Origin of the sequence: Paenibacillus riograndensis SBR5 (assembly GCF_000981585.1) — a bacterium.
GTDB classification, from domain to species: Bacteria; Bacillota; Bacilli; order Paenibacillales; family Paenibacillaceae; genus Paenibacillus_AQ; species Paenibacillus_AQ riograndensis.
In genome coordinates this window covers 649387-1110759 of record NZ_LN831776.1, presented here as the reverse complement: position 1 = coordinate 1110759, position 461373 = coordinate 649387, and the positions used below count along the sequence as shown (strand labels likewise).

The 461373-nt window shown below is 49.9% G+C and carries 379 protein-coding genes, 1 tRNA gene, 3 rRNA genes, 7 pseudogenes and 8 riboswitches (1 of these 398 only partly in view); of the genes and pseudogenes, 109 read left to right on the top strand and 281 right to left on the bottom strand.

Annotated features, from left to right (window positions below; all coding sequences use genetic code 11):
- Positions 1-138: 138 nt before the first annotated feature.
- A complete protein-coding gene (locus tag PRIO_RS04825; RefSeq protein ID WP_020426163.1) occupies positions 139-723 on the top strand; it encodes a GNAT family N-acetyltransferase in 585 nt (194 codons plus the stop codon).
- Here the strand turns inward: PRIO_RS04825 and PRIO_RS04820 are convergent.
- The 14 genes from PRIO_RS04820 to zwf all read right to left on the bottom strand — a co-directional run bounded on the left by PRIO_RS04820 (position 720) and on the right by zwf (position 17358).
- Positions 720-1373, bottom strand: coding sequence for a M48 family metallopeptidase (locus PRIO_RS04820; RefSeq protein ID WP_039785511.1), 654 nt, complete (start codon positions 1371-1373; stop codon positions 720-722). The two genes, PRIO_RS04825 and PRIO_RS04820, sit on opposite strands and share 4 nt — an antisense overlap.
- Positions 1374-1775: 402 nt before the next feature.
- Positions 1776-1991, bottom strand: coding sequence for a hypothetical protein (locus PRIO_RS36570; protein ID WP_052741404.1), 216 nt, complete (start codon positions 1989-1991; stop codon positions 1776-1778).
- Positions 1992-2053: 62 nt separating this feature from the next.
- Positions 2054-3001, bottom strand: coding sequence for an IS110 family RNA-guided transposase (locus tag PRIO_RS04810; protein ID WP_046501296.1), 948 nt, complete (start codon positions 2999-3001; stop codon positions 2054-2056).
- Positions 3002-3568: 567 nt separating this feature from the next.
- Positions 3569-4588 carry an ABC transporter ATP-binding protein gene (locus PRIO_RS04805; RefSeq protein WP_020428787.1) on the bottom strand — a complete coding sequence of 340 codons (1020 nt, stop codon included), beginning with the start codon at positions 4586-4588 and terminating at the stop codon, positions 3569-3571.
- Positions 4585-5601, bottom strand: a complete 1017-nt coding sequence (locus tag PRIO_RS04800) for an ABC transporter ATP-binding protein (RefSeq protein WP_020428789.1) — start codon at positions 5599-5601, stop codon at positions 4585-4587. Before PRIO_RS04800 ends, PRIO_RS04805 begins: the two co-directional genes overlap by 4 nt.
- Positions 5568-6503 (bottom strand): ABC transporter permease, encoded by a 936-nt coding sequence (locus tag PRIO_RS04795; RefSeq protein ID WP_046506439.1) that lies wholly within the window; start codon positions 6501-6503, stop codon positions 5568-5570. Before PRIO_RS04795 ends, PRIO_RS04800 begins: the two co-directional genes overlap by 34 nt.
- 41 nt (positions 6504-6544) lie before the next feature.
- Entirely contained in the window at positions 6545-7516 is a 972-nt protein-coding gene (locus PRIO_RS04790) for an ABC transporter permease (RefSeq protein ID WP_020428793.1), read from the bottom strand.
- Positions 7517-7633: 117 nt separating this feature from the next.
- Positions 7634-9373 (bottom strand): peptide-binding protein, encoded by a 1740-nt coding sequence (locus PRIO_RS04785; protein ID WP_046501293.1) that lies wholly within the window; start codon positions 9371-9373, stop codon positions 7634-7636.
- Between the two features lie 472 nt (positions 9374-9845).
- Positions 9846-11072, bottom strand: coding sequence for a GGDEF domain-containing protein (locus PRIO_RS04780; RefSeq protein ID WP_020428799.1), 1227 nt, complete (start codon positions 11070-11072; stop codon positions 9846-9848).
- A 143-nt stretch (positions 11073-11215) separates the two neighbouring features.
- Entirely contained in the window at positions 11216-12577 is a 1362-nt protein-coding gene (locus PRIO_RS04775; RefSeq protein WP_020428801.1) for an amino acid permease, read from the bottom strand.
- Between the two features lie 229 nt (positions 12578-12806).
- A complete protein-coding gene (locus PRIO_RS04770) occupies positions 12807-13289 on the bottom strand; it encodes a VOC family protein (RefSeq protein ID WP_020428803.1) in 483 nt (160 codons plus the stop codon).
- 403 nt (positions 13290-13692) lie between these two features.
- Positions 13693-15108, bottom strand: a complete 1416-nt coding sequence (gene gndA / locus PRIO_RS04765) for an NADP-dependent phosphogluconate dehydrogenase (protein WP_020428804.1) — start codon at positions 15106-15108, stop codon at positions 13693-13695.
- Between the two features lie 30 nt (positions 15109-15138).
- Positions 15139-15807, bottom strand: coding sequence for a fructose-6-phosphate aldolase (gene fsa / locus PRIO_RS04760; RefSeq protein WP_020428805.1), 669 nt, complete (start codon positions 15805-15807; stop codon positions 15139-15141).
- Positions 15808-15846: 39 nt separating this feature from the next.
- Positions 15847-17358: a glucose-6-phosphate dehydrogenase gene (gene zwf / locus PRIO_RS04755; protein WP_020428806.1), complete on the bottom strand. Its 1512-nt coding sequence runs from the start codon at positions 17356-17358 to the stop codon at positions 15847-15849.
- Positions 17359-17457: 99 nt separating this feature from the next.
- On the opposite strand from zwf, the gene PRIO_RS04750 reads away from it, so the two are divergent.
- The gene (locus tag PRIO_RS04750; RefSeq protein WP_020428808.1) at positions 17458-18339 is read left to right on the top strand and encodes a LysR family transcriptional regulator; all 882 of its coding nucleotides are present in this window, start codon (positions 17458-17460) and stop codon (positions 18337-18339) included.
- 219 nt (positions 18340-18558) lie between these two features.
- Here the strand turns inward: PRIO_RS04750 and PRIO_RS04745 are convergent, their stop codons facing one another.
- Positions 18559-18765, bottom strand: coding sequence for a hypothetical protein (locus PRIO_RS04745; RefSeq protein WP_046501286.1), 207 nt, complete (start codon positions 18763-18765; stop codon positions 18559-18561).
- A gap of 36 nt (positions 18766-18801) precedes the next feature.
- Complete coding sequence (locus tag PRIO_RS04740) at positions 18802-19356, bottom strand: GNAT family N-acetyltransferase (RefSeq protein ID WP_039788533.1); 555 nt, start codon at positions 19354-19356, stop codon at positions 18802-18804.
- A 178-nt stretch (positions 19357-19534) separates the two neighbouring features.
- Here PRIO_RS04740 and PRIO_RS04735 point away from each other — a divergent pair, with 178 nt between their 5' ends.
- Positions 19535-19894 (top strand): BlaI/MecI/CopY family transcriptional regulator, encoded by a 360-nt coding sequence (locus tag PRIO_RS04735; RefSeq protein WP_020428810.1) that lies wholly within the window; start codon positions 19535-19537, stop codon positions 19892-19894.
- Positions 19891-21204, top strand: a complete 1314-nt coding sequence (locus PRIO_RS04730) for a M56 family metallopeptidase (RefSeq protein WP_020428812.1) — start codon at positions 19891-19893, stop codon at positions 21202-21204. The genes PRIO_RS04735 and PRIO_RS04730 overlap by 4 nt, the downstream gene beginning before the upstream one ends.
- 35 nt (positions 21205-21239) lie before the next feature.
- Here the strand turns inward: PRIO_RS04730 and PRIO_RS04725 are convergent, their stop codons facing one another.
- The 8 genes from PRIO_RS04725 to PRIO_RS04690 all read right to left on the bottom strand — a co-directional run bounded on the left by PRIO_RS04725 (position 21240) and on the right by PRIO_RS04690 (position 31531).
- On the bottom strand, positions 21240-21764 hold the full coding sequence (locus PRIO_RS04725; RefSeq protein WP_167345582.1) for a MerR family transcriptional regulator: 525 nt from the start codon (positions 21762-21764) through the stop codon (positions 21240-21242).
- Positions 21765-21812: 48 nt separating this feature from the next.
- The gene (locus tag PRIO_RS04720; RefSeq protein ID WP_046501281.1) at positions 21813-23033 is read right to left on the bottom strand and encodes an MFS transporter; all 1221 of its coding nucleotides are present in this window, start codon (positions 23031-23033) and stop codon (positions 21813-21815) included.
- A gap of 231 nt (positions 23034-23264) precedes the next feature.
- The gene (locus PRIO_RS04715; RefSeq protein WP_020428818.1) at positions 23265-24011 is read right to left on the bottom strand and encodes a Fic family protein; all 747 of its coding nucleotides are present in this window, start codon (positions 24009-24011) and stop codon (positions 23265-23267) included.
- Positions 24012-24045: 34 nt separating this feature from the next.
- Positions 24046-27393: a DEAD/DEAH box helicase family protein gene (locus PRIO_RS04710; RefSeq protein WP_020428820.1), complete on the bottom strand. Its 3348-nt coding sequence runs from the start codon at positions 27391-27393 to the stop codon at positions 24046-24048.
- Between the two features lie 71 nt (positions 27394-27464).
- On the bottom strand, positions 27465-28598 hold the full coding sequence (locus tag PRIO_RS35915; RefSeq protein WP_046501276.1) for a restriction endonuclease subunit S: 1134 nt from the start codon (positions 28596-28598) through the stop codon (positions 27465-27467).
- Positions 28591-30060, bottom strand: a complete 1470-nt coding sequence (locus PRIO_RS04700) for a type I restriction-modification system subunit M (protein ID WP_020428824.1) — start codon at positions 30058-30060, stop codon at positions 28591-28593. Before PRIO_RS04700 ends, PRIO_RS35915 begins: the two co-directional genes overlap by 8 nt.
- A 71-nt stretch (positions 30061-30131) precedes the next feature.
- Entirely contained in the window at positions 30132-30746 is a 615-nt protein-coding gene (locus PRIO_RS04695; RefSeq protein ID WP_046501273.1) for a hypothetical protein, read from the bottom strand.
- Positions 30743-31531: a hypothetical protein gene (locus PRIO_RS04690; RefSeq protein WP_144412087.1), complete on the bottom strand. Its 789-nt coding sequence runs from the start codon at positions 31529-31531 to the stop codon at positions 30743-30745. The genes PRIO_RS04695 and PRIO_RS04690 overlap by 4 nt, the downstream gene beginning before the upstream one ends.
- Positions 31532-31865: 334 nt before the next feature.
- Between PRIO_RS04690 and PRIO_RS04685 the strand changes: the two genes are divergently transcribed.
- Complete coding sequence (locus PRIO_RS04685) at positions 31866-32399, top strand: ClbS/DfsB family four-helix bundle protein (RefSeq protein ID WP_046501270.1); 534 nt, start codon at positions 31866-31868, stop codon at positions 32397-32399.
- A gap of 195 nt (positions 32400-32594) precedes the next feature.
- On the opposite strand, the gene PRIO_RS04680 is transcribed toward PRIO_RS04685, so the two are convergent.
- Both PRIO_RS04680 and PRIO_RS04675 read right to left on the bottom strand, forming a co-directional pair.
- A complete protein-coding gene (locus PRIO_RS04680; RefSeq protein ID WP_046501268.1) occupies positions 32595-32915 on the bottom strand; it encodes a hypothetical protein in 321 nt (106 codons plus the stop codon).
- A 1-nt stretch (position 32916) separates the two neighbouring features.
- Entirely contained in the window at positions 32917-34470 is a 1554-nt protein-coding gene (locus PRIO_RS04675) for a glycosyltransferase family 39 protein (protein ID WP_020428834.1), read from the bottom strand.
- 183 nt (positions 34471-34653) lie between these two features.
- Between PRIO_RS04675 and PRIO_RS04670 the strand changes: the two genes are divergently transcribed.
- The 3 genes from PRIO_RS04670 (at position 34654) to PRIO_RS04660 (ending at position 39333) form a co-directional block, all read left to right on the top strand.
- Positions 34654-35643: a DUF4003 family protein gene (locus tag PRIO_RS04670; protein ID WP_046506436.1), complete on the top strand. Its 990-nt coding sequence runs from the start codon at positions 34654-34656 to the stop codon at positions 35641-35643.
- Positions 35644-35795: 152 nt separating this feature from the next.
- Positions 35796-37571 carry an ABC transporter ATP-binding protein gene (locus PRIO_RS04665; RefSeq protein WP_020428840.1) on the top strand — a complete coding sequence of 592 codons (1776 nt, stop codon included), beginning with the start codon at positions 35796-35798 and terminating at the stop codon, positions 37569-37571.
- The gene (locus PRIO_RS04660; protein ID WP_020428842.1) at positions 37558-39333 is read left to right on the top strand and encodes an ABC transporter ATP-binding protein; all 1776 of its coding nucleotides are present in this window, start codon (positions 37558-37560) and stop codon (positions 39331-39333) included. The genes PRIO_RS04665 and PRIO_RS04660 overlap by 14 nt, the downstream gene beginning before the upstream one ends.
- Positions 39334-39528: 195 nt before the next feature.
- Here the strand turns inward: PRIO_RS04660 and PRIO_RS04655 are convergent, their stop codons facing one another.
- On the bottom strand, positions 39529-40428 hold the full coding sequence (locus tag PRIO_RS04655) for an AraC family transcriptional regulator (protein ID WP_046501264.1): 900 nt from the start codon (positions 40426-40428) through the stop codon (positions 39529-39531).
- Positions 40429-40497: 69 nt separating this feature from the next.
- Positions 40498-42210: a glycoside hydrolase family protein gene (locus PRIO_RS04650; RefSeq protein WP_020428847.1), complete on the bottom strand. Its 1713-nt coding sequence runs from the start codon at positions 42208-42210 to the stop codon at positions 40498-40500.
- Between the two features lie 266 nt (positions 42211-42476).
- Here PRIO_RS04650 and PRIO_RS04645 point away from each other — a divergent pair, with 266 nt between their 5' ends.
- Genes PRIO_RS04645 through PRIO_RS04635 form a run of 3 tightly spaced genes read left to right on the top strand, consistent with a single transcriptional unit; the run spans position 42477 to position 44199 of the window.
- Positions 42477-43064 carry a TetR/AcrR family transcriptional regulator gene (locus PRIO_RS04645; RefSeq protein WP_020428849.1) on the top strand — a complete coding sequence of 196 codons (588 nt, stop codon included), beginning with the start codon at positions 42477-42479 and terminating at the stop codon, positions 43062-43064.
- A complete protein-coding gene (locus PRIO_RS04640) occupies positions 43061-43564 on the top strand; it encodes a hypothetical protein (protein ID WP_020428851.1) in 504 nt (167 codons plus the stop codon). The genes PRIO_RS04645 and PRIO_RS04640 overlap by 4 nt, the downstream gene beginning before the upstream one ends.
- A complete protein-coding gene (locus tag PRIO_RS04635; protein ID WP_046501260.1) occupies positions 43561-44199 on the top strand; it encodes an NADPH-dependent FMN reductase family protein in 639 nt (212 codons plus the stop codon). The genes PRIO_RS04640 and PRIO_RS04635 overlap by 4 nt, the downstream gene beginning before the upstream one ends.
- 64 nt (positions 44200-44263) lie before the next feature.
- Here the strand turns inward: PRIO_RS04635 and PRIO_RS04630 are convergent, their stop codons facing one another.
- The 5 genes from PRIO_RS04630 to PRIO_RS04610 form a co-directional block, all read right to left on the bottom strand.
- Positions 44264-44971, bottom strand: coding sequence for a DNA alkylation repair protein (locus PRIO_RS04630; RefSeq protein ID WP_020428854.1), 708 nt, complete (start codon positions 44969-44971; stop codon positions 44264-44266).
- A gap of 14 nt (positions 44972-44985) precedes the next feature.
- Complete coding sequence (locus PRIO_RS04625) at positions 44986-46641, bottom strand: S41 family peptidase (RefSeq protein WP_167345581.1); 1656 nt, start codon at positions 46639-46641, stop codon at positions 44986-44988.
- Between the two features lie 101 nt (positions 46642-46742).
- Entirely contained in the window at positions 46743-48128 is a 1386-nt protein-coding gene (locus PRIO_RS04620; RefSeq protein WP_020428856.1) for a sensor histidine kinase, read from the bottom strand.
- Complete coding sequence (locus PRIO_RS04615) at positions 48125-48805, bottom strand: response regulator transcription factor (protein WP_020428858.1); 681 nt, start codon at positions 48803-48805, stop codon at positions 48125-48127. Before PRIO_RS04615 ends, PRIO_RS04620 begins: the two co-directional genes overlap by 4 nt.
- A 53-nt stretch (positions 48806-48858) precedes the next feature.
- Positions 48859-49905, bottom strand: a complete 1047-nt coding sequence (locus PRIO_RS04610) for a LacI family DNA-binding transcriptional regulator (protein ID WP_020428859.1) — start codon at positions 49903-49905, stop codon at positions 48859-48861.
- A 316-nt stretch (positions 49906-50221) separates the two neighbouring features.
- Here PRIO_RS04610 and PRIO_RS04605 point away from each other — a divergent pair, with 316 nt between their 5' ends.
- The 6 genes from PRIO_RS04605 to PRIO_RS04580 all read left to right on the top strand — a co-directional run bounded on the left by PRIO_RS04605 (position 50222) and on the right by PRIO_RS04580 (position 55721).
- Positions 50222-51175: a methionine ABC transporter ATP-binding protein gene (locus tag PRIO_RS04605; RefSeq protein WP_020428861.1), complete on the top strand. Its 954-nt coding sequence runs from the start codon at positions 50222-50224 to the stop codon at positions 51173-51175.
- Entirely contained in the window at positions 51160-51837 is a 678-nt protein-coding gene (locus PRIO_RS04600) for a methionine ABC transporter permease (protein ID WP_020428863.1), read from the top strand. The genes PRIO_RS04605 and PRIO_RS04600 overlap by 16 nt, the downstream gene beginning before the upstream one ends.
- 42 nt (positions 51838-51879) lie before the next feature.
- Positions 51880-52713, top strand: a complete 834-nt coding sequence (locus tag PRIO_RS04595) for a MetQ/NlpA family ABC transporter substrate-binding protein (RefSeq protein ID WP_052741415.1) — start codon at positions 51880-51882, stop codon at positions 52711-52713.
- Positions 52714-52892: 179 nt separating this feature from the next.
- Positions 52893-53258 (top strand): tautomerase family protein, encoded by a 366-nt coding sequence (locus PRIO_RS04590; protein ID WP_020428868.1) that lies wholly within the window; start codon positions 52893-52895, stop codon positions 53256-53258.
- Positions 53259-53269: 11 nt separating this feature from the next.
- Positions 53270-54274, top strand: coding sequence for an aldo/keto reductase (locus tag PRIO_RS04585; protein ID WP_020428870.1), 1005 nt, complete (start codon positions 53270-53272; stop codon positions 54272-54274).
- A gap of 10 nt (positions 54275-54284) precedes the next feature.
- Positions 54285-55721, top strand: coding sequence for a Sapep family Mn(2+)-dependent dipeptidase (locus PRIO_RS04580; protein WP_141639112.1), 1437 nt, complete (start codon positions 54285-54287; stop codon positions 55719-55721).
- A gap of 41 nt (positions 55722-55762) precedes the next feature.
- On the opposite strand, the gene PRIO_RS04575 is transcribed toward PRIO_RS04580, so the two are convergent.
- The 8 genes from PRIO_RS04575 to PRIO_RS04540 all read right to left on the bottom strand — a co-directional run bounded on the left by PRIO_RS04575 (position 55763) and on the right by PRIO_RS04540 (position 64399).
- A complete protein-coding gene (locus PRIO_RS04575; protein WP_063822386.1) occupies positions 55763-57196 on the bottom strand; it encodes a flotillin family protein in 1434 nt (477 codons plus the stop codon).
- A gap of 10 nt (positions 57197-57206) precedes the next feature.
- Complete coding sequence (locus PRIO_RS04570; RefSeq protein WP_167345580.1) at positions 57207-57713, bottom strand: NfeD family membrane protein; 507 nt, start codon at positions 57711-57713, stop codon at positions 57207-57209.
- A 192-nt stretch (positions 57714-57905) separates the two neighbouring features.
- A riboswitch (cyclic di-AMP (ydaO/yuaA leader) is annotated at positions 57906-58093 on the bottom strand.
- Positions 58094-58291: 198 nt separating this feature from the next.
- Positions 58292-59032, bottom strand: coding sequence for an ABC transporter permease (locus PRIO_RS04565; protein WP_020428878.1), 741 nt, complete (start codon positions 59030-59032; stop codon positions 58292-58294).
- Positions 59033-59049: 17 nt separating this feature from the next.
- Positions 59050-59757, bottom strand: coding sequence for an ABC transporter permease (locus tag PRIO_RS04560; protein ID WP_039788582.1), 708 nt, complete (start codon positions 59755-59757; stop codon positions 59050-59052).
- Positions 59754-60665, bottom strand: coding sequence for an ABC transporter ATP-binding protein (locus tag PRIO_RS04555; protein ID WP_020428880.1), 912 nt, complete (start codon positions 60663-60665; stop codon positions 59754-59756). Before PRIO_RS04555 ends, PRIO_RS04560 begins: the two co-directional genes overlap by 4 nt.
- Positions 60666-61201: 536 nt before the next feature.
- The gene (locus PRIO_RS04550) at positions 61202-62485 is read right to left on the bottom strand and encodes an IS91 family transposase (RefSeq protein WP_331709845.1); all 1284 of its coding nucleotides are present in this window, start codon (positions 62483-62485) and stop codon (positions 61202-61204) included.
- A 106-nt stretch (positions 62486-62591) separates the two neighbouring features.
- Positions 62592-63689 (bottom strand): sensor histidine kinase, encoded by a 1098-nt coding sequence (locus tag PRIO_RS04545; RefSeq protein ID WP_020430441.1) that lies wholly within the window; start codon positions 63687-63689, stop codon positions 62592-62594.
- Entirely contained in the window at positions 63686-64399 is a 714-nt protein-coding gene (locus PRIO_RS04540; RefSeq protein ID WP_020430442.1) for a response regulator transcription factor, read from the bottom strand. Before PRIO_RS04540 ends, PRIO_RS04545 begins: the two co-directional genes overlap by 4 nt.
- Before the next feature lie 83 nt (positions 64400-64482).
- On the opposite strand from PRIO_RS04540, the gene PRIO_RS04535 reads away from it, so the two are divergent.
- The 3 genes from PRIO_RS04535 (at position 64483) to PRIO_RS04525 (ending at position 67187) form a co-directional block, all read left to right on the top strand.
- Complete coding sequence (locus tag PRIO_RS04535; protein WP_197545387.1) at positions 64483-65082, top strand: CDP-alcohol phosphatidyltransferase family protein; 600 nt, start codon at positions 64483-64485, stop codon at positions 65080-65082.
- Positions 65083-65215: 133 nt separating this feature from the next.
- Positions 65216-66523, top strand: coding sequence for an AAA family ATPase (locus tag PRIO_RS04530; protein ID WP_046501250.1), 1308 nt, complete (start codon positions 65216-65218; stop codon positions 66521-66523).
- Between the two features lie 4 nt (positions 66524-66527).
- Positions 66528-67187 carry an RloB family protein gene (locus PRIO_RS04525; protein WP_046501247.1) on the top strand — a complete coding sequence of 220 codons (660 nt, stop codon included), beginning with the start codon at positions 66528-66530 and terminating at the stop codon, positions 67185-67187.
- A gap of 191 nt (positions 67188-67378) precedes the next feature.
- Here PRIO_RS04525 and PRIO_RS04520 read toward each other — a convergent pair whose 3' ends face one another.
- From PRIO_RS04520 to PRIO_RS04510, 3 genes are all read right to left on the bottom strand, one after another.
- On the bottom strand, positions 67379-68017 hold the full coding sequence (locus PRIO_RS04520; RefSeq protein WP_020430448.1) for a glycoside hydrolase family 11 protein: 639 nt from the start codon (positions 68015-68017) through the stop codon (positions 67379-67381).
- 583 nt (positions 68018-68600) lie between these two features.
- Entirely contained in the window at positions 68601-69641 is a 1041-nt protein-coding gene (locus PRIO_RS04515) for an NAD(P)-dependent alcohol dehydrogenase (protein WP_020430451.1), read from the bottom strand.
- Positions 69642-69862: 221 nt separating this feature from the next.
- Positions 69863-70990, bottom strand: a complete 1128-nt coding sequence (locus PRIO_RS04510; protein WP_020430453.1) for an ROK family transcriptional regulator — start codon at positions 70988-70990, stop codon at positions 69863-69865.
- A gap of 73 nt (positions 70991-71063) precedes the next feature.
- On the opposite strand from PRIO_RS04510, the gene PRIO_RS04505 reads away from it, so the two are divergent.
- On the top strand, positions 71064-71507 hold the full coding sequence (locus tag PRIO_RS04505; RefSeq protein WP_020430454.1) for an acetyltransferase: 444 nt from the start codon (positions 71064-71066) through the stop codon (positions 71505-71507).
- On the opposite strand, the gene PRIO_RS04500 is transcribed toward PRIO_RS04505, so the two are convergent.
- The 5 genes from PRIO_RS04500 to PRIO_RS04480 form a co-directional block, all read right to left on the bottom strand.
- Positions 71502-74867 (bottom strand): HEAT repeat domain-containing protein, encoded by a 3366-nt coding sequence (locus PRIO_RS04500; RefSeq protein ID WP_020430456.1) that lies wholly within the window; start codon positions 74865-74867, stop codon positions 71502-71504. The two genes, PRIO_RS04505 and PRIO_RS04500, sit on opposite strands and share 6 nt — an antisense overlap.
- A gap of 44 nt (positions 74868-74911) precedes the next feature.
- Complete coding sequence (locus PRIO_RS04495) at positions 74912-76144, bottom strand: hypothetical protein (protein ID WP_046501242.1); 1233 nt, start codon at positions 76142-76144, stop codon at positions 74912-74914.
- 24 nt (positions 76145-76168) lie between these two features.
- The gene (locus PRIO_RS04490) at positions 76169-77728 is read right to left on the bottom strand and encodes an AAA family ATPase (protein WP_020430459.1); all 1560 of its coding nucleotides are present in this window, start codon (positions 77726-77728) and stop codon (positions 76169-76171) included.
- Positions 77704-79539, bottom strand: coding sequence for a DNA methyltransferase family protein (locus PRIO_RS04485; protein ID WP_020430461.1), 1836 nt, complete (start codon positions 79537-79539; stop codon positions 77704-77706). The genes PRIO_RS04490 and PRIO_RS04485 overlap by 25 nt, the downstream gene beginning before the upstream one ends.
- 183 nt (positions 79540-79722) lie before the next feature.
- Positions 79723-80754: a glycoside hydrolase family 88/105 protein gene (locus tag PRIO_RS04480; RefSeq protein WP_020430463.1), complete on the bottom strand. Its 1032-nt coding sequence runs from the start codon at positions 80752-80754 to the stop codon at positions 79723-79725.
- A 195-nt stretch (positions 80755-80949) separates the two neighbouring features.
- Between PRIO_RS04480 and PRIO_RS04475 the strand changes: the two genes are divergently transcribed.
- On the top strand, positions 80950-81891 hold the full coding sequence (locus tag PRIO_RS04475; protein WP_020430464.1) for an AraC family transcriptional regulator: 942 nt from the start codon (positions 80950-80952) through the stop codon (positions 81889-81891).
- Between the two features lie 527 nt (positions 81892-82418).
- Here the strand turns inward: PRIO_RS04475 and PRIO_RS04470 are convergent.
- The 7 genes from PRIO_RS04470 to PRIO_RS04440 form a co-directional block, all read right to left on the bottom strand.
- Positions 82419-83327, bottom strand: a complete 909-nt coding sequence (locus PRIO_RS04470; protein WP_020430467.1) for a glycoside hydrolase family 43 protein — start codon at positions 83325-83327, stop codon at positions 82419-82421.
- A 13-nt stretch (positions 83328-83340) separates the two neighbouring features.
- Positions 83341-84111, bottom strand: a complete 771-nt coding sequence (locus tag PRIO_RS04465) for a carbohydrate ABC transporter permease (RefSeq protein ID WP_081487245.1) — start codon at positions 84109-84111, stop codon at positions 83341-83343.
- Between the two features lie 56 nt (positions 84112-84167).
- A complete protein-coding gene (locus PRIO_RS04460; RefSeq protein ID WP_020430472.1) occupies positions 84168-85055 on the bottom strand; it encodes a carbohydrate ABC transporter permease in 888 nt (295 codons plus the stop codon).
- Between the two features lie 13 nt (positions 85056-85068).
- Positions 85069-86481: an ABC transporter substrate-binding protein gene (locus tag PRIO_RS04455; RefSeq protein WP_020430481.1), complete on the bottom strand. Its 1413-nt coding sequence runs from the start codon at positions 86479-86481 to the stop codon at positions 85069-85071.
- Between the two features lie 126 nt (positions 86482-86607).
- Positions 86608-88368 (bottom strand): cache domain-containing sensor histidine kinase, encoded by a 1761-nt coding sequence (locus PRIO_RS04450; RefSeq protein WP_020430483.1) that lies wholly within the window; start codon positions 88366-88368, stop codon positions 86608-86610.
- Between the two features lie 2 nt (positions 88369-88370).
- Entirely contained in the window at positions 88371-89966 is a 1596-nt protein-coding gene (locus PRIO_RS04445) for a response regulator (RefSeq protein WP_020430485.1), read from the bottom strand.
- A 183-nt stretch (positions 89967-90149) separates the two neighbouring features.
- Positions 90150-90518, bottom strand: coding sequence for a winged helix-turn-helix transcriptional regulator (locus tag PRIO_RS04440; protein WP_020430487.1), 369 nt, complete (start codon positions 90516-90518; stop codon positions 90150-90152).
- A gap of 191 nt (positions 90519-90709) precedes the next feature.
- Here PRIO_RS04440 and PRIO_RS04435 point away from each other — a divergent pair, with 191 nt between their 5' ends.
- Entirely contained in the window at positions 90710-91243 is a 534-nt protein-coding gene (locus tag PRIO_RS04435) for an NAD(P)H-dependent oxidoreductase (protein WP_020430488.1), read from the top strand.
- A gap of 100 nt (positions 91244-91343) precedes the next feature.
- On the opposite strand, the gene PRIO_RS04430 is transcribed toward PRIO_RS04435, so the two are convergent.
- The 8 genes from PRIO_RS04430 to PRIO_RS04400 form a co-directional block, all read right to left on the bottom strand.
- Complete coding sequence (locus PRIO_RS04430; RefSeq protein ID WP_020430491.1) at positions 91344-92510, bottom strand: DUF4317 domain-containing protein; 1167 nt, start codon at positions 92508-92510, stop codon at positions 91344-91346.
- Positions 92511-92904: 394 nt separating this feature from the next.
- The gene (locus PRIO_RS04425) at positions 92905-93639 is read right to left on the bottom strand and encodes a hypothetical protein (RefSeq protein ID WP_020430492.1); all 735 of its coding nucleotides are present in this window, start codon (positions 93637-93639) and stop codon (positions 92905-92907) included.
- 248 nt (positions 93640-93887) lie between these two features.
- Positions 93888-95210 carry a metal-dependent hydrolase family protein gene (locus tag PRIO_RS04420; protein WP_020430497.1) on the bottom strand — a complete coding sequence of 441 codons (1323 nt, stop codon included), beginning with the start codon at positions 95208-95210 and terminating at the stop codon, positions 93888-93890.
- 89 nt (positions 95211-95299) lie between these two features.
- Complete coding sequence (locus PRIO_RS04415) at positions 95300-95908, bottom strand: TetR/AcrR family transcriptional regulator (protein ID WP_020430499.1); 609 nt, start codon at positions 95906-95908, stop codon at positions 95300-95302.
- Positions 95909-95973: 65 nt separating this feature from the next.
- A complete protein-coding gene (locus PRIO_RS35910) occupies positions 95974-96135 on the bottom strand; it encodes a hypothetical protein (RefSeq protein ID WP_020430500.1) in 162 nt (53 codons plus the stop codon).
- Positions 96136-96297: 162 nt separating this feature from the next.
- Positions 96298-98307 carry a serine hydrolase domain-containing protein gene (locus tag PRIO_RS04410; protein WP_020430501.1) on the bottom strand — a complete coding sequence of 670 codons (2010 nt, stop codon included), beginning with the start codon at positions 98305-98307 and terminating at the stop codon, positions 96298-96300.
- 217 nt (positions 98308-98524) lie between these two features.
- On the bottom strand, positions 98525-99685 hold the full coding sequence (locus PRIO_RS04405) for a cobalamin-independent methionine synthase II family protein (RefSeq protein WP_020430503.1): 1161 nt from the start codon (positions 99683-99685) through the stop codon (positions 98525-98527).
- A gap of 318 nt (positions 99686-100003) precedes the next feature.
- The gene (locus PRIO_RS04400) at positions 100004-100798 is read right to left on the bottom strand and encodes a hypothetical protein (RefSeq protein ID WP_020430504.1); all 795 of its coding nucleotides are present in this window, start codon (positions 100796-100798) and stop codon (positions 100004-100006) included.
- A gap of 292 nt (positions 100799-101090) precedes the next feature.
- On the opposite strand from PRIO_RS04400, the gene PRIO_RS37420 reads away from it, so the two are divergent.
- From PRIO_RS37420 to PRIO_RS04385, 3 genes are all read left to right on the top strand, one after another.
- Entirely contained in the window at positions 101091-101180 is a 90-nt protein-coding gene (locus tag PRIO_RS37420; RefSeq protein ID WP_407944481.1) for a putative holin-like toxin, read from the top strand.
- Between the two features lie 358 nt (positions 101181-101538).
- On the top strand, positions 101539-101937 hold the full coding sequence (locus PRIO_RS04390) for a (deoxy)nucleoside triphosphate pyrophosphohydrolase (protein ID WP_046501231.1): 399 nt from the start codon (positions 101539-101541) through the stop codon (positions 101935-101937).
- 1 nt (position 101938) lies between these two features.
- Positions 101939-104830, top strand: a complete 2892-nt coding sequence (locus PRIO_RS04385; RefSeq protein ID WP_046501229.1) for a DEAD/DEAH box helicase — start codon at positions 101939-101941, stop codon at positions 104828-104830.
- Between the two features lie 64 nt (positions 104831-104894).
- On the opposite strand, the gene PRIO_RS04380 is transcribed toward PRIO_RS04385, so the two are convergent.
- From PRIO_RS04380 to PRIO_RS04370, 3 genes are all read right to left on the bottom strand, one after another.
- On the bottom strand, positions 104895-105917 hold the full coding sequence (locus PRIO_RS04380; protein WP_052741414.1) for a restriction endonuclease: 1023 nt from the start codon (positions 105915-105917) through the stop codon (positions 104895-104897).
- Positions 105914-106603: a nuclease-related domain-containing protein gene (locus PRIO_RS04375; protein ID WP_020434425.1), complete on the bottom strand. Its 690-nt coding sequence runs from the start codon at positions 106601-106603 to the stop codon at positions 105914-105916. Before PRIO_RS04375 ends, PRIO_RS04380 begins: the two co-directional genes overlap by 4 nt.
- Before the next feature lie 214 nt (positions 106604-106817).
- On the bottom strand, positions 106818-107351 hold the full coding sequence (locus PRIO_RS04370) for a hypothetical protein (protein WP_020434424.1): 534 nt from the start codon (positions 107349-107351) through the stop codon (positions 106818-106820).
- A gap of 150 nt (positions 107352-107501) precedes the next feature.
- On the opposite strand from PRIO_RS04370, the gene PRIO_RS04365 reads away from it, so the two are divergent.
- Positions 107502-107750, top strand: coding sequence for a helix-turn-helix domain-containing protein (locus PRIO_RS04365; protein ID WP_020428189.1), 249 nt, complete (start codon positions 107502-107504; stop codon positions 107748-107750).
- A 1512-nt stretch (positions 107751-109262) separates the two neighbouring features.
- Entirely contained in the window at positions 109263-109466 is a 204-nt protein-coding gene (locus PRIO_RS35370; protein ID WP_144412086.1) for a hypothetical protein, read from the top strand.
- 328 nt (positions 109467-109794) lie between these two features.
- Here PRIO_RS35370 and PRIO_RS33700 read toward each other — a convergent pair whose 3' ends face one another.
- From PRIO_RS33700 to PRIO_RS04325, 7 genes and pseudogenes are all read right to left on the bottom strand, one after another.
- A complete protein-coding gene (locus PRIO_RS33700) occupies positions 109795-110451 on the bottom strand; it encodes an HNH endonuclease (protein ID WP_052741413.1) in 657 nt (218 codons plus the stop codon).
- Complete coding sequence (locus tag PRIO_RS04350; protein WP_046501225.1) at positions 110444-111043, bottom strand: hypothetical protein; 600 nt, start codon at positions 111041-111043, stop codon at positions 110444-110446. The genes PRIO_RS33700 and PRIO_RS04350 overlap by 8 nt, the downstream gene beginning before the upstream one ends.
- Positions 111036-113201: a sensor histidine kinase gene (locus PRIO_RS04345; RefSeq protein WP_046501222.1), complete on the bottom strand. Its 2166-nt coding sequence runs from the start codon at positions 113199-113201 to the stop codon at positions 111036-111038. The genes PRIO_RS04350 and PRIO_RS04345 overlap by 8 nt, the downstream gene beginning before the upstream one ends.
- An 83-nt stretch (positions 113202-113284) precedes the next feature.
- On the bottom strand, positions 113285-114691 hold the full coding sequence (locus PRIO_RS04340) for an Eco57I restriction-modification methylase domain-containing protein (RefSeq protein WP_046501220.1): 1407 nt from the start codon (positions 114689-114691) through the stop codon (positions 113285-113287).
- Positions 114692-115175: 484 nt separating this feature from the next.
- Positions 115176-115430: a VOC family protein gene (locus tag PRIO_RS04335; RefSeq protein ID WP_197545385.1), complete on the bottom strand. Its 255-nt coding sequence runs from the start codon at positions 115428-115430 to the stop codon at positions 115176-115178.
- Positions 115431-115553: 123 nt separating this feature from the next.
- A pseudogene (locus tag PRIO_RS04330) lies at positions 115554-115940 on the bottom strand (SRPBCC domain-containing protein); the annotation flags it as partial.
- A 54-nt stretch (positions 115941-115994) separates the two neighbouring features.
- Entirely contained in the window at positions 115995-116582 is a 588-nt protein-coding gene (locus tag PRIO_RS04325; RefSeq protein WP_020429240.1) for a TetR/AcrR family transcriptional regulator, read from the bottom strand.
- Between the two features lie 885 nt (positions 116583-117467).
- On the opposite strand from PRIO_RS04325, the gene PRIO_RS04315 reads away from it, so the two are divergent.
- Positions 117468-117716, top strand: coding sequence for a helix-turn-helix domain-containing protein (locus tag PRIO_RS04315; protein WP_020434423.1), 249 nt, complete (start codon positions 117468-117470; stop codon positions 117714-117716).
- 206 nt (positions 117717-117922) lie between these two features.
- Here PRIO_RS04315 and PRIO_RS04310 read toward each other — a convergent pair whose 3' ends face one another.
- The 24 genes and pseudogenes from PRIO_RS04310 to PRIO_RS33695 all read right to left on the bottom strand — a co-directional run bounded on the left by PRIO_RS04310 (position 117923) and on the right by PRIO_RS33695 (position 145596).
- Positions 117923-119740, bottom strand: coding sequence for a hypothetical protein (locus tag PRIO_RS04310; RefSeq protein ID WP_020434422.1), 1818 nt, complete (start codon positions 119738-119740; stop codon positions 117923-117925).
- On the bottom strand, positions 119730-121691 hold the full coding sequence (locus PRIO_RS04305) for an McrB family protein (protein ID WP_046501212.1): 1962 nt from the start codon (positions 121689-121691) through the stop codon (positions 119730-119732). The genes PRIO_RS04310 and PRIO_RS04305 overlap by 11 nt, the downstream gene beginning before the upstream one ends.
- A 2-nt stretch (positions 121692-121693) precedes the next feature.
- Positions 121694-123007, bottom strand: a complete 1314-nt coding sequence (locus PRIO_RS04300) for a hypothetical protein (protein ID WP_046501210.1) — start codon at positions 123005-123007, stop codon at positions 121694-121696.
- Positions 123008-123711: 704 nt separating this feature from the next.
- Positions 123712-123798: pseudogene (locus PRIO_RS37590) on the bottom strand (hypothetical protein); the annotation flags it as partial.
- Positions 123799-123987: 189 nt separating this feature from the next.
- A complete protein-coding gene (locus tag PRIO_RS37585; protein ID WP_428829590.1) occupies positions 123988-124278 on the bottom strand; it encodes an SF0329 family protein in 291 nt (96 codons plus the stop codon).
- Between the two features lie 127 nt (positions 124279-124405).
- A pseudogene (locus tag PRIO_RS04290) lies at positions 124406-125326 on the bottom strand (tRNA dihydrouridine synthase).
- A 45-nt stretch (positions 125327-125371) separates the two neighbouring features.
- Positions 125372-126010, bottom strand: a complete 639-nt coding sequence (locus tag PRIO_RS04285) for a hypothetical protein (RefSeq protein ID WP_052741411.1) — start codon at positions 126008-126010, stop codon at positions 125372-125374.
- Positions 126011-126055: 45 nt separating this feature from the next.
- Complete coding sequence (locus PRIO_RS37580; RefSeq protein ID WP_456238467.1) at positions 126056-126277, bottom strand: hypothetical protein; 222 nt, start codon at positions 126275-126277, stop codon at positions 126056-126058.
- Between the two features lie 371 nt (positions 126278-126648).
- Positions 126649-127167 (bottom strand): HNH endonuclease, encoded by a 519-nt coding sequence (locus PRIO_RS04275; RefSeq protein ID WP_046501206.1) that lies wholly within the window; start codon positions 127165-127167, stop codon positions 126649-126651.
- Positions 127168-127396: 229 nt separating this feature from the next.
- A complete protein-coding gene (locus tag PRIO_RS04270) occupies positions 127397-128458 on the bottom strand; it encodes a hypothetical protein (protein ID WP_046501203.1) in 1062 nt (353 codons plus the stop codon).
- 77 nt (positions 128459-128535) lie between these two features.
- On the bottom strand, positions 128536-128844 hold the full coding sequence (locus PRIO_RS04265) for a hypothetical protein (RefSeq protein WP_020426992.1): 309 nt from the start codon (positions 128842-128844) through the stop codon (positions 128536-128538).
- Positions 128845-129027: 183 nt separating this feature from the next.
- Positions 129028-129645 carry a type 1 glutamine amidotransferase family protein gene (locus PRIO_RS04260; RefSeq protein ID WP_020426991.1) on the bottom strand — a complete coding sequence of 206 codons (618 nt, stop codon included), beginning with the start codon at positions 129643-129645 and terminating at the stop codon, positions 129028-129030.
- A gap of 144 nt (positions 129646-129789) precedes the next feature.
- Positions 129790-131406 (bottom strand): bifunctional metallophosphatase/5'-nucleotidase, encoded by a 1617-nt coding sequence (locus PRIO_RS04255; protein WP_082118070.1) that lies wholly within the window; start codon positions 131404-131406, stop codon positions 129790-129792.
- A 38-nt stretch (positions 131407-131444) separates the two neighbouring features.
- Positions 131445-132272, bottom strand: coding sequence for a carbohydrate ABC transporter permease (locus PRIO_RS04250; protein WP_020426989.1), 828 nt, complete (start codon positions 132270-132272; stop codon positions 131445-131447).
- A gap of 12 nt (positions 132273-132284) precedes the next feature.
- Positions 132285-133169, bottom strand: a complete 885-nt coding sequence (locus PRIO_RS04245) for a carbohydrate ABC transporter permease (protein ID WP_020426988.1) — start codon at positions 133167-133169, stop codon at positions 132285-132287.
- Positions 133170-133286: 117 nt separating this feature from the next.
- Complete coding sequence (locus PRIO_RS04240) at positions 133287-134582, bottom strand: ABC transporter substrate-binding protein (protein ID WP_020426987.1); 1296 nt, start codon at positions 134580-134582, stop codon at positions 133287-133289.
- Between the two features lie 236 nt (positions 134583-134818).
- Entirely contained in the window at positions 134819-135673 is an 855-nt protein-coding gene (locus PRIO_RS04235) for a response regulator transcription factor (RefSeq protein ID WP_020426986.1), read from the bottom strand.
- Positions 135670-137517, bottom strand: coding sequence for a cache domain-containing sensor histidine kinase (locus PRIO_RS04230; RefSeq protein WP_020426985.1), 1848 nt, complete (start codon positions 137515-137517; stop codon positions 135670-135672). The genes PRIO_RS04235 and PRIO_RS04230 overlap by 4 nt, the downstream gene beginning before the upstream one ends.
- 206 nt (positions 137518-137723) lie before the next feature.
- Positions 137724-138734, bottom strand: coding sequence for a carbohydrate-binding protein (locus tag PRIO_RS37415; protein WP_020426984.1), 1011 nt, complete (start codon positions 138732-138734; stop codon positions 137724-137726).
- A 137-nt stretch (positions 138735-138871) separates the two neighbouring features.
- Complete coding sequence (locus PRIO_RS04220; RefSeq protein WP_020426983.1) at positions 138872-139438, bottom strand: SF0329 family protein; 567 nt, start codon at positions 139436-139438, stop codon at positions 138872-138874.
- Positions 139439-139766: 328 nt separating this feature from the next.
- Positions 139767-140108, bottom strand: a complete 342-nt coding sequence (gene mazF, locus PRIO_RS04215) for an endoribonuclease MazF (RefSeq protein WP_020426982.1) — start codon at positions 140106-140108, stop codon at positions 139767-139769.
- The gene (locus PRIO_RS04210) at positions 140102-140332 is read right to left on the bottom strand and encodes an AbrB/MazE/SpoVT family DNA-binding domain-containing protein (RefSeq protein ID WP_020426981.1); all 231 of its coding nucleotides are present in this window, start codon (positions 140330-140332) and stop codon (positions 140102-140104) included. Before PRIO_RS04210 ends, mazF begins: the two co-directional genes overlap by 7 nt.
- A gap of 196 nt (positions 140333-140528) precedes the next feature.
- Positions 140529-141518, bottom strand: coding sequence for a tRNA dihydrouridine synthase (locus PRIO_RS04205; protein ID WP_046501200.1), 990 nt, complete (start codon positions 141516-141518; stop codon positions 140529-140531).
- Positions 141519-141729: 211 nt separating this feature from the next.
- Positions 141730-145596 carry an S-layer homology domain-containing protein gene (locus PRIO_RS33695; RefSeq protein WP_020426979.1) on the bottom strand — a complete coding sequence of 1289 codons (3867 nt, stop codon included), beginning with the start codon at positions 145594-145596 and terminating at the stop codon, positions 141730-141732.
- Between the two features lie 441 nt (positions 145597-146037).
- On the opposite strand from PRIO_RS33695, the gene PRIO_RS04195 reads away from it, so the two are divergent.
- Genes PRIO_RS04195 through PRIO_RS04175 form a run of 5 tightly spaced genes read left to right on the top strand, consistent with a single transcriptional unit; the run spans position 146038 to position 150242 of the window.
- Entirely contained in the window at positions 146038-146739 is a 702-nt protein-coding gene (locus PRIO_RS04195) for a lantibiotic protection ABC transporter ATP-binding protein (protein WP_046501197.1), read from the top strand.
- Positions 146739-147500, top strand: coding sequence for a lantibiotic immunity ABC transporter MutE/EpiE family permease subunit (locus tag PRIO_RS04190; RefSeq protein WP_046501195.1), 762 nt, complete (start codon positions 146739-146741; stop codon positions 147498-147500). Before PRIO_RS04195 ends, PRIO_RS04190 begins: the two co-directional genes overlap by 1 nt.
- Positions 147497-148228 (top strand): lantibiotic immunity ABC transporter MutG family permease subunit, encoded by a 732-nt coding sequence (locus tag PRIO_RS04185; RefSeq protein WP_046501192.1) that lies wholly within the window; start codon positions 147497-147499, stop codon positions 148226-148228. Before PRIO_RS04190 ends, PRIO_RS04185 begins: the two co-directional genes overlap by 4 nt.
- A 17-nt stretch (positions 148229-148245) precedes the next feature.
- Positions 148246-148917 (top strand): response regulator transcription factor, encoded by a 672-nt coding sequence (locus tag PRIO_RS04180; protein ID WP_020430078.1) that lies wholly within the window; start codon positions 148246-148248, stop codon positions 148915-148917.
- Complete coding sequence (locus tag PRIO_RS04175) at positions 148893-150242, top strand: HAMP domain-containing sensor histidine kinase (RefSeq protein WP_020430080.1); 1350 nt, start codon at positions 148893-148895, stop codon at positions 150240-150242. The genes PRIO_RS04180 and PRIO_RS04175 overlap by 25 nt, the downstream gene beginning before the upstream one ends.
- Positions 150243-150299: 57 nt before the next feature.
- Here PRIO_RS04175 and PRIO_RS35365 read toward each other — a convergent pair.
- From PRIO_RS35365 to PRIO_RS04155, 5 genes and pseudogenes are all read right to left on the bottom strand, one after another.
- Positions 150300-150410 (bottom strand): annotated as a pseudogene (locus PRIO_RS35365) (tRNA-dihydrouridine synthase); the annotation flags it as partial.
- Between the two features lie 79 nt (positions 150411-150489).
- A complete protein-coding gene (locus PRIO_RS04170; protein WP_020430086.1) occupies positions 150490-150882 on the bottom strand; it encodes a hypothetical protein in 393 nt (130 codons plus the stop codon).
- Positions 150883-150999: 117 nt separating this feature from the next.
- Positions 151000-152301 (bottom strand): ATP-binding protein, encoded by a 1302-nt coding sequence (locus tag PRIO_RS04165; protein WP_020430088.1) that lies wholly within the window; start codon positions 152299-152301, stop codon positions 151000-151002.
- Between the two features lie 201 nt (positions 152302-152502).
- Positions 152503-153033 carry a DUF3841 domain-containing protein gene (locus PRIO_RS04160; RefSeq protein WP_020430090.1) on the bottom strand — a complete coding sequence of 177 codons (531 nt, stop codon included), beginning with the start codon at positions 153031-153033 and terminating at the stop codon, positions 152503-152505.
- A gap of 142 nt (positions 153034-153175) precedes the next feature.
- On the bottom strand, positions 153176-153892 hold the full coding sequence (locus tag PRIO_RS04155) for a hypothetical protein (RefSeq protein WP_052741410.1): 717 nt from the start codon (positions 153890-153892) through the stop codon (positions 153176-153178).
- Between the two features lie 100 nt (positions 153893-153992).
- Between PRIO_RS04155 and PRIO_RS35905 the strand changes: the two genes are divergently transcribed.
- The 5 genes from PRIO_RS35905 to PRIO_RS04135 all read left to right on the top strand — a co-directional run bounded on the left by PRIO_RS35905 (position 153993) and on the right by PRIO_RS04135 (position 159152).
- Complete coding sequence (locus tag PRIO_RS35905) at positions 153993-154145, top strand: hypothetical protein (RefSeq protein WP_020432589.1); 153 nt, start codon at positions 153993-153995, stop codon at positions 154143-154145.
- Entirely contained in the window at positions 154142-154828 is a 687-nt protein-coding gene (locus tag PRIO_RS04150; protein WP_020432583.1) for a response regulator transcription factor, read from the top strand. The genes PRIO_RS35905 and PRIO_RS04150 overlap by 4 nt, the downstream gene beginning before the upstream one ends.
- Positions 154829-154862: 34 nt before the next feature.
- The gene (locus tag PRIO_RS04145) at positions 154863-155804 is read left to right on the top strand and encodes a sensor histidine kinase (RefSeq protein WP_231869817.1); all 942 of its coding nucleotides are present in this window, start codon (positions 154863-154865) and stop codon (positions 155802-155804) included.
- 82 nt (positions 155805-155886) lie between these two features.
- Complete coding sequence (locus PRIO_RS04140; protein WP_020432581.1) at positions 155887-156570, top strand: ABC transporter ATP-binding protein; 684 nt, start codon at positions 155887-155889, stop codon at positions 156568-156570.
- Positions 156567-159152, top strand: a complete 2586-nt coding sequence (locus PRIO_RS04135) for an ABC transporter permease (protein ID WP_020432580.1) — start codon at positions 156567-156569, stop codon at positions 159150-159152. The genes PRIO_RS04140 and PRIO_RS04135 overlap by 4 nt, the downstream gene beginning before the upstream one ends.
- 6 nt (positions 159153-159158) lie before the next feature.
- Here the strand turns inward: PRIO_RS04135 and PRIO_RS04130 are convergent, their stop codons facing one another.
- Positions 159159-160040 (bottom strand): LysR family transcriptional regulator, encoded by an 882-nt coding sequence (locus PRIO_RS04130; RefSeq protein WP_020432579.1) that lies wholly within the window; start codon positions 160038-160040, stop codon positions 159159-159161.
- Between the two features lie 123 nt (positions 160041-160163).
- On the opposite strand from PRIO_RS04130, the gene PRIO_RS04125 reads away from it, so the two are divergent.
- The 5 genes from PRIO_RS04125 to PRIO_RS04105 all read left to right on the top strand — a co-directional run bounded on the left by PRIO_RS04125 (position 160164) and on the right by PRIO_RS04105 (position 164376).
- Entirely contained in the window at positions 160164-161123 is a 960-nt protein-coding gene (locus PRIO_RS04125; protein ID WP_020432578.1) for an NmrA family NAD(P)-binding protein, read from the top strand.
- Positions 161124-161165: 42 nt separating this feature from the next.
- Positions 161166-161672, top strand: a complete 507-nt coding sequence (locus tag PRIO_RS04120; RefSeq protein ID WP_046501189.1) for a phenolic acid decarboxylase — start codon at positions 161166-161168, stop codon at positions 161670-161672.
- Positions 161673-161980: 308 nt separating this feature from the next.
- Positions 161981-162442, top strand: a complete 462-nt coding sequence (locus PRIO_RS37290) for a LytTR family DNA-binding domain-containing protein (RefSeq protein WP_331709843.1) — start codon at positions 161981-161983, stop codon at positions 162440-162442.
- Positions 162443-162455: 13 nt separating this feature from the next.
- Positions 162456-162884: a DUF3021 family protein gene (locus tag PRIO_RS04110; RefSeq protein WP_046501185.1), complete on the top strand. Its 429-nt coding sequence runs from the start codon at positions 162456-162458 to the stop codon at positions 162882-162884.
- Between the two features lie 178 nt (positions 162885-163062).
- Positions 163063-164376 carry an alpha/beta hydrolase family protein gene (locus tag PRIO_RS04105; protein ID WP_020432569.1) on the top strand — a complete coding sequence of 438 codons (1314 nt, stop codon included), beginning with the start codon at positions 163063-163065 and terminating at the stop codon, positions 164374-164376.
- A gap of 45 nt (positions 164377-164421) precedes the next feature.
- Here the strand turns inward: PRIO_RS04105 and PRIO_RS04100 are convergent, their stop codons facing one another.
- Complete coding sequence (locus PRIO_RS04100; RefSeq protein WP_046501184.1) at positions 164422-166662, bottom strand: right-handed parallel beta-helix repeat-containing protein; 2241 nt, start codon at positions 166660-166662, stop codon at positions 164422-164424.
- 365 nt (positions 166663-167027) lie between these two features.
- Here PRIO_RS04100 and PRIO_RS04095 point away from each other — a divergent pair, with 365 nt between their 5' ends.
- The 3 genes from PRIO_RS04095 (at position 167028) to PRIO_RS04085 (ending at position 171583) form a co-directional block, all read left to right on the top strand.
- Positions 167028-168530: a serine hydrolase domain-containing protein gene (locus tag PRIO_RS04095; protein ID WP_141639207.1), complete on the top strand. Its 1503-nt coding sequence runs from the start codon at positions 167028-167030 to the stop codon at positions 168528-168530.
- Positions 168531-168685: 155 nt separating this feature from the next.
- Positions 168686-170524, top strand: a complete 1839-nt coding sequence (locus PRIO_RS04090) for an HSP90 family protein (protein WP_020432562.1) — start codon at positions 168686-168688, stop codon at positions 170522-170524.
- Entirely contained in the window at positions 170525-171583 is a 1059-nt protein-coding gene (locus PRIO_RS04085) for a hypothetical protein (protein ID WP_020432560.1), read from the top strand. It abuts the gene before it with no gap.
- Positions 171584-171709: 126 nt separating this feature from the next.
- On the opposite strand, the gene PRIO_RS37410 is transcribed toward PRIO_RS04085, so the two are convergent.
- Both PRIO_RS37410 and PRIO_RS04075 read right to left on the bottom strand, forming a co-directional pair.
- A complete protein-coding gene (locus PRIO_RS37410) occupies positions 171710-171922 on the bottom strand; it encodes a hypothetical protein (RefSeq protein WP_141639206.1) in 213 nt (70 codons plus the stop codon).
- A gap of 179 nt (positions 171923-172101) precedes the next feature.
- On the bottom strand, positions 172102-173001 hold the full coding sequence (locus tag PRIO_RS04075; protein ID WP_020432552.1) for an AraC family transcriptional regulator: 900 nt from the start codon (positions 172999-173001) through the stop codon (positions 172102-172104).
- A gap of 217 nt (positions 173002-173218) precedes the next feature.
- Here PRIO_RS04075 and PRIO_RS04070 point away from each other — a divergent pair, with 217 nt between their 5' ends.
- Entirely contained in the window at positions 173219-173974 is a 756-nt protein-coding gene (locus PRIO_RS04070) for an SDR family NAD(P)-dependent oxidoreductase (protein WP_020432550.1), read from the top strand.
- Between the two features lie 259 nt (positions 173975-174233).
- Here the strand turns inward: PRIO_RS04070 and PRIO_RS33690 are convergent, their stop codons facing one another.
- Positions 174234-175097, bottom strand: coding sequence for a recombinase family protein (locus PRIO_RS33690; protein ID WP_020432549.1), 864 nt, complete (start codon positions 175095-175097; stop codon positions 174234-174236).
- Positions 175098-175418: 321 nt separating this feature from the next.
- Here PRIO_RS33690 and PRIO_RS04060 point away from each other — a divergent pair, with 321 nt between their 5' ends.
- Both PRIO_RS04060 and PRIO_RS04055 read left to right on the top strand, forming a co-directional pair.
- The gene (locus PRIO_RS04060) at positions 175419-179105 is read left to right on the top strand and encodes a hypothetical protein (RefSeq protein ID WP_046501180.1); all 3687 of its coding nucleotides are present in this window, start codon (positions 175419-175421) and stop codon (positions 179103-179105) included.
- A gap of 31 nt (positions 179106-179136) precedes the next feature.
- A complete protein-coding gene (locus PRIO_RS04055; protein ID WP_046501178.1) occupies positions 179137-179973 on the top strand; it encodes a toll/interleukin-1 receptor domain-containing protein in 837 nt (278 codons plus the stop codon).
- A gap of 111 nt (positions 179974-180084) precedes the next feature.
- Here the strand turns inward: PRIO_RS04055 and PRIO_RS04050 are convergent, their stop codons facing one another.
- The 10 genes from PRIO_RS04050 to PRIO_RS04010 all read right to left on the bottom strand — a co-directional run bounded on the left by PRIO_RS04050 (position 180085) and on the right by PRIO_RS04010 (position 190909).
- Positions 180085-180633, bottom strand: coding sequence for a hypothetical protein (locus PRIO_RS04050; RefSeq protein ID WP_020433820.1), 549 nt, complete (start codon positions 180631-180633; stop codon positions 180085-180087).
- Positions 180634-181123: 490 nt separating this feature from the next.
- Positions 181124-181687 (bottom strand): hypothetical protein, encoded by a 564-nt coding sequence (locus PRIO_RS36545; protein WP_231869814.1) that lies wholly within the window; start codon positions 181685-181687, stop codon positions 181124-181126.
- A gap of 14 nt (positions 181688-181701) precedes the next feature.
- Positions 181702-182595, bottom strand: a complete 894-nt coding sequence (locus PRIO_RS04045) for a restriction endonuclease (protein WP_197545382.1) — start codon at positions 182593-182595, stop codon at positions 181702-181704.
- A 386-nt stretch (positions 182596-182981) separates the two neighbouring features.
- Positions 182982-183866 (bottom strand): RES family NAD+ phosphorylase, encoded by an 885-nt coding sequence (locus tag PRIO_RS04040; RefSeq protein WP_046501175.1) that lies wholly within the window; start codon positions 183864-183866, stop codon positions 182982-182984.
- A gap of 234 nt (positions 183867-184100) precedes the next feature.
- The gene (locus PRIO_RS04035) at positions 184101-185210 is read right to left on the bottom strand and encodes a hypothetical protein (RefSeq protein WP_046501174.1); all 1110 of its coding nucleotides are present in this window, start codon (positions 185208-185210) and stop codon (positions 184101-184103) included.
- A complete protein-coding gene (locus PRIO_RS04030; RefSeq protein ID WP_046501170.1) occupies positions 185203-186669 on the bottom strand; it encodes a DUF5677 domain-containing protein in 1467 nt (488 codons plus the stop codon). The genes PRIO_RS04035 and PRIO_RS04030 overlap by 8 nt, the downstream gene beginning before the upstream one ends.
- A 240-nt stretch (positions 186670-186909) precedes the next feature.
- Positions 186910-188487 carry a 23S rRNA (uracil(1939)-C(5))-methyltransferase RlmD gene (gene rlmD / locus PRIO_RS04025; RefSeq protein ID WP_020428421.1) on the bottom strand — a complete coding sequence of 526 codons (1578 nt, stop codon included), beginning with the start codon at positions 188485-188487 and terminating at the stop codon, positions 186910-186912.
- A gap of 88 nt (positions 188488-188575) precedes the next feature.
- Entirely contained in the window at positions 188576-189469 is an 894-nt protein-coding gene (locus tag PRIO_RS04020) for a diacylglycerol kinase (protein WP_039788196.1), read from the bottom strand.
- A 375-nt stretch (positions 189470-189844) separates the two neighbouring features.
- Positions 189845-190615: a sirohydrochlorin chelatase gene (locus PRIO_RS04015; protein ID WP_020428423.1), complete on the bottom strand. Its 771-nt coding sequence runs from the start codon at positions 190613-190615 to the stop codon at positions 189845-189847.
- 3 nt (positions 190616-190618) lie between these two features.
- Positions 190619-190909: a YerC/YecD family TrpR-related protein gene (locus tag PRIO_RS04010; protein ID WP_020428424.1), complete on the bottom strand. Its 291-nt coding sequence runs from the start codon at positions 190907-190909 to the stop codon at positions 190619-190621.
- Between the two features lie 429 nt (positions 190910-191338).
- Between PRIO_RS04010 and PRIO_RS04005 the strand changes: the two genes are divergently transcribed.
- Positions 191339-191893, top strand: a complete 555-nt coding sequence (locus PRIO_RS04005; RefSeq protein WP_020428425.1) for a hypothetical protein — start codon at positions 191339-191341, stop codon at positions 191891-191893.
- 45 nt (positions 191894-191938) lie between these two features.
- On the opposite strand, the gene corA is transcribed toward PRIO_RS04005, so the two are convergent.
- From corA to PRIO_RS03940, 13 genes are all read right to left on the bottom strand, one after another.
- The gene (gene corA, locus PRIO_RS04000; protein ID WP_039836645.1) at positions 191939-192898 is read right to left on the bottom strand and encodes a magnesium/cobalt transporter CorA; all 960 of its coding nucleotides are present in this window, start codon (positions 192896-192898) and stop codon (positions 191939-191941) included.
- Positions 192899-193095: 197 nt separating this feature from the next.
- Complete coding sequence (locus tag PRIO_RS03995; RefSeq protein ID WP_020428427.1) at positions 193096-193998, bottom strand: response regulator; 903 nt, start codon at positions 193996-193998, stop codon at positions 193096-193098.
- A 3-nt stretch (positions 193999-194001) separates the two neighbouring features.
- Positions 194002-195291 carry an ATP-binding protein gene (locus PRIO_RS03990; RefSeq protein ID WP_020428428.1) on the bottom strand — a complete coding sequence of 430 codons (1290 nt, stop codon included), beginning with the start codon at positions 195289-195291 and terminating at the stop codon, positions 194002-194004.
- 89 nt (positions 195292-195380) lie between these two features.
- Complete coding sequence (locus tag PRIO_RS03985) at positions 195381-196031, bottom strand: amino acid ABC transporter permease (protein ID WP_020428429.1); 651 nt, start codon at positions 196029-196031, stop codon at positions 195381-195383.
- Positions 196032-196689: 658 nt separating this feature from the next.
- The gene (locus PRIO_RS03980; protein WP_020426203.1) at positions 196690-197340 is read right to left on the bottom strand and encodes an amino acid ABC transporter permease; all 651 of its coding nucleotides are present in this window, start codon (positions 197338-197340) and stop codon (positions 196690-196692) included.
- Positions 197341-197676: 336 nt separating this feature from the next.
- Positions 197677-198525: a glutamate ABC transporter substrate-binding protein gene (locus tag PRIO_RS03975; RefSeq protein ID WP_081487085.1), complete on the bottom strand. Its 849-nt coding sequence runs from the start codon at positions 198523-198525 to the stop codon at positions 197677-197679.
- A gap of 253 nt (positions 198526-198778) precedes the next feature.
- Positions 198779-199507, bottom strand: coding sequence for an amino acid ABC transporter ATP-binding protein (locus tag PRIO_RS03970; protein WP_020428575.1), 729 nt, complete (start codon positions 199505-199507; stop codon positions 198779-198781).
- 345 nt (positions 199508-199852) lie between these two features.
- Positions 199853-200842 (bottom strand): inorganic phosphate transporter, encoded by a 990-nt coding sequence (locus PRIO_RS03965; protein ID WP_020428576.1) that lies wholly within the window; start codon positions 200840-200842, stop codon positions 199853-199855.
- A 12-nt stretch (positions 200843-200854) separates the two neighbouring features.
- Positions 200855-201472 (bottom strand): DUF47 domain-containing protein, encoded by a 618-nt coding sequence (locus PRIO_RS03960; RefSeq protein WP_020428577.1) that lies wholly within the window; start codon positions 201470-201472, stop codon positions 200855-200857.
- 204 nt (positions 201473-201676) lie between these two features.
- A complete protein-coding gene (locus PRIO_RS03955; protein WP_020428578.1) occupies positions 201677-202786 on the bottom strand; it encodes a DUF3048 domain-containing protein in 1110 nt (369 codons plus the stop codon).
- A gap of 1104 nt (positions 202787-203890) precedes the next feature.
- A complete protein-coding gene (locus PRIO_RS03950) occupies positions 203891-204667 on the bottom strand; it encodes a DODA-type extradiol aromatic ring-opening family dioxygenase (protein WP_020430609.1) in 777 nt (258 codons plus the stop codon).
- Positions 204668-204777: 110 nt separating this feature from the next.
- Complete coding sequence (locus PRIO_RS03945) at positions 204778-205608, bottom strand: alpha/beta hydrolase (RefSeq protein ID WP_020430608.1); 831 nt, start codon at positions 205606-205608, stop codon at positions 204778-204780.
- A gap of 199 nt (positions 205609-205807) precedes the next feature.
- The gene (locus tag PRIO_RS03940; RefSeq protein WP_020430607.1) at positions 205808-206008 is read right to left on the bottom strand and encodes a hypothetical protein; all 201 of its coding nucleotides are present in this window, start codon (positions 206006-206008) and stop codon (positions 205808-205810) included.
- Positions 206009-206191: 183 nt separating this feature from the next.
- On the opposite strand from PRIO_RS03940, the gene PRIO_RS03935 reads away from it, so the two are divergent.
- Together PRIO_RS03935 and PRIO_RS34645 are read left to right on the top strand one after the other, a co-directional pair.
- Entirely contained in the window at positions 206192-206854 is a 663-nt protein-coding gene (locus PRIO_RS03935; RefSeq protein WP_046501163.1) for a DUF1129 family protein, read from the top strand.
- Between the two features lie 43 nt (positions 206855-206897).
- Entirely contained in the window at positions 206898-207842 is a 945-nt protein-coding gene (locus PRIO_RS34645; RefSeq protein WP_020430605.1) for a hypothetical protein, read from the top strand.
- A 74-nt stretch (positions 207843-207916) separates the two neighbouring features.
- Here PRIO_RS34645 and ilvA read toward each other — a convergent pair whose 3' ends face one another.
- From ilvA to PRIO_RS03910, 4 genes are all read right to left on the bottom strand, one after another.
- Complete coding sequence (ilvA, locus tag PRIO_RS03925) at positions 207917-209179, bottom strand: threonine ammonia-lyase IlvA (RefSeq protein WP_020430604.1); 1263 nt, start codon at positions 209177-209179, stop codon at positions 207917-207919.
- Between the two features lie 110 nt (positions 209180-209289).
- Positions 209290-211473 carry a methyl-accepting chemotaxis protein gene (locus tag PRIO_RS33685; protein ID WP_052741409.1) on the bottom strand — a complete coding sequence of 728 codons (2184 nt, stop codon included), beginning with the start codon at positions 211471-211473 and terminating at the stop codon, positions 209290-209292.
- A gap of 480 nt (positions 211474-211953) precedes the next feature.
- On the bottom strand, positions 211954-212211 hold the full coding sequence (locus PRIO_RS03915) for an aspartyl-phosphate phosphatase Spo0E family protein (protein WP_020430599.1): 258 nt from the start codon (positions 212209-212211) through the stop codon (positions 211954-211956).
- Positions 212212-212443: 232 nt separating this feature from the next.
- Entirely contained in the window at positions 212444-213853 is a 1410-nt protein-coding gene (locus PRIO_RS03910; RefSeq protein ID WP_020430597.1) for a hypothetical protein, read from the bottom strand.
- 289 nt (positions 213854-214142) lie between these two features.
- Here PRIO_RS03910 and PRIO_RS03905 point away from each other — a divergent pair, with 289 nt between their 5' ends.
- Positions 214143-215420, top strand: coding sequence for an acyl-CoA thioesterase/bile acid-CoA:amino acid N-acyltransferase family protein (locus PRIO_RS03905; protein WP_046501160.1), 1278 nt, complete (start codon positions 214143-214145; stop codon positions 215418-215420).
- Positions 215421-215557: 137 nt separating this feature from the next.
- Positions 215558-216115 carry a MarR family winged helix-turn-helix transcriptional regulator gene (locus PRIO_RS03900; protein WP_046501159.1) on the top strand — a complete coding sequence of 186 codons (558 nt, stop codon included), beginning with the start codon at positions 215558-215560 and terminating at the stop codon, positions 216113-216115.
- A 117-nt stretch (positions 216116-216232) separates the two neighbouring features.
- On the opposite strand, the gene PRIO_RS03895 is transcribed toward PRIO_RS03900, so the two are convergent.
- The 30 genes from PRIO_RS03895 to PRIO_RS03745 form a co-directional block, all read right to left on the bottom strand.
- On the bottom strand, positions 216233-217549 hold the full coding sequence (locus PRIO_RS03895) for an SEC-C metal-binding domain-containing protein (RefSeq protein ID WP_020430585.1): 1317 nt from the start codon (positions 217547-217549) through the stop codon (positions 216233-216235).
- Between the two features lie 275 nt (positions 217550-217824).
- Positions 217825-219090, bottom strand: coding sequence for a phosphoribosylamine--glycine ligase (gene purD, locus PRIO_RS03890; RefSeq protein WP_020430583.1), 1266 nt, complete (start codon positions 219088-219090; stop codon positions 217825-217827).
- A gap of 22 nt (positions 219091-219112) precedes the next feature.
- Entirely contained in the window at positions 219113-220660 is a 1548-nt protein-coding gene (gene purH, locus PRIO_RS03885) for a bifunctional phosphoribosylaminoimidazolecarboxamide formyltransferase/IMP cyclohydrolase (protein WP_020430581.1), read from the bottom strand.
- A gap of 280 nt (positions 220661-220940) precedes the next feature.
- Complete coding sequence (purN, locus tag PRIO_RS03880) at positions 220941-221555, bottom strand: phosphoribosylglycinamide formyltransferase (RefSeq protein WP_020430579.1); 615 nt, start codon at positions 221553-221555, stop codon at positions 220941-220943.
- Positions 221555-222595: a phosphoribosylformylglycinamidine cyclo-ligase gene (purM, locus tag PRIO_RS03875; protein ID WP_020430577.1), complete on the bottom strand. Its 1041-nt coding sequence runs from the start codon at positions 222593-222595 to the stop codon at positions 221555-221557. Before purM ends, purN begins: the two co-directional genes overlap by 1 nt.
- 669 nt (positions 222596-223264) lie before the next feature.
- Positions 223265-224761, bottom strand: a complete 1497-nt coding sequence (gene purF, locus PRIO_RS03865; RefSeq protein WP_046501155.1) for an amidophosphoribosyltransferase — start codon at positions 224759-224761, stop codon at positions 223265-223267.
- The gene (gene purL / locus PRIO_RS03860; protein ID WP_020430571.1) at positions 224746-226992 is read right to left on the bottom strand and encodes a phosphoribosylformylglycinamidine synthase subunit PurL; all 2247 of its coding nucleotides are present in this window, start codon (positions 226990-226992) and stop codon (positions 224746-224748) included. Before purL ends, purF begins: the two co-directional genes overlap by 16 nt.
- On the bottom strand, positions 226970-227659 hold the full coding sequence (purQ, locus tag PRIO_RS03855) for a phosphoribosylformylglycinamidine synthase subunit PurQ (protein ID WP_020430568.1): 690 nt from the start codon (positions 227657-227659) through the stop codon (positions 226970-226972). The genes purL and purQ overlap by 23 nt, the downstream gene beginning before the upstream one ends.
- 5 nt (positions 227660-227664) lie before the next feature.
- Complete coding sequence (gene purS / locus PRIO_RS03850) at positions 227665-227910, bottom strand: phosphoribosylformylglycinamidine synthase subunit PurS (RefSeq protein WP_019913657.1); 246 nt, start codon at positions 227908-227910, stop codon at positions 227665-227667.
- Positions 227911-228220: 310 nt separating this feature from the next.
- Positions 228221-229111 (bottom strand): phosphoribosylaminoimidazolesuccinocarboxamide synthase, encoded by an 891-nt coding sequence (locus PRIO_RS03845; protein WP_020430566.1) that lies wholly within the window; start codon positions 229109-229111, stop codon positions 228221-228223.
- A gap of 367 nt (positions 229112-229478) precedes the next feature.
- Positions 229479-230774: an adenylosuccinate lyase gene (gene purB / locus PRIO_RS03840; protein ID WP_020430564.1), complete on the bottom strand. Its 1296-nt coding sequence runs from the start codon at positions 230772-230774 to the stop codon at positions 229479-229481.
- 6 nt (positions 230775-230780) lie between these two features.
- Positions 230781-232004, bottom strand: coding sequence for a 5-(carboxyamino)imidazole ribonucleotide synthase (purK, locus tag PRIO_RS03835; RefSeq protein WP_046506402.1), 1224 nt, complete (start codon positions 232002-232004; stop codon positions 230781-230783).
- Positions 232005-232141: 137 nt separating this feature from the next.
- Positions 232142-232627, bottom strand: a complete 486-nt coding sequence (gene purE / locus PRIO_RS03830; protein WP_020427262.1) for a 5-(carboxyamino)imidazole ribonucleotide mutase — start codon at positions 232625-232627, stop codon at positions 232142-232144.
- 241 nt (positions 232628-232868) lie between these two features.
- A riboswitch (purine riboswitch) is annotated at positions 232869-232970 on the bottom strand.
- A gap of 160 nt (positions 232971-233130) precedes the next feature.
- The gene (locus tag PRIO_RS03825) at positions 233131-233565 is read right to left on the bottom strand and encodes a universal stress protein (RefSeq protein WP_020427263.1); all 435 of its coding nucleotides are present in this window, start codon (positions 233563-233565) and stop codon (positions 233131-233133) included.
- 26 nt (positions 233566-233591) lie between these two features.
- The gene (locus tag PRIO_RS03820) at positions 233592-233855 is read right to left on the bottom strand and encodes a DUF1294 domain-containing protein (RefSeq protein ID WP_020427264.1); all 264 of its coding nucleotides are present in this window, start codon (positions 233853-233855) and stop codon (positions 233592-233594) included.
- A gap of 763 nt (positions 233856-234618) precedes the next feature.
- Positions 234619-235782, bottom strand: a complete 1164-nt coding sequence (locus tag PRIO_RS03815; RefSeq protein WP_231869813.1) for an MFS transporter — start codon at positions 235780-235782, stop codon at positions 234619-234621.
- Between the two features lie 580 nt (positions 235783-236362).
- Positions 236363-238501, bottom strand: coding sequence for a DNA topoisomerase III (locus PRIO_RS03810; protein WP_020425541.1), 2139 nt, complete (start codon positions 238499-238501; stop codon positions 236363-236365).
- Between the two features lie 109 nt (positions 238502-238610).
- Complete coding sequence (locus PRIO_RS03805) at positions 238611-239801, bottom strand: DUF4179 domain-containing protein (RefSeq protein WP_046501150.1); 1191 nt, start codon at positions 239799-239801, stop codon at positions 238611-238613.
- Positions 239776-240360, bottom strand: a complete 585-nt coding sequence (locus tag PRIO_RS03800) for an RNA polymerase sigma factor (RefSeq protein WP_020425543.1) — start codon at positions 240358-240360, stop codon at positions 239776-239778. Before PRIO_RS03800 ends, PRIO_RS03805 begins: the two co-directional genes overlap by 26 nt.
- Positions 240361-240508: 148 nt before the next feature.
- A complete protein-coding gene (locus tag PRIO_RS03795; protein WP_231869812.1) occupies positions 240509-241276 on the bottom strand; it encodes an acyl-[acyl-carrier-protein] thioesterase in 768 nt (255 codons plus the stop codon).
- A 534-nt stretch (positions 241277-241810) separates the two neighbouring features.
- Positions 241811-241927: ribosomal RNA gene (gene rrf, locus PRIO_RS03790) — 5S ribosomal RNA — on the bottom strand.
- A 79-nt stretch (positions 241928-242006) separates the two neighbouring features.
- Positions 242007-244934, bottom strand: a 23S ribosomal RNA gene (locus PRIO_RS03785).
- Positions 244935-245261: 327 nt separating this feature from the next.
- Positions 245262-246812: ribosomal RNA gene (locus PRIO_RS03780) — 16S ribosomal RNA — on the bottom strand.
- Together the 16S, 23S and 5S rRNA genes form the textbook arrangement of a ribosomal RNA operon.
- A 367-nt stretch (positions 246813-247179) precedes the next feature.
- Positions 247180-247989 (bottom strand): transglutaminase-like domain-containing protein, encoded by an 810-nt coding sequence (locus tag PRIO_RS03775; protein WP_020431873.1) that lies wholly within the window; start codon positions 247987-247989, stop codon positions 247180-247182.
- Between the two features lie 13 nt (positions 247990-248002).
- Positions 248003-248084: riboswitch (cyclic di-GMP riboswitch) on the bottom strand.
- Positions 248085-248158: 74 nt separating this feature from the next.
- Positions 248159-248240: riboswitch (cyclic di-GMP riboswitch) on the bottom strand.
- A 122-nt stretch (positions 248241-248362) separates the two neighbouring features.
- Entirely contained in the window at positions 248363-249019 is a 657-nt protein-coding gene (locus PRIO_RS03770) for a class D sortase (protein WP_020431872.1), read from the bottom strand.
- 57 nt (positions 249020-249076) lie between these two features.
- A complete protein-coding gene (locus tag PRIO_RS03765) occupies positions 249077-249481 on the bottom strand; it encodes a GtrA family protein (RefSeq protein WP_020431871.1) in 405 nt (134 codons plus the stop codon).
- Positions 249471-250460 carry a glycosyltransferase family 2 protein gene (locus tag PRIO_RS03760; protein WP_020431869.1) on the bottom strand — a complete coding sequence of 330 codons (990 nt, stop codon included), beginning with the start codon at positions 250458-250460 and terminating at the stop codon, positions 249471-249473. Before PRIO_RS03760 ends, PRIO_RS03765 begins: the two co-directional genes overlap by 11 nt.
- A gap of 51 nt (positions 250461-250511) precedes the next feature.
- Positions 250512-254339 carry a glycosyltransferase family 39 protein gene (locus PRIO_RS03755; protein ID WP_020431867.1) on the bottom strand — a complete coding sequence of 1276 codons (3828 nt, stop codon included), beginning with the start codon at positions 254337-254339 and terminating at the stop codon, positions 250512-250514.
- Positions 254336-256306 (bottom strand): glycosyltransferase family 39 protein, encoded by a 1971-nt coding sequence (locus tag PRIO_RS03750; protein ID WP_144412085.1) that lies wholly within the window; start codon positions 256304-256306, stop codon positions 254336-254338. The genes PRIO_RS03755 and PRIO_RS03750 overlap by 4 nt, the downstream gene beginning before the upstream one ends.
- A gap of 155 nt (positions 256307-256461) precedes the next feature.
- Positions 256462-257862, bottom strand: coding sequence for an NCS2 family permease (locus tag PRIO_RS03745; RefSeq protein WP_020431864.1), 1401 nt, complete (start codon positions 257860-257862; stop codon positions 256462-256464).
- 123 nt (positions 257863-257985) lie between these two features.
- Positions 257986-258085: riboswitch (purine riboswitch) on the bottom strand.
- A 259-nt stretch (positions 258086-258344) separates the two neighbouring features.
- Here PRIO_RS03745 and PRIO_RS03740 point away from each other — a divergent pair.
- Positions 258345-259190 (top strand): NmrA family NAD(P)-binding protein, encoded by an 846-nt coding sequence (locus tag PRIO_RS03740; protein WP_046501145.1) that lies wholly within the window; start codon positions 258345-258347, stop codon positions 259188-259190.
- Entirely contained in the window at positions 259174-259725 is a 552-nt protein-coding gene (locus PRIO_RS03735) for a PadR family transcriptional regulator (RefSeq protein ID WP_062522510.1), read from the top strand. Before PRIO_RS03740 ends, PRIO_RS03735 begins: the two co-directional genes overlap by 17 nt.
- A gap of 407 nt (positions 259726-260132) precedes the next feature.
- Here PRIO_RS03735 and guaA read toward each other — a convergent pair whose 3' ends face one another.
- From guaA to PRIO_RS03715, 4 genes are all read right to left on the bottom strand, one after another.
- Positions 260133-261671, bottom strand: coding sequence for a glutamine-hydrolyzing GMP synthase (gene guaA / locus PRIO_RS03730; protein WP_020431849.1), 1539 nt, complete (start codon positions 261669-261671; stop codon positions 260133-260135).
- Positions 261672-262187: 516 nt separating this feature from the next.
- Positions 262188-264728 (bottom strand): DUF4129 domain-containing transglutaminase family protein, encoded by a 2541-nt coding sequence (locus PRIO_RS03725; protein ID WP_046501142.1) that lies wholly within the window; start codon positions 264726-264728, stop codon positions 262188-262190.
- Positions 264697-266097 (bottom strand): DUF58 domain-containing protein, encoded by a 1401-nt coding sequence (locus PRIO_RS33680; RefSeq protein WP_020430668.1) that lies wholly within the window; start codon positions 266095-266097, stop codon positions 264697-264699. Before PRIO_RS33680 ends, PRIO_RS03725 begins: the two co-directional genes overlap by 32 nt.
- Before the next feature lie 103 nt (positions 266098-266200).
- A complete protein-coding gene (locus PRIO_RS03715; protein WP_020430666.1) occupies positions 266201-267598 on the bottom strand; it encodes a polysaccharide deacetylase family protein in 1398 nt (465 codons plus the stop codon).
- A gap of 107 nt (positions 267599-267705) precedes the next feature.
- On the opposite strand from PRIO_RS03715, the gene PRIO_RS03710 reads away from it, so the two are divergent.
- Complete coding sequence (locus PRIO_RS03710) at positions 267706-268377, top strand: DedA family protein (protein ID WP_020430664.1); 672 nt, start codon at positions 267706-267708, stop codon at positions 268375-268377.
- Between the two features lie 22 nt (positions 268378-268399).
- Here the strand turns inward: PRIO_RS03710 and PRIO_RS03705 are convergent, their stop codons facing one another.
- On the bottom strand, positions 268400-269683 hold the full coding sequence (locus PRIO_RS03705; RefSeq protein WP_039790075.1) for an MFS transporter: 1284 nt from the start codon (positions 269681-269683) through the stop codon (positions 268400-268402).
- Between the two features lie 152 nt (positions 269684-269835).
- On the opposite strand from PRIO_RS03705, the gene PRIO_RS03700 reads away from it, so the two are divergent.
- Positions 269836-270774: a helix-turn-helix transcriptional regulator gene (locus tag PRIO_RS03700; protein ID WP_020430661.1), complete on the top strand. Its 939-nt coding sequence runs from the start codon at positions 269836-269838 to the stop codon at positions 270772-270774.
- A gap of 213 nt (positions 270775-270987) precedes the next feature.
- On the opposite strand, the gene PRIO_RS03695 is transcribed toward PRIO_RS03700, so the two are convergent.
- Together PRIO_RS03695 and PRIO_RS03690 are read right to left on the bottom strand one after the other, a co-directional pair.
- Positions 270988-272517, bottom strand: coding sequence for a DHA2 family efflux MFS transporter permease subunit (locus PRIO_RS03695; protein ID WP_046501140.1), 1530 nt, complete (start codon positions 272515-272517; stop codon positions 270988-270990).
- Complete coding sequence (locus PRIO_RS03690) at positions 272514-272969, bottom strand: MarR family winged helix-turn-helix transcriptional regulator (protein WP_020430658.1); 456 nt, start codon at positions 272967-272969, stop codon at positions 272514-272516. The genes PRIO_RS03695 and PRIO_RS03690 overlap by 4 nt, the downstream gene beginning before the upstream one ends.
- Before the next feature lie 241 nt (positions 272970-273210).
- Between PRIO_RS03690 and PRIO_RS03685 the strand changes: the two genes are divergently transcribed.
- A complete protein-coding gene (locus tag PRIO_RS03685) occupies positions 273211-273897 on the top strand; it encodes a hypothetical protein (RefSeq protein WP_020430657.1) in 687 nt (228 codons plus the stop codon).
- Positions 273898-274012: 115 nt separating this feature from the next.
- Here PRIO_RS03685 and PRIO_RS03680 read toward each other — a convergent pair whose 3' ends face one another.
- Both PRIO_RS03680 and bcp read right to left on the bottom strand, forming a co-directional pair.
- Complete coding sequence (locus tag PRIO_RS03680; protein WP_046506387.1) at positions 274013-278302, bottom strand: 2-hydroxyacyl-CoA dehydratase; 4290 nt, start codon at positions 278300-278302, stop codon at positions 274013-274015.
- A 125-nt stretch (positions 278303-278427) separates the two neighbouring features.
- Positions 278428-278895, bottom strand: coding sequence for a thioredoxin-dependent thiol peroxidase (gene bcp / locus PRIO_RS03675; protein WP_020430653.1), 468 nt, complete (start codon positions 278893-278895; stop codon positions 278428-278430).
- Between the two features lie 102 nt (positions 278896-278997).
- On the opposite strand from bcp, the gene PRIO_RS03670 reads away from it, so the two are divergent.
- Both PRIO_RS03670 and PRIO_RS03665 read left to right on the top strand, forming a co-directional pair.
- Positions 278998-280050 (top strand): LCP family protein, encoded by a 1053-nt coding sequence (locus PRIO_RS03670; RefSeq protein WP_020430651.1) that lies wholly within the window; start codon positions 278998-279000, stop codon positions 280048-280050.
- A 164-nt stretch (positions 280051-280214) separates the two neighbouring features.
- The gene (locus tag PRIO_RS03665) at positions 280215-281531 is read left to right on the top strand and encodes a glutamate-1-semialdehyde 2,1-aminomutase (protein ID WP_020430650.1); all 1317 of its coding nucleotides are present in this window, start codon (positions 280215-280217) and stop codon (positions 281529-281531) included.
- Positions 281532-281646: 115 nt separating this feature from the next.
- Here PRIO_RS03665 and PRIO_RS03660 read toward each other — a convergent pair whose 3' ends face one another.
- From PRIO_RS03660 to PRIO_RS03620, 9 genes are all read right to left on the bottom strand, one after another.
- Entirely contained in the window at positions 281647-282267 is a 621-nt protein-coding gene (locus PRIO_RS03660) for a hypothetical protein (RefSeq protein ID WP_020430648.1), read from the bottom strand.
- Positions 282268-283214: 947 nt separating this feature from the next.
- Positions 283215-283778, bottom strand: a complete 564-nt coding sequence (gene def, locus PRIO_RS03655) for a peptide deformylase (RefSeq protein WP_231869926.1) — start codon at positions 283776-283778, stop codon at positions 283215-283217.
- A 103-nt stretch (positions 283779-283881) separates the two neighbouring features.
- Positions 283882-285177 (bottom strand): stalk domain-containing protein, encoded by a 1296-nt coding sequence (locus tag PRIO_RS03650; protein ID WP_046501137.1) that lies wholly within the window; start codon positions 285175-285177, stop codon positions 283882-283884.
- Positions 285178-285274: 97 nt separating this feature from the next.
- Positions 285275-285544 carry a hypothetical protein gene (locus tag PRIO_RS03645; protein ID WP_020430639.1) on the bottom strand — a complete coding sequence of 90 codons (270 nt, stop codon included), beginning with the start codon at positions 285542-285544 and terminating at the stop codon, positions 285275-285277.
- A 17-nt stretch (positions 285545-285561) separates the two neighbouring features.
- Positions 285562-286446 carry an inositol monophosphatase family protein gene (locus PRIO_RS03640; RefSeq protein ID WP_020430638.1) on the bottom strand — a complete coding sequence of 295 codons (885 nt, stop codon included), beginning with the start codon at positions 286444-286446 and terminating at the stop codon, positions 285562-285564.
- A 214-nt stretch (positions 286447-286660) separates the two neighbouring features.
- Positions 286661-287668, bottom strand: a complete 1008-nt coding sequence (gene uvsE / locus PRIO_RS03635; protein WP_020430637.1) for a UV DNA damage repair endonuclease UvsE — start codon at positions 287666-287668, stop codon at positions 286661-286663.
- Positions 287665-287982 carry a hypothetical protein gene (locus PRIO_RS03630; RefSeq protein ID WP_020430636.1) on the bottom strand — a complete coding sequence of 106 codons (318 nt, stop codon included), beginning with the start codon at positions 287980-287982 and terminating at the stop codon, positions 287665-287667. Before PRIO_RS03630 ends, uvsE begins: the two co-directional genes overlap by 4 nt.
- A 48-nt stretch (positions 287983-288030) precedes the next feature.
- A complete protein-coding gene (locus PRIO_RS03625) occupies positions 288031-289122 on the bottom strand; it encodes a D-alanine--D-alanine ligase (protein ID WP_020430635.1) in 1092 nt (363 codons plus the stop codon).
- Positions 289123-289141: 19 nt separating this feature from the next.
- Complete coding sequence (locus PRIO_RS03620) at positions 289142-290191, bottom strand: amidase domain-containing protein (RefSeq protein WP_020430634.1); 1050 nt, start codon at positions 290189-290191, stop codon at positions 289142-289144.
- Positions 290192-291243: 1052 nt separating this feature from the next.
- Here PRIO_RS03620 and acnA point away from each other — a divergent pair.
- Positions 291244-293988: an aconitate hydratase AcnA gene (gene acnA, locus PRIO_RS03615; RefSeq protein WP_020430633.1), complete on the top strand. Its 2745-nt coding sequence runs from the start codon at positions 291244-291246 to the stop codon at positions 293986-293988.
- A gap of 166 nt (positions 293989-294154) precedes the next feature.
- On the opposite strand, the pseudogene PRIO_RS37175 reads toward acnA, so the two are convergent.
- Positions 294155-294355 (bottom strand): annotated as a pseudogene (locus PRIO_RS37175) (response regulator transcription factor); the annotation flags it as partial.
- A 2132-nt stretch (positions 294356-296487) separates the two neighbouring features.
- Positions 296488-297231: an IclR family transcriptional regulator gene (locus PRIO_RS03605; RefSeq protein ID WP_046501134.1), complete on the bottom strand. Its 744-nt coding sequence runs from the start codon at positions 297229-297231 to the stop codon at positions 296488-296490.
- Positions 297232-297507: 276 nt separating this feature from the next.
- Between PRIO_RS03605 and PRIO_RS03600 the strand changes: the two genes are divergently transcribed.
- The gene (locus tag PRIO_RS03600) at positions 297508-298476 is read left to right on the top strand and encodes an alpha/beta hydrolase (RefSeq protein WP_039790056.1); all 969 of its coding nucleotides are present in this window, start codon (positions 297508-297510) and stop codon (positions 298474-298476) included.
- Positions 298477-298516: 40 nt separating this feature from the next.
- Here PRIO_RS03600 and PRIO_RS03595 read toward each other — a convergent pair whose 3' ends face one another.
- Entirely contained in the window at positions 298517-300226 is a 1710-nt protein-coding gene (locus PRIO_RS03595) for a sensor histidine kinase (RefSeq protein WP_020430625.1), read from the bottom strand.
- Positions 300227-300247: 21 nt separating this feature from the next.
- Positions 300248-301768, bottom strand: a complete 1521-nt coding sequence (locus tag PRIO_RS03590) for a response regulator transcription factor (RefSeq protein ID WP_046501132.1) — start codon at positions 301766-301768, stop codon at positions 300248-300250.
- A gap of 268 nt (positions 301769-302036) precedes the next feature.
- Between PRIO_RS03590 and PRIO_RS03585 the strand changes: the two genes are divergently transcribed.
- From PRIO_RS03585 to PRIO_RS03565, 5 genes are all read left to right on the top strand, one after another.
- Positions 302037-303755, top strand: coding sequence for an extracellular solute-binding protein (locus PRIO_RS03585; RefSeq protein WP_020430621.1), 1719 nt, complete (start codon positions 302037-302039; stop codon positions 303753-303755).
- A 19-nt stretch (positions 303756-303774) separates the two neighbouring features.
- Positions 303775-304665, top strand: coding sequence for an ABC transporter permease (locus tag PRIO_RS03580; protein WP_020430620.1), 891 nt, complete (start codon positions 303775-303777; stop codon positions 304663-304665).
- A 158-nt stretch (positions 304666-304823) separates the two neighbouring features.
- Positions 304824-305561 carry a carbohydrate ABC transporter permease gene (locus tag PRIO_RS03575; protein WP_020430618.1) on the top strand — a complete coding sequence of 246 codons (738 nt, stop codon included), beginning with the start codon at positions 304824-304826 and terminating at the stop codon, positions 305559-305561.
- A 33-nt stretch (positions 305562-305594) separates the two neighbouring features.
- Entirely contained in the window at positions 305595-307841 is a 2247-nt protein-coding gene (locus PRIO_RS03570) for an amylo-alpha-1,6-glucosidase (protein WP_020430617.1), read from the top strand.
- Positions 307842-307922: 81 nt separating this feature from the next.
- Complete coding sequence (locus PRIO_RS03565) at positions 307923-309101, top strand: Fe-Mn family superoxide dismutase (RefSeq protein ID WP_020430616.1); 1179 nt, start codon at positions 307923-307925, stop codon at positions 309099-309101.
- 109 nt (positions 309102-309210) lie between these two features.
- On the opposite strand, the gene folE is transcribed toward PRIO_RS03565, so the two are convergent.
- The 5 genes and pseudogenes from folE to PRIO_RS03540 form a co-directional block, all read right to left on the bottom strand.
- On the bottom strand, positions 309211-309804 hold the full coding sequence (folE, locus tag PRIO_RS03560; protein ID WP_020430615.1) for a GTP cyclohydrolase I FolE: 594 nt from the start codon (positions 309802-309804) through the stop codon (positions 309211-309213).
- A gap of 50 nt (positions 309805-309854) precedes the next feature.
- On the bottom strand, positions 309855-310106 hold the full coding sequence (locus PRIO_RS03555) for a YneF family protein (protein ID WP_020430614.1): 252 nt from the start codon (positions 310104-310106) through the stop codon (positions 309855-309857).
- A 118-nt stretch (positions 310107-310224) separates the two neighbouring features.
- A pseudogene (queG, locus tag PRIO_RS03550) lies at positions 310225-311427 on the bottom strand (tRNA epoxyqueuosine(34) reductase QueG); the annotation flags it as partial.
- Between the two features lie 18 nt (positions 311428-311445).
- On the bottom strand, positions 311446-312063 hold the full coding sequence (gene lepB / locus PRIO_RS03545; RefSeq protein ID WP_020430612.1) for a signal peptidase I: 618 nt from the start codon (positions 312061-312063) through the stop codon (positions 311446-311448).
- Between the two features lie 241 nt (positions 312064-312304).
- The gene (locus tag PRIO_RS03540; RefSeq protein WP_020430611.1) at positions 312305-312724 is read right to left on the bottom strand and encodes a GNAT family N-acetyltransferase; all 420 of its coding nucleotides are present in this window, start codon (positions 312722-312724) and stop codon (positions 312305-312307) included.
- Positions 312725-313312: 588 nt separating this feature from the next.
- On the opposite strand from PRIO_RS03540, the gene PRIO_RS03535 reads away from it, so the two are divergent.
- Entirely contained in the window at positions 313313-313921 is a 609-nt protein-coding gene (locus tag PRIO_RS03535) for a superoxide dismutase (RefSeq protein ID WP_020430610.1), read from the top strand.
- Positions 313922-314897: 976 nt separating this feature from the next.
- Here the strand turns inward: PRIO_RS03535 and mutY are convergent.
- Positions 314898-315989 (bottom strand): annotated as a pseudogene (gene mutY / locus PRIO_RS03530) (A/G-specific adenine glycosylase); the annotation flags it as partial.
- An 85-nt stretch (positions 315990-316074) separates the two neighbouring features.
- On the bottom strand, positions 316075-316473 hold the full coding sequence (gene acpS, locus PRIO_RS03525; protein WP_020428231.1) for a holo-ACP synthase: 399 nt from the start codon (positions 316471-316473) through the stop codon (positions 316075-316077).
- Between the two features lie 524 nt (positions 316474-316997).
- On the opposite strand from acpS, the gene PRIO_RS03520 reads away from it, so the two are divergent.
- On the top strand, positions 316998-317816 hold the full coding sequence (locus tag PRIO_RS03520) for an alpha/beta hydrolase family protein (RefSeq protein ID WP_020428232.1): 819 nt from the start codon (positions 316998-317000) through the stop codon (positions 317814-317816).
- 71 nt (positions 317817-317887) lie between these two features.
- Here PRIO_RS03520 and nadE read toward each other — a convergent pair whose 3' ends face one another.
- The 3 genes from nadE to PRIO_RS03505 form a co-directional block, all read right to left on the bottom strand.
- Positions 317888-318697 carry an ammonia-dependent NAD(+) synthetase gene (nadE, locus tag PRIO_RS03515; protein WP_020428233.1) on the bottom strand — a complete coding sequence of 270 codons (810 nt, stop codon included), beginning with the start codon at positions 318695-318697 and terminating at the stop codon, positions 317888-317890.
- Between the two features lie 121 nt (positions 318698-318818).
- Positions 318819-319253: a BrxA/BrxB family bacilliredoxin gene (locus tag PRIO_RS03510; protein ID WP_020428234.1), complete on the bottom strand. Its 435-nt coding sequence runs from the start codon at positions 319251-319253 to the stop codon at positions 318819-318821.
- Positions 319254-319381: 128 nt separating this feature from the next.
- Positions 319382-321061, bottom strand: coding sequence for a two-component system sensor histidine kinase NtrB (locus PRIO_RS03505; protein WP_167345578.1), 1680 nt, complete (start codon positions 321059-321061; stop codon positions 319382-319384).
- A 246-nt stretch (positions 321062-321307) separates the two neighbouring features.
- Between PRIO_RS03505 and PRIO_RS03500 the strand changes: the two genes are divergently transcribed.
- A complete protein-coding gene (locus PRIO_RS03500; protein WP_020428236.1) occupies positions 321308-322579 on the top strand; it encodes a BaiN/RdsA family NAD(P)/FAD-dependent oxidoreductase in 1272 nt (423 codons plus the stop codon).
- Between the two features lie 235 nt (positions 322580-322814).
- Here PRIO_RS03500 and PRIO_RS03495 read toward each other — a convergent pair whose 3' ends face one another.
- The 3 genes from PRIO_RS03495 to PRIO_RS03485 form a co-directional block, all read right to left on the bottom strand.
- Positions 322815-324065, bottom strand: coding sequence for an ABC transporter permease (locus PRIO_RS03495; protein ID WP_020428237.1), 1251 nt, complete (start codon positions 324063-324065; stop codon positions 322815-322817).
- A complete protein-coding gene (locus PRIO_RS03490) occupies positions 324062-324835 on the bottom strand; it encodes an ABC transporter ATP-binding protein (RefSeq protein ID WP_020428238.1) in 774 nt (257 codons plus the stop codon). The genes PRIO_RS03495 and PRIO_RS03490 overlap by 4 nt, the downstream gene beginning before the upstream one ends.
- A 118-nt stretch (positions 324836-324953) precedes the next feature.
- On the bottom strand, positions 324954-326252 hold the full coding sequence (locus tag PRIO_RS03485) for an MFS transporter (protein WP_020428239.1): 1299 nt from the start codon (positions 326250-326252) through the stop codon (positions 324954-324956).
- Positions 326253-326584: 332 nt separating this feature from the next.
- Here PRIO_RS03485 and PRIO_RS03480 point away from each other — a divergent pair, with 332 nt between their 5' ends.
- Entirely contained in the window at positions 326585-327052 is a 468-nt protein-coding gene (locus PRIO_RS03480) for a MarR family winged helix-turn-helix transcriptional regulator (protein ID WP_020428240.1), read from the top strand.
- Positions 327053-327193: 141 nt separating this feature from the next.
- Here PRIO_RS03480 and PRIO_RS03475 read toward each other — a convergent pair whose 3' ends face one another.
- From PRIO_RS03475 to PRIO_RS03465, 3 genes are all read right to left on the bottom strand, one after another.
- Positions 327194-328702, bottom strand: coding sequence for an MDR family MFS transporter (locus PRIO_RS03475; protein WP_046501124.1), 1509 nt, complete (start codon positions 328700-328702; stop codon positions 327194-327196).
- Between the two features lie 44 nt (positions 328703-328746).
- On the bottom strand, positions 328747-329298 hold the full coding sequence (locus PRIO_RS03470; protein WP_020428243.1) for a GNAT family N-acetyltransferase: 552 nt from the start codon (positions 329296-329298) through the stop codon (positions 328747-328749).
- A gap of 158 nt (positions 329299-329456) precedes the next feature.
- Positions 329457-329756 (bottom strand): hypothetical protein, encoded by a 300-nt coding sequence (locus PRIO_RS03465; RefSeq protein ID WP_020428244.1) that lies wholly within the window; start codon positions 329754-329756, stop codon positions 329457-329459.
- Positions 329757-329996: 240 nt separating this feature from the next.
- On the opposite strand from PRIO_RS03465, the gene PRIO_RS03460 reads away from it, so the two are divergent.
- Positions 329997-330479: a GAF domain-containing protein gene (locus PRIO_RS03460; protein ID WP_020428245.1), complete on the top strand. Its 483-nt coding sequence runs from the start codon at positions 329997-329999 to the stop codon at positions 330477-330479.
- Between the two features lie 121 nt (positions 330480-330600).
- On the opposite strand, the gene PRIO_RS03455 is transcribed toward PRIO_RS03460, so the two are convergent.
- Genes PRIO_RS03455 through PRIO_RS03445 form a run of 3 tightly spaced genes read right to left on the bottom strand, consistent with a single transcriptional unit; the run spans position 330601 to position 335372 of the window.
- Positions 330601-333033 carry a glycogen/starch/alpha-glucan phosphorylase gene (locus tag PRIO_RS03455; RefSeq protein WP_020428246.1) on the bottom strand — a complete coding sequence of 811 codons (2433 nt, stop codon included), beginning with the start codon at positions 333031-333033 and terminating at the stop codon, positions 330601-330603.
- A 47-nt stretch (positions 333034-333080) separates the two neighbouring features.
- Complete coding sequence (gene glgD, locus PRIO_RS03450; RefSeq protein ID WP_020428247.1) at positions 333081-334184, bottom strand: glucose-1-phosphate adenylyltransferase subunit GlgD; 1104 nt, start codon at positions 334182-334184, stop codon at positions 333081-333083.
- Between the two features lie 24 nt (positions 334185-334208).
- Positions 334209-335372, bottom strand: coding sequence for a glucose-1-phosphate adenylyltransferase (locus tag PRIO_RS03445; protein WP_020428248.1), 1164 nt, complete (start codon positions 335370-335372; stop codon positions 334209-334211).
- A 469-nt stretch (positions 335373-335841) separates the two neighbouring features.
- On the opposite strand from PRIO_RS03445, the gene PRIO_RS03440 reads away from it, so the two are divergent.
- The 3 genes from PRIO_RS03440 (at position 335842) to PRIO_RS03430 (ending at position 338850) form a co-directional block, all read left to right on the top strand.
- Positions 335842-336528 (top strand): response regulator transcription factor, encoded by a 687-nt coding sequence (locus tag PRIO_RS03440; RefSeq protein WP_020428249.1) that lies wholly within the window; start codon positions 335842-335844, stop codon positions 336526-336528.
- Positions 336525-338084, top strand: a complete 1560-nt coding sequence (locus PRIO_RS03435; RefSeq protein ID WP_020428250.1) for a sensor histidine kinase — start codon at positions 336525-336527, stop codon at positions 338082-338084. The genes PRIO_RS03440 and PRIO_RS03435 overlap by 4 nt, the downstream gene beginning before the upstream one ends.
- A gap of 199 nt (positions 338085-338283) precedes the next feature.
- A complete protein-coding gene (locus PRIO_RS03430; RefSeq protein ID WP_020428251.1) occupies positions 338284-338850 on the top strand; it encodes an FAD-dependent oxidoreductase in 567 nt (188 codons plus the stop codon).
- 474 nt (positions 338851-339324) lie between these two features.
- Here PRIO_RS03430 and PRIO_RS03425 read toward each other — a convergent pair whose 3' ends face one another.
- The 12 genes from PRIO_RS03425 to PRIO_RS03370 form a co-directional block, all read right to left on the bottom strand.
- Positions 339325-340779 (bottom strand): transposase, encoded by a 1455-nt coding sequence (locus tag PRIO_RS03425; RefSeq protein ID WP_046501121.1) that lies wholly within the window; start codon positions 340777-340779, stop codon positions 339325-339327.
- Positions 340780-341100: 321 nt separating this feature from the next.
- Positions 341101-342033: a UTP--glucose-1-phosphate uridylyltransferase GalU gene (gene galU, locus PRIO_RS03420; RefSeq protein ID WP_046501117.1), complete on the bottom strand. Its 933-nt coding sequence runs from the start codon at positions 342031-342033 to the stop codon at positions 341101-341103.
- 20 nt (positions 342034-342053) lie between these two features.
- Positions 342054-343040 (bottom strand): glycosyltransferase family 2 protein, encoded by a 987-nt coding sequence (locus tag PRIO_RS03415; RefSeq protein ID WP_020427463.1) that lies wholly within the window; start codon positions 343038-343040, stop codon positions 342054-342056.
- 90 nt (positions 343041-343130) lie between these two features.
- Complete coding sequence (locus PRIO_RS03410) at positions 343131-345311, bottom strand: glycosyltransferase family 39 protein (RefSeq protein WP_046501115.1); 2181 nt, start codon at positions 345309-345311, stop codon at positions 343131-343133.
- A gap of 950 nt (positions 345312-346261) precedes the next feature.
- Positions 346262-346807, bottom strand: a complete 546-nt coding sequence (locus tag PRIO_RS03405; RefSeq protein ID WP_020427461.1) for a DUF1697 domain-containing protein — start codon at positions 346805-346807, stop codon at positions 346262-346264.
- A 56-nt stretch (positions 346808-346863) separates the two neighbouring features.
- Positions 346864-347667 carry an aminoglycoside phosphotransferase family protein gene (locus PRIO_RS03400; protein WP_020427460.1) on the bottom strand — a complete coding sequence of 268 codons (804 nt, stop codon included), beginning with the start codon at positions 347665-347667 and terminating at the stop codon, positions 346864-346866.
- A gap of 14 nt (positions 347668-347681) precedes the next feature.
- A complete protein-coding gene (locus tag PRIO_RS03395) occupies positions 347682-347978 on the bottom strand; it encodes an antibiotic biosynthesis monooxygenase family protein (protein ID WP_020427459.1) in 297 nt (98 codons plus the stop codon).
- A 39-nt stretch (positions 347979-348017) separates the two neighbouring features.
- Entirely contained in the window at positions 348018-348644 is a 627-nt protein-coding gene (locus tag PRIO_RS03390) for an alpha/beta hydrolase (RefSeq protein ID WP_020427458.1), read from the bottom strand.
- 131 nt (positions 348645-348775) lie between these two features.
- Positions 348776-349882: a GerAB/ArcD/ProY family transporter gene (locus PRIO_RS03385; RefSeq protein ID WP_020427457.1), complete on the bottom strand. Its 1107-nt coding sequence runs from the start codon at positions 349880-349882 to the stop codon at positions 348776-348778.
- A gap of 27 nt (positions 349883-349909) precedes the next feature.
- Complete coding sequence (locus PRIO_RS03380) at positions 349910-350113, bottom strand: hypothetical protein (protein ID WP_020427456.1); 204 nt, start codon at positions 350111-350113, stop codon at positions 349910-349912.
- Between the two features lie 6 nt (positions 350114-350119).
- Positions 350120-351274 carry a Ger(x)C family spore germination protein gene (locus tag PRIO_RS03375; RefSeq protein WP_020427455.1) on the bottom strand — a complete coding sequence of 385 codons (1155 nt, stop codon included), beginning with the start codon at positions 351272-351274 and terminating at the stop codon, positions 350120-350122.
- Positions 351271-352821 carry a spore germination protein gene (locus PRIO_RS03370; RefSeq protein ID WP_020427454.1) on the bottom strand — a complete coding sequence of 517 codons (1551 nt, stop codon included), beginning with the start codon at positions 352819-352821 and terminating at the stop codon, positions 351271-351273. Before PRIO_RS03370 ends, PRIO_RS03375 begins: the two co-directional genes overlap by 4 nt.
- Positions 352822-353075: 254 nt before the next feature.
- Here PRIO_RS03370 and PRIO_RS03365 point away from each other — a divergent pair, with 254 nt between their 5' ends.
- Positions 353076-353417: an MGMT family protein gene (locus PRIO_RS03365; protein ID WP_020427453.1), complete on the top strand. Its 342-nt coding sequence runs from the start codon at positions 353076-353078 to the stop codon at positions 353415-353417.
- Here PRIO_RS03365 and PRIO_RS03360 read toward each other — a convergent pair.
- The 9 genes from PRIO_RS03360 to PRIO_RS03320 form a co-directional block, all read right to left on the bottom strand.
- A complete protein-coding gene (locus PRIO_RS03360; RefSeq protein WP_020427452.1) occupies positions 353393-354091 on the bottom strand; it encodes a DUF1361 domain-containing protein in 699 nt (232 codons plus the stop codon). The genes PRIO_RS03365 and PRIO_RS03360 overlap by 25 nt on opposite strands.
- 249 nt (positions 354092-354340) lie before the next feature.
- Positions 354341-356116, bottom strand: a complete 1776-nt coding sequence (locus tag PRIO_RS03355; protein ID WP_099091676.1) for a SulP family inorganic anion transporter — start codon at positions 356114-356116, stop codon at positions 354341-354343.
- Positions 356117-356225: 109 nt separating this feature from the next.
- The gene (locus PRIO_RS03350; RefSeq protein ID WP_020427449.1) at positions 356226-356552 is read right to left on the bottom strand and encodes an ArsR/SmtB family transcription factor; all 327 of its coding nucleotides are present in this window, start codon (positions 356550-356552) and stop codon (positions 356226-356228) included.
- Between the two features lie 103 nt (positions 356553-356655).
- A complete protein-coding gene (locus PRIO_RS03345; protein WP_020427448.1) occupies positions 356656-357033 on the bottom strand; it encodes a hypothetical protein in 378 nt (125 codons plus the stop codon).
- 62 nt (positions 357034-357095) lie between these two features.
- Positions 357096-358712, bottom strand: coding sequence for a phospholipase D-like domain-containing protein (locus PRIO_RS03340; protein ID WP_231869811.1), 1617 nt, complete (start codon positions 358710-358712; stop codon positions 357096-357098).
- Positions 358713-358953: 241 nt separating this feature from the next.
- Complete coding sequence (locus PRIO_RS03335) at positions 358954-360138, bottom strand: pyridoxal phosphate-dependent aminotransferase (protein WP_046501112.1); 1185 nt, start codon at positions 360136-360138, stop codon at positions 358954-358956.
- Positions 360139-360166: 28 nt separating this feature from the next.
- The gene (locus tag PRIO_RS03330; RefSeq protein WP_020427445.1) at positions 360167-360463 is read right to left on the bottom strand and encodes a putative quinol monooxygenase; all 297 of its coding nucleotides are present in this window, start codon (positions 360461-360463) and stop codon (positions 360167-360169) included.
- A 47-nt stretch (positions 360464-360510) separates the two neighbouring features.
- Positions 360511-361146, bottom strand: coding sequence for a nitroreductase family protein (locus PRIO_RS03325; protein WP_020427444.1), 636 nt, complete (start codon positions 361144-361146; stop codon positions 360511-360513).
- 249 nt (positions 361147-361395) lie between these two features.
- The gene (locus tag PRIO_RS03320; protein ID WP_020427442.1) at positions 361396-361830 is read right to left on the bottom strand and encodes a MarR family winged helix-turn-helix transcriptional regulator; all 435 of its coding nucleotides are present in this window, start codon (positions 361828-361830) and stop codon (positions 361396-361398) included.
- A 164-nt stretch (positions 361831-361994) separates the two neighbouring features.
- Between PRIO_RS03320 and PRIO_RS03315 the strand changes: the two genes are divergently transcribed.
- Complete coding sequence (locus tag PRIO_RS03315) at positions 361995-362780, top strand: carbon-nitrogen family hydrolase (RefSeq protein ID WP_039787037.1); 786 nt, start codon at positions 361995-361997, stop codon at positions 362778-362780.
- Positions 362781-363220: 440 nt separating this feature from the next.
- On the opposite strand, the gene PRIO_RS03310 is transcribed toward PRIO_RS03315, so the two are convergent.
- A complete protein-coding gene (locus PRIO_RS03310; RefSeq protein ID WP_020427440.1) occupies positions 363221-364258 on the bottom strand; it encodes a lipoate--protein ligase family protein in 1038 nt (345 codons plus the stop codon).
- Positions 364259-364537: 279 nt separating this feature from the next.
- Here PRIO_RS03310 and PRIO_RS03300 point away from each other — a divergent pair, with 279 nt between their 5' ends.
- Entirely contained in the window at positions 364538-365425 is an 888-nt protein-coding gene (locus PRIO_RS03300; protein ID WP_020427439.1) for a CHAD domain-containing protein, read from the top strand.
- Positions 365426-366016: 591 nt separating this feature from the next.
- Here PRIO_RS03300 and PRIO_RS03290 read toward each other — a convergent pair.
- The 4 genes from PRIO_RS03290 to PRIO_RS03275 all read right to left on the bottom strand — a co-directional run bounded on the left by PRIO_RS03290 (position 366017) and on the right by PRIO_RS03275 (position 368378).
- On the bottom strand, positions 366017-366355 hold the full coding sequence (locus tag PRIO_RS03290) for a thioredoxin family protein (protein ID WP_231869810.1): 339 nt from the start codon (positions 366353-366355) through the stop codon (positions 366017-366019).
- A 33-nt stretch (positions 366356-366388) separates the two neighbouring features.
- Positions 366389-366751, bottom strand: a complete 363-nt coding sequence (locus PRIO_RS03285; protein ID WP_020431246.1) for a MerR family transcriptional regulator — start codon at positions 366749-366751, stop codon at positions 366389-366391.
- A gap of 235 nt (positions 366752-366986) precedes the next feature.
- A complete protein-coding gene (locus tag PRIO_RS03280; RefSeq protein ID WP_020431247.1) occupies positions 366987-367622 on the bottom strand; it encodes a ThuA domain-containing protein in 636 nt (211 codons plus the stop codon).
- 33 nt (positions 367623-367655) lie between these two features.
- Positions 367656-368378: an SDR family NAD(P)-dependent oxidoreductase gene (locus tag PRIO_RS03275; protein ID WP_020431248.1), complete on the bottom strand. Its 723-nt coding sequence runs from the start codon at positions 368376-368378 to the stop codon at positions 367656-367658.
- A 225-nt stretch (positions 368379-368603) separates the two neighbouring features.
- Here PRIO_RS03275 and ytxJ point away from each other — a divergent pair, with 225 nt between their 5' ends.
- The 4 genes from ytxJ to PRIO_RS03255 all read left to right on the top strand — a co-directional run bounded on the left by ytxJ (position 368604) and on the right by PRIO_RS03255 (position 370727).
- Positions 368604-368930 (top strand): bacillithiol system redox-active protein YtxJ, encoded by a 327-nt coding sequence (gene ytxJ, locus PRIO_RS03270; protein WP_020431249.1) that lies wholly within the window; start codon positions 368604-368606, stop codon positions 368928-368930.
- The gene (locus PRIO_RS03265; RefSeq protein WP_020431250.1) at positions 368927-369166 is read left to right on the top strand and encodes a glutaredoxin family protein; all 240 of its coding nucleotides are present in this window, start codon (positions 368927-368929) and stop codon (positions 369164-369166) included. Before ytxJ ends, PRIO_RS03265 begins: the two co-directional genes overlap by 4 nt.
- Before the next feature lie 286 nt (positions 369167-369452).
- Positions 369453-369622, top strand: a riboswitch (cyclic di-AMP (ydaO/yuaA leader).
- Between the two features lie 114 nt (positions 369623-369736).
- Positions 369737-370246 carry a hypothetical protein gene (locus tag PRIO_RS03260; protein WP_020431251.1) on the top strand — a complete coding sequence of 170 codons (510 nt, stop codon included), beginning with the start codon at positions 369737-369739 and terminating at the stop codon, positions 370244-370246.
- Between the two features lie 28 nt (positions 370247-370274).
- Entirely contained in the window at positions 370275-370727 is a 453-nt protein-coding gene (locus PRIO_RS03255) for a hypothetical protein (protein ID WP_020431252.1), read from the top strand.
- Positions 370728-370754: 27 nt separating this feature from the next.
- On the opposite strand, the gene PRIO_RS03250 is transcribed toward PRIO_RS03255, so the two are convergent.
- Positions 370755-373562 (bottom strand): O-antigen ligase family protein, encoded by a 2808-nt coding sequence (locus tag PRIO_RS03250; protein ID WP_020431253.1) that lies wholly within the window; start codon positions 373560-373562, stop codon positions 370755-370757.
- A 202-nt stretch (positions 373563-373764) separates the two neighbouring features.
- Positions 373765-373953: a hypothetical protein gene (locus PRIO_RS03245; RefSeq protein ID WP_020431254.1), complete on the bottom strand. Its 189-nt coding sequence runs from the start codon at positions 373951-373953 to the stop codon at positions 373765-373767.
- 255 nt (positions 373954-374208) lie between these two features.
- Between PRIO_RS03245 and PRIO_RS03240 the strand changes: the two genes are divergently transcribed.
- Both PRIO_RS03240 and PRIO_RS34635 read left to right on the top strand, forming a co-directional pair.
- Positions 374209-374535 carry a sigma factor-like helix-turn-helix DNA-binding protein gene (locus tag PRIO_RS03240; RefSeq protein ID WP_020431255.1) on the top strand — a complete coding sequence of 109 codons (327 nt, stop codon included), beginning with the start codon at positions 374209-374211 and terminating at the stop codon, positions 374533-374535.
- Positions 374487-374723 carry a hypothetical protein gene (locus PRIO_RS34635; RefSeq protein ID WP_081487276.1) on the top strand — a complete coding sequence of 79 codons (237 nt, stop codon included), beginning with the start codon at positions 374487-374489 and terminating at the stop codon, positions 374721-374723. Before PRIO_RS03240 ends, PRIO_RS34635 begins: the two co-directional genes overlap by 49 nt.
- A gap of 89 nt (positions 374724-374812) precedes the next feature.
- Here PRIO_RS34635 and PRIO_RS03235 read toward each other — a convergent pair whose 3' ends face one another.
- The 6 genes from PRIO_RS03235 to PRIO_RS03210 form a co-directional block, all read right to left on the bottom strand.
- Complete coding sequence (locus tag PRIO_RS03235) at positions 374813-375571, bottom strand: carbohydrate-binding protein (protein ID WP_231869925.1); 759 nt, start codon at positions 375569-375571, stop codon at positions 374813-374815.
- 865 nt (positions 375572-376436) lie between these two features.
- Positions 376437-377735 carry an ABC transporter permease gene (locus tag PRIO_RS03230; RefSeq protein WP_020426612.1) on the bottom strand — a complete coding sequence of 433 codons (1299 nt, stop codon included), beginning with the start codon at positions 377733-377735 and terminating at the stop codon, positions 376437-376439.
- Positions 377728-378630, bottom strand: a complete 903-nt coding sequence (locus PRIO_RS03225) for an ABC transporter ATP-binding protein (protein WP_039833127.1) — start codon at positions 378628-378630, stop codon at positions 377728-377730. The genes PRIO_RS03230 and PRIO_RS03225 overlap by 8 nt, the downstream gene beginning before the upstream one ends.
- A gap of 4 nt (positions 378631-378634) precedes the next feature.
- Positions 378635-379567, bottom strand: a complete 933-nt coding sequence (locus PRIO_RS03220; RefSeq protein ID WP_020427307.1) for an ABC transporter ATP-binding protein — start codon at positions 379565-379567, stop codon at positions 378635-378637.
- A 16-nt stretch (positions 379568-379583) separates the two neighbouring features.
- Positions 379584-379979 carry a GntR family transcriptional regulator gene (locus tag PRIO_RS03215; protein ID WP_020427306.1) on the bottom strand — a complete coding sequence of 132 codons (396 nt, stop codon included), beginning with the start codon at positions 379977-379979 and terminating at the stop codon, positions 379584-379586.
- A 60-nt stretch (positions 379980-380039) separates the two neighbouring features.
- The gene (locus tag PRIO_RS03210) at positions 380040-380768 is read right to left on the bottom strand and encodes a hypothetical protein (protein WP_020427305.1); all 729 of its coding nucleotides are present in this window, start codon (positions 380766-380768) and stop codon (positions 380040-380042) included.
- A 231-nt stretch (positions 380769-380999) separates the two neighbouring features.
- Here PRIO_RS03210 and PRIO_RS03205 point away from each other — a divergent pair, with 231 nt between their 5' ends.
- Positions 381000-381782 carry an MBL fold metallo-hydrolase gene (locus PRIO_RS03205; protein WP_020427304.1) on the top strand — a complete coding sequence of 261 codons (783 nt, stop codon included), beginning with the start codon at positions 381000-381002 and terminating at the stop codon, positions 381780-381782.
- A 107-nt stretch (positions 381783-381889) separates the two neighbouring features.
- On the opposite strand, the gene PRIO_RS03200 is transcribed toward PRIO_RS03205, so the two are convergent.
- The 7 genes from PRIO_RS03200 to PRIO_RS03165 all read right to left on the bottom strand — a co-directional run bounded on the left by PRIO_RS03200 (position 381890) and on the right by PRIO_RS03165 (position 388484).
- On the bottom strand, positions 381890-382354 hold the full coding sequence (locus PRIO_RS03200; protein ID WP_020427303.1) for a DUF420 domain-containing protein: 465 nt from the start codon (positions 382352-382354) through the stop codon (positions 381890-381892).
- 26 nt (positions 382355-382380) lie between these two features.
- A complete protein-coding gene (ctaG, locus tag PRIO_RS03195) occupies positions 382381-383307 on the bottom strand; it encodes a cytochrome c oxidase assembly factor CtaG (RefSeq protein ID WP_046501106.1) in 927 nt (308 codons plus the stop codon).
- A 606-nt stretch (positions 383308-383913) separates the two neighbouring features.
- Positions 383914-384240: a cytochrome C oxidase subunit IV family protein gene (locus PRIO_RS03185; protein WP_020427301.1), complete on the bottom strand. Its 327-nt coding sequence runs from the start codon at positions 384238-384240 to the stop codon at positions 383914-383916.
- A 2-nt stretch (positions 384241-384242) separates the two neighbouring features.
- Positions 384243-384869 (bottom strand): cytochrome (ubi)quinol oxidase subunit III, encoded by a 627-nt coding sequence (locus PRIO_RS03180; protein WP_020427300.1) that lies wholly within the window; start codon positions 384867-384869, stop codon positions 384243-384245.
- Positions 384870-384875: 6 nt separating this feature from the next.
- Entirely contained in the window at positions 384876-386714 is a 1839-nt protein-coding gene (ctaD, locus tag PRIO_RS03175; RefSeq protein ID WP_046506362.1) for a cytochrome c oxidase subunit I, read from the bottom strand.
- Positions 386715-386843: 129 nt separating this feature from the next.
- Entirely contained in the window at positions 386844-387893 is a 1050-nt protein-coding gene (gene coxB, locus PRIO_RS03170; protein WP_020427298.1) for a cytochrome c oxidase subunit II, read from the bottom strand.
- Positions 387894-388295: 402 nt separating this feature from the next.
- Positions 388296-388484 (bottom strand): hypothetical protein, encoded by a 189-nt coding sequence (locus tag PRIO_RS03165; RefSeq protein ID WP_019913840.1) that lies wholly within the window; start codon positions 388482-388484, stop codon positions 388296-388298.
- A gap of 665 nt (positions 388485-389149) precedes the next feature.
- On the opposite strand from PRIO_RS03165, the gene PRIO_RS03160 reads away from it, so the two are divergent.
- Complete coding sequence (locus PRIO_RS03160; protein ID WP_020427297.1) at positions 389150-389488, top strand: DUF4870 domain-containing protein; 339 nt, start codon at positions 389150-389152, stop codon at positions 389486-389488.
- A gap of 202 nt (positions 389489-389690) precedes the next feature.
- A complete protein-coding gene (locus PRIO_RS03155) occupies positions 389691-390632 on the top strand; it encodes a diacylglycerol/lipid kinase family protein (protein ID WP_046501104.1) in 942 nt (313 codons plus the stop codon).
- A gap of 351 nt (positions 390633-390983) precedes the next feature.
- Here the strand turns inward: PRIO_RS03155 and PRIO_RS03150 are convergent, their stop codons facing one another.
- The 4 genes from PRIO_RS03150 to PRIO_RS03135 are packed head-to-tail and all read right to left on the bottom strand — an operon-like array spanning position 390984 to position 393643.
- The gene (locus PRIO_RS03150) at positions 390984-391577 is read right to left on the bottom strand and encodes a xanthine phosphoribosyltransferase (protein WP_039835617.1); all 594 of its coding nucleotides are present in this window, start codon (positions 391575-391577) and stop codon (positions 390984-390986) included.
- 44 nt (positions 391578-391621) lie between these two features.
- On the bottom strand, positions 391622-391927 hold the full coding sequence (locus PRIO_RS03145) for a hypothetical protein (protein WP_020427146.1): 306 nt from the start codon (positions 391925-391927) through the stop codon (positions 391622-391624).
- Positions 391928-391970: 43 nt separating this feature from the next.
- On the bottom strand, positions 391971-392831 hold the full coding sequence (locus PRIO_RS03140; RefSeq protein WP_020427145.1) for a TrmB family transcriptional regulator: 861 nt from the start codon (positions 392829-392831) through the stop codon (positions 391971-391973).
- Between the two features lie 35 nt (positions 392832-392866).
- On the bottom strand, positions 392867-393643 hold the full coding sequence (locus tag PRIO_RS03135) for a zinc ribbon domain-containing protein (RefSeq protein WP_020427144.1): 777 nt from the start codon (positions 393641-393643) through the stop codon (positions 392867-392869).
- A gap of 299 nt (positions 393644-393942) precedes the next feature.
- Here PRIO_RS03135 and PRIO_RS03130 point away from each other — a divergent pair, with 299 nt between their 5' ends.
- Positions 393943-394317 (top strand): hypothetical protein, encoded by a 375-nt coding sequence (locus tag PRIO_RS03130; protein ID WP_020427143.1) that lies wholly within the window; start codon positions 393943-393945, stop codon positions 394315-394317.
- Positions 394318-394535: 218 nt separating this feature from the next.
- Positions 394536-395252 (top strand): GTP pyrophosphokinase, encoded by a 717-nt coding sequence (locus PRIO_RS03125; RefSeq protein WP_046501099.1) that lies wholly within the window; start codon positions 394536-394538, stop codon positions 395250-395252.
- A 152-nt stretch (positions 395253-395404) separates the two neighbouring features.
- Here the strand turns inward: PRIO_RS03125 and PRIO_RS37170 are convergent, their stop codons facing one another.
- From PRIO_RS37170 to PRIO_RS03080, 11 genes are all read right to left on the bottom strand, one after another.
- Entirely contained in the window at positions 395405-395536 is a 132-nt protein-coding gene (locus tag PRIO_RS37170) for a hypothetical protein (RefSeq protein ID WP_020425793.1), read from the bottom strand.
- 1 nt (position 395537) lies between these two features.
- Complete coding sequence (locus tag PRIO_RS33670) at positions 395538-396320, bottom strand: hypothetical protein (protein WP_020425794.1); 783 nt, start codon at positions 396318-396320, stop codon at positions 395538-395540.
- A 32-nt stretch (positions 396321-396352) separates the two neighbouring features.
- Positions 396353-399442 (bottom strand): DEAD/DEAH box helicase, encoded by a 3090-nt coding sequence (locus PRIO_RS03115; protein WP_046501097.1) that lies wholly within the window; start codon positions 399440-399442, stop codon positions 396353-396355.
- Positions 399435-399590, bottom strand: coding sequence for a hypothetical protein (locus PRIO_RS35900; RefSeq protein ID WP_020425796.1), 156 nt, complete (start codon positions 399588-399590; stop codon positions 399435-399437). Before PRIO_RS35900 ends, PRIO_RS03115 begins: the two co-directional genes overlap by 8 nt.
- A gap of 157 nt (positions 399591-399747) precedes the next feature.
- A complete protein-coding gene (locus PRIO_RS03110) occupies positions 399748-402225 on the bottom strand; it encodes a glycoside hydrolase family 31 protein (protein WP_020425797.1) in 2478 nt (825 codons plus the stop codon).
- Between the two features lie 314 nt (positions 402226-402539).
- A complete protein-coding gene (locus PRIO_RS03105) occupies positions 402540-402920 on the bottom strand; it encodes a RidA family protein (RefSeq protein ID WP_020425798.1) in 381 nt (126 codons plus the stop codon).
- Positions 402921-403021: 101 nt separating this feature from the next.
- On the bottom strand, positions 403022-403684 hold the full coding sequence (locus tag PRIO_RS03100) for an oxidoreductase (protein ID WP_020425799.1): 663 nt from the start codon (positions 403682-403684) through the stop codon (positions 403022-403024).
- 50 nt (positions 403685-403734) lie between these two features.
- The gene (locus PRIO_RS03095; protein ID WP_020425800.1) at positions 403735-405006 is read right to left on the bottom strand and encodes an MFS transporter; all 1272 of its coding nucleotides are present in this window, start codon (positions 405004-405006) and stop codon (positions 403735-403737) included.
- A 120-nt stretch (positions 405007-405126) separates the two neighbouring features.
- Positions 405127-406524 (bottom strand): sensor histidine kinase, encoded by a 1398-nt coding sequence (locus tag PRIO_RS03090; RefSeq protein WP_020425801.1) that lies wholly within the window; start codon positions 406522-406524, stop codon positions 405127-405129.
- 394 nt (positions 406525-406918) lie between these two features.
- On the bottom strand, positions 406919-407185 hold the full coding sequence (locus PRIO_RS03085) for a hypothetical protein (RefSeq protein WP_046501094.1): 267 nt from the start codon (positions 407183-407185) through the stop codon (positions 406919-406921).
- Between the two features lie 57 nt (positions 407186-407242).
- Positions 407243-407446 (bottom strand): CsbD family protein, encoded by a 204-nt coding sequence (locus tag PRIO_RS03080; protein ID WP_020425803.1) that lies wholly within the window; start codon positions 407444-407446, stop codon positions 407243-407245.
- Between the two features lie 463 nt (positions 407447-407909).
- Between PRIO_RS03080 and PRIO_RS03075 the strand changes: the two genes are divergently transcribed.
- The 4 genes from PRIO_RS03075 to PRIO_RS03060 all read left to right on the top strand — a co-directional run bounded on the left by PRIO_RS03075 (position 407910) and on the right by PRIO_RS03060 (position 412475).
- Complete coding sequence (locus PRIO_RS03075; protein ID WP_020425804.1) at positions 407910-408824, top strand: hypothetical protein; 915 nt, start codon at positions 407910-407912, stop codon at positions 408822-408824.
- Between the two features lie 48 nt (positions 408825-408872).
- On the top strand, positions 408873-410753 hold the full coding sequence (locus PRIO_RS03070; RefSeq protein ID WP_020425805.1) for an FAD-dependent oxidoreductase: 1881 nt from the start codon (positions 408873-408875) through the stop codon (positions 410751-410753).
- Between the two features lie 273 nt (positions 410754-411026).
- Entirely contained in the window at positions 411027-411476 is a 450-nt protein-coding gene (locus PRIO_RS03065) for a hypothetical protein (protein ID WP_020425806.1), read from the top strand.
- 18 nt (positions 411477-411494) lie between these two features.
- Positions 411495-412475, top strand: a complete 981-nt coding sequence (locus PRIO_RS03060) for a polyprenyl synthetase family protein (RefSeq protein WP_020425807.1) — start codon at positions 411495-411497, stop codon at positions 412473-412475.
- A 667-nt stretch (positions 412476-413142) separates the two neighbouring features.
- Here the strand turns inward: PRIO_RS03060 and PRIO_RS03055 are convergent.
- The 13 genes from PRIO_RS03055 to PRIO_RS02985 form a co-directional block, all read right to left on the bottom strand.
- On the bottom strand, positions 413143-414024 hold the full coding sequence (locus PRIO_RS03055; RefSeq protein ID WP_020425808.1) for a UbiA-like polyprenyltransferase: 882 nt from the start codon (positions 414022-414024) through the stop codon (positions 413143-413145).
- Position 414025: 1 nt separating this feature from the next.
- Positions 414026-415327 (bottom strand): aspartate aminotransferase family protein, encoded by a 1302-nt coding sequence (locus PRIO_RS03050; RefSeq protein WP_020425809.1) that lies wholly within the window; start codon positions 415325-415327, stop codon positions 414026-414028.
- Between the two features lie 106 nt (positions 415328-415433).
- Positions 415434-417359 (bottom strand): peptidase U32 family protein, encoded by a 1926-nt coding sequence (locus PRIO_RS03045; RefSeq protein WP_020425810.1) that lies wholly within the window; start codon positions 417357-417359, stop codon positions 415434-415436.
- 20 nt (positions 417360-417379) lie between these two features.
- Complete coding sequence (locus PRIO_RS03040; protein WP_020425811.1) at positions 417380-418171, bottom strand: energy-coupling factor transporter transmembrane component T family protein; 792 nt, start codon at positions 418169-418171, stop codon at positions 417380-417382.
- On the bottom strand, positions 418164-419063 hold the full coding sequence (locus PRIO_RS03035; RefSeq protein WP_020425812.1) for an energy-coupling factor transporter ATPase: 900 nt from the start codon (positions 419061-419063) through the stop codon (positions 418164-418166). Before PRIO_RS03035 ends, PRIO_RS03040 begins: the two co-directional genes overlap by 8 nt.
- Positions 419039-419908: an ATP-binding cassette domain-containing protein gene (locus tag PRIO_RS03030; RefSeq protein ID WP_020425813.1), complete on the bottom strand. Its 870-nt coding sequence runs from the start codon at positions 419906-419908 to the stop codon at positions 419039-419041. Before PRIO_RS03030 ends, PRIO_RS03035 begins: the two co-directional genes overlap by 25 nt.
- Positions 419909-419937: 29 nt before the next feature.
- Positions 419938-420489 carry a Gx transporter family protein gene (locus PRIO_RS03025; RefSeq protein WP_020425814.1) on the bottom strand — a complete coding sequence of 184 codons (552 nt, stop codon included), beginning with the start codon at positions 420487-420489 and terminating at the stop codon, positions 419938-419940.
- Positions 420473-420865 carry a NusG domain II-containing protein gene (locus PRIO_RS03020; RefSeq protein WP_020425815.1) on the bottom strand — a complete coding sequence of 131 codons (393 nt, stop codon included), beginning with the start codon at positions 420863-420865 and terminating at the stop codon, positions 420473-420475. Before PRIO_RS03020 ends, PRIO_RS03025 begins: the two co-directional genes overlap by 17 nt.
- Positions 420866-421085: 220 nt before the next feature.
- On the bottom strand, positions 421086-422618 hold the full coding sequence (locus tag PRIO_RS03015; protein ID WP_039785189.1) for an HD-GYP domain-containing protein: 1533 nt from the start codon (positions 422616-422618) through the stop codon (positions 421086-421088).
- Positions 422619-423145: 527 nt separating this feature from the next.
- The gene (locus PRIO_RS03010; RefSeq protein WP_020425818.1) at positions 423146-424090 is read right to left on the bottom strand and encodes an alpha/beta hydrolase; all 945 of its coding nucleotides are present in this window, start codon (positions 424088-424090) and stop codon (positions 423146-423148) included.
- Between the two features lie 478 nt (positions 424091-424568).
- Positions 424569-426728, bottom strand: a complete 2160-nt coding sequence (locus PRIO_RS35340; protein ID WP_144412084.1) for a choice-of-anchor A family protein — start codon at positions 426726-426728, stop codon at positions 424569-424571.
- An 83-nt stretch (positions 426729-426811) separates the two neighbouring features.
- Positions 426812-426899: riboswitch (cyclic di-GMP riboswitch) on the bottom strand.
- A gap of 1180 nt (positions 426900-428079) precedes the next feature.
- On the bottom strand, positions 428080-428502 hold the full coding sequence (locus tag PRIO_RS02990) for an ASCH domain-containing protein (RefSeq protein ID WP_020431559.1): 423 nt from the start codon (positions 428500-428502) through the stop codon (positions 428080-428082).
- Between the two features lie 169 nt (positions 428503-428671).
- Positions 428672-428980, bottom strand: coding sequence for a hypothetical protein (locus tag PRIO_RS02985; RefSeq protein WP_020431561.1), 309 nt, complete (start codon positions 428978-428980; stop codon positions 428672-428674).
- Between the two features lie 200 nt (positions 428981-429180).
- Here PRIO_RS02985 and PRIO_RS02980 point away from each other — a divergent pair, with 200 nt between their 5' ends.
- The 6 genes from PRIO_RS02980 (at position 429181) to PRIO_RS02950 (ending at position 438555) form a co-directional block, all read left to right on the top strand.
- Positions 429181-431481 carry an FAD-dependent oxidoreductase gene (locus PRIO_RS02980; protein ID WP_020431562.1) on the top strand — a complete coding sequence of 767 codons (2301 nt, stop codon included), beginning with the start codon at positions 429181-429183 and terminating at the stop codon, positions 431479-431481.
- A 139-nt stretch (positions 431482-431620) separates the two neighbouring features.
- Positions 431621-433420, top strand: coding sequence for a sensor histidine kinase (locus PRIO_RS02975; protein ID WP_020431563.1), 1800 nt, complete (start codon positions 431621-431623; stop codon positions 433418-433420).
- A complete protein-coding gene (locus tag PRIO_RS33660) occupies positions 433392-434906 on the top strand; it encodes a helix-turn-helix domain-containing protein (RefSeq protein WP_020431572.1) in 1515 nt (504 codons plus the stop codon). Before PRIO_RS02975 ends, PRIO_RS33660 begins: the two co-directional genes overlap by 29 nt.
- Positions 434907-435152: 246 nt before the next feature.
- The gene (locus PRIO_RS02960; RefSeq protein ID WP_046506352.1) at positions 435153-436091 is read left to right on the top strand and encodes an ABC transporter permease; all 939 of its coding nucleotides are present in this window, start codon (positions 435153-435155) and stop codon (positions 436089-436091) included.
- Positions 436085-436945 (top strand): carbohydrate ABC transporter permease, encoded by an 861-nt coding sequence (locus PRIO_RS02955; protein ID WP_020431575.1) that lies wholly within the window; start codon positions 436085-436087, stop codon positions 436943-436945. Before PRIO_RS02960 ends, PRIO_RS02955 begins: the two co-directional genes overlap by 7 nt.
- A 77-nt stretch (positions 436946-437022) precedes the next feature.
- Positions 437023-438555 (top strand): extracellular solute-binding protein, encoded by a 1533-nt coding sequence (locus PRIO_RS02950; RefSeq protein WP_063850472.1) that lies wholly within the window; start codon positions 437023-437025, stop codon positions 438553-438555.
- A gap of 353 nt (positions 438556-438908) precedes the next feature.
- Here PRIO_RS02950 and PRIO_RS02945 read toward each other — a convergent pair whose 3' ends face one another.
- The 4 genes from PRIO_RS02945 to PRIO_RS02930 all read right to left on the bottom strand — a co-directional run bounded on the left by PRIO_RS02945 (position 438909) and on the right by PRIO_RS02930 (position 442002).
- A complete protein-coding gene (locus tag PRIO_RS02945) occupies positions 438909-439361 on the bottom strand; it encodes a hypothetical protein (RefSeq protein ID WP_046501083.1) in 453 nt (150 codons plus the stop codon).
- Positions 439362-440723: 1362 nt separating this feature from the next.
- Positions 440724-440795, bottom strand: a tRNA-Thr gene (locus PRIO_RS02940).
- Positions 440796-440883: 88 nt separating this feature from the next.
- Positions 440884-441657: a sugar phosphate isomerase/epimerase family protein gene (locus tag PRIO_RS02935; protein WP_020425677.1), complete on the bottom strand. Its 774-nt coding sequence runs from the start codon at positions 441655-441657 to the stop codon at positions 440884-440886.
- 36 nt (positions 441658-441693) lie between these two features.
- The gene (locus PRIO_RS02930) at positions 441694-442002 is read right to left on the bottom strand and encodes an MTH1187 family thiamine-binding protein (protein WP_020425678.1); all 309 of its coding nucleotides are present in this window, start codon (positions 442000-442002) and stop codon (positions 441694-441696) included.
- 349 nt (positions 442003-442351) lie between these two features.
- A riboswitch (cobalamin riboswitch) is annotated at positions 442352-442580 on the top strand.
- A gap of 286 nt (positions 442581-442866) precedes the next feature.
- Between PRIO_RS02930 and PRIO_RS02920 the strand changes: the two genes are divergently transcribed.
- From PRIO_RS02920 to PRIO_RS02905, 4 genes are all read left to right on the top strand, one after another.
- Positions 442867-444852 carry an anaerobic ribonucleoside triphosphate reductase gene (locus PRIO_RS02920; protein WP_020425680.1) on the top strand — a complete coding sequence of 662 codons (1986 nt, stop codon included), beginning with the start codon at positions 442867-442869 and terminating at the stop codon, positions 444850-444852.
- Positions 444849-445364 (top strand): anaerobic ribonucleoside-triphosphate reductase activating protein, encoded by a 516-nt coding sequence (gene nrdG, locus PRIO_RS02915; protein WP_020425681.1) that lies wholly within the window; start codon positions 444849-444851, stop codon positions 445362-445364. The genes PRIO_RS02920 and nrdG overlap by 4 nt, the downstream gene beginning before the upstream one ends.
- Positions 445365-445479: 115 nt before the next feature.
- Positions 445480-447813: a ribonucleoside-diphosphate reductase subunit alpha gene (locus tag PRIO_RS02910; protein WP_020425682.1), complete on the top strand. Its 2334-nt coding sequence runs from the start codon at positions 445480-445482 to the stop codon at positions 447811-447813.
- Positions 447814-448320: 507 nt separating this feature from the next.
- Positions 448321-449352, top strand: a complete 1032-nt coding sequence (locus PRIO_RS02905; RefSeq protein ID WP_020425684.1) for a ribonucleotide-diphosphate reductase subunit beta — start codon at positions 448321-448323, stop codon at positions 449350-449352.
- A 126-nt stretch (positions 449353-449478) separates the two neighbouring features.
- Here the strand turns inward: PRIO_RS02905 and PRIO_RS02900 are convergent, their stop codons facing one another.
- Together PRIO_RS02900 and ssuE are read right to left on the bottom strand one after the other, a co-directional pair.
- On the bottom strand, positions 449479-449736 hold the full coding sequence (locus tag PRIO_RS02900) for a hypothetical protein (protein ID WP_020425685.1): 258 nt from the start codon (positions 449734-449736) through the stop codon (positions 449479-449481).
- Positions 449737-450629: 893 nt separating this feature from the next.
- Positions 450630-451184 carry an NADPH-dependent FMN reductase gene (gene ssuE, locus PRIO_RS02895; RefSeq protein WP_020426417.1) on the bottom strand — a complete coding sequence of 185 codons (555 nt, stop codon included), beginning with the start codon at positions 451182-451184 and terminating at the stop codon, positions 450630-450632.
- Positions 451185-451583: 399 nt separating this feature from the next.
- Between ssuE and serS the strand changes: the two genes are divergently transcribed.
- The 4 genes from serS to PRIO_RS02875 form a co-directional block, all read left to right on the top strand.
- Complete coding sequence (gene serS / locus PRIO_RS02890) at positions 451584-452879, top strand: serine--tRNA ligase (protein WP_020426418.1); 1296 nt, start codon at positions 451584-451586, stop codon at positions 452877-452879.
- 281 nt (positions 452880-453160) lie between these two features.
- Positions 453161-458758, top strand: a complete 5598-nt coding sequence (locus PRIO_RS33655) for an S-layer homology domain-containing protein (RefSeq protein WP_020426419.1) — start codon at positions 453161-453163, stop codon at positions 458756-458758.
- Between the two features lie 798 nt (positions 458759-459556).
- The gene (locus PRIO_RS02880; protein WP_020426420.1) at positions 459557-460462 is read left to right on the top strand and encodes an ArsR/SmtB family transcription factor; all 906 of its coding nucleotides are present in this window, start codon (positions 459557-459559) and stop codon (positions 460460-460462) included.
- A 146-nt stretch (positions 460463-460608) separates the two neighbouring features.
- On the top strand, positions 460609-461373 hold the 5' portion of the coding sequence (locus tag PRIO_RS02875) for an MFS transporter (RefSeq protein WP_046501075.1). The gene runs 513 nt beyond the window's last position; only the first 765 of its 1278 coding nucleotides appear in the window; its start codon is at positions 460609-460611; the stop codon falls past the right edge of the window.

Below are 461373 nucleotides of genomic sequence, written 5' to 3'. Positions count from 1 at the left end.
CCCTAAAATTGTGAATAACACCACCGACTACTTTTTGGTATCCTTTAGCGTATTGACAATATATTTTATATTTGTTATGAACATAGGCAGAAAGACTATAATCTATTGAATTGAAAACCCTTTCCAGGAGTTGAGACCATGGAACCAGATCAGATAGAGCCGATTTTATTGAATATTCCCGGGAGCTTCACAAGCAGCCGTTTGCTGATCCGTGCAGCACAATGGGGAGACGGGGATGCTGTTAACGAGGCCGTACACGAAAGTCTTGCAGAATTGCGTCCATGGATGCCCTGGGCACAAATAGCTCCCACTGCTGAAGAATCTGAAGCCAGCATCCGGCGGTCACATTTGCAGTTCCTGGAGCGTAAAGATCTTAGACTGCTTTTATTTAATAAGGAAACAGGACAGCTTGTGGGCAGCAGCGGCTTGCACCGGATAGACTGGCAGACGCGCAAGTTCGAAATCGGGTATTGGGTACGGACATCGTGCAGCAGACAAGGGTATATTAGCGAGGCGGTAACTGCGATTGCAGATTACGCAATTAGGGAGCTAGGGGCGAACCGGATCGAAATCCGGTGTGACTCACGCAATACACAGAGTGCACGCGTAGCTGAGCGTCTGGGCTTCACCCTGGAAGGCATTATACGTAATGACAAGCGGGATGTGGCGGGAACACTGAGAGATACCCTGCTTTTTTCCAAGGTCCGGGGAGTGGAGTACTAAAGCGTCATAAACTGCCCCTGCCGCGCGAGAAAAGCCCCCTTCTCCCTGTAATCCGGCATCACGCTGCCGAGACGGCGCCAAAAGGACCGGTCATGATTCATATGCAGCAGATGGCACAATTCATGAATGATTACATAGTCAATGACTTCCATCGGCGCCATGGCGAGCCGGTAGTTGAAGGTCAGCTTTTTATCCGCGCTGCAGCTCCCCCATTTGGTCCGGGATTCAACGATTTCAATGGATTTGGGTTTCACCTTCAGCACCGCTTGATAACGGGGGATCCGCCCGGCGACAATCTTTTTCAGGCTGGCAAAATAGAACTTTTTCAGCTCAAGCTTCAGCTTCTCTACGTCCTGCTCACTCGTGTTAATCAATTCATGCAGCAGATACTCCTTCCCCAGGTACAGGAATTTATCTTCCCCCTGGTATTCCTTCGGAGCCGGGAGCCGGCGGGCCGCCGCATTTCTGCGCAGACTCTCCAGAATCCATTCACCATGCCGCTCTACTGCGCTGCGGATCATTTCTTCACTTGCGCCTGTAGGCGCCTTAACTATAATAAGCCCCACCATATCAATCTGCAGGGAGATTTTTTTCTGTTTGCCATATTGAACATGAAGCTGCAGGGTCTGATCCCCGAGTTGAATCTGCATAGTCACCATCGTTTCTGTAAGGTTGATTTCTTTAAGCTTAGCATGAGTCCTATGTATATATGAAGTCCAGCCTTGAGCTGCCTCATGTTCAACGACAAGAAAAACGGCTGTGCCGTCTACCCTTGGACAGTGCAGCCGTCTTGGTTCTAGCGTTACCTGGAGAACGACTCCCCATGAATCCTACAGCAACTCTTTAAGTGGAAAAAGGTTAACTAATTTACCGGAGTACCTATCCGCGACAGTTCTAAGTGGAAAAAGGGACACTAATTCAGCTCATTTCGCCATTGGACAAGAAATGTGGCCCTATTTATACGAAAATAACTTTGTCGCTTCACAGCTCGAAAGTAAATTTTGCTTTAAAGATCCCCTATATCGGAACTTCATTTTTTTAAAAAGTGGGTATCATGTAATAGGTGTCAGTTCCACTTGGTAGCCTAGCTTTTGAAGTTTTTTAATCAGGTAATTTGCGGTCTGCTCTGGGGTGTTCAGATATTCCGTCCCCAGCTCGGTATAGGGGACTTTATCCCGAAGCATCACATACATGATTCGGATCATCGCATGGGCTAAAGCGACGATGGCTTTCTGTTTTCCTGCCCGTTTCACGATCCGACTGTACATAGCGGAAAGCCGATTATTCTTGGACTTGCTCGCTGCCCAAGCGCACTGGACGAGTACGGCTTTCAGACCTCGGTTCCCGCGTTGGTTCTTTTTACTTTTTTTTTACCGGCGCTCTCATGGTTGGCTGGACACACCCCGACCCAAGAGGCCAGATGAGCTTCACTTGGAAAAGGAGACACGTCGGTACCCAGTTCCGCCACGATGCTCGCCGCGGCATCCGTGCTCACGCCTGGAATGGTATCCAGCAGTTCAATTTCCTTCCTGTATGGTTGCACCAGTTCCTCAATTTCAGCTTCCAACGTCTGCATTTCACTCTCCAGATACTGCAAATGATCCCAATGACGCCGGATCATCTTCCGGTGATGCAGACGTAGTCGGCCGTTCATCGCTTCGACCAGTGAAGGCACCTTCATCTTCAGCCGGGTATGCACCAGCTTGCGGACCTCATGCACCTCCAGCACTTCGCCATTCACAATCGAGTCCAGTAGCGCACGACCGGAAACGCCAAAAAGATCGGAGACATACGTGGTCAGTTTAATGTTGGCATCTTGTAGAATTTTGTGAATCCGGTTCTTTTCTTGCGTCGCGTTTTGCTTAAGCTTGCGCAGATACCGGGTAAGGTCACGCAAATCGCGGATGGGCTCGTCCGGGACAAAGCTTCCCTCAATCAAGCCGCAGCGGTGGAGCTTGGCGATCCACTCGGCATCCTTGACGTCGGTCTTCTTCCCGGGCATATTGCGGATGCGTTGCGGGTTGGCCAGCGTGATCGTACAGGTGCTTTCTAGAATGTTCCACACGGGTTTCCAAAAGACCCCTGTACTTTCCATGGCAATCTCGGTACATCCCTGCTGCTCCAGCCACTCCTGTAATCTCAAAAGCTCGCGGGTCGTGGTTCCAAACGTCTCGATCACGGACTTGGGTTTCTTCTCCAGGGGGCCACTCAGTAGACAAACCACCACCGTCTCCTGATGAATATCCAACCCGGCACAGCGTTCACGAATGGCATCCATATTCCCTACCTCCAAGCTAAAAGTATGCGTGGATCATGCAACCTAAAGAGGTGAAATTTTATACACGTGCTCGTGGCAACACTCGGCGATCCTCGTCGTTGCAGTTGGTCAGATTAGGTTACGGGATGTTTCACCAATATTGAATCGACCTCTGATCCACAGCACGATTTTACCAAATATATACTCTGACTTCACCTGATTTTCATGACCGACGGTGGCCGCCAGGCCATGGGTGATTAGGTTTACTTTTTCCACTTCAATCTCAGGATTTCTTAATTTTCGGAAAAATAAGTTCCCTTTTTCCAACTAGCACCTGGGAAGAAGCCGGTAAGCAAGTGTTAGTTGGAATTAGGATGCCTAGAACGACGAATCCCTCAGAACTCGGCCTTCGGCGCAAGTGGAAAAAATCATAGTTTCCTCTACAATTAAATTAAGGGGTAAGCTTCGCTTCCCCCTAAACATATAAATCCTTACATTTCCAAAAAGGGATGTTCCCGCAGCCGGACAACGGCTTCAGGAGCATCCCCTTTTGGCATTATTTATGCTTTCAGCTAGATTAAACCGGCACTACGAAGATGCCAGCGGAAAATGGCAGGCTACCCTTCGTCCGGGTTGCAGTTCTTCAAGAAGCGGCTCCTGCTGGCGGCATTTCTCCTGGGCCAGCGGACAACGGGTATGGAACCGGCAGCCGGACGGCGGGTTCGCCGGTGAAGGAACATCTCCCTGCAGCACAATCCGGTCATGCTTCCTTCTTGGTGTCGGCTTAGGAATCGCCGAGAGCAGCGCTGCCGTATACGGATGCAGCGGGGCGGCAAACAACGCCTCCGTCTCTGCGACCTCAACCAGCTTGCCCAGGTACATGACGCCTACGCGGTCCGAGATATGGCGGACAACATTCAGCCCATGCGCAATGAACAGAAAGGTCAGCCCAAGCTCCTTCTGCAGCTTCATCAGCAGATTGATGACCTGGGACTGCACAGATACGTCCAGCGCGGATACCGCTTCGTCGGCAACAATGAACTGCGGATTCAGCGCAATCGCACGCGCGATCCCTATGCGCTGGCGTTGTCCGCCTGAGAATTCATGCGGGTAGCGGTTTCTCCGCGTAGCATCCAGACCGACCAGCTCCATCAGTTCTACGACTCTGGCATCAATTTCCTTGGCCGACATGCTCCGGTGAATCTTCAGCGGCTCGCCAATAATATCCTTGACCAGAAACCGCGGATTCAAGGAACCGAACGGGTCCTGAAAAATAATCTGCATTTCCTCACGCAGCTTCCTGAGCTCCTGATGGCGCAGCGAATGGATATCCCGGCCACAAAACAGCACCTCTCCCCCCGTGGCGCTTTGCAGCCGGAGCAGCACCCGTCCAAAGGTGGACTTGCCGCAGCCGGATTCGCCAACCAGGCCAAACGTTTCCCCTCTGCGGATAGATAGAGAAACACCATCAACGGCCTTCACCTGGCCAACCGTCCGGTTAAGCAGGCCTTTGGTAATCGGGAAATATTTTCGGATGTCCTTCACTTCCACCAGAACTTCGGCGGCGGCAGCATTATTCAACGGTTTAACTGCTGTCTCATTGGTCATGCCTGTCTCACCCCATCTTTGTTGTCAGCTTGGACCGGCTTCCCCTGAAACAGCCAGCAGGCGGTACGGTGATCCTCCGTAATCATGAAATCCGGCGGCTCCTTCATGCTGCAGACCTCCATTGCATGCGGACAGCGCGGATGGAAGCGGCAGCCCGGCGGAAGCTGGCCGATCGGCGGAATCGTTCCTTTAATCGTATACAACTCTCCGCCGCGCCCTCCCTCGAAGCCGGGAATGGATTGCAGCAGACCAATCGTATACGGATGGCTGGGATGATCAAAAATCTCTTCCACTGTACCTTCTTCTACAATAGCTCCCGCATACATAACAGCGATGCGGTCCGCAATCTCGGCAGCCACCCCCATATCATGGGTGATCAGCAGAACGGACATGCCAAGCTCTGCCTGGAGCTTGCGCAGCAAATCCAGAATCTGCGCCTGAACCGTAACATCAAGGGCCGTTGTCGGCTCATCGGCGATCAGCAGCTCCGGATTGCAGGCCAGAGCAATAGCGATAACAATCCGTTGACACATCCCGCCGGACAGCTCATGCGGATACTGTCTCGCCCGGATCTCCGGCGCCGGAATCCCGACCAGCTTCAGCAGATCAATGGCCATTTGCATAGCCTCTTTGGGGCTTTTCTGCTGATGCAGCTGCAGACTCTCGGCGATCTGTTCGCCAACCGTAAATACCGGATTCAGCGAGGACATCGGGTCCTGAAAAATCATCGCAATCCGGTTGCCGCGGATATCACGCATCTCTTCCTGCTTTTTCACAGCCAGATCTTGTCCATGAAAGTTAATATTGCCTTCAAGAATCATTCCGCCGGCGTAATCAATAAGCCGCATAATGGCAAGTGAGGTCACGCTTTTACCGCTGCCGGACTCTCCGACAAGACACACCGTCTGTCCTTTATCCACATTGATGGAGATTTGGTCGGTCGCCTTCACGAGCCCCTTTTCCGTTACAAAGCCGGTGGTCAGTTTCCGGATTTCGAGTAATTTTTCCGCCATTTGTCCAGCCTCCTCCGGGATTTGGTCAATTGCTGTCTGGGATCCAGTCCATCCCGGATGCCATCGCCGATAAAGTTAACCGCCAGCACCACGAGCAGGATGCACAGACCCGGATATACGGCCTGCAGCGGATCTATCAGCATGAATTCCTGTGCGTTGCTGAGCATCAGTCCCCAGCTTGTAGCCGGAGCCTGGATACCAAGACCCAGATAGGACAATGCCGATTCACTCAGAATCGCACCGCCAACCATCAGGGTCGCATTCACAATAATCGGGAAGCTTGCATTTCGGAGCAGATGGCGGAAAATAATCCCCCAGCTTGATACCCCGATCGCTTTGGCCGCCTCGACATACTGCATTTCCCTAAGCTGCAGGAAGTTCCCCCGCACCAGCCGGGCGATGCTCATCCAACTGGTCAAGGCCAAAATCATGATCATATACTCCATCCGGGAGCCGAAGATCGCCAGCACGAGTATATTCAGGAACAGCGTAGGAACGGAGTTCATCACGTCCACAATACGCATGAAGACGGTATCTACCCAGCCGCCAAAATAACCTGAAATCGCACCGATAATCGAACCGATGGCTACTGAAGCAAAGGCTACTGAAAACCCGATCATCAGGGAGATTCTCGCACTGTACAGCAGTCTGGTGAGTATATCTCGTCCCAGCTCGTCTGTTCCCAGCAGATGCCCGTCCACTCCGGGCTTCAGGTTGGCGAACATCAAATCAATGGCTTCCGGCTTATATTTAGTGAGAAAAGGAGCGAGTGCAGCAATCACTATGAAAAAAAGCAGCACGACAAGTCCGCTCATAGCGTATGGGTTGTGCGAGAACTTTTTCCACAAGATGGCCCAGGGACCCGGAGGTTTTTTCAAGTCAGCTGCTTTTTTCGTTTCCATTGAAGATAAGGCATCAGCGGGCAATTGTGAAGGATTAGTACTCATGCTGCTTTCCCTCCTTGCTTGCCGAGCTTGACGCGGGGATCTACTATCGCATACAAAATATCTGCGAGCAAATTGCCCAGCACAACCATAACCGCCGTTACGATAGTTATAGCCATGAGCACTGAATATTCGCGCTCACTTGCCATTTGCACGAACCAGCGTCCCATGCCCGGCCAGTTGAACACACTCTCCGTCAAGGCGGCCCCTGCCACCAATATAGGAAGATCCAGGCCCAGAATGGTGATGATTGGAATAAGCGCATTGCGCAGCGCATGATGGAAGACGACTTTCCGTTCTTTGACACCCTTGGCGCGTGCAGTACGGATATAATCCTGGTCCAGCACTTCAAGCATGCTTGCCCGCGCATACTTCATATAGGAAGCAAGAAATCCTAGTGACAGCACCGTTACCGGCAGCACAAGGTGCATGAGCAAGTCCCCGATATCCCCTTCTTTTCCTCTTGTATGCATATCGGATAGAGGAAACCAGTTCAGCTTCAGGGAAAACCACTGCTGCAGCAGTATCCCGAACCAGAACGTTGGCATCGCAAAGCCGAGATAAGAGATGAAGGAGGCCGACTGGTCGGACAACCCATATACTTTGGTGCTGTTATAGATCCCCCAGGGAATCGCAATGATTAGGGATAACAGCCAGGCTGCCCCCATGAGAATGAAGGTATTGCCGATACGGGGCCATAGCAGATCTGCAACCGGCAGGTGATTTTTAAAAGTATAACCCAGGTCTCCCTGCAGCAAGCCGCTAATCCAGCGCACATACTGCACAGGAACAGGCTGGTCCAGGCCGAGATTATGCGCTTGCTGCTTGAAGACTTCCGGTGAAAGTCCCGGAGACAGCATCATCTGGGTCGGCCCTCCGGGAGCCGCATGAATTAGAAGAAAGGTAAGTATCGTAATCAAAAAGATCACCAGCACCGATTGCAGTACGCGACGAATCAGATATTCTGTCATCAAATGTCCTCCTAGAGATGGTAAGGCATAGGATCACGGACCTCTTCAAGACAAAAGGAGAAGAGGAAAGAGAATTCTCTTTCCTCCCCCGCGATGCTATTTCCTGTATCTGTTCATTTAGTCGGTTACCCACCATTTGATCGCATGGAAGTACTGTCCATAACCCAGTGAAGGTTCAGGAGCGTCTTCCTCTGCCCAGTGGACTCTAGGCCCCGTACCAATGGCTTGCCCATATTGATACAGGAACACGTAAGGCAGGTCGGTAGAGATTTCTTTACCTACTTCTTTATAAATTTCTTTGCGCTTGGCCTGGTCAACCGTAGAATATCCATCTACCCACAGCTGATCCAGCTTCTCATTCTTATACCAGCCGCTGTTCTGTCCGGCAGGCGGGAAATACTTGGAGGAGAAGACACTTTCTGAATCCGGGTCAGGAGTGTTCAGAGACCATGCTAACAGCAGGGCTTGGAATTTGCCCGGTGTTACGTTCTGGTCAATCCAGGCCGCAAAGTCAATGGCCTTCGGTGTAACTTCAATGCCGACTTCCTTCAGGTTCTGCTGAATGACTGCAGCAACCTGCTCACGGCGGCTGTTGCCCGCATTATATTGCAGTTCGAAGGAGAAACGGTGTCCATCTTTGGTCAGGATGCCATCCTTGCCGGCAACCCATCCGTCTTCCGCCAGCAGCTTCTTGGCCGTTTCTGCATTGTAATCATAGTTAACGGCTGCATCGCCCGGATCAGCCCAAGTGTCCGGCAGGAACGGTGCATTCATCAGCGCGCCGACACCCTTCAGAATGTTGTCGACCATCCCCTGACGGTTCAGTGCATGTGCAATGGCCTGTCTGGTCTTCTGTCCGGCGAATAATCCATATTTGTCCTTAAAGTTCTTGGAATCGAAGTTGAACATTACATATTCATACTGTGCGCCCGGCTTTTGGATGATATGAATGTCTTTGTTGGCGCTGACGGCTTCAACCTGCGTGACCGGAATGGCACTGATCTGGTCCGTGTCACCCTTTAGAAGGGCTTGAACCTCGGTATTCTGGTCAGCATAGATTTTATAAACCAGCTGTGCGATGTGAGGTTTAACTTCGCCCCAATAGTTGGGATCAGCATCAAGGGTGTGGCTGTCTCCCTGTTTCCATGAAGTCCATTTCCAGGGTCCGTTTGTAACGGTTTTAGCCGGGTCAGTACCATAGGGATTGGTTTGCATTTCTTTCGGCTTGACATCCTTCAGAACATGGGCTGGTACAATAGCCTGAACCAAGGAGTACAAGAATGGCGCATACACTTGCTTCATTGTGAACTTCACTGTCTTATCATCAACTTTCTCAACGGTCTTTACCTTGTCGAATAGACTTGTAAGCGGCGATCCGGTTTCCGGATTCTTCGCCATATCAACCGTAAATACCACATCGTCTGCAGTGACCGGCTGGCCATCGCTCCATTTGATGCCGTCCTTCAACTTCACAGTATAAGTCAATCCATCCGCAGAGATTTCCGGCACATCCGCTGCCAGAGACCAAGGCTCTGCCTTTACATTTCCTTCGCGGTCCAAATTATAAAGTTTGGAAAATACGAATTCCGCTATATCACCGGAAGAAGTGTCGTTAATCATAAGAGGATTAATATTGACGATATCGGAAAATGAGCTCATAACCAGCGTGCCGCCATCCACCGGGGTGCCTGCAGCCGGTTCGGAAGCTGCGGGAGCTTCACTTGCGGCAGGGGCAGAACTCTCTGCCGTAGCATTAGGTGAATTAGTTGCGGTGTTATTTGTACTGCAACCTGTGAATAGAACCCCTACTAGAGATAAAACCAGTAATCCAGACCACCATTTTCTCTTTTTTGCCATTCGATGTACTCCTCCTTAGTTAGGTTCGTTCTCTCCATCGGCCTTCAAGGTATGTAACAATACCTCACAGGAAACTTCCTTACTATGAAGTCGTCAATCCTGAAATAGACCAGGGGTCAATTAGCAGCAGTGACCACTTCTGTCTGGGAAGCTAAGCTATCCCGTATAAATTATGGTTTATATTACATGTTAAATTTTCTTACGTCAATATCTTTTTTAACCGTTTTTTACCTTGTCTTATTTCTATTTAATGTAGTATAATTCCTTTTCATCCCAATGTATTTCCTGACTAAATCATTAATACCATTAAAAGTTAAAACAAAGAGAGTTTAGATAACAGCCGTTTGATTTAACTATGTTAATTACATGTGATATTTTTATGGATATATATTTATATATTCATATCACACACAAAAAAGAAGCGAACAGCCGCAAGGGTATCTCCCTTCTCCGCTGTTCGCTTTATCCCCTTTTATTTGCTCACACAATTCCTGCCCTTTTTCTTCGCGCGGTATAAAGCAGTGTCTGCCGATTTCATCACGGTTTCCGTGGTTTTGTATTTCTCATTCTTTTGAGAGACCCCGATGCTTACGGTTATGTATATTTGCTTGGAGGTCCTGGCACTGAAAGACCTTTTTGGAGACCTGGTTTTGGATCTGCCCTTGGCGCGTATGGTGAAGGCCTGTTTGGATATTCTCTCCCGCAGCTCTTCGAGATGGGGAAGCACATCACTTATGGTTTTACCCGGAAAAAGAATAGTAAATTCCTCCCCGCCATAGCGGAAGGCTCTCCCTCCGCCCGTAACCTCCTTTATGTTGGAAGCCACCAGTCTCAGTACTTCATCACCCGTGTCATGTCCATAGGTATCATTGAACTTTTTGAAAAAATCAATGTCCAGCATGGCGATTGCATAGTTAAAGCCCAGCTTCATCATGTCCTGCTTCAGCGCCCGCCGTGAAGGCAGACCCGTCAGCTCATCGGAAAAAGCCATCGAGTACGAATCCTGAATGATCGAAATAATGAAAACAATCCCTGAGGCAGCAAATATTATCGAATACAGCAGCGGGTTATTGTTCTGGTGCAGCACGAAAAATATGGCTAATAAGACACTTATGAATGAAACCTCCTGCGAAGAGGACCGGTATACGATTGCCCTGACTAGCAGGATGGCAAAGGCAATCACAAACGCAATCACAGACAGCTGCGCTATGGGAGTTACGGCGTGGAAATTTACAGGCACCACCTCTTTATTCAACAGATGCAGCCATTCTCTTTCTCCCGACTCCATCTGCCAGAACAGAAACAGGCATTGCCCCAGGATCAGAGCCATTCGCAGACTCCCCCATAAGCTGATGATGCCCCTCTCCTTAAAAAAGGAAAACAGTGCAATGTTCAGCGGAATCACCATACAAATAATGGAATAAATATCTCCGCTCCGCAGGGCTGTACCTGAAATCTCCGGCAAATAGGCCATGGACGCGATACAAAGCGCAAGAATCAGCAGAATGTAAAATTCCCGGCTCCGGTTAAATTTCCAGGATAATACGGCCCCGACAAAAAAAATCGCATACGGGGAAAAACCTATAGCCTCTACCTGCGGATTGGACATTTTATTAATTTTTGTGTACAAAAAGTAGGCTGCCGCCATCACTATAAATGGCAGAGTTCTGGATAAGGCTGCTTTGATCGTAGTCTTCAAGCTCAATAATTCCTTTCATGGAGTTTTCTCAAGGCTCCATATTAATATCGGTTATATTGAGCTGTTAAATAAAGTGAACCAGGCACTCAGGATTTATTAATAAATTACAGAGCATCGGCTTGACCAGCGCATGGCATACCCTGTTAACGCTGCTGGCCTTTGCCAATCCCGAACACATAATATCCGGCAATGACCACTAGAATAAAGACTGCGCCGACAATCAGGGAAGTGCGGGTATCCGGATTAAACCACATGCCGACCAGCACCAGCGACAGAAAGATTACCATGATATAGTTGCTGACCGGAAAGAACAGTGACTTGAACGGATGCGCGCCCATTTCGCTTCGCCATTTCGCCCGGAACCGGAACTGGCTGACCGCGAGTGCAAACCACGGCACCATTCCCGGAAGAATACTGGCACTGTATATGTACAGAAACAGCTTGGAGTCAGGCATCAGATAGTTGAACAGCACACCCAGCAGCAGCAGGGCGATTGTCGTGATAATACTGTTCCTCGGTACACCGGTCTTCGAGACCTTGCCAAAAAATTTCGGGGCCTGTCCGTTTTTCGCCAGCGTATACAGCATTCTTCCCGCACTGTAAATTCCGCTGTTGCAGCCGGACATGGCGGCCGTCAGCACCACAAAATTGATAATGCCCGCCGCAGCCACAATCCCCACCTTGGCAAAGGTCAAAACGAACGGACTGCCAATCTCCCCCACCTGATCCCAAGGATAGATCGTGACAATCACAAAAACCGCGCCCACGTAAAAAATCAGAATGCGCCAGATGATGTTTTTGATCGCTTTTTGCAGCGTATATTTCGGATTCTCGGCTTCTCCGGCCGTAATCCCCACCAGTTCAATCCCTTGATAGGCGGCCGTGACGATACAAAGCGCAAACAGAAAGCCCTTCAAGCCCCCGGCAAAAAAACCACCGTGGCTGTATAGGTTGGAAAGGCCTATGGGATGCCCTCCATTACCCAGACCAAAAAAGATCATCCCCGTGCCCAGCACGAGCATTACCGCAATGGCCACCACCTTGATCATGGCGAACCAGAATTCAAATTCTCCATAGAACTTCACCGCCGCCAGATTAGCCGCAGCGATAATCCCTACACCTGCCAATGCCGGCAGCCATTGCGGTATTCCCGGAAACCAGTAGCCCACATAGATCCCGATTGCCGTAACTTCCGCCATCCCTACCGTAACCCACAGGAACCAGTAGCTCCAGGCGGTCATAAAACCCGCAAGCGGATGAATATACTTGTGAGCAAACGTAGCGAAAGAGCCGGTCACCGGTTCCAGCACCAGCATCTCCCCCATAATGCGCATAACAAAAAACATGATGATTCCCGCCAGCAGATAAGCCAGCAGCACTGAAGGCCCTGCCCATTTGATCGTGCTGGCCGATCCCATAAAGAGGCCCACCCCAATGGTCCCCCCGAGTGCAATCAGTTCAATATGCCTTGTCTTAAGACCCCTGTTTAATTGCTTAGCTTCCAACAAGAACGCTCCCCTTCACATGTCTGGTTGATCTCGCATTAACTATCATACTGTGTAAGTAATTCCTCTGCTGTGATATTCATTAACGCGCTGAAGGATTACCCTGTAGAATTGTACGGGAATCCATGCGGAAAGACAATAGATCAGACATCAGAGCGGTCAGCCATTTAATAGCAAAAAAAAGAATGCGACAGCCGCATTCTTAGAACGATAGGATTGTTGACGGATTTCAAGACAAATCGCTGCCCTCATGCGCCCGCTTCAGAGCGGCAATGTCCAGCTTGCCCATCTGCAGCATCGCCTGCATGACTCTTTGTGCTTTGACGGGATCGGGATCGTTCAGCAGCTCTCCCAGTACAGTCGGGAAAATCTGCCACGATAAGCCGTATCTGTCTTTCAGCCATCCGCACGGACCTTCCGTGCCGCCTGCGGACAGCTTTTCCCACAGCTCGTCGACTTCCTCCTGCCCTTCGCAGTTCACCAACAGGGAAATCGCTTCCGTAAACTTGAATTCCGGGCCGCCGTTCAGCGCGGTGTATACTTGTCCGTCCAGTTCAAACGTCACTGTCAGCACCGTTCCGGCAGGACGCCTGCCGCCTTCACCATAATATGCGGTATTTGTGATCCGGGAATTTTTGAAAATCGAGGTGTAATATTTCGCTGCTTCTTCCGCTTCCGTATCGAACCATAGATTCGTAACAATTTTCGGCATAACAGATCCCTCCCGAATATTCTTTTGCAGCTGGAATGCTCCACTGCCAGACGTTCCTCTTCATTATAGACCAAATAGCTGGCTTAATTTCTTATGGATTGCTAAAAAAAGGGACCGGAAATATATAACTTTCTGATCTATATAAGTTGAACTTTAGTTTTACATTGTGGGGTATGGTCGTAACTACGGGGAATGTTTGGACTTCCAGCCGCTGTTGTCCCCAGATTTCTTGATTGAACCGCCTTTCGCGGTTGAAATCCGGTGACAAAGGCGGTCGCATTCGCTCTTCCAGTTCCAAACTTCCCCTCCGCACTTCTACCCTTTTTATGTATTTTTCAAGTTCAACTTATATAGCACAAAAGCCCGGGCGCAGGCCCGGGCTTTATGGTTTAATCTTATCTGATCAGTTCTGGTCCATCCATTGAAAATGGAAGCTCCCCGGCTGGTCCAGCCGCTCAAAGGTATGCGCTCCAAAATAATCTCTTTGCGCCTGCAGCAGGTTGGCGGGAAGGCGTTCGGAACGGTAGCTGTCATAATAGGCCAGGCCGGAGGCAAACGCCGGAACCGGGATTCCTCTTTTGACGGCAAGCGCCACCACATCCCGCCAGGCTTCCTGGTAGTTGTGCACCACGCTGCTGAAGTATTCGTCCAGGAACAGGTTCTTGAGTTCAGGGTCGCGGTCATAGGCGTCCTTGATGTTTTGCAGGAAGCCTGCGCGGATAATGCAGCCCCCGCGGAAAATCATCGCAATGCTGCCATAGTTGAGGTTCCAGTTATATTCGTCCGAAGCCACTCTCATTTGGGCAAAGCCCTGGGCGTAGGAGGCGATTTTGCTGGCATACAGCGCTTTGCGGACCGCTTCGATGAACTCCTTGGCATCGCCGTCATACCCCTTGACCGCAGGACCCTTCAGGCGTTTGCTTGCAGCCACACGTTCTTCCTTCATCGCTGAGATGAACCGGGCAAAGACGGATTCGGTAATGATGGACAGCGGAACACCCAGGTCGAGGGCATTTTGGCTCGTCCATTTGCCTGTTCCCTTTTGTCCGGCGGAATCCAGGATTACATCAACCATCGGTTTGCCGGTATCCGGGTCAGCCTTGGCGAAAATATCAGCCGTGATTTCAATCAGATAGCTGCTCAGCTCCCCGCGGTTCCATTCCGAGAAAATCTCATGCAATTCAGCGGTATCCAGGCCGAGTACATCCTTCAGCAGTTGATACGCTTCGCCGATGAGCTGCATGTCGCCGTATTCAATGCCGTTATGCACCATTTTGACATAGTGCCCGGCACCATCTTCGCCGATGTAGGTCGAACAAGGGTCCCCGTCCACTTTGGCCGAAATTGCCGTCAGGATCGGTTCTACCAGCTCGTAGGCATCCTTTTGCCCGCCCGGCATGATGGCTGGTCCTTTCAGCGCCCCTTCTTCACCGCCGGATACCCCGGCCCCGATGAAGCGGAAGCCTTGAGCCTGAAGCTCCTTATTCCGTCTTTGCGTATCCGGGAAAAAGGCGTTGCCGCCGTCAATCAGGATATCCCCTGGCGACAGATGCGGCACCAGTTGCTGAATCGTATCATCTGTCGGCTTGCCGGCCTTGACCATAATCATGATTTTGCGCGGCGTCTCCAGGGACTGGACAAACTCTTCGATGCTGTAGGCACCTGTGAAGTTTTTGCCTGCTGCTTCCGCAAGCAGTTCATCCGTCTTCTCCCGGGAACGGTTGTAGAGGGCCACCGAAAACCCTTTGCTCTCCATATTCAAGGCCAGATTCTTACCCATAACGGCTAAGCCGACCACACCAATCTGCTGTTTCCCCATCGTCCATGACCTCCTATGATATGTGCTGTATTAAACCTGCGGCGCTTTTTTCCAGTCGGCAGCGAATTTCTCCAGCCCCTGATCGGTCAGCGGATGCTTGGAGATTTGCTCGATCACGCTGAACGGAATGGTGGCAATATGCGCACCAGCCATGGCTACGCGGGTTACGTGGTCCGGATGGCGGACCGAAGCTGCGATAATCTGCGCGTCCAGGTTATGAATACGGAACAGCTCGGCAACTTTTACGATCAATTGGACTCCATCCTCGGAGATATCATCTAGACGGCCCAGGAACGGCGATACATAGGTAGCTCCTGCACGGGCAGCGAGCAGCGCCTGGTTCACAGTGAAGATCAGCGTCACGTTGGTTTTTACACCTTTTTGAGTGAGGTAACGGCAGGCTTCCAGACCTGCGAGCGTCATCGGGAGCTTGATCGTGATGTTTTTGTCATAGTTGTTGATCTTGATCAGTTCATTCGCCTGTGCGATCATCTCTTCAGCGGTAACCGCATCCGGCGTCACTTCGGCAGACACAGACTCCACCTCAGGCACGGTGCGCAGAATTTCTGCAATGCGGTCTTCGAATTTCACGCCTTCTTTGGCAACCAGTGATGGATTCGTTGTGACTCCGGACAAAACACCGATTTGGTATGCTTTTTTGATGTCTTCCACATTAGCGGTATCGATAAAAAATTTCATATTCTTAAACCTCCATTTTTAATTGAACTAATTGTAGTATTAAAAATTTGAAGCAACAGGCAGCGCAAGCTCGCCTTCTTCTTCCACAGCAGAATCAAGCCACCAGTGATGCCCGTTCTCTGCAAGCAGCTGGTCTGATTCGGCAGGTCCAAACGTCCCGGCTGCATAATGATAGAGAGGAACGCTATTCTTGGCAAAAGCATTCAGGATCGGCTGCACCCATTTCCAGGACAGCTCTACCTCATTCCAATGCGCAAAGAACGACGGATCTCCGTGCAGCGCATCATAAATCAGATTCTCATAAGCCTCCGGCACTTCAATAGAACTGGTGTGAAAGTCAATGTGCATCGCTTTGAACTTCCCTTTGTGCTGAGGATCTCTGGCCTTGAGCTGCAGGGTAATTCCCTCGTTCGGACTGATCTCGAACACCAGCAGATTAGGGATATCATCCTCGGCAGCTGACGAGTTCTGCTTCAGCGGCTCTTTGAACTCAATGACAATACGCGTCGATTTCTCTTTCATTCTCTTCCCGGTCCGGATATAGAAAGGCACACCCTTCCAGAAGGGATCGTCAATCTGCAATCTGGCGGCAATAAAGGTATCGTTCTGCGAATCGGCCGGAATTCCCGGTTCAGAGGTGTAGCCCAGGACTGGCTTACCTTGGATTGTGCCTGCGGTATACTGCCCGCGGATTACATTGAACTGGACATCGGCTTCTTCCAGCGGCTCCAGGGACTCCATCACTTCTTTCTTTTTGAAGCGCACTTCGTCTGCTGTGCTGTCTTTCGGCAGGCGGATCGCCAGCATCATCAGCAGCTGCAGCATATGATTCTGGAACATGTCTCTCAGCGCACCCACATGATCGTAATAGCCCGCTCTTTCTTCCACGCCCACCGTTTCGCCTGCGGTAATCTGCACATTGGCAATGTAGCGGTTGTTCCAGAGGGCATGAAGCACCGGATTCGTCTGCTGGAACACATCCAGCTCCTGCACCATCGGTTTGCCCAGGTAATGGTCGATCCGGAAAATTTCATCCTCGGTAAAAGCCTCGCTCAGCTTCAGATTCAGCTCCTGGGCCGATTGCAGATCATGGCCGAAGGGCTTTTCAATCACCAGGCGTTTCCATCCTTTGGCGGCACCCAGACCGCTCTCCTTGATATTCAAAGCAATCGGTTCAAAAAACTCAGGACCGACGGATAAATAGAACATCCGGTTCGGGGAACCGCCCATATCCGCTTCCAGCTGTTCAACCCGCTGCAGCAGCTTAAGATAATCTTCGGTGTGCCCCACATCCAGCACATTATATCGGAAGGCCTTCAGGAAGCCGCGCACGGACGCAGAATCATTCACTTCCCGCCGGGAAAAGTCCCGGATCGACCGCTCCACCATAGCCTGAAAGGCTTCATCAGCCACTTCTCTTCTGCCAAGACCAATCACAGAGAATGAATGGTGCAGCTTGTGGTCGAGATATAAATTATACAGCGCAGGATAGATCTTTCTTCGGGCCAAGTCTCCTGTCGCTCCAAACAAAACAAATGTAGTTGCCTCCATCTCCATTCTCCTTCTGCTCTGGTTTATCTTTCCTGAGTACACTATAATACAAATACGAACCATGCAAGTAATTAATATATTTCACAGGAGCTATAGACCATGTCTATGAACAACTTTGAGCTGTATAAGGTTTTTTACTGGGCAGCAAAGACCGGAAGCCTGACCCAGGCCGCCAAATCCCTCTACATTACCCAGCCCAGCGTCAGCCATGCGATCAAGCAACTGGAAGACAGCTTTGGCCTGACCCTGTTTACCCGGAATTCCAAAGGCGTGGTACTGACACCGGAGGGCGCCACCTTGTACTCCTATATTGAGCAATCGCACATTCTCATCACCCAGGCCGAGAAGAAGATGGCCGAGCTCAAAAACCTCGACAACGGCGAGCTGCGGATTGGCGGCAGTGATTCCCTGTTCAAGCATTATCTGCTGCCCTTCATCGAAGTCTTTCACCAGCGCTACCCCGGCATCCGGCTGCATCTGATCCACGGGACTACACCCGAAGTCATCTCTTATTTAAAAGAAGGCCTAGTTGACCTGGGCGTTGTACGCATGCCGATCACCGATCCCCAGCTTGAAGTGCGGCAGGGGCTTCAGCTCCAGGACTGCTTCATTGCGGGCAGCCACTATGCCGGGCTGAATCAGAAGGTGCTCTCTATTGAAGAGCTGCTTCAATATCCCATCATCCTCTTCTCCCGCAGCAGCCGTGCACGGATGGCCATTACAGACTTGTTCCGGGGTTACGGCTACGAGCTGAAGCCGGAATTTGAGGTAGGCAGCGTGGGCCTGCTGATCGAATTTGCCCGCAAAGGACTCGGCATCTCCTTCGTCACGCGGGAATTCGTGTCCAAGGAGCTGGAAGAGGGCTCCCTCTTCGAAATTCAGCTCGACGTACAGCTCCCCCCTGCCCAGGTGGGCATGATGACCATGCGCAACATGCCGCTGACGACTGCGGCCAGCAAGTTTATTGAGCTTACGAAGTAGAGTGGGCCGGGGGAGGCCGGGGAAAACAACGGTAAACTGCCAGGGGGCGGCCTAACAACGGCAGTTTTGCCGTTGTTTCTGGTCAAACTGCCTCGCAGTGCTCCAACAACGGCATTTTTACCGTTGTTTCCAGGCAATCTGCCCGGGCGCCGAAATCAGAGGTACTTTTTACCTATCATTCCGCCATATTGCCCGCGTACGCTGAAATCAGAGGTACTTTTACCTCTCATTCCGCCATGTAGCCCGCGTATACGCTGGCGGCTCAACAACGGCATTTCTGCCGTTGTTGAAGCAATCTACCCGGTCAAAGGTAGCTTCCCATTGCCGCAGGTAAGACTTTTTTAAGCCGCCGACCTCAAAGCGGCCATGCTCCGGGAGCCGTGTTGGCCGCACGGCTTCTTGGTATTTGTACTCTTTTCCACCCACACTGTCTGACTACCTGAATCTAGACGCTGCACCCCTCTATTCAAAATGCAGATACCAGTACACCGCAACCTCTCCGCTGACTGCCGGGATTCCTTTATACACATATTGATCAAACCCGCCAATTACAAACCCGCAGCTCTCATAGAACCTGCATGCCCGCACATTGATGCTCTGCGTTTCCAGCATAACTCCAGGCAATCCCCGCTCCAACGCCCAGCACTTGGCCTGTTCCATCAGTTGTCTGCCGATCCCATGCCTTCTGAATGGCTTGTCCACCTGGATCATGTCAATAAGGGCATAGCGGTTCCAATTCTTTTTCAATACTATTCGCCCCACCGCCTGTTGTTCCGCAAAAGCCAAATAAACCACTTGATCGGGGTTATTGATGTACTCAGAATCGTCTATTTCGTCTGCCTGCTCAGGGGTTTCTTCCAAGTATCTTTTCTCATAGATTGGAATGTCTTCCACGGTATATGTGAACTGACTCGCTATAAATGAAAGGACAAGAGCCGAATCTACGATAAAGGAATCGTCCATGTCCGTCCAGCAGCCCTGATCCTCAGCCGTCATTTCCCGGATGGAGATATCCAGAAACTCCGAGGAGTCTGCATCAAGTGGTCTTCGCGTTTCTTCCCGATCCATTTTTGAACCCTCCCTTAATTTTTTACAACCCTTTTTCTTGCTCCCCGTGCTTGACAAAGCAGGTCTACTCCAATAAGCTCCTAATCAAAGGTCTATTACAATAAACTTGGAACTTGAGGTGAAATGAATGGAGCCGTATAAACTGTTTGATGCGGAATATAAATTTGTATCGCTCATTTGGGAGAACGAACCGATTAATTCAACCGGGCTGGTGAAGCTGTGTCACAGCAAGTTGGGCTGGAAAAAATCCACGACCTACACCGTGCTCAGAAAGCTATGTGAACGGGGGATTCTGCAAAATGAAAATGCCGTGGTGTCTGCCCTGATTAAACGCGAGGAGGCTCAGAGGTATGAGAGTGAAGCCCTGCTCGACAAAGCCTTTGACGGTTCATTGCCGAAATTTCTAACTGCCTTTCTGGGTAACCGCCAGATCTCCCCCAAAGAAGCAGAACAGCTCAAACGCATTATTGAGGAGGCAACAAAATGACCGCGTGGTTCATCGCCATTCTGAATATGAGTATTACCGCAAGTTATGCCGCCATTGCCGTGATCATCGTCCGCCTGCTTTTCCGCAAAGCGCCCAAGGTCTTCGCTTATACATTATGGGTGGCAGTACTCGTCCGGCTGGTACTTCCTTTTAGTTTTAGTTCCGGCTTCAGCTTTCTGAGCTTTTTGGCACCTAGTGTTCCAGCGGGGAGCGGAGCAATGGAATATATCCCAACTCAAATCGGCTTAATGAATAACCCTGCGGTCAACATCGGGACGGACGTCATCAATCAAGCGGTCAAAGCTTCTCTGCCCTCTGCCACTCCTGCCGCAAGCGTGAATCCCATGCAATTCATTATGGAGCTTGCCGCCATGGTCTGGCTGGTTGGCATCGTTCTGCTGCTCAGCTACAGCGTGATCGCCTATCTCAAAATCATACATAAGCTGAGAACTGCAACGCTGGTGGAGGGAAATGTTTTTGAATCGGACCGAATCACTACACCTTTTGTATATGGCTTCATTCGGCCCAGAATCGTGATTCCTGTTGGCATCAAGGAGAACGGGCTCACTTATATCCTGGAGCATGAACGGACACATATCCGAAGACGGGACTATCTGATTAAGCCGTTGGCATTCCTGGTGCTTGTCATACACTGGTTCAATCCGCTGATGTGGATTTCTTTTACACTGATGAGCAAGGATATGGAGATGTCCTGCGACGAAAGCGTGCTCCGCAAACTGGGCAATGGCGCGAAGGCCGGTTATTCACACTCGCTGCTGGCTTTTTCCGTAAAAAGAGGCCCTATGCTGTCCGGCAGTCCGCTTGCCTTTGGCCAAAGCAGCATCCATGCCAGAATTAAACATGTGCTGAACTATAAACAGCCGAAGGTTGGAGCGGTCGCTGCAGCCAGCATCGTATCGCTAATCTTCATGGTGGGATTAATGGCTAATCCGGCCGGCAAAGCGGAGGGGTCAGCGGATCAGATCAACAAGCTTGCTACCGTCTGGGCGGATGCCCTTGTCTCCCGTGACGGTCACCCCCGCTATGCGATGATGTCGGCAGCTATGAAGGAACAATTCAAGCAGGAGCAAATCGCCAGAAGCGGTGAGAACTGGAACTACAACATCGGTGTATCCAGCCCCTGGGTGGCCGATTACGAAATCCGCATTGAGGGCAAAACGGCGCGCATCACTTACCTCACCCAAACCAGCGAACCGGCATTTTACCAATCAGAAGAGAGCCTTACTTTCGCGGTTGAAGACGGGGAACTCGTGGTTGCGGAGTATCATAGTGTTGTTCAATCTCTTTAATTAATCCAGTTCATTCATCTTCACTCATAACATCACTACCTTTTATCAAAAGCTCTATAGCGCTCCCTTTGATTAAGTATTTCCTCTTCATTAAATCCGAGCAGCTCCAGGAAAAGTTGATGCTGTAAGGGTGAATGCTTTTCAAATTCGGAATGCCATTCATCTGACGTTTTCCTGCTTATCCCTGCCGAATTCAATATTGCAAGCCATGTACACTCATCAAGGTTCTTTAAATTTTTATATAGCATACTATTTTCTAATAATTTGATAATCACAGCCTGTTGTTTTTTTACTGCTTCTATTTCTTTGTTCAGTTCTCCCATTCTCTTCAAAAGCAATGCGGTGACCTCCAAGTTTTCTGCATGTAATAGATTTGCAATCTCACCCAATGACACGCCCGCTTTTCTGAAAAGTAAGATTTTGCGTAATCGTTCCACATCTGCATCACTATACAGCCGATACCCCGCCTCATTCCTTGCCGATGGTTTAAGCAGGTTTATGGAGTCATAATATAACAAAGTACTCCTGGATACCCCAAATCTGGCAGCTATTTTACTCACAGATACTACCATACACACCTCATCATTTCTGGATTGAAGTCATTCCTCTTATGAAGAAGCTTCAATACTTTTTCTGTTAAGTTTGAACAAAGCTAGACCCAGAACTATAACTATCGATCCACAGAACATCAACAGCAGACCATATTTGAACCATTCCAACATTATTCCGAATAGGAGCATTGCAACCGGATAAGTAAAATTGCCTACAGCGCCTATTATGCCGAAGACCCTTCCTGACATTTCATTCTCAACCATTTGCTGTAGAATAGCGCGATAGCAAGTGCTAATCACAACAACCGCAGAGCTCATTGCAAAAAATATGAAAAAATACGGTAAAACCTCATCTACACCCGAGTTACTAAGAATGCCGAATACCATATAGACCAGACCGATAAAACCAATGCCTCCGTACATGTATTTTTTTTCCTGACCGTTTATACTCGTCAAGCTTAGAATAAAACCTGTTACTATAACTCCCGTCCCATAAAAGGATTCAATAATCCCAAGATTTTGCGCACCGTTTCCTTTTAAAGTCAGGGCAAATACGGGCATGATTACTTGAACAGAACCCACGAAAAAGTGCAAAATAGCAACGACTGTCACGATTAAGATTATACTCCTGTTTTTGAAAATATATTTATAACCCTCTTGAATATTTTCCCTGATTTTTTTCTTTGAAGGCTCCGTATATGTAACTGGTTTGATAACAAGTGAGGCTGCAAGGAAAGCTGCTACAAAAAAAGAGAATGCATTAAATGAAAAGATAAAACCATACCCCAACCATGCTGCACAAATACCGCCCAACAACGGCCCTACGACAAGCGAAACGCCACTAACAAACTGACTTCTCGCATTGGCACTGATCAGTTCGCCTTTCTCTACAATTTGCGGTATGACCGCTTGAACAGTAGGATCGAAGAATGCAGAACAGATCGATAGTATTACTTGTGCAGTAATGATTATCGGCATATTCAATGCACCTGCATAATATGAAATAGCCACTATGGAGACAACCAGCCCCCTGATAATATCAATGTTGACCATTAGCTTTTTTCTGTTAAAGAAGTCAATAATACCTCCGGAAAATAAACCTGTTATAATGGCCGGGGCCATGGAAAAAAATAATACAAGTCCTGTCAGCGATGGTGAGCCCGTAGTCTGGAGAACCCAGTAGGCAAGCGCAAGTGCATAGAATTTATCTCCAATCTGCGATATGAGCTGGCCGCTTAATAAAAGGGACAGATTTGGGTTGATTTTGATTTTCTTCATATTGGCCTCCTGATGATCTGGCTTTTCATCTGTAACGCTAAACTATAAAGCCATAGACAGGTCAATATTATATGGTTGCATCCTTTAAAAACAGCAAAGCAGCGCTTCTCCGGTTAATGGAAAAACGCTGCTTCGGGTGCCAAACCCTTTTCCCTTTTGTTACTTTTTCAAGTTCGCTTTATATAGCACTGTTCATTGTGTGCCAGCTATTGGTTACCATACTTGAGACTTCTACTGCCGCTCCCGCTGCCTCTCGATCATCCCCAAGTAACGATCCAACTGCTGCTCCTCCAAAGAAGCCATCATATCAGCAAAAGGCCTTAGGTCCCGATGTACAGCGTAGGCTTCCAGAGCATTAAAATAATCCAATCTGCTTTCTTTCGCAATAGAGATGGGTAAGAAGCCGTTCGCCAGCAGCTGGTAGTTCATAATCAGCCGTGATGTTCTCCCGTTCCCGTCCGCAAACGGATGGATGCGCACAAACTCCGCATGCGTCCACGCCGCGAGCTCAATGATGTTAACAGGCTTTTTATCAGCCAAATCAGCATAAAAGTTTTGCACCTGTCGGTACATCTCATTTGGTATTGGCGGTGTATGTGCAGCTCCTGAAATATATACCTCTACATTGCGGTAGACACCACCCACCATAATATTCTCCATCAGGATGGCATGAATGTCCTTGATGATGTTTTCGTCCAGCAGCAGCCCTTGCTCAATACAGGCTTTTACATGCTGGTAGGCTTTGTTATGGTTAATGACCTCGTAAATTTCCCGCAGCTTCTTCCCACCTACGGACAGCCCTTCCTCCAGTACCACCTTGGTTTCCAGAAGAGTAAGCGTGTTACCTTCAATTGCTGTGGAATTATGGGTATACTCCAGTTCAAACGCCTGTACATAACTTTTGACGGTTACTTCCGGGAGTGTATGTTTGGCCTGCTCGTATAAGGCTTTTTTACGCAGTAATTCGGGGTAGTCCACACTGCTCACTCCTTTGTGTTAGATTACCTTATTTTCACCCGATGATCTTAACCGCATTCTCTTTAATCTGCGCAACCGTCTCTACAAGTCTTCTCTGCTTCGTTCCATCGAAAAGCTTAACAAAGCTCTGAGGTTTGTCAAAAGGCGGCTTGGTCAGTTCGGTTACGTTGTCGATATAACCATTCTGCACAATGTAATCAATAACCTTTTTCACAAATACGATCTGCCCCTGACTCAGTGACTGGTCATTGATGAATTCCGAGAATGCAGCCGTTGCCGCCGCATACTCCAGCTTAGCAATTTTGCGGACCAGCAGCCCGAACGGAGTATCCTTGAATTCCCGCTCATAATCCTCTGCTGTGCCCAGCTCGCCAGTAAAAATCTTCTCCAAGGCTTCATAGTCCAGCGCCGTTAATGGAATATTATTGCGGAGCTTGTGGATTACCAGATTGTCCCGGTTTTTCTCGATATAGCGGTTGACCTTAAGCTTATAATCTTCGAAAGTATAGGCCTCATACATAGCTTTCCCTTCGTGAACTTCAAGAACCTCATCGGCAAGGTTGGTATAAATCGGATTCTTGCCTCCCTCATCCACAATGAATTTAATCAGACCACGCAACTCCTGACGTACCTTTTCAAAATCCAGCAGATTAGCGCTGTCCCAAAACTCTTCCGTCCCTATCGTCTGAATTAACGTCAGCTTGTCTCTCACCTGCGGTATAGTTGCACGCTGTAAAAGAGTTGTTGCCACATCGATCAGTTGTTTCTTCGATTTTTTGTATTGTGGCGCTTCCTCTGCCTGGGCAAGCATTAAGCCGTACAGCAAATTATCAAACCGTTTGGCATGCTCGTCTGCATCATCCATGTAAACAATGGGGGCAACATATTTAATTAGATTAGACTGGTCCTGCTCCAGCAGGCAGACAAATGCAGCTTGATGTTTATACTTCTCTATGTATTGCAGCTGCATTTTCACCGATACCAATTCCGTATTGAGTGCTTGAATTTGCCCGATTACGATCTCTATCAGGTCTGTACGAATGGATTGATAGGGTTCATCTATAAACACAGCCTGCTGCAAGTGCTGGATTAATCGTATACGCTTCGCAAAGATCACTTCGGACAAGCTGTAGGCTTCATTCCCCTGCAATCCCTCCTTGTGTTGACGGAAAAATTCGAAGTTGCCCAGATAATCAAAAATGACAAAATGAGTCTTGTCCTCTCCTTCTCCAAACAGGTCCTTACAAAGTCTTGTCCCGCGGCCAATCATCTGCCAGAACTTGGTTTTGGAACGAATCCGTTTGAAGAACACCAGATTGACGATTTCCGGCACATCTATCCCTGTATCCAGCATATCTACCGAGACGGCGATATAAGGGCTTTTGTTCGCAAGCTTGAAGTCATCAATCAGGCTTTGTGTGTAATCATCCTCGGATACAATTCGCTTGGCAAAATCCCCCTTATACTGCGGATACAGCTTGTTGAAGCGTTCCACGATATATTGAGCGTGATTTTTATTCTGAGCGAATATAATCGTTTTGCCCAGTCGGTCTCCGCCTGATACCTTGATGCCCTGGGTCATTAGATCCTCAAGCACCTGATCCACTGTGGCCTGATTAAAAATGAAATCATTAATGGCCGGAGAAGGGATGAATTCAGGCATTTCGCCATCTTCCTCTGTAAAATCCTCCTCATAGCGCGCCTTGTCATCTGCAGAGAGCGTATCATAGGTGATGCCTTGTTCCAGAACTTTCGTTGTCACTTCAATATTATGATAAGGCACCAGCACACGGTCCATCTCTACAGCCGTCTCATAGGGATAGGCATAGGTAGGCACGCCGCTCTCCATCTCGAAAAAGTCATACGTATTGCGGTCCACATCCGTCTTCGGGGTTGCGGTCAGCCCTACCACATAGCCGTCAAAATACTCAAATATGGCGCGGAATTTCTTAAAGATACTCCGGTGCGCTTCATCCACGATAATCAAGTCAAAGTGGGCGGGTGTGAAGAGCCGCTTACCGTCATCACTCTTGGCCCTGTCAATGGCATTCAGCATCGTAGGATAGGTGGAGAACACAATACGGGCCGTCTTGTCATCCTTATTGCTGAGCAGATTGCAGAGAGACATATCCGGCAGGTAGTTCTTGAAGTCGTCCTTTGCCTGTTTGACCAAAGCCTTTCGGTCAGCCAGAAAGAGGATGTTAGTCACATATCCCCCTCGGGATAACACATCGGTTAGACTGGAGGCGGTTCTGGTCTTCCCGGTACCCGTCGCCATAACCAGCAAGGAACGTCTATGACCCGTCATAATATTATCGCAAACTGCACGTATGGCTTCCTTCTGGTAGTAGCGGTCTGTGATGTTATCGTCAATGACGACCTCATCCAGAACTTTGCGTTCATTCCGCCGATTCATCAGCTTCTGCAGATCCGACTTGGAAAATACGCCGCTGACTTTGCGCTGCGGAGAGGTAACGTCATCCCAGAGATTGGTTTCGAAGCCGTTGGATGTAAACATCATAGGCCTTCTGCCGGTCATTCGCTCCAGGCAATCCGCATACAGCTTGGCCTGATGGGTGCCCGCCTTCGGGTCTTTGGAGGTGCGTTTGGCTTCAATGATCGCCAGAGGCAAGCCGTCCTTTCCGTACAGCACGTAGTCGGCATACCCTTTCCCCTCATCATTGGGCATCCCGTACAATTCGACTTCTTCTCTCGCATCATCCCCGAGTGTCCAGCCCAGCAGCTTCAAATCAACATCTATATATTTCTTGCGCGTGCGGAACTCCGAAATATCCTCCGGCGTAAAGTGGCGCTCTTCCTGGTGCTGTTCTTTGTCGGCAGTAAGCCGGTCACTCATTGCCGCGATCTGCGCGCGCAGCGCTTCGATTTCAGATTCCTTTTGCTCAATTAAGCTGTCTTTCTCCTTGATACGGGCTTCATCCAGAACCACCTTCTCTACAGGGATATTATCCTCAGCGAAATGGCGTTCTTCATAATTCACACCATAGCAATAGTCAAGCCACTGGATGAATTCAAATAATGCAGCAAGCGACAAAACGGCATCACTGGAGCTAATCGCTTTGTCTGTATGTACCGCAAGGTTCCCCAGCTTAATAATATAGGGCAGCTTCCCCCAAGTCTGGTTCTCCATTGCGAATTTGAAGGTAGGTTCATGAATAAGTGCCTGCAAATTGTCCTTGTAGGGCATAGTGATGGTGTTATCGGCAGCGTATACCCATTTCACTGCAAGCTCAAAAGCCTTACGGCTGCCCACCGCTGCCATGGCCGGAGAGGTGGCAAGCACTCTCTCCGCTTCGATGCAGGCGTTAGCAAACAACTTATATTCCGGTTGCCCTAGCAAGAACTCAAAATTTGCAGGCATTGGATTCACCTCACGGATAGAAGATGGTAAAGATATGTTGGAATACGAGCAACTGATTAGGACATGCTTCGTTATTCGAAGTACTCGCTCATTAGGCTGTCGAAGAGGTACTGCGTCTCGTCTATGGCTTTTTTGACGAGGGCTTTTTGTTCTTCGATTTTGGTTACGATGTTGGCAAATTGGGTTTGGAGTAACAAGGGGATCATTGGAACCACCAAATTCGAAATAGTACCTGCATTCAAGTTCTTCATTGTTACACCAACAGATTGATGTTCTAATATAGATCGCATCGGATCTGATGAAATAATGCGCTGTAGAACCATAGGTAAAAAATCATTTTCTATTCTGATAAACATACTTCCTGTCCCGCAAAGAAAACCTTCATTCTCCACAACCGCGCAACGCCCTATTTCCCCTCTACGTCCAACGACTATGTCCCCCTTTTCCATAACATAGCCTTTTAGTTCATTAAATTTCTCAGGACTTAAAGTCAAGTTCATATCCGGCACGATCTTGTTTCCAACTATGTGCGATGGATTGACAAGTGGAAATCCATCCTCTATATAATCCTCTACGTGAAGCAAACTACCAAATGGGCCTATCTTCACCATTGAAAAGTCACCAATATGTTTTAATTCCCATCCCTTTTCATTAGTGACAGGATTACCAAACATATCGTAAAAAGTTGATTTGATCAGATTGTCCAGCTCGGCAAGCTGCTGTTTACGCATGGCAAGCAGTTCTGCGGCGACTTCTAATGTATTGGCAATTTGTTTTTGTGTTTCGAGCGGTGGAAGTGGGATCAACATTTTTTCCATACCACCTTTTGTTGCATGAATCATTTCAATTCCCCGGCCCTGATTCATTATGGCTTTTGTACTTTGTTGAAGTAAGTAATACATATATCCTTTTTCAACATGCTCACTAAGTACGATTTTCCATATATGATAATGGTAGATAGCCCTTGGTCCATCCCATATCTTCGGTCCAAATGAAGCAGACCAAGCATATAGTAAATCTCCTTTATCACAATACTTATTTTCTTCTAGTTGTAAATCAGAGTAGTACCACCCTCTGTTAGAAAAGAAGTTACCCACTCTTAACACAGGAGTAGCCCCCTCATCCAACAATTCATCTTGCTTATATGCACGCCCATTTAGAAGCGTTACAACATCCCCCAACTTCACCTTCTCCCACTTACTCACCCAACAACCCCCTCAACTCCTCCATCTTAGAGGAAATATCAAGGCTCAACTCATCCAGACGAGTCATAATCACTTCTGGCTTGTCATACTCTACCTTTTCATACACAACCTCTTTATATCTATTTATCGACAGATCATAGTCATTCGCTTCAATCGCAGACTTGTCCACCAGGAAGCTAGGCTCTGTTGGTTGACGGTCGGCTTCACCTTCGAGGTTATGATAACGGGCGATGATATCCGGGATATCGTTAGCCGCAATAGGAGAACGTTTATCATCGAGAGAATAACCGTCCGCTTTCATATCGTAAAACCACACTTTATCCGTGCCGCCTGCATCTGTCTTGGTGAACAAGAGAATCGCCGTGCTGACCCCAGCATAAGGTTTGAACACGCCACTTGGCATGGAGATCACCGCCTGAAGCTGATGGTTCTCTACCAGTTCTTTGCGAAGAGACTTATGCGCCTTGGTCGAACCAAACAGCACGCCGTCAGGCACGATACATGCACAGCGTCCGCCTTTGCGCAGAATGCGCAGGAAGAGGGCCACGAACAAAAGCTCTGTCTTTTTGGTATCTGTGATCGTTCTTAAGTTTTCGTTGATGCTCTCCGCGTCTACTGTTCCGGTGAATGGTGGATTGGCGAGCACAATATCATAGGCGGATGCTGTATTATTTTGTCTGGACACACTGTCCACGTAATCTATATGGGGCTGGCTAATGGAATGGAGCATCAGATTCATGGCGGACAGACGCAGCATCGTTCTATCGGTATCATAACCGGAGAACATTTCACCCGAGAAATGCTCCCACTGCTCGCTGGTCATCTCAGCCTCATATTTTTCGCGGATATATTCGGCAGAAGAGACAAGGAAACCCGCTGTACCACAAGCCGGGTCAACGATCTTGTCATTTGGTGTAGGCGCAATCAGACGCACCATCAGATCGCGAATATGCTTGGGCGTTCTGAACTGGCCGTTTTGACCAGCCGAAGCCAGCTTTCCTAGCATGTACTCGTACAGGTCGCCCTGCATATCCAGGTTTTTGATATCATGTTCATACAGTTCATCAAGACCTGTGATCATCTTTTGCAATACTTGCGGGGTAGGAACCAGAAACATGGCATCCTGCATATAGCGCGAGAAGGCCGTCGTGTTCGCTCCATTCATGGCTTTGATAAACGGAAACACCTTCGTACTGACAATATCATAGATGATACGGGCATCTTTGGTTTTGAATTTACTCCAGCGCAGTTCTTGTCCCTCTTCGTTCTCAGGGAAAATCTTCGGCATCTTTTCACCGCTTAAAGCTTCAAAGCTCTCATTCTCCAGTTCCTTCTCATCCAGAGAGCGAATAAACATCAGATAGGTAAGTTGTTCAATAACGGTAAGGGGATTACTAATTCCGCCTGCCCATATATCCGACCATATTTTATCAACCTTGTTGCGAACTTCTCCTGTCAGCATGCATCTTACTCCATTCTATTTCATAATCATTCTTCATTCGATAATATCTCCTATATTATACACCTATCTCCTTAATCATTGGATATTCTATATACCTTAGAGGCTAGCTCAATGAACATCTTGCATGTTACGGAGTGATGTGACCAATCAAATTTGCTTAAATGCTTAGCATAGAACCTTCCTTCGGTTATTCCCGAGCTGGTAAATGTTATTGCGCCGAACTGCTCCAAATGATTTGGAAAGACAAGTTCGTAGACAACTCCGCTGTCACTTTCCTCACCCTTTTCCGCATGTATACTGTGTTGTGATTCACGATCAATAGCAGAGATTTCCTGGTGGTGTTCCTTGAATCGCCATAAGAATTCACTTGAAGTCACGATTCTTATGTCTGCTTCAAATTCATTTTTAATGACCAATAATGCTGAAAAGTTTGCATTACTATAGAAAATATTACTGGACTCAATATTCACATTATTGTACATACTGTCTAACTCTACTTGCATTTCCTTAATATTTAATTCATCATAAGTGTCTTTATACTGGTCAAAAATCTTCTGCAGGAACGGGTCCTTCATTTCAGCCAACAAAGCCTTAGCCTCTTTGAGCAATGGCTCCGTCTTTCTGATATCGTAGACCCATAGCAGCGAGTTTATCTTTTGGAATAAGTGAAGAATTCTCTCATTCATATAAAGTACCTGCCTAACCACCGGATAAATTTTTGCTTGTACTCCGTTCTATATTTCTTTTTAAAATCTGTACTCTTGATAATTTTAAATCCCCTCTCGAACCTCGCCAGGCTAAAACCCGTTCTGGGAACAAATAATATGTAGCGGATAAAGTGATGATTGGAACCTGAATTTTTGTTCACATCTAAATCTACCCGGGCTATAACACCAAAACCAACTGCACTCGCGTACCCGTTGCTGCTGCATTCATGCCAATACTTCAATAACTGCTCTAGAGCATCGAGAGGATATCCCTCGTCTCTCCCTAAATGCGTCTTCACTTCCAAAGGCATATCATTGGGCAAATTACTCATTGAGGAACAAGAAGTAATCCACAGTCTATCCAACTGTACCCAGTCACAATAAAACCTAAAATCCGGACATCTCAAATTGTGAGCTTTCATTCTTTGAAAAGGGATTCGAACAACCCCCATAGCAGCACCCAAAGCAGGCATAACTACGGCCTCGCCAATGTTTCCGGTTACCGCTTGAGATTTGTGTTTTTCAGAATGAATCTGTATTCTTCCAACCGAAGGTCCCGAGTACAAATTATGAATTCTCCAAATCGCTGCTCCGGTTGAATTCACATAGTCCCCATAATGAACCCCGAGGGACCTGATGAGATTGCCCGTATATACTTCTCCATAGATACCCAATTCTGATTTTGTAATACGATATGTATGTGCACGGCCAATACTGCGTGTAGGGGTAGAAGCAAGGTAGAAAGAACAATTAAACTCTATCATTTACCAACTTCCCTTCAGTATTTTATTCAGGCTGCTCTGCTACAAAAGTCCTGTTTTTGAATCTATTATAATATGCCGTTAGTCTACAATACCAATATTTTCATACTACATAAATTGAACCCGAAAGCTCGGGGAACGCGATTAGACTACTGGGCATTTAACAAGATTAAGACAAATATGACATACTGCTGTCACTGAGCTATGTTATAACACAAGTAGAAACGGCTTCGCCGTCCTTATTAGGACGGGGCCCGTTTCAGCGAGAAATAGAAGGATAATTTATAGCGTGAAGCATATAAATGCTTATATTTAAATAAAAACGAGGTGCACCGCTATGGCAAGCTATGAATATTCGTCCAAGAAGGATTTGTTGGAGGCCATCCACAGCAAATATGTGCTGCTGGATGCGGAATTTGAAGATGTCGATACGAGTCAAAAAGATGTGAGAATTCCCGGGGTGGATAAAACGCCCGCCGAGATTATCGCCTACCAGCTGGGCTGGCTTCAGCTTGTGATGGGTTGGGACAAGGATGAACGGGAGGGCAGAGCGGTTATTATGCCTTCTCCCGGCTATAAATGGAATCAGCTTGGAGGACTGTACCAGTCTTTTTACGAAGCATACGCCGAGTATTCCCTGCCCGAACTGCGGGACTTATTCCGGCAGATTGAGCAACAGTGGCTGGATTGGGTGGGCACGCTGACGGAAGAAGAACTGTTCATCCAGGGAATCCGCCAATGGACAGGCAGCAAGGAGAACTGGCCGATGGCCCGGTGGATTCATATCAATTCGGTGGCCCCGTTCACAAGCTTCCGGGCAAAAATCAGAAAGTGGAAGAAACACCTTCATCTATATAAATTGAACTTGTGATTTTTCTATTTGGGATTGGTCGTGACTCCAGAGAATGTTTGGACTTCCGGCCGCTGTTGTCTGCAGATTTCTTGATTGATTGTATACCGTTATTAACGGTTGAAATCCGCAGACAAAGGCGGACGCTACCGCTCCTACAGTTCCAAACTTCTCCTCCGCCACTTTTCCCTTATTTGTAATATTTTCAAGTTCAATTTATCTAGTGCCGCTGGACCGGCCGTCAGCCCCTTGACCGCCGTCCATCCTTTGACCATCGTCCGTCCCTTGACCGCCGTCTCTCCCTTGACCGCCGTTCCTTTGCGTTCCACCGTTCATCCCCGGAAAGCCGCCGTTTCCGTTGCCTCTGCCCCCGCCGTTAAAGTCCGTGCCGCCATTTCTTCCCGGAAACCCGTTCATCCCGGAGCCGGGGTCCGTATCCGTGATTTTTTGGGAGGTGATGGCGTCACAGGAGGCCAGCAGCACGGAACAGCTGAGCACTGCGGTCAGCAATGAGATATAGCTTTTTTGAGTCCGCATCCTAAGCCCCCCTCTTTCCAAACGTATAATCATATACGTCCTTAAATCCCATATAAGAAAATACAATCAGCAGCGGATATACCGGGTAAATGTAACGGGACTTGATTTCCCATAACAGATAGAACCCGATGAACCCCAGAATGACCAGAATCAGCGGGGTTTCCGCATACCGCTTTGCTTTTATTCCACCGATTAACCGCACAAGAATACAAGCATACATCAGGATATTCAGGACATACAGCGTCCAGAGCAGCCCGCTTCTGGCATTCGAATCCCCCTTGAACCAGTCCGAAGCAAATGTAGTGTATACATAGCGGTCCATCACAAAGCCCATTCTGCCTCCGCTGCTGGACGAACCGTCATTTCCTATGCCGTATCTCTCTATCTGGTATGTGCCTTCGGTCCAGGTCCAAATGAGCTTTTTATAATACATATTCACTAATTCGCCTGCAGTGGCCTTCGAGAACTTATCGGCAATAGACGCCTTGAACAGCCTGGTGCTTTCCGCCTTGTTATAGCCCGCATCCTGCTGATAAATGCTGTAGCTCTCCCGGTTATCCCAGAACCCGAACGTCTCCAGGTTGACGCCCATATTCAGCCACATGTAGACAGGCGCTGAGTTTTGGTTGGGGGATTCCTCCACGGTATGCGTTCCCTGCAGCACAGCATTTTGCGTCCAGCCCGGAACATTGAACAGCAGAACCGTTAGGATTACTGGAGGGATGACCTTTTTCCATCCGAGGGTCCGCATATGAAATAGAAGGGTAAGCAGAACCGTTATCAGAAAAATAACGCCGATGCTGCGGAAATAATTCCCGGCCGCCAGCAGAATGGCTGTAAGCAGGATGTCTTTATATGAAGTGGTTCTGGTGAATCTTACAGCAAAATATAATGCACTGGTCAGAAAAGCGGTAGCAATCACGTCATTATAGATGAGATTACTCATGAACAGCGAAGGAAGGTAAGTGGCAGCAAAGACCAGGACTCCATAGTCCTGTCGCTTGGATGTAGGGTTGAGCTCTTTGTATAGCAGGTAGATCATTAAAGTAGTGACGAGCGAAAACAGGATATTGAAGCTTTTGATGACCAGATAATTATCCGGGAACAGGTACAGCAGTGTCTTTAAGTACAGGACAATTGAGAATTGGAACGGGAACATGTGAAGATAACCGCTGGTGTCAAAGGAGGAATAATCGTTCCGGTACAGCATATCCCTGGCCAGCGACAGCACTGTCTGTGAATCATCCGTCGGCAAGCGGGTAAATAGAAAAATGATTACGATTTGGATCGCACAGGAAAATAACAGCGTGGCCGGAATAACAATCCTAGGGCTGTACTTATCCAGCTTCAGGCACATTCTGTACAGAACGGCGCTTAAGGCGAGGACGGCTGCGATCAGCACCATAAAAAGAACCAGCTTTTGCTTTGCCAGAACCGGCGTGTCGCCGTAAGCGAAATAGTTATACTCCGCCCGGAGAAAAAAAGACGAAGCGATAAAAAGCCCGATGAAAAAAGCCAATATCACATACAGTGTTCGTTGAATTCTCTTTACCATGGACAAACCTCCATCTGGCAGTGCTTCGTTCGGATCATCACATGCCTGAATATTTAACAGCAGTATAAGGGTCTAATCTGAAAATTTGATGAAAATCACGCAGGAACGAACAGGAACGGCGAAGAAGGAACTTACGTAAGAGATGATACGATGTTCAATACAGACGATGAAGGAGTGTATCCTATGAAAGAGCCATCCTACACAGCCAGACTTGAATTGTTTGCGCAAAATGCACAGAAGGTCAAACAAGATTTTGCCTGGAAAAATGCGCAGGTCAACCGCCTGGCGGCACTGCTGTATACTGCCGAGAACAAGATAGCCGACAGTGAGGCGATCCGCGCCAGCTTTGAACTGATTAAGGAGCATACCGGAAGCTTTTCTTCCTTCCGGAGCACTTCCGCAATTGGCCTTGCTGCCCTGCTCTCCCTGTCTGCTAATCAAGAGAAGCAGCTTGTGGACACATTGGCTGTCTATGAGCTGCTTAAGGACGCCAAGTTCAGAGGATCAGATCATCTCGTGATTGCCGCCTATCAGATTGCTGTGAATACAGCACCGGATCAATACCTGCAGACGGTAGAACGGGCAAAAGCATTCTATGAGGGCATGAAAGCCAGACATCCTTTCCTTACGGGACGGGACGACTATATTTTTGCTGCCCTGCTCGGCCTTTCCGGTATTCCTGTTGAGAGCGGACTTCTGCGCATGGAGGAGCTCTATGCTGCGCTGAAACCTGAGTTTCTGTCCGGAAACAGTGTGCAGGCGCTGACGCAGGTGCTGGTGCTTAGGGATAATGCTTCCGAAACGGCGTCCCAGGTCCTTGCACTCCGGGATGCCTTCCGGGCAAGAGGGCTTCGGCTGGATAAAGAGTATACCTTATCCTCTCTGGGCGTATTATCGCTGCTGCCTTGCGTTCATGAGGACATTGTGAACGGTGTGTCGGAAACTTATGAATTTCTGCGCACTCAAAAAGGCTTCGGCAATTGGTCCATTACGAAGCAGGAGCTGCTGCTGCTGTCGGCTGCCCTGGTGGCCTTCAATTATGTAGATAAGGCAAAAAGCGGTGTAGTCACCACGATGCTCTCCACCAACATTACTAATATTGTAATCGCGCAGCAGGCCTCGATTGCCGCTGCCGCCGCCGCATCGGCTGCTGCGGCTTCTTCCTCCAGCTGACAACTTTGGTTACGCATTCAAAAGTTCAATCGATTGTAACAAAAAATATTGGAATTCCGGTTGCTGGCTGCCTGTTAGTGATATAATCACGTTGATTTGTTCACTCCTTCCTGTATGGCAGGGTGAAAGAACACGCAGAAACAGGTGATCAGATGTTTGAACTAAAATGGCTGTGGCAGAATCTGGAGGGTAACCGGGCCCGGTACATTATGGCGCTATGCCTATCGGTGATTGGCTCCTCTCTGACGATTGTGAATCCGTACCTCAGCCAGCGTATTGTGGATACGTTTATTGCCGGAGACAATGCCGTGCAGAATCTGACGGACCAACGGGGGCTGCTCATCGCGCTCTGTCTGGGAATGATCGGTTTTTCTCTGCTGCGCACAGGTCTGGCCTATTTTACGACCATGCAGTATGAGCGGTCTTCCCAGAACATGCTGTACCGCATTCGCATTTATCTGTACAACAAGATTCAAGGGCAGGACCGGGAATATTACGATCATAACCGGACCGGCGACCTCATGACGAAGATGACGGGGGATCTGGACATGGTCCGCCACTCGATGGCGTGGATTTTCAAAACGATCATTGAATCGTTGACGATTTTTGCAGCGGCCGTGATCTATTTCTTCAGCATCGATACCGGCCTGACGTTGTGGATGCTTACCCTGTCCCCGCTTATTTTTATCGTGGCCTACATATTTGCCAAGCATGTCCGCCCCATGTATGTGGATCTCCGCGAGCGGCTGTCCCAGCTGAATACAACCACACAGGAGAATATTTCCGGCAACCGGGTGGTCAAGGCTTTTGCCCGCGAGGCGTACGAGATCGAGAAATTTACGGAAAAGAACGTCAACTACTCGACAGCAAATAAAAAAGCTGCACTTGTGTGGCTTGATTACTTTCCTTATCTCGAAACCTTTGCTCAGGCCTTCAACGTCATTCTGATGCTGGCGGGCGGGCTGTACCTGATGGACGGCCGGATCACCTTTGGTGAATTCGCAGCTTTTTCTTCCCTGGTCTGGGCTGTATCGAACCCGATGCGCAACATCGGGATCATTATCAACGACATTCAGCGCTTTTTTGCCAGCTTGACCAAAATCGTCGAAATCTATTACGCCCGGCCCGCTATAGTCAACGAGCATCAGGCCACGACCAAGCGGCGTTACGAGGGCCGGATCACGTTCGAGCATGTCACCTTCAAATATGACAGCGCTACAGTACTGGACGATGTCAGCTTTACGGTGGAACCCGGTGAAACGATTGCCATTATGGGCTCAACAGGAGCAGGCAAAACCACACTGATTAATCTGATTCCGCGTTTCTATGATGTATCCGGCGGACGTGTGCTGGTAGACGGCATTGATGTCCGTGAGCTAGAGCTTGACGAGCTGCGCGGCAACATCGGCATGGCCACCCAGGACGTTCTCCTCTTCTCCGACACTATCGACGGAAACATCGCCTATGGCGACCCTGAGCTTCCTGAAGAAGAGGTCGTGGCCTATGCCGGGCTTGCAGCCGCCCACGATTTCATAGTCAAAATGCCTGAAGGCTATGACACGGTGGTCGGGGAACGCGGGGTCGGCTTGTCAGGCGGCCAGAAGCAGCGGATTGCGCTCGCACGCGCCCTGGCGGTCCACCGGTCCATCCTGATCCTGGATGATACCACCTCTGCCGTCGATCTGGAGACCGAGGAGCACATTCAGCAAAGTCTGCGCGGGCTGGATTACCCCTGCACGAAGCTGATTATTGCGCAGCGGGTATCCACTACGGCAGAGGCTGACCGCATCCTGATTCTGGATAACGGAAGGCTGATCGAAGAAGGGACCCATGCCGAGCTGCTGGCTAAGCGGGGTTATTATTATGATGTGTTTATGCTGCAGAACGAGGGTATTGGAAGGCAGGTGATGGCTCATGGCCAGGAATAAATTCGACGTCGACGAGAATCTGGAATCGCCTTTTGACATCAGGCATTTCCGCCGGGCAATGATCTATATCAAGCGGAAAAAGAAACCGATGATTATCGCGTTTATCCTGAGCGCGCTCTCGGCAGCCATCGCCTTGTCGGCACCGCTGATCATGCAGCATGTCGTTGACGTAACCATTCCCTCCAAGGAGAAGCTGGCCCTGCTTGGCTGGTCGCTGCTGATGCTGCTAACCATTGTGGTCAGCGTTATTCTCGCTACCATCCGCTCGCGTATCATGACCCGCGTCGGACAGGATATTATTTTTGACATCCGTACGGATTTGTTTGCGCATTTGCAGCAGCTTCCATTTAAATATTACGATGACCGTCCGCAGGGCAAAATTCTGATCCGGGTCGTAAACTATGTCAACTCCGTTTCGGATGTGTTATCGAACGGTATCATCAACTTTATTCTGGAAATTGTCAATTTAATCTTTATCGCCGCCTTTATGTTCGCTGTGGATGTAAGGCTGTCCTTCGTCATTCTTGCCGGACTGCCTGTTTTCCTCGGCATCATGCTGCTGATCAAAACCCGGCAGCGCCGCGCATGGCAGGCCGTGTCCAACAAAAGCTCCAATCTGAACGCCTACATGCAGGAGAGCATCACCGGTATTGGCGTGACCCAAATTTTCTCCCGCGAGCAGCAGAATGCAGGGATTTTCACACGGCTGGCCGGCAACTTCCGCAAGGAATGGATGCGGGCGGTGTCTTATAATATGCTGATTCCTTTTTCGGTAGACAACCTGTCCACCATCGTTACGGCTCTGATTTTCCTCGTGGGTCTGCTGACTCTGGACCCCGTGGATGCAACCCTTGGCGTCATTCTGGCCATGAGCAGCTACGCCGCCCGCTTCTGGCAGCCGATTCTGAATCTGTCGAACCTGTACAACAGCTTCATCAATGCGGTAGCCTACCTGGAGCGCATCTTTGAAACGCTGGATGAACCGGTGACCGTCAGCGATATTCCGGATGCGCGGGAGCTTCCGTCCGTTCAGGGCCGGGTTACTTTTGACCATGTAACCTTCGCCTATGACCCGGGGCTCAACATCCTGGAGAATATCTCCTTCGATGTCCAGCCAGGGGAGAGCATTGCCCTGGTAGGACCGACAGGAGCAGGCAAAACCACTGTCGTCAATCTGATCTCGCGCTTTTATGACCTGACCGGGGGCAGAATTCTAATTGACGGACAGGATATCTCACAGATTACGCTGAAGTCCCTGCGCAGCCAGATGGGGATTATGCTCCAGGACAGCTTCATTTTCTCCGGCACCATTCTGGACAATATCCGTTACGGGAAGCTCGATGCCACCGAGGAGGAAGTGATTGCCGCCGCCAAGGCGGTGTGTGCCGATGATTTCATCCGTGAATTTGACCAGGGCTACCTGACCGAGGTCAATGAGCGCGGCTCTAAGCTGTCGCAGGGACAGCGGCAGCTCATCTCTTTTGCCAGAACGCTTCTGGCCGACCCGCGGATTCTCATCCTGGACGAAGCCACTTCTTCCATTGATGCGAAGACAGAACGTCTGCTGCAGAAAGGCTTGAACGAGCTGCTTAAAGGACGCACATCATTCATTATCGCGCACCGGCTCTCCACCGTTAAAAACTGCGACCGCATCATGTATGTCTCGAACAAAGGGATTGCCGAAAGCGGCTCGCATGATGAGCTGATCGCACGCCGTGGCCTCTACCACAAGCTCTATACGGCGCAGAAGATGGAAGCTTAAAACACATATTTGGATAAGGCAAACAAGCACAGGCCGTGATACAAGGCCTGTGCTTGTTTGCGCTGAAAGCTTGCTTTTCATTGCCTCATTACTTAAATAAAGGGAATCTTAACGGTCACCGTAGTGCCTTCACCGAAATTTTTTCCGTCAAAGCTGTTCTTCACTCGCTCCGAATAGTCCAATTGAACACGGAGTCTATCTTCTGGCGCGTTTGTTCAATGATTTTGTTCCCGTAATACCATGTAATTTCCTTCTGAATTCCTTCGGAGAGCATTGGTTATACTTGTAGAAAATTTTATAAAAGTTCGCCATATTCGGCATGCCCACCAAAGATGCCGTTTCCAGCACTGAAATATCCCTCGTTAATAATATAAGCTCTGCATTTACTATTTTTTTGTGATTTACATATTCTATAAAGGTCCTTCCCATAATCTTCTTAAAATACTTGCCAAAATAAAAGTAATCCAGATTCATTAACTTGGCCGCTTCCTTCATATCTACCCTGCCGTTGATGTTTTTTTCAATGTAGTCCAGCACCGGCAGCAGCTTTATAAGCTCAGAATCATTCTTTAATTCCATGAACGAACTTGTATCATTGCGGAAAAGCGCGAGTATAATCCTGTAAATAAGGCTGTGTATCGCAATTTCATAGCCTTTTTGTCTTTGGGCATATTCCTTTGAGATTTCCCGGATATGGTTGAATATCTGCTGCTTAACCTTTGGGTTCTCCGTGAATATATAATTGAGTTTGCTGTACAAACGTCCGGCTTCAGTAAAATATTTCATGTAAGAGAGGAGGTCCTGTCCAAGATACTTGAAAATGTCGAACTGCAGCACAATATACTCCATTACCCCCTCATCCTTGAATGAATGATGGGGTTCAAAGGAACCAATAATGGCGACATCTCCGGCGGACATTCTAAATACCCTGTCTTTGGTGTGAATGCTGAACTCCCCTCTGACGACTGCTATAAGCTCCAATTCATTATGGTAATGCCATTTGCCTCTGACTTCTTCATTCCGGAATTCATGCAGGACCCTGACAGGCTGCAAAGGATTATCATATGAAATTTGTTCACTAATATGACCCGCCATAGCATTCTCCTGTCATTTCGGATAGATGGATAAGCTATATTTCGTATTATAGCAAAGAGAATGGAATCCTCACTTTTTATTTTGCGATTGCTGGGTCGGACCGTAATTGGCGGCGCCGGAATATTGCACATCCTCCACAGACGGATAATATTTTGGCAGACTCAAATCTCTCTGGTACAGCCGCAAATGCTCTCCCCGCGGGAAAATATCTATTACATCGCAGCCTCTCCATGAAACTGAATATTCCTCATCACGTGCAGTCTCTTTTATGACTACGGTCTCTATAGGATGCTGCAGTTCCACGGTTGTGCCTGCCTGTACATTCCGGAATACTGCAAGGCTGCCTTCTATGGAAGGATCATATGCCAGCCCGTTCATTGTTCCTCTGATATCCCCGCCCATCCAAGGGTAGACCCTTATGGCCACATCACAATTCTGCTTGGGAGTGACGGAAATATAGCCCCGGTCCGGGTAATCCATGGTTACTGAGGCTTGTTCGGTCTCCTTATCGATGGGCATATTTACAATGACCTTTCCATTCTTGTACTCGACTGATCTGTCCCATACAATTTCCAGTGCCACAGGAGCCATTCCGACACAGCAGCCTGCAATGGAGCGAAACTTGGACAATGATATGGAATTGACCAGGGAGCCTCCGGTAAACCCGCCAATCATTCGCTTGTCCAGCTCTCTGTAGGTTATCCCATTATTGTCGGGCAGTGTATTGTCTGTAACCACATAGGATGAAACCTTCACCTGATTCTCGACCAGCTGGTTTCGTGCAAACAGGGTCATATCATTCCAGTATTCCTCATATCCCGCAAGGATCAACTCATTTGCACACTCTATCATATCTTTTATACAACAGGTTTCACAGTGTTCTTCATGCATCGGATGCCACTGCGCATATTCGGGAACCCAGCCAAAAGAGGACGACAGGGAACGGATATAGTCATATATGCCTTTGCCGGCATGGATATAGCGTTCACTGCCTGTGGCGCGGCCAAGCCTTACAAGCCCGGATGCGGCCCAGCCCGCTGAATGGACATGGCCAAAAAATTCCATTTTATAATTGAAATAACGGGAAGCACCCAGAAGATGGTTGGCAATGCCCATGGCCAAATCAAGGGCCACCTCATCACCAGCGATTTCATATCTCCGTACCAGCGCGTGAAGGATGATTGCATTCCGAATGGCCTGTTCGCCGCGTCCGGTGTGTCTGGTCAGATCAAAACCTCCGTCTTCGAGATATACATCATTGGGAAATTCGTATATAGGCTCCTGTTCTTGATAGTCCCCTGACCAGAAGGTCCGGACTTTTCTTTCGATCACAAGCGCCCGCATCCCTCTTATCAGTTCAGATGCCCTTTTGTCCGCTTCCTTATCCCCGGGATTGTTCTCTACCATCCGGTTCAGCGCCGGAAGGATATACCCCATTTCGTGGAAGGAGCTATGATTGGTGTGAGTCCATGGATAATGTTCATGAAAACGCAGCCCATGCTCTCCCCACGACTTCAATACATGCCTGTAAAATGACTGCTGGACCGCTGCTCCTTCTTCCGTTTTAAGCATTTTTCTGACCGCATCAATAGCTTCATACCAGGAACCCACCAGTTCCGCATCGTCCACCCGGCAGTGGGCGGCTTCAGCAGGCCTTTTGTGAGGCAGAACAAGCCAATAGGGCAGATTGTCATACTTCTCATCCACCATTGACGTAAGATACCCCAAAACAAGCTGCGCATTTTTCAATGGCTCAAATTTTTCATATTTCGGATTTGGCATCTGAATTCCTCCAACCGTATATTCTATTTAGTTATTGCATGGTTCAGCTAAATAGATCATACCTTTGAAGGTCATGGAATAAAATCAACCTTTTGGTCAGGTTTATATGCTTTTTTGTCCTGTCTCTTCAATGCACAAAAGGCAGCCGCACTTATAACATCCCCCTATGAACAAGCAATAACTGGCAGGAACTAATCTTTACACCGCTAAGATTCCATGATACAATCTTTACAGTGTTAAGATTGATGAAAGGAAACATTCACACGATGAAAGAAAAACCCTATCACCACGGCAATTTACGCAAGCAGCTCATCGAAACGGGTATTAGCCTTATTAACGAAGAAGGGGTAAAAAGCTTTTCCCTGCGCAGAGTCGCTGCACAGTGCAACGTCAGCCATACCGCCCCCTACAGCCATTTTAAAAATGTCGATGAACTGATTGCCGCCATGGGCGAGCATGTCACAGAGCAATTTATGGAGAGACTGCGCATATCCATTATGGGAGAGGAGGACAGCCGCGAGGCCATTTCTTTATTGGGGCAGGCATACGTAGACTTTTTCATAGAGAATCCGCAGTACTTTCAATTCCTCTACTATCATTCAGGCATAATCATTGATCTGGATAACTATAGTTCCGATAATTACCCGCCGTTCGCTCTGTTCCGGACAACGGCATTTCACATGTTCCGGAGCACCGGTCTGCCGGAAGCCTCTTATTCGCATCAACTGATTGTGCTGTGGTCCATGGTGCACGGCATCGCCTCGCTGCTCACGAATAACGGTGTCCGGTATTCCGGCAACTGGCGCGATTCTTTTTCGATCTTAACGGTACTCGATAAGGAGGATGACAAATGAAAATGATTATTCACGATCTGGATCAGCAGGAGTATGCAGCATGGGCGGAAGCTCCACAGGAGGACGTAACAGTCATATCCGATAATGGCACCATCCGCCATTGCACGGGCTGCTATGGATGCTGGGTCAGGACGCCCGGAGTCTGTGTTCTCAAGGATGGCTATCACAATATAGGCGAACTTTTTTCGAAATGCGACGAACTGATGATTATCAGCAAATGCGTGTATGGAAGCTACAGCCCCTTCATCCTCAATGTGTTAGACCGGAGCATCTCCTACGTTCTCCCTTATTTCTCCACTCAAAGCGGAGAAACCCATCACCGGAAACGTTATGATCATCAGTTCGCCCTGTCCGTACATTTTTACGGGGAAGGCCTTACGGAAGCGGAAATCGAAACGGCCAAAAAGCTGGTCGCGGCGAACAGTGCGAATTTGTATTCTACAGGAAATACGGTATATTTTCATAACAGCCTGCAAGCCGTCAAGGAGGTATTGGCATGAAAATCGCCCTGATCAACGGAAGCCCGAAGGTGAAAAAAAGCAACTCCGCCATAATGCTTGGCATACTTGAGCCGCTTATCCGCAGCGGGCATGAGATCACCACCTATCACCTGAACAAAAAACCGCTTACCCCGGAGCAATACCGCGAGCTGTGCCGCATGGATGTGCTGGTTATCGCCTTTCCGCTGTATGTAGACGGGATACCGTCACATTTGTTCAGGATGCTGGTTGCCCTTGAGGAATACATGAAAGCAGAGCGTGAGGGGGACATTTACGTATACGCCCTCATCAACAACGGTTTTTTCGAGGGGCAGCAAAATCACATTGCGCTTGAGATCATTCAGAACTGGTGCAGCCGCTGCGGCCTCCATTTCGGGCAGGGACTCGGCCAGGGCGCCGGTGAAATGATGGGCTTTCTGGAGAAGGTCCCCGTTGGCCGGGGACCGCTTAAGAATCTGGGCCATGCCATGCAGGGCCTCGCAGGCAATATCCATTCGCGCAGTGTGGATGAATCCATGCTGTTCAGCCCCAATTTCCCGCGCTTCGCCTGGAAATTCACAGCGACACATTCCTTCTGGAATGCCACCGCCAAGAAAAACGGCCTGAAGAAGAAGGATATATTGAGAAGGCTGTAGAGTGGCAGAGTTTCGCCATCATACGGACTATATAGGGGGGTTCATACGCACAGCTTCCGGACGCTTAACATCTTACATGTTTGCGTTTGAACCCTAGCTCCCCTTTACTTACCGCCTTTTGAATGCGTTCAGAAGCGAGCAGGAAGCTGCTTTTTTTCTTGTCTTTTTGCACTTCAACAGGACCTACTGTCTTTGCGGTTTCGACCGCTGCCTCATGGAGCGGCACATACGATACCCCAACGGTGTAGATAAAATTATTCATAGCGTACTTCGTCCGCTCGGGAGAGTCATGGATCGTATGTTTCACAATCTCAAGCATATGGGCAAGCTTAGTTTCGGAAAATTCATCGTCCGGGCGGTTTCCCAAAAGCCAGCAGTAACAGCTCCAGCCCGCAGACATTCTCAGCTCTTCGCCGCTTGCGATCCATTTATCCGCTACTTCTTGCGCAATATCCGCTTCTGCCAGGGTTACCGCAACCACATAATCGGACAGCATATAAAAATACGCCCCATCTATCCAACGCTCAAAATCGGCTTCAGTCATCGCTTGCGGATCAGCAATAATTCCGGCAAAATACATGGCATCGTAGTTTCCTGTAGCGTAGAGCTGCTCAGCCAAAGGCTGATTTATTTTTATTTTTTTGGCAATCGGCTTCATTTGACCTGTAGCTACGCCAAAAAGCGGTTCATGTGCGCCATTGGATTGATAGATTTTTTTGGTCCGTTCCTTGCCGAGCGCTTCAAGCTCCTGCATAACCATTTCTAAATTCATTGTTGACACTCCTTTTAGCTATTGAAGGAAGCTAACGCATAATCCAATTCCACGTCCTGCCCTTCAATAAACTTCATTTTAAATGTTTGCCCGTTCATGGGAACCGTAATGTCAGGCGTTACGCCTCCTTGTCCGCGTTCATCGCTGTCGCCTTGAATCTTGTAGTCTAGATTAAGGGATCTTCCGTCGGGGAACTGCACGACGTATCCTTCCGGCATTTTCACTTCTATAGGAGCGGAGACTATGCCGAACGAACCATTCGTAGACGTAAAGCCGATTATCTTAACATTGGGCATTCCTTTTAGGATCAAAGGTAAGCCTTCCCCCGAGCTCGCGGTGTTATGATTAATGAGGACGGCTATTTTCCCTGGAAAGTAAATCCGCGAAGGCTGAACGGTCCTCGTTTCGGCACGGTTGATTTCAAAACGTCCTGTATTCCGGTTGTAGTAACTGACGTATTCAAAAATCCTTTTCCTGTTCACAAAATGTCCCGCCATTTGGGCAACAAGGTCATCATCGCCGCCCGGATTATCCCGCAGATCAATGATTATTCCCTTTACTTGTTTTTCCTGAAACTCTTTTATTGTGTCTTCCAGTGCTTTCGCGGGATCGGATTGCGTTGCACCAGGAAGGAAATATCTGATTTTTACGTAGCCATAGTTCTCCTTAAGGATCTGGCCTTCAACGGGCGGATCTTCTTTCTTCAGCTTCACCTTTGTTTTCTTCAAGGTTTCGTACTGATCGTCATAGGCTGTAAGCGCCGCAGTTATGATCGCCGGATCGTCCTGATTCCGGAATTTGACCTGGATGTTTTGGCCGATCGGGGCTCTAGCTAAGAAACGTCCTTGATTTAATATCCGGTGCCCTTCCGTTGCCGGAGGGTTCTCACTCCAAGACGTCTCATCTAATGCCTTCTTAACGTCTTTCCCATCCCATGAAATGATTTCGGCTCCAAGCTTGATGCCGTATTGATCAGCCGGGCTGCCCGGTATCAGCAAGCTAACCAACACTTTGCCATCATCCAATTGAACCGTACTGATTCCGACGCCGCCGCCAACTTCATTCTTAAATACGCTATTACCGTCATACAGATGTTCGTTCACGATTTGGATATGACCGTCACGGAAAGAAAAGAGGTAATCCCTTAAAGTTTTATAGTAGAGGTTCGGATCTTGGCTGATTTCCGCTTGGCGGAATAAAGGCCCGTATTTATTCTTCTTTGCTGCCCAATCGACTTTTTTCCAGTCTCCAAAAGGATATTCGGTCGACAATCGTTCGTTCATCGCGATAAAAGCTTGGGTATAGCTCTTATGGCTTAAATCGCTCACCGGATTGTAGCGGACTTCACCCGCAATGCTTAAGGCAAGCAGCGTAGGCAGGAAACCGAGGACACAGACGATCACCATAACGGACCGGAATTTGGTAGACAGCGGCTTAACGGCTGGTTTAAAGATTCTCCTAATGGTGCATAAGAAAAGTATGGCCGTTGAGGCATAAATCAACAGCGCCAGTATTGAGGCATCGCCAAGGATAAGACTTATAATTGCAAGCATTACGCCCACGCCGGGAATAAAATAAAACCACCGGTTATTTTTGAATAAAGCATACCCCAGCAAGACAAACAAGTACAGCGCGCACAAAATCATTTCCCAGCCAGTCAGCCATTTCAATGAATCGAATAGATTTAGCAGAAAGCTCATCGTTCCTATTCCTCCAATCGTTCAATGTGTTCCGCAATGAGCTTATGGGAGAAATATGAACGGAGCGTGAACTAAAAGACAGAATCAGAAGGAGCACCCACGGGGAGCGTCACGGTGAACGTTGTGCCCAGTCCGGCCGTACTCTTCACCGCTATGCTTCCATGATGAAGTGCTACGATCTTCTGGGAGATGGCTAGACCAAGACCATTGCCGCTGCGGTCTTCTGCCCGCGACTTGTCCGCTTTGTAGAAGCGCTCAAAAATAAAGCCTGTATCCTCCGGCGCAATGCCGATCCCCGAATCGCTTACCGCCACGGCAACCTCACCCGGCTGGGGCTGGCTGATTGCGATCAAGACCTGCCTGGCGCAGGGCGTGAACTTGACGGCATTTCCGAGCAAATTCATCCACACCTGATTGAGTTGATCCTTGTCGGCCGTTATTCGGACAGCAGCACCGGAAGGGGATTCCATATCGACACGGATGTCTTTTGCCGACCACAGGGGCTCGCACGCGACAATCACCCGCCGAAGCTGCTCATCCAGATTATAGGTTTCCGTCTGGAAGGGATGATGCTCCGATTCGAGGGAAGCGAGCTTCAGCAGATTATCACTGAGTCTGGACAACCTGTCGCTCTCAGTAACGATAATATCCAAGTATTGAACGCGTTCATCCTCCCCAATAACAAGATCGCCGTCCTTCAATGCCTTCGCAAAACCGGAGATGGACGTCAACGGCGATTGGATTTCATGAGACACGTTCGATACAAAATCCTGCCGCATCCGCTCCATTTGTCTGATTTCCCGGGCCATATCGTTAATGCTCCGCGAGAGTGTTCCCAGTTCGTCTCCACGGTTTATTTTCAGTTCAACCTCGAAGTCGCCTTTGGCCAGCCGCTTAGTCGCATCCGTCATTGCCTGGAGAGGCTTCACCACGTACCTGCCGGCAACGAGAATGCCCAAGCTTCCGAGCGCGAGCATGAGAAGCAGGATGGTAAAGAACAAACGGATGAGCGCGGCTTCGTTTTTGGAAGAGCTCTGCACAAATAAGGCATAACGTTTCCCTTCAGATACAAACGGAAGGCCGATGAACGTTCCGTTATCTTGTCCTTGCGAACGGTACACCTCTCCCTGCAGCACTATGCGGACAGATTCAGGGCTAATCTTCCCGGCCTGCCTGCCTTTGGCTGGTACATAGGAGTCCACCCCGCCATTGCCTTCGTAGAGCTGCAGGGTATAAGAAACCAATTCGGCCATATTGTCCATAAAAGTATCCAAATCCGGAGGATTCGTTTGTTCATACACACGGATGATGCGGTTGCCGGCCGCGATCATATCGTTTTTACCCGTAGCGTTAAGCCCCTTCTGAAATAGAGCAAGGGAGATTAGCAGAGATGCGACCAGGCTGACGACGATAACGGCCAGAAAAGTCAGCACGACGCGGACATATAACGTTTTCATCCCGGATTCACCGCCAGACGGTAGCCTACACTTCGTGCCGTCTCAATGCGAAAATGGCGGACGTCCCCGGCAAAACGTTCCCGCAGCCGCTTGATATGAACATCGACGGTCCGGTCGTCTCCTTCGTAATCCATGCCCCAGATCTGGGTAATCAGCTGTTCCCGCGTGAAAATCTGCCCCGGATGGCCGGCAAGCACAAATAACAGCTCGAATTCTTTCAGAGGCAAAGTCAGTTCCTCGTCTCCCCGCATGACCTTGTACGTTTTCCGGTTCAGTACGATTTCCCCCAGCGCAATGACCTGGGAAGAGGCAATCCGGGAGCGCCGCAGTAATGCTTTTACCCTCATCACCAGCTCCACCGGATCGAACGGCTTCGTCATATAATCGTCGGTCCCGAGCTGGAAGCCTTTGATCTTTTGAGCCGATTCGCCCTTGGCCGTTACCATCAGGAGCGGAATGTCGGGATCGCTTATCCGAATCGCTTGGCACAGCTCCCACCCGTCCATATGCGGCATCATAATATCGAGGATAACCAGATCGATTCCTGAACCTTTGACGATGGCATGCGCATCGATGCCATTGTCCGCCTCGGCCAGATCGAACCCTTCATTCTTCAAGTACAGGCGCATCAGGGCGCGAATGTGCGGATCGTCGTCCACGATAAGAATTTTGACCATCCAAACCGCCCTCCAATGGGAATGTATTCCGTTACGCCCGCCTGGGATTAGGCTCAAGCCTTCAAGTTCGGCAGTCCCTGGAAGCAAACGGAGGATTTCCGGACAATCAGCTTGGGCGGGATAATGATCTTCACCGGATCGCTCTGCAAACCACCGATCCTGTCCAGAATCTGCCGGGCTGCCTCAACGCCCCACTGGTCATGAAAGACCGATACTGTGGTAAGCTTAGGCTCCACCGTTTCCGTCTCAAGAATATTGTCAAAGCCCACAATAGCCATATGCTCGCCCGGGATCAAACCCTGGAGACGCAAGCCGATGGTGACGCCAAGGGCAATAATGTCATTGTGGCAGAAACAGGCGGTCGGCGGATTTTCCAGCTTCAGCACCTCCTGAATGGCGCGGATTCCTCCCTCACGGTTCAACGGAGTAGGCATAATGAGCTTGGGGTCCACTTCCAGGCCGTATTCCTGCAGGGCGCTGCAGTAGCCGTCTATCCGTTCCTGGTAGGCTGTATTGCCGGGAAGCATACCACCGATATAGGCGATCCGCCGGTGCCCCTGCTCTACCAGATGCCGGACGGCCAATTGGGAGCCCAGTCTGTAATCCGTCCCCACATAATCTGCGCCGGAGCCCGCTACCTCCCGCCCCATGAGAAGCGCCGGTATCTGCAGCGCGCGCAGCTTGTTGAACAGGGTCGGCTGGGTATCGACGACCGGAGTCAGGATAATGCCGCATACCCGGTGCTCCAGCATCGTTTCCAGCACCCGCTCCTGCTTCTCCCTAGATTCGGAGGACATGCCCAGCAGGAAAGTAAACTGCTGTTCATAGAGCATGTCCTCGACCTTGGTCAGCATCTGGTGATAGAAGGGGTTTTCAAAATCGGTGATTACAATCCCCACCGTGGACGAGCTTTGGGAGCGGAAGCTGGCCGCTACCCTGTCATACACATAGCCGAGCTTTTCGATGGAATCCATTACTTTCTTATGAGTGCTGGGCTTGATAGACTTGCTGCCTCTGACGACCAGCGATGCTGTCGCCCGGGAAACCCCGGCATCATCGGCCACATCCTGAAGGGTTACCCTTTTGTCCCGCGAAGCCAAACTGCATTCCTCCTTTGTCCGTACGGCTAATTTCCTTAATCCGGATAAATTTACAATAGTATATCATACATTTCAGACAGAAAATATTTAGTATTGACAGGGCCACAGGCACCTGCTACCATTATCCCCAGTAAACTTATGTGCATTTAAGACTATTAATTCCGGACGGAACAAAATTTTTTTCTCACAAAATTAGATCGATATAATTTTACGGAAAAAGGACTGTTTCGGCAAGATTTATTATCCGGAAAGCTGCGGAGGGTCAGTTGTTTGTGTTGTCTGGTTATCCGGTTGTTATGGTGAAGGGGGTTGTGCCATGATCGAAATCAAAGAGTTGTACAAATCCTTCGGGGACAAGCCTGTACTTTCAGGCATTAATGTCACCATCGGGGACGGGGATATTTATGGTCTTGTAGGCATAAGCGGCGCCGGGAAGTCCACGCTGCTGCGCTGCATCAACGGGCTGGAAACCTTCGAACGGGGGACCCTGCGGGTGAACGGTACGGACATCAGCAGTCTGCATGGCGCCGAACTCCGCAAATTCCGCAGTGGCATTGGGATGATCTTTCAGCAGTTTTCCCTGTTGGAGCGGAAGACCGTATATGAAAATATCATGTTCCCGATGAAGTGTTACAACTACAAGAAAGCGGAAGCTGATGCGCGTATTCACGAGCTGCTGCGGCTGGTGGAGCTGACGGACAAAATCCGCTCCCGCCCCAGCCAGCTTTCGGGGGGCCAGAAACAACGGGTGGCCATTGCCAGAGCCCTGGCCATGAATCCGAAGATTCTGCTGTGTGACGAAGCCACCAGCGCCCTGGACCCCAATATTACAAAGTCCATCCTGGCGCTTTTGAAGAAAATCAACCGGGAGCTGGGCATTACCATCGTGATTGTGACCCACCAGATGGAGGTAGTGAAAGAGGTCTGCACCGATATGGCTCTCTTAAGCAAGGGGGAGCTGCAGATATCGGGTTCCGTGCAGGATATTTTCCTGGGCCGCTCTGAGACGCTGGCCGAGCTGCTCGGGTCGGCCGGTATGGGGCAGCAGGGAGACAAGGTGGTGTTTGAGATGGTACAAAGGCCAGGTCAGAATGACCTGCTGTCGCGGTTCGCCACAGCCACGGGAATCCGTTTCGAGGTTGTATGGGGCGGGCTTGACCGGTATGCGGACAGCATCGCGGGAGCTTTTACCCTTGCAGTGGACAAGGATGACTTCCCCAAGGCACAGGCTTTTCTTGAGGATACGGATACAGAATGGAGGAGAGTGTAATTTACCAGTACGATTTCCAGACCATTCTGGACCGCATCATTGTGCCCGGCTTGCGCGACACGCTCATCATGCTGGGCGGCACAGTCGTCACCTGTACCTTCTTCGGCTTTGTGCTGGCGCTTATTCTTATTACCACCGATGTGAACGGGCTCAGGCCCAACCGGTTAGTGTACGAAACCATAAGCGCTGTGATCAATGTGCTTCGCTCTGTGCCCTTTATCATTCTTATCATTACCATCATTCCGCTGACACGGCTAGTGGTGGGCACGACCATCGGAACCACGGCGGCAATTTTCTCCATAACCATTGTGGGTTCTCCGCTTATCGCCAGACTTCTGGAGGGCTGCTTCAAGGAAGTTAATCCCAGCCTTATCGAGGCTGCCAAATCCTTTGGCGCCTCTGATTGGCAGATTACATTCCATGTCATTGTGAGTGAATCCATTCCGTCCATTGTATCCCATCTGACCTTAGGGTATGTTTCGCTGCTGGGCTTTACCGCCATGGCCGGCACAGTGGGCGCTGGAGGCCTGGGAGCGGTGGCGCTGACCTACGGCTACCAGAACTTCAACGATACCATTATGTACAGCACGGTGGTCATTCTCATTATTATCGTGCAATTCATCCAGTTCGGCGGCAATTTTCTCTATCGCAAGCTAAAATAAGCTTTTATTCCAAACCCATCTTAAGAAAAGAGGTATGCTTTTATGAAAAAAACGTCCTTCACCGCCCTGTCGCTGGTCCTCGTCCTTGCCCTGTCGGTGCTGGCGGGCTGCAGCAAAAGCGCCTCCGGTGGCCAGTCCAAACATATCGTCATCGGGGTTATCGCCCGTGAGCAGCCGGATATCGATTACGTCGCCGAGAAGCTGAAGACCGAAGGCTATGACATTGAGGTGAAGGTATTTAACGACAACATTGCGCTGAACAACGCCACATCGGAAGGGGAAATTGACGCCAACTACTTTCAGAATGAGAAGTACCTGAACAGCTTCAACCAAAGCAACGGGACGGACCTGATCACCTATGGTCCCAATATCTATACGACTCCTGTGGTTTTTGTATCTAAAAAGCACAAAAGTGTAGACAGCCTGCCGGAAGGCGCCAAAATCGGCATCGCCAACGATTCCGCCAACCGGGCAAGGGAGCTGCAGCTGCTCGCCGCCAACGGCTTGATCAAGCTCCGCGAGGGTGTGGAGCTGCCAACACTGCTGGATATTACGGAAAACAAGAAGAAACTCAATTTCGTAGAGATTGACCCCCGCAGCCGGGTAGGCGCATTTGCCGATCTGGATGCCATGACCGCTCCCTCCATTACCGTGTATCAAATGAAAGATCCCGAGGTCACCATCGATACGGCGCTGTTTCAGGAAACCCCAGAGGTCTACAAGCAGTACGGGGGCATCGTTCTGGCAATCAATAAAGACACAGAGGATCAAAACAAGGAATGGCTGGATAAGGTTGTGAACATCCTGTCCTCCAAGGAGTATGCGGATTGGCTGCTAAAAACCTATAGCGGTGTGAAAAAGCCTTACAACTCATAACCCGGCACTTCTAAAATCTCATACAAGTAGAAACGGCTATGCCGTCCTTAAAAAAGCTTATGCTTCCGAAGCAGCGATACTTCGTATCGCTTTCAGGTACCCGTTTCAGCGAGAAATAGAAGGATAATTTATAGCGTGAAGCATAAAAATTATATTTTAAAAAAGGAGAACTGATCCAAATGGCAACTGTAATCATTGTGGCAAATACCTCCCTGAATGACGCGGACAAAAAACGCTTTGTAGAGGAAATCGGCACTGCCGTAACGGAATCTCTGCGGCTTCCGCCTCACCTGAAATCCATCACCCTGCAGGAGTTTCCGCGCAGCAACAGCACACCGAAGGATTACGAGGAAATTACCTTCTTCGTGTACACCGCCCCGGGCAAACCTGTGGAAGCCAAGCGGGACCTTGTCCGCAACATCCAGCTTACAGCGGAGCGTGTACTGGCCGGGGTGAATGTGAAGACCATTGTCATTATTAAGGAACACGGAGATGAAAATGTGGGTGTAGGCGGCCAGCTGCGGCTCGACCAGGTCCAGGCTTAAGGAGCGGCGCTATGAAAACAATGCAAATCGGCAGCAGCGGAATCGAGGCTTCAGTCCTGACGTTAGGTGCTTTCGGCATGGGAGGGGGCTTCCAGTTCCCGGACACGGACGATGGCGAATCCATCCGGGCCATCCATGCGGCACTGGATGCGGGCATCAACTGCATCGATACCGCACCCGTGTACGGCTTCGGCCACAGTGAGGAAATCGTGGGACAAGCGATCAAGGGCAGACGGGACAAGGTAATCCTGTCTACCAAATGCGGTCTGTGGTGGGGCGATGAGGAAGGCAGCTACCGCTTCACCTGGGAGGGGCGCCGGGTCAAGCGCAACCTTAGCCCCAGGGTCATCCGCATTGAAGTAGAGGAAAGCCTGCGGCGGCTGGGAACAGATTACATCGATATTTACTATACCCATAACCCGGCCATGGAGCCGTTCCTGACACCTATTGAGGAAACTATCGGTACTTTGATGGAGCTGAAGAAGGAAGGGAAAATACGGGCCATCGGTGCCTCCAACTGCGAGCCCCATCATATCCAAAGCTATATCAGGCACGGAGAGATTTCCATTGTGCAGAAGAAATACAATATGTTGTCCAGAGAGGCAGAAGCGGATGTGCTTCCTCTCTGCAAGGACAACGGCATCAGCTTCCATGCCTATTCCCCGTTGGCCCAGGGCCTTCTGAGCGGGCACATCGGCAAGGATTATCAACTGCCCCAAGACGACCCCCGCCGGGGCGACCGCTGGTGGCAGGGGGAGGCTTTCCTGCTGGCCGTTGACTTCGCCCGGGAGCTTGAGGCATTGGCGCGGGAATTCGGCATCTCCACCAGCTCTCTGGCAGTCGCTTATTTGCAGGCCAGGCATGAGCATGTGAATGTAATTCTGGGCATCCGCAAGGAACGCCACCTGCACGAAAACCTGGCCGGAGCGGACTTCCGCTTCCCGGACGGCGCTGTAGAGGAAATCGACCGCCTGCTTAACCGGCTGCATCTTGCGGCTGCCGGGCAAGGCCAGTGAGGCAAGCGCTATGGAGATGATTAGCAGCCAGGAACTGGACAGGTGCATTTCCGAATTTCTTGAGGCGAACCAGGAGAATATGATCGAGGATGCCAAAGGGCTTATCCGCATCCGCAGCGTAGGCCTGGATTACCAGCCCGGAAGCACTCAGCCCTTCGGCGAAGGCTGCAGAACCGTCCTGGATGAAGCTATCCGGCTCATGCAGCGGGAGAAGCTGGAGGTGACGGACTTTGACGGCTACGGTGTCAAAGGGGCATTAGCAGCTTCGGAGCGGGGAAGCATCGGATTTTTCGCCCATCTGGACGTAGTGCCGGAGGGCGAAGGCTGGAGTTTCCCGCCTTACGACCCCTTTGTATGGGATGGCTTCCTATGGGGACGCGGGGCCATGGATAATAAAGCGGCGGCTGTTGCCGCGCTGTATGTGCTGAAGTTTTTTGCAGAAAGCAGGCTGCCCCTCCGGCATGGGCTGTATCTGTTCCTCGGCTGCAATGAGGAAAACGGCATGCGCGATATCCGCCACTTTTTGTCCCGGCATGAACCTCCACTGTTCGGAATTGTGCCTGACGCCTATTTCCCCCTGTGCTTTGCCGAGAAGGGAATGCTGCGTGCGGATTTCGAAGGTGAAGCGGCAGACGGCAACCTGCTGGCCTTCAACGGCGGGACCGAATATAACGTGGTTCCCGCTGCCGCCTCGGCAATCTTGCGGGACGTGGACCCGGACCATGCAAGACAGGTGCTGCCCGGTTCCTTCACGGTTGAGGTTCTGCCGGAGGGTGTCCGCATTACGGCCTCGGGCAAAGCGGGACATGCCGCCTTTCCCGAAGGCACGGACAACGCCGCCGTGAAGCTGGCTGCCGCGCTTGCCGCCCATGGGCTGGTCCGGGGCAGCCGGACGCTGCGGGCGCTGGCATTCGTGCAGGAATGCTTCGCCAACCCTTACGGGCATGGCCTCGGCATCGCCTTCCGTGACGTGTCGGGAGAAACCACAGTCAATGCAGCCGTCCAGATGGAAAACGGCAGGCTTCGGCTGTTATGCGACATCCGCTACGGGGTTACACAGGAGATCGGCGGGATACAGCAGCTGCTGGAAGAGGCAGCCAACCGTTACGGCATGCAGCTGACCCGCACGGAGGATAGCCCGCCGCATTATATCGCCCCGGACGATCCCATTGCGGCGGCTTTATGCGATCTGGCCAACCGGGAGCTTGGCACCAGCCAGCCCCCTTATGCCATGGGCGGCATTACCCACGCCAGATGGCTGCCGCGGGCAGCAGCCTTCGGCCCTCTGCGCCGGGATAAGCCTTCCCCCTTTCCTGCCGGAAGAGGAAGCGGCCACCAGCCGGACGAGGCCATGAATTTGGAGGCCGTATGGGATGCCTTCCTGATTTATGTTAAGGCGGTGCTTGTGATAGACGGGCTGTTAAGCGAAGAGAACGCACAACATTAACAGTGTGAACCACCGGCCTTTCCGGCCGGTGGTTCTCTTTTTTACTGCTCCTTATCCCGCCCGAGCAGCCCGCTGAGCGCCTCTGTCACGTTCATGCCGGTAAGCGTCTGCGTCAATTCAGGAACCTGGGTCATGATTTTGGCGATATCGCTGGTAATTTTGTTCACGCCGGATGAAGCTCCATCCTGGGAAATCACTGTAATCTTATCGACCTTGGCCAGCGGAGAGGCGATTTTCTCGGCCAATTCCGGCAGGACCTTCAGAAATTCCACTGTAAGTGCGGCTTGCGTGAACTGTTTGTACGCCTCGGCTTTCTTTTCCAGCGCTCCCGCTTCCGCCGCTCCAGCCAATTGTACAATTTCCGCGTTGGCTCTCCCTTTCGCCAGCTCGGCTTCCGCTGTGGCCAGCCCCCGCTTGGTCGTCGTGGCCGCCTCTGCCTCCGCTTCAAGAATCTGCCGCTGCTTGGCCGCTTCCGCTCTCATAATTGTAGCCTGATTCTCTGCCTGGGCCGGCTTGATTACCGTTGCCTCCAGCTCCTTCTGTCTCAGCTCCACTTCGATTTCCCGGACAGTCCGGTTAGCCTCCGCTTCCATCTGCGTGATCTTGACCTGCTCGGTAACCAGCGACTGCTTGATTTTGTTCTGCTGCAATTCGTACGCAAGATCCGCCTGTGCTTTCTTCACTTCTGTCTCCAGCTTAAAGTCCGCCTGCTTAATGTTCAATTCCTTCTCGAACTGAGATTCCTTGGCGCGGGCGGCGGTTCCCGCTTCAATGGTGGCCTGATGCGCGTTGGCTTTGGCAATCGAGGATTCTTTCTCCGCCTCAGCTTGCTTGATCTGGATATCGCGTTCCGCTTCTGCCTTGGCGATGCTGGCATCGCGGCGGATGCGCTCAATTTCCGGAACCCCCATGTTGTCGATATACCCTTTGTCATCCGTAATTTTCTTAATGGTGAAGCTGACTACCTCAAGCCCCATCTTGTCGAGGTCTTCCGAGCAGGTCTCCCGCATCTTGCTGTTGATTTCGTCGGGAGTTTTTAGAATGGACTCCACCGTCAATTGTCCGATCAAGCCGCGCAAATGGCCTTCCACCGAATGCAGGATAATCGTCTCGCGGTCCTCTTCCGGCCGGTCGATGAACTGCTCACTGGCTGTCAGAATAGCGGTAGGATCGCTTTTTATCTTAATCTGGGCCACCGCCTCCAGGTTGAGCTTGATACCCTGCTGGGAGAACATCGCCTGCGCCGGGATGACATCGAAGCTCATCAGCATCATGGAGATGGTCTTATTGTTCTGGAAGCCGGGGATGACGAACGTCCCGCCGCCCTGAACCACTCTTTTTCCGCCGAGGCCGTAGACAATCATTGCCTGATTGGGCGGAACCTTTTTATAAGCATTCACGATACTGAACAAAGCCAGCAGGATAACAACAACAATTCCCGAGATTAAATAGAGCATAACCATCCGGTTCGACACTCCCCGTTATTTATAATTGTCCGCTTTCCCTCTCGAAGAGGGTCACAGACGCCATTCCTTTTTCCACCTTTAAAATAATCACCCTGTCGCCCTTGGCGAGCTGCTGCCCGGGTTCTGCCCGCACACCAATGGAGCGCATCGTTCCATGCAGCACATATTTCATTTCTCCAACTGCTCCATCCGCTGCAGAAATGCTGATATACCCGAGCTGCCCCGCCTGCTCATAATCCAATTCATTCATGCTGTTGTCGTACCGGGTCATCACCCGGGCCAGCACCGCATACATCAGACAGCCGACCAGCAAGGCAACCACGGTGCCGATCAGCAATACGGCAAGCATATTTATTCCGCTGAACCGGGTAAGCACATAACCAGTGCCGCCCCAGACCGTGACAAACACCATCAGAGGGAGGATAGGCACAAAGCCCGGACCACCAGCATCGCCGCCTCCCGCATGCAGATGGCCCGCCAGGCCATGCCCATGAAATCCGCCGCTGAGGAGGAGCAATAGTCCCACCCAGAAGCACACGATAAATACAGTAACGATAACTATCCCTCCTTTTAAGCAGTTTAGATAGTATCCAAATACTCTAAATCTCGTTGTTATACGATTTTCAGTTTCTCATGCAGATCGCCTTCCCGCCTGCACAGCAAAAAGACCACAGAAGCGGCAGGGCTCTCCGTGGTCGGTTAATCGATCATGGCGCTCATCCTCTCTCTTCGAGGCTTACGGGGTTAGCTGACGGATTCGGGCAGCGAGATTGCCCTACCCTGCAAGAAGCGGCTTGTCAGCACGCTGCAAGGATTCACCCCGGATGAGCGGCAGCTATCCCAGCAAAAGCCGCATTCACCATTGGTTCCCCCGTTCCCAGTACCGGAATTCAGCCATTTGAGAACAGTTATATTTCATTCGGTTGCTGATTTGAATCTTACGCCTGTAGCCGTTTAATGTAAAACGTTGCTTGTGACAAAAGAAGCCAAAAATGCCACCACTTCACGAATGAAGGCGCATTCTTGGGTTTCGCTCTTAAGCGGCCGGTGATTTTCTCTCTTTTGCTCCAATTCTCGAAAGCAGTGAGGCACCGCTATACTTCTCTATAACCGAGCCCCACGCACAAGCGAACGGCGGCCCGCCCAGATGTACGCAGCAGAGGTGGCGGCTACAATGAGAATGAACGGGATCACATCCAGCCGGGGCGACAAAGCGGTTCCCCTTGGGTACATGGCGTAATAGGCCGTTGTGGAGGGGAACCAGGCACCGATCGAAGCATGAAGCCCGGTAAGCACAATATTGGCTATCACAATCGAAGCCGATAAAACCAGAGAGGACACAAACGACTTCAAGCGCATGGACACCCATAACTGCAGCGCCGCAAACGGCAGGATAGCCAGCCAGCCCCCAACCGTACCGGTGATCAATTCGGCAACATCCAAATCATTCCCCAAGTGAAGCAGTTCTCCCACGAGCAGATAGGAACCGGCAAAAAGCAGTTGAATTAAACCCAACAGCAGCATCAGCGTCCCCAATTTGGCATAATAGACACGGGAACGGGGAATGGGCAGACAAAACAGCTGTTTCCAGCCCCCGTTAATATGCTCATAACGGCAGATAAAAGAAGCCAGCACCCCGGCATAAAGCGGATATAAAAACAAGCCGTGAAAGCTGGCCATATGCAAATAGAAGGTTTTCCAGCCGCGCACATAGAAGCCGGCAAAATTTTCTGAATCTAAACTATTGATTCCGAGCATCACCGTTCCTAGCGCACCAATAAGGATCAGGATGAAGATGACGGGATACTGCAGCTTCATTCGTTCGGCTTTCATCAAATATTCCATAATCACACCTCTGTTAATCAGAATTGTTTGTTTTTGAAATGCAGGGTCCCGGCGGCCAGCAGCATGACTCCCAGGCCTGCGCTAATGCCAATCCACCTCCCGGGATGCGCCATGAATGGACTGGACAGGGTTGGATAGGCCCATGGCCACACCCAGGTCCACAATGCTGCGCTGCTGTCCCGCGCGATGAACAGGCCGGACACAGCGCCCAATAAGCCGATGGACATCGGAATGGCCTGGTTCGAGAATTGGATCGACAGCCACATCTGCAGCCCCAGCACCGCAGCTGAGGCGAGAAAGCTGTACACGATCTGCCTGATCAGGAACTGGAACGGCAGCGGTTCGGAGGTGTAGCAGATCCAGAGCAGAAGCAGTCCGGCAATAATCAGCAAGGCAGTACAGAGCAGCAGGACAAGAACCCACAACGCCTTGGCCCAATAAAAAACAGCGCGGGATACAGGCAGGGTCAACAGCTGCTTCCAGCTGTTGGATTCGTGTTCCACACCGGCAATCATGCCAGCGAGCAATGCGGTGTTTAGCAGCATCACGAAACCCAGAAACATATACATCACATTAAACACGCCGTATACCCCTGCCGGGCCTTTGAAATAGAGGTACCATTCCAGCGCCATAAATGCGATGAACAGCCCGGAGCTGATAACCGGCAGCCAGCAGGCTGCCGGTTTGAGCCGCATGCCTTCGGCCCGCAGGGCCCGCCACATCATAAGCTTACTCCCTTTCCGGTCAGCTCCATGAACAGCTCTTCCAGCGATTTGCTGTGTTCCCGTGCATTCATAATCCCGTATGGGCCCAGCAGCTTGAACAATTCTGCCTGCGTCATACTGGCATTCTCTGCCGCAACCGACAGCGTATTGCCTTTCCGCTCCACGGTGAATCCTTGCAGCAATAGCGTGCGCAGTGCTTCCTCCGGGCGCTCCACGGCAAATTCCAGCACTTTGCCCCTCCGCCGCTCCAGCAATTCCAAAGCCCCCTGATAGACGAGCCGGCCGCTGCTGATAATCCCGATCTCATCTGCAATCGTATCCACCTCGCTCAGCAGATGGCTGGACAGCAGGATCGTCATCCCCTGATCATGGGCCAGCGACAGCATCAGATGCCGTATTTCCTGGATGCCCGCGGGGTCCAGGCCGTTGGTCGGCTCATCCAGGATCAGCAGCTGCGGCCCCCGCAGCAGGGCTGCTGCGATGCCGAGCCGCTGCTTCATGCCAAGGGAATATCCGCTCACTTTGCGGTCCGCGCTTGACGTCAGCCGCACAATTTCCAATACCTCACCGATGCGCCGGTCAGGCAGCTTCAGCAATGTGCTCAATATTTTCAAATTTTTGTACCCGGTCAGATGGCCGTAATAGGACGGGTTCTCTACCAGGGAGCCTACCTTGCGCAAAATGTCCAGACTGTTCTCCGGCATCTCTTGGCTAAACATGCGGATCGTCCCGGCATCTGCGCGGAGCAATCCCAGCAGCATTTTGATCGTTGTAGTTTTTCCCGCACCGTTCGGCCCCAGAAAACCGTAGATCTTTCCCTCGGGAACCTCCAGGTTCACTTCATTAACCGACACCTGTTCGCCGAAGCGGCGGGTCAGCCCTTTGGTCTCCACTATAAGTTGCGGCATCTCCTGTCACCTCATATCTTTAATATGGAGACTATAATAGCCGCTGGAAGTAGCAGCGGGGTAAAGAAAAGTAAAAATCAAGTAAAAATTCCCCCTCAAAGCGAGACTTTTGCATGGAGCAGCCTTCGACGCTTCAACAACGGTATTTCTGCCGTTGTTTCCGGGCAAACCGGCCTTTGACGTATTCTGCCACCGTTCGTTATAAATTCGTCCAAAGTTGTTTATCCCCAACTTTATACACAACTTATCCACAAGAAAAGGAAATCATAATTTCCTAAATAAGAACAAAATCACCCTGGCGGGTGAATAACCTTCTAGCCAACGGTCATTTGTCCGCTGGCTCTTCTTTTCTCACCAAGGTTCCATTACAAACCGGACAGAAGAACTCCGGGGATGCTCCAGCTTCAAGTTCATACGAACACTCTGCCACTATAAATTCAGGGACAGGATCTACCATCCCACATTCTACGCAGACATAATCAATCCATACCTCAGGTTCTTCCTCCCATGGCTCCCACAAATCCCATTCGCTCGGGTTATCCTGTTCGTTCTTTTGTCCTCGTACTTTTCCCACCTTTTCTCATCCCCCATTTCTTTTGGTTTGCGTATTCTCGCTCCTCGTCATAATAATAAATTCGCCCATATTCTGCATGCCAAATCACCACAAGCAACATCCGGTGCTTGCAGCATGGACAGCGCATCGGGTCTCGCCCGTAGCTTTCCAACATCCGCTGGCGGTAACTTTTTTTCTTTCGTTCTTCCGCAGGAAACGTCATTTCGATTTGTTTATGTACCATGAACCGCCACAGATTAATCACCTTCTGCGACTCTTTGTTTTTTCCTCTGCTATATAGACCATAGCGGCCCACCATCCGGAAATGCTTCGGGGGGATGTGCTGGACCAAATCATAGATAAATTTCATTACTGGCGACACGACGTCCACCCGTTTCCCTGTTCGGTGATCCTTGTACCAGTAGTGTACCTTGTGGTAGTCATAGCTGACTACACGGTACTCTGCAATCGCCGGGCGCGCTAAGTAACGCCCTATATATTTCGCGGCTCCCCGGGCATCTTTCATCCGCTGCTCCGCATTTACGTAGAACCCCTGCGGATAACGCTGGTATAGCTCATTCACCAGTCCCTTTATCCATTCTTCCTTCGGATACCATTTCATCATTAAATCCAGAAGTAGCTTCTGCCACGCTTTCCGCAAGTACTCATAGGAGATATACTCTACCTTTTTCCACTCCTTGTTCTGCTCTAGCGCACCTTCTGTGATTAATGTATGGATATGTGGGTTGAATTTTAAATCTCTTCCAAACGTATGAATCACTGTAATGACACCGACTTCATATTTCTTGCTCTTGTTTTTCCGCCGGTAATAATATTGAATGACCTTGGCCACTTGCTTACTCAGTTCATTTAACTTGTGTCGGTCTTGAAAAAATACCTTGCGCAATTCTTGCGGCACCGTAAATACCATGTGACGATGAGGTACATTTAGGATTCGCTCTTGCTGCTTTTCCGCCCATTCATCCGTATATTTCTTCCCACATCCATGACAAAAGCGGCTTTTACAGGTAAAGCAAATAAACACGGGCTCCGGTGCTCCCTTCGTGCATCCCTTGCACTCATATCTGGCATAGCCCATATCCCGTGTGCCACAGCGTATCGCTTTATTCACGGTTTCCGTGATGCTGCTATGAAGTCCTTTGGGCAAGTGATGTCCGTGCATTTCCATGAATCCATGAAAGTGATCTTTTAGAATCTGCCGGATGATTCCTCGTTTCTTCCACGTCTCCTGGTTCTTCACGTTCATCCCTCCTACCTTTTTCATCGGAGTTATCCACATTTTTTTGCATTGCATAATTTCCTAAACAATAAAAAAACAGGCCAACACCCCAAAAGTGGGGTCCGGCCTGCTTTCAAAACAGAAAAAAAAGAGTGATGCGAGTTCCTTGCTGCGGTTTGCTATGTACCGTCATTGTGCCGTCATGCCGTGTTACAAAACCTTTTGCCAGCGCCATGCCCAGGCCGGAGCCCGCCAATCTCGCCCGCGCCGACAACACATTGTCTTCAGCAGTATTCAGCCGCTCCAGCGTCTCCGCATCGATCCCCGTCCCATTGTCGCGGATCTCAACCGTCAGTCCATGCTGATCCCAGTATACTTCAGCTTCAATATGGCATCCCGCGGGATTGTGAACCACCGCATTCCACAGCAAGTTGTGCAGCGCCCGCCGAATCATACGTTGGTCGATATCCAGGCATTTCTCCCCGGCCGTATTGAAGGCAAAGGTATGCTGTGCAGCCAGCGGATGATCGGCGACATCGGTAACAATCTGCCGGATAAATCCTGCCATCTCCGTAGACTCCCGTGAGAGCGGGCCCTCGCTGCCGTCCAGCTGGTAGGAAGCATTCATATCTTCAATCAGCTGCTCAACCTGGATCGTCTTTTGTTCCATTAGAGAGCCGAACTGGATGATTTCCGCAGTGGACCACTGATATTGGTCGGCAGCCGCAATCATGGAGCTGTAACCGCGAATATAGGCCAGCGGGGTTTTCAGATCATGCCGCACGCCCGCAATCCAGCTTTTGCGCTTCTCATCCAATTCGCGTCTTTCTTTCTCTGCACGCTGCAGCGCAAGGGTCAACATAGACATCTGGCCGATGATTTCCCTAAAAAGAGTATAAGGCAGCTTGAGCTGATTTCCGGAAAGGGGGCGGCCGCGCCAATTGCTCCGCGAAGGTTCATCATAGTGACCTTGTGCCAGCCGCTTCAGCCAGGTCAGCATATAAAAAACCGGCTTCATCAGGCTCCACAGATAGAAGGCAAGCGCAGCCAAGCACACAGCCAGGAAGCTCCAGATTTGAAACTGCATGTACCGAAATCCCTTCAGCCATGGAACCAGATCACGCATAAAAAGAAAAAGAATAAACAGGACGAGCCAGACGGCAACAGCACCTACGAACAGCGCCAGCAGAAAAAGCAGCAGCCGCAGACCAACACGAAGAACCCCTTTCATACTTGTCCACCCGGCACGGGGTCGGGAATAAATTTGTAGCCTAACCCGCGGAAATTAACAATGTAACGGGGCTGCTTCGGGTCCCGCTCTATTTTGTTTCTGACTTTGGAGATATAAATCACAACCGTTTTTTCATCGCCCAGCTGCATTTGGCCCCAGACCTGTTCATAGAGCTGAGCCGTTGTAAACAGCCGGCCCGGATGCTCGGCAAAAAACAGCAGCAGCGCGAACTCCTTAGCCGTACAGTGAACCTGCTGGCCGCGCACCGTCAGCCCGCCGGTATCCTTGCTGATCTCAAAATCAGCAAAAGCGTAACAGGCGGCCGGAGCCTCCTGCTGATACAGCCTTTTCCTGGCAAGCTGGGCTTTGATCCGCGCCACCACCTCCAGGGAGTTGAACGGCTTCGTGATATAATCGTCCCCGCCCATCGCAAATCCGGTCAGCTTGTCATAATCGGCAGCCCTCGAAGTCAGGAATAAGACCGGGGCGTTTGTTTTTTTGCGCAGCTCCAGACACAACTCGAAGCCGTTGCAGTCCGGGAGCATCACATCCAGCAAAATAATATCCGGCTCCCGGCTGTCCAGCAGGCTCATCGCCTCCGCCCCGGTAGATGCAGTAAGGACGGAAGAATATCCTTCCCTCGACAGCAGCAGCTCCAGCATGCAGGCAATTCCTGCTTCATCTTCTATGATCAATATCGTGTCGTTCATTGTCTTTTCCCCTCCATTACCTTTCCGATTATACTGCAAAATGGGGATTTCTTCCTCATGAACGATAACGCCTATGATATAATATGAACGCCAATGCTGTAATAATTGCCGGCCGATACATAGAATCCACGTGTGATGAGGTGGGACGAATAAAGCATATACCCAATATACTCTCTGCCCTGAGGATACTGTGCTCTCTGCTGCTGCTCGCTCTGCAACCGTTATCCGCCATGTTTTTGGGCCTGTATCTTATATGCGGGGCAAGTGATGTGCTCGATGGATATGTCGCAAGAAAGACCAACAGCACCAGTTCTTTAGGGGCCAGTTTAGACAGTGTCGCAGATGTTGTTTTTATAACCGTTCTGCTGGTTGTCTTCCTTCCGATCCTTCAGCTCTCCCTGTGGGTCATCTGCTGGATAGCTGCGATTGCTCTGATTCGCCTGGGCTCACTGCTGGTCGGATATGTAAAATACCACGCATTATCTTTTCTGCACACCTACGCCAACAAGGCAACAGGACTGGCGCTATTCAGTTTCCCGTTTCTGTACAGTATATCCGGACTCACCACGACCTCCATTATAATTTGCGGATTAGCCAGCTGCTCGGCCATAGAAGAACTGCTGATCAATATAAAATCCAAAGAGCTGTTAAGGGATGACGCGGGGTGGATGTTTAGAAAGTGAGAGTCGTCGTCGACTGATATCATTGATTTTGAGTTTTTTTAACAAAACCGTATATAAAAATTGACTTCACTCCATAATAAAGCATATATTGTAATTGTAATTTGCATAAAAACTGCAAAATGGAGGTGATTTCATGCTGCTTGAGTTCAGAACCAAAAACTTTAAATCCTTTCAAGATGAGCTTATCTTCTCCCTGACCCCTGCCCCTAAGCAAAAAGGCTTAGACTATAGCTTATTAAAAGAGAAAATTGGATCAAAAGAATACAAAGGATTAAGCTCAGCAGTCATTTATGGGCCCAATGCATCAGGCAAAACAAATATCATCGGCGCAATGGATGTCCTGAAAAGCATTATTCTAAGAGGACACATCCGAAATGAGGACAAAAAATCAAAATCAAATGCAGCAGCAAGCACTCTAGAGCTGATCCCCAACAGTGCGGACAAGAGTAAGACTCCAGTCGACTTTAGCATTAGGTTTACCGACAGCGGGCTTATGTTTGAGTACAAATTATCCCTCGATCTAGGGAGTTTCTTAGAGGAAGGCTATAATCGCAAAGTGCTGAGCGAAGTATTACGTGTAAACGAAAAGCTGATTTTTTCCAGAAATCCCTCATTGGATTTAGGCGATACAAACCTTATCAGAAAGTATGCGATCAACGGATTTGAGGAAAATGAAAATAGTGTGAGAAATTTAGCTAAAAAGAACTTAATCGATGATGAGTTGTTTTTAATGAACGGGTTTAAGGCCATGTTCAGTTTAAAGCTGGTCAATATCATTACAAATTGGCTTGAGGATAAATTCATGGTTTTCTGCCGGGCAGACGCTCTCCAAGCCAGACCATCAACTTCTAAGAAAGACACCATTTACATCAATACAACCATCAACGATGCAGCCCGCATTTTCGGAATCAATTCTAACGCTCTTGGTTATCATTCCTCGGATGAAGATTCTGAGCCGAAGCTATATTCGATTTTGGATAACAAAGGGATTGTTCAAGCTGACTCCTTCGAGTCATTCGGGACCATTCGTTTTGTAAATATGTTCCCTATTGTTATAGATGCTCTGCTCAGCGGAGGCACATTGGTTATTGATGAATTCGACGCTTCCCTGCACCCCATGGCATTAATGAGTATTGTGAACATCTTCCACAATGATGATCTGAACACACAAAATGCACAGCTTATCTTCAACACGCATAATCCTATATTTCTTAACTCGAACCTGTTTCGGCGGGATGAGATCAAGTTTGTGGAGCGCGATGAAGAAACGTTCAGCAGCATCCATTACTCTTTATCCGATTTTGGAACTTCTGGTGAAAAGGCCGTCCGTCAGGGTGGAGATTATATGAAAAATTATTTCATCAGCCAGTATGGCGCTATTAAAGATGTAGACTTTACCTCTGTATTTGAAAAATTACTGGAGACCAGAAGGGAGCTGTAATCGGATGGTTGCCAGGAAGTTAAATAAAAAATACTATTTCTCCGTAGAAGGGGAGACTGAAAAATGGTATTTGGATTGGATAAAGCATTTAATTAATAGCGATCCTGCAGCAATATATACAGTGTCCATTGACAGCAAAAAAGAAAAAGATCCTGTTAAGCGTGCAAAATCTCTAACCGTTCTCAGCGAAACAGTCATTACGCATTGGTTTGATTATGAGAGTAGTGAAGCGGTTCATACGAAACAATTTAAAGAAACGTTAGATGCACTTAAAAAGACCTCAACCTTCAAAAAGCAAATAAAATACAAATTGGGATACAGTAATTTTACTTTCGAGCTTTGGATGATTTTGCATAAAAGAAATTGCAATACAGCGCTTACCCATAGGCGACAATACCTGCAATGGATAAACGGCGCTTATGAAGAAGACTTTGCGGAACTCTCTGACTATAAAGAAGAAGGGAATTTCAAAAGAGTCCTCAGAAAAATATCTTTAGAGGATGTAAAAGTGGCAATAACCCGGGCGAAAAATATCATGCGGAAAAATGAAGAAGCCGGATTAACCTTGCATGAGTACAAAGGATATAGATACTACAAGGAGAATCCCTCGCTTCTTGTTCATGAATCCATTGAAAAAATGCTGAAGGACTGTGGACTACTCTGACAATTCACTTGAGGCGCTCCCATTCCGCTTCTGTCGGTAAACGGTAACCATTAGCCCCCGTAATGAGGGTTTCTGTGAAAAAAGGCCGCCGGCTATGAAGCCGGACAGCCTTAGAAACACTAATGATTAAAAACCTGCTCAACCTTCCGGATACGGCCAGGTGCGCGTCAGCCTTGCTTGCAGATGAACTGTTACCACACTGTTACATTAGAGCTCCCGCTGCTCTGATATCCCTCTGTAGCCAGCACCTGGTAAGACCAGCTGCTTCCCAGATTCATTCCTTTACTCGCCCATGCTTTAACATGGTTGGCAAAAGTGATAGTGGCATTGCTGCCGGTCGGTCTCTTTGTCTGTCTCACACTCCAGAACTGCTGGAATGTTTGTATGCCGTCAATGGAAGGTGCGTTGTAGCGCATTGTTGTATAGATGTCATAGGTGCCGCCATCACTCGTCACTGTGCCTTTGTACGTTCCGGTAGGTCTATAAGTGCCCCAGCTATCAACAACGTAATATTCGATGAGTGAGTTTCTCGTCCATCCATAGAGTGTTAAATATCCATTGCCGGACGGTGCCCAGACACCCGCGTTGTAATTGATAGTTCTGTCGGGCGACCCGACGGTCCAGCCTTTGCCCACAACAAAATTCCCCGTATTAGACCAGTTGACACTGTAATTTCCGCCACTGCCATTAACAGCATTAACTGTCCCGCCGCCATCAGTCCAATTTTGCCAATAATCCGTTGCTGCGCTGGCGGTTGCTGCGAACAAAGCGGTACAGCTCATGGAAACTGCCATCACTAACGTCATGATTTTCTTATTGAACTTAAACATCGTTTACCTCCCCGAATTTTTAATTTGTAATTATTCACCTGTATACGATTTGAATAATATCCTTTTTTAGATCACCCCTTTTCTTTTTGAGTCAGTTGATTCTCTTGGCAGTCATATTCTAACCTCTGTCCTGAATCCGTAAGCCCATGACTGCAGCCTCTATCCTGAGAAGAAATTTCTCTTTCTATATAAATTGAACTTGTGACTTTTCTATTTGGGATTGGTCGTGACTCCAGAGAATGTTTGGACTTCCGGCCGCTGTTGTCTGCAGATTTCTTGATTTATACCGCTGTCGCGGTGGAAATCCGCAGACAAAGGCGGACGCTACCGCTCCTCCAGTTCCAAACTTCTCCTCCGCCACTTTTCCCTTATTTGTAATATTTTCAAGTTCAATTTATATAGTACAATGCAAGACAAACTGCGTCTTACATATAGAAAATTATAATAAGTAAGCGCATTCATTTACATTACCAAATTAAAGAATTATCCCATATTTTTTCAGTTATTTGACTTCGCACAGCAAAAAACCGCCCGGTTAGGACGGCTAAACATTATGGAATCCTGAAAATGTAACTCGGGTGCATCATCCCATCCGAATCACAGCCTTCACCACTTCTTGCTTATTATCGATCACATAATCGAAGGCTTTCTGGGTATCCTCAAAGCTGAATTCATGCGTCACGATGCCCTTGACGTCAATTTTACCATCTGCGATCGCTCCAATGGCGGCAGGATACAGATTGCGGTAGCGGAACACCGATTTGATGTCAGCCTCCTTGAACATAATCTGCATAAAATCAAAATCGATGATATCCTTGGCCGCCAGGCCCACAAGGACAATCGTTCCGCCTCTTTTGACCAGATAGGGCGTCTGCTTAACGGTATGCTCGCTCCCTGCGGTTTCAATCACCTTGTCCATGCCCTGGCCGTCCGTTAGCAGGGATATTACATCCCGGACATTCTCCTGCTTAGCGTTGATTACCCGGGTTGCTCCCAGCCTCTTCGCTGCTTCCAGCCGCTTTTCAATGATATCCACCACCACAATGTCTGTTGCCCCGTAAGCTTTGCAGGCCAGGAGCGTTACGAGCCCGATGCAGCCGGCCCCCAGAATAACGACACGGTCACCCAGCTTGATTCCGCCTTGGGCCGCAGCATGCAGTCCCACTGCCAGCGGCTCCACCAGCGCTCCCTCTTCTGAAGACACGTTGTCCGGCAGCTTGAAGGCCATGTTCTCCGGAAAGGCGATATAGTCCATCAGGCAGCCGTGGTAGGGCGGAGTAGCCAGAAACTTCACATCCGGGCAGAGATTGTACTTTCCGCTCTTGCAGAATTCACACTGGCCGCAGGTGACTCCAGGCTCCAGCGCGACCCTGTCTCCCACCTTCAGATTCTTCACCCCGGGGCCCAGTTCAACCACTGCTCCGGCACATTCATGCCCCAGAATAAAATCGCCTTCGACAACGAAGTCACCGATCCGGCCATGCTCCAGATAGTGGACATCAGAACCGCAAATGCCGACATACTCCAGTTTGACAATAACCTCGCCCTCTTTGGCCTTGGGCATGCCGATTTCATTCATTTCCAATTTCTTCAGATCCGTCATATAAAAAGCTCTGTTCTTCATAAGATATTCCTCCTCAGGGACAATAGCATCTAATCATTAATAATATACTTTTATAAAACCATCTAAATAAGATTATAGTCCGATTTGATTTGAAGTCAACACAAACACTAAAAACTCCCCCGGCTGAGGGTGGAGCCGCAAACGCGGCGCCACTCTCTTCCGGAGGAGCGGTAGAACAAGAGTATACTGTTTCTGTTAGATTCACGCTATTCGGCAACAATCTAGATGCTGTCAATAAATTCTGTTACCAGCTCCAGGGCGGCTCCCACGGCAGTAGCCTCCAGCTTGTATTTGCAGACCCGGAGATATGTGCCGTCCCGCTCGAAGGTGTTCTTCTGGGCCGCCAGCCCTTGAAGGGTATCTATATACTCCTCCATATAAGCACCGGCATAGCCGCCCAGAATCACATCGCAATCGTACAGCATCCGCAGGTTGTTAACCGTGATCACCAGATAGCCGATGTACTCCTGCCAGATTGCCTTTTGCGGCTCATGCCCCTCCCGCAGCCGCCGGAAAAATTCGGAAATGCTTCCCTGCGTGCTGTCCGAGAGAATTCTCGCTGAGCAATAGGCATCCACGCAGCCCTTCTGCCCGCAGTAGCAGGTACGGCCTTCAGGCATGATCGTCATATGACCAAATTCCCCGCCTCTGTGGTTCTGCCCGGTATAGATCTGATTATTGACGATAATTGAACCGCCGACACTGTTATTAAGGGAGAGATAGACTACATTATGGATGTCTTTTTCTCCCCACAATTCGGTGAAGCCGGCTGCGTTCGCATCATTGCTGAGAATACAGGGATAGCGGATAAATTCGGCGAAACGCCGGATGCTCCCCCCCTTGAAGTCAATGACGGTGGCATAGTTCACCGTTTGGCGGTCATCAGAGAGGATGGCGGGCAGCGCAATCCCGACTCCCAGAATTTTGCTGCTGTCAATCCGGCTTTCTTCCACACAATCATCCACCAGCTTGCCCACGCTTTTAAAGTAGACTTCAGTGTTAGCAAAGGGAAAATGGTTCCTGACATGCTTGATGATTGTACCCCTCAGGTCAATGATGACAATGCCGACATGATTCCGGGTCACATCCAGCCCGATTGCGTATCCCGCCACACTGTTGCAAGCCATCGATTTCGCCTTCCTGCCTCCGGTGGACTGAAACAACCCGGTCTCCACGATCAGCTCCCTTTCCTGCAGCTCCTTAATGTTCTGGGTAACTGTAGGAAGACTCAGATTGAGCGCCTGCGCAATCTCCTGGATGGAAGTAGCTTCACGGTGATATAAATATCGATAAATGGCGTTACGGTTCATCTTTTTTACTTCCATGCTGTTCAAGCGGTGTGTCGCCATTACAAACCCTCCGGCTTTTGCAAATGTACTTTAATAATACTATACTCAAAAGAAAACGGTTAAGGTGGAACATATGAACCCGATACATAGGATCACAGACAGAAATGAGGAAGTATCGCATCAACTGTTGTATATTTGGGAAACAGCTGTGCGGGCTACGCATCTATTCCTTACCGAACAGAATATTGCAGCATTAAGCCCATTGGTCATTCAAGGTATCCGGCAAATTCCCCACTTGCTGGCTTATACAGATTCGGATCATTATCTCGGCTTTATAGGCGTTCAGGATACTAAGATTGAAATGCTGTTTGTAAACCCCGCCGTCAGGGGAAGAGGCATAGGAAAACAGCTCGTGACTTATGCCATCCAGACACTAAACGTGCTTTACGTTGATGTGAATGAACAAAATCCCCAGGCAATCGGATTCTACGAGCATTTGGGATTCCGGGTATTTGACCGGTCTGAACGGGATGAGCAAGGCCAGCCTTTTCCTATTTTGCATATGAAGTTATCATAGCTTGTGGGTCCAAATGTTAAGCGCAAGTGAGCGGACGGCAATGTTAGTGTGATTCCTATACAGCCTCAAACGGCCGGCACACTCCGGACTCCACAATAAAGCACTTCCGGCAGCTTCAAGTACAGAAAGTCCAATATATTGATGTTCATAACCTCTTTCAGCGCCCAGGAGATCTACAATTTCCAGCAGGGTTTCCGGATTCCAATAGCCTGTGCTGTCTTGTAAGTTATGCGTGATCTGCTTATAGGCATCGCTTAACAGTTGTGGCTGATTTGTAATACAATCGACCATCCGATGGAGATAAGCGACGGATCCCTCCACATTATTCCAATCTATTGCTGCTATATACAATCTCATCACCACTTGATGTAAAGTCTCATCATATGCCAGACAGTCAATCAGGCCCATATACAAAGGTACAAGGTGTATACGTGTATTTTTGGGCAAAGCGATCAGCTCGTTGATCAGTTGCATGAGACGCTGCCGGTGAGGCAAATCTCTTGTGGCCGTTGCATTCCATTCATCGCTTATGACCGTATTGGCCAATTTCTGACAAACGCCGATTACAGCTTCATTGACCTTCCCGTCACGGCATGTTTCGATCAGCGTGTTCATGGCAAACTTCCACCTGTTGCTGTCTTCCAAGTCCGTAATCGCCTGAGCAGTGGCAGCTGCAATGACTTCTTCATTTCCATTGGTCCACTGCATCATACTGCTGAATGCAAAGCTGCCAACAAACGTATCCGGATGACCTGCAATTTCAATGATTAATGCTAAATAACGCGGTCTATAGTCTAACGGAAGATCATTAGGCCGCTGAGATAATAAACTGACCGCGATGTCCCTCTCTAGTGAAGCAGCCATTGCACTTAAAATAGTCCAGCTGCGTTCATCGTCCAAAAGCTGTCTCGCTGCATGCCCTATGGCAATAATTACATCCTTATGGGCATTTGGTTTTTCGAACTCCTCCAACAATAGCGGAATGCTGTCACTGCTTCTATAAGCCCCCAGCAGCCGGATGGCCTCTTTTCGGACCGTAACTTTCAGCTTGTCCCGGTGTAACAGCTCCTTAAGCATTGAAGCCAGCAACACCGGATTCACTCTGCGGATGCATCTCGGTATCGAGTACATAGCTACACGGGCCCGGTCCCCATCCAGATTCTCCAGCAGAACGGGCAGCGCCTTCTCCGGTTCTTCCTTAAGTGAAAGGGCATGAAGCGCAGCTTCTGCTACAGGCACTTCCTTATCGTGAATCAGCTCCAGTAACTGATCCGGACCAAGGTCAGGCATACTTCCCATGATCCTAATCACTCTGGAACGCTCTGAAAGGCTGCGTTTGGCATCGAATGCAATTTTGCCCAATAATGAGCTTAAAGATTGCTGCTGGCGCGGCAGCCACCTGTTGAATCCGTCCGCAGCAGGCACTGGATAAATGGTTTTGCCCGATAAAAACCTGCCCTTAATCACAGCACCCGAAATATACGGGTCCAGCCATTCTTGACGTTTCCGGTGCAGATGTTGGAACACTTCATATATGGTAATGAACGATTTATCCAGAGCCAGTAATTCCCCAACTCTTTCATCCCGTGTGTCATGCGGGGCAAGCCAATGTCTGGCCGCTTGTATGGCTGTCGAATCTGTTTTGGCCCGCGTTGCTTCCTTTAACAATTGTTGAAGTTTGATGATGCCATAACCTCTTTTGCCGAATGAGTTAGCCAGGCTGAGCACCAGATTGTAGTCTTCCCGCCGGTTGGCCTGTGCAGCTAATGTATAGATTGCGTCGAAAAGAATTCCTTCTATCCCCCGGGGTACATTCTTCTCCAAGGATGGAAGGGCAAGCTGTCCGCTCTGCTTAGCCAGTTTCTGGATCGTATTCAACGAAAACTTGAACAGCTCACCGTGAGGATGCGATGCGTTATGGCGCAGAATGGCAAATGCCAATTGTTGAACGGAGAATCGGGTACCATATGAAGTATCCCTGGCATCCATAACACTATCTACAAGCAAAGTCAGATCCTGCACATGGGCATCCGTGAACGCAGACGCAGGACTATCCGAAAGCTCTTTAAAAACTGCGCCCCGGACAGGGTCCTGGTCATTTTTGATCCGGTCCAAATACACCAAGGTTTCATGCATCCCCTGTCTCGACAGAACCGTACTCCGGATCAGCTGCATAAGCGCCGTTGCGCGTTCGTCTGCGTTGGATACCTGTGCCGCTTGCTCAAGCTTCTCTCTTGAATGATGTATTGAACGGCAAGCCGTAATTCTAAGCATCCGGTCCCGGTCATCAGAGACTTCACGAAGGCCAAGCATCCGGGCGGCTTCCTTGTCGCGTAAGGCATGCGGCAGCACATACAGCAATTTTTCCGGAAAAATGCGTTCCTGGCGTTTACCTTCTTCATACACCGCATCAAAAACTGCTTTACGGCTGGAAGGCGCAAGATGCTGAAGTATTTTCGCTATATGCACAGGCCGGTCTGCGAGTAATTTGGCTAATTCCATCCATTGATCTAAGGATAAATAGCTTCTTCTTTTTAGAACCCCGTCAGGGATACCCTGCGAAATCAGGTCGCTTCGCGACTCCTTCCGTGTCAGCAGCCTGTACACCGCATCAGGGTTGGTGCGGGTTAAAGTACTAAGCTGTTTCTTCAGCGCAGGATGCAGGATACCCATGGGTCCATGATTCGCTGCACATTCCAGCACTACCTCTGCCTTTGTCCGGCATAAAATTTCAAAAGCTGAGGAGAACCTCCACCAGACATAACCTTGTTCCCTAAACGGTGTGTTTGCTAAAGTCGTCTTGAAATACTCAGCAACCGCGTCAGGGTGCCGGCCGGCTAATTTGTTCCAGTCTTTTAGGGCATAACCGATCTCTGTAAGCCATTGACTGACCGTATCCTTCCTGCATGCCGGTAGTACAATGACTGCCTCCTCCGCTCCCCACCGGGCGTACACCACAGGCAGCAGCCGCTCCGCCAGTTCTTGACGGTTCATAAAAGAAACACTGCGCAGCAGCTTTCGGCGGCAATCCTGTGATAAATGGGGAAGCTCGCGCTCTATATCCGTATCTGAAGCCACTTTGGCCAAAAGCCCCGCTGCCGTATTTCTGACACTTGCCATAGGATGCCGCAAGGCTGACAAAACAACATTAGCATCCTTTGTGACTTCAGCCCCGGCTAATGCAAGACGTCCTTCATAGGCACCATCCTCCAGTAAGGAAGACAGCAGCCCGGAATACTCGGTTGAGCCTCTATGGTCACGGCCTAGAACCGCTATCTTTTTAATCCTGTCTGAATATCCCAGTGAGTCTAATTCTTTGAGCAAGCTCTTTTTATCCAGTGGATCTTTTCTGAAAATCATAAGTTCCCTCCTCCACCTGTTCTGATCTCAACAAACCATCCCCTTTAGCATGTTGTTGAAAAGCTATCATAAATATGTGGCACAGTAGGCATGGCTTTTCGAGTTCTGATTTCCATTCGTTTCAGCAGCTCCTTATAGAAGGGATGAAAGCACTCCGGAGTCGTAGCCATTGAAATTACATAACTAACAAATTCAAATTGATATCCTACCTCGTAAAGTGTATCTTCAGTGTTCAGAACCAGCTTGTTCCATAGAAAATCGCCTACCTCCTCTTTAGTTACTGTTCCTCCAATTGCGACACGATCCGTATAAACTCTGGCGAACTCCGAAAGCGTGCGTTGCATTAACACATTGAAATGAAACGGTATGCGATTCGTCCAAGCCTTTTCCAAATTAAAGGTGTCCACATGCCGTCGAATTCGCTCAGCCTCATCCGAAGCTGCCGTTGACAGCGGCTCTACCTTTATGACTCGATTGCCTGGGGTGCCGTCGATACGAGACTTGAATTTCTGTTGGCCGGAACGTATATAAGGGAGGAAGACGCCATTCAGACAACCGGGTTCATTTATAGCTTCTCCATCCTCAGGCCAAGCTGGTACTCGGTTTCCTTTTCCTCTATCTTGTTTTTTCCCTACCGAGGAATTACATTCCATACAAATTGGAACGATATTAAAGGGATGAATCACAAGAGCGGGAAAAAGACTTTTAGGAAAGTAGTGGTCTAATTGGGCCTTACCCATATGCATCTGTCCAAGACAAGCTGGACAAATATTTTCCTTACTACTGTTTAATCTTATGTACTCATCTTTAAAACGGTCTCTGTTAGTTTTCAGGGTATGACTCTCCTTGTGATCGAAGAAATCACTATAAAATTTTTCGAATATTTTGGGTAATTGGTCAATAGCTTTTTTGGTCTCATCCACGGTCAATATACCCTGAAACACAGTGTTTAAAAAGCCTGGGAAATGATAAGTTTCTTGATGATGATTGAGATTGAAACGAAGATCTTCCTCTAAACAACTAATAAAAAAAGGAATAGCAGTGACTGGAAGTGTACTGAACAGTTCCTTCATTCGATGGCGCATTGCTCCGGGATGCTTCATCAGACAGCAATGTTTATACATTTTATGAGACCTTAATTTTAGAAAGGATTTCTCATCAAACTGACCATCCGTGATGCCATATGTATTGCAATACTTTATCAAAGCAACCATACATTCTCCGGCAAGCTTCATTTCACTATGAATGATATATGGTTTCTCTAGGTCAAAAAGCATCCGCTTATTCTTCCCTTCAAAATATTAATCACTGCGTAATTGTTTTCGTGCATGTAAATATTCCTCCAACCGAAAGCGTTCGTAGCCCGGCCCCACTTTGTCCAACATCTTTTGAATCCTGCCATTGGAGTAGGGCTTTTGCTCATCTAACGCTTTATCAATTACTTGTTTAGCAAAATCTCCGATCCGCTCATGATCCATAAATAGCAGTGCACTAATCTCTCCTCTATCCGCACCGAAGGTAGGGATGTCCAGCGAAATCGCCTGGAACTCCCCTGGGACCCCGCTATGTGATTCTATCTTAAAAGTCTGATCAGGAAATGCGTCTGTTAATATCAAGGTCGAGTGTGTAGCAATCCAATATTCTTGCCGGTTATATCGCGGCTCACTTGATTCGCCCCCAGGTAGATCCATCTTGGCAAAATCATGAAGCATGCTTATAAACTGCATTGTCCAGTTTTCATTTAAGAAAACATCAGGCTCATCGAACAAAAATAAGGTATTCTCGTCGTACTCCTGCTGGGATAAGATAATAAGCGCCATTCGTGACAACCAGAAGAACTCGCCGTCGCTCAGACTATTATGATCCAGCAGATGTTCCGAATCCTCATTTTTATAGAATAGGTTTACGTTTAGCAAGTATCCAAATCTTTGGGCTGTCACCAGCATAGTAAGAAACTCCATCGGGTTAGAAGACAGAATATCCCCTGCGGGTATTGTGAGAATCCGAATGGCTTTGGGCATAGTACCATCCAGTGAATGAACGACTTTTATCCGGCGTGCGCCTCGCTGAAGGAAGTTTACTAACAGACTTTCGTACCTCATTTTATTAAGCGGAGAAGCCTCAAGTTGTCGGCACTTCACTTCATCGAGTTCAAACGAGATCAACTCAGCTCGAATGTTTCTCACCATTTGAAATAGCCTGTTTTTTTTTGTGCGATAGCCTTCCATTTCAACGCCAACAGGTTCTGCCAATACTATAGCTGCCAGAATGAAAGCCGCATTTTCCCCGTTGAGGTTAATACAATTTGGTTCATATAATAACCTCCGCTGCAGTTGTTGGAGATATTCCAGCTTACCCGAATTACGCCCCTCCCGCTTTAGTTCATCATATATATCACTGTTTATTGCACCCAGCGGCGAATTTACCAACACATCTTCAAATGAATTATTGGGTCCGGAAGCAAAGCTAATAATTCTGCGGGGATGCAGGTTCACTTGTTCGCTGTACCGTTCCCGAACTACAGGGCCATTTTTAATTCCCTCCAAACTTTCAGCCATCTGAATATACAGACGCTCGGTTAATGGATACCTCTGGGAATTATTCGAGAGCAATACATAGACACGTTTATGACCGGATATGATACTGTACACAAGCTCATACACAAATCCGGGAGATTCATCATTCATTGCTCTGGTGAAAATCAAACCAATGGCCTGCAGAACGGAGGTTTTGCCCGAGCCGTTATTGCCGACCAGAAACTTGATCGACAACTTACTCAGTTCTTCGTCGTTTTGACCAAATGCTCCATTGAATGTCTGGAAATGTTTATAGTTTTCTAACGAGAGGCTGTGAATTTCCATTGTCGTCCTCCTTCTGGCACTCTCATCCAGAGATCAATCCATTCATTGTCGGCAGGGGATGCAGCACCCCTATTGACTGATTCGTATATGCACTCAACCATTCCCATCCGGGCAAGCATTTGAACTGTCTCAACGGCTTGCTGGATGGTAAAAACACTCCGATCCTCCATAGAAAGTCTTTGCCTTGCTTTATGAATAGCAATGGGAGATTCTGAAAGGCTAATAGCAATATATAACTGCCATTGCTGTGGAGATAAAATCCCGCTCAATTCAATTGAAACATATCCATCCCTCTTTTCACCAGCTTGGTTTAACTCATAGACTACCTCCCCCTCTTTAGAGAGTACCGTGTTAATTCTGTTATCATGAATGAGATGCTGCCACGCGAGGGCGATTCCCTGTTTGCTTCCGAGGTCATAGAGATCGGTCTGCCAGCTAAATAGCTTTTGTTCAATTGATAATGGATCTTTTAGATTTGACAATTGGCCTTCAAACTTACTGATTCTCTCCAATAATTTTTCTTCAAGCTCTGCCTTAACCTGTTTCGGCTTTCTAACCTCGATAAAACCAGTAAGATTGGACCCGCTAGTCTGACCCGCCTTCTGCTCATATTCCGTAAAAAAAAGCTTGATGTCATCTTTCCTATATCCACTCAGTTCGTAACGCCTAATGTCATCTAACTGCTGCCGGATACCCAAAGGCTCCTTCAAGATAACTACCAAAGATGAGTTTTTTCCAATGTTCATTCTGCTAGACTCCTTCGGCAGGCGGACAATGGAATGGATCTGGGCTATCGTTTCTATCTTTTCTAGAATTGAAACCCCTTCGGTCTTCAGCAATTCATCCGGGAGCACAGCAAAAGCCCACCCCCCGGGTGCACAGCTATTCAAACCATAGAGCAAATAGGATAACTCTACTCCTGCGTGATCTGATTGTTCAATAAGTCCGGGATCAGAGAGCTCTCTGGAATCAAATGTTATTGAGCGCGGGGGAAGAATGTAGACGATCTCATTCACATCCATTCGATCTGCTATATTCTTTCGTGCAGCTTTACTGAATGAACGGGAGGGGTAGACTAGCGGGTCCCTGTTCAACACACTAAATCGATGAATACCCGACAAAAGGAAGCGAAAAGTGGATATACGGGTCATAATTGGAGATAAAGAACGTCCGGAGATAAGCGATTTCCGTGGATCAATAAATGGAAGTTCTCTATAACTGGCTGTAAGCAATTGTCCTGATCGGCAGTGGGCGTCATGAATGTGGATCGAATCTCCCCTCCCTTCTACTCGAAGATGTGAATCAACAAGCGATACAATAAAATCAACCGATTCTCCGCTCATCCATTCGTCTTCCCCTTCGATTGATCCTTTAAATAGAATATCCAGCATATAATCGTATAGTGCCAGTAGACTTATTCGAAATGCAGGCACTCCGTCCAATTTTTTATATATTGAATCTATAATCGTTATAAGTGAATAACATTGTGTTTCTGTGACAGTCAACTTAAGCCCTCCACTCGCCATTCTCTTCGGCAAATAGCCCGGGTGGCCCTTCAACAGCTCTGGCAACACTTTAATCTGAATAACTTCATAAGCGTCATCTTCGGCATCAACCAATTCCCCCCAAGTGTAGGAGGTCCGCATTTTATAGGGGTACTTCAACGATATTGGACCATCGGCCGCGAGTAAAAAGACACTCCAAAAAAATGTTAATTGATCGGCAACAGCCAAAGCATTATTTGTACCTGAATAAACAATATCGATCATATTCCTAATTTCTTTGCTTAACCTTGTGGTTTCTTCCGTCATCCATCAGACCTCCGCCAAACAAAATTATACTTCCTATATTATACATCTATCTTTGAACTACTAATAACACCTTTATGGGAGCTTTTCAGTATCCCGGGAGATATTTGAGCAAAAAAAACAAGAGTAACCGTGAAGCCGTTTGTTCAACCGCCTTCAAAGTTACCCTGTAGCGTATTACTTACTCTATTCATTCCGCTGCTTAAGCATATCGGACAGAAAAGCCAGTGCCAGGCCTTGGCCCCAGCCCTGAATCCAGTCTTTGGGGATGTTGCGGTACCCTTCCCGGTCCTTCATCACCGCTGTGCCGCCGGACACACCAAGTACCCGCCCGTCTTCGCTGATATTTTGCAGGATGCCTTGCAGGGCCTTTTGCACATATTTGGTATGCAGCGGATTGCCGTTGTTGATCATAGCCGCCGCAATCCCGCAGGATGCAGATACTTCCTCATAGGATTCTTCATCATCCAGCACCGTCCGCCACAAGCCGTTCTCCGTCTGAACAAGCTTCAGCGCCGCCAGCTGATCCCGGAGCGAACACTCCACATCCATACACTGCGGGTACAAATACCAGTCCTTCAAAAGCGGTTTGACCTGCGACATGGTATAGGCGCCCCAGGCATTCGCCCTCCCCCAGAATAAACCGGACATATGATCCTGCTGCACATGATTGTAACCATGGAACCAGAATCCGCTGCCGGGGTCTTGCAGATATTTGATATGCCAGTAATACTGATTGAGGGCATCTTGGATCAAGTCCTGGTCGTTGATTTTGCTTCCTGCGCGGAGCAGAAAAAATGCCGCCATAAACAACGTATCCGCCCAGGCCTGCTCCGGAAAATCATTGGACACGGATACGGTATGCTGCAGCACCTTGTCCCCGAACCTGAGCGCATCGTTCCGGATATAATCCACCTTGCTCATCACAATATCCCAATATTTCTGGTTCCCTGTCTCTTCATACAAGGTAATCAGCATGTGGCCCATGGCACAGGTGTTCACTGTCCAGTCCGGCAGGCCCAGCCCGATATATTCATCCGTCCACTGGACAAGCCTATCCAAATACTCTTTATTCCCCGTGGTCTGGTAAGCTCTGGACACCCCATAATAAGCCACCCCGCAGGGCCATTCCCAGGTTAAATCCATCGCCAGTGTTTTTCTGGTGACCCTGTCGATAATACTTAGGATTTCTTCCCTGTCAACCTTCAGTTGAAGCATTTAAATTCCCCTCTCTGATACACACGCCCCCCAAAGGCGCTTGAGAGCCGTCCGCAAGCTTGTAAACGCTTTATGTCTTCTATTGTAAGCAGTATAATGGTCTACATCTAAGCACATTCGCAGCAAAACTGCGCAATTCCAATCATTTATTCATAATTCCAAAATTAACGTCAATGAGAGCAGGAGTACTTCAATATGCCCAGAAAAAAGAAGCCCGTTATTGAATACCGCCACTATAGTCTGCCCATCGATTTTCCGGTCTTGCTGTTAAGCGGGGAACGCTGGAAGATTTCCGATATCCGAAGCGAGCACCTCCATTTCCATAACCATTTGGAGATTGGCATCTGCTATTCCGACAGCGGCATCATGGAGATCAAAGGGGAAGCGGTACCTTTTACAGCCGGTGACGTAACCTTCATCCCGAGGTATCTCCCCCATACGACATACAGTTCGCCGGATACCGCCAGCCTGTGGTCCTATCTCTTCTTTTCGCCGGAGGACCTCTTTCAGCATTCCTTCAAAAGCGCATACAGCAGCTTCGAGCCGAATTTATGGGCGGTGACAGGAAAGAACTGTATATTGAACAAGGAGCAATATCCCAAGGTGTATACCCTTGCCACGTCGGTTGTAGAGGAACTGAAGCAGCAGAAGCCCTACTACCAGGAAAACGCCTACGGCTTATTGCTATCCCTTTATATAGAGCTCCTTAGAATTCATTCCACGAATGAAATGCTGGCAGAACAAGAAGCAGAGCATAGCCTGAAAGGCGATTTTGTCATTTCCCCGGCGCTGGAGCATATCACGAAAAACTACATGACCCCCATCACCATCGATTCCATAGCCGGGCTATGCCACTTAAGCACAACCCATTTCCGCCGAAAATTCCATGAAATCATGGGAGTTGCCCCCCTCGATTTCCTGAGCAGGACCCGAATCGAAGAAGCCTGCAAGCAGTTAAAAAGCACTGATCACTCCATTCTTTCGATCTCCGGGCAAGTCGGCTTTCACTCCATCTCCAGCTTCAACCGCTGCTTCTCCAGGCTTATGGGAGAGTCCCCCAAGCAATGGCGGAAAGGCGCACAAGCCGAAGCGCAATCGGCAAAGGCGTCGATATTGGAGTTTACGGGGTGGGTGTGATGGGGGGGTGTGATGAGGGGCGGCCTTGTCGGCTAACCTGCGGAGATAAGTTCAACCAGGGTAAATTCGAGCGGATCAGATCCCTGAAGAACCCTTTATGAACCCTTCGGCCAATCCAAGTGGAAAAAGGTTAACTAATTTGCTCAAACACCATGCTCTCCGCAGATTAAGTGGAAAAAGGTACATTAATTCAGCCCATTTCGCCGCTGACGAGGTAATATGGTCCAATTAAGTTCCCTTTTTCCACTTAACTCTCACAATTATTGATTTTGGGGAGAAATAAGCTCCCTTTTTCCAACTAGCGCTGACGAAGAGGCCGGTGAGATAGCGCTAGTTGGAATTAGGATAGCTAGACCGGCGGATTCCCCAACTTTATAGGTCCCAAGATAAGGGGAAACCGCCGGCCTCACTTCAACAACGGCATTTCTACCGTTGTTTCCGGGCGAACCGGCCTTCAGCGCTCCAACAACGGCATTTCTACCGTTGTTTTCAGGCGAACCGGCCTTCGGCGTATTCGCAAAGAGCGCTTACCAGCGATCGGTCATGATTACCGGCTTAATCCTTCCGGCCTCAAATTCCATCCGGTCGATGCATAACACGCGGTTGCCAGGCTCCTTGTCCCCGATGATTCGCCGGTGATAGACAATCAGCCATTCATCCTCATCGGGTAGATGCAAATATCCGTGATGGCCGGGGCCCTCCGCCACAGGCTCCTGCCTTTCCAGAATGGTTCCCTCGTTGGCGAATGGCCCGAGCGGACTGGCGCTGACGCCGTAGGCCACACGATAGGTGCCGTTGGTCCATCCGCCCATGGACCACATCAGATAATAGAGGCCGTCCTTCCTGATCATGCATGGCCCCTCCACATAACCCGGAGGCGTAATGGAACGGACCGTCTGCCCATCGGAAAAAGCAACAAATCCGGTCATATCCTCATTCATCCGGGCCACGTTGCAGTGTCCCCAGCCTCCGTAAAAGAGATAGACCGCGCCGTCATCATCCTTGAACAAATGGGCGTCGATCGGCTGGGCGCCGTGAATGAAACGGTCAATCAGCGGCTTGCCGAGATAGCCCCTGTAAGGGCCTTCCGGGGAATCCGCAACGGCAATCTCCAGTCCTCCGGCTTCCCCGTCCTTCTGGATATCGTTGGAGGCGAATACAAGGTAATGCCTGCCCTGATGCTCAATCTGGGTAGGTGCCCACACCGCTCTCCAGATCCAGGGGAAATCCTTCATCTCAATAATGCTGTCGTGTTTGTTCCAATGGATCAGATCCACAGAACTGAAAGCATCCAGATTCATCTGCTGCGTATATTCCGTAAAAGACCTGGTGGCATAAATCCAATGCCTGCCTTGATAGGTTCTTGCCTCCGGGTCCGCATACCAGCCGGGTATGACAGGGTTCGTTATCCCTTTCAGCAGATGCTCTTCTTTCAACGGACATCCTCCTTTATCCTTTTAATCCCGTTAAGGTTATGCCCTCCAGAAAGTAGCGCTGGCCGGCCAGAAACACAATGACACAAGGCAGTACAACCGTGGCTGAAGCTGCCATCAGCAGATCCCACTGTGCGGTGTAGGAGCCCTGGAACATTTGCAGGCCCAGAGCAAGGGTGAAAAGGCTGTCGCTCTTCAAATAAATCAGCGGTCCCATGAAGTCGTTCCAGGAGGCCAGGAAGCTGAATAAAGCGACCACGATCACGGCGGAACGGCTCAAAGGGAAAATGATGCGGGTATAGATTTGCCAATAACTGGCCCCGTCCACAAAGGCCGCCTCATCAAAATCACGCGGAATCGTTAAATAGAACTGCCGCAGCAGGAAAATATTGAAGATTCCGCCGCCGAAGTAAGCGGGGATAATGAGCGGATATAATGTATCATAGAAGCCCAGCGCCTGCCAGCCCAGAAAGCTCGGTATCATCGTTACCGCCGCCGGCAGCATCATGCTGGTCATCAGAATGGCGAATACGGTATCCCTGCCCTTCCACTGAATCCGTGAAAATCCAAAGGCTCCGATCGTGCTCGTAATGACAGTCCCCACAAGCACCGAGACCACAATAATAAGCGTATTCTTGAAAAAGGTGTCAAACGGCAGCGCCGTGAGCGCCCTCTGAAAATTGCTCCATTGAAACGGGGCCGGAATCCATTCCGGAGGCATGGTGAAAATCTGCGATAAATTCATCAATGAGCTGCGGACCAGCCATACAAACGGAATGATGAACATTCCCGAGATGAGTACAAGCGCTCCATAACCTGCGGCAAGTGTCAGCTTCGATTGCCTCAAGAACGTTCCCCTCCTTCGTAATATACCCAGGACTTCGAGGTTCTGAAGACGATAACGGTAAAGAACAGAATAATCACAAACAAAATCCAGGCCAGCGCAGACGCATAACCCATATCGGCATCCCGGAAGCCCGTTCTCCACAGATAAAATACGTAGAAGAGACTTTTGTTGTTCGGTCCGCCTTGCGTCAAAATATAGGCTTCGTTGAAGACCTGGAAGGAGCCGATAATGGTCATGATCGTATTGAAGAAAATCGTGGGGGTCACCATCGGAATCGTCACGTGGCGCAGCCTGTGGAACCAGCCGCCTCCATCGACCTCAATCGCTTCATAATATTGCCGGGGGATGCCGGAAAGGCCCGCGAGGAAAATAATCACCGTGCTTCCGATGCCCCACAATGTGGTGAGAACGACCGACGGAATGACGCTTTCCTCCGAATACAGCCAGCCGCTGGTCGGCAGATGCAGCCGGCTTAACAGCGAGTTGATCAGACCGAGATCGGGATTAAGCAGCCACATCCAGATCATGGCCGACGCCACCGCCGGTACGATGCTCGGGAGATAGATAATCGTGCGGAATATCGCCCGGCCCTTCACATTGAGATTCAGCAGCAGCGCGACGGCGAAGGACAGGATAATCACGGCAGGCACACGCAGCACGACGAAATAGAAGGTTGCGCCCAGCGATTGATAGAACAGTTCATCCTCGCCGGAGAACAGCCGTATATAATGATCCAGGCCGGTAAAAGAGGTCTGCTCTTTGAAGACATTGTAGTCGGTCAGGCTGAGCACCAGGCTTGCAATCATGGGACCCAGTGTAAAGACGGCAAATCCGAGTATGGCGGGGGCGGTGAACAACAGCCCGTAGAACATTCCCTTTCGCATACCTGCCTCCAGTCTATTCCTTGATATCGCGGCGTCCCTTGATTTGTGCCTGCACTTTTGCCGCAATGGAATCCATCGCTTCCTGGGCCGATTGCTGGCCGAGCCACACCTTATCCAAGGCAGGATTGACGATATCCATAATATTATTGAAATTCTTCACATAGCCTGTCGGCGTCTGATGCCCTTTCGTCAGAATCACATCAACAATCGCCTCTTTATAGCCGGAGGGTCTTGCCTCCAGATTTTCTGTCCATTTTGCCAGCAGCGCGGGGTCCGTGTACCAATCCTTGAGGGAAGGCATCCAGGTGCCGGCTGTAATCATATCTATTGAAGCCTCCGGGTCAACAAGCGCTTTCATGAGTTCCCATGCTTCCTGGGGATGCTCAGTAGACTTGAAGATAGAAAACATCGCGCAGACCACGGTAGTCACCGGCTCTTTCAGAACAGGCATAACTCCGACATTGAAATTGAACTTGGATTGCGCCAGCCCTGCGCTCGCCCATTGCCCGTCGATGGTCATCGCTACCTTTTTGGTCTGGAGAGCTACATTCGTAGCCGGGATATTCTTCGACTGCACGGGGGAAGGCGATACATGATATACGTTCATCAGATCTGATATTTTCTGAATGGCTTCTACAGCCTCCGGCTGGTTGAGTCCGAACGACTTTCCATCCGCCGAGATAAAGTCTCCGCCGTTGGAGTAGATAAAGTTGCTGTACACTCCCCACCAGGTAGAGGCATTCACTCCGTATTGTTTGATTTTGCGGGGATCGAAATCCGGATCAGCCGCTGTTTTGCCGTTCGTGTCCACGGTCAGCTTCTTGGCGGTCTCCACGAATTCATCCCAGGTCCAGGCATCGGCTACATTCGACGGAGGTGGTGCAATTCCGGCTTCCTTAAAGATATCCTCATTGTAGAACAGGCCGAAAGACTCGGGTCCCGGACCGATGCCGATTACATTTCCCGGCTCCAGTGAATAGATAATATTGGGAACCAGCGTATCGGGGCTGATATCAGCATCATGATCGAGAAATTCCTGGAGATTATAGAACTTCCCCTGCTCGGCCAGAGGGAAAGCGATGGTGCCGGATTCCATCATGGCGACATCCGGAACATCGTTTCCGGCCACCATAGTTGTAAGCTTGGTATCATAATCAGCAGCAATATGCTGAAGCTCTACCTTGATATTAGGGAATTTGTCCTCAAACCTCTGGATGGCTTTTTTGTATGGAGCCACTTCTTCGGGCGAACCCCAGACCGTCATCCGCAAGGTAATCTTCTCCTTGGATCCGGAATTCCCGGAACTCCCGGAAGACGCGGAGGTATTAGAGCTTTCTGAACCGGATTTCGAGCATGCAGACAGTACAGCGGCAAGCATCAGGACCAGTGCCATTACAGTGAAGAGCGATTTTCTTTGTCGCAACATCTTCCGAGCCCCTCTCGATTTCAAAATTCAACGGTTCATAGCTGCAGTCTATGATGGCTTTATTATAAAATAATGGATAGCGCTTACATAACCCTAATCTCTTTGGAATGGTGGATTAAGATTAGCTTATACCGGCAGTGTAATCACAACCCTTGTCCCTTCTCCCGGAGCGGAAACAATGGAAACGCCGTATAGCGTGCCATAAGCGATCTGAATGCGGTCAATGGTATTCTTAATGCCCACGGATGAAGATTTCTGGTACAAAATCGCCTGAACCGTCTCCTGGCTCATGCCCCGTCCGTTATCGGCCACCTCATAAAACCGGGTTCCCTCTGCAATCCAGCCGCGGATGCGGATCATGCCGCCCGATTCCGTCTGGTTGAAGCCGTGCAGAATCGCATTCTCTACAAATGGCTGGAACAAAAGCCTGGGCACATCGTATTCATAAAGCTGCGGATCGATAGCATACTCTACAGTGAACTTGTCCTCGAAACGGATCGACATGATATAGAAATAGTTATCCATCCAGTTCATTTCTTCGGACAGATGGACAGCATCCCAGGTCTTTCTGGAGGTGTAGTGCAGCATGTTGGATAAACAGACCAGCATTCTGCTCAGCTCCTGCTGACCGTTCTCAATCGCCGTCCAGTTCATCACATTCAGAGTATTGTATAGAAAATGCGGATGCATCTGCATCGTAAGCGCCTGAATTTCGGCTTCCTTTTCCTTCAGCTTGATCTCGTAATTTTCCGTGACCAGCAAATGAATGCGGTCATTCATCCGGTTGAAGCGCTTGGTCAGCATGCCGAACTCATCGTTGGTCACAACCTCCACCCGGGTCTGAAAATCCCCCTCGCCCACCGACCTCATCGCGCTTAACAGCCTTTTGATCGGCTTGGTGATTTTGCCGGCGATAAAAAAAGCGAGAATAAAGGCCGCAATGCCGAGCACAACCGCCAGTACGGTAATGGAAGTCCGGATTACGGGTACAAAGCTGCTCAGCAGCCCCGCTTCGGGAATCCAGACCACGGACATCCATCCGGTAACCTCCGAACGGTCAAAACAGACAATGACCGCCTCCCCGTCCAGGGTCATCCTCCGGGCCCCGCTTCTCTCCTGCTTCAGCTCATCCAGCCACGCCTCCTTAGAAGTGCGTGCTACAGCGCCCGGCTCACTGCTGGCCACCACCTTATCGTGCGGATCAAGCACCATATAGCGCGCGCTTCCCGAAATGCTGTCCGCGTACAAGGATTTCAGCACCTCGGATTTGAAGCTGATGGCAAGGACAGGCCGCTCCGCCCGGGCATTCATTTTTTCCAGCTTCGTATTGCCCAGATACGTGAAATCCAGCACGCGTGTAGCGGAGAACAAATAACGGAACTCCAGATTTCCGCTCTGGAGATAGGGCTGGTGGAACATGGATACGAAATCGTAGGTCGGAACCCAGACCAGCTTCCCTCCCGCCTGCAGCGCCATTTCATAGATATCCGATTGCGTAGGATCGCCTTGAGGCAGCGTTTGTCCAAAGGTAAAGTAAGAGGTCCATAACTGGTAGGCATAAATATCCTGATTCTGTGAAAAGTATTTGCCGAGTATAGCTGTTACCTGCCGGTCCGCTTCAAAAAGCCCCGCTTCGTTTGCGGGGTCCAGCTGGTTGAAAATGCGGAATAAATCCTTATCCAGGAATAAGGACATGCTGTTCTGGTCCACGATCCGCAGCTTCGTATCCATGACCTCATTGTTCTTTTTGACAAGCTCATACACATTTTTCTGCGCCTGCTCCGTGATAATCTGCAGGCTGGTCCGATAGAATAAGGTCCCCAGTACGAGGAGGGGGATGGTGATCAGAAAAATATAACTGGCCAGCAGCCGGTATCGGAAGGTCATCTTCATGCCTCCCGTTTCCTTTGTGAAAGTACGTGCTTATAGGTTTTTGGCGACATACTGTGATATTTTTTGAATACGCGGCAAAAATATTTGGGGTCCTGAAACCCGCACTCTACGGAGATCTCGTATATTCTGAGCTTATCCTCCGCAAGCAGCTCCTTGGCCCGCTTCATCCGGACTGCCGTTACATGCTCGGAGAAGGTCCGTCCCGTCCTGCTCTTGAATAACGTGCTGAAGTAGGAAGGGTTGAAATGGAAGTAATCTGCCGCCCGTTCCAGCGTCACCTCTTCCTTCGTATGCTCCCGTATCCAGCTTAGACACTCGGTGATGACAACCTCCCCTTGATCCTGTCTGGACAGGCTCAGCGCAAGCTGCACCTCCTGGAGAGCCTTTGCCAGCCGGGCCATCAATTCCTTATACGAGCTGCACGAACGGATAAGCCTTGTGGCGGTATCCGCGAGCATCTGCCCGGCCTTTCTGTCCAGAATATCCTGGTTGTCACTCCTGATCTGGAGCAGCATAAGCGACGCCTTCTCCTTCAGCAGCATCGGAACGGCATGCCCGCCGCCGGCAAGCTGTGTGAATATTTCGCCGCATACGTGCAGAACAAGCGCAGCATCGTCCCCTTTCAGAGCTTCGTACAGCCTGCCCCAATCCGGACTTGCCGCCAGGGGCGAAGAAGAGATTTCATCTAAAAAAACCAGCCCTTTCCAGCCTTCATAAAAATTATAGCTGTAAGCCATTCTGGCCGAGAGATAAGCCTGCGGCGCGCCGGCAAGCAGGGAAGGGGATGCCGGCCCGATACCATGGGCAAGGCGTCCCGTATGCGCCCAATCAGACGCCAGGGCGGCGGCGAGGGCCCGCCCCTTCTCCCGCTGCTCTCCGTCAAGCCGCCGCAGGCTAACCAGGGTAACGGCCGCCTGTCGTCCATCCTCCAGCGTTCCGCTTAACGGAACCGTGAGCGCCTCCCCCCATTGGGACCAGACCTGCTCAAGCCTGCTTACGAGCTGGTCACTGTCCTGCGGTTGGGCGCCTTCCCGGAAGCTTTCCAGCTCCGAATACACCACAACCCCGCTCTCCCGCAGCCACTCATAACGGTTCAGCTCCTCCAGCTCCGGCACTGTCGCACTTCCGTTCAGCCAGGCCAGAATCAGGCGGTTGCGGTAGGCACAGGAGGACAGCTGAAGGCGGCGCTCCAGTGCCTCCGCTTCGCGGCGCTGCTTCCGTTCCGCATTCAGCTGGACGTCAATGCGGCTCAATACCTCCTCTATTTTCTGGACGTCCACCGGCTTCAGCAGGTAATCATAAGCGCCGTGACGGACCGCCGTCTGCGCATATTCGAACAGATTGTAAGCGGATACCATTACAACTTTGGCTTTAATGCCCTCCAGTTTAAGCCACTCCAGAAACTCCAGTCCATCCATGCCAGGCATACGGATATCCGTCAATATCGCCTCCGGGCGATGCGATTTCGCCAGTTCCATGGCCGCTAATCCATCTTTTGCCACGGCTACCTGGTCTTCCGGCCGAAGGCGGTGAATCAGATTAACCATTCCCCGCAGATGCCTGGGCTCATCATCCACGATCAATATTCTCACTATGCTCAGCCCCCCGACTCTTATTGCAGTTCATAACAGCCGTCCCGCAAGAGCTTTTCATCAGGAAATAAGCCGCCCTGCGGTATGAATCAGCCGGTTGTTTGCTCTAATTATAAAAGTCCTTCCTGCCTCTTCATAGTGCATTCATATTGGATAGGTGGACTGTGATTGGGAGAGGGATAATTACTCAAAGTCCTCCGGTGACTCATCCTCCAGCAAGACGATATCTTCTCCTTGGGATTGTCTCATTTTGATATTCTCTTTCCCCCAAGTACACATAATGTCAACGATCTTATTGGCGGTAACTCCATATTCCGTGAGGCTGTATTCAACTTTCGGCGGCATCTGCTGGTATACATGTCTTCTGACGAGTCCATCCTCCTCAAGTTCCCGAAGCTGCTGGATCAGAACCTTTTGTGAAATGCCGTGGATATTGCGCTGTAATTCGCTTGTTCTTTTTGCACCGGACATCAATAAGCAGATGATCAGCGCTTTCCACTTTCCGCCGATGATTTCAAGTGTGGCCTCTATCCCCAGATGATATTGTTTCATAGACTAACACCCCGTTCCTTCCGATCTTATACAGCCGGGCCAAAAGCTCATTGTTGCACATATTTTTTCCCGGGTCCAGTACACACCTTGAAGTAACCATCTTACTTTATTGTGTGTATTTTCTTTTTTGGGAGCCTGCAAGATAATAATGATACACTCTTAATTATGGGCCTGAGAAGGGAGATTGTATAATGAAAACACTGATCATTCTGGCACATCCGAACCTTGAGGCTTCAAGAGTCAACCAGCGCTGGAAAGAAGAACTGCGGCAATATCCAAACGATATTACAGTTCATGAGCTTTACAAAGAGTATCCTGACGGGAACATTGATGTTCCCAGAGAGCAAAATCTATTAGAAGGCTATCACCATATCATCCTGCAATTCCCGTTGTATTGGTACAGTTATCCGCCACTCCTGAAAAAGTGGTTTGACGAGGTGTGGACTTACGGATGGGCTTATGGTTCAAAAGGTGACAAGCTGAAAGGAAAGCGGTTAGGCCTTGCTATATCCATCGGGGATAAACAAGAAAATTATCAGCCGGAGGGTTCGGTTTCTTTTACCGTGGATGAAGTGATTGCGCCTTTCAAAGCCAGTGCAGGACATGTGGGCGCCGTGGCACTCCCCTACTTTGCTGTCTTCGGGGCCTCATTCCAAGCCAGTGATGAAGACATTAACCATAGCGCAAAAGAATATATCAACTATATTTTGAAGCACCAGCAGTAACGATACTACTCTATCCGCAGCTCTTTTTCTCCTAAATACAAGCATGGGCTACCCCCCAGTCTTTATCCAAGACTTCAAGGATAGCCCTTCCTCCAGAAAATTATAATGTCTCCGTATTAAGCGTAAACCCTTCGATCACGACTTCCTCGTCCACCTCGATCATGATGCAGCGTTTCCCCTGATAATTCACCTGCTTCACATATCTGAGATCCTGCGGGCTGACCGAAATCGTGGCAACCTTCGTCTCGATCTTAATCGATTTGGTCGTATATTTCGGGATAACGCTGCTTGCCTTCATTTCGTAGTACTTATCGTCGATGACCGTTTCGAACGCCCGCTCCACCTTTTCCGCCGTCACGTTCTCAACGCCGCTTGATGCCAGGACGCGTTCTACATCTTTGTAATCCAGCTTAGGAGGTTCTTCCTCCCCTTCGCCGCTTTCGATGACCTGTTGGATTTCCTCATACACCTGGGCGAGGGTGGTTGTATCGAGCTGTTCGCCCGCCAATTCCTTCACGATATCCTCGAAAAAGCTTCTCTCTTCCAAGGCGGTCACCGATCGCTCAGCATTCAGGACCTGCTCGATGAACTGCGGGTCCGGATAATTCGATTTTCCCGTACAATACAGAACGCGGTTCACATCCGAATAGTTGTCCGTCACACTCGGATAAAAGAAGCCCTGCTCCGGCGAGCTCAGCTTGATAATCGGATCGACAATGATATTGTACTTGAATTCCCGCTCCACATAGTCGAACATGAGGTTTTTGCGCTGCTGTTCCGTGGAATTTACGCTGCACAGAATGAACGGATGCGCGAACATCTCGTCCTTTCCGCTCTCTTCGGCTTCTTCATTTCTGGCCTTAGTCGGCCGGTAATACTGCCCGCGGACAAAAGTGACTACCATATCCTTTTCATACTTGGCATCTACCAGCATTTTGTCCACGAGCATCATCATCAGGTCCTGCCATTCTTCAGGATCACCTGTCACCAGGCCCTGGTGAAGCATAACCCGCGCCGGCTCCTCCGCTTCCTCCTGAAACTTCAGCTCGAACAGCTTATGGTCCAGCTCGCCGGTGAGCAGCTTTTTGAAATTGCCCATATACAGCTCCTGCTTCTCTCTGTCCACGAGGCCAAACGGCAGGCGCTCCCAATGATAGATCTCGCTAGTTTCCTTCATAATATACACGTTCAGAATGTCGTAGATGTTCATCAGATCATGATCCAGCTTAAATTGCTTGCGTATGTGCGCGACTTCTTTTTTATTCATAACAGGTTCGGCAGCTCCTTAGGTGTGTAATGGCTCTATTCATATAAGTTGAACTTTAGTTTTACATTCTTGGGTATAGTCGTAACTGCGGGGAATGTTTGGACTTCCAGCCGCTGTTGTCCCCGGATTTCCTGATTGGAACCGCCTTTAGCGGTTGAAATCCGGTGACTGATTATGCTTCCGAAGCGAGCTTTCCTACGGAAAGCTTTCAGGCGGACGCTACCGCTCTTCCAGTTCCAAACTTCCCCTCCGCACTTCTTCCCTTTTATGATTTTTTATAAGTTCATCTTATATAGTATAAATGATAAGGACGAAGTTTGTTAACAGTATTGCAGCAAGCAAAAATACCCGCAGGCGGATCGTTGCAGGTATTCAGCGGGAGGGTCAAGCTTCCCTATAGCTTCTCAACATACTGCTTCGCCTCGCCCAGAGACAGATCCGTATGCTGGCGGACGAGCTTAATGGCCGGAATGAGCTTACCGTCCTTCTTGAGCTGGCGGACCGATGCCTGAATGTCTTCAGGGGGAATTTGCCGCCCATTACCTGCTTCCCCTCTGCGCTTCATCTCAGCAGCTGCTTTCTGCTCTTGTTCTTCCGTCAGGAACTCTTCTGCAGTCTGGATTAACGGTAGACTGTGCTGCGGCAGCATGCCAATGACGGCTCCAAGAAGGGTTCCGGCAATGGAGTACAAGGCCAAATACTGTACAAAGCGGTATAAATACAGCCATGCCGTGCTAAGCTCCAGAACCTCCCCGCTCTGCTTCAGAATGGTGATATGATCCGTGATCGCATATTCACCGGGCGCATAATTATTTACATCCTGCATAACCTGCAATTCCCCGACCGGCGAAACGATCCATTCGAGCGGCTTATTAAAAATAGGGTTGCCTGCCGTATCGATCATCATGCTGAACAACGTGAATACGGCAATGACATAGACAATATTACGGTTCCACGTAAACCGTTTCGCAAGCACCACAATACTAAACACCACCAGCAGGGTAAGGCCCCTTATGTAATCGTTATGTAGATAAGCTTGTAAAACCGCCGGCAAAACCCACCCGAACAACAGCACCATAGTGGCTGCAAACAGAAAGACAAACAATAGGACCTTGGCATTCTTTTTCATATATCAGCATCCTCTCTTCCGCTCTAATACATTTTTACCCAAACCACCTGTACTTGTTGCGGTAAACTTGGGGCGGAGAGAAGAAACGTTGCATTATTTAGCGCAGCTGCAATTCAAATACGGAGCCGAAAAGCGATGGACGATATTTGAGAGGAAATATGGAGCTATTTTTGAGGAGTACGGGATTGGAGATATGCTGAAATTTGTGTAAACAAAAAAATAGGCCGCCCTGCGTAAAGGTAGCGGTCCTATTCCCACACCAAATCAAGCAGCTCGTCCACTGCCTGAATTCGATTCACCGCTGGTGTCTGTATAAGGTTTCCTCTGACCATAACCATAGCTATGTCCGCCAAAGCTTGTATATTGTCCAGCGGGTTCTGCTCCAGCACGATTAAATCCGCTTGCTTGCCGATATCAATGCTCCCCGTCAGGTGACCGATCCCCAGAATTTCCGCATTAGATTTCGTTACCTGCTCAATGATCCGGCGCGAGTTCAGCTTCGTTTGTCTCATGAAATGGTCCAGCTCCCGCCACAGATCATAATGGGTGACATAGGGCATAGCGGCATCCGTACCAACGCCAATTTTGATATTATGTTCTACGGCCTGCCGCACCCCTTTCAGCATGGAGTCATACACCCGCCGGGAATTTTCCTTAACCGTCTCGCTTACCTTCGTCAGGCTCAGGTCCAATTTGGCGCTGGGATATGCTGCCTGCAACGTTGGAATCAAAGCGGTGTAGCCTTTTAATGCCCTGGGATTATTCTGGTACAGGCGGATAATCTCCTCATCCATCTCCGCGCCGTGTTCAATGGTATCGACCCCGCCCTTTAGCGCAATTCTCACCCCTTCGGTGCTTTCCACATGGGCTGCCACACGCATGCCGATTTTATGGGCTTCCTCACAAATTGCGGCGACCTCTTCCTCCGTCATTTGCAGACGGCCTGCTTCCCCGGCCATTTTGGCATCAGTAACCCCGCCGGTCACACAAATTTTGATGAGATCTACTCCGTTTTTCACATTGATTCTCACGTTTCTCCTTGCTTCCCATGGTGAATCGCCAACCAAAGCCAAATAAGGTGCACCATGCCCGCCCGTTACGCTCAGAAAATAACCGGACACCAGCAGATTAGGCCCGACAAACTGATTCGCCTTAATTTCATCCCTCAACTGCACATCAGTATAAAAGAACTCCCCTACGCTGCGCATGGTAGTTACCCCGGAATGCAGGGCGGTCAGGGCATTTCGCTTCATCCGTTTCTTCAGCACGCTTCGGCCCAGCCTCGTATCCAACATATGATGAAACGCAAAATCCAGCAGCCCTTCGCTGGCTGACAGCGTAAACGGCTTCCCGTCGGCAAAAAGATGGACATGCGCATTGATCAGTCCGGGCATCACATATTTCCCTTCTACATCGATTGCTTGATAATGGCTTGGGATGGCCGTCTCGCTTGCTTTGCCGATCTCCTGAATCAGCCCGTCACGGATCAGAATCGTCATATGGGCAGCTACGTCTCTTCCCGCATCTCCATAAATCACATTGCAGTTCTTAAATGCATAACCTGTCTTCACCGTTTCTTCCTCCTTCGCAGAATCACACTATTTAATATTGAATCACAAATTCATTATTAGGTTAAAAAAATTGGACTCGCACATCGGCGTTATTCATTGATGCCCGTGAGTCCATGCAGCCAATATAAGCTCAGCGCCTCAAAAATCCGCCTCCGGCTATCAGCGCCCATCTCCCGCTTCAATAAATCCAGAATCATATTGATGACATTGTTCGCGATAATGTTCAGCAGAATCATATTTTCTTCAGTGCCGATTTCATATCTTTTATAATGATCCTTTAAAAAGGGCTTTTTGGTTTCGATCATCAGCTCGATCAGCTCGTTTTTGGCATTGCTGTAGACCGTCCCTTTATTTTTCTCAAAAATAATGACGATCTGCATGCTGTATTGCGTTAACAGATTCATTTGCTCCTGAACGATGGCCGATTGCTTGTCACTACCCGCTCTGTCAAAAAAAGTCTGGTTATCCAGACGAATGCTCTCCACCAGCACATTCTTCAAATAATCCACCAATGACGGCGGCACCACGGCATAGAATAATTCCTGTTTATTTTTAAAATAAGTATAAATATTCCCGACCGAAATCTGGATTTCATCAGCAATATCGTTCATTTTGGCATCCGCAAAGCCTTTGCGGAAAAAGACCTTCAAAGCAGCGGATTCGATATCCCTCTTAACTTCGTCTTTCTTCGCTTGCATGGCGGGCGCTCCTTAATAGTGAATGGGTTATTCGTTATTAGGGTAATGCAGAAATAGGGGATTTGTCAAACTTCCGCAAGAATTTCTTTCATTCCATTAGAATGTTCTTTCACTAATTTGCCCGCCTTGTCTTTGTAGACAACATAAGTTCCATTTGCCTTAGCTTCCAGCTTTGCACGCTCACCTGTTAGCTTAATCAGCTTCATTAAATCATTGTTAGCTTCCATACTTGATCACCCCATTTCTTTCAGAATACCATTAAAAAAGAATATATGCACTTCCACATATTTTCAACAACATGTATCCAAAAAAATCATTCACCACCAACTCCGCATGTATTGAATGGGCTATCCCAAGTCTTTATCAAAGACTTGGGATAGCCCTTAATCTCATTTAACAGACAACCGATTGCAAAACAGGCTCAGCAATGCGGCAGCCTCCTGCCGTAAAAGGGGCTCGGTGGACCGGTAATCCAAGGCTCCGGCGGAATTCGGTGCAAGTTCCGGCCCGTACATGCCGTTATTCACAATATACTGCACGGCATCCACGGCCCAAGGCGCCGTGTCCCCTGCGAGCTTGACCCCGGATGATTGGGCCATATTCACTCCGGCGATCATCGCTGCCCGCCACATCAAGACAGCAGCCTCCTGGCGCGTAATATCCGCAGTGACAGCAAAGCTCTGCTCCGGTCCGCGCCCTTGCACAAGCCCAAGCTCGATGGCTTTCTGCACATAGCCCAAATATTTTTTCTCTTCGGGTTCACCCGTTAACGTCGTGTTTTTGGATGGGGCTACCCCTGTCAAATGCATAAGCCCCGAAATAAACTCCGCCCGGGTGATTCCCTGCTCCGGATGAAAATCGCTCTCCCCATCAGAAGCCAATACACCGAGCTGACCGGCTTCATGAATCCATACCGCATAAGGATGCTCCTTCCCCACATCCGAATATACAGGGGATGCAGGTACTTTTTTCGCCCAGCTATCCATCTTATTGTAAAAGGCATATCGGGTACCGTTGGAATTGACCTTGAAGCCCGCCTTATTCCCTAGCTCATCCTCAAACAACAACGGAGCTATTTCCCGGAGGATATGCGCCCCATAAGGGTCCTTGATTTTCAACTTGCCATCATCCGTAGCGGAAACCTGGAGTATCCAGAAGGGAAGCCGCAAATCCTGATAAATCCCGGTCAGCTGGCCCAGCTCCGCCTGGGATGTGACTGGAGTGAAAGCCGTTGTTGGTTTCCCAGGGTAATAATGATCCATAAAGGCTTTGAAGAACTTCTCCCGCAAATCCGGGCCGTCACTGTTAAAAATAACAAAACCGCCTACCTTCTGTTCCGGCATAAGCCACATCCAGGAGTGATACCCCGGCAAATCCCCGCCCTTACCAATGACACGCTGGCCGTTGTAGCTATTTTGATAAAAGGATTCAAAACCATAGCCCGTACCAGGAACCTGCGGATGAATCTGATGGTGGATCTGCTGCATATCCTTAACCGAATCCCCGCTCAGAATCCGGGCCCCTGCGAGCTGTCCGCCATTCAACTGCGCGATCATAAACTGGGCCATGTCCCTTCCGGTAGAGAACATGCCGCCATCCGGTGACTCGGCGGGTCTGGACGGATATTCGGGGATCGGGTCTTTTTGGGCTGTATAGGGTACAGCCAGAGCCTTCCGCAGCCCGGGCGTCAGCTTAAAACTGCTGCTCCCCATGCCCAGCGGCTTGAAAATATGCTCCTGCACATATTGGGTAAACGGAACGCCGGTCATCCGCTCCACGATATATCCCTGCAAATTAAAAGCATAGTTATCGTACCGGTAAGCTTCACCGGGCTCCCGGACAATCGTAGGCACATTTTCCTTGATGAACTGCTTGTTGGAAATCTCTTGTGCTGAGCCGCCGGCGCTATCCGTATAATCAAATCCGGAGGTATGGGTCAACAGATGCTCCATGGTTAGGGTTTTATTGGTTTTGTTGACAATGTTCAAGTCTCCCAGATAAGTTTGGAGATCAGCATGCAAATCAATGGTCCCCTGTTCAGCCAGCTGCATGACCGCTGTTGCGGTGAACAACTTGGAAATAGAGGCTACACGAAAAACGGTCTTTTCCGGATCGATGGGCTTCTTGCTGCTGATATCGGCGTAGCCGTAGCCTTTTTCAAGCAAAACCTGATTATTCTTCACTAACACAACGGCTGCCCCGGCAAGCTGCTTCTTGATTTGCGGCTGATTGAAGAATTGGTCGGCAAAAGCCTCCGCTTCCTTCGCTTCCGTTACCCCTGTGGTTTGTTGTTTAAGGGCGGATGCAGATGCCATCGGTAGCGGGACAAACGAAGCTATGAGCAAACTGCTGAATACGGGTAGAAGAACCTTACGACATACGATTGTGCGAATATGCATTACACTGCCTCCTGTTTTGAATGCCTGGATAAATGTGCCGAACCGACAGCAAAATACCCGCTAATCTGGTTAATCCCACTCCTTTCATGTATTGCGGGCTGATCCGGGACCTCCCCAACCTAACAGAAGCCTTGTCATAAAGACGAGTGACAACCCGTCATAACTTCATACGACAACAAAAACGCCTCAGAGATAGTCTCTGAGGCTAAGTTAAATATTAATTACCCCAATATTGCTGCGCAATCTGTTGTCCTTGTCTAATCTTCGCCCACTGCTCATCTTCCGTTAATTCGTTGCCGCCGTCGCAGGACGCGAAGCCGCATTGGTGAGAAAGTAATAAGCGATCCTTGCTAATGATTTGCGAAGCTTCATCAAGCATTCTGACTACACGGGCCTCATCGTCAAGCGTACTTGTTTTGGAAGACAACAATCCAAGTACAATTTCCGTCTCCGGCTTATCTTTGAACACCGCAAGCGCTTCAAGTGAGCCTGCACGTTCATCATCCCATTCCAGGAAGAAGCGGTCGTATTTGAGCTGCTTCAGGAACAGATTCGCAATCTTCGCATAGGAGCCGCCGCCCATATTACGGGAATCATAGTTGCCACGGCAGTTATGCGTCCACATTTTGAGGCCCAAGCTATGACCGTAATCAATAATTGTGTTGTTGATGTCAATAAACTCTGCCGCCAGCTGCTGTACTTCCGCTTGATTGATATGCTCGCCGGTATATGGAGAGTTCGGGTTGTCGTCGGCGAACAGCTCCCATAGGCAATCGTCGAACTGCAGGATGGTTCCTCCGGCCGCAGCGAACTCCTGGACAAAATCCTTATAAGCGTTAACCAGACCGGCCTTCAGCTCAAGTCTGTCCTTATACACCGCTTCTGTTCCGCCAATGTTATCCGACCAGGACAGCTCACCAAAAATATGGGACGGAGAAGGCACGCACAGCTTGGTCTCACGGTCTCCAGCCAGAGCCTGAAGCTTGCGGTAGGCATGAAGGAAATGATGGTTCTTCGCACCGAGTTCACCGGTAATGCGCAGACCGATATCTTTTCGAGTCTCATATTTGGAAGCTCCGTCCGTATCTCTGAAGAAGTATCCATGATCCGCGATATAACGCTCAATTCCCTGGAAGCCCCAGACAAAGTCCAGATGCCACATCGATTTGGAATATTCCCCATCTGTCAGAATGGACAGCCCATTCTCGCTTTCTTGCTTGACTACAGCCTGAATCGCCTCAGCCTCACACTGCTCATACCCCTGAAAGTCCTGATAAAAGGGATACTGGATATCATCCCTGTGTTCAATTTGCTGTTTATATTCTAATAGCTCCGCCGGACGCAGCAGGCTGCCTACGATCTGAAATCTGTTGCACATGGTTAGCCCTCCTCTATTCTCACACATCTCTTTCTCTTGTGTTTAAATTCTAGCATGGAGGACTTAGAGGTACGTAACACTTAAAAATGATATCTGGTTATAGTGAAAGGTTATAGTCAGCAGCCCGGATATAAATTATCTGTTGGCTTCGTAAGACAATCGTAATACTTAGCTTAGAGAATCGTAAGTGCGGCCATAAAGTAAGAATATGTAATGGGGATTGATATTTCACAACAGGTTCCCGGAATTAATCCAACTTCATAGCCTCAGCCCACTCTTCCGGCGGAGTGAAAACCCTCATTCAAATTCGTAGAGAATCTACAAAAACGCTCCGAAATACAACTCTACCGCCTCCTGAGAATAGCCGTCATCCCCCTGCCACTCTGCCACAGAGTTAAAATCGTGACTCCCGCCTCTGCGTTTCCGTGGTGTGTCCCGCGGTACCGGCAATCCGGCATAGCCCCATATCTCCATGATCACATCCCGTTCATTCTTACTGGAGGGAATCACTTCCTTCCACCGCTTCTCCAGCATCCGTGCACTCTCATGGTCCGCACAATCCCGGATCGCTTCCAGCATCCCGGAGAGTATGGCAGCATCCTCGGTGGTAACCTCGAACCCTTCTTCTTTACTAAATAATTCAAGATCCATCCAGCAGTATAAAAGCCAGTTCAGACGAATTCCGCCCCATTTAACCCGTTCGAAATTCAGCACATTCAGATCCTGATTAATATATTCCCGGTCAGACATTAATCTGTGAAAGTTACAATCCCTGCAGCTGCTGTGATTGGGCCGGGCTGAGCTCCGCTCTCCATAGGTATGCACAGGTAGAGCGGAAGTCAGAGCCCAGCTGGAAAGGGCGCTCCGCAAATGAACCTTCTTCGTTGATAGACTGTGCAGGAACGCGGCAGCTACCCGCTCCTTGGTAATCGTCTGATGTAGCTCATGCAGCCGCAAGACAATCTCGTCATGGGTAATCGTCACAGGATCGAACATGAACCCTTTGCTTTTGGCATAGTCGAAATCCTCACCGGTGAAGGCAGCAGGACTGCTCTTCCAGCCAGATGAGGTCCAGAAGGTGTTCATAAGGATTTTCTTTGCTTTGTTGTCCATGGGATCACTTCCTTAGGGTTAGGCTTAATCATCTCAATAGCTTAGTTCTATAGCTCCTATCATTTCCCCCGGTAAAATTACATCCTTTACCCCCGCCCCGAGGAAACGTACCCCGAACTCTTCTTCCTTCTCCTGGATACGGGACAAAATGAATGTGGCAACATCCTCTTCCTGCCTCTGAACTTTTTTTGGAGGATTCGTTTTTATACTCAAATTTTTCCATTCGCGGTATAATCGCAGAAGCAATAAAAAGGCTTATATGGCGGCCGGCTAATCTCCCGGAAGGGAGGTGATGCCTGTGGAGATTTACCAAGCATTGACGCTAATGATTTCGTTCGCGACTCTGGTTGTGTTGATTCTATCTTTCCACAAAAAGAAATAGGCCGCCCCAGTCAAAGGATGCGGTCCTATTTCAATGGATAACCTATTTAAAGCCACCGCCCTTAAAAGCGGCTATTGCTCCGAGAGTCGTGTGTCCAGCACGGCTCTCTTTGTATTCTACATTTTTTCTGCCTTTACTATACCACAAATCATTTCACAAAGTAAGAAAATCTCAGTTGCATTAATCCAAAACGAAATGAGTACCCTCGTGCTGAACGGCTCAATTTCGGGATAGATTCTGCGGAGCCGGACCTCTTCCTTATATGCAGTATGTAAACATTACTGAAATTATACTAAAATAGTATTAGCAATGCAGAATCCATAACTTTCTCATTAAGCTGCATAACCGGAGGGAACTAATGAAAAAACATATTCATGTAGTTGGTGCTGTGATCATTGAAAATGAAAAGATACTTTGTGCGCAGCGGGGAGCTAGCAAAGCATTGGCTTACATGTGGGAATTTCCAGGCGGGAAAATTGAGGACGACGAAACACCACAGTCTGCATTAAAACGAGAGATCGATGAAGAAATGAACTGCACAATCGAAATTGGTGAAGCGATCGAGACTACTGTGCACGAGTATGACTTTGGTTTTGTTCATCTCACTACTTTTTATTGCAATCTATTAAAAGGTACACCAACCTTGACTGAACATGTTGCCATACAATGGTTACCTGCTAATGAATTGATGTCTTTAGAATGGGCACCTGCCGATATTCCTGCTGTTAAAAAAATTCAAGAAGCACTGGGGAAATGAAATGGACAATCCCCTTCTACATTTAAACAGTTCTTTAAACTGGGCATTTATTGACCATCAACAGGATTCACCGGATAAATATAAGCCAAAACTATTAGTCAATAATAAGGAAACCAATGATTACGTGCTTACACCTTTGCTAGAGGAGCTTGATCGCTGTTCCTCCTTCATATTTTCTGTTGCATTTATTACAGAGAGTGGCTTAGCCACCCTTAAGTCCCATTTAGCTGATCTGAAATTACGAGGGATTACTGGCAAAATCCTAACTTCCAATTATCTAAACTTTAACAAGCCCAAAATATATAGAGAGTTGTTAAAAATAACGAATGTAGAGGTTCGTTTGACGGATCTAAGTGGTTTTCATGCTAAAGGTTACGTTTTTCAACATGAAGATCATTCAACAATCATTATGGGAAGCTCTAATCTGACTGCTGCAGCATTAAAAGTCAACTACGAATGGAACGTGAAATTAACCTCATTTAAACATGGGGGCCTTCTTGGGCAGTTCCATAGTGAGTTCGAAAAAGTATGGCTTAATGCTGTTCCACTAACGAATAAATGGATCGAATTATATCAAATTCTATATGAAGAGGTTCAGAAGGTAACCCGTAATGATCGACTAGCAATGCCCTTTACTCCTGAAAAGTTTCCTCAAACCGTATCTGGTTTAGTCTCACCTAATAAAATGCAGGAGAGAGCACTACAAAATCTAAAAGAGTTGCGCACAACAGGGGCAGTTAAAGGACTTGTTATTTCAGCGACAGGGACAGGAAAAACCTATCTCTCTGCTTTTGACGTGAAAAGCTTTGCTCCAAGCAGAATGTTATTCGTAGTACACCGAGAACAAATTTTGCAAAAGGCTTTGGCTGATTATCAGCGAATTCTAGGCGGTGCGGACAGTGATTTTGGTATTTTATCTGGAAACAGTAAAGAAACCGATGCCAAGTACCTGTTTGCTACAATTCAAACCATCTCTCAGGACTCCTCATTAAGCAATTACAATCCTGAGGCGTTTGATTATATTCTGATTGACGAGGTTCACAAAGCCGGAGCACGTTCCTACCTTAAAGTTATAGAACATTTTAAGCCTAAGTTCCTACTGGGCATGACAGCAACTCCAGAACGAACTGATGATTTTAATATATACGAACTTTTTGACTACAACATTGCTTATGAAATTCGCCTTCAGGAAGCTTTGGAAGAAGATATGTTGTGTCCATTTCACTATTTTGGCGTTACTGACTTTGAATACAATGGCCAAATCATTGACGATACGACCTTACTCTCCCAGCTAGTCACTGATGAAAGAGTATCTTATTTAATTGAAAAGATTGAATATTACGGTTACTCAGGAGAAGCAATAAAGGGCTTAATCTTTTGTAGTCGTAGAGAAGAAGCTATCGAGCTATCTAACATTTTAAATATGAAAGGTTATCGTACAGTAGCTTTGACTGGAGGCGATAGTCAAGAAACACGGGAGCGCTGTGTAACTGATCTTGAATTAGGTGACCTAGACTATATTCTAACTGTAGATATTTTTAATGAAGGGATCGATATCCCTTGTATTAACCAAGTTGTGATGCTTCGTCAAACTCAGTCCAGTATAGTGTTTGTTCAGCAGCTAGGACGTGGCTTACGTAAGCATCCTAATAAAGAGTTCGTCACGATCATCGACTTTATTGGTAATTATAAAAATAATTATTTAATTCCTGTAGCCCTTTCTGGAGACAAGACTCAAAACAAGGATAATATCCGTCGTCATATGAAGGACACCAGTTATATTAAGGGCATCTCAACAATTAACTTCGAAGAAATTGCCCTTCAACAAATTTATCGCTCGATTAGTAGTAGCAATTTAACAGCACTCAGGATTCTTAAAGAAGCTTACTCTCAACTTAAAAATCGCCTTAATCGAATACCCAAACTAATGGATTTCATTGAAGCAAACTCAATTGATCCGCTCATTTTCACTGATGAGCATTCAAGCTATTATCACTTTCTACAAAAGATTAAAGAAAACATTCCTATCCTATCAGAGCACGAGAAAAATTACATAGCAATGTTATCAGCAGAGATTCTTAACGGAAAACGCAGGCATGAAATTGTTTTAATAAATTTACTACTCTCTAAAGATAACGTTACTTCGACCGAGTATATGAATGCCCTTATGGGGGATGGATGTGCAACAGACTCAGCAACTCTGGATTCTGTCTTACGTGTTCTAAACCTATCTTTTTTTACTGAACCAATGAGAAAAAAATATGGAGAAACAGCTGTAGTGCAATTCGATCCATCTCAACATTATGTTTTCCACCCAATGCTGGCTTATTCGCTAAAGAATAACATGTATTTTAGAGAAATGGTCATTGATATTATTCAGACTGCTTTTCATAAAACTGAACAGTACGATTGTGGCGAACCCTTAACTTTATACAAGAAGTATTCCAGAAAAGATTCTTGTAAACTTTTGAATTGGAATAATGATGAGGGCTCAACGATATATGGTTATAAAACAAAACATCAGACTTGCCCAATTTTTGTAACCTATCACAAACAGGAAGAAATAGAAGCAAGTACGAAATATCAAGAAAACTTCATCAACTCAGAGGTTCTAACGTGGTCAACAAGAAGTAGACGAACACTTGAATCTGAAGAGGTTAAAACGATTCTTGAGGCAGACCGCTTAAAGATCGACCTTCATGTTTTTGTAAAAAAGGATGATGCAGATGGAACGGAATTCTATTATCTAGGTAAAGCACATCCCGATCAAAAAAGCGCTGTACAGGCATCTATGCTGGATAAAAATAATGAGGAAATTTCGGTTGTGCATATGAATCTGCTATTAGAGAATTCTGTGGAGAGTAAGCTTTATGGGTATCTGACTAAAAATTAAAATTGAATAAGAGTATCTAAGGACGTGGATACACACGTCCTTAGTTATCCAAAAACATTCAAATTTATAACGGCCAATATATTTTTCGTAACGGTATTAATGTCCGTGTCTCTGAATCAAATTGATCATAATATTGCGTTACTAACTCCGCTAGTAGATCCAAGTCTATTAATGTTAAAGGGATATTCGATCTGTCCGCTTCATATTTCGCTTCTTTGGTGAATCCACCAGTAGACACATAAATCCCCCGATCTCCTACTCTTAATCCTCCAGTAAAACTACGTATTTGATTAGATCCCATACTGCCTGAACGGTGCTTTACTTCCACTATAATTCTGGGCTCTTCAAGCCCTAGACCATCTGGCGATGCAAAAATATCTCTTCCCCGGTCCGGCCCATCAGGTGATATTCTCGTCTTGTAACCCATTCCTCTTAGGATGCCCGCAACAAATTTCTGCATCTGCTTCCAGTCTAGCTTAGCAATCTTATCTTTGATAAATTCATTGGACTTCTCAATAACGTCTTCCTTGATAAGCTCTAACTCCTCAGCTTCTTCCTCCGTCTCAGCATGCACAGACTCAATGGGTTGGCTTGGTTGATTACCTGCTGTCTGTCCGGTAACCATCTGCTTGAGCAATTCCTTCTGAACATCATTCGGGATAGATATAATAGTCATTATGGAACCAAGCGTATTCCGGGCGCTTGCCGTCAAAACATCTCTGGATACAGTTCCCTCCCAATCTATTCTGCGAATATGGGGCTTATCCGTAATATAATTTGGCTTAAATTCATAATTAGATTTGATTCTTCCTATGTAATAGAGGCGTTCTTCGGGATTATAAGTGATTACCTGATCATCTATTTTAAATTCACTTACAAAACGAAAAATCTGTCCTGCAGTGATATTGATCTTACCTTCTTTATATCCAGGGTACGTTACCTTCAAAAGCCTCTTCATCTCTTGCAGTGTGTTCACCGCACCGATATCTCCCAATTGGGCCCAACCAATCGCCACCGCTTGCTTTTCTTTAAATTCGTCAATAAGATATGCTCTTTCTCCCGCTCGAACAAGCCACATACTTTTCATAGGAGCCCCCCCTTTATTCTCTGTACATGAAGCTTACGAATCTCGGAATCGGTGATATTAGCCTGTAGCAGATGTTCATATATGGCTTGCGTCTGTGCAGGAGAAATAGAAGGCTCGGGAGTCTCTGCCTTCAGGCGAAGCAGCTTTCTGGAGATAAACTCGCTTAATTCAACATCGTAGATCACCAATTCGTCCGACTGGATTTTCCGAAGCTCGGGGTCAATGCTGAAACGGCATCTCATCGTGAACGACACCATAGAAATAAACTTCACTGCAGCTATGTCCTGTAACAGACTCTCAACCGCTTTAATATGGCCGTAGTTCTGCTTGAGCGGATTGTACATCTTGTAACGATTGCTTACTGTCCATTGCTGATCCTGGCGCCCGCCTTTAATCTCACCCTGATAATTCTTCGTCTCAATCATGAATAGGCCGTACGGAGAAATAACGAGATGATCCACCTGAGAATAGCCCGTGCGCGACTTAGGATTTGGAATCAATAAATCGCTCAACGCTTTGCATTCTTTAGGAAGCTGATCCAACTGAAGATTGATTTTGTGCTCGCCCAGCTCACCGATTCGGGTTGGCGCTACCTTTGGTTTCGGCTTGGGAGTTTGTACCTTACGCACCGCCTGTGGCGGCTTAGTGTCGGATTTTTTGAAGAGAGACAATAGCGTTTTAAACATAGCAAAACCTCGTCTGATCCAGATTTACAATATGTATGGTAATTCGACATATGGCAAGATATCCCTTTATTTAGATCATGAATAGAAGCCTGCTCAATTTTGAATGATCAGCATTGAAGGAGGTACATGTATACTGAACATGCAGCAAAGAAAAAGGACCGCCGCATGGACGGTCAAAAAATAAAATATGCGTTTATCCCTTTCGGTTCCATGCCTATGTACTTTTGCGGCAGACTTCACAGGGCATGTCTTTGTCCGAGAGAACTGAAGGTGCAGAAAAGGCATTTGCAAGCTGCACGCCATCCTTAAGCCCTTGTAGATATAGGCGTTCATAAAGAACGGCTTGCTTCAATTGAAGCTTATCCTCCCAATTCTCAAACTCTGGCTTACGTGCAATGTCCATGGAGGCAAACAACGCCTGAAAAGCCTTGCTCTCTTCTTCAAAAGCACTCTCAAGCTCAGATTGATGCTCAATATGTGCGGATACCTCATCCAACCGATTCTGCATCGCCTGCAAAGACCACACCGGAAAGCTCACCCCATCCCCTCCTAGACAATATTCGGAACGAAATGTTCCTACATGTCCGCTTTTTTTCTGATACATCCGATTAATGATTTCGTCCACTTTACGACTCTGGGCCTGAACCGCTTCATTGCTGCTTAACGGAATTCCCTGCTCCAATGATTTCTGTCCGAGTTCATTCAACTTGCGCTTCTCCTCCTCATACTTGTGCATCAGATGCTGCATTGTACCCCCTCCTTTCTGGAAAAGCTATACCTGTAGACGATGTATAGAAATTTTAATGCGTTTATCGGTTTATTTTATTTTAATTCGATATCCGCATTAAAACAACACTTACCTCGCATACAATTTGGCTATATTGTGAGGTGATACCAAATGAAGCATCGCAAAGAGCCTCCGGGTGACAAAAATATCGTTGGAACCAGAGTTGTAGCCATTCGAAAAGCTAAGCGAATGAAACAAAAAGATTTCCTCGCCAAATTACAAACCTTTGGTTTAGATATCAGTCCAACCAGCTTGTCGCGTTTGGAAGGTCAACATAGACTTGTGCAGGATTATGAGGTGGTTGCCATTGCGAAAGCGCTGGATGTTTCCGTTGGGGAGTTGTTGGGGGAGGGGGAATGAAGGGACGGTAGGAGATAACTCTGCTGTTGAAAGAGTTCGTTATTTCCATTCAAAAAAGGTATTATCCAGTGCGGGTTCAATCCAATCTCGTAAAGGCTGCAGCGACAACAAAGTCCCCTCCCAAGGTATTTTTTTGATGTTACCTTAGAAGGAAGGATGGTTGGCAAGAGGTATTCTATATGCCACAATTAGGACGGCTTCTTTATCTCTACCCTGCTTATTTCAATGCTTCTATTATCAAAGTTGTATGTCTCTATAGGCTTTCTAAATTTCATGTTATTAATTTCTTGATGCTCTTTAATTTGATGTATTAGTTGAATTCCCCCGTTGCTATAATCTATTTTATCACAAAAATTATTATATGATAGTCGTAGTCCTCCGCTTCGAATGAATGATTTAGTATACAGAAAACAGAAAGCCCATGCGCTGTCTGTCTTGAGATCAGTGTAGTTATAACTTTAGGTGAAGGTTTGTCCGAAATGTTTCTCTTAGAAACAACACTTATACAAACAATTGTTCACATATCAGATTTGCATTCATTGTGCCGTAAATCATCGGAAGGGTCGGCACTACCCTGTGACCAACAAACGTTCTAATGGCTTATGAGCCAACTCCCGATAACTCATTTTCTAACGATCGGTACCACCCCTCCACATGTATTGAGGTAACAGGGAGTAGAACTTGAAATGGAACGAGCTTGGGTCAACTTAATCTTGGTAAGTAATGGACGCGAGTTCCAGAAAATATAAATACACTATGTTAATTTCCGATTTGGGGTATGTAGTCCAAAACAAATATTGTATCCCCTAAATTTGTAATTACCAACCATCTCAGGAGTTATTAAACTTTCCGTGGCGCAAATAATACCCGAAACATTCTAACTCTTCAGCATTGTCGGAGTCTATTAATGATCTCTATTATTTCAGCTTCAATATTATAATTCTCAGGTTCTAAAAACTTTTCAAACGACTTCTTTTTATCTTCCATGTGATTTTCCTGCTTTCGTAATGTTTCTCTGTTTTAATTGACAATATAAGTCTCTTAACATCCATCAAATCATATCGGATAATTTTTTGATAACTAACAGTTAAATCGCATATTAACGATATCCAAGAAAAGAATAAGTAATCTCAAACAAATATTAAAGGCTCAAGCATTTTACAGCTTGAGCCTTAATGATATCAGTTAATGTAGCTTTAACTGCTAATTCTACAACAAACAGCACTACATATGTCTCGTGCGTGTCATTCTACAATCTTTAAGCGAACCTGCCACATCTCATTTTCAAATCATCAATATGACCGACTCCGTATCCGCGTTCAAAATTGGCTCAGGCCTTTTTGCAAGAGCACCCGTGAATGGAGTTTGTTTTTTTGCCCAAGCACTCGCCTGAACTCAAGTTGAATTGGCTCAAAAACGGCGTGATCCACAATGTGTTTTGCAAGAGGTTTTACCATATTCGCAATGTCGCAGCGTTGATGAAACGTGTCAATTCCTAGCATATGAACGTTAATGATTGGCTTTGCATTCGTCTTAAAAAGTTCAAACTATATAGGTGAAAATAGCGGAATAGAAGTTGCTGTAGGAGAGGTGGCATCCGCTTTGTTTAGAAATTCCCACGGTGAGCAGCGGTTTAAATCAGAAAAATTTGCTAACAAACAGCCGGAAGTCCAAACATTCCATGTAGTCACGTCCAATCCAAAAATGGAAAAATAACAAGATCATTTTATACAATAAGTTAAACAGTCTGTTATGTATAAACCAAATACTTGATATTTATATTTAGCTTGAATCATACTTGGTTTGTACTAAGAACAGCCCGTTTAAGGGAAGATCTTTGCAATTATTATAATTTTAGCATTAATATTGAAGTCCTTCAGCGAGGATGCTATTTGATAAACACAGGTTACTTCAAGTATATAAACTCCAGTCTCGATGTTGTTTCCTTTTATAGGTGTTCAAGGAGTACTGGCTAATTTATCATTTATCAAATTGTATTGATCTTAAGGACGAAGAAGTAGATTTCATCTCAGAATTAAGTTATTTAAGCTAACACCGATTCTTCACTTAAACCTTTAGAAATTATTAGATTCCTTTTTTCTTTAAGTTTTCTTAAAATAACATTCAATCTCTCCGCTTGTGGTTTCCCATCAAGTTTTTGACATAAACCATTAAGATTCACAAGTAAAAAATCTAATCTTCTTGATTGATAGGATAACCTTAACTGGTTGTGAAATCCCTTTATAAATTCATCGGCTTCGTATTGTTCAGCAATCTTAATGTAATAATCATCATCTCTAGTAAAAACACTCTTAATATTATCCATATCTGGATCTAGAATTTCTTTATATTCTTCTTTAATTACAAATCCACTTTTAGAACGGTTGCAATCATAACAAGCTAGAACTAAGTTTCCAATTCGACCAGCTACTTCTTTTGAATCAAATGATGATTCACATATATAGTGATCAATTTCGAGAAGAGTTGCACCCAAGTTAACAATTGAATTTCCACAGTAACAACATTTATAATTATAGATTTCCATGAAGTTCTTTCTATATTCATATGCTGTGTCTTTTACTTTGTTATAAATTATCTTTTGTTTTGTATGATTTTTATAGATTGCATCTTCCAATGTACCTTTTTTATTTTTCACATTTTCCAATGAAGAACAATATCTTGTATTTCGGTAATCATTCACAATCTATTACCCCCTGCAATTCACGGAAAGCAATTATAATTTCGTTAATATCTTTTGTTGTTAATTCTTCATATTGGGCAGATCCATCTAATGAATTAACTATTTTCTCTAAAAGAACCTTGTCGATTCCTTCATTTTTTTTTAATTTATTAGTTATATTTCGATAAATCAAAATATTCCTAACAGAATCATCTAGTAGATCTTTTAATTTCATTTCATAATACTCTTGGGGATTCCCATGAAAATCCTTTCTATATTTTTGTATAGTTCCAAAATCATCTTCAAGATCATTTTGAGTCACTACCAAAACTTCGATGAATGGTAGCATTTTCTTTAGTATTACTTTAAATTCTTCACCAGTAAATTTTCCAGCCACAACATTATCATTTTTAAATAGTTTAGAGTCAATTAATACTATGTTTGCTTCTTTAATTAACGGATTATTAATCAAGTTATCATACCCATCCTCACTTGAGAAAGGAATTTCTTCATATTCCTTCAAAAAATCTTCATGTTCATAATTTTTTTTTAAATATTTTGAAATTTCTTCATCAGGATTATCATCAACATAAACTATCTTTATTCTATCCATTCATACTTCCTCCAAATGTAAAAAAAATAACGAACCCGTTATGTCCATCAATATTTAGTATTTCTCCCCCAGACATTGTTATAGTGTTATTGACTATCCACATTCCCAAACCATGTCCTTGTTTTCTTGAAGTTTCATGTACCTCAAGAATTTTCATAGGATCCTCTAAATACTTTTCAGCCAGTCCTCTACCATCATCCATGTAAAAAATCTCCAACATTCCATTAGCAAAAGATATCTTAATATCAATTTTTAAATGATTCTTGTCTTCATTATGTTGTATACTGTTTAGTATTAGGTTATCAAATATAACCTTTAAGCTATCTTCTGGAAACACAAAACTAATAGAAGACAAGACATTCTCCAGGTTTATTTGGACCCATGCGTAGTCTCTTTCCCAAACGTTTTTTATATTTTCTAATACTTCATATATATTATGTTTTTCTGCAACAAAATTACTTTTCTCCACTTCCTCAAGCATAGTGTCCATGAAAGAAACAAGTTTTACATTAATTCTCTTGTTCTTATTAAGTAATTCCGGAATATTGGAGAAAGCATATTTAGTTTTTTCTTTTTCATTAACATACTCCCATATATCATAATCTTTCATAGCTTCAACAATGTTTTCATAGTTTTGAGCAATACTATTTCTGTCGTTGTGCATCTCATGAGCAATTGCTGTAGCTTTAAGTCCCGATGTTGCCAAGACATTTAGTATTCTTACGTCATACTTATATCTTTCTTCAGTGTTATGAATTTCTTTTTTAATATTTAAATTTTCATCTTTATAATCCTTTATTTCCGAAACAAATAAGGAAAGCTGATCATTAGTCATTTGCCTTACTATAGTTGGTTTCTGAATAACTTTTTCTACTATCTTTTTTTCCTCAGTTTCTACAAATTTATTTTTTTTGTTTATTCCACGGATAATTTTTTGACGATATCTTTCATATTCAGCAAGTCCCTTATCTATAATTTCCAAAAAAGTTTTAAAGTAAATATTTTCATCCAAACCCTGCCTATTAGATAGATCTTTCAGCATTTGATTAGTTAATTTATCAATCTCAACCTTCCCTGCCAATTGATTCTCACGAATACGCCATGAACCTGTTGGATGAGTTGCAGCAGCAGGTGACAATCTTGTTCTTTTCCCAAGACCCAACCAATCTTTTGTTCCATCATATGAAGAAATGCTAAATGAATTTCTATATAGAATTACACCACTTTCGTATCTTCCTGTTAGGAAACTGTGCTTATACAAAAATTTTTCTACATCTTTTAGATTTGGTTCTTTAAGACTAAAATAAAATTCCGCTGAAAAGTTTCCTAAAGTTTTTAAAGCTTCTACTAGTTCATCCTTTGATAAGGATAGTTTTTTGTTATCTTTTAATTCCTTTATACAATCTAGATTTTTTGTAAAATCAAATAAATTAATATCGCTTATATATTTATTCGCTTCATTTTTAAATTCATCCGATTTGAAAATACATTCCAAACTAGAACTTTCTGAATTATAATTAAACTCTAGTATACTTGTACAATTGTAACCTAGCTGAGGCTTATCAAAATACCGCAATACTAATTGAGGTTTCTCATTATACTGGGAAGTTATAAGAATCTTCATTAAATTATCATTATATGTACGGCATAAATATTTTCTTAACTGTTCAATACTAGCTTTATTCCATTTATCTCTTAATCCTTTAATAGAAATTTTCGTCCCACTTTTGTTCAATGTTTTACCTTCATATAAATTACTGTGATTCCAATTAGTAGTCCATAAAACTGACTTATCACTTGATTTATCTTTCTGTGAGGAGAGCTCAATGTTAGTACCTAGTCGTGACAATGCAAATCTACCTACACCCTTAGAACCCGCCAGAATTCTTTTTTTATTTTCCCTATCTAATACCTCATAAAATTTATTACTCTTACCTATATGCATCCAATGTTTTTTTATATCATCATAATTCATGCCTATCCCATCATCTTTAACTATTATTTCATTTTCTTTAAAGATAATGTCTAACTTTCTAGCCTGTGCGTCAAAAGCATTCTTAACTAATTCCAAAATAGCTGCTTCAGGGTTAGTAAAATTTTGCACGCCTAAAACTTCAGCAATTGTACTATCTTCAATAATATACTGTAGCTCTTCCACTTTTCCCCATCCTCCAGCTTGAAAATTTTAACATGATAAAACTTAATTGAGCTACTTAATTACATTTATACTATAATAAATACTCAAAATTCATAATTATTAATATCTGATGCAGTAATACGAAGTGAATTTCCATTAGCACTAATACCAATACCTTTTACATAATTATAAAAAGACTCACTCTCTAAGATTTCTTTAGCCTTTAAAAGAGGTATTCTTTTTTTAGAAACAATATATATCCCTGAATATGGAATAAAATCCTTTGGTAAATCATATACCTTTATTTCATTTGTAACAATTGTTGAAAGAAGAAGCTTATGTTGATTCAAATGAGCTAAAGCTTGAGAACGTCCGTACTCAAACCATTCATTCTTGTCGTCGGAATTCCGATTTGCCAATTCTTTAAGGTAAGACTTTAAATATTTGGAGGTTTCAGGAAACTTCAATTCAAATTCTTCTGTTTTATATCTAATTAAAGTATCATTATTATAATAATATGGGAATATAATAAGCTCTCTTTTTTTATAATTTAAGGATTTAGGACTCACTGCTACTCTTGTTGCACTTCGTTCAATTTTATATCCTCCAATATTAATGTATTCTTCTTCCTCTATATAATTTTTCAAAAGATACGCTTTATTAAACAGAGTCGCAATACTTATAGCTGCTGTGAAATATTCTCCAAATCTTCTTTTTGAAGCACTATTTTGAGAATAACCCCCAAATATCCATTTGCCCATTAAGCTTTTTTTAGGTATCGAATGAGTAATATTGTTTACAACATCTAGATATTCTATATCATCATTTACTTTACCTTTATCGCATAACAAAATAGCTGACGATGTAAGAGCTTGCTCGAATAGTTTTCTAGTGGTGTAATCGATTATTTTCACAGTATTAAAAACTATCATATTTCTCAATTCTTGGCCGAATACATTTTTAAAAATACTACTAGGAATTAGATATGCTAATTTCCCAGTTGAATTCAAACAGGTAAGGCTTGCTTCAATAAATGCATAGCAATAATCAAATTTTCCATATCTACATGATCTAAAATGTTCTTTTAGAAAAGTTCGTGTTTCCTCATCTAAATCTCTATAAGTTATATATGGAGGGTTACCAATGACAAAATCAAATGTATCTCTTAAATTCATCTTTAAGAAATCTTGATTGAATATGTTCCATTTTACATCATATATTCCATAAAACTCAGCTATTCCATCTAAATTTTCCAAACACTTCGCAAAATGAACCTTATCGATCTCTGTACCATAGATATCATGTTCCAATCCCTTTTTTATTTCAATAATATTGATCATATTTTTCAGACAATCTTTTATATAACGTTTAACAATTTCTTTTAAAATATTTCCATCACCACATGCATTCTCTATAACTTTTTTCCCATACAAATTATTCGTATAATTTGCAGCGTCTAATAGTTCCTTTACATTTATTTCTGGAGTAAATATTTGGCACTTTTCTATCATTTATATTCCCTATCCTTTTATAATTTCAGATTATCGGCAGTAAATTCATCATTAAGTATACTTCTTATAGTTTAATAGATAATTTAATAAGTGAAAAGTATGCTTACTGGTAATTATTTAATCTTTACGCGGTGATTTTCTACATATAAAGCGCAATAACCAAAATGAGGATGTTAACTTTTTTTCAAAATACTAGAGATAGTTTATCTGAGGAATTGCCCTTAAACGAAACTTTCTACTTGAATACATCAATAATCTTTTGGCCCCTTTTGAAAAACACAGTCGGAATAAATGTAAAGTAAAATTATGAGCCATAAATTCCCTTAATCTTCCCTACTGCCTCATTTGAATCAACAGTGCAACACTCTCCACATGACTTGAGTGCTTAATAATGTGAAATTACTAAATTCTAATCCAACCGATGTACCAATTCATATTTATTTCCGCAAGGATCTTCAAAATAGACTGCGTAAAATAAGTTGGGCTAATCGAGAACAACCGGGGACCGTCGTTTAGGACCGCCATTTTCCTTAACCAGTTTGGCAATATGATCAACCTCAGCCCGGTCATTCGCCCAGAATCCAATGATATTGTGATTTGGCTTATGTTCCCGGTCTTCTGTGATAGCAAAATAAGCTGCACTAGGCAATTCTCCTTCGGCAGCAAATACCTTCCAATTCAAGCTGTGCAAGGTCCGCGTAAACCTTAATTCAGGAAGAAGTGCTTCATAAAAAGGCATGGTCTTTCTAAATGGTTCACTCTAAGATCGATATGACTGAACTTATTAATAATTATTCATCTCCTCTTCATCGTTTACAATGCTTATTTTCTGCCTGATGGCATTCAGAACGTTATCCCATTACAACTTCATTTGTTCCCGCGTATTCGGATGATCCAAATTCTCTTGATGAAAGCTAATCGTTGTTCGATCATGATGATTAGACAAGAGCCGGATTTGCAGCGTAGACGGCTTCTCCCACTCCTTTTTGCCCCACTTTAAGCGAAGCTGGCTGAAAGGTTTTACTATTCTGAGCTGACCCGAAATCCCCTCATCGGATGTAAAAACCTCTCCCTCGTTAAATGCAAGAGGTGATACGTTTCCAAGCCACAATTTCACCCCTTCGGGAGAGGTTAGAAACGACCACGCCTGCTCTGGCGAGATTGGAAACGTCCTCCTGACACCGACTTGGAAACCTGCAGATACCGTTTGACCAACAAGCTTGCGCGATTCAATATTCTGATGTTTAATAGTGGCACCTCCCTTAAAATGTTTGTTAGCACTAACTCTCTTTTATTCAAAAAATTAAGGGTTTAACGCCCTGACGAACAAATCGACACTTGATCTCATAAAATCTTCCTTCGGTTTTGTGGTAATCTCAGATTTGACAAATAACTGCGAAATGAATGCCCCGTAATTCATCCACATGAAAGTAATCGCTTGCATCTCCGCATCGCTTGAAACCAGTTTGCTCTTTTTCTGCATATCTATGAAGTAATTCGTCAATAACTCCAATAGTTTCCGGGGATGCTTCTGTGCCCTTTCGCGGATTTCAGTCAATTCATTATCGCTCAATACAATGAGGTATAATTTTCGGTTACGCTCCATCAATTCATGATACATTTGGCTAATCATGAATAAGTCTGATCTCAAGTCCCATGTCACTTTCTCGCTAAAAATTCGGGTCATTTCTATCGAGTAATGATAATGGTCAACTGCTTTGTCCAGCAGGTTTTTCTTGCTGCCGAAATTACGGAACAATGTCATCTCACTGACACCTGCTGTTGCTGCAATCTCCTTTGTAGATACGCCTTTATAGCCCTTTTCAGCCATTAGGTCTATTGCCGCGTGCATTAATTTGGCTTTAGTGTCCAATATCATCTTATTCTCCATAATTACCTTCCCAGCCTGATTCAACAAATTATAGTTAGTGCTAACTAACATATTTTCTTCATGTTAAGGTCAAACGGCTGCAATGTCAATATCTCCAAAGTACTTTTTATGAAGTAAATCCAATATCCATTTGTACGCATCGACGAACCCTTTGGGTCGCGGAGACAACTGGGGTTCATCCCGTCTTCTTCCTTGCTTATCATATCGCAGCAGTATACTTGATCAATTTTAAATAATATAGCTTCATAGTTCTAATCTTCATAGATGAGCTTAACCTTTATTCCTTCACCTAAATTATGCTATTAACCTTGATTAGCTTCCAAAAAATCCGTATGAAACTCAACTGGAATATGAGTGCTGTCACGAGAACATTGAAGGAATACATGTTTATAGCAAACGTGAATTAAAAAAGACCGCCGCATAGACAGTCCAACAACAAAGTCTGAATATATCCCTCTCAGCTCCGATATCTACGTGCTTTTGCGGCAGACTTCACTGGGCATATCTTTGTCCAAGAGAACTGAAGGAGCAGAAAAGGTACTTGCAAGCTACATACCATCCTTAAGTCCTTGTAGATATAGGTGTTCATAAAGAATGGCTTGCTTCAATTGAAGCTTATCCTCCCAATCCTCAGACTCTGGCTTACGTGTAATGTCCATGGAGGCAAATAACGCTTGAAAAGCCTTACTCTCTTCTTCAAACGCACTCTCAAGCTCGGAGTGATACCAACAGAATGTGCATTGCACCCCCTCCTTTTTGGCAAAGCTATGCCTGTAGACGATGTAGAAATTTTAATGCGTTTATTGGTTTATTTTAATTCGATATCCGCATTAAAACAACACTTACCTCGTATACAATTTGCTTAAATTGTGAGGTGACACCCAAATGAGGCACCGCAAAGAGCTCCCCGGTGACAAAAATATCATTGGAACCCAAGTTGTAGCCATTCGAAAAGCTAAGCGAATGAAGCAAAAAGACTTCCTCGCCAAGTTGCAAACCTTCGGGTTAGACATCAGCCCAACCAGTTTGTCTCGATTGGAAGGTCAATATAGACTTGTGCAGGATTATGAGGTGGTTGCTATTGTGAAAGCGCTGGATGTTTCTGTTGGGGAGTTGCTGGGGGAAAACAGGTGAGATAGTGGATGATTCTTACTAGCAGGATTCTTTTTATAGGAATATTATTATTCCCCCTAAATTGTTTTATAACGACAGCATCAAAAAGACCGAGGAGCGACTAACTCGGCTCACTCGGCTTCCAATGGTTAAGTTCAGATAGATCTATTGTAATTCACATTGATATAGGCCTTAAATTTAATACAAAAGTTAGTAAAAATATTGACTTACTCACCCACTGTCTCTTCAAACCATGCGCTTAATTCTCGATATAACTCTTCCAAACCAATTATATTGCCGTCCTCAATATTGGGAAACAATTGAATATATATGAGCGGTTGCTCATCTTGAAATACATCTGCGTTATCATCCTTACTATATAAACAGATAACTCGATGAACTACGGTACTACGTTTGTTTCTAGGAGTCGTGTTTTGACCGGCGTAAAAGATATTTAAATATTTTGAAAGCTGTGTGAAAACCTCGTTGGTGTATGCTTCGTTATAAAGTGATCTATACTTGCGGTGCTTGGCGTCCATAGCTACGCAAGACAATAGCATAGGCACATCGCCTTTTTTATAAAGATCGAGACGGATGTCCGGCTGAATTATTTGACGAGAGAAAAATTGATCCCTTGTGCGAAAGGCATCCTCTCTAAGGTCTACAGTTCTGTCATACCAAGCATGGATGATATATTTATCATTCTCCAATGTCAAACAGGTACCAGAACGAAGATCCCGTAATTGATCCCACGAAGCATGTGACGATACCTGAAACCCCATCCTTTTTACAAGTTCCACAACTTGAAAGTATACAAACTGCTCATACACTTTCCATGTAGGTTTAAGCACGCGGACAATATGTTTAGCAGACTCTCGCCCAAGTAACACTCTACGGCCCTCTTCCACCCACTGGCTTATATCGCGATAATGTTTCTCCTTTAACTGAGGCCTTTGTTGCCCATGTGGTATGTTTTTCAAATCCGTGGACACTAAAATATAAATTATTCGACCAATCATATGTTGGACAGCATCATGCCACCTAGACAGCACACCTACCTCTCGCTGTATCCTGACAATTTCATCAGCCAACCGGTATATTCGTCTGCTCATTGCACTACGGGCTTCATAGGAAATATCGCGGGCATTAAAATAACGCTGTTTGTGCTTTTCGTTGGCACGTTTATCATCTTCTTTTTTAGCCATCCTAGTTAAGGCATGTGTCAAGTCCACTTCTATGGCGCTACTAACAGTCAGTAGCTCGTTTTTCCAACTCAGCAACACATGCTTAATCCAACGGTTGGCAGGCAGATCCAAGATCAAACGTTTACGCTTGTTGAAATCTACTGCATTACCTTTTACCTGCTTCATCCGTAGGCTTTTTTGATCTTGTTTACACGGAAATGTCCCAACGTCGTAGAACGTTTCAATGGTTGAAAGCGGATTTCTCTCTATCTGCATCAAATTGGCAGACAAGAACTCCTTATCGTTAATCAGCCGCAGTATATAATCATAATAGGACTTTGTTCTTAAGATTTCGTGTTCTTGACTAGTGGAGGTTTGTGTAAATATAAGGTCGTAAATCATGCCTTCAATTTCTTGCTCCAGTAAGTGATGCATATGTTGCACCTGTTCTTGTGACAAGTGAATCGGAGAAACCATAAGACCTGATCCGTACACATCTTGACCAATGTGGACCTCTAAAAAGTATACTCCAAGCCGCCAAGGAAATTCATCTCCAGTGTGGGGCATAAATAAATATTCATGATGATCTCTAGTTGTTTCCATGATAGTTAATCTTTTTTGTTTGCCAAACTCATCATATGTGCTCGATTCTATTATTACCTTGGAATCTTTTGGTAGTTTTTCGTCTTTGGCATATAGTCGAATGCCCAGCGGGATGTTTTCTTTTATAGATATAAAATAAGTTAACGAAGCAGGCGTCTGTAGAGGACTCCAAAAATACTGGGCTTGCTGAGTATTTCTTGGAGAATGATTTGTAAAAAACTCCAAAACAAAAGGTACGTCAGTGGCATTATATTGCATAGCCGTTCCTTGTCAGCTCCTTAGCTTTCTGCTTTAAAAGGGCAAGGGAGAATTTAAACCTATCTTCTCCTTCCCCCTCTTCCGTTAAAAGACGACCAATATAGCCCATGTGATACCGATTTTCCGCATCGCAATACCCGATTAAATCCTGTATTTGTTCTCGATGACCCCGGATTTTGGTCAGAATTCGCTGTTTTACTTGATAGTCAAGCGCAGTGTGTCGTGTAATCAAAGCATTACCGTCTGCATCAGTGGGAATATTGGCTAGATATTTCTCAATACCTTTATAAATTCGAAAGCTTACTCCTATCTGTGCATCGTATTCCCTCATAAGATCATGTAATCGATCCAATAATAAAATTTCGTGCTCCTCCATAGCAACATTTATTTTGATCCATTCCTGATTGTAAATTCTACGATTAACCACCGCAGTCATGTTCGTGGCTTCATTATTTTCTTCCTTGGGCACCGATGCTTCACCAAAAGTCAGCTTTTCCAATAAGATCACATTCGTACGATCTAGCATTCGGTTAGAAAAGTCCTTGGTAGTTTCATCAAAATTGGCGGTTCCCACAAACAGAACATTATCACGGACAGGGATACACCCTTTAGCAAACGATTTATTATGACAAATAGACCCTTGACTGTAGATACGTAGTTCGCGCTGATCCTTTGGTAACTCTAATAACGAAATAAATGGTGCAAAATAATGCTCAACTTGTCCCAAATTCATTTCATCAAATAAAACCATGAAGAGCTCGTCTGGATACTGGCTAGCTCGTTCCAAAAAAGACGTCAGTCCAGTTTCACTTTCCATAAATAATCCTAGTTGAGGATTTAAATAACCCAAGATATCTGCCGGTTCAGTATATGATGGAGAGATTGGAACATAAAGAAGATTTTCATCTTTTTTCAGCTTCAATGCATCAGCATACAATAGTGCAAGTCGAGTCTTCCCAGTCCCACTCATGCCACCAATTACAGCAATACCACCCGTTTTTAACGAGGTATGGAAATTAATAAGATCCTCTTCGGGATACACTAACTCAGCTTCTTGCGCTAATTGTTTTAATCGTGTGATAAATTCCATTTCAGTTAAGCTGATAGGCGTTTCTAATTGAAGTTTTTGCTTGTTATCTTCTTTTTTTTGCTGTTCCTGCTGGAACAACGATACACCTCGTTTTTCAAATAAGTCTCTCAATTCGATAGAGTAATTATCAGTTATAAAGCCAAGTTCCCGATATGCGCATCTCAATCTACCCCAAAAATCATCCAAATCAGTCAAGGCAAGTTTTTTGATACCTTTTGGCTGGAGGGCATAATAAGTTGTTACATTCACCTCACTGCCTTTTAAACTGTCAGGATCCGTTATATGATACAAGTATCCATCGCATAAGATAAACTCTGGTGTCTCTAAAAGACTGGGATAGTCTGGGAGCGTGATAGGCGCACCTTCTAATAAAGCTTTCTCAAAGCGAGCCGCAGGTACTCCTTTTTTCACTTGGGGGATCGGGAGATAATAATTTGATTCCTGCTTATCTTCAGAAACCATAACAATATCAAAATTATAGTGGAACGGGTGGTTAGGATTATCATGGCGATGGTTAAGTTTTGGCTTTATGAGAATAAGTTTTCCTTCCAGATGTTCTCTCAAAAAGGAAATTTTATCCTTTTGTTCATAATACTTAATTGTTTGTAAGTAACGTCCATTTCTATCATCAAAAGAGACATAACACTCTTTTGGGTTTTTACCAATTATGTCTTTAATAGGCTTTGGTTCCTCATTCAATGTTTGTAGGTAAAACACTATATCATTGTCATTGCGTTGGCTGCGTGTTACACTCTTTCGCTCAATGCCTAGACCAGGTATATATTGAGGTTCACTGTCATCTGCTAATCTTGCGAGAATGTAACAACTACTTAATTCTCGCATTACCTTCGGATTAATCATCCTTACTCCTCCGTCTCACTGTCTTTGTACAATGTTGCGTATCCTAGAATGAGTCCAATATCATCGGTGAATTCTTCGTAAGCAATCTCATTAATAGTCAAAAGTTGCCGTAGCTCCATCCATTCTTTTGTGTTTGTAAAATGATTACGATCCACAAACCAAACCTTATTCTTCATTTCATCTGGTTGTTTTATTTGTTGCAGCAAGTAGGACTTCGAGAAAATCATACCTTTAAATAATCGTTGCAATCTTAAATCTGGATGTTCCGTAATTATTCTCGCTTGACTAGTTCGTGGTAAAAAGGTTTCCCAAAATTCTTGATACTCCGCTAATTCGAAGACCTGATGGGTAAGTTGGGTTACCCTATAACTTAAACTTTGTATTGTTGTAAGATTTCCTTCAGTTTCCTCTTCTGCCTTCTTTAAAAGCCTTTTCAAATTTTCAATAGTTGCATGCGCATCCGCCTTATACTGTTCAGCTTCACGTACTATCTGCTGAATAGAACTAACCGTTTTCTGAGTAGTTGCGTTCTTTTTCTCCTCTTCACAAAGTAGCATCTTAAGTTCTTGATCCTTTTCTGTCGTCGCCACCGTTTCTTGTTGAACAACGAGATAGACCTGCATATAATAGGCGTAGACACTATGGGCCAGATCTGGATATGCCGGAAGCAAAGCCAACTGGCCTAAAAACTTCTCTTCATCTTTTAGTGCATTTACAAACAGGATTTTTAAAGTCGCATCTTTTTTTTCCTTTAAAGCTTGTTTAATTGAATCGTATTTGTTCTTAAGTCCAACTTGTGACACGTAAGCCTCATATTGCTCAAATGTAGGTAAGGGGGCCTGGTTATTTAATAGACTGAGCAGTTTATTCTCATCAGCTGTATAGACGCCTATTAAGAGGTCCGTTTTGCTTCGAGCATTCTCTACTAGTACATTATAATAAGTTATATATGTTTCATGAAACTGGTCATATAATAATGACAACTTTTGATATGGTCGCAGCTTCTCATCGGACAAGAGAGCTATCATAAACATATCAAAGTCATCTGTTGCTAACTCATTGCGTTCCTTCCTAGCATCAGCAGACAGCTCTTCATAAAAGATATCAATAGGGATTAGATTTGGATCTTTTTTCATCCGCCTTTTTTTCCCAATGCCACTTCGAAGTGCGGATCTTACAAGACTACGAAGTTGTTCAACCGGGCGACTAGCAAGGCTACTTATTCGAAATCCATCTATTGACAGATTTAAAACCTTACAAATATGTACTAAATCATTCTTTACCAGGATATCTGGAAGCCACTCGCTTTCATGCATGTCCTTACCTCCTTACTACAAGTTTACCAACATAGATTGAACTAGACAATAAAATAAAATCCTGCCACTATAATATTTCCCAGTCCTATTGTCCTATCTTTCTATTCAAAACAGGTGATTCGGCCATCACTATAAATATTTATCACCTAGGCCACACGGCTCATTTAATCAAAGCAATTATACTAATCAATTTTCAGAGCGGCTTGGACATGGTAGAATCATCAACATTAGGAACATATATGGCCATACTATCTATTCTGCTGATCAAGTAGTTTCCAATAAGTTCGAAATCAATTCGCAATTGTTTCAAAGCAAACAAATAAAAAGACATTGAAGAAAAGTTTCACCTGAGTCTTTTTCTTTTCTCTTATGTTCATTAAATTTAAGCTAGTAGGTTTACAACAAATCGTCGAAAATGCCTATGTTATTGATTTAAAAATAACTGTATCAGTATATTATTTACCCTTATGTATCAACGTATTATTTTAGTCATCTTCATCTATATTACTTCTTACAATTATCGCAATGGATTCTATATGTGTCGACTGTTCAGTGCGAACAACCCCGACGACCTAAATTAAATAGGGGTTCCGATTAATAATTACAACTATTCACTACTTTAGAGTGAGTTCTTAATTATCACTACTCTGTCCATTAGCCTGGCACCCCTTGCCCACCTATGATCATTCACAGGTTAAATTTAGTCACTTCACAACGTCCCACAGCTCATATAAATACTGCACAACCGGATGCTTTAACTGCATCATCTCGGACATGCTTAAAATCCGCTTTTTCCCAACTCTTCAATCCACCACAGCCAGAATATTCAATACAATATCATTACTCTCTAAGCTTTCCTCTATAAGAGTAGCTAGAAACTTATTAGCCTGCCACGATAAAATTCAATTTACTTAATGCAGCCTGTGCTGACATTAGCTCTTTGGCATGTTCGGTATTTTTCTGGCTTCTGGTCATGACGATTAGGCGATCCTCCGGCACGTCCCCCTGGTAGCTTTTCTGACCGCTTCAATTTCGTCGCTGGTAATAGGAATTTGGATATCGGGATCATTCTTAATTTCCAGCTCTGTTTGATACCATTTCATAGTATTCGTTCTATCACTCATATTGAGTACGTTCTTTTTATCTACCGAGACAACAAATCCCTGATTTATCAGGCAGATAACGGTAACCCGGTGCGCGTATTCTACCCTTCCATTTAACGCAGGACTTAGAAAGCCCTCCAGTTGTTGCTTCAATTTGCTCCAGAACATGTAATCCCCCTCCATATACAAAAAGAGGAGCGGCTTTCTGGCTCAGGGCTTGCCCCCTCTCCATTCATCCGATCCTCATTCTCTTGACGTCTTTTTCTATTTTCCACAAGGATTTGTTAGGAATTACTTAATCCCCACGTTCCTCCGCTCCATCCTGCTCCTTGCCTCCAAGTTCACCCAGCAGCGTACGCACTTTACTTGTTGACTTTGTGTTCATTAAGGCACTTACCTCACGAAATCCGCGGACATATTTTTAAAAAATCGTTGAAGAGGTCGGAACGAACGTGGTTCCAATGCTGAATATTGATCATGGAGATCCAGATGCAGCCGCAGCAAATCAAGCAATCCCTCCCTGCTGTGATCCTTCGGCTCCTTCTCAAAAGCAAACGGATTCTGAAAAATACTGCGCCCGATCATAATCTCATCCACACCGTATTGCTCCGCGAGCTTGAGGCCAGTCTGACGGTCAGGGATATCCCTGTTAATGGTCAGCAGTGTATCGGGTGCCACCTCATCACGAAGCTTCTTAACCTCCGGGATCAGTTCCCAGGGGGCATCTACTTTGCTCATTTCTTCTCTTGTGTGCAGATGAATGGACAAATTAACAATGTCTTGTTGCAAAATATGGGTTAACCAGCCACGCCATTCGTCTAAGCTACTAAAATCGAGCCTTGTTTTTACGCTGACGGGCAGTCCCCCAACTTTGGCGACCTGGGGATATCCGCTGCGGTTTCCGGACGGCAGATCAGGCCGCTTCCTTTCCCATTCTCGCTACATTCGCTACAGGACAACCCATATTAATATCGATGCCTTTAAAACCTTCTTTCGCCATACCAATGCTCATTTGACGGAAGAATTCCGGCTTACCTCCCCAGATATGAGCTACAATGGGCTGTTCATCCTCTGTAAAAGTTAAACGCCCGCGCACCGCATGGTTCCCCTCCGGGTGACAATAACTCTCTGTATTCGCAAACTCCGTAAAAAACACATCCGGTCTGGTTGCTTCACTTACAACATGGCGAAAAACAACATCCGTCACATCCTCCATGAGCGCCCTTATATAAAAAGAAATAATCAATCGTAGATTTCCACTTCAGATTTCATTAATTTCAATAGTCATCTCCGAATATTCACTTACAATTTCATAATCTCTTTGTCTAAGGTAATTCTCCACTTTATGTGTCTCTTCTTCAAGATATAAATTCGTTCTTTCTAAAGCAATTTTACATAATGATTGCAGTATTATTAGAGTCTCATCATAATCAAATTTAGCTTGCATTTCAGGGTATGCAATTCCCATTATGCATTTCTCATTTTCATTTAAAACCATTCCTAGTTTTGCATTAAGAAAGTCAATTTCATCATGAGCTATATATTTATCCCGTATTCTCTTTAATTTCTTATGACATTCTATGGGTTCTCCTTGTGTATCTTTATATACTTTATTAACTGACAGCTGAGATCTGCCCACACCAGAATTATTAAAACATTTTATATATAAAATCAAAGCAATTCTAAACATTCCCTCTTTTATAGTCATATCAGTTGTCTGAAGTGATATATCTAAGTAACTTATTGCACTTAGCAAATCTATTTTTATCAAATTATACGAATAAAGACGTTCAAACCTTTTTTCTCTAGGAACTTCAACATATTTTGTTTCAAAAGGAAGCCCAGTAATATACATTTTCCTCGTTTCTTCATTTAAATCATATTGGTAACGAAATAACAACCAAATAACCCCCAATCTTTTTTAACCTGATAAGAAATTTCATATTTAAGATATTTTTTGTCCTAGGATAACGTCACAATGGTCCCGCCGCAACTCATAAAAATACTGCACCACCGGATGCTTTAGCTTCATCTTCGCGGACATGCTTAAAATCCGCTTTTTCCCGACTCTTTTGTCCACCAAAGCTAGAATATTCAATACAATATCATTGCTCTTACGTTTTTTATCTACCGAAATATAACAAATGCCCCTTGTTTCCAAATTCATTGAGCAATACGCGCAGAAAAACTAGCGGACAATCAGGAAATCTCTTCTTCATTGTGCTCTTCTCCACTCTTCCTATAGGAGGCGCGAAATGAATGTTTGAAGAGTTAAATGCGTCATTCCTGATCTTTTCAAAGAGATCATTCATAAGTTCTCTCCTCATATATTCGTAACTGTGTCGCCGGCTAATTTTCGCAACAAGTTTATCTGAGATTTCTGCTGTACCGGAAAGGGAACACCCTTCTCATATAAAAATCCAACCCTTGGTGAGTAATGACTGAATAGTTCTCTCACCTTCTAGTTGCTATCCCCTTGGCTAAACACCTGTATCACTCCCATGGTTCCATAGCAATGAGTATAACTCTCCATCGTCCTTAATTGACCTTATCCCACATTTTCAATGAGACTCTAAATACACCCGCCATTGTTGCGGAATTTAAATAAGGATGTCCAAAATGAAATATTGTTTTTCTCATCTGTTCTTTGACAATTTTATCAAAATGATTAACATCAGTTATGCTTCTTTCCGCAAATTCCTCTTCCACAGATTTACCATATATAAACTCGTATTCTTTCATCCCTTGTTTCACCCAAAATATATCATATAGTGATGTTCCATATGCACGAAGCCAGTCCCACATAACATCCTTATCTGCGATATTGGGATTCTCCAAATGACATCTTTTACATAGAAGTACAAGATTAGATGCTTTATCTTCACCACCTAAAGAATCAGGAATAATATGACATCGCTCTAATGACATCTCACACCCACATCTCCAACATCTTTCATGTGCCTCAGATGCATCTACACTCAATCCACATTCATCTACTATTGAGAACCAGTAATCTACAATTTCTTTTTTTGAAGTTTTAATATTTTTATTTCCCATGCTTTCCTACTCTCCTTCTAAATAACTCGCTAAATAAATTGGCTCGGCTCATTATACAAATTAAGTGTTATTGCTTTTGCATCCAGCTTGGTCCGATCTCCTGTGACTCTTTTTCGACTTTTGTTATCTTCTTCTGGGGTTTATAAATTCTGTGATGGGGACGAATGGTGGAGATGAATTTTCCATGTTGATGTGGGTCATTAATGTATCAATTAAACATTCCTATTCCCTATGAAATCGAGGCGGATTTACGTTTTCTAAAATCTAATATGGATATATTTATGTATAGTTGTATTGTATCAGTATAAACATGTTCTCTAATAAATTTCATGCTTTTATCATATTCATCATCCGTAAAACAAGCAATTAAATAAAACGCATTCTTGTATTTGGTGGATAGCATATAATCTGTTAATTGCTTTTCATATCCTTTTTTCACATAATTCTTTGCTTTCTTTATTTCTATTAGAACCTTCTCATCTTCGTTAGTGTTCTTGTATAATTTAAAATCAACTTTTCCATTTCCCAGCATTGCCTCTCTAGTGATTTCTACCGCTTGATTATAAAAGTAAGCGTCCATTATATTTTCTAGTATTAGCTGTATACGTTCTTCTCTTACTGGATCTTCATTCTCCCAAAATAATTTATATAAATTCCCGTATTTTAATCTTTCAGTGATATATTTTAACATTGAAGAAACTTCACCGGTAAGTGTAATATGCTTCGTTTTGTATTGCTCTTGAATATCGATAGGGAGTAATTCAAAATAGTAGTCTATGTTAATTCCTAAACTATTCTCTATATTTATATTTCCAAGCTTACGTTGATTATATAAAGTGTCAATCATTAAAAAGTCTGTATCTGTAAACAATACATCCGGATAATAAAAGACATCGTAAAAGGATTCTTCATGTTCTTCTAGACTAAATTCAGAATCCTCTTCAAAATCTTTTTGACTAGCCTCCTTAATTAGGATACGGCATCTTTCATTAAAATAAAGTCGATTGAAATCAGGCAACTCCTTTTGCAAATCTCCCATGTAATCAATAAATTTATACAGAATAAATTCATGAAAAGCATTCATTTCATGATAAAATTTGTCTCCTGTCCAGTAGTACAGCTCCTCAATTGTTTTCACACATTTATGATATTGTTCTCTGTATAGATACTTAGGGAGAATTTCTTCAATGATATCTCCAACATCTGTTTGTCCATTAAATATTTCTAACTTTAAAAAATGGTGAAATATACAATTATATGCTTCTTGATGGTAGGTCGCAAAAAGAATCAAATTAATACCTCCTCTTTATATAATAGTACTTTTCGTTGGATACAGAATGTAAATCCTCTATCGTTCACCTATCTTTTTTATAAAACCCCATCCTCAGGCTCCCCCACCTCAAACCCCAATACTCTCGTCGTTTCCGATTTAAACCTATCCATCCAAGAATCCCACTCGCTCTGATTCATTTGCGCATGAAATGATAATCCGCTCGGCTCAACCGATGCCTGCATATAAACATCATCTTCTTCCTGCCCAAACCAGTGTGGAATCCCATCTGTGTACCCTTTCCAACCCGGCATAAGCTCATATATATTAGCAACCTTATCCCATACTTCATCAGGTAGATGAACCCATATGTTCAAATTACAATGATGAGCGTTTATTTCATTCACTTGCCTTCCCCCCTTAGCCTTCACCCTCAATTAGGCTTCAATTACATCCTACCATATGTTGGAATCCTCTTCCTATCTTAGAACATCCACTTATAGGCGCCCAAAAAATGTATCCTGCCATACCTGACCAGACCAACAGAAATACCCTCTCCGTAAAGAGAGGGCCGCCTTCAATATCTTCCTTTATCCCATCAACTCATAGAAATACTTAGCCTCCTGGGTCTTGTAGAGACTATACCAGGCCTTCAATTTTTCTGGAGTCATTACATCCAGAGCTTTCAAGACATGTACCGCGAATTCCAACGGGGCTATCCCAGAGGCAGTAATCAGTGTTCCATCCGTTACAACAGACTGCATTTGGTAAAAGTCCCCGCCGGTGTACGCAGGACAGACCATGCGGAGGTACTCCAGGTCATTGCTTGTATGCGGACGTGAATTCAGCAGTCCGGCCTGGGCCAGTCCCATGGTAGCCCCGCAGATGGCTGCCACTAATATCTCTTTCTGTATATATCGCTCAGCGAGTTGAAGGATGGGATTGTGGATGGCTTCGGTCCATGTATTTCCGCCGGGTAGAATCAACGCAGCTGCGCTTGCCATGCTGCACTCATCCACCGTGATGTCCGGCATTATTGTCAGTCCGCCCATTGTAGTTACAAGCGTCTTCTCATTGGCTACAGTAACTATTGTAGACGGGGCCAGCCCCTTCTTATAGTACCTTCCCGAATTCAGTTCGGCCGTTAAGTACCCTATTTCCCAGTCGGCCATGGTGTCGAACACATATAGATATACCGTATGTTTCATGTGTAACTCCCCTCTCTATGATTATCTCCATAATAAATAGCTTCAATGACATCTGCTGTCAGTGAAGCTATTAAAGCTGAACATATTCCATTAAATCCGATGCAACAACAGCAAACTTATCCTTCAAGCTCTGTGGTTCTATGATCACAGCTGCCCGATCCCCACAATCGACCAATTATTATCGACTTCCGGCGATAACGTCCCCTGTTCCTTGATGTAGCTGACAAGCATATCCCGGACGCTGCAGGATGACTCCCAATGTTTGGCCCTACTGACCAGTTTGGACGCCTTCAATAAGCTGCTGTAGCGGTAGTTGTTGACGGCAAGCTGCAGCTGCTGCGTATCGGCAAGCGGTTGGCCTTGGTACAGCACATTGATGATGCGGTGACCGGCTGGCTGCGACAGATCGATCTGATAATCGATCCCAGCGAACATATCATAGAGGTAACTGGGCACCTCAGGATTGGCAGTGATCTCACGGTCACCCGGCTGCCACTGGTTGAAATGCGTTGCCGAGACTTCCATATAGGCTCTAAGCTCTTGGCCGGTTACAGTCACAACGTACAGCACATTGTCGAATGGATAGATGCGGTACACATCAGCGTAAGTTAACGGCCCCTGCTTCAAATCCGCCGTATCTGCGAACAGGCTTGTGGCGGCAACATCCGCCCCGCTGGCCTGCAGCATCGCCCTCTGAATCAGCGTAATGACCGCTGTATCCCGCAATCTTCCCGCCGGTACTCCGCCCGTCTCCGCCTGCGGCTGGAAGTCGGCGGCCGCATACCCCAAGATGCTGCCGGCTGCTTCTGAAGATGAGTCTCCGCCTCCCTGGCCGCTGAAGGTCATCGTCTCTTCATGCGCTTCCGCAACCAGCCTCCGGAATTCCGGGTCAGGCTCCCAGTCAGCCATATCCACAATCGAGACTTCCTTGTTCACCACCCGGGGCCTTGCCCCATCCAGCTGAACGGTCAGATCGAAGCGGACCACCTCCCGTCCCCGGTCGCGCGGCCCTCCAATCACGGTATCCCCGATCCGTTCCTTAACGGTAATATGCATATGCCCGACGAGCAGCACATCTGCCTCAGGAACCAGCTTCGTAATGCGCTCAGCAGAATCCGAGCCGCCTTCTTCATCGAACTCGGCCACCATTCCCGCGTGAGCGCTGATGACAATAATGTCGGCCTTGCCTTCTGCCCTCAGAGAGGCAGTAATCTGCTGCGCCGTTTCAGCCATGGGGCCAAAGTGCAGCGCATCCACTTTCCCGGCGTCCCAGCGCGGAATATTAGGATTAGTCAGTCCGATCACTGCGATCCTGACGCCTTGGATCTCCATTAGCGTATATGGCTCTGCGAACCGTTCTCCGCTGTGATACGCGGCATTCGCAGCGAGCACAGGGAACTCCAGCTCCTGCCTGAACTTCTCAATCAGGCCAAGCCCGAAATTAAATTCATGGTTGCCGAGGGTCATGGCCGCATAACCCATTGCATTCAGCGCCGCCGAGACCGGATGTATGCTATCCGGCCGCTTATTGTAGATATCATCCGTCAGCATATTCCCCTGGAATACGTCCCCGTTATCTATGAGGATGACTTCTGCTCCACTGTCCCTGACTTCCCTGACATAGGCGGCGACTCTGGCCATCCCGTCATTCGTTGTCTCGTGGCCGTCTTCATACCGGTAGCCCCACAGATTTCCGTGAAGATCCGAGGTGGCGATCATTACGATATTCAATAGTTTGCTGGTACCAGCCTGTATAGTCATCCCTTCATCCTTCTTCCCTCTTCCGTCTTCCGCCCTAATTACTTCAGAATCGCCCCTGCGGTAAAACTCTTCTCCATCTGGTCACTGAACAGCACATAAGCCAGCAAAATGGGCAATGTCGAGATGACCATAGCTGCTGCGAGCGGCCCCCAGCTGATGCTGTATTGACCGCTGAAATTCATCAGGCCCAGCGGCAGCGTCCTCAGCTCTTGCTTTTGAATAAAGGTGGCCGCCATCAGGAGCTCATTCCACACCGCCAGGAACACGAAGATCGCTACCGAAGCAAGCGGCGGCTTGAGCAGCGGCAGCACTACCTTGAAGAAGGACTTCACCACCCCGCAGCCGTCCATACATGCGGCTTCTTCCAGCTCCTTCGGCATGGTCCGCAGAAAAGCCGACAGCATGTATACGCCAATAGGCAAATTCACCGCGATGTACGGCAGAATAATGGACAATCTTGAGCTAAGAATCCCCAGATTCTTGAGTATCATGAAGAGCGGAATTAGCGTAGCATGAATCGGAACCATCACGCCCATCAAAAGAATGAACAAAATGAGACTGTTATATTTGAATTTCATCCGTGTTAACGCATACGCCATCATCGAAGCAAACAGCAGCACAAACAAGAGTGTAACCAGCGTGACAATCACACTGTTGCCAAAGTATTGATTCACTTTGGCACTGACCCACGCCTCTGTAAAATTGCTTAATTGCCACTCAGTAGGAAGCGCCCAGACTGTCCCGCCAATAATCTCCGAATTATCCTTAAATGCACTGATCACCAGCCAGTAGAGCGGAAACAGCTGGAGGACGGCGATAATGATCATCAGGATATAGATGCTTGAATTCTTCGTTTTTCTGAGCATGACCGGTCCTCCTTAATATTCAATTTTCTCTTGGGTCAATATTTTATTAAGCACCCAGGAAATAACGAGGCATTCCAGCACCATAAATACCGCAAGCGCACTGCCATAACCGAAATTCTGCTTCAGGAAGGCTTCCTGGAACATTTTCAGCGCAATCACTGTTGTTGAATTCAGGGGTCCCCCGTTAGTCATGACGTACACACTTTCGAACGTCTTCAGGGCATAGATCACATTCAGGACGATACAGATCCGCAGCACATCGGACAATAGCGGAAAGGTAATATGACGCACAGCTTTCCAGCCCGTCGCTCCGTCCAGCTTCGCCGCTTCATAATACTGCTCCGGTATCCCTTGCATCCCGGCGAACAGGATCAGCATATTGTAACCGACGTAATGCCAGGTAGTCACGATCAGGACGGACAACAGTGCCGTCTTCGTATCTCCAAGCCAGGCCCCAGTCCAGGCACCCAGTCCAAGGGTATCCATCAATGTGTTCAGCATGCCGATGTTCGGATCATAGATTTTGACCCACAGCAGGCTGACCATGGTCGTTGACATCACTACCGGAAAAAAATAAATATTGCGGAACCATTTACGTCCCTTCATCTTCCGGGAGACCAGCAGCGCCAATGCAAACGAGACCGGCAGCTGGATAAACACGCCTACCAGCAGGAAAGCAAGGCTATTCCATACCGCCTGCCAGAAGCTTTTATCCACCGTAAACATCTTGGTGTAGTTGTCCAGTCCAATGAAGGTCATCGGGTTAATGCCATCCCAATCCTGGAGACTGTAGTAGGCGGTCATCACAATGGGCACAAAATAAAAAATCAGAAAAACAGTTAATCCGGGCAATAAAAACAAAGCGATTATTTTTTTATTAGAGAGCGCTTTTTCCATCACTTACCCACCTGTCAAATTACAGAAAGCCGATGCGGTCCCAGTGACTGCATCGACTTTCCTGGAATATTGTATTACACGCTGCCGCCTTGAGCGGAACTGTGTAAGGAATCCTTCTTACTCGGCTGTACGCAGCAACGTCTCCAGCTGAGCGGTGAACTCATCGGCTGTGAGCTGCCCGCCATATAACGCTTGTGTCAGATCACGGTATTCCTGGCCTACATCTGCTGACAACAGACCGAACCACATCGCCTGCGTTTTGCTGGTCTTATTAATATCCGCAGCATACGCTGAGAGCTCCTTATTCTGTGATTCGGACTTCACCTCGCTCTTGGCGTACCCGGGAAGACCTTTTCTGACAAATTCATCATTAAGCTTCAAAGATAAACGGATGGCAAATTCCTTTGCTTTATCCAGATTTGCGGAGCTGTTGTTCACGAACAAGGAGTATGGCGCCTGGGCGTTCTGGAAGCCGATGGTTGCACTGAGGACATCCTCTGCCCCCGTTTTAGGAAACGCAATATAGCCCAGATTGTCACCCATTGCCGTAGACAGGGAGGAGAAGTTAAAGCTTCCGTCGATCCACATCACAGCCTTATCATTCTTGAACAGCTCTTGTGCATCCAGGTAAGCGGAGCCGAGGAAGCCTTTCTGGAAGGCATTCGAATTCACCAGGGTGACCACCTTATTTGCCGCCTCAACGAATGGTGTATCTGTGAACTTCGCCTGTCCGTTAATCGCCTTATCGAAGGCGTCCACATCCTCACGGGCTACGAGCATATCGTAGAGCAGATCTCCTTGCCATCTTTCTTTTCCGCCCAGTGCAATGGGAATCATGCCTTTATCGTTCGCCGTTTTGATCAGCGCTTGAAGATCATCCCATGTTGCTGGAGCAGCAGCGCCAAGTTCGCTTATCAGCTTTTTATTATAGTAAAGAACAAGGGTTGTACTGATGTTAGAAGGAACCGAATAGATATTGCCATCCTCTTCAGTCACCAGCTGGTTGTCCAGGAATTGTGCGCCCAGACCCGTGGATTCCAGGGTATCGTTAAGCGGAGCCACTGTCTTCGACTGCAGAACAGGGGTACGGTAGGACTTGCCGGCATGCTGCTGGAATACATCCGGAAGCTCATTGGCGGCAAGCGCAACACTCAGTTTGGTTTTGTAGGTCTCATCTTGAATGTATTCATACTTCAGTTCAACGCCTACTTCCGCTGCGGTAGCCTCAGCTGCTGACTGGTACATCGGATCTGCATCGAAAATCCACAGCGTGACAGATTTCTTACTATCCGCTGCCGCCGCTTCCTGACCCTGGGTTCCCCCATTGTTTGCTTCCGCACCTCCGCACGAAGTAAGCACTACACTGACGAGCGCGGCGGATGCTGCAACAACCCCAAACTTTTTACCAAACATCTGATTTGGACCACCTTTCACAATTTACGGATACGAACCACAGGTACAATCTTAACAAGTACGAAGCCAGGTTCGAATGGAGATATATTGGCTCTGGCAGTAAAATTTTTAGGTATGTCACGTTACTTTACATCCACTTTACATTTCTCCTTATGTATAACATCAGGTTTACACAACAACAGTTATGCATCAACAAAAAAGCCCGGCTGAATAACCGGACTCCTGCTGGCAACGGCTCAATATTTCCCGGAATAGGTTCCTCCGTATACTTTATTCGGGGTAATTCCGTACTTCTTCTTAAAGCATTTGCTGAAGTAGAACGGATCTCTGTAGCCGACCTGATGGGCGATCGTTGCTACCTTGGGAACCGAAGCATCCTCGGTGGCCGCCCCCTGGCGCAACAGCTCCATGGCTTTGCCCAGGCGGATATTCGTCACATACTCCACGAAAGACTCGTTGGTCTCCTTCTTGAAGACATGACTTAGGTAGCTCGGATTCACGAAGAGGGCACTCGCTGTGCTCTGAAGCGACAAGGTATCCTCGGCATAATGTGCAGTCACATACGCAGCCGCTTTGTGGATCAGCCGTTTCCCGCTGCCCGGGCGTCCTCCATCCTCAGAAGTCTGGTCCGAGGCCGGCTGCCCCCCGTAACCCGCCTCTATCCGCAACCGGTTAATGTAACGTTCCTCTTCCCATTTCTCTTGCAACTGCGCACGGATGGTATTCAGCGCCTGTTCAACCGCCTCCTCATCAACGGGCTTCAGCAAATAATGATCTGCTCCGAGCGAGATCGCCTGCTGGGCATACGTGAAGTTATCATAGCTTGTGATGAAGATCAGCTTAGCCGCTGAGTCTAGAGCGCGGACGGCCTTCACGAAATCCAGCCCGTTCATATTCGGCATTTCAATATCTGTAATAATCAGATCAATCCGCTGTTCCTCCATGATTCTCAAGGCTTCCGAACCGTCTTCCGCCTCTGCAACCACTTCGAAACCGGCAGAAGTCCAGTCGATCAGATGGATCAGCAGCTGCCTGAAGTAATATTCGTCATCTACGATCAGGACGCGTGCTGCCGGCGCTGTAGTTCTCATTCAGCGATCCCCTCCCCCTGCTCGTCCGCTTGCATAATCAGCGGCAACCGTACCTTCACTTCTACTCCATGTCCCGGTTCAGATGACAGGACGATACCATAAGCTTCGCCGAATCTCAGCTGAATCCGGTCCTGGATATTCTTAAGTCCGAAGCTGTACTCCCCTTCTTCACTCGAACTTAACCAGATCTGCCGCTGTTCCTCTTCACTCATGCCTTTGCCGTTGTCACGGACGATGAAGCACAGAATACGCTCCTCTCCCGACCTTTCCATAGAGCCGGTAATCTCACATAAACCTCCGTCCGGCATCCCTCTGATTCCATGGTGAATCGCATTCTCGACCAGAGGCTGGAGCAGCATCGTGGGTACCTGGCAGGACTCGATTCCCGGTTCAAACGAAATCCGGTAATTCAGCTTTTTGAAGCGGATCTGCTGAATGTACAGATAGCTCTCCAGATGCCTCTTCTCCTGTGCAGCCGCAATCAATTCCTGTCCGTTGCTAAGTGAAATCCGGTAGAACTCCCCAAGCGCCTTCAAGATACTGCTAATCTCCTTAGCATTCGTCATCACAGCCATCGCACGAATCGTGTCCAGCGTATTGTATAGAAAATGCGGTTTGATCTGCGAATACAGCAGCCTCAGCTCCAACAGCCGCTTGGTCTTCTCTTCCGTTTCAATGGTTAGCATCAAGTCCTGAATATGCTCGACCATTTCATTAAATGTCGCACCCAGCCTGCCTACTTCATCCTGGCTGCCGGCAGATGCGCGTCTCTCGAAATTCCCGGCTCCCACCTCAACAATAACCTCACTGAGCTCGCTGAGGGGCCGGGTCAGCCGGCGCGCGAATACAAACGACAGGACCATTGCGGACAGCATGCTGATCAGCCCGAACACGGCTATGGATAAGGCGATCTTCCAATATCCGTTGGTCAATTCCGAAGTGGGAACAAGGTGGATTACCTTCCAGCCATAGGGATCAAGCCTTTGTAAGGATACCAGATAGGGCTTGTCTCCCACCCGCTCGGTCCGGCTTCCTCCAGATGCCGACTTCACCCACCGGGCAAGCGAGTGATCCTCAACGGTGCGGCTGACGAGTGCAGCTTCATACGCGGAGATCACCACTCCCTCCTGGTTGACGACCAGGGTAGGATTCTGATTATCCTGTTCATTATGGTACAGCCGGGCGAGCGTCCGTTCGTCAATATTGACATAAATATAACCGATCGGCGTCCCCTTCTCCATGCTCATAATGACTCTGCACACACTAATCATATTCTTGGCAGTCATCCCCGACAGAAATGAAGGCTTCAGCGTATCTACCCAGACCGCACCGCCTTTTGCCGCATCAATCTTATCTTTGGGATAGATGGCGAGACTCTGCGGAGTCACACCAGTCAGGTTGGAGGTATAATAGAGATCGCCCCCGATCGATTCGATAATGACCGAGTCGATATTAGGCTCTGTCTCCAGCATTGCAGCCAGCGTGTTATGTATGGACTTCAGCGGGGAGACATCCCCGTCTGCTCCGGTATCCCGGCTAAGCACATTCTGTGTATCCTGGTTAATCAGAGCAAATTTCGAAAAGTTCTGAACCGATTGGAACACGGTCTTCATAGACTGGCTTACCAGCTTCACTTCCTGCTGCGAGCTGGCTGAAGTTCTGCCCAGCGTCTGATTAAAGACAATTCTATGAATACTAAGAACGAATATCATCAGAGCCAGTAGAACAATAAGGATGTTACTGATTAGAATCTTCCTCCGAAGCGGCATATTCTGTCTGTACGCCATTGATTGAACCGCCCGGAATTTCTCCAAGAGGGATTGGTGAGACAGTAGCTTCTTCATATTCCCCTCCGATGTATGTTGAATCGTTCAGTATCATCTGCCGCTTGTTATCCCCCACTATTATACACAACCATTCAACTCTATCGGAAGACTGCGAGTTTATATTTTACAATAGCTTCACTCACAGTTCCTGTCAGCGAAGCTATGACAGCTGAACATATAATAAAGACGCTGCGGGGAAATCCCGAGCGTCTTTTTGCCTTCTTTTAATTCTTACCGCCATACCCCTTATATGTAGCATAAACGGCATTGGCGTATTGATCTGCCAGAATAGGGCGGCCATAGGAATCGGTAGCGCCTGGATACCAGTTGTCCCCTCCGTTATAGTGCAACAGTCCGTTGTATATATTTCCGAACCTGACAATCTTCTCATCCAGAATCAGTGCGCCCAGACATACCTGATCCTGTTCACTGCTATGATTATACGAGCGGCCAAATTTGGCACTGAACTGGGATAGATAAGCATTGCGAGTGTTAGGTTCTACCTGCATCAATCCATCACCGGCTGATGGACTGCCCGGCAGACCTGCTCCAAAGCTGCTTTCCTTTTTGATCACTGCACTCAGCAATAAGGCAAAATCTCCGCCTTTACCGAATTTATTGTCTACATTCATTACATAGGTCCAGATTTGACTTGGAACTTCGGAAGGCCTAGTTACAGACGCAGGCGGTGAACCCGTATAAATCTTAACCGAAGTCATCTTGTCATTGACACTATCGCCGACCCAGGATGAGCTTGCAGTAAAGGTCCATTTGGTTCCTCCAAAATTTTCATCCTCATATACTTCAACTGTCCAGCCGCTGGGCACCTTAAGCGAGGACATCCAGTCATTCGGAATGCCTGCAGCATTCAACTGAGAGAGTACATAATTGCCTACTCCAAGGGTTACTGCCTTTCCGCCATAGTTGATATCTGCATAGAATGTGACTCCGTTGGTTGCCGGAGGTGGTGTTGGTGTCGGTGTTGTGGTGCCTCCACTCTGCCATAGTGCAGGAACATTCGGCGGCTCCCAGCCTGTGAGGGAAGTATGCGCCTGAAGACAGGTATACGTACTTCCGCTATAGGTTACTGTATCATTGACTGCATATGCAGTATTTGGAGCCCATGCTCCCCTGGCGGCCGCGTTTGCAGGCGGTAATGCGGTGAAGAATACGGAGAGGAATACTGCTAAAACTATCAATACGGATAACGCTCTGGCAGGAACTTTTTTATTCAATAGTCAAGCCTCCTTATAATATATTGACCTGTATCCTGCCCACGGGAGGATAAGCATCCGCTTGGAGGATCCACAGGGTACTATATTTTATTACCGTTTTTATAATTAATTCCATGATTAATGTACCTTTAGCATTTTTATTTCCCCCGCCGCAATTCATAAAAAAACTGCACTATCGGATGCTTTAACTTCATCATCTCGGACATGCTTAAAATCCGCTTTTTCCCAACTCGTCTGTCTACCAAAGCCAGAATATTCAATACCATATCCTTGCTCTCTAAGCTTTCCTCTATCGGAGTAGTTAGGAACTTATTTGCCACCACGATAAAATTCGATTTAGTTAATGCAGCCTGTGCTGACATTAGCTCTTTGGCGTGTTCTGTACTTTTCCTGCTTCTGGCCATTACGATTAGACGATCCTCCGGCACGGGTCCCTTGGTTGCTTGTCTGACTGCTTCAATGTCGTCACTGGTGATAGGAATTTGGATATCCGGGTCATTCTTAATTTCCAGCTCGGTTTGATACCATATGATCGCGTTCGTTTTATCACTCATGTTGAGTACGTTCTTTTTATCTACCGAAATATAACAAATGCCTGATTTATCAGGCAGGTAACGGTAACCTGGGGCGCGGTATTCTACCCTTCCGTTTAACGCAGGACTTAGAAAGCCCTCCAGTTGTTGCTTTAATTTGCTCCAGGACATGTAATCCCCTCCATATAAAAAAAGAGGAAAGGCTTATTGGCTCCGGGTTGGTCCCCCTCTCCATTCATCCAATCCTCATTCATTTCACTTCTTTTTCTATTTTCCACACGGATTTCTACTGATTAGTTCACTTGCCCCGCTGAATCCGCGTACGTAAACGGACTCTCAGGCAACCCAAGCGCTATACGTAAAAGGTTCAAATCCGAGATTCTTATCTGTTATGATATTGTATTTTTGGGAACCTGGGTCACTTCTCTTTGTTCATTAACCCGTTTAGATACGGTCCAGGGAGGAAGCTTAATCTCTTATCGCTCCTTACAATTGTAGGTCAGCGAATCAGTAAGTCGAGTTTGGCAACGACATCTGACAGTATTATCTGTGGTACTTTACAGATGAACGCTGCCTGTCGGGATTGCCAATCCAGACTTTTTACTTGATCGGCAAGGATAACCCCTTCGATGGGCAGATCCTGCGGAATGACTACTTCAAACGGGTAGTCCTTTTGCTTAGACGTTACCGGACAGAGCAAGGAAAGTCCGACCTTACGATTATAAGAAGCAGGAGACACGACCAACGCCGGACGTTTGCCTGCCTGTTCATGCCCCGCTTGCGGGTTGAACTGCAACCATATCAAGTCGCCTCGATCCGGCACATACCCGCCCGTTACCATACTTCCCGCCCTTGTTGTTCGCCTGTAGAGACCTCATGATGGAGATTGTCCGGGGTGACCTGGGACAGGATTTCGTCCAGTGTAGCCGACTTCGGCTTGATGATAAGATGTCCATCTTCCACGTCAAGATCGACCTCAGAGCCTTCCTCAATACCGACCTTCAGGGCAAGGGATTTCGGAATGCGAATGCCCAAGCTGTTACCCCATTTTTGAACCTGAAACATAGAACCGCCTCCTAGAATGTATAAACAAAGTGTAAACAATGTGTTTTTAGAAGTCAAATCATTGTGGGATATATATATATATATATAAGAGGAAAGGCTTATTGGCTCCGGGTTGGTCCCCCTCTCCATTCATCCAATCCTCATTTTCTTGACGTCTTTTTCTATTTTCCACACGGATTTCTACAATCTTGGCAGCTTAATCCCCATGTTCCTCCGCCCCATCCTGCTCCTTGCCTCCAAATTCACCCAGCAGCGCACGCACTTCATTTGTGGACCTGGTGTTCATTAAGCTATTTCTTAATTCACTTGCCCCGCGGAATCCGCGGACATATATTTTGAAGAATCGTTGAAGGGGGCTGAACGAACGTGGTGCCTGTACTGAATATTGATCATAGAGATCCAAATGCAGCCGCAGCAGATCAAGCAATTCCGTACTACTGTGCTCCTTCGGCTCCTTCTCAAAAGCAAATGGATTATGAAAAATACCGCGCCCGATCATGATCCCATCCACACCGTACTCTTCAGCGAGCTTGAGGCCGGTCTGACGGTCAGGGATATCCCCGTTAATGGTCAGCAGGGTATCGGGTGCCACCTCATCACGAAGCTTCTTAATCTCCGGAATCAGTTCCCAGTGGGCATCTGCTTTGCTCATTTCCTCTCTTGTGCGCAGATGAATGGACAGATTCACAATGTCTTGCTGCAAAATATGGGTTAACCAGCCGCGCCATTCGTCTAAGCTGCTGAAACCGAGCCTTGTTTTTACGCTGACGGGCAATCCCCCGGCTTTGGCGGCCTGGATGATCTCCGCTGCGAGTTCGGGACGGCAGATCAGGCCGCTTCCCTTCCCGTTCTCTGCTACATTCGCTACAGGACAACCCATATTAATATCGATGCCTTTGAAGCCTTCTTGCGCTATCCCGATGCTCATCTGACGGAAGAATTCCGGCTTATCTCCCCAGATATGAGCTACAATGGGCTGTTCATCCTCTGTAAACGTCAAACGCCCGCGCACCGCATGGTTCCCCTCCGGGTGACAATAACTCTCCGTATTCGCAAACTCCGTAAAAAACACATCCGGTCTGGCCGCTTCACTTACCACATGGCGAAAAACAACATCCGTCACGTCTTCCATGGGTGCCAGTATAAAAAAAGGCCGTGGTAAATCACGCCAAAAATTCTCTGTCATATCCAAAACCTCTCTATGAATACAGGACAAATCTTTATCCCGAAGTAGTAAAACTAAGTTGTTTATGCCCTTGCTTCTTTAATGAGTATATCATACCCCCGGGAGATCCGTTAAATTAACGGGGATGCCTAAACCTATTTTCGCCGTACAACATAGAAGAAACCGCGCCAGCAATAGCTGTCACGGCTTCCATCATCCTTATGCGAATTTCTTACTTATTATACAGTCTGTAGAGGAACACCGCAGCTTCTGCTTTGGTTGTGTTTCCGGCCGGATTGACTTTGTTCCCGCTGCCTTCGATCAACCCTTCCTTAACCATCGCAGCTACGCTGTTCACCGCATAGGAAGCAACTTCGGACTTGTCGGTGAATCTCTCCAGATCTGCAGCCTCAGCCTGGTTACTCAACTTCTTCTCAAGTTTCAAGGCTCTTTCGGTCAACACCATCATGTCCTGTCTTGTGATCTTATAGGCGCTGCCGAATCTGTCGTTGTCTATGCCATTCGTAATACCAAGTGCTTTAGCAATTGCAATTTCATTATAGTAATAAGCACTCTTCTGTACATCGCTGAAATTTCCATTTACTCTTGCATTCAAGCCAAGTGCCCTGACAAGGGAGTACAGGAAATCTGCCCTTGTGATACCTGTTGACGGATTGAATACATGACCTTCTGTCTTGAGAATATCCTTTGATGCAAGTACTTCGACCGCGTTCTTGGCCCATACAGCCGTTCCGAGATCTGTAAATGTCCTGGATACGTAAGCTACTGCGTAGCTGCTGAAATGAGTTGTTGTGAATGTTACCATACCGGTCTTGGGAGCATAGCGTCCGCTCGGTACTGTTAGAACATCCCCGCTTCCGTCAATGTACCAGACAACAATCATTTCGGGATTCTTCAATTCATCCGCAGACGGCTTGTAGGGCACGGATACCGTTACAGGTGCAAAGGGATTGCTCCAGGCCGTTTCTTTGCCGTCCACCTTAAGGCTAAGCTGAATGACCGGCCTATCGCCGAGAGCCGCCTTCACTTCCGCCGGAAGCTTGGCCTTGTCGCCTTTTCCAATCTCCATTGTTACTTCCTTGCCGCTGCTTTCAGTTGTGCCTGTCAACATGTTACCGGATATTACTACCTGACCGAATTCTGTGGAAATGGTGAGTTTGTCATCCTTTGTTCCGCTTGTCAGCGCTGCAGCAGGCAAGCCTACCGAGTATGAATTCACTCCTTGTGCCGCTGGTATGTCCAGGGTAACATTTTTCTCCATGAATTCCTTTGCTTTTGCCAGATCCAGTACCTTAACAAATGCAGTTCCATTATTCACAGTCGCCTGCATGGTTACTTTCTGGCCCTGTACAACTGGTGCTGCAGGTGCAGGTGTTGCAGATGCCGCAGGTGCAGACGTTGAATACGTTCCAGGTGCAGGCGTTGAAGATGTCCCAGGATCAGGCGTTGCAGATGGTGTTCCAGGTTCCGGAGTGGACGGAGTCTCCGTCTTGCTATTGGTTACTTTTAGGGTATACGTCTTGACCCTGCCGTCTGCACCTGTGACCTCAACCTTTATATCCGTTTTTGTACCAGGTGTCAGCGCTATAGCTTCAGAAGCGGTACCGCTGGCAACCACCGTATCGTTCACTTTAATGGTTGACCTGCTGTCTGCCGCTGCCGCTGTCACGGTAATGCTGTCAGCATCCTTCAGGGACACATCATACTCTGTGGTGGCTGCGTTGAACGCCGGCTGGAGTGTTCCCGCACTCAGTGTCAGGCTGCTGAGGTCGGCATTCACACTATTTGGTGTATAGACTCCAAGATCGCCAAGGTCGATGGCATTATTCCCGATGGTCTGATATTCGCCTGCAAAGTAATCATCCAGATACGAATGTCCAAGAATAAATCTGTCCGGCTTCATGGCGCCATAGTAGCCGGCATTTGCATTGCTCTGCCCGTCAAACAGGACATAGCTCCCCTGCCATCCGGAACCGGATACACCCCAGCTAATGATGTGATCGATATACGGGGCGAACTTGTTGAACATTTTGTAGAGCAGCGCGTACTGATAACCAAGGGCGTCCGACTGTCTGACATTGAGTACTGCGGGAGCAGTCGCACCGCCTCCAGGAGCATCGGTCGGCACCTTAAGGTCAAGCTCTGAATAGGTAATACCAGATAGCAGGCCCCGGTCAACGAGAGAGGCATAGAGGGCCATCGCATATTGGTTATCGCTTGCAAGGGTCTTACCCACCGCGTCGTGTCCCTGGATACCGATGTCCTCGATAAGAGGTCTTCCGTCATACAGCGGATCGTAGCGCCATGCAGTATTTAATTCGAGAACCATGTTGTATACAGTCCTCGCTTTGCTGCGGGTCGCAAGTCCGTAATCGTTATAGGTCAGCTTCGGAGGATTATCAACGATGTAAGCGTCAATGCTGCCTTCATTGTCGTGTCCATCAAGCTTCATGTACTCTGGAAGGTTAGCGTAATTGGCTTTGTAAGCTTCCGCCATCTTGGCGTTGGGGGCCGCGATGTGCGCGTTTTTGAACAGCAAGTAAACGTAATGATCTGTGATGTCGCCGCCAATCTGATCATCTGACATTGCAGCAAGCCAGTTGGTGTGTTTCAGGCTCGTTCTCCAGCTGTTCGCATCCCCCGGGATGAGTTCGCTGTGGCGGCTTTCGTGTACCTCTTCGTTGAGCACATCCCAGGAATTGAAAGGAATGACGCCACGGGATTCGCTTGAGCCGTACTTCGTATCTGTGGTCAGGAAGTGCCGCATCACATACATGGTGTGGTTAAACTGCACTCTTCTTGCCATCTCTTTGTCTACCTTAACCGTAGTGGTAACGCCGTTGCCAAGTCCGTAGAAATCGGCCCCGCCATTATACCCGGAGGCAAGGTTCGCAGGAATAATCTGAGTCATCCAGCCAGGCGCCTGGTTGTACCATGCCAGAACATGGCCGTGAGACTTGTACTGTCCGGGAGTTCCTGAATCCCTGATCGCCTGATAAGCGTTGGTCGGGAAACTGTATTCCGCTAAGCCAGGGGCAGTGGTTGCGCCGTTCAGGGCCTCGCCGGTAACGCTTTTCAGCCATTTCGGGCCACGGGGATGCGTTCCATCGGCCTTCAGATTGTTGCCGTCGACGAAGATTTCATAGTGATTGGCTCTGGTTCCGGTTACGGGTCCGGTGCCGATCGCACCAACCATAAACAGGCCATTTTCCTTATTGTAAACACTCTTTAGAGGCGCTACGGCACTCTGGTGTTCCTTGTTGACTACGTTCGGAAGTGCAACACCATTAGGATCAGGTGCGGTAATCTGGATGTTGGCGACAAGCAGCATACCAGTTTCTTCAGGACGGGCATTCTCGCCATGAAGCTCAAGAATAAAGCTCGAGGAAACGCCTGTTGAGGCGGTAATACTGTGATGCGCCTTCAACCAGGATTCACCGTTGTAACTGCCAACCCAGTCGGGATTTAGGTTGTTGTACTGGTAATCCCTGAGGTAGCTATCGAGGTTGGTGTTGGTATTTCTGACTCTCCACCTCATGTATTTGCCCTGCGCGCTCTTAGGATAGTAGACATCGAATTCAATCGTTGAACCATCAGTGACATTTACGGCCGGGGACAACGGGGATTCGAGACTTATGCCGCCGAACGTGCTTTTTCCGTTATGGGCGTAATTAATCTGAAGCACTTCCGCTTTACCTTGGGCATCTGCAAAAGGATACGGGATCGTCTTGAATGTGCCACCGGCAAAGTCGGCGGGGACACGGTTGTCCAGCGGAGTTCTTGCCGTCCAGGTATTAGTGGGTGCGGTAACTTTTACAGGAACCTTACCCGGACCCGGATCAAGACGGAAATAGGGATCGGAATCATAGACAGCTCCATACACAGACTGACTGACTTGGAGCGGGAATTCCGGATTGCCGGTTTTTAAAGCTTCAGCTTGAGCAATGAGGTCGTTCAGTTCAATTGACGGTTCCTCTCCAGCCGCAGCAGCCGGGACGGGAGTATACGTGAAGATGGAGAACAACATGATGAAGACGAGGAGACGGGAGATGTTGATTACACATTTTCTACTGTTCATCTTAGTTTGACTCCTTTTCTTAAAGAAATCTCTAAAGTCTTTTTTTAGATTTTTTAATATTTACTCCTGGGTTTATGTCATGTCTGGATTGACGATCAATACAACACCTCCCTCTGAACTTAAATAGCAGACAATAGATTGAAAACGCATTCACAAAAGCGGACGGATAGAAGGCCTGAACGGCGTTTAAACGCCAATTACTTGCTGTAACAGCTTTCATAATAACAACAGGAAGGGAAAGTCTAAATATGGGTAATGCACGAATGATTTTAATATATTACGAAAATACATCTTCTCATCTGATCCTGCATCAGCATAAAAGGGGCGGAGTGAATTTTTGAGTAAGCACCCGCTTCCTTATAAAATCCTTAAAAATGGCTATTACAATAGCAGTAACCAATCAAAAGTATACAAACTGGATGGAAAATGGAGGAATTTAGGATGGATGAGTACATAATAAAAACCAATAATGTCTCTAAAAAATTCAAAAAGACCTATGCAATAAAAGATTTATCTATGTCTGTAAGAAAAAATTCTGTCTACGGTTTATTAGGACCTAATGGTGCTGGCAAATCAACCTTATTGAAGATGATTACAGGAATTATCAGACCGACTTCAGGTGAAATATTATTCAACAATCACTCTTGGACCCGAAAAGATTTATTGAATATTGGTTCATTAATCGAATCCCCTCCACTGTATGAGAATTTAACGGCATTTGAAAATTTAAAAGTGCGGGCAACTCTTATGGGGATTTCAACAAATAGATGCCATGAAGTTTTACAAAAAATGGACTTAATGGATACTAAAAATAAAAAGACATCTGATTTTTCGTTGGGAATGAAACAGAGATTGGGTATAGCCTTAGCGCTGCTAAATAATCCCCAATTATTAGTCTTAGATGAACCTACAAACGGGTTAGACCCTTTTGGTATTGAAGAATTAAGGAAAATGATTCGAACCTTTGCGGAGTCTGGGATTTCTGTAATTATATCCAGTCATATTTTAAGCGAGGTACAACAAGTTGCCGATGACATAGGGATCATATACAATGGTTCGCTCCTGTATCAAGATACAATTGCTGCCAATGAAAATCTGGAACAACTGTTTATGGACATCGTTAGAAAGGAGCGTGAATCCTGATGTTACAAACGTATTTAAAAGCAGAAAACTTGAAATTTAAACGCTCCCTATTTAGAAAACTCCTTATATTTATTCCAGTAGCTTTAATTTTAATATCGATGATATTTATATTGATTGGTATTGGTTTAGGCGGTTTTTCAAGCTCTATAGTTGGCAATTGGTGTATGCCTATTGCGTCTTTGTCCATTATGTTTTTATGTCACCTAGTGAATAATAAGGATCAAAAACACAAATACCGGACTCTTTATAGTTTGCCCATCGACTTGAGGAAAACATTTATTTCCAAAACAATATTGATCGCACTTAATCTTTTGATAATATCATTATTGCTATCGTTCATCACTGTTATCTCTGAGTGCATATTGTCAGGTGTTTCAGCTGCAATGGGTCATAGCGGATATTATCTTGTAGGATACTGCTTATTGTGGCTCTCTTTATTATGGCAGATCCCTTTCTGTTTATTTTTGGATCAAAAAGCCGGATTTGTTGGTTCTGTGATCATAAATTTGTTTGCCAGTGCATCAGGCGGTTTATTTTTTTCCTTGACGCCTTTGTTTTGGTTCTTCCCATATAGCTGGCCTGCGAGGTTTATGGTTACAATATTTGGAGTTTTGCCAAACGGATTATTAGTCGAAGCAGATTCAAGATACATTTTAAATGTAGGAGAAAGTTCATTGCTGGTATTGATATCCTTGCTTGCTATGCTGGTTCTTTCCGCATTGTTTTCGCGCTGGTACGGAAAGCAGGTGTATCGCAAATGACGATTATAAGAGAATTCTTGTCCAATTTTACCAAAATCAAACGAACTCCAATCATTTTATTGCATTTGTTACTGCCTATCGTGATTACAACCTTATTTTTAGTTTATTACGCTTATGCCGGATACCATATTATTCCTGATGTGAGGTTGTTTTTCATTATATTACAAATAGGTTATCCGATTTTTGTCAGTATCGTTGTGCCGATTTTAATTCATTTAGATAGGAATATAAACAATATTCAAAATGCTCTAGGTTTAGTGGAGTCTCGAAGAAGCGTATACCTGGGGAAATTGTTCTTTCTACTGTTTCTTTCAGCCATAAGTATGATAATCTATGGACTTTGTTTCTATATTGGAGTCCATTTTTTTCTGGATATCCGCATAACACCCGTTGGTTCATATCTTGTCATATTTTATATATTTTTGTTTAGCAACTTATTTTTATATTTAGTACACGTTCCGATTGCTTTTCGGTTTGGTTCAAGTATTTCTGTTTTGTTAGGGATATCTGGTACAATTTTGGCAGGTTACTTTGAAAATGCGATGGGTGATACAATCTGGCCGATAATCCCTTGGGAATGGGGTGTCCGGTTTTTGGATAATTATTTCGGCTTTTCAAGTACTCCTGTTTTCCCTGGAATTATTTCTCTGATCGTAATTACTTCGATTGTTCTGGTTTTATCCATCCTATGGTTTCGTAGATGGGAGGGTAAAGTCATCCAAGAATAAAACAAGGAGGATAGACTATGCCGAAACTGTTGGTGGTCGATGATGACCTTGATATGCTGGCCCTGGTGCGTGCTGCCCTGGAAAAGGACGGCCACCAAGTAGACACCGAAGCGGATGCCGCTGCCGTGCAGCCCGCCCGGTGCCAGCTGTACGATCTTCTGCTGCTCGATGTGATGATGCCCGGCGAGGATGGCTTTTCCCTTTGCAGCCGTATCCGTGCCGAGGTGGATTGCCCCATCCTGTTCTTAACCGCCAAGGCGGAAGATGCGGCCCTTGTACAGGGCTTTGGCCTGGGCGCCGATGATTACATTAAAAAGCCATTCAGTATTGCGGAGCTGCGCGCACGGGTAAACGCCCATCTGCGGCTCAGGGTGCGCCAGACCCGCACCCTGAGCCGAGGCGGTGTGCGCTTTGATATACAGGCAAAAATGGCCATCGCGGGCGAACACACACTGCCCTTTACCAAGGGCGAATACGCCATCTGTGAGCACCTGGCCCTGCACGCCGGACAGGTGTTTACCAAAGAACAATTATACGAAGCGGTTTTCGGCTTTGATGCCGAGGGCGATTCGTCGGCCATTGCGGAGCACATCAAAAATATCCGCGCCAAGCTGAAAGCAGACGGCCTCAGCCCCATAGAAACCGTTTGGGGGGTGGGCTACAAATGGCGAAAAGACATCGTTCTGTAAGCCTTTCCTTTGTGCTTTTTCGCTTTGCCATAGTTATGCTTGGCTGTATGCTGTTATGCTGCCTGGCATGGTATGTCGTCATGGTGCGGCTTCAAACCACCGGCATTATTTACCAGGGAGCCGTCTCCAACCAACAGGTGGAGCAAATGCTGGCCGGAGAGCCAAAAACTTTTGTTTCCCCTGGTGACGATTTCCTGGCCGAGTACGCTTTGTTTGGCCGGAACGGCGAAGTGTTGGACAGCAATGTAAAGAAAAAGAAGCTGGAAGTCCTGACCGGGTTTTTACAGGGGGATGCCTACAGCATAAATGTTTCGCGATACACCTACACGGATGGAAGCACCGTAATTTTTCGCTGGCATTACAGGGCAGAGTTTGTCAACCCTGTGCTGCGCGGCATGCTGCCCCCCGCTGAATACCTGGGGCTGGCCACCCTTGGTGTAGCGTTGGTGCTTTGTCTGCTGTTTAACACCCTGTGGCTCCGTCGGCGCCTCGCCGCCAAGCTGAAGCTGTTCAGCGAGGTGAGCGGGAAGGTAGGCGCGCAGGATCTGGATTTTGCCATTCCCCACGCAGGTATACGGGAGTATGACCAGGCGCTCGGTGCTATGGAACATATGCGGGAGGCATTGTACAGCTCCCTGTCCTCCCAATGGGCGGCACAGCAAGAACGCGAGGCGGAAATAGCCGCACTCGCGCATGATTTAAAAACCCCGCTCACCCTGGTGGGAGGCAATGCCGAACTTCTGCTGGATGAAGAACTGCCTGAGCGCAGCCGCAAAATGGTGGAAACAATTATGGCAAGCAACGACCGGGCCAAGCAGTATGTTGCCAGCCTGCTGGAAACCTCCGCCGGTGCAGATGAGGCATTTGAAAACACCAGCCTGCCCGCCATGTTTGACGAGCTTTGCCAGAGCACAATGGCCATTGCAGAAGCCAAGAGGGTTTGCCTGCAAACCCGAAACGGCCTGGAGGGTGCTGCGGGCATTCAGAAAGACCATTTACTCCGCGCTCTCGGTAATGTGGTGCAGAATGCCATCGAGCATACACCGGCGGGTGGAAATGTATATTTGGAAGGCAGCATGGCAGATGGCGGCTGGCAGGTCACCGTGTGTGATGAAGGCCCCGGCTTTAGCAAGGCGGCGTTACACCATGCAACAGAGCGCCTATGGCGTGGTGATGCAGCGCGTGGCGCCGATGGACACAGTGGCCTTGGCCTTTGGTTTGCAGCACAAGTAGCAAAAACGCACGCAGGACAACTAGAACTGCGCAACTGCGCTTCTGGTGGGGTGGTTACAATCCAGTTCCCAGGGACTATTCGGAATACTTGAAGCTTCCGGTAAACAAAAGGACTTTCGTCCGTGCCTGCACCGCGCAGTTTCTTTTCAGGCATATGGATTATGAAAAATACCGCGCCCGATCATAATCCCATCCACACCGTATCGCTCAGCGAGCTTGAGGCCGGTCTGACGGTCAGGGATATCCCCGTTAATGGTCATATCATACCCTCAAAACCATGATTTCCAAAGGCCAGATGGTTCCCTTCTCCACGGATATATTTTATATGAAAGCCAGCTCTTATAAAAACCATTGATTATCCTCTTCAATAAAACCCAGGCATTCAGTCACATTACCTTCATACAAACTGACCCATTGTCCGGTGTGTCGCTGAAAAGCCGCTTCGCATTTGTCACCATGCGTATCAAAAAGCGTAATGCGGGCCATAGGAAACTCCGCATATTTGCCCTCAATTAACGGCTTTATAAATTGCGCCTCCGGGTCATCCCAACCAAACTGTTCATGCAGGCAATACAAGTATATCCTTCCTGCCTTTACTTCAACACGATGAACTCTTTGGGTTAGCTCCGGGGAGGCCGTTACCGCTTGTTTGACTGCCGCTTCCAACCTTGATTTATCCGTCGCCCCCAGTTTAACCGGCTTGGGATTATACGACCAACGTTTATCTGCCATGACTTTTCGCCCCCATAAATCGTATATACACGAAAAAACGCCAACCGGACTTCAGCGCTGACGTATTTCTGAATCTTATATATCATCACTTTAGCTCTAGTCTTGAAATAACATTCTTTATATCCGCTTCAAACAAAACAACGCATAAAGAGGGATACTTCTCAGCCCATTTTCAAACCCGAAATTTTTAGCGGATACCCGAATCGCATAAGGCGGCTGATACAAGGAAATATAGTTTTTCAAGCTTTTCGCTCGGACGTTATCCGCCGATTTCCCCTCCAAGGGAATAATATTCCCCTGCCTATCTTGAAACACAAAATCCAATTCCGCTTTGCCTGGAGAACTCCAGTAGTACGGAGTGAAGCCGTTCGTGACAAGGGCCTGCATAATATAATTCTCGGCCAAGGCGCCTTTAAATCCATTAAAGTTTGCCGGGCCGTTCAGGATCACATTCGCTGCGATATCAAATTTGGAACACAACAATCCGGTATCCATCATATACACTTTGAAGGAATTATTATCAGCGTAAGCGCTAAGCGGCATTTTCCCTTCTGTAATTCGAATACATTTGTTGATCATTCCTGCTGTCCTCAACCAATCCAGCGGCGTTTCGTACTCATAAGCCCTTGCACCCGATTTAATCACTTTATACTGAAACTTGTGGTTCTCTTTGGCTAGCTGCGCGGGAACACTGGCCCATGCGGCCATGATTTTTGTCGTTTCCTGCGGTGAGGCATACTTGGCCATGTCAGCGATATATGCATCGTTCAGCATTTTCTGAGCGGCAACGACAAAATCAAAGTCCTGCGTATCTACATATTCAATAACGGCCCTTGGCATTCCTCCAACTACCAAATAAGTTTTATACAAGTCCATAGCCGTTTCATGCAAGGATAAGGGAGTAGAGTGCTCATACGATTCTTTAATCAACTCGCACATATCCTTATGCCCTGTCGCCCATAAGAACTCTTCAAAATCAAGAGGGTACAAATTCATCATATCCACTTTTCCAACGGGGAAGGAATACTTCTCACGATTCAGCGCCACACCTAATAAGCTGCCCGCAGCAATAATATGATAGTCCGGCTCGTTCTCACAGAAATACTTTAAAGAGGTTAACGCCCGCTCACAGGCCTGAATTTCATCAAAAATAATCAAGGTATCGTCTTTAAAAATGGTTTGTCCACTTTTTACAGACAATTCCTTGATAATACGTTCTGGATTTAAATCACGCTCAAAAATGGAGGCAATCTCACTTGAGCCCTCCATATTAAAATAAACGGTGTTTTTATAATGGTTTTTTCCAAAGGTAAGCGCCGTATAGGTTTTTCCTACCTGCCTAGCCCCATAGATGACAAGAGGCATTCTTTGGGGCTTATTCTTCCAAGAAACTAATCTTTCTACAATTTTACGTTCCATAAAGTGTATTCACCTCACACTTAATATAACATCCCTGCAAATGTGAAGCAAGCGCACTTCCTGATTTTTTGATAAAGAAAAGGATGGCTTCCAGATATTACCGTCGGCCTTGTCCAAGCATTTTGATGTCCCCCTCCACCCAGAACATTTTGTCAGCACGTATGTATTTGAATGCAAAGATCGCCGCGTGGTGGCCTTAAACTAAATTTTCGTTCCTCTAGCAATAAACTCTCTGACATTACACACATGTGAAATTTTTATTTTTCCGCTAACTCCTTGGAGATGTGGCTCAGAATTCCACCAGGGCGATTCTCTTAGCAATCCGAGATTAAATATCCGCTCCCAGCTCTCCTCCTTCGACATCTTCAATTCGTTTCTATAAAAGGCTTCCCACTCCGCTTCATCTAGAGCCATGAAGCTGTCGTTTAGAACACAATGCCATGCATCAAAATCGGATAATAGCACTTGTTCGCTCGGAATCTCTACTTCGAGGCTTACAGCATGAGTACCACCGTTGAAATGGCCACTTCTTCGAAGATCAGGTTTCTCCGTCCATAGCCATATAGGGAATTCACCCAAATAATTAGGAATTCTCTTTTTCATCTGTCTCATCATCCAATGATAGTCCCCTAGCATCTCTCCCCATATGAAATCAGAGTTGCCGACCAAATAACCAATGTCTTGAGCTTTTTCCCATGCTTCAATTGTTTGATTTGTCCAATACCGGGTCATATTAATCCCCTTCTGTGAAGTGATTATTAACTTACACTATTAAATTCTTTATTTTCCATAAAAAAGCCTCCTGAAGGAGGCCTTGTAATTCAGCATGAACTTCTCTTCTCATTTTTTCATGGTTATATATCACGTAATATCACTATCTTGTTTTTGAAGTCACTGTTGATATATTCTCTTGAGAAAATTCATACCACGTTACATCCCTTTTAGCTTCTTCTTCTTTAACAAAAGCATTATATGAATCTATAGTAACTAGTTTATTATTGATGTAGTATGCTATGGCGAATGTGGTGGATGATTCATCAGTAGCACTTGATTCATGATAAGCTAAATCGTCAATTTCACAGAAATTGGTGTGGAATCTTAATTTTCCATATCCGTTGTAAGTTAACCCGCCGCTTAACCATCTAAATGTCCCGTCAGTTTTAAGAAAACGGATCTGATCGTTTCCAAAAAAATAGCCATAGACTTCACCGTTCATATAATGCAGGACTTCAACAAAATTTGGATTCTCATCTACTGTTAATCCAAGAACAACTTCAGGTATTCTGTCACCATCCATATCAAGCACGGCAAAGCGATTTATTTTAGATGTAGTTCCATAAATCCCGTTATTAGTTAAAAAATCATTCAAATATACCTTTTTCTTAGTTTCTGTGCTGTAAAATTCAATCTTATTTTGCAATACTCTCTTATATGCTTCCATTGCCAAACTCTTACTGTTCTCAAGTTTACTTTCAGAAGGAGTAATATGGGCAGAAGAAGTAATTGTTGGAACACTGGTGTCAGAAATTTTATTACTACTTGAAATACTTAACAAAAACATAAGAAGCACATACATAATTTGTGATTTCATTTAATCTCTCCTCAACTATCTTCCGAAAGGTTATTTCAGTATAGCGGGAAATGGGCAATATTGGAACCTGACATTTCGGAATACCAAGCAGATTGCTGGAATGCTGATCTTTAATTCCGCCCTGCTTGTATATTTCCGCCAAAAGAAATTTAATAAAGTAAGGGAGCTAAAATGGCTTGTTCCAGTTGAGGCCAAAAACCCGGCAGACGGACAGTATATGAGCAGTAAAGTAAAGGATGATGAACATAAATGAAACGGATATTTTTGGTTGAGGACGATAAGGCAATCGCTAAAAACCTTATCCTTTTGCTCCGCTCGGAAGGATTTACAGTCACCCACGCCCCTACGCGGAGTGAAGCCCTTGCCGCACTTGCCGGAAATACATTTGACTTGGCGTTGATTGATATTTCTTTGCCTGACGGAAATGGCTTCACGGTGTGCACGGAGATCAAAGAAATGCAAGATGTTCCGGTTATCTTTCTGACGGCTTCCGGCGATGAGGCGAGTGTTGTTACCGGGCTGAACATAGGCGCCGACGACTATATCACCAAGCCTTTTCGCCCGCGTGAATTGATTGCGCGAATTGGAACCGCCCTGCGAAAAAGCGGACGTTCCGGGTCGGCTTTTGAAATCTGCGGGCTTCAAGTCGATACGGCAAGCGGCGTTGTCAAAAAAAACGGCAACGAGGTTTTTCTTTCAGCATTAGAATACCGCTTGCTGCTGGTGTTTATTAGCAACCCAAAAAGTATTATCACGCGGGGCAGGCTGCTTGACGAATTGTGGGACGCGGCGGGCGAATTTGTCAATGACAATACACTGACCGTGTACATCAAACGTCTGCGGGAGAAGATCGAGAACGACCCGGGAAACCCGCAAATCATTCTGACCGTTCGCGGGACAGGGTATAGATTGGGGAGCGAGTATGCTTCGGAATAGAGAGTTTCGGCAGTTTGTCATTTTGTTCTCCTTAATGGCCGCCGCCGCTGTAATGGTGGGATTTGCAATCAATACGGCGGCGGGAATCCTTGCCATGGCTTCTGCCGCCGCCTTTGGCACAGCGTTTTTCGTGTTTACCAAAGCCCGGTACAAAAACATTGCGCGGATTTCCAATCAAATTGACCTTGTGCTTCATAATGCTGACCATCTGTTTATTGGGGAATCGGACGAGGGCGAACTTTCCATTCTGCACAGCGAGATCACAAAAATGACGCTGCGTATTCGGGACCAAAACAACGCGCTGAAAAAAGAAAAAGAACATCTTGCCGATTCGCTGGCCGACATCGCCCACCAACTCCGGACCCCGCTCACATCCGTGAACCTCATTCTGTCATTGTTAGCGAATAACCCTGATGAGAACGAGCGGAAAGCATTTGTGCGGGAAACAGAGGAATTGCTTGTGCGGATGGATTGGCTGATTACTTCCCTATTGAAATTATCCCGCTTGGACGCGGGCATTGTGGTGTTCCAAAGCGTGCAGATCGATGTGAACCACTTGATAAACGCCGCGCTTCGCCCGTTCCTGATCCCCATGGAGCTGCATGATATTGATCTGCAAATAGACGCACCGGAAGGGATGATTATTCAAGGCGATTCGGGTTGGCTTTCGGAAGCTATTCAAAATATCCTCAAAAATTGCATGGAAAGCACAGGCGAGAACGGGAAGATTGAGATTGTCTGCACAGACAACCCCTTATTTACTGAGATAACCATCCACGACAGCGGCGCAGGCTTTGAAAAAGAAGATTTGCCCTCCCTGTTTGACAGGTTTTACCGCGGGACAAACCCAAACGCTACAGGATACGGGATTGGACTTTCTCTCTGCAAGATGATCATAACACGGCAGGGAGGGACGATTACCGCAAAAAATCACCCGCAGGGCGGCGCGATATTTGCCATTCGTTTCCCCAAGTGACGGATCTCTCACCTGAAAGTCACAGAGATGTAAGTTGAAGGTTCTATTATATGGGTAAACCATGAGATAGGAGACTCACATAATGGAGTTTTTAAAAATTGAAAATCTATGCAAGCTCTATGGCAAGGCCGAAAATCAAGTTACCGCGCTTGACCATGTTTCGCTTACCCTCGAAAAGGGGGAGTTTACCGCAATCATCGGCTCCTCCGGCTCCGGCAAATCCACGTTGCTGCACATCATCGGCGGCGTGGACGTGCCGACAAGCGGAAAGGTGTACTTGGAGGGTCAGGATGTATATGCCCAAAGCAATGAAAAACTCGCCATTTTCCGCAGGCGGCAGGTTGGGCTGATCTACCAGTTTCACAACCTCATTCCCACTCTGAATGTGGTGGAAAACATCACCTTGCCTATCCTGATGGACAAGCGGAAGGTCAACGGGGAACGGCTGAATGACCTGCTCGAAATGCTTGGGCTGCAAGACCGCAAAACGCATTTACCCAACCAGCTTTCCGGCGGTCAGCAACAGCGCGTTTCCATAGGACGTGCCTTGATGAATGCCCCGGCGGTCATGCTTGCCGACGAACCCACGGGCAGTTTGGACAGCCGGAATGGACATGAAATCATCAAGCTGCTGAAAGAAAGCAATCAAAAATATGGGCAGACCCTGCTCCTCGTCACCCATGACGAAAATATCGCCCTGCAGGCAGACCGCATTATCGGCATATCCGACGGCAAAGTAGTGCGGGACGAGAGGGTGCGGCCATGAACATTTTTAACAAGGTCACCCTGCAAAGCATGAAAAAAAGCCGTACCCGAACGATTGTCACGATTATCGGAGTTGTTCTGTCCGCCGCCATGATCACAGGCGTAGCCACCTTTGGCGTTTCCCTGCTGAACTATATGGCAAACGGCGCGGCCCAGAAATACGGCGGTTGGCACGTCGAGTTTGTGAACGTTGATTCCTCTTTCACACAGGAACGAGCTCTCGACAAGGGAGTTGCAAACTCCGCAACAGTTGAAAATATCGGCTACGCAAAACTTGACGGCGGGAAAAACCCCAAAAAGCCGTACCTTTTTATGGCCGGATTTAGCAAGAAAGCCTTTGACACCTTGCCCATCAACCTGATGTCCGGCAGGCTGCCTGAAAACAGCGGGGAGATTCTTGTTCCGATGAGCGCCGAAGTAAACAGCGGCGTTAATTTCGCGGAGGGTGACACGCTTTCACTTGCTGTAGGAAACCGTATGAATGGCAACAAGAATCTCGGTCAACACGACCCTTACATTTCCGGGAAAGAAACTCTTGTGCCAAAAGCCAAGAGAACCTACAATGTTGTCGGTATCTACTATTTACCCGGTTTTGAGGAACCTTCCGCGCCGGGATATACCTTGATAACGAAAGCAGATGCCGGGGACACAGCGGACAGCTTAAACCTATTTGTCACGCTTAAAAACCCGCGTGGTGTTCACGCTTACGCAAGCAGCACAGCCGGAACCGGGGCTTACGTCTTTAACGATAATGTGCTGCGCTTCATGGGTCTTTCGGGCGATAATATATTCAACACGCTTCTGTACTCGGTTGGCGGCATTTTGGTTGCCTTGATCATGATCGGCTCGATTTTTCTGATTTATAATTCGTTCAACATATCGCTGAACGAGCGCACACACCAGTTCGGGATTCTCTCGTCGGTGGGAGCCACAGCGAGGCAGCTGCGAAATTCGGTGCTGTTTGAGGGACTTTGCATTGGTGCGGCCGGCATACCGATTGGCGTTATTGCCGGCATAGGCAGTATCAGGCTTGTGATTTCCGTTGTCGCCAGGAATTTTGAGAACATTCTCTACACCAACGTACCTTTAACATTGTCAGTGTCCATTCCCGTAATTGTTGCTGCGGCTGCGGTTAGCATCGTTACCATTCTGATTTCGGCCTATATTCCGGCCCGAAAGGCCGCAAGTACTCCCGTTATGGAGATTATTCGTCAGACGAACGAGGTCAAAGTTGAATCCAAAGCCGTGAAAACGTCAAAACTGGCGCAGCGTATTTACGGTTTAGAGGGAACCCTTGCGCTAAAGAATTTTAAAAGAAACAAGAAACGCTATCGCAGCATTGTGCTGTCCCTTGTTTTAAGCGTAGTACTGTTTATATCCACCAGTGCTTTTGTAACGGATTTGAAGCAATGGTCGGAGCGGGCAGTAGTGTATACTACATTTGACATCATTATGTCCACACAGGACATGAACGATAGCGAAATGCTGCCGCTTTATGACAAGCTAAAAACCGCCGATGGTGTTTACGAAAGCTCGTATCAAGCGCTTATGAAGTATTCATGCGTTGCCAAAGCAAGCGATCTTTCAGACGATTACTGGAAATACGCGGGTTCACATTCGCCGGATGAAACGGTTAATCTGCCAATGGAAATTCAGTTTCTTGATGACAGCGCCTATCTGAACATTATCAAAAGCTTGAACTTGCCGGAAGAGGAATATACCGGTCAAAATGCGAAAATGATCGCCGTTGCAAAAATGAAAAACCACATGAAAGATAATCGGGAGGAAGAGGTTGCGAATATTAGTGATCTGTTCAAGAGTTCTTCCATGAATTTTACCATCGCTCCCGAAACAAATGGCAAGCCGAAGATGGAACAGGAGCGAAACGTAAGTATTAAGTTTGTCAATACCGTGCCACCTGATGGACCTTCGATCCCAGAAGACTCCAAGGTGAAGAATCCGTTCATTTTTAAGGTGATGGTCCCTTATTCAATCAAAGAGAAGTTTGAAACCTCCGATACCCATGTGGCTATTAAGGCCTTGACCTTTCGGTCAAAGACTCCCATACAGTCGACGGCTAAAATGGAAGCGATGATTAAGGGTGCGGGAATTAAATCCAATTATACCCTGTACAATTTTTCTAAAGTGCTTGATGAGAACCGCAATATGATATTCATTGCCAACGTGTTCGCTTATACTTTTATCATTATGATTTCGCTGATTACGGTTGCCAATGTGTTCAACACCATTTCCACCAATATCAAGCTGCGCCGGCGGGAGCTTGCCATGCTCCGCTCTGTGGGGATGTCTGAACGCGATTTCCAAAAGATGATGAATTTCGAGTGTGCCTTTTATGGCATGAGGGCGCTAATCTTCGGGCTTCCCATAGCGGCAATCTCTGCTTGGCTGATTTACAAAGTGATGGGCGGCGGGGCGGACAATATCGCTTTTGTGTTCCCGTGGGGCAGCATCGGAATCAGCGTGTTCAGCGTGTTCTTTGTGGTGTTCATTACAATGCTGTATGCCATTAGCAAGATAAAAAGAGAAAATATTATTGACGCGCTTCGGGATGATATGACTTGATTTGGTTTAAGTGAGTAACTCTTTTATAGTTGAAATCCAGCGTTTTACTTCTAAGCGCACTTCGCTTCTAAGGCAAGCAAGACCGTAAACCACTTCTTCAGTATAGCTTAAAGGAACACTGGCGATCTCGCTATCCTCTCCAATCACAAAGTCCGGCAGAACCGAAACGCCAAGATCACTTTTTATCATGGTATGTACTGTATTAATGGTATCTCCATAGGTATAAATGGAATCGGGACAATTCTCAATAATTTTCCTGTTCATCTTTTTTAGGGTTGGGGGGGATTGGTGTTCGTCAAATAAAATGATCGATTGATGATTTAATTGTTCGATGTCCAGCTCACTTTCATTCGCGAAAGGATGATTTTTGGGCAGTACACAAACATAGGACCCTTGAAGTACCGGATAAAAACAAAAATCAATGTCCTTTCCCAAATTATCTTCCGAAGTAAATATGATATCAAACTTTTGGTTTAATAAATCTTCCTTCTCTCTAGTCAAATTAGACTTTTTCAACTGAATTTGAATCTGCGGGTATTTTTCCTTAAATCGCCTAATCATGTCCGGCAAAACTTTCTTCTCAAAAACAGTCTCTGTGTATCCGATAACCAAAGTGCTTTCATATTTTTCCGAGAGCCGTTTTGCTTTCTTAATGGATTGGTCTAATCTGAATAGAAGCCCTTCCATATCTTCGTAAAAGCTTTTGCCGGCTAAAGTCAAATTAACAGTCCTTTTGTTGCGGACAAATAAAAGGATTCCCAGCTCATTTTCTAAACTTTTTATGTTGTGGCTTACAGCAGGTTGTGTCAAATTTAATTTCTCAGCCGTTTTCGAAAAATTCAGTGTCTCAGCAAGAGAAACAAAGCACTTTAATTGCTGAATATTCATTTGAAACATCCTTTTTATTAATAAATCCTTTTTATAAATCATAACATAGGGTAATTTCACTCTAATGTCAACGTATGCTATTCTTTCCTTGTGAAAGTTATCACTAGAAAAGAGGGATTAAACATGCGTTATATTGTAACAGGCGTAGACGGTCAACTGGCAAGCCGTGTGGCGGAAACGGTTCTCGCAGAAGTAGATGGTCGCAATTTAACCTTCACATGCATGAAGAAAGACAGAATTCCCAAAGATACGGTTCAACGTTGGGAAAATGCGGGAGTCACAATCTTTGAAATCAATTATGATGACATTCCATCCATGGAACGGGCTTTCAAAGATGGTGATCGTATCTATATTGTCTCTGGCCTTGAAGTAGGCAGAAGAGTCCAGCAACACAAAAATGCAATTGATACGGCAATCAAAGCAGGAATCTCTCACATCACGTATAGTTCATTCATCGGTGCGACAGATCCTAATTACGCTCACGTTTTTGTAACTCCAGACCATACAGCAACTGAAAACTACTTAAAGTCAACAGGTGTTACCTACAATGCAATGAGAAATAACTTGTATTTAGAAAACTATCTGACCATGTATACGATGTTGGCACTAATGTCCAACAATAAATGGTTAACCACTGCCGGCGAAGGCCGGGCTACTTTAGTTCACAAAGATGATTGCGCAAGGGCCGCAGCCGCAGCCCTACTCGGAAAAGGCAAAGATAACGAGGCTTATAATATCGTAGGATCAGAGTCTGTTTCCGTAAGGGATCTGTGCAACCTCATTAAAGAAGTTTCCGGTAGAGACCTGGAGTATACTCCTGTGAATGCGGAGCAATATTACGAACACCTGGAAAAAATGCACATTCCCAGAGAAATTACCGGAGATTTCTCCTGCTCGCCTGTTCCATTCTGCGGCGATGATCTCGTTACCACCGATGCCAGCATTAAAGAAGGGCTTTTAAACGTTCAGTCCGATGCCATTGAAGCTTTGACTGGACAAAAGCCAAAAACAGCAAGAGATATTATCGGAAAATATAAATATATTTGGGAGAACAATATCCAAAACTGGCGGGATATGAAATAAAACCGTTCAAGCAGATAATTATTTAAATAAGGAGAAACCCATATGAAAACGAAAGAAGCTTTAAAAGACTTTGTAGGAAGCCATATGATTTATACTTATGAAATTGGTTGGGAATACGAAATCTACATCAAGAATGACCATACCATTGATTATCGTATCCATAGCGGCATGGTTGCGGGCCGCTGGGTGCGCGACCAGGAAGTTGATATTGTAAAACTAACAGAAGGCGTTTATAAAGTATCATGGACCGAGCCGACAGGAACGGACGTTGCCTTGAACTTTATGCCAAATGAAAAACGAATGCACGGTGTTATTTTTTTCCCAAAGTGGGTTCATGAACATCCGGAAATTACGGTTTGTTATCAAAATGATTATCTTGAATTAATGAAAGAATCGCGCGAAAAATATGAAACTTATCCAAAATATGTTGTCCCTGAATTTGCTGATATCACATTTTTGGAAAACGCCGGTATTGACAATCAAGAACTAATTTCCAAAGCGCCTTATAAAGGGATGACAGACGACATCCGTGCAGGAAAATTGAAATAAGTAAATCTATAAACGGATTACCGAAATGATTCGGTCAAACTGAAGAAGAACAAAAATCGGCCTCTTCGTATACAATGCGAACAAGGCCGATTTTTCATATGGTTACCCTACTCATCTCCAAGTAATGTAAACGACGACAGGATTACTACTCCCCCTTGTGCATGTTCGTTCACGTTATATACGGCTGTTCCAAAAGCTATAACTATGACTTGGGACAGTCCTTTTTTGTATGGAATTGAGTTGCTCAAAGTAGAAGCTTACGCCTTTTCATTGTATGATTTACGTATTATAAAAGTTAACAAGTTTTAATTCGAATTTCCGAGGGTGATTCTATCAAAATTTCCATCGAAGTAATAGACCATACAGAAGAAGAGGAGATCCGCATCAGGTGTCACCAAGTAGACGAAGAAATACATGAGCTCGTTAATAAAATAAAAACCGAAACGCTCATTATACTTGGTTATCATGAGGATAGGATCAGCCGCATCAAACTTAGTGATATTTATTATTTTGAAGCTGTTGACGGAAAAGTGTTTGCGTATGGTAAGAACAACGTTCATGAAGTCAAACAAAAGCTTTATGAACTGGAGGAACTTTGCAAAGAGAAGCATTGTTTTCGCGCCTCCAAATCGACCATTCTAAATATAGCTAAGATTGCCAGTATTCATCCGTCGATCAGCGGCCGTTTTCAAGCATTATTGGATAATGGGGAAAAGATAGTCATATCACGGCAGTATGTGCCGATGCTTAAACATATGCTTGGATTATAAAGGGGGGGCCTATATGAAGCATTCCGAACTCATAAAAGAAATAATTAGAGATTTCTTAATTATATTTGCCTCCATCATTATAATCATCACTGTTTTGCGGCAAATCTATGCTCCTGATGCGAGTTTCGAATTAAAGACGATTTTTACAATTATGGCTTTCTCTTTTTTGGGTGCTTTGACCGGAATCATTTTATATACGCCGCATGCGATTAGCGAGAATAAAATGCGCCTCCGGGTGATTCTACATTTCCTTTTTCTGGAAGTCCTATTAATTTCTCTGGCTGTCCTATTGAATCTCGTATACGGCACTTTCGGTATACTATTATTTGCTTTGCAAATTGCCACAGTATATGCTATCGTTCGCCTGCTGACGTATAAGAATGACAAAAAGGAAGCTCAAAAGATCAATGAAAGACTAAAAACATTTAAAAACGAGGTTTAGAAGATATACACAAACCGCTCCCCAATAAAGCCGTATTCGCAGCGTAAGTACACATCTTTCCGTTGTTTTTTACAACTTATTGGCTCTCAGCTACAGCTTATCGTTTATGCGTATACACCTGCTCTTCCATTTATTATGATGAATTCATAAAAAACTGGAGGAGGAGCAGAGAAGTCTTATGGAGATTTTAATCCTTGTTGTTACGTTAGTCTTCGAGCTGGCAATTGCCGTTTATTCCATTGTAACCAAGCAAAGCCGCAACAAGATAAAGAGTTGGGCGAGAATCACAATGTTTGTAGGATTTATGATGCTGATCTTGGGGAAAGTTGTCGTATGGGAGTACACTTGGGGGCTGTTTGCAGGCTTGCTCTTTATATTAGCGTTCAAGGAAATGATTGCACTCCTGCGCAAACAAACACACACTCCGCGTTACAAAGCTTTTTCTGCGGTATGGAAATCCCTTTTCTTATCATTGACCGTAGTCGTTACCCTTGTTCCTGTTTTACTTTTTCCACAGCATAGGCTGCCGCAAGTGACAGGTCCGTATCCAGTGGCCACCGCCACTTACACCTATACGGACAAAAATCGTATCGAAGAATTTACGGATCAGGATGACAAACGGTTTGTTAACGTGGAATTTTGGTATCCTGAACAGGCAGACGGAACCTATCCTTTGCTTGTGTTCTCCCATGGAGCATTTGGTATTAAAACCAGCAACACTTCTACCTTTACAGAACTTGCGAGCCACGGTTATGTCGTCGTTTCGATTGACCATCCCTATCATTCTTTTTATACCGTTTCCGAGGATGGAAAGGTCGTGACAGTTAATCCCGGGTACTTGCAAGATTTCAGCAATGCAAATATAAAAGGGGTTTATCCGCTTGGTAAGTTTTTCGAACTTAATCAAAAATGGATGAAATTGCGAACGGATGATATGGATTTTGTCATGGATACGATCCTGGAACAAGCCGAGCAAAAAAAAGATTCTGTATATGAACGCATCAATACACAGAAAATAGGCGTGTTCGGCCATTCTATGGGGGGTTCAGCAAGCGTAGCCCTGAGCAGAAAACGCGATGACATTGACGCCGTAGTAAATATAGATGCTCCATTCTATAGCGAGCTTGTGTATGATAAAGTTACGAACGAATTAACTGCAAAATCCGAAGCTTACACCATCCCGCTTCTTAATGTTTATTCGGATGATGTGTGGATACAGCTCGACAGCAATTCTTCGTATCTTCCGTATATCGCGAATAGAATTTCGAATATAAATTTTAAAGGTGCCTACAACGTTCATTTTAAAGGCGCAAAACATTTAAGTTTAACCGATCTACCTTTATTCTCGCCCATATTGGCAAACCTGTTGCAAGGCGGAAAAGCAGATATCGATACATATTACGCGATTGAAACTCAAAATGAACTTATCCTTCGTTTTTTTGACTATGCTCTAAAGAATAAAGGTCAGTTTGCTCCAAAAGCGACGTATTGAGTATCTGCTCCGCATGCAGGATGCACTTAAGTCAGGTATAGGAGTTTATTGCTCAACTACCCCAAAATCATCCACATAAACATATGCTGTACCGGGCTTCTTATAAGCATACACTGTTGCCCTGGTAGCGCCTGCTCCGGTTGTAAAAGGGATCTTTACCATTGTCCAGGATGTACTGTCAGATGTTGCAGATGCATCCTTTCCTTCAAAGCCTTTAACGCCGATCTGAATCTTCTCTCCTATGTCTGCTTTAACCCAGGCGGTATACATATAGCTGGTATTAGGGCTTAGCCCCGTAAGTACCTGCTCGATACCATCTTCTCCGGGTCCCAATCTGACACTCTTAGAGCCGCTTCTTGGTTCCGATACACTTGCAGCAGTATCTGAATATGTTCCTGCCCATGGTGAGATTATCCCTTTCTCGAAATCAGATTGCCTTACGTTATTAACATAAAGTAAGCTGACACTCTCAAAAACCGGGGCCGGAGGTGAAGAAAAATTATGCCCGGCAGTCCAGACCGTTCTACCAAACTCATATGCTCCAAGATCCGGTGCCGCACCCGCATAATCATTCGTGATTCCAGATATTACAACCCCTGCATTAATCGCTGGAGAAGTAGACTGCAACCTGAAATCATATGCTGCGGGATTTACAAATAACGGATTGGTTTCAGAGGTAATATTATTTCCTTCTATATGAGTACCAGGCAGTGTAAAGGCTGTAGTAAAGATATTGTTGAAAATTCTGTCACCGTACATATCTGACTGAAAATTACTTCCCCAATATCCTACATTCCCGTTACTGTAGGTGGTATTGTTATAAATCAGGTTAAAATTACTGGGTGTATTCAATCTAATCCCTGTATAGTTTCCCCATACAACATTATGATGCACAATATAGCCCTTGCTGCCGTTATCCAGATAGATCCCAGTGCCGGAATAATTTTTTGCCAGATTATCATGGATGTAATTATGATGAATTACCGTCCCTTGCCCATCCCACGCAAATTCATAGAGTATTCCGCAGTCTTTTGTCAGCTTTCCTGCATTGTACAGATTATTATATTGGATCCGGCTGTTTTGGGTAGGCATAAATATCAGATGACGCCCAGCGTTATATACCGTATTATGGCTGATTAGATGGTTTGCCCCCAATAGATAGATTGCCGGAATATCCGCTGCCGAATAATTTGCTTCATGAATAAGATTATTAATTACCTTATTTCCTGTTCCCTCTATACTCACCAGATTACCGGAACTGTAGGTCAAAGTACTGTCTCTAAGCTCATTATTGGTACCGGACATAAATATCCCTGTATTGTATTGTCTGGTAACATCCGAATCATGACTGACATATTCCGCAATCATATTAGAAACTTTACAGTAATTAGAATTAGACATTTTAATGCTGGAGGCGAAGATATTAATTCCGGTAATATTTATGTAAGAGCGGGAACTTAAATCAAAAGCATAAGTCCGCGTCTTTGCTTCTACTGTCAAAGTATTCGGATCAGCTCCACCAGGGGCCCATAAATAAAGTCTGCCAGTCATGCTGTCATAATACCATTCTCCCGCACTGTCAAGATCTTCAAGATTACCAGTAATATAATAGCTGTTACCTTCTGTCGCTGCAGCAGCCATTTGATCAAAGGTAATGGAGCCGCTACTCGAGCCGGTAATGGTACTTTTATAAGATTTGTAGCCTGTTCCCGGAACACTCCAAACCGTTTTGCCCACCCAGTATCCAGGTGCCTGAGTTAAGTCCCCATCCTTGATGGTTGTAGCGGAACCGGAATCAACTGTTGCATATGTTGAATTTAAGGGATCAAATGTTGGTGAATTGGGCCATCTGGCTTCAAATTGCATTTGCTTATTAACAAATATCTGATCTTTTGTTCCAAGGGAACCCGTCATTTTCGCGTAATAGATGGACCGGGAGTGATTTTTCCAGCCAGTAACCGGATCGGCACCGGATACCGTTACGTTCTCTCCTGTATAAGCCTTAAAGTTTATGGGATTTGCAGAAGTTCCAGAAGTATGAAGTGTTACTGTTTCCCGGTATGTACCGCCTCGTATGATGCAGGTATCTCCGGCTGTCATGGTATCTGCTGCCTTTTGTATGGTTTTCCATGGATTTGATTGTGTACCGGTTCCAGTGATGTCATTCCCCGTTGTAGAAACATAATATACGGAATTTGCCTTTACCGTTTCCACACCCAAATTAAGACTAAATACATAAATCATCATAATTACAACTAAAAACCTAATCCCTGTTCTCTTATTCATAGCTTACCTCCTGTAATGAATTCTATTTTTAGATACGACTTCTACGCCTGGGCTTAAGTTCATTGCTAGGTATGTTCTAATTAGGGAATTTATGTAATAAGCCCTAATTATTTAATCGACTTCTACCGGCTTAAAGTTTATGATTCTTTGGGTGAAGCTTCTCCGGTACTGAATCAATCCAGTTTGCACACAGGGCCTACATGGCAGGTGGACATTGGATACACGGCCAGAAATGACTCCCAGACCTCAGTCGAGGAAACCTTCGCCCCTCGTCCAGTCTTTAAACTATCTCTTAGACTGTTTTGTCTGGTCAAAAAGCCCTTTAAAATTGCTTATAGAACTTAAAGGGAAAGCGAGTGTTTTTTGTGAAAAAGAAGATTCAAATATGGATGGTTGTACTTATTTTGATAGCAAGTAGTGTAGTTATATCCGATTCATCAGTCTTAGCTAATAGCAGTTCTACTACAACTACAACTCCAGTGGATTCTGCAAAAATTGATGATCACGTCGAATCTATGATCGAACAGCTTCAAATTCCGGGTGTTGCCTTGGGTATTGTAAAAGGTGATCAGATTGTTTATTTAAAGGGTTATGGAACCTCTGGACCCGACGGGGATCCCATTACTCCTCAAACCCCATTTATACTTGGCTCCACCACTAAATCGTTCACCGCTCTGGCCATAATGCAATTGGTTGAACAAGGGAAAATCGATTTGAATGCACCTATGCAGCAATACTTGCCTAATTTTAAACTGGCAGATCCAAAAGCTGCAGAGGCTATTCTTGTAAAAGACCTGCTTCACCAGGTCAGTGGCTTCTCTACCTATGAGGGACGGCGTGTTTTTAACAACAAATTTGATTCTATTGATGAGCTTGCCACTCATCTTGGTGATGTATCTTTAAGCAATCCAGTAGGCAGTACATATCATTATTCAAATCTAAATTATGATCTCCTTGGCGCTATTATTCAGGCTGCCTCAGGTCAATCTTATGCTGAATATGTTCAAGAGCATATTTTTAACCCGCTGGATATGAAAAATAGCTTTACCTCCGTAGCAGAAGCGCAACAAAACGGGTTGGCCAAAGGGTATCAATCTATTTTTGGCTATATGCTTCCAAAGGACTTTCCCAACAATCCATCCATACTGGCTTCCGGGTACCTCATTTCCAGCGCGGAGGATATGGCTCACTACCTAACGGCCCAATTAAATAACGGAAGTTACCAGAACGTCTCCATCGTTTCTCCTGCCAGTGTCTCAACCATGCATCAGCCTTATGCCGAAGATCCCTCGACAGGACATTATTATGGCATGGGTTGGGAGATTAATGGCAATATCATTCAACACAATGGAGCTATAGAAAACTTCTATTCAGATATGATATTGGATGGGGATACCGCTATCGTAGTCCTGATTAATGCTCAGGACTTTCTCGTGCGAGGAATGAACTTCAGTAAGATCGCTTCAGGAGTTCAACAGATCATGAATGGACAAGAACCAACAGGCGTTGAAATTACCAATGTCACCAGAACTTATGCAATTATCGATTCTATATGTGTTATTATCGCCGCTCTAGTCGTATGGTCCATTTACAACCTTTTTGAATGGAAGAAAAAGTTCACTCCAACCCCACTACGAATAACTGTATCGTTGTTATCGCTGCTTATATTCAACCTGATCATTCCGGTTGGAGTATTAATATCAATGGGCAGCATGGCCCCTTGGTATGTTTTCTTCACATACCTGCCTGGAATCGGGCATTTTATTTTCATTATTTGTATCCTGCTGTTAGGCATTGGGGCGATCAAAACCTTTTTGCTTATCCAAAGTCTAGTCAAACATAAAATGAAGCAGAATAACCCAAGATAATTCACCCCTGAGCAATTCTGCCGGCTTACCCCGAAACAAACAAAGGAGACGGGATCACGAGCGGATTGGCAATATCTGTTTCTTATAATGCGGCTTCTGGGTAATACATAGAGTTGCGTCTACATATCAAATGATTACAGAACAGGAGAACAAGAATGGAGAACCAGAACCGGGATACTTACCGCTTTCAGGTCAACTTAAGCGGTATGATCAACATTTTGTCTAACCATTTGTATAGCAGCCCGAAGGTATTCTTAAGGGAGCTGCTGCAGAATGGCATAGACGCGATTACTGCACGGCAGGCTTATTCCCCCGACGGATACGAAGGCAAGATTCATGTCGAGGTAAGCGGGACCTCAACCGGGGCGACCTTATTGGTAGAAGATAACGGAATCGGGTTAAACGAAGCAGAGATTCATGAGTTCCTGGCGATGATCGGACAATCCTCCAAGCGGGGTGAAGACTTTCTCTCCACCAACACCTCTTTTATCGGGCGGTTTGGCATCGGGCTCTTGTCCTGCTTCATGGTGAGTGATGATATCGTCATGGTCACCCAATCCGCCAAGGGCGGACCTGCCCTGGAATGGCGCGGGAAGCCGGACGGCACCTATACGATCCGCAAGCTCGAAGGGCAACATGCTCCAGGCACCAAGGTTTTTTTGCGTTGCAAAGAAGGCTCCGAAGCTTACTTCGAGGAGAACAATCTGCAGGAAGGGCTGTTCCATTACGGCGCTCTGCTGCCTTATCCGATCCAACTGGTGTCAGACCGTAACACCCGCCTGATTAATCCGCTGACTCCGCCATGGGTCAAAGATCCGCAACTGGCCCGGAAGCACCGTGACGAGGTGCTGGCCTTCGGCAAGCAGGTGCTTGGGGAGACGTTCCGCGATTTCATTCCCCTGCACACCGCCTCGGGCCGGACGGGAGGCATCGCCTTCATTCTGCCGCAGGCGGTGAACCTCAACGCCAAACGCAATCACCGGGTGTACTTGAAGCACATGCTGGTCTCTGAAGCTGCCAGCAATATCCTGCCGGACTGGGCGTTTTTCGTGAAATGCCTGATCTGGACCGATGAGCTGCAGCCGACCGCTTCCCGGGAGCATTTCTATGAGAATGCCCAGCTGGAGCAGGTGCGGGAAGAACTGGGGAACTCCATCCGCCAGGAATTGATGCGGATGGCGGAGTACGACCCGGATCGCCTGCAATCTATCATTTCGCTGCACGCCTTATCCATGAAGGCCCTCGCGGTGGAAGATTTGTCATTCTATTCGATTATTCATGAGTGGCTGCCGTTTGAGAGCACATTTGGCAGGAAGCCGCTTGGCGAACTGAAGCAGCACCCTCCCCTTTACTTCACTGCGACGCTGGACGAATACCGCCAGATTACCCATGTGGCTTCGGCCCAATCCATGCTGGTGGTGAATGGCGGATTTATTTACGATGCCGAGCTGCTGTCCCGGCTGCCGCTCGTTGACCCGGACGTGGAGACTGAACGGCTGCTGCCGGAGGAGGTATCGTTATCCTTTACCGATATTACCCCTCAAGAGCGGTTGGACTACTATGAATCCGTAAGACTCGCAGACAGTGTCCTGCAGAAATTCCGCTGCCAGGTGCAGCTGCGCCGCTTCAAGCCGGAGGAGATTCCTGTACTCTACACGCTGTCCGAGGAGTCCGCCCAGTGGCGCGTACTTGAGGCAACGAAGGAAGTGAGCACTGACGCCCTGTCCTCCGTGCTGGGCAGCCTGGGCGCTACGCTCAAGGATGCGGCATACGCCACGCTCTACTTCAACCTGAACAACCCGGTCATCGAGCGGGCATTTCATCCGGCGCACCAGAAGATGCTGCCCTCCATTATCGAAATGCTGTACTGCAATGCGCTGATGATGGGACATTATCCGATGAACCGTCAGGAGATCGCGCTCCTGAACAAAGGCATAATTCAATTTATTGATTGGGGATTGACGGCCAGTCACGTCACAGGAGGAGACGAATAGATGAACTTTACCGAGATGAGTTTCGATGACTTGATGGAAGAAGCCTATGGCCTGCCGGGAGGCAAGGCTAAGCTGGAGCTGCTGGAGCAGGCGGTACGGGTGGCAGATGCCGCAGGAGATATCGATCAGGGCTATGAGGCCCGCAGCGAGATCGTAGAGCTGGGCAGCTTCCACGGCTATCCGATGAAGGCGCTGGTCGCCTTTTCCTGGCAGCTGGGACAATATGACAAGAACCCGGGCCGGTTCGATGATTACAGCCTGATGTGGTCGTACAAGTGGGTGCTGGACCGCATCTCCGCTTTTGCAGAAATTAGCCGTGTCCAGATTGAGAACCTGCTGGAGGATATGAAGACCCGCTTTGCGGCCGAAGGCTACAGCAGCCGTACCTATCACTATTACCGGGCGAAGCTTCTCGCCGATTTCGGAGAACTGGATGCTTCTGAAGCCGAGTGGGATATCGTACAGTCCATGGAACGGGATGAGATGAGCGATTGTGAGGCCTGTGAGCAGCACGGTCTGGTCGAATTTCTGGCGAAGCGGAACGAAGACGAGAAGACCGTGAAGGCAGCCGAGCCGATTCTCAAGGGTCGAATGACCTGCGGTGAGGTCCCTCATGTGACGATTACGAAAGTCCTGTTCCCTCTCCTGCGGCTGGGCCGCCAGAGCGAAGCGGATAAGCTGCAGAAGAAAGGCTACAAGCTGGTCAAAGGAAACCGCGACTTTCTGTATCACCAGGGAGAGCACATTGGTTACCTGACCTTGACCGATCCAATCAAGGCGCTGGAGGTCTTTGAAGAGTACATCGCCTCCTCGCTGGATCATGAGAACCCGGTCGATCAGATGATATTCAATGCCTATTCGGCTAAGATGTTCCGCCGGCTGGCAGAAGAATCCATCCGGTTCCAGGTCAAGCTTCCGGCAGGGCACCCGTATGAGCGCCAGTCCGGGGAGGTTGAGTCGCTCGCGAAGTATTTCCAGAAATTAGCTCTCTCTACAGCGGAAAAGCTGGATAAGCGAAACGGTAACGCCTACTATACCACACTCCTGCAACAGTTGTAGGCTGTGTTCCGGCAGCCGTCCTTGATTAAGGACAGGCGCGGCAAAAAGCAGCTCCCGTATTGGGGGCTGCTTTTTGTGTTGAGAAGCAGGCACTATGCGTTCCAATCTGCTGCAGACAAACTGCATTCACTGATTCGTTCCCAGCTTTTGCTTAATGGAGCTAAGCTTTTGATTATCGTGATAAGCACCCGCCCGTATCACAGCGTTAATTTTATGAAGATTTTGTACGCTTTCTATGGGGTTGGCATCCAGAAGGACCATACCGGCGTTTTTGCCAATATCCACGGTACCCATATCATTCATCCGATCCGGAAATTCAGCCCCATTCAGAGTTGTCATCTGAAGAACATGGAGCGGCGGTAATGTATTGGATGACAGGAGCTGGCAGCACTTTATACAAGTCCGCACGGCAATGCTTTTGTCCGTTCTGCGCGTTGCGATTACTCAGTTTAACGAAGACAATCCGCCGGATGTCCTGGAGACACGGAACAAGCTTTTCGGCAAACAGCCGGCGTTATTCAATTAAGCGGGGATATCCGCGTGCTTTCGATTCGTCTTAGGTTCTCAGTGTCCCGGGCTGGAGATGAACCGAAGAAGCGGGAGTACTCCCGATTGAACTGTGAGGGACTTTGATAGCCAACATGATATGCGGCACTTGCTACTGGATAGCCCTCAAATGCAATGAGGTTCCTAGCCTCCAGAAGCCTTAATTGCTTTTGAAATTGAATAGGACTTAAACCCGTTGCCCTTTTAAACTGACGGTGAAAGGTATTTATAGCCATACCAGATTTTGATGCCATCTCGCCAATGTCTATTGGCTTCATAAAATTGCTGCGAAACCATTTTACAATTTCGGAAATTTTAGATAAATTGCTTTCCCGCAGACCAAATTGCCTCAGATACCATCCTTGCGGTCCCATCAAAACGCGATAAAGGATTTCGCGTTCATAAGCTGGTGCAAGAGCTGGAATATCTCTTGATGTTTTCGACAATCGCAATAAGCGCAGCCATGCCTCCATAAATTCAATATCCATTTCACAGGCTGCGAAATGCCCGGAAGCAGTCGGTAATAGATTTTCAGGAAGGTCTCTAAGTAAACTCTGAAGAACGTTCTGATTCAACTTGAGACCAAGTGACATGTAAGGACGGCCATAACGGTCTGGATGTACACTCGCCGTTGCAGGAACATGCACCGGTAACACGTAATATGATGGCCCTTCCAGGTCAGTGCTACGCTCCCCGATTGAAAGAATCTTTGTTCCTTGAACTGTAAAACCAATCATCGGCTCGTAGAGCGCTGCGAGTTGATGAGCGGGGATATCTCCCTTAATCATACTTAGCCCCGGTACTCCGGTTTCAATCTGTCGAGTGCCTGCGCCTTTCATCAGATCAATTATTTCATCAAGGACGTTATTCATGCACTTAGTTTATCACACGACTTTCTTATCCCTCAACACAGCGTTATATACATAGGCATTTTTGGGCTACTAATGTGTCAGATATAAAGGGTAATTCGGGTAAATCGAAAAGTAACTTGGTGTTTTTAGGCAATCAAAAGGCATTTTCAGGTCTATTTTATTGCCACAGATGCGGCTAAAATTAAAGCCAGATCAAACACAAAACAAGGAGGATCTTATGAAGATTGCGATTGTAACAGGTGGAAGTAATGGCATTGGAAAAGCGACGGCGCTTGAGCTTGGCAAACGCGGAATTAGCGTTATTCTCACATACAATTCCTATAAGGACCGGGCAGAAGGTGTCGTAAAGGAAATTGAGAAGAATAAAGGCGTTCGGGCATTCGCACTGAAGCTGGATCTGACTCGAATATCAACATTCGAAGGCTTTATTCTAGAAGTGAAAAAGAGCCTCCAGGACATTTGGAACCGAACAACTTTTGATTACTTAGTTAATAATGGTGGTGTCGGCGGGCCCATGATGTTCACTGAGATGAGCGAAGAATACTTCGACAAGATTCTTAATACGAACTTCAAAGGACCGGCCTTTTTAACACAACAACTTGTCGGATTCATGGAGGATGCTGGAGCTATTGTAAATACCACGAGCTCATCTAAAAACCAGTCATTTCCGGGCTACTCCATCTACGGCTCGTTAAAAGCAGCATTCTCAACTTGGACTCGCTACATCGCCAAAGAACTTGCCCCCCGCCAAATTCGGGTCAACGCAGTTTCGCCCGGTCCTACGCACAGCAATTTTGGCGACGGAGTGTTTGATAAACATCCTGAATTCATTAAGCCGCTGGCTGAGCAATCTGCATTTGGCAGAATCGGCCAACCCGAAGATATGGCGAAGGTCATTGTGAGCTTATTGTCCGATGATTTCGGCTGGGTTACAGCCCAGGACATTGAAGTGTCTGGCGGACATTTGCTTTAAGATAGCTATGTTCCCCATGTAATGTACGATTCGGAAGAACAATTAATGTGTGGACTGCTGTTTAGCCCGGATAAAAAGGGGTGTCCCATCGTCATTATCATGACTTATGGGACACCCCTCATTTTGCGGCATTCGGGATCGCCTATCCGTTGCGAACCATCAAAATGACCGACTCCACATGTATGGACTGCCGAGCGTTGCATAAATACCCCAAAAATAAAACCGTCCAACAGTCGGCAGAACCTTACATGAATTACCATCAAGCAAGCAGTTCGAGAATTTTAGAAATACCCGCAAAACAATAATAAAGCTTAACCGTGCTGTCCCTCGCAACAACGATCTTCTCAATAAAACGATTGATGACTTCTTTGTTAACTTCCTCGAATGCCAAAGCACTTGTCACGACTGCCTTCACTTCATCCAACTTTCTGGAATCCAAGGCTGCTGACATTGACGCCTCGATCTGCCCCTTATCCTGAAGTAACTTCACTAACTCTGCATCCCGATTCACAACATAGTCGTCATAGTCGGACTTGGTAATGACATCTTCCAGATACCTGGATAGCGCCTTCTCTCGAACCCGATGCTTCTTACAAGCCTTATTACCGTGCTTGTGGCTTCGCCCGCAAATGTAGCCTTTGCAATTTCTCTGGTAGTGTAACCCTCTGCCGCAGTCTTCACAGAAGATGACCCCGGTGAACAGATTGACATTCTGATGCGGTCTGCTGCTTACATCGGGATTTTCAGGCGAACGTCTTCGGTTGGATTCAATCAGTTGCTGCACCGTATCGAATACGTCCCGCGAAATAATCGCTTCGTGTGTCTCTTTGACCACAATGAAGTCCGCCTCCGTCCTTTCCCTACGTGCCTTGTTCGTCACGCTGATGGTCGTTTCCCGACCCTTCACCATATCGCCCGAGTAATCCGGATTTTCGAGGATTTGCTGGACGGATGAGCCATTCCAATAAATCGACTGCTTTTTCTTCCCTGCCACCATAGAGGGCGTGGATCCCCCCCTCTTCAAACAACTCGCGGGCGATGGCATCAAACCCTTTACCTTCGATGTAACGCCGGAAGAAATTCGATCCATGTCCACCAAGACATGAGTGAGCAACAGCGTCATTTGAGAAACCTCCCAGGTAACAAGTTGTTTCTTGTTATAACTTGGCCGAAAGGATCTCTCAAGTATTTCTAAAACAAATCATAGCAAAAGCTACGAAACTTTCCTACTCGACGTTTGTTTTGTGCTGCCGAACGCCGTTACGTACTGCCGATGCGTGATCTATTTAAACCATCGACTTAAAGTTGCCCCTATACTTGACATGGTAGTATGGCATTGTGTCCGAAACCAGAGGCAATCGACATGTACTTCCAAAATTTGATAAGATAATATGTGTGCAAGATTTATTAGCAAAAACACTACGCTAAGGAGGGCTACATACCCTTGAACTTAAAAGAAGTCAGTGACTGGATGAAAAATTATAACTTTAAGGAACTACTATTATGGATTCAAGCAGCGGCAGTTCATCCAAATAATCAATTGTATCAATTAAGATTTGAATATTTAGTTGCATGCCTGTTGTCTGTAAGACAAACTGACTTCTTACAGAAGCCCCTTGAGTATAAGGATTTCAAGAAATTTCTTGACAACTTTTTCAGAAAAACAAACATTGAATATTCGAGTGCTGAAGATTTTACCCCCTTCTCTCAATTAGAATTAATACCCTATTTTTATAACGGAACAAAGTATTATTTTTTCTATGGATCACTAGAGAGGCCGAGAGAATTCATCGAAAAATTTGATTGGATGTATTTGAAAACAGACATAGACTCTACGTTACAAGATCATCTAGCTGAGGTATTCGAAGCATCTCTTGGTTTCCAAACCAATATTTTAAACCAAATTGTTTCTAATCCAGAATCATCTGTTATTACTAAATCATATTATATTCCGTCAGTCGAGTACTTAAATTATATCGGCCAATACTTCCAAACCAATGTTCATGATTTCAAATCTATGAGTATCGGTGAATTTGAAAGTAATATTACAATAATTGATAAAGCAAACGCAGCTACATTATTTAAAAAGATTCTCATTAAAACTGCTGACGACGAGGCTTTTTACGTTCTTCCTCAACTACACACTGAGGTTTTATTCACCATTGCAGATAACCTTCTTTATTCTGAATCAAACCAAAAAATAAACCTGATAGATGCAACTAATGCATTAGCTCTACAATTAAGATATGCATGCGAAGGTTTTTTTAACAGACATTATGTTCTAGATAATATCGTGGACATCAGTAATACTAATCTGCTTAAGCAAAACGAAGTTGTAGTAAGAGTTGCAGATAATCAACTTGTATATTTTCATCTATTGCGTGTTAGAAACAACTCAGTGTTTTCTATGGATACCGCCATTTCAATCGTAAATAATAGGATTCAACAAATTAACTTTAATGATCTGATGGGCTTAAAACATTATTTTTATGATGAGCCACAGCTAGTACCACCTGAGGCATTAGAAATTACCTCTGTAATAGTTTTTGAACATACTGGTATTAATTGTCCTCCCTTTGGAGTTCCACCAACTAATATAAGTTATTTTTCTTTCTTAGATTTGAAAAGACTATTTGAACAGCTGGATTCCGGCGAAGAATTTATAAGATATGTTAAGGAGAGTAAATTTATAGGTGCTGTTTCACGAGTAGTCACAATAGATGCACTTGATAAGTTTGCTTACTTTCTGGAAAACGGAAAGAAGTTTTTTGAAAGTGGTAAGATTGCAGGTGTAATTTCATTTCCCACTCACGGATGGCATGACTACTATATGAATTATCTCAGCAAAAAGTATAAAGATAATGTCTTTGAAATTACAGAACAACTTCATCCTTATTATTACGACATGGTATTAAAACAGGGAGAGTCCGTGTACGAAATATGTAACAAACGAACATTAAATGGTGGGATTCTACTAACCCCTTCTGACACAGTAATACTGCTTAAATACCCACTTCATTTATTTCAAATTTCAAATGCTGAGGCTGTTAAAATAGGTGAAAAACTACTAAAACCAATGTTGTCCGAATATTTTGTTAAACTTCATAGTTCTTACGTTTTATTATTTCAAGAATACGACTTGCAGCTACACGAGGTAATAAATGTACATTTATGTCCAGTTGAGGAAATACTCGAAGGAGGAAAACTTAGCTTCCTTTCAGAACATCTTGATGAGATTTATGACGAGCACCCGTTTGTTATTACAACAAGGTGGAATTCCAAGAAGCACGAAAAATTCGTATTTTTCATTTATGATACAAGTAAGTTGCATCATATTTTTACTTCTGAAGAAAACCATGCTGAGAGATTATTTATATTCGAACTAACTAGGAGTTTTCTGCATTTCTACTGTAATCATTTTTCGAAAGAGCAAATCAAGAAGATTGCCCAAAATTTCGTGGATGCTAATGTCCCTATTTCAAAAAGAAGATATGGTATGGGGACATCTCAACCTCGAAATCCACGACTGAGTGAATACCACGGTTTTGAAAAATACAATCAAACAGACATTTCCGTAGTTAATAGAAATGTTGCAACATATTTACTGAGTATAGGTATCGAGCAAGGCAGATACGAAGGTGACGAAGCAAGGAAATTAAACAGTGAAATATTCCGTTTTTTGCAGAATACGCTTGAACAAGAAATAGGTAAGTTTAATTTTGATTTATTGCAGTACGCGTATACACAACTGGAGTTTATTGAAGGACATCGTGAAACTATCAACCTGCAACGTGCGATTGATTCGCTTACTGACACTGATTTTGATGTTGTTGAAAAAAATGTTGTTGAAAAGAGAGACCTTTCAAGACATTCCGTGGCTGTTAAACATATTATTGCTTCGATCTTAAAGACCGGGCTTAAAAACGGTACTGGTAATGCGATTACAAAGTTTCAATGGAAACAACTTCTCGCTGTCGCCATTATTCTTAATGAAACAACTATGTTATATGAATTAGATGAACAGAATTTAATTCCTTATAGCATCACAGTTACTGATATGTTTGAAGTCACTGATAACGTTGGAAGCTATGTTTTTGATTCCGAAGGATTTCAGTATGAGGAAAGCCGAGTAGGTATAAAAGCTTCACGTAAGAGACTTCAAGAGAATAATAACAAAATTACAGATGTAGAGCTCAATAGCGGAAAATCAAGGATCCCCGCTGAGTTGGATAGTCTGTTCAAAAGTAATTACGGATTTACATTTTATGAGATGGTCAATATACTTGCATCACTCGGTATGATAGATCTGGACAGAAATATAAATTTCCCCATAAATACAGTCACAATTGAGAAATTAATTTCTGAAGTATCCTTGATACTACCTGAGTTCGACAGAGGCAGCATTGAAAAAGTCATTGATTTTTTAAGCTTGTCGTTTTCTTCATATTTGAAAAGTGAAGAATTAATAGCCTCTCAGTTAATGCGAAGAAAAGAACGGCTAAATCTCTGCCCCCTCATTCAAATAGGGGAGCAGACAGTATTGTATGGAAATCAGATGTGCTTAACAGCCTCCTCACTATGGGTTAATTCGGTTCTTGAAGGGGACTATCCTTACAGTACAGATTGTCCTGAGAACATAATAAACGAAGTAAAAAAAATTCATAAAAGACAAGACGATGAATTAGAAATTGAAATTGAAAATATTGCTATTGAAGTCGTTGGAGATAAATGCGTTATTGCCAGACTAGACAATTTCAAAAGAATCTCCAAAACACTTCCTAAAAACCCTCCGTGTGGAGAAGTAGACTTAATAGTCATTATAGAAAAAAACAAAAACATCTTAGTTGCTGATGCCAAAAATATTAACAAGAGAATTAGACCGTATGATGTTAGTTTGGAACTGAAAAGATTTTTTAATGGGGATAAAAGCTATGCGAACAAATTGCGAAAAAAGCAAGTGTTTGTTGAAAAACACATAGATTTGTTTCTTGAGTACTCTGGGATTTCAGACAGAAGTGGCTGGAGTACAACTGCCGCTTTTATAGTAAACCATGTGTATTCATCAGCATTTTTTGATCCGGAAATAACCTTTATATTAGTGGATGAGTTTGAAGAGTATTTACAACAATAAAACTAAATGTAGGAGAAGGAAGGAAATCCCAATGGCTAAACAGCTTGAAAGAAATTATGTGTGGGAATGTGATTATGGAGACAGGTCTCATCTTGTACCCGTTCTAGAAACTTTATTAGATGAACAAGATGCTTCATCATTACAGATGGTAAATGTAATGGTGAATCACAATATCTACAATCTTGAACTTTTTATTGTATTAAGTTACGACAATCCCATAGAAGATCATATCATTAATATGAAAGAACTATTCTTAGATACTGGAGTCAGATATCGACCAGATATTACATATGATGAACTGTTTAAAGAGATGGCTCATCGAAGATTTAATTGTATGACACTAATTGATTCAGAGCTTGTTGAGCTACGGTTTAATTCGTTTTTCGAGTACAAAGAAAAAAAGGAAGTAGCGAATATAATTTCAATGAGACCCTTGGGAAAGAAAATACCAGTATTTATAAGCCACACTTCCAGAAACAAACCAATTATTGAGGATTTAATACCTTTCTTAAACGCAGCTAACCTTCCAATTTGGTATGATGATATCAATATTGACTATGGGGAATCTATCGTTGGAAAGGTACAAGAAGGGATTAAGGATTCAGGATCTGTTATCTTTTGGATAACAAAAGAGTTTTTAAAATCTAACTGGTGTCAGATCGAAATGGAAAGTTTTTTAGTAAGATTAGCCGGAAAAAATGATATTTTGATTTTAGCTGTAGTACATGAAGATATTGAAATCGAAGATCTCCCTGTATTCATAGCAGGAAGGAAGTTTTTGAAAGTTTCTGAAACCGATACAGTGGAACATATAGCACGAAAACTAATTCCTCCACTCTATAGATACATGGAGTCAAGGAATAAGTAATCAAGAAAGTATCCTTTTCAGATGAGATAGTTTCTGACATTCTAGTAAATTTCCATTAATGAAGATCATGAAAATACATCAGGCTGCCATATAATATGCAGCCTGATGTGCTCATGCAGTTATTTCTTCGACTCCTACTATTCTGACACTTAAACCAGAGTTAGGACCTGCAGGCAATCCGAGCGCTGTATCGACTCCAATATTGGAGCGGAGATCGCGTAGGAGCGAACGCGCATCTACTATTGTTCCAATTTTCATTTCCGATTCAATTCTAGGACTACTTACAGCCTTTGCCCGATATACAACTAGCTGGCCCTGCTCTTCTTCAATTACCTCTCTGCAAAGAGCACGAATGTAGTATCTGTTAAATTCGCCTTCAGAAAGTGTATCAGCAGCTGTTACTGGTACACTTACTAATGTAACACCATTTTTTGTTCTACGGGACTCCTTTGCATTAAGATGGCCGTTTCTAATTACACTAGCCAAGGTAGTATCGTTACCCGATTCCATAGCGTCTCTTAAAAAATCAATGTAGCTCGCTTTACCGATAGAATTTAGCCTTTCACTGATATATACAGTAGCTGCTTCAATATCAATCTTTAATTCATCTAGCATATACGCCCGCACTTTTTGATCTAACTTTTGATAATTCAGTCCCATTAGTACACCCCGATTCGATAAGAGTTTACAATTCCAACCAAATGACACTATCAGTTTACAATAACTAACAACTCAAATCAAATATAAACGTGCAGAAATAAGAGAAAAATCATTGCTGTTAATAAAAGTCTAATTCATGATGGACAAAACTTCGGATCACCTAAAACAAGTAACAGTATCAGAACAATTACGATTGATGACGCAACGTTAGACGCTCTAAAAAAGCCATCAAGGACGTATTACAGCGGAGAAGTCCATTGACTCCCCCACTTTATCAACACAACGATCCATGCAAGCTTGGTGCGATAGCGAGGGGATTGCCAAGGATCGGATGAAGTTGTACAAGCACAACAGGAACAACTGCCAAGTGCCAATCCATACTCCATAACTGGATGCGATCTCCAAGTCTGCTGTTCTTAAATGCCTGGTTTTATGGGTTTTCATAATTTAGGTTTAAAGTTGGATTAATGGGTATTGAGAATAATATAAATCAATCAATCCTGACACAAATATGATACAAGCTAACCGTTCTACCCGAACGACTGTGATTGGTCTTCATTATTCTTAATTCAGAATACCCATATTCATCATCAATACTTGTGTCTGATGAAAGTAAAGGTGAAGGATAGCTGTACTTAGCCACATGCACAGAATATTTTTCCCAGAAAGAATTGAAATCCGCAATTTTGACGTAAGATAAGCATACATTGAATTTATTTCCTGAAGTATCGTATGAAAAAATCTTATCCAAATGCTCGTTAATGTAGTTTGTACTTAAAGAACTAAGATTCATTGCTTCAATAACAGTAAACGGTAATCTGTCTTTTGACACGAATATATCAAGTTCACCAGAACCTTTGCCTGACGAAGAACTTCCTCGTCTAGTTTGGTCTTTTATGTTATAACCGATGGCTGCAAGCATGTCACCAATATAATCATTACGCTCGTCTTCACTTGCATTAGAATAATACTTTCTTGCTTGTAAAGTTAAACAAGCTACAATTAAATTTTTGATAAAACCTTCTTGCGAATCGAGATCTCTTGTAAAATTCATAGAAGGATGCTGGCTCACTCATTCCTGTACTGTCTTCTTTTGTGGGAAATAATTTTAGGTAAATCCTTCACCCAATCACTGCCCAAATGAGCATTAAGAAGAAAGTTAATATCTTCATATGACCATATTTGTATTCTCTTATCTAAATTTTTAAGATTTTCATTTACATAACCAGTACAAAATACAACTCCTCGATTTACTTCTTGTTTCATCAAAACATAACCAAACGCTTTAACTTGCTCAGGTTCTAACTTGGTTGTTTTGTACAGCTTACACTCGACGTATACACACTCTTCACCATCTGGTCGCTTTCCTCGGGCAATAATATCTTTTCCACCATCACGTGTGGCTGGTGTCCATTCTGTTTCATAACCCATTCTTTCATAAAGATCTTCAATTAACCACTCAAACTCTACTGGCTTTAGTTGAATGATTTCATCTATTGGGTTCTCAAAATAAATAAATTTAGCCTCAATTATCTCACAACATTGTTCTATACCAGTAATTCTGTCATCTGGCAAATTGGGTTGTGCTAGCAAATAACTTTCAAGCGCACGAATTGCTCTATACGGTTTTGAAGGAAGGAGTTCTAATATCCAAGTAAGCCCTTCCCACGCTTCTTGCTCATTCTCAATTCTTCTATAAACTTCACTCTCCAAAACAGCACTAGCCCTCTCCACAAACTCATCAATACCAGATTCCCTCATTTTAACAAAGTTCGTATAATTCGAAATATCGAGAGGACGAGTAATGGGAACCAAAAGCGCCCTAATCAAATCTTTCACTTTACTCACAGGCTGAACTGCAATGTTTTCGATATAATCATTTAGCCAGTCATCATAGGGTATACGACAAAATGGATAAACAGACTCCTTCCCGCTGACAACAAGCTCTATCCATTCGTCCAATGAGTTAAAGTTATTTGAATAATATATACTGTTTTATAGCTCATTAAATCCCTCCTTAGAGACTATACATAAGCCAATACTTATTTATCCATTCATTCCGTGTTGCGCACACTCATTGATGAATTGGTTTACAAAGCCAGAAGTGTTCCTGTAGTTGTGCTGCTCACTGTAGCCCACATGATCTCCAAGAGAGACGCTATCAGAAGCCTGCGACCCCATCAGCATCCCCTCATTAGACTGAACAGAAGCTGTTACCAGACTAATAAATCTAATCAGCGATAGTCCTCCGACAAGTAACAAGGCTGTGGGATCTGAACACAACATACTGGGTTGTCTTGTAACAGAGCATCCTACCCTTTATAACTCTCCACAGCATATTCCCTAAATTAATTTTTGTTATTACGTTCTTTCTCTTTATCAATCCATTCAAGCAAATAATTAACGTGTTTTTCGTTTTCCTCAGTTTCATCAGTGTTCAAATCACTAATATTCAGATAGTGATCTTTTCTATCAACATATTCTCTAACCGTATCTTTTATCTGTTCAAAATCATACTTAATTTTATTCGCTTTATACAATTTTTCACTAAATTGAATTAACCTGAATTTCTCAGGATAATAACAAACAATGTTGTCACCAGTAGATTGCACGCTTTTAAAATATAATCCATTTTCATTAAACTTCATGAGTACATCTGACATAAACTGAGTAATCAAATACTTATACCTGATTTCATTATGAACAGGCTGAGTTAGTACTTCATACCAAATCTTTATTTCCAAATCATTACCATAGTCACTTAGATTAATTAGTTCCATGTCTTCGACACATTCAAATTCGCCAATACTACATGCCTGTCCAACTTGCAAATGAACTTCTGCCAAACAAGTCTCCAGATCAGTTGCTAGGTACAAGTAGGAAATCCCTGCTCTATTAAACCTTCCACCTGCTGTATAGATTGGAGGGGGAGTCTCGATCATATTACCGTAATATGGTAGTTCAAATTTAGTATTATAAGTTCCTTTTGATCCTGAAATCAAAAAACTACCTATTCTTCCACGAAAAAAACCCTCTCCTTCTTTTAAGATTTTTCTAGAGAAGTTTTTTCTTGAAAAAAAATCTAAGTATTTATCAATTATTTTTTCTGGATTGTATTCCTTTAAATCGCTTTCGAGCATTCGAGAAAACTCTTTTTTGTAAAATAAATATTCGAAAGAGTCCTCTCTTTTTCCGTAAAGTTCATCTCCCAATTTACGTAAAACATTCTCCATACAACAGTGTTCCTTTCTCAAACTACTCAGAATTAATAGGATTAACTAAAAAGTTACCTCTTGTTTACGAAGTAGCAAATAAGAAAAGTAGCTAACTTAGTACTTCTTTAGTAATATACCTGCAATAATGTTATCCTATCTTTCACTGCGCACTCCACAAATTATTGCCAACTTCTACCCCGATCGTACTAATGAACTGGCTAATCCGCAGATTGAAGTGTTCTTTTTGTTTTCTTAATTATGCATAGGTAAAAGTGATGAACATTCCTCTTGTATTAGTGAAGCAATTTCACTGACTTGCAAATCAAAAACGCTTTTCCCCTTACTCCGAGACTTTTCAATCACAGAATCGATAATACGATTCTCGGAAACATAGGAATGATAATCAGAAAATGTGATGGAGGAAAAATCATAATTCCCGTACATCTTTTGAAATATATAAGCTATGGTAGTCTGTTCTAAGAGGGTAACAGCTACTTTATCTTCCGATATCATAGGATACGTAAGTAATAAATAATTAAATACTACATCTGATCTAATAAATGGTATTAATTTGTATGAAATAGCTATTAGAATAATGTCCATGATTTGCATGAAAAACTGCCCTATTGCCATTAAAAAAATCTCTGCATCCCCCATCCTTTGTCTTAAAATATCAAGAGACAGAGTATCATTTAAATTCTTTTCAATTCGTTCTTGCAGAGAAATAGAGACATCACTCTTATCATTGAGGATTAATTTATCAAGTAAATCTGCTCTGATATCTTGTTCTATCACCTTAAGGGAATGATATTTATCTAAAAATTTTTCCTCTGTTGCACAGGGGTTAACAAAAAGGCTTGAGATAAACGAGTAAGAGCTTTTCTTTAAAAAGGCCATTCGATCTTCTTGATCATCCGAAAAGATATCATCCAAAGGTAGAACTATGAAATAGTTCGAGTACTCTAATAGGACATTTATGCAATCATTTACAACCTTGACTAAGTAATCCCTTACTCTCTTTTGTTTAATCGCACTGCTTTCGGTTACAAAGAAAGTTCTCATTTTCGAGACAGGATCTGTAAATATACGATATTGCCCACAAGGTGCGAATTCATAGTGCCCATCATTTTTCAGATCAATATACATTGCTCCTGCAAGAAAACTACATTTATCATCTGTACTTATCTTCTTTAGAAAAAAGTCAATTATCTCATGTTTTCTACGCCAAAAAAGTGATACTTCCTCAAAGAAATATGCCAGTTCATTGTTTGTGGTTTCTTCATCCGTTAAGCAATCGACATATTTGCTTATCAGGTCTAAATATTCCTTTTGAATCTTAACGATCGGCTTCAATTCAATCATCTAGACCACCATACTTATCTATAAAGAAGTCTGGAAATTCATAAAATGAAGATAACTGATTAAATAGTTTTTTCAGAACATACTCACAGTCATGTTCAACACTTCTAAGTTTCTGCTCAAAAGTAATGTCGGGGACAGTATGATATTTATGAGAAGGATTATCACAAAAAATCATTGCACTTTCTCTAATAGCCCCCCACAATCCATGAGTGAAGTTAGTATCATATTCATAATAAAGATCGTAAAGATCATTTTCACCAATGGCTTCAAATTTCTTTCTTACATTTTGATTATCAAATAGCCTTGTGTCCATATTGGTGAATTCTTCACCTTTATCTTCGTTAAGCAATGCTTCTAGTACAGGAAGTGCAAAGTGGTGTTTTTCGAGGTCTGGTTCAACTTCTCTAGCTTTGAGAATTACATATTTATACTTACCTATTCCGTATTCCTTAAAAGCTTTCCAAATGTCTGGTTGGTCTTGTTCTTTCAACGACATGTATTTTAAAGTCACATACACTTCTGTAATAGTCCTTAAGGCATTTCTACCTAAGATTCCATCTCCAATTTGACTTTCAATCACTTCTTTATAAATTTTCAATGCATAAGTTGCTATACCCAAGCAGACAGAAAATTTCTCGTCCGTAAGTAGCGATTCTTTATTATTAGCCATTAAGTAATCGATAGTATTAACGGCTTCCTCTAAAAAAGACATACTTCCACCTACCTGTTCACCATAATCAATAATAAAAGTTCTACACTTTGTTAATAACCCAAGACTATGCCAAAATCGTTTTGCAAAATCTCCGTTATCTTCTCTAAATCTTAAAGCCATTTCAGATGATCTGATTAGCGGGCGATACAATCTCATTTCTGGATGGTCATGAGATAGTTTAGGATACTCAACTAATGCCTTTGTTATTTCCATTCCTCTAGCAAAATGAATACGATCAGCGAAAACGTTAAACCATAAAATTAGAAACCTAATATCTGTAGCTTCATTTGTTTGATGGAATAGATTTTTTTTAATTACATTTTGTAGGGTAATAGTTTTTTCATCTATTGATGTTTCGCAGTCTGAAAAATACTCATAAAAGAGAGCATATTTATCTGTACGGTATATTATTGTTAGAGGGGATAATACTTCTCTAGTAGCCCATTTACATATTACTTCGTAGTAAGTCCTCTGCTTTTTAGGTTCTAGCTCAAAAATCTTCGATAGAACAGGAATGCTCAATTCCTTATCAATCTTCGATAATTCCCCTGCAATCCTGCCAACTAAATTTAGTCCATCTTCCCTGCCGTAATGATCTAGAATCAATGCCAACCATAAATATTCTGGTAACCACTCAATAGCCCATGGAGATAAAGAAAGTTGATCTCCTAAATTGCTATTAAATGGTGTATATAATACGCCTTTTTTGAATGAATGATCAGAGAGTTTGCTGAATTGCTTCCCCATACCTATCACATCACAATCGTATTAATTAAGTAACTTACAACTAAATCTCTTGAATGCCATTTCAACATTCCACGACATAATATTTCGTCAAATAACTCCAATATCCTCCACGATAATAGGAAATCTAAGCCAGCTCAGATTGAAATGTTATGTTTGCTAATACATCTTATTATAAAAACAAAAAGCCCTCTCACAAAGGATTGGGCTTTTGATATAGGTAAATGTGGCTCTAAATCTAAATCATTGTGTTCTTTCGAGCGACACACAGCACTCCACATGCACCGTATGCGGGAACATATCCACCGGAGTGACCTCCACGGTCTTGTACCCGCCATCCTCCAGCACCCTTAAATCCCGCGCCAGGGTGGACGGGTTGCACGACACATACACCACCCGCTCCGGCTTCATTGCCAGAATCGTATCCAGCAGGCGAGGATCACAGCCCTTGCGCGGCGGATCGACGACGATGACATCCGGCGTTACACCCTGCTCTCTCCAGGTAGGGATGACATCCTCGGAGGCGCCGACTGCGAACTCCACGTTGTTCATGCCGTTAAGCTTCGCATTCGCCCGCGCATCCTCGATCGCTTCAGGCACAATCTCTACACCATACACCTTAGCCGCGTGCTGGGCCAGGAACAGCGAAATGGTCCCGATGCCGCAGTAGGCGTCGATCACTGTCTCATTCCCGGTCAGGCCTGCGTACTCTACGGTTTTGCCGTACAGCACCTCGGTCTGGGCCGGGTTGATCTGGTAGAAAGAACGGGGCGAGATAGCGAATTGCACATCGCCGATGTAGTCATAAATGACGTCTCTACCCCACAGCACGCGGGTTTCGCTGCCGAAGATTACATTCGTTCGCTGTGTGTTGACGTTCTGGCAGATGCTCTCCACCTGCGGCAGCGCCTCGCGGATGCTGCCGATCCAGGCATCCAAATGCGGGATATCGCGGCCGTTTGTGATCAGCACCAGCATCATTTCGCCGGTGCGGAAGGCCTTCTTCACCACGACGTGGCGAAGAAGGCCGCGTCCGGTTTCTTCATCGTAAGCTGTGATCCCCAGGTCTCTGCCGATGCCTTTTACAGCAGCAACGACCGCATCGTTATCCTCATGCTGAATCAGACAAGTCTCCATGTCGACGATCCGGTGGCTGCCCCGGGCGTAGAAGCCGCCGACAAGGCCGCCTTCGGTTACGCCGATGGGCACCTGGGCCTTGTTGCGGTAGCGCCAAGGCTCGTCCATGCCCAAGGTAGGACGGACGATAATGCCGTCAGAGCTGCCGGCAGAATTTGCTGCTTTGCTGCCATTGCCCGCTGTCTCAGCCAGCTTAATCCCCGTATCCTCACGGGAATCTGAATCGCCAGCGGTGTCAGCCAACGCACCTTCCAGCTTGTCCGCGCCTCTCCCCGCTGCCCCCGCCACCTGCAGCTTCCCAATCCGCTGCAGGTTGTCCACCACCAGCTGGCGTTTCCACGCCAGCTGGGCGGTGTAGTCCATATGCTGCAGCTGGCAGCCGCCGCATTGGTCATAGATCGGGCAAGGCGGCGCGATCCGGTCGCCGCTGGCCTGGACAAGCTCAAGCAGCTTGGCGTAGCCATACTGCTTTTTGGTCTTAAGGACCTTGGCGCGGACCTTCTCACCGGGAAGCGCGCCCTGCACAAAAAGGGTAAAGCCCTCTACGCGGCCTACCCCTTCGCCTTCATGGGTCATGCCGATAATATCGAGCATGACCTCGTCGTTCTTGTACACTGGCAGTCCGGCGGCAGGTGCCGAGCTGTCCCGGCGGCTTGCGCTGCGTCCACTGCGTTGCTTACTCATCTATTGGGTTCACTTCTTTCATTATCTTCACTGTTAAGCATCTTAACTATCATCCCCGGAATCTGTATCATCATTTAGTTACTCCCGGTCAATTATTCTGTGCAAAAATCTGCAGATGCTGCGGCAAAATGCTGAATTGGCCTGGCAGTGTCCCGCCAAGCTCGCCGTCCAGATTCAGCTGGACATAACCGGGGGAGGTGACCTCCATCGCATCGGTGCGGAAGTATACGACTTTCTTATCTTGCAGGTGCTCGCCGCGGATCGCCAGGCTGACCAGCCGGATGAACTCGGCCAGGTTGCATTTTTTGACTCCGATCACGTCGAACAATCCATCGTCAATGCGGGCATCTGGAGCAAGCTTCTCGAAGCCGCCTACGGAATTGGTATTGGCAATGAGAAAAAGCATGAACTCGTCATGAATCAGCTCCTGCCCGTTCGCACGGATGTACAGCTCCTGCGGAGACAGGCTGGCCATTTTTTCAATACCCTTCAAATAGTAAGCAAGCTGGCCCATCATGGTCTTCAGCCTGCTGGGAACCTCGTATGTCAGCTCGGTCAGCCTTCCGCCGCCGGCAATATTAATGAAGTAACGGTCGTTGGCTTTGCCGAGGTCAATCAGGCGCGACTCCTGGCGGAGAATCAGATCACAGGAATCCTCCCAGTTCTTCGGAATGCCCATCGCCCGGGCAAAATCATTGGTAGTCCCCAGCGGCAGCACACCCAGCGGAGGAAGATTCGGCTTCTCAGCCATACCGTTGATGACCTCGTTCAGCGTACCGTCGCCGCCTGCCGCAATGATCAGATCATAACAACCGCGCTCCACAGCTTCCGCCGCCGCTGCCGTTGCATCGCCCTCTCCGGTTGTTGCATGGCATGTGGCTTCAATACCGCCAATATCCAGCCGGTCCAAAATATCGGCGAGCCGCTTCTTCATTTCCTCCCGACCAGAAGTGGGGTTATAAATCAATCTCGCAGTTTTCATTACCGGAACGCCACCTGTTTTTATAATAGATAACCTTACTGATTATACCCAATTCGGGGGCACACAAGCAATCTCGGCATGCAAAAACGGCTTCACTGTCCTTACAATCAGGCGCCAGTACCGTTTCAGCGGGTAACGGAGGAATATTTACAGCATGAAGTTATACATTCATATATTTACAGATGAGAGGAATATTTCTGCATTTCTGCAGGAGGGACAAGCTTGTTCCGCCGCCAGACATCCATGCCGCTCCTTCGCGGCACTTCCGGCGATGAAATTTCGGAAAGATCCCCAATCAATCGGCCTTGGATAAATATATGTATGCAGCAGCAGGGGAAATAAATACCGGATGCGTGTATACTTGTAAAATATCCTTTAGCAGTGTTCCCCAAGCTGCTCCAGCATAAGCTTCACCTGACGCTCTATCCAATGCGGCAGCAAGGGATGCGGCAGCAGCGTCTGGCCCGAATAGGCATATTCTAAGTCGCGGAGCCGTTCGGGAATCACAACTTTGGTGAAATAGCCTTCACTTAAAAAAAGCGGAGCCACCAATACCTCATGACCCTGCTCCCGCCAATACTCCACCTTGCCCCGTACACTGTCCGGGTTCAGCAGCCCGTAATCCGCCGCTGCCGCTCCGCTGATCCGGCGCACACGCTCCGCCAGTGAAGAGATGCCCTGCTGCCAGCGCTGGCGGAAGCCCTCATGCCTGCTGCCATGGCCCACGAGCAGAATCGTCTCCCGCTCCGGATGCTGCGACAAGCCGCGCAGCTTATCCCAGATCATAACGGCAATATCCGGGTCATCGTCGACCGGGTACCCGTAATGCACCTTGGCTTTGACGGCAAAGCGTTCAAGCTCGGTTTCCTTCTCAGGCGCAGCTTTGGCTCCCAGCGCATACTCTATTTCGTCGACATGCGTACTGCCGGAAGACACAAACAAGGGGATCACAATAATATCTGTGACCCCTGCATCTTCCAATCTGTCTATGCCATCCTGAATCAGCCGGCCTTCTACCAGCTCCAGAAAAGAAGCCTCAACATTCAGCTCTTCCCCAAGCGTTAAATGGCTTACAGCCTCATCGACCATGGACACCCAGGTCTTGTCGCGTGAGCCGTGACTGATAATCAGTATGCCCGGCTTCATGAATTAGCGTCCCAAACGTTCCAGCGTTAATTTGTAACCGTCATTGCCGTAATTCAGGCAGCGCTTCACACGCGAAATCGTCGCCGTGCTGGCTCCGGTCTCCGCTTCGATCTGATTGTATGTAGACCCTTTGCCCAGCATACGCGCTACTTCGAGACGCTGCGAGAGGGATTGAATCTCATTCACTGTGCAAAGATCATCAAAGAAAACATAGCATTCTTCCATATCCTTTAATGTCAAAATGGCTTCAAATAATTGGTCTATACTTTTATCGTTTAGCTTCTTAAGCTGCATCGATTATCATCCCCTAAAAGTTTGGTCAGTGCTGACATCACTGATAAGATATTCTTCAAAAAAAAGAGTTCAGAAACTTAAAATTAATGACCATCTTGCCTCTACTATATTGTACTGGAGCACATTTTTCAAGCATTAACGGTTTCACGCTGTAAAGAACGAAATCGACGGACAGCCGTCCACCCCACACGTACAAAATTCACCCGGCTAAATATCTTCTTTTTAAGAGTTCAGAGGATTTACCGCCTTAACTATAGTACTACATAAGCGCCGAAAATCAAGCATGGTCACGTTTTCTTCACTTCCGGCCCGGCCGGGTGGGCATCCGCCCTTTTCCGCTGCTGCCCCGGTAAACCGGGCGTTTGTCTATACCTTATGTTCGCCTATGACATACAGTATAGCAAACCACTAACGAAGGAATGTGATGTTATGCCTCATCATTACTATAATCATTCCCGCCGGGGTACGCGTTCGCTGGCTGAGCCGTATCCTTCATCGCCGTATCCCGGAATCAGTTCATATGCCCAGCCTCCCCTGTACGGGGAAGCCGCAATGCTGCCCGCCGCAGGAGCGGAAGCCGCTGCAGAAACGGCACTAGCCGTTCCCGTTGCAGAAGCCGCCCCCGCCAAGCCCGGCGGGTTACTCGGAAGCCTTGGCAATCTGGGCAACCTTGGCAATCTCGCAAATATGGAACAGATCAAGGGCATTGTTGACCGGCTGGGCGGTATAGACGGCATTGTCAGTTCTATGGGCAAGGTGCAGAAGGTTATGCAGGGATTTCAGCAGATGGCCCCGATGGTGAAGCTGGTCATGGGCAGCTTTGGCAAGAAAAAAGGCTCGGGCGGTGAGCTTGCCGCTGAAGAGGACGCCGCGCTCTACAGCCCCAAACGGCGCAAGAAGAGACGCCAGCAACCGCAGCCGCGCAAAAAGACGGCTCCAAAGAGCCGCCGCAAATCCTCCTCCGTTAAACGCCGCCGCAAGTAGGCGGCGTTTAACGCTTGTGGCCAACCGGAGCCCGTTGATCCACGCTCACTTGAACCAGCCGCTGCGCCGGAACCAGCGGACCATGCCCGCGCCGAGCACCAGCATCAGCAGTAGCACCCCAAAGTAGCCATATTTCCAATCCAGCTCCGGCATGACCCGGAAATTCATGCCATAGATCCCGGCAATCAGGGTCAGCGGCATAAAGATGGTCGTTATGACCGTAAGGGTCTTCATAATCGAGTTCATCCGGTTGGAGTTGAGCGAGATGTAGCTGTCGCGCAGATCGGCGGTCATTTCCCGGTCGACTTCGATCATATCGGTCAGCTTCAGCAGATGATCATAAATATCGCCGAAATAAATCCGTTCCTCCCCATTACTCTGCACATGCTGTGAGTTCAGAATCCGGTACATCAGATCCCGCATCGGCACAATCGTCCGGCGGAGCTTAAGCAGACGGCCGCGCACATTAAAAACCTGGCTCATCAGCTCTTCCACCGACTCGCTGCCCCCTTGGCTCTCCAGGTCGGCAAGCTCGTCCTCCAGACTGTACAAGCTTGGAAAATACCGGTCCACCAGCTTATCCATCACCGTGTAAGCAGCAGCCATAGGACCGCCTGACCAGCCTTTACGGCTGTGGATTTCCGCCTTCACCATCTGCCAGGCCTCTTCCATCTCCTGCTTCTCCTGATGATGATAGGATACGAGAAACCGTTTGCTGAGGAACAGGTCTATCTCCTCGGCTTCCAGTGTCCGCTCATTGAGCGCATGCAGCACAAAAAACTGCACGTCCTCATAATAATCCAGCTTCGGGCGCTGCAGAATATGCATGCAGTCTTCAATGGCCAAGGGATGAAAATGAAAATATGTATCCAGCAGCAAAGTCTCCTCCGCTGTAGGTGTGGAAAAATCCGCCCAAACCCAGGCATAGTCCGCAATAGTGATGTCCTGAAGCGGCAGATCCGTCAGCACCTCACCTGTATGGGTTACTGCAAGCGTTCGTATCATACGCGTCCTCCGTCTATTTCTTTCCGTCAGCTCTTTTCTTCTACTTAACCATTGTACCGCAAGAAGCCGCTTCTTCCCAAATCCCCGCTGCCCCACACACTTCCGCAAAAAAATAACCTTCGGAACGGAACCGCTGTATAGCAATAGCAGTCCCGTTCCAGAGGTTTATTACACTACATTCAGCGCCCTGCTTCATCTCAGCGGTTCATGCCTTCCATCAGCTCCAGGTGGAGCACCTGCAGGAACTTCTTGATGTTGACCTTGACCTTGCCGGATTCCCTGCCCTGTTCAATCTCCTTCATCTTCAGCCGCACCTCTTCAAAATCGAAATAAAGCGGCGCGTAATACTCGAATTTGGGATTGCCGTAATCGGTAATGCCGATAGAAGCCAGGTTCGTCAGGCCCGCCGCCAGCGCCCGGCGCAGCCGCTGCTCAATCGCTTTGACTTCCTTGGCCGCTTCGGCGGGAACGGTTTTGTAGGTGGCGGCCGCCATCTCATACAGTTCCTTGAGCGGAGGAAGACTGTCTGTGTTTTCTTTTGCCGCAGCGAGCTCCATGATTGTAATAATATCCCGGCTTCCGCTCTCCGAGATCATCCCCATATTCATCAGGATGGGCTGAATAATCTCCTTGACCGTACGTTTGCTGGCCTGAACCGGCGGCAATCCGAACTGCAGCCCTTCCAGCTTACCAAGGCTCAGCTTAATCTCGTCCAGATAGCGGCCCAGCGCGTAGCGCTCATTTATTTTGTGCAGCACCGACTCTACCTCAATTTTGTTGATCGGCTTGCGGATGAAGAACTCAATTCCGCTGCGGTACGCGCGGCTGACCATGTCCCCGTTCTCAATCTGCGAGATCATCACGAACTTGGAACGGCAGCCCTGGGACTGCAGTGAAATGATCGTTTCAATTCCATCCTGATCCGGCATCAGCAGGTCCATCAGCACAATATCGGGATTCTCGCTCAGAATCAGGCGTACTCCATCCTGCCCGCTTTCTGCCGTGCCGGCCACTTCGCCCAGCCCGCTGTCCTCTATAATATGCTGCAGCATTCTTCTGGCAGCCCCATCATCATCCACTATACAGAAAGAAAGCGGCATGCTCTATTCCTCCTTTCGCAGCTGTGCCGTCGGCACAATAATCTGAAACATGGCCCCTCCGCTATGGGAAGCCGGCTGGACGGTTATTTCTCCTGCAAATAAATGAACAATATCCCGTACATGTGACAGCCCGATCCCCGTCGCCGCTACGCCTTCTTCATTGAATTTGGTCGTGAAACCAGGCTCAAACACCAGTTCCAGGTCGCGTTCCGGAATCCCGCTGCCGCTGTCGGTGACGGTGAACAGGGTATTGTCTTCTTTTTCATACATGTCCAGAGAGATACTGCCCTTCCCTTGGATCACTTCAACGGCATTGGCGGTGAGATTGTTCAGCAGCGTCAAAAGGGGGATGTAGCTGTCCGTGGTGTAATCAGAGGTATGTTGGATGCTGAAGCTGATCTGTTTGCCGAGCATTTCTGCATAGTTGGCATTGCTCTTTACGGTGAAGCGCAGAATGTCGGATATCGGCATATCGCCGGTAACCTCACGTTCTGCCAATTTGACAAGACCCGCCAGAATCCGCTGGGAATCCTTCTTGACCTCATGAATCTGCTGGGTGATCTCTAGGACCTGCCTGCTGTATCGCGGCATCTCTTCCTCGGCCTTAAGATTCCGGTACAGCTCGTAGCTGCTGAGCGTTACATTTTCCAGCGTCCCGATCGATTTCTCCAGATAAAAAACTTCACCGTAGAGCCCCGAGCCGAATCCTAGCATCTGCTCAATCCGCCGGGTCTGCTCCCTTTGGGTGATCCTGAGCTGACTGACCGAAATGCTGCTGTACACCCCGGTGGTAAAATACGTGCGCAGCACGGCAATCGCCATCAAATAAGTCCATTCATTCAGCCGAAAGGTGGCCGAGTCCAGCACAATCAGCCGGGTCAGCAGCTCCATTTCATTGGACAGCAGATCAATCAGCGCAGCCACCCCGCCGAGCACCAGCGGATGGAAGGAATCGATCCGGCTTTTGATCAGATTCATCAGCAGCGCAAACACTATATAATAGACCATAGCTGAGAAATGGCTGGTCAGGCTCTGCAGGAGCGTCAGCCCGCTACCCCATACGGCATCCATCGCAGTACGGAACAGCAGAACAACAATCCCTGTAGCCACTCCGGTGATCACATAGGGCAGCCGCCTCATTAAAAGCAAAAACAGCAGAAAAGCGCTGCTGCCCATTGCAATCCGGAAGATATCGCCATCAAACGGATTTATTTTGAATTCTCCGGCTACTGCCGTACCGGCTGCGGCCATTGAGATTTGTACAAGTCTTGATTTCAGAAAAGATTGTCCCATCACTCACTGCTCCTGCCCGGGGATGTTGACAATTATAGTATCATAACCGCCTCTCATTTTATACGCATTCCTGCATGGATTCTCCTGGTTTAGGCGGTTTTATTCTCCAATTTCCGCGAAACGACCGACAGCATGTAATTGACGGCAAAATAAATTAGAGCCACCAGCATCAGTGTTGGTATCGCGTAGCTGTAGCTGTGCCCGATGACAATGTTGGCGTTATGCATCAGCTCCGGCAGTGAAATGACTACCGCCAGCGAGGTATCCTTCAGCAGGGATATGAACTGGCTGACCAGCGGCGGAACCATCCGCCGGAGTCCCTGCGGCAGCACGATATGCCACAAGGTCTGAAAGCTGCTGAGCCCGGAGGAGCGTGCGGCTTCAATCTGTCCCTTATCAATAGAAGTAAGTCCGCCGCGGACGATCTCGGCAATCATCGCAGCCTCGAATATGGTTAACGCGACAATAGCCGCTGTAATCAGGCTCATCTTGATACCCACCTCAGGCAGCGCGAAGCGGACGAAGAAAATAATCAGCAGCAGCGGCAGATTGCGGATCAGCTCCACCAGGTAGAACATCACCGGCGATAATACCGGAATCCCGGCGTAGCGGACCACACCAATTACGCAGCCGATTACAAAGCTCAGGATGATCGACACAAACGCCACGATCAGGGTAACGTACAGCCCGTCGAGCAGAAATTTCAAATTATCGGCAGAGAAGGCACCGGCAAAATCCAAAAGAATCCCTCCTTAATGCTTTGATTGTAAAGGTGTTGAAAAATGAGACGGGGGGGCTGCGTGAAGGCTGCGGGCTTCACGGGGCGTTAGCTTAGCATGGCTCTTAACAGCTTAGCTGAAGATTTGGGCGGAGCTTACCGGTGACGGGTAACTCCGGGGAATGTTTGGACTTCCGGCCGCTGTTGTCTGCAGATTTCTTGATTTAAACCGCTGTTCGCGGTGGAAATCCGCAGACAAAGGCGGACGCTTCCGCTCCTCCAGTTCCAAACTTCCCCTCCGTTACTTTCACCTTCAAGCTGCGCTTATCTTCATTTCGGGCAGAGCGTTCAAGCCGCAGGCGAACGCTGCGCTCCGCCCTCTTGCCCACTCCTTCACTCCGCTTTGTATCTCACGGGGGTTCAAAGCTTTGCCAAGCAAAGCTAAGATCAGAAGCAGTTGGATCGAAGGCCTCGGATGGCCTGGCCTTCTCTCTTAGGCAAGTCGTTCAGCAGCCGCTTCACGGACTGCAAACCCATAGAAGCAAAACCTGGCGCCGCTTCACGGACTGCAAACCCATAAAAGCAAAACCCGGCAGCCGCTTCACGGACTGCAAACCCATAAAAGCAAAACCCGGCAGCCGCTTCACGGACTGCATAAGAGCAAAGTGCAAAAAGATCAACTAATACTTGCGGTGCAATCTGCGCTCCCACACGCGCACGCCATAGCTGAGCGGGAGGGTAAGCACCAGGTAGAACAGAGCTACGAAAATGTAAGTATCAAATGTGCGGTAGGTTTCCGTTGAAATCCCGTCCGCGAAATACATTAAGTCCAGACCGGCAACAAGGGTCAGTACCGAAGAGTTTTTGATCAGGTTAATGAACTGGTTGCCGAGCGGAGGGATTACCAGCTTGATCGCCTGAGGCAGGATCACATGCGTCATCGTCTGCATATAGCTAAGGCCGGAGGAGCGTGCGGCCTCCATCTGTCCCTTGGGGACTGCTACAATCCCCGCGCGGATGGCTTCGGCGATGAAGGCCGAGGTATAGACGGTTAGTCCAATCGTACCTGCCTTGAATCCATCCAGCGTAAATCCCAGCGCAGAGGGGCCGTAAAAGAAAACATACACCACCAGCAGCAGCGGAATGTTGCGGATAAACTCCACGTAGCCCGTTCCAAACCACCGCAGCGGTTTAACCGGAGTAATGCGGAAGACCGCGATTACTGTCCCGATGATGAAGCTGCCGATTAGCGCGAGCACACTGGAGAGGACGGTTCCCCGAAAGCCCTCCAGATACTGGCCGAAATGATCGGTTAATATTGAGAATTCCATAGATGTCACCTGCCCTTGCCTAAAAATAATTACTATATGGATTGAACTTGAAAAATAATAATATAGGGGAAAGTGACGGAGGGGAAGTTTGGAACTGGAGGAGCGGTAGCGTCCGCCTTTGTCTACGGATTTCCACCGCGAACAGCGGTAAAAATCAAGAAATCTGCAGACAACAGTGGCCGGAAGTCCAAACATTCTCTGGAGTCACGTCCAATCCCGAAATAGAAAATCACAAGTTCAGTTTATCTAGCACAAACACGAAAGGATGGCCGGCTGGCTTTCCCGTTCCATCCTTTCGCTTTTGCCTATAAGCCCTGCTGCGTTACTCAGTAAACTTTATTTTGCCGGAGCTTTACCGATCCACTTGGTGTAAATGGCATCATATTCGCCGTTTGCTTTTAGTTCAGCCAGTGTATCATTCACGGCTTTAACTACATCGGTGTTGCCTTTTTGTACAGCAATCCCGTAAGGCTCGTCAGTGAACGGCTTGCCGACCACCTCATACCCCGGGTCCTGGGCAGCCATACCGTACAGAATCGCATCATCGGTTGTGAGCGCATCGCCTTGGCCGGCCTTCAGCGCGCTGAACGCATCCTGGTAGTTGTCGAATTCCAGCACGGTCACGCCCGGAACCTTCTCTTTAATATTTTTGATCGAAGTTGCACCCTTGGAGCCTAGGATCTTGGTATCCTTGGTCACGTCTTCAATACCTGTAATCGGGCTGCCTTTCTTCACCAGCAGCGATTGTCCAGCCTGGAAGTAGACATCGGAGAAATCCACTTCTTTTTTACGTTCCTCTGTAATAGTCATGGTAGCGACAACCATGTCAATTTCGCCGTTGTTCAGCATGGGGATGCGTGTTTTGGAGGTCACTTCTTTCAGCTCAATCGCGTTTTCATCACCGAGAATGTGCTTGGCGATGGCTTTGGAGATGTCAATGTCGAAACCTTCCACTTTGCCGGAAGCCGGATCTTTCAGCCCGAACAGCCGGGTATCATACTTCACGCCGACCAGCAGCTTGCCGCGGTCCTTAATCTTCGCGATGGCTTTGGAATCCGTACTGTTTCCCGAAGCTGCATTACCACTGCCTGCATTGTTACTCTTGGCATTGTTGTTGCCGCATCCGGCAATCACCAGCATAGCCGCAATCATCAGCACACTTAAGCATTTGAAGCTCTTGGACATTTTCATTTCTCTTCCTCCCCTTATTCCTGTCTATATAAGTTGAACTTTATTTTTACATTGTGGGGTACGATCGTAACTACGGGGAATGTTTGGACTTCCAGCCGCTGTTGTCCCCAGATTTCTTCAATGGAACCGCCTTTTGCGGTTGAAATCCGGTGACAAAGGCGGACGCTACCGCTCTTCCAGTTCCAAACTTCCCCTCCGCACTTCTACCCTTTTCATGAATTTTTCAAGTTCAACTTATATATTTTGTTTAATGGCTTAATACCCGGCTGAGAAAAGTGCGCGTCCGTTCTTCCTGCGGATTCGCGAAGAATTGCTCCGGTTCCGCCTCTTCCACGATTTGGCCTTGATCCATGAAGATGACGCGGTCCGCAACCTCACGGGCAAAGCCCATTTCATGAGTAACCACTACCATGGTCATGCCCTCTCGGGCCAGGTTGCGCATCACGTCAAGCACCTCGCCGACCATTTCCGGATCAAGCGCTGAGGTTGGTTCGTCGAACAGCATAATCTTGGGCTTCATGGCCAAGCCTCTGGCAATTGCTACGCGCTGCTGCTGGCCGCCGGACAATTGCGACGGATAGGACTGGGCTTTGTCGGCGATGCCGACCTTTTCCAGATAATACATAGCCGTTTTCTCGGCTTCTGCCTTGGTCAGGCCTAACACTTTAACCGGTGCCAATGTAATGTTGTCGATCACTTTTTTATGCGGATACAGATTGAAATGCTGGAACACCATCCCGATTTCCTTGCGCAGCTTGTTGATGTCCGTCTTGCGTTCATTTACTGTGATTCCATCAACGGTTAAGCCTCCGCTCGTGATCGTTTCCAGCCGGTTGATGCAGCGCAGCATAGTGCTTTTACCGGAGCCGGAAGGACCGACTACAACGACTACTTCCCCTTCCTGAACATGCAGATCAATATTCTTCAGCACATGGAATTGTCCGTAATGTTTCTCTACTTGATGAAAGTCAATCAACGACAGGCCTCCTTTGCCATACATTGTATACTTATAGAATCTTCGGGCTTCCTTCTGTCAGCTATGGTAACACTTAAAACACACCTTATCGCAGAGACTACTAAATCCTACATAATCCTACGCAAGCTGCAAAATATTCATGTCATTTTCTTTTCAAATTGTGATGTATTTCATTTATTTTTAGCCCTGATTAATGATTTTTATCATTTAACTGTAAGTTTTTATGACATTCCTCTCTTGAAAAAATAAGCATAAACGGTTATGCCATCCTAAAAAAGGCAACAAAAAAAGATGTCCGCAGCCAGCTCTGGCTTCCGTGACATCTTATGCATGCAGCAATGCAGTTTAGAATATGAGTTTGAACACAAGTCCTGCCAGCACTGCGCTGATCGGAATGGTAATAAACCAAGTGACCACAATCCGTCCGGCAACTCCCCATTTCACAGCAGAGAAACGCTTGGCCGAACCGACACCGAGAATAGAGGATGTAATCGCATGTGTCGTACTGACCGGCAGGTGCAGCAGCGTAGCCGAGAAAATAACCGAAGCGGCCGAAATATCAGCAGCGAAGCCGTTAATCGGCTCAATCTTAAAAATCTTGGTTCCCATGGTCTTGATAATTTTCCAGCCGCCGATCGACGTACCTAGCGCCATCGATGTAGCTGCGGCGATTTTAACCCATAAAGGGACCTCCATCGTATCCAGACGGCCCGAGGTAACAAGCGCAAAGGTGATAATCCCCATCGCTTTCTGGGCATCATTGGTACCGTGCGTAAAGGATTGAAGCGCCGCTGTAATCACCTGCATGGAGCGGAAGCCCTTGTTCACGGTATGCGGACTGCGATTGGCGAAGATCCATTTCAGGATCGTCATGACAATATAACCGACTACAAAGGCAATCAGCGGGGAGAATACGAGCCCCTCCACGATTTCGATAAAACCATGCCATTTAATATGCTCGGTGCCTGCACCTACATAAACTGCTCCAGCCAATGCCCCGATAAGCGCATGGGAGGAGGAGGACGGAATTCCCAGCCACCAGGTCACCAGATTCCAGATAATCGCGGCGATCAGCGTAGCTATGACGATGTCTACCCCGTTGTCCAGCAGGGACGGGTCCGTGATGCTGCCGCCGATTTTTTTGGCTACGCCTGTGAAAATCAGCGCCCCGATAAAGTTCATCGAAGCCGCCATAATAATGGCCGTCCGGGGCCGGAGCGCCCGCGTGGAGACCGAAGTGGCAATCGCATTAGCCGTATCGTGGAACCCGTTGATGAAATCGAATGCAAGCGCGAGAAAGATAACAAAACCCAGCACAAATAATGATGTTTCCATATTTCAGGCCCCTTATGAGTTGCGCATGATGATCGATTCCAGCATGTTGGCTACATCTTCGCATTTATCGGTTGTAGTTTCGAGCCGCTCGTACAGCTCTTTGCGCTTGATGAGCTCAATAGGGTCTTTTACCGATTCAAACAGGGCTTTGGTGCAGATGCGCAGCACTTCATCGCCCTGGTTCTCCAGGTCATTCAGACGGATGGTGTACTCGCGGATCGCCAGCAGCTTCTTCTGGGAGAGCAGATGAACCGCTTTTTGAATTTCATACGCCGACTGGCGGAGAATTTCTGCGAACTGCACGATATACTCGTCCGGTTCCAGCAGGTTGTACATATAAAAACGTGAGGCTGAAGCTTCCAGACCGTCAATGACATCATCCATGCTTGTGATCAGGTCCATAATATCGTCGCGTTCCAACGGTGTGATAAACGTTTTGTTCAGTTCCTTGATAACGGTGTGCGTGTACGTATCGCACTGGGATTCATATTTCTTCATTACCCCTGCGAAGTTCTCTACATTTTCCCGGAGAGTCGTAATATTCTGAGCGAAATAGTCTGCTGCCTGGACAATGGTATCGGCCATATTTTCAAGTGTTTCAAAAAATATGTCCTTTTTTCTCAACTTCATTAGTTTAAACCCCTTTACATAAAATTGCCGTGAAAACGTGAAGCCATTCATATGTAAACAGCATGAAAATGAATGACAACCCTTGTTATCTTATCATATCAATAGAAGGGATAGAAGTAAAAGAAACGAACTTTTTTACACTATATTAACAATTCCCTCTAATCGGGAAAATAATCATCCGGACAGCAGGCCTTCGCTCAGGAATCAGGTAGAAACTGGAACCCCGGATACTTTCATATGGCTGCTGAAGGTTGGACTATTGGGTACAATCAGAATATGGGTGACGCCTGGATACATCGCTGCCTCTTTGCCGTCACGCTTCACGAAGCGGATGACATCCTCCGGCTTGCGCGACCATCTGCCCTTCACTGCTTGTCCACGCTGGAACAGCACAGCTTCACCGCCAAGCTCAATGTCAATCTGCAGTCTTCCCACATCGTCGAGCACCTTATGGTCCGCCCCCATCACGATCACATTGGCTGCCTCCACCGGATTGCCGTTGTTCAGATCCAGATGCGGCTTGCCGTTCACCCCGCGCAGATAGGTCCCCCGCTCACTGCTGTACTTATAGCTTACGGTGTAGCTTTTCAGCAGGAAATTGATGTTAAACTCCGCCGCAGGCTCTCCTTCAGCTGGCACATCATCCTTATCTGTGAAAAGATACCCGGGAACCTCAGCGGTTCCGGCGTATCCGAGCTTGTCCGCCCCCTCGCGCAGCTTGGCGGCATTGCTGTAGAGATTATGCGGCGCTTTGCGTTCCTTGTCCCGCCAGAAATACGCCCCGGCCCGGCCAATCTCGTCCATATCCTCCTTCTTCTCCTTCTGGAGAATGGCATATGCCGCCGGGCTTCCTCCGGCATGTACCGTCACGCCTCCGTAGCTTTCGCCGATGTCGATCAGATAGGGCCGAATACTGCGGATCGGTCCGATTTTGACCACGCCGGTATGGCTCTGGAAAATTCCGATCAGGCGCGTAATTCCGCCTTCGGCCAGCACCTCATACAGGATATCCGCCTCACTGATCCCGGACTGCGGCCGGGCCGCCGGCGCGTTGTTGATCATCACTGCCAAAGGGCGGGGCAGGCTGCTGCCCTCCAGCGGAAGCCCGGTCAGCCCGGAGGTGATTAACCCTGCCGCAGGCTCGGCTGCCGGCGACGGCAAGGCAGAAGCGGCAGGCGATGGCAATGGCGCAGGAACAGGCGCTGCCGTAGGAGCAGGCACCGTTTCCGCTTCCTGTGCCCCGCAGGCGGTAAGGAGCAAGGCAGCAAGCACATACCCGGAAATTAGACGGGAAGAGTAACGGCTTAGAGTCATATGTATTTTTCCTCCTATATTTTCTTGCAATCAGGTGACTTCAGAAGCGTTGGCTGCGTTTTGTCAGCTTTCTTCCATTTAATCACAGCCGGGTGCGTTTGTCTTGGTTCCGGCGAAGAATAAAAGAGCTCATATTGTTAAACCACATGCACAACGCTCGCCCAAAAGTCAGTTAGGACATGCATTGGGGGCTGTATATTTATGGTGTGGGTCCTTCTGCAGACACGATGAGCTTCCTTCACACTCTATCCGCAGCCGTTGCGGACAGGAAAGCCGTTATTGAAGGGAGATTCGTCTATTCCGCAGGACTACGGACTGAGATGCCTTTATTTGTCCCTTTCCCCTTTATTCCAGGCTTAATCGGACGATATAACAGCTCCTGAGTCCGTAACTGCTGAAAAAACAAGATTTATGGCAAAATAAAGGCTCCTCTGTCCGCTAGAAATAAGGGGGTAAGCTTCGCTTCCCCCAAAACATATAAATTCTTTGAACAAAAACGGCTATGCCGTCCTCCACGGGACAGCGCAGCCGTCTTTGATCTAACGTTACCTGGAGAACGATTCACCTTGAATCCTACGGCAACTCTTTAAGTGGAAAAAGGGCAACTAATTTGCCGGAGTACCCTATCCTCGGGCTGATGAAGTGGAAAAAGGATCACTAATTCAGCCCATTTCGCCATTGGACCAGAAATGTGGCCCAATTAGGCTTACTTTTTCCACTTCACTCTCAGGATTTCTTAATTTTCGGAAAAATAAGTTCCCTTTTTCCAACTAGCATCTGCGAAGAAGCCGATAAGTAATGGCTAGTTGGAATTAGGATATCTAGACCGGCGAATCCCTCAGAACTCAGCCGCCGCCCCAACAACGGCACTTCTGTAGTTTCCGGGTAAACCCGCCGACATCTCTCGAACAACGGCATTTCTGCCGTTGCTCGTTACAAATTCGTCCAAAGTATTTATTCTACAACTTTAATCCTATTTTTATCCACATCTGGAAGTAATTAAATTAGGGGGGGAAGCTTCGCTCCCCGAAAACATATAAATTCTTTTAAAAAAAGATACAGCGCATCAGGCTGTATCCTTCATGTCCCGTATGTGTAAGTAATTTAGTCAACCATCCAGCAGTTCAAGCTGAGCGTACCGTACTGGTAGGCCTGGATCATCAGCTGCGCGCGCCTGCCCTCATCGGCTGTCCCCATCACATAGAAGAGCGGCACAAAATGCTCCCGTCCATAGGTGGGAACCGCATCGCGCACATGCGGCGCTTTTTTCTCGTAAGCGAACAGGGAAGGCAAATCCCATGCGGTCAGGCCATCGGCGATCCAGGCATCGAAGTCAAGCGCCCATTGCTCGGGCTGATCATCCTGCTTCAACAGCCGCAGATTATGAACAAGCCCGCCGCTCCCGATCATCAGAACCCCCTCATCCCGCAGCGGAGCCAGCATTTTGCCGATATTGTACTGCTCCTCCGGGGCACGCAGGGAATCAACAGATAACGCCACTACCGGAATATCGGCAGCCGGGAACATCTTCTTCAGAATCACCCAGATTCCATGATCCAGGCCCCTTCCCAGCACAGGCTGGTGAGGGAGGTTGTTTGCGGCAAAGAGTTCGGAGATTCGGCGGCTTAGTGCGGGATCACCCGGGGCCGGATAGGTCAGCGAGTACATCTCGTCCGGAAATCCATAGAAATCATGCAAGGTTTCGTGCTGTCCGTCCACTGTAATCAGCTGCTCAGGGCTGTCCCAATGCGCAGAGAAGACTACAATGCCGCGTGGGGTCCCCAGATCAGCCCCCAGACGTTCCAGAAAACGGGTATATTCGTTATCCTCAAGGGCAAGCAGCGGAGAACCATGTGCAATAAAAAATGCCGGTAATTTCATAGGGTGCCCACCTCCATAACCCAGTATATGGTCTGCCTATTTATTTTACCGCTAATTCTGAGTTAATGCGAGTGGAGGACAATCCCTGGTGCACCGGAAATCTTAATCTGCTATATCATCCAGTTCTGCCATTCTTCCTGAATATGCTCCTGCTGATTCATCCAATCCTTCGTCCGCTTCATGACCTGGGCTTGGGCGGGACCTGATGAGAAGGTATGATCGGCCTGAAAAATCACCTCTTTGTCGCAGCGCCCCTCCGGACGTGTCCAGAACAGCTTCTGGTAGAGGAAGGCATAATCCACGGGAATCACATCATCAGAGGTTCCGTGGATCACCAGCACATCGCCGCTGAACTTGCCCGCTTCCTGAAACGGCTGAAACGAAGCAAGCGAGTTGAAATACACCGGAGTGAACGTGTAGCCGGCAAAGTCCGCGGAACCGCTTTTCACCGCACGGTCGTAAGCTTCCCTCCCCACGATCTTTACGATATCATTGAACGGGTAGCCCACCGCTGCCCACAGCACGAGATTCTTGACCCGGCGGTCCCGCACTCCGGTAAGCAAGGCCACTGCACCGCCAAGACTGTGTCCGATCAGCGTGATGCGCTGCGGGTCTACATCGGCAGAGCTGATGCCATAATCCAGTACGGCCCGGGTCTGGGCAATCATCGATTCCATGTCTTCACTGCCGTAATTTCCGCTGCTTTCCCCGCAGCCGGCATAGTCAAAGCGGATAACCATATATCCGTCTGCAGCCAGCTCCCGGGCAGCCTTGACAAAAATCCGGTCAACCCCGATCCGGTTGCCAACGAACCCGTGGCAGATTACGGCAAGCGGCACGCGGTCCTTGCAGCGCCCTGAAGTCCCCTTCTCTCTGGCTGGATAGTGGATGCTTGCTGTTAATTCTTCCCCGTTATGCCGGATGATAATATTCCGTTCCATTGCCGGTCCCCTCCTCCAAAAAGTACACTATTTCAAATTATAATTATCCCGATTAAATTAGTCAGATTAATATCTTAATTATACGTTTTGTGCTATCGTTGTCAATAAGCTGCCGGGATAAGAGGCTCTGCGGGGAAGAAAAGGCCCCCTTCGCTTCCAAAAAGAAGCAAAAGGAGCCCGGCACAGGACAGGCTAAGCCTCATTCATAGCTCTGATGAAACATATCATGTGTTTCCTGTCTGCCTTCCCAGTCTTCCAGCCCATTCTCAGGCTCTCCCTGCACGGAATCCCATAGGCTGAAGCCGTCAGAATTGCCCCAATCTCCAACTTCACCCGCCAGCGGAGGGGCGAAGCCGTCACCTACAAACTTGCCAGGTTCCTGTCTTTTCTCAGTATCCATAATGCTCCCTGCCTTCCTTGAAGCTATAGTGGTGAAGCAGTACCATTATCAGTGTTCACTCATCCATACAGATTATTCATGCCCGGAGGCAGAACGGCTTGTCCTTGCGCTCAACCGCTGCCCAAACGTATACTCTAGGTTAAAGGCTACTCTGATCAACTATTGGAGGTTTATATTTCTGCTATGAAAGTCAAAGCTATGATTAAGCAAAATAACGTGCTCCGTGAGCAGATGACACCGTTTAACCGCTCTTATTATGAAGATATGCTGCTGGGGCTCCGGGCCAGCAAGGTGGACCCTGTCCGCACCGAGGAGCTGCTGCTTGAGGCTGCGGCGCTGCTGCTGGAGGGACAGGCCAAAGGTAAAAACGCCAAGCAGATTTTTGGCGAACATCCGGAGGATTACTTCAAGGAGATTGCGGGCAGTGCTCCCGCCCGCAAAGTGCGCAGCAAGCTGAACTACTACCTGATGATTCCCTGGGCTGCCCTGACCGGACTGTTCAGCGTGTATGCCGTCGCCGGACTGCTCCTGTTATGGAGCACAGGCGACACGGAGATGTTCGGACAGATCAGCATCTTTACAATACTTGTCGTAGGGGCAGGAGCTATTGTCCTGATCGAGATCATCATGAAGTGGCTGTCCTCCTTATCCGAAGATGATGCCCCGAAGCCCAAACCCTTCGATATTAAGGGTCTCGGAATTTATGTGGGCATAGCCATCATTGCAGTATTCCTGGGCATTTTTCTGGACAACCTGTTTCCGGTCATTTCTCTCTCCCCATGGGTGAGCCTTATTCTGGCGGTGGCTGGAGGGCTTGGATTGAAATTTATATTCTTCAAATCATAGATGCCACATTTCAATTCCAACTCAAAACAGGAGGAATATTTCCATGAAGATGAAAACAACGGTTCTAACCGCAGCGATAGCTGCAGCTCTGGGATTGCAGACAGGCCTTCCCGGTCATGTCCTTGCCGAAGGTTCGGGAAGCAGTACCGGCGGCGCTGCAGGAAGCAAGACGACCGCCTCGGCCAACAGTCATGCGGAGGCGGTATACAAGGCAGCCCTGCCGCTGCTGTCCTCTTCTGCCAGGCTGCCGGAGGCTATTAAATATCTGAACAGCAATATCTATGCGGTCACCCCCTATCAGGCAACCGTGTTGACCCTGAAGCTGGAGAATCTCCACAAGGCCGCACTAAAGGCGTGGGAGAGCAAATTCATGAACAGCATTGTCCAGAGAAAACTTACCTCTGTCTATAAGGCGGGGATCAGTATGGCCAAGCTGGCTGACAGCATAGACGACACTTCTTTGCGGAGCCTGCTGAAGAGTGCGGGAGAAAGCGGCTATAAGCTGGAGACGGCGGAAGGCTCATTTTTCCCGGTGATTGACTATGCGGCTTACCGCAAATATAGAGTGTACGTCACGGCTGATATCCGTAATTATTTTTCGATCATGGGCACGGAAACGGATCTTCCTTCCTCCAAGGATAACGGTCTGATCATTTCCTGGGGCGATGTTGCCGCACGCGCACTGGCCCAGGAGGAGTTCATCCAGAGCTACCCTAAGTCCAACCGCATTTCGGCGGTAAAGGCCTTGTATTCCACCTATGTGACTAATACCTTTTATGGACAGAACAATACTCCCCTTTTCCATTACGACAATCTGGAAATGGATCTGGAGGCGCAGAAGGCTTACAGCGGCCTGCTGGCCAAGAACAACGGCAGCAGCCCGTTTCTGCAGAAGCTGGACGGCTTCATGAAGCTGCTGAAGGACAATGGATACAAGCTGGATGATAGCGTAACCGAGTATCTGAAATCTGAAGTACCGCAGTCCTGATCATTTATTATGCAGAAGGCCCGCCCCATGACATCTGGGGCGGGCCTTTTATAGTGCTCGTTTCGGATCGGGAATCAGATCAGCATATTAAACAGGTTGGGATCCTTGTTAATTTCCAGATAATCTACGCCCTTCTGCTGCATGCGTTCGATAAGCGGGGTGTAATCCTCCTTATGCTGCAGCTCGATGCCGACCAGTGCCGGACCGTTTTCCTTGTCATTTTTCTTCGTGTATTCGAAGCGGGTAATATCATCCCCGGGTCCCAGCACATCCGCCAGGAACTCGCGCAGTGCCCCGGCACGCTGCGGAAAATTAACCATGAAGTAATGCTTAAGCCCCTCGTAAATCAGCGACCGTTCTTTGATCTCCTGCATCCGGTCAATGTCATTATTGCCGCCGCTGACGATGCAGACCACCGTCTTGCCGCGGATTTGGTCGCGGTACAGATCAAGCGCTGCGATGGGAAGTGAACCCGCAGGCTCCACAACAATCGCATTCTCATTGTACAGCTCCAGAATGGTTGTACAAGCTTTGCCCTCCGGTACTTTTACCACATCGTCCAGGCGGCGGGAGCAGATATCATAGGTCAAGCCGCCCACCCGTTTCACGGCAGCCCCATCGACAAATTTATTGATCTCTTCCAGCGTGACTACTTCCCCGCGCTGCAACGCTTCGCTCATGGATGCCGCCCCGGAAGGCTCGACGCCAATTACCTTGGTAGACGGGCTAACCGTCTTCACATAGGTAGCCACACCTGCCGCCAGTCCGCCGCCGCCAATGGTGACGAACATAAAATCTGCGGGCTTGTCCAGACTCTCCATGACCTCCATGGCAATCGTACCGTTGCCGGCGATAATGCGCGGCTCATCAAAAGGATGGATCAGTGTCATGCTATGATCAATGCACGCCTGCAGCGCCTCATCGTACGCATCATCGAAGGTATCCCCCTTCAGAATCACCTCTACGAATTCACCGCCGAACTTGCGGACCTGCTTAATCTTCTGATTAGGGGTCGTGCTTGGCATATAAATCTTGCCTTTGATGCCCAGCGCCTTGCAGGAATATGCTACCCCCTGCGCATGGTTTCCCGCGCTTGCACAGACAATGCCCTTGGCTCTGTCCTCTGCAGACAGGCTGCGGATCATATTGTAGGCACCCCGGATCTTGAAGGAGCGGACAATCTGCAAATCCTCACGTTTCAAATACACACTACAGCCGTATCTGGCCGACAGCACTGCATCCAGTTGCAGAGGGGTGCGTACAATAACTTCCCGCAGCACATGATGAGCACGCACGATATCTTCCATTCCGACGATCCGGTCTTCGCCTTCTCTCATTTTCTCTCGCCTCGCTGTCTCTATCTAATCAATTCGTCTTCTTGTAACATACTATCCCGAGGACATTTTATCAAGTATTGTCCGCTCCCGGCAATACAATTCCCCGGAACTCAAGCTTTGAATTTGGATACGGTATGAAGCAGCTGCTCCGAACTGTGCTTGATCTCTTCCATCTCGGCAACAATACCTCCGGATTTGCTGATGATCTGTTCAGCCTGGGAAGCGATGCTGCCTGCACCTTCCGCACCTTCATTAGCAGCACTGCTGGTTTCACTTATTGCAGAGTGCATACTCTGGATGGAGGCCAGAAGCTGCCCGGAGGTAGCACTGAAGTCCGTGACCAGTTCATGAATATAACCGGCATCCTCACTGTACTGCCGTCCTGTCTCCTGCATAGAATCATAATCCTTCAATACCTGCCGGTCTACAAAGCGGAGCATGTTCTCCGCGCCCTCTACCAGATTCTCAACGGCTGCCACCACGGCACCTGTAACCTCCTGAATTTCCGCGGCCGTCTCCCGGGAATTCTCAGCCAGCTTGCGGATCTCGCCGGCCACCACCGCGAACCCCCGGCCTGCCTCTCCTGCTCTCGCGGCTTCGATAGAAGCATTCAGCGACAACAGGCTGGTCTGGGCGGCAATGTCCAGAATGGCTCCGGTCAGGGCATGAATCTGTGCGGTGGACCTGGACTGCTCAATCGCCTTCCGCAGCTTCTCCTCGCTCTGTCCATACATTTCATCGGCCTGCCTCCTTGAGCGGCCCGCTCCTTCCTTCAGGCGCTCTGCCCGGTCGTTGATTTGTCTGGCCGCCTCGGCCCCCTCCCGGGCTTTGCGGGCGATGCCGCTGACCGCATGCTCAATTTCATTCGTGCCCGCATTCAGCTCTTCCATTGATGCCGCCGTCTGCTCCATGCCTGCTGACAGTTCTTCCGTAATCGCGGATATTTCGGAGATGCTTCCGTCAAGCGCAGAGACATTGGTCTCGGCATTGCCGACCGCATCCGAAATGCTCCGGGAGCTCCGGATAATATCCCGGATCATGTTTTGCTGCGAGGCGATCAGTTCGTTGAAACCGCCCGCCAGTACGCCGATCTCGCCTTTGGCGTTCACCTTGGCGCGTGCAGACAGATCACCGGTCATCGCTTGCCGGAAAGCCGCTGTAAGCTGCGGAATCGGCCGCAGAATACTGTTGGACACCAAATAGAGCAGCACCGACAACACGACAATAGATGCAATGATCGAGAGGACAAATATCTGCTGAAAGCCCTGAAGCCGCTGCTCCGCGCTTTTTTGGGGAACAATCAGGGCAACTGACCACTGATTCTCCACAACAGGCGCATAAGATACGTAGCTCGCCACACCGTCGATTTCCGTCCGGATCACGTTGGAGCCCCACTGCACCATTTGATCGCCAAGCATTTTCCAGTTTCCGCCCAGATCACTCATCTTCTTCAGCAGGATATTGTCACTGTCCGGGTGATGGATGAAGGTCCCGGTCTTATCAATCAGCACGGCATATCCGCTGCCATTGTAGTTAAAAGCGCTCAGCGCCTGCGTAATCTGCTCCGTAGAGATATCAGCACCTGCCACACCGATCAGCTTCCCGGATTCATCCAGGATGGGGGCGCTGACACTGACTACCATTTTGCCCGAACCGGCATCAATATAAGGATCTGTAACCGTAGTCCGTTTATTCTTGGCTGTCAGCGAGTACCAGCCCCTTTCCTTCAGGTTGTAATCGGCTGGAGGCTCGAACTCGTCCTGGGTGATCAGCTTATTCACTCCGTCCAGTCCTACATATACATTTAACAGATTCTTGTTATTTTCCTTAATCAGATTCAGTGTGGTAATCAGGTCACTATAGCCGCTTGTGGTTGTGACCGTATCCGCAGAAACCACCTTGCCGATAAAATCACGGACATAAGCATTAGCATTCAGCAGCTCTACACTATCGGATGCGGGCTGAAGCAGCTCGTCAACCTTAACGCCGATTTCTCCCTTCTCATAAGTCAATGAGCTCTTCAAGTCTTCCGCAATAATCTGCTTAGCCTGGCTATAGATCACTACCGATACAATAACGAATATAGCAACTACAGACACAATCACGGACAGAAACAGCTTGCCGCGAATCCCCATACTGCCAAGACGTGAAGCCAGCGGCGGCAATCCGGATAACAGCATACCTCCCTTCTTTGTCTTTCCGGTTGCTCTTAAGGGTGCTGTCTTATCCGCCGTTTTGAGCGCAGGCCGCAGCCCAGTCCCGACGTTTTCTTCCTTGCTTTTTCTCACTGCCATAGGGCTCCCCCCGCCTCAAAATAAAATCAACCCGCATCAACTGCTTCTCTCTATACATCCTCTTAGTTTCGACTTATTTCTTCAATAAAACTCTTTATCCCTTTAACGTTTCACCTCGAGCTGTGAATTAACTGTGTCCATGTCAGGTATTTTACGAAAAATAACATAGTTAAATAAGCGTTCACCTATGTAAACGCCTGTTTCAGAGTATTATTTCATAGTTTTCTAGAAAAACACGCACTTCCATGTCATGTTATGTATCAGAAGAGAGGATTGGCAGTGATTTGAGGGGAGTCAACAAGGCGGGCGAAAGATGAGGATTAGCAGGAGCATTATAGCCGCAGGCATTCTAATTGCAGTTACTCATGTGAAGCCCGCAGCGTAAGCACCCTGCTATTCCAATTACATTAAAGTATGCTGGCGCATCTTGAGAAAAATAATAGAAGGTTGTGTAGTGCGCAGATTGGGTTACCCTCCGTTTTATGACGCGGAGTTTGCGGTGCGGTACAGCTGTGAACGGGTTGGCCATAGCTCTTCGGATGCCAGCCGGTTGATTGCTGCGCCTGATCTTTTTTTCACTTGGGTGATGCTGCTCCGGGTGTATTGGTTAATCAGTTCGTCTAGTACCATCGATTGATGAAGCACGGCTGGATGATCCAGATCGTACTGGTATTGCAAATTATTCAAATCTTGCCTGGCTTGTTCCAATATTTGTTTCAAACATTCTTCTTCTCTCACTCTTATCCCTCCTCTTTTAGTATTTTAGAGGGCTATGTCTTTTTCGGGGTGAAAATTTTTTCAGATAATTTTAGAGAGAATTCAAAAAAAGACCAGCCGGGGACTGGTCTTTTTTCAACTATTTATTAACAACAGAATAATAACGATCGATTAACCCCCATGAACTTCAGAAAAAGTGACGAAGGAGTGACCCGCTGCTGCAGGAATTGAAATAACCAGCACCAGGGCAAAACTAACTACGACCAACAGAGATGCCAATTTTCTTTTCATATTCTTCTTCCTCCTCTTTTAATAGGTTCTGATATCTATTTTGCATTTCTGGGGATGCCAGCGCTCTATATTTCTCAAATAATCTCACACAGGCCAGAATCCGGGTTTCATTGCAGATCAACGATGACGTGGACAGACTATTCAATAAGTATTCAAAACCCATCAGATACAGGCCTTGCCGCAGATAGTATTGGGCAACTCCATACAGAAAACGGGCATGCTGCTCGGAGACCACTTGCTTCGTATATACACCCACAGCCTCTTGATGTTTGATCTGCATGTAGTCCTTGATTTCGGAATCAAAATAATGCAGGATGACATCCACATTGAGATCGAACAGGTTGGCAGCGGTTGTTATGTTAAGCAAGCCCACTAACAGCTCATCCTTGTTCTGTTCGATATAGGCCACATAATCGGCAAGCACGCTTTCGTCCCCGCGCATCAGCCTGGACACATACATGTTGGCCTCTGCCCATCCTTTATACAGCTTCAGCCAATGTAAGGTATCCTCATCGGTTTCCTTGACCCAGCTTAAATCTTGATAGGCGTATGTAAATTGCATCTCTTGCTCATAATCGCCTCGGGCATTGCAGACACTTCCGCGAAGCAGATATGAAGAGGCCAAGTATACAAACATCGGTTTCTGAGGTTTTCTATGCTGCTCCCGTTTTGCCCTCGCTGGCTGTGGTGTCATAAAAAGCTGAATTTTTGCCAGCCGCCCCATTTCCTCGGCTATCCGTTCCACTTTGTCCCAACGCCTCAGCGAACGGTAGGTATTCGCCAGGTCCCTAAGCGCATCAAGCTGGTCGATCTCATCAAGCCGGTCTACAAAAGGCTCAAACTGGAGCGCACACTGGAGGTTGTCCTCCTGATTATCGCTTAGCCGGAGCGTAAACAGGCGATACTGGCAAAAAGCCAGCCGTTCGGAATGCTGTCTCCTCTCACTGAGAGCGACGCTTTCATAGAGCAACGCTGCCGCGGCGCGTCTGCCTTCTGCAAAAAATTCTTCAGCTGTCTCAAACAGCAAAGGAGAATATGTCAGATTATCCAGGAGCAGCGGCAGGATTCGCCTGATGCAATCCAGCTTGTCCAGCTCCGCACAACGGTACAGAAAGGGTCTGACCCTGCGCCAGTTCGGTACGGCTTCAACCATACATTCCTGAATATACTGCTCGTAAAAATGCCCTTTGGGCATGCCCAGCACAGCAGTCATCCGGTCCAGCTGATCCACTCCCATAATCCGGTTACCCTTCAGAATAGAGCTCACCGTGCCTGCATTCAGCCCCGCCAGCCTTCCTAACTGGCTGAAACTCAAAGCTTCCCGTTCAATAAAACTCTCCAGCTCGGTGCGAATCGTGGTTGCATGGTTCAAAAAAAACCACCCCTTAGAAACGCTTCACAATGGCGAATTTCCCCGCTTCAGCTTCGCTAGCATTTGATAATATTTCCTAATATATTGCAAATATAACCATAACCTGCGGCCATGTCAATTCATTTTTTCGCATTCTCTCTTTTTCTGCATTATGTTATATGATACGCCATTTTTCGCGCGGAAATTAGAAAACATATTGACTATTTTACTTATAGATGTATAATCATTTTAGTCAATATATTGTCTAAATTAATAAAGCTCTTAACCACACATACAAGGAGAATAAGCCATGAAAATAAACATAGAACATCAAGAAACATTTGTAGATCAAAAAATTAATATTAGGGTTCTTGATTTAAATCCTAATAGTCGACTAAAAGTAAGTCTGAAAATGGAACTTCCCTGGTGCAGCGGTGATGAATTTTCTTCCTACGCAGTTTTTGTCGCAGATGAAACGGGAAAAGTGGATTTCGACCTAGCAAAGCCTGTGGAGGGAAGCTATGAAACGGCTAATAGTATGGGCCTGATCTATTCATTAAAACAGTCTACATCTACAGGGAAGAATATCGCTGAGAATATTTCTATTGAAAAGCCAATCATCATGCATCTATTATTTGAATCCTCTATAGAAAGAAAGGAAGTACAGTTAAAAAGGCTGTTTAAAGCAGAAGACATTCTTGTCAAACAGATCAATGAAAGTTTTACCGGGCAACTGTTTTATCAGAAAAACACCAATAACAAAACCGTCTTAATGGTGGGAGGATCGGATGGACAAATGCAATCTTTGGCTCTTATGGCCGGACCTCTTGCTTCCAGAGGATTTAATGTGCTGATTACATCCTACTTTGCTTCTAAGGGTTTGCCTGAAAAGCTAGAAGAAGTGCCTTTGGAGTATTTCGAAAAAATATTTAAGTGGGTGGAAGACAATGAAATTACAAGAACGAAAGATATTTATCTTCATGGAACGTCGAAAGGCGGTGAATTAGTTCTTTTACTGGCTTCCAGATATAAACAAATTAGAAAAGTAGTTGCCGTAGAACCTCACACCTATTGTTTTCAGGCCCTTGATGGGTTAATGAGTGGAAGGAATGTCTCTTCTTGGTCCTATCAGGGAAAATCGATTCCATTTATTGAAGTAGACAACAAAATTTTCTTTGAAGATCAGAAAAAGGACATTGAAAAAGGAATTCCATTCGGATTTGCCAGCACATACCGGAAAAGTATTGAAAACGCAACGAATCTAGAAGAATCGAGGATAAAAGTTGAAAATTCCCAGGCTGAGATTCTTTTAATTTGCGGGAAAAAGGACAATATATGGAACAGTTATGATGCATGCTTGGAAATATTGAAGAACTTAAAGAGCAACAATTATAAGCATCATGCGGAATTATTATCTTATGAGAATATGGGGCACCCCATGCCAATTCCCTATATCGTTCCAATTAGCTTAACCTTAGAAATGCCAATGAATGGCGGTGTGTTTTCTTCCGGTGGAACTATTGAGGGAAACGCGGAAGGACAATTTCAATCCTTTAAACGAACGATTGAATTTTTTAATGAGCCGTGATAGAATCATGGGCAATTGGCAAAACTTTAGATTAATTCAAACGGGTGGCTGCAAAACAATTTTGCAGTCACTCTATGTTTCATCCATAGTAATTAGGCCAAATATTACAGAATTCATCTGCGAGGTTGGTTATTGTCATGGATTACGATAAGGAACTCTATCTATTACATCTTATGAAACAGGTCTATTCCAGTCTGATCTCCGTTTCAAACAAGCTTCAAGCAACAGGTGACAAGTATAGTGCGCCCTTAACTTCCAGACAATATATGACTCTGCTTGCAATCCTTCATTTACCCGAAGATGAAACGACAATCATTAATATTGCCAACAAGCTGGGGGCAACCAAACAAAATATCGCCCAATTAATTAATAGCTTGGAAAAAAAGAATTTTATATCCGTTGTTTCCAGCAAAAAGGACAAACGCGCTGTCAATGTACATGTGACAACGTTAGGACTTGAAACTCTAGAAAGCTGCGGTATCAGTGTTACGATTGATTTTATGGCGGATATTTTTAAAGATTTCAAACTGGAAGAGCTGGAGACCTTGTCCAAATTTTTACTCAAATTATATCAATTTGACGGTTCGAAAATGGATGGGCTTGAGGTTGATGTACAAGTTCCAAATACTTTTAGTGAAGAAGAGATCAGAACTGCGATAGAAAGGTTTTCAATCAGAAGAAATGGTAAATTATAAGGAATATAGGAGGAAAAGCGCATAAAAAGCGGGTGTGTTTTCGTTACAGAAAATACACCCGCTTTCTATGTATCTGGTTTTGCTTACTTTATGCTCACATGCCGAAGCTGGCTATCCCTATTGTTTTAGCATCCACTTCAGCAGATCCGGCACGCTCGCCCATAGACGAGAGTGCATAATAACATATTCAATCGCTTCGTTGGAATCGCCCATTCCGACAAAATCAGGGAGGTTATGGGGCAGCCGCTTCACACCCAGCAGGTAATCGGGCACATGCTTGTTCACACCCCGGGCCACGCGGTACAGCATTTTGAGCTGGGAGGTAATTCCGTTCTTCTTATACTCCAGAATGATCCGGTCATAGGCAAAGGCTGCGGCGGCGTCATCCTTGCCATACTTCTCCAGCACCTGCTCTGCCTGCTTCAATTGGTTGCTGTACAGGTACACAGCAGCGAGCAGGTAGCGCGCTCCGGTATTATCTTCCGTATTCAGCTCCAGAATATGCTCCAGGATTTGTGCTGCTTCTTTGGCATTTCCGCCAAACCAGCAGGATTCGGCGTAGCTTTTACAAATCCGGATGTATGGCCGGGTCTCATGAAGCCCCCAGAAGTCCCCTTTGTTCTTCTCAAAAAACAGTTCGCCCAGCTCGCGTTCGCCTGCGGCGATTCCGGCCTTGAGATAAGCCCGTGCCTCTTGCTCATTGTCCGATTCCTCAGCCAATATGAGATACGCATCAGAGCTGTCAGGGTACATCTCCAGCGCCGTTTCCGCCAGCTGTATTCTCCGTTTGGAAGAACTGGCTTCCATCGCCATATACAGCAGAGCCTGCGCTTTGTCCTTCGGTGTGCCCGGGCCGTTCAGCATCGCCAGTTCGTCAGCTTCGCCGCCCATGCCGTAATCCTCGATGTAATTGAGTATCTCCTTAACCTTGCGGGAGATCGTCGCCGCCGTTACCTCATATTTGTCGGCCAGCTCAGCCTGCGAAACATTGAAGCCGTATTCCTCGGACAGCAGATACTCGATTGCGGCACAGAACGAGCCTGTCTTTTTCACGGCAGGTCTGGTCTGGCGTGAATAGCCGTTCCATAGCACCAGAGCTTCAAAAATCAGCTCCCGCTCGTATTGGTTCCTCATGCTCTCGATAAGCTGCAGGGCCAGCTGTTCGTGAGCCGGATGCTCCCATTTCATTTCACGTGCCACCATCTTTTTCAGCTTGGTCAGGGTCAGCTTGCCCTCAGGCTGAATCGAGGTTTCCTGGACCGCCTGTTCCATTTCCGGCCGGATAGCTGTCAGCTCTTGTGCAGCCGCCGCTTCCTCCGTTGTTACCAGCCGCAGTATGGATTCTACCGCAGAGGACTCCTTGTCCAGGCAGCATTTCTTATATTTTTTCCCGCTTCCGCATGGGCACAAGTCATTTCTTCCAACCTTACTCAAAACTAATTCCCCCTTAAATCTGTCACTAACCATTCGCATGAGCTCATTGCTGCTTAAGCACTACAGGCATCATTTTCCGGCACGAGGCATTCTATATCACTTACAACTTCCGATGATTTAAAAAAGGCCTTTCCTGAAAGGAAAGACCCTTTATCTGTATATATCCGCACATTTTTTCCCCCGTACGAGTTGTATTATAGCACTTCTTCTACCACTTGTCAGTCCTTTTTTGGGACTAATAGCGTAAAAACTTGCGCTAATACAGTTCTTTATCCTCAGATCAGCGCCTTCATGGCGATGTCGCTGCGGCTGTGCATTCCGGGAAATGAAATCTTCGCCACGCTGGCGTAGGCTGCTGAACGCGCTTCAGCAATGCTTGCTCCCATGCCAACGACTCCCAGCACGCGTCCGCCATTCGTTACCCATGTTCCCTCTTCCGTCCGTTCCGTTCCGGCATGAAAAACCAAATCATTCGGGCTGTTCTCAAGACCGGCAATCGGCACGCCCTTCGGATAAGGCCCGGGGTATCCCTCAGAAGCCAGGACCACGCATACCGCTGCTTCCTCGCTCCACTCAATCTCGGCCTCTGCCAGTCTTCCTTCCGTGACCGCAAGGAATATCTCCAGCAGATCACTCTTAAGTCTTGGAAGCACGACCTGTGTTTCGGGATCGCCGAAACGTGCGTTGAATTCAATGGTCTTCGGTTTGCCATCCGGTGAGATCATCAGGCCGGCGAACAGCACACCGCTGAATGGACGGCCTTCCGCTACCATTGCCCGGGCTGTCGGCTTGATAATCGTCTCCACCGCTTCCTGAATAATCGCTTCGTCAATATGCGGCAGCGGTGAGTAAGTGCCCATGCCGCCTGTATTCGGGCCTTTATCACCGTCAAATACAGGCTTGTGGTCCTGTGCGGCAGCCATCGGACGCACGGTCTCTCCATCCACAAAGGCAAGAATCGACATTTCCTGACCGGCCAGAAACTCCTCAATGACAACCTGTGCCCCGGCCTCCCCAAACACCTTGGTCACCATGATATCCCGCAGGGCGAGTTCCGCCTCTTCCCGGGAGTAAGCCACGGTCACACCTTTTCCCGCCGCCAGCCCGTCCGCTTTGATGACAACCGGCAGTCCCTGGCCTCGTAAATAGGACAGCGCCGCTTCGTAGTCACTAAACTTCTCATAGGCAGCGGTAGGGATGCTGTATTTATGCAGCAGATCCTTCATAAAGGTTTTACTGCCTTCAATTTCCGCTGCATTCTTGCGGGGGCCGAATACAGGAATATGATGTGCTTCGAATGCATCGACAATGCCAGCCGCCAGCGGATCATCCGGCCCGATGACGACGTAGTCAATGCTCTTCTCCTTGGCAAAAGCGGTCAGCTTATCGAACTCGAACACGCCGATCGGCACACATTCGGCCAGCTGCGCAATCCCGGCATTGCCGGGTGCGCAGTAGATTTTACCCGCTTTGGGACTGCGGGACAGGCTCCAGATGATGGCATGCTCGCGGCCGCCGCCGCCCACTACTAAGATATCCATTGAATTGAGTCCTCCCAGCGTTCTAGTGTTTGAAATGGCGAACGCCGGTGAAGACCATGGCAATACCATATTCATTAGCAACTTTGATGGACTCTTCGTCCTTGATGGAGCCGCCCGGCTGAATAACCGCCGTGATGCCGGCTTTTGCCGCCATTTCCAGCGTATCGCCCATTGGGAAAAACGCATCGGAGGCCAGCACAGAACCCTTGGCTTTCTCCCCGGCCTGCTCAATGGCGATCTTCGCCGCACCGACACGGTTCATCTGGCCTGCACCTACGCCGACTGTCATATCATCCGCCGCCAGCACGATAGCGTTAGACTTCACATGCTTAACTACCTTCCAGCCGAACAGCAGCTGCTTCAACTCTTCTTCAGTAGGCTTGCGGTTCGTCACCACCTGCAGCTCTTCCGGATTGACGGAGTGCACATCGCTCTCCTGAACGACCATGCCGCCTTCAATGGAAGTTACCACAAAGCTGGATTTCCGCGCCGCAGCCGTGCTGAGATTGCCCAGTTTGAGCAGGCGGATATTCTTTTTCTTCGTGAGAATGTCCAGCGCTTCCTCTGTGAAGCCCGGTGCCAGCACGATTTCCAGGAAGATGTCCTTCAGCATATTGGCCGTATCGGCATCAATAATCCGGTTGGCCGCTACGATTCCGCCAAAGATGGAGGTTGGATCGGCATTATAGGCTTTTTGATACGCTTCATATACACTTGCCCCTACGCCTACCCCGCAAGGATTCATGTGCTTAACGGCTACCACAGCCGGCTCTTCGAACTCCTTCACGATCTGCAGCGCCGCGTTGGCGTCATTGATGTTGTTGTAGGACAGTTCCTTGCCGTGCAGCTGCTCAGCAGATGTGAGGGTGTCCTGGGCAGCCAGAGGTTTGCGGTAGAACGCTGCTTTCTGGTGCGGATTCTCCCCATACCGCAGATCCTGAATTTTCTCGTAAGTTACCGTATAGCGCTCCGGCAGCGGTTCACCGGTCACATTCGCCAGATAATCGGAAATCAGGGCATCGTAAGCCGCCGTGTGGCGGAACACTTTTGCCGCAAGACGTTTGCGGGTTTCCAGAGTGGTATCTCCGCCTGCACGCACTTCCTCAAGCACCGTGGCATAGTCGGCTGCATCCACGACCACACTGACAAAAGCATGGTTCTTCGCCGCCGAACGCAGCATCGTCGGTCCGCCGATATCGATGTTCTCGATCGCTTCCTCATACGACACATCCGCTTTGGCAATCGTCTCCGCGAACGGATAGAGATTCACGACAACCAGATCGATGTAGTCCAGGCCCAGCTCCTGCATCTGCCGAGTGTGCTCCTCGTTGTCACGGACCGCCAGAAGGCCGCTGTGTACGGCCGGATGCAGCGTCTTCACGCGTCCGTCCATAATTTCCGGGAACCCTGTCACATCCGAAATACCGATGACCGGTACGCCTTCTTTTGCCAAAAGGGTGCTAGTGCCGCCTGTGGAGATGATTTCTACGCCCAATGCAGACAACCCGCGGCAAAAATCCACGATGCCCTGTTTGTCCGATACGCTGACCAGCGCTCTTTTGATACTCACTTTGATAGTCCTCCTCCGGATGGTGTTAAATTTAGTTGCAGGTGAAGCGTACTGAGAAAATCTGCTATATAGATTGAACCTGAAATCTGTAATCTTCGTTGTGCCGATACTAACCTAATTGAGTAAAATGGTTTACCAACCTCAATGCAGCTGCGAGGGACGGTGTACAATCTCCGTTTATTTCAACACCAACTGTGCAAAAAAAGAACAAAATCCGCCTTCTTCCGGGCTGCCTTCACTGCTTGTGCAATATTTCCCGAGAAATATCAGAACCGGGCGGCTATTCCCGAATAACCGTTTTTCTGCCATCCAGTTCTACCTTTCCTTCAGCCAAAGCACGCACAACCTCAGGATACAGCTCATATTCCACTTGATGAATGCGCTCTGCCAGCGATTCCACAGTGTCACCAGGCTCCACGGCCACGCTGCGCTGGGCAATAACCGGTCCGGTATCCATGCCGCCATCGACAAAATGCACCGTTACTCCCGTCAGCTTCACACCGTAATCCAGCGCTTGGTCAATGGCGTCCTTCCCGGCGAAGGCGGGTAAAAGCGAGGGGTGGATATTCACGGTCCGGCCTGCGTAAGGCGTCAGCAGCACTGGGGTAATCAGCCGCATATATCCGGCCAGAACGATCAGGCCGATATCCCGGCGCTGCAGCTCGGCTACGATCTCAGCCTCGTAGAGCTCGCGGCTTGCGAAGTCCTTCGGCCGCAGCATCAGAGCGGGGATGCCCGCCTCCTCCGCACGTTTCGCCACAGGCGCTTCCGGCCTGTCGGATACCAGCAGCTCTATACGCCCTCCGCCAAGCTGTCCTGCCCGCTCGGCTTCTGCCAGTGCGGCAAAATTGCTGCCCTGCCCGGAGGCAAAGACAGCGATCCGGCTCCACTGCATCACACTTCAGCTCCCGTAAAGGTAACGATGCGTTCCCCTTCCGTTACTCTGCCAATCAAATAGGCTTCTTCCCCGGCCGCTTTTAACAATTCCAGTGCGCGTTCTCCATCCGCCTCAGCCACAACCAGCACCAGACCTACGCCCATATTAAAGGTGGTGAACATATCACGGTTGCTGACTCCGCCTTTTTTCTGCAGCAAATCAAAGATCGGCAAAACCGGCCACGAGCCGTAGTTAATGTCCACGTTCACACCTTCCGGCAGCACGCGCGGAATGTTCTCAATGAACCCGCCTCCGGTAATATGGGCCATGCCCTTGACCGGCAGCTGCTCCAGCAGCCCCAGCAGCGGCTTCACATAAATCTTGGTAGGCGCCAGCAGCACATCTACCAGCGGAGCGCCCAGCTCCGGCACCACATCGTTCAGCCCATAGCCGTCTTCCTCCAGCAAAAGCTTGCGCACCAGCGAAAAGCCGTTGCTGTGCACACCGCTGGACGCCAGGCCAATGACCGTATCTCCAGGCGCGATATCCGCACCTGTCACCAGCTTGGCCTTGTCGGCTACACCCACCGTGAATCCGGCGATATCATATTCACCCGCCGAATACATGCCCGGCATCTCAGCCGTCTCGCCGCCGATCAGCGCGCAGCCTGCCTGATGACAGCCTTCGGCAATCCCGGCAACAATCGCTTCGATCTTTTCGGGCACAACCTTGTCGCAGGCCAGATAATCAAGGAAGAACAGAGGCTCTGCCCCCTGCACCACAATATCATTCACACACATGGCTACCGCATCGATGCCAATCGTGTCGTGGCGGTCGGCCGCGAAAGCGATTTTGAGCTTCGTGCCCACCCCGTCGGTTCCCGATACGAGCACCGGCTCTTCATACTTGTCTTTATTGAGTCCGAAGAGTGCACCGAACCCGCCGAGCTCTGTCATCACTTCCGGACGGAATGTGCGCTTCACATGCTTCTTCATGCGTTCTACCGCTTCATTGCCAGCTGCAATATCCACTCCGGCGTTTTTATAAGCTTCCGACACTATTGGACACCTCATTTGAATTAGTTTAGAGCGCGTGTGTTCGGGGCGGCAGGGATTTGAAGCGTGGTGGTTATAGTCGTCATTACGAGGAATGTTTGGACTTCCGGTCGCTGTTATGTTTGGATTTCCTTGATTTAAACCGCTGTCCGCGGTAGAAATCCAAACATAAAGGCGAACGCTATCGCTCCTCCAGTTCCAAACTTCCTCTCCATAACTCCAACCACCGGGTTCAACCCCCGCCGCAAGCCGCAGTTACGCGCCTTGCACAGGGCAGTCAGCCGGCGCTTTTGGCGAAGCCAAGCGCCTCCTTTAGCGAGAGCTCCCCCGCTTTTGCGCAGCAAACAGAACGGGGACTCAAGCTTTTGCCCTTGGCGCACGGGGCGAAGCCGTGCGCGCCTTAGGGCGAGAGAACCCCCGCTTTTGCGCAGCAAACAGGCTGGTTCTTGAGCATTCAGGCCCGGCGGGGCAGCATGCCGCCAGGGCGCGGTGCGCCGTAAAGCGTGTCCGCAGGACAAAGCGGGCCCCCGCACCCACGTCCTCTTAGCAAGTTTAGAGCAAACTCCTACCGCCGAGCTTTCGGGTGGCCGGAGGGCAGCGCCCTCTGGAATCCCCCTTTGCAAGGGGGACTTAGGGGGATGGACCCACGACTTAGGGAGATGATAGGCTGCCTCAGCAGCTGCACCCGTCCTTCTCCTCCCCGCCAAAATCCACCTGCGTCGGATAATCATTATCGAAGCAGGACAGACACAGGCCGCCCTTATAATCTCCGCTGTTGTAACCGCCGATGGCCTGGATCAGGCCTGCCGGCGTGAGGAATGCCAGCGAATCGGCATTGATCTCGTGGCAGATTTCTTCGACGGTCTTGTAAGAGGCGATCAGCTCGCGGCGGTCCGGAGTATCGATGCCGTAGAAGCAAGGATTCTTGAAAGGCGGCGAGGTAATCCGCACATGGACCTCAGTTGCTCCGGCTTCGCGCAGCAGATTGACGATCCGGCGCGAAGTGGTGCCGCGCACGATGGAGTCGTCGATCATAACCACGCGCTGGCCTTCTACGACGCGGCGCACCGCGCTCAGCTTCATCTTCACGCCTTGCTCGCGCAGTTCCTGGCTCGGCTGGATGAAGGTGCGGCCGGTGTATTTGTTCTTAATCAGGCCAAGCTCATAGGGAATGCCAGTCTGCTCGGCATAGCCGATAGCCGCAGAGATGCTGGAATCCGGCACGCCGGTTACGATGTCAGCGTCAACGAAGGCTTCCAGCGCCATCCGGCTGCCCATCCGTTTGCGGGCGGCATGAAGGTTGGAGCCGTTCAGATCGCTGTCCGGCCGGGCAAAATAAATGTATTCCATCGCACACAACGCCTTGCGCTGCGGCTCGGCAAAACGGTCTTCCCGGAAGCCGTTCTGGTCAAGCACCAGCAGCTCGCCGGGCTCAATGTCGCGGACGAACTGAGCGCCGATGACTTCCAGCGCGCAGGATTCCGAGGCAAAAACATAGGCTTCACCTACACGCCCCATCACCAGCGGACGGAGGCCATGCGTGTCGGAAGCTACGATCAGCTTGTCATTGGTCATCAGCAGGAAGGCGAAGCCGCCCACCAGCTGCTGGAGGGCATCTTTAGTCGCCTCAACAAACTCCTTCTGCGAGCGGGCAATCAGATGCGCCAGCACCTCGGTATCGCTTGTGGTCTGGAAGATGGAGCCGCTCTGCTCCAGCTGCTTGCGGATCAGCGGCTCATTCACAATATTCCCGTTGGTGGCAATCGCCAAATCCCCGTCACGGTATTTGAAAACCAGCGGCTGCGCATTGGTCAGACGGCTGTCACCGCTGGTGGAATAGCGCACATGGCCAATGGACATGTTGCCGACCAGCGAAGCGATTTTGTCCTTATCAAACACTTCCTTGACCAGCCCCATGCCGCGGTGATAGTGGAAATCCCGTCCATCTGCCACGCAGATGCCCGCACTCTCTTCCCCCCGGTGCTGCAGGGCATGCAGGCCGTAATATGACATGGAGGCAGCCTCCGGGTGTCCGAAGACCCCGAAGACGCCGCATTCTTCTTTTAGCGTATCAAAAATATCTCCCGAGCCCGTTCCTTCGTTGTAAAAGTCGCCGGTCCACAGGATGGGGTTCTCCTGCTTGTTCCCGGTCTTTATTTCATAAGACATGGAATAGCATCCTCCCAAGTGGTTTTTAATGCGGCTACAGCCTCGTCCAGCACGGCTTCGCCGTCCAAGGAGACGCGCAGTCTGTCGCCGCCGACCGTTCCGATAATTTCAGCCGGCACGCCATAGGCAGCTACTGCTGCCCTCAGCTCTTCCGCTCGGCCAGGTGCCGCTGTCAGCACAATGCGGGATTGGCTCTCGCTGAACAGCGCCACATCTCTGCGCAGTCCGCCAGCGGACCATTCCACATTAGCTCCGATAGAGCCGCTGATACAGCTCTCAGCCAGCGCTGCGGCCAAGCCCCCTTCGGAGAGGTCATGCGCCGAGCGGACCAGTCCGCTGCGGATCGCCGCAAGAACAGCATCCAGCAGCTTCTGCTCGGTTGCCAGATCCAGCTCAGGCGGACGGCCTTCCGTCAGGCCGTGTACGGCATATTGGAATTCGCTGCCGCCCAGCTCCGCCTTAGTCACGCCCAGCAGCAGAATAGCATCGCCTTCCTGCTTGAAGGCCTGAGTGGTAATATGATCGGTATCTTCGACTAGCCCGACCATACCGACAACCGGTGTCGGATAGATTGCTCCAGAAGCATTTTCGTTGTACAAGCTGACATTGCCGCCGATAACCGGCGTGTCCAGCACGCGGCAGGCTTCAGCCATGCCATCTACGGCACGTTCCATCTGCCAGAATATTTCCGGCTTCTCCGGACTGCCGAAATTCAGGTTATCCGTAATTGCCAGCGGCTTGGCCCCGGAACAGACGATGTTGCGCGCCGCTTCGCTGACTGCAATCCGCCCGCCAACTTCAGGGTCCAGATAGACATAACGGCCATTGCAGTCTGTAGTCATAGCCAAGCCCTTGCGTGTGCCATGAATCGTCACCACCGCCGCATCGGAGCCGGGACGGACCGCAGTGCTTGTCCGCACCATGTAATCGTACTGGTTGTAGACCCATGCTTTGCTCGCTACTGTCGGTGATGCCAATACGGTATGCAAGGCGCCGCCCAGATCCTTTACTTCTGCATAACGAAGCGTATCAACCGAAGCATTCTCTTCATAGTACGCCGGCACCGCAGATGGCTTTTTATAAATCGGGCACTCATCCACCAGAGCCTTTACCGGCATATCACCGACAACCTCGCCATGATGGAACAGCTTCAGGCGGCCGTCATCGGTTACCTTGCCCACTTTACGGCAGATAACCCCCCAGCGGTCAAAAATCTCCTGTGCCTGCGCTTCATCCTTGGGTTCAACCACAAACAGCATCCGCTCCTGCGACTCGGACAACATCATCTCGTAAGGCGTCATGCCGTCTTCACGCTGCGGCACCTGGTCCAGATACAGTTCCAGGCCGTTGCCCGCTTTGCTCGCCATTTCGGCACTGGAGCAGGTAAGCCCCGCTGCGCCCATATCCTGAATGCCCAGCACGATGCCGCTGTCGATCAGCTCCAAGCAGGATTCCATCACCAGCTTTTCCATAAACGGATCGCCGACCTGCACCGCTGTCTTCTTGGCTTCCGATTCCTCGCTCAGCTCGACGGAGGCAAAGGTTGCGCCATGAATCCCGTCGCGTCCGGTAGGAGGACCTACGTAGAACACCGGGTTGCCTACACCTTTGGCTACACCGCGCTGGATTTTGTCATGATCAATGAGTCCGACACACATGGCATTGACCAGCGGATTGCCGTCATAGCTGTTGTCGAACATAATTTCGCCGCCCACTGTCGGAATCCCGATACAGTTGCCATAGCCGGCGATACCGGATACGACATGCTCGAACAAATATTTGACCCGGTCGCTTTCGAGCTTTCCGAAACGCAGGGAGTTCATCAGCGCCACCGGTCTTGCACCCATGGAGAAAATATCGCGGATAATCCCGCCCACCCCGGTCGCCGCGCCCTGGTAAGGCTCAACTGCCGAAGGATGGTTATGGCTTTCGATTTTGAAAACAACGGCCTGGTTGTCTCCGATATCAACGATCCCGGCGCCTTCGCCCGGTCCCATCAGCACGCGCGGCCCGCTCGTAGGGAAACGGCCCAGCAGCGGCTTCGAGTTCTTATAGGCACAGTGCTCAGACCACATTACACTGAACACGCCGATCTCCGTATAGTTTGGCTTGCGGCCCATGAAAGAAGTGATGAGCTCATATTCGCTGTCCGACACACCGAATTGATTGTAGATTTTCTGCTCCGCGATTTGCTCGGCGGTCGGCTCCTTAGCGGATACTTGCTGTGTCATAACGATCCCTCCATGTCTTGAGAATGGATGTGAACATCCGTTTGCCGTCTTCCGAACCAAGCAGGCTGTTCGCTGCGCGTTCCGGGTGAGGCATCATGCCAACCACATTGCCCTGCACATTGCAAATCCCGGCAATATGCTCCACGGAGCCATTAGGATTATCACTATAGGTGAATACGATCTGATTATTGGCTTTTAGCCCGGCCAACGTCTCTTCATCACAGTAGTAGTTGCCTTCACCATGCGCGATTGGAATGACAATCTCCTCATCCTTCGCATAATCAACTGTAAACGGCGTAGTGTTATTAACCACCTTAAGCACCGTATCATGACAGCGGAACTTCATCGACATATTGCGGCGCAGTGCACCTGGCAGCAGGCCGGCTTCGGTCAGAATCTGGAATCCGTTACAGATGCCGAGCACAAATTTGCCCTGCTCTGCGGCCTTGGCCACTTCAGCCATCACCGGAGCAAACCGGGAAATCGCACCGCAGCGCAAATAATCACCATAAGAGAAGCCGCCCGGCACAAGAATACAGTCATAAGCCGACAGATCAGTCGCCGTATGCCACACATATTCTACTGGTTCGCCGAGGCTGTCTTCTACCGCCTTGTAGCAGTCAATATCGCAATTGGAACCCGGAAAGACAAGTACAGCAAATTTCATGACTTTTAGTCCTCCAATTCGTAGCGGTAATCCTCGATTACCGTGTTGGCCAACAGCTTTTCACACATTTCCTTCAGGCGTCCTTCCGCTTCAGCGCGGTTGTCGGTATCCAGGGTCAATTCCATATACTTGCCAATGCGCAAGCTCTCCACTTCCTGAAAACCAACGGAATGCAGCGCCCCTTGCACGGCTACACCCTGGGGATCGAGCACACTTTTTTTGATGGTGACATACACTGTCGCTTTTAACATACGCTTGTAGTTCCTCCTAAAATTTAATGAGCTTGGCTTGGCATGATTAATGGTCGGTACCTCAACGTTATAACTAACTCAACTGCTTGGCATACAGCTTTTACTGCATAACATACAGCTATAATCTCAATATCTCCGGCAAAATCATTTTTAGTTGTATTCCTTACAGTTATATTCCTGAATATCTGCTTTTTAAGGCCTTATCACCTGTTTCAGCTGTACCAAGTACATTTAAAATGCAAGTTGCATTTATTTTGTGCAAAATAACTGCATAGAGTGCAATTAATACTGGCCGGGATAATACAACAATCTATAAAGTCTTGCCGGTGAGGCGATGATAAATGTCCAGATAACGGCGGGTGGTTTCTTCCACGACTTCTGCCGGGAGCGGGTCCGGGGTGCTGTTCTTGTCCCAGGAGGATGCGGACAGATACGTCCGGACCGGCTCCTTATCCATGCTGTCGATCTCAATATCCAGCGCATATTTGTCCTTGGCCCAGAAGCGTGAAGCATCCGGGGTAAAAATTTCGTCGATCAGGATCACCTTGCCGTCCAGCAGTCCGAACTCGAATTTGCAATCCGCGAGGATAATGCCACGCTCTTCGCAGTACTCTCTGGCAAAAGCGAACAGCTTCAGGCTTTTCTCCTTAAGCTCCAGCGCAAGCTCCGCCCCAATTAGCTCCTGCATCTTCTCAAAAGGGATATCCTCGTCGTGGCCGACATCATTTTTGGCCGCAGGGGTAAAAATCGGCTGGGACAGCTGCGCGTTTTTGCGCAGGCCCGCAGGAAGCCCGATGCCGTTGACCTTGCCGGTCTCCTGATACTGCCGCCAGCCGCCGCCGGTAATGCAGCCGCGCACGACGCATTCGATGTCAATACGCTCCGCTTTGCGGACGACCATGATACGGTTTCTGAGCGCCTCCCGGTCCTTCACGATCCCCCCCAGCCGGTCCACATCAATATGCACGACGTGGTTCTCCATCAATTCACTGGTTTGGCCAAACCAGAACGCGCTTAGCCGGTTAAGCACATTGCCTTTCTCCGGCACCGCCGGATCAAGCACATAGTCGAATGCGGATATCCGGTCCGTGACCACGATCAGCACTTCTTCCCCCAGATCGTACAGCTCGCGAACCTTTCCTTTGTAGAGCAGCGGTGCATTTACGAGATCCACAGCCGTGGATACGGCAGGGTATGTCATGACCTTTCCTCCCTTGAACAAATGATCTTGCGTATACTCTGCGTAAAGAACAATATTAGGCGCGGATCTTCACCGCTCAATCAAAAGCTCCCACAACGGTCTGGTAAATAAGTTTCACTGCAAGAAATGTTTGGACTTCCGATCGCTGTTATGGTCATATTTCTCTGATTTAACCGCAAGCTGCGGTAGAAGCCCGACCATAAAGGCGAACGCTAACGCTTCTCCAGTTCCAAAATTTCTCTCCGCTCCTCTTTTACCGAACCAATATATTCAAGCTTCCAGTTGTGCTCGATTCAGAACCCCCGCTCTCCTGGTCCTTACGCCATCTATTGCTGCGTTCCTTAGTTCACCACTAACTTACCTTTTATTAAATTAGCTCCAGCTTGCGGAAGATGGTATCTACATGCTTAAGGTGCCACGAAGGATTAAAAGCATCCTCAATCTCTTCCGGGCTAAGCACAGCGGTGATCTCCGGGGTAGCCTCTACGATATCGCGGAACTGGGTTTGCTCCTCCCAGGCCTGCATCGCACGCGGCTGTACGGTATCGTAGGCCTGTTCACGGCTGAAGCCCTTGTCGATCAGCTTGGTCAGAATGCGGCCGGAGAACGGCACCCCGAAGGTGCGGTTCATGTTGCGTTTCATATTGTCCGGGAACACGGTCAGGTTCTTCACGATGTTGCCGAAGCGGTTCAGCATATAGTTCAGCAGCATGGTCGCATCCGGCAGGATAATCCGCTCCACGGAGGAATGCGAGATGTCGCGCTCATGCCACAGCGGCACGTTCTCGTAGGCCGTCATCATGTGGCCGCGAATCACGCGCGACAAGCCGGAGATATTCTCGCAGCCGATCGGATTGCGTTTGTGCGGCATCGCCGACGAGCCCTTCTGGCCTTTGGCAAAAGCCTCTTCCACCTCGCGGATTTCGCTCTTTTGCAGCGCGCGGATTTCGGTAGCGAACTTGTCCAGGGAAGTGGCGACAAGGGCCAGCGCAGCCATATATTCCGCGTGGCGGTCACGCTGCAGCGTCTGTGTGGAGATCGGCGCCGGGCTGGTGCCCAGCTTGCGGCAGACGAATTCTTCAACGAACGGGTCTATATTGGCGTAGGTGCCGACCGCCCCGGAGATTTTGCCGAACTGCACGCCGTTTGCAGCATGGCGGAAACGCTCCAGGTTGCGCTTCATTTCCTCGTACCAGAGCGCCATTTTGAGTCCAAATGTCGTTGGCTCGGCGTGCACGCCATGGGTGCGTCCCATCATTGGAGTATCTTTGTAGGCAAGCGCCTTGTCTTTGAGAATTTCGATGAAGTTGATAATATCCTTCTCCAGAATCTCGTTGGCCTGGCGCAGCAGATAGCCGAGCGCCGTATCCACAACGTCCGTCGAGGTTAATCCGTAATGCACCCATTTGCGCTCCGCGCCCAGGCTCTCGGATACCGCACGGGTAAACGCAATAACATCATGACGCGTTTCGAGCTCAATTTCATTAATGCGGCCGATGTCGAATTTGGCATTCTTCCGCAGCTTCGCAGCATCTTCATGCGGGATGACTCCCAGCTCGGCCCATGCCTCGCAGGCGCAAAGCTCCACTTCCAACCATGCGTTGAATTTATTCTCTTCGGTCCAAATGGCCCGCATCTCAGGTCTGCTGTAACGTTCGATCATATCTGGTCAGTTCCTCCAAAGGTTAGTTTGCTCCACCCAGGACAACCCGTCGCCGGTGTCCTTGCAGAGCAGGTTGATGTGGCCCATTTTGCGGCCGGTCTTGCTCTCAGCCTTGCCATATATATGAAGCTTGGGTGCTACACCAAGCCGGTTTCCTGCTTCATCCGGCGCACAGACCGCCTGAATGGCCCCATCCAGATGCTGGCCCAGCACATTCACCATGACCACAGGGGTCAGCAGCGAGGTATCGCCCAGCGGCAGATTGCAGATGGCACGCACATGCTGCTCAAACTGCGAGGTGACACAGGCATCCATCGTATAATGCCCGGAATTATGCGGACGCGGCGCCAGCTCATTTACGAACAGCTCGCCGCTCTCGGTCACGAACATTTCCACAGCCAGCAGTCCAACCGCATTCATCCCGGAGACAATCCGCTCGGCCAGCTCGCAGGCCCGCCGTTGAATCTCTTCCGGCACCCTGGCAGGCACGATCGACAGATGCAGGATGTTGTTCACGTGGATGTTCTCCGCGGCCGGGAAGCTCTTCACCTCGCCGGAGGCGCTGCGGGCGGCAACCACAGAAATTTCGCATTTGAAGGCGACAAATTTCTCCAGCACCAGCTCGGGCAGAGCGCCTCCGGCTGAAGCGCCCGGCGCCACCTGCCGGAAGGCGGCTTCCAGCTCTTCCGGCTGGCGGATGACGGCTTGTCCCTTGCCGTCATACCCCCCTGTGGCTGTCTTCAGCACACAGGGGAGGCCCAGCTCGGCTGCCGCAGCCGTAAGCTCGGCCAGGCTGCCGACCTTGCGGTATGGGGCAACGGGGACGCCCGCGGCCTCGACCGCCGCCTTCTCGCGCAGCCGGTGCTGCGTCGTATACAGCAGCGCACTGCCCTGCGGCACGTACGACTCTGCCGTCAGCAGCGCGGCCACGTCCGCGTCGACGTTCTCGAACTCGTACGTGATGACGTCCGCGCGCCGGGCCAGCTCACGCGCCGCGTCCCGGTCGTCGTACGCCGCTGTAATCTGCGGCGTCACCTGCCCGCAGGGCGCATCCGGCGCAGGGTCCAGCGCTACGAAGCGGTAGCCCATGGCGCTGCCGGCCAGCGCCATCATGCGCCCGAGCTGCCCGCCGCCGAGCACGCCGATGACCGCGCCGGGCAGCAGGGTCCGGGGCGCGCCTGCACCCGGCGCGGCGGTGTCCCCCGAAGCGGCAGCTGCCGGCTTCGCCATCCCCCTGCCCTCGGGGCTGCCTTGCCCCGCAGCCTCCAGGCTTTGTGCTGTCAGCTCCCCCGCTGGTGTCGCCAGCCCATCAGCCTTCAGCTCTCCCGCCGATGCCGCCAGCCCATCGGTCTTCAGCTCTTCCGGCCTCATAGGCTCTCGCTGCTTTCCAGCACTTCGCGTTGAATGGCGTCGCGCCGCTGCTGCGCCCGGCTCTGCACCTCAGGATCGAATGCGCCGATGATCTGTGCAGCGAGCAGCCCCGCATTGGTCGCTCCTGCACGGCCAATCGCTACAGTGGCTACCGGAATGCCACCCGGCATCTGCACAATGGAGAGCAGCGAATCCAGACCGTTCAGCGCCTTCGACTGTACCGGGACACCGATAACAGGCAGCATGGTCTTTGCTGCCACCATCCCCGGCAGATGCGCCGCTCCGCCTGCTCCGGCAATAATGACGCGCAGGCCGCGGCCTGCCGCTTCCTCCGCGTAGCGGAACATCAGATCCGGTGTGCGGTGTGCTGATATCACTTTTTTCTCATACGCTACCCCCAGCTCCTCAAGGACGATGCAAGCATGCTCCATTGTTTCCCAATCTGATTTGCTGCCCATGATGACACCAACCTGCACTGACATGATTCAACCTACCTTCCGCTTCCCGATTTAGAGACTCATGTGTAATAAGTTTGTCCTGTTTCATGCTAGTTTTCCATAAATCCGAAAAAAAAAGCCCGGATTCCAGACGCATTTTGCTGCGGATGGACCCAGACTACTTCAGGAATTAGGAGTGCAGCCCCTATTTACAGCTTCAGCGGCATGCAACAGGGATAAGCGCACAGCTCGCCGCCCCGTGTCCGGAGCGGCGCTGACGGCCGTTCTAGTCATCCTATTCCCTCGTAGTCCGGCAATTTACGGTTACCGGGTAGAAACTTCCGGGCCTTATCCCCGGCTTTATACGAGCTCTTCATAGGTTCATCTTAACAATGGCCTACACATCATGTCAACTTAAACACGAACATTGTCATATAAAGGAGTTAAAACGTTCGCTTTTGGGCACAATTGGATTCTTCATCACGCACGCTATTCCATTGCCTAAAAGAAAAAAGGGGAACGCACGGGCGCTCCTCCAGGATAATATATTATTTTACAACCAGGACCGGAATACGCGCGCTCTGAACCACATTATGGCTTACACTGCCCAGAACAAATTCACGAATTCCACCCAGTCCACGGCTGCCGATCACAATCACATCCGCACCCTGCTCCTTAGCATAGGTCAAAATCACTTCAGCAGGAGAGCCCTGCAGCAGTTCAACTGTCGCATTCAGTCCTTCAGCTTCCAGACGGCTTTTCACTTCATCGGTGGTTTGTACCGCCAAATCATAATAATCCTTATTCACTGAAGCCGGCAGAGGCGCGAGAGCTTCCCCGATAAAAAACCGCGGGAATTCAAAAGCGTGTACAACGTAAAGGGATGAGCCCGGAGTTACCTTGGCCAATTCGATCGCGCGCTCCAGCGCCTGATTGGAAGCCTTGGACCCGTCATAGGCCAGCAATATTTTCGAGAATAACATGTACGCCACCTCTTCTTCTGTTTTGTTTATCCCAAAAAATAACCATACAGCAAGATGTTCAGCAGCAGCAAGAGCGGAATTCCGATCACGAAGGAAGTATGCCTGGTCTTGTGGCGTTTGTGGTACATGGCAATCAGCACGCCCAGCGCGCCGCCCATAAATGCCAGCAGAAACAATGTTTTTTCGGGTACGCGGTCCCGTCTTTTCCGGGCCTTGTTCTTATCCTCAGACATGACCACATAACCAATAATATTAATCAGTGCGAACCACAGCAGTACAACCTGGACCATCCTTGCCGGCCCCTCCTCCCACTCAACCTATCTACTGTATATTATAGTCCCCTTTTTGACAAAAAACCAATAACTCTTACATCAGCTGCCAAGTAAAAACGGCTGTGCCGACCTCCACGGGACAGCGCAGCCGTCTTGGTTCTAGTGTTACCTGGAGAACGAATCCCCATGAATCCTACGGCAACTCTTTAAGTGGAAAAAGGTTAACTAATTTGCCGAAGTACCCTACCCTCGGGTAGATGAAGTGGAAAAAGGGACACTAATTCAGTCCATTTCGCCATTGGACCAGAAATGTGGCCCAATTAGATTTACTTTTTCCACTTCAATCTCAGAATTTCTTAATTTTCGGAAAAATAAGTTCCCTTTTTCCAACTAGCACCTGCGAAGAAGCCGGTAAAGACGGATCGCCCTATTCCTTCGCGATCGATCCGCAGCCGTTACGGACAGGAGAGCCGTTATGGATAGAAGATTCGGCTATTCCGCAGGACGACGGACTGAGATGCCTTTATTTCTCCCTTTCCCCTTTATTTCAGGCTCCATCGAACCTTATAACGTCTCCTGAGTCCGTAACTGTAGATAAAATTACAGTTAAAGGGGGAAGTCAGTTCCCCCAAAACATATAAATCTTTCAAGTAAAAACGGCTTCCCCGTCCTTAAAAAGCGTATCTTCCAAGGCATCTATACTCTTTACCGCTTCCAGATATCCGGTTCAGCGAGTAATAGAAGGATAGTTTATAGCATGAATCTTTCAACCTCTTATGTTTCAAGTCTCTGCCCCGATCTTTGGGGCCCGGCCGCCGGTTCTGCCCGCTTCCCTAATCCATACCCAGGAGAGCAATGCAGCCAGTGCAGCGGCGATTCCTCCCAGCCAAAACCCGCCTTTCAATCCATAGGCCGAGCTCATCCATCCCGCCACAAAAGGGCCGCCCGACATACCGATAGCATACACCGCCTGGTAGAACCCCATTGCCGTTGCCCGTTTGAACGGAGCCACACCAGAGACTGATTTGCCCAGCAGCAAAGGAAAAATCAACCCCTGCATAAAGCCATTCCCCACCTGGGTCGCGCACAGGGCTGCAAGAGTCGGCATCGAGGGGATCAGCAGTGTGAACAGTGCGCTTCCGGCAAACCCAAGCAGCAGTGTTCCCCGGTCGCCAAGCAGCTTTCCGAACCAGCGGGAACCATATAATGTCGCTGCCGCATGGGGCAGCATGAATGCCAAGGTGAGCCAGCCGAGGCTTTCCTTGCCCGCACCGATTGCAAGCGCCTGATTCGGGGTATACCCGAACATCGTAATAAACAGTACGCAATGCGCCAGCACCGATAAAAGCGACACTTTGACCAGCAGCGGCTCCTTGATCACTTCAGCCAGATCCTTGATCTGAATTGCATTTTCCCGCTTATCCTGCCGTTGTTCCGGCAAACGTAGTGCAAGCAGCAGCGCAGCCGCAGCCACCACTCCACCGATGACAAACGGGGCGTTCCAGCCCCAGTGCTCTGCTATATATCCGCTGATCATCATGCTCGCCAGCTGTGCAATCACCGTGGTGAACTGCAGCAGCCCCATCGCCTTTCCAGCTTCCTCTTTCGGAAAATATCCGGCAAACATCACTGAATAAACAACCCAAGCCGATGCGGCAATTCCGGATACCGCCCGTGCTGCGAGCGCCCAGCCCGGGTCCGCTCCCGCCAGGAACAGCAGACAGCTTGCGCCGCTGGCGATCAGTCCCAGGTAGATAAAAGGCCTGCGCCGGTTCAGAACATCCGAACCAATGCCGATCGGCAGCCGGAACAGAATCTGCATCAGCCCATACACTCCAAGCACTGCCCCAACCATTACATAAGAGGCTCCCAAATGCTCCACATAAGGCGAGAGCACCGGTACATAGATATAAGAAGAGAACCAGAACATAAAAACAATTATCAAAAAGAAAAACCGGCTTCCGCCCTGCCTTCCCTGGGCTCCCACCGTTTGTGCTTCAGCACTACGCCGCTGAACTGCCGCCACTACATCACCCGCTTATTTCTATTTTTCCGCAACCGCTATCTGTACCGCTTCACATCCTTAAGTAAAACATATCTGCGTTTCATTGGACAGTCCATATTGGCTCTCCGGCATACAAACAAATTCACAACCGATGTTAGAAAAACATTCTATTGCATTCTCTGCAGCAGAATAACCCATAAATTAGTCAAAAAGCTCCATCTATTGCACTTTGTACATTAGAATTCCTAGGAAAGGCTGTTTTGGAGCCATATCCGAAAATCTATTGCACGAAATACAGCAGAAGGCGATTTCAACGCAGAACCATGAGTATTCTATTGCACGAAGTGCAGTCATGCAAAGAATCAACTATACTTCAAACGGACACAGATTCCGTTGACCTATCTCCCCTCATTCTGGACTTATAATAAAGACTGCCGAACACGCCCGGCAGTCTTCAACAGTCTTTATTTCATTCCTAAACAGCCCATTCCCGGCTGCAGCAGGTTCGTTCCTAATCTCCTTATTTGCCCTTCTCCTTGGCTTCCATCGCTGCTTTGAGCAGCTCACCCAGGTTAGAGCCTACACTCTCCTGTTTGCTGTACTGCTGCACGAGCCTCTGCTGCTCACGTTTGTTGATATGCTTATGGTCTTTATCCATTGTCTCTGTAATTCCGCAGCCAAGGCACTGGACATAGAGCCCTGCCTTCCCCTCTTTTAGCTCCATCTTCTTGTGGCACTGCGGACAGCGGCGGTTAGACAGCTGCTTCTCTCCTGCACGGGTATAACCGCAGTCGTCTGCCGGGCAGACCAGCAGCTTGCCGCGCTTGGTTTTCTTCTCCAGCAATCTTGTTCCACAGTTAGGACAATGGCTATTCGAGACATTATGCGGCTTATATTCCGCCCCGCTGTTCTTCACGCCGGACACCAGCTCCTGTGCCATGCTCCGGATGCCCTGCAGAAAAGGCTCTGGCCGCCCTTGTCCGCGGGCGATCTTCTCCAGCTCCGCCTCCCAGCGCGCTGTCAGCTCAGGTGTGCGCAGCTGTCCTGCCACCAAGCCGATCAGCTGCTTGCCTTTTCCTGTCGGATGCAGCAGATTGCCCTGACGCTCAATCGTATCGGAGCTGACCAGTTTCTCGATAATGTCAGCACGTGTAGCCGGCGTTCCCAGCCCATGCTTCTCCATCTGGGTCAGCAGTGAAGCTTCATTGTAGCGCTTCGGAGGCTGTGTCCGGCCTGGCCGGATGATGCACCGCTGCACGGTAACGGCTTCCCCTTCACGCAGTTCGGGGAGCTTCACACTGCCTGCCGCCGGTTCATCTGCGGTGTTCTCGTCTTCGTCATCGCTGCTCATATCTCCGCCGTAGACCTCGCGCCAGCCCCCATCTTTTACCGTTGTGCCTTTGACATGAAAAACTTCTCCATCAACGTTTACCGTCACCGCCACCGCATCGTAACGCGCTGCAGGATAGAACAAGCTGATGAACCGGCGCACAATCAGATCGTAGAGCTTGCGTTCCTCAGCACTTAGCTGATTAAGAAGTACAGTCTGCTCCGTAGGAATAATCGCATGGTGATCGCTCACCTTGCTGTCATCCACAACCCGCTTGGTGATCGGCAGCGGCTTGCGCAGCAGCGGTCTTGCCAAGGCCGCATAAGGCCCGACAGCCACACTGTCCAGCCTTTCTTTGAGCGTGCCTGTCATATCCGACGTCAGATACCGGCTGTCTGTACGCGGATAGGTCACCAGCTTATGCTGCTCATACAGCCGCTGAAGCACACTTGAGGTTTGCTTAGCCGAGAAACCGAACTTGCGGTTCGCATCGCGCTGCAGCTCTGTGAGATCATAAGCCAGCGGATGGGGTTCGCTTTTCTCACTTTTTTGCACCTTGGCGATGCGTCCGCTTCGCCCCGTGAGCTTCTCCTTCAGCTTTGCCGTTGTATCCCGTTCAAAAATACGACCATCTCCGCCCTGGGCCCGCCAGCCCGCCTGGAAGCTGCCGAAATCAGCCGTCAACAAGTCATACTCCTGGGAACGGAAGCCGGTAATTTCATTTTCCCGGTCCATAATCATGCCCAGTGTCGGGGTCTGCACCCGTCCGGCAGACAGCGGCGCACCGAACTTGCAGGTCAATGCCCGCGTCACGTTCAGCCCGATCATCCAGTCTGCTTCAGCACGGCAGCGCGCCGATTCATACAGCCGGTCAAACTCCCGGCCCGGCCGGAGCGAAGCGAACCCTTCCCTGATCGCCTTGTCCGTCTGCGAAGAGATCCAGAGCCGCCGGAACGGCTTTTTCCAGCCAGCCATATTCATGATCCAGCGCGCCAGCAGCTCGCCTTCACGCGCAGCATCCGTAGCCACAATCAGTTCTTCTATGTCCTGCCGCTTCATCAGCTGCTGCACGGCCTTGTACTGCTGGCTCGTCTCCCGCAGCACCTTCAGCTTGGCCTTCTCCGGCAGAATCGGCAAATCCTCCAGCGCCCAGTTGGCAAATTTATTGTTATAGTCCTCCGGCTCCGCCAGGCCCACCAGATGCCCCAAAGCCCAGGTAACCACATATTTCGGTCCTTCAATATAACTCTTCTGTTTGTTTCCACAGCCCATCACCCGCGCAATCTCGCGCGCAACCGACGGCTTCTCGGCAAGTACTAATACCTTCATAGCTCTCTCCTTTCCATACTGCCTAATTATAGCACGCCTGAATCCCGCTTGAAAAAAAAGCCCGCATCTGCCATTAGGCAGACACGAGCTTCTTTTTGCAGAATTATTCTTAAGGGATTTGAATCGTTTGTTCAAGCTCTGGGTAATAATGCTTCACCGGTTTTCCGTTGGCATCCTTCAAAGGCTTGAGATCTTTGTCAACGGCATGCGTAAATGGCTTAACCGTAATCGTTTTCGGCGTTTTCGGGAACGGCTCGAAGTCAAGATCGGCGATTGGGTGAGTTGTGACTACCGGACTGTAATAATATCCTTGTTGGGAAAGCACATTATTGCTTTGATCGCCCACGATATCATAGAGCATTTCGGAGGCGTTATAGCCGGAAATCGGCTTCGGCAAGCTTGGAACTTTACCTGCTTCATTCACAACCATTCTGCTTGTGGCCGGAGTCAGCTCCAGTTTTTTAATGGTATAACTGAATTCCTGTGTCTTTTTCGTTTGGTTCAGATCAAGTTTGACAATGCCTTCCGTTACCTTTTTCACTGGCACCTTGAATTCAAAAGGCTCTGTGATTTGGGTTACCGGTATACTGACGCTTAATTCGAATTCATTACCATAGCCTTCAGTATTACTCAGCTTTCTGAAATCATACAAAAGGGTGTTCTTTTTTCCTTCAACATCGCCAGACATCGACATTCCATACGCTACTTCTTTTCCATCCGGCATTTTTAGGACAGCTGAACCCAGCAACCCCTTAACGGACTGGTCCAATGTTACTTTTGCCTTCTTTTCCTTTACAGCCGGATCAAACGCAATGGGTTCAATAATTTGCTTTGCCATCGTCTCGTCGTTATCAATACCTTCCCGTTCGATTGCCAACGCCAACCGCGTGCCGTCATAATAGATATCGGTAAGCTTCAACGTCACCCCATCATGGGTAACGCTTTGGTTAGGGGCTGTGGATAGACCTTTTTCACCTGCAGCTTGGAGACCTTTATCCTCTATATCTTTAAAAATATTTCCTACAATCGGAATCTGCTTCAACGTATCCGCCATAACCGGTGATACAAATCCGCTCCCGATAATCCCTGCGCCCAGCACTGCTGCTGTGGATGTAGCCACCAGCGTTTTTTTCAGGAATCTGCCGCCACGTTTGGCCGATGCTCTTTTTCCCATGCCCTCTTCTCCTATTCGCTTCATAATTAAATCGCTGAAACTGTCTACCGGCAGCTCATGATTTTGGACCATTTGACGAATGTCCTCCATCTTCCGGCTTTCAGTTCGACCTTGCCACTTCCCCATGAGAGCCTCCTCCTTCATTCATCTTTTGCCGGACCAGCTTTTTACGCAGACGTTCAAATTTCTTCCGCAGGGCAGCAGGATTACAATCCATAATTTGCCCAATCTCCTCGAAGCTGTACTGTTCAACAACCTTGAGGATCAGCAGATTACTTTCCTCGGCCGATAAACTGTCCATCAATAACTGTACCGGCCCTTCACCATTAGGTTCATAATAGGCCTTCGGGTGCTGCTCTTTATACAGGGATAACAGACGGCTGCGCCGCTTACGTTTACGAATCTGGTCCAGACAATGATGGTAGGCCACTTTATACAGCCAGGCGGAAAAAGATTCCACTTTCCTATAACGCTCAAGCTCCCGATACACTTTCACAAAAATATCTTGAACCGCATCCTCAGCTTCTTCACGGCTCTTCAAAATGTAATAACAATACGTATATATCTGCCTCTCAAAGGCCCGGATTATCGTTGCAAAAGCCTCTCGGTCTCCTGCACGGACCTGATTTATGGCTTCATCAACCAGCGTTGGACTCGCTTGGGCCCCGGGGTCTCGCCGTTCCAAAGAATCACCTCCTCGTTGACTGCCTACACCTATATAACGTTTTTCAGTTCCCGAATTGTGACAAGCGGTAAAAAAGGAAAAATACCCCCAAACAAAAAAAGACAGTCCCCGTTATCCTTTCAGAAGGCTGTCGCTCTTTTCATTTTCACTACAAAACAAACTTAAGGCAAGCTTCAAAAAACACGGTTTCCCCACTCTGCCCGCGTACGAACATTCCCTGATCTGTTATAGGTGTCCGCAAAATCACCATCTCATCCCCAAATATAGCCTCCTGCAAATAACTAATCCGGAAGCTGGCCAATTCCAACTGCTCCCACTCTTTCTGTGACAGCGTATCAGTGCATAGCTCGCCATAGCGTGCGTTATTCAAATGGCTATTACTATCCAGGCCGCTGTAACGCACCTGGTAGCGGTAGGCTTCCACCAATGAAAGGTCCGGGGGAATCGTGACCTTTTGCGGCATGCTGCCCACGGAATCGCCAGTATAGTGCTCCACCTTCACCGGGAGAGCTGAGGGACGAAGTATCTTTCGTTTGGCAATATCGACAAGCGCCCAGACCGAACGGGCCGTGACGATTTCTATTTGGCTGCTGTCGAAAATCCGGTAGTCGCGCTGCCAGAGCGCTCCTTTGGTTCCTTTACTCCACGTATGTATAGTCAAAAGATCATTTGGACGTGGCATACGCTTGAATTCAAGCTCCAAAGTAATCAGCATCCAGCCTATTCCAGCCTCCAGCATCTGCTCCAGGCTCACACCTGACCCGCCCACTGCTGAATCGGCCGCGCGCTGCATCATATCCAGCACAAAAGACAGCTTTCCCTGTGATCGGTAATCTGTATCGCTTGCGTGCACGGAGTACTGTTCGGTCCATATAAGATGAGTAAGGTTATCCATAGGTTTATCCCCTCTGTTCATTAAATAAGCTTGCATTTATCAAGGCATCCACGTTTAAGTCTACTCCATCCACATAAACCGGGGAATACTCGCCAAAGTTCCTTTGCAAAACTTTATCCACATTACGGGCCGTATGATTAAAGTGTGGGGCATTCTGCGGACATGCTGAGCTTCCTTCACGATCGATCCGCAAGAGAGCATGACTTAGCTTGGAGGCAAAAATCAGCCGTTGCGGACAGGAAAGCCGTTATTGAAGGGAAATTCGTCTACTCCGCAGGTTAACGGACTCAGTGTGCCTTTATTTGTCCCTTTCCCCTTTATTCCAGGCTCCATCGAACGATATAACGACTCCTGAGTCTGTAACTGCTGAAAAAACAGGTTTTTTTACAAAATAAGGTCCCCTCAGTCCGCTTCAGTCCGCGGATGAAGCCCAATTCTCCTGCATCGTTATATAACCTCTGAAGCTCCCAAGATATCCACAGTAAAGGGAAACCCTATTTTCTTATACAATACGCAAAAAAAGCCACTGTCGATTACTCAACAATGGCTTCATGTGCTTGGCGGCGTCCTACTCTCCCAGGACCCTTCGGTCCAAGTACCATCGGCGCTGGAGGGCTTAACGGTCGTGTTCGGGATGGGTACGCGTGGAACCCCTCCGCTATCGCCACCAAACGGGCACTTGCGGTGCAAATGCTTCAGGAATTTGATCGCCTGAAAACTGAATCCGAAACGAAAACTGCATTTTAGTTATTTGGATAAGCCCTCGACCGATTAGTATTGGTCAGCTCCACACGTTGCCGTGCTTCCACCTCCAACCTATCTACCTCGTCGTCTTCAAGGGGTCTTACATGCTGGGAAATCTCATCTTGAGGGGGGCTTCACGCTTAGATGCTTTCAGCGCTTATCCCGTCCGTACGTAGCTACCCAGCCATGCTCCTGGCGGAACAACTGGTGCACCAGCGGTACGTCCATCCCGGTCCTCTCGTACTAAGGACAGCTCCTCTCAAATTTCCTACGCCCACGACAGATAGGGACCGAACTGTCTCACGACGTTCTGAACCCAGCTCGCGTACCGCTTTAATGGGCGAACAGCCCAACCCTTGGGACCTACTTCAGCCCCAGGATGCGATGAGCCGACATCGAGGTGCCAAACCTCCCCGTCGATGTGGACTCTTGGGGGAGATAAGCCTGTTATCCCCAGGGTAGCTTTTATCCGTTGAGCGATGGCCCTTCCATGCGGTACCACCGGATCACTAAGTCCGACTTTCGTCCCTGCTCGACTTGTAGGTCTCGCAGTCAAGCTCCCTTCTGCCTTTGCACTCTTCGAATGATTTCCAACCATTCTGAGGGAACCTTTGAACGCCTCCGTTACTCTTTAGGAGGCGACCGCCCCAGTCAAACTGCCCGCCTGACACGGTCCCCGTACCCGTTTAGGGTACCAGGTTAGAACCTAGATACGATCAGGGTGGTATCCCAACGGCGCCTCCACCGAAGCTTGCGCTCCGGCTTCTACGGCTCCCACCTATCCTGTACAGATCGTACCCAAATTCAATATCAAGCTGCAGTAAAGCTCCATGGGGTCTTTCCGTCTTGTCGCGGGTAACCTGCATCTTCACAGGTATTAAAATTTCACCGGATCTCTCGTTGAGACAGCGCCCAAGTCGTTACGCCATTCGTGCGGGTCAGAATTTACCTGACAAGGAATTTCGCTACCTTAGGACCGTTATAGTTACGGCCGCCGTTTACTGGGGCTTCGGTTCACAGCTTCGGAGTTGCCTCCTAACCGCTCCCCTTAACCTTCCAGCACCGGGCAGGCGTCAGCCCGTATACTTCGCCTTGCGGCTTCGCACAGACCTGTGTTTTTGCTAAACAGTCGCTTGGGCCTTTTCACTGCGGCCCCCTCGGGCTATTCACCCTACCGAGGCACCCCTTCTCCCGAAGTTACGGGGTCATTTTGCCGAGTTCCTTAACGAGAGTTCTTCCGCGCGCCTTAGAATTCTCTTCTCGCCTACCTGTGTCGGTTTGCGGTACGGGCACCTTCTCCTGGCTAGAGGCTTTTCTTGGCAGTGTGAGATCATGACCTTCGCTACTGTAATTTTCGCTCCCCATCACAGCCCAGCCTTACGATGTGCGGATTTGCCTACACACCAGCCTCACTGCTTGGACGGACATCCATCGGTCCGCGTCACTACCCTCCTGCGTCACCCCATCGCTCATAGCGGATTACGGTGGTACAGTAATTTCAAACTGTTGTCCTTCGACTACGCCTGTCGGCCTCGCCTTAGGTCCCGACTTACCCTGAGCGGACGAGCCTTCCTCAGGAAACCTTGGGCTTTCGGCGGATCAGATTCTCACTGATCTTTTCGTTACTCATACCGGCATTCTCACTTGTGTAATGTCCAGCTGTCCTTCCGGTCAACCTTCAACCCTTACACAACGCTCCCCTACCCCTGATGCAAAGCATCAAGCCATAGCTTCGGTGGTGTGTTTAGCCCCGTTACATTTTCGGCGCAGAGTCACTCGACCAGTGAGCTATTACGCACTCTTTCAATGGTGGCTGCTTCTAAGCCAACATCCTGGTTGTCTGTGCAACTCCACATCCTTTCCCACTTAACACACACTTGGGGACCTTAGCTGATGGTCTGGGCTGTTTCCCTTTTGACAATGGATCTTAGCACTCACTGTCTGACTCCCGGCAAGAAGTCCATGGCATTCGGAGTTTGACTGAGCTTGGTAACCCTTGCGGGCCCCGCACCCAATCAGTGCTCTACCTCCACGACTCCATTCACCGAGGCTAGCCCTAAAGCTATTTCGGGGAGAACCAGCTATCTCCGAGTTCGATTGGAATTTCTCCGCTACCCCCACCTCATCCCCGCACTTTTCAACGTACGTGGGTTCGGGCCTCCAGTGCGTGTTACCGCACCTTCACCCTGGACAGGGGTAGATCACACGGTTTCGGGTCTACGTCCACATACTCAGTCGCCCTATTCAGACTCGCTTTCGCTGCGGCTCCGGCTTCTCACCTTAACCTTGCATGCTAAACGTAACTCGCCGGTTCATTCTACAAAAGGCACGCCATCACCCCTAAAATAGGCTCTGACTTTTTGTAAGCACACGGTTTCAGGTTCTCTTTCACTCCCCTTCCGGGGTGCTTTTCACCTTTCCCTCACGGTACTGTTTCACTATCGGTCGCCAGGTAGTATTTAGCCTTAGCAGATGGTCCTGCCGGATTCATACGGGGTTTCACGTGCCCCGCACTACTCGGGATCCGTCTCGGAGGGAACAGGGTTTAGGGTACAGGGCTTTTACCTCTATCGCGGGCCTTTCCAGACCTCTTCGCCTACCATATTCCTTTGTAACTCCATGTGAGACGTCCCACAACCCCAAGGAGCAAGCTCCTTGGTTTAGGCTGTTCCGCGTTCGCTCGCCGCTACTGACGGAATCACTATTGTTTTCTCTTCCTCAGGGTACTTAGATGTTTCAGTTCCCCTGGTCTGCCTCTTCACACCCTATGTATTCAGGTATGAGTGACTGCGAATTACCACAGCCGGGTTTCCCCATTCGGACACCCCCGGATCAAAGCTTGCTTACAGCTCCCCGAGGCAGTTTCGTTGTTCGCCACGTCCTTCGTCGGCTCCTGGCGCCTAGGCATCCTCCGTGTGCTCTTATTAGCTTAACCATTGCGTTTTCCCGTAGGGAAAATCGCTAGCATCACTAAAATATTGAAACTTGCTTACACAAGTTCAGCTTAAAGGAATGTTCTAAAACGCATTTTCGTTTCGGTATCCAGTTTTCAAGGATCAAGTGTTTCCGGATTTAACTCCGGAAGAAGATCATATCATGTTTCCGAGCTGCTTGGCTACAAGCAAGTTCTGGAAACCAATATGTCCTTTGAGAGTTTAAACTCTCAAAACTGAGCAACGAGTGAGTGTTCGAACCCAAGGGTTCTAATGGAAGCAAAGCTTCCGATTTGAATGTTCTCATTGCAGAGAACGATTCTCCATAGAAAGGAGGTGATCCAGCCGCACCTTCCGATACGGCTACCTTGTTACGACTTCACCCCAATCATCTACCCCACCTTCGGCGGCTGGCCCCCTTGCGGGTTACCCCACCGACTTCGGGTGTTGTAAACTCTCGTGGTGTGACGGGCGGTGTGTACAAGACCCGGGAACGTATTCACCGCGGCATGCTGATCCGCGATTACTAGCAATTCCGACTTCATGCAGGCGAGTTGCAGCCTGCAATCCGAACTGAGACCGGCTTTGCTGGGATTGGCTCCACCTCGCGGCTTCGCTTCCCGTTGTACCGGCCATTGTAGTACGTGTGTAGCCCAGGTCATAAGGGGCATGATGATTTGACGTCATCCCCACCTTCCTCCGGTTTGTCACCGGCAGTCACTCTAGAGTGCCCAGCCTTACCTGCTGGCAACTAAAGTCAAGGGTTGCGCTCGTTGCGGGACTTAACCCAACATCTCACGACACGAGCTGACGACAACCATGCACCACCTGTCTCAACTTTCCCCGAAGGGCACCTAATGCATCTCTGCTTCGTTAGTTGGATGTCAAGACCTGGTAAGGTTCTTCGCGTTGCTTCGAATTAAACCACATACTCCACTGCTTGTGCGGGTCCCCGTCAATTCCTTTGAGTTTCAGTCTTGCGACCGTACTCCCCAGGCGGAGTGCTTACTGTGTTAACTTCGGCACCAAGGGTATCGAAACCCCTAACACCTAGCACTCATCGTTTACGGCGTGGACTACCAGGGTATCTAATCCTGTTTGCTCCCCACGCTTTCGCGCCTCAGCGTCAGTTACAGCCCAGAAAGTCGCCTTCGCCACTGGTGTTCCTCCACATCTCTACGCATTTCACCGCTACACGTGGAATTCCACTTTCCTCTTCTGTACTCAAGCTGCCCAGTTTCCAGTGCGACCCCAGGTTGAGCCCAAGGTTTAAACACCAGACTTAAGCAGCCGCCTGCGCGCGCTTTACGCCCAATAATTCCGGACAACGCTTGCCCCCTACGTATTACCGCGGCTGCTGGCACGTAGTTAGCCGGGGCTTTCTTCTCAGGTACCGTCACTCCGGTAGCAGTTACTCTACCGGACGTTCTTCCCTGGCAACAGAGCTTTACGATCCGAAAACCTTCATCACTCACGCGGCGTTGCTCCGTCAGGCTTTCGCCCATTGCGGAAGATTCCCTACTGCTGCCTCCCGTAGGAGTCTGGGCCGTGTCTCAGTCCCAGTGTGGCCGTTCACCCTCTCAGGTCGGCTACGCATCGTCGCCTTGGTAGGCCGTTACCCCACCAACTAGCTAATGCGCCGCAGGCCCATCCTCTAGCAGCAGATTGCTCCGCCTTTCATCCTTATCCCAGGTGGGTCAAGGAATTATCCGGTATTAGCTACCGTTTCCGGTAGTTATCCCAGTCTAGAGGGTAGGTTGCCTACGTGTTACTCACCCGTCCGCCGCTAAGCTTATCCCGAAGGATAAACTCCGCTCGACTTGCATGTATTAGGCACGCCGCCAGCGTTCGTCCTGAGCCAGGATCAAACTCTCCAATTGGTATTGAAAAGAGCGATAGCTCATTTTGAAACATCTGACGAGAATTTGCATTCTCATTTTGGATCTCACTTACGTGAAATCCCACTCACTCGTTGTTCAGTTTTCAAAGATCAAACTCGTTGTCGGCGATGATTTTCTCGTCACCAGCAACTCTTATAATATACCACGTTTGTTTGAGCAATGCAAGCTTTTTTTGAACAATTTATTCAATCATTCTTCATTTACTTAGCAGCGCTCCAACAACGCTTACTTATAATACCCCATAGTCATATAAAAAAGCAACCCTTTAGAAAAAGAAAAATAACCCACTTAATATTTAAGCGGGTTATCTCCAAAGATCCTATTGTTGATTGTATATTCACTTCTCTTAGTAGAATTTCGCTGCAGAGTATTTGCTTGCTACTTTAATTAATCCCGTTTCTTTGTTGTTCTTGCCTAAACCGGCATCAACTGTAGTGTCGATAGTCACCCATTTGCCGTCAAGCAAGACTTCGTTCCAGGCATGGTATGAAGTCACATAGCTGGTATTCCCCATCACCAATTTGGTAGGTATGCCTTGACTGCGGAGCATGGTTGCAAACAATGAAGCATAATCGTAGCAAATCCCCTTCTTGGTGGCCAGTGTATTATCATTGTTGGGGATGTAGTCAGTCGTAACACTGGAAGCTAGGCTATAGTCATATTTCACATTAGAAACGATGTAGTTGTATATTGCTTTTACCTTTTGTTCATCAGTGGTCAGCCCCTGTGTGAGCTGAGCAGCTTTCAGAACTGATTTATCGGAAGAACTCCATTTCACATTCTGTACGGAGCTCAAGTATACGTCGTTCGCATCGCTCATGCTGAGGTCTACGGTTTCGGAGGACATCACTTTGTATTTATTGCCGGTAGTGTTCTCCAGAACAGATATTTTATACGAACCGTTACCTTGCTGCAGCGGGAAGGTTTCATTGGGCTTAGAAGCATATAGGTTATATGTGTAGCTATTGTTGTCCTTAGTAATCATGAGCTTAATACGCTTGTCCTTAGGAACTTCATAGGAAACAGCGATAACCCCTTGATTCAATTGCGATGTATTCAACCAGCCTGTGTCCGTGCTGGCAGCTTCAGCTGATCCTGTCTGGACGGAAGTGGCAACTACAAACAATGTTAACAACGTAAAAAAGAACTTTTTCATGGATAAAACCCCTTTCGGTAGCTGGCTGCCATTCGTATTGGGAAGGCCCTTTAGCTTTGCGTCCCTACCTTTCGATAGGTTTGCCGTTATCGTATAAGCTTTATCTGTTCCTACTTCTAATGTAGATTGATAGATTCATATTTAAGAACAAACAAAAAAAGCCTCTTCATTCGGTAGCTGGCTGCCATCCATAGCGGGAAGGCCCTTTAGCTTTGCGTCCCTACCTTTCGATAGGTTTGCCGTTGTCGTGCTTAGCTTTTATAGTTATATAGTATCATATTTATATCTATATTCAAGACCCAAATCACTAGACTTCTACTATTTTTTAATTAAATTTTAATATACTGCTTTTAGGACGCAGCTATTTTGGGATTTAAGACAATCTGGCATGAATAATCAGGCGATGAGTGGGATTGACCAATGGATCACAGGTAATCAGAGTGAGTATTTTATCATCGTTATGTCCATTTAATACGGAAACATCCGTAGGCTCTACAATTGAAATATCATACACTACGTACTGGTAATCCTGTTCCTTTGTTTGCACGGATATGGTATCACCGACCTCAACTTCGTTGAGCCTGTTAAAAAGCCTGCCTGCTGTTCTCGATCTATGAGCTGCAATCGCAGCATTGCCAACCTGCCCGATAGCCGCGGTCTCCTTCATGTGGGCGGCAGCATGCTTCATGTTGGCTTTAGTCGCCCCTTCCAGTACGGGCAGCTTCAAATTGATTTTGTCGATCTGGATAATGCCTGTGATCTTGCCTCCCAGCTTGATTTCGGGAGCCGGCGCTTCTGTCGCTTTCGCCAGGTCACCCTCAGAAGATTCCTCGGCGAGAAGCTGGGTGACTTCAGCATATTGTTTGTGCAGATCTGACTGCGGAGACGGTGAAGGCGAAATCTCACTGTACGCCTGTTCGGCTTCCTCCAGCAGCTTCTGCTGCTGCCAGTCGTTGTACCATTCATTTGCTTTGGGATACAGCATCAGCAGAATCCCGGCAAGAATAATTAAGTAAGAGAACTTGCGCATGAAAATCACCTCCGAAAGTTAGTTTTTCAGGTTCACTTTATCTAGTGCTTATTTTTTTCAAAATACCCACTTCCGGCTTCCGAAAAAATTGATCACTACGGTTACGACGGTAACCAGCACTTTTGCAACCAGCACCTGAATGCCGAAGCGGCCGGTCAGCAAATGCATAAGCAGCACTGATATGCCCAGCACAACCAGGTTCAGCACAATGAACCTTACCAGCTGCATCCGGTCAAAGCTATCCTTGCTCCCCCGGTCCCGGTCCCGAAAAGTCACCTTCTTATTCCAAATGAAACTGTTGGCGGTACCAGCGCTGTAAGAAATGATCTGTGCCGGGGCATTCATCATCCCCAGTGAGTGCAGGAGAGTGAATATGGCAAAATCAATCAAGGTATTCAGCACACCTACGGCATTGAATTTTAAAAACTGGATGAATCCTGCATTAAGCTGTCTATCTGACATAATCGTTGTCCTTCCGTACGCCCGCGTTCTCTCCGCCGCTCTCTGCATCGCCGTAGCCCCTCGTCTCACGCACGATATACAGCGGTCTATCCTTGGATTCATCATAAATCCGCCCAATGTATTCACCGATTACACCAAGCAGCATCAGCACAATGCCATTAAACAGCAGATTCACACCCACGATAGAAGCCCAGCCGGGTACCGTCCATGAGGTGAACACCTTCTGGAATAGAACAAAGAACAGATACAGAAAGCTGGAAAAGGAAAGAAAAAAGCCGATGTATGAGGCTATTTTCAGCGGTTTGTGGGAAAAAGAGGTGATGCCGTCCAGCGCAAACCGGATCATTTTCTTCAGCGGATATTTGGTTTCACCGGCAAAACGCTCTTCACGCACGTATTCAACCATAGTCTGGCGAAAGCCCACCCAGCTTACCAGCCCGCGCACATAACGGTTCTTCTCCTTCAGACCGCGCAGCACATCGCACACCTTGCGGTCAATTAACCGGAAATCACCTGTGTCTGTAGGAATCTCCACACTGGTCATGCTGCTGAGCAGACGGTAGAACATCTTTGCGGTTGCTTTTTTGAAGAGAGTTTCACCCTGGCGTTTAAGCCGCTTGGCATAGACTACCTCATAGCCCTCTTTCCACTTTGCAATCATCTGCAAAATCACCTCAGGCGGGTCCTGCAGATCCGCATCAATAACCACGACCGCCTCGCCTTCAGCATAATCCATCCCCGCCGTGATCGCCACCTGATGGCCAAAATTGCGCGAGAAATCAACCAGCTTGACATGCTCGTCGCGGCTGCTGACCTCACGCATAATCTCAGCTGTACGATCCCGGCTCCCGTCGTTAACGAAGACAAGCTCGTAAGAATCGCCGCAGCCGTCCATGACCTTTTTGAGACGCTCATACGTATGCTGAATGACCTCTTCCTCATTGAACATGGGGACAATTACACTGTATCTGGCTTTCACCTTAGTTCCTCCTAAAATTGTGTAACTGCTGTGTAAGCATCCGCCACTTCACTAGAAGACCCAGGAAGGGAACCAGCGCAGCACAACGTCCACATAGTCTTTACTAACCTGCATGCCTGACAGCACAGGATAAAACATTACAAAAAGCAGTGCGGCAACGGCCACATAAGCATAACGCAAATACCGGGCTTCCGGGTATTTACTGTCGAGCAGCTTCATGATGTATACAATAGCAAGAATCATGAACGGCACCATGGCAAAGTAGTGGTAAAGGAACGTTTCACGCGGCACCAGCATCCATGGAACATACTGTGAGAAAAATCCGATCCAGATCATGTACAGGTTCTTGTCCTTGCGCTTGATTGTAAACCAGACCGAAGCCAGCATAGCAAAAATTCCGGTCCACCAGATCAACGGGTTCCCCATAGTCACGATGCTGCTTACCTGTCCTTCCGGCAGTCCTTCACCGCCGCTGAAAAACCATACCGGCCGTTTCATGAAGGGCCATTCCCACCAGGAAGAAGCGAAAGGGTGGGTGGCAACAAGCTGGCTGTGGTAATTGTACATGTTCTTTTGCGCATCAATCAGACCTTTGAAGGTGTAGCCGTCTGCCGAGACCGACAGAACCGGGATAAAGGACAGGCTGTAGATCACCCCTGGAATAATAACAAAAAACACCACGCAGCTAAGCAAGGTAACAATGGTATTTTTCCAAAACGATTTGTCTGCGGTGCTGCAGGCGGCTCTCAGCTCCTGATCCCCCACTCTGCCCTCCGCCAGCAAACGTCCCGCCGCTCTGTATTCTCTGTAGCGTTCAAACAGGGCAAGCGCCAGCATGATGGCAAGACCAGCACCCCCGTAGATTACAATCCACTTGGAGGCGACGCCGATCCCAAAAAACAGGCCGGACCAGAAAAGAGGCACCAGCGTCCGGCGCAGCGGAATGCGGTAGAAGCTCATTGTGAAATACCGCTGCATGAAATAGAACATCAGCATGATGAAGAAAACACCGTAGACGTCGATGGTTGAGATGCGCGTCTGGGTGAAATGCATGAAATCCAGTGCGAACAATCCGGCGGCAAGAGCGGCATAGAGGCTCTTTTTGAACAGCCGTAAAGCCATTATATAGATCAGCGGCAGCATGGCAATACCAAAGAGCGTGCCGATAATCCGCCAGCCGAACGGATTGACGCCGAACAGCTCCATCCCCACAGAGATCAGCAGTTTGCCAAGAGGCGGGTGGGTATTCTCGTACGGGACGATACCGTGGGCATACTCATAAGCTGTACGGGCATGATAAATTTCATCAAAATAGGTGCTGTTCATAAACCCGGAATTCTCCGGAATGACCGATTGTTCATCAAACAGGTTGGACGGCTGGCCTCTTTTGGCAGTTGTACTATCAGGTGTAACGCTGGCGACAGGAAGCGGTGTTTTGCCTCCCCCCTGTTCATAGAAGGCCATTTCATTCAATGTGAATCCCGGAGAAGTAACGGTCAGCTTCACATATCTTGCCGCAACGTTCAAAGGCTGGCTTTTCCAGATGAACACATTGCCGACATCCTCATTGACATCCAGCGGGCCGCTCCAGGTATCCGGCGACTGGCTGAATTCCAGTTTGAACTTGCCGGTCCCGACACCGCCGAATATATTCACCCGTTCCAGCTGTCTGTTCTGGCCCAGGTCCACAACAAAGCTCTCGCCGCTGGCTGCCGGTTCCCACAAGGTTTCCGGGGCTTTGGTCGAGCCCAGATGAAATAAAGCCAGCGCCGCATAGACGGCGGTAATGCCCAGCATCCAGATCCAGTCTTTGCGCTGCAGCTTAGGCAGCCCTATCCGGCTGGCGCTCTTGGGAAGGGGACGCATCCCCTCGGCCAGCTCCAGGTCCGCATCATATTTCTCTGCCGCCGCAGCCGGAGGAAGAATCGGTTTAATGTCTTTTCGGACATATACCGCATACCCTACATACAGCATGTATAACGCCAAAGCAATATTGGCAATTGCAGTCACCAGCACAATGCCGTCCGAAGGCGGATTATTGCCGGCGTTCAGATGGGCCAGCGTATAGCCTACATTAAGATACTGCGTCAAAGTAAATCCGAGAAACAGCGTCAGGAATCGGCGGTCCCGGCTCTCGATATAGGTGAACAGGCACAGGAGCAATGCCGGGTACATGTACCGTTCATGCATTTTTGTCCCGAAGACAAACACGATTGTGATGAGAACCATACCGATAAAGAAGGACTTCGAAAGCTCTTTGCGGTCTTTTTTGAAAGAGTAATACGAAGCAAGGGCAACGGCCGCCAGGATGAAAATAAAACCCCAAGCACGATAAGTAATTCCCAGCCACATGGAATCAATGGAAGCCCATAACGGATCGGTCAGCGCATATAGATTAAAAGCATTGACCGTTGAATACGGATAGGAGGATAAGGTTCCCTTATAAAGATCAATCAGCCCGCCGATTCCGCCGTTATTCCAGAAGAATGGAGCCGCCAGTACAGCAAAGATGCCAAGCCCGTAAAGGGCGCCAACCGCAAGCTGTTTCCAGGCACGGTGATGGTAGAAGGCAAACAGCAGTACAGGCGTGAAAATCAGCGCCTGCGGCTTAACAAGCGTAGCCAGGGCAAAAAAGATTGCCGAACGCACAAAACGTTGTTCCGATGCGCCCAGAATACTGAGCAGCAGGAACACTAAAAAGAAGGAATCCGCTTGTCCCCAGGCGGCAGAGTCCATCAATACCGCCGGATTGAACAGGAACAGCAGCATCAGGCCGACGGCCATGCCGGAGCCCAGTTTGGTACGTCCTGCACGGTAAATCAGCCAGCCCAGCACCAGATCGGAAAGGATTGCCGGCAGCTTGAAGAGCAGGGTCTCTCCCCCCGAGCCGTGCGCAAATCCGAACAGTCCGCGAATGAGGCTCAGCACATACAATATGTACAAATAACCTGGAGGATAATCGGCAAAATACCCCTCTTCATAAAACTTGCCCGGCCCCAGGTCCACAAGGCGCTGGCCCCAGGCGATAAAGGTATTCATGTCATTCTGATATCCCTGCGCGGTCAAGCCAATCCAGATCCGCAGGATCAATGCCGCGCCGAAAACCACGTAGAGCCAGCGGGTATAGACAGCATCCGGCTGCTTCAGAAGCCGTTCACTGCGGAACGCCCTATTATAGAAAAAGGCGAAAAACACACTGAATACTGCCGACAGCAGCAGCAGCTTGGCAGGCGATACCTTATGCGGAGTCTCCGCAGCCTGGTCGCCTCCGTTCTGGGCTGCTGCGGCCGCGCTGTCGAGCGAGATGACACCGGCTCCCGCAGGAGCGGCATCCACCTGCTCTACCGACAGATCATCAAAGTAGGCTTTGCCTTGAATCAGACTGGCATAGCCGCCCAAAGCTGCACCGATGCCCAGCTCTTTTTGCCCGGAGCCGGTTTGGCCGTAGAATTCAAGGTACTGCCAATCTCCGCCTGTATCCGTGGTAGCGGGATAGCCCCCTCCAATGCCTACGGGGAAAATGTTCGCACCCAGTCCCTGGCCTGCGGTGCTGACGATTTTGACGTAACCGGAGATCTTATAATAGCTGTTAGGCGAGACTGCAATCGTCTGCACCCATTTGAGGTGATTGGGTTCCAGATTCTCAATAACCGCAGCCCTGGTACCGGAATGGACTTCCTCAGACTGCACAGAGAGCAGCCCCGAGCTGTCCCCCTGAATCCACATGTCCTTGGTCCAGCCCGCAGGAGCACCTTCCTCCCCTTCCTCAAAGCCCGGATTCTGCAGTAAATTGCCCGCTGCATAACTGCTTGTTACAGGAAGAATGAACAATAACAGCATTAAAACCAACATTGCGGCCGTGCGTGTACTCCTGATCATCGTTCCAACCTCACCTCGTCAATGTTAATCCAGCCATTCCCGCCGGTTATGTAAATCTCCGCCTGCTCACCCTGCTTAAGGGATGCATCCGGAAGCGCAACAGGGTGATATTCGTCCCCTGCTGTCAGTTCAGCTTCCGCCCGCACAGAGCCGTTCACCCGGATGCCTATCCTTCCTCCTGAACCCCCGGCGCTCACCATGGCGGTTAGTTTGTAGATCCCTGTCCGGGCACTAAAGGTCTGTTGAATGCTTTTGTCTGAACCTATGTCAAGATATGCATGGCCTGCTCCCGAGTAAGGATTATTGCCGGCTGCACCCGTTCCCGTTGAAAAGCTCCAGCCGGAGGTTCCCTCTTCAAATCCTCCATTAGGCACTTCCGCCTGAACTCCTTCAACATACGGGGCGGCATTACCTTCCGTATTGTTATAAATAAGCACACTATAATTAGTAAATTTCTTAATTGTATACCCGCTGTTCACAGCAGGCACGGGGTCGTTGTTTCCAAAGACATATGCCGCCTGTCCCGGCTCCATGCCCGGAGCACCAAATTTGTACCGTCCAAAGGAAGACACCATCTGAAAAGCATCTCCGGGATTGATATATTTGACCGAAGCCAGAAAGTCATGCGGATTGATTTTCTCATAAAAAAGCACATAAATATAGGGCATATTGACTTTATCTGTGACATAGATATCGCCGCTGGCTGTTTCTGAAGCGTACTGTATAGCCTCTCCCAGCGAATCATAGAAGGCCGGGCCAATCTCCTTAGGAAACTTTCCAAAATAGGCATTTGTAAAAAAACCGAACATCACAGCAAATACGGCTACCGACAGCAGAGCGGCAAGCTTCAGCTTCTGATACAGCGAGAATACAGCTGTGGCAACCAGCATAATCAGCGGATAGAAAATGATATTGATCCGGTTGATGTTCACATCAGTGATCAGAGCCATCAGGATAGCGATGCCCAGCCAGAGCAATACGGTTATATACCCAAGCCCCTCACGCCTGCGCTGATACACCTCATATATCATAACAATTAGCCCAAGCAGAGCAAAGGGCAGCGCAATCGGGTAAGCATAGCCGTATGGGGATATGGCATTCCAGGGCAGCCCGTCGCTTCCGCTGCGCAGCAGCTCAATAAATCTGCTGAAGTTGCTGGAGGCTGTGTGCAGAAGTTCTCCGCCGAATACTGAGGAAATCTGCTCCACCCGGGGCATGGTTAATCTGGGAATCGTGAAGAGCCTGGTGGCTATCTCATGAAACCCATAATGATTAATTACTATAAATAATAGTATAGGCAGGGCAAGGAGCACAAAGAAAACAGTGTTCCATACCAGCGTCCGGAATTTCAAGACCCTACTATACAATAGAAGAAATGCGGCACAGATAGCAAATACCGGCACAAAAAAATAGGCTGTTCCGTATGCATATAGCGAAATGGCCATAATAACCGTAAAGCCGTAGGACCATTTGGGTGTCTGAAAGGATTTCAGCAGACAATAGACGGCAATCAGAATCAAGGTAGGGAACAAGTTAGATTCCAGCGCCCAGCGGGACATCATAATATGCCAGGGATTGATGGCGATGAAGAACATGGCGAAAATACCGCCTGCCCGGGCCGGAAACAGCTGCCTCATACTTAAATAGAAAAAAATCATGCCAACAAGCCCCATCACCAGACTCAGCGCCCGGACAGACAGCGGTGTCAGCCCGAAGAGCCAGATAAAAGGCATGGATAAATAGGCATAGAGCGCATTCTGTCCACTGCCCCAGGCGATAAGGTGAATAGGCAGATGGACACCGTTGCGGTCAATCCCGTAATGCAGGATCGCGTAAGCATCATAGCCGATGGATGCCTCATCCTGATTAAGTCCTGAAGGAATAGATCCGAGATAGATTATCCGTACAATTGCACCCAGCACAAACAGCGCGAGCGGCCAAGGATTGTCTATACAGGATCGGTACACTCTTTTAAATAGGCCGGAAATAGGGATCACCTCTTCAACAATATAATCCAAATGCCGGATGATGAAAAGACTACGGAAAAAAAGCCCCGCCTAGTACAGGCAGGGCTGCAGAAACTGGAAACTACGAGTTCTGGTTGAATTGACGATGTCTTAGCTTAACCCTGGCTGCCGATCAGAACGTAGCGCAGCACGATCAGGACGGCGAGCAGCCACATCATCCAGTGGATGTCGTATTTCTTCTTACCGGCAAGATTGGCAACACAGGCCAGGATAACATAGGTTACAATACCGAACGAAATCCCGTTCGCAATATTGTAGGTGAAAGGCATGATGGCGAAGGTAAGGAACGCCGGAATAGCCAGAACCATATCCTGAAAATCAATTTGGCGGATGGACTGCGCCATAAGCACCCCGACAATGATCAGCGCGGCTGCAGTAGCCGGACCTGGAATCAGCGCGACAACGGGTGCCAAGAACAGTGCGAGCAGGAAGCAGACACCGGTAGTCACGGCAGTCAGACCTGTACGGCCGCCTTCGGCAACACCGGCAGCGCTCTCTACGTAAGCGGTAGTGGTGGAAGTTCCCAGCATCGCACCGCCGGCAACAGCTACTGCATCGACGAACATGGCATTTCCGACACGTTTCTTGCCTTCTTCGGGGTTCTTCATAATTCCGGCACGTTCAGCAGTACCAACAAGCGTACCAAAGGTGTCAAACAATTCTACGAAAGTGAAAGTGGCAATCGCGGACACGATACCGGTGTGCATAATGCCCTCCCAGTCAAATTCCCAGAAGTTCAGCTGTGAGAAATCAGGAACCCAAGGTGTCTGCGGATTCGACAGCGTGCTGAAATCAACAGCGCCCATGAGAATGGCGACGACGGTCGTGCCCAGAATCCCGAACAGGATCGCGCCGCGCACGTGCAGCACCATCAGGATGGAAATCAGCAGCAGGCCGATAATTACCAATTGAACATTGGTGTTCTCCAGGCTGCCCATATGAATAACCGTTTCAAAGGAGAGCACATCTGTAAACTTATTGGCGGCGATATCCTTCCCGGCTTCAACGCCGATCGTCATCAGTCCGCTGTTCTTGAGGCCGATAATGGTAATGAACAAGCCGATACCGACGGTAATGGCATGCTTCAGGCTGTCAGGAATGGCGGTAAGCAGAATCTGCCGGACACGGGTGATTGTCAACAGGATGAAGATAATCCCGGAAATAAATACGGCGGTCAGACCCATCTGCCAGGTGAATTCATGATCGGTGGTTGCCGAGGACAAAACCACGGATGCAAAGTATGCATTAAGGCCCATACCAGGCGCCAGAGCTACCGGGAAGTTGATGAACAGTCCCATGGCAATGGTGAAAATCCCTGCAGCCAATGCTGTAGCCAGGAATACGGAATACCAGCCCATGTCGATGCGGCCAAAAGCGGTCAGAGTGCCGGGATTTACCGACAAAATATACGCCATTGCCATAAAAGTGGTCAGACCGGCCATAATCTCTGTGCGCACTGTGGTGCCGTTTTCTTTCAACTTGAAAAAGCGGTTCAAATTGTTCTCCCCCTAAGGTGTATGTTGTCTAAAAGCAACAAAAAGCCGGCATCTTGGGAGACACCGGCCCGGAAAAAGAGCAGCTTCGCATGTCCAATGGATAAAAATCCGAAGGATCGTGAAGGCCTTGCTCTTCATAATCGTAGCCAGGTCATTACGGTGACCTCGTAGAGACTTCCGGGCCGATTCCCGGAATTATACGAATGTTTATGCTGCTCTAACGCTTTATTATTTTAGGTGTACTTAACATAACTTGTCAATGGTAAATACGAACAATGAACGTTACTTTTTTGTTATTGTTCGTAATTCAGACATTTCTTCGGATGTCCCTAGTTTCGGATATAGAAGTTCAATATTCCATATCCGCATCTGTATACAAAATTGACTGGAAAGGATTTAAAAGCTTGATAGTATAGTCTAATTAGACTATACTAATTGATGTAGTCTAATTAGACTAAATATCATGAAAAGAGGTCGTTTTTATGTTATTTATTACAGGAGCAACTGGAACCGTCGGACATCAGGTCGTCAAATTCCTTAATGAAAAAGATGTGGAATTTAAAGCGCTCACCCGGACTCCGGAAAAACTGTTGAAAGATAAAACAGATAAAATGAGCATTGTCGCTGGCGATATTAAAGATTGCTCTGCCTGGTCAAACAGCCTGGGTGATGTTGACACATTATTCTTAATCCTTTTGGACGATGCCAGAGAAATTTTACAGGCGGCAAAAACCAATGGAGTTCAAAATATCGTGTTCTTATCTTCAGCTTCGATCAATCGTTCTGATTCAGATCACAATGATAATGCAAAAAAACATAAAGAGGTTGAAGATCAAATCAAAGCGTTTGGTTTTAACTATGCTTTTATCAGAGCCGAGGCATTTATGCATAATGCCATTTACTGGAGGGATCTTTTTAGATACAATAAGGGCACTATAAAGCTGCCAGCCTTAGATGCAAAATTGGCAAGCGTGCATGAAACAGATATTGCCGAAGTGATTAGTATTGTTTTAACCGGCTTTAACAAGTTTTCCGGTCAAGTATTGACGCTTACAGGAGCAAATATTCTTAGCCAACTGAACATACTGTCAGAAATTTCAAAGCAACTGGGACAACAGATTGGCTTCGAGGAGCAAACCATTGATGAATTTCATTCATACATGAAAAATTACATCGCTGAAGAATATATTAACCTTAGAATCCAAGACTGGGAGTACACTTTAAAGCACGATCTTAGCCTTACAAATACGGTCCTGACTATTCTTGGCCGGGAACCTCTTACGTACAGAGAGTGGGTTTCTGAGCATTTAAGTGCTTTCAAATTTTAAACAGAAAGAGGAATTCGCGATTATACCCTTATTGATACTTGGCTTACTGAAGGATTGCGGGCAATCAAGCGCTTATGAATTGTTAAATATATTTAAGGAGCGAAATTATAGGTACCTCGTACATGTTACGAAGGGATCGCTGTATTATAACTTGCAAAAGTTAGCTAATGAGGGTTTTGTACGGCTTGTTGAGGTCGTTAGCGTAAACAACTATCCCGAACAACATATCTACGAAATTACAGAACAAGGAAACGATTATTTCGATGCTTTAATGGCAAAGCATTCAGTTCAGACCGATGACATTACTTTAGCCTTTTATATGACAACATTGTTTGCACATCAATATGATCCTGAACAATTTAAAAAAGCTGTATCTGTACAAATTGAAAAAACACAGAAAAAAATTGAAGAAATTGATTTTGTGCTAAATTCCAAAAAAGATATTATCTACGATACCGCAAAATCCATGATGAAAAATGTAAGGGCACACCATGAATTAAACTTGAAATGGTTTCATGAACTACTAGAACAATAAGCACGACACGGCCCAGCGAATGCAACGGCGCGCAGTCCGATGGAACTCGAAGAGGCTCTGGACATGAAACGTGGAACCTTTAGCTACAACCTTGCCGCCAGATGCGGTAAGGTTGTTTTGTTTTTTTCGCTCCAGTTGATCTGCTCAAGCTCAGGGACGAGTACAGAACCCTACGCAACAGCTTCATAATGTTCTTTTAGAATCTTGTTAATTCGTGAACGCCTGTTTACTTCTCTTCTTTCACACTGTTACATCCTCTGTTTCAGTAACACCCGGCACTTTAGTTGTCAACCTTATTGATTTTGGTCATAAAAAATACTCCCTTCTATTTGCTAAACAACGCAGATAAAAGAGAGTAATCTTTTGCACTCTATAGTTGCGGGTGAAAAGGAACTTTCAATGCCCTTTTATTCCCATTCAATCGTTGCCGGCGGTTTTGAGGTGATGTCGTAGACTACCCGGTTGACATTTTCAACCTCGTTAACGATACGTACTGAAATTTTCTCCAGTACCTCCCAAGGGATACGTGCCCAGTCGGCAGTCATGCCGTCGATGGAGGTAACTGCGCGGATGCCTACGGTGTAAGAATACGTACGCTCGTCACCCATAACGCCCACACTCTTCATGTTAGGCAAGGCGGTGAAATACTGCCAGATCTCGCGGTCTAGTCCAGCTTTGGCGATCTCTTCACGCAGGATGAAGTCGGAATTGCGCACGATTTCCAGCTTCTCTTCGGTAACCTCGCCCAGCACGCGGATAGCAAGTCCCGGACCCGGGAAAGGCTGGCGCCAGACGATGGCATGCGGCATCCCCAGCTCTTCGCCCAGCTTGCGCACCTCATCCTTGAACAAGGTATTCAAAGGCTCGATCAGGCTGAACTTCATATCTTCCGGCAGTCCGCCGACATTGTGATGCGATTTGATGGTCTGCGCCGTTGCCGTGCCGCTCTCCACAATATCGGTGTACAGTGTTCCTTGGGCAAGGAAAGAGAACTCACCCAGCTTGGCCGATTCTTCGTCGAAGCAGTAAATGAACTCGTTGCCGATGATTTTGCGCTTCTGTTCGGGATCGGAGACACCTGCCAGCTTGCCCAGGAAACGCTCGCGCGCATCGATCTTCACCACATGGATGTCGAATTTGCCGACGAAGGTTTCCATTACGCTCTCTGCTTCACCTTTGCGCAGAAGGCCGTGATCGATGAACATACAGGTCAGCTGGTCGCCGATAGCCCGGTGAATCAGCATCGCAACTACCGAGGAGTCCACACCGCCGCTGAGGGCGCAGAGCACTTTTTTGTCACCGACTTTGGCTTGAATATCCTTGACGGCATCCTCAATAAACGATTCCATCGTCCATTTGCCTTCGCAGCCGCAAACCTCGTACAGGAAGTTCGAGATCATCTCATTCCCGTTCACGGAGTGGCGCACCTCCGGATGGAATTGCACGGCGAAGAATTTGCGGTCCGCATGGCTCATTGCCGCAATCGGAGCGCTCTCCGTGCCTGCATCCAGCTTGAATCCGGCAGGAAGCTCCACCACATGGTCTCCGTGGCTCATCCATACCGTCTGGCCGCTTTCGAGGCCGGCAGCCAGCACAGCATCCAGTTCAAAGTCAACGTTGGCCTTGCCATATTCCCGCTTGTCCGCACGTTCAACCTTCCCGCCCTGCTGATGGGCCATAAGCTGCATCCCATAGCAGATACCGAAAATCGGCAGTCCCAAATCATAAATGGCCGGATCTACGTGAGGCGCATCCTCAGCGTACACACTGCTTGGTCCCCCGGAGAACACGATCCCTTTTGGCGAAAGTGCCTTAATCTTCTCAATTGGCGTATTGTACGGCAGAAGCTCGCTGTATACCCCCAGGTCCCGGATTCTGCGCGCGATAAGTTGATTGTATTGTCCCCCGAAATCGAGAACGACGATAATTTCACTTGGCTTGTTCATTACGTGCCTCCCTTGATTATTGGATTCATTATACTCATGGTTAATTCTCATCGTCAAGGAAAGTAAGGCACGTTGTCTCTATGGTTTTTTCCTTATCCGGCGCGCGGATACCCGCAGTTTGGCGGATGTTGATAGGTTGGAATTCCGCAGGATGAACCAGAGGGAATTTATGGCTGATGCGGAGAGGGCAAACCGGGATTATTTCAAACACTAACCGAAGTGGAAAAAGGGAACTTAAATTAACGCATCCCGCGCCCTCGCAAACGTTAAGTGGAAAAAGGATCACTAATCCGGCCGATTTGCATTCTCCGCAGGGATTTCGCCTCATTTAACTCTACTTTTTCCCACTATTCCCTCCAAAACAAGGCTTCTGCATCCATTTAGGTGTACTAATTCCACTTCACTTTCCCGCAGCTCTCCTTGAGCCTACTCTTCCTCGACATCAAAAGGAAATGATCGTTTCCTGACTACTAAAAAATAGGCCATTCGCTGTTCGGGCAGCAAATGACCTGCTGATCAAGCCAGACGGAAAGTGATCGCCAGACAGTTGGCGACAAAGGCCGCGCCTTCTGCGCCGGCTGCCGGGACTAGCGCCAAGCCCCTTTGGCCGGGTGGCGGGATCTTCGGGAGCGGCGCTGATTTCCGCGCCGGGTTGCCCGGGAACGGCGCTGATTTCCGCGCCGGGATGCCCAGGAGCGGCGCTGGTTCCCGCGCCGGGTTGCCCAGGAGCGGCGCTGGTTTCCGCGCCGTGAACCCTCGCCGGGCGGACCCGCACTGAGGTGCTGATGCCGCGCGGCTGCTGTACGCCAGGGCTTCCCACTGGCGTATGAACTGCCGGACCGCGGCGCGCAGCCGCGCGTCCTCAATCGCCAGGGAGGCGGCGTACTCCCTGGCCGTTACCCCGGGCGGCGGCGGCCCGTACCGCGCCGTCAGCCCGCGCCAGGCCAGAGCGGCGGCGCGCAGCTGCCGCTCGCGGCTGAACCTGCCGGACCGCCGCGCCGCCGGCAGCAGGGCCAGGCAACGCCGCCAGCGCCAGGCGGCGGCCAGCCCCACCAGCGCGGCGGCAGCCGGCGCTGGCGGGTTCCCGCCCGCCTGCGGCAGGGCGGGCAGGGTGTCCGCGCCAAGCGCAGCGGACGCGGGGGTTCCCGGCGGCGCGGATGCAGCCGCGGCGGGGTCCGCCGCCGGGCCTGCGGCAGCGGCGAGGGCGGCAGCGGGCGTAGGGTCGAACGGGACCCAGCCCGTGCCGGGAAAATAGACCTCCACCCAGGCATGTGCATCCCCCTGGGTGACATCATAGCGCGGCGGTACAGCATCTGCCGCCAGGGTTCCCGGCCCGTAGCCCTGGACATAGCGGGCCGGAATGCCGGAGCTTCGCAGCAGCACGGTCATCGCTGTCGCAAAATGCACACAGTAGCCCTGCTTCGTGACGAACAGGAAGTCATCCGTGAAATCCGACCCCTGTGGCGGTATCCGGGTCTTCAGCGTGTAAGTAAATCCGTTCTGCAGGTAATCCTGAACGGCGGAGACAGCGGCATAGCGCGTGTCCGCCGAAGCCGTGAGCCTCCCGGCCAGCTCAGCGACCCGGCGGGGCAGCTGAGCCGGCAGCTGCAGATATGAATCGCGCACCGACACCGGGTCCATTCCGGCAGAAGCCCGCAGCACAGCCGGGTCGCTCTCCGGGAGTATCGATGCCACTGTGTATTCCGCAACTCTGACGGAACCGCCCGCCTCAGGAAGCCTGAAGCTGTCCTTCTGCGGATTAGCCAGCACATAGCCAAGCCGGCTGCCATCCGTCAGTGTGATGTTTTCAATATCAGCCACCGTTCCGGCACCGAACAGCGGCAGCCCGCCTGAGGAGGGGACCGCGAATTGAATCCGCTGAACAAGCCTGCGGCTCTTTCCGGCCTCTTCTGCCTGGTTCTGTCCCGGACCCGGCAGAGCGGTTAGATTAAACGGCAGAAATGCCGCCCCGTCCCTGATCCAGCGGCGTCCATCATAGTAGGCAATACTCTCTCCCCTCCAGTAGGAGGGCCGATCGGCCACAACACTGAACACTGCTTCAGTACTGGAAGCCAGGGGAGCGCCAAGCTCCGCTTCTCCTGAACCATAGCCTGTGCTCCCTGACCGGGTCTGCTGCTGTTGTGAAGATTCCTGCATTTGCCCAGCCGCCCAGTGCTGCATCCTGTCCAATATCGGCTGGAAGGTGATCGGCCCGCCTTGACGCGCTCCATACAGCTGCCCGCCTGTCCAGGCTGCCAAAGTGATGATCAACGCCGCGGCCAGCGCCAGCCCTCCCCAGCGCGTATAAGGGAGGGCAGCGCTTCCGGTGCCTTCTTTAAGCCGCAGCAGACGGTTCAAGGCCTGCAGCCATAGAATCAGACCCAGAGCAACTATGACATCCCCGGTTGTTTTCACCGTGAAGCCCATATCCAGCGCCAACAGGTATATCAGGGTTACTAGAGTAAACAGCGTCGTGCTGCCTCTGTACAGCGCCAGCTGCTGCACGGAGCAAACCAGCAGCCCCCAGCCCAGCACCAGAATCAGCAAGCGGCTGTTCTCGCTTAGCGCTGAGATATGCCCTGAGAAGAGCAGCGCCAGATCGTCTGACCCTTCTGCGGCATACAAGCTTAGCCAGCGTCCCCCCTTATTGCCGTCACATATATAGAACCAGGTCAGAGACATGATCATGAACTGAACCGGATATTGAACGAAATTAGGAAGCCGGAGGCTTCCCCACAACAGCAAGGCTGCGGCACAAAACAGCAGCGTGTGCAGCAGCCGCAGTGTATCCGGCTCCACGGCAGTCCGGAGCAGGGGAAGCAGCCATTCCATGAATAGCCCCATAATGGCCAAAGAGAACAGCAGCCGATAATGCAGAGGACTACTGTCCCTGCAATCAGCTTGACTGTCCTCCACATGATCCCGGATGTCCAAGGCTGTTGAGGTGTCAGTCCGCAGCCCCCAGCGCTTCTTCCGCACAGGTAACGTTCCGGCAAATTCTACTGCCGCTGCAGTCGTCCGCCCCCTACCAAAGCGTTGACCGCTCCTGGAATCCATGGACTTCCACCCCCTTGTTTCCTTTTGACAGGGAACCGTCCCCGAGGCAATACAGACAAGCGCCAAGTCTGGTCAAGCTGGCGCCGATTGTGGCTGCCGGACTCCACGGGCTATTCACCGGACCGCCTGCCGGCCGCGGGGCTGGCTGATCCCAGACATAATACAGTTCAACTTTCACGCCCTGCACCAGAAAACGGGCAAGCGTACGGGCGGATTCTTCCTCCAGCCTGCCGGTAATGACTACAGCTGTCATCCCGGGTATCCAGCCCCGCGAAGCGTCCTCCAGCAGCGCGCTTAGAGAACGCCCGCCGTCCGGGGTAATCTCGGTGAGCATATCCTGTACTCTGGACGGGATTTGCCCTAGTCCTTCATGTTTGGCCATACCTTCCGGCCATCCGCCGCTGAAGAACTGCACATAGGAGCCGGTTTGCTCTGCAGCCAGCAATAGCCCCATGGCAGCGGAAACAGCCCGTTCAAAGGGGGCAGGCGGGTCCCCGCGCTGCCCCCGCGGTGTCAGAGCCCCGCAGGGAATTTCATATTCCCCGGAACTGTTAGCCAGAACAATGCAGGACATGCGTCCTTCTTCCCGCTCCGGCACCCGGCTCTGCAGCGTTCCCTTCCGTGCAGTGTTCTTCCAATGAATCCGGCTGAGCGGGTCACCCGGAGCATACTCGCGGATTTCCCCGGCTTCGGCGCTGTAATTACGCGTTCGGCTGCTGCTTACCGTGTCACCCGGCTTTACGCTGCTGTATGGCGCAGTTCTTCCTACATACAGGGGTCTTGGCCGGACTTTGAAGCTGTCGCCGCTTCCGGACTGACAGCCTCCGGTAAATAAGCCGAGCAAATCTCCCCAGCTGACACTGCACCCGTGAAGCCGGTGTACTCCGCGCTGCACCTCATGCAGCGAATAGGTGTAGGCCAGCGAGCGCCGGAATCCGGGAAACAGCAGCTGCTGGTGCGTCCCGCCGCTCCATTGGTCGGCTATAACCATCCACGGCAATGGAATTCGTGTCCTGAAGGTGACCTTCACCTCCACAGTCAGCGTATCCCCGGCTGCAGGATGGACAGCGGACAGGCTGCGGGTAACCGTCACCTTACGGGGACCCAAGAGCTGCAGCAGCAGACCTCCAAGCATTAGAACTCCGCTGGCCGTTAAGAGAAACAGCAGTGTTTCTCCTCCGCGCCAGGCATACAGGGCGCCGGTGACAGCCGCCATTGAGAGTATCCTTATCCACTCTCCGGCAACATTTCGGGTCCGGTGAACAGGCTGGCTTCCGGTCGTATTCACGCTATTGTGTTCTTTCCGGTCAAGCGGGTTCGGTTTCATTAAGGATGAAGAGGACAATTGGGCTACCCTTCCTTTGGCCATAGACTAGCTTCCTGCAGCCATAAGGAGATATGGCGCAGAGGAGCCTGATAATGTCTATTCTTCCCACGAAAAAGGGTGCCCAGACCTCCAGCTTTGCTACATTTCAAAGCGTCTTTACCCTGCGTTCCTCCGCAGTCACTGCTGCGGTCAGCGGCGGGTGTCCGGCAGCATCAAGCAGCCCGCGGAGGGAAACCCATAGCGAAGAGCCGATGAGCTGCACATCCGCACTGCGGATCTGCTGTCTGCCGTCCCCATCTGTTATGGTGAGCTGCTGATTCGCTGCATCCGCCAGGATGGTCCGGCCATTCCAGACCACCCGGCCGGAGCGGCTGGACACCTCCCAGCTGACCTTCCCCCCAAGCCTTTCAACTGCTGCACGCAGCGGCACCTTATATTGCCCTCCACTGATGGTGTACTCTCCGGGGAGCAGCTTGGCTTCCAGCGGGCCAACCTCCAGGGCAAGCGCCTTGCCCGGTGTGAACAGCTCACGGTTAGGAAGGATATTCGCAGCAATCCATGCTTTGGAAGGCTGGGCATGACCCGTTCCGGCAGCGGAGGCAGATACTCTGAACTGGACTGGCTGCACCTCTCCGTCCAGCACGCCAAAGGTATATCCAGCGGCTTTATAGCGCTTGATAATCTCCGGCAGAGCCTTGGCGCTCTGCTCGTGGCCTCCTCCGTCATGAAGCAGCAGGATTACCCGGGAAGCGGTCAGATCTGCTACAGATTCCCGCAATATATCCGCAGCAGGCACCCCTTTGCGCCTGGAATCACCGCTATCCGCCGTCCAGTCCATTACGGAATAGCCGGCTTGCGCCAGGAGCCGGAAATACGTCTTGTCGAAATGTCCGAACGTGCCCCCCGGAGCACGTACGAGCTGCGGGCGCACCCCGGTGATGTTCCGGACAATCTCCTCGGTTTGCTTGATTTGCGACCAAAACTCTGTAAAGCTGCTATATAAATCACGGTAATTATGATTATACGTATGATTGCCGATGGCATGGCCCTGTTCCCATATGGCGCTGATCAGCTCCGGGCGCTGTTCGGCCTGCTCCCCAAGCACAAAAAAGGTCGCCTTCACCCCCTGCCGGCGCAAAATTTCCAGAACCTTTGGAGTGATTTTGCTGGGGCCGTCGTCAAATGTTAAGTAGACTGTTTTTTGCTTGGTCTGCGCAGGCAGGGTAGGTTTGGCTGGAACTTTGGATACTGCGGCCCCATTCTTTACTGCAGCCTCTGCCCTTATTGCAGTCTTTGCTGAGGTTTGGGCGGCTGCCTGTGAAGGAGTAAGGCTCATGGAAAATGCTGCGCCTGAAGCAAAGCCTGGCAGCGGTTGAAGCCGGCCGGCATCAGGCGGTGCCAGAGGCACACCTTGCGTCAGGGCAGCCGGAAGATTATTCTTAAAGAGTACTGTACGCCCCGCAAATGCAAGGACCAGAACTACCATAGTAAGCAAACCGCCGAGCACGATCCGGCGGACATTATTTTTTCGGCAACCCTTCATCTTCTCTACCTCCAGCTTTCTATTGGCGCGTTCGCGTCTTTTGGTAGATTGTATGAAGACAAGCCCGGAAATAGAATTAGGCATGCGCCCTTGGAGAGTGAAGACTTATGGAAATGCTGAAATGGATACAGGAATTGTTCGCCAGTTATGGCTATAGTGTGCTTTTTTTGGGACTTTTGCTGGAGTTTGTGGCTCTGCCTTTTCCCGGAGAAACCACCATGGCCTTTGCAGGCTTTCTTTCTTACACCGGCAAGCTTGACTTCTTTGTGCTGATCGCTGTGGCTTTTGCCGGAACTACAGTTGGCATGACCGTGACTTATTTTATCGGGCTTAAGGCCGGGCTTCCTTTTATTCAGCGGTATGGCAAATGGTTTCTGTTCTCAGAGACCAAGCTGGAGAAAACGCAGCACTGGTTCGACCGCTATGGCAGCATTCTCGTTTCCATCGGCTACTTCATCCCGGGGGTGCGCCATTTTACCGGCTACTTTTCAGGTATTACCGCTCTGCCGTTCCGTAAGTTTGCCCTCTATGCATACAGTGGCGCTTTGCTGTGGGTAGTGCTTTTTCTGGGGATCGGAAAAATATTCGGCCCCCAGTGGATGGGCATCTTCCATCTGGTAGAGAAAAATGCAATCTGGATTGCCGCCGGCGTCGCAGCCGTCGCAGCATTTATCATCCTGTACCGCTACAGGCACAAGATCGGGTCCCGGCTGCTCCGGCGCAAAACAGGCATTAACCTGGAGACCCAGGTGGTTAAGGTCAAAGAGCCGTCCAAGTGAAAAACAGCGTGTTCTTCTAGGGTCACTGGCGCAGTTCCCTTGGCATCTTCCTCCGGTAACGAAGCAGCCATGCCAACACTCCGAGCAGCAATGCCGCCCCTGCGAACCCGGCACCGCCTCCGAATCCCAATGCCCTCGGCTCCATGACCTCCAGCAGCCAGCCAGCGCTGAACATGGACAGCCCAATCAGTGAACCGCCCAGCGCTGATAATATCCCAAAAATAACCGGCTGCTGGGCGGCAGGCGTTTCCCGCATCACCAGCGTATCCAGACAGGCACTCCCAATCCCCCCGCATAACGACAGCAGAATATATAGCACAAAGGCCACCCCGAAATGCCTGCTGCCGCTGATGCACATCAGCAGAATCCCCTCCAGCAGCAGACCGCCAAGCGCAATCCCGAGCAGCCGCCGTTTCAGCAGCCGCCCGGCAAAAAAACTGAGGCTAAGCCCGGTGCCGAGTGCGGCATAGAAAGCTCCGACCCCCACGTCCCCTGCATGAAACACCTGTACCGCATACACACTGATCAGCACATTGTCCCAGCCATTAATCACCGGCACCAGCAATTCATAGGCCAGAATGATCTGCAGCACCTGACTGCCGCCAATCAGAACCCTAAGGCTCTGCCAGCGGCCAGTCCTTTTCAGAGAGTCCTGGATAACCGGCTTCGCCGGAACAGAATCTTCCAGCAGTTCAGTCCCGCTGGAGACGGCTGCTGGAAACGATATGCCCCAGATAAGAAGAGCAGCCAGCAGGAACGAGGCGGCATTCGCTACAAAAGCCATTTCCGGCCCCCACCACAGCGACACCAGTCCGCCTGTAAATGCCCCCAGGATCAGCACACAGCCGGTCATCAGCTGCTCCAGACTATTGATTTTATGCAAGGAGTCGGGACCGGCCAACAGCGGAATCGAGGATTTGCGCACTGGACTGTAAAGGGCTTCCCCAGCCGCCATAATAAAGCTCCCGGCATACAGCAGCCAGAGCCTGCCGGCTCCGTCTACCAAAAGAAAGGACAAGGCGACCGGCACACGCAGCAAGTCAACGGCCATCATTATAGTCTTGCGCGGCAGCCTGCCGGCAAGCATTCCGCCAAGCGGGGCCATGAACAGAAAAGGGAGCACCCTCATCCCCAGCGAGATCCCTACTGCCATCCCCGATCCGGTCACCTGCAGAATCAGCGCCAGCATAGCGACGCTGCTGAACCGGTCGCCAATGCCGTTAACCAGTCCGGCCGCAAACAACCTGGAATACCCCTTGGATCTCCGCTTCAGCACTTCCGTTGGACCATTCTCTGTTATATTCATGTTCACAACTTATCCCTCACATCTAATATTATATAATAATCTAATTAGATGTTATTCTAATATTTGATAAATTGCAAGGCTATTTCCTTTGATTCTGTGCAGGAATACAAGGATAATGAACCTATGAATACACGCGAAAGAAGGAAGCCTGTGTGAAAATTGACCGTCTGCTCTCCATTGTCATTTTGCTGATGAACCGCCCGCTGGTCCAGGCCAAGGAACTGGCCGATATGTTCGAGGTGTCTGTACGCACCATTTACCGTGATATCGACAGTATTAACGGAGCCGGCATTCCCGTCGTCACCTATCAAGGCGCGAATGGCGGCATTGGGCTTATGGAGGGATACCGGCTGGACCGCAATGTGCTTACGGAACGCGAGCTGGCCGATATTTTTACTGCCCTGCAGAGCGTATCTTCTTACGGAGCCGGAGAACACAACCTGCTTATGGAAAAAATCACCAGCGTGATTCCTCCCTCAAAGTCGCATGCCTTCCGCAGCAAAACTACCCAGCTGATTGTCGACTTCTCCCCCTGGGGGCTGCAGGGCCCGCTGGAGGAGCGTCTGTCTCTGCTGAAGGAAGCGCTGGACGAGAGCACTGCCGTGGCTTTTGATTATGTCAATGCAGACGGCCAGATCAGCCACCGGATTGTGGAGCCATATACGCTTGTACATAAGGGTGCGGGGTGGTATTTATACGGATTCTGCATACAGCGCCAGGATTTCCGGCTGTTTAAGCTGCTGCGCATGAAGTCGCTGGTTAAGGAAGCCCGGAGCTTTGAACGGCTGGATATCCCTCTGCAGGATCTGCCCTGGACTGAGGGCTGGAAAGAACCGCTGAATACACAGACCGTTGTCCTGCATTTTTCGGCAGAGGGCAGATATCTGGCGGAGGACTACTTTGATTGCGAGGAGCTGGAGGCCGATGGCAACGGCGGGTATATCGTTAGATTAGCTTATGCGGAGAACAACTGGCTGTACGGCTTTTTGCTGAGCTTCGGAACGGTTGTGGAGGTACTGGAGCCTGAACCGGTCCGCCGCAGGCTGGCCGGACTGGCAGCAGAAATTGCCGCCAAATATAAGCTCTTATAGCCTAGAACTTGGATTCTATTGCATTCTCTGCAGCAACGCAGAATCAGAAGTATTCATTTGACAAAGTGCAGTCATGCAAAAAATCCGCTATGGCCATCCCAGAGGAAGACTGCGGATTTCAAGTACGAAAAAGGACTATCCAAGCAGCCCGGGTAAGGCTGGCGGATAGTCCTTTTTTGGTTCAGACCATAACTTATGATGATGCAAATGATCTTATGCCTGCTGCGACTTCACCTTGGACGGCTGCACAGGTTCGGTGTCTTCCGTTTGCAGGAAGTCAGGCTGAGGTGAGGTCTTCTTGATGAACAAGGCCAGCACCAGAGCTACAACCGTCACCCAGGTAGCCACGGTAAATGCATGGGTAATCCCGTTGATCGTTGCGTCCTGTGTAAGCTTGAGCATAGCCGCCTTGTCAGTTTGGGATACCGATCCGCTCATTACGGCTTCTGTAATGTCGCTCTTCGTCCGGTTGGTCATCAGGCTGACGAACAGCGCCATGCCCAGTGCTCCCCCTACCGTCCGCAGGGTATTCGACATTGCCGTACCGTGTGAAGCCAGACGCTGCGGCAGCTGGTTCAGACCGGCGGTTACGATTGGCATCATCAGCATGGACATCCCGAACATCCGCGCCGTGTAAGTCAGAATCAGGTGGGTATACGTAGTGGTATGGGTGATCTGGCTGAACTCCCAAGTAGTAATTGTAGTGATAATCAAGCCGATGACGGATAGCCATCTGGCGCCGATTTTATCAAAAATAATCCCTGTGATCGGAGACATTACGCCCATCAGGATCGCGCCCGGCAGCAGCATCAGCCCCGATTCCATCGGTGTAAAGCCACGGATTGTCTGCAGATAAATCGGCAGCAGAATCATCCCGGAATACAGTGCCATTGTGACAATAATGTTGATTACAGTAGTTAATGAATACATGTTGTAACGGAAAATGCGGAATTCCAGCAGCGGCTTGTCGGTCTTAAGCTCACGCCAGACAAACAAAGCCAAAGCCACAACGCCCAGAATCAGGCAAGCATACACAGTTGCACTGTTCCAGCCGTCTGTTCCGGCATCACTAAAGCCGTACAGCAAACCGCCGAAAGCAAGCGTGGACAGCACCACACCCATTTTATCCAGTCTGGGCGAAGTCAGCTTTCCGACATTCTGCATAGTCTTCATGCCAAGCAGGGTAGAGAAAACAGCCAGCGGAAGCACAATGTAGAACAGCACCCGCCAGGAATAGTTCTGAACCACCCAGCCGGACAGCGTTGGTCCTACAGCCGGGGCGAAAATCATGGCAACCGCCATCAGCCCCATCGCTTTACCGCGCTCTTCAATCGGGAAAATCCGCAGGAATACGATGTTCATCAGCGGCATCAGAATACCTGCGCCGACAGCCTGAATCACTCTGCCGACCATAATCATCTCAAATCCGGTACCTATAGCACAGACCAGCGTTCCTATGGAGAAAAGCATCATTGCGGTAGTAAATAATTGACGGGTGGTAAACTTCTCCACCAGATAGGCACTGATTGGAATCAGCACCCCGTTCACCAGCATAAATCCTGTTGTCAGCCATTGTGCCGTATTGGCGGCAATCTTGAGGTCTTCCATCATTTTGGGCAGTGCCACATTCATCAGCGTCTGATTAAGCAGCGCCACGAACGCGCCGATCAGGAGGGCCGCAATAATGGGACCTCTGCGTATCGTCTTCGACGGCCCGGCAGCATTAGCAGTTACTGTGCTCATAACTTGTTGTTCTCTCTCCCTTGTTCCAAAATGGTAATGATTTCCCGGTGCAATCTCAGCAGTTCCCTGGCATCCTCCGGCGGTATATTCACCAATGGCTCCAGATGGCTTCGGAGCGATTGCTTGCTTTGCTCCCTGATCTCCCGGCCTTTGTCCGTCATTGCCAGCTTAAATATACGTCTGTCGCTCTCCGAGCGTTGTCTGGTTATCAGTCCAGCCTTCACCATCCGGTCAACCACACCGCTGGCAGCGCTGTTTCCCAAATGCAGCAGATCCGCAAGCTCCGTAATCCCTACATCCGGGTGTGCCTCCAACTTGCGCAGGACCATCAGCTGCGTGGATGTGATATTGAGCTTCTCTGCATCCTTCCACATAAGCTGCTGGAAATTATGGATAATGCAGCGGAATGAAGAAAAGATATCATCCAATTGCTGTTCTCTATCCTCCAACATTCATCGCCTCCAACCATTCAGTAAACCCATTAATACTTCGCATGCGAACTATTTTACTATTTACCTATTTATCCGTCAACCACTTGCTGAAACTTTCTGAAAAAATATTTTGGACTCAGAACATATTCCTTAGTGTGATCCTCTGCCGCAAAACGGACACGCTTTAAAACCAGCCAGCTTTGGGATTTGTTATATAATCTAGAGCATAAGCCTACATCAAAGCGGAAGCGGTGAGCCCTTTATGTCTCTTGAAGCACGGAAAATCTGGAATGCCATCCATCAGCAGCTGACACGAATCATTACCAAGCCGGAAGAGCATGCTAATGCGGTGGCTCTTTTTTTGGAGCTGCATGACTGCCTCTACGCCTCAAACGGCAACAACCCGGAGCAGACCAATTATGAAGACGAGCTGTTAAAAGATCTCCGGGAGCAAACTATGCGCAGTTATCCGGTACATACGGCTAACAGCAACAATTCGATCGTGTGGCACATATGGCATAGCGCACGTATCGAGGATATTACGATGAATATTCTCACTGCGGACCGTGATCAGATTCTCCATTCCGGACATTATGCGGATAAGCTCCACACCCCTTTTATTCATTCCGGAAACGGGATGAGCGGACAGGAGATTGCTGAATTCAGCGCAGCCGTTGACTTGGAAGCCTTGCTGGAATATCGCCAGGCTGTAGCCGCCGGGACACGATCCATTATCGCTGGATTGCAGCCGGGACAGTTCCGTAACAAGCCCCGTTCAACCCAGATCAGCAGAATTTCCGCAGAAGGCGCTGTAAAGGAAACGGAGCAATGGCTGATAGACTACTGGGGTGGCAAAACCATTGCCGGCCTCGTACTGATGCCTGCCACAAGGCATAACTTTGTTCATCTGAATAAAGCTATGCGCGTCAAGCTGAAACTGCAAAAATAACTCCTCATCCCCTAATGAACCTGCCTGCTTCGTCCTTGGAGCATGGGTTGCCAAAATAAAAAAAGCGTACCCCCGTCTTAAGGGTACGCTCTTTGAATTTTACTGAACTGCAAGCTTACAGGTCGCTTCTGACGCTTCCGACCACTACAGGTTTTATTGCACTGCCTCTTTTCACCTTTGCGCCAGAGGATGGAGTGCTGCTCGTCAACCCGCTGGCGATGGACATCATCAGCTTGATCCGGTTCGCCTGGTTCACGACACTGACACCGGCATCGTAATCAATGGCCGCAATGTTGGCGCCGGGATACAGGTCCTTCAGCCCCTTAATCATTCCCCGTCCGGTAATATGATTCGGCAGACAGGCAAAAGGCTGGATGCAAGCAATATTATTAACCCCGTTATCCAGCAGATCCATCATTTCCGCAGTCAGGAACCAGCCTTCGCCCATTTGATTGCCCACGGAGACCAGACGGCTGGCCTTCTCGGCCAGTCCGTAAATATTCTCACGGCCTTTGGCCAGACCTGCTTCTTCCAGCGCCGCCTTGACGGGCTTACGGTAAATTTCCAGGTAGGAAATCAGCATCGGATTAAAGAAGCCCAGCTTTTTGCTTTTGCCGAACTGCTCGGCTTTGTATATCGGATTGTAGACGCAATAGAAAATAAAATCCAGGAAATCCGGCATAACCGCCTCGCCCCCCTCGGCCTCAATCATCTCTATGATGTGGTTGTTGGCGTCTGGATGGAACTTGATCAGGATCTCGCCGACGATCCCTACCTGCGGCTTCACGGTTTTGATCACCGGAAGCTGAACGAATTCGGCGACGATTTCGCGGGTCAGCCGTTTGTATTCCCGGAACGAAAAGGTCGAAAGACTGGACTTGCAGCGGTCCATCCCTTTGCGGAACAAGGCCTGCGCGCTTCCCGGAATCACTTCATACGGTCTGAAGCGGTGCAGCAGCCGCATCATCAGGTCGCCATAGCAGGCGGCCGCAATCAGCCGGTTGGCCAGCCTCAGGCTGATCCGGAACCCCGGCTGGTTCTCCATTCCGGAGGCATTCAGCGAAATTACCGGAATCTGCCCCAATCCGGAATCTTTCAGCGCCTTGCGCAAAAGCGAGATATAATTGGTTGCCCGGCAGCCGCCCCCGGTCTGCGACATGATTACAGCGGTCCGGTCCGGATCATAGTCCCCGCTCTTCAGGGCAGACAGCATTTGCCCGATAGTGACAATCGCCGGGTAGCAGGCATCATTGTTGACATACCGCAGGCCTTCCTCTGTCTCCTTCGGTCCGGTGCTTTCCAGGATTTTGAGCCGGTATCCGGCGTCCCGGAAGACGCGTTCGAACAGCTCGAAATGGATGGGAGACATTTGTGGTGCCAGAATGGTGTAGGTTTCCTTCATTTCCTTCGTAAACGGCATGTTAGCCTGTGTTTTATACAGGAGCTGGGGCTTCACATCCCCTTTTTCCCGCTCGCGCATAGCCGCAAGCAGCGACCGCAGACGGATGCGCGCCGCGCCCAAATTGCTGATCTCATCAATCTTGATCAAGGTGTATACCTTGTTGTTGCGCTCCAAAATTTCCTGAACCGCATCGCAGGTAATGGCATCAATTCCGCAGCCGAAGGAGGTCAGCTGTACCAGCTCCAGATCATTCCTGCTGGCGGCCAGACGGGCCGCACGGTACATCCGGGCATGGTAGGTCCACTGGTTAACCACGCCCACCTCCCCTTCACTGCGGTCCAGATGGCAGATAGAATCCTCGGTCAGCACAGCCAGACCCATGCCCGTGATCATCTCGGCGATGCCGTGATTAATCTCGGGATCTGCATGGTAGGGATGGCCGCAGAGCAGAATGCCTTTGGTACCGCTATGGGTAAGGAACTCCAGCGTTTCTTCGCCTTTGTTCCGCAGATCGGCTTTGGCCCGCTCGGCTTCGGCAAGTCCCGTCTGCACGGCAGCGGCAATTTCTTCCTTCGGGATATCCATGAAGGTTTTCACCAGAACCCGGGTCAGCGCCGGAATATCATCGAAGGTCAGAAACGGGCTCACGAGCGGTATGTTTTTTTCTTTTAATCCATCCATATTGTTGCGGATCACTTCGGGGTAAGAGGCCACCACCGGGCAGTTGAAGTGGTTCTGCGCCGCGTCGTCTTCCTTCTTCTCGTATACAACGGCCGGATAAAAGATGAAATCGACGCCTTTGCCAAGCAGGCTCTGCACATGCCCATGGGCCATCTTCGCCGGATAGCAGATGGATTCGGAAGGAATGGTGTCCATTCCGCTCTCATAGAGCTTTTTGCTGGATTTCGGCGACAGCACCGTCCGGTAGCGCAGTGTGGTGAAAAAGGTATGCCAGAACGGATAGTTCTCGAACATATTCATGGTCCGCGGAATGCCGACTGTCCCCCGCTCCGCCTGCTCCACAGGCAGCCCCTCATAATCAAAAAACCGTTCATATTTGTATTGCATGAGATTCGGCAGGTTATTCTTCTCTTTCTTGCCTCCGGCCCCGCGCTCACAGCGGTTGCCGGTGACATGGAAGCTCTTGTCGGGGAAGCGGCTGATCGTCAGCGCGCAGTTGTTGGCGCATAGTCTGCAGCGGCCCGGTGACACTTCATATTTGAAGGCTTCCAGTTCTTCCGGTCCCAGCAGGGTGCTGACCCCGTCAAAACCGGCATGCTCTCTGGCAAGCAATGCACAGCCGTAGGCGCCCATCACGCCGGCAATATCCGGTCTGACCACTGTTCTTCCGGTCAGCAGCTCAAAAGCGCGAAGTACGGCTTCATTGTAGAAGGTACCCCCTTGGACAATGATGTTGCGCCCCAGATCGTCAGCGTTGCGGATTTTGATGACCTTTTGGAGCGCATTTTTGATGACCGAATACGCAAGCCCTGCCGACAGATCGGCCAGCGTAGCCCCTTCCTTCTGCACCTGCTTCACTTTGGAATTCATAAAAACCGTGCAGCGGGAGCCCAGATTGACCGGCTGGGCGGATTCCAGCGCTGCTGCGGCAAATTCCCCGATGCCGAGCCCCAGTGCGGACGCAAAGCTCTCCAGGAAAGAGCCGCAGCCCGCCGAGCAGGCTTCGTTCAGCATGAGGCTGTCGATGGCGCCGCCGCGGATCTTGATGCACTTCATATCCTGTCCGCCGATATCCAGAATGAAATCGACCTCCGGCATGAATTTGGAGGCTGCCTTGTAGTGCGCAACCGTCTCCACTTCACCGCCGTCTGTACGCAGCGCTGCCTTGACCAGGCCTTCCCCATAACCGGTTGCATATGCACCGGCAATATGGCAGCCTTCAGGCAGAATCCGGTAGATCTCCTTCAGGGCATCGCTGACGGACTGCAGGGGGTTGCCTTTGTTGCTTCCATAAAAGGTATAGAGGATTTCATCCGCAGCGCCGGTAATCACCAGCTTGGTTGTGGTAGATCCGGCATCGATGCCGAGATAGCACGGTCCCTGATATGTATCCAGCTCCGAACGCGGAGCTGCCGCCCGGCTGTGGCGGAGCCGGAACTGCTCCAGAGCCTCCGGCGAGGCGAACAACGGCTGCAGTTCGGCATCCTCGGCACGGTCGGCCGAGAAATCAACGGCATCCAGCCGGGCCATCCAGCCGGACAGCGGCAGAACCAGCGGATCGGTCTGCGACAATGCTGAACCAATGGCGACAAAATACTGCGAGTGCTCCGGAAACAGCACATCGCTGTCGCTGAGCCCAAGCGTCTCGGCAAACCGCTCCCGCAGCGCGGGCAGAAAGGTCAGCGGCCCGCCAAGGAAAGCCACCCGGCCACGGATCGGGCGGCCGCAGGCCAATCCGCTGATCGTCTGGTTGACAATGCTCTGAAAAATCGAAGCCGCCACATCCTCGCGGCGGGCGCCTTCATTGAGCAGCGGCTGGACATCGCTTTTGGCAAAGACGCCGCAGCGCGATGCGATAGGATAGATTCGTTCATGCTGCTCGGCAAGGACATTCAGACCCGCCGGGTCAGTCTGCAGCAGGGAGGCCATCTGGTCGATGAACGCTCCGGTGCCGCCCGCACAGGCTGTGTTCATCCGCTGCTCGATGCCTCCGCTAAGATAGATAATCTTGGCGTCCTCGCCGCCCAGCTCGATCGCGGTATCGCACTGGGGGATCAGCTCGCTGATCGCCTTCGTACAGGCGATGACCTCCTGCACAAACGGAACCTCGCCAAGCTTCGAAAGGGACAAGCCGGAGGAACCGCTTACAGTCAGAGCTGCCTCGCGATCCGGGAACCTGTCCCGCACATCCGACAGGAGGGAAAGCGCAGCTTTTTTTATATCGCTAAAATGTCTCACATAATCCTGGTATACAATCACATCGTGTTCCATAACAACCAGTTTGGCCGTAGTTGATCCGACGTCCAGCCCAATACGCAGCATCATCATGCCATTCATCACCATGCCTTGCTCCAAATTTGAAGTAATATGAGGCAACTATATCATGAGAGCGCCTGATGGAAGCTGTTAAAAATGTTACAGACATTTACAATTCGTTACCAGCATACTTATTTATTCATGATTTCTCCCAATAGCGCTTCGACATGGCCCTTGACCCGGACTTTTCTCCATTCTTTGACCAGAATGCCCTGCTCATCAATGAGAAAGGTGGACCGCACAATGCCCATAAATTCTTTGCCGTACAGCTTTTTGAGCTGCCAGACCCCGAATAATTGGCTTACGGTATGATCCTCATCAGAGAGCAGCGGAAACGGCAGACTGTGCTTCTCGATGAACTTCGCATGGGAAGACAGGCTGTCCGGACTGATCCCCAGCACGACTGCATTGCCCCGGGCAATCGGGTCCCCGGCGTCACGGAAATCACAGGCCTCCTGCGTGCAGGCAGGGGTCATATTTTTGGGATAAAAATACAGCACCACCTTGCGGCCGCGGTAATCACTTAAGCTGATATTCTGTCCTGTTGAAGCAGGCAGAGTAAAGTCCGGCACTTCTTGTCCGACCTCGATTTTGTTCATTAATGGTTCTCTCCTTAATAATATGGATGAATATTCCGAAATTGCTTGTATACCTAAAAGAAATTATAATGTAGAGAATGTGAATGGGAAAGGAAGAACGAAATGCCACCAAGAAAGAAACGGCACGCAAAAGCCGGCAAGTCAAAGAAAAAACCGCTGCTCTGGACTCTGGCAATTATACTTCTCCTGATTATCGGCGGGATAGTCTATTATTTTGCAGAAATCTATAATCAGATGGACAACCTGCACAAGACCGGTGAAGACTCGCCGTTTGCAGCAATTCCCTCACCTTCAGCCGAAACCGTTCAGCCTCCCAAATGGGAAGGCACCGAACCGGTTAACATCCTGCTTATGGGTGTCGATGCGCGCGGAGTGAAGAAGGGTGAAGTCCCCCGCTCGGATACAATGCTGGTTGCCTCCCTTGACCCGGTCAAGAAGAAATTTTATGTATTTTCTATATTGCGTGATACCTATGTTTCTATCCCTGAGCATGGCAAAGAACGCATCAATACAGCGATAACCCACGGGCCCAATACCGCGATGCAGACCGTCAGCGAACTGCTTGGCATCCCGATCCAATACTATGTCTATACCGACTTTCAGGGCTTTATTAAGCTGGTGGATGCAGTGGGCGGCGTCGATTACGAGGTCGAGAAGGATATGGTGTATAAGACGAAGGCAGACGGCCCCGAATATGACATTGATCTGAAAAAAGGCTTCCAGCATCTCGACGGCAGCATGGCGCTGCAATATGTGCGGTTCCGCCATGATGCCACTTCCGATTTCACCCGGACCGAACGTCAGCGCGGCTTCCTTAAGGCTGTTGCCGACAAGGTGATCAGCACCACTTCCATTATTAAGCTTCCTAATATTCTGTCCCAGGTTACCCCTTATATTGATACCAACCTGGACGTTAATGATATGTGGAAGCTGGCTACCGTGGGCTATGACAGCTCGATGGGCGGCAGTGCACAAATTCCGCCGATGAATCTGCTTACCGAAGAAAAAACCAGCGGCGGCTCGGCAGTGCTCGGCATCAGCAGCGAAAACAAGCTGAAGAAATTCGTTCAGGATACACTGGCTGGTCCTGAGCCGTCCCCATCGCCGGATGCTTCTCCGGGCAGCAGTCCTTCGGCCAGCGCCGGGAGTAAATAAATCACTTATCAGCGAGGAATATAAGGATGCTTCATAGCGTGAACTATTATCCATCCTTGTATCTTCAATAATACCCATGCTTAGCATCAGGGCGGGCGAACAGCGGATAAATCCGGCGGTTCGCCCTTTCCCTTGTGTTACTATCATTGAAAGGATGATTAATTATGAACCGTACCACCTCTGAACATTTGTATGAGGAAGCTCTGCAGCATATCGTCGGAGGCGTCAACAGCCCCTCCCGCTCCTTCAAAGCCGTTGGCGGCGGCGCTCCTGTCTTCATGAAACGCGCCGGAGGCTCCCGCTTCTGGGACGAAGACGGCAATGAATACATAGACTATCTGGCCGCCTATGGACCGATTATTACCGGCCATGCCCATCCCCATATTACTGCGGCCATTACACAAGCAGCAGAAAACGGGCTGCTGTACGGAACACCCACGCAGCTTGAGATCAAGCTGGCCAAAATGCTGAAAGAAGCCATTCCTTCGATGGATAAAGTGCGCTTCGTCAACTCCGGCACCGAGGCCGTCATGACTACGATCCGTGTAGCACGTGCCTATACCAAACGCAGCAAAATTGTCAAATTTGCCGGCTGTTATCACGGCCATTCCGACCTTGTCCTGGTCGCCGCCGGCTCTGGTCCATCCACCCTTGGCATTCCCGACAGTGCCGGAGTCCCTGCCAGCATCGCCCAGGAGGTCATCACGGTTCCCTTCAATGATCTGGACGCGCTGCGTGAAGCGCTGGACAAATGGGGCGCGGATGTCGCGGCGGTAATGGTGGAGCCGATTGTCGGCAATTTCGGCATGGTTATGCCGCAGCCGGGCTTCCTCGAAGGGCTCTGCAAGCAGGCCCATGACAACGGATCACTGGTCATTTACGACGAGGTCATCACCGCTTTCCGTTTCCACTACGGTTCCACTCAAACCTACGCAGGCCTCGATCATCATGAGGACATCATCCCTGACCTGACCGCACTCGGCAAAATCATCGGGGGCGGCCTGCCGATTGGCGCTTACGGCGGCCGCAAGCATGTTATGGAGCAGGTCGCTCCGCTCGGCCCCGCCTATCAGGCCGGTACGATGGCGGGCAATCCCGCTTCCATCTCCGCAGGCATCGCCTGTCTGGAGGTGCTTGCAGCCGAAGGTGTCTATGACGAAATGGAGCGGCTGGCGATCCGCCTGACCGAAGGGCTGCAGGCATCCGCGGACCGCCATGGCATCCCGCTGACCATCAACCGGATCCGCGGCGCGTTTTCTACGCATTTCTGCAATCATCCGGTGACCAATTACGATGAAGCACAGGATACGGACGGCGGGCTGTTCGCCAGCTTCTTCCGCCACATGCTGAACCGCGGCATCAACCTGGCCCCGTCCAAATATGAAGCCTGGTTCCTGACCACGGCGCATACCGATGCCGATATTGACGCTACACTGGAAGCTGCGGAAGCCTCGTTCCGGGCCATGGCGGCGGAGAAATAATACTTCCGCAGGCAGCGTCTGTTGTGCAGATCTCATTGAGGCTTCTTATTTATAAAAACAAACCCACTGCGGATTCGCGCAGTGGGTTATTTTTGCGTTAACGCTCAGTATGGAGCTAGTGAAAGTCAATCTGCTTGTCCAGGAAGACTTCTTCTCTTATGGGGCACATGAATCTGTTGCTGGCAGGTACCAGGGAAAACTCCACGAAACTCAGGTCTTCCGGCAGCGGTGGCCAGACCATGAACTGCATATGAAAATGTGCTCCACCACCACGCGCACCATATCCATCGATTTCATAATCCGTATCGCCGACAACCGCAAGCGTAAGTAGAGGATTGATGCTGACCTGCCCAACAGTCTCCTTCAGATACTTGATTTCCAGCGTGACAATACTAAGCTTTTCATGCTGCAGCGCATGGGTCAGGGTATACTCGACATCGTCCTGCAGCGTTGTTTGCATAATCGGCAACACACCCCGCAGGACTCCGGGCTCTTCCCAGAATTTGCGTCTCGGACGTGCTTCATTGAGGCTGCTCAGAATGAACGTAATTTCATCGGGTTGAAGCTCAAAACGGGTTGCCCACTCCTCTATCGTTTCCGTATCAGGAAAAAGCCCTTTACCACCTGAAACCGCTTTGCGCTGCCGGAACAGCTCCAGAATTTGCTCATCAATCTGCTTCGCTTCGTCATTGTACACATTCTGCATCCCTCGTATCGGAACTCTACTCCAGCCCATTTTCATTTCCTCCTGTCGTTTAGTCCTGCCGCTTTAACCACTCTTCCTGCGGTCGCAAACCAATACTTCCGCAGCAACCTTCAGGATGCCTGTATTTCTGTCCATATGCGCTCCCTTATGTCAGCCCAATCTGCTTTCCACTAAACCTCCTTGATAATCCTGTAAGTATAACACTATTTTCCATATTAAAGGTAACTCTGTTCCAAGCATAGAACAAAACGGCTACGCCGTCCTCACTGGACAACGTAGCCGTTTTGGATTTCAGTTTAACAGTGCCTGGAAGGACCCTCCATAAACCCTGCGGCCACTCCAAGTGGAAAAAGGTTAACTAATTTGCTCCAAAACCCTGTTCTCCGAAGATTAGGTGGAAAAAGGTTAACTAATTCTGCTCATTTTGCCCCCCTGGTAAGGTAATTCGGTCTAATTAAGTATCCTTTTGCCACTTAAATCTCACGATTGTTGATTTTGGGGAGAAATAAGTTCCCTTTTTCCAACTATATAAACTGAACTTGTGATTTTTCTATTTGGGATTAGTCGTGACTCCAGAGAATGTTTGGACTTCCAGCCGCTGCCCATCTGCAGATTTCTTGATTTTGTTCCGCCGTTCGCGGTTGAAATCCGCAGACAAAGGCGGACGCTACCGCTCCTCCAGTTCCAAACTTCTCCTCCGTCACTTTCCCCTTAATTGTAATATTTTCAAGTTCAATTTATATAGCGCTTGCTCAGCGCCTTCTTGGCAAGGACTAGCCGGAAATAGGTTATCCGATCCAACTGATTCCCACCTTTTCGGGTGAATTCCACTTCATTCTCTGCAACTCACACGCTGATCCTCCCTCAAACCGCTGTCCCGGAGGACAGCGGCGGCGGAGAATGGCTTAAGCAGGAATAGCAGACTATCTGCTTCTGCTTATCTGCTTATCTGCTTATCTGCTTTTTTGCTTTTCTGTTTATCTGCTTTTCTGCTCATAAAGACTGCGGATCTCCACACCCTGGGGGAGCTTGAAAGGATTCTCTTCATTGATCCGGTCGTAGAACATGATGCCGTCCAGATGATCGATTTCATGCTGGACTACAATGGCTTGGTAGCCCTTGAATTTCATGACGACTTCCTTGCCGGTCATATTATAGCCTTTTACCTTCACGGACTCGTATCTGGGCACAAAGCCATGCACCGGGCGGTCAACGGACAGGCAGCCTTCGCTCTCTGGAAGATAGATCATGGCCACTGAATGGCTGATCACCTTCGGATTGACCCAGGCATGCTCCACCATGTTGCCCTTCTCATCTCTCAGGTACATTACGAACATCCGCTTCTGCAGTCCGATCTGATTCGCCGACAGCCCTACGCCGGAGCGCAGCTTATATTTTGCAGCAACCTCGGGGTCCTGGCTGTTCTTCAGAAACTGCATCATGCACTGCAGCGCCTCTTGATCCTCAGCCTGCAAGGGTATTGGCACAGGCTCCGCTACAGTGCGCAGCACGGAAGCACCCTCACGCACAATATCGTCCATAGTAATCGTATATTCCGCCTTAAATTTTGCACTAGACAACAACATTCATCCACCTTTATGCCGTACAGGCTGAATTTAATATTTCCTTTTAGCTTATGCGCGTCTATGGATTAATGAAAGCCGTCCGCAGCTTGCTGCTGTAATTCACATCGAAGCCCAGGCCGGTGGCGAGGGCGGCAAGCGGGAGATAGGTTTTATCCTCATTGCCGACCTTTTGCAGGAACGCCGGTGTATCGATGGCTGCCGCCGCCCCGTTGACCTTGATCGTTTGGGAGCCGATTGTTATCACTACAGTTTTTCCGCCGTACACAATGGTCGCACTTTGGGTTTTATTGTCCCACTTTCCGGTGGCGCCCACAGCATTCAGAATATCCTTCAATGCCAGGAAGTTCTGCCCGTTCTTCAGAATCGGCTTGTTCGGCGTATCCAGCTCCACTCCCTTCACCACAATTGACATGGGTGCGGATGCGGCTGTCCACGCGGAAACGGATGGAACCCGGTACTCTCCCCAATACGTTTCGGCGAATACCTTGGCGATGGTTTCATACCCCAGCTGCGTCGGGTGGAAATCCGCCGCCCCTGCGCTAATGATATGGGTCCGCGACGCTTCCACGCCTGCGAATGACTCCGCCACATGGGCCACCTTCACCGGAGCATCCGGCTGATTCAGGCTGGCGGCCACGCTTTCCGCCGTCGCCGTGAACTGCTGGGCAGCGCTCATTAGCTTGAGATATGAGCTGCTGACAGCAATCTTGGGCGCCGGCTGATACTGGTCGGCCAGCAGAATTGTGGCCTTCGCATTGACTGCGCGAATATTCTCAAGCGCGGCCTTAACATTGCTGCTGTAGCTTGCCAGAAGCTGATCCAGCTGAGCCTTGAAGGCCTCTTCCGTCAGATCCTTGGCCGTGACCAGCAGGCTGCTCACATCATTCCCGCCAATGGTCAGCGTAATCAGGTCAGCCTCGCTAAGCTCAGTCTTGATCTGCGGAGTGAGCGCGGCAAATTGGTTGATCCGCGGATCAGGAAGACCGGCCTGAATCCCATCGGCAGTGGCAGCTGCCCCATCTTTAATGGCTGCCGTATAATTCAGCAGCCCCGCCGTAGTAAGTCCCAGAATGCCATAGTTGCTAAGAGCGCTTCTGCCATGATACCAGCCCTGCTCCAGCAGCCGCTCCGCATATCCGTAGGGCTTCACATTCGGATCGGTCATCCCCGGCTCATACCCCGCCGTGATGGAATCCCCCAGTGCTACGATGCGAAAAACCTCCTGCTCCGAACCTTGTACTGCTGCAGCGGCTTCAGCTGCACTTGCAGAGCCGGCTCCTGCACTGATCCACAATGTGAACAGCAGCAGGCTGCTCGTGCCAGCCGCGTACATTTTTTTCCATGCGTTCAGCATCGTATCCCTCCCAAATTGGTATAATTCCATTCTATCATCCAGTCCGTGTATGCAAAAGAGCGGCTTCCCGGTATCCGGAAGCCGCTCCTGGCAGGAATCAAAATGATTGCTTTGTGTTATCTTTGTCTTCAGAACCATGATCTTTCTTCGCCCGTTCCAGATATTTATCATATCTGTCATCCAGCTCATGGCCTATTTTACGGTAGCGCAGCGTTTCTTCCACAATCGGATCAAGTGTGGTCTGAATACGGATTTCATACTTGGGCGAGATTTGGCGGATCTCCTTGGCAGTCCGGTCGGCCTCTTCCAACTCGCCATCCTCCAACAGCTCGCTCAGCTTGCGCTCCAGATCATCTTTTTCACTCATGCTTCTTGCCGCCCTCCTTATTTGTTGTATCCCGTTGCTTCCGCTTCGCCAAGCGAGGCCAACAGGAAATCATGGATTCGTCCGTTGCTCGCCACCACATGACGGGTGCCAATATCATAGGGATTGCCCAGCGTATCCGTTACCTTGCCCCCGGATTCCAGTACCAGCAGCACGCCAGCCGCACAGTCCCAGGGACTTAGGCCGACCTCCCAATAACCGTCTACACGGCCTGCTGCCACATAGGCCAGATGCAGAGCGGCAGAGCCACCGGCACGGATACCCCTTATCTGTGGAAGAATCTGCTGCAGTCCGGCCATATTCGCCGGCTGGGCGAAGGTACGGTCAGGCGGGAAGCCCATCGCCACCAGGCTGCTTCCCGGGTCCGCTTCGGCAGACACGGAAGTAGGAATCCCGTGCATATAGGCGCCTTTGCCCTTCTCAGCCACAAACATCTCATCGCGGATAGGGTCATAGATAACGCCTACGGTCAGCTCACCCTTGACTACCAAGGCTATGGAGACACAATAAAAAGGAAACCCGTGTACAAAATTGGTCGTCCCGTCAATCGGATCAACAATCCATAAATATTCATGCTTCCGCCCTTCTTCCAGGGCGGCAGTCAAAGCATCAGCTCCTGGCTGAACGCTTTCTTCCCCGAGAATTGCATGGTCGGGATAATGGGTCAGGATCAGCCGGCGGATCATCTGCTCCACGCCTTTGTCCACTTCTGTAACCAGATCCTGGGCTGACGTCTTGCTGCCCAGTTCCTTCACACGGCCCTGTCTGTTCTTGATCCATTCCCCCGCTTTGGCAGCGGCATTGATCGCCGCCGCAGTATGCCCCTTACTGGTAACAACGTAAGGCTCCCGGTCGTTCCGGTTATCCGAATTTGTAGGATTCATATCTTCACTCCGCTTTCTTGAGCATAATTGTTTCCATATGTAGAGACAAGGTGCACTCTTTGGAACCAGGGCATCCACCAACCGGCCAGACCAGGTGCTATCGGAGCGCCGGCCTTGTGTTCGCTAAACTTTTATTCAACGTACCCTATTTAAGGAGACTAATCAAGTCGGAGGTTAGCCCGTTTTCCGCTTCTAGCACCGGGTTATCCGGGGTTTATGGTTCAATATTGACGCTTGCCCCATCTAGTACCGTTATTCCGTTCCCGGCTTCGGCAAGCTCCTTCAGCGCTTCCATCAGGCCAAACAGCGCTCCGTCCTTCGCCTTCGCTTCAATCATCGCATCCACGGCCGGAGTGTCCGCCGCGATTCGCTTAAGAAAAGCCAGCAGCGGCGCAGGCTCCACACCATCAGCATGGCTGCGCGGGTCGGACGGGCTGCGCGGACTGGACACATGAATCTTCGGGGGCAGCGTTTCACCGGGGAGCACATCCTTCAGCGCCAGCGGAGTCTGCCAGGTTTTCATAATCTCCGGCCACAGCTCCCAGGGAAGCTCGCCTTCATTATTCACCCACTGATGATGAATATCCAGCACCATAGGGACTCCCAGCCTCCGGCTGACCTCAAGTGTCTCCGGGGCATTGAACGTCTTGTCATCATTCTCCAGCGTCGTCCGCTCCTGAAGGTCCAGCGGCAATTCTGCAAAATGCTCCAAAAAGCGCGCTGCAGCCGCAGGCTTGTCTCCATACGCGCCGCCGATATGAATGTTGTTCTTGGCGGTCGCCGGCAGATCCATGGCATTCAGCATATCCACATGATGCTGCAAATCCCGGACCGAACTGGCCAGCACCTCAGGCCGCGGGGTGCTCAGTACTGTAAAGTGGTCAGGGTGGAAAGAAACCCGCAGTCCATGCTTTTTCACATAGCTGCCTGCTTCGGCAAAATCCGCTGCCAATGCTTCAAAGGGATTCCAGTCCTGCAAATCGGGATGCGTCGCCAGCGGAATCAGTTTTGAAGTCAGGCGGTATACCCGGATATCGGAGCCTACATTATGCTTCAGCAGACGCAGCGTGTTGTGAAGATTCCCCCGGGCGATAGCCTCCAGCCGCCGAAGTCCGGCTTCCCGGTCATTCAGCTTGTTGAAGCTGGCCATGGTCATGGTCTTGGAGGGCGAGCAGTCCGGGATAACCGTGGACATGGCTACATAGCCAAACCGGACAATCATCCTTCTTCACCAAAAAACATCTCAGAAGCCAGCGCCGTCTGCACCCGTGATTCTTCTTCATTCAGCTTGCGCACCAAATCCATCTCGACGGCTGTCACCTCGTTGCCCTGGAAATTAATTTCCGCGATCGATGCAGAAATTTTGACAATAGCTATTGCCACATTCTCCGGTGTGTAGGCGATGACCTTCTGGCCGGTCGGATACACGCGGAAGCCCTGCTTTACCATTTTGGTGCGGCCGTATTCCAGCAGCTCGTACAGCTCCTGGTCATTCTTGAACTTGCATACAGAATTGAATTCGGATTGAAATCCCATGGTTCCTCACTCCTTCCCGGCCGGAATGATCCCGCCGCTCGCAAAATGTTATTCGTTATCGTACTTCAGATTTTGCTTGAAATGGTAACGTTCCAGCGCCAGCTCGATCATGCGGTCCAGCAGGGCCTGATACGATACGCCGGTCTCGCGCCACAGCAGCGGATACATGCTGTAAGGTGTGAAACCGGGCATTGTATTCACTTCATTAATGAGAATCTTTCCATCGGATTTGCGCAGGAAGAAGTCGGCGCGCGTAATGCCGCTGCCCTCAATCGCCCGGAACGCCTGAATCGCCGACTCCCGCAGACGGTCAGCCACCTCAGGGTCCACAGGGGCCGGAATCAGCATCTGCGATTTGCCGTCGGTGTATTTTGCCGCATAATCATAATATTCACCAGAAGAGACGATTTCACCCGGAACCGAAGCTTCCGGCTCCTCATTGCCGAGCACACTGACTTCAACCTCGCGCGCATCAACAAATTCTTCAATAATGACCTTGGTATCATAGCGGAAGGCCACCTCCACCGCCTTAATCAGGCTCTCCTTATCAACCGCTTTGGAAATGCCTACACTGGAGCCCAGATTGGCCGGCTTGACGAATACCGGATAACCCAGCTTATCCTCCAGGCTGATGATCAGCTCATGGCTTTTGCGTTTCCAGGCGCTGATATTGAAATAGCAGTATTCACACTGATCCAGCCCGGCCTCTCCGAACAGCTTCTTCATGACCACTTTATCCATGCCTGCAGACGACGCCAGGACACCCGCCCCGATATAAGGGATATTAGCCATTTCGAACAGGCCCTGAATCGTCCCGTCTTCTCCGTTAGTGCCGTGCAGCAGCGGGAACATCACATCAATCAGCTGATCACCGCCGGTCAGCCCGCTGAACACCGCATTCAGTGCCATACTCATATCTCCGGCTTCGCCGCCCAGCTTCAGTTCCTGGATAGTTCCAAAAGGGGCATCCATCGCCGCTCCGACCTTCCAAAGCCCCTGCTTGGAAATATAAAAAGGTATAATCTCATATTTCGCGTAGTCAAAAGCGTTCATAACTGCAAATGCCGTCTGCAGCGATACCTCGTGCTCTCCGGATTTGCCGCCGTACACCAGTCCTACGGTTATTTTTGTATCCCCCATGCCCTAACCTCTTTCTGATTTATAAGTAGTCATTGATGTGAAAAAAACGGTAGGCCGTTCTGTCGGTCCATGCATAGGAATCGCGGTAATCCCAAAACCGGTGCCGGCTGCTGACCGTCCGCGCATTCACCAGCGGCTGCCCAGCCGCATCAAAAGCGGTAACAATCGTGCTATGCTGATAATGGCCGTTGCCGTCCCAATCATACTGGATGATGTCTCCAAGCATCAGCTGATCCGCCCGCTCCACCGTCTCGGCCCGGAGTCCGCTGCTTCGGCCTGCGCTCAAATAACGCTGCAGACTGTCCGACACGGCCCAGCTGAAGCTCCACCATTCCTGCGCGCCGTTGTAGCCTTTGTACCACCAGCCCGTTTCTCTTTTACCAGTATAGTTGATAGGTGCTCCCCCTGCAAAGAGACATTGGGACACATAATTGGTGCAGTCCACATCAAACACTTCAAACTCCGGATTGCCGTCTTTCCACCAGCGGTCTGCATAGGCTGCAGCATCTTCGCGGCGGTAGCGCACCTCTTTGCTGCCGGTAATACTGCGCAGAATATCCTTGTTAAGCAGCGGCTGCGACGGCTGCGGGACAGGGAGCGCCTCCCCCCATTTGGACAGCCGCAGCGCCGGTTCCGCTTCTGCCACTCTGCCCATTGAATTCCGCTCCGGCACGCTGCGCTCTACTGCGGCAATTTCCCAGGTGCTCCCTTCAAGCACAAAAGTCAGCCGCTCCGATTCAATGACATCCTCGCGGTGAGTGATGCCGCCTTTTTCGTAATACAGCGCATTGTGCAGCGCCACATCCGCCACCACCTCTGACGGGTTCTGCCGGATAGTCCGGAGCGTGCGGACCCCCGTCTCTGAACGCAGTGGTGTAATGCCGCGCCGCTCATACCACTGCGTGAGCCGCCGGGAGCGTTCGCCCTGCTCCAGCAGGAACCGCGGGTCCCTGACCGTGCTGCGCTGCTGCTCGGCACCGGGCGCCACCCGCCCCTTATTCACTTGATCTACATATCCATACAGACTTTGCTTCCACTGCTGCTCCATTCCATTGATCCGCCCCTTCATCCCTGTTTTGCTGCTGTTCTATGTATATGAGGAAATCCTCGCAGCTATACAATTGGAATAAGAAGAAACGCTTCGGGCCGGCTGATAGGCTGATACGGGGTTAATACAACTCATCTTAGGTAATGAATAGGCTATTGCAGCCTACTTAATTGAAAACCAACTGTTATCGACTACACCCCGCCCTTACTATTAGTCGAATTGTTGTGTAGGGCTTCTGCAGGGTTTTGGTGTTTAGTATCCCGGGTGAGGAACGAAATCATTAGTACAATTGATGAGAAGGTATGTTAAAAAAACAGAGCATACAAGTGTGCACGCGGAAAGTCTTGGAAAAGGCATGGAACAAATTCAACGTTCTCCGCCCCTCAACTTCTGGCTGGATCAGAGGTACTTTTACCTCTCATTTGGACCAGCAGCCTAGTTCTTCCGAAATCAAAGGTACTTTTACCTCTCATTTGGGCCAGCGGCCAACCCGGTCGATAGTATCAAGAAATTTGTGTAAGGAGAGAACGTACCTTCTTGGAGCTTCGTTTGCTGGTTAGGTGGAAAAAGTATCACTAATTGGCTTGAGCATCAAGTAACCCGGCAGGCTAAGTGGAAAAAGCTACACTAATTCAGCCCGTTTCGCTCCAGATAAAGGCATACTGCTGAATTAAGTTCCCTTTTTCCACTTAAACCTCACAATTGTTGATTTCTGAGGAATTTAAGTTCCCTTTTTCCACTTAGCTTACCTTCCCATTATCACCACCAGCCCACTTTTGACGAAACCAAAGGGATTTCTGAAACTGCTATCTATGCCATATCGCCTCTCATCTGGCCCAGCAGCCCAATTCTCTAAAATTAAAGTTACTTTATACGGACGCTCCCACCACGGCATTTCTGCCAGCACATCCGGTGCAATCCTCATTTTACCAAGCGCTAAAACTACATCCCGCCGGGAAATCCGGGCGTTCCAGCGGCAAAAAAAACTTTACTCCCCCCATTGTAAACGTTATACTTAAGGTATATAAAATATTGAAATGTAGTTTCATCAGATGAAACAAGGAGGCGCATATATGCCAAGCAAGGACCATTTTTCGCTGGCCCGCACCCTGGAGTCAGGCGGCAAAAGCTATCGCTACTATCATCTTAACTCCCTAGAAGAGCAGGGCGCAGGCGATATTTCCTCCCTGCCGTTTTCCATCAAAGTATTGCTTGAGGCTGCTGTCCGCCAATACGACGGACGGGCGATTACCGAAGAGCACGTGAAGCAGCTGGCCGGCTGGTCAGGCGGCATCGACCGCAACAAAGAAATTCCGTTCATCCCGGCCCGGATCGTGCTGCAGGATTTCACAGGCGTACCGGTAGTTGTCGATCTGGCAGCCATGCGCGATACCGTCAAGAAAGCCGGCGGCGACCCGAAGAAGATCAATCCGCTCGTCCCGGTCGACCTGGTTATTGACCACTCGGTTATGGTCGATGCTTTTGGTACCGCAGACGCGCTTGAATACAATATGAACGTAGAGTTCGAACGCAACGAAGAACGCTACCGTTTCCTGCGCTGGGCACAGACAGCCTTCAACAATTTCCGCGCCGTTCCACCGGCAACCGGAATTGTGCACCAGGTTAACCTGGAGTATCTGGCCTCTGTGGCAGCCACCAAAACGAGTGACGGTGAAACTGTAGTATACCCGGATTCCCTGGTCGGAACCGATTCCCATACGACGATGATTAACGGCCTTGGCGTAGTAGGCTGGGGTGTGGGCGGCATCGAGGCGGAAGCGGGGATGCTGGGGCAGCCGCTTTATTTTGTGACACCGGATGTGGTGGGCTTCAAGCTTACAGGCAGTCTGGTTGAAGGGGCTACCGCAACAGATCTGGCGCTGACCGTCACCCAAATGCTGCGCAAAAAGGGCGTAGTCGGCAAATTTGTCGAATTCTACGGACCGGGTCTGGCCAACATCAGCCTGGCTGACCGCGCGACAGTGGCCAATATGGCTCCCGAATACGGGGCGACCATCGGTTTCTTCCCTGTGGACGACGAGACGCTCGCCTACCTGCGCAGCACCGGCCGTCCGGATGAACTCGTGGAGCTGGTTGGAGACTACTATAAGGCGCAGGGAATGTTCCGTACCTCGGATACACCGGACCCGACATTCACCGATACCATTGAGCTTGACCTCGCTTCGGTGGTTCCAAGCCTTGCCGGACCGAAACGTCCGCAGGACCGGGTTGAGCTGACGCATATGAAAGAAAACTTCGAAGGCATTATCCGCACACCGGTTGACAAGGGCGGCTATGGCCTGAGCGATGATAAAATCAACGAGGTTGTAGAAGTGCAGCATAAGAACGGGACCACCAGCAAGCTCAGCACAGGCGCGGTTGTGATTGCCGCAATTACGAGCTGCACCAACACCTCCAACCCAAGCGTAATGCTCGGGGCCGGTCTGCTCGCCAAAAAAGCCGTAGAACGCGGACTGACCAAACCCGGATACGTAAAAAGCAGTCTCACTCCAGGCTCGCTGGTTGTTACCGAATACCTGGAAAAGGCGGATCTGCTGAAGCCCCTGGAAGCGCTCGGCTTCTATCTGGCCGGTTACGGCTGTGCCACCTGTATCGGCAACTCCGGCCCGCTGCCGGATGAAGTCAGCCAGGCGATTACAGACAATGATATGACTGTAGCAGCAGTTATATCCGGGAACCGGAACTTTGAGGGCCGGGTGCATGCGCAAGTCAAAGCAAATTACCTGGCGTCCCCGCCGCTTGTCGTAGCTTATGCGCTGGCGGGTACGGTCAACATTGATCTGAAAACGGAGCCGCTGGGTTATGATCCGCAAGGCGAGCCTGTATACCTTGCCGATATCTGGCCAACCTCCGCGGAAATCCGCGAAGCCATCGGCCTCTCCCTGAGTCCGGAGATGTTCCGCCGCAAATATGAGAATGTATTTACGGCCAACGAACGCTGGAACTCCATTCCAGTGCCGGAGGGCGAGCTGTACGAATGGGATGATAACTCTACGTATATCCAGAACCCGCCGTTCTTTGAGAATCTGGCAGACGGTGTCGGCGATATCAAGGACATCCGCAATGCCCGCGTGCTTGCGCTGCTTGCCGATTCCGTAACCACCGACCACATCTCGCCAGCGGGCAATATCTCGACCTCCGGCCCTGCCGGTGAATATCTGCGGAGCCACGGCGTGGAACGTGCAGACTTCAACTCCTACGGCTCGCGCCGCGGGAACCATGAAGTGATGATGCGCGGCACGTTTGCGAATATCCGCATCCGCAACGCAGTCGCTCCGGGAACGGAAGGCGGAGTTACTACCTTCCTGCCAAGCGAAGAAGTGATGTCGATCTATGATGCATCCATGCTGTACCAATCCGCAGGACAGAATCTGATCGTCATCGCCGGCAAAGAGTACGGCACCGGCAGCTCGCGCGACTGGGCAGCCAAAGGCACACTCCTGCTGGGCGTCAAAGCCGTTATCGCCGAGAGCTTCGAGCGGATTCACCGCAGCAATCTCGTCGGCATGGGGGTACTTCCGCTGCAATTCCAGGAAGGCCATGGCTGGAGCAGTCTGGGCCTGACCGGACGCGAGACCTTCAACATCACCGGACTCGGCAACGATGTTCAGCCGGGCCAGGAACTGGCTGTCACTGCGACCCGCGAAGACGGCACCCAGTTTGAATTCCCGGTTATTGCCCGTCTTGACAGCACCGTGGATATCGACTACTACCGGAATGGCGGCATTCTGCAGACCGTCCTCCGCCAGATGCTGGCGGACGCCACCACATCGGATTCAGCGCTGCCGGTGGAATAAATCTTTGGGAATGAACGGATACCGGCGCGTGTCTCCGGTAATCCGGTTCCTTCCTGAAACAAACAGCCTCCAGTCACTCCCTTGCGGGATGATTGGAGGCTGTTTGCTTTATCATTTGTTTGTATAGTTTGCCACACTACGATGTAAGAGGAGTCCATAACAAACGCTAAATCTCAAGCCCCTCTGAATTCAGAATTCTTTTATAGATAAGGGCAATAATCTGCGAGCGGTCCGTCACGTTCATTTTATTAAAAATGCGGCTTAAGTGGTTTTTGACCGTATGTTCACTGATGAATAACGCAGAAGCAATTTCCTTATTGGTCTTGCCGAGGATAATCAGCTCCAGCACCTCTTCTTCGCGGGGCGAGATTCCCCACTCTTCCTTCGGCGATTTAAGCGCCGCGCTGTTCAGGAGCTTCCCGGGCGAAACTGCCTGCTCCTGCTGCTGATCCCCGGACCGGCTGAGTATAAACGACTGGAACGACGCCAGCAGCTCCTCATTGATTGCCGCCTGTACATTACAAACCATCTTAAATCTTGAGAGATCAACCCATTTCTCCCTGCTGTTCACCTGCGTTTCCCCCTGCTCCCGCTCACCCGTATGCTGCAGTACAAGAGCCAGCACCTGGGCCCCAAAGGAGAGTAAAGGTTTCTCGATGTCAAAATAAAAAGCAGACAACCGGTCCACCTGATTCAGCAGCAGAATCTCTTCGGTAAAGAAATCGTATTCATCCAGCAGTTCCAGCTGAAATGGGGCCAGCAGGCAGCTGCGTGTAAGCCGTTCAGAATCGCTTTCCGGCATTCCCAGGTACCGGCCAAAATCATACGCCAGCCCGGAAGCCTCCTGCGAAACACGATGGAGCCCGGGATAGGTGTCCTGCAGCAGATTGCGGAGATTATTCAAAAATACTCCGGCATGCTTGGTGTACCTGCTGTCCTTTTCCAGTAGACGGATGGCCGTCGCAGCCAGGGTGGCGATGCATTCCGTAAATGCCCGCCATTCCCCCGCTTCGCTCTGCTGCCGGAAACCGACGGACAAGATGCCCTTGAATGCATTTTCGGCGATGAGCGGACATTCCAGCAAATAACGCTCGCCTGCGGCTTCATGGATGATGGAGGCGGAGAGAAAGGCCTGCGGGGAATACCGCTCCTCCAGATCCTTCACATATAACTGCTCTTCCGCTCCAGTCCAGCCTCTGGAGTAATATGTACTCTCGGCATCTTCCTGGTTCATAAAAAAGACAAGCACCGGCGAAGGCGAAAAAGGCATGCTCATCAAGGTATCGAGCAGCACGCTGCCCAGTTCCTTATATGTTGTGACTTGCGGCAGCTGCCGCACGGCTTCCTTAAGCCGGAGAGTTCCTTCCTTGCGCAGCTCTTCCCGCCGCATCAGCTTCTCGCCTCTGTCCGAAAGCCCCACCAGGGAGGCAACGAGCTGTTCCTCAAGGTCGTAGCTTTGCACCTGTTCGTTTTTGCTGAATCCCACCGCCAGCAAAAGCGCTCTCCTGCCGCCGTAGATCAAGGCCGGGTAGCAGGACAAATACTCCGGCTGCGGAAGGCCGCACTTCGTGAAGAACAACGACCTCGGGTCTTGCGCAGTGGTTCTCCAGTGCCTCGGCTCTTTGCCAAGCACAGCCTGTCCCAGATACCCGTCGCCTTGCTGGAAAACAGCATTCAGCAGCAGCGGCGCCCCTTTTCCGGCGGCATAATCCACCTGGAATCTGCCATCCTCATTCTCTTTGGCAAAAGCGTACAGGTCCCCAGCCGAGGAACTTGCCGCCAGCTGCTGCAGAACCTCTTGAACTTTGAGGTAGTCCTTCTCCAGGCCTGTTAAGAGCCGGGAGGTCATTTCCCCAATCCTCGGCACTCCGGAAGTAGCTGCACAACCGGATAGCAGTTTACAGAGAATCCGGCCCAGCACCGCAATCTTCTCCCGTACCTCGGCAACCTGCTCCAAGCTGAGCTCAGTTTGGGCAAGCAGCTCTTTCTTCAACTGGGCAAAGGCAGGATGATTTTTCATTTTCGCTTCAAAAACGGGCATGATCAGCGCTTTGGTGCCCTCTTCCATATAGACGCCCGCCCATAGATAATAAGTCTGTCCATAACCCGGGAACAGCGGGGTAATAACGTATTTTAATCCGGCAATCCATTCCTCCAGAATGACTGGATGCGACAAAGAACCCAATCTGCGCAAGGTAGGCTTGAAGGGGTGGTCCAAATCCTGCAGAGAAGTCAAAATGATCTCATAAAACGTTCCGGTGGCCACTGGACGGGTAAAAACATTCCCTTCCTGATCCGTAAGCACAATAGCCTGACCGGTGGCTTTGCCGAACGTTTCCTGGACCTGCTCCATCTCCTCTATTAATGAATCGGGTAATACAGTAGCCATCCTATCACCCCATGCCCCGGAATTAACCATAACTACCTATAGATAATGACTGTATAGCTCTCACTTACTAATTACCCCCTAAATCGACTAAATAACGAAACCTCAATACATTAGCCCATCATCAGGCCCATTTCTGCGGCGTTTTCAGCCAAAACCACGGCATAATCCTCCAGCATCTCCCGTGAGAGGCGGCTGACTGGCCCCGACAGCGAAAGCGCAGCGGCCACGGTTCCCGCCCGCCCGACAATGGGCACAGCCACCGCCGCCGCACCCGGCTCCCGTTCCTCAAAGCTTGTCGCATAACCCCGGCGGATAATCTCCTGCAGCTGCCCCAAATATGCGCCTTTGTCCACAGCCTCCGGCCAGTTCGGGTCGGCCAGCAGACGGGTCTGGACCTCCTGCGGCGCATAGGCTGCCAGCACCTTGCTCGAAGCGCCTACCGATAGCGGCAGCCTGGCACCAATCTGTGCGACCCGGCGGATCGCCTGGCGGCTCTGCACAGCCTGGATGCGTACACGCTCCAGATCATCGCGCAGATACAGGCTGACCGTCTCTCCGAGCCGGTCACGCAGCTTCTCCATCGCCGGAAGCAGCAGCGCCGCCGGTTCATCCAGGGTCGGCAGATGCGTGGACAGCTCCCAGATACGGATACCCAGGCGGTATTTTTCCGTCGCTTCATTGCGCAGAAGGAACCCTTTTTCCTCCAGCGTGGTCAGCAGCCGGTGTACCGTGCTTTTGTGCAGACTGATCTTGGAGGCAATCTCGGTCAGGCTCAGATCATTTTCCTGTGTAAAACACAGCAATATATCCAGTGCCCGTTCTACCGCGCGTACAGTCAGTTTACGGTCCTCCACTGCGATCTCCCCTTCAACTGTTTCATTAAATGAAACCCGGTTACATTATTAAGATAACCAACTCTATCTTAGAGCAAATGCCCCGGCAAAGTCCAGCAGTTTCGGAGAGCGGAAAAGAATGGGCCGCACTTTACAGTTGCGTTACAAAAGCGGCTAATTCATTGACTTTGTAAGATCATAATCATACGATTAAACATATGAATTATATTTCCGGACACTCTAGGAGGGGACCCTATGGATTTAGCAACCACGCATACCGGCACGCCGGTCTCCCGTATGCCCGGTGAGCACAAACCAAATGCTGCACCCAAGCTTTCACTGCGGATGATTCGCGTTAAACATATTATTGTCGCTTTGCTTCTGTCCGTTTTTTTCTTTTTTGTCTTCTGCTTCATCGCACTGCACGGTTATATCGCCTGGGTGCTGTCCAACCCTACAGTGGCCCCGCTGTACTCCAATCCGTCAATGGCCAAAGGACTGGATTATGAGGATATCACCTTTCCGGCGCTGGACGGCAGCCGCATGATGCAGGGCTGGTACATTCCGTCCAAGGGTTCGTCCAAAACGATCGTGTTCAGCCACGGTTATGGCGCCAACCGCGAGGAAACCTGGGTCCCGATGTACGATCTGGCCCATTATGCGCACAGCCTTAATTTCAACGTAGTCATGTTTGATTACGGCTTTGCTTCCAAGACCAACAAGGATATCGCCACCGGCGGCAAAAAAGAATCCCAGCAGCTCCTTGGCGCCATAAGGTACGCCAAGGAGCATGGAGCCAAAGAGATCGTTGTCTGGGGCTTCTCGATGGGGGCGGGTACTGCTCTGCAGGCGGGACTTGTCACCAAAGATGTCGATGCCATGATTCTCGACAGCACCTTCCTGCTTGAGCCGGATACGCTGTACCATAACATCAAGCAGAACATTGATCTGCCCCGCCAGCCCTCCCTGGAAATTATGGAATTGCTGTTCCCGGTGCTGAACGGCACAGGCTTGAACCAGATTCCTTATACCAAGGTCAAGGCGGAGGATTACCCGTTCCCTACTCTCTTTCTGCACGGCACCAATGATGACAAGGCTCCTTATCCCATTGCGGAAGAACTTGCGGCTAATCAGAGCAACCCGTACTCGGATTCCTGGATCGTGAAGGGCAGCCACCATGAGCTGCTGTTCCGCGAGCATCCGCGCGAGTATCTGCGGCGTGTGTCCGCTTTTCTGGGCAACGTGCAGCTGGCCAAAGCCCGGTAGAACAGACGCGCACGCTATTTAAGCCCATGGGCAGCACATCTTAATTGTGTTCATCATAAGGAATTTTGAGCAGGACCTGCGTTCCTTCTCCGGGAATGCTGTTAATCGTCAGTCCATACTGTTCGCCGTACATTACAACAGCCCGGTCATTTACATTTTTAAGCCCGTATCCTTTGGATTGAGATTTAAGCAATAGGGCAAGCCGCTCCTGCTCCACTCCGATTCCATTGTCAGTGATCAGAAAAACTATGCTTTGATCTTCTTTTTTGCCGGAAAGATGTATGATTCCGCCGCCGTCTTCACGGTTTTCAATTCCATGAATGATCGCATTTTCGATTAAAGGCTGAAGCATTAAATTGGGCATGCGGCAGGAAAGAATGGAATCATCAATCTGATAGTCTATCTCGAAACTGTTGCTGTGCATAATCAGCTGGATATTAATATAGGACTGGACATTAAGAATTTCGTCCGAAACCGATATCAGATTCTCGCCCTTATTGAGCGTAGTACGATAAAAGGTAGATAAAAGCTGCGCCATTTCACTGATATCCGTCGCATGGATCCGAATCGCCCGCCAATTTATTAATGACAGGGAATTGTAAAGAAAATGAGGATTGATTTGCGCCTGCAGAGCTTTCATTTCGTATTCCTTGCGTGCGATTTCCCCCACATACACAGTATCGATAAGAGTCTTGGTTCTTCCCAGCATACTGCCAAATCCCCGGATCAGATCTCCAATTTCATCTTTAGAATCGCTAAAGACTTTAATCTCTAAATTCCCTTCACCTATAAGTTTCATATTTTTGTGCAGGCGGTGGATAGGCAGCATAATTTTCCGGGAAAAGAGTGTGCCCGCCACAACGACTGCAGCGATGCAGGCGGCAATCATCAACAGGACGGTCAAGGCAATCCACCACGCCGATTTAGTGATCAGACTTGTCGGCTTATACAAATATACTTTCCATCCTGTTATCGGAATCGAAGACTGCAGGACGGTGTAGTTCTTCCCACTCCAATGAAGCTCATCAGCTTCCTTATCAGAAATGGGGATACCTGAATTTGTACGGTCAGCCCCCGATGAATAGATAGAATTCCCGTTGGAGTCCGTTATGACTATCTCTGCTCCATGAGATTCGAGCGGTTCAAACGTTTTAAACAGTGCATCATAGTCTACAAGTGCAAACAGAATGTTATCTTTGGGATTTTCCTGTTTTGTGCTGAGGATACGCCGGGCACTATATACACTCCTGCCGCTCGAAAACCAGAGAACATCAACCGACTTCATGACATGCGGATACCATGAGGCTTCTTTAATTTCATCGATAGGTCTTACTGTGTTTCCATGTGGAGGCAGATTCGTTCCGGTATACAAGATGATTTGTTTTACCCCGGTGTTTAAGTACCGCGCTGTAAAGAAATTCTGATCGATTACGTTATTTAACTGGTCATACATTTCATACGCACTGGTATACGTGGTGTTGGCGGCATTCACAATCTCCTGGTTGAAGCTCAGAAAATTCATTACTTTATTGTAGACATCCAACTGGTTGTTTACAGCCAGGACGCTTTGTTGTAATGTGGCATTCAGATCGGCTTTTGACTGCTGCACTAAGAGCGACCTGGTTTCTGAGAAGCAAAAACTTCCGAGAACAATAACAGGAATCATGCTGACCAGCAAAAATGAAAGCTTTATTTTCGTTTGAAATCTAAAGTCTCCGATTTTCTGTTTAAAGGCCTTCCACGTTTGCATGCCGTTCCTCCCGGGCCGGGGTTATTTCTGATTGTACTGCCGGAATTTCTCAGGAGTCTGCCCAAAAAAATCTCTAAAATTCTGACAGAAATAAGAAACGTTTTGAAACCCCACTGAATAACAAATATCCGAAACCTTAAGATGGGTTTGCTGCAGCATGTCCTTCGCTATATTCATACGGACATTTTTAATATACTTGTTCAAGCCGCAGCCCGTATTTTTTTTGAAAATGGAGCTTAAATAATGGGGCGATAAATGGATCTTGGCCGCAAGAAGATCCAGGCTCAAATCCTCGCCATAATGATCCTCGATGTACTGCTTTACGGCAGCAATATCCCGGTTTAGAAATTCCGAACTGTTATACTCCCGGTCAAGAAGAGTAATTCCGGCTATTATAATCTCTTTTATTTCCTTTAATTCTTCTGACTTATATATTTTTTCGATTCCATGGCTTAATTCCATTTCAGAGATAGGAGCAGAATACGTCATAATTTCCTGATATAAAGAGGAGAACATATACTTCACATATAATTGTGAGAATTGCGCCTGATTCGCATACTTTTGATACAAAAGATCTGTATTTGCCCTAAGACTGAAAATGTCCCTTTCTTTCAAATTATTCCTGATGTGATCTAAAAGCTCGTAATCGGATAACCCGGGGAGCATGTCATTAGCAAAATAAACATCTTTCTTCACTTCAAATACAAAATGATCCGGTGAGAAGAACCGGTATTCCATCAGTTGATCCAGTTGAATCAAAGCAGCGGAAAGATCCTGCAGCATTGTGAATTCATCATTGATAGCGAGATAGCAGTGTACTTTATATTTATCCAGTATACTATCATGCAAATGCGCGCCTAAATCACGAAAAGAACAGGAGGACACGGCCGGTAGACCGGGAAATAACAGCAAGCTCTGGCAGCCATTCAAATTCACATAATCAACAGGGTCCTCTAGTAAAGACAAGATAAACTCTTCAAACTCCGGTCCGGCATTTTCAAAAAAGTTCTTGTCAAATTCCAGCAAAAACATGCCATGATAACGATCGGGAAGCTCAAATGAGATCTCCTTCATGGAAGGAGGGATTCCCAGGCCGTTAACAAGATTAAATAGCACATGCTTTTTGACATACTCAAGTTTGATTTGCGCAGCGATGTGTTCCTGTTCCTGATCTGTGAGCTGAGCGATTACTTTTTGCATCGTATTCCGAAAAGCTTCAACATTGATCGGCTTGAGAAGATACTCAGATACACCAAGGGAGATGGCGGTTTTTGCGTATTCAAATTCAGCGAACCCGCTGAACAGAATAACCTTTAATTTGGGCTGGAGGGTCAAAGCTTCGGTTGTAAGCTGCAAACCATCCATTATGGGCATCCGGACATCAGTAAAAAGGATATCGACAGGATTCTTCTCCAAATACTCAAGCGCCTTTCGGCCGTTTTCCGCCGTTTCGATATGGAGGAAAAACCCCAGTTCACGAATGAGAAATTCAATGCCTTCCCGTTCTTCCCTCTGGTCATCTGCTATTAGTATAGTTAACATCCCGGCCGCCCTCTCCATGCGCTGTAATCCATTTGTTCCTATTCATGTGTATTGTACCATGATTTCAATGAGCTTTTCAGTAAGCCGAACGCTCTGCTTCAAGTATGTTATTTATTTGTGTAAAACGTAATTTATTTGTATTTACGCTCAAAAGTAAAGGGTTCTACAATAAAGAAGCCAAATTAATTCCGGGTTCATAGCAAGCCGGCGCTTTGAATCCCTTATCTTTAGCACACTGACTCAACGTATTTATTAAGGAGGTTCTTATATGTCATCCAAGATCACAAAGTCCTGCTCTATTGTATTGACAGCGCTTTTAGCCGTTTCAGTCGCAGGCTGCCAAAGTTCCAATTCCAATAATGATTCAGCCAAAAGTCCTGCTGTTGATTCAAATGATCCGGCGTGGAAGGAAGCCCAAACGTCTCCTTATACCCCATATCCTGAAACCGTTACCTACTCCATCGGACAGGTAGCCTCCAACTTCTCCGCGCTTGCGGGAACGCCTTATGAAAAGGATAATGCAACCGACAATGTGTGGACCAGATATTTCAAAGAGAAACTCAACGTGCAAAACAAAGTTGCATTTGAAGCAAATGACGGCACGGACTATAACCAAAAGGTTTCAATGGCCATTGTAGGCGGCACGATTCCTGACATCATGGTTGTCCCTGACCTCTCTACTCTGCAGCAGCTTTATGAAAACGATCTTATTGCGGATTTGACAGATGCTTATAACCAATGTGCCAGCGACCAAATTAAGGAGATTTACGACTCCTATAAGGGTCGTGTGCTGGATACCGCAAGGTTTGACGGAAAATTGATGGCGCTGCCGACTACGGAAATTTCACACGGCCCGGGGGTGCTTTGGCTGCGCAAAGACTGGATGGATAAATTGGGACTCGCAGAGCCCAAAACCATGGAGGATGTAGAGAACATCATCACGCAGTTTGTTGAAAAAGACCCTGGCGGCAATGGAGCGGGAAACACAGTCGGTCTCGTGGTCGACAATGAAAATACCGCTGGTGTTTCCGGCGGCCAGTATGAGCTGAACAACATCTTTACGCTGTATGGCGCATTCCCGAAACAATGGATGGATGATGGAAGCGGCAAGGCAGTGTATGGTTCCGTGCAGCCCGAAATGAAGCCAGCCCTTGCAAAGCTGGCGGATATGTACAAAAAAGGCTTGATCGACAAGCAGTTTGCCGTACGCACAGCCGACGACCGGAAAGCGCTGCTTACCAGCGGAAAGAGCGGCTCGTTCATGGACAACTGGTGGGGAAGCTGGACGGTAGCGGATTCGATTAAATTGAATCCAAATGCCAAATGGGTTTCTTATGTAGCTCCGCAGTCGGAGGATGGTTCAGTAACAATGTTCACCGGCAATCCTTCAAGCAGTTACCTTGTGGTCCGGAAAGGGTTCGAGCATCCCGAAGCCGCTATAAAAATCTCCAGCCTTCAGTTTGATTATCAGCGCTATCAAGAAAAAGATGAAGCGGTCTTAAAGAAATTTGAGGATTACGCCAGCCTTAACGTTGGGGGATCTCCGATTGCTATCAATATCGATTACTATGATGCATTTTACCGTAATGTCGGAATTATGGAAGAGGCGCTGAAAACAGGGGACAGCAGCAAACTGCTCACCAGCAACGATAGAAACGCCTACCGCTCCTACAAAAAGTATCTGGATAACGTAAAAAACGGGGAGAAACTGGATTCGAATGGATGGGCCGGTTATACCTCGAGCATCACGACGGCCAACCTGGTCAAGAATTCAAAGATCAAGGAAGTGAACCCTGTATTTTTTGGAACGACGCCTTCCATGGCACTGAAGTGGCCGACGCTGACGAAAATGGAGCTGGAAATGTTCCTGAAGATCATTACCGGCGAGCAATCTCCTGACGCTTTTGATAGCTTTGTCAGCAGCTGGAAAAAAACAGGCGGCGATACGATTACGAACGAAGTCAACGAAGCAATCACCTCCAAATGATAGAAAGAGATGATTCTGAATGAACAATAAAAAAGACCAGGCTGCGTTCCACCTTATGCTCGCACCAAGTATCGTTTTTCTGATTATTTTCTCGTTTATCCCAATGTTCGGTATCGTGATGGCTTTTCAAAATTACATTCCTGCTAAAGGCATCAGCGACTCAGCGTGGGTGGGACTGGATAATTTCAAGTTTATGTTTCAAATTCCCGACAGCAGGCAAATCTTAGTCAATACTATAGTCATAGCCTTATGGAAAATTATTGTGGGCACTATTGTTTCAATCGTATTCGCCTTGCTCTTGAACGAAATCCGTGTACGATTTGCCAAAAAATTCATGCAGACCGTTGTATATCTGCCGAATTTTCTGTCCTGGGCCGTGCTGGCTACTGTCGTAATGAATATTTTCTCATATGAAGGTCCGGTCAACGCATTTTTGGGATGGCTTGGCATTGATCCGGTATTGTTTATGGCCAGTAACCACTGGTTCAGACCTATGCTGGTATTAACAGATGTCTGGAAAGGCTTCGGATATGGCTCTATCATCTATTTGGCCTCTCTGACGGCAATTGATCCGGGGCTTTATGAAGCGTCTTCCATTGACGGCGCCAACCGCTTCAAACAGCTGTGGCATATCACGCTGCCCGGCTTGATGCCTACCATCCTGCTCGTTACAACTTTAAATCTGCCCAACGTGCTCAATGCCGGATTTGACCAGATTTTCAATCTGTATAACCCTTTAGTTTACGCAACGTCCGATATTATTGACACCTATGTATACCGGGTGGGCCTGGTAGAGCGGCAATACAGCCTGGGAACAGCGATAGGGCTCCTGCGGTCGGTTGTCGGAATTGTCCTCATCCTTTCCGCCAATAAACTGGCACAAAAACTTACTGATTACAGAATCTTCTGAACAAGGAGGTGTTATTCATTTACACTCATTCCGTCAAAAGCCGAATTGCGGACACTATAATCTGGATATTGGTATTAGCCTTCACTTTATCCTGCCTCATACCTTTAATTAATCTGGTTGCCATCTCGTTCAGTGACAATGCGGCGGCGTCAGCAAACATGGTAAGTATCTTCCCGGTTAATTTTACGTTAAGCTCCTATGAGAAGCTGGTGTCGGACTCCCAGTTCTGGCGCTCCTTTATGATCTCGGTAGAACGGGTTGTCCTTGGTCTGATCGTCAATATGATGCTGATGATTCTTGCGGCTTATCCGTTATCCAAAAGCTCAAAGCAATTTCGGGCACAGAAGGTGTATATGAATATTGTGATTTTCGCCATGCTGTTCTCCGGCGGTCTCATTCCAACCTTTATGGTCGTCAAAGGGCTTCATCTTCTGGACTCCATTTGGGCTTTGATTCTGCCGGGGGCTGTGCCGATTGCCAATGTCATTTTGCTGATGAATGCGTTCCGCGCCGTACCGAAATCTCTGGAGGAGGCCGCAACCATTGACGGGGCTTCGCAGTGGAGAATTCTCTCAACGATATATGTGCCTGTGGTGCTGCCTACACTTGCCACTGTAACGCTGTTTACGATTGTCGGACATTGGAATGACTACTTCAGCGCTTTGGTGTATATCAACAAAACATCGAATTACCCTTTGCAGACTTATATCCAGCAGCTTAGCGTGGATGTGCAGAATATAACTGATCCTCAAAAGCTCATAGAATACTCCAAGATTTCGAACCGGACGCTGAACGCTGCCAAAATCGTTATCTCCACATTGCCATTACTCCTGATCTATCCTTTTATGCAAAAATACTTTGTTACAGGAATTGTGGTGGGTTCCGTTAAGGAGTAATGTAGATAATTATACTTTGGGAGGTAAGCATTAGTGAAATTATCAACAAATACTGCCGGGCAGACATCCGGTATTCTGGATGACATGAAGATATTCGTTTCCCGTGATGAGAATCGCGGGATATCCTTTACCAATAAGGAAGCCGCTTATTATTACACTCAATCACATCTCAATGATCATGTGGAGCATGCTTATTTTGCGGGGTTGAACATATCGAAAAGCAGAATTTTCAGCGGGTACACCTTAATTGCAGATCAACAGAAACTGGATAATCAAGAAGCTGAAGTCTGTGTGTACCCCTATAAAATGGTGCGTATGCATGGAAGCCTGACAGAAGAGCTGTGGATGTTTGACTACAAAAATGTGCTGGAAATCAGTCTCACCGGTGCTCAAGAAACCATTGGGATTGAAATATTGGGAGAACAGCTCAACCTGCTGAATTCACGTGACGGCATCGCTTTTTTCAATTCAATAGAAGGCGGATGGGTTATTGCTGTAGGTGCAGCAGGCAACCAGCCGGTGGAAGTTAAGAATCATACCGTTTATTCCGCTGCCAACGCCGGAGGCTTTTATATTGCCGTGGGCAAAACGGTTGCGGAAGCGGCAGATATGATTCATGATACGAGACGGGACGCCGTCTCTATGAAGCACGAACGAATGAAACGTATGGAGGATTTTTTGCAGAAGAATGTCTACATCGCCAGCAGTAGTGATTCGCTCGCCTTGTCTTTGAATTGGTTAAACATCACGATGGACCAATTGGTGACCAGACAGCAAGGCGATGGAATCTATGCCGGCCTCCCCTGGTTTAATGAATATTGGGGAAGAGACCAATTTATTGCGCTTCCGGGAGCCGTATTGGTAACCGGGCAATTTGAAACTGCTAAAAATATATTGCTGTCCTTTGCAAAATTCCAGAACACCGATGCAGCTTCCAAATACTTCGGCAGGGTGCCCAATATTCTTGCCTTAAAAAATGTAGACTACCATACAACCGACGGGACACCGCGGTTTATCATCCAATTACAGGATTATGTTAAATATTCGGGTGACACGGCGGTCATCACAGAGCTTTACCCGGCGGTACAAAACAGTATAGAAGGCTCTATTAAGCATTGGGTGGACGATAAAGGCTATCTTATGCATGATGATAATGAAACCTGGATGGACGCCCGGGATGCCAACCTGAAGTCTTATTCTCCCAGAGACACCCGGGCTAATGACATTCAAGCGCTCTGGTACAATCAGCTCCAGGCTGGTGTATACTTTGCCGAGTACATGGGCGACAGCGGCAGTGCGAAGAAATGGGGCAATATCGCCTCCAAGCTCAAAAGAAACTTTGCAGCGGATTTCAGGGATCAGACACATCCCTATCTGGCCGACCGGCTGAACCCGGAAGATGAGCCGGAATTCTCACTGCGGCCAAACCAATTGTTTGCCTTGGACATGATTGATGATGATTCCTTCAAATGTGAAGTGATCAAGACAGCATGGGAAGAGCTCGTTTATCCATGGGGAGTTGCCTCATTGGATCAAAAACATCCGTTTTTCCATCCATTTCACTTAACCAGCCTTTACCATAAGGATGAAGCTTACCACAATGGTACGGTTTGGCTCTGGTTAAACGGGATAGCTATGCAGCGCATGATCGAAGCCGGGCAGGAAGAAACTGCTTATAAACTGTTCAAGAATATGAACTGGCAAGCGCTGAACCTGGGAGTCGTCGGGGGACTGAGCGAGAATATGGATGCTTATCCGCAGGAAGGCCAGAGCTGGGCCAAACTTACGGGAGCATACCTGCAAGCCTGGTCCAATGCCGAGCAGCTGCGTGTGTGGTATCAGTATTTTCTGGGGTTCCGGCCGGATATGATTCATCAGGCGCTTACGCTTGCGCCCCGGATTCCCGAAGAGATCAGGGATTTGCAGGCCCGGGTTAAGATTGGAAGTGGCACCATTGATTTCACCTATACAGCTACAGCGGCAACAGAACAAACGTATCTTTACGGGTTTAAGGGAATCGGACTCACGGCAGTTATTGATATATCTCCTTTTAAGATCCTTCAAATTGAGGCGGAAAAGGATTGTGAGCTGAAAATCACCCGGACAGAACTTAAATTAACGGCTGTCCTTAGCGATAAAACCGGCACAACCGGCAAAGAGATTATAGTGTCCCGGCTGCCGCTGCGTGAAGAACAGCAATTGAATGTAAAGCAAGTGTTTCAGCATGTTAAGTTTGCAGAGCCAATGGGTTTGGAGAATCATCCTGTTACGAAGCGCTAAAAATTTGATCCGGAAATCATAAGCTGCTGTTCCCGCACATAGAATGAACTGATAAAGATTTATGACGGGAGGATTGCAGTTATGCCGGATCAATACGGGCAAGTGCTGCCCGTGCGTATTCTCGAAGAAATTGCATTCTGGAAAAAACAGGAGCAGGAGCATACGGAAGTCATCAAGGGGGTTGTCCCTCAGCTAGAAAAGCCTTATGTGAAGCTGCTGGACGAATGGGCTGTTGTTTTTGAGGCCACCGGAGCGGCAACACGCCAGCTGATGGAGGCTTCCCGGGCCTCCAGCCCTGCAGAGCTGGCCGCCGGAACAGAACAGCTTCTCCAGGTGGCCTGCTCCCAGTCCCGCGAGTTCATCCGGCAGCAGCATGCCCTGATGGAGGAAAGCGCTGCTGTAAAAGCCCAGCCGCTGGCTGGAGCTGTGCTGCTGCATATCATCCGGGAGTCAGAGTATGTCGAGGCTCTTCTGAACACCCTGTCCGTACCCGGCATTGCTCCCGGATGGACACGGGAGTCTGCAGCGCCGTTGCCGGAAACAGCAGACGAACTCAACGCCAGAGACAAAAAGGCCAAACATGAACCGCAGGCTCCAATGGCTTCTCCGCTCTCCGGACAGCAGGAGCCCGGAACGGTTCCGATAGGAGGCCATACTCTGCCGCCCCTTCCCTACGCCTATAATGCGCTGGAGCCCTACATCGATGAAAAAACAATGCGGATTCATCATGACAAGCATCATCAAAGCTATGTAGACGGGCTGAACAAAGCGGAGAATAAGCTGGCCGAAGCCCGGAAAACCAAGGATTTTGATCTTGTAAAGCATTGGGAGCGGGAGCTTGCCTTCAACGGGGCCGGCCATTATCTGCATACCATCTTCTGGAACGTCATGTCTCCGCAGGGCGGAGGCCGTCCGACAGGTCCGCTGCTGGATGCCATAGAGCACAGCTTCGGCAGCTACGATGCCTTCAAGGAACAGTTCACAGAAGCGGCCAACAAGGTGGAGGGCGGGGGCTGGGCGATTCTGGTCTGGAGTCCCCGCAGCCGCCGGCTGGAAATTCTGACAGCAGAGAAGCATCAAAATCTCTCCCAATGGGATGTCGTTCCCCTGCTGGCCCTCGATGTATGGGAGCACGCCTATTATCTTAAGCATCAGAATAACCGTGCGGATTACATCAAAGACTGGTGGAAGGTTGTACATTGGCCTTATGTCTCCGAGCGCTTCAATGCCGCCCGGAAGCTGGTCTGGCAGCCCTTCTGACAGCGCGGCAGCAGCCTTTCGGCAGGCATAGGTAAAAGAGCCCTCCCGTCACTTCACAGTGCCGGAAGGGCTCTTTGCCGTATACTGAAACGGGGCAAACCCCCGTCTTCTATTCTTTGATCAGGGCCAGAAACTCCGCCCGTGCAGCAGCATCCTCACGGAAGGTCCCGCGTGCTGCCATGGTTACCGTCTTGCTGCCGGGTTTCTTCACCCCGCGGGCACACATGCACAGGTGTTCTCCTTCCACAACAACCATCACACCATGAGGATTCAGGACCTCTGTCATAATATCGGCAATCTGCGCCGTAATGCGTTCCTGCACCTGCAGGCGCCGGCTGACAGCTTCCACCAGGCGGGCCAGCTTGCTAAGCCCGGCAATCCGTCCGCTGGGAATATACCCGATATGCACCTTGCCAAAGAAAGGGGCCATGTGATGCTCGCACTGGCTATAATAGACAATATCCTTTACGATCACCAACTCTTCGTGAGACTCATCAAAGGTCACACCAAGCGCCTCACGGGGATCAATCGAATACCCGCCGAAGATCTCCTCGTACATCCGTGTAACTCTGGCCGGTGTTTCCAGCAGCCCTTCACGGCCGGGATCCTCCCCGATTAATTGCAGTATTTTCTCAACATGGTACTCGATTTGTTCCCGGTTTGCAGCAACCTTGCCGTTCATATAATCCTTGACGCCCCCCATGAAGCCTCCCCCTTCCGTACCCGTCTCTATTTCCGTTTATCCGGGACCGGTTACTTGCCTTTGCGGCCTTGTCTTTTTCCTGCCGCTGGCGCGCGTCCCGGCTGATTGCCGTTCTTCATCATCTGCTGGGCACGCTGCATCTGCTTGCCGTTCAAGTTATAACCCATCTGTTTGGCAACCTTCTGCAGCATTTCCGGATCATTCTGCATCGCTGTCATTTGTCTGCGCAGATAATACACACCAATGAAGAATCCGCCGACCAGACCTACGACAAGCGTAATAATTGGCAAAGCAATGTTCATCTAAAGTCCACCTCTGTACTTGAGTTGTCCGCAATGCCGCTGTAGGCACGCGAATCTATCATAGCATTTCAAGAACTGGACAGCAATTGGCAAATGAAGCAGGTTAGCCTTGTCCACTGGCTCCATCCTGCCCCTCTGCCTCCCCCCGTTCCAGCAGCTTGCCCTGTGCCCGTTCCAGCATTTCCCGGACGGTAGCGTCCTCTTCCTTATGCAGCGCCAGCTTCACCGCCGCCAGCGCTTCAGCGCCTCCAATGCGTCCGAGAGCCCAGGCCGCACTTCCGCGCAGCTCCGGACGGGTTTCCTTCAGCACAATCTCCGTCAGCTTCGGCACAGCCCCGGCTTCCTTGAAATTGCCGAGTGCGATCACCGCGTTGCGCTGTATCGGCTTCTTGCCCCGCCAGGCCGCTGAACTGCTGCCGAACTGCTCCTTGAACTCACGGTTGCTGAGCTCCAGAATCGGCAGCAGCAGCGGCTTGACGACCTCCGGATCAGGCAGCAGCTCCGGGCGGTGATTCCAGTTCTTCCCCCGGTTCTTCGGGCAGACGATCTGGCAGGTATCACAGCCGTACAGCCGGTTGCCGATCTTGGTCATGTATTCCTCACTCAGAAAACCCTTGGTCTGGGTCAGATAAGAAATACAGGCCTGGGCATTCAGCTGTCCGGGACCTACGAGTGCACCTGTCGGGCAGGCGTCAATACACTTCGTACAGCTCCCGCAGCCCTCCTCCACAGGTGTATCCGGCGGAAAAGGAATATTCGTTACCATCTCCCCGAGATAAATCCACGAGCCCCATTCGGGAGAGATAATGCTGCAGTTTTTGCCGCTGAACCCGATGCCTGCCCGCTCGGCAACCGCCCTGTCGACCAGCACTCCCGTATCCACCATGCTCTCCAGCTCCGCTCCCGGCACCCGCTCGCGGATGAAGGCTTCGAGCTTCGCCAATGCCTCACGCAGCACATGATGATAATCCCGGCCCCATGAGGCCCGGGCCAGGATGCCGCGGCGTGCGCCAGGCTCCGACTTCGGCGGATTCTCCATTTTGGAGGGATAGGCAACAGCGATAGCGATAATAGACTGCGGCTGCCCGCCGGACTGCAGGGCGGGGATGGTCCGCTTATCGAGATCCGGCTCCTCGAAGCCGGAATCATAACCGTTGTCACGATGCTCCTGAAGTATATTTTTTAAATATAAAAACGGCTCCGCAGTCGCAAATCCGATATCATCAATACCGATTCCCGGTGCGGCAGCCTTAATTTCAGCCTTAAGCCCTTCCCATTTCGAAGGCGGAGGAGCATAAGCTGTCTGGATGTTATTGTTCATTACCGCCTTCTCCTTCACTTATAGTGCATTTGCTTTGCTAAGAGGCCACCAGATATACGCAGCCTTACCGACGATACGGTTCTGCGGAACGGCGCCAAAATACCGGCTGTCCTTGCTCGCCCCGGCATGCCGGTTGTCACCCATCACAAAATAGGTTCCCTGTTTAACGGTAAGCTCGGCAAAATCCGGGTCCTGAATCTCCGTGTCCACATAGGACTCGCCGATAAGCTTGCCGTTCACGTACAGCTTGTGGTTCCGCACTTCAATCCTGTCGCCGGGTATCCCGATGACCCGTTTCACCAGATATTCCTTGCGGTCCGGGCCGGTGCTCGGGTCATGCAGCACAACCACATCGCTCCGCCTGGGACTGGCAAAGGTTAATGATATCTTGCTGATAATCAATTTTTCGCCCTCAAACAGCGTGGGCTGCATGGACTGGCCTATAACCGTTGAGACATTGAACACAAAAATATTGAGCAGTGACATCAAGGCAAATACAATTGCAGCAGTAACCAGCCAATCCCGGAGATCGCGGACCCAGCCTGTTCCTGATAAGGAGCCGGTTCTCCGGTGTGTAACGGACCGGTATCTGTGCTTGCGGCTCCGCATGAAATCTTCTTCAAGCTCCCGGTTCATAGGCCACCTTCTTGCTTATCATTGGTCATTCAAGTCCCATAACAATAGAAAAGCATATCTCCCGGCCATTTGCAATGGACTTGGAAAGATATGCTTCAGTATAATGAATCAGACTATGCAAGCACGCATCCAATACTAAAAGTATGTACTCTTAATTCTCGCAATCATTGCAGGCGTACAATCGCAGTAGTTCTCTATTCTAGAAAATGTTTCCGCTTACGCAGCACCGGAATCAAAACGCTTACCCGACAATGCTAAGCTTCCGTACCGACTTGAAGATTTGATTCTCGTTATAACCCATAGCTTCATAGAGCGGCAGCGCAAATGAGTTATGCTCGTCGACGGCCACATAAATACCGCTGACCTTGCGTGCCTGAAACTTGTGTTCCATCGCCGATACAAGACCTCTGCCGATTCCTCTGCGGCGGTATTCGGGATGGACGGCAATGCGGAAATAACAGCCGTGATTCTTCTCGATCGTACCAATCAGCGCACCAACAATCTCCCCTTCATCCTCGGCTACAACAATGAGATCAGAGTCCCATGAAAGCTGCCTGGAGAAAGGCTCGATAGTGCTCTCGAAACATTCTTCCGATAATGCGGTCTGCAGCAGTTCAGTCACAGAGGTAACGTCGCTTAATTGAAAGGAACGAACGTGCATTCTTTAAATCTCCCTTTTCTATGGCTTAGAATTTAACAAAAAGAAGGAGTTCCCGTAACGGCATAAAGAGGAAAAAGAAAAGCAAATGAATGATTCCCAAAGAGCTATCTGAAATCAAACAGGGAAGTTGCTTCTCAGCGGCTAAAGAAGTATTAACCTAATGTTAAACAGTTTATAGCTTCTTTAAACTTCAAAAAACGAGGAATACCTGCTTTTAAGTCTATTAAAGCATACTTTTCTAGCGATATCATCAATTTTCTTTTGAAAGCGCTTGATTTAAAGCGTTTGCATTGTATATAATTACATAAATCCTTTATTAAGGTAATTATGGCGGTGTAAACAACTGCCGGCGGCGGCCGTTTCGGTTTTAACTCGGCGTTGACACTCGCAGTCAGGTTTCAAAGCCTCATTACTTTTTAAACATTCGTGTTTGTTTAGTGTTGCATTATTGTTCCAGATACGGTTTAATAATAGTATCTTATCGGGTACATAACCTATAAGGTACATCGGAAATAAGGGATTTTGACGTCAAGGCCGCCAAAATTCTTTATCCATACAAATTCAAATACCACTCAGGAGGGATTTTCCATGGCATTTCAATTACCGGCACTTCCGTATCCGAACAACGCTCTTGAACCGCACATCGACGCATTGACGATGGAGATTCACCATGACAGGCACCATAACACATACGTGACGAACCTGAACGCCGCACTGGAAAAGGCACCCGAACTGCAGGGCAAGAGCATTGAAGAGCTTCTTACCGACCTGAACGCAGTACCTGAAGCGATCCGTACTGCTGTCCGCAACAACGGCGGCGGGCATGCCAACCATACCCTGTTCTGGGAAGTCATCGGACCGAACGGCGGCGGCGCACCAACCGGCGCACTGGCAGCTGCTATTGACAGCGAGCTTGGCGGTTTCGATAAATTCAAAGAGGATTTCGCTACGGCGGCAACTACCCGTTTCGGCAGCGGCTGGGCCTGGCTCGTTGTTAAAGACGGCAAGCTGGCGGTTACCAGCACACCGAACCAGGACAACCCGATCAGCGAAGGCGCTACTCCGATCCTCGGACTGGATGTATGGGAGCACGCTTACTACCTGAACTATCAAAACAAACGCCCTGACTACATCAAAGCCTTCTGGAACGTAGTCAACTGGGAAGAAGTCGGCAAACGCTACGAAAGCGCAAAATAAGCTTCAGCAGCATAAATCAGCTGCATGAAACAGAACAAAACGGCTGCACCGTCCAATGATGGACGGTGCAGCCGTTTTGGATTTTAGGCTAGTCCTGCCTGGGGCGCCCTCTATGAGCCCTGCGGCAGGCCTTATTAGTCTAACCCTGCCTGGAGCGCCCTCTATGAGCCCTGCGGCAGGCCTTATTAGGCTAGCCCCTGTCTGGGGCGCCCTCTATGAGCCCTGCGGCAGGCCTTAAGTGGAAAAAGGGCACTTAATTCCTGTTCATTCCGCTTCTCCACAAGCATTAGGTGGAAAAAGGACACCTAATCTGGCCACTTTCTGCTTTTTCGGACAAATCCGCTTAATTTAAGTCTACTTTTTCCCACTATTCCCTCTGCCGAAAGCATCTGCGTCCATTTAAGTTCCCTAATTCCACTTCGCTTCTTTCCTGCAGCCCACGCACGATCCTGCCCTTTTGTTTTCTGATCCCAGGCCCCGCCTGCAGAGCAATCACTGTAAGCGCACTTTGTACAGTATCTGAGAGAAATCATCCATTTTGTTCATCGAAATAGCTGTTCAGCAGCTTCAAAAACACGTTCGGGAAGGCATAATTAGCCATTTCCTCACGGTTGATCCACCGTACCGCTCCGCCATCCTCGGGATTGCCGTTGCCATCCGCGAACGGCTCTATGGTGCCGCCGTCCACAGCAGGCTGCCCGTTTGAGGTGCCAGCGGCACTGAACAAGCTGGGATTGCCGTTGCCGTCCGCAAACGGCTCTATAGAGCCGCCGTCCACAGCAGGCTGCCCGTTTGAGGTGCCAGCGGCACTGAACAAGTCGGGCGTGGCGCTGCCGGGTGCTAACGCGGCGGAACTGCCCGCGTCGGCGTTCAAGGCCGGCGCATCCTTGTCTGCGGCAGGCAGCCCTGCGCCGCTGATACCGGTGGCGGCCGAATCCTGAGGCCCGCCCGCGCCGGCTGGCCGGCCGGCATCCCCGGCACCCGGGGATTGCCCGGCGGCGTACGCCGCCCGCCCTTCCGCCGCCACTGGCAGCGCGCGGACATCCTCTTCCCTGCAGCGGTACACCTGCAGGGTCCACACAATATGGCTGAACGTATGTTCCGCAGCCATCCAGTGCTCTTCCGGCCGGGCAGGAATCCCGGCCTGCCTCAGGGACCGGCGCAGCCGGTCCAGCGCCGCGGCCTCCGGCAGCAGCGCGCCGCCCCTGCCGCCCTCCGCAGGCGGCGCAGGCCAGTGCGGCAGCTCCCACATGCGGGCCAGAAGCCCGCTTACCGGCCGCTGCCGGATGAGCACCCGGCCCGCGTGCTCGCCGCGGCCTTCCACCAGGGCCGCCAGCCGCTCCTCGGGGCGCGGCGGCTTCGCCTTGGTTTTGACGGGCAGCGAAGTTTCGCAGCCCGCCAGCCGCGCGGCGCAGTGCTCCATCACCGGGCACGGAAGGCAGCGCGGTGATTTCGGCGTGCAGACAAGCGCGCCAAGCTCCATCAGCGCCTGATTGAAATGCGAAGCTTCGCCTTCAGGGATCAGCTCTGCAGCCAGCCGTTCCATCGCAACACGGGTGGGTCCCTTGGCGATATCATCCTCAATGAGGAAATAGCGGGACAGCACCCGCATCACATTGCCGTCCACGGCCGGTTCCGGCCGGTTGAAGGCAATGCTGAGTATGGCACCTGCTGTGTAAGGGCCTACGCCCTTGAGGCCAAACACGGCGTCACGGTCATTGGGCACCTGACCGCCATATTGCTCTTTTACCTGCTTGGCTGCATGCTGCAGGTTCCGGGCCCGGGAGTAGTAGCCGAGTCCCTCCCAGCACTTCAGCACCTCCTCCTCGGGGGCATCGGCCAGTGATTCCACCGTAGGAAAACGCTCAATAAAACGGTTAAAATAAGGAATTACCGTATCCACTCTGGTCTGCTGCAGCATAATCTCTGAAATCCAGATGTAATAAGGGTTGCGGTGGCGCCGCCAAGGCAAATCCCTTTTCTGGCCTTGATACCATTCCAGCAGGAAGCGGCTGAAGAATAACTTGGCTTCCTGCTGTGTTTCACTCTGTTGTTCATGTATTGTCATCGTTATTCTCCTTGCCGTTCATATAATCTTGCACCCGGTTCACAAAGGCTGGCTATAGATTATTGGGGTATGTCCCGGGTGGGTCTTAGTATCCGCGCAGCCTCTCCACCACCGCGAACGCCGAAGCCAAACCGCGGCTGTGCGTAATCGTGAGATGAATGGTATACTCCTGCTCCGGCAGCCGCAACCGGGACCAGGCCTCAGCCGACAGTGAGGCTACGGGCTTGCCCAAGGCGTCCGGCAGAATTTCAATATCCTGAAAACCTACCGTATGGCCGATTCCGCACCCGAGCGCCTTGACTACCGCCTCCTTGGCCGAAAACCTCCCGGCTATGAACTCTGCCGCCTTCCCGCCTTTGCCTGCGGCCAGTACCAGCTCCTGCGCGGTCAGAATCCGCCGGGTGAACCGGCTGCCCAGGCTGCCATTCGCAATACCCGCAACCCTCCCGATTTCCAGCACATCATGCCCGATTCCGTAAATCACAATCCCACACCTCTCATGGCTTTACATTCATTAACCATCTCATATTCCCTTCTATCCTTACCGTGCTTCTAATGGTATGATCTTCCTATAGGCGCCAGAAATCTCATATAACAGAGAAAGTCCGCCTGCCTCTTTACCCTGAACTATATAAACTGAACTTTAAAATTTTTTGATTTAGGAAGGGTCGTGACTCCAGAGAATGTTTGGACTTCCAGCCGCTGCCCATATCCAGATTTCTTGATTCATACCGCTTTTCGCGGTAGAAATCCGGCTACAAAGGCGAACGCTAACGCTCCTACAGTTCCAAACTTCTCCTCCGCCAACTTCCCTCTTATTCTTAATTTCTCAAGTTCAATTTATATATTAATAATAGTTTTAACGTCAGCATTCTGCTATCTTAAAAGAAAAAACCGCTAAAGTCTATTTATGGGTATATCCGGTATATTTAAGCCCTTCAGTTTAGAACCGGATTCGAACACAGCCCGGCTGTGATACTAGAATATCAAGGAAAGGGAGACTGCCCTATGCCCCGTAATTTCGAATTGCCCGCAGGAGAGGATGCTGTCCTGCGTTGTTCACATTTTCCGGCCCAAGGCGAAGCCAAGAGCCTTGTTGTGGTCGCTCACGGCTACAAGGGCTTCAAGGATTGGGGAATGTTCCCTTATGTTGCAGAGGCCCTTAGTGATGAGCATGAAGTGATCAGCTTCAACTTCTCACATGCCGGAATCGGCGAAGATCTGCAGAATTTCACCGAGCTTGAAAAGTTTGCCCGCAACACCTACCAGCGCGAGATCAAGGATATGGAGATTCTGCTCTCCTATCTGAGCCAGCATCACAGGTTCGGAAGTCTGCCTGTCTTTCTGCTGGGACACAGCCGTGGAGGGGGCGACTGTCTGCTCTATGCACTGGATCATCCTGCAGAACTTGCCGGTGTGATCTCCTGGAACGGGACCACCAATCTGGACCTGTTCACAGAAGAGCAGAAGCGTGAAATGAGGGAAACGGGCCGGACCCACGTCCTCAATGGACGGACAGGCCAGCAAATGCCGCTGGATGCCATCATTATAGAAGATCTGGAACAGCAGGCAGAACGTTACAACATATTGGAGCGGATGAAGCAGGCCGCCTTCCCCGCGGTCCTGATCCAGGGGAGTGAGGACGGCGAGCGGCTGCGGCGCGGTTCAGAGCAATTGATCCGGTTTCGGCCGGATATTGAATGGATACAAATTCCGGGCGGCAATCACACCTTCGGCACCGTCCATCCTTTTACCGGAACCACACCTCAGCTGGAACAGGCCATTTCCGCCTCCAGGGATTTTATCACCCGGGTTTTGGAGGAGTAGCTGTTATCATGAAAAACCGCCGGAGCGTCTGCATTGAACGCAGCTCCCCGGCGGTTGGGCAACACATTTTTTTAGATCCCGGGAATCACATTGCGCTTATGCGCGGTTCTCCGGTAGAAATTCTCCAGTTTCTTCGCCGCTTCAGGGCTGACGGTCTTGCCCTCCAGGTAATCGCTGTTCTCCTCATAGGTGATGCCAAGCTCCGCTTCATCCGTCTGTCCCGGCCACAGGCCGGCTGTCGGCGCTTTGGTGACAATATCCGCAGGCACTCCGAGGAATGCAGCTAACTGGCGCACCTGGCGCTTATTCAGCGAAGACAGCGGTGTAATGTCCACGGCACCATCGCCCCATTTGGTATAGAAGCCGGTTATAGCTTCGGAAGCATGGTCTGTCCCCACTACCAGCAGATTGTTCTCAAAAGCCAGCGCATACTGCATCACCATGCGTGTTCTTGCTTTTACATTGCCTTTCCCCTGATGAGTGATGTGGCGGTGCTGTCCAAGCGATTTCAGGCTGTGCTCTACCTCAAGGGCGATCTCGTTGACCGCTTCCTCGATGTTGGTCTCTGCCCTATGCGTCAAACCAAACGCCTCAGCGACCGCATAGCTGTGCTCGATATCCTCCTGTTCACCATAAGGCTGAAAAACACCAAGCGTCATATAGTCTTTGCCTTCCTCGGCTGTAAGCTCATCCGTAGCCCGTTTGCACAGACCTGCGGCAACCGCGCTGTCTACCCCTCCGCTGATTGCAATCAGCAGACCGCCCGCACCTGCTTCCAGCACATATGCTTTCAAAAAATCCACCCGTTTCCGGACCTCAGCCTCCACATCAATGGAGGGTTTAACACCAAGGGCGGCAATTATTTCGCTCTGCATACTCAAGTACTACACCCCGCTTCAGATGATTTGCGTGAAACCTATAAACTCCTGTATTTTCAAAAAAATCCCGCAGACTTCCGGACTACCGGCAGCCTGCGAGACTCAAGTAAAGACCAGCCTTATTTTATTGGCACAGGCGGTTGAATACATCTTTCAGCTCAGCCGCAATTTCGGCAGCTGAACGGTCTTCGACCCCATGGCGTTCGATGAAGTGAACAAGCTGTCCATCCTTCATCAGCGCGATCGAAGGCGAAGAAGGCGGATACGGTGCAAAGTACTCACGCGCTTTGGCTGTGGCTTCTTTCTCTTGACCGGCGAACACAGTGTACAGGTGATCCGGCAGAATCTCATTCTGCAGTGCCTGGGCCACGCCCGGACGGCATTGACCGGCTGCACAGCCGCAGACCGAATTCACAACAACAAGCGTTGTACCCTTGGAGTCAGGAAGCACTGCTTCCACCTCTTCCGGAGTCAACAGCTCCTTAAATCCGATGCTTGTCAGATCATCGCGCATGGGTTGGATGGAATCCTTCATATATTGATTAAATGACATGGACATTCTGTGCACTCTCCTTTATCCTTTGAATATTTGTAAGACCACGTTGCAGCAGGATTTACTAACTTTATTATACATACATACTCTGTGAAAGCAAGCGGCAGCCGCTTCATCTTCCCTGATCAGGAACACTACGGCTGCGGGGGAGAATCAGAGTGCTCCTTCGTGGCGGCAGCCTGCTGCCTGCCCTCCTGCACGTAGGGAAAAGAAACGATAAATGCCGTGCCTTTCCCCACTTGGGACTCCACTCTGATGCTGCCATGATGCCGCTCGGCAATGCTCAGGCACAGCGGAAGGCCCAGGCCCGTACCCTGGTTTTTGGTGGTGTAAAAAGGTACAAACAGCTTCTCCAGCTGACTCTGCGGAATACCGCTGCCAGTATCCTGTATAATCAGCTCCACCTTATTCTCGTTAAAATGCGTTTCCAGAAGCAGTTCCCCTTTAGGCTCCATCGCTTCCATCCCGTTCCGGGCCAGGTTAAGGATCAGCTGCTTGATTTCCCTGGGGTTGAGCTGAAGCAGCGGAAGGGATGGGCATAATCTCAGCTCCACGCTTTGGCCGCGGAGGTTAGCGTCGGCCCACAGAAGGGGGGCGAGCTCTTTTATAATATGATGCAGCTGAACAGGCTCCTTGTCAGAAATCCGGCTCTGCGCAAGGGAGAGGAAGTCATTAATAATCCCGTTGGCCCGGTCCAGCTCCTCTATGACAATCTGATAATATGAGTCCATTTCCCCGGGGCTTTTCTCCCGCATAAGCTGCAAAAATCCGCGGACTACGGCCATTGGATTGCGGATTTCATGTGTAATTCCTGCTGCCATCTGCCCGACCAGGGTTAGCCGCTCCACATTGTCCAGTTCGCTGCGGAACTTCTCTTCTTCGGTCAGGTCCTGGACTATCAAAACCCGGCCTCCTGATCCTCCTCCCAATCCTTGCTGCAGAGGCGCAGAAAATACATTGTAGGTTCTGGAGTCATACTGCACTTTCTCGTTATACCGTTGTTTGCTGAATCCGCTATCTTTCATACGCTTTAGGGCCTCCCCGTTAATCTCTTGGAGGAGCAGCCGTTCTGCCTGCTGGCCTACAATAGCCTCCCTTGTAATGCCCGGCTCATGCTGCCGGAAGAGGTCCAGCATACAATCATTAATCTCCGTCACATAGCCCATATCGTCAAGTAGCATAATACTGACAGGTACGACATTGGTGATCTGCTGCAGCTTCTCCGATTCCCGTTCGAATTTCTCCGAAATCCCTTTCATTTTCTCCTGAGTCTGCTGCCTGTCCCAAGCGGTTTCAATAAAGTATAACAAGCTTCCTCCCAGGATAACCGGAACAAGCAGGTAGAACAAGGCCACTGCCATTTCTTTGGGCGAGGTGTCGTACAGGCTGGGGCCATACATTTTTGGCGCAAGGACAATAAACATCATGCTCGGAAACAGCACACTCCAGAGAATGAAGATTTTGCCCATAATGTTTTCGCTCTTAAAAGGCTTCGCCATGCCGAACAGCAGCGGATACAGCAGCACGCCTGTGTTCAGCACCAGATTGCTGAGGCCGGGAGGCTCCGAGAATAATGCAGTGCACAGTATAAAAAAAACAGCTAAGCTGATCCCCGAGCGGAAGCCGGCATACAGGATACCGATATAAGCGGGGATCATCGCTAAATTCAGATAGATTGCACCAAACAGGGTTGTGGACAAAAACATGCAGAAGACAATGCTCAGCGCACAGCTGAGTATTAAAAAGGATTGGTCGTCTGGGAACTTTCCGTTCCTTCGCACGATATGGCCTTGATCGATCCACCATTTAAACATGCACAGAAAGGAGCAAGCCGCTGTAATTTGCAATAAAATATCCTTTACCGCATAAATAATTGAAATCACTCCCCTAATTGGACAAATTATCCTATTCACATTGATTAAAGCACACACGCGCTATCCTGACAATGTAAATCCCGGCGCCTAGGTCCGGGTCTCTGGCCCAGCCGTGGCCTTAATGGTATGATGCCGTTAGGGGGGCGCAAATCGCACCGTGCCTTTAACATGTAAAGGAGCAGATTTATGAGCGGCAACTATGATGTAATTATTATCGGAGGCGGACCTTCCGGGCTTATGGCCAGCGTAGCAGCAGCGGAGCATGGAGCTGCAGTTCTGCTGGTGGACAAAGGCTCCAGGCTTGGCCGGAAGCTGGGGATTTCCGGCGGCGGCCGCTGCAATGTGACCAATGCCAAGGAAACCGCTGAACTGATATCCCATATTCCCGGCAACGGGCGCTTTTTGTACAGCGCATTTGATCATTTCAACAATCTGGATATTATCCGGTTTTTTGAGAATCTCGGCATCGCCCTGAAGGAAGAAGATAACGGGCGGATGTTTCCCGTGTCAGACAAGGCCTCAAGCGTCGTTTCCGCACTCATCGGCAAGGTGCGCAGTCTGGGCGTGCAGATGATCACGGACAGCCCGGTGGCGGAGGTTCTCTATGGAAATGGCAGTGTGAAAGGCGTCCGGTTGACCACGGGCAGAACACTCAGCGCCAGTGCCGTAGTTATTGCCACCGGCGGCAAATCGGTTCCTCAGACCGGCTCTACCGGGGATGGCTATCCATGGGCTGAAGCCGCCGGACACACCATTACGGAGCTGTTCCCCACGGAAGTGCCCATCCTGTCGCGGGAGGGGTGGATCAAATCAGGTGAGCTGCAGGGCCTGTCCCTGCGGGATGTGACGCTCACGGTCTGGAATCCTAAAGGCAAGCGGGTCATTGCCCACCGGGGCGATATGATCTTTACCCATTTTGGACTCTCCGGGCCGATTGCGCTGCGCTGCAGCCAATTCCTGCGCCAGGTCCAGCGCAAGTCCGGAACCGATACTGTAGAGCTGTCTATTGACCTTTTCCCCGACTTGAACCCGCAGGAGATGGAAGAACAGCTGCAGAATAAGCTGGAGCTGGAGCCGAAGAAGGCGCTCCGCAACTCACTGAAGGGATTACTGCTGGAGCGGATGATTCCCCTCCTGCTCGCCAAAGCGGAACTGGATGGCGACACCACCGGGCATCATCTGCCCAAAAGCGGGCTGCAGGCGCTTGCAGCCCTCCTGAAGCGGTTGCCGGTTCAGGTATATGGCACCCGCTCCCTGGAGGAAGCCTTTGTCACCGGCGGCGGCGTCAACCTGAAGGAAATTAATCCGCGGACCATGGAATCCAAGCTGATGCCCGGCTTGTTCTTCTGCGGTGAAATACTGGATATTCACGGCTATACCGGCGGATACAATATTACCGCAGCCTTCTCCACAGGATATACAGCAGGCAAGCATGCAGCAGAGCAGTACCGGAAATAAGCTGAACTTGAAAGAGCAAAGCGGTCCGTGTGCGGCGCAAACCCGCCGGCGGCGCTCCAACAACAAGCCAGCCTCCTATTTCAGGAGGCTGGCTTGTTCGGGTATTATACATTCCCCCCTCTCGGGGTGTGCTTATTAGAACAGGAAATTTCATTACCAAAAACCGGATTTGAAATTTCCCAATGTCTGGACCGGCCGTGACTCTGGAGAACCTTCGGACTTCCGGCCGGGGCTGTTATCTGGCAAAACGGAACGCGCTGAACATATTGGCAATCAGGTATCCGGCTATGCCGCCAACAGGAATAAACAGCACCAGCCCCAGCCAGCCATAGAGCTGCGTACAGATTACCGCCGAGCACAGCAGGGAGAACGGCAGCAGCAGCAGCGGCAGCGTTTTTGAGCCAGCCACTGCCTTCTGTTCTTTGGTGAACGGTAAAATCCCGATATAGTCATCCCCGGAGAACAGCAGCCAGAAGGAGGACAGCCAGTAGGCCATCAACGCGACCAGCAGGGCGAAGATCAGCCACTTCAATAGGGAAGGAACAATAAACACCGCGATCAGCCCCACACCGGTAAACGACAGATACAGCTTCAAATGGGCCGGGTTCCGCACCAGCGCCTTGATGGCCGCCGCTGTAAACCGGCTCTCCGGCGTCTTGGACTTCAGCAGCGGCTGCGATTTACGGAAAATCCACGGTTTATAGCGTGTAGGCCGCGGTTTATCGAGCACCCCGCGCAGCAGCAGCGCAGCGATTCTCATCCGCTGCTTGTAGTCTTCGCGCACATCATTCATGAAGGTCCCGCTCAGCCGCAAGCGGTAGCGGATGGCCCAGACCGTCACCGCCGCTAACACCGCTGCTACAAGCAGCAGCAGGGATGGGCTGTCTTTCCAAAACAAGCCGGCCCGGATATAGATGCCGCAGGGTACGGTTACCGCAGGAATCAGCCACAGCCAGCGGCGGAAGCCCTGGCGCTGGACTTTTACAATATGCCCCAGCAGCTTAACGCACCAGCTGCAGGCGAGCGTCAGAACAAGCAGCGCCCAGGCCGCAGCCGGACTAACGCCGTAGCCCCGCACGATGAAGGGCAGCAGTATGGCATACACAGCCGCCATCTTAAGAGATGTAACTGCCAGACTGTAGATCGTTCCCCGCAGCACAATCGTTCTGATCCAGTTCTCCCGCTGCCTGAGGAACAGCAAATCCCCTTCCTGGAGCAGAAGAACCAGCCCTCCGTTGGCTATGAGAATAGCCAGCAGGGCGAGGATCAATGCAAACGGCAAAGCTGCGGTCCAGGCGGGTAACTCATGGTTCCAGAAGCCATAGTAAAACCGCCCGCCCAGCAGACCCCCGGGAATAATGATATACAGCAGCACCGTCCAGTCCGCAGCCGTGCGGATGATTGCCGACTGCTCGCGGAAGTGTGAGAATAGCCGCCGCTTGAACAGCTTGGGGGCAGTGGGAAAAGCAAATGCCTCTCTGCTCATGTCAATTCATCGAAGCAATCAAACAACGACGCCTCCGGCAATCCCGCCTGGGCGCGGATGTCTTCCAGTGTACCCGTAGCTGTCATTCTCCCCCCGGAGATCAGCACAAAGCTGTCGCAGATCTTCTCGGCGGTGTCCAGCACGTGCGTGGACATCAGCACTCCGGCTCCGCGCCTACGCTCCGCTTCCAGCAGCCGCAGGAAATCCTTGGTGGCACGCGGGTCCAGCCCGATGAACGGCTCGTCCACAATATAAATATCAGGCTGGACCAGGAAACCCAGCATCAGCATCATTTTTTGCTTCATACCCTTGGAGAAGCCTGCCGGAAGATCATTGCGCACTTGTTCCATGCCAAACTGCGATAAAAGCTTCTCGGCAGTAGCCCCAAAGGTCTCATAGGACAAACCATAAGCGGCAGCAGCCAGATCCAGATGCTCCCACAGTGTCAGATCCTCATAGAATACCGGCTGTTCCGGCACGTAGGCATAGGACTTGTTCGCTCCGCCGAGCTTCACCCGGGCTTTGGCATGCTTCAGCAGCCCAAGCAGCGTCTTGATGGTGGTGCTCTTCCCGGCTCCGTTCGGGCCGATTAAACCCAGCAGCTGGCCTTGCTGCACCTGGAAGGAGATATTGCTTATTCTCCTGTCGCCGGCTTCATAACCGGCCTCTTCAATATAGACATCCAGTACGGTATCCCGCTCCGCACTCTCTTGTTCACTGTCTCCGGTCGCTTCAAGCTCCGGCCCCTGCGGCGCTTCTGTTTCTTCCATACAGCTCTCCATCTCCTAAACAATAATAGCTTTGGTAGTGCCGGATCACTCCGGTAATCCGATCATATCATATCACCCTCAGCCAGCGTGTACCAGCCTAGTTCAGACGACAGCAGAGTTAAGCCGCGGACTGTTGAAGCTCTTGCGCCGCTTGGTCCCGGTTTTCGATTCCTGTCCGCAGGAAGAGGACCGCCGCTCCGAGCAGCGCAGACAGCACACCCGAGACTAAGAATGCTGTGGCCGGTCCGGAAGCTGTGACCAGCGCACCGCCGGCTACCGGACCAAGAATAACCGCCGCACTCGTCAGGCTGCCGACGATTCCGAATACCCGGCCGGTGTAGGCCTCGGGCGTCCGGCGCTGCAGCATCGAGTTGAATGGTATAATCACAAAGCCTGCACCCACCCCGGCGAGAACAAACGAGCCGAACAGCATCGTATCCATCCAGAAGCCTGCCTGCCCGGTGACCGTCACGAGGGCTGCACCCGCAAACACAGAGCCCATGAGAAGAGTTCCCGTTCCCATAAACACCAGCGGATGTTTGCCGCTTCCCAACCGTCCCACTGCCAAAGCAGAGAGCAGGGTGCCAAAACCGCTGGCGGCCACGCACCAGCCCAGCAAATCGGCGTTCACTCCCGGAATTTCCCGGAACAGAGTAACCGTCTGGGAATCGGCAATTTGAAGCACCAGCAGGGCGGCGACAATCATCACGACTCCACTGAGCACTACGGGCATGCTGCCGATCAGCCGCAATCCCGCACCAGCTTCTTTGCGGAAGGATGGGCGGGCAGTGTCTCCGTCCTCATTCGGCCGGCCGGTCTTGAACATCCCCACGCGCGGGAGTCCCAGCAGGATAACCGCTGAAGCAATGTAGCTCACCGAGTCAATGAAGTAGCAGGCCGAAATGCCGACAGCCGCAACGAGCAGCCCCCCAAGGGCAGGGCCGATAATTTTGGTGATCTGCTCGATAGAAGAGCTTAGCGCTACAGCCTGATCCATTTGTCCGGGCGGCACCAGCTCCTTGAGCTTGCCGCTTTTGGCCGGAGAGAACAGCACGTCCATAACTCCCTTCGCCAGGAGCAATACATAGACTTGCCAGAGCGAACCGGCAAATACAAGACAAGCCACAATCCCGGCACGTACCAGATCAGACCCGATCATAATCCCTTTCCGGTCCACCTTATCACTCAGATATCCCGCGAACGGACCGCCAAGCAGCATCGGCACTGCCATGCATAAGGAGACGGCTGTAATCTCCCAGGGCGAAGCCTGCCATTTCAGCCCGACCATGGTAAGCAAGGCCAGAATGTGAAGCCAATCTCCGATGTTGGATACAAGCTGCGCGGTAATCAGCAATACAAACGGTTTATTCGATGTCAGCTTCACTGCCGTTGTGACATTTTCCTGATTTTCTTTCATCCTTTGTCCACTCCCCGTACGATTGGTTATCTACTGTAACCATAATAAGGAATTGCAAAGGAGGATTCATCGAACCCCGGCTGTAATTGCCTGCTGTGCCAGAGGCTTAACCCCCTCTCCTTCCTGAGTCGGATGAAAATGCAGCCAGAATGTTCACCATTTTTATGCACAGTCAAAAAATTGTTTGATTTTTAATAATTAAAAGTGTGCTCATTGTGACAAATCACATGTTCATTATCCATTCTTTGACGTATTGTAAAGCTAGATCAACAAAGCTAGGATTCCAAACCGTACGGGCCAGCCCGCACGATTAACAATAGAGGTGGAGAAGCATGATACAATCCTATGAACGCGACACTCAACTGACACTGCATTTGTACCGGGTTTTTGCCAAGTCCTTCAAGAGCATTAATGAGCATGCCGTAACCGGCAGCAAGATTGAAGGCTTCAATCCTACAGCCTTCGCTGTCATGGAAGTCCTCTACTACAAGGGTCCGCAGCCTATTCAGCAGATCGGTGCCAAGCTGCTGCTCCAGAGCGGCAACGTTACGTACGTGATCGACAAGCTGGAAGAACGCGGCTATCTGCAGCGCAAGCCCTGCCCAAGCGACCGGCGGGTGATCTTTGCCGAGCTGACCTCAGAGGGCGAACGCCTCATGAATGAAATGTATCCGAAATATTCCGAACGGCTGCATCTGGCATTTAGCGGTCTTAGCGACGAAGAGAAGGAACAGATGATTACCCTGCTTAAGAAGATGGGCCTGCAGGCAGAGAAACTTTCGCCGCTGCCCCGCAAGTAGAATTAAGGCCACAAGGGTTGTGAATCGTTTCACGTTCACGGGCATCCCTTCTTCTACAGACAGAAACCGGCTGTGCCCTCCTGTTCAAGGGAGTACACAGCCGGTTTTGTGTGCTTCTTACAGCTTGTCCAGCGCTATAACTTAGGCTTCCTTCTGAGCAGCGGGCTCCTCCTTCAATGAAGGCAAGCCTTTACGCAGGCCCATAGTAATCAGCAGCGACAAGACAGCGAACACTGCCATCACGATGAACAGCGAATGCAGACCGCCTTCCAGCGCGCTTTTCAGGCTGCCCCAGGCTTCACTTGAAAGCGCACTCTCCCCCTGTGGATGAAGGAGCTGGTTGATATCGGTGCCAGCTTCAGCAGAGCCCGGCGCCCCATCCAGCTGCCACTTCACATTCAAATTCAGCCAGGAGCCAAAAATCGCGACTCCCACCGTCTGTCCAAGTGAACGGGTAAAGGTATTCAGCGCTGTAGAGGCCCCCCGCTGGCTATGTTCAACGGAGGATTGGGCAATAATAGTGAATACGATGGAGGCATAACCGAAACCCACTCCACAGGCCAGCATCAGGCCGAGGAGCAGCAGCTGCGGGGATTCTGCAGTCATAAATATCAGGCCGCCGGCCCCCAGCACAATTAATGAAAGACCCAGCACGCCCGTCTGCCGGGAACCGGATCGCAGAATCATTCTCCCGCCAGCGAACGAGCCAAGCACCCAGCCTACCGACATCGGAGCCAGCAGCAGACCCGATAGGGCTGCACTCCCGCCGGATACTCCCTGCACCCACAGCGGCACATAGGTGGTCAATCCGATAATCAGCGTGCTGACAAGCAGATTGGCCCCGGTAGACACAGTGATATTACGGATGGAGAACAGCCCGAGCGGCAGCATCGGCTCAGAGGCACGGCGCTCCACCCGCCAGAAAATAACCAATACCGCAACGGAAGCTGCTAACAGAAACAGCAGCAACGGAGAAGTCCACGGCAGGTTCTGGCCCCCGGTCGTCAGCCCGAAGAGAAGGGCCCCCATCCCCGCAGCGAACAGCAGCACGCCCGGCAAATCAAGTTTCGCCTTGCGCCGTACGTTTTCTTCCTTCAGAAAACGGGAGATGAAGACAATGGACAGCAGACCAAAGGGCAGGTTGAATACGAATACCCAGCGCCAGCTCAAGTAATCCACAACATAACCGCCAAGCAGCGGGCCTACCAGCGATGAAATCCCCCAGACGGAGCTCAGCAGCCCTTGGGTTTTGGCCCGTTCCTGAATGCTGTAAATATCCCCTATAATGGTAAAAGTCATCGGAATCAGTGCGCCCGCTCCGATCCCCTGCAGACCGCGAAACACGATCAGCTGCTCCATACTCTGAGCCACACCGCACAGCAGCGAGCCTAATAGAAAAACAGCAACACCGCCGATGAACACCGGCTTCCGGCCCATCAAGTCACTAAGCTTGCCGAAAATGGGCGTTGTCACTGCCATGGCCAGCAAATAGGCGGTAAAGATCCAGCTCAGCCACTGCATCCCCTGAAAATCTCCCACGATAGCCGGTCCGGCAGGCCCGGTAACCGTCCCTTCAATTGCTGCCAAAAAGGTAGCCAGCAGCACGCCGGTCAAGATAAGCTTACGTTCTTTTGTTCCTGGTGATATCAATGAATCCAAATCCTCTCTCTCTATGTATCAGAACAAAAACTTCATCATCTGGAGCCGCGCAGTAATGCATACAGGACAACATCCTGGAATCCGGCATCCGTATGCCGGTATTCACGCAGCAGCCCCTCCCGCTGAAATCCGAGCGACTGAAACAGCCGCTGTGCCCGGAGGTTGTCCGGATGGCAGAATGCTTCGATCCGGTTGAGGCCCATCACAGCGAAGCCATAGTCCAGCAGCAGTTCCAGCGCCTCCCGCATATAGCCCAATCCCCAGTAATCGGGCAGCAGCTCGCAGCCGATTTCTCCCCGGTAAGCACCCTGAAGCTGCCAGCTGTTATAGCCGCAGCTGCCGATTACGCCCCCCTCAGGCCCGATGATGCTCCAGCGCAGGCTTTCTTCCTCACGGGACATTTGCAGGAGAACGGCGATCAGCTGTTCAGCTTCCTCCGGTGAAGACAGCAGCGGCGCAGCCAGCCAGCGGTTAACCTGCGGATGGGACCAGACGGAGTACAGCGCAGCCGCATGTCCCGCTTCCAGCGGACGCAGTTTTACTTTTTTTCCCGGCAGGTCCGGAATTACTCCACCAGATACATACACAGCGATCGTCCTCCTTCAACCTTCTTAGTATACATCAAATGAAAGCCTTTCTCTGAGGTGAAGTGTGCCCACTTTCTGTCTGCATAAAAATAGCGCCTGCCAAGGGGCATGATCGCCACCTGGTACAGACGCTGTCTTATTCTGACGCAGCCCCGGCGTTATCCCGAAGCTCCCGCGGCCTTGACTGGTTTCAACACCTCGGTGCACAGCACCTTAAGCTTGTCCTGGATGGCCTTGAACTCCTCAATTCCCGTGCCGGTAAGGCTGTATGCCTCTCCATGGGCAGTCAGGAAATTCTCCTGAGAGAGCCGTTCCAGCTCCTGCTTCACTTCGCGTTCCGCCACCCGGTATCCCAGATTCTCCAGCTCCGGCAGCATCTCTGTCAGTGTCAGGTCCTTCTCATGGGCATGGTACAGCATGTGGATTCCTATGAACAAGTTTTGTACATCGGCGCGCATATTCCACTCCTTCCGGCCTGAAGCCTTAGGTATTTATAACAGCATTACCCTGTGGAGAGATTTCGGAAACATGATCCAAATCTGCCAGATAAGCGGGGTATTGCCCCCAAACTGCCGGTGTAAAATTTATACATTCTGTTAAAATCCCCGGAATGCTTGACGTATCCCGCCGGGCTGTACTATGTTGTTAGTTACAGTTATGGATTTATGCTGACTTATCGTACAGGAAGGTGATGCTTCATGTTTCAAGCCATGCCCTATGACGGCACACGCAGCGAGCGGTACGAATCCGTTCTAAGCCAGCTCGGCGCACTGATGGAAGGCGAGCCGAATGCCATTGCCAATCTGGCCAACGCCTCCGCACTCCTCAAATTTTCTCTGCCGGATACCAATTGGGCCGGCTTCTACTTATTCGACGGCAAAGAATTGGTGCTCGGCCCCTTCCAGGGCCTGCCCGCATGTATCCGGATTCCGCTGGGCAAGGGCGTCTGCGGCACAGCCGCAAGCGAGCGCCGCACACTGGTCGTCGGCGATGTGCATGCCTTCCCTGGACATATTGCCTGTGACGAGGCTTCCAATAGCGAAATCGTCGTCCCGCTGGTCCAAGGCGACCGCCTGCTGGGTGTACTTGATATCGACAGTCCGATCAAGCACCGCTTCGATGATGAAGAACGGCGTTTCCTGGAAAGGTTCGCCGGAATGGTTGCCGAAGTTATCCGCTGACTTCTTTTCCGAACAGGCAAAAGGCCTTCACCGCTCAGAATCATCTGCGCTGGTGAGAGCCTTTTTGCGTGCCGGGTGACGGGACAAGTCCTTCCCCCCGATCGATACCCGGAGGTTCTGCCTACAGCTGCACCGGATTAATGTTCCAGATCTCGGATGCATAGCGGGCAATGGTATTGTCGCTGGAGAACTTGCCGGAATGCCCGATGTTAATGATGGACTTCTTCAGCCACTCCTTCTGATTCCGGTAGGCCAGATCAATATTGACATGGGTCTCGACATAAGAAGCGAAATCCTTCAGTACGAAGAACTCGTCATTATTGTCAATCAGCGACTGGTACAGCGTATCGAATTCCTGGGTATTGCAGCAGATGGGACCCGGCGTAACCAGTTGGTCCAGCACTTCCTTCACACGGCCGTCCCCGTTGTAAATATCACGTGCATGATAGCCCCCGTACTGGTAATAATCCATAACCTGCTCGGCACGCAAGCCAAACAGGAACATGTTGTTATCCCCGACCATCTCATGCATCTCCACATTGGCTCCATCCATCGTTCCGATGGTCAGCGCACCGTTCATCATGAATTTCATGTTGCCGGTGCCGGAGGCCTCCTTGCTGGCTGTGGAGATCTGCTCGCTGACGTCGGCAGCCGGAATAATCTTCTCCGCCAGGGACACCGAATAATTTTCGAGGAAAAAGATGCGGATTTTACCCTTGATCTCCGGATCTTTGTTGACGACATCGGCGACTGTGTTGATCAGCTTGATGATCCGCTTCGCCAGGTGATAGCTTGGCGCGGCCTTGGCTCCGAAGATAAAGGTGCGCGGCACCATATCCATGGAAGGGTTATCCTTAAGCTGATTGTACAGGTGCATAATATGGAGCACATTCAGCAGCTGGCGCTTGTAGGCATGCAGACGTTTTACCTGCACATCAAAAATCGAGTCGGGATCTACCTGAATCCCGTGCTTGCTGAAGATGTACTCGCCCAGACGCTGCTTATTGCGGCGTTTAATGCCGGCCACCTGCTGCTGGAAGGATGCATCCTCGCTGTATTTGATCAGGCCGATCATCTCCTGCGGATGATGAACCCAGCGCGTGCCGATGGATTCATTGATCAGTCCGGCCAGCTCAGGGTTGGCATGAAGCAGCCACCGCCGGTGGGTGATGCCGTTCGTTTTGTTGTTGAAGCGGTGCGGATACATCTCATTGAAGAGGCGCATTTCGCGCTTCTGCAGAATTTCCGTATGCAGCGCAGCCACCCCGTTCACGCTGTGGCTGGCTACAATGGCCAGATGGGCCATGCGCACCTGGTCATCATGAATGATGGCCATTTGATTAATCCGGTTCTGATCCCCCGGATATTTGCTCATCAGCTCGCCGCAGAAGCGGGCGTTGATCTCCTCGATAATGAGGAAAATGCGCGGCAGGAGCTCCCGCACCATGCCGATCGGCCATTTCTCCAGCGCTTCGCTGAGAATGGTGTGGTTGGTGTAGGAGACCATCCGGGTGGTCATGCTCCAGGCCTGATCCCAGCCGAGTCCGTTCACATCCATCAGTATCCGCATCAGCTCCGGAATGACCAGTGTGGGATGCGTATCGTTGATATGCAGAGCCACTTTGTCCGGCAGTGATTCAATGCCCAGCCCTGTCTTGCTGAAGGTCCGCAGGATGCTCTGCACACCGGCGCTGCACAGGAAGTACTGCTGCTTCAGGCGAAGCAGCTTGCCTTCATACTGCGAATCATCCGGATAGAGGAACTCCGAGATCGATTCCACTGAGCGCTTATATTCCAGGAATTTGTGGTAGTCACTTCCGGCCAGGGAACCAAACATCCGCGAAGGCTGGGTGATGGACTCTGCGCTCCAGTTGCGCAGGGTATTCACATGTCTGCGGTCTGCCCCGATGATCGGGACATCATAAGGGACTGCGCGCACGGCTTCATAGTCTTTATGCTCGAAGACCAGCTCGCCGTTCACTTCGTCCGTCTCGACATGCCCCCAGAACCGCACCTCCACCTGTTTGTCTTCCCGTCTTACTTCCCATACGTTATCATTCTGCAGCCAGTAATCGGGCAGCTCCACCTGATACCCGTCAACGATTTTCTGCTCGAAGAGGCCGTATTTATAACGTATGCCACAGCCGTGCCCTGCATATTGCAGGGAAGCCAGTGAATCCAGGAAGCAGGCAGCCAGACGGCCCAGACCGCCGTTGCCAAGCCCCGCATCCGCTTCCTCCTCTTCCACGTCCCGGAGGGAGAATCCCAGCTCTGCCAGTCCGTCACGCACAACCTCAAGCACGCCCATATTCAGGAGGTTATTGCCGAGAAGTCTGCCGATTAGAAACTCCATGGAAAAATAGTATACCTGCTTATCCTTATCGGCCTTGAACTTCTGGTTGGTCTCCGCCCAGTTCTTCCCCACATCTTCGCGGATCATGTTGCCGAGAATATTATAGATGTCGGCGTTCGATGCTTCCTCCAGCGGCTTGCCCAGTTTTCCGATGAGTGTCTTGCGGAACACTTCTTTAAAAGTCTCTTTATCGTTGAACAACAGCGGTTTCCTCCTAACAAATGCTTTTTTAGTAGACAGGCTTGTGCTTAGATCTTACTGCTCTTGGCAATCACAAATGGACGTTTGCTGTCCCCGACAAGTATCCGTTCCCTGCTCAGATGCACATCTTTATCCATAATAACATTCTCGATCACGGCATTCTCTTCAATCACGCATTTCTGCATAATTACAGAATTGACGATGCGCGCGCCCTTACGGATCTGTACCCCCCGGAAAATCACGCTGTTCTCCACGGTTCCGGCGATGATGCAGCCATTGGCCACCAGCGAGTTGCTGACCTCGGCGCTGTCCAGATAGCGGGTAGGGGCTTCATATTTTATCTTCGTCTGGACCGGGTTCTCTTTGAAGAGTCCGAAATAATTATCCTGCTGCAGCAGGTTCAGACTGTTCTTGTAATAGCTCTCCAGCGAATTGATCACGGCGTGATAGCCTGTATATTCATAAGCGGCGATTTTGAACTTGTGGCGGTTCTTCTGGATGGCATCGCGGAAAAAGTAGCTTTCCCCATGGGCGATGCAGTATTCGACCTGCTCCAGGAACAGTTTTTTCTCCATAATAAAAATATCCAGATACACATTGGGATGGTCCTTCTCCTGATGGATCTCCGTCACATTGCTGTCTTCATCGACCTCAACCCGCAGGCACGGATCATGCTCCGGCTGAAGCTCTTCAATCTTCTTGTACACCAGCGTGACGTCAGCACCCTTCTCCAAGTGATATTGATACACTTCCTGGAGGTCTGCGGTATTGATGTGCTGGCTGCCGGAGAATACGATATATTTGGCTGAAGCCCGCTTGAAGAAATCGAGATTGTTGTGATAATGCTGCAGATCTCCCAGGGAAGTATCCGTCGGATCATTCCAGTCGGGCGGTAAAATGAACAACCCGCCATGCTTGCGGTTCATGTCCCACGACTTGCCGTCGCCGAGATGGTCCATGAGCGAGCGGTATTTGCGGCGGACAAACAGCCCTACGCTTTCCAGCTCGGCACGCATCATGTTGGAGAGAACGAAGTCAATCAGCCGGTACCGGCTGGCAAAAGGCACAGCCGCACCGCAGCGGAAATAGGTCAGCTCGTTTAATTGGTCCAGTTCATGGTCAAGATTGATGACGCCCATGAGTTCTTTCATCGGAATCCCCCTGTCTTCTGCTGGTTATATGGTTTTGGCTGCAACAGATTGGCGTTTTTTGCTTCGATTGTCGATCAGCAGAATTTCATCCTCATTCTCCCGTTCTATTCCGATCTCCATATAATCCTCGATGACCGTATTCTCGCTGATGATGGCTTTGTGAATCTTGACGTTCTTGCCGATCTTGACCTTCGGCATAATGACAGAATCCGTAATCACACTGCCTTCACCCACTTCCACACCGTAAAAGAGCACCGAATGCTTCACCTCTCCATGGACAATGCAGCCTTCATTAATAATGCAGCCCGATACCTTCGCTCCCGGAGCCACATATTGTGCCGGCTGATTCGGGTTGCGGGTGAAGATGCGCCAGTCCGGATCATTGAGATTGAGGGGCGGCGTATCGCTCAGCAGATCCATGTTCGCTTCCCACAGGCTGGCAACAGTACCTACATCCCTCCAATACCCTTCAAAAGGGTACGCATATAAGGACTGGCCGTCCGCCAGCATAAGCGGAATGATATCTTTGCCAAAATCATGGGACGAGCCGGAGTTTTCCCCATCCTCTAGCAGATGCTTGCGGAGCACCTCCCATTTGAAGATGTAGACTCCCATGGAGGCCAGCGTGCTCTTCGGTTTGGCCGGCTTCTCATCGAACTCGTAGATCTTGAGATCCTCCTCCGTATTAAGGATGCCAAAACGGCTGGCCTCCTCCAGCGGAACGTCGATGACCGATATGGTGCAGTCGGCATTTCTGGCCTTGTGGTACTGCAGCATAGCGTGATAATCCATCTTGTAGATATGGTCGCCGGACAAAATCAGCACATGCTCCGGATCAAATTGATCCACAAATTTCAGATTGCGGTAAATCGCATCCGCCGTCCCCCGGTACCAGCTGCTCCCGTTCTCCCGTTCATGCGGCGGCAATACGAATACCCCGCCATCCTTGCGGTTCAAATCCCAGTCGCTGCCTACCCCAATGTAAGAATGCAGCACAAGCGGCTCATACTGCGTCAGCACGCCCACGGTATCAATTCCCGAATTGGAGCAGTTGCTCAGAGGGAAATCAATAATCCGGTAGGTTCCCCCAAAATAGACAGCGGGCTTGGCAAGCGATTTGGTCAGCCCCTTCAATCTTTTCCCTTGGCCTCCCGCTAATAGCATGGCTACCATTTCTTTTTTCTTCATGGAAGAGCCTCCTTGACTTATGGGTATTGAAGCATGTTGATCAATTAGGTTGGATGATGAATAATGCAGCGCAGATTTAACCCAGTGCAGAAATAGAAATTCCAGAAAGAAGTGTAGCGGAAGAAGCGTGCTTGATAGGAATAGATAAGGTCAAAAACGGGGGAAACTCATAGAATGGGACTTATTTCCGGCCCTGAAGAGGACTCCTCAGACCGGATAGTATCCTTATTGTAAAGTGTTCTATAGCCGCCGTCAAAACCCTTTATTGCTTCATCCGAAAACTTTTAAATTCCAACTAAATTTCTTATTAATAGCATTAAAATCCCCGTATAAATTAGATTAACCATTATGAGTAACTGTGAAAGACTATTTCAAATCCTTTCATCAAATTAATGGTTCCATCTTCAGCAAACATTCATTCTGGTATGTCATAATGTAGCTAACTATCAGTGGTTTGGAGGAACAATGCATGAAGGCTGCCCAAGGTGTAAAACTGCTGCTCGTGGATGACGAGCCCCACATTCTCCAGTTCCTGGAGCTGGGCCTGATCAATGAGGGCTTTGAAGTAAGGACGGCGCCGGACGGGGCCAGCGCAATTGCCGTGGCTGCCGATTTCAAGCCCCATGTGGCCATTCTGGATGTGATGATGCCGGGAATGGACGGATTTGAGCTCTGCCGCTATCTCCGTTCGGAAGAATCGGAACTCGCCGTCATCATGCTTACAGCCAAGGATGAAGTGGATGACCGCGTTAAAGGTCTGTCCATCGGGGCTGACGACTATATGGTCAAGCCGTTCAGCTTCGATGAGCTGCTGGCCCGGATTCAGGCGCGTCTGCGCAACCAGTTCCCCGGACTGCTCGGCGAAGTGCGGTGCGGACCGTTCCGCATCGATGGCCGGCGCAAGGAAATCCGCCACAAGGACGAAGTGCTGGAGCTGTCCCCAACGGAATATGAGCTGCTGCAATACCTCGTCATCAATCATGGCCTGGTGCTGAGCAAGCCGATGATTCTGGACAAGGTCTGGGGCTATGACTTTGGCGGCGAGGAAAATATCGTTGAGGTCTATATCCGCTCCCTCCGCGAAAAGCTGGGCGATAAAGACCACCGGATCATACGCACGCTGCGCGGTGCCGGATACCGGGTGGATCTGGTATGATTGCCCGCATCACAGGCTTTTTCGGCAGTCTGCCTGCCCCGCATTCCCTGCGCAAGCAGCTGCTGGTCATTTCTCTGCTGATTCTCTCCGGCCTGCTGCTGTTAATTGGTGTGCTCCAGTATGTACTCATGCGCGACTTCATTTACTCCAACCGGGCGGAGTCCATGGAAACCCAGATCCGTTCCGTTCCGCGCGAGATTTTTAGCAGCCCGCCGGCTTGGGGTGCCGGCGGCATCGATGCATCCGGGATGAGCAGCGGGGAAGCCGGCAGCCCGGATACGGGAAGCCCCGGAAATCGCCCCCCCGGCAATTTGCGGAACACCGGAAGAAGGCCCCTTTTGCTGGATGCCCATACGACTATAGCTGTATACAGCGCGGACGGGGGGTTTAAGGATTTCCAGGAAGAGACGCTGTCTGATTCTCCTGCTCCAAGATTAACCGATGCCGAATACAATGATCTGCTGAAGCACACCACGGACAAGGCGAATGGCGGCTACCGGCTCATGGCGGCACCGGACGGCAGTGAGCATCTGGCCGTATTCATGAATCTCGGCAAGCCGCAGGAGGCCAGAATGCTGCTGCAGATGAGTGTAAGCACGGGACCGCTGAAGGATGTGATCATGCAGCAGCTGCTGATTTTTGCTGCGCTGTCGGTGGTGGCCTTGCTGGCCGGACTGCTGCTGTATCTGCCTGCGCTGCGCAAAACGCTGGTTCCCCTCTCCAACATGGGGGAAGCTGCGGAGATCATCGATGCAGGCAATCTCAGCGAGCGGTTCCCCGTACACCAGGGGCAGACGGAGATCGACAAGCTGTCCCGCTCCTTTAATGGGATGCTGGAGCGGCTGGAGATTTCTTTTCATAATGAACGTGAAGCCAAGGAGCAGATGCGCCGTTTTGCAGCGGATGCCTCCCATGAGCTCAGGACTCCGCTGACCTCGATTCACGGCTTCCTGGAAGTGCTGCTGCGCGGAGCTGCTGATAACAGGGAACAGCTAATGGGCGCCTTGACCAGCATGCACGGGGAATCCAAACGGATCAACAAGCTGGTAGAGGATCTGCTCCTTCTGGCACGCATGGATGGAGCGCCGCAGCTGAATATCAAAGGCATGATGCTGGGAGAGATCATCGCCGAGATGCAGCCGCAGCTTCTCATGCTTGCCGGAGACCGCAGGGTTACCTTCGATATCTCGCCCGGCATCCGGGGGATGTACGATCCCGACAAGCTAAAGCAGGTGATTCTAAATCTATTCCAGAATGCGGTACAACATACCGATGCTCACAAGGGAACTATTCATATCAGCCTGACTGCCCGGGGCACGGAAGCTGAACTGGCGGTGCAGGACAATGGCTCCGGGATCGCGGCTGAGCACATTCCCCATGTGTTTGAACGGTTCTACCGCAGCGATTCTTCGCGCACGCGCAAATACGGCGGCTCGGGGCTCGGGCTGTCCATTACCAAATCCATTGTGGATGCCCATCACGGCGGTATCCGTGTCGAGAGCCGTCCCGGCGAAGGCACCACCTTCAGGGTTACTCTTCCCCGTTCAGTTGAGTAGCTAAACAAGAATTATTAACGTTATAATAGTAAGTACAAGCGCACACAACTTATGCGTATGCATCCCGAGCGGTTTGTGTACGAAGCGGCTCGGATGTTGCTTAAGCTCACAAAACTTAAGCCTATGCTTCCGAAGCAAGTTTTGTACGTAGCGGTTCGGGTGATGCTTAAGCTCACAAAACTTTTAGGAGGTTAAATGTATGTATGAAATCGCCATCATTGGAGCCGGTCCTGCCGGTGCAAGCGCAGCCCTGTTCGCTGCCAAGGCGGGCAAAAAAACGCTGCTGATCGACAACGACAAAGGCATGACGCGCAGAGGATGGTACGAGAATTACTACGGGATTGCCGAAATCGGCGGACCGGAGCTTGTAGAGACCGGCCATAAGCAGGCTGTCAAGTTCGGAGCGGAACTAGTGGCAGACCAAGCAGTGAATCTTACTGCAAAGGGCGAAGGCTTCGTGATCGAGAGCGAAAGCGGAGCTGCCTATGAAGCTAAGCATGTGATTCTGGCAACGGGTGTGATGACCGATCTGGCCGCCAAAGCCGGAGTGGAAACAAAGGATGGCACAGAGCCAAGAATCAAGACGGTTGTAGCCGTAAATGCGGAAGGCAGAACCAACATCGCAGGCATCTGGGCAGCAGGAACGGTAGCTGGAGTAAGCGTACATGCGATTATCACTGCCGGAGACGGCGCAAAGGTTGCCATTAATATTATCAGCGAACTGAACGGTGCAAGATACGTGGATCATGACCTGTTGAAGGCTTAGGCTGCCGTATACAAAAAGATATGCCCCATTCATGCCAAGGCCAGCCGGAGGATCGATTCCGGCTGGCCTTCTTGGGCATCACTGTTCATCAGAGGATTGGACCATAAAGCTCACAGGAGACTGCAGCTATATAGAGTGAACTTGAAAAACTAACAAAAGGGAAAAGGGATGGAGGGGAAGTTTGGAACTGTAGGAGCGGTAGCGTCCGCCTTTGTCTGCGGATTTCTACCGCGAACAACGGTACAATCAAGAAATCTGCAGACAACAGCGGCCGGAAGTCCAAACATTCTCCGGAATCCCGACGAAGTCCCTAATGTTAATATCTTAAGTTCACTCTATATAAGTGGAAAAAGTAAACCTAATCAGCTGAAATTCTGGCTGCAGAAGGTTTTAGTGGGATTTTGGAGTCAATTTCATAATTCAGTTTGCTGAATAGCAAGACTCGGCCAAAATCTAAGGTCATTTTTTAAAAAATCAGGCCACTTGCTGGGAGTTGCGTAACCGCTGGTTTAACTTGTCTAGCGCAAACTTGCTGAGATTGTAAGCTAGTGTACTGAGCTGGAAATCAACTCTTGCCCGGACGCCGCGGTGACGCGTACGTTTCATGCCAAAATACTCTTTAAGATATGCAAAAACTCGCTCCACTGCCGTACGCTTCTTGTACAGCTCTGTAAAGCTCTCGCTACCTCTTGCGGGATAGGTGTGCTTGCGTAAATCCGTTTGTATGCGGATTTTAAACACCTTTTGGCAGCCGGAACCGGAAAGTGGACAGTCTTTGCACTGGCTCGGCTGGGTATACTTCAGCGTTTCGTACTTGGCATCAAAACTGTCGTAGCGGTAGGTATGCCCCTGTGAGCATACGGGATTGTAGTCCGAGTTCATTCCCTTGGGCGGCTCTTTGTGGTGAATCATTGGAATCGTAGGATAGGCGCCTAACGAATGAATCAACTGGTAGATGGCTGCGCTGTCGTACCCTTTGTCTCCCAAGACATGCTTTACGTTTAACCTAGGAAACTTCAGGAGCAGGCCTTTGAGAAGGATAACCGCCATGCGCTGGTCATTCAAATTCGCCGAACTCCATAAGCCACTAAGAATATACTGACAGTCCGCATCGACCAGCAGATTTGCCTTGAACCCGTAATAACTGGTAAGTCTACCTTTCGCATTTTTCTTGTCACAACGCGCGGCATGCCGGGGTAATGCTGCAAGCAATTCATCGTACGTGTAGGGCAGCATCTGTTCAATGGTTTTCTCAAACGGTCCTAGGCTCTCTTCATAAGCTTCCCGTTCCTTGCGCCGACGTTCCTTTTCTTCAGCAGAAGGACGTCCAGGCGGGTAGACGGGTTTTTTGGGCCGCTCGTCCACAGGCTCGGACTCGGGCTCGGTGAGTTCTAGCTGCAGCTGCTGAGCCACCGGAGCATCACTTGGCTTTTTAGCACGGCGGGCCGCGCGGCGTTTGGATGCAGCTTCGCTAAATAGGCTATCCCAAGCCTCAACGATAGAGGAATCCAAAGCGAGATGCATACCCGTAACGAACTCTTCCTCCAGGGCGGACAGCACCAGAGTATCCTGAAGGTCCTCGAGCATGCCCGTTTGCTCAAGCACATGAATCAAACGGGAGTACGAGGCTTCGCTCGGGATGCGGTTGGAACCGGTGAACCGGCACTGCACCCGAAATTCCTCGCTGAATCGAAGTCGCCGGACCAACGCGGATACAAACTCGATGCCCTCCATTTTTGCGATGAGCAGCGAGTAGATCATCGCGGGTACGTTTAGTTCTTCCGGCCGCCCACGGTTGTTCTTTTTTCCAAGCGCGTGCAAGACCGGAGCGAGATTTAAGTGTTCAAAGATCTGACTGTATTTATCTTCCGGTCGCATCAGCAACAAATCCTCAAAGGAAAACAGCTCTTCTTGCCGAATAGAATACATGGGGATTACCTCTTTTCATTCTCGGATGTTGGTTTGGTCACCTATATCTTCGAGATTTGGGGAGGTACTCCCTTTTCTATGCTCAAAAAAACCAATCCTAGCAAGGGTTTTGAATTATGAAATTGTCTCTTTTGTACACCTAATTTGCCCATATTCATCCCATCCGGCCGCTTTCGCCCGGATTAGTGGTACTTTTTCCAACATAGGATGCTCCCTGAGCCGAACGAGTTCGATTAGTGGTACTTTTTCCAACATAGGATGCTCCCTGAGCCGAACGAGTTCGATTAGTGATCCTTTTTCCATTAACGGTGACTGTTCTTTTCACTGGTTTAACAAGCTCAATCCAGATTGAGTCTGCGGTACACACAAGGATTCTGTTCCGTCTTCCAAGCTGCCAAGCAGCCCCCTCAGATATGGCACGAGCTGCGGGCGCAGCTCTTCACGCTCCAGGCCCATCTCCAGCGTAGCCTGAATATAGCCGAATTTGTCGCCGATATCATAGCGTTTGCCCTGCAGATCAAGGGCCAGCAGCCCCTCATTCCGGCATACCTCATGCAGCGCATCTGTCAGCTGATATTCGCCGCCGGCTCCGCGCTCAAGCTTACTGAGCACAGAGAAGATAGAAGGCTTCAGGATATAACGTCCCATGATGGCATTCGTCGAAGGCGCAGCCTGCGGCGAAGGCTTTTCCACCAGCCCGCTCACCACATGTACGCCCCTCACCGCGCCGCCTGAAGCAATAATTCCATACTTGCTCACCTCTGCCCTTGGCACCGGCTGCACACCAACTATCGTCTGTTCGGACTGCTCGTATAGCTTCATCATCTGCAGCAGCGCTGGCGGCTCGGAGACCATGATATCATCGCCAAGCAGGACCGCGAACGGCTCGCCGCCGATAAACTGCTCCGCGCAGGAGATTGCATGTCCCAGGCCAAGCGGCTCCTTTTGCCGGATATAATGAATACCCGCCAGTCCGCTGATGGCCTGCACTTCACGGAGCAAGTCGAGTTTCTCTTTTTCCAACAGGGTCTGCTCCAGCTCTACCGACTTGTCAAAATGATCCTCAATCGACTTCTTGTTGCGGCCGGTCACGATAATGATGCTCTCAATGCCGGAGCGCACCGCTTCCTCCACAATATATTGTATCGCCGGCTTGTCTACTATGGGCAGCATTTCCTTCGGCTGGGCTTTGGTGGCTGGCAGGAAACGCGTGCCGAGGCCTGCGGCGGGAATCACGGCTTTTCTGATTTTCACGATGGACCCACTCCTCTGCCTTATGATTTATTAAGCTGCGCTACTCTCTGCTCGGCTGCACTTTGCTGCTTCCTGCCGCTGTAAAATTCCTGGACAATGTAGAGCGGGCGCCCTTTCGTCTCATCATAGATCCGGCCGACATACTCGCCCAGGATGCCCAGGATAATCAGCACAAATCCGTTGAACGTTAGAGTAATGCCAATCATCGAGGCCCAGCCCTTAACGGCTGCGTCCGTAAACAGCGCCAGATACAGCACGTACATAAGGTACAAAAATCCGGCTCCCGAGAGGAGTCCTCCCAGATAGCCCGCCAGCTTCAGCGGCTTGTAGGAAAAGGAGGTGATTCCATCCAGCGACAGCTTGATCATGCGCTTCAAGGGATATTTCGTCTCCCCGGCGAGCCGTTCGTCACGTTCATATTCGATAGCCTTCTGGCGGAAGCCGACCCAGCTGACCAGTCCGCGCACGAAGCGGTTTTTCTCCGGGAGCCGTTTCAGTTCCTCACACACCTTGCGGTCAATGAGACGGAAATCACCGGTATCTACCGGAATCGAAATGTCCGTGGAATAACGCAGCACCCGGTAGAAGAGGCTTGCTGTCCACTTTTTGAAAAGGGATTCGCCGTTCCGCTTGATCCGTTTGGCGTACACAACCTCATAGCCGTTTTTCCACTCGCGGATCATATCCAGAATCAGTTCCGGCGGGTCCTGCAGATCGGCATCGATGATGACCACCGCATCCCCCAGCGAATAATCCATACCGGCGGTTATAGCAATCTGATGGCCGAAGTTGCGGGACAGATCAATCAGCTTCACACTCTCATCCCAGTAGGTGTACTCCTCAATCATCTGCGCACAGTTGTCCGTACTCCCGTCATTGACGAAGAGCAGCTCATAAGCCTCTCCCGTCGTCCCCATCACTTTTTTGATCCGCCGGTACGTCTCCTGAATCACAGCCTCTTCGTTATACATCGGTATAATTACGGAATAGCGCACGTGTGTACTCATGAGCAGCTCCTCCTTAGATTTAATAATGAAGCGCACCTTACACTAAAATTCTGTTAAGTGCGCTTCCTGTAACAATTGTTGATCTCCAACTTACTGAACAGTCACCTCATACAAGGTTCCTTCGTTGCCGCCTGTCACTGTGCCCTGCCATTCTTCAGCCGGAACTGCTGTCCCATTCTCGGTAATCCAGTTGGTAATTTCAGAATTGCCTCCGCGTCCGCCGCCACCGCCCATGCCGCCGGTAGTCACGAGGAAGTATTTCACTTTGCCGCTCGCCACGAGGGCCTTCAGCGTTTCAGTGGTATAGGGCACGTCCGAGTTGTTGAATCCGTTCAGAATCACGACCGGCTCATTGTTGTCAATAATATAAGGGCCTGCCGTTCCGTAATCCATGGCAGCGAACAAATATTTCTCGCCGGTATTATGCTCCTTCAGGTAGGCCAGCAGCTTCTCGTTGACACCCGTGGTGCCGTTTCTGCCGCCCCCGCCCATGCCGCCAAAGCCGCTTCTGCTGTCCGGACCTGCCGCCGGTGTCATGCTGTTCGAGCCGTAGGTAATTGGCGTAAGCGCCCAGTACAGCGGTCCGACCAGCAGCACCAATAGCCCAAGTACAGCGGAGGCATGTACGAACCGCTGCCGCTGCCCTTTGAATATCCGCAGCGCCAGCAGCAGCACAGTAACTGCAATCCCTCCAGCCAGGACACCTATGGACCAACCGCTGCCAACGGTACTGTCATACGGATGAATGATGTACCACTGGAAGACCGCTGTAGCAAGCGTGGCCACCGGAAGCAGCCAGGACAGCCAGACTGCACGTTCCTTATAATAAGTCCAGAGCCGGAGCCAGCCGGAGCCGGCCAGTGCCGCGATCGGCGGAGCCATCATAATCAGGTAGTACTGATGGAAGAACCCGGCGATGCTGAAGAATCCCATAACAGGTACCAGCCAGGCCAGCCAGAATATCGCTTCTTTATGCTCTTGGGTAAAATTCCGTCTGCGCAGGCTGGCAAAAATCCCGATGCAGCCAAACAGCAGGAAGGGCAGCAGCCAACTGGCCTGACCGGACAACGCCGATTGGAACAAGCGCAGCGGACCGGCTGTGCCTGTATTGAACATTCCGCCGCCGTTCATCCCGCCCCGGCCGCCCTGGCCGAAGTTGAATTGGCGGTCTCCGCCCTGCCCGCCTTCACCGTCCGCTCTGCCTCCCGGCATCTGCCCCTGCATCCCGCCGCCACCTGAAGCCTGGCCGCGGCCATCCGGGCCTCCGTCTGCCTGTTCGCCTCCAGCGCCTCCCGGCAGCTGCCCTTGGGCCTGACCGTCTGTTCCGTTCATTGTTCCCGTGCCGCCTCGGCCGTCTTGACCGCCTGTTCCGTTCATGGCCGGCATTTCCCCGCCATTCCAGAATGGCATTTCACCTCCGCCGATCATTCCGCCACCTCCGCCGCCAGGGAAGCCGCCTCCACCGCTGCCTCCCGTGCTGCGGTCGCCGGTCAGGCGCGCTACCCCGTTGTAGCCAAAAGCCAAATTGAGCACAGAGTTGGTGCCGCTGCTGCCCATGTAAGGCCGTTTGCTGGCCGGGATCGAATCCACGATAACCGCCCAGGACAACGAAACTACCAGCAGTACTGCGGTGCAGGCAGCAAGCACGCCGGTTTTTTTCTTCCAGTTCACTTTGGCTGCCAGTAGATAAAAGAGATAAAATGCCGGAAGTACCATATATGCCTGCAGCATCTTCTCGTTGAAGCCAACGCCGATTAGAGCAAATGCAGCTAGAAGGCTGCCCGTTGTGTTTCGCTTCGTCCCCTTGAAGAGAAACCATGCCGCCAGCAATAGCGTGAACACCAGCATGGCATCGATATTGTTCGTTCTGCTCACGGCGGCAGCCACAGGTGTGGTCGCCATTGCCAAGGCTGCGAGACGCGCTGCCGCGCGGCCAAAGGTTGGCTTCACCAGCAGGTATACGAGCAGCACCGAACCCATGCCGCCAATCACCTGGGGCAGGATCACGCTCCAGCCATGCAGTCCGAAGATCAGCGCGCTGAGCGTCTGAATCCAGAAGGTAACCGGCGGCTTATCAACCGTTACCGAACCCGCCGAGTCCAGTGAGGCGAAGAAGAAGTTATGGAAGCTCTGGAGCATACTTCCCACCGCAGTCGTATAGTAGGTATTTGCGTATTGATCATTCCAGATTCCATAGCCATACAGAAAGGCTGCAAGCAGCAGTACGCCCAGCAGTATAACATCGGAACCCAGCTTTTTTACCCATTTCATTACTCTCCACTCCCATCGATCCATCCGTGTATTGCTCCGGCGGTGCTCAATCCCCGGTGCATCTTTGCTTAGGAGTATTATGGCATCCCTACCTTAACTGATAATGAAATCAAACTGAATGTTTGCTGAATGCTGAAGCGGCAAAAAGCTCAACAGTGCAGCCTTGTTCCAGCTCTTTTCGCAAGATGCAAAACGGCTACGCCGTCCTTGACTGGATGACGTAGCCGCTTTTGGTTTCAGTTTAGCGTTGCCTGGCGTACCCTTATGAATCCTGCGGCAATTCCAAGTGGAAAAATGGACCTAAATTGGCCCGACACTACCCTGTTCTCCGCAGGTGAAGTGGAAAAAGGTTAACTAATTCTGCTCATTTCGCCATTGGATGAGGAATATAGCTCAATTAAGTTTCCTTATTCCACTTAAATTGCCTAGTTTTTGAATTTCCAGAAAAATAAGATCCCTTTTTCCACCTAGCACTTGCGAAGAAGCCGGTGGGCAAGCACTAGGTGGAATAAGGAGATCTAGACCGGCTGGTCCCTCACATTTATAGTTTCCAAGATAAGGGCGACCGGCCTTGGCTGCTCTAACAACGGCATTTCTGCCGTTGTTTCCAGGCAAACCAGCCCTCGGCTCTCTAACAACGGCATTTCTGCCGTTGTTCGTTACAAATCCGTCCAAAGGTATTTATTCCATAACTTTATGCATAATTTATCCATAGGCAGAAGTAATCATAGTTACCTATACATGAACAAAACGGCTGCACCGCCCATTACCGGGCAGCGCAGCCGTTTTCCACGTATAAATAGCCTAGAGACCCTGTAGTCTGCCCCTCCGGGTGGACTGATCCCCAGACCCTTATACGGTACGGTGAATTAGTATAAATTATGTGCACTTTTAAAAAAGCCCCACAACGTGGGGCCGTGCTTATGCCTATAAAAGACACCCGTTATCCGCTACTGTTCCCGTCCCATTGCCGCCAGCTTATTCACCGTGTTCCAATTGCGTGCGGTAATGGAGGTTCCCAGGAGCTTGTCCAGCTGTACCTTGAATAATGGAGACTGGCTTGCGCTCACTTCATACAGCGTGTACATCTCTTTACCCGCAACATGGAGCTTGTCCGCACCCTCCTCATAGGGGCGCAGCTTCTCCAGCGCCTCTTTCGATGGCGCCTCAGCGAGGAAGGAAATATACAGGCGTTTGTAACCCTCTTCCGCAGGGGGCTCAAACGGATTGCCCGCAATCGCTGCCTCGAGCTCCTCCAGCGTGCGGATCATCACGCTGACATCAAATCCGAATGTCTCCTTGATTGCCGCGCTAATCACAGCCTCAAGCTCAGCGGCCTGGGCTTCATTACTCTCAAACACCACATTTCCGGACTGGATATAGGTGCGCACCCGGCTATATCCCAGCGATTCGAACATGGCCTTCAGAGCCTGCATCTTAATGATTTTGTTGCCGCCCACGTTGATGCCGCGCAGCAGCGCAATATATGTATTCATAACGCACCTTCTTCCCTTAATGTCCAGATCAGAGAGATTTTGACCTGTCTTGGAACTTATTTGGACCTTAGACGCCTGCGGATTTCGCGGACCAGCTGTTCCTTCTCCGCAAGCGGAATCCCTTCCGTAAGCCGGGCTGAGGCTACCGGCAGCACCCAGGCATTTACTTCAGCATAAGATAGACCCGACAGCCTGAGATATTCCCGAATATACCCCTTCGTGAGCCGCTGCCTGATAAAACCCGTAACGAGCCTGGTCGATAATGAGGCTCCGGGCGGCAAAGCGCCCATGCTGAACATCATTACAGACCTTGCCGCGTCCCCGGCCGGGTTGCCGCTCATCCCGGTCATCCAGTCGATGGTCCATGCCTGCCCGTCTATCAGCACATTGTCCGGGTGGAAATCCCCATGCAGGAGCCGGTCGCCCTCCGGCAGCTGCTCCAGCTTTTCCAGAACGGGCGTTTTTTCCTCCATCGTGAGCATAGGGGCGGCAACGATGCTGCTTCTCAGGCTCTCCTTCTGCTTGCCAAAGGCTTCCGGCCCCTGGAGCTTATGCAGATCGTGATGGAGCGAAGCAAGCTGCCGGGCATATTCGCCCAGTCTCCACGGCTTCTCGCCAATCAGCCGCAGCATGGAGCTGCCGTGAATTTGCTGAAATAGAATCCCCTTGCGTTCCCCAAGCGTAACCAGTTCAATAGGCTGAGGCGTCTGAATGCCTTGCTTGTGGACATATTTACTGACCTCATATTCGTGTTCCACATACTCCGCAGGAATATCCGCGCGATAGAGCTTCAGAATCTTCCCTGTCCCATATTCCTGGACCTCCGCTGTCCTTCCTTCCCCAATCCGCTTCCCCGTCATGCCGTCCCCCCAAATTACGCCAGATTAATACGCGTGAAATGCTCCACTACCGGGAAAGGGCTGTAGTAATGATGCAGCATTGCTTTCCACTCCTGATATTGGCTGGATTCCCTGAACCCTATCGTATGATCCTCTAGATTGCGCCACTTTACGAGCAGCAGGTATTTGTGATCGTCCTCCAGACAATGCTGCAGCTCATGGCCCAAATATCCTTCTATGGAAGAAATCAGCACGGACGCTGCCTTGAAGCTCTGCTCAAATTGGCTGGTGAGTCCCGGCCTGATCTGCAGCATGGCTGCTTCCAATATCATCGCAATCCTCTCCTTGCCCTGATGTATAGTCCAGATGCCTCAGCCTGTAAGTGCATCCCGGAAAAACTCGTGATAAAAATTAATAATGACCAACAGCACCGCCAGCGACTCATTAACACTGCCCACTTCGAGGGCGTTATTGGCGTCATCGATCCGGTACACCCGCAGATTCTTTTGTCCGTTAAGCCCGGCGGCATGCTGTTCGGTGAAGGTCGGGTCGCTGCCACCATAGATGATGCTGCCCCGGCTCTGCCGCAGCAGCGGGAGTGAATCGGCAACCGGCGTCAGATACAAATGTGAGGTCTTCTGGCTGAGATTCAGCTCTGCCGCCACTCTGCCGGCAATGACAGCTCCCATGCTTTTGCTGATGAAGAGCAGCTGCTCATACTCCGGAAGCGAGCTGATGGCCGCCTTGCATTCCTCTGCTATAATATCGATTTCGTCACGTTTAAGCTCAGTCCGCGCGCTCTGATAGCCGTATTCCAGCAGCAGGATATCACAGCCGTATTCCCGTGCCAGCTTGGCCGCATAATCCAGCAGCGAACGTTCAGCCGAGTAGTTCTTACCCGGAAATACTACGGCGAGCGCCTTGGACTCCTGTGTAATATACTTATGTCTGACTTCCCTGCCCCAATGTGAGGACATGACGATGCTTGATACACTCACCCGCGCTTCCTCCTTCGCCAATGTTTACTAGGATTCCCCTAAGCTCTCTGCCTCTAATTATAGCTATCTTCAGCACAGGTGGGAAATAAAAAACGGTGCAGGCTCTTGGAATCCCAAGGCTTGCCCCGTCTCTATTGCTGCGCTGCCGTCTTTTTGCCGCTTCTCCTCCAGGCCAGAATTTCCGCTGTAACCCACAGAATCACAGGAATGGCCACCTGAAACGGAAGAGCGTAAATCTTGTAGATGTGATAGGCAAAATACTGCATTTGCATAATGTCCTTATAGATAAAAACCGCCAGATAGACCATAATCAGACCTAACTGCAGCACAACGGAGCGGTAGCTGTCCAGCTTGAATACTTTTGCCATCCCATTGCTGGCCGCATACAGACATAGGCTTACTTTTATAAAAAGCGCCGTTACAAATATAATCGCCGATGAGCCTTCGATTCGTGTCAGGAAGTCGCCAATATTGATTCTGCCAACCGCCACATAGGAGGGGAAGTACAAGCTTGACAGGATATCCGGTCCCAAGACCATCAGATTGCGCAAAGTGACTACAAGGATAATTACTCCGGCAATCATGGTGCTGCTTACCAGAACTTTTGCCGCCGAACCCTTTTTGGGCAACACATTAAAGGCACCCAGGAAAACCACAATCTCGGCAAAAGGAAAGGTGAAGGACCCTATCGTATCTGACAAAACCAGCTTCCACCCGCTGTCTAAAACCGGCAATAGGTGATGGTATTGATATTTGGGGATAGAGAGAAGCTCTATTACTGCAATCACCATTATAGTAAACAGCAAAAGAAATTTGGCACTTCTCCCCAGCACCTCCATTCCCGCCTTCACCACCCACACACACAGCAGGCCGATGACCAGCATCGGGGCCAGCATCGGGGTCGATGTCAGGGCAACCGTCTTACTGAACTCCCCGAAATTCCGCAGCACCATCGAGCCCAAATGCAGAGCATACCAGATATACAGGCAGGAGAGCATGCGTCCAGCAACTGCCCCGAACACCAGAATCAGCATATCGTACAAATCCTTGCCCGGAAAAAGCCCATGCAGCCTGGCGTAGATCAACATAAGCGGAACTGCCAGTGCTGCAGCCAATATCAAGGCAATCCAGCTGCTGTTGCCGGACTGTCCCGAAGACCCCATAAAAAGGGAAGTGCCGATAATAAAAAGGACCGATATGCTTATAGCCTGGCCTGCCGGTATAATTTCCTTGCTCATTGTTCCTCCCCCTTAAATGATCCGGATCTAGAATAGCTTTCTAACCCAATGCACAATCGGAGATGAAGGGCTGGGAATTTCCCAGCGCATGGATAGCGCAAATGCCAAGGAGAAGGACACCAGGCACAGCAGCGAGCATACATAGAAGTCCCGCTTCTTCCCTCGCTTCAGCAGGCCGTAGGGGTCAATGATTACAACAATCGCGTAGACCAGCAGCAGGTAAATGACCATATAGGGTTAATCCCCCATTTTAATGGAGCGTGAGGTTTTGGCAGTGCTCTCAATAATTACCTTCGAGTCTACCGTGATATCCAGTTTTGCAAATTCATCATCCCAACGGTCACGGACCTTGACCCACATCTCCGGCTGATGCTCATGGATGATTTCCCCGTATCCAAAAATATCGGCATGGTACTCCCGCTGCATTTTCCGGATAACAGCCAGAATCTCCTGCTCCAGGGCTTCGCCCGCACGCTCTTCAATGGCACTGATGGTCTCGTTGCCCGAGAAGCTTTCCGAAGTCATCACCTCATCCAGACCGGTATGTGTAACCGTTCTGACCTGCAGCAGCAGCTTGCCGTTCACCACCCTGGGCTTCACCTTGGTTCTGCTTGATAGAATCTCCAGTGAGTATGTCGGAACCCCGTTCTTGTCGTTCACCCCCAGTACGCCTCCCTTGATGCCGTCTTTGGCAAAAAGCATGCTTTTGGTTTCTTTGCCGTTCAGTTTGCCTACCATTTTGTCCTTTGAAAAAATCGCACAGCCGTTAACGCGTTCATTCTTCTGCCCGTTCTGCTCATGAATGTAAATGAGTGGTGCCACAGCATGATTCCCCATAGTCTCCAGCTTATCGATGAAATCCCATATTTCCACGGTCGGCGCACTGCTGGTATACTTCTCGTCCCGCATCATCTGCGCCAGTTCAAACGACATGATGGTTTTTGTGGTGCTGTTCAGGTTCAGAATCTCCCGCGCGGTCGGCTCACCCGACACAAAGATGAAAACATCGGACCTTGTTTCCGTATCCCTGCTGTACCAGTCAACGGTCCTGATCAATCCCTCGCGGGCAACTTTCTCGCTGAAAATGATGGCTTTGGCATGGCTCCAGAACAGCTTTTTCCCGGTTATGGATATCATATTGCGGACAATGTCAAAGATGGTGCTTCCCGTAAGACTGAGCATTTTGAAGCCTGCCTGATTTTGGTCAAGCCCCCCTTGGATATCTACCATCTCCGCAGTAAGCTGAATCTTCTCATTGGCGCCATCCTTGTCGATGGCCACCCCGGCCACGATGGATATATCATCGACTTCGGTATAGTTCCAGCAGCCGCTGAGGCATGGAAGCATGACTATGCAGAGCAGCAGCGGCAGCAGCCTCGGGGCTGCTCTCATGAGCCTCCCGCCCTTTTCCCGGGCAGCTTCCGCTTCATATTGCGCGCACCCATGACTGCCGGACGCAGGTACATATCCCACCATGGAGCGCGGATAGCCGTATCCTTAATGTCCTGCGGGCGGATCGACCCCACACCCAGCATGTAGGGAACCCCGAAGGAGCGGAGACTCATAAGATGAATCACCAGGCCGAGCAGTCCAAAAAAGTATCCGTAAATTCCAAGGAAAAACGCGGCAAACAACAGAAGCAGACGCACTATAATCATTGGTCCCGTAAGTCTTGGATTCAGCAAAGTAGTAATTCCCGTCAGGCCTACCACAATGACCATTGGCGCGCTGACAATCCTTGCATCTACAGCGGCCTGTCCCAATACCAGCGCTCCCACAATGCTGACCGCCTGGCCAATGGAGGTTGGAATCCGCGCCCCCGCCTCACGGAGAATCTCGAATATAGTCAGCATTATGAGTGCCTCAACTACCGTAGGAAAGGGAACAGACAGCCTCGCAGTGGCAATGCTGAGCAGGAGCAGGGTAGGAACCATCTCCTGGGAGTAGGTAACCAAAGCAACATATGCTGCCGGAATGCTGATGGACATGAATGCCCCCATAACCCTTAAGAACCTGTTAAAGGAGGCAAAATAATAGTTGATATAGTAATCCTCGGCGGCCTGGAAATTCTCGACAAAAACATACGGCAGTGTCAAAGCAAACGGACTGCCTTCGATCAGCAGGGCAATCCGGCCTTCCATAATTTTGCCCACTACTGCATCCGGACGTTCAGTGCTGCCAAGCATCTCGAATGGCGAATAAGGCTCGTCGCGGATAAGCTCGGCCAGATAACCGGTATCCAGCACATGGTCTATCTCTACCCGGTCCAGCCTTCCCTGCAGCTCCGCCAGAATCTCCGGTGAAGCCAGGCCTTCCATATAGCAGATACAGGTCTGCGTCTTGGTCCGGCTCCCGATATCACGAAATACAAACTTCAGATCCGGATTCTGGACCTTGCGGCGGATTAAGGTCAGATTGACGAACAGCGACTCCGTGAAGCCTTCTCTCGGTCCCCGGACCGCTTTTTCTGTGGTAGGCTCTTCGATCGCCCGCGTTTCCAAGCCTTGAGTACTGATGCTCAGCGCCCCGGCATATCCGTCCAGAAGCAATAGCGTGTTGCCCCCGACAATGCCCCCTACCACTTCATCCAGCCCAGTAGTTACCGTAATGTCGCTGAGGGCTATAATTTCCGCGCGGAGTTTCTCGATCAGTTCAGCCGAATTGCCGCAGTCTTCTTCCTTGAACGGATAAGCCATTACCGGCTTCGTAATCCCGTTCTGCAAAAGGGTCCGGTCAATCATTCCTTCCACATAGATCAGACAGCAGCGCAACGGTGTCCCATGGTTATTCTCAATAAACCGCACCCGCAGAGTCCCATCGTTGCTGAAAATCTGCCGGACCCGGGCCAGATTATCCTCCATCGAGGGGCTAAGCGGCTGAGGGGCGGATATTTCACAGTCTGCCTGTCCACTGCTCCGGGAAGCATCGGCATTCTTCACTGCAGTCACTCCTGTCACAATTGTTTTGATCTGATTATCCCCCGACTCTATGACTCCTATTCGCCATAATTATGCTGTGAAGGAAATTTGCTGCAGACAGAGCAAAACCCGCAGATGCTCATCTGGAGCATTGCGGGCTTTGGCCAGCGGATTCTATTCAGTTAGGCGCAAGCTGCACATTCTAAGCATTAGCGCCCAATTCTGCTATAATTTCAGTACATATATTTTAACGTTTGGAAAAAGGAGTCCCGTTCATGACACCATTCACAGAAAAGGTCATCACCGTCATCCGTTCGATCCCCGAAGGTCAGGTCATGACCTACGGAGGCATCGCCCGCGCGGCAGGAAGCCCGCGGGCAGCACGGCAGGTTGTGCGTATTTTGCATTCCATGAGCCGCAAATACAAGCTGCCCTGGCACAGAGTCGTCAATGTCAAAGGTGAAATTGCCTTGGCCGATGATGAGTCCAGCTCTCTGCAGCGGCTTTATTTGCTTGGCGAGGGCATTGTTTTTGACGCAAAGGGGGTGATTGATCTTCAGCGGTACCAGTACCACCCCGAGCCGGACGAAGACTATCTTCTGCCGCCTAAGGAGTAATCGCGGCTTCCTCTACCCAGCACATTCAGCAGACAGTACATAGTCGTATAAATAGCCAGCAGCACGCAGGCAATGAACAGGCTGAAGAAAACAGATTGCCGGTTCAGGCTGTCTACAACAAGCTGGTACAGCTGATGCCGGTCGGTAAGCACATCCCAGCTGTTCAGCCGGTAGACCCTGCCGAGCAGTACGCCATAACCCCCGAGCCCGCAGGCGAACAGGACGAAGATCCAGGAGAGCAGCAGATTGGTTTTACGGTAGATGACGGACTGGAACTGGTACAGGGAGAAGAACCCGGTCAGCCAGCCGCTCCAGGTGAACAGCAGCAGCGTAATCAGATCATACCAATAGCGGTTCTGGATCGTACCGCTGACAAAATACAGATTTTTGCGGATCGTTAAATGCACCAAATCCGTCATGATATAAGGCGCATTCGGAAAAAACAGCAGCCAGGCTATACCAAGCGGAAGCACCAGCAGTCCGCCGATTTTCCTTTTGTCCAGCTCATGGGCCGCCATGGAGAATACGAACGGCAGCCAGGCCAGAAACAGATTCCAGATTAAAAATTTATAGAATGTGTCCGTCCGCTGCGATACTACACCGTAAACTGCCAGCGTCACCAGGGACAAGCCTGCCAAAAGCAGAAATACTTTGATGTAATTCAATTCCTTCATACAGATGCAATCTCCTTATCGGTAAGAATTCGTTGATCGTCTATCTCCAATTGAATATCTTACCTCTAATTGTACAAATTTTTCTATGTCTTGTACAAATCGGGCGAATCAGAGGCAGCAAAAACGGCTGAGAATCATGCACAAAAAGGAGCGGTTCCCAACCTAACGGGAGAATCGCTCCTATGCTAACTTTTGTATATGTCCAGTAAATCAACAGCGTGATAGTCCGCCGGCTGCACTTTTCTGCGCCTACAGCTCTCCGCTCAGCTTGCGGCCCACGGCAGGCACACGCCCCTTGAAGGTGCTGCGTCCTGACGCTTCATCCAGCCCGGAAAAAGCTGTGCATTCCCTGAAGGCCGCATGACGGCAGCCAAGACACTTGCTGTGATTGATGGCCTTCAGTGCATCATTGATGGCCTCGCCGGTATGTTCATAAAATTGCGTTGCTCCGATTTTGTCATACAATCCGGTCTTTTGGAGCAGCTCCAGCGGCTGGGACTGAATGCCGGAGATCATCAGCCGGCCGCCATCCTCCTGCAATTCCTTCACCAGCCCCGCCAGATTGGCTTCGCCGGTGGTATCGATAAAAGGAACCTTCCCCATCCGGAGCAGAATGACCTTCTGCTTATCCGGCCCGGCTCCCGGCATCGTATTCTCGAACCGGTAGGCGGCGCCGAAGAACAGCGGCCCTTCCACATTATATATGCCGATCTGCGGGCAATCGTGGCTGTCTGTGACCATATGCGCCTCGACCTTTACCGAGCTCGGGTCAGGAAGCACCTTGGAGACCAGGTGCACCTCGCCCATCCGTTTGACGAACAAGACCACAGCCAGCACCAATCCAACCTCCACCGCCACTGTCAGGTCGGCAAAGACGGTTAACAGGAACGTAATGAACAGCACCAGCGAATCCCCTGTCTTCAGCTTGAGCAGATGAAGGAATTCCTTGCGCTCACTCATATTCCAGGCCACTACCATCAGAATAGGTGCCATCGCAGCCAGCGGAATACTCGACGCATAAGGAGCAAACAGCAGCAGAATGAGAAATACCACCACTCCGTGGATTACACCCGACAAGGGGGAAGCCGCCCCGCTTTTGATATTGGTTGCCGTTCTTGCAATCGCCCCGGTAGCGGGAATCCCGCCGAACAGAGGAGCAGCTATATTGGCAACCCCCTGGCCGATCAGTTCACGGTTGCTGTTGTGGCGGCTGCCCGACATGCCGTCCGCCACCACTGCGGACAACAGCGATTCAATCGCGCCCAGCATGGCAATTACGAAGGCCGGGCGAAGCAGCAGCTTTATCCGTTCCCAGGTAATAACCGGGAAATGGAAGCTCGGCAGCGTATTCGGGATATCCCCGTAGGCTGAGCCGATCGTAGTCACCTTGCCGCTGAAGAATAGCGCGGCTATGATGGTTGCGCAGAGCAGCCCAACCAGTGCCCCGGGCACTTTTGGCGCAAAACGTATACCCAGCACAAGCACAGCCAGGCAGATCACCGCTGTCAGAATGCTGTACAGATTGATCGTGGAGAGATGCAGGCCGATCTCCTTCATATTGTCCACGAAGCTCTCATGCCGCTTCATATCCTTCAGGCCAAGGAAGTTGGCAATCTGCCCGGTGAAGATAATAACCGCAATCCCTGCCGTAAACCCAATCGTTACCGGCCTAGGGATAAACTTGATCAGCACACCGAGCCGGAGCAGGCCCATCAGAACGAGGATGACCCCGGCCATCATTCCGGCCAGCAGCAGGTTCTCATAGCCATACTCCATGGCAATAGCGAACAAAATGGGGATAAACGCCCCCGTGGGCCCGCCAATTTGAAACTTTGAACCGCCGAACAAAGAAATGAGAATACCCGCGACTATAGTAGTATAAATCCCGTACTCCGGCTTCACGCCTGAAGCAATAGCAAATGCCATCCCCAGCGGGATGGCAATAACGCCGACAATGATCCCTGAAATGAGATCCTTACGCAGCGACGCAATATTGTAGCCTTTAAAACGGCCCCACCCTATCATCCTTTTTAACCTTCTTTTCTCTAAATATCTGATTATTTGAATATAAGAGCAACATTACTCCTGCAAGCCGCTCTTGTCAACGGGAAATCCGCACCCGGGAGAACCCGGGTTATTCGCTGCGGATTCCCTCCAGAAGAGAAATGGCGTTTACCAGATGGTTATCGAAGATCTGCTTGGTCACGGCCAGAAGATCCTTGATCAGGGGGTCACGCAGCGAGTAAATCACCGTTGTGCCTTCTTTTACACTGGCTACTACATTTTTGGCGCGGAGCACGGCAAGCTGCTGGGATACGGCGGACCCTTCGGACCCAAGAATCGCCTGCAGCTCATTCACATTTTTTTCCCCTTCGCTAAGCAGCTCCAGAATACGAATCCGCATCGGATGAGCCAGCGCCTTAAAAAACTCCGTCTTGAATTGCTGAATATCGCTGTTCATTGAACCTCTGCTCCTCATAGCTTACTTCTTGTTTAATGTTTATCTTAGCCTATTTAGCCTGGAGTGGCTATGCCGGAGGTGAATTTATAATGAGAAAACCTTATTACAGGTAGACCGGATACAGTCTGATTTCCCGGGTCCGGACCTCCACGAGGCTGCCCAGCACCATTGGCTCCCCAAGGCATTCGAACATGATCAGCTCTCCGTCCAGCTGCAGGCAGCCGGTTCCATCCTCCTCAATATTGTCCAGCACACCGGTGAGCACAACCTCATTTCCTTCCATGCGGATGCCATGCCCCTCTTGGTCCGCCGGAACGATATCCACCCAGCGCATCAGCAGTGCCGGAAGCTCAAATTCCGCCACAGCTTCATCCCCCGGCTTCACAGGAGGGCCGCACCAGATGGCTCTTCCTTCGCCGGTTGCCGCTTCAAAAAACACTTCATCCTTCTTCAGGCCTGGCCCGAGTATTTTGATATTCATAGCTTGGCTCCATTTGCAGAGATTTACTGCATATTATACATGACATCCGGCCTGCTGCGCGATCAGGTATAATTCTGTGCCGCTTTATTCACATAGGTGCTGGGGTGCATCCAGGGATACTTGAAGAATTCCTTTTTATCTGTAATTTTGCGGGACACGCTGAGGTCATAGTCAATCATGGTTTTAACTTTTGCAGCAAAGGCCTCTCCCTTCACCAGCAGACCCAGCTCGAAATCGTGGCAGGCGCTTCTTTCGTTGATGTTATATGAGCCGTGGAACACCGCGCGCGATCTGTGGTCATAAGTGATTTTCCAATGGGAAAAACGTCCTGTAGCACTGTAGTCATAAAAAGATACCCCATTGCAAAAAGGGTTATACATATTGCTGCGCACCGCCGCACGGTTAGTAGGATGATCGTTGACCTCCAGCGGATTGCAGATCGTAAGATGGCAGGAGCACTCCGGTCCAAGCCCGCCCAGCCGGTCCCAGAATGCCTGATCAATCAGATACGGGTTCACGATTACCGTCTCTTCGGCGGCGTAAGTGATCAGATCGAGATAATACTGCTGAATCAGATTGACCGGATTCCCCGGGAAGCTCACAAACAACGTACATTCCTCGGAACCCAGATCCGTATTGCCCTCAGGACGGTAAAAGGCATCCTCAGGATCAAAAGGATCTCCCCCAAGCAGAAGCCATCTGGACCGGAACACGGCATTCAGCGGCAGGGCCGCCGCTCCCCGGATACGGAAGCAGCCGTCATGCCATTCCTCCTCCCGGGCCGGTACCCCCATTGGACGCCCGTCAACCTGCACAGAGGCAGAGGGTTCAATCGGTCCAGCAAACGTATACTGGTCCCCGAAATTCAGGCTGCCGATGATAGAGGTGATGCCGTCGATGATCATAAATTTGCGGTGGTCAATCACATTCAGACCGGTCAGCTCCACGTCCTCCTGTACTTTATCTTGAAGGAAGAGGATGCTCTCAGGCACACCCTGAGCCTTCAATTCAGCCCGTCTCCTATGCCACTCCGCAGCAGTGTAGTAGGAATTGAACGTATCCTGCAGCTTGGCTCCCGCCTTCTTCAGCTGGTCTGAGATTTCGCTGAATTTCCCGACTTCGAGGTTATGTCCATATCCAAGCGCAGTAACGGTGTAATTCACCATAATGCGCACCTGAACCCCCCGCTCCAGCGCGCGCAGCAGCGCGTCCGCAATCCGGTTGCCCGAGCCGTCATTAAAAAACAGCATGATAGACAGATGAATATAACGCCGGGCCTTGCCGATCTCCTCCAAAAGCATGTCCAGGCACTGCGGGCCGTTGACAAAAGCATCCACCCGGTTATTGCGGGTGGTCTGCGGAGCCAGTGCCCGGAGCTTGCCGGAATCCAGCCGCCGGACCTCAGCGGCAAGCTGTTCAAGCAGCTCCGTACTGAAGCCCGGCAGTTCAGCGAGCTGCCCGGCCTCCGTAATTACACCGCCGATCTCCTGGCGGTATGCGCGGGCAGCGCCTCCCTCCAGCGCCGCGTCCATCAATGATGTAAGCCGTTCCACCGGACCGGCAACCGCCCCCAGTGAGCCGCCGGATATATAATAATTCACAACATCAACAACATCCCGCTGCAGTCCTTCATTCCATCCTTCGAGAAGCAGTCTGCTGTTGCTATGTATATTTTTCACAGGCAGTTCCTCCATCCATTCTAAGATGTGCAGCCGGTTCATGACCCATAACCATAAGTCAGACTAATTAGGCTATGCTTAGATACCCCGGATACGCCGCTTATAAACGTCCACCCGCTTGGAGTTCCATCCTTCCCCTTCAGCCGGTTCAGAAAAAAGCAGGGGGAGCTTCCAAAGCCCGTCCGGCTCCCGAAACTCCCCCTGCTGAAAGAATACTTATTCATGATATTCCGTCAGCTTATCACCGGTCTGGAGCAAAAAGCTTCAACCCTGCGATCCGCTTCACAGCTTCCGCCAGCCGGGCTTCATCGCTGACCAGACCTGCCCGCACATAGCCTTCGCCGTATTCACCGAAGCCGATCCCCGGCGCCACTACCACATGGGCCTCATCCAGCAGCAGATCGGCAAAGCTCTGGGAGGTGTAGCCTTCGGGAACCGGAAGCCAGGCAAAAAATGAACCGCCTGGAGCCTCTACCTTCCAGCCAAGCTCGCGCAATCCGCCGATCAGAAGATTCCGCCTTGCTTCATAGCGGTCCAGATTCTCCCGGACACAGGCCTGGGGACCTGACAAAGCTGCGGCTGCCGCTTCCTGAACCGCACCGAACAGGCTGACGTACATATGATCCTGCAGCAGGTTCAGACTCTCAATAACACTGGCATTCCCGGCAGCAAATGCTACCCGCCACCCGGCCATGTTGTAAGTTTTGGATAAAGTATATATTTCAATGCCGTTGTCCTTCGCTCCCGGCGTCTGAAGATAGCTGGGCGGACGTACTCCATCATAGCCGAGTGCGGCATAGGCGAAATCATGGACCACACAAATGTTATGCTGTCCGGCAAACTTCACTGTATCGCGGAAAAAAGCCTCCGTAGCCACAGCTCCCGTCGGATTGTTCGGATAGTTCAGGAACATCAGCTTCGCCCTGTCTGCCGCCTCCGGGCTTATGGTGCCGTAATCGGGCAAAAAGCCGTTCTCCGCAGTCAGCGGCATCCTCTCCATGACCGCACGGGCCAGTTCAATTCCCGACCAGTAATCGGGATACCCAGGGTCCGGTACAAGCGCGGTATCCCCCGGGTTCAGCAGGCACTGGACCACTTCGACCAGTCCGGTTTTGCCGCCGAACAGGACTGCAACCTCGCTGTCCGGCTCAAGTCTCACTCCATATTCACGCTCGTAGAATCCGGCTGCTGCTTCCTTCAGGTAGCGGTGGCCGCGAAACGGCGGATATTTATGGTTGAGGGGATTGGCCGCTGCCGCCTGCAAGGCCTCGACAATGTGCGCTGGCGTAGGCATATCGGGATTCCCCTGTCCCAGATTGATCACGTCATGCCCTGCCGCCGAAGCCATGCCCGCTCTGGCGACAAGGGCGGCAAAAAACTGCTTGGGCAAGGACTGCAACATCATTGAAGGCTCAAAATGCTTCACTGCAGGTATTCCCCTCTCCGGCTGTAGGTTATTTGCTTGCCGGCTCGGCGTTATACACTTTGACGTCCAGCGGAGCCGTCAGGAACTCCGGCGCTTTCGCCGCAAATCCGGTGAAGTGGGAGCTTGTATTATGACTGGCTACAGCCTCCATATCGCGCCAGGTTTCCACCATGATATAGGTATTGTCCTGTTCGAAATGATTGTAGAGCTCATAAGAAAGGTTACCTTCTTCTTGGTGGGTTGCGGCCAGAAGCTGTTTTGCCTCAGCCAGAAATTTCTCCTTAAGTGCGGGATTGACTTGCATTACAGCATGAATAATGATCATTTTGGAGACCTCCTAAACGTTTTGTGTGCTTAAGCAGCTTAACAGGCTTATTTCCACTGTGCAATGGTGTCGATAGGCAGACGGACAGATGCATAGCCGGCTTCAGCGGCTTTGCCGATCGAAATCAGCATTACCGGGATATAGCGCTCTTTGTCCATTCCGAACACTTCGGCAATCTGGTCTTTCTCGAAGCCGCCGATAGGGTTGGTGTCATAGCCGTGGGCACGGGCTGCCAGCATCAGCTGCATGGAGGCCAGTCCCCCGTCAATCATAATGGTTTCTCTGTTCACCGCTGCAGGCAGATTTGCAAAATGCGCACCCAGCGCAGCAAGCTGTCTTTCTTTTACTTCAGCAGGCATCAGTCCGCGTTCTACAGCCGTTCCGTAAATTTCTTCGGCATAATCGAAATTGTTCATATCCACAAACACTGCGATAACCGCAGCTGAAGTCTCTACCTGCTGCTGGTTGAATTTAGCCAGTGGCGCAAGCTTGGCTTTGCCCTCAGCACTTTCAATCACCAGAAAACGCCAAGGCTGCATGTTCACCGAGGAAGGTGCGAGCGTTGCTTCAGTAAGAATTTCGGTCATTTCCGCTTTGCTGATTTTGACGGATGGATCATATTTGCGGATCGAGCGGCGTCCTGTGATAATACTTGTAAAATCATTAGTTTGCGTGGTGTTCATCAATAACAAGCTCCTTTGAGGTTGGTTTATATATAGAGTGAACTTAAGATATTTACATTAGGGAATTCGTCGGGACTACGGTGAATGTTTGGACTTCCGGCCGCTGCCCATCTGCAGATTTCTTGATTATTACCGCTCTTCTTCGGTGGAAATCCGCAGACAAAGGCGGACGCATTCGCTCCTACAGTTCCAAACTTCCCCTCCATCCCTTTTCCCTTTTGTTCGTTTTTCAAGTTCACTCTATATAGTTTATGGCTGCAGCAAATTGATATTATATTGCAGCCGGGCAAGCATATCCGCGAGCGCAGTGCGCTCCTGTTCATTAAACCCTGCGAGCAAATTGGCAATAAAACGGCTCTTCTCTTCCCTGTAAGAACGGATTTTATCTCTGCCCTGCGCAGTCAGTGAGACTAGCGTCACTCTGTTGTCATCGGGATTATTGCGCCGGGAGATCATACCGTTCTCCTCCAGTCCCTTCAGATGGCGGGTGACAGCCGCAGCGTCGATATCCACATACTTTTGCAGGGAAATCTGGCTGATCTCAGCAACCTGGAACAGCTCATGCAGCAGACGGAGCCGGGTGGGACTAATCCCCGCACAGCGCTCGAAGGTTGGTGTAATGGCTTTGTTCAGCGCCTGCAGACGTTCAAAAATACGGTCTTCCTCAGACAGATATTCAGTCAAGATTAACCCCCTAACACAAATAGATTGTGCAAAATCCTTTTGACATCCATCACTTTACACCTTTATCCTTGACCCGTCAACTAATATTTGCATTCCATTTCATCCTTGCCGGGCCAGCCGCTTCCCCGTAGAATCAAATTAACCTAATTCATAGAAAAAGGAGCCTGTTCATGAAAATCTCCCTGCTTCAGCTCGATATAGCATTCGGCAATCCCCAGGTGAATTATGCTGCGGCAGAACGCAAAATCCGCGAGGCCGCCGCTCAAGGCACGGATTGTGTGATCCTCCCGGAGCTGTGGACGACCGGTTATGATTTAACCCGGCTGGCCGAAATCGCCGATCCTGAGGGGAATGCCACCAAGGCGTTGATGTCCGGCTTAGCCCGCGAGCTTGGCATCCATATTGTAGCCGGCTCCGTTGCCAGCAGGAATGACAGCGGCATTAACAACAGCATGTATATATTCAGCCGTACCGGGGAACTCGCCGGAGAGTACAGCAAGCTGCATCTGTTCCGGCTGATGGATGAACATCTGTATCTGCAGCCCGGGGCAGCCAAAGGGCTGTTCACCCTGGACGGAGCAAGCTGCGCCGGGCTGATCTGCTATGATATCCGCTTTCCCGAATGGGTCCGTGCCCATACAGCATCCGGAGCCGAGATACTGTTCATCAGCGCCGAGTGGCCGCTGCCGCGTCTCGCCCATTGGCGTGCCCTGCTGATCAGCCGGGCCATTGAAAACCAATGTTATGTCATAGCGTGCAACCGTGCAGGCGAGGACCCGTCCAACACTTTTGCAGGCCATTCGATGATCATCGATCCATGGGGAGAGGTAATCTGCGAAGCCTCGGGAGGGGAGGAGATTCTGCGCGGTGAGATAGATTTGCAGAAGGTGCGGGAGGTCCGGGCACAGATTCCGGTTTTTTCCGACCGGAGGCCGGAGCTGTACCAGTAATCTGCCGGCCCGGAATCCTGATTGCAGTTGACCCAAGTGGAAAAAGTAGACCTAATCTGAGCCTTTTGTCTGCCAGTGGATCCCCAGTGGGAAAAAGTACACTTAAATCGGCGGATTGGCTCCGCATGCAGCAGATTCGCCGGAAATAAGGATACAAATTCCCACTAAATACGGCTGTGGAACGGGTTCTGGCCTATTTAGTTATCCTAATTCCACTTAGACCCCAGCAACACATAGGCCATCCTTCCCGGCTCCCGCACGAGACCTTTTTCGAGAAAGCGCATTTAGCATCTGAATTGCAAGCATCCCTTCTTGGATTGCCAAAAGTGCCGCACCCGCTGAATTCATCAGCAGAAGTGCGGCACTTTTGGGGTTGCCGGTGATGTTCCTTTTCACCGGCTATGGGAAGGGCCGGTTCCCTATGCAACCGGCCCAGATTGCTAGCGGGCGTAGCGCTCCCGCAGCACCCTTGCGGCCTCCAGTACGCGTGGATCAGCGTACTGGAGGCTGTACCCTGCAGTCTGCCCCAGCTGGCCGGCAGACTGCAGATGGACGCCGCGCCGGGTCAAGGCCAGGCGGAATCCTTCGGCGAACACTGCCGCCGAAGCCGGTCCGCCAAGCTCGCCGAGCGCGGCCAGGGTCTGCGGGATGACGCGCGGATAAGCAAGCGCGTCATCGCCATCCGCGGCAGTGTCGTAGAAGCCGCGGATCAACTGCCCGCGCTCCAGCCCGGAGCCGGAGACGATTACGAACGCGTGCACGAAGTACGCGCTGCTCTGCCTGCGCTGGGCAATGCCGCAGAATTTACGGCCGCCGATGGCCAAATCGAAATCGCCCGGGCAATATGAACCGGCGACCTCGCCCGCCCGGATCTGCGCCGCCGCCTGCGGATGGCTGACCGCTACGGCTTCTGTGATCAGCGAAGCCAGCAGCCGGAAATCATCGTGGAAGTCCAGCTTCCCCGGACTTTTGCGGAGCAGCAGCGACACGTTGACGACCCCGGCATCCAGCGGCACAGCCGCGCCGCCGGAATGCCGGACCGCCGTGCGGTAGCCCTTCCCCTCCAGTTCGGCCATCGCCTCAGCCGCCCGGGGCAGCTTGCTGTCCCGCAGGCCCAGCGCTACGCCGCCGGGATGGCTCCATAGATGTACAGACGGCGGAACGAGGCCCGTCCCCACATCCCGGCAGAGCGTCTCCTCGAACGCGAACGGGAGCAGCATATCCCCGCCTGGCTCCGCCGCAGGATTTAATGCCCCAGCGGCTTCACTTCCGGGAATACCGGAACCCCCGCTTCCCGGTGATGCATCCAATTCCGCCAAGTGCTCAAAAAGCACCATAACCGGCGGGAGCACTCCCGCTGTCAACTGTCCCTGCATTTGTCCTTGTCCTTGCACTAGTCCCTGCACCTCCATCAGTCCCAGCCCAGGCTCCAGCATTTGCTCCATACACTGGTCCTGCTCTTTATATTCCCCGTTCATCTATATACCCTCCCGCAGTCCATTGGCTTCCTTTTTTTCCGAAAAATGCGGCACATGGCCCAATTGCACCTTGAAAGCTGCTGTCGAACGTTCCGTTTTCTTGTCTTATTATAAGAATACCGGCCATATTCCCATTGTAACCGATGAGCAGCCCGGCAGCGAAGCCTCCTGCCGATCCGTATTTGAAATGAGGCCATGATAGCGTTATCCTTAAGGTATTAGTACAGTAGCTGCCACCAGAGTTCATGCAAGACACAACCCTCTAAGGAGAGATGCCGCATGACAGACCTGCAAGTAGTGAAGGAACGGCAAATCAGCAAAGCCAGGCAGTGGGAGCTGGCGCTGAACAAGCTATATATCAACTTTTGCGATTACAGCAAGGACGCGCTGGAAGCATTCGGGGATGAGGATATTCATCAGGCCAGAGTGAACTGCCGCAAGCTGCTGACGCTGCTGTCCATACTCGACCCGGAGCATCTGGTTACAGCAGATCTGTACAGCACCTTCAAACAGGCGCAAAAAAGGCTCGGCAAGGTCAGGGACGCTGATGTGCTGATCGAATCCTTTAAGGATAGACATCATCAGGCCAAGGAGGCCGGGGAAGCCAAAACCGCCAAGCTGCTGAAGGCTGTCATTCGTCATCAAAAGGTTAAGCGGAAAAAGTACCGCAAGAAGCTGGCGGCCGGGCTGCCCAAGCTGAGCGGACAAGCGCTGAACGGGCAGTGGGAGGCCTTTCTTAGCCGCGATCTCGAAGGACTGGCCGCCAAAAAAGATGTGAATGTCGTCATGCGCGAGCTTGAGGTCGCATTCGAGCAGAAGAAAAAGGCCTGCAAAACCCTGTTCAAGGGTCCCGAGGCCGAATCCAAAGAGTCTTTCGACGCGCTGCATGAGCTGCGGATCGCCGCTAAGGAACTGCGGTATACCGCCAGTGCTGCGAGCTTTGCGCTGAGCCAGAAATTCCATGCCCATGAAGACATTTATAAAGAAATTCAGGAACAGCTCGGCATCATTAACGACAAACGGGTATGGCTGGAAATTCTCCAATCCATCGGACGTGAGGAGCTGGGGGCCGGCCGCAAGGTTTGGACTGAACTCACAGACAGCCTCAGTGCTGAAGTTCTTGAAGCTTTGCACCACAATGAGGTCGTCCAGTTCCCCGGCAATTGAGATTTTTCATCTCCTAATTCATTTTTTAGTTCAGCCATATTTTATACAAAATAAGGAGGAAGCCAGCACATGCGGCTTCCTCCAAAACAACGGCACTATCTCTCATTTGGCCCCGCAGTCCAATTCTCCCGAAATCAGAGGTATTTTCACCTCTCATTTGGCCTCGCAGCCCAATTCTTCCAGAATCAGAGGTACTTTTACCTTTCATTTGGCCTCGCAGCCCAATTCTTCCAGAATCAGAGGTATTTTTACCTCTCATTTGGCTCAGCAGCACAATTCTCCTGAAATCAGAGGTATTTTTACCTCTCATTTGGCTCAGCAGCACAATTCTCCTGAAATCAGAGGTACTTTTACCTCTCATTCGGCTCAGCAGCCCAATTCTACCGAAATCAGAGGTACTTTTACCTCTCATTTGGCCTCGCAGCACAATTCTCCCAAAATCAGAGGTACTTTTACCTCTCATTTGGCCTCGCAGCACAATTCTCCCAAAATCAGAGGTACTTTTGCCTCTCACTTGGCCCCGCAGTCCAATTCTCCCGAAAACAACGGCACTTCTGCCGTTGTTTCACCTCCGCCGCACGGTTGCTGTCTTTACCGGCTGTTCGCGGCGGCAAAGCGGTCCAGCACACCCTGATAGGCTGATTTCGGCCGCAGGCCTACCAGCTTTTCCATAGGCTGTCCCCCGTTATATACGACCACGGTAGGAAGGCCCATGACTCCTGCTTCTGCAGCCAGCTCCGGCAGAACATCACAATTCACTTTAAGAATCGTGACATTGCTGCCATACTCCTCATCCAGCTCCTCCAGGATCGGCAGAAGCGTCTGGCAAGGCGGGCACCAAGGCGCGCCGTAATCTACCAGTACGGTCCCTCCTTCACGCAGCCGCAGCCGCAGCGTATCAGCATGTTCTGTATTTATAACAGCCATCATTAATTCCTCCTCGTCCCATCTGTATCGTTCAGGTCATTCTGATTCCTTCTGCTCCTGCTGAATGGAGGCAATCCTCTCCTCCAGATTTGACTTGATCTGGTTCAGCTGCAGTAGCTGGCGTTCAATGTCCTCCAGCTTGCTGCGGTACAGCGGCATCACTTCCGCACAGAAAGCCTCTTTTTTCATCAGCACACAATTTAAAAAACCGGCGATTTCCTCCGTCGACAAACCCAGATTCAAATACAGCTTGATCGTCTCCACCGTCTCCACGGCCAGCGCTGAATACTCGCGGTATCCATTGGCCTTACGGAGCGGGGTAATCAGACCCTGACGCTCATAATATCGCAGTGACCGGATGCTGACACCCGTCCGTTCTGCAAGTTCACCTATTTTCATGGCATGTTCTCCCCGGGGTTCATGAGAAATGGTCTGATCACAGTATAAACCCTGACACCAGTGTCAGGGTCAAGACTTTTTATTCAGCTTTTGTGCGATGCTCATCCGTTGTAGTCCCGCAAGCCCCTTGCTTCCCGGCAGCGGGAGCAAAACCCAAAACCCCAACCTCCCCAAGGCTTCAGCAGGGCTCACCATCATACCGCTTATGTTATACACTTCGTCGCATGGGCAAAAGCTACAGCAATCCTGCTGCCCATAGACCGCCTCGCTTAATCATCTTCCGGAAGGGTTCGACTGAAAAGGAAGGAAGATGATGGCCTGGCATCAAATAAACAACGCGCCCTTGGCCGAATTCATGACACCAGGCTGCGGGCCGCATAGCACCCCCGTGCGGATACTCTGCCAATATTGTCGTTTCAAAATGCGGCTGCATGTCAAAATAATACGGCTCGTCCTCCATCACAAAATCAGTGATTCCCTCCATAATCGGATGCCCGGTTGCGGGGACCGTCATTTGAAGAGAGGTGTACGCCGGATGGTGGGTGAAGTGGCCTCCCAGCATCACACCCAGCTCCTGATTGCGCTGCAGCGAGATTCCATTATGCACCACCAGCAGTCCGCCGCCGCTTGCCACGTAAGAGAGGAAACCGCCGCTTTGTTCAGGAGGTATTTTGTGATCCGAAAATTCTGTATACGCTATCACAAGCTTGTATTCCGATAAGCTGTCTTTACTCAGCAAAGAGTAATCTTCGGTGGATTGCACCTGCAATTCTTCGCCCAACAGTTCCTCAAATACGCGGTCCACACCGGCAAACGGATGATACTTCACCTCCGTATAGCTTCCAAGCGCAAGTGCCTTTAACTCTCCCATTTTCATTCACACCTTTCTACCGGAAAAGTTGTACTACCAGGGCCAAGGTTCCCCTTGAAAATCCAGAAAAACCGGCTCCTTCCCCATATGAGCCTTGTGATCCTCAACAATACTCATAATTTTGCTCGCAGATTCTTCAGGCGGTATAGGCGCTGCCTCATCTTTCTCGCCGCTCATATAGGACTGCAGCCAGCCTGGATGGAAGACCATGACCTGCCCGCCCATCACCCGCAGATGATTATGCATCAGGGAGGACTGCATATTAAGCGCTGCCTTGGACATACAATAACCGTACATGTTAATCCGCTGATTACGGCTGATGCTGCCGGCTTCAGAGGATATGTTCACAATTAATTTCTGTTTTCCCTGCAGCAGAAGGCCGATCAAAGCATTGCTGACCCGCAGGGAACCAAGCGTATTGATATTATAAATGTGCGCCATCGCTGTGTCATCCATATCCACCAGTATGGTGGCATCATCTGCCTGGTCAATCACTCCGGCATTGTTGATAATTATATCCAGATGACCCGTACATCCGGCAATGCTGCGCGCTGCACGCTTTACGCTTTCGCTGCTGCCGATATCCAGCGGAACCAGATTCAAATGGTCCTGATATTGCGCTTGCAGCGCTTCCAGTGCTTGAGATTCCTCAAAGTACTGCCCGGCGAACACCTTATATTTATTCTCCAGAAGCCAGCGCACAAGGAAAAATCCAAGTCCCCGGTCAGCGCCAGTAACACAAGCGACCTTTTTCATGAATTGGACACTCCCTCATCTTAAGAATCAGTAACCTGTCACCGCTGTTATCCCATTCACATTAGCATGGCACTTGTCTTTTTTCAACGTCCTGCACTGGACTGTTCGGATTGGCAGCACGGCATGATTCTCCCTTTTGACTTAATTTTTAACTATGTTACAATCAGAAATATCATTGTTAACAACCGAATTGTTAGCAAACTAAAAATATCAGGAGGGATTCCGATGTCCATAGCACAAATTCACAGTGTCGACGAATTGCATCAATACCTTGCACAGCCTGGTAAAAAGCTGCTGTTCAAGCACAGCACCACCTGCCCGATCAGCGCCAAGGCCAATGAAGAATTCCAGGCCTATGTCCAAAGCTCCGGCACCCCTGCTGCCGTGGTCCATGTGATTGAAGACCGTCCAGTCTCCAACCAGATTGCCGAGGACTTCGGCATCAAACATGAGTCTCCGCAAATTTTCCTGCTCGAAGACGGCGAGGTCCGCTGGAACACCTCCCATTGGAAGATCACCCGGGATGCCATTAAGGAAGCTGTGAACTCATGAGCCAGCCTGTAATTATCTATTCAACCGCGAACTGCAGTGACTGCAACCAAGTGAAGCAGCTGATGAAGGAGCAGGGCGTTCCTTTTGAAGTAAGAGATGTTATGACCAGCACGGTCTACCAGGAAGAAGTGGAGAAGCTCGGTTTCATGGGTGTTCCAGTTACAGTAGCAGGGGCGCATGCCGTCAAGGGCTTCAATCTGCCTGAGCTTAAGGAGCTTATTGCAGCAGCCCGGTAATACGCCGGAGTTCTTTGGATCAGCAGAGCTGACGCAGGTTCCGGATTCATAGGTTAAAAAGGGGATTCAGGACTAAATTATTCTTGAATCCCCCTTTTTTTCAAAAAAAATAAAAACCGGCGTACGAATGAGATAATAGGCCGATAAACAGCAACATATATGGTTTTATCCGTTTATTTCCTGCGAATCCCGGAATTTCAACGTTAATTTACGCCGCATTTCCCTTTTTCCTTTTTACAAAGAACCGCATGAAAGAGTATGATTCGTTTCAGAACTTATTCATGAAAACCAATCAACGCTGAATTCCCGCCATGCGGGAAACGGGGGAACCACCAGGCGATAAGCCTACTTGGGGTGAATCCGAAGGGGACTGCACCAATGCAGTTTCACTAGGCAGGGCGACTCTCACCGTCCGAATCCGACAGCTAACCCCGTAAGCGTATAGAGAGAGAACTTGATCCGCCACGCTTATGCGCCAGGTTTATTTGAACCTGTACCGAAAGCCGCAGCAGAGGTCCTCCTCTGCTGCGGCTTTTTGTGTGGAGATCAATGATTAGGAGGAACACGGGAATGGAATCACGACGGCTGTTGCGTATAGAAATATGGGTATTCGATACACCTTGGCCCGCAGGCCCCGGGCCGGAGCAGGCCGGAAATTGCCGCTACGGCCTCCTGAAGCTGACCTGCCAGGCAGGGCATAGCTGGTCACAGGGACTGCTATGGGAAGATAAGCGGGTTGATCTGATCCAATGGAGCAACTTCCTGCGCAGCATCCGCCGCTGCCGCCTTGAGGAGGCGATCCGAATTGTAGACCGCTTAGGCCCCCAGTGGGGACAGACTCAGCGGGATCTGGTACTGGGTGCACTGCTGCATCTCAAGGCAAAGCTTCAAGGGAAATTCATTGACCCGCAGGTTCAGACAGACTCTTATTTTCACTCCGTGTTGGCAGCCGGAGGTAACTCAAGTGCGGGAAGAATGTACTATAGACCTTCACGGACACTGCAGCTCCAGCGGATCTGGCCTGAGCCGGACCCGGCGGAGCTGATTAATAAATCTATCGCTTATTACTCTATTCTATAGTTTTATATTCAGAAAGGACCGTGAGAACATGCCCGACCCCTTATCGCGCACATCAGCTTCAACAGCCGGATTTGCAGAGTACATTGAGAAGTACAGCGGGAATATCTATACGCTCAGCAGGCTGCTGCTGGGGCAGGGGGCTGAAGCAGAGGAGGCTGCCGTGAAGAGCTTCACGGTGCTTTATGAGCCGTATCTGCGTACAGGCTGTGACGCGCAGAGCTTCTCTCTTCAGTGCTACCGTGAATGCATCCGTCATTGCTCCCTGATTGTCCAAGGCCGCAAATCCTGTATCCCGGCCTGCCTGTCCTGGGAGGACCAGCTTGTGCATGCACTCCGGTATGGCCTGCGCCTGTCCCTGACGGACATCGGTCTGATCCTCAGGAAAAGCCTGCCTGAGCTCAAGGCCCAGATCCGGCAGATGCGCGAGCAACTGGCTGCACATGAAGCCGCAATGCCAACAGCCAGTTTATCCGTTGGATAAACTGGCGCGGCAATGACTGACTGCACCTTACGATAATGGCTTCATTCCGGCAATTTGCTCGATCTGCCCCGCCTCTTGGGCATCGGCGGCAATTAGCTTATTATACACATCCTGATCCTCAGTGCTGTTCAGTTTCTTTAACCCGGCTAAATACCACCGTGCCATCTCCCGGTTAACCGCATCCGAATAATTTTCGCTGAGTCCGCCTTTCAATGTGGTAACTGCACCCTGGACATTTCCAGTGAGGAGCTGCATTTTACCAAATGCTAAGGTTGCGGCAGAAGAAAAGGCAGTGGCCTGATTGTTTGCTTCTCTCATAACCTGGTTATAAGCCTCAATTCCCGTATTAAAGTTCGCCTTTGCATTGGCTGCGACCTGATCGACGACTGTACTGTCAACGCCCGGAGTGTTTAAGAGATTCAGCCATTCCGTATAAATGGGTTGGCCCAGTTCGAAAGACCGGACGATTAAGTCATTGTACCATCCAGTGCTCCACAGATCACCCCGGCCCGCCAGATCGGCGTAACCGCCCGTGAAGCCCGTCTGGATGAAATTCAAGGCCGTCTCTGCATCCCCTGTTATCTGCTTAACCTTGCCTGCGCTCAGCGCGATCAGCGGCGTGACCGAGAAAGGCCGGCCCTGAAGCTGTCCGGGAGGCAAAGTCTTCAAGAAGGCAACACCATCTGCAACATCCTGGTAAGTGGTAAGGGCGGTCTGGAAGTACTCCTGTTGCTTAGCCTTGTCCTGTTGGAGAAGAGCTTGGACACCCAAACCGGATGCCCGGGTGATGAGCGGCTCGTACCAGTCAATATCCCAGATATACTTGTTCAGATTATCGCGGTATACAGCATACGCGCTCTCGCTCTTGCCCTGCAGATCATACAGGGCGATTTGCTGCAGGAGCATCTGCTTGTTGTTCGGCTCATCTTTTAGACCGCGCTGCAGCACGGAAAGAGATTCTGCGGCAAATTGCTCATTTTTCGTCTGGCTGTACACCTGGTTATCAAGCACGGACAGCAGGATCACTGATTCGGGATGTGAGGGCCGGATCTTCAACGACTTCATCAGCGGAGCCTTAATCTCTTCATAAGAGGTGCTGTATTGGGCAACGGCCTTTGCTTCGGCGAACGCATTTGTGGAACCGATGCTGCGCAGTGACACGATAAAGACTGCCAATGCGGCCGCGCAAGTCACAGCCAGATAACCGAACCGCAGTACAGACGAATTCCATCGGGCGGCGAGAGGTTTGGCCTCCATTGCAGCCGCCATTCCGCCCAGGGCGATGAATACAAGGATTCCCATGAAAGCATAACTCATATTAAAGTCCAGGATACTGTGTACCAGAATCGAAAGCGCAATAATCAGATAAAAGAAGCCATTATCGTAATCATCCGTCCCCGCCCGTTTGATGTATCCTTTGGTATATTTGTAGAATACGAACAGGATAAAGCCCATGAACACGATAAAGCCCAATATTCCGACCTCAATCAAATACTGCAAAAAGAAGTTGTGCGCCTGACGGCTGACATACGGGTTGTTCTGGTATTTCTCATACAGGGCGGCCCATCCGCCCCCGCCTGCCCCAAGCACCGGATAATCCTTCGCCACCTTAAAAGCATCGCGGTAAAAAGTGATACGCTCCAGCACACTGTGCTGCTCAAAGTTGATGTTCTCCAGGCGGGTTTCGATATTGGCCGGCAAAATACTGCGTGCGCTTGTGCCAATCAGGAGCCACGCTGCAACAGCTACCACCGCTGTTGCTCCGATGGGCAGCCACAGATTAGCCAGCTTACGGGTGGACCAGCTCTCTAAGCGTTTCTCCAGCCGGGGAGCCGCAAAGTGCTGCACGGCCCAGCTTATAGCTGCGGTTAGAGCACAAGCAATAAGCAGCCAGGACCAGCCCTCTGCTGCCGCAGAAGCATCCGGAACCGCCGCCAGGCGTTTGCCGATAGCTGTTACCTTACCAATTACGGCCAGCGACGCAAGGGCAGCCACAAGAAGATGGATGATCCACAGAATCTGCCGCGAAGGCTTTTGAAAAAGAAGCAGCAGGACAAATACAGCCGGCAGCAGGACCAGGCCGCCCCGCGACAGGGTCAGCAGGAGCGATACGATAACCGGAACCAGCATAAAACTGTGAATGACTGTACCATACCATTTAGGGGACCGGATCAGAGCAAACACCGCAACGAACAGGAACGCCATCAGGAAGCCGGCATATGTATTCGCATATTGAAATACCGAGGTTAGACGCAGACCATTGGAGTCAGTCATTACCGCATCCAGGTACTTTCCTGATCCGGCAACAGTATTAGAGAACCAGCCAACTGCTTCTCCAGCCACATTCCAGGCGCCCAACCAGTTCAGCAGGCCAAACCAAACGATTAGGTAAGCTACGGTCATTATGGCGGTTTGTATGAGCGCATTCACTTGTTTTTGTCTCAAAAGATAGAGGCCTACAATAAACAAAGCCGCATACATGCTTTGAATCAGGAGCATATTGATGGCCATGTAATGTGAAGCAGCTACAAAAAGCGACAGGAAATAGGTCAGCGGAAGCAGGAGCACAGCCAGAGCAAGCAGATCCCGCTGGTCCTCCAGCTTAAATTTTTTGTAGTAGATGCCTGCCCAGACAATGAGCATCAGACTGCAAATTACAACTGAGATATACAGCGGCTTCTCATAATCCGCACGCAGACCGTTAAATAACCCCACTTGAAATGGGGTCCATATGAGAAATAGAATAATACCAATAATCAGCACCCAGAGCGGGCTGGATATCCTTTCAGCATTTTTTGACAGCGTAGCCTTTTTACCGTATACAGGATGGCCCAATTTATATTCCCCTTTACAATTTATTGCATATTCTTGTTTATTATAATGTCATATCCCCTCATTGGCAAAATTACCCTATATTTTAGTTAATAGATAAGAAAAAAGAGAGAGCCGTGCAGCATCCGTACTTCTCCCCGCAATGTTGTTCCTATTGTTACGTCAAAAAAGCCACGGCAGGCTGCCGTGGCTTTCTATTCCGTTCTCAACCCTTCTTGCCTTTGCCGCCTTTCGCGAATCTCAGGAACGCCATGCAGCAGCCTAATATTCCAACGCCAAGCAATACCGTCTGCAGCGCCCCCAGCCACATTGAGCTCTCCGGCTTGATTAGGCTGCTGATAATAATCAGCAGAATCGAAGCCGCTGCCAGCAAGGGTGTTTGTCTTTTTTTCATGAACTGAACCACTCCTTATTACTAAGGTACACTATACGGCATTTTTTCGCCAGAACCCGCTTAGCGGCTGTCTCTTGAGAGTTTGCTAATCAGCACTTTCCAGCTTTCCCCTCCACCCAATAGGTGACGTTGTAGTTTGTTATACAATAGTAAACCATATTATGGTATTGTAATAGGAACAAATGTTCCTATTTTGGTTGTTTTTTAACTTCTAAATTTTCCCTATACATAAACAATGGTAAAGGAGAATCAGTTGTGAGCGCCTACGAAGAATACAAAAGGGAGATTTACCGGATTGGCTGGAGAATCCAATACAAAGCAAGAAAGGTCCGTGTACGGGAGCTCCCTCTCTTTGATAATTGCACAATCGATCATAATTTTACGGTCACTTCCGATACGAAAATATGGATTCAAGACCTTCTAAGCCAGCTTCCATCCCAGGGAAGTACCATTATCAGCAAGCTTTATCTGCAAGACATGACCGAAAACGAGGTTGCAAAGGAACTTCATCTCAGTCAACAGGCGGTGAACAAATGGAAAAAGAAAATGATTCAAATATTATCTCAGACCGCGAATTTTTAACTCTGCTTCAAGCAGCAAAAAGAAAAGACCCGGCAGCCACATTGCAGCTGGTGAACTTATTCAAAGAGGATATCCTCAAAGTTAGTAGATACATCCATCTGCCTGTAGAAGATGCTGTTTCTATGATCACTCTGGAATTCCTTGAATTAATACAAGGGGAAAACCATGAACCGATGTTACCGGAATGACTTCTTTTGGAAACGGTCCCCACAGAGAAAAGGATCACAAAGCGGAATAATCCGCCTGTGATCCTCTATTAACTGCACTTTAAAATGAATTAGTTGACCTCGTAATTATGGCCATAGTTATTATCCCAATACGTTTGCCCGCCGGTTGTATACGAAATCGCATATTTAACATTTGTGGCACCTGGAACATTAATACTGTATTTCCAGGATTCAACACTATTGAAATTATTCACGGAGCCACCGTAAGCAGCGAATACCTCATGAGTCGTTGCCCAGTTGTCTGTTGTGTACACTACTTTTACTGTTTTCGTCGGATTCAGGTTTTTCACAAAGATATATCCACTAAATTCACCATTGCTTAGAGTACTTTTGTCGTTAAGCACATTTGGTGCTCCCAAAATCACGGAGCTCAGTGGATATGAACTATTGACTTCATTGTAATAATTCGCCCCCCCGTTGTTATCCCAATAGATCTGGTTATTCACTTCGTATTTAATTGCGAATTTTATGAATTTCGGATCCTTCAACTCTAAATGATCTTTTGAACCATCTGTTCTGGAAATGCCAAAATGCCACTTCTCACGGTTTACATCCGTCGGCCCTACATATGTCGCAGTCGTATCATACCAATTTGTGTCATCCGTGGTGTAATGAACAGTGACATTTTTCACAGGTCCCAGATTAGCAACATCAATATTCCCGCTGAATCCGACATATCCATTTTTATACATAACACTGATATCCGAGTCAATAAGTTTAACCTCATCACCGCTGGCAAATGCCGATCCCACAAAGGATACACCAAAAATCAGAGTAAACATCATCAATCCAGCAAATAGTTTTTTCATTGCTTTCACAGTTCTCGCTCCTCTAATTTTAAATTTTTACAACAGAGTCTTAAGCCGACTAGGATGAGATACATACATATACATTTGTACACTTATTGTTCTTTCATCCCTCCTTAAGCATATCGAAACCAAGTTGTAATCTCTAAAATGTTAATTTTTTCCTATTGATAGGATAACTTTAACTAAAATTTATGTAAAAAGTAAATAAGTAACATATTTAGAGTCCTGTAGGTTACGAAATCCGCATTGTTGTATAACATGCAGGATTTTCGTCCATTTGGTAAAGACACGCCCAAATTGTTGTACAATTTACAAGATTTTTGTCCGTTTAGCGTAATTAGGACTCAGATTATTGTAAATCGTACAAGATGTCCACCCATTCGGCCTGCTTAAGGCACACTTTGTTGTATTCCGCGCAGGATTTTCGAGGGTTAACCCCCCGTTGCGGACAGGAAAGCCGTTATTGAAGGAAGATTCGTCTTTTCCACAGGAGAACGGACTGAGATGCCTTTATTTGTCCCTTTCCCCTTTATTCCAGGCTCCATCGAACGATATAACGACTCCTGAGTCCGTAACCGCTGAAAAAGCAAGATTTTTGGCAAAATAAGGGCTCCTCAGTCCGCTTCAGTCCGCGGATGGAGCCCCATCCTCCTGCATCGCTTATATCCTCTGAGGCTTCCAAGATCTCCGCATTTTTTGACATTGTATAATTTCCTATACAACAAAAAAATCCCTTTAAGGCTGTTGACATTGCCTCTGGGGATTTTATTAACAAGCTATATCTTTAAGATTATTTTCTCTTAACAATACAAACAGCCCCGATGCAGAAAGAGTGATTCATCGGAGCTGTTTGTAATTGCTTCCCTTAAATCTTATAAGCCTTCATCGCTTTTCTGATCTCCTTAATGCTTGGGCGTTTGCCGTACATCAGGACCCCGGTCCGGTAGATCTTGGCCGCGAGCCAGCCCAGGCCGAATGTGGTTGCCAGCAGGATCACAAGCGAGACGGCAATTTCCCAGAAGGCCACCTCCCCTACCCCAATCCGCAGCACCATGCTGAGCGGTGAGGTAATAGGCACAAAGCTTGCCACCTTGATCAGCATCGTGTCCGGAGCGGAGATGCTGAACAACGGAATGTAGAAGGCTACAAAGGTACACATCATTACCGGCATCAATGCCTGGCCCAAGTCCTCAGTGCGGCTTACAATGGAGCCTACAGCAGCATACATTAAGGCATACAGGAAGTAGCCCAGCACATAAAGGATGAAGCCATATACCAGGATGCCATAATTCAATTGTCCAAGATCCAGGTCAAAATCAGTCAATATGCTGGCGTTATGCGGAAGCATCAGATTGACGGCGATACTTCCCGAGATAATGGCAATTTGCATCAGGCCGACCAGGAAGATCCCGATGACCTTGCCGAACATTTGCGTTAGCGGCGAAGCGCTGGTAATCAGAATCTCCATGATGCGGGAGCTTTTCTCCGAGGTTACTTCTGCCGAAATCATATTCCCGGTCATGGTAATCGACATGAAGAACAGGATCAGAAGCACATAGACGATAACATAATTGATAGCCGGCTTCGATTCATCCGTTGCTGCGCCGTCCTTTCCATCCGTACTGAGCTGCTGGGTGCCGATGGATACGGGCGCAAACATCGCCGCTACCTGCTCCTGGGTCAGCTTATCGCCGGCAATCAGCTGTGTATTGATCTGCTGCAGCGCACCCTGGAGATAAGTCTTCAGGTCTTTATCCAGCTCTCCGTCCTTGCTGTGGTAGGTGACTGGAGGGACGCCTTCACTGCCTTTGGCATCAAAGGTAAGGTAACCTTCAATTTTATCGTCATCCAGTCCCTGCTTCAGGGCAGCGTCATCCGCCGAGGCAAAGGCCGTAAAAGCTACGGTGTCCGTATCTTCATCTGCATCCGCAGCCGCAGGCGGCGCATACGCCAGCAGGAGCTCAGCGGCACGGTTCCCCTGTTCAGCCACAACACCGATCTGCGTGTTTTTGGCTCCATCATCCCCCTGGAACACCTTGATGAAGTATGGAATATTCATGCCGATGCTGATCAGCAAAATCAGAATCAAGGTTGTAATCAGGAAGGATTTGGTTCTTACTTTATTTTTGAAGGTAAAGCTGATAATTGTCCCCATTTTATTCATTAGATTCACCCACCGCTCTGATAAAGATTTGGTTCAAGGTTGGTTCCTTGATTTCAAAATGTTCAACCTCACCGGCTGCCATCGCGTGTTGCAGGATACGCTGCGCTGCACCGATCTCGCTGATGGAGAGCAGATACCCCCGCTCCTGCTTCTGCACCGCGCTTACCCCTGGAATCTTGTCCAATCCGCTCAATTCGCCGGCCGTCCTGAGCGCGACTTCTTCACGCGGATACCCCTTCTTAATCTCACGAATGTCGCCTTGCACGACCGTATTGGAACGGTCGAGAATCGTAATATTACGGCATAGCTCTTCCACATGCTCCATCCGGTGGGTAGAAAACAGAATGCTCGTGCCCTGGTCACGCAATTCTTTTACGGTATCCTTAAGCAGCTCAACGTTGACAGGGTCCAGACCACTGAACGCCTCGTCCAGAATCAGGATTTGCGGCTTATGCACAACTGCGGCGATAAAGCCCATCTTCTGCTGGTTGCCCTTGGAGAGCTCTTCGATCTTCTTGTTGTAATACTCCGGAACGTCAAAACGTTCCAGCCAGAAGCGGAGGCTCTTCTCCGCATCACCGGCTGACATGCCGCGCAGCCGGGCCAGATAGATAATCTGGTCGCTGACCTTAACCTTCGGGTACAGCCCCCGTTCCTCCGGGAGATATCCCATCATATGCTGCAGCTCATCGCTGAACGGCTTACCGTTATAAAGAATCTTCCCTCCATCGGGATAGATCAGTCCCAGCACCATACGCATGGTCGTTGTTTTGCCGGCGCCGTTGGCACCGAGCAGTCCATAAATCTCTCCTGGCTCCACCTTCAGGCTGATTCCATTTACTGCGGTTTTGTCTCCATACTGCTTCATAACTTGTTCCAGCTTCAAAGCTTCCATTCTTCTAGTCTCCTCTCTCCTGGTCAATCAGTGCCGGGCGGTGCCCCTGTGTCCATAAGCTCAGGATTTCATCCAGCTCCAAAATCCGGCTCTTGATAACCTTTACGCCCAAATCCTGGACACGTTTCTCATTCTGCTGTGCTTGCGGGGTAATAAATGAGGCGACACCCGGTGTATCTATGGCAAAATGCAATGCTCCCGGCAGCTCTTGTGCAAGCTCCCCCAGCTCTTCCTCATTCTCCACCTGGACCCAAATCTCGCTCCATGAGCCAAACAAGCTGTCCTTCTCGGCCATTCCGAGCAGCTGCCCGTGATGCATCAGCACAATATAATCCGCGAGCCGCCGCACCTCCTCCACAATATGGGTCGAAATCACCACTGTAGCGCCGGACTCATCCATATATTTGCGCAGAGTCTCAATCATTGCCTTCCAGGCAAAAGGGTCCAGCCCTGAGGATGGCTCATCCAGCAGCAGCAGCTGTGGACGGGCCGCCAGTGCAGCGGCAATCTCGAACTTGCGGCGCTCGCCCTTGGACATTTTGCCCAGCTTGGCATCCTCCGGCACTTCAAACTTTGCCAGCAGCGCCTCGAAGAAATCCTGATCCCAAGCCGGGTACCAGTGGCGCCGGAATTCGGCAGCCTCTGCGGCACTCCAGTATTTCTCCTCGGCCTGCGGGTTTTCCGGTACGTAGGCAATACGCTGGCGAAGCGCAAGCGGCAGCCCGTCCGCATAGGAATGCTCGAACCAGCGGATTTCGCCCTCATCGGGGAAGGTCAGCTGCAGGAGCATATGCAGCATTGTGCTTTTGCCGGAGCCATTCTGGCCCACCAGTGCGGTAATATAGCCCTGCGGAAGATTTAGATTCAGGGGGCCTATGGTCTTGCCCTGCCGCCGCTTTTTGCTTACATTACGCAGTTCTATGGCCTGCTGTACCATGGATTGACGCCTCCTTTCAAGTCTGTGTTCCATATTTGTGCTTCACAATTTCCGTGAAGAGCTCCGTCAGCTCCGCTTCCGAGCATTGTACCGACAGACCGACATCCACTGCATTTTCCAGCGCCTTGCGGATCGCCTCTTTCTTGTACCCCTCCATCGCCCCTTCGCCTACATGGGAGACAAAGGTACCTGTACCCTGCCTGGTCCGCAGCAGCCCCTCGTTCTCCAGATCCTGATAGACACGGCGCACGGTGATCACACTGCATTTCAGATCGCCGGCAAATTCCCGGATCGATGGAAGGAGTGTCCCCTCGGTGATCACTCCGCTGATTATCAGCGATTTAAGCTGGGTTTCGATCTGGTGGTACAGCGGCTCGGCGCTGTTTTCATTAATTTGTATCGGTATCCACATGATTCACACCCGCCTTCCACACTCCGGCAAGCCGGAGCGCTTCCTTGCTATTCAGCCCCTTCATACGAGATCACGGCTCTTCAGCCGGTAGATGGTCCATTTGGAGAACAACTGCACGGATACAGTGCCAAGCAGCAGAGTCGCCCACATCAGCGGGGAAGCGAGGCCCCATTCCTTCGCATACCAGATGCTGTAAAGGAACAGATTCCCTCCCGCCTCCCCTACCAGCAGCGCCACGCCAAGGCATAGGAGCGTAATAAGCAGGAGAAGCCAGCAATACGTTTTACCACTAACCATTAATTCAATAAAAATGTACAGCCCGGTCAGCACAAGCGCGAACCCAACCCAGGTTAGTGCAAAAGCAAGATAGGCAGGAATAGACAATTCGCTCCGGAGCTGTCCGCTCATCGCATAAATGAGGCCGAAGTAGAGTACACCGTTCAGGGTGAAGGAGAACACCGTGTGCAGCTTTCTTTTGCACAGCACCACAGCGGCCGGGACCGGGAGACTGCGCATATAAGCGAGCATCCGGGTATACGAGTCCTCACTGAAATACTTCATTGTACGCCGTGAGAAGGTGAAGCCAAGCATTGGCGTCATTGAGATCAGCAGGAAATCTGCCAGTACCTTACCGTCCCCCGACTCCAGGACATCGCCGATAATCATTTCGCTAAATATCGACATATAGACCGTAAATAGAACCGCAAAAATCAGCGCCCTCAGCAGCTTCAGCTTATCGGCCCGGAAATCGCTCCGGACAATAACCCAGGCATCTTTTATAGTTGTCATGAACTGTAACCTCACTTTATGGTCTAAAACATAGTGTGCTTTTCTGTGTGCTTACTGTGTATATCTATATACACAGTATATGACCTGTGATTTCCAGTGTCAACCAAAAAGTTAAGACCTGTAATCGGGACTCTAACCGGGACTTGGGGAACCCTTGCCCTTATGCTACGCTAATAGAAGCAACGGCTTCACTGCTATTGAAGCCATAATATAAACGCACTGGAGGTTCATATGATCAATGATCCCTGGTTTACCGTACAACAAATCGATGAGACCACCTTCGCCATCAGTGAGTATGGACATTGGGAGAAGGTCCATTCTTTCCTCCTGCTGGGTCAGGAACGGGCGGCGTTGATTGATACCGGGCTGGGAATCGGCAATATCCGGACTATCACAGATCAGTTAACGAATCTGCCGATCGATGTGCTGACCACACATGTACATACTGACCATATCGGCAGCCATGGGGAATACGAGCGGATTTTTGTGCATGAGGGAGATCTGGATTGGCTCGTCCATGGCATTAAGGGCTTATCACTTGAACAGATCCGCCGGGATATCGGCAGAGATATCAGCCAGCCTGTGCCGGAGGGTTTTGATCCGCAGACCTACCGGCCCTTTCAGGGTGAGCCCGCAGGGTTATTGCGGGACGGAGACACTGTTGAGCTGGGCGGCAGAGCGTTAGCTGTGTATCATACCCCCGGCCATTCTCCGGGGCATCTTGTCTTCTGGGATACGTTGAACGGCTATTTGTTCACTGGCGATCTGCTGTATGACGGAACTCCGGTCTATGCTTTTTACCCGTCCACCAGCCCTGTGGATTTAGTCGCGTCTTTGGAGAGGATTGCGGAGATTGATGGGGTACAGCGGATTTACGGATCGCACAACACACTGGGTCTCCATCCACAAATTCTGAGCGAGGTGAAGCATGCGGTGCAACTGCTGCGCAGGAATGATCTGGTCAAATTCGGCACAGGCCTTCATACGTTTAACGGCTTCAGCATACAGTTCTGACGGGGCACAGGAAGCCTGCAGCAAAAAAAGACCCGTGGAACCGAGCGCTCCCAAGCGGAACACAGGTCTCACAGGTCTTTTTTTATAACACAGCAATCAGGCTTGGATCAGGCTCCCAGAATAACTTCCCACACCGGCTTCGTATGTCCGCCCGGATAAAATATGTACAGCAGCACATACACCGCAACTCCTGTAATGGCTGTAATGAACCAGATCACAGACGTCACTCTGCCCCATTTCCGGTGCTTGGCGTATTTGGCCTTGAAGCCGAGGGTCAGCGTGGTAATCCCGAATACGGCTGCCACCGTTGCCAGCACGATATGGAATATCAGAAAAATGTGATACAGCAGCGACAGATCCTCAGGACCGCCCCACGAAGTATTGCCTACAAACACCGTTCTTGACATATATACGATAAAAAACAGAACGGCAGCGATAGCGGCAGCAATCATTGTCTTCTTGTGCGCCTCGCGTTTGCCCTTGATGATTAGTCTCCAGCCAATAGCCACCAGCACCGCACTGATCACGATGAAAGATGTGCTGATCGTTGGAAACACTGTAAAAATATCCATGATTATCCTCCTCGGTGTTCTACCGGCTATACCCGGGTCAAAACACGCTCCTCCAGCTCAGAAGAAGGCGCAGGAACTTCCGCATCGTCTTGCCCGTTCTCTTTTTTATACCAATGATAGAACACATAAGCAAGCATCGAGGCAAAAATAAATTCCTGGATGAACTTCATGGCGATCCCGCCCACCTGCTGATCCACCTTGGGTGAGAGCCAGCCGAAGAACGACGGCCCGCCAAAAGCCTGCAGCAGCTCCGCAGGACTCCCGGACACACAGTACCCCATCGCCCGCGCCCAGGTCTGCGGATCACTGTAAGTGGCATAGAGCGGCTCCCCCGCAAAAATAATCAGCCCGCAGGCCGGCGTAAGCAGCACCATGTTCAGGAAAATAAACCCGATCTGGCCCAGTCCGTTTATGCTGCGCAGCTCCGGCAGCGGGTTAATCAGATTCCACCACATCAGCGCGGAGGTCAGAAACAGCACAGCGTAGTACAGCCGGTGCACCGCAAAATGCAGCATGACATAATCATGGATCACCGGGATATGATAGAGCGAAAATAATCCGTTGAACAGCAGCGCCGCCACTACCGGGTGAGCCAGAAAAGATACACGCCGCAGCGGGCGGAGCAATCCCTTCAACAGGGCTCGCCAGCACCAGTCAGGAATGCCCAGCATAATCAGCGGGACCGCAACCAGGTAGGAGAAGGCCATGCTCGCCATATGAAAAGAGAATAAAATATGTCCCAGCAAACTCAGCGGCCCGCCTTGGGCCAGATACAGCGCCAGCATGCCGAAGATGAACGAAAACCGCCGCCACAGCGGAACCTGTGATGAACCCTGGAAACGACCGGAGAGCGGGCCTATCAGCACAAAATAACCGGCTGTGAGCAGCAGCATAACTGCCAGAAACAGCGGACTCCACAGCTCGGCAAAGCTAAAGTAGGATAATCCCAGCATGATACCCAAGCCTCCTTTGCACGGGATGATTGATAGGACAAAGCCCGATCGCGCAATAAAGTCGCCGGTTGGGCGGAGCCCGGGGCTGGCGCGGGCGCTGCTGCGCGGGGGGCGCGGGCTGGCGCGAGTGCTGCTGCGCGTGGGGCGCGGGCTGGCACGGGCGCTGCCACGCGTGGGGCGCAGCCTTTTCCTCAAGCTGCGATTGCTAAGTGGAATTTCTACCACTAATCTTACTGCAAACCCGCTGCTGAGACTGCTAAGTGGAATTTGTACCACTAATTCAGCCAAAACCGCGTCCATCCGCAGTTTTCAGCAAAATTAAGTGTACTTTTTCCCACTAATACTCGGTTTTCGCCTGAAAAACGGAAAATAAGTGTACTTTTTCCACTTGCTCTTCCCACTTCCTCTTCCACTAACCCCTCGGTTCCCCAGCAATTTAGTTTGTTAATCCCCTGCATAGAGCCGCCTGACCGCACACTGCCCGCACACTGCCCGCACACTGCCCGCATACTGCGCCCATTGGACCATTTAGCAGCAAGCCGTTCTCCCAACAAGCCGCTCTCCGCATGCAAAAAAGGCGGCATCGCCCGCCGCCCCCATGCAACGCTAATCCCACCATACCCAGTAGAGCGCCATCACAATGCAGGTTCCAGCGATAAAAAAGCCGCCCAGCATAAATATAATGGGCAGCAGGTGCCCTTTGTCCTTGAGATGCATCCAGAAGCCCATTTGCAGGAATACCTGAAGCACTGCCATCACCAGAAGCAGGATCACGGCAAATGTGGCATTGACACCCCCGGCAGCTACAGCCGCAAAGGCAATCAGCGTCAAAACGACAGAGAAGGCAAATACCACAATATGCCGCTGCGGCCCTTCCTGCCGGTGGCGGTGCTTCACCGCGCCGCTCGAAGCGGAATGCTGTTCTGTCGCCATGGTTACCCCACCTTTCCGAGCAGGTATACGACGGTAAAGATAAAGACCCATACCACATCAATAAAATGCCAGTACATGGCCGAAACATAAATTTTGGGCGCGGTTACGACCGTAAGCCCCTTGCGCGCAAGCTGCCCGATCAACACGGAAATCCAGAGGATGCCAAAAGCCACATGCGCGCCGTGAAAGCCAACCAGTGTGTAGAACGCCGAGCTGAAGGCGCTGGTGGTCATGCCGAACTCCTCATGTCTTACATATACGCTGAATTCATAGATTTCCAGCACCAGAAAGCATAGTCCCAGAAATACCGTAACCAGCAGCCAGTTGCGAAGCACCGCTACCTTCCCCCTGTGCATGGCCTGAATGGCGAAAACACTGGTCAGACTGCTGACTAGCAGGAGGAATGTTGCAGCCGCCACCAGCGGCAGATGGAACAGATCATTTGCCGACGGGCCTTCATTGGTCTGGTTCCGCAGTGCCAGGAAGGTGGCGAACAGGGTTCCGAACAGTACCGACTCCCCGCCCAGGAACAGCCAAAAGGCCAGCACCTTGTTGCGTCCCTCCAGGGTTGCTTTTTCAGGTTCGTGCGGAAGATTACCCGCCGCACTTTCGGCATGTGCTGTTGTCATGTCCGCTCACCGTCCTTCCAGCTCTTCAGGCTCGATATGCCAGCCGTGATCATCATAGAGCGACCGCAGCAGCATCGACCCGAAGGTAATCACCAGCCCGATGGCTGTAACAAGATAATTATTGAACAAAAAGCCCATGAACGCATTCCCGAAGTCATCACGGCTGAACATGAAGCCCAGGCCGGCAATAAAGATGCCGACTGACATGAGGAACGGCAATATCGTTGCCGATGGCATATGAATCGGACCGACCGGCTCTGCAGGAGTCATAGTTTTATGACCCGAGGTTTTTTCCTTCCAGAAGGCATCCAGTCCACGCACCAGCGGAGTCTGTTTGAAATTGTATTCCGGCGGCGGCGAGGAAATCGTCCACTCCAGCGTGCGGCCGTCTTCCCAAGGATCATCTGGCGCGTCTGCCGGCTTTCGGGAAGTCAGGAAAATATTTGTGAGGAAAATAAGTACCCCCACCCCCATCAGTCCCGCCCCGATCGTACTAATGAGATTCAGCAGGTCAAACTGCTGGTTCGGCAGATAGGTGAATACGCGGCGCTGCATCCCCATCAGTCCCAGGAAATGCTGCACGAAGAAGGTGAGATGGAAGCCGATGATGAAGGTCCAGAAGGTCCATTTACCCAAGGTTTCGCTCAGCATCCGCCCAAACATCTTCGGCCACCAGTAATGCAGCCCGGCGAACAGACCGGACACCAGACCGCCTACAATGACATAATGGAAATGCGCAACAACAAAATACGTATCATGAAACTGGAAATCGGCAGGCGCAGAGGCCAGCATGACCCCGGTGACGCCCCCCATCGTAAAAGTGGGAATAAAGCCGACCGCGAACAGGTTGGGACTCGTAAACCGCACCTGACCGCCCCACATGGTGAACAGCCAGTTGAAGATTTTGATCCCTGTCGGTACGGCAATCAGCATGGTGGATACCGAGAAGAGGGCGTTCGCTACCGGGCCCAGGCCGGTGGTGAACATATGATGCGCCCAGACCATGAAGCCCAGGAAAGCGATCAGGATCGTGGCAAATACCATGGAGCTGTAGCCGAACAGGCGCTTGCGCGCGAAGGTCGGGATGACCTCCGAGATGATGCCGAAGGCCGGGAGAATCAGAATGTATACTTCGGGATGACCGAAGATCCAGAAAATATGCTGCCAGAGCACCGAGTTCCCGCCTGCCGAGGTATCGAAGAAATTAGCTTCGAGAATCCGGTCGAACGTAAGCAGCACCAGCCCGACTGTAATAGCGGGAAAAGCAAACAGGATAATCGCAGAAGTAATGAAGCTGGCCCAGACGAACATCGGCATCCGCATAAAGGACATGCCCGGCGCACGCATCGTAATGATGGTAGCCAGAAAGTTAATGCCCCCGATCAGCGTCCCGAGACCGGCAATCTGCAGCCCAATGGTGTAGAAATCCACCCCATGTGTGCCGCTGTACTGGGTGGTGGACAACGGAGTATACGAGGTCCAGCCGGCATCGGGCGCACCGCCCATGATCCAGCTGAGGTTGAGCAAAACCCCGCCGAACAGAAAGGTCCAGAAGCCCAGCGCATTCAAAAACGGAAAGGCGACATCGCGCGCACCGATCTGCAGCGGAATTACCGCGTTCATCAGTGCGAAGATCACCGGCATGACACCAAGAAAGATCATGGTCGTGCCGTGCATGGTGATCAGTTCGTTAAAGGTCTGGGCATCCAGAAAGGTATTCATCGGCTTGATCAGCTGGATACGGATCAGAATGGCCTCAAGTCCGCCGATGCCAAAAAACAAGCCTCCGGCCCACAGGTACAAAATCGCTATCTTTTTATGATCGACGGTGGTAATCCAGTCCATCAGTCCGGTATGGCGTTTCACGCTGTGGCCATGCCTCAATGGCGGTGATGGATTCAGGGACTGCGCTGCTTGAGCCAAGGTTCGTACCCCCTTTTCGAATATAGCTGCTTCCAATGCAGAATGTAAGCTCTAGTCCAGCGTGTAGCCGGCCAAAAACTCGGCAATTCCGTCTATCTCTTCATCACTTAAGCCCATATCCTTCTTAGGATCAGGCATCTTGTTACCGGGTTTGACGCCTGCGGTATCATGCAGCCAGGTCTTAAGATTCTCCAGTACCGGCGCTCCGTCCACCCCTGTATCGTCGTTCAGCAAGATCCCCGCCACGGACTCCCGCGAGCCGATTCCGGTCAGATTAGGCGCACTCGACAAATCCGGCATATCCCCTACGGCATGGCAGGTCAGGCATTGGGATTTGAATTTCTCGGCCAGAGCCGGATCTTCCGGCAGCACAGCCGGAGCCTTCATAGAGTTGACCCATTTCTCAAACGCCGCTTCGCTGACGGATTTCACCTTGAACTCCATAAAGCCATGGGAGGGTCCGCAGAGCTCTGCGCATTTGCCCCGGTAAACGCCTTCATTGGGCGCACTGAAACTGAACCGGTTCGTTGTTCCATCAGGGTTGGTATCCATTTTTCCGGAGAGCGAGGGGACCCAGAAGGAATGCAGCACATCCTTCGTGCTCAGTTCAAAAGCGATATCCTTCCCGGCAGGAATCACCAGATCCTGCGCAGTCGTTACTCCATAATCGGTATACTCGAATTCCCACCAGTACTGGTGTCCGGTCACCTTGACCTTTATGGCGTTTTTGTCGCTGGAGTGATCATTCCCGGCAGCGAACACTGCTTTAACCGTGGGAACCGCCAAGACCACTACCAGCACCAGCGGTATGACCGTCCAGAGCACTTCCAGCTTGAAGCTGCCCTCCACCTGCTCGGGCATCTCTCTCTGATCGGGTTTGCGCCGGAAACGGACCAGTACATAGGCTGCAATGGAAAAGACGATCAGCAGTACAACAATCATGATAGTGATCGACAGCTTCATCAGATCGAACGAGCTTTCCGCCGCCGGTCCTTGAGGACGAAGCACCGACAGGTCCTCCCGCCCGCATCCGGCAAGTATGAGTCCAAGTGCTGCGGTCATGGGAAGAAGCCGCTTTCCAGCCTGCCACGTTTTCATCATTGATCTACCCCGCTTTTCCCGATTTCGTAGATTAGAGTATTATCCTGTCAATTATAACAATCACTATTAATATAAGTTTGAAGGGGTGTTTTGTCAATCGTTCACAACAAATTCACATTTGTTTTTTGGAAGTATAAAGTCTTGTCTTTACTGGATTTAAGAACGCTTTCAAAAACACCGGAAAGTCTGCTATAATGAATAAAACGCATACATATCTAATTGTGTATATTAATTCATTTGACTATTTTGAAGGGACTGGCTGTTCGGGGGCAAGCAGACAAACAAAAAAAACCGATTCCGGCAGCAAGCTGCCCGGGCACGGTTTATGAGAATCCTCATGGATGTAATTACTCAGATTGATGTTTTTCCAAAAATCAGCAAGCACCGGTTCCTGTCTGTTGTTTAGGAGACGGATGAGTTCATTCTCACCAGCTCATGCTCCACGACCATGGTCAGCTCCTCTTCGTAGCCTCCCGTAATCCGATACTTCCGGACGTACTCCTTTACAAATTTCTTGGGATCTTTGGGCCGGAAAATTCGTGTCATTTCCCGCAGACTTTCCTTGACTTCGTTATGACCTTTACTTGCCATGATCAGTTCCCTCCCAAAACATTGAAAATGAATGCTCCGTTGTAGAGAATGCATGATGAAAAGTTCGCCGTAACCTTGAAATGCAAGTGTCAGAAACCATACACATACGCAGCTTGCATTATCCGCCAATACAATATTCCGGTGTAAGGAATTCCGTCTCGCCGGTGAAGCAGGTTCGTCGTGATTTGGGCTGAGAATAAGGACGTCCTATCCATTGGGACCCCTTAGACACTTTTGTACCCGAAGAGCCACTTGCTGAATCACTCCTTTCGGGCCTTATCGTTATATTGTATCATATTCCCGTCCAAGTTCCACCTTTCCATGTAAAATGTGCGAAGTGAATTATTTTATACATTTTACCTTCCAAGGCCGGTTAGGGTGGCGAACACTCGCTGAAAAGCAGAAATTCCCAGGACTGACTGGACTGTTGCTTATAATGTTAGAATGCCCAGGACTGGCAAAAATATCAGCCGCTCACCAAAGTCTCTTGTGGCGCTTTCCGTCCCCTCCGGGGTGGGCCTATTAGTTACATCGGCGGTTCCCGGCAATCTGATTAGCTTTGGAGGCCTGGAGCCACATACTTTGTACCTATCACTCATAGAATTGTAGGGGAGCAGAAAAATAGCAATCTGCCTTCTTCCACCATGCCCAAGGAGAGTGAGCCCTTGTCCCCTATCAGATCCTCCACCGGAATACCGGATCATATCGCCGCTGCCCTCTGTTACTTTTTCCCTTTTATTGGCGGGATTGTTTTTCTTGCCCTCGAAAAGCGCAGCCGTTTCGTCCTTTTCCATGCGCTGCAGTCGCTGATCGCCTTCGGTGCGCTGATGGTTGCCCATGTGTTGTGCGGTTTCATTCCGCTGCTGGGTCCACTGGCCGCCCCCATCATCTCCCTGTGCTCGTTCGCCGTATGGCTGCTTATGATCTACCACGCACTGGGCGGAAGATGGTATAGGCTGCCTTGGGCGGGAGATATCGCTGAACGCCAGCTCCGCCAGTTGTAGCCTGCTGCTAATAGCCTTTCTGGAACTTTGACTGGTCGTTATTGCCCTGTTAAAAAGATTCCCTTTTGCCCTGTTCCTCCGTACAATGGAATCACAAGCAGAAACGGTACCGTTTCAGTGAGAAATATAAGGATTATAAATAGCATGGAACATATATATCCTTATGTTTGGGCATATTCATCTGCAGGCTGGAGGAACGTACATGTATTTATTGATCATAAATCCCCGCTCCGGCGGAGGGGCCGGAGGGCGCACCTGGCACGCCGTGGAAGCGATGCTGCAGGCCCGCGGCACCGCTTACGAAGCGCTGTTCACGCAAAGCGCGGACAGCGCCGAGTCCCAGGTGCTGCACGCGCTGGCCCGGCGCGAGGACTGGCGCGCCGCCATCGTCGTCGGCGGCGACGGGACGGTCCACAGCGTGCTGGGCGCGCTGCGGCGCAGAGGCGTGGCGCTGGCGGTGATTCCCGCCGGCTCCGGCAATGACACCGCCCGCGGCTTCGGCATCCCGCTGGCTGCCGGGGCCGCGCTGGACGCCGCGCTGCAGGACCGCTGCCTGGAAGCGGACCTGCTGTCAGGCGCGGACGGCCTGACGCTGACCGCCGTGGCCAGCGGTTTTGACGCCCAGGTGGCCGTCAATGTGAACCGCAGCCGGTACAAGCGGCTGTGCAACGCTATCGGGGCCGGCCGGCTGGCCTACCTCATCGGCATTCTGCATACGCTGATGACCTTCAAGCCCTGCCGCGTGAGCGTCACCTGCGACGGGAAAGAGCAGGCCTTCGAGAAGGCCTGGCTGGTCTCGGTCTGCAACCTGCCCAGCTACGGCGGCGGGCTCCTGATCTGCCCGCAGGCGAAGGCCGGCGACGGCCTGCTCGACGTCTGCGTCGTGCACGGGCTCAGCCGCGGGCAGCTGCTGCGGCTGCTCCCCACGGTCGTGAAGGGCAAGCATACGCAGCTGCCCTTCGTGACCATGCTGAGCGGACGCAGCGCAGCCGTCCGCTTTGCGGAGCCGCGCCAGGCCATCGGCGACGGCGAGAGCCTCGGCACGGTGCCGCAGGCCGTGCGCTGCGAACCGGGCGCGCTGCGCGTGCTCTCGCCGCTCGCCAGCGCGCAGGGCGCAGCCAGGCCCTGCTCCGCGAGCGGCTAAGGTGCGCGGCGCACCCGGAGACGGTGCAGCGGTTAAGCGCATTGGTGTCCGTAACATCGCATTTCGGGGATTGATTGCTCAAAAAAGCGTGCCGGTGTCCGTAACAAACACATATCCGTGCCCGATTGCTCGAATAAACCCTCTGGCTGGCATCCGTTTTGCAGCCGCGTCCGTCCGTTTAGCGCCAGCCATGCCGCACATCCCTGTAAGCAAACAAAACGAACCCTATCTCCACAATAGTGTGGCGGTCAGGTTCGTTTGTTTTTTAATAGTATGGTGTATTCGTTGATCCGGGGCTTCTGCAGAGGGAAAAGCCGGGTCCGTATATGCCGGTGCACGCGCTGCATAACCTCAGTCCGCAGGCTCCGCTTCGTCCTCGACAAAGGATATCACTCCTTCGTCCAGCGAAGCAATCCGCACCAGCGACTCCACACGGTAGCCGGCTTCCTTGAGCAGCCGGTTGCCGGGCTGGAACGCTTTTTCGATTACGATGCCGATCCCGGCTACAGTCCCGCCCGCCTGCTCGACGATCCGGGCCAGCCCGAAGGCTGCCTCGCCGTTGGCCAGGAAGTCATCCACAATCAGCACGCGTTCACCGGGCGCAATGAACTTTTTGGAAACAGTAATTTCATTGCTTTCTTTTTTCGTAAACGAATAGACCTTTTCCACGAAAATATCCTCTGTCAGGGTCAGGGACTTCTGCTTGCGGGCAAAAATCAGCGGCACTTCAAGCTCCAGCGCGGTCATGATGCCGGGGGCAATCCCTGAGGATTCGATGGTCAGCACTTTCGTGACCCCCTCCCCGGCAAAACGGCGGGTAAACTCGCGGCCAACCTCACGCATCAGAAACGGGTCCATCTGGTGATTCAGAAAAGAATCCACCTTGAGCACGCCCTGTCCGAGAACAATGCCTTCACTGATCACCTTGTGTCTCAACAACTCCATCTGTGCTCCTCCTTCTCCCATCCCGTGGACCCGGCATCTCTTGCCTACAGCCCAGTGGGCTTCTGCGGCAGCAGGTTGCCAACCAGCGATTTCAGCTCATGATCCTCTTTACTGTTCGGCTTACCGCTGTCAAAGCCCGTAATGCGGATCTGTGAATAGTTCTCTCCGGGATTTACCGGCTTAAAAATCAGCTTCTCCCGGTCATCCAGCCGCACCGCAAATTTCATGTCCTTAAACATGTCAATCAGCTCCTGCTCGCCGGGGGTCTGCCCCTCATCCAGAAACAACAGGCCGCGCAACGGTTTGACGCCTTCGGTATGATCCACTTCAAAATGCACGATACACTCCATGCTTTTCACCTCCCTAAGCTAATATCAGGTCCTTCTTGGCGCCCTAATCAGCCGCGTCCTCCGACCGCAGTTGTCCCGCAGCCCTCTCGTCCGGTTCCTCCGGTTCTTCCCCGGCCTGGTCATGCAGCACATATTTACTGTAAATACGGCTGTAGCGCTCGCCATAACGCTTGGTGAGTTCTGCCCCCATATCTTCCTCCAGCTCAAACAGCACCATTTCCTGCGTAAAGTGGTTCAGTAAAAGCTCCACCAGCACCGGATGCTCAGTGACCACCGCCTGGGCGGTTCCATCTTCATAGCGCATGCCCAGCATGCACCAGCACCGGTCAATGACAAAAGAAAACTTGCGCCCTCCGCTTCTCGGCAGCTCTCCGCCCAGAGGCGGCCAAGCCGGATAGGGAGCCGTCGCCGCATTGCCGCCGTCAAAAGCCCACAGCAGCCTCACTCCGCGCATTTCCGCCTGTTCCAGCTCGCTGCGCAGCAGCGAGGCCTCCTCCCGCCATACATCGACCACGATTTCCTGCCGGGCCAGATTCAGCTGGCGGACCAGCGCCCCCAGCACATTGCGGTCGCCTTCCACATTATAGAAGGACGGGCTGACCGGTCCGCCGCGGGGCATTTCACTTTCCATATATGCCAGCGAAGCCTGGACCCTGCCGGAAATCATTGCCGCCAGCTCCTCCGGGTCCAGCACGCTGTAGCGCGCCGGTTCCCCTTCACCGCATCTAACATATCCTTGCTGGGTCAGGCGCTGAAGCGCCGCATATACGTTGGATCTTGATACTCCGAGCTGTTTGGCGACTTCGTAGCCCGAAGCCTGGCCTTTGGTGGCCAGCTCGACCATGATTTTGGATTCCATCTCTGTGAAACCCAAATTGCGCAGATGCAGCAGCAACTGTTCCATCTATGTTGTCCCCCTAAGCTGTCTGTGACTCCTGTCTATATTTGCTCCGAACCGCAGCGCGGACACCACATTGAGCCCTTCGGCAGATCTGCCCGGCAAATCTGGCATTTTACGATATCGCGTACACCACCGTCCTCACTGACGGCCGCTTCCTCCGGTTCACTGGCCTTCCAGTCCCGGATGCGCCGGTCCAGCTCAAGCTGCCGCTCGCGTTCCCGCTCCAGTTGATCAGCTTCGCGGCGGCTGCGCTCCTCGGCCTGGGCAGTTCCGGCATAATTCTCCAGAGGCAGCTCTTCCTCTTCAGGAAGCACCTCGGTATAGACAGCGCGGTGCTCGTGCCTCATGGCGAGTTCTTTTTCTGCCTCGGTCAATTCGTCCTCGCCGTAAAATTCATCCTCTTCCACTTCATGCTTATGAACGGTATGTACGTTCACTGCCGCTGCTTCTTTTCTCGGGGAGAGCTCCTCCAGCTTGCGTCCGCAGTGCGGGCAGAAATTTGCATCCAGCGCGACTACATGCCCGCAGGCACAGAGCCGTTCATTCTTAAGCTCAGCAATCCGTGCCCGCAGCTCGTCGATCTGCTCCTGATACTTGAAGCAGCCCCGCGAGAGTTCCACCATCTTGCCTTCCGCCACCGACATATCCCTTGAACGGTAGCCTTCATAGAAAAGCTTGCCCATTTTCATAAATTCAATTTCCATCTCGCGTTCGATATCGGAAATTTGGCCATTCAGCTTGCCGATCTCCACCGAGCTTTGTGCTTTTTCACTTACCCGGCTGGCACCGTCCTTAAGCCGCTGCAAAAAATTCATTGTAGTTCCTCCTTCTCCAGAGTGAGAACAGGGCTGACTCTCAGCCTCAGTATAGTGTAGTTACCCCTTAACGCTCCTTGCAGAAGCGGAATTGTGCTTCTATCATACCAAATGTCTCGATTAGATTCATTATTTGTCGTTCTGTGTATAATAGTAAGCAGAAACGGCTTCATCGTCCTTTTACAGGACGGTACCGTTTCAGCGAGAAATGTAAGGGTAATTTATTGCGTGAAGCATATAAATTCTTATATTTTTAAATAAACCGTGGCTAACCTTACCGGATGATGGAGGGATTACACTTGCAAAAGCGTGACAAGAAACGATATTTCGTGTCCGTGAATCACGGCCTCATTCAGGAAGTGCGCAATGATTCGGGCGAATATGAGGTGCTGCTCACTCCCGGGGAGCTGACAGGGCTGGAGGATATCCTCAAGGATTTGGCCAAAGAGGATGAATATGCCTTCCGCCGTGCTTTTGTACCCTATAAGTCTGCCGACCATGATGAAGCCATCGACCAGTTTGACGATCAGACAATCCGGCTATTTCAATATTTGCATCGCTATGGCTCTGAAGAAACCCGTCAGCAGATTGAGAAGCTGAATGTTCTGCCGAAGCTGTCCAATACAGGCTATGAGGATAAAGGTTATGATGGAGGCTCGCCTACCAACAAATAATTACGCAGCCGCCTGGAGCTTTATGTGTGCTAATACGCGGCGGGCGTCAAAATGTTTCTGTAAAAAACTAGCCATGGGCTGCTTTTCATCAATTATCAGGCCCCGGACGCTCCGGCACACAGCCGGAGAGCCCGGGGCTTATTTTGCTTCCGGGGCGGTTCATGGGTTAAAATATAATCAGGAACCAGTCACAAATAATGAAAACCGGGAGAGTCTCAGTGGAAGAAAATGATAGTACACAGGTTACGCTGAATCAGTTGCAGGTACATGTCAAGGATTTGCAGAAGTGGCAGGTGAGCGAGGAATTTGCTAAGCAGATTGAAAACTTCACAGCGCTTCCAGCACTCTACCGCCATGCGCTGAATGAGCTTGAGAATAAAATTGATATCCTCAAAACAGAGTGGCAGGCGCGTGACGGCTACAGTCCGATCGAGCATATCAAGTCACGGATCAAGGACCCTAAGAGCATTCTCCATAAGATGGAGCGCAAAGGGCATGAATTCACACTGGATAATATGGAGCAGCACATTCATGATATCGCGGGCATGCGCATCGTCTGTGCTTTTGTGAAAGATATCTACCGTCTGGTCGATCATCTGTGTGCACGCGAGGACATGCGGGTGCTGGAGATCAAGGATTACATTGCACATCCCAAGTCCAATGGCTATCAAAGCCTGCATCTTATTGTGGCCATGCCGCTGGTGCTGCTGGAGGGCACCCGCTGGGTGAAGGCCGAAATCCAGCTCCGCACGCTTGCAATGGATTTCTGGGCCAGCATGGAGCATATTCTATATTATAAATTCGACAAGCAGCTCCCTTCACATGTGGCCGAAGAATTAAAGGAAGCAGCACGTGCCGCGGACGAACTGGATCAGAAGATGCTCCGCCTGCGCCGGGAGATTCTGGAGCTGGCTGAAAGACCCGCAGAAGAATAACGCTCTTATACTGTCACAAAGGCAGCCGATGCACAGGGAACACCTGTGTATCGGCTGCCTTTAGGTTTAAGCGGTAGCAAACCATTGAATAATAGGTCTGCCCACTTCCGTCGAATTCAAAGGTACTTTTACCTCTCATTCCGTTCATCCGTCTACTTCCGCCCATCAGGGCGAATGTGCTTCTCTTCTCTTATCGCGCTGTTGTCATGAACTGCAATTATCACATTACCTTCGTTCTTTAACGACAAAAAAGCCGCATCCGGTAAGATACGGCTTTTGTTCATTTCACATCTTCTTCAAGCCAGCTGCCCTGCGGGCAGCCGCTGCAGCCACTTCCCGCATGATCAGCGCCAGCCCTTCGGCGGCGTTGGGGGTCCGCGGCAGGAGAGACGCCCAATCCTCGGCGGGCTCCGCTACCACCGGGGACACCGGAAACGGCCGGGCTGCGATCTCATGGAACAGCGGACCCGGCTGGTGAAGCGAGCCTTCGGCGGCAGCCTCGGCCAGCCATTCGCCGGAGGACACCGCAGGCCCTTTGCGCTCCAGCCGGGCAAGCTCCGCCGCCAAGGCACCGGATGCATCCGGCTTGGCTTCCTCTTCCTCTGCGGTGCCCGGCCCGGCCCATAGGCCGAATACACCAGCCAGCAGCTCCTCCTTGTCCAGGCCGCGCAGCGACAAGGCCAACAGAGGCTCCTCAGCCAGCCGCTGCTTCAGCAGCTTTTGCAGCTCCGCCCGTTCTGCTGCTCCGCTCCCCAGCTCGTAAACCGCAGATGCAAGTTCTGCCCCGTCAGGCAGCAAACCCAGCCCGGCAAGCCTGGCGCTTAGTTGTCCTTGCAGCAGTTCATACAGCTCCCCCGGACGCGCGGCAAGCTCCAGCAGTACAGCCTGTTTGCGTGCAGCCGGCCAGGGAGAAACCTCCAAGGTGAGCACTGACGGTGCTGCTTCCTGAGCCACAGCCGCCATTTCATATCCCCCCTGCACCACGGGTGCAGGGCCGGATCCCCGTAGACCCTTCACTTTTACGATACCGGGCTGAATTTCCAGCCGCAGCTCAAGCTCTTCGCTCATTGCGGACTCCCCCTTCACCATTTTCGTTTCCGCTACATCCAGTCCTGTCCCTGCAGCTCAATCAGTTCCTTCAGTTCATGATTGGACATTTCAGTCAGCCAGTTTTCGCCGGAGCCGACGACCTGCTCCGAGAGGTTTTTTTTGCGTTCAATCAGCTCATCGATCCGTTCTTCCAGCGTTCCCTGGCAGATCAGCTTATGCACCTGCACATTTTTGTGCTGGCCGATCCGAAAAGCCCGGTCGGTCGCCTGGTTCTCCACCGCCGGATTCCACCAGCGGTCATAATGCAGCACATGGTTAGCCCGTGTCAGGTTAAGACCCACGCCTCCGGCTTTGAGCGAAAGCACAAAAAAGGCCGGACCTTCACCCTCTTGAAAGGCATGAACCATTTCATCACGCTCCCGCTTGGGAACTCCGCCGTGCAAAAAGAGCGGGGCTTTGCCGTACCGTCTGGCCAGTCTGCTGACCAGAAGTTCCCCCATCGCCACATACTGGGTAAAAATCAGGGCAGATTCCCCCAGCCCGGCAATACTGTCGAGGACCTCGAACATCACTTCCATTTTGCCGGAAGCCTCGCTGCGCTGTCCCCGTCCTTCATCCCCGCGGAAAAGCTGCGGATGGTCACAGATCTGCTTCAGCTTGGTCAGGGAAGACAGCACCAATCCCCGTCGGGCCATCCCTGAGCGCTCTCCGATCACCCCAAGCATCTCATTGACTACCCCCTGATACAGCGCCGCCTGCGTCTCTGTGAGCGTGCAATACTGCTTCAGCTCCAGCTTCTCCGGCAGATCCTTGGAGATATCCGGATCACTCTTCAGCCGCCGCAGCAGAAAAGGCGATACGAGGCGGTGCAGCTCGCGCAGCCGGTCCCCGCCTTCCCCGGAAACATAACGCTGGCGGAACGAATGATATGTGCCCAGGTAACCCGGATTCAGAAAATGAAAGATGGACCACAGCTCGCCCAGCCTGTTCTCAACCGGCGTCCCTGTCATGGCAATCCGGTGCGGCGCCGACAGCTTCATTACGCTCTGCGCTTGCTTGGTCCGGTGGTTTTTGATGTATTGCGCCTCATCCAGCACAACAGTCGACCAGCGCACACCCGCCAGATCCTCACTGTCTCTCCCGGCAAGATGATAAGTGGTTAAGACTATTTCGTGACTGGCCGCAAGCTGGGCGAAGCCCCCGCCCCGGACCCGGCGTCCCCCATGGTGAATGTGCACCCGCAGGGAAGGCGCGAAGCGCTGCAATTCCCGCTGCCAGTTCCCCAGCAGCGAGGTCGGACAGAGAATCAGCACAGGCTCACGCTGTTCTTCCGGCGGTGCCGTCAGGGCGCGATCCAGCAGACAGGTAATCACCTGCACGGTTTTCCCCAGCCCCATATCATCGGCCAGACAGACGCCGAAACCCAGACCGCTCAGCGAAGCCAGCCACTGAAACCCGCGTTCCTGATACGGTCTCAGCGTGCCGTGCAGATCCGGCGGCACGGCACGCACCGGCAGATGCCGCAGCATGTCGCCCTGCATAAGCGAAGCCAGCAGACCGGAGGTCTCCATCCCGGTGACCGACATACCTTTCCACAGACGTTCATTGCCATCCTCGGCCTCCAGACGCATCCATTCGGCTGCCGACATTTCCCCGCTTTCATTACGCTTCATATATCTTAGCACCTGGCGGACTTCTTTCGGGTCGATCTCAATCCATTCCCCCCGGAACCGTACATAAGGCACGCCCGCCTCCACCAATGCGTTCAGTTCATCCTCAGTGATATCCGAATCGCCAAGCGAAGCCTCAATCCGGAAGGAAATCAGCTGCTCCATGCCCAGTGCAGCCTGGGCAGGCCCGTCGATCCCGCCTGCCGGCGGCTGCATCTTCATCTTCATGCCGATCCGCCGCCGGCCTTCGCGGCTCCAGCGGGAAGGCATCTGCACGGTGATTCCCCGCTCACGCAGCGGCTGCACACTTTCCTTCAGGAACAGGTATAGCTGTTCCGCTGCAAGTTCCACGCCATCGGGGGCCGGCATGGCCAGCGCCCGCTGAATATCCGGGGACAGCTTGGCTGCCCGGCCCAGCGCAGACAGCAGCTGCTGCTGGATGTTGCGGTACCGCTTGCCCCAGAGGGTGAATTCGCGTTCCCGGCTGCCCCAGATGGCCGCAGCCGGGAGCCAGAATTCACCCTCTTCACGGCTCTCTACCCAGAAGGACAAGCGCCATTCTTCACTCTCATCTGCAGGCGGCTCCAGACGCAGGCCAAGGCTGAGCTGTCCGCTGCGTGCCTCTTCAGTCTCCGCATGCGGTACTTCGCTGCCGGCGGTTGCGTTCACTGCAGCAAGAAGCTCCGCCACTTCAGCCGGGGTCCCTTGTACGGGAATATCACGGCTGCCCGTAAGCAGGCTGTTCCACCACAGCTCCGTGAGCGGGGAGTAGCCGCGGCGGTAATTCGCTTTGTAAGGCACAAGCTTTCCTTCATTCTCCGCAACCACCCGTTTAACCTCCGCGGTCATCACCGCTTGCAGAAAGGAGTAAAGCACATAGGCACCGGCATCCTCGCGGGAGGACAGATCGCTTTCCTCAGCCACATGCGTCCCTAGCGCCAGCACCGGCATGGATGCAGCCATCTGCAGGAACAGCTCCCTGTCTGCTTCCTTGCGGAAGGCCGGTGACCAGGCAGCAGAAGCTGCCTGCTCCCCTCCCCGGCGGCGCGAGCCCAGCAGGCGCGGCGGCAGCGCCCCGGGTACAATGCCGCCTGTACCCATAAGCTCCAGCGCGAAGCGGGCGGCGGCAGCCCAATACCGCAGCTCCCCGCCCGGCTCCAGCCCCTGGCTGCGGCACAGCTGCTCGTCCCAGCCGAGCAGCAGCTCAAAAGCGTCTTTGGGCGCCAGGGCCAGCCCCTCAAGCGTACGCCCCGGCAGGCCGCGTCTCGTTGTCCTCCCTTCTGCAGGAGCAGCAACCGGATATTTCACTTCCGCAAGCCGCAGCGCAGCACCCGCAAAAGGACGCCAGCCGCTCCGGAGCTCCAGGCGCTTGACCACACGCGTCCATGCGTCCACCTTAGGCTCTGAAGTTTCGCCGGAGAAACAGAAGAATACGTCCCCTAACCATATTGCATACAGATGCTTAATCATTGGTGATCTCCATTCTTTTTTGAGCAAGCAGAAAGAGCCGGCCCGCCTCCATCAGGGGGACTGCATCCTTCTCCGCAAGAAATATAGTTACAGGCATTCCGGTGAGTCTGAACGGACCCTTCTGGATTGCCATATTTTTTTTCTTCATCCCTTCATCTTATACGAAAAGAGCCATATTTAAAAACCCTTCTGCATTTTTTTCTGCAGATTTATCTGCTTTTTAGTCAAAATAACAAAGACCACCCCTCAAGGTGGCCATTGCCTTAACTTCATCCTTTCATAAGTGAGTAAGCGAGTCTCCCCAATCATTTGTCCCCTACAATTAAATTCTTTTTCGCCTTCGCTGCCACAATACGCAGCTCCCCGCCGTGAGGCTCGTCATTCACCTGAATAATGAGCGCACCGTTTTTACCATTGCGGGCCCAGCCAGTCCGGCCCTCTTCCAGCTGCTCCAGACTGATTTCGGTGAGCCCGTCCACAGAAGCTGCAGAGAATTTAGGATAGCAGAGCGCAAAACGCAGCATTTCCCTGCGCGGAGCATATTCGCGGACCGTATAGGTCCAGCTTAGACGCAATTCCCCCTCTTCACCGGCCGCATGTACACTGAGCTCGGAATAGTGCCCTTTTTTGTAGCTGAAGCTATGCCCGTCGTCCTCATAAAGAGTACAAGCAGCATAAAAGCCGCTTTCCGCCTCCGCACCATACAGGTGAAAAGTCACCGTCTCCGGCGTATCCTCCAGCGCATACTGCTTCAGCGGACCTTCCGCAACAAAGGTTCCCGCCTTGATGTACATCGGCATAATGCGCAGCGGGGCAGCGGCCAGAATGTGGCGTCCGCCCGTGTGAACCTCGCCATCCCAATAGCTGATCCACTGCCCCTCCGGCAGATAGACGGAACGATGGTCCGTATCCGGCCGGTACACGGGAGCAATCAGCACGTTATCCCCCAGCAGGAACTGGTCACATAGATTCGTAACATGCGGATCGCGCGGATATTCCAGGATCAGCGGACGGATCACGGGCAGCCCGGTCATCTCAGCCTCATGGAAAAGATTATACAGATGCGGCATCCAGCGGTAGCGCAGCCCAATGAACTCCCGCAGAATTCCCTCCACCTCTTCACCGAATGACCAAGGCTCCTGGCGCAGCGTCCCGATGGAGGAGTGGTTGCGGCAATACGGGAAAAAGACGCCCATCTGTGTCCAGCGCACCAGCAGCTGGGCAGAGGTATGATGGGCGAATCCGCCGATATCCGGTCCCGAGAACGCGAGACCCGACAGCCCCATATTGAGCACCATGGGCATTGCCATCGCCATGTGCTCCCAAAAGCTGCGGTTATCCCCGGTCCACACGGCGGCATACCGCTGAATCCCCGCATACCCGGCACGTGTCAGCACAAAAGGCCGCTCGCTGCCCATATGCTCCGCCAGCCCTTCATATGTAGCCTTGGACATCATCATCCCATACAGATTGTGGTATTCCTCATGCGTAACCGGACGGCCGTTGTTGAAATGCATCACATCGAGATCCATGGTCTTCGACTCATTGAACACCGCCGGCTCGTTCATATCATTCCAGATGCCTTGAATGCCAAGATCTGTATAGTATTTGTGCAGATCGCCCCACCATTCGGCAGTCCGGACATCGCTGAAATCGGGGAACGCGCTGATTCCCGGCCAGACCTCCCCGAAGAAGATATCCCCTTCCAGACGCCGGCAAAAATGTTTTTCCAGCACCCCTTGTTTATACACTTCATAATTGGGGTCTTTTTTGACACCAGGGTCTACAATCGGAATAATCCGCACCCCCAGCCCGCGCAGCTCGTCAATCATCTTGCCAGGCTCGGGGAAATGAACCGGATCAAAGGTGAACACGCGATATTCATCCATATAGTGGATATCCAGATAAATGACATCACACGGGATATTCTTTTCACGGAAGGTCCGGGCGAGCTGAAGCACCTCCTGCTGGTTCATGTAACTGTATCGGGACTGGTGATAGCCAATAGCCCATTTAGGCGGCAGCGCAATCCGTCCGGTGAGGGAGGTGTATCTTGTGACCACATCCTTCATTTCAGGCCCGTTGATAAAATAAATATCATAAGCCCCGGTAGAGCAGCCGATGGTAAACGCTACCCCGTGGGAGCGCATATCAAAATCACTCCGGCCCGGATTGTCCAGGAATAAGCCGTAGGCGAGTGTGCCGTGCACATGGATCAGTAGCGGAATAGACTCATAAAGGGCTTCAATTTCCGGCAGATGCGGGGCAAATACATCGGTATTCCAGTTGGTGTAGCGCTCCCCGCGTTTGTCGAGGAAGCTTGCTTTTTCACCCAGTCCATAAAAGTGCGAATCCGGCTGCATATCATATTCGGCATGGCTCGCCCCGCGCGGATTCCAGCTCGTCAGATTCTGCTGCATGATGACCTTCCCGTCCATGTTCTCCACACGCAGAAGAAGAGAGGGCTTCTCGATGATCAGCCGGATGGCACTGGTGGTAAAGATCAGCTGACCGTCATTCTCCTCCACAGGGAACAAATGAGGGACACAGCTCTCAGCGAGCACCGCAGCGGTCGTAGTCAGATCCGGCACCTTGTCCCGGAACACCTTCATCCGGAACATTTCGTCATTTAAAAATACAAAAACTATGCCTCCGCACTCTCCCCGGACAATGTAAATATTCTCGGAGCGTTCCCAGGATACGAAGCTTCCTGGTGTATTCCAGGTTTCTTTCATAACCAGTGGGCCCATTTTCTCCGGACGAATCGCTTCACTGCTCTCCATCGTTTGCTTTCCCCCTTCGGCTGTTGCGGATTGTTACATACATATTACCCTGCAAGACCGGACTGCTATCCGCTAACTTCATGACTGCAGGTCATTTTTTTGGCGGGAACAGCACCGATGAAATTTCTTCCGAAGCGAGCTTTCCTACGGAAAGCTTTCAGGCGGACGCTACCGCTCTGTAAGTATCCAAACTTCCCCTCCGCACTTCCCCCTTTTATGAATTTTCTAAGATCATCCTATATATATCTTCAAAAAAAATCCCTGAGCGCTTCTATCCTACAGAAGCGCTCAGGGATACTTCAATCTTCGGAGAATTATTTCTTGCGGGCTACCGCTTCAATTTCCACAAGCCCGTCCTTCGGCAGACGCGCTACCTCAACAGCACTGCGGGCCGGGTAGGGCTCAGTGAAGAAGCTGCTGTACACCTCGTTGACTGCTGCAAAATCATTCATATCCTTAAGGTATACCGTTGTCTTCACAACATGTTCGAGGGATGCGCCAGCTTCTTCGAGAATCGCCTTAACATTGCTGAGCGATTGACGGGCCTGCTCCACTACACCTTCTGCCAAGGTTCCCGTTTCCGGGTTCAGCCCCAGCTGGCCTGAAGTGTATACCCAGTTCCCGGCAATGACCGCCTGGCTGTATGGGCCGATGGCGCCAGGGGCCTTTTCAGTTGCTACCTGTTTTTTACTCATGTTCTCCTCCTGTTTGCTGTACAAGACTATGAATCCGCTATGCACATATGATTTATGTCCCATTGTACGTCCTACACCAAGCTCATTGCAAACTCCTGACTTCAACTTTTTCCAATCACATGAATCACTTCATTGGTGTAGATATGCACGCCCCCGGTATCTGCCAGGGCGATATTCATCATCGCCCTGGCAACCTTGGCAGCCGGAACCGCCCGGTACTTGGCTGCCTTGCCGACCATCGCAAAGTCCAGCGCCTTCATAACTATGGCAGCCACCCGTTCGCCGGGGCGGGATTCCTCACGATCTCCGAGCAGCAGCGAGGGGCGGAACAGATGCAATCCCTGAAAACCGATGGCACCGAGCCCGTTCTCTAATTTACCTTTGGTACGGGAATAAAAAGCCCGCGACCTGACGTTTGCCCCCATCGACGACACCGCCAAAAACTGCTTCACCCCGCATGTTTTGGCCAGTGCGGCGGCAGCAAGCGGATATTCCAGATCCACACGCTCGAATTTTTCCTGCGAACCGGCTTTTTTGATGGTTGTGCCCAGGCAGCAGAAGACAGCAGAAGCCCCGGCAAACTGTTCCTTATATTCCGCCAGCCGCTCCCAATCGATGATCACCTGCTTCAGTCCGGGATGCCGGAGCTTCATCGGGCGGCGTACCAGCACGCGCACCTCCGCCCACTCCCCATTCAGCAGATCCTCCGTAAGCGCACTGCCTACAAGACCCGTGGCCCCCAGTACTACCGCAATTCTTGTCATTGAACGGTCTCCCTTCCCGAAGTTAGAGAAAGGTCTGACCTTCCTCTATATTAGTCCTTCAGAATGCGCCGGCCCAGCAGCAGTGCAAGAGCCAGCATCAGCGCCCCTACGATAAGCTGCATCCCGTATACCTGTGTCCAGTTCGGCCATTCATGTATCCATTCATAGATCTTCCCGCCGATCAGCGGTCCAAAAAACGCAGCAAGCCCTGTCAGTGCCGCATACATCGCCATGTACATCGGACGTTCCTTCTTCGGCGTATCGCCAATGATAAAGTTGAACGCCAACTGGTTAAAGCCCCCCACTCCCACGCCGAACACAATATGCGCGGCAAACAGCACCAGCAGCATGGGCAGTACGGACAGCAATCCCCAGAGCAGGGAGGATACCGCGATAATCGGCAGTGTCCAGAGCAGCAGCCGCTTATTGCTGTATTTGGCGTTTAGGTTGCCCCATACATAGAAGCTTGCCATCATAAAAATCGTCTGCGATACGTTCAGCAGGGACAATGTCTCATAATTAATGTGCAGCAGCTGCAGCATGACATAGGAATAGAGCGGCACCGTCAGATTCTGCAGCAGCAGCCATGCGGACAGAAACAGCGTCGATTTCATAAACAGCGTATCATGAAGCGGTTTCTTCAGCATCGGCAGAAAATCCTTCTCTTCCGATTTCTCAAACGGCACGTCCGGATAGAAGAAAAACACGATGACATTGGATATGGAAAAAATCCAGACCACAATATATAGAATCAGAAACCCGTGCCCCCCGGGATAGCGGTCAAGCACTAAACCGCCCCCATACATCACGAGGCTTCCCAGGGCATTCAGAAAGGTATTGCGGATTCCAAAATAGCGGCCCCGTACCCGCGCAGGAACCAGATCGCTGATCACCGAGCTCCACAGTACGCCACCCGCCGTATTCGCAATAAATGCAATCGTATACAGAACGATAAATGCAGTAACCCAATGCTCTTTTGGAAAAATAAACGGTACCAGTCCGGTTGAACTCCACAGCACCCTGTGCAGGCCGATGAACGTCACCATGGCCCATTTGCGGCTTGGGAGCTTTTGAATCAGAAAAGCCACACCAATCTGCGCTACATTAACCAAAGTAGTAAGCGCTATTACAAAACCAATCTGACTGGAGCTGGCTCCTAAATATAACAGAAAGCCTGTCAGGAACTGCCCTTGGAGCAGCACCTGGAATATCGTTGACGGAATCCCCTCAAACGTAGCGATCTGCAGATTCTTGCGATGTACCGAGGCTTTGCGGAGACCCTTCGGGCGGGCGCCGCCAAGTCTGTTTCTCATGATGTTCATGGGGGTGATAACACTCCTTCGATGCGGCTTTTGCTTCATTCTACTCCGCACCAAGTTCCTGTCAATAAGCCAAAATCACAAATTAAGTTGGATTTCTGCGCACCCCCAGGTTTCATTGACTTACAACGGCAAATACAGGGAAAAGAGGCTCCCCTGCCCCTCCTTGCTGGACACTGTAATGTAACCGCCCAGGAGCTTGGCCAGATCACTGCTGATGGACAGCCCGAGTCCCGTTCCTCCATATTTCCGGCTGATGGTGCTGTCCGCCTGCTGAAAAGCCTCAAAGATTACCGTATGCTTGTCGGCAGCAATGCCAATACCACTGTCCTGCACATCAAAGACCACCCAGCGCCTCTGCGCCGGCCCCTCCGGCTTTTCCACCACCCGGATATTCAGCGATACAAAACCGTCCACAGTAAACTTCAAGGCATTGGAGAGCAGATTGCGGAGAATCTGCTGTACCCGCTGGGGATCGGAGTAAATGACATGCGGCACATCCTCACTCAGCGTAATGTTGAAATCCAGCCCTTTCTGTTTGGCTGCCACCGTGAACTGAAGCGCCAGCATTTCCGGAATCTCACTGACATTGAGTTCCTCGTGAACAACATCCAGCTTGCCCGCTTCTACCTTGGACAGATCAAGAATATCATTAATAAGCGATAGCAGATCACCGCCTGAACGGTGGATAATTGCACCATATTCAGTGATTTCCTCCCTGCTGAGCCCCTCATCATTGTCTTCAATAATCTGTGACAAATTGATAATGCTGTTCAGCGGAGTTCTAAGCTCATGCGACATATTTGCCAGAAACTCCGATTTGAACTGGGAGGCCATCATCAGCTGCTTCGCCCGCTCCTCTAGTACAATCTTATTCTTATGCAGCTCCTCGGCTTGTGCAGACAGCAGCTCATTCGCCCTTACCACCTGGACAGTGCGCTGCAGATCAAGCTGAAAGTCACGGATAATCACGGCAAACAGCATGCTGAGCACAAGCCCCGCAGGCAGCGTTACAGGCAAGATCTTCGTTATGTACTCCTGGTCGGGAATGACTCCAAAAACAGTGATATTCACCGCATTCATCAGATTCACAGCCATAATTACAATGAGGCCCTTGACCATGATCGTAGCCGGCGTGCGGCGCACCCAGAAGCTGAGCCCGGCACAGACGAATCCCAGAATCGATAAATTCAGCACGCCTGCCACCGCCGCCTCATTCATTCCGAAGACCAGACGGCTCAGACCTATGCCGACTCCGATGATGATAAGACTGAAGGGTTGGGGAAATGCGATGGTGGAAATAATCAGCGGCAGAAATCTCAAATCGAAGATCACATGCTCGTCCAGCCTGTATCCAAAAAATATAGTGATCCAGCCGGCAAAAATGGATAAAACAACCCAGCTTACCTGTTTGACAGGCTCTGGGGCATGCGTAATCATATGTTTGTATATTAAATTCGCCATGTAAGCGACAGTAATAAGCAGAGCTGTATTTATACTAAAAATCTTCAGGTATTCCATAGCATCACTCCTTCAATGATTACAAAAATGTAATCCTTATGATTCATAGTACCATAATAGTACACCTAATACATGGAATCACAGTCCTATAGAATACTCCTATTCTCACGTTAACGCCTGTAAAATAGGCGATTATGTCGCTTTGCCTGTGAGATGGTTAGACCGGTGAGTTTCACCTCGGATGCATTCATAATAAATTGTTCCGGCTAGGAATGACCGGGTGCAGCGACCGGGTGCAGCAAACCGTGCGAACCCATCATAGCACATATGTTCGCTTATTTACATACAAAGTGATTACTTTTTTTCCTTAAAGAGGATATGTTGAGCGGTTTTAAATAAGCCACGTTGGCTAACACTTCTCTGTTGCAGGTTTCCAGCAGAAGAAGAGCGCAAATCAGATTCGATTCGCGCTCTTCTTCTGCAGCGGAAACCAGGGCCTTATGGCGCTCCAGCGCCTTTTGCGGCTCCTGACTCCGCTTTGTTCATGCAGTATTGCCACAGGCTCCTCTTTCAAGTCACATTCCTCAGGTGTCCATGTCTCTACATCCGGCAGCATATAGTACCGGGGATGAAAGGTGCATAACATTTCTCCCTGCTGTGTAAGTACCCGGTCAGCATGTATCTCGAGTATTCTGCCGGTTACGACATGGGATTTATACATAGACATCGCCTCTTCCTGCATATGTGACTATCCTGTTCAGAGGTGTATTTTCTTATATTAATGGCGGATGGACTGTTCCCAATTACGGTATTCCGCTTCCGCATCATCTTTGGTATGGCCGTAACGCTCCTGAAGCTTGCCGATCAGTTTATCCTTCTCGCCGTCAATGACATCCAGATCATCATCTGTCAGCTGTCCCCACTGCTTCTTGGCTTCGCCCTTAAGCTGCATCCATTTTCCTTTGATAACATTGCTGTCCATACATGCTCATCTCCTTAGGTGTTTTATGAAGTATGACCAGAGGCTCATGTCCTAAAAAGACATTACCCCCGATCCATAACGATGAATCGAATACCGTCCGGGAAAGAAACTGCTAACTCCGTCGTTTTTTGTCACATAATAGTCTTTTTAAATCCATATCCATATATTTTAAAATTTGATATAATTCAAGTGTTAATAAAATACTTTATTTACAAGTGATTATTTTCACATGACTAACATCTTTCTTGTGCTAAAATGCCATCGAAGATGAAACGAGATGATTAAATTTTTTTCTATTGCGTGCCGATATATGTCATATGTCTGCTACAAAAAGGGACTTAAGACCGATTCAAAAGTGACATATGTCATTTATAAAGTGATTTTTATCACTTCCAACGGCTATTAAAATGTTTTACATTTTAATATATATATTTTAAACTATTTCTTTGGAGGTCATACTAAAATGAAAAAAGCTTCTGTAATTTTGTCGAGCGCTCTTGTACTGGGCACTCTGCTCGCTGGCTGCGGCAACAACAACAGCAACAATGCTGCACCAACCAATGCTCCTGCTGAATCCACTGCACCAGCCGAAACTACTGCACCTGCTGCATCCGATGCCGGCACTGCTGAAACAGGCAAATATCAAGATGGAACATATTACGGAACAGCACCAGTTGACGCCGAAACAGGCTGGGAATCCTTTGTCCTGCTGACTGTTGAAGGCGGAAAAATCACAAAAGCGGATTGGGATGCTTTCAATACTAAGACAGCTGGCGATCTGAAGAAAAAAGTTTCCGAAGATGGTAAATACGGACTGGTATCCAAAGGCGGCGGCCAGGCAGAATGGCATGAACAAGCAGCTAAAGCGGAAGCTTTCTTAGTTGAAAAACAAGATCCGGCAGCAGTTGTTGTGGATGATAAAGGTAAAACGGATGCAATCTCCGGCGTTTCTATTGGAGTAAGTGACTTTGTTACTGCGGCTCAAGCTGCTCTCGCTGCAGGCCCTGCACAAGCTGGCCCATACAAAGATGGCGGATACTTCGCAGAAGGCGAAATGGACAAAGAATCCGGCTGGAAATCCACTGTTGCTCTTACTGTTGCCAATGGCAATATCGTTGCGGTTAACTTCAGCGGCGTAAATGCTGCAGGCGACGACAAGAAGCAATATTCAATAGATGGCAAATACGGCATGAAAGCCGGCGGCGCTGCTGCTGAATGGCATGAAGAAATCGCCCTTGCCGAAAAATATTTCCTTGAAAACAAAGGTGCTGCCCCTAAGCTGGATGCTGAAGGCAAAACCGACGCCATCTCCGGTGTATCTATCCATGTTGGCGAATACTTTACACTTGCAGAAAAAGCACTTGAAGGCGCGAAATAATATTCGCTTGCCTTTTGCAGCTAATCAGATGAATGAGGTGAGTTTCTCGTGAAAAAAATAGTCATTTTGGGCGGCGGCTACGGCGGCGTACTCACGGCTAAGAAACTGGCAAAGAAGTATAAGAACAACAAAGATGTAGAAATCAAGCTGATCGACCGAAATCCTTATCACACTCTCTTGACTGAGCTGCATGAGGTATCTGCGAATCGAGCGCCTGAGGATTCAATCAAAGTTGATTTGAAGAAAATTTTCGCCGGTCTGAAAGTGGATGTTGTTCTGGATGAGATCAGCAATATTGATTTCAAAAACAAGAAGCTGAAATCCGACAAGGCAACCTATGCTTATGATTACCTGGTAATCGGCACAGGAAGCAAACCAACATTCTTCGGAATTCCCGGAGCAGAAGAAAACACCTTCTCGTTCTGGTCCTACGATGACGCGGTTGCGCTCAAACGTCAAATCCGCGATATGTACACCCAAGCCGCCAGAGAAAAGAACCCTGCTGTCCGCCGCGCGATGCTGACCTTCGTCATCATCGGTGCCGGTTTCACAGGTGTCGAGCTGGTTGGGGAAATGGCCGAGCAACGCGATGAGCTGTGCAGAGAATTCTTCATTGATCCGTCCGAAGTGCGGCTGATCGTTGCCGATATGGCTCCGAAGATTCTGCCTATCCTGCCGGATAAGCTGATTCAGAAGGCTGAAGCCCGCCTGCGCAAGCTGAAGGTCGAAATCGTGACCGGTGCCAAAATCACCGAAGTAGGCGAAGGCAGTGTCGCACTTGGCGAGAAGAACGTCGTTGACGCCAAAACCATTGTTTGGACTGCCGGTGTGGAAGGCTCCGAAATCGTAGGCGGCCTTGAAGTACAACAGCAGGGACGGAAACGCATCGTTACCAATGAACATCTGGAAAGTGTTGACCATAAGAACGTCTACGTTGTAGGGGACAACATCTTCTTTATTCCTGAAGGCGAAACCCGTCCGGTTCCACAGATGGTTGAAAATGCCGAACAGGCCGCTCCACTCGTTGCCGGCAACATCGCCGCCGACATCAGCGGTACTGCCAAAAAAGCGTACAAACCAGGATTCCACGGAACCATGGTCTCCATCGGAAGCCGCTATGGTGTGGCTAACGTAGGTCTTCCAGGCAAGCTCTTTATGCTTACCGGCTTCATGGCTATGCTGTCCAAGCATTTTATCAATATGTTCTACCTATCGCAAGTGGTAGGTTTTAACAAAGTATGGACTTATATGATGCACGAGTTCTTCCACGTGGAGAACCGCAAGAGTTTTGTCGGCGGCTACTTCTCCAAGCGTTCGCCGAACTTCTGGCTCGTTCCGCTCCGGATGCTGCTCGGAGGCATGTGGCTATATGAAGGAATCGATAAACTCAGAAAGATCTGGGTTGATCCGGACAAGATTTTCCTGATTCCTGCTGCCCCATTCGCTACGGATGCCGCTTCATCAGCAAGTGTAGCCGTAGATGCTGTAAAAACAACAGTAGATGCACAGTCCGCGGCTTCCGCAGTTTCCACTGCCAAAGAAGCTGTATCGGCTCTTCCAGTACCAGGCTTTGTGTATGACATTACGAACTGGTTCATGGATCTGATGTTTTACAACAATGACGGAAGTTATACCTTCCTGGCTAAATGGTTCCAGATCGGCATGGTTTGTGCCGAAATCGTCTTTGGTGTTATGCTTATCGTAGGTCTCTTCACTGCCATTTCTTCACTTGCCACGATTGCCATGGCAGTCATGATATGGTCTACCAAGATGGCAGCGACAGAAATGCTCTGGTACGTTGGAGCAGCTATCGCGTGCATCGGCGGATCGGGCAGCGTCTTCGGTCTGGACTACTATGTCCTGCCTTGGCTCAAGAAGCAATGGAAACGAATCCCGCTTGTGCGGCGCTGGTATCTATATACCGACTGATAGTCCCCCGCTGTTTAATTAAATATAACAGCAACTTATGTGTATTTTATGTTGCTGCAGCTGAATATGATGTTCTTAAGAGTAATGTGTCCCTGGACACATTACTCTCCTTATTTATTAAGGTTTAGGTCTAATCAACAGATTAATAGTTTACTTCTTCAGCTGCCAGGGGCTTCCGAAACCGTCCCGGGTCTGTTTTTTAACAAAGGGTTTTGTGGGGATAATCAAGGCTATGGTTGCTTCCGGCAAAACCGACAAGAAGGAGAGAATCTTGTGAACAGAAAACTTATGGAAGACAGCTTCCGGTTGCTTCAGGCTGAAATGTCACCGATCGCCGGAATTCAGTTGCATCTCTCTCCGGCAGAATGTGAGCAGTTGTTCTCGGTACTGGAACGCCATGATCTGGAATATGACCGCAAAGTCCATTTGCTAGGTATTTATATCATTCTTACTGTGGCGGCAGAGCGCCATATGGAATGTGCCCCACATCATCCTGACCTGACCCGCAACATTTTGGATGGAGATTATTTGTACAGCTTTTATTTGCAATTCGCGGTGAAATGCCGTGAACTGGACCTGGTTGCTTATCTGGCTCCTTCGATTAAAAAAATGCAAATCGCGCGGTCAAATGGAGACTTCGCAGATCAAAATCCGGCTGCAGGCATTGAAGAGTTCCTGATTCAGGAGCAAAGGCAGCAAGGCCGCACAAGCAAAGCCATTTGACAGGTGGGAACCCAAACGATGAAGCTGCATGAAGCCTTAAATATAGACCTGGACGAAATTAACCATGAAATTCAGAATATTGTGGCCCGTGATAAAGATGTACCCAAAAAGTCACTGCTTGCGCAGAGCATTCTGGAGCTGACCAGTTCCGGGGGAAAACGTCTCCGGCCGCTGATGGTCATCGTCGGCAGCCGTTTTGGACGCAAACCTTCAACCCGGCGAACGCTTCAATTATCTGCTGCTGCGGAATTTATTCACGCCGCCTCATTAATTCATGATGATATTATCGATGATGCCGAACTGCGGCGGGGCGTTCCTGCCCTGCATACCAAGACCGGCGTGCTCTCCGCAGTCCATATCGGGAATTATATGTCTGCCCGGGTGATTGAGCTGCTCAGCAAATACACCGGCGACAAAAACCGTTATGTCCATGACCTGTCGTCCGTGGCTACTGCCCAGCTGTGCCTGGGTGAATACCAGCAAATGGAGCATGCCTATGACTACAATCTCACTTTTGACGAGTACCTGGAGAAATCCCGCAACAAAACAGCCATGCTGATGGCCACCTGCTTACGGGTGGGTGCACTTTCTGCGGAGAGCCCGGAAGAAGTCGCGGGCCTGCTCTATGACTTTGGCGAGGCGCTGGGCATGTCCTTTCAAATCCAGGATGACCTGCTCGACTTCACCCAGTCCGCCGATGTGCTTGGCAAGCCTGCTGGCAGCGACCTCCGCAATGGCCAGGTCACCCTTCCTGTGCTTTTTGCCCTGCAGGACCCCGAACTGGCGCCTGTCATCCGCACCATTGGCCCCGCCTCTTTGGAGGAAGAGGTGGCTCATGTGCTGGCCCTGATTAACCGCAGCGATGCCCTGTTCCGTACCGAAGAGGTCAGCCAGGATTATCTCGGCCAGGCTGCCGCAATTATCCAGCGGCTCTCCAGCTACCCGGCACATGCCGATCTTGAGACATTGCTGCAGTATTTTGCCGGACGCGACCGTTAGAACACTGCTGGGTAATTGCAGCCCTATATTGCCAAACCGGAGACAACCGTTGGCCGGTTGATTGTTATCAAACGGCAGGCTTGCCGGTCAACAAACCCCGGTTGGCTGGTTGGCTGGCAAGCTGTCAGACTGCTGGTTAGCAGACCCGGTAAGTCCGGTTCAGCTATTCCCGCAGCAGTAGACCGTTAACCGGCCAATCCGCTAGTCAACCGTCCAACCGGCATTTATCAGCCGAACGGAGTGGAAAAAGTATAACTAATCGGCGGCTTCTCCCTCCCTTAGCAGCTTTAGTGGGAAAAAGGACATCTAATTGGGCCAGATTGGCTGCCAAACGGGCAACTCTCCGGAATTAAGTGTATAAATTCCCACTAAAGACCGCTGTTTCAAGGATTTCGGGAAAATTAGGTGTACAAATTCCACTTAGCACGCTGACTCAATAGAGCCTCCACTTCATGTATGACGGGCCATTCCTCGGCCCAGCTTGTATAGTCTACAATCGAATCACTATAGTGCGAAAAGAAGGCCCCGGGGGGGCCTTCTTTTGCGTTTAGTTAGCGTTATTCTTACGGCCCGCCCTCCGAGGGAATGGCTGGGGTTGGGATACATACCAACAATCAATTGATCCACAATGAAGATTACAGATTGCAAGTTCAATCTGTATAGTACCCTAGCTAACAAAAAAATAATCAATCAGCGTGCACAGCAGTATCACCATACTGATCACCTGATTCAAATTATAGGAAGCCACCTTCATCAGCCGCCGGTTATGCGGCTTAATAATCCGGTGCTCCGTCATCAGCAGCAGCGTGGCGATGCCGATGCCGACCAGATACATCCAGCCCAGATCGCGCCAGAGGTACAGGAACAGCAGGAGCAGGATCATGATAAAGTGCAGCCCTTTGGAAATGCGCAGCGCATTCTCCAGTCCGAAGAAGCTGGGGATAGACCACAGGCCGTTCCGGCGGTCAAAATCGATATCCTGCGTGCCATAGATAATATCAAAGCCGGCGATCCAGAGCATTACCACTGTACCGATTACAAACGGTGTGAACGCAATATTCCCCGTTACCGCGAACCAGGCGCCAATCGGCGCCGAAGCTATTACGAAGCCAAGATACAGGTGGCTCAAGAATGTGAAACGTTTGGTATAGGAATAACTGGAGATCAGGACGATGGCCACCGGCGACAGCAGCAGACAGAGCAGATTCAGCATGCCGGAGGCGACAATGAACAAGGCATAGTTGATGATGATAAAAAAGATAACTTCCTTTTCCGCCAGCAGGTGCTGCGGCAGATGCCGGTGCGCGGTGCGCGGATTTTTCCCGTCAAAGGTACGGTCGACGAGACGATTGAAGGCGTTGGCGCCATTCCGCGCCCCGATTAGAGCGATCAGTCCCCACAGCATCATGTGGCCGGACGGCCAGCCTCCTGCCGCCCAGACCATCGAGATGACGGCAAAGGGCAGGGAAAACAGCGTGTGGGAAAACATCACCAGCTCGCTGAACATTTTCAGCTTAAGCGCAGAGGTTTTGACAGCGTTTAAGATCATATTATTCTTCCTTTTCTGTGGAAACCTGCAGCAGCACTTCATTCAAAACAGCAAGCATCCCATCGACATCTTCTGCGGTAATAACCAGCGGCGGCTGGAAGGCCAGGACGTTGCGGCCTACGCCGTTTTTGCCGATCAGATAACCGCGGTCTTTCATCGCTTCGAGCACATTATCGGTCAGTTCAGCTGATCCGGCTGCGTCCGGACCTGCCAATTCTGCGCCCAGCATCAGCCCGGTTCCGCGCACATCAGTGATCATTCCCGGATAACGTTCCTTAAGCGATTCAAGGCCTTTCTTCAGGCGTGAACCAAGCTCAGCCGCACGCTCCGGCAGACGTTCGTCACGGATATAATCCAGTACCGCAAGGGCTGTAGCCGCCGATACAGGGTTGCCCCCGAACGTCGAAGCCGAAGGCCGGTTCAGCGACGCTGCAATTTCATCCGTTGTTGCAAAAGCAGCTACCGGAACCCCGTTGCCCAGCGCTTTGGCCATGCTGATAATATCCGGCACAACGCCAAAATGCTCCATGGCGAACATTGCACCTGTCCGGCCGTAGCCCGTCTGTATCTCGTCGTCGATCAGCAGCACGCCGTACTGCTCCAGCAGCGTTTTGACTTCGCGGAAATACGCAGGGGCAGGCATAATCATGCCGCCATTTCCTTGAATCGGCTCTACAATCATGGCCGCAACCGTGTCGCCCTTCTCCTTCAGCACCCGTTCCAGGCTCTTTAGAGAAACGGCCGCAGCTTCATCAAGCGTAAGCTTTGGATCATAAGGACGCTCAATAAACGTTACATCTTCATCCAGGTATTGATCCGTTCTCCACATCTGCAGTCCGGTAACACTCATCGTCAGATTAGTGCGTCCGTGCAGCCCGCTCTCCAGGGCAATGAAACCTTTGCGTCCGGTATGCATTCTGGCCAGCAGCAGCGCCCCTTCATTGGCCTCGGAGCCGCTGTTGACGAAGAAGCTGCGGCGCAGCTTCCCCGGCAGCACCTCCTCCAGCCGCTCGGCCAAATCTACATTCGGCTGCGTAAGATAGACCGTTGAGGTATGCTGGAGCTGCTGAAGCTGTGCAATTGTACGCGCCGTAATCACCGGGTTGCAATGCCCGCAGGCGACAACCGATACTCCGGCAAAAAAGTCAGTATATTGCTTGCCGTGCTCATCGTACACAAACTGCATGCTTCCACGCACGAGCTGCGGCGCATCGCGGTAAAAGTGTGCGGTGCAGGGATAAAAATAATCTTTTCTTTTGGCGGCAACCGCTGTTCTCCCGATGACCGTCTCTTCTTGCTTCATGATGGGTTCCCTCTCTTTCAGGCATATCTTGTGAAAAAAATAACTTATCAATCTACCACTTACTGTTATTATACGCTCCAGCTTGATATTTTAAAATTGAAATATATTAATTGAACTGCAAGGAGCCCAGCGTATAACCGGCATAAACAGGTGTAAGCCCGCCCAGTAAATCCTCCTGCGGATTTGTACCGCCCAAGGCAGCCTGATAGGCAGCAATAATTGCCCGCAGCTCTTCCGTGCTGTATGTGGCGCCTTCGATCCGGAAGCTGGCAATGCCCAGTCCGCTCATTTCTTTCAGCATAGGCAAGTAGCAGAGTTCTTTGGAGAAGAGCAGATGGCAGCGGCCGTATTGGTCGCGGTAGACCGGGTTTTCGCCTTTATCGGTTTTGAGCACCAGCACATCGTTGCTGACATAGCGGTTATCCTCTTCAGCGATAGGCTCCATCACCTCGGTATTTTCGTAAAGATCATGCTCCATGTACATCAGCGCCGGTGTCCCGTGGACAACCACCTCCAGCAGCAGATCACAACGCGCAGTAAAGGCTGCAAAATGCTCCATCGTCATCTCCGGGGACACCGTAAGCTTTTCCAGCCCCAGTCCGGCATACAGTCCTGCAGACAGGTGATTATAGACATTCAAGTTAACATCGCCAATCATTGGATATCCAGCCGCTCTGTAGCGCCGAATCGCTCCCAGATTAGTAATCATCAGCCCGTCAATGGGCAGCCGCTCTCCGTTCAGCAAGTGATCATACTGGTTAAAATGCAGCTCTGTCATCATCCGCGGCAATCCGAGATACAGCTTGGTCTGCCCCTTAATTGCTCCAAGCTCCTTAATATCCTGCTTCGTAAACGGCCGGTCGGGTTCAAATACATCTCCTGGCAGATACAGACTGTCCGCGCCCATTTCAATGACCAGCCGGGCTTGCGCCATGTTGTTTACACGCACAGCCAGTTCCGGTTGTGCTTCCGGTGCTTTCCCTGCCCGGGCCAGACGTTCGCGCAGCTCCAGCACACGTGCCTCAGATAGCTCCCGCTCTGCTGTTGGTGTACTGAATACCTTGCCAGTGCTGTAGAACTTGCCTGTACCTTCGTAACGGCGGTTAATATTCGCCAGACCCGGTTTGCCAAAAGCGTAGGCAGTGGAGAAATCACGTTTGCGGTTTTTGTACAGCTCTTTGGAGTCCACTGTGCGGTCAAAGCCGATAGGATCTTCGATATAACGGTCAATCGCATCACTGTAGCTGTTCACCAGCGAGACCATGAATTCCTTATCGCGCATCCGGCCTTCGATTTTAAACGAGGTAATCCCCGAATCGATCAGCTCCGGAAGATGCTCATACATGAACATATCCTTGACGGCCAGCGGATATTCCGCCGGGAACACATACCCGTCACGTTTAATCCGGTAATCCCATCGGCAAGGCTTCATACATTTGCCCCGGTTGCTGCTCATGCCGAAGACCTGGGAGCTGAAGTAGCAGTTCGCCCCGTGCACAGAGCACATATCGCCATGAACGAAGTATTCCAGCTCCATGCCGCTCTTCTGACCCAGCAGCTTGGCCGTCTGCAGATCCATTTCCCGTGAAGTCACTACCCGGCTTACTCCAAGATCGCGCAGAGCATAAATCATCTCCAGATTGTGCACATTCATCATGACTGAAGCGTGGACAGGAACGGTAAGCCCCATCTCACGGATCAGCTCCAGCACGGCCATATCCTGAACGATCAGCGCATCCGGACGGGCCTCGTCCAGAAACTGCAGGTAAGCTCTGGCTTCCTCCACATCGTCTTCGCTGAACAGATTGTTTACGGTGATGTATACTTTTTTATCCAGTTTATGGGCCATAGCAAGGGCTTCAATTATTTCTTCATGCGATAGATTATAGCCTTTGCGCATCATTCTCATATTAAGTACCGGGCCGCCAAAATACACTGCATCACAGCCCGACTCCACGACTGCCTGGAAAATATCGAACGTTCCCGCAGGCGCGAGCAGTTCAATTTCTTTACCGTTAAAAAATCTTGCCATTGCCTATTCCCCCTAAAATATTACAATAATGCAACTGCAACTCCCATGATGACGAACATAGCGACAAAAACAGTATCGGCAGCGCCCCACCTCAGGCGGTGATACCGGCTGCGCGGGGCATCCATGCGGAAGCCTCTGGCTTCCATGGAATAGACCAGGTCCTGAGCCCGCCGGAAGGCGCTGGAGATCACCGGCACAAGCAGGGACACCAGCATCCGCGCTTTTTCTTTGAGAGGCAGCTCCTGCAGATCCGCCCCGCGGGAGGCCTGGGCTTTCATAATAATCTGCGATTCATCCAGAATCGTAGGAATGAACCGCAGGGCGATGCTGATCATCAGCGTAATCCGGTCCGGCGACAGCCCGAATTTCTTGAATGGCGACAGGATTCCCTCCAGCCCCTGATTCAGCTTGCCCGGCGTTGTAGTAAAGGTTAGCAGCGCTGTGAATGTGATCAGAAACAGCATGCGGATCACAGAAAAGGATGCCAGGCGCAAACCGCCCTCATGCAGCGAGAAGGAGCCGGCGGACCACAGCACATCCCCCGCTTTGACCGACAGAAGCTGCACGATGAAGATGAACAGCATCAGATAGCGCAAAGGCTTGGCCGCTTTGATGAAATACTTTAGCGGAATACGCGTTGAAGCCATGACCGCAATCGAAAACACAGCCAGCAGCGCCATGGACTGCCATGAATCCGACAGCAGAATTACAGCTACATACAGCAGCATCCCCGTAAGCTTGGAACGCGCATCCAGCTTATGCACCCATGAGCCGGTCTCAATACTGCGTCCCAGCAGCAGCCGCTCATTCATGGGCATCCCCCCCTTCTTCCGGTCTGCCCGCAGCGCCCGCCCCCGGCAGGGAAGCGATCAGCTCTGCAAGGCTCTCAGGCGTAAGCCGCGGCTTCTCTCCAGCAAGCCCGAAACGGTCGGCAATGCCGCGCCAGTACCGGAGGGAATGCGGAACGCCAAGACCGCAGCGCGCAAGGATGTCCGGCTCTTCCGCCAGCTCCCCGCCGCTGCCCTGAAAAGCAATCTCCCCGTCCTTCAGCAGAATCCAGCGGTCGGCATAAGGCAGCAGTTCGTCCATCCGGTGGGTTACGATAATAATCGTCCGACCCTGTTCATGGCAGAGACGCTCCAGTTGTGAGATCAGCTCAGCCCGGCTGACCGGGTCCAGTGTGGCAGTCGGCTCGTCCAGCACAACGATCTCCGGGTCCATAGCAAGCACCGAGGCGATGGCCGCCTTGCGCATCTGCCCTCCGCTTAACCGGAATGGATTGCGCGTAAGCAGGCCGAGGTCCAGGCCCATTTCGAGCATGGCCTGGCGCGCCCGCTCCTTGGCTTCCTCCGGGCTCATGCCAAAATTGAGCGGTCCGAAGCACAGATCCTTTTCTACCGTATCCTCGAACATCTGCTGCTCCGGAAATTGAAAGACCAGTCCGACCCGGCGGCGCAGCGGGAGCAGCTTCGGCGACTTTTCACCGGCGCGTATAGTTACATCCAGCACCTGCACCGTGCCCTGAGTCGGCTTCAAAATGCCATTGAACAGCTGCAGCAGCGTAGACTTGCCGGAGCCTGTCGCACCCGCGATCCCGGTCAGCGAGCCTTTGGGAATGCCGAGGGTGATCTCATGCAGCGCCGTCTGCTTCCACAGGCTGTTTTCGGCGTAGGTATAGCTTACTTGCTGTAGTTGTATGGCCATAATGTATCGATAAGCTCCTTTTCACTGGCGGGAACATCCACCCTGATTCCCCGGCGTTGCAATTCACGGGCAAGGCGCCAAGGATACGGCTCCAGCAGATGGCATTTTTCCAGAAGCCCTCTATCCCGGAACAGCTCCCGGGGAGTCGTATCAGCGGCAAGACCGCCGCCATGCAGGGCGAGCACCCGGTCTGAAGCCAGAATCTCGTCAGCATCATGCGTAATCATCAGAATGGTATACTGCCCTTCCGCCCGCATCCCCTGCAAAATGCGCAGCAGCTCATCGCGGCTCGCCTCATCCAACATGGAAGAGGCCTCGTCAAAGATGACGATGCCTGGCTTCATGGCTAGAATGGATGCAATAGCTACGCGCTGCTTCTGTCCGCCTGACAGCTCGCCCGGATGCTTGGACAGCAGCGCCTCAATCCCCAGCTTTACGGTATAGGCACGCAGGCGTTCCTCCATCTCGGCATAAGGCAAACACAGCCCTTCTAGGCCAAACAATATATCTTCTTCAACCGTTGCCCCGATAAATTGATTATCGGGATTCTGAAATACCATGCCAATGCACTGCCGGATGGCTCCGATCGTTTCCTCTCCCAGCTGATGGCCGCAAACAGTGATTTCGCCACCACTTTTCGGCAGCAGGGCATTCATCAGCTTGACCAGTGTGGACTTGCCGCAGCCGTTGGGCCCAACTATGCTAACCCACTCTCCCTGGGGAATGGATAAAGAGATATTATGGAGAATGGGATGCTCCGGGTCGTAGCCGAAGGATACACCATCCAGCTTAATCACAGCCGGCGCCTCTTCTGCGCCCTCCACCTCTTGATATGCTTCACTCATGTTAGTCATCCTTCCGCTGATGATTCGGCTCAGCCCAAAAACTCTTCAAACAGCGATATTTTGGACAGCGACGCTACCAGATAGCGGACCGCATAGCCGACGGCAATCCCCGTCACGATTCCGGTAATAAGCAGCACCGGCAGGTAGTAGAAAATACTCGTGGATTTAAAGACTATGGCTGCCGCGAACAATTGCCCGGTGTTATGGGCCAGTCCGCCGGCGATACTGATTCCGATCACACTGAATTTCTTGCCCCCCCATTTCACCAGCAGGAACATCACTACAAAGCTGAGAAGCGAGCCGAACAGGCTGAAGAGCAGACTGGAAAAGGTGCCGAGCAGGAATGCGGTAAGCAATGTCTTCAGAATAACAAGGACAAAGGCGTCCCGGCCCCGTAAAAAGAATATACAAGTCAAAATCATAATGTTGGCGAAGCCAAGCTTAGCCCCAGGCATCAGCCCGACCCCGACCAGCGGGATCTGGGCTTCCACCAGACTGAGCACTACAGCCACTGCGGCAAAAATCGCCACAATCACCGTCCTTTTCAGAGCTGTTGCTGATTCACTACTGGACATAGGCATCTATATCATCCTCCCCCGGCACCGCGCCTGCTATTTCTACTAACACCCGGTGCGGCAGGCACACAATGGTCTGCTTGGGACGGGTAATATGGCCAAAGCCCAGGCATACCTTGTCAGGGCAGTCAGCATCGTACATTTCAATCCCGTAATCATGCACCTTCAAAATGTTATAACCGCGCTCCGTGCGGACATCAATGGTTTGTTCCTCTTTTGTAAGCTTCACTGTCTTATACAGCTTGCCATCCACCGTTATATTGGCTACAAGATTATTGTCCGGTCCCGCCTTGTCGTTATCGTTCGAGAGCCATCTCGGTACGATAAAAGCGAGCGCCACAATGAGCACGATGGAAATCAGCAGCACATCTGCGCGTTTCATAATGATCTCCCTTATTTTTTAATTAAAATCCAGACTTATTAATTATAACGGTCCGCCTGCAATCCTTCAATGAATGTGCTCGGGATTTGTCGGTTTTAGGGGGCAGTTCACAAAATAGGCACGCAAGCAGAAGCGGATACCGAATATTAACTGGATGGCATCCGCTTGAACAAGAAATATAAGGATAATGCCGCTGTACATCCCCGCATTCATTGCCCTGCTATCCTGCCCGGCCCGGATAACCTGCTTTATCGGATTTACCGGTTTTTCCGAAGTAGGCCAGGAACAACCCGGCAAATTCAGGGTCCCACTGAGTGCCTCTTCCCTGCTCCAGAATAGCGAGCGCCCGGTCATGGTCCATTCCTTTGCGGTAAGGCCGGTCCGAGGTCATGGCATCATACGCGTCGGCCACGGCGATAATCCGGCCATGCAGAGGAATGGCCGTTCCGGCCAAGCCGTCGGGATATCCCTTGCCGTCATAACGTTCGTGATGGGAACGGACTCCGCCCAGGTAAGGCGCCATTTTCTCTTCTGGCTCAATCTGCCGCAGAATATTTTCTCCCAGGACGGGATGACTTTTGATCTGGTCGAACTCCTCCTCCGTAAGCTCTTCCTCCTTAAAAAGCACGCTGTCCCGCACACCGATTTTGCCGATATCATGCAGCAGGGCCGATTTGCGCAAATTATCCAGCTGCTGTCCTGTAAGCCCGGCGAGCTGGCCAATAATGACCGAATATTCCGCTACCCGCAGCGAGTGCCCGGCTGTATACGGATCACGGGCGTCCAGCGCTACGGCCAGGGTGGTGAAATAGCTGTCGAGCAGCTGCCTGCTCTGCTGTTCCCGGGCCTGCAGCCCGCGGACCATCATATTAAACCCGGCCACAAGCTTCGAGAATTCATCCGAGTATTCATCCTGCACCTGCAGCAGCCGTCCGTCCTTGATATTATTCATCGCCCGGTATAATTCGTTGATTGGATGCTGCACGCTCCGGGTCAGCAGCCAGGCTGCTATGGAAGAAAAAAGGGTGCCGATCAGCAGCACAAGCCCGGCCCACTCCCAGTAGCTCCGCATACTCTCAGCCGCTCTTCCCCCTAGTGTTTCCAGCCGGATCTGGGTCGCCATAATAAAAAGCACAAGCGGGAAGGTACCGATCAGCATACAAGTAATGAGGAATTTGGGGCGGATTGGCACAAACACATGCCCCTCCAGAGAAAAATCAACCATGTGCAATTCCAAAGCCCGGTTTCTGAAGTTCTTAATTAGTGGAATAATTGCCGAGGAGGTCAGAAAAAACTCAATCAACGCATGCATACACGCTACCAGGATGGCCCCGGCCACCGCAAGCACAAGGTAGAAGTAGGGGAGATTGATTAATCCCGTACGAATCATCCCATAGGTCATGACCGACGCAGGCAGGGACAGCCCCAGAAAATGCGGGCCCAATATCCGCTGCACCGCAAGCTTCGGCAGCCGGTGAGTATGCAAGTAGGCTTCTTCCAGCATGGCAAGTGCGGGTCTATGCTCCGTAAGTGCGGCCCGGATCGGCCGGATTTGCCGGATGAAGACACTGATTTCCACGACAGCCATAATGGCGAACGAAATCAGCAGTATGATCAGCAGCCGGAAATACTCTACGGTGCTTATTTCAAGTGAAGAGAGTAGGATCAGGCTCCCCACCGCAAGCACGGCAACTACGGAGCCGAATATGTAGTTACGAATTTGCTTTTTTAAAAAACCTCCGTATAAATTCATTAGATCCCCCGTTTCCAGCCTGCCCATTCAGCTTAACTGTTTGCAATTCTTTACATCCCGTGCTATAATTAAAGAACATTTGTTTACTGTATATATTATCCCCATCAAGAAGATGTCAAGCCGATTCGTTGCCCGTTTATATATTATCGGCATTTTGGACACAAAATCTTACGTTTTCTTGCAGTACTCTTCCTTTTTATGAGATTAAATTCGAACATAGTTTTCCGATTCACACTGGCGCGGCCACGGAGCCGTAAGGACAAAAGAGAGGTAGGGCTTTTGTCGTTTTGGAAGGATTATTCTCGCCACACGGCTGCTGGAAATAACAAGGAATTAAGACACCCGTTTGCTCACGGACGGCGGGGGATTAAATATACGGAGAAGACATGGAACTGCATTTGGTAGATAGTAATGCAGACCATGTGTGGAACATATCAGCGCCCGGTAACCGCAGTTTGCGGATACCGGGCGCGTCTACGTTTCAGGGACTTTTTTTCAGGATCATTCAAGTAGAAACGGGTACTTTCTTATATTTGAACGTACCGGGTCACAAAATCAGTTACCTTCCCTACATACGCTGCCTTATCCGTATCATAAGCCACGCCGTGACCGGCACCGTGGATCACAAGCTGATCCTTGGGACTCCTGCACGCTTGATACAGCTTATCCATCATATAGAACGGTACAAACTTGTCGGCATCGCCATGTATGAACAGTATGGGCACGCGGGCTTTACGGACCTGCTTCAGCGCCGAGGCCTCTCCGAAGAAATACCCTGCCTTGATCCGGGTGATAAAGCTCGCCATATGGACAAAAGGAAAACTCGGCAGATGGTACATCCGCCACAGCTGGTAAGACAGCTGCGCTTTGACAGAGGTATAACCGCAGTCGGCTACGATGGCTTTGACCTGTGGGGGAAGCTCTTCTCCGGAAGTCATCATCACAGTGGCTCCTCCCATGGATACCCCATGCAGCACAATTTGGGCCTCCGGCCCGCTCTCTGCAAGGATATACTCAATCCATCTCAGGTAATCCCGGCGTTCCGGCCAGCCAAACCCGATGTACTCCCCTGTGCTGTCGCCATGTCCGCGGGCATCGGGAAGCAGCACATGGTACCCCAGGCTCTCGTAGTAGATTTTGGCGTATGCCCCCATATCCTTACCTTTCCCGGAATAGCCGTGGGCTATAATAGCAGTCCGCCCTGCGGCGCGCTCTGACGGCAGATAATAACCGCGCAGGGTAAGCCCATCGTCAGAAGTAATCTCAATCTTCCTGAAGCTGTGGCGGGATACCCAGTCTGCACCTTCTCCCCAGGAAGGCCCGGCAACCGGCGGGTCCACCTTGAGATCAGGGGTTTTGGCCAGGAACTCCTTGGGTGCCCGCTTGATTGCGATTCCGTAGAAAAAGAACCCTGCATAAGTCAAGCCGCCGGCCACAATAATCACAATGGCAAGTATAATAACACTCCACATGAACAATATCACCTTTCTTTCGGCATAATGGAATCCACTCCAGGACAAGCCCTGCACGCCGCCCGATTTTCAGCATAGTATAACATGGCCGGGGGAACGGTTGGAAATGCCGCAAAGAACCGGGCAAAATTCATCAAATGACGGAGACTGCGGCCGGCTTCTCAATTGCGGAAACAAAGGCAGAAATGCCTTTGTTTGGCCTCGTTCAGGCCGGGTAGACGAAAACAAAGGCAGAAATACCTTTGTTTAGTCTTGTCTCTGCAGAAGTGTGTTGAGGCTGCTCAGGAAGTGCAAGCCCATTGGGTTTCACTCGCTGACAGTTTGCTTTAATAAGCTGTTGTGAACAAAAGCAAAAAGCAGGGCTTCTCCATTGCTGAAGAAGTCCTGCCTTTTGCTTGTTATGCTGCTGAAGGACAAAGTCGCTCTCTTCGGTTAATCCGCTAATCCGCTATAATCCCCTTCATTATAAATACTTCTTTTACCGTTTGCGTTTACCGCTGTTTCTTGCAGTTCTGCTAAGCAGCAGTCCCAAGCCAGCGATTCCCAGACCTGCGATATAATAAGGCGCTGGACTTGCTTCCCCGGTCTGCGGCAGTTTATCGGGGGTATCCACGCTGCCAGCAGGAATTTCGTCATCTGTTATAACTATTTCCTCCGGCTCCGGTGTTACCGTTGGGGCCGGTGCAGGGGCTGGCGTTGGCTCTATTGAGGCTGTTGGCTGTATCGGCGCTGTTGGCTGCACTGGAGCGACCGTTGACACTGGCCCCAAGGGTAATGGGTCATCATTGATCAAGGTATCATCCACAATCGTGCCGATTACCGATGATGGTGTTGGCGTCGGGAACGTTACCGGAACATAGATTACTGTAGTGTCTGGCGTTGGTGTTGCTGTTGATGGCGCCGGTGTTACTTCGCTTGTAGGAGTTGGTGCTGTACTCGACGTCGGCGTCGCTGATGCAGTGGCGCTCGGTAACGCGCTAGACGTTGGTGTCGGCGTTACACTTGATGTCGGTACCGGCGTCGTACTTGACGTTGGCGTCGGCGTTGGTGTCGCCGTTGCACTCGGCGTTGGCGTCGCCGTTGCACTCGGCATCGGTGTCGCCGTTGCGCTCGGCGTCGGTGTCGCCGTTGCACTCGGCGTCGGCGTCGCACTCGGCATCGGTGTCGCCGTTGCACTCGGCGTCGGCGTCGCACTCGGCGTCGGCGTTGGTGTCGCCGTTGCGCTCGGCGTTGGCGTCACCGTCGCACTCGGCGTCGGCGTTGCGCTCGGCGTCGGTGTCGCCGTTGCGCTCGGCGTTGGTGTCGCCGTTGCGCTCGGCGTCGGTGTCGCCGTTGCACTCGGCATCGGCGTCGCCGTTGCACTCGGCGTTGGTGTCGCCGTTGCGCTCGGCGCTGGTGTCGCCGTCGCACTCGGCGTCGGTGTCGCCGTCGCACTCGGCGTCGGCGTCGCACTCGGCGTCGGCGTTGGTGTCGCCGTTGCGCTCGGCGTTGGCGTCACCGTCGCACTCGGCGTCGGTGTCGCCGTTGCACTCGGCATCGGTGTCGCCGTTGCACTCGGCGCTGGTGTCGCCGTTCCACTCGGCGTCGGCGTCGCACTCGGCGTCGGCGTTGGTGTCGCCGTTGCGCTCGGCGTTGGCGTCACCGTCGCACTGGGCGTTGGCGTCGCCGTTGCGCTCGGCGTCGGTGTCGCCGTTGCGCTCGGCGCTGGTGTCGCCGTTGCACTCGGCGCTGGTGTCGCCGTTGCGCTCGGCGTCGGTGTCGCCGTCGCACTCGGCGTCGGCGTCGGCGTTGCAGGCGGTTCGGAGCCTTCATACGGATAGTGGTGCATCTGTACATAACCGCTGAACGCTTTTGCAATCAGTGTGCCATGAAGCTCTGCATGATCATAAAAGACACTGGCATGAGGAGCCAATATCGTGCCCTCGATTGTCGTGTTCCCGATATTCACAGAAGCAGCTTCATAGAAATTGAACAGGACTTTGCGGGGTTTGCCTCCCCAGAATTGAAAATTGGGAATTTTCACAGCGCTTCCGCCCACATTAATAATGACGGTGGCATCACCTGCTATGTTGAACTGCAGCCCGTTGGCGTCAGCCAAATCAGCAGCGGCCAGATGAATGACATTATAGGCATCCGGAGCGTTAATCGTCATTTTTCCATATTCTTTTACAAAAGGCTGTGTCTGCGTCAATGCGGCCAATTCATCCGAACGCCGGACCAAAAACTGTTCCTCGGCCGCAAAATCAATCGGCGTCCCTTGGCGGGGGGTCTCCTTGAGATCCGCCCGTGTGGTGCTTATAGTGCCTCCGTATACAGCTGCCCCATATATAGTTCCGTCTGTTAGAGTGAGATTTTTGCCGGCAACCAGCACATCCCCGCCGGGCGCATCCTTGGAAACACCGTACCCCTGCAACGTAATATTTCCTTCAGCCGCGAGCCTTCCATGAATCTGATCGTAAGATTGCGTGAAATCTCCAAAGATAAATGCATTAAAATTGCCGGCAACACCCAGGACAGGGGTAGGGATATACGGCATATTTCCCGCAGCTTTAACATTCCATCCCCAGGTAACCGTGCTGCTCAATGCTAATACTCCTGTCAGAATCAGAGCTGCTGCTTTCAGTGATCTTTTTTTCAATCGCCTTGCACCTCCTAGTAACTTATTCTATGATTTTGCGGAAAAACTATAACAACAAAAAGACCGCCACGAAGGGTCAGCTTCACGGCGGCCGGACGATCATAGCCCTGGTCGGGCATTAGATTCCTGACTTTGCGTCCCGTCCTTTCAGACGGTTTGCGTTTATACATGAGAAATATAGATTAAATAAAACTTATGTAGTCTATGACATTTGTTACTTTTGAACTAATTTCAGTTTAGCCTCTTCCCTGCCCGATTGTCAATCTATTCCTTAACTATTTTTTCAAGTCGCGGTTGCCTGAAACATGGACAAACCCGCTATCTATAAGGATTTCCAGCCTTCCTGTCCAGAAGGAAATCTCTCAACAGAATGGTTTTTGCCTTTTTCAAAGTATCAGATCTTGTATTTAATTGCAATTTTTAATATTAAAATTTAGTATATTCGAACTATAATTTCAAATCTTATCCAGAACCTTTATTCCTAGCTATATGTACTCCTTAAGGAGCAAGAACTTCCCTGCAAATTAGGACTGCACAACAAAAAACCGCCCCGGAATCAACCGGCAGCAGTTCTTCATCCTTCTCTATGTAATGCTATATACGCTCCCGTAACCAGACATTGCGGATATAGCGAATTGGGATTTACAGCAGCTGAACCCAGCCAATCATGGACACCCACAACGGAATACTCAAAAACAACCCGAATACCAGCCCACGGCGGAGACTTCCTTCATGACTCATCATAATTCTCCTTTTGAGGTGCTTTATTTTGTTACGTTTCAATCTTTTATATTTCAATTTTAATATAAAACAATTTTTATTATTTTATTGTGAAAAATATCACATAAAATCACCCTTTTTTATAAATACCAGTGGTTATTTTATCCACCCCATGCAGCGCAAGGATCAGCCAGACAAAATAAAACGGGCCTCACCATGGGAGCTGGCAAGACCCTGCAAGCTATTTATAAACACCGGGGAGTGTTTGGTACATTCAATATATATCCTTAACCTGAAAACAAGCTGATAGCTGCATAAAAATTACATTAAAAGCTTCCAATAACCCAGTGTGCCGAAAAAAACGACCAGGGCCACGGGAAGTATAATTTTCCGGCTTACCTTATCCTCAAACGAAAAATACAAACACAGCATACAAAGCCACGCAATAAGGAGACTTCCCATTTCCTATGCATACGCCCTTTCTTATACATCCTGATGATCGCGCGGGACAGTGGCAGCACCAAACATCCTATAAGAAGATTACCCGCGAGTCAGCCGGTTCATACCCAATCATGGCTTGGGCCGCTAAATATTTTTTTGTTCCGCCAAAAGGTTATGCAGTCCCGGCAGGTCACTGCTCCCCCTCCAGTACAGGGTACTCCCAGAAGCTCAGCCTGCCTTTCGCCGGTATGGGCCGGGCAAGCGCCGTCACATCCTCCAGCTTCCAGGCATAACGTCCTGGCGCATAATCGCCAAAAACCAGCTCATTGCCGCCGGGCCAGCCCTCATCTGCAGCCGCTTGCGTCACCTCATAGCAACCGGCCAGACGGCTTGTAGCGATGATAGCTCCCCGGGGGAGATTGTCCACAGTAAAGCCATGCCGCGCCAAGGCCGACTTGAAAGGCTCCTGCCTGCAGGCAGTGGTGTCGATCCCCATTCCGGCATGAATCGCCAGTTCACCGCGATAAGCCGTTTGCCAGGAACGGGTCTCGAGCTGTTTTTCCCCAAGCGCAATTAATGTGGCCCAGGGCTGCCGGATGGTCAGACATTTCATCTCCGCCTATTCTCCTCTCTGAACAGCAAAAAAAGCAGCCGCCGAACATCCGGAAAGCTGCACCGCTTATAGTTATCGGGATGCTGTAGAAGGAGCAAAGCCCCTGCCTGCGCAATGTGTGTGCTTTCTACTACTGTATTGTATGACGCAATGGGATTCTGTGCAACTTTTACGAGAACCGGAGTAGAATAAAATTCCAGATTACAACTAAATAAGGACTGGCCGCCAGCCCGCAGATTGCTAAAAAGACTTGAAGCGGTGTACTCATCCCGCCATCCATTCCAGTCCAGCCCATGGAAAAAGAAGGCTTGGGCGGCTCAAGTCCATACTGCTCCATTAGCCGTTCTTTTGTGCCGCTGTCCACCATTGTTCCTGCATCCGCCGCATGGACGAGCGCCGGCTGCAGAAATAACAGGAGGAAAGCCGCGAAACAGGTAAACGTGAAGATAAATATGTATTTATTCCTCAAATTGCTCATTTCTCCTATTTATTGAATTTACTTTTCTATTTATTATAACGGATTTATCCTGATTTTTATAGATATAAGCGTTATACACTGTCCTGCGGCAACCAACCCGATCGACCAGTTTTGTACATAAGATCAGCCAGATTTGTTGATATTCCTCCCCTCCATATCCGTTTAAAATTAACGGTAATATGATGAAAGGGCGGATAATCATGAAGATGCGGCAGGAAGTTTATGATGTGGTGGTATGCGGTGGAGGATTGGCGGGTGTCTGCGCAGCCGTGGCGGCAGCCCGGCAGGGAGCCGGTGTCTGTATCATCCAGGATAGGCCGGTGCTGGGCGGCAACAGCTCGTCGGAAATCCGGGTCACTCCGCACGGGGCGGCTCAATTTCATGCCTATGCCCGGGAGACGGGCATTATTTCCGAGCTGCTGATCGAAGAACGGGCGCTTAATCATGAACCCATTCTCGAAAATGGCTGGACGAACAGCGTATGGGACATGGTGCTATACAATTTGGCAGTGTCAACGCCGAACCTTACGCTTCATTTAAACTCCACGGTCACCGAAGTGCACAAAAACGCGGAGCGGCACATCTCCTCTGTGACCGTGCGGGTGGCGGGGGCAGAGACACAAATCGCCATAGAAGGCCGGGTGTTCATTGACTGTACCGGCGATGGTGTGGTTGCCGATCTGGCCGGCTGCGAATGGCGCTGGGGTTCGGAGGGCCGGGAGGAATTCAGCGAACCTCATGCCCCGCTTGCGGCCAGCGGCGACACGATGGGCAGCTCAATACATTTTAAGGCGAAGGATATGGGGCGGCCGGTCCCGTTTGCGGCACCGGATTGGGCGGTCAGACATGAGGACCCCGCTTTTTTCTATGATCAGGGACGGCATTTCTACGATCTTGCCGCCGGGTACTGGTGGATCGAAATCGGCATCCCTTGGAATACCATCTATGACAATGAGCACATCCGGCATGAACTGACCCGCCATACACTGGGCATCTGGGACTGGATTAAGAACAGGGACCCGCTCCTGAAAGAAAAAGCTGCGAACTATGCGCTGGACTGGATCGGCCAGGTGCCGGGCAAACGTGAGAGCCGGCGGGTGCTGGGCCGTTATTTCATGACAGAGCATGATCCGGCGGGCCGCACTATATTCCCCGATGAAATCGCCTACGGCGGCTGGTTCATCGACCTGCACAGCACAGGTGGCCTGCTGGCCCCGACTGCGGAGCCGTCATCTGCGGAAGGTTACGCGGAGACCAGCGAATATGCGATCAAAAGCTACTGCGGGCCCTACGGGATTCCGCTGCGCATTCTCATGTCGAAGGATATCGACAATCTTCTGCTGGCCGGCCGCAATGTCAGCGTCAGCCATGCCGCCCTCGGCACTGTGCGCGTCATGGCAACGACGGCGCTGCTGGGTCAGGCGGCGGGTACAGCCGCCGCCGTGGCGCTGCGGCAGGGCCGGGAGGCGTGCAGCCTGGACTTCGCGGATATCCGCGAAGTCCAGCAGATTCTGCTCCGCGAGGGCTGCTTCCTGCCGAACTGCCGCAACGAGGACCCCGGCGATGTGGCCCGCTCAGCACGGGTACAGGCCAGCAGCTCCGCCCGCGTGCATGGCGTAGGGCCGGAGAGCCGCGACTACACCGGCGGCTTCGGCGGAACCCGGCTCCCGGACAAGGAGCCGCTTACGCACCGGCGCGGGCAGTGGATTGCCGCCGGGACGGAGGAAATCCGTTCCCTGGCCGTGTGCCTAAGCAATGAATCCGGGACGGAGCAGACCATTGAGGCCAGTCTTGTCCCGGTGGACTCCATCTGGGACTACGAATGCGGGGCGAAGCAGCCGCTGGCCCGGCAGCAGCTGGCCGTTCCGCCCGGCCGGATGCAGTGGGTAGCCTGGGAAGCCGGGCTTACCGCAGCGGATGGGCTGCGGAGCGGAGGGTATGTCCGCCTGGAACTGGCGGCAAATCCGCAGGTGGAGTGGCATAAAGGCGGCACTGTCATTCCCGGCCATACCTCGGCCTACGAGATGGGCCCTTCCAAAATGCGCCGGTACGGCGACGGGGGAACTCTAAGCTTCCGGATAGAGCCGCCGCAAGCCTGCTATGAGCCGTCCAATGTCTTGACCGGTATTGCCCGGCCGTATGATTATACAAACATGTGGCGTTCCGATCCGGCCGGGCCTTTGCCGCAGCGGCTGGAGCTGGAATGGGAAACGGAGGAGTGCATCGGGACGGTCGAGCTGGCTTTTCCCGGCCAGCTGTTCCGCGAATATCACCGGTATCCGCCGTTCTACCGCGACCCCCAGTGTCCAAGGGATTACAGCATCGATGCCTGGACCGGCGTCGGATGGACAACGGTCGCCTCCGTCACGGGCAACTACCAGACCCGCCGCCGTCATCCGTTGTCCGAGGCGGTTAAGACAGATAAACTCCGCGTTACAGTACACGCCACGAACGGCGATCCCAGTGCGTGCATCGCAGAGATCCGCTGTTATCGCTCCTGACACCTGTCTGCTGTATCCCAATAGGGGCACGTTCGCTGAATTAGCACTAACTTGCTGCCGACCGCTATATTAATGGGCGGGCGGCGGCCATTTTTGCTAGAATAGAGGGGATTTCAATTCAAGCTCCGGAGGAGAGCCTATGGGCAAATTAAAATGGCTGTGGCCGTCCAGCATGAAAAACCGGTTAGTCCTATCCATTCTGCTGTTCGTGCTGATTCCTTCCGCATTCCTGCAAATCCGCAATATCACGCAGCTGGAAACGATGATGAAGGACAATATATCACAGCAAAATGCGGCACAGCTCAATTTTCTCAAAAATAATATTGAAAGCCTGAAATTCGGTGTATTGGGCGCGATGCTGCAGCTCGAACGCGACCCGGACCTGCGCGAACAGCTTGGCCGCACCGGAGAGAATATGCCGGAAAAAAATATGTTCATCAAAAATGAGCTGCTGCTGGTGAAGCAACGGCTGATGAATGCCATTGTCCCCGTTCATCTCACGCTGGTGGATGATAAGGGAGAGGTCTACAACACGCTGGAGGAAGGAATGGCTGTCCCGGCGGTCAGCGGAGCGGAATTGCTGCAGCAGCCGGAGTTCGTGAAGCTCAGACAAGGGGCTGAAGCCTATTATTGGACTGTTCATGAGCCTGATTATCTGCTGGCGAACGCCCTGCCGGGCTCGCAGTTATTCTCTTTATTCTCAAAGCTGCAGGGAACGGACGGCCATACCTTCGCCTATCTGCGCATCAGTCTGGATATGAAGACCTGGCTTAACTCGATAACGGGCGGCTTCCAGGTGAAGCAGACCTATTATTTGCTGGACGGCGGCGGGCAGCCGATTCTGATGGGCCGCAATGACCGCTCTGCTCAGGCGCTGGGCGGGATGCTGGCCACCTTCAAAAGCAACCCGGCCCGTTATTTTACCGATGACAAAGACCTGTTCATCTTTAACGGCACTTATCTGCCGAATATGGATTGGTACCTCGTGAGCCGCTTCCCCTTGGAAGCGCTCTCCGGGAACATTCTGGCGATGAAGCGGGAGGTTATGCTGTCGTTTCTGGTCACCTGTATTATTTTTGCCGGAATCATGTATGCAATTGTTTCTTCTACGGTCAGGCCCTTGCATAATTTGCAGAAAAAAATGAGTGAGCTTGTCGATAAAAACCTGAATGTGAGCATCCCCGAACGAAAATATAAAGGCGAGCTGCTGCGGCTGGCCCGTGCTTTTAATCTGATGACCGGCGATATCCGCAAGCTGATCGAACGGCTGCAAATGGAGGAAAGGCAGAAGGAAGCCATCCGCTTTCAAATGCTGATGTCGCAAATGAATCCGCATTTTCTGCTCAACACGCTGAATACGATCAAATGGAACGCGCGCAACCACGGTGATATGGGGACATCGGAAATCTGTCAGAATCTGGGCAAACTGCTGGAATCAGGCCTCAACAGCGATGCGGACCTCGTTTTTCTAAAGGAAGAAATTGAACTGATCCGGGCGTATGTCTACATCCAGTCCTTCCGCTATGACCACTCCTTCAACGTGGAATACATGATCGGCGACGGCCTGGAGTACGCCCTGATTCCAAAGTTCAGCCTGCAGCCGCTCGTTGAGAATGCAATTTATCACGGACTTGTGCATATGAAGGCAGGCGGAAAAATAACCATTCTGATTGCCGGCGCCGGCGGCAGGCTGCGGGTCGAGATCGGTGACAACGGCCAGGGGCTGGAGCGCAGCGGCTCCGCTTCGGGGAAACGGCGCAAGGGCATCGGCCTCAGCAATCTGAGGGAACGGATCATGCTGCTCTATAAGGGGAGAGGCGAGCTGCTTCTGCTGCCGCTCCCCCAAGGCACGGTGGCTGTACTGGATATTCCGCTGTTGAATTCTTTGCCTTATGACAAGGAGGAGCGAAATGTGGAAAATACTTCTGGTCGAGGATGAGCCGTTCGTCCGCCGCTCGATCCGCCAATCCATCCGCTGGGAGGAGCACGGCTTTTCCATTACCGGTGAGGCCACTCACGGGCAGGAAGCGCTGGAGCTGATGGACCGGCTGCAGCCCGATATTGTAATTACCGATATTTTTATGCCTTACATGGACGGCCTGGAGCTGATTCAGGCTGCACGGGCCAAGGGCTTTGAAGGATCGTTCATCATGCTTACCTGCGCCGGCGAGTTCGAATACGCCCGGCTTGCGCTTGAATACGGCGCATCCAGTTATATTCTCAAGCTGTCCATGAGCGACGAAGAGCTGCTCCAGGCGCTGAACAAAGCCCGGGCCAAGCTGATGAAGCGGGTGGAACAGCAGGACCGGCTGGAGGACCAGCTGTTCCGGGAGGCAGCCGGTTATATGTGGCGAAGCCTGTGGGGCAAGGAACTCCACCAGGATGAAACAGACAAATTCGAGGATTTCCGCCGCCGGGCGGCAAACTCCCCAGGGCTGCTGCTTATCTCGGTGCTGGGCGGCACCCGGATGCTGAGCAAAGCCGACCTGCCTTCCCTGCTGCCCGCAGAGGCAGGGCAGGCAGCACGCTGCCACCTGTTCAGGTATATGGGGCAGAGCACTTTTTGGGTCTGGCTGGAGCGCAGCCCGGCACTGCGGCCTGAGGTGTTCATCTATGACGGGCTGCCTGCCGTCCGCCGCCTTGGATCAGCGGCAGATGCCGGTTTGGGCGCCTGGCGGATGAACCTGGAGGTGCTGGGCCGCTATTATTATGGCTGTGCCCGTGGAGAGAACGGTGTTACGGCCGAAGCCGATACGGCTCCGGTGCACCCCCTCCCCGTTCCCTGGGAACAGGAACGGGAGATTATCGGCCGCTTCGAGCGGCTCGATGTGGGCGACTGTGCCGCCAAATTGGAGCAGCTATGGCAGTTCATGGCGGCCGTCCGCATGCCGATGGCGGCAGTCAAGGAGACCGCCGAGCGGCTGGACAAGCTGTTCGCGCGTATTGCCGGAAAGCCTGCAGAACCGCCCGGCGCCCTGCTGGATGCCGTGCGCCATCCCGAATTGCTGGAGCAGACAGTCGCGCGGATGCGGACTTATGCCAAGGGTCTTGGCGGGCAGCGGCCGCAGGAGACGGACCATCCCGAGATCAACACGATGATCCGCTATTTGCTGCATCATTATGACGAGGACATCTCTTTGCAGGCGATGGCGCAATACGTCAATATGGATGAAAATTATTTGAGCGGCCTATTCAAGAAAAAAACGGGCGAGACCTTCATTAACTACCTCCAGCACATCCGGGTGAATGAAGCTAGGTTCTATTTGGAGCAGACCGACCTGACCGTTGCCGAAATCGGGGAGCGGGTCGGGTTCGCCAACCCCAGCTACTTCTTTAAAATTTTCAAGCGCTGGACGAAGCTGACACCCAACGAATACAGGCAGCAGTGTAAAGGAAAGGCGGGCACCGAGCCGCCGGCGCCATAATTATTAATGCCGCCGGCCTCCTGCCCCGCTCCCCCTGAACATGTGCGCCTGCCGGAAAAGCTTCTGCGGCGCCAAGTTTTCAACGCGTTCTTTTCCCCCTTGTCTATCCGCTTTGCTGCGCTCCCCAGAACTTAAAATTGTACACTGAATCGCTGAGATATGAAGATTACGCCCTGCCTCCCCTGTCCGCTATGATAGTATCAAAACACAGACAGGAAGGTTGAGCGTATGGAAGAATCCATTGGCATGACAAGGAACAAGACAGCAGAGTCACCGCTGCGTCAGGCATGGATCAGGATATGGGGAATGCGGGCGTTGTACCTGATGCTGCTTCCCTGCCTAATCTGGTATTTTGTATTCAAATACTTGCCGATGTACGGCGTCATTATCTCCTTCAAGGACTATAGTTTTACGGACGGCATCCTGCACAGCCCCTGGGCCGACCCGTGGTACAAGTATTTCAAAATGTTTTTTGATTCTCCGTATTTCTTACAGCTTATGTCCAATACCCTGCTGATCAGCTTATACAAGCTGGTGTTCGGGATGCTGCCTTCGATCATTCTGGCGATTCTGTTCCACGAATGCCGGGTGATGTGGCTGAAGCGGTGGGTCCAGACATTAAGCTATATGCCGCATTTTTTGTCCTGGATTATCATTTACGGCATTTCGGTGGCTTTCTTTTCGGAGACGACCGGGCTGGTCAACCGCTGGATTACAGAAGCGGGCGGCTCGTCCATCTCTTTCCTCGGCTCAACGGAATGGTTCCGCAGCATGCTGGTCTCGACTGAAATCTGGAAGGATATCGGCTGGGGCGCAATCGTCTATTTGGCTGCGATCAGCGGGATCGACCCGACGCTGTTCGAAGCGGCCAGGGTAGACGGCGCCAGCCGGCTGCGGATGATTTGGCATATTACACTTCCCGGTATCCGCAATGTCATCATCCTGCTCCTGATCCTCAAAATCGGCAGCATCATGGACGCCGGATTTGAGCAAATCTATGTTTTCTACAACCCGCGCGTATATGAGGTCGGCGATATTATTGATACCTGGGTATACCGGACCGGTCTGGAGCAAATGAACTTTAGTCTGGCGACCACGGTAGGATTGTTCAAATCAGCTATTGGCTTTGTGCTGGTGCTGGGGGCCAACAAGCTGGCTAAACGATGGGGGGGCGGAATATGGTAAACGCCAAATCCGATAAATTATTTAACACCGTGGTCTATCTCCTGCTTGCAGCAGTGGCGGTAGTGGCAATCTTCCCGCTGCTCTATGTCATTTCAATGTCGCTGACGCCATACAGCGAAGTCATCAAAAACGGAGGTTTTGTCGTCATTCCGCGCAGCATTTCTTTTGAAGCTTACCAGCGGATTTTGGCCGACCCGGCGCTTGGCCGATCCATGCTGGTCACGGTGTTTGTCACAGTGACCGGCACCGCCATCAACATGATTCTGACAACGATGGCCGCCTATCCGCTCAGCCGCAGGAATTTGCGCGGAAGGACCTTCTTCCTGCTGTTTATCGTCATCACCATGCTGTTCAACGGCGGCCTGATTCCAACCTATCTGGTTGTCCGCTCGCTGGGGATGCTGGATACCCTATGGTCGCTCATTATTCCGGGGGCAATCGCCACCTTCAACGTGCTTATTATGAAAAGCTTTTTTGAGAATCTGCCGGAAGAGCTGTTTGAATCGGCCAAAATAGACGGGGCCAAGGAATTCCGCATTTTATGGCAGATTGTCATTCCGTTGTCGATTCCATCCATAATGACGGTTGGCCTGTTCTATATGGTCGGCCACTGGAATTCTTTTTTCTCGGCGATTCTGTATATTACCGACGTGAAGCTGCATCCGCTGCAGGTGGTCATCCGCAATATGCTCCTGCTGACTCAATCGAATGAGCTGCAGGCCGAGGTTACCGTCCCGACAGCAGCCATGCAGATGGCGGCGGTCATTGCCGGAAGCCTGCCAATTATCGTGGTGTACCCGTTTATCCAGAAGCATTTTACCAAAGGGATGCTCCTGGGAGCGATCAAGGGATAACTGGGAATCCGTTAAGGGTTCCCACTTCATTCATACTACTGTGCAAGGAATAAATCAGAGAAAAGGCAGGGGTTGTAATGAGAAAGAAGAACAGAGTAATGGCGTGGACCGCGTTGGCTATGACTGTCGCGCTTTTCAGCGGCTGCGGCGGCGGGTCCAATACGCCCAAAACCGCAGAAGGCGATGCTTCCGCTAAGTCGGCAGCCGGGCCGGTGGACATCGAAGCAGCCGAAATCAGCTGGGGCACCAGCCTGCCGGCGGATGATTTCATCAAGAAAGCGCTGGATGAACAAGTAGGCGTTAATCTGAAGCTGACACTCGTAGGCGACCAGAACGACTATGAGAATCAAATGAATGTCCGTGCGGCCTCGGGCAATCTCCCCGATCTGCTGATGGCGACCAGCAAAGCCCATCTGCAAAAACTGGCCCAGTCCGGTTCTTTGCTCGACTTGACGCCGTATCTGGACAAACTGCCGGAATACACCAAATTTGTCGGGGATGAGGTGCTGAAGAAAGGCATTCTGGACAGCAAGCAGTATGCATTGCCCAAAACGGGTCAATCAGTCTCCTACACGTATTGGATTCGCAAGGACTGGCTGGATAATCTGCAATTGCAGCCGCCGGCTACCGTGGATGAACTGCTGGAGGTTGCTAAAGCGTTTACAACCAACGATCCGGATAAAAACGGCAAAAACGACACCTTTGGCCTCACCGGCACCAACTTCCAGACCTTTGACCCGATATTCGGCGCTTACGGTCTCACCAATATTTTTGACACCTCGCAGCTGTTTGTCCGTGACGGCAAGGTAGTCAGCACATTCTACCAGCCGGAAATGAAAGAGGCACTCACCACTATCAAAGGTTTTCTCGATGCCGGAGTCGTTGACCCTGAAATTGTAAGCAACAAGGGGACGATGGCCATCGACAAGGCGTTTCAGGGCAAGGTGGGCATCATCAACACCGAATGGGCGCAAATCATGAAAGACGACAAGGTAGCCGTCTGGAAAGGCGCCAATCCGAAGGCGGAATGGATTCAGCTGGCTCCCCCGAAAGGACCAACCGGCATCGCAAATGCCAATTCTCTGAATATCGGCGCTTCCAGCGGCCTGTGGGTCATCCCCAAAAAGCTGGAAAGCGAGCCTGAAAAGCTGAACAAAGTGCTGGAGCTGCTCAATTATGTATCGACAAAGGAAGGCAACCGGCTGGTTCAGTATGGGGTGGAGAATACCCACTATACGCTGGAAGGCGATACTGTCAAAATTACCGACAAAGGCCGCTCCGACGCTTCGTTCACCTGGCTGTACCAGTTCACAGGCCGCCCGGAAACGGATTATCTGAAATCCAAATTCAGCAATCTGGCCGCCTATATTGACTTTGAAGCCAACCTGCCGCGCATCCAGACACTGGACGGCTTTGTGACCAGCCCTCCGGGCTACAACCCGGCCGACGCCAACCGCTTCATTGAAGAAGAAATGATCAAATTTGTCTATGGCAAAGCCAAGATCGACAGCTACAGCAAGTTTCTGGAGACGCTGGAAAACACGTTCAGCTACAAGAACTATCTCGATACGGCGATCAGCCAATTGAATGAACTCGGTTACGGGAAATAAGACATTTAAGAGTAGGAGAGCTGCTTTTATGGAATTATAAATCTTACCTTGTGACTAATGTTTTGTATGCTTTTGAGACAGACCCGGCTGATTATAATTATGACGCTAATCCCACTAAACAAAGCTTGGTTGCTCATGATGTATGCTATAAGGTTTATTTGAAACCTTACAGCTAAACCACTTTGATTATATCTGCGACATAAACTCCGGGCAGTTCTTTACTAATTTATTTAGAGATGTCTCTATCTTGTAGAGATGTCTCTTTTCTTTTACAGCTCACATTTTGCAAATTCGGTTAGTCATGCCCAAAATCAATTTAGAATCCGGCTACTCACAAAAACAATTCTAACCATTCAAGCTCCCAAATAATTCATGCATGTGATCAAAATATGGGTAACTCCAAAAATAGCACACGGAACGAGGAGGACATAGTTCTTCATCCAAAGCCCGGCAAAAAAGAAATAAAGCGGCGGCATGCAAGCAATTCCCAGTATCAATAACCACGGAGCCACCACTCCGTTATAGTAGAAAATCCAAGAAATATAATAGCCTGCCAAAAAGAGAACTGCTAATCCTATATAAAAGTTTCTATTCCTCCCTTCAGCTTTGTTTAACAGAAAAATCATCAGAGTAACCGTTAGCACTCCAAACAATCCCTCAATAATATTGAGTGTTTTATAGGCAGAACTGTTTCCGGTAAGCACATCATTTACTGGAGGCACTAGCATCCAGATGATATTAGGAAGCAGTTGCAATGCGTATAATAAAAAGCCTGTCAACGAAAATCGAATTCTATAATTTCTCATAATACCCTCCCAAATTTCTTTATGGGTTGAGTATATTAAAAAGTGAAAAACCACACATCAGCCTCTAGCCGGGTTATTTTATATATACTCTGCGTTGCATACAAGCTGACATTAACCGAATCGTATAAACAATCTGGCGAGGAATAAAAAATCCCTATTGTATAGGGGTAGAAGAACAGGTAGAAAAATGAACAAAATCACCCTGGCGGGTGAATAAGGGTCTTGGAGGTTACGAAGTCCGCATTTGTTGTATAACATCCAGGATTTTCGTCCATTTGGTGAAGCCGCGCCCACATTGTTGTACAATTCACAAGATTTTTGTACGTTTAGCGTACTTTGGACACAGATTGTTGTATAACGTACAAGATGTTCGCCCATTCGGTCTGCTTATATCACACTTTGTTGTATTCCGTGCAAGTTTTCGAGGGTTAACACCTTAGGGGAACCCTTTATGTGTCCTTCAGCAATTCCAAGTGGAAAAAGGATAACTAATTTGCCCGAATCTCCTGTTCTCCGCAGGTTAAGTGGAAAAAGGGTAACTAATTCAGCTCATTTCGCCCCTAACTAAGTCATATGGCCCAATTAAGTTCCCTTTTTCCACTTCAATCTCACAATTGTTGATTTCTGAGAGAAATAAGTTTCCTTTTTCCAACTAGCACTGTTCACCTACTTCTTGGCACGGGCAATATACAAGGTGATCCGGACACATAATCCGTTATTGAGGTGAAAAGGGCTGCAATCTCCCCGAAAAGAACAAAATCACCCTGGCGGGTGAATAACAACACGGGGCTTACGGCCGCAGGGATTCCCCGCCGTTCCAAAACCAACGGGGGTATGCTGAAGACGGATTGTTGTATTATAGGCAGCATAGGCAGGCTTAGCGTCCTTTGACTTGCTTAGAGCTCATATTGTTATACCACATGCACAACGCTCGCCCAGAAGTTAGTTAAAACATGCATTGGGGGCCGTATGATTATGGTATGGGTCATTCTGCGGACACGATGAGCTTCCTTCACGATCGATCCGCAACCGTTGCGGACTGGAAAGCCGTTATTCATAGAAGATTCGTCTATTCCGCAGGACGGACTGAGATGCCTTTATTTGTCCTTTTCCCCTTTATTCCAGGTTCAATCGAACGATATAACGGTTCCTGAGTCCGTATCCGCTGAAAAAACAAGATTTTTGGCAAAATAAGGGCTCCTTTGTCCGCTTCAGTCCACGGATGAAGCTCAACCCTCCTGCATCACTTTTATCCTCGGAGGCTTCCAAGATATCCTTTTTTACACTGTATAACTTCCTATAAAATAAAAAACGCGGCTCTTGAAATTTTCAAGAATCCGCGCTACGTATGTTTGTTGGGGATGCTGGTGAAGGGAATTGAACCCCCGGCCTACGCATTACGAGTGCGTTGCTCTACCCCTGAGCTACACCAGCTTACAGCATTTTTCTGTCAAACAAAATACATTATACATCGTCTGGAGAAAAACGCAACCCTTTCTCTTACAGCCCGATCAGGAAACGGTTACAGCATTCCCCGCTTGCGGAAGTAATCCAGCGCCAGCCGGGCGCTCTCCAGTGACGACGATGCGAAAACCTCCTGCTCCACGATGTAGTGCTGAATTCCGGCTTCATCCGCAGCCTTGAAGACACTATCGAAGTCTACTTGACCTTTTCCGAGATCGGCTTCCTCATGGCCTGCGCCGAAATCCTTGATGTGGACCAGAGGCACGCGTCCGGCATAGCGGGAGATATATTCTGCCGGTACCGCACCGCCCACATGGACCCAGCCCAAATCAAACTCCGCCACCATATGCTCAGCAGGAATCCGCTCCAGCCAGATGTCGATGACGGCCTGCCCGTTGACCTGCTTGAACTCAAAGTCATGGTTGTGGTATCCGTACTTCAGCCCTGCTGCCCGTACCAGCTCGGAAGCCTTTTCAAAGAATGGAATCAGAGCCAGCACATCGTCCAGCGCAGGCTGCTCCGGAAGAGGCGCAGAAGGTGTGATAAGATACTCCAGCCCCACCTCCCGGGCATATTCGATCTCTCTGGATAAGGCCGATTGCATATTCTCCAGACTGCTGAAATCCAGCCCTACATGCGCTGAGGGGGCCGACAGTCCAAGCTCATCCAGCGTTTTGCGCAGTTCTGCAGCTGATACGCCAAAATACCCGGCAAATTCCACCGATTTGTACCCGATCTCCGCCACCTTGCGCAGCGTCCCCAGAAAATCCTTCTCCGCCCTGTCCCGCAGCGTGTACATCTGTATCCCGATCTGCTGTTTGATAGCCGCCATTACGCATCCGCTCCTTGTCGCTGTAATTGTTATGAATTAATCCGCCTGCAGCTTGCGTTCCACCGATTCCAGCTTGCTGCGGCTTGTGGACGGCTTATCCCGCCGGTCATCAATCTTGAGCGAGGTGGATACCCGCTGTGCTCCGGCAGTAAAAGGGGACTCGTGCAGCGCTTCGACGGCCGCCAGAATCCGCGCCAGCGGACCTTCGATAATGGTGCCCATGGATGTCAGCTCGTAGGTAATGCCTTCCACCGTCTCCAGCACGCGCTGCATGTCAGCCACATAGCTGCTGAGGCTGGTGCTGCCTGTACCAATCGGAATTACAGTTACTTCGCCAATCGCCATCCTGAAATCCCTCCTATTATAAGCCTCTATAAGCCTCGTTACATAAGTCTCTGGTCCCTTCTATTGTAGCAACTCCTGCCTCCCCCCACAAATCGCCTAAAGTCCTACTGCGGGTATGACCAGGTTTTGGAACTTTTGTGGCGTATTTTGGACAATTTTTGAATCAGTTCCGGCAAAATTTACTCCCGTGCTGTGGATTACCTGTGGACTAATTGTGGACGAACACCGGGTTATCTGTGGATCAGCTGTGGACCAGCTGTGAGTAAACGGGCGGAGTCCGCACCGGGCGCGGGTTCGCAAAAAATTGTTTACAAACACAAGATATTGGGTTATTTTTATCTAGCGACAACAAAATATAGTGGAAACAGGTGCTTTGCTCTTCCAGGAGAGTTGAAGCTTAATAGGGAAGCGCGGTGCAAATCCGTTGCGGTCCCGCCACTGTAACCGGATGCCCTGCAGGCTCCAGAAGCCCTGCGGAGCAGTATCCTGAGGCTCACGCCACTGAGGGGTAGCCCCCCTTGGGAAGGCGCCCCGGATTCACCGGAAGCCAGGAGACCTGCCTGTTTCCGGGCACCATTATTTACGCCTGCGAGGAACAGGAGAGGTGTCCGCATGCGGCCTGCACAAGCAGATTTAGCCTTCCCTTATGCCAGGGAGCCAAGGCTGCCGATACCTGAACGCGATAAGCCTTATCACGTTCAGGTATCGGCTTCTGCGGGAAAGCATATTTCCATGGAGACCATCCGCAAATATCCGCTCAGGTTATTTGCGCTACGCATCCGGGCATTTTCCGCCTTCCTCGGCGGGGGATGCTTTTTTATTACAATCAGAACATGTTTCATATACGGAGAGGAGAGCTAGACAATGACGCTGCTGGAGAAACGGTACAACGGTGGACAAGCTGCACAGGAGGTTCTTTTGGAGGAAGTGATCCATTTGGGGCGCGATATTATCGACAGCCGGGATTTGGATCTGCTGCGCGAAAATGCGAATTTGAACGGTGAGAGCTTTTCCGGCAAAATGAGCAAGTTCGGCAGTGAGTATTCCAAGTGGTATGCCCGCAACTTCACGATGCCGCCGCAGCTCGTGCAGGCTACCCTCGATAATGTGGTGTATGTCCACGATCTGGACCAATACGCGATCGGAACCACCAACTGCATCTTTATCCCGTTCGAGCAGCTTCTCCGCGAAGGCTTCAACACCGGCAACGGCAGCGTTCGTCCACCCAACTCGATTATGACTGCGATGTCGCTGGTGGCGATTATTTTCCAGTCGCAGCAGAATGCCCAATACGGCGGCGTATCCGCCAACAAGCTGGATTTTGATCTGGCTCCTTATGTGACCAAGTCCTTCGCCAAGCTGTTCCGCAAGGGACTGGAATATTTCGAAGAAGGTACAGCCGGAGAGATCGGCGGGGAAGTCACTATGAGCCGCAGCGATCTGGCGGAGCAGTATCCGCGGGCCTTCCGCTTTGCGCTGAAGGAGACGGAAAGTGAAACGCTTCAGGCCGCAGAGAGCATGATACATAACCTTAATACAATGTCCAGCCGGTCGGGCGGACAGATTCCTTTTACCAGCATCAACTACGGCACCTGCACCTCTCCTGAAGGGCAGCTGGTCATCAGCTCGCTGCTGATGGCCACGATGAACGGTCTGGGCAGCGGCGAAACGCCGGTGTTCCCGATCCAGATCTTCAAATGCAAGCAGGGCGTGAACCAGCAGCAGGGCGATCCGAACTACGAGCTGTTCCTCAAGGCGGCGGAATGTTCCGCCCGCAGACTGTATCCGAACTTCGCCAATCTGGATGCGCCGCTCAATCTGCAATATTACGATCCGGCTGATCCGGATACCGAATTTGCCACGATGGGCTGCCGCACACGGGTGCTGGGCGACCGCTTCGGACGCAACCACTGCTCCGGCAAAGGCAACCTGTCCTTCAATACGCTCAATCTGGTGCGGCTGGGACTGGCCTACGGCATTGCCACAGGACGCCGCCTTGCCGCCGACGAAGAAGGCTTCTATGACGATCTGAACCATTACATGGACATCGCTCTGGAAGGTCTGCTTCACCGCTTCCGCATCCAGGCCTCCCAGAAGGCCAAGGCTTCCGATTTCATGATGCGCGAAGGCGTCTGGGAAGGCGGCAAAGCGCTCGCTCCCGAAGATAGTGTAGGCGAGCTGCTGAAGCATGGCAGCCTGTCGATTGGCTTCATCGGCATGGCGGAATGCATGAAGGCCATGTACGGCAAGCATCACGGCGAGGACATGGAGATCCACGCCAAGGCGCTGGCCATTGTCCGCCACATGCGGGAATACTGCGACCGCAAGAGCGAGGAGCTGAACCTCAACATTACGCTGTTCGCCACACCGGCTGAAGGCCTGTCCGGCAAATTCACCAAAGTGGACCGCAAGGTGATCGGCTCGATTCCGGGCGTCACCGACCGTGAATATTATACGAACTCTTTCCATATCCCGGTCTACTATGAGCTGAGCGCCGCACAAAAAATCAGCCTGGAAGCCCCGTTCCATGAATACTGCAATGCCGGCGCAATCTCTTATGTAGAGCTGAACGGCAATGCCCGCAGCAACCCGGCGGCTTTTGTGAAGATCATCCGTTATGCGCTGGAGCAGCAGGTCAGCTACTTCAGCATCAATCACCCGATAGACCGCTGCTCGGACTGCGGCTACGAAGGCGTGATCGGCACGAACTGCCCTTCCTGCGGCGCGCATGAGAACGATGTGCATATCCGCCGCCTGCGCCGGGTAACCGGCTATCTGACCGGCGACTACCAGACCCGCTTCAATGCCGCCAAGCAAGCCGAAGTAAGGGACCGCGTTAAGCATCTATGAATATATGCGGCTACTACCCGGAATCGATCAACGAAGGAGAGGGCATGCGGGCCGTCCTCTTCCTCAGCGGCTGCCGTCACCGCTGCCCGGGCTGCTTCAACCCGAAGACCTGGAATTTCAACTACGGCGAGCCGTTCACCTTGGAGCGCCAGCGGGAGATTATCGCCGAGATGGCGGCAAATCCGCTGCTGGACGGACTGACGCTGGCGGGCGGCGACCCTTTTTTCTCGGCAGAGGAGGCTGCGGGCTTCATTCAGGAGCTGCGCAGCGTGCTGCCGGACTATTCCGTATGGATTTACACCGGCTATACCTATGAGGAGCTTACAGCGGCTCCGGGCTCACCCGAATGGAACCTGCTGGCTCTGTGTCAGGTCGTGATTGACGGGCGTTTTGTGGAAGAGCTCAAAGACACCACCCTCCCCTACCGGGGAAGCAGCAACCAGCGGATTATTGATATTCAGGCCAGCCTTGCCGGTACGGAAATCGTACATTGGCAGCCGGCAGTCTTATAAATTTGGCAACTATCAAAGAGCAGGCCAAGCCTTGGTGCGGGCCCCTCTCTGCGCTTATATACTTCAATTTTTGATATTGAAAATTAAACCCAAAAATGAAAGGATGTATGAACTTATGCCACAGCTCGTAGTGAAACCCGACAACCGCCAATTGGCTTTTGATGAAATCCGTCTCTCCGTGTACGCCGACCGTATCCTGAAAGGCCTGGATCATCTAAGCAAAGAAACCCTGCTGCGCGGGGTGCAGTCCAAGCTGCGCCGTGAGGAGGTCAGCGGAGAAGAGATCAGTAATGCCTTCACGATGAGCGCGCTTGAGCTGGTTACCAAAGAAGAGCCGGACTGGAAATTCGCCGCTGCGCGTTCACTGCTGACCTCCCTGTACAAAAAAGCTGCCGTCAACCGCCGCTACAAAGCTTACCCGGATGAGCCTTACGGCGAGCTGTATCCGCTGATTACCGATCTGGTGAAAAAGGGCATCTACCGCGAAGAGCTGCTCTCCCACTATACCAAGGAGCAGATTGAGGAGCTTGGCGGCTGCATCGATTACACACGCGACCTGCTGTTCGATTATATCGGCCTCTTGACCCTGTCTGACCGCTATCTGGCTCATGATTTTGACGGGCGCGTCATGGAGCTGCCGCAGGAGCGTTATATGATTATCGCCATGTTCCTCATGCATACCGAGCCGGAAGAGAAACGTCTGGAGCTGGTCAAGGAAGCCTACTGGGCGATGAGCAACATTTATATGACCGCTGCTACCCCTACCATGTCCAATGCGGGTAAAAAGGTCGCCGGACAGCTCTCCAGCTGCTTCATCGACACGGTAGACGATTCGCTCGAAGGCATCTTCGACTCCAACACCGATGTGGCCCGGCTCAGCAAAATGGGCGGAGGCATCGGCGTCTACCTCGGCAAGGTGCGGGCCCGCGGCTCCGATATCCGCGGCCACAAGAACACCAGCTCCGGCGTTATCCCGTGGATCCGCCAGCTGAACAATACCGCGGTCAGCGTCGATCAGCTCGGCACACGCAAGGGCGCCGTCGCCGTCTACCTCGACGTTTTCCATAAAGACATTCTCGCCTTCCTCGACCTGAAGCTGAATAACGGCGACGAGCGGATGCGCGCGCATGACGTATTCCACGGTGTCTGCCTGCCCGATCTGTTCATGGAGGCTGTGGAAGCACGGGGACACTGGAATCTCTTTTGCCCGCATGAAGTGAAGAAGGTAATGGGCTGGAAAGATGCCAAAGGACGCGCACTCGGTCTGGAGGATTTCTATGATGAACAGCTGGGACAGGGCTCATTCCGTGAAAAATATGCCGAAGCCACCGCCAATCTGGAGCTTTCCCGCATCACGGTTCCGGCCATCGACATCATGAAGCGGATTATGAAATCCCAGCTCGAAACCGGCACGCCATATATGTTCTACCGGGACACCGTCAACCGTTCCAACCCGAACCGCCACCAGGGAATGGTCTTCTCCTCTAACCTGTGCACGGAAATTATGCAGAACCAGTCGGCAACGGTTATTGAGAGTGAAGAGCTGGTTACGAAGGACGGACAGACCCGGATCGTGATCTCGAAGGTTCCCGGCGACTTCGTTGTCTGCAATCTGAATTCCATTCACCTGGCCCGCGCTATTCCGGCAGGCGTGCTGGAGCGGCTGGTGCCGATTCAGGTCCGCATGCTCGACAACGTCATCGACATCAACAATATTGAAGTGCTGCAGGCGCAGTACACAAACAGCCAATACCGTGCGGTCGGCCTCGGCACCTTCGGCCTGCATCATCTGCTGGCACTGGAGGGCATCCGCTGGGAGTCCGATGAAGCCGTGGAATACAACAACCATCTGTATGAGCATATCAACTATCTGGTAGTGCGCTCCAGCATGGAGCTGGCCCGTGAGAAGGGCCGCTATCCGAAGTTCGCCGGTTCCGATTGGGAGACCGGGGCCTACTTCACCTCGCGCGGCTATACCAGCGGCGAACAGGAAGGCAAATACGTGACTACAGAGCAGTGGCGTGAGCTGCAGGAGCAGGTGGCTGCGGACGGCGTGCGCAACGCCTGGATGTTCGCGATTGCCCCGAACGGCTCGACCTCGATCATCGCCGGCTCCACAGCCAGCATCGATCCGCTGTATGAGCTGCTCTCCTATGAGGAGAAAACCACCTACAAGATCGCCAACCCGGCACCGGATCTGTCCGAGAAGACGATCTGGTACTATAAAACGGCGTTCCTGATCGACCAGAACTGGTCCATCCGCATGGCCTCGGCCCGCCAGCGCCATGTTGACCAGGGCCAGAGCTTCAACCTGTACGTGACGCCGGACATCAAGGCCACCGATTTCCTGAACCTGCACCTGAACGCCTGGAAGGGCGGATTGAAGTCGACGTATTATGTACGGAGCCGTGCTTTAACTATAGAAGAGTGTGAGTCTTGCGCGAGCTAATTGTCTTCGTGCCTTGAACAGAAAAAACCGGTGATTTGTTCGTCACTACGAGGAATGTCTGGGCTTCCGGTCGCTGTTCGCGGCGGAATCCGCAGACAGCTTAGACTGAGGATTGCCGGTTTTGCGCCGGAAGGCTTTCCGGTGCAGAGCCTTCGGTGATCCTTCCCGCCTCTTCAGTGCCACACGCGCCGCCCTGCCAAATAACTGCACTTTGTACAGCTATAACCTGGCTTTTGGCAGATAAACACAATTTAGCTGCACTCTGTACAATTATCCAGGCGGACAGCGGCTAAATTGCAGAAATTCTCTATTTTTAATTGCAGAAACTACAGTTATAGCTCATGAAAAGGCTCCACAGCAGTAAATAGCTGCAGTAAATACATTTATCTACGCGGAGGCTGCCACAATAGCGTGCTTTCTTTCAAACGTTTCACTATATAGTCATAGTCGTTTCAATAGATATCAGGCGGAAGACCGCTTCATGCAAAATACAGGAGGGAATAAGCAATGCAACTGCAAAAGATTTTTAATACCGAAGCCCCGAACCAATCCACCCGCATCATCGACGGGGAATGCTCAGGGATTCTGAATTGGAACGATATCCGCATGCCGCACATGTACAAGCTGTACAAGGTGCTGCTGCTGAACCACTGGATCGCTGATGAAATCCCGATGTCGAAGGATGCACAGCAGTTCCCGCTGCTGGAAGCGGAAGAACAGCGCGTGTTCAAAATCAACATCGGACTGCTGGCGGTGCTCGATTCCATGCAGACGATGTTCGTCGGCGATGTGAAGCGTTATTTTACCGATTCTTCTCTGGAGGCGATTTCGGCCATCATCGGCCAGCAGGAGGTTGTGCACAACCAGTCCTACTCCTACGTCCTTTCTTCTATCGTCTCAGAGAGCGAGCAAAAGGAGATTTTTGAATACTGGAAGCATGATCCGGTGCTGCTGGAACGCAACCAGTTCATCTCGGACATTTATCAAGAGTTCCGCGATGCGCCTTCCAAGGAGACTTTTTTCCGGGCAATGGTGGCTGATTTGATTCTGGAGGGAATTTTCTTTTATAGTACATTTGCCTTCTTCTATAACCTGGCCCGTGACCAGAAAATGATGGCAACCAGCCAGATGATCTCCTACATTCAGCGTGACGAAAATCAGCACTGCTACTTCTTCGCCGAAGTGTTCAAGCAGCTGCTGGTGGATTTTCCTGAGCTGAACACCAAAGAAAACATGGATTATGTCTACCGCACCATCGACCGCGCTGTAGAACTCGAAACCAACTGGGGCTATTACACGCTGACCAACGTGCGCGGCATTGATATGAACGAACTGAGCGACTACATCAAATACACGGCCAACAAGCGTCTGACCCTTATGGGCCTGGAAAAAGCCTACAGCGGCGTTGACGTCAACTGCATGCCATGGATCAAACCCTTCTCCGACGAGGCGCTGAACGCGACCAAAACCGACTTTTTCGAAGCCAAGTCCCGCAACTACGGCAAGGTTGGCGACGACAACGGGTTCGACGATTTATAAGGTGCTGCGAGTTGTTTGTCTGGATCGTGCAGAGAAGCCCGATATGTAAAAGCAGGCTGCGCGGACTGGCGCCGCAGTCTATTGCTCAAATGAAGCGGATCTGCCCGACTCCAGGCCTGTTCCAATCTAAAAGACGATCTGTTGTATTTCGTACAGCAGATTGGCCCAATTCCGGCATAAAAAAGCGATCCGTTGAATTTCATGCAGCAGATTTTCGCCAAATGGCACTTTTGAGGCGTATCCGCCACATTCTGCTGCACAATGTGCAATTGAATTGATTTCCAGTACTCCCAGAGGAGATTCTGCTGCACAGAATGCAATAAAACTAATTAGTGCGGGCCCAAGCTGGACCCTGATGATGACGCTGAAGATCCGCACAGCCAATTTAAGGCTCCAGCCCCTGCACTTCAAAACTACTTGCTGTTTAAGGGTAAGCTTCGCTTACCCTTAAACATATAAATTCTTATCTTTTGAACAAAACGGCTACGCGGTCCTTGACTGGATGACGTAGCCGTTTTGGATTTTAGTTTAGCGTTGCCTGGAGAACCCTTTATGAATCCTGTGGCAACTCTAAGTGGAAAAAGGGTAACTAATTTGCTCGACACTACCTGCTCTCCGCAGCTTAAGTGGAAAAAGGATCACTAATTCAGCTCATTTCGCCCCTGACGAGGTAATATGGACCAATTAAGTTTCCTTTTTCCACTTAAATCTCATAATTGTTGATTTTGGGGAGAAATAAGTTCCCTTTTTCCAACTAGCGCTTGCGAAGAAGCCGGTGAGCAAGCGCTAGGTGGAATTAGGATATCTAGACCGACTGCTCCCCCAACTTTATGCACATTTTATCCACAAGCGGAAGTAATCATAATTTCCTAAAAATAAATAAGGGGTAAGCTTCGCTTACCCCAAAACATATAAATTCTTATCTTTCAAGCAGAAACGGCTTCGCCGTTTTTTAAATGCAGCCTGTGCTCCCGAAGCAGCGATTCAGAGTATCGCTTTCAGGTACCGTTTCAGCGAGAAATATAAGGATGATTTGTGGTATGAAACATATAAATCCTTATATTTGCCAAAAGCCCTTTACCGCCGGAATCCCGGCAGTAGGGGGCTTTTGTGATTTCCATGGAAGATATACGCTGCGCAGCGTATATCCGCGCCTATTGTTTCTATTGGTTTGTTCTACTGAATCCAAACACCGTCTACTGTTGGATAACTCAGAACACTCCCGTTAAATGTACACACAGGGAAGCCAAGCAACCTTAGGCGCGCTTCTTAACTTGCTACTCTGCAGATTTACGCGCTGCCTTATGCGACGTCTCTTCCGCCAGCTCCGCAAGGACGCTGTCCAGGCGCAGCCTGAGTTCGTCCGCGAGTTCGACGGCACCCTGGTCATTGCGCACAGCCTGGGAGTCCACCGCATACACGCCGCCCAGAATATGACGCGCCCCCAGTACGGACAGCACCGGCTTCAGTGCATATTCAATGGTAAGCAGATGTGCCAGACTGCCGCCCATAAAGAGGGGAAGCAGGATTTTGCCGGCCAGCCCTTTTTCCGGGATCAGATCCAGGAAGGTCTTCAGGACCCCTGTATAAGAAGCTTTGTATACCGGACTGACCACGATAACTGCATCAGCTTCAGCTACAAGGCCATTAGCCTTGACGATGGCTTCACTTTCGAATTTGGTATGGATCAGATCCTCCGCCGGGAGTTCGGCCACATTGATCCGCTCCACTTCGAATCCGCGCCCGCGCAAATTGGCCTCCGCATATTCAATAACTGCATTCACCCGCGAGACCAGGGATGGTGTTCCGTTGATGACAACTATTTTAGCCATTTTTCCACCTCTTCCGTTCGTTATCCACAATACGCTTCCGCCGCTTCTACGGCAAAAATCCTTTAAATTAGTAATAATCCTATCAGAGCGCAGGGATTATTGTCAAACGTATCCGGCCTCTTGCACCCGGCAGCTTCCTAAGCTATAATAAGCGGCAATACTACATCCCGATCAGGCCAATGACCGGCATCCAACCGTGAGGCGTCTGCGACCGGAGCAATTCTGTTGTTCCCTAAGTTTACCGGGTTTCGCCCGTTACCGCGAAGACCAAAGAGGGCCTTGTCCTGCTGTGAATTCAGAGGATTCGGTCAACCTGGGTGGCACCGCGAGCTGACGCTCCTCGTCCCATGGATGAGGGCGTTTTTTGTATTTTTATAGGACAAAAAGGAGCGAAGCGGCATGCTGGACATGAACTGGATCAGGGACAATGAGGAACTTATGAGAAACACAGCGGTGTGGAAAAAGGTGGACTTCCCGCTGGAAGATCTGTTGGAATGGGACGATAAACGGCGGGAGCTGCGCCGGGAAACCGAGCGTCGGCGTGCGGAGCGCAACGGGCTGACGAAGGAGGTCGAGCGCCTGCTCCGCCAGGGAGAGGCCGCGGCCGGAGAAGCAGCCAAGGCACAGGTGCGCGAGATTAACGCTCACCTTACGAAGCTGGAAGCGGATCTGACCGAAGCAGAGCAGCGCTGCAGCGAGCTGCTGCTGCTTGCGCCAAATCCGGTATCGGCAGATACGCCGATTGGCGCGGATGACAGCGGGAACGTGGAGCTGCGGCGAAACGGCACTCTGCCGGATTTCGGCTTCACGGCGCGAGATCACGTGGAGCTCGGGGAGCTCCACAGCATCATCGATATTCCGCGCGGCGTCAAAGCCGGAGGACCGCGCAGCTACGTGCTGAAGGGCGCGGGGCTGTACCTGCACCTCGCCGTGCAGCGACTGGCGCTGGATGTGCTGGCCGAGCGCGGCTTCACCGTGATGGACGTGCCGGTTATTGTCCGCCCGGAGGCGTTGGAGCGGACCGGGTTTTTCCCGGGAGGGATGGACCAGACCTATGAGCTGAACGGAGAAAAGCGCTGGCTGGCCGGGACCTCGGAGGTGTCGCTCGTCTCGCTCTACAGCGACGAGATCGTCGAGGCGGAGGTGCCGCTGCGGCTGGCCGGAATGTCGGCCTGCTTCCGCCGCGAGGTCGGTTCGGCGGGGCGCGATGTGCGCGGCCTGTACCGGGTGCACCAGTTCTCGAAGATCGAACAGGTCGTGATCTGCAAGAATGATCCGGCCGAGTCGGAGCAGATGCTGCAGGAGATTCTGGCGAATGCCGAGCATATTCTCCAGCTGCTGGAGCTGCCCTACCGCGTAGTGGCAGTCTGCAGCGGGGATATGGCGCTGAAGACACACAAGCAGTACGACATTGAGACCTGGATGCCCAGCCGTGGCGCATATGGGGAGACCCATTCGGCTTCGAATCTGCTGGATTTCCAGGCCCGCCGCTCGGGCATCCGCTTCCGTGATAAAGACGGGCGGCTGCAATATTGCCACACCTTGAACAATACCGCAGTCGCCACGCCGCGGATTCTGATTCCGCTGCTGGAGAATCACCAGCAGGAAGATGGTTCGATCTATATTCCGAAGGCGCTGCGCAAATATATGGACGGGCAGGAATTTCTTCACGCTGCGGTGACAGCAGCGGAATAATGGACCGTTTAAGATAAAACATCTGACACACAGATAACTTTTCATGTATCCTCACAGAAAGCTATAAAACTATGAATTTGCCTATTCAGCCGCTGCTTCGGCCTGAGCAGGAGAAGTTCATAGTTTTTTTGTGCATTATGACAAATTTCCTTGTAAATTGATGTTAAACAGCCATTGTTTACTATATATTTACGTTAGACAATCTCTCATTTAATCTGCAAATGATAGATTGGGAGAAGGCTACAACAATATCGTATCTAGAGAGGAGAAGATGGTATCAAATGAACATTCCCTCAAGGCGAACAAAATGGTGGTCGGCAGCGCTCTCATTGGTGCTGATTACCGATACGGCCCTGCCTGCAGCTCCAATGGCTTCAGCGGCAGCGGATAACAGCGCTCCCGTGATCTCCCAGGTGTACGGCGGCGGAGGCAACTCTGGAGCCAAGTACAAAAATGACTTCATCGAGCTGTACAACCCTACGGATACAGATATTGATTTGACCGGCTGGAAAGTGAGGTACGCTTCCGCCTCAGGCTCTTTTGGTGATAACGCCAAATCGTTCACCCCGCTCAGCGGAAGTGTTCCTGCTGGCGGATATTTTCTGGTTCAGGAAGCCGCCGGCACCGGAGGTACTGACGCTCTTCCGGCTCCCAATCTAATTGCCGAAGGCGATGCGGTTCTTTCTATGAGCGGCACGAACGGCAAAGTTGAACTGCTCGATGCTTCCGGTACCCGGGTTGATCTGGTCGGCTACGGATCAGCCAGCGAATATGAAGGCACCCCGGGTATCGAAGGGTCAGGTCCGGCCCCGGCCCTCTCCAACACTACCGCAGCCGTGCGCAAGTCCTCTTCCCTGCTCCCTGACGGCAACCGCGGACTGGATACGGACAGGAACCTGTCCGACTTTGCCGTACAGGCACCGGAACCCCGCAGCTCCGGTACGGACAGCACCAAGGCTCCGGCGGTCTCTGCTTCCATCGCCTCCGGGCAGACGGTGCCTAAGGGCACGAAGCTTTCCCTGAGCACAAGCAGTGTAACGGCAAGCGTATATTATAGTGTGTACGTTGACGGCAGCACCAGTGCTGTGGAAGACTTTGCTTTGTACAAGACTCCGATTCTGCTCCAGGATGATACCGTACTGATTAAAGCTTATTCTGCGGAAGAAGGCAAAACGGACAGCGGTATCTCCCAATTCAGCTATACCACCAAGGAAGCCATCAGCGGACTGACGATTCCCAAGATTCAGGGCACCGTCCAATCCTCGACCTATGCAGGGCAGCTTGTGAAGGATGTGGCGGGGATTGTCACATACACGAGCGGCAGCACGTTCTACATTCAGACCGCAACGCCGGACAGCGATCCCCGGACCTCCGAGGCGATTATGGTCTACCTGCCGGGCAACAAGGTGAAAGCAGCCGATTCCGTTCTTGTGGATGGCTGGGTTAAGGAATATAAAGAAAGCGGATATGCAGATGCCACTGATCTGCTGACCACTGAAATTGCGGCGACTCAGGCAACCGTGTTGTCCAGCAATAACCCGCTCCCTGCACCAACGGTTATTGGAACGGGCGGGCGCACAATTCCGGCCACTACGATTTCTGTAGGGCTGGACAAAGAGCTTGACCCGGCCAAATATGCGCTCGATTTCTATGAGAGTCTGGAGGGCATGCGCGTTCAGCTCATCACCCCGAAGATTATCGGGCCTTTCGATTATGAAATTCCGGTTACCGTGAACAACGGCGCCAGTACAACCGAAGTCTCTTCACCTGCGGGGGGTCTGGTACTTACTGGAGCAGACTTTAATCCCCAGCGTATTCTGATCGCCGCCCAGCCGGGCACTCCGGTTCGGACGGGACAGGTATTTAAAGGAAACATCACCGGTGTCCTCGGGTATGACTACGGCAATTTCAAGGTGCATCCGGAAGGCGCTCTGCCGGAGGTCGACAAAGGAACCTCTATCGAGCGGGAGACGACCCCATTGAAAGCCGGAGCAGACAAATTGACGGTAGCTTCCTTTAACGTGGAAAACTTCTCTTTAAAAAGCGGTTCCACCAAAATCGAGAATATTGCCAAGGCCATCGTGACTAATCTGAACACACCGGATATCCTCGGCCTTCTGGAAGTTCAGGACAATGACGGTGATACTAACTCTGGAACCGTTGATGCCACGGACAGCTATAAAGCGCTGATTGATGCCATTAAGAAACAGGGTGGTCCAACCTATGCTTTTACCGATATTGCTCCTGTGAATAATATGGACGGCGGTGCGCCGGGCGGGAATATCCGTGCCGGATTTATCTACAACACTGAACGCGTGCAGCTGGCGGAAGGCACAAAGGGCGATGCCACCACTGCGGTGGCCTATACCAAGGATGGCGGACTCAGCCTGAATCCGGGGCGCATTGATCCAACCAATCCCGCGTTCGCCAATTCCCGCAAACCGCTTGCAGCAGAATTTATTTTCAATAATAAAAAGGTAATGGTCATTGCCAACCACTTCAACTCCAAGACGGGAGACTCCGCACTTTACGGCGGCATCCAGCCTCCGGTTCTGCCAAGTGAAGCCCAGCGGGCGGAAATTGCTACAGTCGTGAACGGTTTCGTTTCCGATGTGCTGGCCAAAAGTCCCGACGCTAATCTTGTTGTGCTTGGCGATCTGAACGATTTCCAGTTCTCCAATACTTTGAAAATACTGAAAGGCAGCGCCCTGACCAACCTGGTTGACACCCTGCCGCTGGGAGAGCGTTACTCCTACGTATACCAGGGTAATTCCCAGACGCTGGATCATATGCTGGTCAACAATAAGCTGGCGACAAGATCGGCACTGGACATTGTGCATATCAATGCCGACTTTGATGAGAAAGAAGGGCGCGTGAGCGATCATGATCCGCTGCTGACGCAAATTGATTTTGGCACAGAAAATTTCAACCTGCGTGTCCTGCATACCAACGATACGCATGGCCACCTGGAGAATATCACCAAGCGGACCTCAGCCATCAGCAGTGAACGGACAGGCAACGCGGTTCTGCTGGATGCAGGCGATGTTTTCTCCGGCACTCTGTATTTCACCCAGTTCAAGGGGCAGGCCGACATCGAGTTCATGAACAACATCGGCTATGACGCGATGACGTTCGGCAACCATGAGTTCGATCTGAACGCCAAGGAGCCGGAGGTGCTGAAGAATTTTGTCACCGCTGCAAAGTTCCCGTTCACCAGCGCAAATATTGACTTTACAACAAAGGGAAGTGAACTGGCAGAACTCTATCACGATGCCATCGGCATGCTTGAAACCGACGAGACCAAGAGCACCGCAAAAGACGGCCATATTTATCCTTCTGTTATTAAGGATGTGTATGGTGAAAAGGTCGGCATCTTCGGCCTGACCACTGAGGATACCGTTGGGCTGTCCTCGCCGGGAGAGCAAATCAGCTTCAAGGACCATGTGGAAAGCGCCAAAAAAACAGTAGCTATGCTGGAGGCGCAGGGCATCAACAAAATTATCGCCGTCACCCACCTGGGCTACACTGTAGATCAGGAATTGGCAAAAGCTGTGCCGGGAATTGACATTATCGTGGGCGGTCATTCGCATACGAAGATCGATAATCCCCCAGCCCCAATCGTCAATGCCGGCACCGGCAAAAATGTGCTGATCGTACAGACCGGTGAATACAGCCAGTTCCTTGGTGAACTGAATGTAACATTTGACAAAGACGGCGAAATTCTTGCTTACAACGGCAAACTGCTTGACGTCAATCTGTTCGGCGAGGACAGCACGGCCAAAAAACTGCTTGCTCCCTATGATGCCAAACTTGCTATCGTACGCAACACTGTCGTCGGTTACTCGGACGTCGATCTGTATACTAACCGCATGATCGACGGCAAGTCCGTCCGGGTCGTGCGCCAGGAAGAAACCCCAATCGGCAACATGATTGCCGACAGTATCGCGGAGAAAGTCAGAGAGCTGATGCCAAACTTCGTATCGGCAAGCGACCTCGCTTCCATCAAGGGTGTTGTCGCTATCCAGAATGGCGGCGGGATCCGCGCAGCCATCGACAAAGGTGACATTACGATGGGCGAAGTGCTGACCACGCTGCCGTTCGGCAACAGTCTGGCCGCTCTCAAAGTAACCGGTGCGGAAATCATCTCCTCCCTGGAGAACTCAGTCAGCGGACTGAGCTCGGATCAGGGCCGGTTTGCACAGGTTTCCGGGATGAAATATACGTATGATTCCACGAAGAAACCGGAAATTGTAGATTCGCTGACCGGTCAGGTAACCCAGGCCGGAGAACGCATAGTATCCGTGGAGATCCGGCAGACGGACGGTTCTTATCTGCCGATTGATCCGAATGCCTACTATCTCCTGTCCACGAACTCCTTCATGGCCGGGGGCGGTGACTTCTACCGCGCACTGGCTGGAGCAAAGGCCGACGGGAGGTATTATGAGCTGGGTCTTCCGGATTTCGAGGTTCTCTTATCTTATCTGAAGCTGCACCATCCAATTAACAGCAAGGTCGAGGGCCGGATTACCGATCTGAAGGGCACAACTCCTGGCCCTGCACCGACACCATCAACAACACCGACGCCAACAGCAACGCCGACTCCGACGCCGACTTCGACTAGCTCATCGGGAGGAGGTGGCGGCACACCGGCAACGGCAGCACCAACGCCAACACCAGGGGCAACCGCTTCTGCGCTGGCTCCGCCGCAGGTGACGACGATCACCGCAGCAGATCTGACCAGCAAGCTCGCCGCCTTGCCTGGCGGAACCAGTGAGCTGGTGATCCCGCTCAACGCTTCAAGCGGCGGAGCACAGGTGGTGCTTCCGGGCAGCGTGCTTGTGCAGCAGGCAGCTTCGAACCCGGCTGCCGTCCTTACGTTCACGGTCCCTGGGGGAGCTTCCTATTCACTTCCGCTCCGTGTACTGAACGGAACGGCGCTGGCCGCCCAACTCGGCACCAGCGATTTCACTGTAACCGTGTCCCTGCTGCAGGCAAGTGCTTCAACACTCAGCAGCCTGAATCAGGCTCTTGCGGCCCAGGGCGGCCCGCTTACCCTGGCTGCGCCCGTGATGGAGTTTACAGTTACAGCACAGGCTGGAAGCAGCAGTGTTTCGCTGAACAATTTCGGAAGCACCTATGTGAAGCGGACCCTTACCGCACCTGGAGTGCTGAACCCGCAGGGTTCGACCGCTGTCTCGTTTGATCCGGCTACCGGCAAGCTGTCCTTCGTACCTTCCGTCTTCACCGGTAAGCCTGACGGAACCACCGAAGTTGCGATCAAACGCAACAGCAACAGCTTTTACACCGTTGTGAAATCGGGCAGGACCTTCGGGGATATTACCGGGCACTGGGCCAAAGCCTCCATTGATCTGCTGGCCTCCAAGCTGATTATTACCGGTACGAGCGCTACCGCATTCCAGCCGTCGCAAATGGTGACCCGCGCGGAATTCGCGGCGCTGATTACCCGCTCCCTCGGACTTGCGTCCATGAGCAGCGGAGTCACCTTCAGTGATGTGGGGGCCAATGCCTGGTATACGGATGCTGTGAAGACAGCCGCCGCCGCAGGCCTCATTACGGGCTATACTGACGGAAGCTTCAAGCCGGCCAGTCCGATTACCCGCCAGGAGATGGCCGCAATTATGGCCAAAGCCATGAGGTACACGGGCAAATCCCTGAATGTCGGGCCTGCAGCATTGGCCAAATTCAGCGATGCTTCCGTCATTCCGGCCTGGTCCCGGGAGGCCATCGCCGGGATTGCTGCTGAAGGCATCATTCAGGGCAGACCGGACGGCTCGTTCGCACCGCAGGCGCTGGCTACCCGGGCGGAAGCAGCAACGATGCTGGAGAAGACCCTAAAGTCGCTTCAATTTATCAATTAACCCTATCGGAGCTTAGAGCACCTGCGAGGCAGGAAGCTCATCGTTAATGGAAAAAACGGCTGCACCATCCTTCACAGGACAGTGCAGCCGTTTTAGTTTTAAGATTGCTTAAAAATCCTGTAAACTGTGATTGCCAGGGTGAGAGGTCAGGTCCTGTCCCCATTCCCCCGTCTGCTTGGATCTGCCCGGTTCGGTAACAACCTTAAGTGGAAAAAGTAAACCTAAATCTTCCTTCTCCCACTTCCCCGCAAACGTTAGTTGGAAAAAGGGTACCTAATCCGACCAATTTCCCCGCCCACCCGTGATTAAGCCCAAATTAACTCTACTTTTTCCCACTATTCCTTTTTCAGGAGGTTTTTCCGTTTATTTAAGTGTACTATTTCCACTTCACTTACCTGCGGCTACCTGTGATCCACCCGGCCCCTTATCACCATGCACCCTATCGCCAAACACCCTATTACCAAGCACCCTGTCACCAAGCACCCTATCGCTAAGCACCCTATCGCTAAGCCCCCCATCTCCAAGCACCCTCCGCTCTTGCCTGTATGACTGAAAAACGGGGGCTTATGCGCCAGTGGACCATAGATTTATTTTCCGGAAAATAGTTCGACATCCTTGATATCATCAATTAGTTCGTTTATAATAAAACAAAGTTAAGTTCTATATTTATAGAACAAAATTTTCAGATCACCATTAATGGTGGGCTGCTTCGAGCAGTACCCGCCGCAGTATATGAATTCCGCCTTTCAGCTACTCTAACGCCTGCATGGCGCAATCATAACGAAACGAGGAACGCACATGGATTATAAGGTAGAAGTGGATTTTGCCCCTATGTATGAATGCTTCACCAGTTTAACTGCTTTCCTGGGCAGGCAGAATCATAACGCTCTGGAGTCCGGCAAGCTCTGGGTTAAGGAGGTTCAGAAGAGATTTACCACGGCCCAGCTTCGGAACATGCAGGAGTTCTCCAGGGAAAATGCCGATTTCACGCTCACCCCATACATATGGAGCTGCCCTGGCGACCGTTCAGTATCCGGTTTCCTGGATTGGTTCGACGGCCTCTCTCCGGGAGAATTGTTCGAAATTACTGCACGCTTCGGATCAACGGTTCCGTCTAGTCTCACCGATATGCGCAGCCAAGCCTCCGGGGTTCTGCGGGAATGGAATGAACGGTACTTCCGGGACATCAATCCCGCTATTCTAGACTCGCTGAGCCGGGAGGCAGACTCCAGGCGGGCCGGATTGAACGGCACTAATGCTTTGGAGGTCTACGAACAGGCGACACAGGGAATGCGGCTGCATCCCGGCGAACGATTGAAGCAGATCATACTGATCCCGCAGTACCATGCCCGCCCGCTGGTCACCTCTTCGTTATATGATGAATTTGTGTTTACCAGCTATGCCTGTGACGCGCTGCCTCCGGAGGAGGGGCGGCCCGCTCCTTCGCTGCTGCGGCTAACGCGGGCGCTCTCGGACGAGACAAGGCTCTACATTCTCCGCCTGCTGGCCGGGAAGCAGCTGGGGTTCACTGAAATCGTCCGGCAGGTCGGCCTGTCCAAAAGCACAATCCACTACCATCTCATCACGCTGCGCTCGGCTGGATTGGTCATTGTCCATACCAGCGGCAAAAGCGCGTCCTACAGCCTGCGCCTGGATGCCCTGAACAATCTGCCGCAGCAGATTGCAGATTATATGGAGAAGTGAGCAGGAACAGACGACAAAGCGCTAAAAGAGCAATCCCCCGGATGAGCCGCCGTTTACCACTTAGCCGCTAAGCCGCTTAGCGGTTTTGTCCCCTTTATGGTCTGAGCGCCTGGCACGGGGATACGTGAAAAAGGAGTGAATTCCCTATGCTGAAACGCAGCTATTATGGTTTGCTGTCCACGATTTCCCTGAGCGCCTTCGGAGATGCTTTTGGCCTGCTGGCGATGGAGTGGCTGGTCTACGAGCTGACCGGCTCCAAGCTGGCCATGGGCGCGCTGGCACTCAGCTCCGGCATCCCGGAGCTGGTGCTGCGCTTAATCGGCTCGCCGCTGTCGGACCGGCTGCCCCGCGTGCGCTTCATGGCCTGCCTGGCCGCCGTCCGGCTGCTGGCCATTGCCCTGCCGCTGGGCATGGGCCTCGCCGGCCAGCTTCAGCTCTGGCATTTGTTCGCCGCAGCCGGGCTTAGCGGCGCCTGCGCCGCGCTGTTCATGCCCACGGCGATGGCCGTGATCCCCGGCGTCGCGGACAGCCGGAAGCTGGTGCGCGCCTTCGCCGTCATCGACGGCTGCAAGGGAGCGGCGGCGCTGCTTGGGCCTGCGCTGGCCGGTGTGATCATTGCAGCCAGCGGAGCGCTGCCGGCCCTTGGCATCAATATGCTGTGCTACACCGCCGCCATTGCCACGCTGCTGTGCCTGCCGAAGCTGCCCAAGCCGGATGCAGCTCCAGGCAGCTTCTCCCTAGCCGCATATATGCGTGAAATTGCGGAAGGCTTCACCTTCTACAAGCAGTTCCCGGCAATGTTTACTATTATGCTCATGGCTTCGGTCAGCAATCTGAGCTCCATCGCCGTCTGGACGATGATGGTTCCCTATGTGCGCGAGGTGCTTCACCGCGATGCCGCCGCCATGGGC

What these genes read in the sequence shown, in the direction of transcription:
- PRIO_RS04825 (WP_020426163.1), top strand. Translation starts at nt 139, where the DNA reads ATGGAACCAGATCAGATAGAGCCGATTTTATTGAATATTCCCGGGAGC.
- PRIO_RS04820 (WP_039785511.1), bottom strand. Translation starts at nt 1,373, where the DNA reads ATGCAGATTCAACTCGGGGATCAGACCCTGCAGCTTCATGTTCAATAT.
- PRIO_RS36570 (WP_052741404.1), bottom strand. Translation starts at nt 1,991, where the DNA reads ATGTACAGTCGGATCGTGAAACGGGCAGGAAAACAGAAAGCCATCGTC.
- PRIO_RS04810 (WP_046501296.1), bottom strand. Translation starts at nt 3,001, where the DNA reads ATGGATGCCATTCGTGAACGCTGTGCCGGGTTGGATATTCATCAGGAG.
- PRIO_RS04805 (WP_020428787.1), bottom strand. Translation starts at nt 4,588, where the DNA reads ATGACCAATGAGACAGCAGTTAAACCGTTGAATAATGCTGCCGCCGCC.
- PRIO_RS04800 (WP_020428789.1), bottom strand. Translation starts at nt 5,601, where the DNA reads ATGGCGGAAAAATTACTCGAAATCCGGAAACTGACCACCGGCTTTGTA.
- PRIO_RS04795 (WP_046506439.1), bottom strand. Translation starts at nt 6,503, where the DNA reads ATGGAAACGAAAAAAGCAGCTGACTTGAAAAAACCTCCGGGTCCCTGG.
- PRIO_RS04790 (WP_020428793.1), bottom strand. Translation starts at nt 7,516, where the DNA reads ATGACAGAATATCTGATTCGTCGCGTACTGCAATCGGTGCTGGTGATC.
- PRIO_RS04785 (WP_046501293.1), bottom strand. Translation starts at nt 9,373, where the DNA reads ATGGCAAAAAAGAGAAAATGGTGGTCTGGATTACTGGTTTTATCTCTA.
- PRIO_RS04770 (WP_020428803.1), bottom strand. Translation starts at nt 13,289, where the DNA reads ATGCCGAAAATTGTTACGAATCTATGGTTCGATACGGAAGCGGAAGAA.
- gndA (WP_020428804.1), bottom strand. Translation starts at nt 15,108, where the DNA reads ATGGGGAAACAGCAGATTGGTGTGGTCGGCTTAGCCGTTATGGGTAAG.
- fsa (WP_020428805.1), bottom strand. Translation starts at nt 15,807, where the DNA reads ATGAAATTTTTTATCGATACCGCTAATGTGGAAGACATCAAAAAAGCA.
- zwf (WP_020428806.1), bottom strand. Translation starts at nt 17,358, where the DNA reads ATGGAGGCAACTACATTTGTTTTGTTTGGAGCGACAGGAGACTTGGCC.
- PRIO_RS04750 (WP_020428808.1), top strand. Translation starts at nt 17,458, where the DNA reads ATGTCTATGAACAACTTTGAGCTGTATAAGGTTTTTTACTGGGCAGCA.
- PRIO_RS04735 (WP_020428810.1), top strand. Translation starts at nt 19,535, where the DNA reads ATGGAGCCGTATAAACTGTTTGATGCGGAATATAAATTTGTATCGCTC.
- PRIO_RS04730 (WP_020428812.1), top strand. Translation starts at nt 19,891, where the DNA reads ATGACCGCGTGGTTCATCGCCATTCTGAATATGAGTATTACCGCAAGT.
- PRIO_RS04720 (WP_046501281.1), bottom strand. Translation starts at nt 23,033, where the DNA reads ATGAAGAAAATCAAAATCAACCCAAATCTGTCCCTTTTATTAAGCGGC.
- PRIO_RS04710 (WP_020428820.1), bottom strand. Translation starts at nt 27,393, where the DNA reads ATGCCTGCAAATTTTGAGTTCTTGCTAGGGCAACCGGAATATAAGTTG.
- PRIO_RS04700 (WP_020428824.1), bottom strand. Translation starts at nt 30,060, where the DNA reads ATGCTGACAGGAGAAGTTCGCAACAAGGTTGATAAAATATGGTCGGAT.
- PRIO_RS04695 (WP_046501273.1), bottom strand. Translation starts at nt 30,746, where the DNA reads ATGAATGAGAGAATTCTTCACTTATTCCAAAAGATAAACTCGCTGCTA.
- PRIO_RS04690 (WP_144412087.1), bottom strand. Translation starts at nt 31,531, where the DNA reads ATGATAGAGTTTAATTGTTCTTTCTACCTTGCTTCTACCCCTACACGC.
- PRIO_RS04685 (WP_046501270.1), top strand. Translation starts at nt 31,866, where the DNA reads ATGGCAAGCTATGAATATTCGTCCAAGAAGGATTTGTTGGAGGCCATC.
- PRIO_RS04680 (WP_046501268.1), bottom strand. Translation starts at nt 32,915, where the DNA reads ATGCGGACTCAAAAAAGCTATATCTCATTGCTGACCGCAGTGCTCAGC.
- PRIO_RS04675 (WP_020428834.1), bottom strand. Translation starts at nt 34,470, where the DNA reads ATGGTAAAGAGAATTCAACGAACACTGTATGTGATATTGGCTTTTTTC.
- PRIO_RS04670 (WP_046506436.1), top strand. Translation starts at nt 34,654, where the DNA reads ATGAAAGAGCCATCCTACACAGCCAGACTTGAATTGTTTGCGCAAAAT.
- PRIO_RS04665 (WP_020428840.1), top strand. Translation starts at nt 35,796, where the DNA reads ATGTTTGAACTAAAATGGCTGTGGCAGAATCTGGAGGGTAACCGGGCC.
- PRIO_RS04660 (WP_020428842.1), top strand. Translation starts at nt 37,558, where the DNA reads ATGGCCAGGAATAAATTCGACGTCGACGAGAATCTGGAATCGCCTTTT.
- PRIO_RS04655 (WP_046501264.1), bottom strand. Translation starts at nt 40,428, where the DNA reads ATGGCGGGTCATATTAGTGAACAAATTTCATATGATAATCCTTTGCAG.
- PRIO_RS04650 (WP_020428847.1), bottom strand. Translation starts at nt 42,210, where the DNA reads ATGCCAAATCCGAAATATGAAAAATTTGAGCCATTGAAAAATGCGCAG.
- PRIO_RS04645 (WP_020428849.1), top strand. Translation starts at nt 42,477, where the DNA reads ATGAAAGAAAAACCCTATCACCACGGCAATTTACGCAAGCAGCTCATC.
- PRIO_RS04640 (WP_020428851.1), top strand. Translation starts at nt 43,061, where the DNA reads ATGAAAATGATTATTCACGATCTGGATCAGCAGGAGTATGCAGCATGG.
- PRIO_RS04635 (WP_046501260.1), top strand. Translation starts at nt 43,561, where the DNA reads ATGAAAATCGCCCTGATCAACGGAAGCCCGAAGGTGAAAAAAAGCAAC.
- PRIO_RS04630 (WP_020428854.1), bottom strand. Translation starts at nt 44,971, where the DNA reads ATGAATTTAGAAATGGTTATGCAGGAGCTTGAAGCGCTCGGCAAGGAA.
- PRIO_RS04620 (WP_020428856.1), bottom strand. Translation starts at nt 48,128, where the DNA reads ATGAAAACGTTATATGTCCGCGTCGTGCTGACTTTTCTGGCCGTTATC.
- PRIO_RS04615 (WP_020428858.1), bottom strand. Translation starts at nt 48,805, where the DNA reads ATGGTCAAAATTCTTATCGTGGACGACGATCCGCACATTCGCGCCCTG.
- PRIO_RS04605 (WP_020428861.1), top strand. Translation starts at nt 50,222, where the DNA reads ATGATCGAAATCAAAGAGTTGTACAAATCCTTCGGGGACAAGCCTGTA.
- PRIO_RS04600 (WP_020428863.1), top strand. Translation starts at nt 51,160, where the DNA reads ATGGAGGAGAGTGTAATTTACCAGTACGATTTCCAGACCATTCTGGAC.
- PRIO_RS04595 (WP_052741415.1), top strand. Translation starts at nt 51,880, where the DNA reads ATGAAAAAAACGTCCTTCACCGCCCTGTCGCTGGTCCTCGTCCTTGCC.
- PRIO_RS04590 (WP_020428868.1), top strand. Translation starts at nt 52,893, where the DNA reads ATGGCAACTGTAATCATTGTGGCAAATACCTCCCTGAATGACGCGGAC.
- PRIO_RS04585 (WP_020428870.1), top strand. Translation starts at nt 53,270, where the DNA reads ATGAAAACAATGCAAATCGGCAGCAGCGGAATCGAGGCTTCAGTCCTG.
- PRIO_RS04580 (WP_141639112.1), top strand. Translation starts at nt 54,285, where the DNA reads ATGGAGATGATTAGCAGCCAGGAACTGGACAGGTGCATTTCCGAATTT.
- PRIO_RS04565 (WP_020428878.1), bottom strand. Translation starts at nt 59,032, where the DNA reads ATGGAATATTTGATGAAAGCCGAACGAATGAAGCTGCAGTATCCCGTC.
- PRIO_RS04560 (WP_039788582.1), bottom strand. Translation starts at nt 59,757, where the DNA reads ATGATGTGGCGGGCCCTGCGGGCCGAAGGCATGCGGCTCAAACCGGCA.
- PRIO_RS04555 (WP_020428880.1), bottom strand. Translation starts at nt 60,665, where the DNA reads ATGCCGCAACTTATAGTGGAGACCAAAGGGCTGACCCGCCGCTTCGGC.
- PRIO_RS04550 (WP_331709845.1), bottom strand. Translation starts at nt 62,485, where the DNA reads ATGAACGTGAAGAACCAGGAGACGTGGAAGAAACGAGGAATCATCCGG.
- PRIO_RS04545 (WP_020430441.1), bottom strand. Translation starts at nt 63,689, where the DNA reads ATGAAAGGGGTTCTTCGTGTTGGTCTGCGGCTGCTGCTTTTTCTGCTG.
- PRIO_RS04540 (WP_020430442.1), bottom strand. Translation starts at nt 64,399, where the DNA reads ATGAACGACACGATATTGATCATAGAAGATGAAGCAGGAATTGCCTGC.
- PRIO_RS04535 (WP_197545387.1), top strand. Translation starts at nt 64,483, where the DNA reads ATGAACGCCAATGCTGTAATAATTGCCGGCCGATACATAGAATCCACG.
- PRIO_RS04530 (WP_046501250.1), top strand. Translation starts at nt 65,216, where the DNA reads ATGCTGCTTGAGTTCAGAACCAAAAACTTTAAATCCTTTCAAGATGAG.
- PRIO_RS04525 (WP_046501247.1), top strand. Translation starts at nt 66,528, where the DNA reads ATGGTTGCCAGGAAGTTAAATAAAAAATACTATTTCTCCGTAGAAGGG.
- PRIO_RS04520 (WP_020430448.1), bottom strand. Translation starts at nt 68,017, where the DNA reads ATGTTTAAGTTCAATAAGAAAATCATGACGTTAGTGATGGCAGTTTCC.
- PRIO_RS04515 (WP_020430451.1), bottom strand. Translation starts at nt 69,641, where the DNA reads ATGAAGAACAGAGCTTTTTATATGACGGATCTGAAGAAATTGGAAATG.
- PRIO_RS04510 (WP_020430453.1), bottom strand. Translation starts at nt 70,990, where the DNA reads ATGGCGACACACCGCTTGAACAGCATGGAAGTAAAAAAGATGAACCGT.
- PRIO_RS04505 (WP_020430454.1), top strand. Translation starts at nt 71,064, where the DNA reads ATGAACCCGATACATAGGATCACAGACAGAAATGAGGAAGTATCGCAT.
- PRIO_RS04500 (WP_020430456.1), bottom strand. Translation starts at nt 74,867, where the DNA reads ATGATTTTCAGAAAAGATCCACTGGATAAAAAGAGCTTGCTCAAAGAA.
- PRIO_RS04495 (WP_046501242.1), bottom strand. Translation starts at nt 76,144, where the DNA reads ATGCTTTTTGACCTAGAGAAACCATATATCATTCATAGTGAAATGAAG.
- PRIO_RS04490 (WP_020430459.1), bottom strand. Translation starts at nt 77,728, where the DNA reads ATGGAAATTCACAGCCTCTCGTTAGAAAACTATAAACATTTCCAGACA.
- PRIO_RS04485 (WP_020430461.1), bottom strand. Translation starts at nt 79,539, where the DNA reads ATGACGGAAGAAACCACAAGGTTAAGCAAAGAAATTAGGAATATGATC.
- PRIO_RS04480 (WP_020430463.1), bottom strand. Translation starts at nt 80,754, where the DNA reads ATGCTTCAACTGAAGGTTGACAGGGAAGAAATCCTAAGTATTATCGAC.
- PRIO_RS04475 (WP_020430464.1), top strand. Translation starts at nt 80,950, where the DNA reads ATGCCCAGAAAAAAGAAGCCCGTTATTGAATACCGCCACTATAGTCTG.
- PRIO_RS04465 (WP_081487245.1), bottom strand. Translation starts at nt 84,111, where the DNA reads ATGTTCATCATTCCGTTTGTATGGCTGGTCCGCAGCTCATTGATGAAT.
- PRIO_RS04460 (WP_020430472.1), bottom strand. Translation starts at nt 85,055, where the DNA reads ATGCGAAAGGGAATGTTCTACGGGCTGTTGTTCACCGCCCCCGCCATA.
- PRIO_RS04455 (WP_020430481.1), bottom strand. Translation starts at nt 86,481, where the DNA reads ATGTTGCGACAAAGAAAATCGCTCTTCACTGTAATGGCACTGGTCCTG.
- PRIO_RS04450 (WP_020430483.1), bottom strand. Translation starts at nt 88,368, where the DNA reads ATGACCTTCCGATACCGGCTGCTGGCCAGTTATATTTTTCTGATCACC.
- PRIO_RS04440 (WP_020430487.1), bottom strand. Translation starts at nt 90,518, where the DNA reads ATGAAACAATATCATCTGGGGATAGAGGCCACACTTGAAATCATCGGC.
- PRIO_RS04435 (WP_020430488.1), top strand. Translation starts at nt 90,710, where the DNA reads ATGAAAACACTGATCATTCTGGCACATCCGAACCTTGAGGCTTCAAGA.
- PRIO_RS04430 (WP_020430491.1), bottom strand. Translation starts at nt 92,510, where the DNA reads ATGAATAAAAAAGAAGTCGCGCACATACGCAAGCAATTTAAGCTGGAT.
- PRIO_RS04425 (WP_020430492.1), bottom strand. Translation starts at nt 93,639, where the DNA reads ATGAAAAAGAATGCCAAGGTCCTATTGTTTGTCTTTCTGTTTGCAGCC.
- PRIO_RS04415 (WP_020430499.1), bottom strand. Translation starts at nt 95,908, where the DNA reads ATGCAAGCGAAGAAAGACGAAGTTAAGAGGGATATCGAATCCGCTGCT.
- PRIO_RS35910 (WP_020430500.1), bottom strand. Translation starts at nt 96,135, where the DNA reads ATGGAAGCTAACAATGATTTAATGAAGCTGATTAAGCTAACAGGTGAG.
- PRIO_RS04410 (WP_020430501.1), bottom strand. Translation starts at nt 98,307, where the DNA reads ATGCATATTCGCACAATCGTATGTCGTAAGGTTCTTCTACCCGTATTC.
- PRIO_RS04405 (WP_020430503.1), bottom strand. Translation starts at nt 99,685, where the DNA reads ATGTGCAACAGATTTCAGATCGTAGGCAGCCTGCTGCGTCCGGCGGAG.
- PRIO_RS04400 (WP_020430504.1), bottom strand. Translation starts at nt 100,798, where the DNA reads ATGGACAACAAAGCAAAGAAAATCCTTATGAACACCTTCTGGACCTCA.
- PRIO_RS37420 (WP_407944481.1), top strand. Translation starts at nt 101,091, where the DNA reads ATGCCTGTGGAGATTTACCAAGCATTGACGCTAATGATTTCGTTCGCG.
- PRIO_RS04390 (WP_046501231.1), top strand. Translation starts at nt 101,539, where the DNA reads ATGAAAAAACATATTCATGTAGTTGGTGCTGTGATCATTGAAAATGAA.
- PRIO_RS04385 (WP_046501229.1), top strand. Translation starts at nt 101,939, where the DNA reads ATGGACAATCCCCTTCTACATTTAAACAGTTCTTTAAACTGGGCATTT.
- PRIO_RS04380 (WP_052741414.1), bottom strand. Translation starts at nt 105,917, where the DNA reads ATGAAAAGTATGTGGCTTGTTCGAGCGGGAGAAAGAGCATATCTTATT.
- PRIO_RS04375 (WP_020434425.1), bottom strand. Translation starts at nt 106,603, where the DNA reads ATGTTTAAAACGCTATTGTCTCTCTTCAAAAAATCCGACACTAAGCCG.
- PRIO_RS04370 (WP_020434424.1), bottom strand. Translation starts at nt 107,351, where the DNA reads ATGCAGCATCTGATGCACAAGTATGAGGAGGAGAAGCGCAAGTTGAAT.
- PRIO_RS04365 (WP_020428189.1), top strand. Translation starts at nt 107,502, where the DNA reads ATGAAGCATCGCAAAGAGCCTCCGGGTGACAAAAATATCGTTGGAACC.
- PRIO_RS35370 (WP_144412086.1), top strand. Translation starts at nt 109,263, where the DNA reads ATGATTGGCTTTGCATTCGTCTTAAAAAGTTCAAACTATATAGGTGAA.
- PRIO_RS04350 (WP_046501225.1), bottom strand. Translation starts at nt 111,043, where the DNA reads ATGGATAGAATAAAGATAGTTTATGTTGATGATAATCCTGATGAAGAA.
- PRIO_RS04340 (WP_046501220.1), bottom strand. Translation starts at nt 114,691, where the DNA reads ATGATAGAAAAGTGCCAAATATTTACTCCAGAAATAAATGTAAAGGAA.
- PRIO_RS04335 (WP_197545385.1), bottom strand. Translation starts at nt 115,430, where the DNA reads ATGCCTTTTTATGAAGCACTTCTTCCTGAATTAAGGTTTACGCGGACC.
- PRIO_RS04325 (WP_020429240.1), bottom strand. Translation starts at nt 116,582, where the DNA reads ATGGAGAATAAGATGATATTGGACACTAAAGCCAAATTAATGCACGCG.
- PRIO_RS04315 (WP_020434423.1), top strand. Translation starts at nt 117,468, where the DNA reads ATGAGGCACCGCAAAGAGCTCCCCGGTGACAAAAATATCATTGGAACC.
- PRIO_RS04310 (WP_020434422.1), bottom strand. Translation starts at nt 119,740, where the DNA reads ATGCAATATAATGCCACTGACGTACCTTTTGTTTTGGAGTTTTTTACA.
- PRIO_RS04305 (WP_046501212.1), bottom strand. Translation starts at nt 121,691, where the DNA reads ATGATTAATCCGAAGGTAATGCGAGAATTAAGTAGTTGTTACATTCTC.
- PRIO_RS04300 (WP_046501210.1), bottom strand. Translation starts at nt 123,007, where the DNA reads ATGCATGAAAGCGAGTGGCTTCCAGATATCCTGGTAAAGAATGATTTA.
- PRIO_RS37585 (WP_428829590.1), bottom strand. Translation starts at nt 124,278, where the DNA reads ATGTTCTGGAGCAAATTGAAGCAACAACTGGAGGGCTTTCTAAGTCCT.
- PRIO_RS37580 (WP_456238467.1), bottom strand. Translation starts at nt 126,277, where the DNA reads ATGAATTTGGAAACAAGGGGCATTTGTTATATTTCGGTAGATAAAAAA.
- PRIO_RS04275 (WP_046501206.1), bottom strand. Translation starts at nt 127,167, where the DNA reads ATGGGAAATAAAAATATTAAAACTTCAAAAAAAGAAATTGTAGATTAC.
- PRIO_RS04260 (WP_020426991.1), bottom strand. Translation starts at nt 129,645, where the DNA reads ATGAAACATACGGTATATCTATATGTGTTCGACACCATGGCCGACTGG.
- PRIO_RS04255 (WP_082118070.1), bottom strand. Translation starts at nt 131,406, where the DNA reads ATGACTATACAGGCTGGTACCAGCAAACTATTGAATATCGTAATGATC.
- PRIO_RS04250 (WP_020426989.1), bottom strand. Translation starts at nt 132,272, where the DNA reads ATGCTCAGAAAAACGAAGAATTCAAGCATCTATATCCTGATGATCATT.
- PRIO_RS04245 (WP_020426988.1), bottom strand. Translation starts at nt 133,169, where the DNA reads ATGGAAAAAGCGCTCTCTAATAAAAAAATAATCGCTTTGTTTTTATTG.
- PRIO_RS04240 (WP_020426987.1), bottom strand. Translation starts at nt 134,582, where the DNA reads ATGTTTGGTAAAAAGTTTGGGGTTGTTGCAGCATCCGCCGCGCTCGTC.
- PRIO_RS04235 (WP_020426986.1), bottom strand. Translation starts at nt 135,673, where the DNA reads ATGAGAACTACAGCGCCGGCAGCACGCGTCCTGATCGTAGATGACGAA.
- PRIO_RS04230 (WP_020426985.1), bottom strand. Translation starts at nt 137,517, where the DNA reads ATGAAGAAGCTACTGTCTCACCAATCCCTCTTGGAGAAATTCCGGGCG.
- PRIO_RS04220 (WP_020426983.1), bottom strand. Translation starts at nt 139,438, where the DNA reads ATGTCCTGGAGCAAATTAAAGCAACAACTGGAGGGCTTTCTAAGTCCT.
- mazF (WP_020426982.1), bottom strand. Translation starts at nt 140,108, where the DNA reads ATGGTAACGGGCGGGTATGTGCCGGATCGAGGCGACTTGATATGGTTG.
- PRIO_RS04210 (WP_020426981.1), bottom strand. Translation starts at nt 140,332, where the DNA reads ATGTTTCAGGTTCAAAAATGGGGTAACAGCTTGGGCATTCGCATTCCG.
- PRIO_RS04205 (WP_046501200.1), bottom strand. Translation starts at nt 141,518, where the DNA reads ATGACAGAGAATTTTTGGCGTGATTTACCACGGCCTTTTTTTATACTG.
- PRIO_RS33695 (WP_020426979.1), bottom strand. Translation starts at nt 145,596, where the DNA reads ATGAACAGTAGAAAATGTGTAATCAACATCTCCCGTCTCCTCGTCTTC.
- PRIO_RS04195 (WP_046501197.1), top strand. Translation starts at nt 146,038, where the DNA reads ATGGATGAGTACATAATAAAAACCAATAATGTCTCTAAAAAATTCAAA.
- PRIO_RS04190 (WP_046501195.1), top strand. Translation starts at nt 146,739, where the DNA reads ATGTTACAAACGTATTTAAAAGCAGAAAACTTGAAATTTAAACGCTCC.
- PRIO_RS04185 (WP_046501192.1), top strand. Translation starts at nt 147,497, where the DNA reads ATGACGATTATAAGAGAATTCTTGTCCAATTTTACCAAAATCAAACGA.
- PRIO_RS04180 (WP_020430078.1), top strand. Translation starts at nt 148,246, where the DNA reads ATGCCGAAACTGTTGGTGGTCGATGATGACCTTGATATGCTGGCCCTG.
- PRIO_RS04175 (WP_020430080.1), top strand. Translation starts at nt 148,893, where the DNA reads ATGGCGAAAAGACATCGTTCTGTAAGCCTTTCCTTTGTGCTTTTTCGC.
- PRIO_RS04170 (WP_020430086.1), bottom strand. Translation starts at nt 150,882, where the DNA reads ATGGCAGATAAACGTTGGTCGTATAATCCCAAGCCGGTTAAACTGGGG.
- PRIO_RS04165 (WP_020430088.1), bottom strand. Translation starts at nt 152,301, where the DNA reads ATGGAACGTAAAATTGTAGAAAGATTAGTTTCTTGGAAGAATAAGCCC.
- PRIO_RS04160 (WP_020430090.1), bottom strand. Translation starts at nt 153,033, where the DNA reads ATGACCCGGTATTGGACAAATCAAACAATTGAAGCATGGGAAAAAGCT.
- PRIO_RS04155 (WP_052741410.1), bottom strand. Translation starts at nt 153,892, where the DNA reads ATGAAATCACAAATTATGTATGTGCTTCTTATGTTTTTGTTAAGTATT.
- PRIO_RS35905 (WP_020432589.1), top strand. Translation starts at nt 153,993, where the DNA reads ATGCTGATCTTTAATTCCGCCCTGCTTGTATATTTCCGCCAAAAGAAA.
- PRIO_RS04150 (WP_020432583.1), top strand. Translation starts at nt 154,142, where the DNA reads ATGAAACGGATATTTTTGGTTGAGGACGATAAGGCAATCGCTAAAAAC.
- PRIO_RS04145 (WP_231869817.1), top strand. Translation starts at nt 154,863, where the DNA reads ATGGCCGCCGCCGCTGTAATGGTGGGATTTGCAATCAATACGGCGGCG.
- PRIO_RS04140 (WP_020432581.1), top strand. Translation starts at nt 155,887, where the DNA reads ATGGAGTTTTTAAAAATTGAAAATCTATGCAAGCTCTATGGCAAGGCC.
- PRIO_RS04135 (WP_020432580.1), top strand. Translation starts at nt 156,567, where the DNA reads ATGAACATTTTTAACAAGGTCACCCTGCAAAGCATGAAAAAAAGCCGT.
- PRIO_RS04130 (WP_020432579.1), bottom strand. Translation starts at nt 160,040, where the DNA reads ATGAATATTCAGCAATTAAAGTGCTTTGTTTCTCTTGCTGAGACACTG.
- PRIO_RS04125 (WP_020432578.1), top strand. Translation starts at nt 160,164, where the DNA reads ATGCGTTATATTGTAACAGGCGTAGACGGTCAACTGGCAAGCCGTGTG.
- PRIO_RS04120 (WP_046501189.1), top strand. Translation starts at nt 161,166, where the DNA reads ATGAAAACGAAAGAAGCTTTAAAAGACTTTGTAGGAAGCCATATGATT.
- PRIO_RS04110 (WP_046501185.1), top strand. Translation starts at nt 162,456, where the DNA reads ATGAAGCATTCCGAACTCATAAAAGAAATAATTAGAGATTTCTTAATT.
- PRIO_RS04105 (WP_020432569.1), top strand. Translation starts at nt 163,063, where the DNA reads ATGGAGATTTTAATCCTTGTTGTTACGTTAGTCTTCGAGCTGGCAATT.
- PRIO_RS04100 (WP_046501184.1), bottom strand. Translation starts at nt 166,662, where the DNA reads ATGAATAAGAGAACAGGGATTAGGTTTTTAGTTGTAATTATGATGATT.
- PRIO_RS04090 (WP_020432562.1), top strand. Translation starts at nt 168,686, where the DNA reads ATGGAGAACCAGAACCGGGATACTTACCGCTTTCAGGTCAACTTAAGC.
- PRIO_RS04085 (WP_020432560.1), top strand. Translation starts at nt 170,525, where the DNA reads ATGAACTTTACCGAGATGAGTTTCGATGACTTGATGGAAGAAGCCTAT.
- PRIO_RS37410 (WP_141639206.1), bottom strand. Translation starts at nt 171,922, where the DNA reads ATGACAACTCTGAATGGGGCTGAATTTCCGGATCGGATGAATGATATG.
- PRIO_RS04075 (WP_020432552.1), bottom strand. Translation starts at nt 173,001, where the DNA reads ATGAATAACGTCCTTGATGAAATAATTGATCTGATGAAAGGCGCAGGC.
- PRIO_RS04070 (WP_020432550.1), top strand. Translation starts at nt 173,219, where the DNA reads ATGAAGATTGCGATTGTAACAGGTGGAAGTAATGGCATTGGAAAAGCG.
- PRIO_RS33690 (WP_020432549.1), bottom strand. Translation starts at nt 175,097, where the DNA reads ATGACGCTGTTGCTCACTCATGTCTTGGTGGACATGGATCGAATTTCT.
- PRIO_RS04055 (WP_046501178.1), top strand. Translation starts at nt 179,137, where the DNA reads ATGGCTAAACAGCTTGAAAGAAATTATGTGTGGGAATGTGATTATGGA.
- PRIO_RS04050 (WP_020433820.1), bottom strand. Translation starts at nt 180,633, where the DNA reads ATGGGACTGAATTATCAAAAGTTAGATCAAAAAGTGCGGGCGTATATG.
- PRIO_RS36545 (WP_231869814.1), bottom strand. Translation starts at nt 181,687, where the DNA reads ATGAATTTTACAAGAGATCTCGATTCGCAAGAAGGTTTTATCAAAAAT.
- PRIO_RS04040 (WP_046501175.1), bottom strand. Translation starts at nt 183,866, where the DNA reads ATGGAGAATGTTTTACGTAAATTGGGAGATGAACTTTACGGAAAAAGA.
- PRIO_RS04035 (WP_046501174.1), bottom strand. Translation starts at nt 185,210, where the DNA reads ATGATTGAATTGAAGCCGATCGTTAAGATTCAAAAGGAATATTTAGAC.
- PRIO_RS04030 (WP_046501170.1), bottom strand. Translation starts at nt 186,669, where the DNA reads ATGGGGAAGCAATTCAGCAAACTCTCTGATCATTCATTCAAAAAAGGC.
- rlmD (WP_020428421.1), bottom strand. Translation starts at nt 188,487, where the DNA reads ATGAGTAAGCAACGCAGTGGACGCAGCGCAAGCCGCCGGGACAGCTCG.
- PRIO_RS04020 (WP_039788196.1), bottom strand. Translation starts at nt 189,469, where the DNA reads ATGAAAACTGCGAGATTGATTTATAACCCCACTTCTGGTCGGGAGGAA.
- PRIO_RS04015 (WP_020428423.1), bottom strand. Translation starts at nt 190,615, where the DNA reads ATGAAGCCGGGCATACTGATTATCAGTCACGGCTCACGCGACAAGACC.
- PRIO_RS04010 (WP_020428424.1), bottom strand. Translation starts at nt 190,909, where the DNA reads ATGCAGCTTAAGAAGCTAAACGATAAAAGTATAGACCAATTATTTGAA.
- PRIO_RS04005 (WP_020428425.1), top strand. Translation starts at nt 191,339, where the DNA reads ATGCCTCATCATTACTATAATCATTCCCGCCGGGGTACGCGTTCGCTG.
- corA (WP_039836645.1), bottom strand. Translation starts at nt 192,898, where the DNA reads ATGATACGAACGCTTGCAGTAACCCATACAGGTGAGGTGCTGACGGAT.
- PRIO_RS03995 (WP_020428427.1), bottom strand. Translation starts at nt 193,998, where the DNA reads ATGCCGCTTTCTTTCTGTATAGTGGATGATGATGGGGCTGCCAGAAGA.
- PRIO_RS03990 (WP_020428428.1), bottom strand. Translation starts at nt 195,291, where the DNA reads ATGGGACAATCTTTTCTGAAATCAAGACTTGTACAAATCTCAATGGCC.
- PRIO_RS03980 (WP_020426203.1), bottom strand. Translation starts at nt 197,340, where the DNA reads ATGGAATTCTCAATATTAACCGATCATTTCGGCCAGTATCTGGAGGGC.
- PRIO_RS03975 (WP_081487085.1), bottom strand. Translation starts at nt 198,525, where the DNA reads ATGTCCAAGAGCTTCAAATGCTTAAGTGTGCTGATGATTGCGGCTATG.
- PRIO_RS03965 (WP_020428576.1), bottom strand. Translation starts at nt 200,842, where the DNA reads ATGGAAACATCATTATTTGTGCTGGGTTTTGTTATCTTTCTCGCGCTT.
- PRIO_RS03960 (WP_020428577.1), bottom strand. Translation starts at nt 201,472, where the DNA reads ATGAAGTTGAGAAAAAAGGACATATTTTTTGAAACACTTGAAAATATG.
- PRIO_RS03955 (WP_020428578.1), bottom strand. Translation starts at nt 202,786, where the DNA reads ATGACTCTAAGCCGTTACTCTTCCCGTCTAATTTCCGGGTATGTGCTT.
- PRIO_RS03950 (WP_020430609.1), bottom strand. Translation starts at nt 204,667, where the DNA reads ATGAAATTACCGGCATTTTTTATTGCACATGGTTCTCCGCTGCTTGCC.
- PRIO_RS03945 (WP_020430608.1), bottom strand. Translation starts at nt 205,608, where the DNA reads ATGGAACGGAATATTATCATCCGGCATAACGGGGAAGAATTAACAGCA.
- PRIO_RS03940 (WP_020430607.1), bottom strand. Translation starts at nt 206,008, where the DNA reads ATGGATACTGAGAAAAGACAGGAACCTGGCAAGTTTGTAGGTGACGGC.
- PRIO_RS03935 (WP_046501163.1), top strand. Translation starts at nt 206,192, where the DNA reads ATGAAAGTCAAAGCTATGATTAAGCAAAATAACGTGCTCCGTGAGCAG.
- PRIO_RS34645 (WP_020430605.1), top strand. Translation starts at nt 206,898, where the DNA reads ATGAAGATGAAAACAACGGTTCTAACCGCAGCGATAGCTGCAGCTCTG.
- ilvA (WP_020430604.1), bottom strand. Translation starts at nt 209,179, where the DNA reads ATGAGAGAAGGCGAAGACCGGATCGTCGGAATGGAAGATATCGTGCGT.
- PRIO_RS33685 (WP_052741409.1), bottom strand. Translation starts at nt 211,473, where the DNA reads ATGGCAGTGAGAAAAAGCAAGGAAGAAAACGTCGGGACTGGGCTGCGG.
- PRIO_RS03905 (WP_046501160.1), top strand. Translation starts at nt 214,143, where the DNA reads ATGAAAATAAACATAGAACATCAAGAAACATTTGTAGATCAAAAAATT.
- PRIO_RS03900 (WP_046501159.1), top strand. Translation starts at nt 215,558, where the DNA reads ATGGATTACGATAAGGAACTCTATCTATTACATCTTATGAAACAGGTC.
- purD (WP_020430583.1), bottom strand. Translation starts at nt 219,090, where the DNA reads ATGGATATCTTAGTAGTGGGCGGCGGCGGCCGCGAGCATGCCATCATC.
- purN (WP_020430579.1), bottom strand. Translation starts at nt 221,555, where the DNA reads ATGCAGTGGAGCCGGATCGCTGTCTTTGCCTCCGGGCAGGGCAGCAAT.
- purF (WP_046501155.1), bottom strand. Translation starts at nt 224,761, where the DNA reads ATGTCTTATGAAATAAAGACCGGGAACAAGCAGGAGAACCCCATCCTG.
- purL (WP_020430571.1), bottom strand. Translation starts at nt 226,992, where the DNA reads ATGACACAGCAAGTATCCGCTAAGGAGCCGACCGCCGAGCAAATCGCG.
- purQ (WP_020430568.1), bottom strand. Translation starts at nt 227,659, where the DNA reads ATGAAATTTGCTGTACTTGTCTTTCCGGGTTCCAATTGCGATATTGAC.
- purS (WP_019913657.1), bottom strand. Translation starts at nt 227,910, where the DNA reads ATGTTAAAAGCGACAGTGTATGTCACCATCAAAAAAAGTGTGCTCGAT.
- PRIO_RS03845 (WP_020430566.1), bottom strand. Translation starts at nt 229,111, where the DNA reads ATGACATACCCTGCCGTATCCACGGCTGTGGATCTCGTAAATGCACCG.
- purB (WP_020430564.1), bottom strand. Translation starts at nt 230,774, where the DNA reads ATGATCGAACGTTACAGCAGACCTGAGATGCGGGCCATTTGGACCGAA.
- purK (WP_046506402.1), bottom strand. Translation starts at nt 232,004, where the DNA reads ATGGCGAAGCCGGCAGCTGCCGCTTCGGGGGACACCGCCGCGCCGGGT.
- purE (WP_020427262.1), bottom strand. Translation starts at nt 232,627, where the DNA reads ATGTCAGTGCAGGTTGGTGTCATCATGGGCAGCAAATCAGATTGGGAA.
- PRIO_RS03825 (WP_020427263.1), bottom strand. Translation starts at nt 233,565, where the DNA reads ATGTTATTCTCGAAAATATTGCTGGCCTATGACGGGTCCAAGGCTTCC.
- PRIO_RS03820 (WP_020427264.1), bottom strand. Translation starts at nt 233,855, where the DNA reads ATGGTCCAGGTTGTACTGCTGTGGTTCGCACTGATTAATATTATTGGT.
- PRIO_RS03810 (WP_020425541.1), bottom strand. Translation starts at nt 238,501, where the DNA reads ATGAAGGTATTAGTACTTGCCGAGAAGCCGTCGGTTGCGCGCGAGATT.
- PRIO_RS03805 (WP_046501150.1), bottom strand. Translation starts at nt 239,801, where the DNA reads ATGGGGAAGTGGCAAGGTCGAACTGAAAGCCGGAAGATGGAGGACATT.
- PRIO_RS03795 (WP_231869812.1), bottom strand. Translation starts at nt 241,276, where the DNA reads ATGAACAGAGGGGATAAACCTATGGATAACCTTACTCATCTTATATGG.
- PRIO_RS03775 (WP_020431873.1), bottom strand. Translation starts at nt 247,989, where the DNA reads ATGAAAAAGTTCTTTTTTACGTTGTTAACATTGTTTGTAGTTGCCACT.
- PRIO_RS03770 (WP_020431872.1), bottom strand. Translation starts at nt 249,019, where the DNA reads ATGCGCAAGTTCTCTTACTTAATTATTCTTGCCGGGATTCTGCTGATG.
- PRIO_RS03765 (WP_020431871.1), bottom strand. Translation starts at nt 249,481, where the DNA reads ATGTCAGATAGACAGCTTAATGCAGGATTCATCCAGTTTTTAAAATTC.
- PRIO_RS03755 (WP_020431867.1), bottom strand. Translation starts at nt 254,339, where the DNA reads ATGATCAGGAGTACACGCACGGCCGCAATGTTGGTTTTAATGCTGTTA.
- PRIO_RS03740 (WP_046501145.1), top strand. Translation starts at nt 258,345, where the DNA reads ATGTTATTTATTACAGGAGCAACTGGAACCGTCGGACATCAGGTCGTC.
- guaA (WP_020431849.1), bottom strand. Translation starts at nt 261,671, where the DNA reads ATGAACAAGCCAAGTGAAATTATCGTCGTTCTCGATTTCGGGGGACAA.
- PRIO_RS03725 (WP_046501142.1), bottom strand. Translation starts at nt 264,728, where the DNA reads ATGGATTCCAGGAGCGGTCAACGCTTTGGTAGGGGGCGGACGACTGCA.
- PRIO_RS33680 (WP_020430668.1), bottom strand. Translation starts at nt 266,097, where the DNA reads ATGGCCAAAGGAAGGGTAGCCCAATTGTCCTCTTCATCCTTAATGAAA.
- PRIO_RS03715 (WP_020430666.1), bottom strand. Translation starts at nt 267,598, where the DNA reads ATGAAGGGTTGCCGAAAAAATAATGTCCGCCGGATCGTGCTCGGCGGT.
- PRIO_RS03710 (WP_020430664.1), top strand. Translation starts at nt 267,706, where the DNA reads ATGGAAATGCTGAAATGGATACAGGAATTGTTCGCCAGTTATGGCTAT.
- PRIO_RS03705 (WP_039790075.1), bottom strand. Translation starts at nt 269,683, where the DNA reads ATGAATATAACAGAGAATGGTCCAACGGAAGTGCTGAAGCGGAGATCC.
- PRIO_RS03695 (WP_046501140.1), bottom strand. Translation starts at nt 272,517, where the DNA reads ATGAGCACAGTAACTGCTAATGCTGCCGGGCCGTCGAAGACGATACGC.
- PRIO_RS03690 (WP_020430658.1), bottom strand. Translation starts at nt 272,969, where the DNA reads ATGTTGGAGGATAGAGAACAGCAATTGGATGATATCTTTTCTTCATTC.
- PRIO_RS03685 (WP_020430657.1), top strand. Translation starts at nt 273,211, where the DNA reads ATGTCTCTTGAAGCACGGAAAATCTGGAATGCCATCCATCAGCAGCTG.
- PRIO_RS03680 (WP_046506387.1), bottom strand. Translation starts at nt 278,302, where the DNA reads ATGCTGCGTATTGGGCTGGACGTCGGATCAACTACGGCCAAACTGGTT.
- bcp (WP_020430653.1), bottom strand. Translation starts at nt 278,895, where the DNA reads ATGAACAAAATCGAGGTCGGACAAGAAGTGCCGGACTTTACTCTGCCT.
- PRIO_RS03670 (WP_020430651.1), top strand. Translation starts at nt 278,998, where the DNA reads ATGCCACCAAGAAAGAAACGGCACGCAAAAGCCGGCAAGTCAAAGAAA.
- PRIO_RS03665 (WP_020430650.1), top strand. Translation starts at nt 280,215, where the DNA reads ATGAACCGTACCACCTCTGAACATTTGTATGAGGAAGCTCTGCAGCAT.
- PRIO_RS03660 (WP_020430648.1), bottom strand. Translation starts at nt 282,267, where the DNA reads ATGGGCTGGAGTAGAGTTCCGATACGAGGGATGCAGAATGTGTACAAT.
- def (WP_231869926.1), bottom strand. Translation starts at nt 283,778, where the DNA reads ATGGACGATATTGTGCGTGAGGGTGCTTCCGTGCTGCGCACTGTAGCG.
- PRIO_RS03650 (WP_046501137.1), bottom strand. Translation starts at nt 285,177, where the DNA reads ATGCTGAACGCATGGAAAAAAATGTACGCGGCTGGCACGAGCAGCCTG.
- PRIO_RS03645 (WP_020430639.1), bottom strand. Translation starts at nt 285,544, where the DNA reads ATGAGTGAAAAAGATGATCTGGAGCGCAAGCTGAGCGAGCTGTTGGAG.
- PRIO_RS03640 (WP_020430638.1), bottom strand. Translation starts at nt 286,446, where the DNA reads ATGAATCCTACAAATTCGGATAACCGGAACGACCGGGAGCCTTACGTT.
- uvsE (WP_020430637.1), bottom strand. Translation starts at nt 287,668, where the DNA reads ATGATTGTCCGGTTTGGCTATGTAGCCATGTCCACGGTTATCCCGGAC.
- PRIO_RS03630 (WP_020430636.1), bottom strand. Translation starts at nt 287,982, where the DNA reads ATGGGATTTCAATCCGAATTCAATTCTGTATGCAAGTTCAAGAATGAC.
- PRIO_RS03625 (WP_020430635.1), bottom strand. Translation starts at nt 289,122, where the DNA reads ATGGGGGATACAAAAATAACCGTAGGACTGGTGTACGGCGGCAAATCC.
- PRIO_RS03620 (WP_020430634.1), bottom strand. Translation starts at nt 290,191, where the DNA reads ATGAAGGGGCGGATCAATGGAATGGAGCAGCAGTGGAAGCAAAGTCTG.
- acnA (WP_020430633.1), top strand. Translation starts at nt 291,244, where the DNA reads ATGCCAAGCAAGGACCATTTTTCGCTGGCCCGCACCCTGGAGTCAGGC.
- PRIO_RS03600 (WP_039790056.1), top strand. Translation starts at nt 297,508, where the DNA reads ATGCCCGGTGAGCACAAACCAAATGCTGCACCCAAGCTTTCACTGCGG.
- PRIO_RS03595 (WP_020430625.1), bottom strand. Translation starts at nt 300,226, where the DNA reads ATGCAAACGTGGAAGGCCTTTAAACAGAAAATCGGAGACTTTAGATTT.
- PRIO_RS03590 (WP_046501132.1), bottom strand. Translation starts at nt 301,768, where the DNA reads ATGTTAACTATACTAATAGCAGATGACCAGAGGGAAGAACGGGAAGGC.
- PRIO_RS03585 (WP_020430621.1), top strand. Translation starts at nt 302,037, where the DNA reads ATGTCATCCAAGATCACAAAGTCCTGCTCTATTGTATTGACAGCGCTT.
- PRIO_RS03580 (WP_020430620.1), top strand. Translation starts at nt 303,775, where the DNA reads ATGAACAATAAAAAAGACCAGGCTGCGTTCCACCTTATGCTCGCACCA.
- PRIO_RS03575 (WP_020430618.1), top strand. Translation starts at nt 304,824, where the DNA reads ATGGTAAGTATCTTCCCGGTTAATTTTACGTTAAGCTCCTATGAGAAG.
- PRIO_RS03565 (WP_020430616.1), top strand. Translation starts at nt 307,923, where the DNA reads ATGCCGGATCAATACGGGCAAGTGCTGCCCGTGCGTATTCTCGAAGAA.
- folE (WP_020430615.1), bottom strand. Translation starts at nt 309,804, where the DNA reads ATGGGGGGCGTCAAGGATTATATGAACGGCAAGGTTGCTGCAAACCGG.
- PRIO_RS03555 (WP_020430614.1), bottom strand. Translation starts at nt 310,106, where the DNA reads ATGAACATTGCTTTGCCAATTATTACGCTTGTCGTAGGTCTGGTCGGC.
- lepB (WP_020430612.1), bottom strand. Translation starts at nt 312,063, where the DNA reads ATGAACCGGGAGCTTGAAGAAGATTTCATGCGGAGCCGCAAGCACAGA.
- PRIO_RS03540 (WP_020430611.1), bottom strand. Translation starts at nt 312,724, where the DNA reads ATGCACGTTCGTTCCTTTCAATTAAGCGACGTTACCTCTGTGACTGAA.
- PRIO_RS03535 (WP_020430610.1), top strand. Translation starts at nt 313,313, where the DNA reads ATGGCATTTCAATTACCGGCACTTCCGTATCCGAACAACGCTCTTGAA.
- PRIO_RS03520 (WP_020428232.1), top strand. Translation starts at nt 316,998, where the DNA reads ATGCCCCGTAATTTCGAATTGCCCGCAGGAGAGGATGCTGTCCTGCGT.
- PRIO_RS03510 (WP_020428234.1), bottom strand. Translation starts at nt 319,253, where the DNA reads ATGTCCATGTCATTTAATCAATATATGAAGGATTCCATCCAACCCATG.
- PRIO_RS03505 (WP_167345578.1), bottom strand. Translation starts at nt 321,061, where the DNA reads ATGTTTAAATGGTGGATCGATCAAGGCCATATCGTGCGAAGGAACGGA.
- PRIO_RS03500 (WP_020428236.1), top strand. Translation starts at nt 321,308, where the DNA reads ATGAGCGGCAACTATGATGTAATTATTATCGGAGGCGGACCTTCCGGG.
- PRIO_RS03495 (WP_020428237.1), bottom strand. Translation starts at nt 324,065, where the DNA reads ATGAGCAGAGAGGCATTTGCTTTTCCCACTGCCCCCAAGCTGTTCAAG.
- PRIO_RS03490 (WP_020428238.1), bottom strand. Translation starts at nt 324,835, where the DNA reads ATGGAAGAAACAGAAGCGCCGCAGGGGCCGGAGCTTGAAGCGACCGGA.
- PRIO_RS03485 (WP_020428239.1), bottom strand. Translation starts at nt 326,252, where the DNA reads ATGAAAGAAAATCAGGAAAATGTCACAACGGCAGTGAAGCTGACATCG.
- PRIO_RS03480 (WP_020428240.1), top strand. Translation starts at nt 326,585, where the DNA reads ATGATACAATCCTATGAACGCGACACTCAACTGACACTGCATTTGTAC.
- PRIO_RS03465 (WP_020428244.1), bottom strand. Translation starts at nt 329,756, where the DNA reads ATGCGCGCCGATGTACAAAACTTGTTCATAGGAATCCACATGCTGTAC.
- PRIO_RS03460 (WP_020428245.1), top strand. Translation starts at nt 329,997, where the DNA reads ATGTTTCAAGCCATGCCCTATGACGGCACACGCAGCGAGCGGTACGAA.
- glgD (WP_020428247.1), bottom strand. Translation starts at nt 334,184, where the DNA reads ATGAAAGAACTCATGGGCGTCATCAATCTTGACCATGAACTGGACCAA.
- PRIO_RS03445 (WP_020428248.1), bottom strand. Translation starts at nt 335,372, where the DNA reads ATGAAGAAAAAAGAAATGGTAGCCATGCTATTAGCGGGAGGCCAAGGG.
- PRIO_RS03440 (WP_020428249.1), top strand. Translation starts at nt 335,842, where the DNA reads ATGAAGGCTGCCCAAGGTGTAAAACTGCTGCTCGTGGATGACGAGCCC.
- PRIO_RS03435 (WP_020428250.1), top strand. Translation starts at nt 336,525, where the DNA reads ATGATTGCCCGCATCACAGGCTTTTTCGGCAGTCTGCCTGCCCCGCAT.
- PRIO_RS03430 (WP_020428251.1), top strand. Translation starts at nt 338,284, where the DNA reads ATGTATGAAATCGCCATCATTGGAGCCGGTCCTGCCGGTGCAAGCGCA.
- PRIO_RS03425 (WP_046501121.1), bottom strand. Translation starts at nt 340,779, where the DNA reads ATGTATTCTATTCGGCAAGAAGAGCTGTTTTCCTTTGAGGATTTGTTG.
- PRIO_RS03415 (WP_020427463.1), bottom strand. Translation starts at nt 343,040, where the DNA reads ATGAGTACACACGTGCGCTATTCCGTAATTATACCGATGTATAACGAA.
- PRIO_RS03410 (WP_046501115.1), bottom strand. Translation starts at nt 345,311, where the DNA reads ATGAAATGGGTAAAAAAGCTGGGTTCCGATGTTATACTGCTGGGCGTA.
- PRIO_RS03405 (WP_020427461.1), bottom strand. Translation starts at nt 346,807, where the DNA reads ATGAATACATATATTGCGCTGCTGCGCGGCATCAACGTGGGCGGCAAC.
- PRIO_RS03400 (WP_020427460.1), bottom strand. Translation starts at nt 347,667, where the DNA reads ATGACGGGGAAGCGGATTGGGGAAGGAAGGACAGCGGAGGTCCAGGAA.
- PRIO_RS03395 (WP_020427459.1), bottom strand. Translation starts at nt 347,978, where the DNA reads ATGATATTGGAAGCAGCCATGCTGCAGATCAGGCCGGGACTCACCAGC.
- PRIO_RS03385 (WP_020427457.1), bottom strand. Translation starts at nt 349,882, where the DNA reads ATGAGCAAGGAAATTATACCGGCAGGCCAGGCTATAAGCATATCGGTC.
- PRIO_RS03380 (WP_020427456.1), bottom strand. Translation starts at nt 350,113, where the DNA reads ATGGTCATTTACCTGCTGCTGGTCTACGCGATTGTTGTAATCATTGAC.
- PRIO_RS03375 (WP_020427455.1), bottom strand. Translation starts at nt 351,274, where the DNA reads ATGAGAGCAGCCCCGAGGCTGCTGCCGCTGCTGCTCTGCATAGTCATG.
- PRIO_RS03365 (WP_020427453.1), top strand. Translation starts at nt 353,076, where the DNA reads ATGACACCATTCACAGAAAAGGTCATCACCGTCATCCGTTCGATCCCC.
- PRIO_RS03360 (WP_020427452.1), bottom strand. Translation starts at nt 354,091, where the DNA reads ATGAAGGAATTGAATTACATCAAAGTATTTCTGCTTTTGGCAGGCTTG.
- PRIO_RS03355 (WP_099091676.1), bottom strand. Translation starts at nt 356,116, where the DNA reads ATGATAGGGTGGGGCCGTTTTAAAGGCTACAATATTGCGTCGCTGCGT.
- PRIO_RS03350 (WP_020427449.1), bottom strand. Translation starts at nt 356,552, where the DNA reads ATGAACAGCGATATTCAGCAATTCAAGACGGAGTTTTTTAAGGCGCTG.
- PRIO_RS03345 (WP_020427448.1), bottom strand. Translation starts at nt 357,033, where the DNA reads ATGAATATCAAAATACTCGGGCCAGGCCTGAAGAAGGATGAAGTGTTT.
- PRIO_RS03330 (WP_020427445.1), bottom strand. Translation starts at nt 360,463, where the DNA reads ATGATCATTATTCATGCTGTAATGCAAGTCAATCCCGCACTTAAGGAG.
- PRIO_RS03325 (WP_020427444.1), bottom strand. Translation starts at nt 361,146, where the DNA reads ATGAACACCACGCAAACTAATGATTTTACAAGTATTATCACAGGACGC.
- PRIO_RS03310 (WP_020427440.1), bottom strand. Translation starts at nt 364,258, where the DNA reads ATGAACGGGGAATATAAAGAGCAGGACCAGTGTATGGAGCAAATGCTG.
- PRIO_RS03300 (WP_020427439.1), top strand. Translation starts at nt 364,538, where the DNA reads ATGACAGACCTGCAAGTAGTGAAGGAACGGCAAATCAGCAAAGCCAGG.
- PRIO_RS03290 (WP_231869810.1), bottom strand. Translation starts at nt 366,355, where the DNA reads ATGATGGCTGTTATAAATACAGAACATGCTGATACGCTGCGGCTGCGG.
- PRIO_RS03285 (WP_020431246.1), bottom strand. Translation starts at nt 366,751, where the DNA reads ATGAAAATAGGTGAACTTGCAGAACGGACGGGTGTCAGCATCCGGTCA.
- PRIO_RS03280 (WP_020431247.1), bottom strand. Translation starts at nt 367,622, where the DNA reads ATGGGAGAGTTAAAGGCACTTGCGCTTGGAAGCTATACGGAGGTGAAG.
- PRIO_RS03275 (WP_020431248.1), bottom strand. Translation starts at nt 368,378, where the DNA reads ATGAAAAAGGTCGCTTGTGTTACTGGCGCTGACCGGGGACTTGGATTT.
- ytxJ (WP_020431249.1), top strand. Translation starts at nt 368,604, where the DNA reads ATGTCCATAGCACAAATTCACAGTGTCGACGAATTGCATCAATACCTT.
- PRIO_RS03265 (WP_020431250.1), top strand. Translation starts at nt 368,927, where the DNA reads ATGAGCCAGCCTGTAATTATCTATTCAACCGCGAACTGCAGTGACTGC.
- PRIO_RS03260 (WP_020431251.1), top strand. Translation starts at nt 369,737, where the DNA reads ATGGAATCACGACGGCTGTTGCGTATAGAAATATGGGTATTCGATACA.
- PRIO_RS03255 (WP_020431252.1), top strand. Translation starts at nt 370,275, where the DNA reads ATGCCCGACCCCTTATCGCGCACATCAGCTTCAACAGCCGGATTTGCA.
- PRIO_RS03245 (WP_020431254.1), bottom strand. Translation starts at nt 373,953, where the DNA reads ATGAAAAAAAGACAAACACCCTTGCTGGCAGCGGCTTCGATTCTGCTG.
- PRIO_RS34635 (WP_081487276.1), top strand. Translation starts at nt 374,487, where the DNA reads ATGGAAAAAGAAAATGATTCAAATATTATCTCAGACCGCGAATTTTTA.
- PRIO_RS03235 (WP_231869925.1), bottom strand. Translation starts at nt 375,571, where the DNA reads ATGAAAAAACTATTTGCTGGATTGATGATGTTTACTCTGATTTTTGGT.
- PRIO_RS03230 (WP_020426612.1), bottom strand. Translation starts at nt 377,735, where the DNA reads ATGAATAAAATGGGGACAATTATCAGCTTTACCTTCAAAAATAAAGTA.
- PRIO_RS03225 (WP_039833127.1), bottom strand. Translation starts at nt 378,630, where the DNA reads ATGGAAGCTTTGAAGCTGGAACAAGTTATGAAGCAGTATGGAGACAAA.
- PRIO_RS03220 (WP_020427307.1), bottom strand. Translation starts at nt 379,567, where the DNA reads ATGGTACAGCAGGCCATAGAACTGCGTAATGTAAGCAAAAAGCGGCGG.
- PRIO_RS03215 (WP_020427306.1), bottom strand. Translation starts at nt 379,979, where the DNA reads ATGTGGATACCGATACAAATTAATGAAAACAGCGCCGAGCCGCTGTAC.
- PRIO_RS03210 (WP_020427305.1), bottom strand. Translation starts at nt 380,768, where the DNA reads ATGACAACTATAAAAGATGCCTGGGTTATTGTCCGGAGCGATTTCCGG.
- PRIO_RS03205 (WP_020427304.1), top strand. Translation starts at nt 381,000, where the DNA reads ATGATCAATGATCCCTGGTTTACCGTACAACAAATCGATGAGACCACC.
- PRIO_RS03200 (WP_020427303.1), bottom strand. Translation starts at nt 382,354, where the DNA reads ATGGATATTTTTACAGTGTTTCCAACGATCAGCACATCTTTCATCGTG.
- ctaG (WP_046501106.1), bottom strand. Translation starts at nt 383,307, where the DNA reads ATGCTGGGATTATCCTACTTTAGCTTTGCCGAGCTGTGGAGTCCGCTG.
- PRIO_RS03185 (WP_020427301.1), bottom strand. Translation starts at nt 384,240, where the DNA reads ATGGCGACAGAACAGCATTCCGCTTCGAGCGGCGCGGTGAAGCACCGC.
- PRIO_RS03180 (WP_020427300.1), bottom strand. Translation starts at nt 384,869, where the DNA reads ATGACAACAGCACATGCCGAAAGTGCGGCGGGTAATCTTCCGCACGAA.
- ctaD (WP_046506362.1), bottom strand. Translation starts at nt 386,714, where the DNA reads ATGGACTGGATTACCACCGTCGATCATAAAAAGATAGCGATTTTGTAC.
- coxB (WP_020427298.1), bottom strand. Translation starts at nt 387,893, where the DNA reads ATGATGAAAACGTGGCAGGCTGGAAAGCGGCTTCTTCCCATGACCGCA.
- PRIO_RS03165 (WP_019913840.1), bottom strand. Translation starts at nt 388,484, where the DNA reads ATGGCAAGTAAAGGTCATAACGAAGTCAAGGAAAGTCTGCGGGAAATG.
- PRIO_RS03155 (WP_046501104.1), top strand. Translation starts at nt 389,691, where the DNA reads ATGTATTTATTGATCATAAATCCCCGCTCCGGCGGAGGGGCCGGAGGG.
- PRIO_RS03150 (WP_039835617.1), bottom strand. Translation starts at nt 391,577, where the DNA reads ATGGAGTTGTTGAGACACAAGGTGATCAGTGAAGGCATTGTTCTCGGA.
- PRIO_RS03145 (WP_020427146.1), bottom strand. Translation starts at nt 391,927, where the DNA reads ATGGAGTGTATCGTGCATTTTGAAGTGGATCATACCGAAGGCGTCAAA.
- PRIO_RS03140 (WP_020427145.1), bottom strand. Translation starts at nt 392,831, where the DNA reads ATGGAACAGTTGCTGCTGCATCTGCGCAATTTGGGTTTCACAGAGATG.
- PRIO_RS03135 (WP_020427144.1), bottom strand. Translation starts at nt 393,643, where the DNA reads ATGAATTTTTTGCAGCGGCTTAAGGACGGTGCCAGCCGGGTAAGTGAA.
- PRIO_RS37170 (WP_020425793.1), bottom strand. Translation starts at nt 395,536, where the DNA reads ATGAACAAAAGCCGTATCTTACCGGATGCGGCTTTTTTGTCGTTAAAG.
- PRIO_RS33670 (WP_020425794.1), bottom strand. Translation starts at nt 396,320, where the DNA reads ATGAGCGAAGAGCTTGAGCTGCGGCTGGAAATTCAGCCCGGTATCGTA.
- PRIO_RS03115 (WP_046501097.1), bottom strand. Translation starts at nt 399,442, where the DNA reads ATGATTAAGCATCTGTATGCAATATGGTTAGGGGACGTATTCTTCTGT.
- PRIO_RS35900 (WP_020425796.1), bottom strand. Translation starts at nt 399,590, where the DNA reads ATGAAGAAAAAAAATATGGCAATCCAGAAGGGTCCGTTCAGACTCACC.
- PRIO_RS03110 (WP_020425797.1), bottom strand. Translation starts at nt 402,225, where the DNA reads ATGGAGAGCAGTGAAGCGATTCGTCCGGAGAAAATGGGCCCACTGGTT.
- PRIO_RS03105 (WP_020425798.1), bottom strand. Translation starts at nt 402,920, where the DNA reads ATGAGTAAAAAACAGGTAGCAACTGAAAAGGCCCCTGGCGCCATCGGC.
- PRIO_RS03100 (WP_020425799.1), bottom strand. Translation starts at nt 403,684, where the DNA reads ATGACAAGAATTGCGGTAGTACTGGGGGCCACGGGTCTTGTAGGCAGT.
- PRIO_RS03095 (WP_020425800.1), bottom strand. Translation starts at nt 405,006, where the DNA reads ATGAACATCATGAGAAACAGACTTGGCGGCGCCCGCCCGAAGGGTCTC.
- PRIO_RS03090 (WP_020425801.1), bottom strand. Translation starts at nt 406,524, where the DNA reads ATGGAATACCTGAAGATTTTTAGTATAAATACAGCTCTGCTTATTACT.
- PRIO_RS03085 (WP_046501094.1), bottom strand. Translation starts at nt 407,185, where the DNA reads ATGTATAAATCCCATGTCGTAACCGGCAGAATACTCGAGATACATGCT.
- PRIO_RS03080 (WP_020425803.1), bottom strand. Translation starts at nt 407,446, where the DNA reads ATGGACAGCAATGTTATCAAAGGAAAATGGATGCAGCTTAAGGGCGAA.
- PRIO_RS03075 (WP_020425804.1), top strand. Translation starts at nt 407,910, where the DNA reads ATGAAAAAAGCTTCTGTAATTTTGTCGAGCGCTCTTGTACTGGGCACT.
- PRIO_RS03060 (WP_020425807.1), top strand. Translation starts at nt 411,495, where the DNA reads ATGAAGCTGCATGAAGCCTTAAATATAGACCTGGACGAAATTAACCAT.
- PRIO_RS03055 (WP_020425808.1), bottom strand. Translation starts at nt 414,024, where the DNA reads ATGATCTTAAACGCTGTCAAAACCTCTGCGCTTAAGCTGAAAATGTTC.
- PRIO_RS03050 (WP_020425809.1), bottom strand. Translation starts at nt 415,327, where the DNA reads ATGAAGCAAGAAGAGACGGTCATCGGGAGAACAGCGGTTGCCGCCAAA.
- PRIO_RS03045 (WP_020425810.1), bottom strand. Translation starts at nt 417,359, where the DNA reads ATGGCAAGATTTTTTAACGGTAAAGAAATTGAACTGCTCGCGCCTGCG.
- PRIO_RS03040 (WP_020425811.1), bottom strand. Translation starts at nt 418,171, where the DNA reads ATGAATGAGCGGCTGCTGCTGGGACGCAGTATTGAGACCGGCTCATGG.
- PRIO_RS03035 (WP_020425812.1), bottom strand. Translation starts at nt 419,063, where the DNA reads ATGGCCATACAACTACAGCAAGTAAGCTATACCTACGCCGAAAACAGC.
- PRIO_RS03030 (WP_020425813.1), bottom strand. Translation starts at nt 419,908, where the DNA reads ATGAGTGAAGCATATCAAGAGGTGGAGGGCGCAGAAGAGGCGCCGGCT.
- PRIO_RS03025 (WP_020425814.1), bottom strand. Translation starts at nt 420,489, where the DNA reads ATGCCTATGTCCAGTAGTGAATCAGCAACAGCTCTGAAAAGGACGGTG.
- PRIO_RS03020 (WP_020425815.1), bottom strand. Translation starts at nt 420,865, where the DNA reads ATGAAACGCGCAGATGTGCTGCTGATTTCCATCGTGCTCATTGTGGCG.
- PRIO_RS03015 (WP_039785189.1), bottom strand. Translation starts at nt 422,618, where the DNA reads ATGAATTTATACGGAGGTTTTTTAAAAAAGCAAATTCGTAACTACATA.
- PRIO_RS03010 (WP_020425818.1), bottom strand. Translation starts at nt 424,090, where the DNA reads ATGTGGAGTGTTATTATACTTGCCATTGTGATTATTGTGGCCGGCGGC.
- PRIO_RS02990 (WP_020431559.1), bottom strand. Translation starts at nt 428,502, where the DNA reads ATGAAATGTCTGACCATCCGGCAGCCCTGGGCCACATTAATTGCGCTT.
- PRIO_RS02985 (WP_020431561.1), bottom strand. Translation starts at nt 428,980, where the DNA reads ATGAGCAATTTGAGGAATAAATACATATTTATCTTCACGTTTACCTGT.
- PRIO_RS02980 (WP_020431562.1), top strand. Translation starts at nt 429,181, where the DNA reads ATGAAGATGCGGCAGGAAGTTTATGATGTGGTGGTATGCGGTGGAGGA.
- PRIO_RS02975 (WP_020431563.1), top strand. Translation starts at nt 431,621, where the DNA reads ATGGGCAAATTAAAATGGCTGTGGCCGTCCAGCATGAAAAACCGGTTA.
- PRIO_RS33660 (WP_020431572.1), top strand. Translation starts at nt 433,392, where the DNA reads ATGTGGAAAATACTTCTGGTCGAGGATGAGCCGTTCGTCCGCCGCTCG.
- PRIO_RS02960 (WP_046506352.1), top strand. Translation starts at nt 435,153, where the DNA reads ATGACAAGGAACAAGACAGCAGAGTCACCGCTGCGTCAGGCATGGATC.
- PRIO_RS02955 (WP_020431575.1), top strand. Translation starts at nt 436,085, where the DNA reads ATGGTAAACGCCAAATCCGATAAATTATTTAACACCGTGGTCTATCTC.
- PRIO_RS02950 (WP_063850472.1), top strand. Translation starts at nt 437,023, where the DNA reads ATGAGAAAGAAGAACAGAGTAATGGCGTGGACCGCGTTGGCTATGACT.
- PRIO_RS02945 (WP_046501083.1), bottom strand. Translation starts at nt 439,361, where the DNA reads ATGAGAAATTATAGAATTCGATTTTCGTTGACAGGCTTTTTATTATAC.
- PRIO_RS02935 (WP_020425677.1), bottom strand. Translation starts at nt 441,657, where the DNA reads ATGGCGGCTATCAAACAGCAGATCGGGATACAGATGTACACGCTGCGG.
- PRIO_RS02930 (WP_020425678.1), bottom strand. Translation starts at nt 442,002, where the DNA reads ATGGCGATTGGCGAAGTAACTGTAATTCCGATTGGTACAGGCAGCACC.
- PRIO_RS02920 (WP_020425680.1), top strand. Translation starts at nt 442,867, where the DNA reads ATGACGCTGCTGGAGAAACGGTACAACGGTGGACAAGCTGCACAGGAG.
- nrdG (WP_020425681.1), top strand. Translation starts at nt 444,849, where the DNA reads ATGAATATATGCGGCTACTACCCGGAATCGATCAACGAAGGAGAGGGC.
- PRIO_RS02910 (WP_020425682.1), top strand. Translation starts at nt 445,480, where the DNA reads ATGCCACAGCTCGTAGTGAAACCCGACAACCGCCAATTGGCTTTTGAT.
- PRIO_RS02905 (WP_020425684.1), top strand. Translation starts at nt 448,321, where the DNA reads ATGCAACTGCAAAAGATTTTTAATACCGAAGCCCCGAACCAATCCACC.
- ssuE (WP_020426417.1), bottom strand. Translation starts at nt 451,184, where the DNA reads ATGGCTAAAATAGTTGTCATCAACGGAACACCATCCCTGGTCTCGCGG.
- serS (WP_020426418.1), top strand. Translation starts at nt 451,584, where the DNA reads ATGCTGGACATGAACTGGATCAGGGACAATGAGGAACTTATGAGAAAC.
- PRIO_RS33655 (WP_020426419.1), top strand. Translation starts at nt 453,161, where the DNA reads ATGAACATTCCCTCAAGGCGAACAAAATGGTGGTCGGCAGCGCTCTCA.
- PRIO_RS02880 (WP_020426420.1), top strand. Translation starts at nt 459,557, where the DNA reads ATGGATTATAAGGTAGAAGTGGATTTTGCCCCTATGTATGAATGCTTC.